Origin of the sequence: Klebsiella sp. Q2 (assembly GCF_009900705.1) — a bacterium.
Lineage (GTDB): Bacteria > Pseudomonadota > Gammaproteobacteria > Enterobacterales > Enterobacteriaceae > Klebsiella > Klebsiella quasipneumoniae.
In genome coordinates, this window is sequence record NZ_JAAABE010000001.1 from 1 (window position 1) to 447,894 (window position 447,894).

Consider the following 447,894-nt stretch of genomic DNA (forward strand, 5'->3'; position numbering starts at 1 on the left):
TTAATCCCGAGGCAACGTCTGACATATCATCTGGTGAATCCGGGTTTGCATTATTAATGAAATTCTGGAGAACATCCACACCGTCAATTTCACAATAAAAATCCGGAAACTTTTCTTTGTAGCGACGGTTTAACTCTGTCATCTGATTAAAACCAGCTGATCCGGTTGGCTCTCCGGATGAGTTAAATTCAGCCAGAATCACGATTTTCTGACCAATGTTTTTAACATATTCAACCATAGACACCATGTTTTGCATAATCAAATCGGTTTCGCTTAGATTATTGCGCCCAATCCAGAAAATGTTTATGCATTCATCGTGCAGATCAAACTGTGTGTCTTTGGATATACTACCCGTTACGTTAACGGTTGTTATTGGGTACACAAATAAAGGCACTTGCACCGATACAGGAACAGCATCTCCTGCTGTTTCACGGGTAAATACAGCGCTTGTTCCATCCCAGGTAAAAGTGCCGTCAACTCCCGCAAGACTGCACTTTAAAGCAACCGGAGAAGCCAGCGAGCGGCATGGCCCAGGGACAGCTGGGGTAAGTGTCACTGCGCCACTTGCCGGTATAGATCCACCGACTGGGGCGTAATATGCAGGTGCTCCACCCTGGCGAGCCGCGATAGCATCACTGGTCTGCCCGGCTAGTCCAAAGTTGTAGGTAGGCAACCCGGTAAGCTGGTAAATCCGTCGCAGGAATGCTCCATTGTTAATAAATGAATGACCCCATCCAACGATTTTTTTACGCGCAATATAAGCATGCGGAGTAAAGTCGGGTAGTTGTGCGTAAAACAACCCACCCGGAGGAGGGTCAGCACGGTCTGATTGCCACACGATACGATCCAGAACGTCAGGGCGAGGGTTGGTTTCATTGCTCGTCCCGCTCGTTACCTGTATCTGCTGGTTAGTGGAAATATCCATGACAGATACCTGATACTTCCCATTAGAATCAGGCTCAGACCATGGACACAATGGGTTAGTCTTTTGCGGCACTATTTCCTGAGACTTGGCATATGCTTCATCCCATAAAGGCTTTTTCTGATTATATTCTTCGTAGTCAATTAAAATGTTGTTTTCTGAGTCCACTAAAACAACTTTCGGATTAAATGCAAACTCATCAGGGTCTTTTATTTCCGTTGACTCTGAATACGCATTAAGAGCAGCTCTTTCACTAGCCGTCGGAATGCCATTAGGGTCAACATTAACACCTTCAATCATTAAAGAATCGCATTTAACAGCCGGGAATCGTGCCGATGTAAACCATCTTATCTCGGTGCCCTTTATGCCATAAATCAGGTTGCCATTCATGTCCTCAAGGATAACGTCAAAACCAAACCCGAACTCAAATTCACCATTATCATCATCGGAGCTAAATTTAGTCATATCACTAAATGTCACAAGGTTATCTTTTTCATCTGGTGATAGGATTCCGCTTATGTCAACTGGCACACCATTTACGGTTATGACACCTGTTTCAACTGAATCGAACTCAGCATCACCATAAAATTTAACCTTATTACCATTTAACGTGTAAATGATATTGTGCTCTGCGTCCTCCAAAAGCACATCAAATGGGATGCCGAATTCATACTCTCCGTCTTCCGGAAAGATAAATCTTGTGTTTTCGTTTAACCCTATAAGATTCTTTATGGAATCGTAAGACGGCATTTTACGCCCGGTAGGCTGTAACGTACCCGCATTATTGATGTACTCATCTGCAAGAGAGCTACCATTAGTACTACGTACATAGGTGGCTGAACCTGACGGTATATTCGCGATATCGTCCTGAGCTTCCGCGAGGGTCATGTACTGCCGGCTGAGAGGTATCAGGTTCTGCCGTGTCTCCTCTACGACAGCTGCGCCTGCTGCAAGCATCTTTTTGGTTGAGCCACGCAGGGTATCTCTTTCATCCCCAAGCCGGTCTATAAACGTGTCTGCCTCGCTATTCATGTAATCATCGTTAGCAAGTGCGTTATCGTTAAGGTCCTTCATGCTGTTTGAAGGGCGTGGGTTTCCGGTGTTATATCTTTGGGTCATATTTTTTCCTGTGAAATATTACCTGTTTTTCTGGAATGACATTTGTATAATTTATGGGTATAATAGGACCTGTTTTGAAACTAAAAACCATGGAGATGTATTTTGAGGATTCTTTTTATTTTATTTTTAACATTCATGTCACCCACCGTAACTTTTGCAAATAAGTTTGACGTTGGTTTTTTATCACCTAGTGGTTTAAATAAGGAGTTTGTTGATAAAGTTAACTTCGCCATGATCAATGTTTACAACGAAAATCAATTGGAAGAAAATTTAAAAATAGCCAAAAGCAACAATTTAATGCTGTTCCTTGATCTTGGGCCTTCTTTAAATACATCCCGAGACAATAATGACATTCGCGTTATTTATAAAGATTCAGAAAACATCGAGCATACTAAAATGCTCACCCCTTTAGATAAAAACAAACTAAGAAAACTACCCTCTCAAGAAGAATTGAAAATTAGAATAAACAAATACGTCCCGCTCATCAAAGAATACAAAAGCAACATCTCCGCTATATTTTTAGCAGACGAGCCATATCTCAACGGACTCAATAAATCAGATTTAGAGTCGGTGGCAAACTCAACCAGAAAAATACTTAATGACAACAATTTAAAAAACATAAAACTTGGCGTTATTTTTGCGAGCGCAATGTTTAATAAATCATTCGCCAAGAACTTAGACTCACTATCTGCCGAGTATGTAAAAACAATAGACAATCACTATAATGAAATTGTAAAAAAGAAGCAAAACAACCTAGCAACCGATGAGGAAATTGAATGGTTGCAAATAATCGAGAGAAACAGACTAACCACATACGACTCTGCCGGGAATATCTATACTGATGGTGGTATACCTAAAGGCTTTGATATCTATAGCTTTGATTTTTACCTATCAACAATATTGCTTGATAACTTATATCATAACGTTCCTGCTTGGTTAGCATCCCAAAAAATTGAAGACAGTTGCGATGTTTTTAATGGAAAGACAATGTGGGATATAAAATCCGAACTCAGTTTTTTCAGAACGGGTTCAATGAATACAACGCAGGATGATATACATAAAGACAAAGAAGTCCTTGATTCTTTGTATTCATGCCGTATGGGTGTTGTATTACAGTTATTAGAAAATGAAATAAAAAACACCTCACCCAATGGCGAGATAGTTTTGATTTCAGAGTCAAGCAGCAATGGTGTTATGGAATTTGACCCTCAAGGCAACATCAAAAATGGACAACCAGAAAAACTAATTGAACTTCGTGTTTTAAACGAAGTTAAGCGAGCAATTAACCTCATGAAAGAAACAAAGCATGACAACATCACTGGTGTTATGTTCTTTTTATTTAACGACGAATATGATAAAACAATAAAAATTAACATTGGTGGAGCCGCATCAATGCCTAGCGTTTTGAATGAAATTTACTCACTTAAGTAAAGTTGGAAGGGGAGTGAGAACTCCCCTTTGTCATTTCCCTATTACATCAAAAGTCACGAATATGTTTGAATTGGCTACTACAGCACCATTGTCCGCATATCTGGCACAACCATTAATATTCTTCTTTAAAGTCGTATTTGGATATGTATTGATAGAAATTACACGACTCACACCAGTAAAACTAGACTCTCCAAGGTCCAATCGTCCAAAAAAAACACCTTGTTTAAACAACTCAGCATCAGGTGTTATCAAAAAATTCCCATCTGAATCAGTCGTTATAGAAGTGCGCCCCCACTGCCTTACTAAACCCGATGCAAATTTTTGATAACCATTAAAAGAAATTGAACAATCAAACTTATCATCAATGATTTTATCCAACGCTTTAAGAACCTGCCCATCATCATTAGGATCAAGCGCTATCCCGGCCCCTTCAACCACATTAACCAATTCACGCTGAAATGTATTGAGCATTTCTGCATTAATAATGGTCGGTGAAATCCCATTAGCAACGTTGCCATTAGTATATTCACCATTAGCATCAGCAGTATCTGTAGTACTTCCAACTTTTCTCATGATTAACCTTTAAATGTTAGTTTCCTGAAATGTATCCAGAGGCGATATCAAAAATAGTTGCAAACTCAGGGGTGACTTCATACACCCCTTCGTCATTAAAGCCAAAATAGATATATCCGAATTTCACAAGCGTATAGGATGGAGACAGCGCCGAAATGCGACACTCTAGCTGCCGGTTTCCCCATGAACGTAATGGGTCTCCGCAATAACTTATCCCGACTCGGGAGTATGTTATATTCGTTTCCTCTCCTTCAACCATCCAGACAAATGGCCAGTCATCACCATTTAACCCATCACCACAAACTGATAATCCCGCTCGCGCCTGTCGGTATTCTTTAATTGAGATGGTATAACCCATTGCGGCAGCAATACTGATGAAATAGCTTTTTGACTGACCGCCGGTGCTTATTAATTTTGAGACGATTGCATTTTGTCGCTTGGCGATTGTGTCGACCTCGCCAATGGAGCAATCATCAGGTAATCCGAGCGTATTTTCCCAGTCAGTAAGCATGATGGTCGCTGTCTTCGGGAAAGCGCCACTAAGAAGAGCCTGAGCGTCATTATCACTACGTTGAAAACTCCTTGCCAGCGCCCGAAGCACTGCCGTCTGCACAGCGTTTTTATCTCTTGTCCAGGCTCTCCCTGACGGGATTAGTGCCTGTAGCGCTTTAAGGTAGTCATCAGTTGAGAAGAGGCTCATGTATAGTTCACCTCGCCACGAACGGCCATCTCCCCTATTCCCGGCTCAATATTTGCAGATGGGGAGACCAGAATAAAACCAGCCGTGCCTGAAACGTCCCCTATCGCACGGTTGAGGTCTGAAAGATAGATTTTTCCTGTTCCGAGAGGATCAGCAGATTCAAACAAAACACTGTCAATAGCGTCAGCTATAGCAGCAGTTGTCGTGCTACTCGCATCAGAGATACCGCTTATCTCAAAATCAATAACCAGCTCAGTAGGCGAACAGATGTAATTCAGGGAAGTCACAGGGGCAAGTGGGTACATATAATCGGCTACCCTTCCCTGATCGCCCGTGGCCTTTACTGCACCCCATTCTTCCAGTTGTGATAGGCCATCCGTGCCAACCGGGAACCCATGGTTTGTCTTGTCGTTTCCATCACACATGATGTAAATCACAACGGTACCGGGACCCATTCCTCTCCGGCGGACCCATGCACGTGTAACACCGGATACTGCCAGAGCCCATGTACGATAATCAGTATCGCTGCCACCCTGCGGAGGATTTTGAAACAACAGAAGACCGCGCTGGCGAAAATCCTCTTCATCTTCAATATCAGCGCCGCCGGTGGCTGGCTGAATGAGCATGACCGTACTTTCAATGCCAGACACATTCGCATCAAGAGTCAGGATGGTACCGGCATCAGCATTTCCCAGGCTGCCACCTCCAGTGACATCCTCGGCGATATCAGGTAATACGGCGGTAACTGCAACGGTTGCTGTACCAGAGCTGCCGATCGTTACACCAGCATCAGTCGTGTACTGATACCCATCCGCGCGATTAATTACTGCACCCGCATCTAATGTCCTCCCTGATGTGCCTTTGATTTGCGCTTCAGGAGATCGAGCCGCGGTGGCTGCTTTACGGTAGGCCTGTTTAAGCGCCATCCATCCAGCAAGCCATTCATCTGTCGATGTAAAAGGGGTGCATTGCCGGGCAATATAATCCAGATACGCATAATGCAAATGCGCCATGCCAGCGTCCATATCCGCCAGCACCTTCAAATTTCCGAACCGCAGCAGGGCCCCGACCTTCTCCAGTTCCGCCTGCATGAACTGTTGATTTTCCGTTCTCAGCTCACTAAGCGTTTTTCTTTTAAATGGCATTGTTCAGTTGCTCCCATAACCAGAAGAATTTGAATTCTTGCCAGTCGCCATCCGGGGGAAGATAACGGATGATAAGATTCAGCCTGTTTGGAAAAACTATTTCTGAGGTCGCCTGTATTTCCCTGGCGATTCCGTCACTTTTTATCCATGCCAGCGCTTCTTCAGCATACTGCTCTGCACGCATAGCTACGTCGCGGGTCAGTTTTTCTCTCCGCAACAACCACAGACGTGAACCGATTGTTTTCTCGTTACCTAGATCGCCCCACCATCCCCGGCGATCAGTCCCTTCATATGGGTCATCTGCGCGCGCAAGCCCATCGGTAAAAAGGCTGATCAGCACGGCGGTATGCATGTCATTGTCAGAGGTGAGAATACCGAAATTCTCCTGCCAGTCGGCCTGCATCTCATCAATATTCCAGAAGGATGAAATATCACTCATCAGATACCTTCTCTGTGGTTTTTTCACTGGTGACAGTGCTTTCACCTGACTGAACCTCTTTCACGTCATGATCGTGAATGTTGTAGGCGTCACGCAGTTGTTTTACGGTTTTGGTGTTTGAATTGCAGTTGTCTACAATGTCGCCGGTGCACTTAAACATCGGCGTGTTGGCAAGGATGGAATCAGAGGCATTAATAGTGACGGTAGTGGCATTATTAACCTCTACGTTTTTACCCTTAGCATCAATGAAAACTCCATCTTCCGTCAGCAGGATATTCAGGCCCCACTGGTTATACATCACCGACTCACCTGACTTTAGTCCTGAATGCCGGTATCCCTGATGATTGGTTGCAATGACCACTGGATTAGAGCGATCGCCACCCAGGAATGCGAGTACAACGTCAGTCCCGGCAGGAAGACCGGATGAAAAGCCAAACTCTGCAAGCCTGTGCGCGCTGGCAACTTCCAGAGGCGTCTGATACTGCACGGACTGTGTTCCGCCATCATCCTTCATCGCAGTAATTCGACCCACACCCAGCATGCTGGCGATACGGTTAGCAAAATGGCGAAACTTGCTCATTGGTTGAATCCTGCAAGTTGTTGGTAGAAAGCGTAAGGCTGAACGGCAAACGCTTCTGGAGGCATTAGCGTTAGCCTGGCATGGGTGCCGTCGCTGTCGCGCATAAATGTTACGTCGGCAATCAGCAACTCGGTATTAGGCAGCTTTAGCGTGGGAATATTTACGGGTATCAGCGTATTTGGCTCCCATAGCTTCCCGGCTTTATCCCGCCAGCTATCTATCGTGACGCTTAATTGCTTTGAGCGTCCATAACGCCTGTTCATCTCCCAGTCAATCGCGCGCTGTGCCTGCTGAGACGCCATCAGGGTGCTTTCAACGATAACGATACGCTTTCGATAGCGCATTTTTGCCGCTTCCGGATCGCGCGCAGTAGCCAGAGTTACTGAGTCATAAGCAGTATCAGGTGAAAATCCAGCTATTGGTGAAACACTCATTGAGATGCCAACATAGTCAGAAAACCTTTCCGACATATCAGCGCGGTAGTATGCCTGCTCTATGTTTTCCCCTTCAGCGACACCACTGGCCGCGCGACGGGTTCCCACTCGAGTGAGAAACAGGTTACCGTCCGGAAGGTCATAATAAAGCAGCGCAGACCAGCGAGTTACTCGCTCAATTATTTCCTGCGGAGACTCCCCCCAGTTAATTGTGAACTGAGGTACATTAACCAGATCACTAACATCACAGGAAACGCTGATGCCATACCATGAGGCCAGACGGGAAGCGATACTCAGCGCATCACTTTGGTTGATGACATTGTTGGGCCACTCTGCAGAGCAGTCCACCAGATCCTGACACTTGCTGCGCCCGTTCGCCTGCACTTCATGCCTGGATCGAGTAATTGACGGCTCCCAGCTGTCAACATAGCCCGTCAGGACCAGATCATTACCGATGCGCACTTCGCAGGACTGTCCCTCCTGCACCAGTTGCTTATCATTAGTCCCCGGGTAATAGTCCATTAGCCCAAGACTAAAATCAGACGGGAATCGCTCTATGCTTCTGGTAACACGAACTGAATCCCATCCCTCTATTATTTTATTGCCTACCGTTAACCTAACCGTATCCAGATCGTCACTCATTGCCGTAATACCTTCATCGAAACAGGCATAAATGCCGGATGGGGAACACTGGACTCCTGAATCAGCTCGTCGGCTCTGGACGCATCCTGGTATAGGCGGCTGGCGAGAGTAAGCGCAGGAAGAGGCTGGGCTGAATTAAATTGCATTAACTCGCTCAAACCACCAGAAATGGCTGACATAGCCTCAAGAAATGAAGATCTGACCAGCAACAACTCACCGTATAAATCATCATCGGCTCTGTCACCAGCAACCAGAAGCGCAGCATCAAGCTGGTTAGCTACACGCTGGGTTATTTGCTCCGCTTCATCGCGGCTGGTAGGGTTGGAATCTGATGCCGCTGTAGCCATAGCAGCACTGCATAAGACGATAATCAGAGTATTAACGGTCTGTGCAATGTCGGCGCTTGAAGTAGAATTCTGATATTCGGTGCTGGTTGCATTTGCCAGCTTTTCCAGTGCCGTAATACGCTCGTTAATACCTCCGGTGCAGTTGAGAATATAATTAATTAAGTCGGCTGTACGCTGGATAAAATTATCAATAGTTGTTGAGTTATTCAGCGTAGTAGCGGCGTCAGTAATTCCCTGTCTGTCCATAATGGCCTGAGCAGATACCTGATCAGATAATAACTGAAAATCTTCCGCATCATCTGCAGATGTTCCACCCGTCAATCCAGAAGATGAGCCGCCTACAGTGCCTTTGCTATATCGACCATATCGCTCATTACCAAATGTTGATTTCAGCACACTACTGATATTTGTCACTTCATTAATGGTGCTGTTAACCATATTTGACCAAAAGCTTATCGTGCTTTTTATTGTTTTTATTGCCTGGCTGACCCCACGCATTTCAGCTTTAACACGTGCGATGGTACTAAGAACCGTAGTGCTTACCAGTTTCAGGTAGTTTGTTTTAACCGTTTTTGATGATGCACTACTGCCGGTTATAGCAAATACTTTAATACCGGACTCAATGAGTGTCAGGGTGAACTCAAATACTCTCCCACTCTTCATATCTCCGGAAAGGCTTAGGCCATTTTCAGGAACAGAAACAGTCATTTCACCAAGCGTGGGATGAATTAGCGTCCCGCTGCCCCTGGTTTCACAAGCGGCGATCAAAGCTATCCGCTGGGATATGGCGTCTCCACCACCGTATATGAGGCTATCCTGAACGAGGAACCCTTTGAGGACAAAACGACGGGTGCCTCTCCCCATATCTTCTATCCAGGCGGTATCCCTGTAAGGGTATTCATGCACTGCCTGACGGCGTCCGTGACTCCCCTCTTCACTGATGATGGCAAAGGGGACTCCACGGAAGGAGCATGGTCGAAGCTGACTTTGCCAGTCATCAACCGTATCTCCCCCCATCAGGGATGTGATCGCATCCTGAATGATTGCCATCAATCCTCCGGAAATAAAAAACCGCCGGCACAGGCGGTTATATATTAATAATTCATGGGAGTAGTGATTTTCCCATTATTTTCTACTTTATAGGTTTTCCTCTCTCCTTTATCGTTAATCATGGTTATTTCCAGTTTTAACGGTTGTTCAGCCAGGGCATCAGCAAGGGATCGAGTTATATTTTCGGCGATCACGTTAACATTTCCGTCTCCTTCGCCAGGAGACAGTATGGAAGGTGAGCGTCCTCCACCTCCTGCACCAGAAATGATATCCCGGCGCTGCTGCGTCAACCTTTCCGGGCTTCTCAGCCCAGACCAACGGTCATCCATAATGGCAGACTGAATAGCGTTGCTCAGTTGATCTTCCGTGTAGGGTTGTGAGCCCTGTTCGTGCTGAATCATTGAAGCCATTAATGCCTTGAGGACTTCCGGGTTATGAAGGTCAAGCCGTTGATCGGCTCCATACCCAGTTCTTGAGGTCACATCGTCAATATATGCACGCGTGTTATTTTCAGAACGCGGGGCATACGTATGAATAAATCCTCTTGGTGTATTATTTCCACGGTCACCATAAAGCATTAGCTGACGAGCCATTGCAGCGAGTCCGTCGTTATCACTGGAAAATGTAGAAAAACCCTGATTTCGCCCTGTTGAGTTTGAAGCCTCTCTCAGATTTCCAGGGTTATGGTTTCTAAATCCCAGAGTGTTTTTCCCATCTGGGTTATAAATGACAGGACCTCTTTCAGGTTGAGGTCTTGTAATAGCACTAACATCGTCAAGAAGTTGCTTAGAACGGTCCTGGCTGTAAAAATATTGACGATATTTCTTCCTTGCCTCATCGGTCATAACGCCAGCAGTCAACTGGTTTTTTTCATTTCCGTTGAGGCTCTTCTGAAATTCAGGATCTGCCAGCGCTCTGCGCATCAGCTCGGAGTCGTCGTCTTTATTTTGTCCAGCAAACCGTCCCATGGAAATGTTGTCGAAATTATTCGCCAGCATATCCGTAAAGCCATTCACCATATCGGTAAGGCCATTGGTATCAAGAGCGGCATAAACCTTACGTTCAAGCTTTGATTTGAATCCGTCCCAGGAAGCGCTCGCTTCCTTGACTGCAACATCGAAGCTTGTCAGTTGCTGGTTAAGGGCGGGATCCACCGTCAATCCCACCTTATCCGATTTTGCCAGAAGAGCAGCATATTTTGCGCCTTCACGCATGAGCGTCAGCATTTCAGGTGTTAAACCCATCGCATCGGCAAAAGACTTTTGTTGATCAGGCCGAAGTTTTGGGAAAATCCTTGCGATGGATTCAAGTGTCCTTAGCGTGTTGACAGAGCCATCATTATTTCTTTCAATTTGGGCGCCAATCTGTGCCATTGCAGCCATGACACCCGCATTTTTACCGCTATTTGCTTCGTTGAGAGACTTGAAAATTCCCTCGATAGAAGATGCAGCACTTTCACTGTCAGCCCCTACAAGCTGCAGGGCCCCGGAAAGTCGGGAAAAGTCCTGAACACTCATAGCAGTATTTTGCGCATGCGTGTTCAGGTCATAAGCGCCTCTGGCTGCTTCCCGGTAGCTTTCTGCAAGCTTACCTGTCGCATATGCAGCACCACCGATAGTACCGATAACTCCACCAGCCAGCCCCAGCCCAGCCAACTTGCCTGCCAGTTCTCCCACTATTTTCATGGGGGGGATCATGTCGCCAATAAACTGAACGTTATCGCGTGCAGTCCGGGCCATAATATCCAGCCTGGAATTATATCCGTTCAGCCCATCAATCGTCTCCTGCCCACCTAACTGCAAGCCCTGTCGGGTTTTCTCCAGTTGGGGTTCAAGGTTGCGAACAGCCTCGTCGATCTGTGCTATTGCTTCGCTGACATGATCACCGGCCACCAGTTCAAAATCAAAAGAGTTACTCATCGCGTGAAGATTTCCTGATTTTGTTAATCCTTGAGGCCTGTGATACCCACCACTTCAGACGGGAGTAGGTCATGCCCCACGCCCTGTCCTCAGTCCAGCGGAAATAAAATGTCACTTCAGCAGCAAGTTCCTGCCATGCTGTCAGGGCTGCCAGGTCAAAAAACTGAGCAGATAAACCTCGCACTTGCGGAAGTCGATAAAGTCCATCGGCTGCAGCACGCTTTCGCGGGTGTCTGATACCAGAGAAATAAGTAAGCGCATTGCCGCAAGAGAGGTTGAAGAAGACTGCTTTTCGTAAAACTGTTCAGCCTGGCTCAGTGTCGGCGCTTTAAGCTCAAGTTGCTCATAGCGCGTTTTCTGTGCCACATCTTCAAGAGGTGTGGTAAGAACAATGATTTTCGTACGTTCTAATTCAGCCATCTTAGTTCTCCGTGACCTCAAACCCTTCCCAGCGAACATCGAACACTGCATCTTCGCTTTCAACTTCCTGGACGTTTACCGTCCAGAGCCCTCGACCAATGATTGTTTTGCCATTCGCCAGTTCCGCGATGACGTTGACATTGGTCTGTTTGTTAAAGCCCTGCACATTTGTGCCGCCACTATCGCGCAGGCGGGCGGAAATGTACGGCGCAACAGGCTTTTCTTTATAACCGTGTACGCCATCCATTCCGGTCAGCGTGGTACGGTTTACCGTTGAGGGCTGGTATTTGAACGAGCCTTCAACCATGACCGACACACCGTTAACGGTGACATAGGCAGTACCGGCAATGCGGTTAGAAGTATCAGCCATTACTTATGCTCCTGTTGATTCAGCCTGCAGGCGGAACTGGTTAAGCAGCGCAAAAATACGCAGCTGATTGATCAGGGTTCCCGGCCACAACACATCGACGCGGTTCGGATTTGATGCGTTTTGTTCAACGATAATATTTTTCGCGAACGCTTCGGCATCCTGTGCATAGCCGTTAAACACCAGCGTCTGGTACTCAGCGATCTGATCGGCCTTGATGATATTAGGCGTGACAATCGGCTGCCCAGGTGCAAAACGGGTTCCGTCGGCGGCCAGCTTCATTCGCCCGAATTTACTGGTCACGGCGGTGCGAAGATAACGCGTGACGAACATCAGGCTGAACAACGTTTCTACCTGAAGATTGCTATCGTCTTCGTCGCCGTAGCTGTTTTTCTGATAGGTGGTGATGACGTTTTCAACGTTGACAGTTCCATCATCAGCGACGGTGTACGTTGAAATACCGCTATACAGAAGGTTATTACGCTCGGTCAGCTCAAACCGGTCTGACAAATCTGGTGCCAGAACACCATAAATTGGCAGGCTCTGCAGAGGACGACCTGGATCATTGCGCAGGCTCGGAGCAATAGCCCCAACCAGCGCCGCTGACCAGATGTAACGTGGAGTTGGAGAACGATAGACGCCCAGCAATGTTTCATGCTGGTTATTACGCGCCTCACCCTTCGTTCCCAGCTCGGCATAAGTTCCAGACGTAGTACCGAAGGCGTGGCCATAAAGTTGTTTATCCCACGCCCAGCGGCCAGAGGCATCGTTAAGAAACGCCTTCATCGCGTCAAGAGATGCGGTGTCGTCGTAGGGGTTAACGATAAAGTCAAAGGTTTTATCCTGAAGATTGCCGAGCGCATCGACAAAATCAGGAGCACCTGCGCCACCAGACATTGCCGTAATCGTGAGAGTCAAGCCAGCCGGTGTAACCTCACTCCCCTGCGTACCGAGATAGTTAAGGCGAATATCAATGCCATTACCCAAAAGCCCAGCATTTTTTGCGGTAAGCTCGACGGTATCAGTGGCGTCAGATTTTACGGCAGCAGTAACCGGCAGATCAGTTTTCTTGGAAATGGCTGCTACCATCGCTGCGGCAATCTGTACTGGCGTATCAGTTGCCAGGACGGTCATTTGCACGCGGATCCCGGCGATATAGAGCGAGATAACACCAGTCTCAGAAGCCTGCGAGGTGACTTTAATAGTCCCTTTAGCAACTGTCATAGATTCAGAGTCATCCGCCAGAGGCAGGATCCAGACTTCTGCAGCGGTATCATTCTTTTGATACGCCGTCATCATTCCATGCAACTGAGAACCTTTGCCACTCAGGTCCCCTACTCCATTCGGGGAGGAAACTTTAACAGGGATATTGGGCACCACTGATCCACTGGACAGCATCTGCCCAATCAGCAGAGTGCGCTGGGTTGCCGTAGCGGTATTGGCCATGGAGTTGTCAAACTCCACGTAAAACAACGGCGTCCGGAGGTTACTGGGGACGCGTGAAAACGGAACGGTCATTTACTGTCGCCCTCTTTTTGAGTGGTGCTCTTCACACCTTTTTCCTGAACCGGGATTACGTCGCCATCCTTCAGTCGGCGGCGCCAGAATGTATTATCCGGCACGTCAGCGCCTTCTTTGGGCAATGCTTCGCCCCGGACAGGGCAGCGCACGCTGAGCCCATCTTTAGGTTTTACAAACATGGATTACTCCTGAAGGTTAATACTGGTTCCCGGACGCGGCGTACCGTCAGGCATGGTTATAGTGATATCGACCCCTTCGAGCGGAGGCGGGGTAACAGGATAAAAATCCTCCGGCCCCTGATAATGCTCAATGTCGATTTCAAACAATAACTGCCCCATATGCGCCTCACCGTCAGCGTCAACATTTATCGTTGATCGCACTTCCGCATACTTCTGGATTTTTCTGGTGAGTTCATAGCTATTGATAACAGCCCTCTCAACCTGCTCTCGCAAATTTTCCAGGGCTGTTTCAGCACGCATAGCGCCATCATCATCAGTTTCACCATCATATTCCTGGACACGACCAGTAATACTAACGGTTGTTACTGTGGTGAAGGCTGGCGTATTACGCCCAAGCGCTTTCTTGTGGTCAAAAGGAGTCTGCACCAACAGCGCAGGATAAATCGCCGATGAGGTTGGCCAGTCTCGCGGAGAATAAACGCGGTCGCCCGCATCGGTATGACCGATAAGGGCTGTAACCACCATAGTGCGAATAGCTGAAGCATTCATCGTGATTTCACCACATTCAGAACCAGGCGAGATCCGCCATGGCTGTCAGGGTTGATATTGGACACCACGAATAACTGATTAATGACGTGACCACCCACAGTTTTAATGAATACCCGATCGGATACTTCTGGCTGAGGCTTCCCAAGACGCCGGAATTCGGCATCACGAACACCCAGCATTGGACTTGAGGTGTTAATCACAGAATCCCCATCAAGATTTTCATCTACCTGGGAATATCCGCGGTCAAAAATTCCGTTAATCGTGAATGGAGCACCGACTTTAGGTCGGTACTCATGCTCATCACCAAAGACACCATGAAGCGGACTTAAAAGATGTAAATCCCAGTCCACGCCCATAGTGATTACTCCGAAGTAACGCTAACCGCCGGGGCCGCAGAGAGTAAACGCTGGCGCAGAACCTGAATATCAGCAATAACGCCAGTAGCCAGCAAGCGAGCAGCGTCATCACCAGATACCCGAATGCGCGTATTTTCCCGGTACACAACGCCGTCATGACGGATACAGTTGCCTTTGAGCACAACATACTCAGGCGGTGCTGCTTCTTCGTTGCCTGACTCATCACCAACGGATGAATCTGCAACATCTCCGTTAAACTGCTGATCACCGGTATCTACGCCATCGGCGCCCGCCCCCTCAGCATTAAGGTCGTCAATCCCGGTCCCGCCGTCGTTCAGGTCATCCATGACCGAAGATTTCGTTTCTTTAGCCATATCAGACCACCATGGCGCAAAGCGACGCATTCACACGGCTTGGGATAACCAGCGGCGCGGACTGCATCAGGATGAGACGTTGTGCTGGGTTTTTGTTAACCCAGCTCTTGGGCGCATAGGCCAGCGGGCCATAGTTGAATTCCGGATCCAGAATGACGCCAAAAGCGCGAGTACCCATCAGGTCAGCTCCGCTCATAATGACTGCGCCATCAGGGATCATCGGCTTCTCGACATTGTCCAGCGGGTCAATGTACCAGTCGTTATACAACCAGAGGTCAAAGTTACCCCAGCGTCCCTTATAGACCGCGCCTTTGTTAACCTGGGCGCCAGCGTTAATCTGGTTACCGTAAGGGTTCAGGTTCGGGAAGGTGATGGCGTTATCTTTGATTGTGGTATCCAGACGGAACGCACGCCATGACTTGTTGGTGAAAACGAGGTCGGTTGGCACAGCACCGGAGTTCTTCAGGATTAGCGTCTGCCACTCTTCAATGTCATCAGACGGCTGGGTATTCGTTGCGCCGGCTGCGACAGACTGAGGCCATTTATCAGCGCCACTCAAGGTGATCGTCAAATCTGAAGAGCGCCCAAAGTTAACTACTTTGGTTTCATAGCCTTCACCGGCGACAGTTACCGTACCGGATACCAGTGCGCTAGAGGCCATCCATTCCAGACGACGATGAAGCATGTCAATCTGGTCTTCCATTTCGAACTGCAGGTTTAACATTTCGCGGTCAGCTGCGCTATATTCACCACCAATACGTTCGCCAATCTGGCGGCGAATAGGTTTGCGAAGGTCCGGCGCACGCAAATCTTTAATGTACGCGGGTTTGAAGGTATTAGTCTGGTATTTACGGCTCTCTACCACTTTACCTTCGACCAGAGGTGAAACAAACGGAGCCATACGGCGCAGACCAACATCAACATCGATGGCCACTTCTTCCGTTTCGTAGGTGATCACGTTTGGGAAGAAGCGGTCTAATAGCCAGTTCTGACTGGTTTTCAGGTTAGTAACAACCTGTACCAGCACACTGGTATCAAAAATATTTTCCATATTCAGTCTCATGATAATGCCAGCATTACGCTGGCAAAGATTGGAATGAGTTAGCCCCTGCCAGTTAAAGCATTAGGTCAGGTGACAAGAGGGGTAAATCAGGAAGCGGCTACTGGCGCCTGAAGGCTGTCTTTCAGGAAAATTGCCAGCGGACGAAGCGCAGATTTCAGGTCAGCAACGGTCCAGGTATTATCGTAAACGATACGGTTCTGATTAAACTCACCCATGAGGTACAGACCGCCGTTTTGATCCGTGGTTGAGGCGTCGACGTTATCAACCAGGATTGCTACCGGGTTTTGGCTGCCGTCAGTGGCAGTTTTTACACTTTTCGTGTATTTGCCACTAGCGGTGATTTTGCCGAGAACAGTACCGCGCAGAAAAGTACCCCCGGTAATGGTTCCGGAATCGGTAACCAGCTGAAGAGTGCTGACAACAAGCTGATCGGGAACGAACAGAGAGCTTTTCATACCCGGAGCGAACTGATTCTGACCAAACTGATCCATTATTTCTCTCCTTTGGTGGAGTTGTAGAGACTGGTCATTTTGCTTACCAGTGCCGATTTACCGCCGGGCTTATTTTCGCCATCTTGTCCGAGTCGAACGTTATGGCTTTCCTGCATACGCTGATCGAGAGTGCGCTTACGGGCGCTCTGGGGCTGAAATGCTGGCGCCGTAGAAGCCAGTACATTGATAGCGGCAGCAGAACTCATCCCTGTATTGAAAGCAAGCGATGCGGCCAGCGCCGGGTTCGCTGCAGCATGCTTACTGCCGAAGATACGAGCACAGCGCTTACGCTCGGCAATGCGTGCATTTTTCACCGCTTTGCTTTCTTTGCGGCCATCATCGCCATCATCGTCCGGATCGTCTTCTTCGGAAGCGTCCGGGTCATCGCTATCATCTTCGGCGTCTTCTTCAGGGTCTTCTTCTTCCGCATCGTTATCCGGGTCGTCTTCGGCGTCATCGTCACGTTCGTCTTCTTCAGCGCGACGGGCTTTAGATTTTTTGGTTTTTTTATCTTCATCTTCTTCAGATGCCGACGTACCACGTCCGAGAAGATGAGCAAAACTAAACGCTTTCTTTGCCATTTCAGGCTCCTGTCTTTTCAAGTAAATGTCTGAACGCAGCATCTGGAGGACATACCTCATCAGCCAGTCCAAGGTCCACACCATCAGCAGCCATAAAACAGGCGGCCTGAGTACTTTTAATCACCTTCGCGCTTATGCTGCGATTTCTGGCGACGGTATTTACGAACAATTCCCCCATAGCATTAATATCCTGCTGGATGGCATTGAACGCCTCTTCAGAAAGTTCGCGCAATGGCGATCCCTCCGCTTTACGGCTGCCGAAAGTAATAATGGTCACTTTCAGCCCGTCATCTTTAATTCGCTGCGTCCAGTCGAGATGCATGGTGATAACACCAATCGATCCCACTCCACCGGTTCGCGGAACAGAAATATGGTCAGCTGCGCTTGCGATAGCGTAGGCGGCGGAATAAGCGCTTTCTGTCAGAATGGCATGAATAGGCTTTTTCCCTCGCGAGCTGTAAATAACATCAACCAGGTCGAAACACCCCGCGACCTCACCACCAGGCGAGTCAATGTCCAGGCAGATACCTGTAACATCTTGGTCTTCCATAGCAGTAAGAAATGCCTGACGGATCCCGTCATAACCGGTCATGCCGCTATAAGGGCGCAGACTGCCTAGCTTCTGCACCAGCGTTCCGCTGATAGGAATAACTGCAATACCCAGTACGTTCTCATAGCCGGGGTCGTTCCGTGATTCACGCCCGCGGTTGTCATCGAAGCTGTACCAGTCATCATCCATCGCCAGAGACGATTCGATTTTGGTGATACCAAACCGATCCATCACGGATGCCATAATGACTTCGGCTTTACTCGGGTGTAGCGCCAGCGGCGTATTAAATAATCGCTGGGCCAGATGAGGTAGATTCACTTTTCCTCCGGATCGGTTATGGTCTGGCTGGCGAACTTATCAGCCTGCGCCCAGCTAGGAAGTGGAAGCCCTCTCTTCAGGCATGACTCAATCTCCAGCTGACGCTGATCAAGCACTTCCTCCCAGTCTTCGCCGACGTTTTCACCCACTTCAATTTCAAGCGTTGATAGACCTGCATCCAGACCAAGAATGGCGCCTTTTTTCTCTGCAACCGGATCCACCCAACCGCGACCAGGCCCCATCCAGCGCGCGCGGGAATATGCTGCGCGAGCGTCGATAAAATCTGGGGCGCCAGATGGCAGAGGCAAATCCTCATTGTCGTGGACTTCTTCAACAAAGGCCGTCAATAAAGGCTGAGCGGTACCCATGGAAAAATCATCACGTCGCCGGGTTAGCGTTTTCCATGCTTCAAGCAGCGAAGAACGTGCGGAGCTATAGTTAACATCTGACCAGTCCTGCGTTACCTGCTGAGGTGAAAGCCCAGTGCCGGAAGAAAAGTTACGCAACACTGCTGATTCGAAGACTTCGAAGTTGCTGTAAGGGCGGGCAGCATTCACTGTCGTGATTTTTTCGCCGGGGTAAAGAATCGGCATTCTGGCGCCGTTTTGCAGAGTCAGTCGACGATCATTGTGAAATTCAATGCGGCCGTCCTGATAAGCCCCAAGACTGGAGTCATCAAAATTTTCTCCCATTGCTGCCTGAACCATTTCCGAGTCATAAGGTGACTCGATATAGGCGGCAAAAATGGCATTCAGAATGGCGGCTTCCAGTTCGCTTTGATCATACTTAACAAGCATTTTCAGACGCTGAACAACCGGCGTCAGGATACCGTTACCACGATGCTGAGCACCTCGCTCATGGTCAAAATCATGAACAACATGCGGGCGACCCCAGGAGGTTTCCCTGGGTATGCGCCGCCATGTCATGGTCTTGGCACCACTCCACCAGTCACCGATATGCGCTTCACGAATGTGATAAGCAACTGGCGCGCCGTCTTCATCAATTTCGACACCGCCGCGAATATTTGGCATGTCGAAATTCTGCTGAGGGTTGCTAAGCCTGTCGGGATCGACGACCTGAACTGTGGTGGCGTAACGCCCTCTGCCCGGACCTAATCTGTCAGGCCGGTACTGGAGAAGAAGCAGCGCATCACCATCAATAAGCTTGTGCCTAAAGGCCAGGCGCAGCATCTGAGGGATAGTTAGCTTGCGCTCAACATCACAGTATCGCCCAGTGTCATAGGCCCACGTGCGCCAGTGAGCCTCCAGCGCTTTTCCGTACTCTTCAGCCCACGTAGAGTCGAAGGCTTTATTCCCGGTGACCATACGTAGCACCCGATAATCGGGTTTCATAATAGGCCGGAAATTAGCACCAACAGCATTATCCAGGAGACGCGTAATGGCGCCGCATGCCCAACCGTCATTTCGAACCAAATCACGTGCACGGGAAACAATGCGATCGCGATAAATGTTTATTTCGTTGTCCGGAGACCATAATGCCGGTTGCCAGTTCGCCAGTTGATCACTGAACGAATCAGCAGCGTCATAGGGTATCCGACTGCCACCTGTGAGCATGCTGGGCCGTGCGGAACGATACGGAGTACCATCCGGGCCAAGAATTTGCACTTTATTCATCAGAATCGAAACCTCACTGGCTTCCGTGGTCTGGCGACGATACCCAACTGAGCCTGTAGTAACTGAATCAGCGCCAGCAGGTCAGCCAGGGAGCTTTGCTGATAAGATACCGACCGTGTCCCGTCTCCCTGCGAATAGGAAAATGAAACACCGCGACTCCCGGTTGTTAAATCAATATATGCCTGCTGAGCTTTCTGCAGGGCGTCCCTGAGCTGCTCATCAGTCATTGAGCCAGCCAGCAGACTGGTATTCCGGTTGAACATGGTTTTCCTTATTGCGGCAGGAGTTTAGAGATTTTCTTACGCTTGACGGTGGCAGGTTCATCAACAACTGCCCCGGGTAGTTCGTAACTGATTTTTTCTTCTGGCACGGATGGCGCCGGTAAGAATTTCTCAGGGTTGGCTTCGAGGTTTGCGGCCCGAACGTTGAGCTTTAACCCCATATGCTTGAGACCACACAGAGCGGCATAGCTATAAACAAGGCAGTCGAGCGCTTCGTTCGCCCTACCGGGAATAGGCTCCCAGATACTGAACCGCTGTCCGGCCACCACTTTGTAAACCAGTCGCTCAGCCAGTAGCTGGTTGAAATATCCGATATCACGATCATCCGGGAAGTGCATATAGCCCGCGCCTGCGACTCCTAAAGCCGGCGGTTCAAGATGCAGACGACCGCGGACAACATCTTTCGCAGAGTTCACACCAATCATAATCGGGCGGAAGCTGGCTTTGCTTTTAGACGAAGGTCGTTTGGTTGGCCAGACTGGATTACGCTTACCGCCCTGAGCGGATTCACCTTTGATTGCCCAGACGCGACGCCCCAGACGCTCTTTAGCAAATTCGTAAACCTTTTGGGTGTGATGGCCGCCTGAGTCCATGCATGTCGCCATGACATTCAAGCCTCGGCCATCAGCCCGGCGCCAGATTTGCCTCAGATACGCATCAAGACGCTTCCATGGCTCATCTGTTTCCAGATCTCCATAGATGACGTCATGCGCTACTGACCAGGACTCCTCGTCTCTACCCCATCCGGTAATAGTGATTTCGAAGCGATCATCCTGCGTATCCACCCCGGCAGTTAACAGCGCAACTCCGTCAGGAACAGGAGCAGGGAAAACTTCGCGACGCGATAGCAAGATATCAACCGGCAGTTGTTTCCCGTGGTTAGGCCTATGCGGTAATCCCATTTGGGTGTTCCACCAGGCCTGCTCCCTGTCGGGGTCTCCTTTGGCATCAAGGTATTTCTTCGCAATATCCGAAGGCTTATCTTTTTGCCATGGGCTAAAAAGCTTTGATGCCTGATAACCGGCATGATGGTTATCCAGCGCTTCGGCTCCACAGTCTGGGCAGATGGCCCGATACACAGCATGCCGCTCTGATTCTGACCAGCGCCATACTGCATCAACGCTACCATCATCGTTTTCGTGCCATCTCTGGTCATACGCCATTAATGGTGAATGACGGGATCCGCAACATTCAAACGGCTTGGTTTGATGCCAGCGTATAGTCTGCAACGCCCGGAGTCTCTCACCCTCAGACCAGCCAGCACCGCAGCATTCGCAGTGAATCATCGCCGATTTTGTCAGGTGCTTATCGCCGTCTTTTGGCCACTGGACATGCTTAAAGAAGTCAAGAAACTGACGATGGCCACAATGGGGGCAGACTACAGAAGCTCGTCGCTGATCTGACTCCTCATAACTGTCAGCAATTCGGCTTTCATCCTCTACTGTCGGAGAACAAGCTCTTACAGAGAGCCATGTCAGGCCAAATGTCGCCGTTCGCTCCTCTGCCAGAGCAATAGGATCCCCCTCGCGAGTAATTGGGTATTTATCCACCTCATCCGCCAGGAGTACACGGATTGGTCGGCGTGCAAGGTTATCGGGACTACCAGCACCAGCGAGAGCCAGAAACCCGCCGGTAAAGGATTTATAAAGGATGGTTTCTTTTGAGCTTTTCTGTTTTGTATCGCCGATGATTTTACGAAGCACCGGAGTAACTCTGACCAGAGGGCTAATTCGTTCTTTTGAGAACTGCTCTGCAGCTTCTTCTTTCGGCTGCAGAAGTAAAATTGGACATGGATCAAGGTGTGCAAAATACCCAAAAAGGTTTTCCAGCAACGCAGTCTTCATTAACTGCGTGCAGCACATCACCGTAATGATATGGACCCCTGATTCAGTCGCGGCAAGCATTGGTCCGCGAGCAACTTCTACAGTTGAGGTTTCCCATTTCCCCGATGTACTCCCAGCCTCTTTTGCCAGCTTGCGGTAATCATCAGCCCATTGTGGAACGCTGATACGCGGAGGTGGGGTCCAGCCTTTCCTGACGCTCAGAAGAAGTCTTTCAGTCTTCTGCTGGGTTAAATTCTGGCTCTCCGAGGACTGAGATATGTTTGTGGACATGTTCAATCAGCACCTCTGTCATCCTGTCTGCCGGTACGCCAAGATCAGCAGCCATTAACGGCGCCACCCTTGACGGCCAGTTGAGCCAGGAATCACGCTGTTGGCGAAAGGCGTTGAAAAGAACCTCCTCGGCTACAGTCGTTTCAATGAGCTGACCATCTTTTTGCTGAAACTCTAATTTTGTCAGTAGTGCCAGGTAGTTTTCTTTTACACGACGCGCCTCATCGAGTGATAACTCTGCGCCGTTTTCCAGAATGAAATCCTTGGCAATGTTTTCCAGTGATGGAAGACCATTATCATCACGATCATTCACGACCGGCGGCGTAGGGGTAATGTTCTTTTTGGCTGGCGGCAGTGCGTCGTTTTTAGAGGGACGGTTGACGGTTTTTCTGTATTTTTCCAACTGTGCGTTTGAAGCAGCAACGTCAATGTCATCGCCAGACATGATCAGCCATCCCCTGCTTTTCCACATCGTGACTGTTTTGCGACTGACATTGTGGAGTTTGGCAAAATCAGACTGGTTCATTGTTACCTCTGAGTTACCTAAGTCTGTTACCCAAATCTGTTACCCTGGAAGATAAGGTAACAACATGGGCAACAAATAATTTTCCGGAAATTCTTTTATAAACAGGAACAAACATGCAAATGAAACAAAATGTAACTGTTACCTGTTACCCAAATTTGAAAACTTGTAGCTAGGAAAACACTGCGGCGCGCAATGCCCGTGCCTTACAAAAGTCTCAGGAAGGACCCAAAACCCAGAGGGGGATCACCGCACCCTGATTTGCCTGTCATTTCGCCACATCAGGCTCAATGGTATGCTGACAGCTCTCACACAGCCCGCAAGGATAAGAAATGGCAAAATTTAGTGTTCGTGTCGAATTGAGAAATTCTCAGGATGCTGACTACGATGAGCTTCACCAAAAAATGGAGGCCCAAGGTTTTTCCCGAACGGTTGCAATGACGACGAGTGATAGTGTTCTCATGCTACCTAATGCCGAATATAGCTATGAAAGCGAGACAAAAGATAAAGCTGCTGTCGGTGAGTTAGCTGAATCAATTGCAGAAAAAATACGCAAGAATCCCAAAATCATGGTGACTAAATCAGCTGGCCGCTGGTTCGCTAATCTTGATGATGCTTAACCCTCATGATCACCTGAATCAAGTGCATTATTTGCTAACCAAATGCGGGCTTCAGTGCCTGCATTTGGCTCTAACTCCTGAAGACGCTTTACATCCTCAAGCAGCAGCACGATAACATTTTTAAATTCTTTTTCATCCATTTCAGTACCCTCTCACTAATTTATTGAATAGGTTATTTTGCTGTCCTGATCGCATCCGCGATAGCGCGGCTTAGGGCAGCAGGCATTAAAGCCTCTGCCATCGCTTTTGAACGGTCCATATACCCTAGCACTGGGGTTACAGGAAGCGCATCACCAAACCTCACCAGCAGCTTAGGTGGCCGCTGTTTTGGTTTAGGCCTGCGCGTGCCATTGGGGGAGCGCTTAGCCCTCTTCTTCTTCGCCGGTTTTGGTTTGCGACGTTGCCAGACCGCATTGACATTGTTCACATCGCCAATAAAAACATTTGACTTTGCTTTCAACTGCGAAAGTTTATTTCGCGGCATGTTGCCGTATTTGTTCAGCTTGATATTTTTGGGGTTAAGCAGAGCAGAGCTATTCAGCTTATGATCGCCGCCAAACTCGAAAGGCTCCAGGTAACCCGCGGCTATATCTCGCACATAAACCTTTGCGCGAAGATCGTTCTTGCGGGCCCCTGAAGAACCCACTGCATTGACCGTGAACGGCGTTGGCGATTCCAGCTTCCGACCCAAAGCTACTTTTTGCGCTGCTGCAATCTGACGAACAACGGCTGTCATAGCCTGAGCTGTGGCATAGGGGATTTGCTTCTGCAACGTCTGAAGTTGCCGGGATAAATCCTTAATCGTAGCCATAAGCTTGTTCCAGAGTAAGCGAAGTTATCAGGCGCTGTTATTGCCCCTCGGTTTCTTCTGAGGAGTACCGTAGCGGGTACGCATTTCGCGGCAGGACATAAAAGTAGGCTGAGCACCGTTTGAAGCGATCATCAAAACAATAGGTAAGCCTATGGTGACGAGGATTAATAAGCCATTCCAGATGTAATAGAACATCATCGCGCCCTTATCTTTCCGTTAATTTTGTCAGGTACCACGCACAGAATTTATTTCGCAACATTGCCACTTCTTCTCAGAGTTGCGCCGCCACTTCTCGTCTTTGCGAGCCGTCAAGATGTGGATCACCTCTTTGGTTGACACCAGATCTATGCTTCTTGTCGGGTAAGCATTATCGAGCCATCTCGTAAGGTGGCTCTGTAATGACCTACTTCACGGTTTCAATGGTCGAACCGTGGCTATTGGTGATGTAAATCTGATCGCCCTTGTAAAGGAACTGGTAGCCAACACCACCAAGCTCAGGGATGTCCGGGAAAGCTGGTGAAGGAATACCTGAACAAATAATGGCAATGCAATCAGCCCGGTTTGCTCCAGTACGCTCGACCGTTAGTTGATGCTCATCGCCAACTGGTTTCGTCATATCTTGGTCCTCATAGGACATCGGGATATGCTCAATGATATCAGGCGCCATAACATCCAGTTCATCAGCAAGAGCAAAAGCCTGACGCCATTGCTCAGAGCCAGGGCGAGCAACGGTGATTTCTTTTGCCTCATACAATGAGGTGGCGTTGTTAATAATCTGCTTAACGGTAAACATTTTCTTCTCCTGCTTCTGGTAATAAAAAGCCCCGCTATTGCGAGGCATCGTATTTACTTGTATTTGATATTTATTGCCAACGAATCAACCTGGTAATCCGTCAATGTAGCTAAATATAAAACTGGCATCCATCATATTACTTTGATTAAAGCGGCTTCTTTTTATTGCCTCAAACCCTTCCTGCTTACTAGGCCAATTATTGCAACAATCATTCATATTGTTGTTTTTTTCAAACCACAGTTTTTTGAAACTGAACTCTTCAGCAACCTTTTCAAAAGCAACAACTGTTTTCTTCTGAGTTCGTGTAGCAGTGATGATCACGTTGCATCCCATCTCAGCTAACTCTTTGGTAGATTTTTCAACCTGAGAGCCCAAATCCCCCAAAGTGGATATCCCAATCTTAAGTCCATCACGCTCAAATACAGCTATAAGATCCTTTTCTCCACCAGGGTGGGGTTTTGCTGCCATAAAGGATGCATAGCGATCACTTTGCTCAAACAGTTTTATCAGAAATATTAGCGTTTCACTTTTTCCCCTGTTGCTGGAACCGAATACACCCATCATTAAGTTCATCTTGCAGCACTCCTTACTGTGTCGTCTTCCCTGATATAATGCTCATGCTGTGTTGATGCAACAGTTTTTATTAGCTATTAGTAGCCTTGTCGGTTTGTTGCGGGCAGTTCACCAGCACTGATTTGTTGTGCGCCAGAATGTCGCGCTTGGTCTGCATATCCAGCACGTCAATATCGTGGTCGGTCAGGTAGATAATGCGAACCCAGTTGCAGGCCGTATCAACGACTACCGGGGCGGGTAAACTTTTTGCGCAGCTCCCGATCAACATCGTCATCAGGCATATGGCTAACAGTCTGCTGTACATCGCTTGCCTCTTTCGTGACTTCTGCCTTACGTTCTGCCGCGGCGACGGTGGCGGCGGCGTTCTCTTCGGTACGCTGCTGATCGGCTTTGGCTTCTGCCTTACTGGTCCCGCGAGCATGACCAATACCGAACGCGCCAGCGATAGCACCCAGGATGACAACCACCAGCCCCGCGATAGCTTCGATTCCCATGATCACACCACCAGTACCGATTTTGCTTTCAGGAAGCGAGCGCGCCGGTTATTAATCCCGTTTTGTCCGCCGTTGATAATCTGCGTAACCCGGGCAAGATCACCCGGATATTTCAAGCAACCTTTTGAGACATAGAACCACGCTGCACTACAGGCCGCGTAGGAGGACTGCTCCAGTAATTCTGGCTGTGCCACAAGATCAACCTTCAGCCCGTTGCCGCAGTCCCGGTAATTAGAAAGTCCGGTTATTTGAATAAGTCCGCGCCCTCGATAAACCCAGCCATCAGTTGCTCTGTTGTTACCCAACCGCTTGCTATAGACAATATTGGCGATAGCCCGCTGGCGCTCCAGAGGTAATACTGTTTCCGACTGGCTGCGCCCGAGGGAATTGGCCTGAGCCTGTGTTAACCTGCCGTAACGAACAAAATCAGCAAGCCCGGCGATGCTGTAGTTGAAATTCTCCACTACCCTGTTAAACCCAAGGCTTTCATGGCCGCACTGAGCAATGAACATCGCCTGGTCGATAGCGGAAGTGATGCCAAACTCTTTCATCGCGGCTGTAATATGCGGATACCAGCGCGCAGCTAACCCGGCGCTGATACCAGCCGCCTTCTGGAATTGTGTTTGATTCATTAGTGCCTCAGTGCATCAACCAGCCGCGCTACATTGCCTCTTACGCTCAGCAGCACGACAAGGATCATGATATTGGCCGCGATGGTGGGCCATGATGAATAGGGATAGATGCCGCACAGATACGCCAACGGCACAGAGCTGTATATCACTGTTATCAGCCATGCCAGCCGCGACACCCACTTACGATGACGTGAGTCTCTGCGGCGATAGAACATCAATGTAACAACGACACCAGCACATAACAGCGCATTGATGGTTGCAGTAGGATCATTTAGTACCACCGGAACCTCCCCGGCGCGTTATTAGCGCCACCAGCGAGCCAATATCCTGATTGTTCAGGAAAGTAAGTATTTTCACGGCCAATGCCGAAATGATTACGGCACCAATAGCATCCAGAGGCTTATCGTTATACCCAGTCAGGTCGGATAACTTAGAACCGACCAGCCCGGAGCACAGAACTCCAGCGATATAGGACACAACGAAATAGGCCATCCGTCGTGGGGCGCTCAAATCGGCCGCTGTCGCTATATAAAAGACAGAACCGGCAAATGCCCCGAATACAACACCGTAGTCAGTACCGGTTAACAGCCCGTAAACACTCGCCCCAGTTAAAGCACCACCAGCTAAGCCTGTGCCGGTTATTGGTTCGGACATCGGTCCCCCTCAATTGCTGTGAATCCTCTCAGAACGAGGGGAAAGAATTCAGGCCGCAGGCTTATGCGTTTCACGGTTAATATGCAATTTTTAGCCTGGGCCATAAATGAAAAAACCCGCCGAAGCGGGGTTTTACTTTTGATATACACAGTTGCTGAAATTCTATTAAACCAACCCTGCCTCGTTAAGAAAGACATAACCTTTTGGTGTGATTGAAGTGGCGAGCCAACTAGAATCAGATTTCGTCTGTATTGCTGTAATGTATCCCATCCGATATAGCTGCTCTATAGCCGAATCAATTTTGTATGGATGCTCAAAAGGGAAGTTGGTGTGTTGGACCGGCACTTTTAAGTTGGGGTCCGTCATGAGAATCATGATTTCTTTTTGATGCAGGGTAATAGCCATGTCTAACTCCTCTTTGTGGGGTTAACACGTATTTTACCATGCTTTAATGGGCCATCTTGGAGTGGCTATTTTTCGCACAAAACCCGCCTTTAAGCGGGTTTTTTTGGTTCTGCTACTCAGTTCGCTTTAACGTCCCGAGCCTATCACAATTCAAGCACTTCCCGCGCAACTATTCAAGTAAAATCTGTCGCTATTTGTGCCAAACGCATCACACATTGGTGCGTAAAGCATCGATTCCGCTAAATTTAGCCAAACATCGATCCTGCTCTCGCAAGTCCTCAAGCACCATTCTGGATGCTTTTCGTTTAGCTCTTTTGCCATGGCCTTCTTGCTCATGCGATAAACATACCGATCCTTGATTAGCTTATAGAGAGCTTTATTCCCGGAGCGCACAAGCTCGGTGCTAAGCACTGAATCAATTTTCAATCCCTCCTCGTCAGTACAAAACGCCAGGCCGCTTTTATTTTTACCGCTGAGGATTTCCTTGAAGAAGGCTTCCAACTCAGGTTTGGTAATGCCCGATTTCTTCATACGGCGCAGTGCGTCATTGATGGCAGTTTTCGTTATCTTCCCGGATGCCAATAGCTGGTTAAACATGTTGCCGCCGCTACCGCCTCCAATGTATGACCAGCGGCCCCACATGCGCAGCTTTCCCTGTATCCAGATGCTTTCCAGCGTACGGAGGCGAATCATTTCACCTGCCTTACCAACTTCAGAAGGGTTGATCATACATTCACCTCATTTTGGGTATTGCTCTGTCCAGCAGCAAACTGCGCCAGCGACATAAATGCGCGGCCCTTCGCTTCGAGTTCCGCTCGATTGATGTAACTAAACCGCTCGCCAGCCCATGACTTATCAAACACGACAATGGCGCCAGCGAAAAACGCACTGGTCGGCCTTTGTTTGTCGTCGGCTGGCTTAAACCACTCGGGCAGATCGAAACCAATTCGCCCACGAATAAAGCAGACGTGATCCGCATCTTCCGGCCACCACGTTTCGCTTGTGGCTGACTTCACCAGGAAGACATAGCGACCGCTCTTCTCTCGTTGCGCAGCTGCATAGTTCATGATGTGCGTCATGCCAGTGATAGCTTGCTTTTCGTGGTACTGAGAGCGGCTGTAAGGCGGGTTTCCGTAAGCTGCGCCGCCGAGTTCACCCAGACGCCCTGACCAGTCCTGTGTCAGCGCGTTATCTTCTGCGGTAAACCAGACGGGGCATTTTGCATTGTTGTCGTCTGCGAACAGGTCCAGCATCAGCGGGCCAAACATCGCGTTAATACCCCAGAACAGCAGATCCGGAGTCCGCCACTGGTCGCCGACTTCTTTTAAATAGTGATGGGGCGCTGAACGCAGCGCTGTAAGAGCTTCACAGTAAGAATTAGTCATGCGACCTCCTGGTTTTTATTGAGGTGAGGAGCGTTTGAGAGAAATACTGCTTTTGCAAAGCCAAGTGGAGTTGCGCTTCGGATGTTGGCGCGATCGTCGCCAGGAGGGCATTCGTGAATGCGGTTGTCCGGATACCAGTCAGTCACCAATCCGGCGAAAGATGTTCCTGAGATGACCTCGATTGCCTTCTTCTTCGGCACCATCCTGCCGCACGCCAGCTTCACGGCGTCGATAGCCGCTTCAACCATCGGGTGCATATTCTCTGCCGGCGCCTTGAAGCCGTTACCCGTCCAGAGGCAGGTCTGCTTCGTGTAGTTGTCATCCGCGCACAGCCCAGTGAACTGGTAGGGATGGAACGTGTAATCGGATGAGCCGAAAATACTGCTGAATACGCTGACCGGGTTTTCAAACGCCCACGGACAACCAGTCACCATTCCAATCATTCGGCATTGCTCAGCGACCAGCGCAGCTTTGGCCTGAAAATGCGGGTCTTTGGCTCGTTTAGCCTCGAACCACCGGGAACCGGAAACAGCCACGTCTGTGCATGGCGGAAAACCAATAACCATGACAATGTTCTCAGTACGAATAATTTGAGAAAGCCGTGGCATCGCTTCCAGAATGGTTGCCGAAATATTTTCATATCCCCCATCAATGCAAGTCTCTGGATGCTGCGGATCCACCAAGACGGCGCGATAGCCAGCCTCAACCCATGGCTCAGCCATTTTCCCGGTTAAATCACAGAGGCAAATAACAGTCCCTTTGCTCATGCTGCCTCCTGCGATTTTTTCAGCGCGCGTAACTCGGCGTATGCTTCGGCGCGGATGGCTTCCAGCTCTTCAATTGTCCAGCGATGGATTCTGTTGTCGTTATCAAGCCCCTGCACTGTAGCCTCATCGTATTTTGCAACCAGACCTATACGGTAGGCCTTAATATTCCCGGACTTGCCGACGTTGCATTCATCGCACTGGAGATTGATATTGATGCGGGTAAACCGCAGATGAGACGCTTTAGCGACAGTCCGATAATGCCCGGCATGCCAGACAGCAGCGTTATGAGTTCCACAGGAAATGCACCCTTCTCCATTGGCAAGGGCCAGCTCACGACATAGTGTGTTAACCACGCGTTCAGTGACTTCAAGCCAGTGGCTCAGGGATTTTTCCGCCGTCGTTCGTTCAGGGCGGATATGGTGAAGGGGTTTATTTTTTAATCGGTCTTGCGCTTTGGCTTTCTGCTTTTCACGCTGAAATGCGAGGTACTGGAGCTTATGCTCTTCGCAGCACCAGTAAACATTCGAATAGGTCAGATTGAACCAGGCACCGCAGCCGGGTGCTTTGCATCTGCGACGGGGATCTCTCATATCGCACCGCCCTGGTGCGACAGACAAGCAAAAACACCGCGCACGGAGGCACGGCGTTGAATGGAATTACTGCGTTTTTGCGTCATCACTTTTCTCCGGTGATGGCGCGATAGGTTCGGTGTTCAGCCGAAGTGATTAGTATAAATCAGCTTTTCTTCTTCCGGAAGAAGCTTTTGCATTGCTTGTGAGATTCCTCGGTATTTATGATTTCCCCATCCTCTAATGGGGTAAGAACAAAAATCCCCCCTGGCAGACTATCAACGACATAACGCCCCAGAATGCGAATTGCTTCAATAATCTCTTTTTCACTCATTAGTTAGCACCTTGTGATTATTCCATAAATATTGGTTTTTGCTTTTCCTGTACAGGGATGGCTAAAAATGAACTCGCGACGTTCTGGAATACAATGACATATTTAAATCGCCCATCAAGACCCTATTTTCACGGGAAGGGGTGAATGAAAACAAAAATATAAAAATAAATAAATTCAATATCTTAAATGAAAGAAAAAAATATAAAAAAGTCATTCACATTTTTTCTCTGGCGCAACCCCCTATTTCACTCAGATAAAAGAATTTAGCCAATTTCAGGATTTAATTAATTACAGGAAAAATTGAGTAGCAGAAAACACTACCGCGACAAAGAATGCACATTTTGTGTTGTGCGCAACACCCTATTTAACCTAACTAAAGGTCTTCATGTAACTTCAGAGCTTAACGATTACAATTCTGTACTATACAGCATAAAAAACTATAAGAATGGGTGATGCATATTTTGTATAGCGTGCAACCCCCTATTTACTCACATAAGGAATAGAAATGTTCAAGATTCTCTTATGATTAAACAAACCCGCCGAAGCGGGGTCTCATTGAGGGGATTTTTCGGCTATCTTGTTGTGAACTTCCCACAGGCTAATGCCACAGCTCGCGCAGAAGTTGGCAAGGTAGTCCAGGCCAGACCACTCGCGAATCCCTCCGCGAGCAGCCTCCACAAACACAGCTATTTCCTTTCCCCGCCACAATCCGAACAATCGCCAGCCGCCACCGTCGGGGCTTTTTACCGCGGCTATGCGCGTTAATACGCCGGTCTGATACAGCTCAGTGAAGGCCGGTTTCTTTCTGGTTATCATTCGCATAAATACAAACCTGTGATTTGTTGATAACAAATATCGTGTTTGCGTTTTATGGTTTCACCTCCTGCCGGGCGGCTGCGAGCATGGCGGCGCGGCAGGTTTTCTCCGCCCACTCCAGATACTTCTCTTTCACCCCTTCATCCAGTCCGCCGCAATCGACGAGATTATCAACCAGTTCGCGAGCCAGTTTTTTGAAATCCGGTACTACCGGCGCTACCGGCGCTGGCTGCTCTTTGATGTGCAACCGCGGCTCTCCGTCTTTCGGCTCCGGCCATGAGCGCTGTTTGTTTACCGCCAGCTTATCGATCATCGCCTGGGTTATTTGCTCGTCTGTAATACCAGCCCGGTGCTGGGCGTCCCACAGCAGGAATTGCATATCAGCCCATTCCGACAGGTCGCCAGGCTCGGCAGCGGCTTCCAGTGCTTCTTTGCTGAGGTGATTCAGCGGGCCAACCGGGCCCACATTGCCGAAGGTAGCCTTTGACCATTCAGCGTGTTCACGGCGAACCTGATTGCGAGCAAATGAGAACTCCCCCATCAGCGCTGCCAATGCGATTTCAGTAATACGCAAATACATAGCTGCGCGGGACGGATTGCTGAATTCACCCTCTTTTAAAAACTTCGACATTTCCGCCACGTCAGCACGGCACACGGCGATTAATTGCTCATTAGTGAATGTGGCGATATCAGTCATTCCAGGCCTCCAGTTCGTTCTCTATTTCTTCGTCGATCTCGTCGTTGGTAGCTTCTTCATTCAGTTGGTCGCGGGCTTCTTTGAGATACACTTCACGACGCTTCCGGTACCATTCTGAGAACTCAGGAGTCCAGCCTTGTAGGGAGCCGTCAAAGTCAACTTTGGCGTTACGTTCAGCCATGCTCTCGACCATACTGTAAGCGGTGGTAAGCGCCGCTTCGCGGATATACCCACGAAGGTCACGCTTGCGCCAGTACGGATTGCGCTTTGAGTCGCAGAATGGTTTAAATTCAACTTCCCAGCGGCGGATGCAACGTGCGTTCAGTGATTTACTCATGCTGCCCACCATTCAATAAACATGCAGATACCAACGGTTACTACGGCAATCAGCACCCAGCAGATCACATCTAACAAGGCGGCGAACCGACGCAGGGTATATTTGCTGTAATTCTCAGGATCAATATTCATACCGCCTCTCCAAGCACCCAGCGCAGAGCCTCGGCATATTCGCCGCTGGCATCTTCGAGGGCTTTTGCAATTTCCTTGCGTGATTTGATACGCGGCTTTGCTTCACCGAGTATCTGACGTTGCCGACGGGCTTTTTCGTGGCCGGTTGTGCCAGCAGTTGCCGCTTCGATTTCAGATACCTTCTCCCGCTGCTCTTCAGGTTTAAGCGATGCCAGCTGACGCGCCTGGGTAACTGTGACCGTTCCGGACTCCACTGCATCGCGAACAGCCTGGGTGGCATCCAGCAGTGACAGAGTTGCGCGTACGGTCTGGACACTCACGCCAAACATCAGCGCTAAATCGTCCTCGTCGTGCCCGCGCTCCAGCGCATCAGCCATTTTCTTTGCTCGGCCCAGTGGCGTATCTGCCTGGCGGATTTCGTTAGCACTTACCATCGCCTGTGCCATGCGAACGGCTGATCCGCGTTTAGTTACCGCAGGAACCAGTAATGGAGATTCACCCTGTTTAACCAAGCGCTTATTAGCCTCCAGGGTATGACGCACGCGCTGACGACCATCCACCACACAGGCCAGCCCGCTTTCGGGATCTTTCCAGACGATAATCGGCTCAAGAACGCCCTGGTCCATGATGTTCAGTACCATTGCTTCGCTGATAGGCAGGTGGATACGCTCATCGTAAAGCGGGTGATCTTTGTCGGTTACCAGATGCAGTTTTTCTGGTTCGAACATCAGAACGTTGGTTTTGCCGCTGGCGCCATACGCGTCGATCGAGTTTTTAGCCATTTTTCACTTCACCTTTTTTCTGTTCGACCTGCTGAGACCATTTTTCAATCAGCCGGATTTTCGATTTGCTCTTGCCACCAGCCCAGTAGCTATCCTGTACGCGGAGATGTCCGTAAGGGCATCTCAGGGCCCCGGAACAGGCGCCAGCCTGGTAATCCCGAAAATAAAACTCCGCAGCTGAACCACAGACCGGGCAATCAGGTATTTCTCGCATCACCGGCTCACCTCGCGGATTTTCTGGAATTTAGTGCCGTGGTGCGGATTAGCAGGGTTAGTAACTTTCGAATTCATAAACCCGGCGGCCACCAGACGCTCGCAGCGGTAGCGAGGGCGATCAACAAAACCTGCCAGGGACTGCCACTCAAACCAGACTCCAACCGGCACCGACTGGAGCAGTTTGATATCCAGTTCTGTGAGTTTGCTGGTTACCGCTACGGGCTCGGTGCTTCCACCCGGCATCCAGTAGCCATTCAGGTTTTGCGCTTTGCCTTCGCGCTCCAGCACCATCAGGCGGGCCAGCATTTCAGGCGCTGTCAGGTCGAAATAGACAGCCAGCTCACGGCAGGTGACCTTCTCCAGCTCTTTCAGCACGTCAGTAATTTTTTCCATCAGAGATATCCTCACGGTTAAATTTGTTAGCCCCGGAAACCTTTCGGGATGTCGGTATCCAGTTTGCTGCTCACACCGAACGAGCTGCCGGTTGCCAGGTTTGCCGGGCATAACTTCAGAGCCAGCTCCTGCCATTTGCTGCGTAGGGTTTTCACGGATTGAACTCGGGAGCACCAGAACTGATCGCGCTGAATGCGCTCAATCATGGTGCGGATTTGGTCATGGCTGCAGCCGTGCTCCTGGCGCAGCATGCAAATTTCTTGCGCCCAGGCTGAGAAGTTCGGCTCTCTTGGTTTTGCCAGAGTGCCGTCGAACTCTGCTGCGCGTTCGTACAGCTCGATGATGGTCGACCAGAACCACGTAGCGAGGTCGAAATCGTCATCGGTAGCCAGGTTACTGGCTTCGGTAGCGTCAGGAATGACTGCTTCCGGGATGACAGTTTTTTGAGTCGATTCAGAAAAGTTATCCACAGGAGAAATCTCTCCCGCGTGGTTTTTATGATCTGTATGTAATGATCTGTTTTTAAGATCTGTATAGAGATAGGATTCGGCTTGAGAGCCGTTTCCAGGATTCGGCTCATGAGCCGTTTCCATTCGGCTCTTGGGACGAATGCATTCGGCTTGAGAGCCGTTTCCATTATTTTCAGTAACTTGCTTCGATTCGGCTTTTGCGCCGATTGCATTCGGCTTATAAGCCGTTTCCATTACTTTCAGTGACTTATTCCCATTCGGCTCTTGAGCCGAATCCAGTATTTGCGGGAATATCCGTGAAATCAGCGCTTCCTGGTCAATTCGGTAATGCTTTTTGGGTGTTCCACCGACCTGGCGAAGCTCTTCTTCGATGACGCCTGACAGGTACTGATCCGTAATTTTGAACATCGCTTTTCGGACAACATCGCCATCTTTAGCGCGTACCTCTTTCGCAAGCGCCGCATGCTCCTTGTAAAACCAGCCATCATCCAGACTCGACTTACCCGACCAGAACACCAGTTGGTTGAGAATCGCTGCCAGCAAATGCTGCTGCCTGTCTCCTGCAAAGAAATCCAGATACGGGCCGGGAATCGTTATGCAGTTCCCCTGCCCTGACATGGCCTGAACAATTTCAAAGACCTGATTGCTCATACCAAAACCTCATTGTGTAGCCGTAAAAACTCACGTAACCCCATCCAGCCAACAGTTCCGCAGTCTCTCCGATAGGAAACGTCTTTCTCAGTTGCCGTGAGTACCGTCACCATGTGCCCCTTGTGTCTGTGCTGAAAGCGTGCTCCCGCCTTGGGTATCCCGTTACTTGCGCAATCCCCTTCGGATGGCACATACGACGGATAAGCCTTTTTAAGGCGTGCAATCAATTCAGCAGCAGACTGGTTACACATAGCCACCTCCGGAATCAGTGGTACTTCGGCACTTCAACAGCTCCAGGCTGATAAGCCTTGCTGTAGACGGCTTCAATAGCGTCATCGTGAGCATCAATTGCCGTTCCAATAGCGTGCTGAGCCGCAAGCAGCGCCCGGCGCTCAATGGTGTCGAAGATGCTCAAGCGATGACGGATTTCACGCGGCAGAACACGCAGGATTGCCGGAAGCAGCAAACGGATTTTCTCGCGCTGTAGTTCGGTCTCACCTTTCAACCAGCGGTGGAAAATGTTCTGCTGGTTACTCCAGGTTTTCCCCGGAACCAGGCGCAGTTGATTACCGCCAATACGTGCATATTCCTCAGCGATAGCATTTGCCGCGAACGCCTGACCAACTTCTGCAGCCCAGGCCAGCAGAACCATTTCAACGTGCTCGTGTTTGATTTCCATCAATCAGACTCCTTCTGTGCTGTAGCCGTATCATTCTCAGGAAGGCCACTGGTTGGGTTTGGGTGAAGATCAGGACGCAACTCATGCGGAGTAATTCCAGTTGCCTCGTAAACCTGAATTACGCGCTTTGGTGGAACTTGCCCCTGGTACTTATGGATCCATCGACTCAGCGACGACGGTTTAATGTTCAAGGCAAGTGCAAGCCGACGTTTGCCACCTGCAGCTGTAATTGCCTTATCAAGACCTGACATGTGAACCTCTCTTTTAGCCATTGTGCAATTATATTGAGCTAATGGCTAAAAAAAATCAACAACAAGAAATTATTAATGTGTTAGCCAGTGGCTTACAATTGTTGCTATGAAGACAGAAACCCAGCATGAATCAGGCTCAAAGCCACAAAGCACGCTTGCCGCAAGACTTGATGAGCTGATGAAAGTGAATCATTGGTCTCGCACAGAAATGGCTCGGATTGCGGGAGTTAGTCCTACCTCTGTAACCAACTGGTTTAAGAGGGAAACCATAAGCAAGGAGTCAGCAGCCAAGCTAGCCAAGGCCGCTAAAACCTCGCTCTCATGGATACTTACAGGAGCAGAGGAACTCGGCGGGACATACACTGAAGACGAAATTGCACTTATTGAAGTTTTCCGCGAATTGCCGCCTATCGAGAGGCGCAACATGCTGGCTGCATTCCAAATGCGGCTACAAAAACTCAAAGATTTTTACTCTGACAACGTAGATCCGACTACCAGAGAAAAATAAATTCACTTCAATTTCAAAAGAATGCCGCCGATTGGCGGTATTTTTTTAGCCTTTGACTTATCTTTTGGTTGATTTTATTTAGCCTGTAGCTCACCATAAGTACATCGACACAACGGTGCGATAGGTTAAACGTTCCGCTACCCGGCGATAAGGGCTAACTAAACGAGGTAAGTATGAGCAAATTAAGACTCTTGAAGGTCACCGTTCGGAAATCCGGCAATCCCGTTTACTTCGGTCGTACCCGCGTTGCACGCAATGCGCAAAAAGAAGTTCGCCTTACCCATGGCCGTACCCTGTCAACTGGCTGCATTGACACAAAACAGCGCTACCTAAAACTCACGGCCATCTGATTTTTCAGGTTGGCCACCTTTGCAACAGACCTTGCAATGCAGTGAATGCGGCTATGCGCACGCGGTTCAGTTAAAGCAGTACCACTTGTTTCCCGAAGTGGGGTGGAAAGAAAGCTGCCGATACCAGTTGTTAACTGGCTGGTATCACCGGGAGGCACCCGGCACTGCATTGCAAGGTCTGTTGGTACTCAAATTCACATGACAGTGAGGGTGGCAAATGATCCGCGAACATGAAGTACCTGCGTGGCACCGGTTCTGCATAAAGGTTGCTCTGCTTGTGGTTGCAGTCGCATGGGTTAGCTTCAAATTTTGCTGGGGTGTCTCATGAGCAAAAACGGCATTCGTTCCCTGTTAATCGCGCTGGCCATCGGATTGGTTTTCTGGAGTGGGCTGGCTGTCGAAATTATGTATATCAAAGGGGTATTCAATGGCTAATTTACTGCATGGCAACCCAGCTTTTAAAGCGGCACAAAGCAAGCTGGCTATTGCGCAATTCATTGGTAATAGTGAAATGTGGTCAGAGGCTTTTTCCTCAATGAAAGATATTTATGAGGGAGCTAAGCACGCAGAAGATTTCATGTTTTGCGGTCGCGAAGAATCTCTCTCAGCCCTGAAATTCAACGATGTTATTTTGAATTATGACATGTATGGTGATTTGGTTTCTGTTAATGCAGATTCTGGCAATGCGCGTTACAAAATAAACACTCAAGTTTCTTACTAATACCAGCACCTTTTATTTAATGCCTTGACTGGCAGGTATTAACACACATTAAATTTAACCGGAGATAGATAAATGGAAGAATTAAAGTTGCACTGTCATGGTTGCGGCGGTTCTTTTGCTCGCGATGAGCTGCAATATCGCCCATCTGGCAGGGGAGCTTATCGGAGAGACTTTTATTTCTGCCCGGTATGCAACGAGAAAGAAAAGCAGAAAATCGCCCTATCCGCTGCCGCATCCTCGTTTCGTAAAACCTTGCCGTCACGCCCAGGACACCTTGCCCACAAGCGCTGGTAGGTGACGGATGATAATCACATCCAACCGTATTCCATCGCATGTAAACGAAAAGGCATCGCAAATCCTCAGCTTGTATAGCAAAGGAAACATAAAGCCATGCCGCATCAAATGCGGGAATTTAAGTTTAAAGATTGGCAGAAAATGGCGCTTATTATCCCGCAATAACGGTACCTGCTGGGAAGTTATGAGCCATGAAAAATACAACCAACTTAAAGACAGGAAAGCTCAATCATGAAAATAGAATTTAACGATAAAGGTGTAATTGCTACCGCCACGATTACCAGCACAGTTTTTGAATTTCGTCTTCACAACCGCGTTGTTGATACGGCGCTATTTCTTGCTCCTTCGGTTCGCGCTAAGCGTAGCGGTTTCTTTGTTTTAAAAACGATTATTACCGGTAAAACCTCTCACGTACTGCGTGCGTATAAAGCGATTAAAGCGGAGGCATCACGATGAGCTGCGGATATCAAGGTTATGAGTTTGGTGCGCATTACCCGGATAGCCTTTGCTGCGATGGCTACCTCTGGGATGCTGATAGCGGTGATGAAATGGGGATGGACAACGGCGGGGATATTCCTTGCCCAGTCTGCAATCGCAAACAATGGATGGCTTTCTACCGCAATGAAATTATTGAGTGCGGCATGGAGCAGGCAGACCGCGAGCGCGGGCCTAAAACTGTGAAATACGGTGGATTCCCGGAGCCGATTCGTGGCGATGCAAAGGCTATGCGCACCATCCGCCGCTGGCTGCGTCGTGGTTGGTATCAGGGCAAGAAGTTTGATGCTGAAGCATACATGGAGGCCAAAAATGACTGAGCGCGGAATCATATTCAACGGGGAAATGGTGCAGGCCATTCTTGACGGTCGGAAGGCGCAGACCAGGCGGGTTATGAAGGTGCAGCCGGAATCCAACCAGCTTGGCTTGCTGCTTATCACTGACTCAACCAAGCGTAGTGACATTGGCAAATACCACTGGGCGGAATCTAACGCTACTGGTAACCATGTGCGTTCAAAGCTTTTCTCATGCCCGTTTGGCGCCGTTGGGGACCGTATCTGGGTGCGTGAGACGTGGGCAATCTTGGGTAACGAAGATGGATGCTGTATCGACTGGGAAGAAAAACTTTGCAAAGCGGATGAACGCTCAGCTGCGAGGATTTACCGTGCCAGCTGCGAGCAGAGACCAGGTAATTACGGCCTGTGGTCTATTCCTGATGATGCCGACTGGAAGCCCCATACCAAAGACTATCAGTACGAAGGTGCATGGCGCCCATCCATCCACATGCCGCGCTGGGCCAGCCGCATTCTGCTGGAAATCACCGACGTGCGCGTGGAACGGCTGAACACTATCAGCGAAGAGGACGCACGAGCAGAAGGCATTATTGACGGTGGCTGTCTTAATTGCGGGGAACCTGAGCCATGCGGATGCGCCAACCCAGAGCCTGATGCTACAGATGCTTTTGCCTACCTGTGGCAATCGATCTACGGGCAGGAAAGCTGGAATGCTAACCCCTGGGTTTGGGTTATTGAGTTTGAACGCGTTGAAGGCGGTGCAGCATGAGCGACTTACTCGAAATCAAGGTAGGCCACACATACCGGGCAAAGCGGCCGCGCCCTGCTGGCACCATTATCAGTCCGCTGGTGAACGACCGTACCGTTACCTGGTTCAGCAGGTCACACGTCCAGTATGACAGCCCGTCCGTTTCGTTTGGGCGGCATTACCCCACAGTCACCATCGAGAAGTTTCGCTCACGGGCTTCTCACGATGTGACCGACGAACTTCCCCAGGGTGAGTACGCCCCATGGCCAATTAAAAAGGCAGGCATAGCATGAGCGTAGGGATTGCCATCATTAACCGCCCGACAGTCGCGGCTAACAATGCAGGGAAGAGCTTAAGCGGATGTATGAGACTTGGTGCCACTATCGTGGCCTGAAAGTGGTGTGAGGTGAAAATGAATACAATGTTTTTGTTAATGGCCGAATATGGGTCTGCTACGGTTCCACTCAGCCAGGTGTGCGAAAAGTATTTTGGGCTGAAACCGGCAACAGCTGAAAAACGCGCGGCTATGGGCGAGATACCCATTCCAACCTTCCGGGCGGCAGAGAGCCAAAAGGCACCACGCATGATCCATATTCAAGACCTTGCTAACCACATTGATGCGCAGTTGAAGAAAGGCCGCGACCTCCTGGAACAGATGAAAAGTGGCAGTTAGTGATACTGTAACTCAGATTCCGGATACCGCCCATTATGCTGTATCCGGTTTTATTTTGGCATCAACAAGCACCCCAATAGAACCCCATAGAGATATAAGCATATGATTATTCTACTTATATCAACCATGTTCAACTGGAGCAATATGGGCAAGTTTATGGCCGTTGGCCTGACGGACCTGCTGGAGAGCGCCGGCATGAACGGCGTCCCGGCGTTTGTCGGTCTGGCGCTGCTGTCGGCTTTTCTGTGCATGTTTATCGCCAGCGGCTCGGCCATCTGGTCGATTCTGGCGCCGATCTTCGTGCCGATGTTTATGCTGCTGGGCTTCCACCCGGCGTTTGCGCAGATCCTGTTTCGCATCGCCGATTCATCGGTGCTGCCGCTGGCGCCGGTTTCACCGTTTGTACCGCTGTTTCTCGGTTTTTTACAGCGCTACCGACCCGACGCCCGCCTCGGGACTTACTACTCGCTGGTGCTCCCTTACCCGCTGATTTTTCTCGCCGTCTGGCTGCTGTTGCTGGTGGGCTGGTATCTGGCAGGACTGCCCATCGGCCCTGGCATTTATCCGCGGCTCCCTTAAGCCGTTGAAGCGCCAGGGACGGCTGCTTACTCTTAACGCGGCACCTTCATTTTGACCTTACGGGGGACATCTGCGGCTCCGGCGAAGATGCCGAAAAGCGCGCGATACCCGCGTTCGAGCAACAGCGTGAGGCCGTGGATAACCAGGCCGCTGAAGATCAATACGATTACACCAGTCAGTATATATTGCATAGCCCCACCTCTGAGTTATTAACCGCGCCGCGACGACGCGGTGGCACCTTCCCGGGCGCGCAAAGCGGCGCGGAGGACCGGCGTCGTCAGCTTAAAAGTAGCAAAAACCATGCCCGATAACCCGCCAGGATCGATCCAAAAATAAATCAACGTACAGGCCGCAGGAAGCCGGCCGGGGATACGGGTTTATCTTTTGGGAGTATAGTTGACCGCCGCCGGTGCGTGGTATCGTGCGGCCCTCGTGTACGATGGTGGATGACTGAAACGATGTTGACCTTGCTGCAGGATAAAATGGATACCCCGCTGGGGGCGCTGTGGGTACTCTGCGACGAACAGTTTAATTTACGCGCCGTCGAGTGGGACGAGCACCGCGATCGGATGGAAACCCTGCTCGACGTACACTATCGCCGGGAAGGCTATCAGCGCGTCGACTGCCGCAATCCGGGCGGTCTCAGCAGTAAGCTGAACGACTATTTTGCCGGCGACCTGGCCGTTATCGAGACCCTGCCTACCGCCACCGCCGGCACCCCTTTCCAGCGCCAGGTCTGGCAGGCGTTGCGCGATATCCCCTGCGGCCAGGTGATGCACTACGGTCAGCTGGCCGAAGCGCTCGGTCGTCCCGGCGCGGCGCGCGCGGTGGGGGCCGCCAATGGCGCCAACCCGGTGAGTATTGTGGTGCCTTGCCATCGGGTCATCGGGCGTAACGGTACGATGACCGGCTATGCCGGCGGCGTGCAGCGTAAAGAGTGGCTTCTGCGCCACGAGGGCTATCTGTTGCTTTGACTGAAAATGCCTTTTCTGGAATTTTCAGGTAATTTTACAATCAAATGTGGCTGAATAATCTATTTTTAATCAAGCAGATATCAGCCTGTTTTGATTTCCCCTGCTGATATTACGTGTTTCAGAGCCTGAAGACTTACCTGCTCATCAAAAAGATGTTAAAATTGACCAATATCAATTAAGGCCTGAGCAGACATATGATCCCTGAGAAGCGAATTATTCGACGCATTCAGTCTGGCGGTTGTGCTATCCATTGTCAGGATTGCAGTATCAGCCAGCTCTGCATCCCCTTTACTCTGAACGAGCACGAGCTTGATCAGCTGGATAATATTATCGAGCGGAAAAAGCCCATCCAGAAAGGTCAAACCTTGTTCAAAGCCGGTGATGAGCTGAAATCGTTGTATGCCATTCGCTCCGGGACCATCAAAAGCTACACCATCACCGAGCAAGGCGATGAGCAGATTACCGGCTTCCACCTGGCGGGCGATCTGGTGGGCTTTGACGCCATCGGCACCGGCCTGCACCCGAGCTTCGCCCAGGCGCTGGAAACGTCGATGGTATGCGAGATCCCCTTTGAAACCCTCGACGATCTTTCCGGAAAAATGCCGAATCTGCGTCAGCAGATGATGCGTCTGATGAGCGGTGAGATCAAAGGCGACCAGGATATGATCCTGCTGCTTTCCAAAAAGAACGCCGAAGAGCGCCTGGCCGCGTTTATCTATAACCTGTCCCGCCGTTTCGCGCAGCGCGGTTTCTCTCCCCGTGAGTTCCGTCTGACCATGACCCGCGGCGACATTGGCAACTATCTCGGCCTCACCGTCGAAACCATCAGCCGTCTGCTGGGGCGTTTCCAGAAGAGCGGCATGCTGGCGGTGAAAGGCAAATACATCACCATTGAAAACGGCGACCTGCTGGCCCAGCTGGCCGGTCAGGCGCGTAACGTCGCTTAATCTCCGCGCAACACCTGGTCAGGATCGGCAATTTTTTCAGATTTGTTGATCTGACCAGGCTCCTCCCCTGTTTCAATTCATCCATATAGGTTATCTTTTTAATAACTGACGGTAGCTGCAGTTGTAAGGAGACCCTGTATGGCGAAGTATCAGAGCATGCTGGTAGTAATCGATCCTAACCAGGACGACCAGCCGGCACTAAGGCGAGCGGTGTACCTGCACCAACGGATTGGTGGACGCATCAAAGCCTTTTTGCCGATCTATGATTTTTCTTATGAAATGACCACCCTGTTGTCGCCGGATGAACGGACGGCGATGCGTCAGGGCGTCATTGCCCAACGAACGGCCTGGATCCGCGAGCAGGCGAAATTCTATCTTGAATCCGGTGTGCCGATTGACGTGAAGGTGGTGTGGCACAACCGCCCCTTCGAAGCCATTATTCAGGAAGTGATCAGTGAGAAACACGACCTGCTGCTGAAGATGGCCCACCAACACGACAAGCTGGAAGCGGTGATCTTCACCCCGACCGACTGGCATCTGCTGCGTAAGTGCCCTTGCCCGGTCTGGATGGTGAAAGACCAGCCATGGCCAGAAGGCGGTAAAGCGCTGGTCGCCGTCAATCTGGCCAGTGAAGAAAATTATCACAACACCCTCAACGAGAAGCTGGTGCGCGAGACCCTGTCGCTGGCGGAAGAAGTCAACCACACTGAAGTGCACCTTATCGGCGCCTATCCGGTCACCCCGATCAATATCGCGATTGAGCTGCCGGATTTCGATCCCAGCGTCTACAACGACGCCATCCGCGGCCAGCATCTGCTGGCGATGAAAGCCCTGCGGCAGAAGTTTGGCATTGACGAGAAATTCACCCACGTGGAAAAAGGGTTGCCTGAGGAGGTGATCCCGGATCTCGCCGAGCATCTGCAGGCGGGGATCGTGGTGCTGGGTACGGTCGGACGAACCGGCCTCTCCGCGGCGTTCCTTGGCAATACCGCGGAGCAGGTTGTCGACCACCTGCGCTGCGATCTGCTGGTGCTTAAACCAGAGGCCTATCAGACGCCGGTGGAACTGGACGACGACGACGATTAATCTTCCCTTCCGGAACGTTCATCATCCCCCGCCTCGCGGGGGATTTTTTTGCCCGCTTTCCCTCAGGCACAAAAAAGGGCCGCTTGCGGCCCCGTCATGGCATGGCGACCCTGAACGACTCAGTGGATACCCAGACGCCAGGCCAGATCGATCTCTTCTTTCAGCTCCAGCGAGGAGAGCGCCATCAGGTCAGCAAACTCCAGTTCCAGCAGTTTAAGTTTTTTCAGATACTGCGCTGGAGTCATGACGGTGGTGTCGCGGCGTAAGAATTCGATGGCCATCTGCGTTGGGGTTAACTCGGTATCCATAATATCCTCTGTCTGATGTAAGAACCGGAACATTATATCACCTTTTACCGCTTATTTTATGAACAATCCCTGACATCCTTGTGCATATAAAAAAGCCGTCTCACAGGAGACGGCTTATAAACAAACGTTGTAAAACAATAATGTTACATTACAGCGCTTTCAGGATCGCATCGACGCTGGCTTTGGCATCACCGAACAGCATATGGGTGTTCTCTTTAAAGAACAGCGGGTTCTGTACGCCGGCGTAACCGGTGTTCATCGAACGCTTAAAGACCACCACGTTCTGCGCTTTCCACACCTCAAGCACCGGCATGCCGGCGATCGGGCTCTTCGGATCGTCCTGCGCCGCCGGGTTGACGGTATCGTTAGCGCCGATGACCAGCACGGTGTCGGTATCGCTGAAATCATCGTTGATCTCATCCATCTCCAGCACGATGTCGTAAGGCACTTTAGCCTCCGCCAGCAGGACGTTCATATGTCCCGGTAGACGGCCGGCGACCGGGTGAATGCCAAAGCGCACCTTAATGCCGCGCGCCCGCAGCTTCTCGGTAATTTCTGCCACCGGATACTGCGCCTGGGCCACCGCCATACCATAGCCCGGGGTGATGATGACCGAGTGCGAATTTTTCAGCATCTCCGCCGTCTCTTCGGCGCTAATTTCACGGTGCTCGCCCACTTCTTCATCGCCGCCGCTGGAGGAACCATCGGTGCCGAAGCCGCCGGCGATCACGCTGATAAAGGAGCGGTTCATCGCCTTACACATAATGTAAGAGAGGATGGCGCCGGAAGAGCCCACCAGCGCGCCGGTGACGATCAGCAGGTCATTGCTCAGCATAAAGCCCGCCGCCGCCGCCGCCCAGCCCGAGTAGGAGTTGAGCATCGAGACCACCACCGGCATGTCCGCGCCGCCGATGGAGGCCACCAGGTGCCAGCCGAAGGCCAGCGCGATCGCGGTCATCACCAGCAGGCACAGGACCTGGGTGCCGGTGCTATCGGAGCGCACAAAAATCACCATCAGGATGAAGGAAACCACCAGCGCCGCCAGGTTAAGCTTATGGCGATTAGGCAGCATCAGCGGTTTGGAGGAGATCTTGCCGCGCAGTTTACCAAACGCCACTACCGAACCGGTGAAGGTCACCGCGCCGATGAAGATGCCGAGGAACACTTCGGTCAAATGGATATTGACCAGAATCTGCTCCATGCCGGTTTCATGCTGCAGGTAGCTGTTAAACCCTACCAGCACCGCCGCCAGGCCCACGAAGCTGTGCAGGATGGCCACCAGCTCCGGCATCTCGGTCATTTCGACCTTCTTCGCCAGACGAATACCGATTGCCCCACCGATCACCATCGCGAGGATAATCCAGCCGACGTTGCCGGCGTCCGGACCCAGAATAGTGGCGATCAGGGCGATGGCCATCCCGGCGATGCCGAAATAGTTGCCCTGCTGCGAGGTTTCGTGTTTCGACAGACCCGCCAGGCTGAAAATAAACAGGATTGCAGCAACAATGTATGCAGCTGTAACTAATCCACCAGACATGTGCTACCCCTTATCCTTTGCGAAACATTTTCAGCATGCGCTGAGTCACGGTAAAACCACCGAAAATATTAATGCTGGCGATCAGTACCGCGATAAAGCTCAGGAAGCTGACCCAGCCGCCGTGGCCTATCTGCAGCAACGCGCCAACCACGATAATGCCCGAAATGGCGTTCGTCACCGACATCAGCGGCGTATGCAGCGCATGGGAGACATTCCATACCACGTAGTAACCCACCACGCAGGCCAGCGCGAAGACAGTGAAATGGCCGAGGAACTCTTTAGGCGCCACGTTGGCCAGCCAGCCGAAGAGAATAATCGCCAGCGCTATCAGCGCATATTTGCGCCACGGCGACGCCGGTTTCACCTCTTCTTTCGGCGCTTCCACTTTTTTCGCCGCGGCCTGCGGCTGAGCGGAGACCTGAATCGGCGGCGCCGGCCAGGTGATTTCGCCTTCACGCACCACGGTCACGCCGCGCACCACCACGTCATCGAAATCGATGACGATATTGCCGTCTTTCTCTTTGCACAGCAGCTTCAGCAGGTTCACCAGGTTGGTGCCGTAGAGCTGGGAGGACTGGGTCGGCAGACGGCCTGGCAGGTCGGTATAACCGATAATTTTCACGCCGTTGGCGGTGGTCACCACTTCGCCCGGCACGGTGTACTCGCAGTTGCCGCCGTTTTGCGAGGCGAGATCGACCACCACGCTGCCCGACTTCATGGCGTCAACCATTTCCCGGGTGATCAGCTTCGGCGCCGGCTTGCCCGGAATTAACGCCGTGGTGACGATAATATCGACCTCTTTCGCCTGGGCGGCGAATAGCGCCATTTCGGCCTGAATAAAGGCCTCGGACATCACCTTGGCATAGCCGTCGCCGCTGCCCGCTTCCTCTTTAAAATCCAGTTCGAGGAATTCGGCGCCCATACTCTGCACCTGCTCCTTCACTTCCGGACGGGTATCGAAGGCGCGAACAATCGCCCCCAGGCTGTTGGCGGCGCCAATCGCCGCCAGACCGGCCACCCCGGCACCGATAACCATCACCTTGGCGGGCGGAACTTTGCCTGCCGCGGTAATCTGCCCGGTAAAGAAACGGCCGAATTCATGGGCCGCTTCAACGATAGCGCGGTACCCGGCGATATTGGCCATTGAGCTGAGCGCATCCAGCGACTGGGCGCGGGAGATACGCGGCACCGAATCCATCGCCATCACGTTGATATTGCGGGCCGCCAGTTTTTCCATCAGCTGCGGATTTTGCGCCGGCCAGATAAAACTAATCAGCGTGGTTCCTGGATTCAACAGGGCAATTTCATCGTCATTCGGAGCATTGACCTTGAGGATGACATCAGACTGCCACACCTCGTCGCCGGTCACGATCTCAGCCCCCGCCTGGGCGAAGGCCTCATCGTCAAAGCTGGCCAGCTTCCCGGCGCCGCTTTCTACCGCGACGCTAAAGCCGAGTTTGAGCAACTGCTCAACGGTCTTCGGCGTGGCGGCGGCCCGGGTCTCCTGGGCTAGCCTTTCTTGTGGTACACCAATACGCATAGTTTTCCCTTCCATCGGTTTTTGATGATGGTTTACTTTTCTGACCAACAACGACAGGACGGCAAAATCGTCCTCGCCGTCTTTCGCTGTCTGCAAAATGAAACAGTAACAAACTTTTTATAACCTACTGAAAATAGCGATTGTGATCTACAGCGATAAAACAGAAATTTTGATTTTATTGCTTATTGTCAGCACAGATGGTTCCGGGCAGCAATATTTACCTGAATTTGCCTTTCAGGCCTGATAATCCGCTTATCCAGTGGTATAAAACGCCATTTATCGCCATTGAGATCATTGTATTAACATTACATTAACTAATAAAAGTGGTATCGATTATCGTTTTTGCTGGTCAAGCGGCTGTTTTTTCAACATATCGAAAAATGTTATCTTTCCGTCGTATACGATTCGGGCGGCAAGCAAAAAATGACGCAGACAGTCACGGCGATTAAATGCAATAATCAAACGTTTTCAGTCAACAACAACACCAGTATATGGTTTGCGCAAGGCAAAGGATTATTTTTATGAAGCTTAAAAACACCCTCCTGGCGTCTGCTCTCCTGACAACCGCCACGTTGTCTGCCCACGCAGCGACCGAGTTGACCCCGGAGCAGGCGGCTGCGCTGAAGCCCTACGATCGCGTTGTCGTCACAGGCCGGTTTAATGCCATTGGCGACGCGGTGCAAGCGGTATCGCGCAAAGCTGACAAAGACGGCGCGGCCTCATTCTATGTTGTCGACACGTCGGATTACGGCAATGGCGGCAACTGGCGCGTCACGGCTGACCTCTATAAAGACGACGCGCCGAAAGCGGATGCGCCGAAAAATCGCATCATCAATGGCGTGATGGAGCTGCCGAAAGATCAGGCCGTTGAGCTGATGCCTTACGACACCGTCACCGTCCAGGGCTTCTATCGCAGTCAGCCGGAAGTGAACGACGCCATCACCAAAGCGGCCAAAGCGAAAGGCGCCTATGCGTTCTTCATCGTCCGCCAGGTGGACGCCAACCAGGGCGGCAACCAGCGCATTACCGCCTATATCTACAAAAAAGATGCGGAGAAACGCGTTCTGCAGAGCCCGGACGCTATCCCGGCTGATTCTGAAGCCGGCCGCGCGGCGTTGGCCAAAGGCGGCGAAGCGGCGAAAAACGTCGAAATCCCGGGCGTCGCCACCACCGCGGCGGTTGGCTCCGGCACCGGTGTAGGTCGTTTCTTCGAGACCCAGTCGTCGAAAGGCGGGCGTTACACTGTCACGCTGCCGGACGGCACCAAAGTTGAAGAAGTGAACAAAGTGACCGCGGCGCAAATGGTGCCGTTCGATAACATCAAGTTCACCGGCAACTATGGCAACATGACGGAAATCTCTTATCAGACGGCGAAACGCGCGGCGAAGAAAGGGGCGAAGTACTACCACATTACCCGCCAGTGGCAGGAACGCGGCGGCAACATCACCATCAGCGCCGATTTGTACAAATAATCGCTGCTGACTGGCTAAAAAGGCGGCGCATCGCCGCCTTTTCATTTTTTTTCATCCCCCGCCATTGCATGGCCCCCGGACACTCCGTAAAATCCCGCGCCTTAGCGCAATCCTCCATTTTTATGCGATTTCGCAAAATAAATATTCTGGAACAGCCATTTTCACCTCGGGAATGCAATGGAAAAGAAACTGGGCCTGAGCGCCCTGACCGCCCTGGTCCTTAGCTCAATGCTCGGCGCTGGCGTATTCAGTTTGCCGCAAAATATGGCGGCCGTGGCCAGCCCTTCCGCTCTGCTCATCGGCTGGGCGATCACCGGCGTCGGGATCCTGTTCCTCGCCTTCGCGATGCTGCTGTTGACCCGTATTCGCCCCGACCTCGACGGCGGGATCTTCACCTACGCCCGTGAAGGGTTCGGCGAGCTGATCGGCTTCTGTTCCGCGTGGGGCTACTGGCTGTGCGCGGTGATTGCCAATGTCTCTTATCTGGTGATCGTCTTTTCGGCGCTCAGTTTCTTCACCGATACCCCTGAGCTGCGCCTGTTTGGCGATGGCAACACCTGGCAGTCGATCGTCGGCGCTTCAGTTCTGCTGTGGGTAGTCCACTTTCTGGTCCTGCGTGGGGTGCAGACGGCGGCGGGGATTAACCTGGTCGCGACCCTCGCCAAGCTGTTGCCGCTGGGGGCGTTTGTCGCCCTCGCCGCCCTGGCCTTTCAGCTGGATACGTTCCGCCTCGATTTCAGCGGCCTGGCGCTGGACGTACCGGTGTGGGAGCAGGTTAAAAACACGATGCTGATCACTCTGTGGGTGTTCATCGGCGTCGAAGGCGCGGTCGTGGTCTCCGCACGCGCGCGTCACAAGCGCGACGTTGGGCGCGCGACGCTGCTAGCGGTGCTTTCGGCCCTCGCGGTGTATCTGCTGGTCACCTTGCTGTCGCTGGGTGTGGTGCCGCGTAGCGAACTGGCCGAAATGCGCAACCCGTCGATGGCGGGACTGATGGTCAGACTGATGGGCTCGTGGGGTGAAATTGTGATTGCCGCCGGGCTTATTGTGTCGGTGTGCGGCGCCTATCTCAGCTGGACCATCATGGCCGCCGAAGTGCCTTACCTCGCAGCCACCCACAAAGCCTTCCCGCGCCTGTTCGCCCGTCAGAACCGCAACAACGCCCCCTCCGCTTCGCTGTGGCTGACCAATATCAGCGTTCAGGCGTCGCTGGTTTTGATCTGGCTGACCGGTTCGGACTACGGCACCCTGCTGACTATTGCGTCAGAGATGATCCTCGTGCCCTATCTGCTGGTCGGCGCCTTTTTGCTGAAAATCGCCACGCGTCCGCTGCATCAAGCGGTGGGTATCGGCGCCTGCATTTATGGCTTATGGTTATTATACGCGTCGGGACCTGTGCATTTGCTGTTGTCGGTGGTACTTTACGCTCCGGGTCTTCTGGTCTTTTTGTACGCCCGGCGTACGCACCAGCACGATCGTTCGCTCAAACGCCGCGAATTGGCGCTAATTGGTTTATTGCTGGTTGCCGCTGTGCCGGCAACGTGGATGCTGGTGGGGTAAGCGGTCGCCCTGCCGCCTAAATCAAAGGAGATACCCATGGCTGAACTACAGCCCCGCCCGGTTCTGATCACAGGAGGAGGCCGCCGCATCGGCCTCGCGCTGGCGCACCATTTTCTGCAGCAACACCAGCCGGTCATCGTCAGCTATCGCACGCCCTATCCGGCGATCGATGACCTGCGCCAGGCAGGCGCTCTCTGTCTGCAGGCCGACTTCAGCAGCGATGACGGCATTCTGACCTTTGCCGAAGCGGTTAAATCGCATACCAGCGGCCTGCGGGCCATCATCCACAACGCCAGTGACTGGATGGCGGAGAAGCCGGGAGTACCGCTCAGCACGGTGATCAACCGCATGATGCAGATCCACGTCCATGCCCCCTATCTGCTCAACCACGCGCTGGAAGAACTCCTGCGCGGTCACGGCCATGCCGCCAGCGACATTATCCATATCACCGATTACGTGGTGGAGCGCGGGAGCGATAAACATATCGCCTACGCCGCCAGCAAGGCCGCGCTGGACAACATGACCCGCTCCTTCGCCCGCAAGCTGGCGCCGGAGATCAAAGTCAACGCTATAGCCCCGTCGCTGATCATGTTCAATGAAGGTGACGACGAGGCCTATCGTCAGCAGGCGCTGGATAAATCGCTGATGAAAATCGCCCCGGGCGAGAAAGAGATCAGCGACCTTATCGACTATCTGTTTACCAGCCGCTACGTGACCGGCCGGTCATACGCCGTCGACGGCGGTCGCCCTCTGCGTTAGTGGAAGCGGCTCCAGCCAACAATCAACAGCCAGGCACACAGCCCCCAGCACCCCACTGCGCCTGCCAGCGCTAACGGCAGGCGCATGATGCCGGTGAAGTACCACAGCGACAGCAGATAGATAAAATAGGGAACGATCGACCACATGCCGAACACGATAGTGGCGCGCAGGGCTTCAATACCACGCTCGCTGGCAACAATATAGTGGGCGATGAGCGCAAAGGTGGGAAACAGCGGAATAAGCCCGGCGATGGCGTAGTTTTTGGTTTTCGCCAGCACGCCAATCAGCACCACCACCAGCGCGCCCAGCAGCCCTTTGATTAACAGCCCCATGTCCTTATGCCTTAACAATGAATCAACAAGTTAGCGCAGCATAGCGGAATTAGCGCTGTTTATAAAACAGGAATGGCGGGTAAAATAGCCGCGGTGTATGTTACTTCTTTTACTGATGTGCAATAGACATGAATAAAATCGTTTTTGTTGAGGATGATCCTGAGGTAGGAGCGCTGATCGCCGCCTATCTCGGCAAGCATGATATGGAGGTGGTGGTCGAGCCTCGCGGCGACCGCGCAGAGGAAGTGATCGCGCGGGAGAAACCGGACCTCGTGCTGCTGGACATTATGCTGCCCGGCAAGGACGGAATGACCCTCTGTCGCGATCTGCGTGGGCAATGGCAAGGGCCGATTGTTCTGCTGACCTCGCTCGACAGCGATATGAACCATATCCTCTCCCTGGAGATGGGCGCCAGCGATTATATCCTGAAGACCACACCGCCGGCGGTGCTGCTGGCGCGACTGCGTCTGCATTTGCGCCAGCATATCGCCCCGGCGGGTACAGGCGCGCCTTCGACGCTGACCCCGCATAAGACCATCTCCTTTGGCTCACTGACCATTGACCCGGTCAACCGCCAGGTGCTGCTCGGCGGAGAAAGCGTCGCCCTGTCCACCGCCGATTTCGACCTGCTGTGGGAGCTGGCCACCCACGCCGGGCAGATTATGGACCGCGACGCCTTGCTGAAAAATTTACGCGGCGTCACCTACGACGGGATGGATCGCAGCGTTGACGTCGCTATCTCGCGCCTGCGCAAAAAACTGCTCGATAACGCCACCGAACCCTACCGGATTAAGACGGTACGCAACAAAGGCTACCTCTTCGCCCCCCACGCCTGGGATAACTGAGCGGTCCGTCTGCGGCCCTGAAAGGGGCCCGTTTCACCGCCTGTTCCCCGGCGGCAAGCGCATCACATTTTTCCGCCGCCTTCGCGCTGGCTGACCGCCGCCCATTTGTCATATTGAGTAAATCAATATGTTTCGCCGTACAGAAGCCCATCACATAACCCCTCAATATGATTGTGCTCAAGGACTTAGCGTTATCAGAGTGGCATAAAGCCTGAAAACACAGGACTTTTGCATGATGAAATACGTTGTACTTTTGGCACTTACTCTCTTCACGTCACTCTCTGGCTGGGCTTTTTCTCTCGACAACGCCGATATCCGGCTCCTCTGTCCACAGCGCGGGCAGATTAAGGTGCTTCTTCACCGCTATCAACATACCCAGCAATCCTGGGGAGATCACCATTTCGAAACCGGCGGCGGATACGTGCGCCAGGGGCCGCTGCTGGTGATCCCGTTTGCTAATCTTGATCAGATGATTTACCACCAGACCACCGGCGAATTTGCTTACTGGTATGCCGAAGCAGAACAGCTGGTGCGCTGTCGGCTGCTGAGCCTGGCCACCCTCTATCCGGTGGATATACCCTACTATCGCGAGTAGCGCCCAGCGGCGCGCAGAATACGCTGGCCACAATCCTGGCCTCATGCAGACGTAAGCCCGCAATGAGTGACACTGTCACATTTTTAACGACGTCGCTCCCCCCGGCTGGCTATTGTCAGGGGGCATAAACCCTGCTTTGATAGCGTATCGGTTATGCCCGCGCGGGCTTCGGCTCGCCCCGGTAAATCCGTGACGTTTTCGCCCTGCCCTGCAGATGGTCCGGGGCGCCGGCAGGTTTCTCTTTTTGAATATGCGGTAATGTAATGAAAAAGCTGTTCGTGCAGTTCTATCTTCTGCTCTTCGTCTGCTTTCTGGTGATGACCATGCTGGTGGGCCTGGTCTATAAATTTACCGCTGAACGCGCCGGAAGGCAGTCGCTTGACGATCTGATGAAAAGCTCACTGTATCTGATGCGCAGCGAGCTGCGGGAAATTCCGCCTCGCGACTGGAGCAAGACGCTTAAAGAGCTGGACCTTAATCTGTCGTTCGACCTGCACATCGAGCCGATGAGCAAATTTAAATTGTCGGAAAGCTCGATGCAGCACCTGCGCGCTGGGGATATTGTTGCGCTCGACGACCAGTACACCTTTATCCAGCGCATCCCCCGCAGCCACTATGTGTTATCCGTGGGCCCGGTACCCTATCTCTATTTTCTGCATGAAATGCGCCTGCTGGACGTGGCGCTGATGGCGTTTATCGCTATCTCGCTGGCCTTCCCGGTGTTTATCTGGATGCGTCCGCACTGGCAGGACATGCTGCGCATTGAGACCGCCGCCCAGCGCTTTGGCGAAGGCCACCTCAGCGAGCGTATTCATTTTGACAGCATGTCCAGCTTTGAGCGGCTCGGGGTGGCCTTTAACCAGATGGCCGACAACATTAACGCCCTCATTGCCAGCAAAAAGCAACTGATTGACGGCATCGCCCATGAGCTCAGGACGCCTCTGGTGCGCCTGCGCTACCGTCTGGAGATGAGCGAAAACCTCACCGAGGCGGAATCGCAGGCGCTGAACCGTGATATCGGCCAACTGGAGGCGCTCATTGAAGAGCTCCTGACCTACGCCCGTCTCGACCGCCCGCAGACGGAGCTCAGCCTGACCACCCCCGATTTTCCCGCCTGGATCAGCGACCACGTCGAGGATATCCAGATGGTCAACCCGCAGCGCGAGGTCTGCCTGGCGACGCTGACCCGCGGCAACTATGGCGCGCTGGATATGCGGTTGATGGAGCGGGTGCTGGATAATCTGGTGAATAACGCCCTGCGCTACAGCAGTCAGCGGGTGGCGGTCAGCCTGACCCTGCAGGGTTCCCGCGCGTCGTTGCAGGTCGATGATGACGGCCCGGGCATTGCCCCCGAGGAGCGCGAGCGGGTGTTCGAGCCTTTTGTTCGTCTTGACCCCAGCCGCGATCGGGCGACCGGAGGCTGCGGCCTCGGCCTGGCCATCGTCCACAGTATCGCCCAGGCGATGGGGGGCGAGGTTCGTTGCGAGGCCAGTCCTCTCGGCGGCGCCCGCTTCTGTTTTAGCTGGCCGGTCTATCATCAGTTGCCCGATTTTACCTCTGCCTGAATAAAAGTTGCGCAGCGGCCGCGGGCTGGGTATGCTGTAAAAATCGAATAGTATGTTGTAACTAAGGTGAATGCGATGGCCAGCTACGACCTCGTTGAACGTCTGAATGATACCTTTCGCCAGATCGAGCTGGAGCTGCAGGCGCTGCGCCAGGCGTTAACGACCTGTCGACTGCTGGCGGGCCGGGTGTTTGAGCTGCCGGCAATCAGTAAAGATGCCGAGCATGACCCGCTGGCGAACATTACTGTCGTCCAGCACACCGGGGAGGCGGCGCTGGATCTCGCCCTGCGACACTATGGCCATCTGTTTATCCAGCAGCAATCGGAAACCCGCAGCAGCAAAGCCGCCGTCCGCCTGCCGGGTGCTATCTGCCTGCAGGTCACCGCCGCGGAACAGCAGGCGCTGCTGGCGCGCATTCAGCAGATCAACACCCTTAAGGCCACCTTCGAGAAAATCGTCACCGTCGACTCTGGCCTGCCCCCCACCGCCCGCTTTGAGTGGGTGCATCGCCATTTGCCTGGATTAATTACCCTCAGCGCCTATCGCACGCTAACGCCCCTTCTCGACCCGAGCACTATCCGCTTCGGTTGGGCCAATAAGCACGTGATCAAAAACCTGACCCGCGACCAGGTGTTGATGATGCTGGAGAAAAGCCTGCAATCGCCGCGGGCGGTGCCGCCCTGGACCCGCGAGCAGTGGCAGAGCAAACTGGAGAGGGAGTATCAGGATATCGCCGCCCTGCCGCAGCGGGCGCGGCTGAAAATTAAACGGCCGGTGAAAGTACAGCCGATTGCCCGCGTCTGGTATGCCAGCGAGCAGAAACAGGTGCAGTACGCCTGCCCCAGCCCGCTGATCGCCCTGATATCCGGCAGCCAGGGGGTCAGCGTGCCGGATATTGGCGAATTGCTCAACTACGATGCCGACAACGTGCAATACCGCTACAAACCGGAGGCGCAGTCGCTGAGATTACTGATCCCTCGCCTGCACCTCTGGCTGGCTAGCGAGTAGCCAGGCTGCCGACCATCAGCTCCGGGCGCACCCAGCTGTCGAATTCGGCTTCCGTCAGGTAGCCCAGCGCCAGCGCCGAGGCCTTCAGAGTCAACCCCTCATGGTGCGCTTTTTTGGCGATCTCCGCCGCTTTATCATAGCCGATATGGGTATTCAGCGCGGTCACCAGCATCAGCGACTCGTTGAGCAGCTGGTTGATCCGCTCGCGATTCGGCTCAATCCCCACCGCACAGTGCTCGTTAAAGCTCGACATGCCGTCCGCCAGCAGACGCACCGACTGCAGGAAGTTGTGAATGACCATCGGCCGATAGACGTTGAGCTCGAAGTTACCCGAGGCGCCGCCGATATTCACTGCCACGTCGTTACCCATCACCTGGCAGCAGACCATGGTCAGGGCTTCGCACTGCGTCGGGTTGACTTTGCCGGGCATAATCGATGACCCGGGCTCGTTTTCCGGGATGGCGATTTCCCCAATCCCGCAGCGCGGCCCGGAGGCCAGCCAGCGGACATCGTTAGCGATTTTCATCAGCGAGGCCGCCAGACCTTTCAGCGCGCCGTGGGCATGGACCAGGGCATCGACGGTGGCCAGCGCTTCGAATTTGTTCGGCGCGGTGACAAACGGCTGTCCGCTGAGCGAGGCCAGTTCGGCCGCCACCCGCACGGCATATTCCGGATGAGTATTCAGCCCGGTACCCACCGCCGTCCCGCCCAGCGCCAGCTCGGCGAGATGCGGCTGGCTGGCGTCAAGATGCTTCAGGTTATGGTCCAGCATCGCCACCCAGCCGGAGATTTCCTGGCCTAAGGTGAGCGGCGTGGCGTCCTGCAGATGGGTGCGACCGATCTTAACGATATCTCTGAAGGCCACCGCTTTTTCGTTGAGCGTGGCCCGCAGCGCCTGCAGCGGCGGGAGCAATTTTTCCCGCAGGGCAATCAGCGCCGCGACGTGCATAGCGGTGGGGAACACATCATTCGAGCTTTGGCTTTTATTGACATCGTCATTGGGGTGGATTTTTCGCGCCATCCCCCGCTCACCGCCGAGCAGTTCACTGGCGCGGTTGGCCAGCACCTCGTTCATATTCATATTGCTCTGGGTGCCGGAACCGGTCTGCCAGATAGCCAGCGGAAACTCCTGGGGGTGTTTTCCGGCCAGCACTTCGTCAGCGGCGGCGACGATCGCCCCGGCTTTCTCCGGCGTCAGCAGGCCAAGATCCTGATTGACCTTCGCCGCCGCCCGCTTGGTCAGCGCGAGGGCATATATCAGCTCTCCGGGCATTTTTTCGGTCGAGATGCGGAAATGCTCCAGAGAACGCTGGGTCTGGGCGCCCCAGAGTTTATCGGCCGGGACGTCGATGGCGCCCATCGAGTCTTTTTCACTGCGATGCGTTGTCATTACTTTCTCCTTGGATGAAAAGTGCGTCATAGCGACAAAGCTCACCTGCTTAAAAGAGTAAGTATTGGCCAGATTGAAAAGTTGTTTTGGTGGTTCGTGCCGCGAAGCGGCATAAAAAAACCGCCCCGAAGGGCGGCCCAGACCGCTGACAAAATGCAATCGTCGGGATTGCCCGGCGGCGCTGCGCTTGCACGGGCCTACAGAGAATTGCTTAACTGTTTAATATTGCTGTTTTTCGTAGGCCGGGTAAGACGGAAGCCGCCACCAGGCAGAAAGGCGATCACAATAACGAAAACCGGTTTGTCATCGGCCATAGCCGCCCCGAAGGGCGGCCAGGTTTACTTCACGCAGCGGGCGCACTGCGACGTCTGGATCTGCTGGAAGAAGTCGTTGCCTTTATCATCGACGAGAATAAACGCCGGGAAGTCTTCCACGTCGATTTTCCAGATAGCCTCCATCCCCAGTTCCGGATACGCCACGCACTCAAGGCTGCGGATGCTCTGCTGAGCCAGTACCGCCGCCGGGCCGCCGATGCTGCCGAGGTAGAAGCCGCCGTGCTTGTGGCAGGCGTCGGTGACCTGCTGGCTGCGGTTGCCTTTCGCCAGCATGATCTTGCTCGCGCCGTGCGACTGCAGCAGATCGACGTATGAGTCCATGCGCCCTGCGGTAGTCGGGCCGAGGGAGCCGGAGGCGTAACCGTCCGGCGTCTTGGCCGGGCCGGCGTAGTAGATCGGGTGATCTTTGACGTACTGCGGCAGGGCTTCGCCATTATCAATAAGCTCTTTCAGCTTGGCGTGGGCGATATCGCGGGCCACGATAATAGTGCCGCTCAGCGACAGACGCGTGGACACCGGGTACTGCGACAGCAGCGCCAGGATCTCGCTCATCGGCTGGTTAAGATTCACTTTCACTGCTTCGCCTTCCCCGGCCTGGCGCAGATGCTCAGGGATATATTTCCCCGGATTGCTCTCCAGCTTCTCAATCCAGATGCCGTCGCGGTTGATTTTGGCTTTGATGTTGCGGTCGGCGGAACAGGAGACGCCCATCCCTACCGGGCAGGAAGCGCCGTGACGCGGCAGACGGATCACGCGGATATCGTGGGCGAAATATTTGCCGCCGAACTGCGCGCCGAGGCCGAGGTTCTGCGCTTCCAGCAGCAGTTCTTGCTCCAGTTGCACGTCGCGGAAAGCCTGCCCATGTTCGTTACCTTCGGTCGGCAGACCATCGTAGTATTTGGTGGAGGCCAGCTTGACGGTTTTCAGCGTCGCTTCCGCCGAAGTCCCGCCGATGACAAAGGCGATATGGTACGGCGGACAAGCGGCGGTCCCCAGGGTGCGCATCTTCTCGACCAGATAGTTTTTCAGCTTCGCCGGGGTGATCAGCGCTTTGGTTTCCTGGTACAGATAGGTTTTGTTAGCCGAGCCGCCGCCCTTGGCGATGCAGAGGAATTTATACTCATCGCCATCGGTAGCATAGAGGTCAATCTGCGCCGGCAGGTTGGTGCCGGTGTTGACCTCTTTATACATATCCAGCGGGGCGTTCTGCGAATAGCGCAGGTTGTCCTGGATATAGGTGTTGTACACGCCCTGCGCCAGGGCGGCCTCATCGCCGCCGCCGGTCCAGACGCGCTGGCCTTTTTTACCCATGATGATCGCGGTGCCGGTGTCCTGACAGGTGGGCAGAATGCCTTTGGCGGCGATATCGGAGTTGCGCAGGAACTGCAGGGCGACGTATTTGTCGTTTTCGCTGGCTTCCGGGTCGTTCAGGATATCCGCCACCTGCTGCTGATGCGCCGGGCGAAGCATAAAGGAGGCGTCGTGGAAGGCATGTTGCGCCAGAAGGGTCAGCGCCTGAGGGTCAACTTTTAGCACTTCCTGGCCGGCAAATTCGGCGACGGAGACGTAATCACTGCTGAGGAGATAATACTCGGTGTCATCCTTTTTGAGGGGAAAAGGATCCTGGTAAACAAACGGTTTATTCGACATTGTACTCTCACTTACTGCTTTGGCTGATTATGTTTCAGGCAGGGACTCCATGTGCCTGTAGAAAAGCGAGTCGATCAATCTTACACAATTTTTTAACAAAAACTGAGACAGGGACGACTTTTTCTTTCAGCAGTTGCTTCTCCAGCGTTTGCTGGTTTAATAGGGCGATAATTTTACTTTGATTGATACAGGGAATGAGAATGCAAAAGCTGATCAACGCCGTACAGAACTATGCCTGGGGAAGCCATACCGCCTTAACTGAACTGTATGGCATCGCCAACCCGGACAACCAGCCGATGGCAGAGCTGTGGATGGGGGCGCATCCGAAGAGCAGCTCGCAGGTCCTGACGGCCGATGGCCAGCCGCGTTCGCTGCGCGAGGTGATTGACGCGGATAAAGCCGCCCTGCTCGGCGACAAAGTGGCGCAACGCTTCGGTGAGCTGCCGTTCCTGTTTAAAGTGCTGTGCGCCGCGCAGCCTCTCTCCATTCAGGTCCATCCTAACAAGCAGGCCTCCGAAGAGGGTTTCGCCCGCGAGAACGCCGCCGGCATCCCCCTCTCCGCCGCCGAACGTAACTACAAAGATCCGAACCACAAGCCGGAGCTGGTTTTCGCCCTGACCCCGTTCCTGGCGATGAACGCTTTTCGCGAGTTCAGCGAAATTGTCAGCCTGCTGCAGCCGGTGGCCAACGCACACCCGGCGATCGGCGCCTTCCTGCAGCAGCCGGACGCGACTCGCCTGAGCCAGCTGTTTGCCAGCCTGCTGAATATGCAGGGCGAGGAAAAAGCCCAGGCGCTGCAGGCGCTGCGCGAGGTGCTGGACCGTGAGCAGGGCGAACCGTGGCAGACCATCCGCCTGATCGCGGAATTCTATCCCGACGACAGCGGCCTCTTCTCCCCACTGCTGCTGAACGTGGTGAAGCTGAATCCTGGCGAAGCGATGTTCCTGTTTGCCGAAACGCCGCACGCTTATCTGCAAGGGGTAGCGCTGGAGGTGATGGCCAACTCGGATAACGTGCTCCGCGCCGGCCTGACGCCGAAGTACATTGATATCCCTGAGCTGGTGGCCAACGTTAAGTTCGAGGCTAAACCGGCGGGTGAGCTGCTGACCCAGCCCCAGCGCCACGGCGCGGAACTGGACTTCCCGATCCCGGTGGAAGATTTTGCCTTCTCGCTGCACGATCTCTCCACCGAGGCCAGCGATCTGGCCCAGGCGAGCGCGGCGATCGTTTTCTGCGTCGACGGCGAAGCCGTGCTGCGCAAAGGCGACCTGAGCCTGACCCTCAAGCCGGGCGAATCGGCCTTTGTGGCCGCCAATGAATCGCCGGTGCAGGTCAGCGGCCATGGCCGCGTGGCGCGCGTGTTCAATAAGCTCCAGTAAACGACTGACCTTTCAGGTCGCGCTTACTGATTATGACAACTCAGCCAGGCGGTCTCTCCGCCTGGCTTCATTTATGGACAAATGCTATGAAAAAATCGCTGGTCGCAGCAGGAATCATCGTGGCGCTGGGCGTGGTATGGACAGGCGGCGCCTGGTACACCGGTAAACAGCTGGAAGGCCGAATTGCCGATATGGTGCAGCAGGCTAACGCGCAGCTACGCAGCAGCGCGCCGGAGTCAGGTCTGGAGCTGAGCTATCAGGACTACCAGCGCGGGCTGTTCAGCAGCCATCTGCAGCTGGTGGTGAAGCCCATCGCCGGTCAGGCTAACGGCTGGCTGGCCGCCGGACAGAGCGTGGTGCTTGACGAGGTGGTCGATCACGGCCCCTTCCCGCTGGCCTCGTTAAAAACCTTTAATCTGGCCCCGGCGATGGCTTCGGTCCACACCACGCTGGTGAAAAACGACGCCAGCCAGGCATTGTTCGAGATAGCCAAAGGCACTACCCCCTTCACCGTTGATACGCGCATCGCCTACAGCGGCGACAGCCAGTCGGCGATCGTTCTCAATGCCCTCGACTACGCCAAAGGGGATGAGAAAGTCACCTTCAGCGGCGGCCAGTTCCAGCTCGACGCCGACCGAGACGGCAAAAACATCAGCCTGAAGGGCCAGGCCGGCAGCGGTCAGATCGATGCCCTCAACGAATATAACCAGAAGGTGCAACTGCGCTTCGTCAACCTGACCACCGACGGCGCCACCGAGCTGGCCAGCTTCAACGAGCGTATCGGCCAGCAAAAAATGACCCTCGATAAGCTGGCCATCAGCGTCGAAGGCAAAGAGCTGGCGCTGGTTGACGGCATGGCGCTGGACGGCGGCTCGACGCTGACCAAGGACGGCAAAGGCGTGAACAGCCAGGTGAACTACACCGTCAACAGCCTTAAGCTGCAGGGTCAGGATATGGGCAGCGGCAAACTGACGCTGAAAGTGGATAACGTCGACGGTCAGGCGTGGCACCAGTTCAGCCAGCAGTACAGCGCGCAGTCTCAGGCGCTGCTGGCGAAGCCAGAGCTGGCGCAGAACCCGGAGCTGTACCAGCAGGCGCTTACCGAAACCCTGTTCAATGCGCTGCCGATCCTGCTTAAGGGCAATCCGTCGGTGACCATCTCCCCGCTGAGCTGGCGCAATGCCAAAGGCGAAAGCACCCTCAACCTCTCGGTTCTGCTGAAAGATCCGGCCCAGGTGACCGCTCCGCCGCAGACGCTGGCGGACAGCCTGGATCGCGTGGTGCAGTCCCTTGACGGCAAAGTGGTGATCCCGGTGGATATGGCGACGGAGTTTATGACTAAGATCGCCGGTCTGGAAGGCTACCAGCCAGCCGACGCCGCCAAACTCGCCGATCAGCAGGTCAAAGGCCTGGCGGCGATGGGCCAGATGTTCCGCATCACCACCATGGAAGATAACGCCATCAGCAGCAGCCTGCAGTACGCGAACGGCCAGGTGACGCTGAACGGCCAGAAAATGCCGCTGGAGGATTTTGCCGCGATGTTTGGTCTGGAAGCGCCTTCGCTACCGGACGGCGCGCCGCAGGACGGCCAGCCTCAGCAGGACGACGCCGCCCCGCAGCCGTAACTTATCGGCTCAGGAGACGGCCACCGCGCGCCGTCTCCGTCATTTTCTCGTCACCAGCCGCGGGGGCATGATCTGGTTTCGCGTCTCGCCCGCGCCCTCCTCCAGCCGCCGCAGCATCGACTCCGCCAGCGTTTTGCCCATCTCGCGCGCCGGGGTAGTGACCCAGGTGAGCGGCAGGTCGTCAAGCGCGGCCTCGGGCACATCGGCGAACGCCGCCAGCGCCACCCGCTGCTCGAAGTAGCTGTCGACGCCATCTTCCCCGCTCTGCCTTCCAGCCCGCAGCAGACCGAACCACGCGCCGGTCGCTACCACGTTGTTGTAGCACACCACCGCGGTGATGGTCGGATTTTGCCCCAGCAGCGCGGTCATCGCCTCCGCCGCCTGCTTCTGGCTCGACTCGCACTCCAGCACCCATTCGCTGTGAAACGGCAGACCGTATTTCAGCAAGGTGGCGCAATAGCCGCCGACCCGCTCGGCGCGCGTTAGCGACGAGCTCTGGCCGCCAAGCCAGGCGATCCGCTGATGGCCGCGGCGGATCAGATGCTCGGTCACCAGCTGCGCCGCCTGCATGTTGTCCGGGCGGATCAGGTCGACATCGTCGAGATAGCTGGCGCGGGAAGCGAACACCAGCGGCACCCCCGCCTCCGCCGCCCGCTCGCGCAGCTCGCTGCCGCGGTCGATGGCCCCGGCGATGATCACCCCGTCCACCCCCTGCGCCGCCAGCGTATCAAACCGCTGAGCCATCTTCTCGCCGCTGCGTCCCCCCTGGGTGAGAAACACCATTTTCCCCTGCCTCTCCAGGGCATCGGTGAGGCCGGCGGTTAACTCGGCATAGAACGGTTTAGAGAGATCGCTGACGATAAGGCCAATCACCCCGCTCTGTCCGCCGCGCAGCGAGGCGGCCTGACGGTTGCGCACAAATCCCAGCTGCTCGATGGCCTGATTAACCCGCTCGCCGGTGGCGCTGGAGATGCGCCCTTTGCCGCTCAGCACCAGCGAAACGGTGCTCACGGAGACGCCGGCGGCCAGTGCCACATCATTGATGGTGATCTTTTTTGCGATTGCCATAACCTGCTGGCTGACTCCCTTGCCTGTCGATAAAACGTTTTATCATTGTGCGATCTTTATAAACCTTATTATCGCTTGAATATGTGATTTTTATCGCACTAAAAAGTGGTAAAACGTTTTATCTTGCCGTGGCGTTAGTTCTTCCCGACCACTTGAGAATCAGGAACCGTGCTATGACGGCGAAAACCGCACCAAAAATCACCTTGTGGGAATTTTTCCAGCAGCTGGGAAAAACCTTTATGCTGCCCGTGGCGTTGCTCTCGTTTTGCGGGATCATGCTGGGGATCGGCAGCTCGTTAAGCAGTCACGATGTTTTGACCCTGCTGCCGTGGCTGGATATGCCGCTGCTGCAGGCCATCTTTATCTGGATGAGCAAAGTCGGCTCCTTTGCCTTCAGCTTCCTGCCGGTGATGTTCTGTATCGCCATCCCGTTGGGGCTGGCGCGGGAGAACAAAGGCGTCGCCGCCTTCGCCGGTTTTGTCGGCTACGCGGTCATGAACCTGGCGGTCAACTTCTGGCTGACGGCGAAAGGCATTCTGCCCACCACCGACGCCGCGATCCTTAAGGCCAACAATATCCAGAACATCATCGGTATTCCCTCGATCGATACCGGGATCCTCGGGGCGGTTATCGCCGGGATTATCGTCTGGCTGCTGCATGAGCGCTTTCACAACATTCGCCTGCCGGACGCCCTGGCCTTCTTCGGCGGCACTCGCTTCGTGCCGATCGTCACCACCGTGGTGCTGGGTCTGGTCGGGCTGGCGATCCCGCTGGTGTGGCCGGTCTTCGCCATGGGGATCAACGCCCTCGGGAAGATGATCAACAGCGCCGGCGATTTTGGGCCGATGATCTTCGGCACCGGCGAGCGACTGCTGCTGCCGTTTGGCCTGCACCACATCCTGGTGGCGCTGATCCGCTTCACGGAAGCCGGCGGCACCCTCGACGTCTGCGGCCACAGCGTCAGCGGCGCGCTGACCATCTTCCAGGCGCAGCTGAGCTGCCCGACCACCCACGGCTTCGCCGAAAGCGCCACCCGCTTCCTGTCGCAGGGTAAGATGCCAGCCTTCCTCGGCGGTCTGCCGGGCGCCGCGCTGGCGATGTACCACTGCGCCCGTCCGGAAAATCGGCATAAAATTAAAGGCCTGCTGATCTCCGGGGTGATCGCCTGCGTGGTGGGCGGCACCACCGAGCCGCTGGAGTTCCTGTTCCTGTTCGTGGCGCCGGTCCTGTATGTCATCCACGCCCTGCTGACCGGTCTCGGCTTTACCATCATGGCGGTGCTCGGCGTCACCATCGGCAACACCGACGGCAATATCATCGACTTCGTGGTGTTTGGCATCCTGCATGGTCTGGCGACCAAGTGGTATCTGGTGCCGGTGGTGGCGGCAATCTGGTTTGCGGCCTACTATGCCATCTTCCGCTTCGCCATCACCCGCTTCAATCTGAAAACGCCGGGCCGCGATATCGACACCGCCGCCAGCGTGGAGAAAGCGGTCGCTGGCACCATTGGTAAATCCGGGTATAACGTGCCGGCGATTCTGGCGGCCCTCGGCGGCGCCGACAACATTGTCTCGCTGGATAACTGCATTACCCGTCTGCGTCTGTCGGTACAAGATATGAGCAAAGTGGACGCTGCCGCGCTGAAAGCCCACCGCGCCATCGGGGTGGTTCAGCTCAACCAGCATAATCTGCAGGTGGTGATTGGCCCGCAGGTGCAGTCGGTAAAAGATGAAATGGCCACGCTGATGAATACCGTTCAGGCCTGATCCCAACGGTCCCCTTCCGGCACGGAAGGGGACCCTTGCTAAGGAAGTTCCGATGTTTGATTTTTCCATACCCATCGACCGCCACGGCACCTGGTGCACGCAGTGGGACTATGTCGCCGACCGCTTTGGCGTCCCCGACCTGCTGCCGTTCACCATCTCCGATATGGATTTCGCCACCGCGCCCTGCATCCTCGACGCCGTCAGCCGGCGGCTGGCCCACGGCGTGTTCGGCTACAGCCGCTGGCAGAACGAGGCGTTTCTCGGGGCGATTGCCCACTGGTACGCCAGCCGCTTTCACAGCGTCATCGATCCGCAAACGGTGGTTTACGGACCGTCGGTTATTTATATGGTGGCGGAAACCATCCGCCAGTGGTCGCAAGAAGGCGACGGCGTCGTCGTCCATACTCCCGCCTACGATGCGTTCTATAACACTATCACCGCTAACCGCCGACAGATCGCCCCGGTGCCACTGACCCTGACGAACAATCAATGGCACTGCGATATGGCGCGCCTGGAAGCGGCGCTGGCGGAGCCGAAGAATACCCTGCTGCTGCTCTGCAGCCCGCACAACCCAACGGGCAAAGTCTGGCGCCGCGAGGAGCTCCAGACCATGGCGGCGCTGTGCCAAAAGCATGGCGTCAGGGTGATTAGCGACGAAATTCATATGGACATGACCTGGGGCGACCACCGTCATATCCCGTGGAGCGAGGTGGCTCAGGGGCCGTGGGCGCTGTTCACCTCCGGATCAAAGAGCTTCAATATTCCGGCCTTTACCGGGGCCTATGGCTTTATCCCCGAGGCAAACTGCCGCGACAGCTATCTGCAGGCGCTGAAAGCGCGGGACGGACTCTCGTCGCCCTCGGTGCCGGCGCTGGTGGCTCATATCGCCGCCTACCGCGATGGGGCGCCCTGGCTCGACGCCCTGCGCGACTACCTGCAGGAGAACCTGCGCTTTGTGGCTGATACGCTCAATCGCGCCTTTCCTGCGCTGCGCTGGCAGCCGCCGGAGGCCACCTACCTGGCGTGGATCGACCTGCGCCCCCTCAACATTGACGACCGTGCACTGCAGCAGGCGCTGATCGCCGGGCAGAAGGTGGCGATTATGCCGGGATATACCTATGGACCCGAAGGCAATGGCTTTCTGCGTCTCAACGTCGGCTGTCCACGCGAGAAGCTGGAGCGCGGTGTCGCAGGGCTGATAGCCGCCCTGCGCAGCCTCAGTTGACGCGCGGCACTGACTACAGATCGTCACGCCGGCGGAACGCCAGGTAGCCGGCGCCGAGGGTAAAGATGCCGAAAATCACCACCAGCAGGATAAACCCGTGGTGATTGCTCGCCAGCGGGATCCCGCCGACGTTCATGCCGAAGAAACCGGCCACAATGTTAATCGGTAGCGCGAGGACCGTGATCACCGTCAGGGTGTAGAGGGTGCGGTTGCTCTGCTCCAGCTGGCGGGCGCCGATCTCCTCCTGCAGCAGGCTGATGCGCTCGATCAGGCCGGACAGGTCATTCAGCACCACGCTAAACTCTTCGGTGAACTGACGAAATGCCTGCACCACCGCGCGATCCATCCACGCTGGCGGCCGGTTAAGCAGCCGGAACATTGCCGCCGGTTCCGGCGCCAGCAGCCGTTGAAAACGCAGCAGCATCCGCCGCAGCCGCGCCAGATCGGCCCGATTACGCTGCACGTGATTGCTCAGGAGCCGCTCTTCAATCAGGTCGACGTGGCGGCTGGCCTGGCGCACCACCTGCTCCAGCACCTCCTCCTGCTCCTCCAGCAAAAAGGCCAGCAGTTCAGCGGAGGTATGCACCTTAAGCGTATGCAGACGCGGCAGCATCCATTCGATAAACCGTAATGGTTTGAAACGCGCTGTCACCACCAGCTTCGGGCTACAGTAGAGCCACAGCGTGGCGGTTTCCGCGCTGGTGTCTTGCGGACGAAACAGCACGTCGTTAAGCACGGCGAACAGATTCTCCCCTTGCCGTTCAATACGGGTGGTATGCGAACCGCTGCGGATCTCCTCAAAGAAAAAGTCCGCCACGGGAAAGTGACTGATTAGCCATTTTTCGGCGGTGGCGTGATTGAGATTAAGATGCAGCCAGATAAAGGCCTTATCGTCAGCCAGCGCCTGATAGCTGGCGCATACCTCACCAGAGGCAATAGGCTGTGGGGGGTGATCTTCATGAAACAGATAGCCATACACCAGGCCGGACACTTCCATATCAAAATCGGGCTTTAACATCTTCGCGGTGACGTCTTGACTCATGGCTCCCTCAGGACAGGCACTGGCACCGTTGATGCCCAGATAGCGCCATATTTCGCTATTTTTCGCGGACTGGCAAGGTTAATAATCCTGCCGCAAAACCGTCATCTGACGGACATATTTCGGGCAGCATGCCTGAGTCATACCCGGCGTGCTGACCAAGCGCATCGCGCGACGATCTGGCCTTCTCGCTGTGCTTTTATCGTCACTATTAAAATAATTTTGATATTCCTCAAAACTTTTTTAGGCGGGAAGCGGTATTAATTTGGCCGCTTAATCATTGCTTACCCTGGTTTATTGAGGAGGAGACCATGAAAACCTATGACCGTAATCGTAACGCTATTGCTACCGGCAGTATGGTCATGATCGCTGGTAACGGTACGACGGGCGTGATTAAAGCGATCCATGGCGAGGGGAAAACCGCCGAGCAGCTGCGTCGGGCGGACTGCGTGGAAATCGACGGCTGCGAGGGACGCTTCTGCCCGTTAGATCTGATCCGTCTCGGTTTCCATTAATCCATGCCGTCAGGGCACCATGAGCAGGCCACCCAGCGTGGCCTCTTCTTTTTCAGGCTGATCCAGGCGCTTAGCGAAAGCTCCACTGAATACTCATCACGAAGATCGCCGGTATAATAATCCCGCCCTCGACGCCGAAATAATCGGTAAAGTTGTATTGCAGACCATGATAAATATAGGGCGAAAAACCGACGCCGGTGATTTTTTTGGCGGTGCGGTAGGTGCCTGAGTCGCCGCAGTGGCTGAAAGCGTCAAAGAAAAATTCCCCGGTATAGGCATACACCCCTTTCAGCAGCCAGCCGGTGTCGTTTTTCAGCCAGTCGCGGCGCACGCCGAGGGTCAGACAGCGATCGTCGAAGCTATTTTTCATGGTGCCGACCAGCGCGCTGTATTTTGAATCCGCTGAAAACTTGCGCTCCACCGAGAAAAAGTTGTTGTTGAAATGCTCGTTATATTGTCCGTGGTTACCGGTCATGTGATAAACATAGGAACCAGTATTCATCGAATAAAGATTGAATTCCCCGGCCTGCGCCGACGGCATGGCAACCAACAATAGCCCGGATAACAAAATCCATAATTTATTTAACATTCAGTAATCTACGCCACACCTGTAAAAAAAGAACCCGGCATACTATCACCGCGAAGCTAAACCAAAGGGCAATCAGATACACCGACGCTTTTCGCGGCAGGCAAACATGATGCTATAAGCACTATAGCAGTCGCCCTCTCGCCTGGTGAGCGCCAGCGGCTATACTGCTGACACATTCATCTTATTGATTAAGGACTGCTGTGTTAGCCACTCTCCTCGTTGCGCTGGTCGCTATCATTCATCTCGCCATCCTGGTGCTGGAGATGTTTTTCTGGGAAGCGCCCGCCGGGCGCCGGGCCTTTAACCTCAGCGCCGATTTCGCCCGGGAAAGCCGGGTGCTGGCGGCCAACCAGGGGTTGTATAACGGTTTCCTGGCCGCCGGCCTGGCGTGGGGGCTGTGGCTGGGGGCATCGGGCGTGCAGGTGGTGATCTTTTTCCTCGCCTGCGTGCTGGCCGCCGGGATATTCGGCGCGCTGACCGCCAGCCGCAAAATTCTCTATATTCAGGCGCTGCCCGCGCTGCTGGCGCTGCTTGTGGTGCTGGCGCAGGCGTAGGGTCTTGATCCAAAACAGAGAAAGCAGGCGCTAAGGCGGATACTATGTGCCCCCTTCGGTCGGTCATCGACCGTTAATACCTTCTGAGTTCAGAGGCATTTTTATGACATGGCAATCCTTCAAACAGGCCTGGCTTATCCGGTTCTGGTCTCCCGTCCCGGCGGTCATCGCCGCGGGCATTCTCTCAACCTACTATTTTGGCATCACCGGCACCTTCTGGGCGGTGACCGGCGAATTTACCCGCTGGGGTGGCCAGCTGCTGCAGCTGCTGGGGGTCCACAGCGAACAGTGGGGCTATTATCAGCTGATCCATCTCGACGGGACGCCGCTGACCCGCATCGACGGCAGGATGATCATCGGCATGTTCGGCGGCTGCCTGGCCGCGGCATTGTGGGCCAATAACGTCAAACTGCGCTTGCCACGCAGCCGGATCCGCATAGTGCAGGCCGTGGCCGGGGGCATCATCGCCGGGTTCGGCGCGCGGCTGGCGATGGGCTGCAACCTGGCGGCGTTTTTCACCGGCATTCCGCAGTTCTCCCTGCACGCCTGGCTGTTTGCCATCGCCACCGCCATCGGCTCCTGGTTTGGCGCTCGCTTCACCCTGCTGCCTCTATTTCGCATCCCGGTAAAAATGCAAAAGGTATCCGCCGCTTCGCCGTTAACCCAAAAACCGCTGCAGGCACGCCGCCGTTTCCGCCTGGGCATGGCGGTCTTTTTCGCCATGATCGGCTGGGGCCTGCTCACCGCCGCAGACCACCCTGCGCTCGGCCTTGCGATGCTGTTCGGCATCGGCTTCGGTCTGCTTATCGAGCGAGCGCAGATCTGCTTTACCTCCGCCTTTCGCGATATGTGGATCACCGGCCGGACGGTGATGGCGAAGGCGATAATCTTCGGCATGGCGGCGAGCGCCATCGGCATCTTCAGCTATGTGCAACTGGGGATGGCGCCGAAAATCATGTGGGCCGGTCCCAATGCGGCGATCGGCGGGCTACTGTTCGGCTTTGGCATCGTGCTGGCCGGCGGCTGTGAGACCGGCTGGATGTACCGGGCGGTGGAAGGCCAGGTTCACTACTGGTGGGTGGGGCTGGGCAACGTCATTGGCTCCACGCTGCTCGCCTGGTGCTGGGACGATATCGCCGCCCCGCTCGCCACCCACTGGCAAAAGGTCAACCTGCTGAACGCTTTTGGTCCCTTCGGCGGACTGCTGGCGACCTATCTGCTGCTGCTGATCGCCCTGCTGCTGGTGATCGCCTGGGAGAGACATTTTTTCCGCCGCCAGTCGGCAGCGGTCCGGACCGTGAAGGAGAGTGCATGAAAAACATCATCCCTGATTATCGCCTGGACATGGTCGGCGAGCCCTGCCCCTATCCGGCGGTCGCCACCCTGGAGGCGATGCCCTCCCTGCAAAAAGGCGAGATCCTCGAAGTGATAAGCGACTGTCCGCAGTCGATCAATAACATTCCGCTCGATGCCAGGAACCATGGCTATACGGTGCTGGATATTCAGCAGGATGGCCCGACCATTCGCTATCTGATCCAGAAGTAATCCCATTTTCCCGCCGGCGACCTTCATCGCCGGCATGGATTTCCCCGTCTCGCCATGTCCTCACCATCAGATGGGCCGTGCAGGCAAACGATTGCAATAGATTGTAACACTTGAAACGGTGTTCCAGTTATCAAATAACCATTAATATAACGCGGCTATATTATTAAAATACGAATAAGTAACTTCGTGAATGGTTTCTGCCGCTACCGGCCAAAGCCGCACACAGCAATACAATAAGGATAGAAATGGAACTGCTGGCCAGGCTGGGTTATTTTTTTGAGCAAGTGCGTGCAGATGCCGATTTTGCCACCTTCGCCAATGAACTACGTCGGCACCAGGTCTCGTGTTACATCTACTTTGTCTCCACCGGCAATATGAATTTCGTGATGGCAAACGACAAGGTGATCACGATAAAAAGCGCCCGCAGCCTGCTGCGCGTGCGCAGCGCCCCCAACCAGCAGCTGACCTCGGCTGCGGTCATCCGCCATTTTGCCGGCGCCATCAACTTTGAACAATACTGTAAGGATCTCGCCAGCGCCGGGGTGTTTAAGTGGAGTGTCGACCTGGACGAGGAGACTCGCCACTACTGGTCGAAGGATAACAGGCTGCTGTATAAAGAGAGCCTGATTCCCCCCTGAGCGGGTCCCGGGGGGAAGTCTGGTTTGCGGGGCCAGCTCTTAATCGCGGGTCTGCACCCAAAAGGCGTGGATCAGGCCTGGAATATAGCCCAGCAGGGTCAAAATAATGTTGAGAATAAACGCCCAGCCGAAACCTTTCCCCAGCAGAACCCCCAGCGGCGGCAGAATGATAGTAAAAACGATTCTCCAGAATCCCATAAGTTCTCCCTTCATCTAATGTCAACATTTTACTAAGCTATTCAATAGTTAAGCATAGACGCTTTTCACCGCTTCGCCAGCAGGCTGCGCCCTCATCTCCGGTAACAAAAATTATTTCCTGCCGTCACGGATAAAAAAGTCCGCCAAAACATCCACTTTTTTGCCTCATGCTGTGGGCCTGACAGAGAACCGCACAGATTGTCAGTTGACCTGGCTGCCAGTCAGGACTAAGCCTGGAGAAGTTTTATCACATCGAGTCGTTTTACCAACCGGAGAATATCCATGAGTAAACTTGGGATTAATGGTTTTGGTCGTATCGGACGTCTGGTGTTACGCCGTTTATTAGAAGTCGACAGCAGCCTCGAGGTGGTGGCCATCAACGACCTCACCTCGCCAAAAGTGCTGGCCTACCTGTTAAAGCATGATTCAAACTACGGCCCCTTCCCGTGGAGCGTCGACTTCACGGAAGATGCGCTGATCGTCAACGGCAAGACCATCACCGTGTATGCCGAAAAAGAGGCGCAGCATATTCCGTGGCAGGCGGCGGGCGCGGAAGTGATTGTGGAGTGTACCGGGTTCTACACCTCGGCAGAGAAATCGCAGGCCCATCTTCAGGCCGGCGCACGCAAGGTACTGATTTCGGCCCCCGCCGGCGAGATGAAAACCATCGTCTATAACGTCAACGATGACACCCTGACGGCGGATGACACCATCATCTCCGTCGCCTCCTGCACCACCAACTGCCTGGCGCCAATGGCCAAAGTGCTGCAGGACGCCTTCGGCATCACCGTAGGCACCATGACCACCATCCACGCCTATACCGGCACCCAGTCGCTGGTGGACGGGCCGCGCGGTAAAGATCTGCGCGCCTCCAGGGCGGCGGCGGAAAACGTCATCCCGCACACCACCGGCGCGGCCAAAGCTATCGGCCTGGTGATCCCCGCCCTGAGCGGCAAGCTGAAAGGCCATGCCCAGCGCGTACCGACCAAAACCGGCTCAGTGACAGAGCTGGTGTCGGTGCTGGAGAAAAAGGTAACTGCGGATGAGGTCAATCAAGCGATGAAGCAGGCTGCCGATGGCAATGAATCCTTTGGCTATACCGAAGAAGAGATTGTCTCTTCCGATATCATCGGCAGCCATTTCGGTTCAATCTACGATGCCACCCAGCTGGAGATTGTGGAGGCCGGCGGCGTACAGCTGGTGAAAACCGTCGCCTGGTACGACAACGAATACGGTTTTGTCACTCAGCTGATCCGCGTGCTGGAGAAATTTGCCCGCTAAGTGAACGGCGGACAGCCTGCGCTGCCCGCCGATTCTGCATTGAGCGTCTCAGGCCTGCAGATAGACCACCTGGGTCTGCAGGTACTCATTCAGGCCATGGCGGCCATCTGCGCCGCCGATCCCTGATTTACGCCAGCCGGCGTGGAATCCCTGCATCGCCTCAAAGTTCTCGCGGTTGATATAGGTTTCGCCGAACTTCAGCCCCTTAATCGCCTTCATCGCCACGTTGAGATCGCGGGTGTAGATTGAGGAGGTGAGGCCATAATCGCTGTCATTGGCCATCGCCAGCGCTTCATCGAGAGTTGAAAACGCCACCACCGGCAGCACCGGACCGAAGGTTTCCTCATGGATAATATCCATCTCCTGACGCACATCCAGCAGCAGGGTCGGCGGATAAAAATAGCCTTTCCCCTCCAGCGGCTGACCGCCCAGCGCTACCCGCGCCCCCTGCGCCACCGCCTTCGCCACTTTGCGCGCCACCTGATCCCGCGCGGCAGCGTTGATCAGCGGCCCCATCGCGATGTCATCCCGCGCCGCCGGGTCGCCAAACTGCACGGCCTTCATCGCCTCGCCGAGGCGGTTGACGAAGCGGTCGTAAATCCCCTGCTGAACATAGACCCGCTCGACGCAATTGCACACCTGCCCGGTGTTGATCACCCGCGAGTCCACCACCGCCTTCACCGCCAGCTCCACATCCGCATCGTCCATGACGATGGCCGGCGCTTTGCCGCCAAGCTCAAGGCACACTTTGGTGATATTTTTCGCCGCGGCGGCCATGATTTTCTCCCCCGCCGCCACGCTGCCGGTCATGCTGACCATCGCCACCTTCGGATTGCCGGCCAGCTCCTGGCCGACGGTTTCCCCACGGCCGAGCACCAGGTTAAAGACCCCTTTCGGCAGCCCAACCTGGTGGACGATCTCGGCGAAAGCAATAGCGTTATTGGGCGTGAATTCGCTGGGCTTAATGACGATGGTATTTCCGGTGATCAGTGCCGGCGCCAGCTTGCGGGCGATAAGAAAAAACGGGAAGTTCCACGGCAGGATCCCGGTGGTCACCCCCAGCGCGCGTTTGAAGACAAGGATATTTTCCCCGGGACGGTCGCTCTGCACGATCTCCCCTTCATAACGCCGCGCCCATTCGGCCATGTAGTCGAGATAGTCGGCGGTGAACGCCACCTCCACCGCCGCCAGCTGCTGGATCTTGCCGCCTTCAGCGACGATCAGCCCGGCGATGTCATCGGCACGCTGACGGATGCCGGCGGCAATTTTGCGCAGCCAGCCCGCGCGCTCAATGGCCGGCAGCGCCTCCCAGGCCGGCTGGGCGCGCTCCGCCGCGTCAATCGCCAGCCGCGCCTCTTCCGCGGTCCCGTCCGGGATCCGCGACAGCAGCGCTTCGGTCGCCGGGTTAAGCACGTCGATCCAGCCGTCGCCGCGACCGGAAACGAACTGGCCATCAATATACATCTGGTGTTGAACGGGTGCTGTCATGGCTGCTCCTGTGGTGCATTTGTATTTAACAAGTGATTTTTTTGTTAAATATCGGGCGGATAAGCCGTGGCTTCGCAGCACGTTGGCGCAGTTTTGTGAGCTGATTCATAAAACCGGGCCAAAAATACCCGGTTGAGGTTACATTTCAATAACACAAATTGCCCGTTTGCGATAAATCTGCCGCAAACGGGCATTTATCAGCCGAGGATGCGGGCCTGCAGCGCCCCGGCGAGCCGGTCATCCTCCCGCAGCTGTCGCCAGGCGTCGAGGATCTCCGGCGGGAAAGTCACGTGGCTGATAAAGTCTTTCCCCCGTGGACCGTACCCTTCAGGGGAATCCTGCAGACGCGGCAGTTCGCCGAGCAGCAGCGCCAGGTAGCGGGTCACCGGCCACAGCCCCGCCCCGCCGCCCACGAACCCCAGCTGGCCGTCGGTCTGTTGCAGCACCGGCGTGCAGCCGGGAAAGCTCAGCCACTGCGGCGGCGTCGTCGCCCCCTGCCAGACGCGGGCGAAGGTGGCCATCGTCCGCCGCTGCATGGTGGGGTCCTGAATGACGATCCCGCGACGATGGGGGATCCCCCGACTCTCCAGCATTGTGCGAGTAAAGCGCGCGTTTTCGCCGCAGTTGGTCGACCGATCCTCCACCACCAGCCGCGGGCGAGGAATGTGCCAGAAGTCATGCGCAATATCAGCCAGAATATGCGCTTCCGGACGCCCCTCCACCGCGAGCGAACGGTAGCGCGGATCTTCGCGCACCGCCTCATACAGAAAACCGGTAGAGTGGCCTACGCCGCCGCTGATCAGCAGCGGAACCTCCTGCTCCACCGCCAGTCGGCAGGCGGCGTCGATGGTAGGGATCACGGCGTTGCCAGCCAGCACCACCACATCCACCGCCGGCGGCGCGGTCAGCGTCGCCAGATCGTTTTGCGCCAGCCAGCCGCCGGTCAGGTTTGCCGCCGCCAGCGTCGTCGCCGACAGCGGGGGAAAGTGTTCTGCCATTCTGATCTCCTTAATCACCTCTCAGCCGCGCAGAGAGAATAGTCTGGCCATCATAAACGCCGCCTGCCGGGGCGCAAAGCGACGCTGATTTGTAACTATTTTGAAATAACAAGAAACATCTAAAAACACGCAGGTTGCACCTGAATAACTGACCATGAAAATAACAAAAAACAGCAAAAACAGGTGGAAAATAAAAATTTACCTCGCGGTTACACCAGATAAAAGCGCGTTTTCTTGCCCGCATTGCCGAGGGATAACTTGCCAATTGTAACCATCAACTCTAAGTTGCTTAACAATTACACAACCTTTTTCACATCAGGTTGCACCCTGCACGCACAGAGTGACACCTGACCTTTTACCGTGGCGGGAGAACGTTTCGTAATGAGCAATCCAGCAAGCAACACTGCATCCATTCTGCAGAAAAACAAGAAGGTACTGATCGCGAGCCTGACCGGCAGCGCCATCGAATGGTTCGATTATTTTCTCTATGGCACCGCCGCCGCGCTGGTGTTTAACAAAATCTTCTTTCCGATGGTCGACCCGGTCATTGGTCTGATCCTCTCCTGGCTCTCCTTTTCGCTCACCTTTTTTATCCGCCCCATCGGCGGAGTCATTTTCGCCCATATCGGCGATCGCATCGGTCGCAAGAAGACGCTGGTGCTCACCCTGTCGCTGATGGGCAGCGCCACGGTGGCCATTGGCCTGCTGCCCACCTACGAGATGGTGGGCCTGTGGGCGCCGGCCCTGCTGATTACCCTGCGCATTATTCAGGGCATGGGTATCGGCGGCGAATGGGGCGGCGCGCTGCTGCTGGCCTACGAATACGCCCCGGAAAAGCGGAAAGGCTTTTTCGGCAGTATTCCCCAGGCCGGCGTAACCATCGGCATGCTGATGGCAACCTTCATCGTCTCGCTGATGACCCTGTTCGATGAGGCGCAGTTTCTCGCCTGGGGCTGGCGCATTCCGTTCCTGCTCAGCTCCGTCCTCGTTTTCCTCGGCCTGTGGATCCGCAAAGACATCGACGAAACGCCCGCCTTTAAGCAGGTGAAACAGTCTGGCCAGGTGGCGAAAGCTCCGCTGCGCGCGACGCTCAAACACCACTGGCGGGAAGTGCTGATCGCCGCGGGTCTGAAAGTGGTGGAGACCGCCCCCTTCTATATCTTCTCCACCTTTGTGGTCAGCTACGCCACCACCACCCTGAGCTATCAGAAGTCGCAGGCGCTGGAATCCGTCACCCTGGGCGCGCTGGTGGCCACCGTGATGATCCCGCTGATGGGGCTGCTGTCCGACAAGGTGGGTCGGCAAAAAATGTACACCCTGAGCGTGGTGCTGCTGGGGCTGTTTATCGTCCCGTGGTTTCTGCTGCTCGACACCGGCACCAGCTGGGGCATTATGCTGGCGACGATCGTTGCCTTCGGCATCCTGTGGGCGCCGGTGACCGCGGTGCTGGGCACCCTGTGCTCAGAGATTTTCAGCGCCAATGTGCGCTATACCGGAATCACCCTCGGCTACCAGCTGGGCGCCGCGCTGGCCGGGGGCACCGCGCCGCTTATCGCCACCGGTCTGCTGGCGAAATACGATGGTGACTGGCGACCGGTGGCCGTCTACCTGGGCGTGACGGTGGCGATTTCGCTGCTGGCGATATTCTGCGCCAGCCGGATGAAATCCGTCCCTGGCGCGGCGCGCTCCCGGGCGGAAAGCGCCTGACCGCAGCCGGTCCGGGCTACCTCGGCGCCGACCATCCTGCCCGGGCGCTGCGCTTGCGCGGGCCTACAGGGGGATCACGCCGCGGGGGAAACCGCTCATCCCAGGCTCAGTAAGACAGTAGGCCCGGTAAGGCGCCAGCCGCCACCGGGCAGACGAACGGGAACAACGGCTAAGACGCCCTGGCCACACCCCTTAGCCGGCCGCCAGGGCCGGCGGGTGTCAGGCGCTCTGATTGTCCAGCTGAAGCTGCCCTTCGCGCCGCTGCTTCAGCTTCCAGAAGGCCCACAGCGCGATAAACCACAGCGGAGAAGCCAGCAGCGCCAGCAGCGTGTCCGGGTCAAAGATCATGATGAAGATGGCGAAGGCGAAGAACAGCAGGCTCACCCAGCTCATCACCACGCCAAAGGGCATCTTAAAGATCGACCCGGCGTGCAGGTCCGGACGCTGACGGCGATAAACCAGATAGGCCGCGAGGATCATCCCCCAGCTGAACACCACCATAATCGCCGCCAGGGTCGAGACGATGGTGAACAGGGTCATCACATTCGGCACCAGGAACAGCAGCAGCGTACCGATCAGCATGCAGAAGCAGGAGAACAGCAGGCTGCGCACCGGAATGCGGGTGCTGCGCGACAGAATGCGGAACTGCCAGTGCGCATGCTTCTCCACCGACAGGCCGTACAGCATGCGGGTGCTGGAGAAGACCCCGCTGTTGGCCGAGGACATCGCCGAGGTCAGCGCCACGAAGTTAATCACCGCCGCCGCCGCGGGCAGCCCGGCTTTGGCAAACAGCGTTACGAAGGGGCTGGTCTCCGCCGACACCCCCGGCCAGGAGGCGACAGCGATGATCACCACCATCGACAGCAGATAGAAGATGATAATCCGCAGCGGCAGCGCATTGATCGCCTTGGGCAAAATGCGCTGCGGATCGCGGGTCTCCGCCGTCATCGTCCCCAGCAGTTCGATACCGGTAAAGGAGAAGATCGCTATCTGGAAGCCGGCGAAAAAGCCGGTGATACCGTGAGGCATAAAGGCCGTCGGGTCGGTGAGATGGCTCAGGGAAGCCGTCACGCCGTCCGGAGAGGTCCAGCCGGTGGCAATCATCCAGCCGCCGGTGACGATCAGGGCGATAATGGTAATCACCTTGATCAGGGCGAACCAGAACTCCGCCTCGCCAAACATCTTCACCGACAGCAGGTTGAGCAGGAACAGGATAGCCAGCATGCTGAGGGCCGGCATCCACGCCGACAGCTCGGGGAACCAGTACTGCATATAGCTCCCGCACACCACCACGTCGGCGATACAGGTCACCACCCAGCTCAGCCAGTAGGTCCAGCCGAGATAAAAGCTGGCCTGCGGTCCGAGATACTCGCCGACAAAGTCGGCAAACGAGCGGTAATCATGGCGAGTGAGCAGCAGCTCCCCCATCGCCCGCATCACCATATAGGTAAAGAACCCGACCAGTACATAGATAACCAGGATCGAGGTGCCGGCGACGGCGATGTTGCGCCCCGCCCCCATAAACAGCCCGGTGCCGATGGCGCCGCCGAGGGCAATCATCTGGATATGGCGGGCGCCAAGCCCGCGCTTAAGCTGTGACGCGCCTTCACCTCCGGCGGCAGATGGCGCCTGATGTTGATGTTCAGTCATGGTGTTTCCTCAGGCTGTTTGCGGGAGGTGAAGCGCCGCGGCGCGGAGCAGCAACCCGGCGCGCTGGCCGGTAGCGACCCCGGCATTGGGAAAGAGGATATAGGGGGCCCGGGCCTGCACCACCCACCGTTTCTCTGCCTGGCGGGCGATCTCATACCCTGCCGGGAGCGCGGTGAAGTTCTCGACGTTGGCCGCCAGATTGAGCGTAAATTCCCCTTCGCGCTTGATGATGCTCTCCTCGACCAGGAAGTAATCCACCGGCGCTTTATCGCGCGCCGGCAGCGGCGCGTCAGAAATCCAGGCTCGAATCGTCGCGTCGGCGGCGGCGAACAGGCTAAGATCGTTGGCGCCGAACGGCATCACTTTTCCCAGCTCAAGGGTGGCGCTTTGCGCGGCGAACTTTTCGCAGGTGAAGTGGGTGAAGGTCCCGCCCGCTTCGGTATGGCGCACGATGGCGTCCATCCCGCTGGCCTGCAGCAGCTGATAGAAGCCGGGCGAAAAATCCTCCTCGTGGGCCGGGAGCAGCGCAAACTGGCGATACAGCGACCCGCGAATGGCGGTATGCATATCGAGATGACTACGGCTGACCGGCCCCGCCGCATCGGCGGCGCGATAGAAGGCCTGCACCGCTTGCTCGAGAGCAAAAGCCCGCCGCGACTCATTGCCCGGGGTGACCGCCAGATGGCGGCCGCCGAACAGGCGATTGAGGTCGTTGTGCAGATAGCGACGCGCGGCGCGGATCGCCGGCAGGTTACCAAAAACGATCAGCAGCGCCTGGGTGAGCGGCTGCCGCCCCTGGCTCAGATCGTGAGTCAGCTGCAGCAGCAGCTCGGTCGGCGCGGTCTCATTGCCATGGACGCCAGCGGAGAGGATCGTCGCCTGACGCCACGGCGTAGCCGGCAGCAGCTGCAGGATGCCCTCGCCCAGCCAGCGGGCCTCGATGTCCGCCGGAAAGGTCCACGCCTGCAGGCGGCAGTGCAGTAAATCGTTAACCAGATGCTCCATCTGCCGCTCCTTAACGCTGAAAATCATAGACAGCGCCCAGACGCAGGATCTGCGTCAGCTCATCCAGCGCCTGATAAACCTCGCGCAGCAGCTGCGGGTCTGCCAGATCGCGGGCGTGCAGCCGGTCACGGTAATGTTTTTCCACCCACGCCGTCAGCTGCTGGTAACGTTCGTCGTTCATCAGGCTGTGGGCGTTGACCGCCTTACGTTCAGACTCGTTGAGCACCACCCGCAGCCGCAGGCAGGCCGGGCCGCCGCCGTTACGCATGCTTTCCCGCAGGTCAAAAACCGCCACTTCATCGATCGGCGACGCGCTGTCGGCCGCGAGATCGCTCAGGTAACGCCAGACGTTTTCCCGCTGGCGGCACTCCTCTGGCACCACAATCAGCATCTTGCCGTCGGGTTTGCTCAGCAGCTGGCTGTTGAACAGATAGGAGGCCACCGCGTCATCGAGCGACACCCGCTCGTCCGGCACTTCCACGCTGGTAAACGGAATATCGAGACTGTCGCTTTTTGCCCGCAGCGTCGCCAATACTGTCGACTGATCGACAAACGCCTGCTGATGGTGGAACAGCACATGGCGATTGCTGACCGCGATAACGTCGTTATGAAACACGCCGCGATCGATAGCCTGCGGCGCCTGCTGGGCAAACACCGTGTAGCGCGGATCCAGCTGATGCAGGCGAGCCACTGCTTCGCTGGCCTCCAGGGTCTGCCGCGCCGGATACTTCATCGGGGCGATCCCGCCGCTGGCGCGTCGACCGTAGACAAACAGCTGCACCCCCTGCCGGTCATACTCCCGACAGAAGCGGTTATGGTTGGCCGCACCTTCGTCGCCGAGGTCGCCATGCTGCGGCAGCGCCGCGTGGTGGGCGAAGTAGCGCGGATCGGCGAAGGTGGCGCGCAGGATCGCCGAGGTGGTGGGCGCCTCCTGCATGCGGTGCAGCTTATTGTTCAGGTTGGCGACGGTGAAATGAACTTTGCCATCGGCGCTATCCGCCGACGGCGAAACGGTCGCCGCGTTAGCAGTCCACATCGACGAGGCGGAGCTGAAGGCGGAGAGCAGCTGCGGCGCCGCCTGGGCCGCCTGGCGGATGACCTGCTCATCGCTGCCCTCGAATCCCAGGTCGCGCAGCAGACGCAGGTTCGGCCGCGGCTGCGGCGGCAGAATCCCCTGCACGAATCCGCGATCGGCAAGGGCTTTCATTTTATACAGCCCCTGCAGCGCCGCCTTTTTAGGGTTAGAGAGACCATCGCGGTTATTTTGCGAGGCTTCATTGCCGACGGAGAGTCCGGCATAGTGGTGCGTCGGGCCGACCAGGCCATCAAAGTTAGCTTCAAAACCAGACATATGTCCTCACAGGATCCGTTATCAGAATGGCAGGCCCGGCGATACGTTCGCCGGAAGCGTCAGCGTGTCGCTGACCAGAGAGGCCATCGGCCAGGCACAGTAATCGGCGGCGTACCACGCTGCCGCGCGGTGGTTACCGGAGGCGCCCACCCCGCCAAACGGCGCTTTACTGGAAGCGCCGGTCAGCGGCTTGTTCCAGTTGACGATCCCGGCGCGCGCCTCGTCCGCCAGCTGGTCAAACTGTGCCGCATCGCTGGAGATCAGCCCCACGGCCAGGCCATAGCGGGTCTGGTTGGCGTGGCGAATCGCCTCCGGGAAGTCGTCGTAACGGATAACCGTCAGCAGCGGGCCAAAGTACTCTTCATCCGGCACCTCGATACCGGTGACGTCGACGATCCCCGGGGTCAGCACCGTGGAGTGCGGGTCGGGCTGGCGCAGGCGCAGCAGCACCTTGCCGCCAAGTCCCTCCAGTTTCTGCTGCGCCGCCAGCATGTTCTGCGCCGCCTCAAGGGAAATCACTCCACCCATAAACGGCGCCGGCTGGTCATCCCATTTCCCGGCGCGGATCTGCGCGCTGGCCTCCACCAGCCGCCGCAGCAGCGCATCCCCCTGCTCGCCGCGCTGAACAATCAGCCGGCGCGCGCAGGTGCAGCGCTGTCCGGCGGAGATAAACGCCGACTGGATAATCACATGCAGCGCCGCATCGACATCGGCCACATCAGCCACGATCAGCGCGTTGTTGCCGCCCATTTCGAGGGCCAGCATCTTCTCCGGCTGGCCGCCGAAGTAGCGATGGAAGTGGAAACCCGCCGCTGCGCTGCCGGTGAACAGCACGCCGTCGATATCGCGGTTTTCCAGCAGCGCCTGGCCGGTGGCTTTCCCGCCCTGCAGCAGGTTAATCACCCCGTCGGGGACGCCCGCCTGCTGCCACAGCTGGACCGTCAGTTCCGCAGTGGCCGGCGTCAGCTCGCTGGGTTTAAATACGATAGTATTCCCGGCGATCAGCGCCGGAATGATATGCCCGTTGGGCAGGTGGCCCGGGAAGTTGTAAGGGCCGAAGACCGCCATCACGCCGTGCGGCTTGTGGCGCAGCAGCGCTTTACCGTCCGGCAGCGTCGACTCGTGAAAGCCCGTCCGCTGGTGATAGGCCTCGATGGAGATGGCGGCTTTGCCGATCATCGCCTGCACTTCGGTGCGGGTCTCCCACAGCGGCTTGCTGGTCTCCCGGGAAATCAGGGTCGCCAGCGCCTCTTTATGCGTCTCCAGCAGCGCGGCGAAACGCTGTACGACGTCAATACGCTCGGCCAGCGGGCGGTGCGACCAGGGATAAAACGCGGCGCGCGCCGCGGCGCAGGCCGCCTGGACGTCGTCGCCCCCCGCGCTGGCCGCCTGCCACAGCAGAGACTGATCCTCCGGGGCCAGTTTACTCATCGTTGCGCCGCTGCCCGGCTGCCACTGCCCGGCTATGAACTGTGCTTTTACCGCCATGATCTGTTTTCCTCTGGGTTCAGGGTTACCGTATAAACGCGGTCGGTTTCAGTGACCTGCAGCGCATCCAGCGCGGCGGCGTCCAGTGAGACCTGCTCTTCGTGGGCCACCAGCAGCGCCCGAAAATTGTCGAACTGACCGTTGGCGACGAGCGTCGGCACCGACAGCGTGCCCGCCAACTGCTGAGCCGGCAGGCACTGGCAGTCGCGCACGGCGCGGATCTGATCGGTCTCCGCCTCCAGCACCGGACCGGCATCGAAAATATCCACCGAGCCGCGCCAGCTGAACCCCTCTTTCTCGAGGATCGCCCGCGCGGGGGCGGTGTTGGGGTGCACCTGGCCGATAACCTGACGGGCATTCTCCGGCAGCAGCGAGATATAGATCGGGTACGCCGGCATCAGCTCGGCAATAAAGGTTTTCATGCCGGTGCCGGTCAGCCGGTCGGCATCGGCGAACGGGATCTCGAAGAAGTGATGGCCTAGCGCATCCCAGAACGGCGACTGCCCTTGCTCATCGCTGCAGCCGCGCAGTTCGGCAAACAGGTGCGGCGAAAACCACTCGCGGAAGGCGGCGATAAACAAAAACCGCGCTTTGGAGAGCAGCAGACCGTTGCGGTTGCGCTGATACTCGGGGTCGAGAAACAGCGTACACAGCTCGCTGTGGCCGGTGTGGTCATAGCTCAGATTGAGCAGCTCCTGGGGCTTGTAGACCCCCAGCGCTTTCGAGGCGCGGACCGTTTTCTGAATGCGAAAATTGTAAAACGGCTCGTCCAGGCCTACCGCCACCTCAATGGCGCTGACCCCCACCACCCGCGACAGCGTGGTGTCTTCCAGCACAAACAGAAAGCCTTGCTGGCCGCGCGGCAGCGCGCCGGCGAAAGTGTCAATGCTGCGGCGGATCCGGGCGGCCAGGCGCCCGGCATCATGGGGTAAGGAGGTCATGCCGACCCCCGCCCGCGCGGCAAGGCGGACGATGTCGTCAAGATCGTTTTCCCGTACGGGACGAAATAGCATCACAGGCCGTCCTCCCGGTTAGCGGGTTAAGCGGGCAACGGCGCGATCGAGGCGCACGAAGGCTTCCGCAATATCTGCCAGCGGGATATTGAGCGCCGGCGCGAAGCGCAGCACGTCCGGACCGGCAATCAGGGCGATCACACCCTCTTCCGCCGCCAGGTTGGTCAGGGTTTTGGCCTTCCCGCGCAGCGGTCCCGCCAGCTCGGCGCCGATCAGCAGACCGGCGCCGCGCACGGCGCTAAACGCATCGTAACGGGCAGAGAGGGCATTCAGCTGGTCGACGATCAGCGCATGGCGCTCGCCGACGCCCGCCAGCAGCGGCGCATCCAGATGGGCCAGCACGGCGTTGGCGACGGTCGCCGCCAGCGGGTTGCCGCCGAAGGTGGTGCCATGGGTGCCTGGCTGGAAGACCTGCGCCCAGGCCTCTTTCGCCAGCATCGCGCCGATCGGGAAGCCGCCCCCCAGCCCTTTGGCGCTGGTGAGGATGTCCGGGACGACGTTGTAATGCTGGTAGGCGTAGAGATGGCCGGTACGCCCGGCGCCGGTCTGTACCTCATCAAATATCAGGGTGGCATGGTGGCGATCGCAAAGGGCGCGCAGCGCCTGGAGGAACGCCGGGTCCGCCGGGATCACCCCGCCTTCGCCGATAATCGGCTCGACAATCACCGCGCAGGTGCGCGAGGAGATCGCCGCAGTCACCGCCTCGATATCGTTATAGGGCAGATGGGTAATGCCCTGCGGCAGCGGCGCATAATCGCTGGAATATTTCGGCTGGCCGCCGACGGAGACGGTGAACAGCGTGCGACCGTGGAAGGCGTGGTTGAAGGCGATGATTTCGCTTTTTTCACCGCCGAACTTATCGTGGGCATATTTCCGCGCCAGCTTAAGGGCCGCCTCGTTCGCTTCGGCGCCGGAGTTGCAGAAGAACACCTTGTCGGCAAAGGTGGACTGCACGAGGGTTTTCGCCAGCTGCAGCACCGGTTCGTTGGTATAGCCATTGCCGATATGCCACAGTTTCGCCAGTTGCCCCTGCAGGGCCTCTGCCAGCGCCGGGTGAGCATGGCCCAGGGCGTTCACTGCGATGCCGCCCGCCATATCAATATACTCTTTCCCCTGCTGGTCCCAGACGCGGGAGCCCGCCGCCCTCACCGGAATAAACGGCGCGGGGGCAAAACAGGGAACCAGGTAAGCGTCAAAATCTTCGCGAGTCATGCTGCCTGACATAATTTATCTCCGGAACGTAAGGCGACGGAAAACGCTCCCGTCGCGTTGGACAATCGACATTAACCCTGACCCTCGGCTTATTTTGGGCACGAGCGCGCCCGCTGCGATGGTAAAAATATTCACCACAGAAAAGTTAAGCCCTATTCTTTATGCGGGTAATTGTTAATTCATGGTTAATGCCATGTTGTTGTGTGGGCTAATGCTGGCCTGTGAACAATAAGATTGTCAATACGGGGAAACGCAATTTATTCACTTTTTGAGGATCATCAAGATAATGAAAAACATAGAAAAAATATTTTTCTATTCACTTAAGTGAATAAAAAGTGAATTAAAATGCACAGCTTGCGGGTGGTTCTTGTGCGTAGTTATTCACTTAAAAAATAAAAAATCTAACAAAAATTTAAAAATCGGAATTGCCGTCAAATACCGCTTTATAAAATTGGTGATACCATTCATTGCACAGAGTTTACTGCTGTAGCTATTCCACGGTTTTACACGACATAAATAACACTGAGAAACAGGACTCTTATGGAAAAGTTATCTTACGCATCTGAAAGTAGTACATCTCCATGGACCACCTACCTGCGCCAGATCGACCGTGTCGCGCCTTATCTCGGCGATCTTGCCTACTGGGTGGAAACCCTGCGCCATCCGAAGCGTGCGCTGATCGTCGACATCCCTGTGCAGATGGACGACGGCACCATTCGCCACTTCGAGGGCTATCGCGTTCAGCACAATCTTTCGCGTGGACCGGGTAAAGGTGGTGTTCGCTACCATCCGGATGTCGATCTTAACGAAGTCATGGCACTTTCTGCCTGGATGACCATTAAGTGCGCCGCGGTCAATATTCCTTACGGCGGAGCCAAAGGCGGCATCCGCGTCGACCCCTTCTCGCTGTCGGAAGGTGAACTGGAACGCCTGACTCGCCGCTACACCAGCGAAATCGGCATTATCATCGGGCCGCAGAAAGATATTCCGGCGCCGGACGTTGGCACCAACGGCAAAGTAATGGCGTGGATGATGGACACCTACTCCATGAACCATGGCACCACCATCACCGGCGTGGTCACCGGCAAACCGATCCACCTCGGCGGCTCCCTCGGTCGTGAAAAAGCCACCGGACGCGGCGTGTTCGTCACCGGCCGGGAAGTGGCCCGTCGCGCCGGAATCGAAATTGAAGGCGCTAAAGTGGCGCTGCAGGGCTTTGGTAACGTCGGTAGCGAAGCAGCGCGCCTGTTCGCCGGCGTCGGCGCCCGTATCGTGGTTATTCAGGATCACACCGCTACCCTGTACAACGAAGGCGGGATTGATATGGCCGCCCTCACCGCCTGGCAGGCGGAGAAAAAGCAGATCGCGGGTTTCCCGGGCGCCCAGGAGATTGATAAAGAGGCTTTCTGGACCACCCCAATGGACATCCTGATCCCGGCGGCGCTGGAAGGGCAAATCACCCGCGAGCGCGCTGAGAAGCTGACCTGCAAACTGGTGCTGGAAGGGGCCAACGGCCCAACCTATCCGGAAGCGGACGATGTGCTGGCCGAGCGCGGCGTGATCGTGGTGCCGGACGTTATCTGTAACGCCGGCGGGGTGACCGTCAGCTACTTTGAGTGGGTGCAGGACATGGCCAGCTTCTTCTGGAGCGAAGAGGAGATCAACGCCAAGATGGACCGCATCATGACCGACGCCATCATTCACGTCTGCGATAAAGCGGCCGAGAAAGAATGTACGCTGCGTACCGCCGCCTATATCGTGGCCTGCGAGCGCATCCTGATGGCGCGTAAAGACCGCGGCATCTACCCGGGCTGATCCCCGTCAGAAAGGGCACCAGGGGTGGCATTGCGCCGCCCCTTTTTTTTGCCGTCGCGCCGTCAGCCGACGGTGGACCACAGCACCGGCCATCCCCGATGCTGCGCCTCCGCCAGCAGACCCGGACAGGGATTCACCGCGCAGGGGTTGCCAACCACGGTGAGCAGCGGCAGATCCGAGATATGATCGCCAAAGGCGTAGCACGCCGCCAGCGGCTGGCCCTGTTCCTGCGCATAGCATTGAGCATGCGCCGCCTTGTGTTCGCCGATGGCGGTCCGCCAGAGCTCGCCGGTATAGCGGTCATCCACCACCACCGGCTCCGAGCACAGGGCATGTTCCACCCCCAGCGCCGCCATCGCCGGCCAGAGAATGTCGGTCATCGACCCGGAGACAAACACCACGTCATCCCCCCGCGCCTGATGCTGCCTGAGGCGCGCCACCACCTCGTGGTGAAAACCATATCCGCCTTCGCGATACAGATGCTCGGCGACCGCCCGCACCCGGGGGCGCGACTCGTGGCGAAACAGCGAGTAATAGTAGCGGTTGATCGCTTCCCGCGGTTGACCCGCTTCGCTAAGCGCCTGAAGCTGGCGGATAATCGCCGCGGCCGTCAAACCGCACTGCAGCGGATATTCCTCGGCATAGCGGTGCAGAAACAGGAACATACTTTTGCCGGTTATCAGCGTTTCATCCACATCAAAAAAGGCGATGCTCATCCCCGTCCCCCTGCTCAATACTGACCAGATAATGTTGATGGCACTGCGCCGCCTGCTCGCACTCTTTGCGAGTGATGTAGTTAAGGTCATAGACGCTGAAGCTAAAGCCAACTTCCGCTTTGCGGGTGCCGGTCTGGTCAAACCCCACCGAGCATTCGCAGGTGAAGCGGCCATGGGCTGAACTTTTGCGTGACACCACATTGAGGACGATGGTCACCGGCAGCGGAAAAACAAAGCAGGAAAAGGCCACCTGCAGCGAGCTCAGGGTAAAGTACTTCTCCGCCATTGCCACGCCGGCCTCCGCCAGCAGGAATTTTTCCGAGGTGGCGATGATGGTCTGCCGCGCCGCCTCGATCAGCACCATCCCCTGAATATGTTGCCCGGTCTGGTGGTCGCAGAGTAACTCCGAGGCATCCTGCAGGATCAGGCGCGCGCAATAGCTATCCTCATCGCGTTGTTCCGGCGAGGTGATGAGGATATTCGCTTTTTTACGTTTATGTACCAACCGCTGATGATCGCGGTTGTTTTGATAATAGAGATCCTGCAGATTGACGATCTGGCGGATTTTGTCCGGATAGTGCTGACGAATAATGCAGATGGTGCGGGAGATGTCGTCGAGCTGTACCCCCTGACCGATAATGATTTTATCGACGCCGGCCAGCTCGCCGCTCCAGACAAACCGCTCAAACTCATTAACCGTCAGCACATTCTCATGCCGCCGGGCAAAATCGGTAAATTTCTCACCCACCACAATTAATTTTTCCATGGCGCTTGTCTCCTCAGATCGTTTTCACCAGTAACGCAATCCCCATCCCGCCGCCGATGCACAGCGACGCCAGGCCGGTCGGTTGATTCTCCCGGCGCAGCGCGTGCACCAGACTGACCACGATCCGCGTCCCGGAACTGCCCAGCGGGTGACCGAGGGCGATCGCGCCGCCGTGGACGTTCAGGCGGGAAGCAATCTCCTCCTCCGTCATCTGATGCTCTCTGGCCAGTCCCCTGACCACCCCCAATACCTGCGCGGCAAAGGCTTCGTTAATCTCCAGCCGGGCCATATCGCTGAGCTGAAAACCACCGCGGCGCAGGGCGCACGCTATCGCCGGCAGTGGGCCGAGCCCCATCAAGGACGGATCGACGCCGCCTTCGCCAAAGGAGACGATCTCCGCCAGCGGCTGCAGGCCATAGCGGGCAACGGCGCGCGCCGAAGCGAGGATCACCGACGCGGCGCCATCGTTCAGCCCGGAGGCGTTGCCCGCCGTGACGCTGCCGTCAGCGCGAAAAGCAGGTTTCAGCGCCGCCAGCTGCCCGGCGCTAAGATCATGGCGGATCGGCTCATCCTCGCGGACCGTGCTGACGCCCCGCTTCGCGCTGACCGTCACCGGCACAATCTCATCGGCAAAATAGCCGGCACGGCTGGCGACGGAGGCTTTTTGATGGCTCTCCAGCGCATACCGGTCCTGCGCCGCGCGCGAGATCTGCTCCTGCGCGGCGATGGCCTCCGCCGTTTCCCCCATCGGGATCTGCAGCAGCGGATCGGTTAACCCGTCGCGCTGGATCACATCCTCACTGCTGAATGCGCCGAATTTCATCCCGCCCCTTATCTCTCCCTGCAGCAAAAACGGCGCCTGACTCATATTTTCCATTCCGCCGGCGACCACCAGGTCGGCATAACCGCTCTGGATATGGATCGCCCCTTCGGTCATGCTTTTCATGCCGCTACCGCAGATCATATTCAGGGTGTAAGCCGGCGTTTGCACCGGGATCCCTGCCCGCAGCGCAACCTGACGCGCCGGTCCCATTCCCTGCCCGGCGGCGAGGACGCAGCCGCAGATCACCTCATCGATCCACGCCGGGTCAATGCCGGCCTGCTGCAGGTTGTGCCTGACGGTGAGCGCTGCCAGCTCCACCGCGGAGACCGTTTTCAGGGCACCAAGAAAGCGCCCCACCGGCGTACGGCAGGCCGCGACGATATAGACTTTGTTCATGATTATTCCATTACGTAGAGCGAGGAAAGATACTGCCGCGTCCCGGCTTCGCTGCCGGTAAAGCCCACATAGCCATCGGGATTAACCACCGCGTAGTCATCGGGACCGATCTGTAGCGCCTCAAGAAACGCCTTGTCCGCCGGTTCGAGGGAGCAGAACATAAACCAGCCGGCCTGCTTCAGGCGGGACAAAGGAGGACAGGCGGCGCGGGCGGAAAAGATCACCACCTTACCGCTGGCGAAGGCGTCATAGCTGTTGCGAAACCTCGCCTGCGGCGAGGCAAAAACGTACCAGGGAACATGGTGCCCTGCCAGGCCGTCCGTCTCCTGCGCCTGCGTCGCGGTGAAACCGGCGTACTGCAGCGGCAGCTGGTGACGATAGTAGTGACGGTTGCAAAACTCCGGAAAGTAGACCCCATCGATATGATTTCTCGGCACCAGACCGGCGATCAGGCCAGTATCATGGTCGGTGGAGCGCAGCACACCGCTCACCGCGGCGAAGCGCTGGGTGCGATAGGACGCCGGCAGTCGGTCAGTGGCCACGCCGTGCAGACAGAAAGCCAGCTTCCAGGCGAGGTTCACCGCATCCTGGACGCCGGTGTTCATCCCCTGCCCGCCAATGGGACTGAACAGGTGGAAGGCATCTCCCGCCAGCATAATATGGTGCTGCAGATTGTCATCGGCGATGCGGTTATAGAAATTGGCGCTGGAGGACCAGGTGAGCCTCTGCGCCGGCGGCACCTGAGGGCAGTAGCGCGCCAGCGCGGCGTTAATCTCCTGCAGGTCCGGCACCGGACGCGGCGACGGCAAGCGCCCGGCTTTTTTAATCACAATCCTGACCTGATTGTCCGGCATGGGCAGGAAAATCAGAAAGCCTTGCTCATCAATATGGTAGGAGGTCCCCGGGAGCGCCGCCGCGGGGTCGAACTGCACATCCGCCATCACAAAATGCAGCGGATAGTCATGACCGCTAAAGCCGATCCCGGCCAGCTCCCGGACGGTGCTGGCCGCGCCGTCGGCGCCGATAATATAGTCATAAGCGGCGGAACAGGCCCGACGGGCATCGTCGAGCAGGGAGACGTGATAGCGCTCCCCCTCCCGGCGCCAGGAGACCAGTTGGTGCCCGCGTCTCACCTGCCGCCCGGCGGCGGCTAATGCCGTTTCGAGGATCTTCTCCGTCCGCGGCTGCGGGATACTGACATGGAAGGGATAGCAGGTGGCGAGTCGGCGGTTATCAATATGCAGAAATTTGCGGTTTTTATAGTAAGCGTAGACTGACTGCACCTGTTTTCCCTGGGCGATCAGTTCCCCGGCAAGGCCTAAGCCGTGGAAGGCTTTAATGGTCGCCGGACTGACGCTCAGCGCTTTGGACCAGGTGGTGCTGTGGGTATTTTTATCAATGATATCAAAATCAATTCCATACTTATTCAGATAGCAGCCAATGATTAACCCTACCGGGCCGGCGCCAACAATGAGTACTTTTTTCACGATCGAGCCTCTCTGTATGCCCCATGTGGGGCATACGCGTGTTGCCTGGGTGCAGGGTGATTAGGGATAGATATCATCGGCCAGACGACGATCGCCGGCGACATTGCAGATATGCCAGTAGGGGTATGGTTTCTCTTTCTCGCTCACGCTGTTGAGGATCGCCGTCTCCTCGTCGCTCAGCGTCCAGTTCAGCGCCGCCAGGTTATCTTCCAGTTGGGCCAGTTTGGTCGCGCCGATCACCAGCGAAGCGATGCCCGGACGGGTACGCAGCCAGTTGAGCGCCACCTGCGCGACGCTGGCGTTGCGCTGGCGGGCAATCTCCTGCATCACCTCCAGGGTCTGCCAGGCCTGCTCGCGGTTGGCGATCGGCGCGGATTCGAACGGCGTGGCGTTCGCCAGGCGACTACCTTCGGGAAACGCCTGATTGCGCGGGTATTTGCCGGTGAGAAAGCCCCCGGCCAGCGGGCTCCAGACGGTGATGCCGACGTTCTGATCGACGCTGAGCGGGATAATCTCATGCTCCAGTTCACGCGCGGCGATATTGTAATAGCCCTGATAGACGCAGAATTTCTCCAGCCCAAGGCGCTCCGAGATCCCCAGCGCCTTCGCCAGCTGCCAGGCCGCGTAGTTGGAGACCCCGATATAGCGAATTTTCCCGGCGCGGATCAGGGTATCCAGCGTGCGCAGGGTATCCTCCAGTGCGGTGCGCGGATCGAACCCGTGAAGGTGATAGATATCGATATAATCGGTCTTCAGCCGCTGCAGGCTGGCCTCGACGGCATTGATGATATGGTAGCGCGACGCCCCCAGCGCATTCGGGTTGGGGTCGGTTTGCCAGCGCCCTTTCGTGCCGATAATCACCTGCTGGCGTTTTCCCTTCAGCGCGTTGCCGAGCAGCTCTTCGCCCTGGCCGTTCTTATAACAGTCCGCGGTATCAAAAAAGTTAATCCCGGCGTCCAGCGCTTTGTACACCAGATCGTAGGCCGTCTGCTCAGGCACCACGCCGAATTCCGACCAGTTGCGCCCCGGCGCGCCGAGAAAGGCCCCTTTCTCACCAAACGTCATGGCGCCGAAACAGAGCTCCGAAACCGACAGCCCGGTGGAACCTAAATACCGATACTTCATGCTTGACTTCCTTTTAAAGGTGACAACGTCACACTAGCGATAACCAATCCGCTGGCGGTCAGGCAAGCACCGGCCAGAGGAATGTGAGATAGAGAGACGCCAGAGGCGAGCAGCAGCCCGCCAAACCAGGCGCCGCCGGCATTGCCGAGGTTAAAGGCGGCGATATTGCACGAGGAGACCATGCTTTTACCGCTCTCACTGCTGTCCAGCGCCTGCATCTGCAGCGGCGGAATGGTGGAGAACATCGCCGCCCCCAGCAAAAACACCGCCGCGCAGGCACCAGGCAGCGTCTGAATAGCCAACGGGAAAAGGCACAGGACGACGCTCAGCAAAGCGAGAGTCAGCAGCAGCGCCCGGCGGACGCCGCCGTCGGTCAGTCGGCCGCCAAGATGATTCCCGGCGACCATCCCAACGCCGAACAGCATCAGCACCGGCGGAATAAGGTCTTCGCTCATCCCGGTGACGGTTTTCAGCATCGGCGCGATGTAGGTGAAGGCGGCGAAGACGCCGGAGAACCCGAGGGCAGTGATCAGCAGGCTGCGCAGCACCGCGGGATGGCGGAGCACCTTTAGCTCATCACGGATCCGGCTCTGGGCCGACGGTTGCGCCTGACGGCCAGGCACCAGGGCAATGACTGCCAGGGCGGAGAGAACGCCGATCAGCGTGACCATATAGAAGGTATAGCGCCAGCCAAGGTACTGCCCCACCCAGGCGCCGAGCGGCACGCCCAGAATATTGGCCAGGGTGGCGCCGAGAAACACGGCGGAGACCGCCGAAGCTCGTTTATCTACCGGCGCCAGCTCCGCGGCATAGACTGAGCTTATTCCGAAAAACGAAGCGTGAGCGAAAGCGGTTATTACCCTGGCAATAATTAGCATGGTCATATTACCGGCGATCGCGCAGCCTAAATTTCCAATGGAAAATAAGATCATCAAAAATAACAGCGCCGGTTTTTTGCGATAACGGCTTAATAGCGGCGTAAGCAGCGGCGCGCCAATCACCACCCCACAGGCATAAGCGGTAATAGACCAGGCGGCAAGGGTAATGGATATATGAAAATCATGGGCCACATCGAGTAATAAACCCATAATCACAAATTCGGTGGTGCCAATACCAAATGAACCCACGGAAAGCGCATACACCGCCGCAGGCAATCCCGCCGGACGGGAAACAGCAATAGTCATAAGTTACCTTATCTCCCGCCAGAACGGCGGGAGGAACGTATTCAGGAGATTATTTATCGATTAAATTAAAGTCGCCCTGGTTATAGCGTAAGCCGGCGACGTTTTCGGCAGCGAAAATATGATCGATGGTGAGAATATCTTCAGGCGAGAGCATAATATCGGCCGCAGCGGCATTATCGCGCAGGTGATTGATTTTTCGTGCCCCGGGGATCGGCACGATATCTTCGCCTTTGCTCATCACCCAGGCGAGAGCCATCTGCGCCAGGGTGGCATCGTAGCGGCCGGCGACCTGCTGCAGATGGTCGAGCAACTGCTGGTTTTTGCGCATGGTTTCGGCCTGGAAGCGCGGCAGATTGCGACGAAAATCATCGGCAGCGAAGAGGCTGGGGTCGGTGATTTTGCCTGTCAGGAAGCCGCGCCCCAGCGGGCTGTAAGGGACAAAGCCCACCCCCAGCTCGCGGCAGGCCTTGAGGATGCCGCCCTCCGGCTCACGGGTCCACAGCGAGTATTCCGTCTGCACCGCGGTAATCGGATGCACCTTGCAGGCCCGGCGCAGCGTCTGGGCTGACACTTCCGACAGCCCGATGTGGCGAATTTTACCCTCTTTAACCAGGTCGGCCATGGTGCCCACCACCTCTTCCACCGGCACCGCGGGATCGACGCGGTGCTGATAGAGCAGATCGATGGTCTCGATATTCAGCCGCTTCAGCGACCCTTCCACCGCCTCGCGAATATGTTCCGGACGGCTGTCGACGCCGGCCATCCGCTCCAGCCCCTGGCCGGTCGGCAGAATACGAAAGCCAAATTTGGTGGCAATCTGCACCTTATCGCGAATGCCTTTAATCGCTTTCCCGACAAGGACTTCATTGTCAAAAGGCCCATACACTTCGGCGGAATCGAGGAAGGTCACGCCCATGTCCACTGCGGCATGGATGGTATTTATCGCCTGCGACTCCTCAGCGCCGCCATAGGCAAAACTCATTCCCATACACCCGAGACCCAATGCGGAAACCTGGAACTTCTCTTTTCCGAGATAACGTGTTTTCACCTTATTTTCCTTACGTGCTGAATGTTATTAAATATATACTTCCCTTTTACATTGATAACAATTAATCTATTCCGAACGCGGTGTTAGCTGGAAATTAACAATGAAAACGTTGCCTGATTTGCAACAAATTGAAATATTAATACTCATAGTGAAACATGGTAGTTTTCGACAAGCTGCCAGAGCATTAAATCTTTCACCGCCGGCCCTCACCAGCGCTATTAATCATCTGGAAGAAAAATTAGGCGTGCGCCTGCTCAATCGCTCGACGCGCAGTTTGTCTTTAACCGCCGTGGGTGAGGAATTTCTTAATAATATGACGCCGGTGGTGAATGATTATCGCCGGGTAGTCGACAGTCTGAATTATCACCGTCTGACCCCGGAAGGGGTGGTGAAAGTCAATTTACCGCGCATTGTTCTCGACCTTTTCTTTCAGCGCTATTTTATTGCTTTTAAAACCGCCTATCCAGACGTGACGCTGGAGCTGTTTACCACCGATCGGAAAGTGAATATTATCGAGTCCGGTTTTGACGCTGGCATTCGTTATTCCCGGGATGTGCCCAAAGATATGATTGCCATCCCCTTTGGCGAGAAACTGTCGCTGATCCCGGTAGCCAGCCCGGACTATCTCCGCCAGGCCGGAGCGCCCGACACCCCGCAGTCGCTGATCAATTTTCGCTGCATCAACCGATGTTTTCCCAGCGGCGAAAAGTACCGGTGGGAGTTTATCAGCCCCGACGGCGAGCCAGGCGAAGTCGCAGTCAAAGGCGATCTGGTCGTCGATTCCGATACGGCGATGATCCAGGCGGCGGAGAGCGGACTGGGGATCGCCTTTGTCTATCAGTCGCTGGTCTCCGCGCAACTGAACGCCGGCAGCCTGATCCGCTTATTGCCCAGCTACCGCTACCCGGCGGATCATTTCTGCGTCTACTATCCGAGTCGCAAACATATTCCCGCGCCCCTGCGCGCTTTTATCACCTGGGTGATGGCGCAGAATAAGAGCATCCTCCATGAGTAAATGGCCTGAGGGGGTATCCTCCTGTTCGCTACAATAAACGCACACACCGTTAACCCTTATTTATCCTTTCCCTTGAATTTCGTCGGTCGTCAGGCATAAACTCGTTAGAGCTCTAACGATTTTGGCAGACGACCTATGGACCATCGACAGCTAAACTTCTCCCATCTTTTATATCTGACTGCCCATCACTGGCGGCTGGCGGTTAATCGTCGGCTGAAAAACCTCGGCCTCAGCCAGGCCAGCTGGGTAGCGGTCGCCGCTATCGCCCGCCATCACCAGCCGCTGTCGCAAAGCGAACTGGCGCAGGAGCTGGGAGTGGAGAGCGCGACCATTGTGCCGCTGATCAACCGCCTGGTGACCCTCGGCCTGGTGGAGCGCGTCACCACCGACCGCGATAAACGCAAGCGGCTGCTGGTGGTCACCGACCAGGGGCAGGCCCTCTTCGAGCAGGTCAAAACGGTGGCGGACGATCTGCGTGAAGAGATCCTGACGGCGATTACTCCGCAGGAGCGGGAACAAACTCAGCGGGTGCTGGAAAAGCTGTTGCGCGAAGTGGAGAAGAAATAATGCCCCGTCGTCAGAGTAACCCTTACGCCCCCCATGACTGGGCGCCGCATGAAAAACCGGCCCTGCTCGGCTCGCCATCGACGCCGCTGCACAGCCCGGCGAAGCGCCTGGCCTACGGGGTGGTCGGGCTGCTGGTGTGCCTCACCGGCGCGCTGGGCAACGCGGTAGTCACCGCCAATCTGCAGCTGCTGCAGGGCACCTTCGCCGCCTGGTCGACGGAGATCGCCTGGCTGCCGGCGGTGTATGTCATGACCAACGTCTCCATCAACCTGCTGCTGGTGAAATTTCGTCAACAGTTCGGGCTGCGCGCCTTTACCGAAGGCTTTCTGGTGCTCTATGTGCTGGTCACCTTCTTCCACCTGTTCGTCAACGATCTCAGCTCGGCGATGATGGTCCGCGCCGCCCACGGCATGGTGGCCGCGGCGCTCAGCTCGCTGGGGATCTACTATCAGGTGCAGGCCTGGCCCGCACGCCACCGCCTTAAAGGGCTGACCATCGGTATCACTGGCTCGTCGCTGGCCATTCCGCTGGCGCGCCTCTTTTCCACCGAGCTGCTGCAGACCGACGAATGGCGCGGGCTCTACTTCTTTGAACTGGGGCTGGCGCTGGTGTCGCTGGCCTGCGTCATCGCGCTGAAGCTGCCGCCGAGCGATCGTAAAAAGGTGTTCGAGAAGAAGGATTTTATCACCTTCTTCCTGCTGGCCCCCGGCATGGCGCTGGTGTGCGCGGTGCTGTCGCTGGGGCGGCTCGAGTGGTGGTTCGAAGCGCCGTGGATCGGCTGGTCGCTGGCGGCGGCGGTGGTGCTGATCGTCGCTGCCATCGCCTTCGAGCATAACCGCAGCAATCCCCTGCTCAATACCAAATGGCTCTCCAGCGGCAGTATCCTGCGCCTCGGTCTGATTATGCTGCTGATCCGCATCGTGCTGGCGGAGCAGAATACCGGGGTGATCGGCTGGCTGCAGTACGTTGGCCTGCAAAACGAACAGATGACCAACCTTGCGTGGTCAATTTTCGCCGGCATTCTGTGCGGGATCATTGCCAGCTGCCTGACGCTTAACCCGCAGAAGCTCTACTGGCCGACCGCCACCGCCCTGGCCCTGATCATGGTGGCCTCGCTGCTCGACAGTCAGTCCAACGCCCTCACCCGCCCGGAACAACTGATGTTCAGCCAGTTTTTGCTTGGCTTCGGCAGCGCCTTTTTTCTGGCGCCGGCGATGCTCGCCGGTATTGGCGGGGTATTCGCCGATCCGCGCAACCTGGTCAGCTTCTCGGTGCTGTTCGGCATGAGCCAGAACATCGGCGGCCTGCTGGGATCGGCGATCCTCGGTACTTTCCAGACCTGGCGGGAGAAATTTCACTCCAGTCAGCTGGCGGATCAGATCACCACCCTCAACCCGCTGATCGTCGAGCGCCTGCAGCAGTACAGCCAGATGTACCAGAGCCAGATCGGCGACAGCACGCTGCTTAACGTCCAGGCCACGACGCTCCTGCAAAACGCCGCGACGCTGCAGGCCAATATTCTCGCCTGGAATGATACCTATCTGCTGACGGCGGCGATCTCCGCCGGGACGTTAGTGTGGGTTTTCTGGCGCTTAATTCGCTTACGACTGACCGCCCGTATCGCTTTAAAACGCGCCACTGGCAGCAAATAATTATCATCATTTCATCTCTGGAGTCGTTATGAGTCAGCAGGATGCGGCCAAACAACAGGCCAATACCCGAAACAACATTCGCGTGGTCTCCATTTTTACCGCCGCGGCGATAGGCCTCGTCGGCGTACTGGTGATCCTCTATGCCTGGCAGCTACCGCCGTTCACCCGGCATAGCCAGTTTACCGACAACGCCTACGTGCGCGGGCAGACCACCTTTATCAGCCCACAGGTCAACGGCTACATCACTGCCGTCAACGTCAAGGATTTCGCCATCGTTCAGCCGGGCGAGGTACTGTTCCAGATAGACGATCGCATCTATAAGCAGCGGGTGCACCAGGCCCAGGCCACCCTGGCGATGAAGGAGGCGGCGCTGCGCAACAACCTGCAGCAGCGCAAAAGCGCCGAGGCGACGATCGCCAAAAACGAAGCCGCGCTGCAAAACGCCCGCGCGCAGAATCTGAAAATCCAGGCCGATTTAAAAAGGGTGCAGGAACTGACCGCCGATGGCTCGCTGTCGATCCGCGAGCGTGATTCCGCCCGCGCCAGCGCCGCCCAGGGGGCAGCGGATATTGAACAGGCGAAAGCGGCGCTGGAGATGTCGCGCCAGGATCTCGAATCGACCATCGTCAATCGCGATTCGCTGGAGGCCGACGTGGCCAGCGCCAAAGCCGCCCTCGAACTGGCGCAGATTGACCTGCAGAATACGCAGATCATCGCCCCCACCGGCGGCCAGCTGGGGCAGATTTCGGTGCGTCTTGGCGCTTACGTCAGCGCCGGAACCCATCTGACTTCGCTGGTCCCGCCACAGCACTGGGTGATCGCCAACCTGAAAGAGACCCAGCTGGCCGATGTGCGTATCGGCCAGCCGGTTACCTTCACCGTTGACGCGCTCAACGGCGAGACCTTCCACGGCAAGGTGCAGAGTATCTCCCCGGCGACCGGGGTGGAGTTCAGCGCTATTTCGCCGGACAACGCTACCGGCAACTTCGTCAAGATCGCCCAGCGCATCCCGGTGCGCATCACGGTTAACGAGGGGCAGCGCAACAGCGAGCGCCTGCGCCCCGGCATGTCGGTGCAGGTGACCATTGATACCCGCGCGGAGAAGCAGCCATGATCCGCCCGGTCACCCTTGTCATCGTCCTGGCGCTGGTCGGCTGTCAGTCCGCCGATGTCCAGCGCGCGCAGCCGACCCTGACCATCCCTGCCGCCTGGCGGGCCGACGTTGGCCCTGCCAGCCCGGTGGAAGGCGTATGGTGGCGCAATTTTCATGACAGTGCGCTGAATCAGTATGTCGACCGGGCGCTGCGCTATAACAGCGATGTGCTGATCGCCCGCGAGCGGGTCAATGAGTATCAGGCGCGGGCGTATGCCGCCGACAGCAGCCTTTTTCCCTCGCTGGATGCCAGCCTGACCGGCACCCGCGCCCGCGCGCAGTCCGCCGCCACCGGCCTGCCGATCCACAGCACGCTGTACAAAGGCGGCCTGACCGCCAGCTATGATGTCGATATCTGGGGCGCGAACCGCAGCGCGGCCAGCGCCGCCGGGGCCAGCCTCGAGGCGCAGAAAGCCGCTGCCGCCGCGGCCAATTTGAGCGTCGCCGCCTCGGTGGCCGTGGGCTACGTGACGCTGCTGTCGCTGGATGAGCAGCTGCGGGTCACGCAGCAGACGCTCCAATCACGGGAAGACGCCTGGCGGCTGGCCAAACGTCAGTTTGAAACCGGGTATACCTCGCGCCTTGAGCTGATGCAGGCGGATTCGGAGCTGCGCTCAACGCGGGCGCAGATCCCGCCGCTGCAGCACCAGATTGCGCAGCAGGAAAACGCCCTCAGCGTGCTGCTGGGGGATAACCCCGGCGCGGTCAAACGTGGCGAATTCGCCGGGCTCACCCCGCTGCGTCTGCCCTCGCAGTTGCCGTCCACCCTACTCAACCGCCGCCCGGATATCGTACAGGCCCAGCGTCAGCTGGTAGCCGCCGATGCCACCCTGGCCTCGTCGCAGGCGCAGCTGCTGCCGTCTATCAACCTGACCGCCACCGGCAGCCTGCAGGACCGGACGCTGCCGGATCTGCTCGACGATCCGCTGCGACTGTGGAGCATTGGCGGTAGCATCCTGGCGCCGCTGCTTAACCGCCAGGCGTTAAACGCCCAGGTGGATGTCTCCATGGCCCAGCGCAACCAGGCGCTGTACAGCTATGAGAAAACGGTGCGCGGCGCGTTCAAAGAGGTCAATGACAGCCTTGACGCCATTAGCCGCTACGGCGAACAGTTGACCGAGCTGCAGGGACAGGTGGCGGTAGCGGAGGAAACATTGCGCATTGCGCAGAATCGCTACCGTAACGGCTACTCTTCGTATCTGGATGTGCTTGATGCCCAGCGAACGCTGTTCTCCACCCAGCTTAGCGTGGTCCAGGTGAAGAATAACCTGCTGCTGGCGCAGATCGATCTGTACCGGGCGCTGGGAGGCGGCTGGATGAACGCGTGAAAAGCCTGCTCGCGTCGGTCCGCCACCGTCCGGAGCGCGGAAGCCAGTATTCAGGCCGGGATAGCGTTGCGCCACCCGGCCACTACTACCACCAGGGAGTTAATCTATGCAACAACAGTGGTCTGCTGTCGATAATTACATGATTTCTTCGCTTATTCCTGATGATGACGTGCTGAGACAGGTTCTGGAAAACAACAAACGCGCCGGGCTACCTGAACATGATGTTGCGGCCAATCAGGGGCAATTTCTGGCGCTGTTGGTGCGCATGACCCAGGCGCGGCGGATCCTTGAAATTGGCACGCTCGGCGCCTATAGCGCCATCTGGATGGCGCGTGCGCTGCCCGCCGACGGAAAGCTGATTACCCTCGAGGCCGACCCGACGCATGCGGGGGTGGCGCGCCAGAATATCCGCCTCGCCGGGCTAAACGAGCGCATTGAGCTTATTGAAGGACCCGCGCTGAACACGCTGGAAAATTTCGAGGATGTGCAGCCATTCGACCTGATCTTTATTGATGCCGATAAACCTAATAATCCTCACTATCTGGAGTGGGCGCTGCACTATTCCCGCCCCGGGACGCTGATCGTGGGCGATAACGTGGTGCGCGATGGCGAGGTGATTAATGGGCAAAGCGATGACGCGCGTGTGCAGGGCGTGCGTCGGTTTATCGAGATGATCGGCGATAACCCGCGGCTCACCGCCACCGCGCTGCAGACGGTGGGCATTAAGGGATGGGATGGCTTTACGCTGGCGCTGGTGAATGGCTGAGATCCGGGCGGCCTGATGCCCTCACCCCGGCCCTCTCCCCCAGAGAGAGGGAGAAACCCCGCTCTCCTGCCCGGCAGCACCAGCCTGCATGAACCTATGCTGCCGGGCCCGCGGGGCTTTCTGCCGCGGAGGATCATCGAGGATAATAGGTATACTGGTAGTGCAGAGACTGATCTTTCATTGCCCCTGCAGCAGGCTGCTCGCCATACTCCGCAGTACAGTTCCCCTCGGGATCCCACCCTAAACAACGGGCCTGGCGTGGTCCATTATACGTTGAGGTCGTTTCCCGGGATATCCAGCGCCCTTTTTCATCCCAACGCAGCGTCGAGGTGGAGTCCGAGTCAGCCATGCGGCTAAGGCGCCCATCCGTATAGCGGTAATCGACAGCAAGCATGACCATCATACCGCCGTTGACCGTTTTACGGACCAGGCGGTGCCGGTCGTCATACTGATAGGTGGTCGTATGCAGGACTTTGGGCGGTTGCTGCGTCGCGGACACATTTTCGGCGCGCACAATCCGCCCGAGAGAATCGGTATAAAACTGTTCGCGCATCACCATCTTGCTGATATTTCCCGTCGCGCTCCGGGTCTGCCGGATATATTCCCGCATCCATCCTTTATCATTTCGCCAGCGAACATTATCTCTGACGATCGTTGAGCCATGTGCGGTGTTAAGGGTTTTTGCCCGCTCATAGCTTGCCAGCCGGCGGCATCGCGCGAAACGAAGGGCGCCATATTCGTTATTCTGGCTGCCGACGATTTGCACGCTCTGCACTTCGCCGTTCAGCGGCGGAAGGGAGGTCAAAATAAAAAAGTTCGCATCGTTGATCGCCCGCTGTGTTTCATCGCAGGAGGAAGCGTCAACGAAGGGTTTACACGCGGGCATCACAAGGATAGCCAGCGCCAGCATGAGGAATTTGTCCATATCAAGAAGGGTAAAAATAGACTCCGTGTTCTGGTTTTCCTGCGAAACAAGGCTAAAAATACGCGAAGACGGCCGATGACCCAAGCCGGCAGGTCGATTTTCAGATTCCGTTCATTTTTCATTCGGCGGGGAAGCATCAGGGCGGGGAGATAACCGGGTACGGCGTACGGCTTCGCGACCGCTCCCGGGTTTCCCCTGCCCGGCAAGCACTGCGCCGCCGGGCAGGGAAAAGGGTGGGATTACGGCGTCACCTGCTCCATCGCCTGCAGGACACGTTTGTCCGAGATGGGGTACGGGGTCCCCAGCTGCTGGGCGAAGAAGCTCACCCGCAGCTCCTCGATCATCCAGCGGATCTCCCGGACATCGTCGTCCTCACGGCGGTTCGGCGGTAGCTTATTCAGCCACTGCTGCCACGCCTGCTGCACGCTCTCAATTTTCAGCATCTGCGCGCGGTCGCGGTGCGGATCGATAGCCATCTTCTCCAGGCGCTTTTCAATCGCCTGTAGGTAGCGCAGCGTATCGCCAAGACGACGGAAGCCGTTGCCGGTGACAAAGCCGCGGTAAACCAGCCCCGCCATCTGCGCTTTGATGTCCGACAGCCCCAGCGCCATGGTCATATCCACCCGGCCTTTCAGCCGTTTGTTGATATTGAACACCGCAGTGAGGATCTGCTCGACCTGTTTGGCGATCTCCACCACCGTCTCGTTGAGCTCGGCGCGAACTTTATCGTGCAGCTGGTTGAAGCCCTCTTCCGTCCATACCGGACCGCCCGCCTCGTCGATAAGCTTATCAACGCCGCAGGAGATGCAGTCGTCAATCAGATCCAGCACTTTGCCGTACGGGTTGAAATAGAGCCCGAGCTTGGCTTTGTTCGGCAGTTTCTCGTGCAGATACTTAATCGGCGACGGAATGTTAAGCAGCAGCAGGCGACGCAGACCGCGCCACATGGCCTGCTGCTGTTCCTGTGGATTATCAAACAGCTTGATGGCCACGCTGTCGCGCTCGTCCACCAGCGCCGGCCAGGCTTTCACCTTATAGTTGCCGCGCTTCTGTTCATAGCTTTCCGCCAGGGTGCCAAAGCTCCAGATATGCAGCCCGCTCTGCTCGATGCCATCATCAGCAACCGCCGACAGCGTCTCCTGAACTTTGCCCTTCAGCGCCTCTTTCAGCGCCTGCAGCGAGCGCCCTTCCTGCAGCTTCTTGTTTTTATCATCCACCACCCGGAAAGTGATTTTCAGGTGATCGGGCACCTGATCCCACTGCCAGGCTTCGCGGTCGATGGTCACGCCGGTCATCTTACGCAGCTCGCGCTCCAGGGAATCGAGCAACGGCAGCTCAAGCGGCGTCGCCCGGCCAAGAAACGCTTCCGCATAGTTGGGAGCCGGGACAAAATTGCGCCGCACCGGCTTCGGCAGCGATTTTATCAGCGCGATAATCAGCTCGCGACGCAGGCCGGGGATCTGCCATTCAAACCCGGCCTCCTCCACCTGGTTCAGCAGCGGCAGCGGAATATGCACCGTCACGCCGTCGGCGTCGGCGCCCGGCTCAAACTGATAGCTAAGCCGCAGCTTAAGGTTGCCCTGATGCCAGAAGTTCGGATAGTCCAGCTTGCTAACCTGCTCCGCCCCTTCCTTAATCAGCATGCTCTTCTCAAAGTTGAGCAGATCCGGCGTCTCTTTGCTGGCCTGCTTCCACCAGCTGTCGAAGTGGCGGGCGGAGATGACGTCGTGGCTGATGCGCTGGTCGTAGAATTCGAACAGGGTCTCGTCGTCCACCAGAATGTCGCGGCGGCGCGACTTATGCTCCAGCTCTTCGATTTCCGCCCGCAGCTTCAGGTTCTCCCGGAAGAAGGCGTGGCGCGTTTGCCAGTCGCCCTCCACCAGCGCGTGGCGGATAAACAGCTCGCGGCACAGCGCCGGATCGATCTGGCTGTAGTTGACCTTACGCGCGCCCACGATCGGCAGGCCGTAGACGGTGACCTTTTCCGTCGCCATCACCGCGCCCTGCGCCCGCTCCCAGTGCGGCTCGCTGTATGAGCGTTTGATCAGGTGCTGCGCTACCGGCTCCACCCACTCCGGCTCAATGCGGGCGGCAATGCGGCCCCACAGCCGGCTGGTCTCCACCAGTTCCGCCACCATCGTCCACTTCGGCGGCTTTTTAAACAGACCGGACCCCGGGAAAATGGAAAAGCGGGCGTTGCGCGCCCCGGTAAACTCCTGTTTATCGGCATCCTTCATGCCGATGTGCGACAGCAGACCGGTCAGCAGCGCGGTATGGATCTCGCGATATTCCGCTGGCTCGCTGTTGATCGGCAGGCCAAGCTCCTTCACCACCTGGCGCAGCTGGGTATAGATATCCTGCCACTCGCGCACGCGCAGATAGTTCAGAAAATCGACCCGGCACTGACGGCGGAACTGATTCGACGACAGGGCTTTCTGCTGTTCGCCGAGATAGTTCCACAGGTTCACAAAGGCAAGGAAGTCAGACTCTTTATCGTGAAAGCGGCGGTGTTTTTCGTCAGAGGCCTGCTGTTTGTCCATCGGCCGCTCGCGCGGATCCTGAATCGACAGCGCGGAGGTGATGATCATCGCTTCTCGCACGCAGCCGTGCTTCTGCGCCTCCAGCACCATCCGCGCCAGACGCGGGTCTACCGGCAACTGGCTAAGCTGACGGCCCATCGGGGTCAGCTTGTAGGCGGTGGCCTGCTCATCGGTGGTGATGGCGCCCAGCTCTTCCAGCAGGCGCACGCCGTCCTGAATGTTGCGCTTATCCGGCGCTTCAACGAACGGGAAGGCGGCGATATCGCCTAAGCCCAGGGCGGTCATCTGCAGGATGACCGACGCCAGGTTGGTGCGCAGAATTTCCGGATCGGTAAATTCCGGGCGCGACAGGAAATCGTCTTCTGAATAAAGACGAATACAGATCCCTTCCGAGACGCGACCGCAGCGGCCTTTACGCTGGTTGGCGGAGGCCTGGGAAACTGGCTCGATCGGCAGGCGCTGCACCTTGGTGCGGTAGCTGTAGCGGCTGATACGCGCGGTACCGGGATCGATAACGTACTTAATGCCCGGTACGGTCAGCGAGGTTTCCGCCACGTTGGTCGCCAGCACGATGCGTCGTCCACTGTGCGGCTGGAAGACGCGGTTCTGCTCGCTGTTGGACAAGCGAGCGTACAGCGGCAGCACTTCGGTATGGCGCAGATCCAGCTTATTCAGCGCATCGGCGGTATCGCGAATCTCCCGCTCGCCGCTCATAAAGATCAGAATATCGCCGGGCCCTTCGCGCCCGAGCTCATCGACGGCATCAAAGATCGCCTGCAGCTGATCGCGCTCGGTATCGTCCGCCTCTTCCACTATCGGCCGATAGCGCACTTCCACCGGGTAAGTCCGCCCGGAGACTTCGATAATCGGCGCATTATTGAAATGCTTTGAGAAACGTTCCGGGTCGATGGTCGCCGAGGTGATGATAATTTTCAGGTCAGGACGGCGCGGCAGCAGCTCTTTCAGATAGCCGAGCAGGAAGTCAATGTTCAGGCTGCGCTCGTGCGCTTCATCGATAATGATGGTGTCGTACTGCATCAGCAGGCGATCCTGCTGGATCTCAGCCAGCAGAATACCGTCGGTCATCAGCTTGACCATGGTGTTGTCGCTGACGTGATCGCTAAAGCGGACCTTATAGCCGATACAGCCGCCCGGCTCCGTTTGCAGCTCCTCGGCGATACGGTTGGCGACGGTTCGCGCGGCCAGACGACGCGGCTGGGTATGGCCGATTAGCCCTTTCAGCCCGCGGCCCAGCTCCATGCAGATTTTTGGCAGCTGGGTGGTTTTACCCGAACCGGTCTCCCCGGCGACAATCACCACCTGGTGATCGCGTACCGCCTCGAGAATTTCTTGTTTTTTCTGGCTAACCGGCAGATTTTCCGGATAGGTGATGGCCGGACGCGCCGCTTCGCGCAGCAGGACTTTACCGGCTGCCTGGCTTATCTCCTGCGCCATCTCCTGAATGATGGCCTGTTGCGATTCAGGATTTTTAACCTTCTTCACGCCGTGCAGACGGCGGGCAAAGCGCGTTTTGTCGCGCAGCATCAGGCCGTCGAGCTGTTGATAAAGCTGGGGGAAGGTGATTTTTTGTTGTTCTGTCATAGCGTTATCGGGCAGAGCTCTGCCGGGAAAATCTCTTTTGAAGTATTGCCTTAGAGTACCACATCTGCGCCACTCATGCCTTGTTCAAAAAATCTGAACATAGGATTCGATATATTGCGCTATCTCTGTGGCGCGATTGTGAATACAGTGTCATCAAGCACCAGGGCACTGACCCGTCAATCACATTAAAAAAGGAAACACCCATGAGCAAAGTATTAGTTCTGAAATCCAGTATTCTGGCAGGGTACTCACAATCTGGTCAGCTTTCCGACTATTTTGTTGAACAATGGCAGGAAAAACACCCGGGCGACGAGATCACCGTGCGTGACCTGGCCGCTAATCCGATCCCGGTTCTGGATGGTGAACTGGTTGGCGCCCTGCGTCCGAGCGACGCGCCGCTGACTCCGCGTCAGCAGGAAGCGCTGGCCCTTTCCGACGAGCTGATCGCTGAACTGAAAGGCAACGATGTGATTGTTATCGCTGCGCCGATGTACAACTTCAACATCCCGACGCAGTTGAAAAACTATTTCGACCTGGTGGCTCGCGCCGGCGTGACCTTCCGCTACACCGAAAAAGGGCCGGAAGGTCTGGTGACCGGTAAACGCGCAGTCGTCGTGACCAGCCGCGGCGGTATCCATAAAGATACCCCGACCGACCTGGTCACCCCGTACCTGTCTACCTTCCTCGGCTTCATCGGCATCACCGACGTGAACTTCGTGTTCGCCGAAGGTATCGCTTACGGCCCGGAAGTCGCGGCCAAAGCGCAGTCTGACGCGAAAGCGGCCATCGACAGCGTGGTTGCAGCCTAATAGTTAACTCCTCTCGCTGCCGGCGGGAGGAGATTTTTGCTTTTTCTCGTAGCGCAAATACCCCACCACGCCTCCGCCGCCATCTTTTGGATGATTCACGCCGTCGTTGACTTCCACGCAAGGAAAATCGAAAGGTGAAACGCCGTCAATGCAGGCCACATTCACCCCATACTGCTGTGGGTTTGATCGCCGTTGATGAAAGGTGTAGATCCCGCATACCGAGCAGAAAAAGTGCACGGCTTCCCCTGTATTAAAGCGATACTCTGTGAGCTTATCCCTGCCGCGTACCACATCGATTCCTGAACGCGGCGAAGAGACCGCGACCGCCCCACGCATTCGACAATATGAACAGTTACAGCGCCGAACGGTGTTGAAGCCGTCGCTGAGCTCAACGGTAAAGGCCACCGTACCGCAGTGACAGTGAGCGGATAATTTCTCTGCCATTATATTTACTCCTCAAGTGGAGGATTTTGGCCGCAGGTTTTCATCAAACTCCAGCCGCTTACGCCCGTCTTCCACTTCCCGTAATGGCTCAACCTGGTGCAGCGTCTGCTTACAGCGTTCCACCAGCACCTGGTATTCACGGGTACCGTGCTTTTTCCACGCCAGCTCCTGTTCGCTCAGGACGCGAATCGCTTTTGCCGGGCTGCCGATAATCAGATGGTTGGCGGGCATCTCGGCGTTGGCTTTGACGAAGGCCGAGGCGCCGACAATGCTGTTTTCGCCGATAGTCGCCCCGTCGATAATCACCGCGCTCATGCCCACCAGCGCGTTGCGGCCAATTACGCAGCCGTGCAGAATAGCGCCGTGGCCGATATGGCCCTCCTCTTCCACCACCGTATCCTGGCCTGGGAAGCCGTGCATCACGCAGTTGTCCTGTATATTGGCCCCGTCTTTGACCACGATGCGGCCAAAATCGCCGCGCAGGCTGGCGTTGGGCCCAACATAGACCCCTTTGCCGAGGATCACGTCGCCAATCAACACCGCGGTCGGGTGGACGTAACTCTCCTCCGGCACCACCGGGGTCAGTCCATCAATCTGATAAATCGGCATGCAACCTCCTTATGCGCCCGGCAAACCGCCAAAGCGCTGATAATAGAGCGGGCCCGGCGCGGGAAGCTCGCCGACCGAGCTTTCACCTTTCTCGCTGACGAACGCCAGCGCGCCGGGACTCACCCGTTGGTAAATATTGATACACAGCTGGCGGGCGGTTTGCCCCGCCCAGTGCGCCGGCAGCAGCTCTTCCGGCAGCAGCGGATCTTTGAGCACCACCCGGCGATAGAAATGAATCAGCAGGAGCTGGATCTGAAAGCTGCGCTCCGGCGTTAACTCCGCGGGGTCGCAGTCACGGAGCAGCGGCAGTATCGGCCGGAATAGCGAGATGAACGATTCATACATCTCGTTTTGTTCGGTGAGATGCCAGCACTCCTCTACCCGGCTGCGCAGCGCCGCCCGGGAGAGCGCCAGCGGCGAGTGGGCTTCAAAACAGATGACGTTTTCGGCGACGCCTGCTTCGTGGAGCAGCGACTGGACATCCGCCAGCTTTTGCGACGGCGAGGCTAACAGGCTCGGGGCCAGCGCGCCAAATCCCTGCCACAGCAGCTGCTTTTTGACGTCGGCCAGCACATTTTTTTCCAGGCCTTCTGAGAGCAACAGCAGCCAGGTACCATCCCATTCCGGGGCTTTCGCCCGATAAATTTTATGTTCCGCACGACGGGTCAGGCGCAGCCCTTTGTCACTCAGACGATAGAAGCTGCGGCGGCCGATACGGACGACATCAAGCCACTCTTCTTTATTGAGGCGAAACAGCGCGGTGCGGACGAAGCGCTCGCCGAAGCCTAATCCTTCCAGCAGCGCCGCGACGCTGCCCAGCCACACTTCCCCACCGCGTTGTAATAAGGCGTCGCCATACAGCGAGGCGATCAATGACGTGCCGCTGATCGGCGTCGCCGTCACGGCTTGTTGAATAAAGGCGTCGAGTTTACTCATCTGATTCATGCTGTTGTTATATTTTTCCTTTATGAATCATAGCACAGGAATTTCCCCGGCTGAGGGCGTAAAGACCTCAGCCGGGCTAACCGCGTAGCCCCGGTCAGCGCAGCGCCACCGGGGAGAGGTTTAACCGCTGACCACCGCTTTACGCAGATCAAATACCCGACAGGCTTTGCCTTCAGAGCGCGGAATGCTGCCGCAGTTGACGATAGTGATATCGGTGGAGATCCCGACCATCGACTTGATGCGGTGGCGCAACTGGTGACAAATCTGGCAGCGCTGCTCGTGACTCAGCGCCAGCCCGCTCTCTTTCAGCTCCACGCGCACCGCCAGCGAATCAAGATGGCCGCGGCGATTGACCTCCAGCTGGTAGTGCGGCGCCAGATGTTCAAACTTAAGGATCTCCTCTTCCAGCTGCGACGGGAAGACGTTAACCCCGCGGATGATCAGCATATCGTCGCTGCGTCCGCTGATGCGGTCCATACGGCGCATGGTGCGGGCGGTGCCCGGCAGCAGGCGCGTCAGATCGCGGGTACGATAGCGGATCACCGGCAGCGCCTCTTTGGTCAACGTGGTGAACAGCAGTTCGCCGTGTTCGCCATCGGCCAGCGGCGTGCCGTCGTCCGGGTTAACGATTTCCGGGAAGAAGTGGTCTTCCCAGATGGTCGGGCCGTCAACAGTCTCCAGACACTCCATCGCCACCCCCGGACCCATCACCTCCGACAGACCGTATATGTCCAGAGCGGTGATTCCCAGCCGGCGCTCGATCTCCGCGCGCATCGCCAGGGTCCACGGCTCGGCGCCAAAGACGCCGACGCGTAATGAACAGCCGCGGGCATCGCCGCCCATCTGGCGCTCCAGCTCTTCAATCAGATTCAGACAGTAGGACGGCGTCACCATGATCATATCCGGCTTGAAATCACGGATCAGCTGCGCCTGTTTTTCGGTCTGTCCGCCGGACATCGGGATCACCGTCGCGCCTAAGCGTTCTGCGCCGTAGTGCGCGCCAAGGCCGCCGGTGAACAGGCCATAGCCGTAGGCGACGTGAATTTTATCTTTCGCCGTGCCGCCGGCGGCGCGCAGCGAACGGGCGACGATATTGGCCCAGTTATCAATATCGTTCTGCGTGTAGCCCACCACCGTCGGTTTGCCGGTGGTCCCGGAAGAGGCGTGAATGCGCACCACCTGCTCCATCGGCACCGCGAAGGTATCGAAGGGATAGTTGTCGCGCAGATCCTGTTTGGTGGTGCACGGGAATTTGGTCAGGTCGCTCAGTTCGCGAAAGTCGTCAGGGTGCACGCCGGCGGCGTCGAATTTGCGACGATACATCGGCACATTGTTATACGCATGATTCAGGGTCCACTTCAGCCGTTGGGTTTGCAGGGCCTGCAACTCATCACGCGAGGCGGTTTCAATCGGATCTAATTTTGTAGTAGTTATCATTGTAGGGTACTCGCAGGTAAATTAGCTCACACTCGCTCGAGGATCATGGCGATGCCCTGACCCACGCCAATACACATCGTACACAACGCATAGCGCCCGCCGCGGCGCTGCAGCTCAAGGCTGGCGCTCAGCGCCAGACGCGCGCCGCTCATGCCCAGCGGATGGCCTAACGCGATGGCGCCGCCGTTGGGATTCACATGCGCCGCATCGTCCGGCACGCCCAGCTGTCTGAGCACGCCCAGGGCCTGGGCGGCGAAAGCCTCATTCAGCTCAATCAGATCCATATCGTGGATATTGAGTCCCGACCGCTCCAGCACTTTACGCACCGCCGGTACCGGCCCCAGCCCCATCAGCCGCGGTTCGACCCCTGCCGTCGCCATCGCCACGATACGCGCGCGCGGCGTGAGCCCCTGGATAGCGGCCTGCTGTTCGCTGGCGACGATCAGCGCCGCGGCGCCATCGTTGACGCCGGAAGCATTGCCCGCGGTAATGACGCCGCCCTGGCGGAACGGCGCTTTCAGTTGCGCCAGCTGCTCAAGCGTGGTTTCCGGGCGCGGATGCTCGTCCTCGCGCACGTCGCTGACCGCCCCTTTCCGGCCGACAATCTGCACCGGCACGATCTCCTGCGCCAGAATGCCATCGCGCTGGGCCTGCGCCGTGCGCTGCTGGCTGCGCCAGGCGAAAGCATCCTGATCGGCGCGGCTAATATTTAACAATTCAGCTACATTCTCGGCCGTTTCCGGCATGCTGTCAGTTCCGAAGTGTTGCGCCATGAGCGGGTTCACAAAACGCCAGCCAATGGTGGTGTCAAACAGCTCCGCCTGACGCTGATACGGCGCGCTGGCCTTCCCCATCACAAACGGCGCGCGCGACATCGACTCCACGCCGCCGGCAATCAGCAGATCGGCATCGCCGGCTTTGATCGCTCTGGCGGCAAAGCCGATCGCATCCAGACCAGACCCACATAGACGGTTAATCGTGGTGCCCGGTACGGTATGCGGGAAACCGGCCAACAGCGTCGCCATATGCGCCACATTGCGGTTATCTTCGCCCGCCTGATTCGCGCAGCCGTAAATCACGTCATCGATCGCGGTCGGGTCAAGCCTCGGGTTGCGGCTCAGCAGCGCCCGCAGCGGGATCGCCGCCAGGTCGTCGGCGCGCACGCTGGCCAGCGCGCCGCCGTAGCGGCCAATCGGCGTGCGGATCCCGTCACAAATAAAGGCCTCGCGCATTAGACTTCTCCTGTGATTGTGCCGCCGATGCGGTGCGATTTGCCGCGAAACAGGGCCACAATTTTTTGCTGTTGATTAACAATTTCAATGTCGTAGACCCCGGTCAGCTTGCCCTGCTGTTTGACTCGGGCGGTGGCGACCAGCCGGTCCCCGGCAAACGCCGGGCGAAGGAAATCAATGCTGGCCGCCGAAGCCACCGCCGCCAGCCCCTGGCTGTTACAGGCGTAGGCGAAAGCGGTATCGGCAAGGGTAAATAGCTGACCGCCGTGACAGGTTTGATGGCCGTTAAGCATGTCCGGCGAGACGGTCATGGTCATCTGCGCAAAACCATCGTCCATTTCGATAAGTTCGATCCCCATCTTTCTGGCGCAGGTATCTTTTTCGTACATCACGCGCGCGTTGCGCCACGGATCATTGCTCATGGTGCTTCTCCATTAGCGCCTTCTGGCGCAACAGGGAACCGGGGCGATAGCGCTCCTCGCCATAATGGTGATGCAGGTTCTCCAGCAGGCGCAGCACGCGGCGCCAGCCGAGGCTTTCCCCCCACGCCAGCGGGCCCTGCGGGTAGTTGACGCCAAGACGCATGGCGGTATCGATATCCTGCGCGCTGGCCACCCCTTTCTGCAGTGCGTCCAGCGCTTCGTTAACCAGCATCGCCACCGTGCGCCACACCAGCAGGCCGGGATAATCGGCGATGCGCAGCACTTTCTTGCCCTGCTGCTGGAAATAGTGCACCGCTTTGTCCGTCGCCGCCGGCGCGTTGGTCGCCGCGGCGGCCAGCACCACCGTATCGCTGGCGCACAGGTCATACACCACCACCGGACGGCGATGCTTAACGCTCAGCGCCAGGGCGGTTTCGCCTTCGGTCTCCAGCAACAAAAGCTCGTCCAGTTCGGTGACACTGTCACTTACCGTCATCACGGATTGCGCGCCAGTGGCGACCGGCGGCAGCGTCACCTCCGGCTGCGTCTCCGCAGGCCAGCGATAGACGCCGTGACCGCTCTTTTTCCCCAATCGCCCGGCCAGCGCCAGCTCCTGCTGCAGGAGCGATGGCAGGTAACGCCGGTCCTGCCAGAAGGCGTTAAATACCGAGCAGGTCACGGCGAAGTTGACGTCCTGGCCAATCAGGTCCGTCAGCGCCAGGGGCCCCATCGGGAAGCCGCCGCCGTCACGCAAAGCGGCATCGATAACTTCCGGGGCGGCCACCTGCTCCTCCAGCGCCCGCCAGGCTTCAGCATAGAACGGACGCGCCACGCGGTTAACGATAAAGCCGGGCGTCGAGCGGCAGCGAACCGGCCGTTTCCCCCAGCCGCTCACGCACTGGCACAGCTGCTCCACCACTTCCGCAGACGTCGCCAGGCCGCTCACCACCTCGACCAGCTTCATCACCGGCGCAGGATTAAAAAAGTGCAGCCCGGCCACCCGCTCCGGGTTTTTGACCCCGGCGGCGATGGCGGTAATCGAAATCGACGAAGTGTTGCTGGTCAGCAATGTTGACGGCGAGCAGATCGCCGCCAGCTGCGCGAACAGCGCCGCTTTCACCTCCAGGCTTTCAGAGGCCGCTTCGATCACTAAATCTGCGTCGGCCAGCGCGGCTAAATCGTGGGCCGGATACAGCCGCGCCAGCAGCGCGTCGGCCTGCTCTGACGCCAGTTTGCCGCGCTCGACCCGAGAGGCAAGACGCCTGGCAATGCCATCGATCGCCCGGACGATGGCCTGATGATCGATGTCGTAAATCAGTACCGGGTGCCCGGCGGCAGCAGCCACTTCGGCGATGCCGGCCCCCATGGTGCCGCTGCCGATCACCGCCACGTTGGCTAAGGATGTCGTCATCATCTATTTCCCGCTGAACTGTGGTGGCCGTTTGGCCAGAAACGCGCTGACCCCTTCGCGGTAATCATCGCTGCGCCCGGCGAGGCGCTGATAATCGCGCTCCAGATCCAGCTGCGCGTCGAGACTGTTGGTTTCCGCCGCCAGCAGCGCCTTTTTAATCAGCCCAAGACCAAACGTCGGCTGGGCCGCCAGATGGCGCGCCAGCTGCAGACTGGTATCCGCCAGTTCGGCATCGTCCACCAGTTGCCAGATCATTCCCCACTGCGCGGCCTGTTCCGCGCTGAGGCTGTCGCCCAGCAGCGCCAGCCCCATCGCGCGCGCGCGGCCAGCCACCCGCGGCAGGAACCAGCTGCCGCCGCAGTCCGGCACCAGCCCGAGCTTGCTGAACGCCATCACAAACTTGGCCGAACGCGCGGCCAGCACGATATCGCAGCCCAGCGCCAGGGTGGCGCCTGCGCCAGCGGCTACGCCGTTGACCGCGCAGATAACCGGTTTCGGCAGCGCCGCCAGACGGCGCACTAACGGGTTGTAAAAGCGTTCCACCGACAGGCCGAGATCCGGCGGCGGACCACTGGGGTCGACGTTGCGGTCATTCAGATCCTGGCCGGCGCAAAAGCCGCGGCCGGCGCCGGTGATCAGCAGGCAACGTACGCCGTCGTCGCGCTCGGCCTGCTTCAGACATTCCGCCAGCTGCTGATGCATCCGATCGTTAAAACTGTTGAGGCGGTCCGGGCGATTGAGAGTGATGGTCATGACGCCCTGTTCCACTGCGCTGAGAATGAAAGCTTCCACGATTAGCGTCCTTTAAAGTCCGGGTTACGTTTTTGTAAGAAGGCGTCGATGCCTTCGCGGCGGTCTTCGGTGGCGCTCAGCAGGCTGAACAGCTGGCGCTCCTGCTGGAGACCGGCCTGCAGGCTCACTTCCTGCGACAGGCGCAGCGACTGTTTCGCCGCCCGCAGCGCCAGCGGCGCATGGCGGGCGATGGTGGTCGCCAGTTGCAGGGCATACTCATCGGTTAACGCCGCCGGATGGACATCGCTCACCAGCCCGGCCTGCTGCGCCTGACGGGCGTCAATACTCTCGCCGCTCAGCACCATCCGGCTGGCCAGCGCCTTGCCAACGCTGCGGATCAGCCGCTGGGTGCCGCCAGCGCCCGGCATTATGCCGAGGGTAATTTCCGGCAGGCCAAAGCGGGCGTTGTCCCCGGCGACAATCAGATCGCACAGCAGGGCCAGCTCGCAGCCGGCGCCGAGGGCGTAGCCGTTGACCGAGGCGATCAGCGGTTTGGGGAAGGCATTCATACGCGCCCACAGCCGCGGGCGGATATCGTCCAGGGTCGCCGGGAGATCTTTCTCCGCCATCTCATTCAGGTCGGCCCCGGCGGCAAAGAAGCGCGGGTTACCGCTGATGACGCAGACGCTGACGCGGTTATCAGCGGCCGCGACCTCCAGCGCCTCGGCAATCTGGGTTAATAAGGCATTGTTCAGTGCATTGCGGGCCTGCGGACGGTTGAGCGTCAGCTGCAGCACCCGGCCATGGCGGTGGATCAGCAGCTCGCTCATGCCATCCCCCGCGCGTCAAAGTCGACAACTACGTCGCCGCTGGTGGGCAGCGCCTGGCAGCTCAGTACATAACCCGCCGCCAGCTCATCCGCTTCGAGGCTATAGTTGGCGGCCATCGCCACTTCGCCGCGCAGCACTTTGCATTTACAGGTGGCGCACACCCCGCCCTTGCAGGCAAACGGCAGGTCTGCCCCCTGACGCAATGCGGCATCCAGGATGCTGTCGTCTTCGGCGCTGAGGGCGATCAGCCGATCGCGCCCGTCCTGGCGGATGGTGACCGTGCGTCCCTCCGCCTGCACCCCGGCGGCGCGCTTAACGCTGCCGCCCGGCGTATTGAAGCGTTCGAGATGAATCGATTTCTCCGCTACGCCAAGTTCACGTAACGTTGCTTCCGCCTCGTCCATCATCGTCGCCGGACCGCAGATAAAGGCCTCGTCGAAACGGCTGAAATCCAGCAGATGGTCAGCGAGCTGGCGCAGTTTGTCGCCGTCAATGCGCCCCTGTAAAAGATCGCTGTCCATCGACTCCTGGCTGAACAGATGTATCACCTGCAGGCGCTGCGGATAGCGGTCTTTTAAATCGGCTAGCGCCTGGCGGAACATCATGCTGTGGCTGTTGCGGTTACCGTAGATCAGCGTGAAGCGACTGTACGGCTCGGTGGCCAGGGTGGCGCTAACGATCGCCATCATCGGCGTGATCCCGGAGCCGGCGGCAATCGCCAGATAGTCGCCCTGCCGTTCGGCCTGAGGCTGATAGCCGAAATGCCCCTGCGGCACCATCACCTCCAGCTCCATCCCCTGCTGGATATCGTGCTGGGCGTAGCGCGAGAAGCGCCCGCCGTCGATGGCTTTGATCGCGACGCTGATCTCTCCCGGCGTGCGGCTGCGGCAGATGGAGTAACAGCGGCGCAGCTCTTCACCGCCCAGACGGGCTTTTAGCGTCAGATGCTGGCCCGGGCGAAAACAGTATTCCGCCTGCAGGGCTTGCGGGATCGCAAAAGTGATGGTCACCGCATCGCGGGTTTCCGGCTCGACTCTCGCCACCTTAAGCGAATGGAACGTCGTCATGGCAACCTCAAATACATTTAAAGTAATCAAAAGGTTCCCGGCAGCTGTCGCAGCGATAGAGCGCTTTGCAGGCCGTGGAACCGAATTCGCTAAGCAGCGAGGTATGGGTGCTGCCGCAGCGTGGACAACTCACCTCGGCGGGCATATCCGCATGGCAGGCGTGCCCCTGGGGCGGGCTGATGCCGTACTGGCGCAGGCGCTCGCGGGCATCCTGACTCATCCAGTCGGTGGTCCACGGCGGATCCAGCTGCAGGACGATGTGGACCGGCAGATAACCATGCTCGCTCATCACTGCGCGGATCTCCCCCAGCAGATGCTCCGTCGCCGGACAGCCCGAATAAGTCGGGGTAAAGCCAATCACCCAGCCGTCGCCGTGGCGCGCGACGCTGCGCACCATGCCGAGATCGGTGATGGTAAGCACCGGCACTTCCGGGTCCGGGATCGCGCTTAACAATCCCCAGATGGCGCGCACCTCGGCGGGAGCGATGTCATCTAAACGTTGCATCTTCTCCTCCCTTACCACTGCAGGCCGGGATGCGAACGCTGCAGATATTGCATCTCCGCCAGTAGCGGGCCGAGATGTTCACTGTGCAGCCCCTGTTTGCCGCCGCTGCGGAAGGCCGCTTCCTGCGGGATCGATAAGCCTGAGTCAAGCAGCGCGGTATGCACGGTGCTTTGCCATTCGGCCTGAAGCTCGCGCGGATCAACCGCAATGCCCTGCCCGACCAGGCTGAGCTCCAGGTCATCGGCAAGGAACAGTTCGCCGGTGAAGCGCCACAGATTGTCGACCGCCTGCTGCATTTTGCGCTGGGATACCTCGGTGCCGTTGCCAAGACGCTCCAGCCAGCCACGGCTGAAGCGCTGGTGGTAGCGCACCTCTTTCAGTCCTTTAGCGGCAATGGCCGCCAGCTGCGCATCGCGGCTGTTCACCAGCCGGCTGTACAGGGCGACGTGCCAGACGTCGATAAAGAACTGGCGGGCGATGGTGTCAGCAAAATTGCCGTTGGGCTGCTCCACCAGCAGCAGGTTGCTGAACTGGCGCTCATCGCGGCCGAAGGCCAGGGTATCTTCGTCGCCGCAGCCGTTAAGCTCGGCGGCATAGCTTAAAAAGTTGCGCGCCTGGCCAAGCAGGTCGAGGCCGATGTTGGCCAATGCCAGATCGATCTCCAGCTCCGGGGCATGGCCGCACCAGGCGCCTAAACGCTGGGCCAGCACCAGGCCGTTGTCGCCAAGACGCAGGGCGTAGGTGGCGACGGGATTCGGGTTATTCATCGCCGCCTCACATATGTTCCATGCCGTCCGGCACGGTATAGAAAGTCGGATGGCGGTAGACTTTGCTTTCCGCCGGGTCGAAGAATTCGCCGCGATCTTCCGGCTGCGAAGCAACGATTTCGCTGGCCTTCACCACCCAAATTGAGCAGCCTTCGCTGCGGCGGGTGTAGGCGTCGCGGGCGTTTTCCAGCGCCATTTGATCGTCGGCGGCATGCAGGCTGCCGACGTGACGATGGGAAAGCCCCTGTTTGCTGCGAACGAACACTTCATATAACGGCCAGTAAACTTTGCTCATGTTGTCTCTCCTTATGCCGCGCTGCGGGCCTGCTGTTTCTGCGCATGGGCCAGCGCGGCTTCGCGCACCCACTCACCCTCTTCCCAGGCCTTACGCTTGGCGGCCAGGCGTTCGTGATTGCAAATGCCACGGCCGCTAATCACCTCGTTAAATTCCTGCCAGTCGATTTCGCCGAAGCGGTAGTGCCCGCTGGCTGCATCAAACTGCAAATCCGGGTCCGGGACGGTCATGCCGAGGATCTCCACCTGCGGCACGGTGTGGTCGACGAAGCGTTGACGCAGCTCGTCGTTGGAGTGCAGTTTGATTTTCCACGCCATGCTGCGGGCGCTGTTTGGCGAGTTGTCGTCGTTGGGGCCAAACATCATCAGCGCTGGCCACCAGAAGCGGTTAATGGCGTCCTGCAGCATTTGCCGCTGCGCGTCATTGCCCTGCGCCAGCGCCATGCAGGCTTCGAATCCCTGGCGCTGGTGAAAGCTCTCTTCTTTGCAGATTTTGACCATCGCCCGGGCATAGGGCCCGTAGGAGGTCCGGCACAGCGCCACCTGGTTGACGATAGCCGCGCCATCCACCAGCCAGCCGATCACGCCGATATCCGCCCAGCTCAGCGTCGGGTAGTTAAAAATGGAGGAGTATTTCATCTGCCCGTCGAGCATCTTCTGATACAGGTCTTCCCGGGCGCAGCCAAGGGTTTCCGCGGCGCTATAGAGATACAGCCCGTGTCCAGCCTCATCCTGTACCTTAGCCAACAGGATCGCTTTGCGGCGCAGCGTCGGCGCGCGGGTGATCCAGTTGCCTTCCGGCAGCATGCCGACGATCTCCGAGTGCGCGTGCTGGCCTATCTGCCGAATCAAGGTCTTACGGTAGGCATCCGGCATCCAGTCCTGCGGTTCGATGGCCGTTTCCTGCGCGATGCGCTGGTCAAAGCGTTGTTCTTCTGTCACGTCATCACCTTTATGATTCCGATACTCACAACAAAAACATTAATATGAATCACTTTGTTTATTGAAGGTTACATATTGGTTAAATAAAACCACAAATTTTGTTTGCTCTTTTTGTGATAATCTCCGCAAAACCTTTTGTAAACCACAATAAATACAGTAAGTTAAGCATAAGGCGTAACGCCATCGTGATCACAATGTTAATAATTTATTAAATACTGGCTTGCATTTTATGATTCATAAAAGAACTATTTATAGATATCACACGTAACACATTTGGAGATTTGCGATGCAGCAGTTAGCCAGCTACTTATCCGGCGCCTGGCAGACCGGCCGGGGCCGCGCCCGTACTATTCATCACGCCATCACCGGCACGGCGCTGTGGGAGGTGACCAGTGAAGGTCTGGATATGGCGCAGGCGCGCCGCTTCGCGATTGAGCGCGGCGGTAAGGCGCTGCAAGCCATGACCTTTATTGAACGCAGCGCGATGTTAAAAGCGGTGGCGAAACACTTGCTGGCGCAGAAAGACCAGTTCTACGCCATCTCGGCGCAAACCGGCGCCACCCGCGCCGACAGTTGGGTGGATATTGAAGGCGGTATCGGTACCCTTTTCACCTATGCCGGGCTGGGCAGTCGCGAACTGCCGGACGATATCCTGTGGCCGGAAGACGAGCTGATCCCGCTCTCAAAACAGGGCGGTTTTGCCGCCCGTCACGTGCTGACCTCAAAATCAGGCGTCGCCGTCCATATCAACGCCTTCAACTTTCCCTGCTGGGGAATGCTGGAAAAACTGGCCCCCACGTGGCTGGCCGGTATGCCAGCTATCATTAAACCGGCAACCGCTACCGCCCAGCTCACCCAGGCAATGGTGAAAGCGATTGTCGACAGCGGCCTGGTGCCGGAGGGCGCCATCAGCCTGATTTGCGGCGGCGCGGGCGATCTGCTCGACCACCTCGATAGCCAGGACGTGGTGACCTTTACCGGCTCTGCCGCCACCGGCCAGCAGCTGCGGTCGCACCCCAACCTGGTGGCCAAATCGATTCCCTTTACCATGGAAGCGGATTCGCTCAACTGCTGTGTGTTAGGCGAAGACGTCACGCCGGAGCAACCGGAGTTCGCGCTGTTTATCCGGGAAGTGGTCCGCGAGATGACGGCGAAAGCCGGACAAAAATGTACCGCTATCCGCCGCATCATCGTCCCGCTGGCGCAGATCAATGCGGTTAGCGATGCGCTGATCGCCCGCCTGCATAAAGTGACCGTCGGCGACCCGGCGCAGGAAGGGATTAAGATGGGGGCGCTGGTTAATCACGAGCAGCGTCGGGACGTACAGGAGAGCGTCAATAAACTGATTGCCGCCGGCTGCGAAGCGCTGCTTGGCGGACAGGCGGACCTCAGCGCGGCCGGAGCCTTTTTCCCGCCGACGCTGCTCTACTGCCCGCAGCCGGATGAAACCCCGGCGGTTCACGCCATTGAAGCCTTTGGCCCGGTGGCGACCCTGATGCCCTACCAGGACCGCCAGCATGCGCTGACGCTGGCACGCGCCGGCGGCGGCAGCCTGGCGGGGACGCTGGTTACCGCCAGCGGCGAACTGGCGCGGGAGTTTATCCTCGGCGCCGCCCGCGCGCATGGCCGTATTCAGATCCTGAACGAAGCATCCTCCGCAGAATCAACCGGCCACGGTTCGCCGCTGCCGCAGCTGGTGCACGGCGGCCCCGGCCGCGCCGGCGGCGGAGAGGAGCTAGGCGGACTGCGTTCGGTGAAACACTATATGCAGCGCACCGCCGTCCAGGGCAGCCCAACGATGCTGGCGACCATCGGCCAGCAGTGGGTACGCGGCGCCCAGGTGAGCGAAGATCGCATTCACCCGTTTCGCAAATATTTCGAAGAGATCCAGCCCGGCGACAGTTTGCTGACCCCGCGCCGTACGCTGACCGAAGCGGATATCGTTAACTTCGCCTGTCTGAGCGGCGACCATTTCTACGCCCACATGGACAAAATCGCCGCCGCCGAGTCGATTTTCGGCGAGCGGGTGGTCCACGGCTATTTCCTGATCTCCGCGGCGGCCGGTCTGTTCGTCGATGCCGGCGTCGGGCCGGTTATCGCCAACTACGGCATGGAAAACCTGCGCTTTATTGAGCCGGTCAAACCGGGCGACACTATTCAGGTTCGCCTCACCTGTAAGCGGAAAACGGTCAAGCGGCAGCGCAGCGCTGAGGAGAAAGCCACCGGCGTGGTGGAATGGGCGGTGGAGATTTTCAACCAGCACCAGCAGGCGGTGGCGCTGTATTCCATTCTCACCCTGGTGGCGCGCCAGCAGGGGGATTTCCCGGCGTAATGGCGGAAAATAGACCGCTGGCGCTCTGTTGGCCGGTCCTTGAGCTATTGCTTCTGCAATCGGTTTGCAACGGTTTCGCCCCGGGAAAACGTTTGTTCTGTGTGATTTATCTCAAGGCGCAGGGGGCGAAAACAGCTACCGGACAGTTCCTTCTCCCTCCGGTAGAGGGTCAGGGTGAGGGGAAGTACTGAAGTGTGGTTCTTTATGTTATCTGTGGCTTCAGCGCACATTGCGCTCCCGGTTAATTTTTCTTCATTCTGTTTTCCGTGGCGCAGGGAGCGCACAGGGGGCGGCCAGTCGCCGCCGCCCCCTGTACCCCCGGTTCCGGCCAGCAAAATCGCCGCTGCGCGGTCCCTTCGACTTATCCCTGCAGGCTTCGGGTCGGGCCGAGGTAGCGTCCATGCAAAACACGGCCCTCAGCCCGCATCCATGCGGGCTGCCCCGGCCTGCCGGGAACGTCTCAGCGATTTTGAGGCCGCCAGCACCGGCAGTTTCAGCGGCCCCAGCGCTAGCGCCAGCAGTGATTTGGGACTGTAGGCCGGGTAAGGCGTTAGCCGCCACCCGGCAAAAAATCGGCGCACGTGTTCAATGCCTCTGCGGAGGCATTTTTTACGTCCCTCTGGCAAAACTGACAAATAACCTGGCAAGAGCAAACAAACGCTACGGCGCCGCGGGCTGGTAGCTTAAGGGTGACAAAGCCGACATTCGCAGCGGCATAAGACAACACAACAATAAGATGAGGTCACAATGGCAAACGGCTTGAAATTTTCCCCGCGTAAAACCGCGCTGGCTCTCGCTGTCGCGGTGGTTTGCGCCTGGCAATCACCGGTCTTCGCTCACGGTAGCGAAGCCCACATGGTACCGCTGGATAAAACGCTGGAGGCGTTCGGTGCTGACGTGCACTGGGATGACTATGCGCAAATGTTTACCCTGGTAAAAGATGGCGCTTACGTCAAAGTGAAGCCGGGCGCCAAAACCGCGATCGTCAACGGTAAACCCCTTGATCTGCCGGTGCCGGTGGTGATGAAGGAAGGTAAAGCCTGGGTCTCCGATACCTTTATCAACGACGTGTTCCAGTCGGGTCTCGATCAGACCTTCCAGGTGGAAAAACGCCCTCACCCGTTAAACTCGCTCTCGGCGGCGGAAATCAGCGAAGCGGTGACCATTGTTAAAGCCGCGCCGGAGTTCCAGCCCAATACCCGCTTTACTGAGATTTCCCTGCACGAGCCGGATAAAGCGGCGGTATGGGCCTTTGCCCTGCAGGGAACGCCCGTTGATGCCCCCCGCACCGCCGATGTGGTGATGCTGGATGGCAAACATGTCATTGAAGCCGTCGTCGATCTGCAAAACAAAAAAATCCTCTCATGGACGCCGATCAAAGGCACGCACGGCATGGTGCTGCTCGATGATTTCGCCAGCGTGCAGAACATCATCAACGCCAGCAGCGAATTCGCGGCGGTGCTGAAAAAACACGGTATTACCGATCCTGGCAAGGTGGTCACCACCCCGCTCACCGTCGGCTACTTCGATGGCAAAGATGGCCTGCAGCAGGATGCGCGTCTGCTGAAGGTGGTCAGCTATCTCGATACCGGCGACGGCAACTACTGGGCGCACCCGATTGAAAACCTGGTGGCGGTGGTCGACCTGGAAGCAAAGAAAATCATCAAAATCGAGGAAGGCCCGGTGATTCCGGTGCCGATGGAACCGCGTCCGTATGATGGCCGCGACCGCAACGCCCCGGCGGTGAAACCGCTGGATATTACTGAACCGGAAGGCAAAAACTATACCATTACCGGGGATACCATTCACTGGCGGAACTGGGATTTCCATCTGCGTCTTAACTCGCGCGTCGGGCCAATCCTCTCGACGGTGACCTACAACGATAACGGCAAAAAACGCCAGGTGATGTATGAAGGTTCGCTCGGCGGGATGATCGTCCCCTACGGCGACCCGGACGTCGGCTGGTATTTCAAAGCCTATCTGGACTCCGGCGATTACGGCATGGGCACCCTGACCTCGCCGATTGTACGCGGCAAAGACGCGCCGTCGAATGCGGTGCTGCTGGATGAAACCATCGCCGACTACACCGGCGCGCCGACCACCATCCCGCACGCCGTCGCCATATTCGAGCGCTACGCCGGGCCGGAATATAAGCACCTGGAGATGGGCAAGCCCAACGTCAGTACCGAGCGCCGGGAGCTGGTGGTGCGCTGGATCAGCACCGTCGGCAACTACGACTATATCTTTGACTGGGTATTCCACGACAACGGCACCATCGGCATCGATGCCGGCGCCACCGGGATTGAGGCGGTGAAAGGCGTGCTGGCGAAAACCATGCACGACCCGAGCGCCAAAGAAGATACCCGCTACGGAACGCTGATCGACCATAATATTGTCGGCACCACCCACCAGCATATCTATAACTTCCGCCTCGACCTCGACGTGGACGGCGAAAACAACACTCTGGTGGCGATGGACCCGGAGGTGAAGCCCAACACCGCCGGCGGCCCGCGCACCAGCACCATGCAGGTGAATCAGTACACGATTGACAGCGAACAGAAAGCGGCGCAGAAATTCGACCCGGGTACGATTCGCCTGCTGAGCAACACCAGCAAAGAGAACCGCATGGGTAACCCAGTCTCTTACCAGATCATCCCTTACGCTGGCGGCACCCATCCGGCGGCGACCGGCGCCAAGTTCGCCCCCGACGAGTGGATCTACCATCGTCTGAGCTTTATGGATAAACAGCTGTGGGTGACGCGCTACCACCCGAGCGAACGCTATCCGGAAGGCAAATACCCCAACCGCTCCGCTCACGATACCGGGTTAGGCCAGTATGCCAAGGACGATGAGTCGCTGACGCACCAGGATGACGTGGTGTGGATCACCACCGGCACCACCCACGTGGCGCGCGCTGAAGAGTGGCCGATCATGCCGACCGAATGGGCGCACGCCCTGCTGAAGCCATGGAACTTCTTTGACGAAACGCCGACCCTCGGCGAGAAGAAACAGTAATCTCAACCCACGGTGAAATCGAGCAGGATTTTACCGCCTCTTCCCGGCTGGCCGGCGGCGGCAATCGCCTCGCGCCAGTCGTTCAACGCCACCCGCTGGGCCGGCGGTTGCGTAGTCGTCGGTAGCCGCTGCCAGATCTCATCGAACGCCGCCCGCCATGCCGCCACGCTGAGGCCAGGCAGCGCCTCCCGCAGATGAAACTTGCGCACCGCCGCGCTGGCGCGCGTCTGGATCAACGGCCGCCCGGATAATAAGCCGTAGGAGACCAGGGTCGACGACGCGGGCAGCACCGACAACAGCGTGTTCCCCAGCTCCCCGCCCACCGCGTCAAACACCAGATCGCTGTGCTGGCTGACCTTCTCCACCAGCGCCCGGTCGGCGTCGAGGATCGGATAGATCCCGGCCTGCTCCAGACGCGCCCGATGCTGCGGCGAGCGAATAATCCCGCTTACCGAACGGGCGCCCATGGCCAGCGCCCACTGCCCCAGCAGGCTGGCGCAGGAGGAGGCGGCGGCGGTCAGCACGATCTGTTTCCCGGCAACCGGCCAGCGACTGAGCATCAGCATCGCAGTCAGCGGATTGATATACCCGCGGGCGGCCAGCAGATCGTCCACCGCCGGGGGAACCGGCACCAGCCAGGTCTCATCGAGATCGATAAACCGTTGCCAGGTGCCGCCCCCGCGCAGGGGCAGCACCCGCTGGCCCGCGGTCAGCCGGCTGCCGAATGGCGCGGCGACCACCTCGCCAAGGCCTTCGTAGCCGGGGACGGCCGGCAGTCGGGTACGGTGGCGATAGGCGCCGGTGATGGGGATCAGATCTGAAGGATTCACCGGGGCATAGCGCATCCTGACCCGCACCCGTCCACCGGCCAGCGGCGCCAGCGGGGCGCGTTTCAGCGTTAGCACCGCGGCCGGCGGCCCGTAGCGGTCATAAACAATGGCGTCGTTGAACATCGACTGGCTCCAGACAACGAAAGACGGGATCATAGCAGATCCCGTCCGAAGCCGCTTACGCTGGTGGCCAGACCTGGGGGAACAGTGGAGAATCCAGCGGGTCGCCGTCCCGCAGGGTCAGCTCGGGGAACGGCGGCGACGTCACGCCGCCGCGGTCGGCAAAGGCGGCGTCATCCCCCACCCAGCGGGCGGAGAAGACCCGTCGCGCCCGCGCTCCAGGGTTGCCGCGGGCGCCATGGACGGTGCGAAAATGAAAGGCCACCGCATCCCCCGGCTCCAGCGCCCAGCTGACGATATCGTACTCGTCCTCATGGGCGTCGATATCCGGCAGCGCGCTGAACCGGGTGTGCTCGTAGAGCCTGGTGCCATTGAAGCGGGTGGGACTGTACTCCGCCTCCCAGCGATGCGACCCGCGAATGCAGCGCAGCGAGGTGGCCTCTGCTACCGGGTCCAGCGGGATCCAGAAGCTGACGTTCTGTCGGCCGGAGACGCAATAGTAAGGCTGGTCATGATGCCAGGGGGTGACCGTGCTGCCCCCGGCGGGTTTGACCAGCGTATGCTCATGGAAAAATTTCGCCGTCTGCGACTGCATCAGCGCCGCGGCGATTTCGGCGGCGGCCGACTGGAAGACAAACTCGCTAAACGCCGGGATCCGCGACCAGTTGCAGTAATCCTGAAAAAAAGGCGGCGAACCATCTTTGGGGATCACCGTGCGCGCATGACCATATTCGCTGGGGCTGGCCATCAGCGCCGTGACCCCCTCGGCGAGGCGCTCAACCCAGGGGGTAAAAACGCCCTTCAGTAATACCACGCCATCCGCCTGCCAGCGGTCGACTGTCGCTTGATCGATATGGTGAGAGTGTTGGTTGTGCATCGCTTGGGTTCCTGTGTGGGTGGATCAGGTAAGCGGTTCTGCGGGCTCGGCGCGCATCCACGCGCAAAGCTGGCCCAGCATCGCCATGCAGCGTTCGGTCTGGTCGATGCTGATGTACTCATCGGCCTTATGGCCCTGGGCCATGCTGCCCGGCCCGCAGACCAGGGTCGCGACGCCCATCTCGTCGAACAGCCCCCCTTCGGTGCCGAACGCCACGGTGGAAAACCGATCGCTGCCGCACCACTGCGCCAGCCAGCGGGCGAAGTCGGACTGTGGATCGCTGAGCAGCGGCGGGTAGTGGCTCAACAGCTGAAACTGGATGTCGCTTCCGCCGCCGACCCGGCGCATCTCCGGCAGCAGCCGGCGGCGGGCGTAGGCCGCCAGCGCTTCGGTAACCGCTTCGGGACGCATCCCCGGCAGGTAGCGGATTTCAAAATCAAAGCGACAGGACTGCGGAACGATGTTCAGCGCGGCGCCGCCCTGAATGGTGCCCACCTGCAGGGTGCTGAAAGGCGGCGAAAAGCGGCTGTCCAGCTGCCGGGCCAGACGCTCGCCCAGCCGATCCAGGCGGTTGATCAGCCTGGCCGCGTAGCGGATGGCGTTCACCCCCTGCGGGGCATAGGCCGAATGGCAGGCCTGGCCCTCAATGCAGCAGCGCATGGCCAGTTTGCCTTTATGACCGAACACCGGCTGCATCTCTGTCGGCTCGCCGATGAGGCACAGCGCCGGTTTCTCCGGCGAGGCCTGCAGAAAATCCACCAGGCTGCGCACGCCGAGGCAGCCGACCTCTTCGTCATAGGAGAAGGCCAGATGCAGCGGCATCCGCAGCGGCGCCGCCAGAAAGTCATCCACCGCCGCCAGCACGCAGGCGAGAAAGCCCTTCATATCGGCGCTGCCGCGGCCGTAGTAGCGGCCATCGCGCTCGGTCAGGCTGAACGGCGGCACGCTCCAGTCCTGCCCGTCCACCGGGACCACGTCGGTATGGCCCGAGAGCATCACCCCGCCGCCGCCGGACGGCCCCAGCCGGGCGTAGAGATTGGCCTTTCCCCCCGACGGGTCATAAAAGCGGCGGGACGCCACGCCGCGGGCGGCGAGAAAATCGGCGATCCAGTCGATCATCGCCAGGTTTGAATGGCGGCTGGTGGTATCAAAGGCCAGCAGCGCGGCAAGGATCGCTCCCGGCGTGTTATTCATCGCCAGGCACGCCATAGGCCGGCGCCTCGCGCGGGTCGAGCGCCCGGGTAATATAGGCCTCCATTTGCGGCTCCCACGCCAGCCACAGCTGCTCAAGGGCCGCCAGCGGATCCGCTTCCGCCCAGTCAATGCGCAGGTCGACCACCGGCCACGGGTAATCGTCCACCACCTTCACCGCCGCCGAGTGGACCGGCCCGGCCTCGCCCCCGGCGACGATCCCGGCGCGCAGTCCGGCCAGCAGCCGGCTGGTCAGCTCACCGGTGGCGGCCTCAAAGGCGCCCACCATCGCAGCGATCACCCCCTCACTGGCCAGCATGTTGCCCGCCGCCACGCAGTTATCCCCCGCCAGGGCGCCGCCGATCCCAAGAGTGAATTCCCCGCTGAACACCGCCGTGTCGCCGTTGGCGTCAATCGCCGCGACCTGGCGATATTCGCGGAAGCGATCCTCCGCCAGCGCCTGCTTCAGGGCCTGCTCAACGCTGGCCCCCGCTTCGAGCGCGCTGAGGATCTGCGGCCCCAGCGACGGCAGGGTAATGTTCTGGCTGGAAACCGCCCCCACGCCGGGCAGCAGCCACGGACAGCGCGACCCGACGGCCATGCTCGATGAACTAATGGCGATGCCCAACTGACCCGTTTCCGGGCAACGGGCGGTAAGGGAAAGGGTCATTCTGCCGCCTCCCCCTGCCAGTCGTCAGGGATCACCGCCGTGACGTCAATCTCCATCAGCCACTGCGGCTGCGCCAGGGCCGACACCACCACCCCGGTGGAGATGGGAAAGACCCCTTTCAACCATTTTCCCACCTCCTGATAGACCGGCTCGCGATAGCGGGGGTCGATCAGATAAGTGGTGGTCTTGACGATATGCGAGAGGTCGCTGCCGGCCTCTTTCAGCAGCAGCTCGACATTCTTCATCGCCTGTTCCGCCTGGGCTCGCGGGTCGCCGAGGCCGATCAGGTTGCCGGCGAAATCGGTGCCGACCTGGCCGCGAACGTAGACGGTATTCCCGGCCCGCACCGCCTGGCACAGATCGTTGTTCAGCGCCTGGTTCGGGTAGGTCTCTTTGGTGTTAAACATGCGAATACGGGTATGGGTTGGCATCAAAGCACTCCTTCAGGAAACGGTTATCAGGACGGCTGGTAACGCTGATACTGGCGCTGAATGGCGATCTGGTCGGCAATATATTTGGCATCGTGCCAGACGCCCCAGATAAAGGTGGACCCGCGCCGCGACAGCCACGGCAGGCCGAGAAAATAGACCCCCGGCTCCGTCGACACGCCGCGGTGATGCTGCGGCCGCTGCGCGTCATCGAAGACGTTGACCTTCAGCCAGCGATAGTCGGTGGTATATCCGGTCGCCCAGATGATGGCGCCGATCCCGGCCTCGGCCAGGTCGAGGCTAAGCAGCGGGTCGCTGACGCAGGCCGGATCGGGCAGAAACTCACGGGCGGAGGGCTCTTCAGGCAGATCAGAACCGTTGCGCGCTACCCAGTCGTCGGCGGCGTCGAGCAACGCAAGATAAGAGGCATCGCCGCGGCGGATATTCTCCGCCAGGTCGGGGTGGAACAGCGCCCTGGCGCCGTCAAAGCCGCGGGTCTGCCCCACCAGGGTGACCCCCTGATGCGCCAGTTGGCGAAAATCGACGGTATGGCCGCCGCGCGCGCCGCTCACCGCGATAGTGACATGCTCTTTCCCCGGCGCATTGGCCGCGGCGTCCCACATTCCCAGCACCCCGAGCCACCAGCAAAAATCGCGCTGGCGATAGCGACGCGGCGGCCGGTCGTGCGCCCCCACCGACAGCCACACCGCGCGTCCGGCACGCTGCAGCTCATCGGCAATCTGGACGCCGGAGGAGCCGGCCCCCACCACCAGCACGCCGCCCTCCGGCAGCTGCTGCGGATTAAAATAGTGCGCCGAGTGGAGCTGCTGAATAGCCGGACTCTGCGGGGCGATGGCCGGGATCGTCGGGCGCTGAAAGGGTCCGGTGGCCGCTACGATCCGCTGCGCCTCAATCACCCCCTGGGAGGTGTCGACACGAAAGCCCGGTCGCCCGGCGAGACGTTCGGCGCTGTACACCTCCACCCCGGTACGGATCGGCGCATTGAAGCTGCGGGCATAGGCGGCAAAATAGTCCGCAACCTGCTCTTTGCCGACAAAGCTATCCGGCGGGCAGTCCGGGAACACCATCCCCGGAAACCGATCGTGCCAGGCCGGGCCGTTGGCCACCAGCGAATCCCAGCGCCCGCTGCGCCAGGCCTGGGCAATACCCTGTTTCTCCAGCACCAGGTGGGGAATATCCAGCCGGGTCAGATGCTCGCTCATGGCGACGCCCGCCTGCCCCGCGCCGACCACCAGGGTATCGATCTCGGTTATCTGTTCAGTCATTTCTCTATCCTTCAAGCACAGTTGCCGACGAGGTCGCCGGAATTGACGGCTTTCAGGTTATTTAACTGTGACGAATTGGTAAAATATTATAAAACGATCGACTGAATAGAATTTTACGAGGCTGATTGACGACAAAAAAAATAACGCCTGCCGGATCGACAGGCGTTATTTCAGCCGTGAGAGGGGGTTAATTCGATACTGCGGCAATAATCCATAAACAGTTGCGTTGGCCGCGTCGGCTCATTATTAGCGAGATGCGCCATAATTAAGGTTGAGGCGGGCATATCGTCGGCAATATCCCGCTGCACCACCCTTTCACCATCGTAGGTCATATCGCAGCAGGGCCGGGTGACCAGCACCGAAAAACCGAGTCCCTGACCGACCATACAGCGCACCATTTCGATAGAGGGTGAGCTGTAAGCTACTTCCGGGTGATAGCCTTTTTCCTTAAAGATGGAGATGAAATAATTTTTGCTCGGGACCGCATCAAGGAGGATCATTGGCTCGCGGCTCAGCTCCTGCAGCGTCACCTGCGCCTTTTGCGCCAGCGGATGCGCGGCGGGCAGTAGCGCGTAGGGTTTATGCGGGGCGTTAAGCCGTTCTTTATTGATCGAGTGGCCAAGCTCCAGATCGTAGACCAGCGCCAGGTCAAAGCGGCCGCGGTGCAGGCCATGCATCAGCTCGTGCTGTTCGCCGTCATACAGATGCAGCGTAATTTCCGGATAGCATTTCTTAAATCCAGCCACCAGCTTCGGCATATACAGCGGAGCTACCGATTCAAAGCAACCGATGGAGATCATGCCAGAAACCAGCTCTTTATCCGCCCGCGAATTCTGCTCAAATTCCCACGACAGGCGCAGCAGCTCCTTCGCTTTATCGTAGATCCGCCGACCGCTGGAGGTGAGCGAGACGCCCTGCGCGTGGTGGCGAATAAACAGCTGCTGGTCGAAGGTGCTCTCCAGATTCTTAATAGCAATGGAAATCGACGGCTGCGCAATATGCAGCTGGCGGGAGGCCTCGGCGATACTCTCCGTCTCCACCACGGTGACGAAATATTTGAGCTGCTTCAGGGTAAATCGGTTCATAGCATCACCATTGATAAAATATGGTCCGGCGCACGCAGGAAATAGTTTTCCCCTAAGTCCCAAGCAATCCGCGTGCCACCCGTGAAAAATGGCGGCGCATTGCCCGCCAGGGGGCGATATTATTTATTCTCCTCCCGCGCCGGCACGGTTTATTTCCGCTTTTGCACCATCATGCAACACGCTGCACATTGAGCAGGCAGCGGTCGCCCCAGTTTCGCGCAAAATAACCTGTCTGCATAAAATATCGTTATTCAATTGCAGCTATTGTTTTTAAATTGTTTACGAAAAGTATCCCGATAATCACTTTAAATTCCATATCGTTAATAACGCTGTATAGTTTTTTTAAACTTAAAGGCCAAAAATTTACTAATTGCCTCTGAAAGCATCCTGCCAGCATAGTGTATTCGCACGATGAACACCGGCGGCTCCCCATTAATGCACAGCCGAGCCGCTTTCATTTAGGTTAATTATGACGAGTGAAATAGCCCATGACGTTTAACTGGAACTACATGTTAAGCCTGCTCAGCGATGCCGATTTTTGGTGGGCCACCTGGACCGTCATTAAATTAAGTCTGCTGACCTGGGGCTGCAGTATTGTGCTCGGATTTATTCTGGCGCTGGCTAAACAGTCGCCGCGCGGCTGGTTATCCACCCCTGCCCGGCTGTATATCTGGTTATTTCGCAGTATGCCGCTGCTGGTCCTGCTGATTTTTGTCTACAACATGCCGCAGGCGCTGCCCTCCTTCGCGCCGGTGCTGAACGATCCCTTCTGGGCCGGCCTGCTGGCGATGGTCCTCAGCGAAGCGGCCTATATTGCCGAGATCCATCGCGGCGGGCTGCTCTCCATCCCCCGCGGGCAGAGTGAAGCCGCGCGGGCCCTGGGTTTACGCTACGCCGGGATCCAGTGGCGGGTGATCATTCCCCAGGCGCTGCGCGTCGCCCTGCCGGCGCTGGCCAATGAGTATATCGCCATCGTGAAGCTCAGTTCGCTGGTGTCGGTGATCTCCCTGACCGAAATATTGATGGTCGGCCAGCAGCTCTACTCGCAGAACTTTCTGGTCATGGAGACCATGACCGCCGTGGCGTTTTATTACATCTTTATCGTCACGGTGTTCGATTTTCTGCTGAAACGGCTGGAGAACTACCTCGATGTCACCCGACGCGACACCGCCCGGCCGGTGGATGCCGAGATGCAGCAGTTGGCGACCGCCCGGCGCCCGGCGATGGCGCGCAGCGTCTCCCAGGGCCAGGAGCCGGCGCTGCAGGCCTCTAAGCTGCATAAGGCCTACAACAATGTCGAAGTGCTGGGGGCGGTGAGCCTGCAGATCCAGCCCGGCGAAGTGGTCTCGGTTATCGGCCCGTCGGGCTCGGGGAAAACCACCCTCATTCGCCTGCTAAACGGTCTTGAGCAGATCGATAACGGCGAAATTCAGATTAACGGCCAGCCCTTTATTCATCTCGACCGTCAGGGGCAGCATAAGCCGCGCTTTATGGAGAATGCCGAACACCGTCTGAATATCGGCATGGTGTTCCAGAGCTTTAACCTGTTCCCGCATCTGACCGTGTTCGGCAATCTGCTGCTGGCCCCGCGCTATCACCATCTGGCGAGCGACACGGAGCTGCGCCAGCACGCCTGCGAGCTGCTGCACAAGGTGGGCATGCTGGAACACGCCTGGAAGTATCCGCACCAGCTCTCCGGCGGTCAACAGCAGCGGGTGGCGATCGCCCGCGCCCTGATGATGCGTCCGCAGATCATGCTGTTCGATGAGCCCACCTCGGCGCTGGATCCGGAAAAAGTGAATGAGGTGCTGCAGGTTATCGAATCCCTGGCCCACGAAGGCATCACGATGGTCATCGTCACCCACGAGATGAACTTCGCCTTCAAAGTGTCTGACCGGATCGTGTTTATGGAGAAAGGCCGGGTGGTGTGCGATGACACGCCGCAGGCGATGCGCAGCGGGCAACACCCGCGGGTCGAGGCCTTTCTGAAAGATGTTTCTCTGGCTTAATTATCGGGACGTGAAGAGGAAAAACTATGATTGCGCAGTGGCAAATTGAGCAGTTTCATCAGCAGGGTTATCTGGTGGTCGAAGGGGTGCTTTCCGCCGCCGACATCGCCACGCTGCAGAGCGATTTCGACGGCTGGGTCGAGGAGAGCCGCCGTCACGCGACGGCGTGGGGAGAAACCCTTGACGGGCGGCCGCGTTTCGATATCGAACGCGACCATGCTCCCGACCATCCGTCGCTGCGCCGGGTCGCCTCCCCGACGGAGATCTCCGAGGCCTATCGCCATACTGCGCTGAATTCGCGGATGGCGACCATTGCCGCGCAACTGATCGGCGGCAACGGCACCCGTTTTCACCACAGCAAAATTAACTCCAAGCTGCCGCACACCGCCACCGAGGTGAAATGGCATCAGGATTTCCTCTTCACCCCGCACAGCAATGACGACATCATCACCGCCCTGCTGATGGTCAGCGAGGTGACGCCGGAAAATGGCCCGCTCAATGTGGTGCCGGGCAGCCATCAGGGGCCGCTGTGGTCCCACTGGCAGGAGGGTCGCTTCACCGGGGCGGTGGATGACGAGGTGGTGACGGCTCAGTGCCAGCAGCCGCAGGCCTGTTTTGGCCCGGCGGGCTCAGTCTGCTTTATGCATACCCGCCTGCTGCACGCCTCCAGCCCCAACGAAACCGCCCTGCCGCGCACCCTGTTCATCAGCGTCTACGCCGCTGAGGATGCGCTGCCCTTCGGCGAAAACCCGCTGCCGAGCCGCCATGCCGGCCAGCTGGTGGCCGGGGAAGAGAGCGGTCTGGTGCGCAGCACCAATAACCAGCTTCGCCTGCCGCAGAAGCCGCGCGGCGCTTCGTTTTTTGTTCAGCAGGCCGGTGCCGATCGCGCCAGCATGTAATTCGCCCACACTCCGGAGGTTTTATGACACGCTTTTTCGCACCACGCCCGCTGGCTCTGCTGCTCTGCGCAGCGGGGGCTCTGACATCCCTGAACGCGCTGGCCTTCCAGCAAAGCGGCAAGATCACCGCCGGCTCGGACATGACCTTTTTCCCTTACGAGTACATGGAGAACAACAAGCCGGCGGGGTTTGATATTGAACTGCTCGACGGTCTGGCGAAGAGCATGGGCCGCGAGGCGGTGAATATCGACACCCGCTTCCCCAACCTGATCCCCGGACTGCAGGGCGGGCGCTTCGATATCACCAACTCGTCGATGTACATTACCGCCGAGCGCCTGAAGGTGATCGACATGGTGCCGTACCTGAAAAGCGGGGAAGCGATCCTCGCCCGCAAAGGGGGCGACTACCAGCCTAAGACGCCGGAAGACTTCTGCGGGCATAAAATCGGCTCGATGGGCGCCACCTCGTGGCTGGCGCAGTTGCAGAAGCTTTCCGCCGACTACTGCGTGAAGAAAGGGCTGAAGCCAATTGCGCTGAGCGTCTATACCACCGACCCGCAGACCACCCAGGCGCTGCTGTCCCGCGCAGTGGATGCGCAGATCACCGACGCCGCCGTGGCGCGCGGGGTGGTGGAAAAGCTGGGCGACCGGGTGGCGATCTCCTCTGACACCCTGATCTATCCAGTGCTGAACGGCTTTGGCGTTAAAAAAGGCAACACGGAGGTGAAAACCGCCCTCGAACAGGCGCTGAAAAAATACAGCGCGACGCCGGAATATGCCGCCTTGCTGAAGAAATATCACTTCCAGGCGCCGACGGCAGAGGATCTGCAGACCCTGATGCCGAAAGCGGAGTAATGCCCATGCGCGATTCCGATGAAGAGCAGATCCGCATCGACCTGGCGGCCACCTTTCGCATCATTGCCCATCTCGGCATGCATGAGGCGGTGGCCAACCATTTCAGCGCCGCGCTCTCCGCTGACGGGAAAACGTTTTTACTCAACCCGAAGTGGAAACACTTTTCGCGCATCCGCGCCAGCGATCTGCTGGTGCTGCACGCCGATGATGAACGTTGCGCCTCGCGACCTGACGTCGATGCCACCGCGTGGGCCATTCACGGGCAGATCCATCAGCGACTGCCCGACGTGCGGGTGGTGCTGCATCTGCACCCGGTGTACACCACCAGCCTCGCCTGTCTGGCGACGCCGCAGATCCTGCCCATTGACCAGAACACGGCCCGCTATTTTAACCGGGTCGCCGTCGATACCCTGTACGGCGGGATGGCGGACACCGCGGCAGAAGGCGCACGGCTGGCAGGGCTGCTGACGGATAAACGCCGTCTGCTGATGGGCAACCATGGGGTGCTGGTGACCGCTCCGACTATCGGCGAAGCGTTCGACGATATCTGGACCCTGGAGCGCGCCTGTCAGATCCTGATCACCGCCTGGTCAACCGGCCAGCCGCTGAAGGTGCTGTCGGACGCGGTGGCGGAAAAAACCGCCCAGGACTGGGAGAAAATTGCCGATTTCTCCCGGCAGCACTTCGCCGAGATGAAGCAGTTGATGATCGACCTCGATCCCTCCCTGGTGGATTAACCCCGCGCCAGCCCGGGTCAGCCCGGGCCGTCGCTGGCCGCCGCCAGCAGCGGCACGATGATATCGCTGAGCGGCGTCGGTATGCCGTGTTGACGCCCGCGACGCTGTACCACCCCGTTACGAATATCCCACTCCAGCGGTCGGCCATGCAGGCGATCGATCAGAATAGAGGTGCTTAAGTCGGCAGGCGCCCGATGAAAGCCGGCGATGATCTCCTCCGGCACGCTGTCGCTCAGGACGGCCCCTTCCGCCCGCGCCACCTGCAGGCATTCGCGCAGATAGGCCAGTCCGAGGGCGGTGATCTCCTCCCGGGCGAACATCCCGGCGCGTCGTCCGGTCAGCACCATCAGTCCGGCGACGGCGTTCTGCAGCAGTTTACGCCAGGCGACGCTGGTAAAATCCGCCGCCAGCTCCACCGCGCAGTGGGTTCCCGCCAGCGCCTGCTGCACCCGCTCCGCCCCCGGCAGATCCGGCAGCGTTAGTCGCGGCGCGGCGCGCAGCCAGACCGAAGCATCGGCGTCGCGCTGCGCCGGAAACCAGACCACCGACGGCAGCACCGTCGCGCCGCCGGTCAAAGGGGCAAACTGCTGGCGCTGCTCGACGCCGTTTTGCAGCACGCACACCACGGTGTCTGGCGAACACAGGGCCGCCAGCCACGGGGCGATGGCCTCCGTTTGGGTGGCCTTCACCGCGACAAACACCAGGTCGAAGGGGGCGGCTATCGCCGTCGGGTCGGTGAGCACCGGGCCGGGCACCACGATCTCACCCTCATCAGTGCGCAGCACCAGCGAAGAATGGGCAGTGCGCCCGCAGACCACCGGCGCCCTCCCCACCGCAAACAGGGCGGCGGCGATCGTCGTACCGATGGCGCCGGGACCAATTAGTGCAACTTCAGGAAATGCAGTCATGCCGAAGACCTCCTCATCATTCTCCGCCCTGCGCGGGCAAAGATTGCCCTCCACAGTAGCGAGAAAGAGCGGAGGTCGGCAAGCGGGACGTCGGGAAAAGCGATGCACCTTCCCCGACGGAGGGCTAGTAACGCACGCAGACGGATTTGGTTTCGCACCAGCCGTCGAGCCAGTCCGGGCCGAAATCGCGACCGGTGCCGGACTGCTTCATGCCGCCGAACGGCAGGTTGGCGTCAATCAGGGTATGACTGTTGACCCATACCGTCCCGGCCTGCAGGCGATCGGTATAGTTGAGAGCCTGGGTCAGGTCGCGGGTCCAGACGCTGGCGGTCAGGCCAAAATCGCTGTCATTGGCCAGGCGCAGCGCCTCCTCGCCGTCGGCCACCCGCACCAGGTTCACCACCGGGCCAAACACCTCCTCGCGGGTGAGGCGCAGTCCGGCGTCCGGGTTAACCACCAGCGTCGGCGGAATATAGTACCCCCCCGCATCCGGTCCGGCGCTGCCGCTGATAAGCTCCGCCTTCTGCTGTCGGGCCTCTTCAAGGTAGGCCGCCACCTTGTCGCAGTGGGCCCGGGAGACCACCGGGTTGATCTGCGCCGTCTCCAGCATTCCCGGCCCTACCTGCAGTGATTTCACCGCCTGCTCGAAGCCGCTGACCAGGGTGTCAAACAGCGGCGCTTCAATGTAGATCCGCGAGCTGGCGGCGCAGACCTGCCCCTGGTTAAGGAAGCTGCCGGTCATCAGCCCCTCAATGACCCACTGGGGATCGGCGTCTTTAAGCACAATCGCCGGGTTCTTGCCGCCCAGCTCCAGCGTCACGCGGGTCAGGCGGTCGGCGGCCACCCGCGCAATCTGTTTCCCGGTGGCCGTCGAGCCGGTAAAGCTCACCTTCGCCACCTGCGGATGGGCGGTCAGCGCCGCGCCGCAGCCGGCGCCGCTGCCGGTGACCACGTTGAACACCCCGTCAGGAATGCCCGCCTGGGTCGCCAGCTCCGCCACCCGCAGCAGGGTCAGCGGGGTGGTTTCTGAGGGTTTAATGACGATCGAACAACCCGCCGCCAGCGCCGGCATCACCTTCCACATACCGATCATCAGCGGGAAATTCCACGGAACGATGCCCGCCACTACCCCCACCGGCTCTTTTTTGGTCCACGCCTGATAACGCGCCCCTTGCGGGAACGGGATCGAGACGTCCAGCGTCCGGCCGCTGATTTTGGTGGTCAGCCCGGCGGTGTAGCGCATCCAGTTCAGGGTGCAGCCGACCTCGAAGGCGCGGGAGATGGCGATGGATTTACCCTGCTCGAGGGTTTCCAGCTGCGCCAGCTCCTCGCCGTGCTGCTCCACCAGATCGGCAAAGCGCAGCAGGATGCGCTCGCGGTCGGCCGGGGTGCGCCCGGCCCAGCGGCGGTCGACGAAGGCACGCCAGGCAGACATCACCGCCCGGTCAACATCCGCCGGGCTGGCGTCGGCGGTGGTGGCGATCGCCTGCCCGGTGGCCGGATCCCAGACGGTTAACCGGTTTTCGCTCTGCGCGGCGCAGGGGGCGCCGTCGATATACAGGCCATGCTGACGGTCTAAAAACTGCTGGACGCTGGCAAGCAGCGCTATCTGAGAGGTGGACATACCCTTTCCTTATTCTTCGCGGATAGTGCTTTCAGTCTATGTCCGGTTGGCGGCTGGCGCTTTTTTCTCTGTGACATTCGTTTGCGCCGCTGTGACAGTCGCCGCAATTCCGTCGCCTGCCCTGACAGAAATGTGCCGCAGGTAATAGTTCTTTCATATACCCGACATAGCGCCCTTGCCTGAGGCGGCATAAATGCAACAATGCAGAAACATTATTATTACAGGAGAAGGGCGAATGATGACCACGGCTGAGGGGGGGCTGGCGTACCAGCGCTGGCTGGCGACGATCAATCAGGTCTGCGGCCATTTCGCCGCCCGGCCGCTGGAGGGCCGCTTTCACGGCGAGATTGACGCCCGCTACGCCGGCAGCCTCAAGGTCAGCACGGTCACCGCCGCCGGCGTCAATCTCTACCGCACGCGCAATGAGATAAAACGCGATAACGACGCCTGGTTCTATACCGTGTTTCAGCTCGCCGGCGAAGCGGTGATCGAACAGGACGATCGCCAGGTGACCCTGGCGGCGGGGGATATCACGTTGATCGATGCCGCCCGCCCGTGCTCTATCGTCTGGCAGCAGACCTCGCGTCAGGCTTCGCTGCTGCTGCCGCGCCAGCGGGTGGCGCCGACGGGCGAGATAGTTACCGCCTGCCGGCTGGATAAGTCTCTGCCGATGGTGCAGCTCAGCCAGCGACTGCTGCTGGAGAGTATGGGCGGCACGGCGCTCTCCGCCAGCGAAAGTGAAGCGGCGCTGGAGGCGATCGCCTGCCTGTTGCGCCCGGTGCTGCGCCAGCGTGAGCCGACCCCGTCCCGGCGGGACAAGCAGTTTCAGAAGATAATAGCGTTAATCGACGCATCCATTCAGTCGGAGCATCTGCGGCCGGAGTGGCTGGCCAGCGAGATGGGAATGTCGGTGCGCAGCCTCTATCGGCTGTTTGCCGACAAAGGGCTGGTGGTGGCGCAGTATATTAAGAACCGGCGGCTGGATCTGTGCGCCCGGGCGTTACAGGACGTCCACGATGACGAAAAGCTGGCGGGGATCGGCTACCGCTGGGGCTTCAGCGACCATAGCCATTTCTCCACCGCCTTTAAGCAGCGCTTTGGCGTCTCGCCGGGCGAATACCGCAAGCGCTGCCGCTAATTATTTGCGCAGCCACTGGCCGTTTAGCCCCTGAACGTACTCGCCGGGTTGAGCGCGGGCAACCAGCTTCTGTCCGGCCATTTTCGCTACCTCATCCACCGGCAGATTGTTGTCATCCGCCAGCTGCTGGTAGCTTTCACTGCGCGCGGCGTTGATCTGTTTCACCAGCGCCAGCGTCTCTTTATCCTGACGCAGCGGCGCCAGATAGCCGTTCAGCGTCTCCCCCACCCGCCCCTGCTGGCGCGCTTCGCTCAGGGTTAACGCCAGCGCGGGCGCGCTGAGCAGAGTTAGCGCCAGCGCCGCGGTTAACAGTCGTTTTCTCATCGTCGCCTCAGAACAAATCGCTGCGGGATTTCAGCAGGTTTTCCACATCCTTATCGACCTTGATATGGATCTCATGCTCAATTTTGACATTCATATTGATGGTGATGGGCTCTTTCGACGCCGCAATTTCGATACGCGGCGTACAGCCGGCGAGCAGCATCGACGCCACTATGGCCAGTAACAGCTTCTTCATTTAGGTTCCTTACATGTCTTACCGTCCGTACAGCGCCGCACGGGCAGCGTGGCATTTTGCTCAAGCCACGCCTGTAAATTGTCGCCGAAGCGTAAACTGCGCCACAGATCGAAAATATTCTCCTCATGAGCGTAGTTTAAATGCACGGTACTGCTTTTCCCGTCCACCCGGCTGGTGCCGTTGATGGCGGCTTTAAGCGTCAGCACGCCCAGATTGTTCAGGTTAATCTGCGTCGATGAACGGGAGATCTCCATATAGCGCAGCCAGTTGATCGCCGCCCCGGCGGAGACGTTGTCCGCCACCAGCGCATCGGCGGTGTCTTTATCCAGCCGCAGGGTCATCGGTCCGTCATTGCGCAGCCAGCCGTCGTGGATAATCCATTGATTGTTCTCCAGCCACAGCGGCAGCGCGCCGCTCACCGCCCCGGACATGGCGAACTGCTTCACCTTGACCGCGCTGGTCAGTTCGCTGCTGGAGATGTGCTGCAGACGGATCAGCGCCGGGTCGCGCTGCGGCATGCGCAGCTGCAGCAGGGTCAGCTTGCCGCCTAACAGGTCGACGCTGACGTCGCTAAGCTGCAGTGGATTGGCCTCGCTCCACGGCCAGGTGCCCTGCAGGTCCGCCGTCAGGTTGCGCGCGGTGACCTGGTTGACGATTTCGCCAATGCGTAGGGAGACCGGACGGCGGGTGCCCAGCTGCCAGTGGCCGTCGCTGAAGCGGAACGGCAGAACGAAGTCGACGCCGTTGATCTGGTTATCCGGCATCCAGGCGCTGCCGCCCTTCAGGACGCCATGGCCGCCTGCCTCAAATCCCTGCCCGGCTGCCGCCGAGAAGGCCACCTGCGCATAGAGTGTGCCTTCGCGCAGGTTCATCTTCCAGTCCGGCGGCACCAGCGGCTGGAATACCGTCAGCGACTGTTTTGGCCACCACGCCTGGCCGCGCAGCCGTTCGCCATCCCAGCGCCCGGTCAACCGCACCGGGCCAATGGTATCGGCGTGCAGCGCGCCGGTGAACTGGAACCACGTCGGGTCCCGGCCGTCGAGGGCGAATTTCAGCGTCGACGCCGGAAGATAGCTGCCGCCGGTGAAGGTAGTTTTTGCCGCATCCAGCGACAGCGCGCCGGTCAGCCGAGGATGCTCAGCATCGCGCAGCCAGCGGATCGGCTGCTCGAGGGTCAGACGCGGCGTGCTGACCCGCATCGTGCCGTACTCGAGCTTGTCGAAACCCGTGGAGAGGCTGCTCAGCGTAATGGCATTGTCCCGCCACTCACCGCTGCCCTTCACATCCCAGCGCGCCTGCATAGGCGTGAAATGCCCCTCGCCCCAGTAGCGCCACTGCCAGCGGCCGCTGTCGGGCAGAAAATCGTTCGCCAGACCGTCCAGGTGCAACGTAAAGTCGCCCATCTGCTGCTCATGGGCGCGGAGGATCGCCTGCAGGCGGCCATCGACGCCCTGCTGCGTGACCTTTACCCCGGCCAGCGGCCAGCGAATTTCGTCAATGTTCAGCGCGTCGATCACCCGCCCGCGCGACCGCAGTAGCGCCCCGGGGTGAAACGCCAGCTGCGGGCTGACCAGCGACCCGCTGAGCTGGGCCGGCAGCGCGGCGTAAAAGATCATCTCCCCCAGCTTGGCCTCGCCGGTGAGTCGCAGCGGCAGGTCGCTGTTATCCATGCTCAGCTTGCCCGGGCCGATATTCAGCACCGCGTTGCCTTTTCCGGCATGCCCCTCGGTGAGAACATTCAAGCGACCGCTGACGATCATCTGTTCCGTGCCCTGCTGCCAGTTACCCACCGACAGCGCCACGCGGCCGCTCAGCGGATACGCCTCGTAGCGGGTGCGCCAGCGGCCGTCGCTGATGGTGATCCGCTCCGGAGTGATCTCCCACGGCAGGTCGAGAATGGGCTCCACCTCGCCGCGTGGGGTGACCAGCAGCTGGCCGCGATTATGCTGCCACGTCAGCTCGGCATCGATCCATTCCGCAGTCTGCGGGAATTCGAAGGTGCCCTGCATCTGGCCATCGACCGGCAGGCCATCCGGCACCAGCGGCAGATGGAAGGTCCCCACCAGCTTCACCGGCGGCTGATCGTCAGCCAGCCGGGCGCTGAACTGGCTGACGGTAAGCGCCTGGCCGCGCAAGCGCGCCTGCAGGCTCAAATCGTTACCGGCAAAGCCGATCTCCTGCTGCGCAGGGGTCAGTGACATCACCAGCCGCCCCTGCCATTTTTCCCATGGCGACAGCCGCAGGTTATCAATAGTTAACCAGCTGTAGGGCAGCATCGATTGCCATTCGGCAAGGGTGCGCGGCGATCCGGGCGTGGGATCGCTGGCCGGCAGTTTGCTCAGGCAGGCGCTGTTGATCTCCAGTTGGTCAATATGCAGCCGCCAGCGGCTGGGGCGCGAGAGACGGGCATCGGTCACCCTGGCGAGTTCACACTCGCCCACCAGATAGCGCAGATCGGGGATCAGCAGGGCGGAACGCGTAAGACGCGGGCTCTCCTGCATAGCGATATGAGTGCCCACGGGCAGCCAGATGCCCGCCAGCGTCGGCACCCAGTGGGTCAGCGTCAACAGCAGGGTTAGCGGCAGTAACACCAGCGCTAACACCAGCGCGATGGCGGCTTTATATTTACCCTTCATGGGCAGTTAATATCCTGATTCAACATAAGTAAAAGCCGAAAGGCGCCCATTGTGACACGTTCGACCAGTGAGTGAAAGTTTGCGACCTGTTAAAGCATAGTTGCCAGCCGGTATCGCGGCGCGGCGATCGGCCGTCACCATTTAACTTTTGTTTAAGCACCCCCTGCCACACTCCAGAAAGATAGGTATTGCTTGCGGGAGAGACGGTGTCGTTAATTATCTCGCTCATTGAGAGCGCACAGGGCCACTATCCATTGGTATTACTGATGGTTTTCTTGCTCACTTTCACTAAATCCTGCGCGCTGGTGTCGCTGGCCATCCCGGGCACCTCCGGCCTGCTGCTGCTGGGGACATTCGCTTCCGCCAGCCTCGGTCATTTCCTGCTAATGTGGTCCAGCGCCAGCCTCGGCGCCATCGGCGGATTCTGGCTCTCGTGGTGGTTGGGCGTTCGCTATCGTCACCGCCTTACGCAGTTACGCTGGCTGACCGCCGAGCGGCTGGCCCGCAGCCGACTCTTTTTTCAGCGCCGCGGGCTGTGGGCGGTCTTTTTCAGCCGCTTTCTCTCTCCCCTGCGCGCCACCCTGCCCCTGGTCAGCGGCGCCAGCGGCCTGCCGCTGTGGTCGTTTCAGCTGGCTAACGTCAGCTCCGGTCTGCTGTGGCCGTTTCTGCTGCTCTCCCCCGGCGCTTTAAGCCTGAGTTTGTGGTAAAAAAAACTTTGTCTTTCAAAGAGATTCCTCAAATCCGCGATATGCTCTAGAATTAGGATAAGCACCTGCCATTTAAACTATTTTTTAATAATTGTACGATTATTTTAAATATGCTACCGTGACGTTATAATCACTGGAGAAAAGTCTTATGAAAATCGCGGTTTACAGTACGAAGCAGTACGATAAAAAGTACCTGCAGCACGTGAATGATACCTACGGCTTTGAACTGGAATTCTTCGACTTCCTGCTGACAGAGAAAACCGCCAAAACCGCCAACGGTTGCGAAGCGGTATGCATCTTCGTCAATGACGACGGCAGCCGTCCGGTGCTGGAGGAGCTGAAGGCCCACGGCGTGAAGTATATCGCCCTGCGCTGCGCCGGGTTTAACAACGTCGACCTCGAGGCGGCGAAAGAGCTTGGCCTGCGCGTCGTGCGCGTCCCGGCCTACTCGCCGGAAGCGGTGGCTGAGCATGCGATCGGCATGATGATGTCGCTTAACCGCCGCATCCACCGCGCCTACCAGCGTACCCGTGATGCTAATTTCTCCCTGGAAGGCCTCACCGGTTTCACCATGTATGGCAAAACCGCCGGGGTGATCGGCACCGGGAAAATTGGCGTGGCGATGCTGCGGATCCTCAAAGGTTTTGGCATGCGTCTGCTGGCGTTCGACCCGTACCCAAGCGCCGCCGCGCTGGAGTTGGGGGTGGAATATGTCGACCTCGCCACGCTGTACAAGGAGTCGGACGTGATCTCCCTGCACTGCCCGCTGACCGACGAAAACTACCATCTGCTCAATCGCGGGGCCTTCGATCAGATGAAGGACGGAGTGATGGTGATTAACACCAGCCGCGGCGCGCTGATCGACTCCCAGGCGGCCATCGATGCCCTGAAGCACCAAAAAATCGGCGCACTGGGGCTGGACGTTTATGAGAACGAACGCGATCTGTTCTTCGAAGACAAATCCAACGACGTGATCCAGGATGACGTCTTCCGTCGCCTCTCCGCCTGCCACAACGTGCTGTTCACCGGCCATCAGGCGTTCCTCACCGCCGAGGCGCTTATCAGCATTTCGGAGACCACCCTGGGCAATCTGCAGCAGGTCGCCAACGGTGAAACCTGCCCAAACGCTATCGTCTGATTCCTTTCCCTTTTGTGCTCCTCTCCCCGGGGGGAGCACATTCAGATAATCCCCACAGATCCCCGCTGCGATACCGTTACACTGGCTTTGTTTTATTAGTAATGTGAATGTTTTGGAGTGAAAATGAACAAATTTGCGGCATTACTGGCGGCAGGGTTGCTGCTGTCCGGCTGTGTCTATAACAGTAAGGTGTCCACCGGCGCGGAACAGCTACAGCATCATCGTTTCGTGCTGACCAGCGTCAACGGCCAGGCGGTAAACGCTGGCGACCGGCCGCTGGAGCTGAGCTTCGGCGAGAAGATGGCTATCACCGGCAATATGTATGTTTCGGGCAATATGTGCAACGGCTTCAGCGGGGAAGGTAAGGTGTCGGACGGCGAGCTGAAGGTCAAATCGCTGGCGATGACCCGGATGCTGTGCCACGATGCCCAGCTTAATACCCTTGATGCGACCATTGGTAAGATGCTGCGCGAGGGCGCGCAGGTCGATCTGACGGAAAACCAGTTGACGCTGGCGACCGCCGACCAGACGCTGGTCTATAAGCTCGCCGACCTGATGCACTAGCCGGCGTTTTGAGCCCGCTGCGGAGCTGCCATTAATAGCCGCAGCTTCCGCCCGCCAGCGCCTGCTCGCTGCAGCGTTTACCGTTCGGCAGCGCGCACATGCCAATCGCTGAACCATCGAGCTGACGAGCCACCGATAACGAGCCGCCTATCATGGCGCAGTTGGCCTGACCGGCGTCGCTCATCGCCGCCCGCATTCCTGGCGTGACGTGCGCCGCCGTGGCCTGCTGAACGGGTTCACTACTGCACGCCGACAGCAACAGCGCCGCACATCCCACTAACATCGCAGCTCGCATTTTCTCTCCCCTCGGAAACGTCTTAAATAGCAAACCCAAGAATAATAGGCAGCGTGGTGCGCGGCGTCGAGAGGGGAAGTACGTATTTATGCGTCTCATTAACATTTTCTAGCAAATTTCTGCGTAAAGGTTGATCTGCACCGGGATAGTCACCGGGCGATGGCTCGCCTTCACGTCCAGAAAAGCTACTTTCTCCGCGAACCGCGCAAAATATTGATCTGGTCACGGGTAGCCGTCGTATTGAGGACACAAATGCAAAAATGGCGGCGCCAACGGTTTGCTAAACTACCTCTTATATAATTACAGGGCGCGTCGCGGTTTCACGCGTCCATTCTTTTGCGCAATGTAAGGGTGTCTTCATATGATTACGATTGATGGTAATGGCGCGGTCGCTTCCGTCGCGTTTCGCACCAGTGAAGTTATCGCCATCTACCCGATCACGCCCAGTTCAACGATGGCGGAACAGGCTGACGCCTGGGCCGGCAATGGGCTGAAAAACGTCTGGGGCGATGTGCCACGCGTGGTCGAAATGCAGTCGGAGGCAGGCGCCATTGGCGCCGTACATGGCGCGCTGCAGACTGGCGCCCTCTCCACGTCCTTTACCTCATCGCAGGGCCTGCTGCTGATGATCCCCACGCTGTACAAACTGGCCGGCCAGCTGATGCCGTTTGTCCTGCACGTCGCCGCCCGCACTGTCGCCACCCACGCGCTGTCGATCTTCGGCGACCATTCCGATGTGATGGCGGTCCGTCAGACCGGGTGCGCCATGCTGTGCGCCAGCAGCGTTCAGGAAGCGCAGGATTTCGCGCTGATCTCGCATATCGCCACGCTGCAAAGCCGGGTGCCGTTTATTCATTTCTTTGATGGTTTCCGCACTTCGCACGAAATCAACAAAATCGCCCCGCTGGCGGATGACACGATTCGCGCCCTGCTGCCGCAGGAGAAAATCGCTGAGCATCGCCAGCGCGCGCTCAATCCGGAACACCCGGTGATCCGCGGGACCTCCGCTAACCCTGACACCTACTTCCAGTCGCGGGAGGCCACCAACCCGTGGTACGACGCGGTTTATGATCATGTCGAGAAAGCGATGGATGACTTCGCCGCCGCCACCGGCCGCCAGTACAAACCGTTTGAGTTTTACGGCCATCCGCAGGCGGAACGCGTGATCGTCATTATGGGCTCGGCCATCGGCACCTGCGAAGAGGTGGTCGATGAACTGCTGAGCCGCGGCGAGAAAGTCGGCGTCCTGAAAGTGCGCCTCTATCGCCCATTCTCCGCCGCCCACCTGCTGGCAGCGCTGCCGGAAAGCGCCCGGGCGGTGGCGGTGCTGGATCGCACCAAAGAACCTGGCGCGCACGCGGAGCCACTGTATCTCGACGTGATGACCGCCCTGGCGGAAGCCTTTAACCGCGGCGAGCGCGAGACGCTGCCGCGGACCATCGGCGGCCGCTACGGTCTCTCTTCCAAGGAGTTCGGTCCGGAATGCGTGCTGGCGATATTCCATGAGCTGCAGGCCGCCCAGCCGAAGCCGCGCTTTACCGTCGGCATCTATGACGACGTGACCAACCTGTCGCTGCCGCTGGGCGAAAATACTCTGCCATCAGAGGCCAAGCTCGAAGCGCTGTTCTACGGCCTCGGTAGCGACGGCAGCGTGTCGGCCACCAAAAATAATATCAAAATCATCGGCAATTCCACCCCGTGGTTCTCCCAGGGGTACTTTGTCTATGACTCGAAGAAGGCCGGCGGCCTGACCGTCTCCCATCTGCGGGTCAGCGAAAAGCCGATTCGTTCTTCGTATCTGATTTCGCAGGCCGATTTCGTTGGCTGCCACCAGCTGCAGTTTATCGATAAATACCAGATGGCCGAGCGGCTGAAGCCCGGCGGCATTTTCCTGCTCAACACGCCGTACAGCGCCGATGAAGTCTGGTCCCGCCTGCCGCAGGAAGTGCAGGCCACCCTGAATCAGAAAAAAGCGCGTTTTTACGTGGTCAACGCGGCGAAGATCGCCCGCGAATGTAGCCTCGGGGCGCGCATTAATACCGTGATGCAGATGGCGTTCTTCCATCTGACTCACATCCTGCCTGGCGACAGCGCGCTGGCGGAACTGCAGGCGGCCATCGCCAAAAGCTACAGCAGCAAAGGCCAGGAGCTGGTGGAACGCAACTGGCAGGCGCTGGCCCTGGCCCGCGAATCGCTGGCGGAAGTGCCGCTGCAGCCGGTGAATGCCAACAGTCCGAACCGCCCGCCGGTGGTCTCCGACGCCGCGCCGGATTTCGTCAAAACGGTCACCGCCGCGATGCTGGCCGGTCTCGGCGATGCGCTGCCGGTCTCCGCCCTGCCGCCGGACGGCACCTGGCCCATGGGCACCACGCGCTGGGAGAAACGCAACATCGCCGAAGAGATCCCCATCTGGAAGGAAGCGCTATGTACCCAGTGCAACCACTGCGTCGCCGCCTGCCCGCACTCGGCGATCCGCGCCAAAGTGGTCGCGCCGGAAGAGATGGAGAACGCCCCTGCCAGTCTGCACTCGCTGGACGTCAAGTCCCGCGATATGCGCGGGCAGAAATACGTACTGCAGGTCGCCCCGGAAGACTGCACCGGCTGCAACCTGTGCGTGGAAGTGTGCCCGGCAAAAGATCGCCAGAATCTGGAGATCAAGGCCATCAATATGATGTCGCGCCTGGAGCATGTGGAAGAGGAGAAAGTGAATTACGATTACTTCCTCAACCTGCCGGAAATCGACCGCAGCAAACTGGAGCGTATTGATATCCGCACTTCGCAGCTGATCAGCCCGCTGTTTGAATACTCCGGCGCCTGCTCCGGCTGTGGCGAAACGCCGTATATCAAACTGCTGACCCAGCTGTATGGCGACCGGATGCTGATTGCCAATGCCACCGGCTGCTCATCCATTTACGGCGGCAACCTGCCCTCGACCCCGTACACGACCGACGCCAACGGCCGCGGCCCGGCGTGGGCCAACTCGCTGTTTGAGGATAACGCTGAATTCGGGCTCGGCTTCCGCTTAACCGTCGATCAACATCGCCAGCGCGTGATGCGCCTGCTGAGCGAATTCGCCGATCAGCTGCCGGCAGAGCTGAACGCGGCGCTGCATGCCGAGGCGACGCCGGAAGCGCGCCGTGAACAGGTGGCGGCCCTGCGCCAGGCGCTGACCGGGGTGCAAGGCGCTGAAGAGCTGCTGACCGATGCCGACGCGCTGGTGGAGAAATCCGTCTGGCTGATCGGCGGCGACGGCTGGGCCTACGATATCGGCTTCGGCGGCCTGGATCATGTGCTGAGCCTGACGGAAAACGTCAACATTCTGGTGCTGGATACCCAGTGTTACTCCAACACCGGCGGCCAGGCGTCAAAAGCCACCCCGCTGGGGGCGGTCACTAAGTTTGGCGAGCACGGTAAACGCAAGGCGCGCAAAGATCTTGGCGTCAGCATGATGATGTACGGTCATGTCTATGTGGCGCAGATTTCGCTGGGCGCGCAGCTGAACCAGACGGTGAAAGCGATTCAGGAAGCGGAAGCCTATCCGGGGCCGTCGCTGATCATCGCCTACAGTCCTTGCGAAGAGCATGGCTACGATCTGGCGCTCAGCCACGATCAAATGCGTCAGCTGACCGCCACCGGCTTCTGGCCGCTCTACCGCTTCGACCCACGTCGGGCGGAAGAAGGCAAGATCCCGCTGGCGCTCGACTCTCGCCCACCGTCAGACGCCCTGGCTGAGACGCTGCTCAATGAGCAACGCTTCCGTCGCCTGAACGCCCAGCAGCCGGAAGTGGCGGAGCAGCTGTGGAAAGATGCTGCCGCCGACCTGCAGAAGCGCTACGACTTCCTCGCCCAGCTGGCTGGCAAAGCGGAGAAATCACCGAGCGAGAGCTAAGGTTATTTTCCATCCCGCAGCCATAAAAAAAGCCCGAACATGAAGTTCGGGCTTGTCGTTTTACCGATAACAAAATCATTCCGCAGAATGCGACGGCAAATAAAAATGCTTGGCATGACAATAAAGGCATATAACGCTCGAATAATACGTGATCAAACTGAATATGTATAATTTTTATTTTGTATATTAGTTGAAGATGTATTCATCATAATTATCACCATTACTTCAGTATTATTTTATTTAGATTTTACTTATATCGTAACAATTGAGTCTTACCATATCTCAGACCGCTCCTTTAGCATGAGTTCACTTCCTTCCCGGAAGCTAAAACATAAAAACAGTTAAAGGAATTTCTTCATGAAAAGAAAAGTACTGGCCCTCGTTATTCCGGCTTTATTAGCCGCTGGCGCCGCGCATGCGGCGGAAATTTATAATAAAGACGGAAATAAATTAGATGTCTATGGCAAGGTAGACGGTCTGCACTATTTCTCCAGCGACTCGAAAAAAGACGGCGACCAAACTTACGTTCGCTTTGGCTTTAAAGGCGAAACCCAGATCAACGATATGCTCACCGGTTACGGCCAGTGGGAATACAACGTTCAGGCCAACAATACCGAAAGCGCCGGCGATCAGGCGTGGACCCGTCTGGCCTTCGCCGGTATCAAAGTGGGCGATTACGGTTCCTTCGACTACGGTCGTAACTACGGCGTGCTGTACGACGTCGAAGGCTGGACCGATATGCTGCCGGAGTTCGGCGGCGACTCTTACACCTATGCGGATAACTTTATGGCAGGCCGCGCCAACGGCGTCGCGACCTACCGTAACAGCGACTTCTTCGGTCTGGTAGACGGTCTGAACTTCGCCCTGCAGTATCAGGGTAAAAACGAAGGCCAGAACGCCCAGGACATCAACGTCGGCACCAACAACCGCAGCAGCGACAGCGATGTTCGCTTTGACAACGGCGACGGTTTCGGTCTTTCCACCTCCTATAACTTCGGCATGGGCATCAGCGCGGCAGCGGCCTACACCTCATCTGACCGTACCAACGACCAGATGACCCAGACCAACGCCCGTGGCGATAAAGCTGAAGCCTGGACCGCTGGCCTGAAGTACGACGCCAACAATATCTACCTGGCGACCATGTACTCTGAAACCCGCAACATGACCCCTTACGGCAACGACGGCGTGGCCAACAAAACGCAAAACTTCGAAGTCACCGCTCAGTATCAGTTCGACTTTGGTCTGCGTCCGGCTATCTCCTATCTGCAGTCCAAAGGCAAAGATCTCTATAATACCGGCAGCTACGCCGATAAAGATCTGGTCAAATATATGGACGTCGGCGCCACCTATTACTTCAACCGTAATATGTCAACCTACGTTGATTACAAAATCAATCTGCTGGATGACAACGACAGCTTCTACAAAGACAACGGTATCTCTACCGACAACATCGTCGCGTTGGGCCTGGTTTACCAGTTCTGATGCGCCAGCCCGCCGGTTCCGGCGGGCTTTCTCTCTCTTTGCATCGCATCAGCTAAAACAAAACAATATATCCCACCGCTTAAAATAGCCGTCCATTTAGTGATATAGTCGTGCTCAGTCAGTGCCTGCCCGAGGACGTCCATCATGCATCATCACCCGGTAAAATCTTCCCGAATTATCTCTGTCGCCTATGATGACGCTTCCGCCACGCTGGAAATTTGTTTTTATCACCAGCCGCCGTTGCAATATACCGGCGTTCCACCGCGTATTTTTCGTGACTTTTTACAGGTGGTGTCAAAAGGTCGCTTTTATGACGGCGTGATAAAGGGAAAATTTCCCGAACACAAGTCACGTTAATGTCAAAGTGTGACTGCGGTCATGATACAAAACGTGCCATAATGCCGTACAATATGAGGGGATACTTAAACAGGAGGTTTTATGAGCAGAATGATTCTTGTCCCCATCGATATCTCTGATAAAGAATTTACTGAACGCATTATCAGTCACGTTGAATCGGAAGCGCGGATTGACGACGCTGAGGTCCATTTCCTCTCCGTTATCCCTTCCCTGCCTTATTATGCCTCACTGGGAATGGCCTATACCGCCGAACTGCCTGGTATGGATGAGCTGCGTGAAGGAACGGAAACGCAGCTTAAAGAACTCGCGAAACAGTTCTCTATCCCGGAAGATCGGAAACATTTTCACGTTGCCGAAGGATCGCCAAAAGATAAGATCCTGGCCCTCGCCAAGTCGCTACCCGCCGACCTGGTGATCATTGCTTCGCACCGGCCGGATATCACCACCTATCTGCTGGGCTCCAACGCCGCCGCGGTGGTCCGCCACGCCGAGTGCTCGGTGCTGGTCGTCCGCTAGCGCCATAGCCCGCCGCCCGGCGGGCTGTTTATTTTTACTTCTGCTCCATCAGCTTGCCTGCCCACAGCGGAAAGTGCCGGAAAGATGCTGACATTCCGCCCCTGAATCCGTACCATACACGCCACGGTTGTCTGTCAGACCTCATTAATTGCTACGCGCCAGCGCCACGTTGTCCAGCGGCTGGCACAACGCGTGCTCTTCTGATGCCACACTATGAATTGAGCCACTATTACATGCTGCAAAATCAAGAAATTAGTAAAAAAGAAAAATACAACATCGATAAGCTGCAGAAACGTCTGCGCCGCAACGTCGGTGAGGCGATCGCCGACTTCAATATGATTGAAGAGGGCGACCGCATTATGGTTTGTCTGTCAGGCGGCAAGGACAGCTATACCATGCTGGAGATCCTGCGTAACCTGCAGAAAAGCGCGCCCATCTCCTTCTCGCTGGTGGCGGTGAATCTCGACCAGAAACAGCCCGGGTTCCCGGAGCATATTCTGCCGGCGTATCTTGAGCAGCTGGGCGTTGAATATAAGATTGTTGAAGAGAACACCTACGGCATCGTCAAAGAGAAGATCCCGGAAGGGAAAACCACCTGCTCGCTGTGCTCTCGCCTGCGTCGCGGCATTCTCTACCGTACCGCCACCGAACTTGGCGCCACCAAGATTGCCCTCGGCCATCATCGAGACGACATCCTGCAGACGCTGTTCCTGAATATGTTCTACGGCGGCAAAATGAAAGGAATGCCGCCGAAGCTGATGAGCGACGACGGCAAACACATCGTCATCCGCCCGCTGGCCTACTGCCGCGAAAAGGACATCGAGCGCTTCTCCCAGGCCAAGGGCTTCCCGATCATTCCTTGCAACCTGTGCGGTTCGCAGCCTAACCTGCAGCGCCAGGTGATCGCCGATATGCTTCGCGACTGGGATAAGCGTTATCCGGGACGCATTGAAACCATGTTTAGCGCAATGCAGAACGTGGTGCCTTCGCACTTGAGCGACGTTAATCTGTTTGATTTTAAAGGCATCACCCACGGCTCCGAGGTGGTGGACGGCGGCGATTTAGCGTTTGACAGGGAAGAGATTCCCCTGCAGCCTGCCGGCTGGCAGCCGGAGGAAGAGGACGCCCGGTTGGATGAGCTGCGTCTGAACGTAGTGGAAGTGAAGTAACCCGCAAGCGTCTCAGGCCGCCGCCTGAGACGCGCTATTCTGCCCTTACTTCAGCAGTCGTACGCGGCAGGCTTTGCCTTTGATCTTGCCGTTTTGTAACTGCTTATACGCCTTCTGCGCCATATTCTGGCGGATCGCCACATAGACGTGGGCCGGGTGGACGTTAATTTTGCCGATATCGGCGCCATCAAATCCCATATCACCGGTCAACGCCCCCAGCACATCCCCCGGGCGCATTTTCGCCTTTTTTCCGCCGTCGATGCACAGCGTCGCCATCTCCGCCGTCAGCGGCGTGATAGCGTTGCCCGCCGGCGCCGGCAGCCAGTTGAGGGATAACTGCAGCATGTCGGCCAGAATGGTGGCGCGCTGCGCCTCTTCCGGCGCGCAGAAGCTGATAGCCAGACCTTGTTCGCCGGCGCGGGCGGTACGGCCGATGCGGTGCACATGCACTTCCGGATCCCAGGCCAGCTCGAAGTTCACCACCAGCGCGAGAGATTTGATGTCCAGGCCGCGGGCAGCGACATCGGTCGCCACCAGAACCCGGACGCTGCCGTTCGCGAAGCGCACCAGCGTTTGATCGCGGTCGCGCTGCTCGAGGTCACCGTGCAGCGATAATGCGCTCTGCCCGGCGGCGTTGAGCGCATCGCAGACCGCCTGGCAATCGCGCTTGGTATTGCAGAACACCACGCAGGACGCCGGCTGATGCTGGCTGAGCAGACGCTGGAGCAGCGCAATCTTACCGTGGCGGGAAACTTCAAAGAACTGCTGTTCGATAGCCGGTAACGCATCGACGCTGTCAATCTCAATCGTTTCCGGATGACGCTGCACCCGGCCGCTGATCGCCGCGATTGCCGCAGGCCAGGTGGCGGAAAACAGCAGCGTCTGCCGGTCAGCCGGCGCGAAGCGGATCACCTCGTCGATGGCGTCGCTGAAGCCCATATCGAGCATGCGGTCCGCTTCATCCATCACCAGGGTCTGCAGCGCGTCGAGAGAGACCGTCCCCTTCTGCAGATGATCGAGCAGACGGCCCGGAGTGGCGACGATAATATGCGGGGCGTGTTGCAGTGAATCGCGCTGGGCGCCAAACGGCTGCCCGCCGCAGAGCATCAAAATCTTGATGTTCGGCAGGCAGCGCGCCAGACGGCGCAGCTCGCCGGCAACCTGATCGGCCAGTTCGCGGGTCGGACACAGCACCAGCGACTGGGTCTCAAAGCGCGACGGATCGATATGCTGCAGCAGACCCAGCCCGAAGGCGGCCGTTTTTCCGCTGCCGGTTTTTGCCTGCACGCGCACATCTTTCCCCGCGAGGATCGCCGGCAGGGCGGCGGCCTGAACCGGCGTCATCGACAGATAACCCAGCTCGTTAAGGTTGGCTAATTGGGCGGCAGGTAAAACAGTCAGGGTAGAAAAAGCGGTCACAATGTATTCTCGTATTAAAGGACAGACGATCTGCAGGCGCGTATCCTCGCAGATCTCCGCGCCTGATGCGACAATTTAATCGGCTCTTCATCAGGCGGCGGATCGGGCTGCGGCTGCGGACGCGGTCGTGGATCGGGTAAAGGAACCGGATCGTTCGGCTCGGGCGAGATGGGGATAGACTGGGCTGTCAGCCCTGAAGCGTAATGCATAGTGGCCTCCCGGAAAGTGATACGGGCGTACCCGCAGGCGTAAACGGCCTGAAGACCGTCGGGTGTCTTAGTAAGCGTAGAAGCTGGTCAGGAGAGCGCAAAAAAAAAGCCGACTCAACAAAGTCGGCGTCGTACGAATCAATTGTGCTATGCAGTAATTCAAAAAAGGAAGTAAGACAATATGGAGCGCAACGCCCATCGCTTGACGTTGCATTCACCTGCGAGAGAGATATTGCCCTGAATGGGTAGAGGGTTTATTGATTTCGCTCAAACATTGCCGGGTTTTCCCGGCATCGTCGCTGCTAAAAGGCGATTCTTTACAACCATTTACTGCGATGTAACCACCATGCAACACCACCGATGACAACGACTAACATCAGGCAGAAGAGGCTAAACCCCAGATGCCAGCTGTTGCCAGGGATCCCGCCGAGGTTGACGCCGAACAGGCCAGTTAAAAAGGTGCTGGGCAGAAACACCATCGCCATCAAGGACATCGTATAGGTCCGCCGCGCCAGCGACTCCTGCATAATCTGGGCGATCTCATCGCTCATGATCGCCGTGCGGGCGATGCAGCTGTCGATCTCATCCAGCCCGCGCCCCAGCCGCTCGGCGATATCCTGCATCCGCCGCCGCTGATCGTCGCTCATCCACGGCAGGCGCTCGCTGGCCAGCCGGGCGTAAACATCGCGCTGCGGCGCCATATACCGGCGCATCACGATCAGCTGTTTACGCAGCAGGGCAAGGAAACCGCGCGGCGGCACCTGCTGATCGAGCAGGTCGTCTTCGAGGTCGATTATTCGGTCGTGCAGTTGTTCAATAAACTCACTGGCATGATCGGTCAGCGCGTCGCAGACTTCCACCAGCCAGCTGCCGCAGTCCGTCGGCCCATTGCCCTCCTTCAGGTCGCCCAGCACATCGTCAAGCGCCAGCACTTTGCGCTGACGAGTGGAGACGATGAGCCGCTCATCCATATAGAGACGCATCGCCACCAGCTGGTCTGGGCGTTCATCGGTGCTGCCGTTGATGCAGCGCAGGGTGATCAGCGCCCCGTCGCCGATCCGCGTTACCCGCGGTCGGGTGCTCTCGCCCGCCAGGGCATCGCGCACGTTATTGGGCAGTAGCGGGGTGGCCGCCAGCCAGTCGGCGCTGTCGCTATGGGTATAGTTGAGATGCAGCCAGCAGAGCTTCTCTTTGTCGATAATATCGTTATCGGCGAGCGGCTTCACGCCCCCCTGCCCGTCGAGCACCCACGCGAAGATCGCGTCCGGTATCTGCAACTCCGAGCCTTTAATCGCGTCCACTCAACCTCCGTTAATCCATGCCTGTCACATTTCACGCACTCTGTATAAGGTACGCGAAAGCGCGCTTTTTCGCTGTTTATTGCCCGGTGAAAGGGGCTAATCGCTTCATTAAAAAGCGCTTTCCCCCGGGCCGCGCCCACCTTCCTCATTTAACGTTAAAGTGTAGTGAAATCAAGTTCTTCAGGTTTTGCGCGCCTCAGTGCGACTTTTTGCGGTTTATTTTGCGACTTTATGCTGTATTATGCCGCTTATTGCGTCAACTTGCGGAGTCTCTCGTCATGCATAAGCTCGCCCGACAAAAACACATCCTCGACCGGCTGAGTGAAACCGGTCAGCTGAGCATCAGCGAACTGGTTGATGCGCTGCAGGTGTCGGCCGATACCATACGCCGGGATCTCAGCGAGCTGGAAAACCAGGGCGTACTGCAGAAAAGCCACGGCGGCGCCATCGCGCTTAACGTCCCGGCGATGACGCGCCAGGGAAGAAACGCCCTGCTCCCCGGAACCAAGCAGCGTCTCGGCCAGCAGGTCGCCGCGCGCATCCCCTCCGGCTCGACGCTGTTTCTCGACGCCGGCAGCACACTGCTGGCCGTCGCTAGCCAGCTGAAAGGCCCCATGACCGTGATCACCGCTTCGCTGGATATCGCCCAGCTGTTTAGCGACCGCGCCGATATCCAGCTCATTCTGCTTGGCGGCCAGTGGGACAGTGAGCAGCGGCTGTTCGCCGGCAGCGCCACGCTGTCGCTGGTGGCGCGCTACCGCGCCGATATCGCGATTCTCGGCGCCTGCGCGTTGCATGCCGAGCTTGGACTGAGCGCCAGCCAGGAGGCCGATGCCGACGTAAAACGCGCCATGCTCGCCGCCAGCGCGGAACACTGGCTGGTGGCGGACCATACCAAAGTCAACCATTGCGAACCCTGGCTGGTGGCCGGTCTCAGCGACATACACCATCTTTTCCTCGATCGTCCCTGGCCTGAGCTGGGGGATGACCCTGCCCTCTCTGTACATATTGCTGACGCTTAACAACGCGGAGAACCTGATGAGTAACAACACGATAAATATCGCCCTGATTGGCTATGGCTTCGTCGGTAAGACCTTCCACGCGCCGCTTATCCGTTCGGTGCCGGGCCTGAACCTGGCCTTCGTCGCCTCGCGTGATGAAGAAAAAGTCAAACGCGACCTGCCGGACGTCACGGTGATCGCCTCCCCGGAAGCGGCGGTCCAGCATCCGGATGTCGATCTGGTGGTCATCGCCTCCCCCAACGCCACGCACGCGCCGCTGGCCCGCCTGGCGCTGAACGCCGGCAAGCATGTGGTGGTGGACAAACCCTTTACCCTTGATATGCAGGAGGCCCGGGAGCTGATCGCCCTGGCGCAGGAGAAACAGCGCCTGCTCTCCGTCTTCCATAACCGCCGCTGGGACAGCGACTATCTCGGGATCCGTCAGGTTATTGAGCAGGGCGCCATCGGCACGGTGAAACATTTTGAGTCCCATTTCGACCGTTTCCGCCCGGAAGTCCGCGTCCGCTGGCGCGAGCAGAACGTTCCCGGCAGCGGCTTATGGTTCGATCTGGGCCCGCACCTGATCGATCAGGCGCTGCAGCTGTTTGGTCTGCCGCAGTCGGTACAGGGCAACATTGCCACCCTGCGCGACGGCGCAGAGATCAACGACTGGGCGCACGTGGTGTTAAACTACCCGGCGCATAAAGCGATCCTCCACTGCAGCATGCTGGTCGCGGGGGGCTCCTCGCGCTTCACGGTGCATGGCGATAAAGGCAGCGTTGTCAAAGCGCGGGCCGACCAGCAGGAGAGCCAGCTGCTGGCGGGTGTGGTACCAGGGAGCGCCGGCTGGGGTCAGGATGATGACAAGCTGGTGATCTATGACGCCTCGCTGCAGACCCAAACTCAGCCTACCCCGTCGGGCGATCAGCGCCAATACTATATGCAGATCCGCGACGCGCTGAAGGGCCAGATCGCCAATCCGGTGCCGCCGGTTGAAGCGCTGGCGGTAATGGCCGTTCTGGAAGCGGCGGTGCGTTCCGCGGAAAGCGGCGTGGCGCAGACCCTCGACCTGACCGCCGACGAGCGCAACGCGCTGCGCTAAGCCTGTCGCTACTCCGGTTATCTGCGCGGCCCGCAGGTAACCGGGTCACCGCCCTGACTCCAGAAATAATCACTGCCTGTCAGCAGATTATCCTTTCTTTATCCTGCCTTTTTGCGTAAAGCACCGCTGGAAATTTCAGCCAATTGGGAGGAGGATAGAGAACAGATCGATCGTGATGAGAAAAAGGTTGCTGACGCTGTGGACGCGGTGACCGCAATACCGGACAGGAGAAGCTCATGTACTACACGTTAGGAGATACCACTCTCCATTTTTATCGCTATCAGTGCAAATTTTACGTCGCCCACTGGGAAGGAGGGAACGTGATGGACGAAAAATTTAAACCGTTTATCGAGCAGATCACTGAGAAGACCGGGCTGGACGCGAAGCGCGTCGAGACCGCCGCGCGCGATTATTTTACTAACGTGGATTAACAGGCAGCCTGTTGCGGTATACCGAAGGCCAGGCCGACGCGCCTGCCATTGATCTCCCCCCTTCCGCCGCCACGGCCCTCGTTGTCGCTGGCGGCTTTTCTTCCTGCCGGCGCTAAACGGTGGTCAGTTTTGCAAGGATCGCAGCGAAGGTGTCGCTGACGTTATCGCCGGCGAGCATTTTTTTGCGCAAGGTGATACTTCTGCCTGTCGACGGGATGAGCAGCCGGACTTTCGCATCATGACTGCCGCGCTCAGCGAGAACTACATCGCGCAAAGGAATAATGTAGGTGTCGGCATAGAGACCCGGCGTAAATATCATCGACTCGCCGCTGACGCCAATCACCACCCGATTCTGCAGACGATAGCCGTTGCACAACGCCAGAATACCGGCGGCAATAAATACGCCGCCAATACCCATGCCAATCATTAAGATAATTATCCCGGCGATGAGCGCCAGCGCTCCCTGCGGATAAAAAGCGGATGCATTAAAGGTTAATAGCTGGTGATTATCGTCGCGGCTCATCGCCCCGGTTGTTGACCGCCACGGGGTAAAACCGGCGTTAATCCGCGTTTGAAAGCTGAACAGGCTGCCGACCAGAAAGATCATGCTGATGGGTATCATCACGATACCGCCAATAAAGGCCAGCACAATTGCCAGATAAGGATAGCGGCCAGACAGCATAATGCTGAGCGCCTGAACCACCACGGCGATAAACAGGGCAAGAACCAGCCAGGACCACATGCTGTCCACCCGACTATGGAAATTCAGTTGTCCTTCATCGAGTAATAAATTACGCGCGACAAAACAGATAATAATATTGACGAACAGGCCAATCCAGGCCAGCTTGTGCACATGCTTCATACCCTACTCCATTATGTATTTTACCATTCCATTTCCAGGCATTATAAAATAAAGACTTAATGCCGGCTGGATAGTAGCAAAGCGGTACACAAGATCAATAAAAAGCGCGCGGTCACCTCACATTCTCATTTATATTCAGCGTGATATTGTTAGTTATCATTTATCGTAATTATATAAACCATCCTATATATTGGCGCTATATGTTTTCAGCGCAATAATATCGCCCTGCCGCCTGGCAGGGCGTCGCAGATTAACGCTCCTCCAGCGCCGCCACCGGCTCCGGCGCGCTTTTCCTGCGCAGCAGATAGCCTGCGGCAAGGATCAGCAGCCATACCGGGATCAGGCAGACGGAGATGCGGATGTCCGGGGTCAGATACATCACCCCGAGGATCCCGGCGAGAAACAGCAGACACAGCCAGTTTGTCAGGGGATAGCCGAAACTCTGGAAAGCCGTTACCTTCCCGGCCCGCTGCATGGCGCGGCGGAACTTAAGATGAGTGATGCAGATCATCGCCCAGTTGATGACCAGGGCGGCCACCACCAGGGCCATCAGCAGGGCAAAGGCTTTCCCGGGCATCACATAGTTAATCACCACGCAAAGCGCCGTGGCGACGGCGGATACCGCCAGGGCGGTCAATGGGATCCCGCGGTGGTTCACTCGCAGCAGCGCACGCGGGGCGTTGCCCTGCTGAGCCAGGCCGAACAGCATCCGGCTGTTGCAGTAGACGCAGCTGTTGTAGACCGACAGCGCGGCGGTGAGCACCACCAGATTGAGGGCGTTGGCCACAATATTGCTGTCAATGGCGTGAAAGATCAGCACAAAAGGGCTTCCCCCTTCCACGACGTTCCGCCACGGGTAGAGTGACAGCAGGACCGCCAGCGACCCCACGTAAAACAGCAGAATCCGGTAGATCACCTGGTTGGTGGCTTTGGGAATGGTTTTATGCGGCTCATCGGCTTCCGCCGCGGTGATCCCCACCAGCTCAAGCCCGCCGAAGGAGAACATGATCACCGCCATGGCCATCACCAAGCCCATGATACCGTTAGGGAAAAATCCCCCGTCCTGCCACAGGTTGGCCACCGTCGCCGCCGGGCCGCCGTGACCGCTAAATAACAGATAGCAGCCAAAGGCGATCATGCTGATGATAGCGGCCACTTTGACAATCGAGAACCAGAACTCCAGCTCGCCATACACTTTGACGTGCGTCAGGTTGATGGCGTTGATCGCCACGAAGAAGATCGCCGCCGACAGCCAGGTGGGTACCTCCGGCCACCAGTACTGAATATAGATCCCCACCGCCGTCAGCTCCGCCATGCTTACCAGCACGTACAACACCCAGTAATTCCAGCCTGACATAAACCCGGCGAAGGGCCCCCAGTAGCGGTTGGCGAAATGGCTGAACGAACCCGCCACCGGCTCCTCTACCACCATTTCGCCAAGCTGACGCATGATAAAGAAGGCGATAACCCCGGCGATGGCGTACCCCAGCAGGACCGAAGGGCCTGCCATACGGATCGTTTGCGCAATACCTAAAAACAGTCCGGTGCCGACCGCCCCCCCGAGGGCAATCAACTGGATATGGCGGTTTTTTAACCCGCGTTTTAACTGATGCTCTTGCTGCGTTGTCATCTCTGACCTGCCCCTGTCTGTAAAAAGTCACTTTCGCCGGTAGCAACTTTCAGGCCAGCGGATCGCCGCGCAGCGGCAGACAAAAAGTAATACATTGAATTATATTAAAATATTGTTTTCACATCAGTTCCGGTAGCTGCTCATCGCGGCGCTGACCTGGCGCATCACACGCGAAAACTGGCCAGATTACGCACAGATCATGAGAAAAAGAGCGACTTAATGCATGAACCTGACCCATTTTGGTGCATCCGCTTTGCCGCCGTCCGCCCAGGCTTCACGCCAGGCAAAAAACTGTTAGGCTGTTAGTCACTTTTACGTTCCGCTAGTGGCCACTATGTACAACATCGACGACTATGATCTGAAAATTCTTACCCTGCTGCAGGCCAATGGCCGTTTAACCAATCAGGAACTGAGCGAGCTTATCGGCCTGTCCGCTTCCCAGTGTTCACGCCGGCGTATCGCCCTTGAACAGGCGCAGCTTATCCTCGGCTACCATGCGCGTCTGGCGCCGGATGCCGCCGGGCAGGAGATGCTTGGCCTGATTGAGGTGCGTCTGCTGAATCACACCCCGCAATGCGTGGAGAGCTTTCATCAGATGCTCAGTGAAGTGGACGCCATTCTGGACGCCTGGAAAACCACCGGCGACGCCGATTATCTGCTGCGGGTAACGGTCCCGGACCTGCCCGGTCTGAGCCATTTGATCAGCCATATTCTGGCGCAAAACAAAGGGGTGGCCCATCTGAAAACTGCCGTTGTGCTCAACCGCCTGAAAGAGAACGGCCAGCTGATGCCGGGCACGCCCCCGCTGCGCTGAACCGGAGCACAGCGCCCTGCGTTGGTGCAGACGCGGGGCCAGACAATGCGCGACAAGCGGCAAATTCGCACAATTCACGCATTAGGAAACCATAAAACGCACGAGCCGTGCAATTTTCTCTTCCTGTCAGAACAACAGGTTAGGCTTAACCACGGCTGTTTTTTCCGCAAACGATCGCCCGGGCACTCTCCGCTGGTGCGATTTTTGCAAACAAGCGCTTATCCTTGTTAACGAAAAGATAGTGCTTATTTATGGATAACGTCCTTTCCCCTGAAAAACTGACCCACACCTGGCTGGAGGATGCCCTGGCGCTGCTGTTCGGCACGCTAATGATCTCCTTTGGTATTATCCTGTTTCGTCAGGCCGGTGCCCTGACCGGCGGGACGGCAGGCATGGCCTTTCTGATCCACTACGCCACCCACCTGCCGTTCGGCGTGGTTTTCTTCGCCATCAATCTGCCCTTCTACTGGCTCTCCGTCCGGCGGATGGGCGCCGCCTTCACGCTGAAAACCTTCTGCGCGGTCGGACTGGTGTCGCTGTTCTCCGACCTGCACGGCTACTTTATCCATGTCGATCGCCTGAACCCCTATTACGCCACCCTCTTCGGCAACATCATGGTCGGTATCGGCTTTGTGGTGCTGTTCCGCCATAAAGCGAGCCTCGGCGGCGTCAATATTCTGGCCCTCTATCTACAGGATAAAAGCGGCATCCGCGCAGGTAAATTCCAGATGGTAGTGGACGCCTGCATCGTCACCGCCTCCCTGTGGGTGGTTAGCCTGCCGATGCTGCTGGTCTCTGTCCTCGGCGCCGTGATTTTGAATTCGATTATCGCCATGAACCACCGCCCCGGACGCTATGCGGTGTAATGGCTTCACCTTTAACGGTCATTTCAGGAGTAACCACTGTGTTCCAGAACGTCGACGCCTACGCGGGCGATCCTATCCTGTCGCTGATGGAAGCCTTTCAACAGGATCCCCGGGCAGACAAAGTTAACCTCAGCATCGGGCTGTACTATAACGAGCAGGCCATCATCCCTCAGCTGGAGGCGGTCCGCCAGGCCGCTGACCGGCTACAGAGCCAGTTGCAAAAGGCCAGCCTCTATCTGCCGATGGAGGGACTGGCGCCCTATCGCCGCGCGGTCCAGACGCTGCTGTTTGGCGAACATCATCCGGCGTTGCGTGCCGGACGCATCGCCACCATCCAGACGCTGGGCGGCTCCGGCGCGCTGAAGGTGGGCGCGGATTTTCTCAAGCGCTACTTCCCCGACTCCGCGGTCTGGGTCAGCGATCCGACCTGGGAGAACCATGTGGCCATCTTTGCCGGGGCGGGCTTCGAGGTGCATACCTATCCCTGGTTCGACAGCGCCACTCGCGGGGTCAATTTCCCCGCCATGCTTGCCGCCCTCCAGCAGCTCCCGTCGCGCAGCATCGTGCTGCTCCATCCTTGCTGCCATAATCCGACGGGGGCCGATCTCACCCCCGAGCAGTGGGATCGGGTGATTGAAGTGTTGATCGCCCGGGAGCTGATCCCGTTCCTCGATATTGCCTACCAGGGCTTTGGCCGTGGGCTGGATGAAGATGCCTATGCCATCCGCGCCATCGCCAGCGCCGGGCTGACGGCGCTGGTTAGTAACTCGTTCTCGAAGATTTTTTCGCTGTACGGCGAGCGTGTCGGCGGCCTGTCGGTGGTCTGTGACAATGCCGATGCCGCCGGGCGCGTGCTGGGCCAGTTGAAAGCCACCGTGCGCCGCAACTACTCCAGCCCGCCGGGGTTTGGCGCCCAGGTGGTGTCGCAGGTGCTCAACGATCCCGAGCTGAATGCCCTGTGGCAGGAAGAAGTGGAGGCCATGCGCACCCGCATCAGCGCCATGCGCGTCGCGCTGGTGAAATCCCTGCAGACAGCCCTGCCGGCGGAGGATTTTTCCTATCTGCTGACCCAGCGCGGCATGTTCAGTTACACCGGCTTTAGCGCCGATCAGGTAGACGTTCTGCGCGAAGTGCACGGCATCTATCTGATCGCCAGCGGTCGGGTCTGTGTGGCCGGGCTCAACCACGGCAATATTGCGCGGGTAGCCAGCGCCTTCGCCGCGGTCTGCGCACGCTAGCCGGGGCAACCCCGGCGCGGATTAGCGGTTATTCGCGACGCAGCCGGCGAGCCAGGCGGGTACCCAGCGTCTGAATAAGCTGGACAATAACAATCAGCACCAGGGCGGTGGTGAGGGTGGCAAAGGCGTCGAAGCGCTGATAGCCGTAGGTGATCGCCAGATCGCCGATCCCGCCGCCGCCCACCGTTCCCGCCATGGCGGTCGCGCCAAGCAGACCGATGGTCGCGGTGGTAAGGGCCAGAATCAGCGACGCGGCCGCCTCCGGCAGCATAAAGTGCCAGACGGTCTGCAGAGGGGTAGCGCCCATGGCGTCTGCGGCCTCAAGGATCCCCTCATCCACCTCCAGCAGCGAGCTCTCCACCAGCCGGGCAATATAGGGGGCGACAAAAACGATCAGCGGCACGATGGCTCCCGCGGTGCCGATAGTCGTGCCCACCAGCAGCCTGGTGAAGGGCAGGATCACAATCAGCAAAATGATAAACGGCAGCGAGCGCAGCACGTTAATCAGCGGATTCAGCGCCTGATGCACCACCGGGTTGGCCACGATGCCGCCGGGACGACAAACCACCAGCACAATTCCCAGCGGGACGCCGATCAGCGCGCCAAAGCCCAGTGAGATGGCGACCATAATCAGGGTATCATGCAGCGCCAGCAGAAACTGCTCGCCGGTAATGGCGGTATCAATCAGATCAAACATGGGTGATTTTCACTCCTGCGTCGGCCAGATGGGTGATAGCGCGTTCGGTTTCGTCAGGCTCGCCAAGGAGTTGCACAATCATAAATCCCAGTATCCGGCCCTGAACTTCGGACATGCTGGCAAACAGGATATTCACCTCGACAGCATACTCGCGGATCAGGTGGTTAATGATCGGCTGCCGGGCCGTCGCGCCGATAAATTCGAGGCGTAAAGCCCGGGCGCCGTTATCGCGCTGCAGGAGCGACGCCACCCGCTGCGGCAGGCGATCGTGCACCACCGACTGCACGAAACTGGCGGTGACCGGATGCTGCGGCTGGGCAAAGAGATCGAACACCGTCCCCTGCTCAACAATGCGCCCGGCCTGCATCACCGCCACTTTGTGACAGATTTTCTGGATCACTGACATTTCATGAGTAATCAGCACAATGGTGATGCCGTAGCGGCGATTAATCTCCTGCAGCAGCAGTAAGATCTGTACCGTGGTGTGGGGGTCGAGCGCCGAGGTGGCTTCATCGCACAGCAGCACCGACGGGTTGGTGGCCAGCGCCCTGGCGATACCGACCCGCTGCTTTTGCCCTCCCGACAGCTCATTAGGGTAGCTGTGCATTTTGTCGCTCAGGTCGACAAACGCCAGCAGCTCCGCAACCCGCGCCTGGATAAAGGCCTTGTCGCGGCCCTGCAAAATAAGCGGGATAGCGATGTTATGAAATACCGTTTTCGAATTCAGCAGATTAAAATTCTGAAAGATCATGCCGATATCTTTTTTGATCGCCTGCAGGCGCTGGCCGCTGCAGTCCTGTAGCGGCTCACCGTTCAACACCACCTCGCCCTCGCCCGGCGTTTCCAGCCGATTAATCAGCCGCAATAAGGTGCTTTTTCCTGCGCCGCTGTAGCCAATAATGCCGAAAATATCGCCCCGGTCGATACTGAGATTAATATCCTGCAGGGCCAGAACTGGATGCCCTTTTCTGGAAAAGGTTTTACTGACATGGCGAAATTCTATCATCGCGTTATTCATTTTAAATAATCAGGCAGCAGGTAACCATCATACTGCGGATGGCTGAGAATATATTTTTTGAAATCGGCAGAGTGATAGCCGTCGATAATATCTTTGGCAAACTGCGCCTTCTGATTTTTACCGGCAACGGTTACGACGTTAATAAAATGGCTGGTGGCGGCCTCCAGCTTTAATGCTGAGGTGAGCGCCATGCCGCTGGAAACGGCGAAATTGCCCTGAATCAGGCCATAGTCGACGTCCGGCAGCGCGCGAACCTGCTGGGCATTGTCCATCTCCTTAAGCACGATTTTATAGGGGTTAGCAACGATATTGCGCTGGGAAAAGGTGGCGGGATCGCTGTCCGGTTTAATCTTCACCCAGCCCAGACTTTCCAGCACCAGCACCGCGCGATATTCGTTCGACGGCTGGTTTGGCACCGACACCACCGTGCCGGCTGCCGGGGTGCCCAGGGTGGTCAGTTTGCCGCCATACAGGCCCATCGGCGGTGTGGGTACCTGCACAATGCCCACGTTATCGGTCCCCAGCCGCTCATTGATCGCTTTCAGGTATACCGGATGCTGCATAATATTCGCTTCGATATCGCCGCGGGCTACCGCGTCATTGACCTGAATACCGTCGCTAAAATCTTTATATTCGATTTTATACCCTTTACTCAATAAATAGGGGGCGACCCCTTTTTCAAATTGCTCTTTATACGGCCCGGGATTGAAGCCGATACGAATAATTTGATCTGCGGTGGCGTAAAAAGAGGTAGCGGATAACAGGGCAAGCGTCATCCCGAGCGCAACTGACTTGTTCATAAGGTATTTTCCTGGAAGGTTGGCGATATTGAGCGATTAAATCACAGCCGCAAGAGGGTTGTAAGCCAGAACGCCGGATTTCCTTTTGCTTATTCCTCATAACCTTTTGCCATCCCGACATATCCTAAAAATAATCATCCTTTGCAGATATTGTTATTTAGCCAGGCGCCATAAATCCCTTAAAGATGGCAGATTATTGATGACGTAAACCGGGAAAATTATGCCTGATTTTGCTGCTTCACCGCTGGTGGACGCCCTGGAAGAGAATCTGTTCAGCCTGCTGGAAAACCTGGCCGCGGAGGTCAACACCGACATGCTGCCGTTGATCGACCTCTCCAGCGGCAGTCCGGATCAACCCACCCCGCCGGAAGTGATTGACGCGCTGCAGAGCGCCATTCATCGTCGTGAAAACCATGGCTACCCCTCATTCTGGGGCAAGCCGCAGGTCCGCGAAGCGATCGCCCATTTTTATCGTCGCCAGTATGATGTGGAATTCGATCCGCACAGCGAAGTCGCGGTATTTCAGGGCTCGCATATCGGTATTGGCGGCATCCCGCGGGCGCTGCTCCGTCCCGGGCAATACCTCATCTCCACCGATCCCTGCTATCCCATTTATCGCTCAGCGGCGCTGCAGTCCCAGGCGACGTTTTATGGCCTGCCGCTCAGGGCTGAGAACCATTTCCTGCCGGATTTTAACGACCTCCCCCGGGAGGTGGCTGCCAAGGCCGGGCTGGTGGTGCTTAACTATCCGCATAACCCCACCGGCGCCCTCGCCACGCCGGCGCTGTTCGCCAGCGCCCTGCAGTTTGCCCACCGTCACCAGGTGCCGATCCTGCACGATTTTGCCTATGCGGCCATCGGCAGCGCGGCCAGTGACGCGCCGCTGAGCCTTTTCTCTCAGCCCGGCGCGAAGGCGTGGGGAGTGGAAACCTACACCTTCTCCAAGACCTTTAATATGGCCGGCTGGCGCTTCGGCTTCGCGGTCGGCAACGCTTCGATCATTCGGGCATTTAAAAAGCTGCACACCCACAGCTACAGCACGGTGTTTGGCGCGATTCAGGATGCGGCGATCGCCGCGCTCAGCCTGCCGGCAGAACGGATTGCGCAGCTGACGGAGGCGTATCATCAGCGCCGGGAGTGGGTTCTGCGTCGACTGGCCGCGCTGCGCTGGCCGGTTCGTACCGCACAAGGCACGTTCTTCCTCTGGCTGAGCGTGCCGCCCGGGTACCGTTCACAAGAGTTTGCCCGCCTGCTGCTGCAGGAGGCGCATATTCTGGTGGCGCCAGGCACTGGTTTTGGCGAAGGGGGCGAAGGGTTTATCCGCATCAGTCTGACGGCTGGGGACGACGCGCTGAGCAACGCGCTGGACCGTCTCGCCCGGCTGGCGCTGTTTTAGCGCCCGCCTCGCGGGGCCGTTACACCTTCAGGTAGCCCGCCATGCGTTGAATACGCGCGGCGGAATAGTCATAGCAGGCGCTGGCGGGTTTACCCAGTACGCGATATTTGGCGCCATTGTAAAAGGCGGTCTTATTCTCCTCTTCCAGAAAGCGCCGGGAGACGGTGTCGCTGAAAATACGGTCGCCATCCGACTGCGGCTGATAGCGGCTATATTTGACGCTCTCCCACGCCACGCCGATCGGCTTATGATCATAGCCGGTCATACAGAACAGCCGGTTGGAGGCCAGCAGATCGGCCTCGATGGTTTTAAATTCCGCCGCCGTAGCGGCGCAGGTCATGCTTAACAGGCAGGCCGAAGCCCATCGGTAAATTGTCATTATTCAGGCGATCCCAGAGTGTTTCCTCCATTGTAAGCGGCTGAAAATTCTGGATGTTCGCTTTTACCTATCGTTGTGCGTGAAAACCGCTTAAAATTTTACAATCGTACTCCTCGTGAGTTGTCTTAACGACCTGTAGGCCCTCCCTGCGCAGGTCGTCACGCCGGGCCAAACACCGAGACGCCGGCGCAGAGGAGGTATCGCCTTTAACGATTAAACGCCCAGCTGGCCCCGCTGGTCAGCGCCCGCTCGAAGGCGGGACGGCCGGGGCCCGCCAGCCAGCCGGCGAAGGTGTGCAGCTGCGGATGCAGCTGGCGCATGGCGTCGAGGTCGGCGTGCCCGGCCAGCCGCCCGTCGTCCACCAGCCCGGTCAGCTTGTGCAGAAAAGGGCTGGCGGCCAGCACCTCATCGGAAAATCGCGAATAGGGGATCGGCCGTCCCGCCGCCGCGGAGAATAACGCCTCCAGTTGACGGCCGGTCACGCTGTCGCTGGCGATCTCGAACGTCTTGCCGGCAAACCGCGCCGGCGCGGCAAAAACTGCCGCGACTAGATGGCCGATATCCTCCACCGCCAGCACCTGCATCCTCCCCTCTGGCAGCATAAAAAAGTGAAAATGACCTTCATCAAGGCCAAAACCGGGCATCACCAACAGCTCCATAAAGGTGGCGGGACGCACGATGGTCGCCGCCAGCGGCAGGCGGCGGATATGCCGTTCAATTTCCGCTTTGGTGTCATAATGCGCTACGCCGGTGGGCGTCTCCCCCGCCGCGCTGCCGGAGCTGTACACCAGATGCTTCACCCCGCACTCGACGGCGAGGTCGGCGATGGTTATCCCGTAGCGTACCTCCTGCTCATCGGTCACCGTCCCTCCCGGCGAACTGGGCTGGACGCTGAAGACGCCGTCGACCCCGGCCATCGCCGCCCGCATTGTCGCCCGGTCTTCAAAGGTGCCCACGACCAGCTCGGCTCCCCGCGCCGCCAGCGCGACGGCCCCGGCGGAGAAAGGATCCCTGACCAGCGCTCGTACCCGCCAGCCGCGGTGCAGCAGCGCCCCCGCCACCGAGCCGCCCTGCTGGCCGGTGGCGCCAAAAACCAATAGGCTCTGGCCATTATTCATCACCGTTCCCCCTCGTCTGCAGATCGTTGTCCGGCGTCTCGCCAGCGATTCTCCCCTGGCCTGTCTTCCTCCAGCCAGCCGCAGGAGGATCCGGGGAAATGGCCGGTGAACCATTGGGCATGATGGCTTGCGCACCATGCCATCATCTCCCGTCGCGAGCGTTCCGCCTGCCGGGGATCGCCGCAGAACGCCGAGTTCCAGTGCGGATGGGTAAACTGGCGCGGGGAATGAAGAAGATCGCCGGAGAAACAGGCGTAGTCATCGCCAGAGGAGAGGATCAGCGCGGCATGGTCAGGACTGTGGCCGGGGGTAGGGATAAAGGCGATCCGTCCGCCGAACTGCGGCCTGGCCGCCACATCCACGATCTCCAGCTGGCCGGCCTCGATCACCGGCAGCAGGCTGTCGAGCCACAGTGCCCGGTAGCGTTCGCTGTTCTTCACCCGCGTCAGCTCTTTTGCCGAACACAGATAGCGCGCGTTGGGAAACAGCGGCGCCCAGCGATCGTCCTGCCAGACGGTATTCCATCCGACATGGTCGGTATGCAGGTGGGTCAGTAGCACCAGGGTCACGTCCTCCGGGTTCACTCCCGCGGCGCGGAGATTCTCCAGATACGGCGTGTTAAGTTGATGATAGAGCGGATTGCCGCCGCGCTCCCGACCGTTGCCGGTGGCGGTATCGATAACAATCAGATCGTGGGGAGTCTGTACCACCCAGCTGTGGATCGACAGCGCGATTGGCTGATTATCGGCGTCCGCCTCCGTCGCAGGGAACGCTGCGGGATAGAGCGCCGCCGGCTGCAGGCTAATCTCGCGCTCCGGAACTTTGAATATCAGGCTGTCGCCTGTCTGGTAAGCTTGCATCACTCCCTCCGCGCGCATTGCGCTGGTTGATTTATCGGGGTGATATTCACTATGCTGCCGGGATAACCCACATTCAAATTGATTATTATAATGAAGAAAATCATTGAAAATGATTTTAGTCGTATCGATCTGAATCTGTTGACGGTCTTGATGGTGCTGTACCGCGAAGCCAGCGTCACCCGCACCGCAGAGGCGCTGCATCTTGGCCAGCCGGCCATCAGCGGGGCACTGAAACGGCTGCGCGAGATGTTTGACGATCCACTGTTCGTGCGCAGCGCCAGAGGCATGCTGCCGACGCCGCGGGCGCAAGCGCTGATGACCGAGCTGCAGCCGCTGATGGAACACCTGCATTCGGCAATGTTTGGCGCCGGGGAGTTTTCCCCCGCCAGCGCCCAGCAGCTTTTCCGCGTCGGCCTCAGCGACTGGAGCGAACACTGGCTGATGCCCCAGCTGTTACCCGGACTGATGCAGGAGGCGCCCGGGGTGTCGCTCCAGACACTAGCCGCCGACCCCTTCCAGGTACGCCAGCTGTTGGAGGAGGATCGCATTGATGTCGCGCTATCCCTCAACAAACAGAGCCGCGGGGAGATCGTCAGTGAACCGGTGATGAGCATGGGGGTGACCACTCTCTGGTCGCCACAGCAGATCCCCTGCCGCGGGCCGTTGTCGGTGAGCGACTTTGTCGCCTGGGAACATGTGATGGTGGCCTATCGCGAAACCGGCCACGGGGAAATAGACCGCCAGCTCGCCAGTCAGGGACTCGCGCGGCGCGTGCGCTTTGCTACGCAGAATTTCTCCACCTTTCCCCTGCTGCTGACCACCCTGCCGCTCTTCGCCACCGTCCCCCAGGGGCTGGCGCAGCGCTGGCAGGCGCAGTATGCCCTGCGCGCGGACGCCCCGCCGGTGGCCTACCCGGAATTTACCCTGTGTATACTGCGTCACAAACGCCGGGCGCAGGATCCGGCGCTGAACTGGCTGATAGCGAGGATAAAACAGGCCATGCGCGGACCATAGCGGGAGCGAATGCCACCGACATCAGGCCTCGCTAAGCGGGGGTTGCAGAACGCGTCTGCTCCAGTCATAAAACGCGCGTACCGCCGGCGGCAGATAGCGGTTTTGCGGATAGACCAGCGACAGGGGAAGATCAGAAGCGGCCTGCTCCAGACAGGCGACCAGCGCGCCGCTCTGCAGATAAGGTTGCGCCAGATAGCTGGCGACGCGGATCAGGCCCAGCCCCTGAACGCCGGCCTGGATATAGGCATCGGTATCGTCGACCACCAGCGTCTCCTGCATGCGGATCGCGCAATCGCCGTCATCGAGGGAGAAAAGCCAGTCGATGGTCCGCCCGGTACGGTGGTTCAGGTAGCCCACCGCCCGGTGCTGGTGCAGATCGTCGATGCTCTGCGGCCGGCCGTGGGCCGCGAGCCAGGCCGGCGAGGCGAGGACCATCCAGCGGTAGCGGGCCAGAGGACGCGCCACCAGGGTGGTGGAATCTTCGATTTGTCCGCTACGGATCACGCAGTCGAATCCCTCCTGGATAATATCATCCACGTTGTCGCTTGAGCAGAGGATCAACTCCAGGTCGGGATACTGCTGCAGAAACTCGCCGATCCTTGGCAATACGCAGTGCCGGGCAAGAGATTGCGGCATCCCCACCTTGAACCGCCCGGCGGGCTGGGCCGAGCGGCCGGGAAAGGAGGCTTCCATCGCCGCCATCTCGGCCAGCAGCCGTTTACACTCCGCGTAATACCGGCGTCCCTCGGCCGTCACGCTGAGCTTGCGGGTGGTGCGCTGAAGAAGCTGCGCCCCCAGCCAGGCTTCCAGCTCCTTCACTACCCGCGACACCGTTGAGCGCGGCTGCCCCAGCACCTCCGCCGCCCGGGCGAAGCTGTGGGCATCCACAACCGCAACATACAACTGCATGGCATCCAGTCTGTCCATTTCGTTCTCCACTGGCGGTTATTATCCCATTAAGACGAACAGTCTAACCCGAAATCCTGTTCTTATCGAATGATGCCCACCCCCCTACACTGAGCCTGTAGCCAGTCAATAAAAGGCTTAACTGAGTAAGGAGTTAAAATGAAATCTGATAATCTTAACCACGAGGAAAAGGTATTGGTGCTGGGAGCGGGACAACTGGGCGCCGCCGTACTGGATGCGCTGGTACCTGCGGTGATCCAGCGCCAGGGCGCGGTCTCGGTTATCGTCTCGCCGGCGGCCTGGGATGAAGCCGGCCAGCTGCGGTCGGCAAACCACCGGGCGCTGGCCGACGCCGGGGCCACCTTTCTCGCCGTCGACATTGCCGGTAGCGACATGGAGACGCTGGCTGGTCAGTTTAGCGGATTCACCACCGTGATTAACTGCATGGGGTTTGTCGCCGGTCCGGGGACGCAGCTAAAAATTACCCGCGCGGTGCTGGCCGCCGGAGTGCCCCGCTATTTTCCCTGGCAGTTTGGCGTCAATTACGATGTGGTCGGCAAAGGCAGCGGCCAGCCGGTGTGGGACGAGCAGTATGATGTCCGGACCCTGCTGCGCGCGCAGCAGGCCACGGAGTGGGTCATTGTCTCCACCGGCATGTTTACCAGCTTTCTCTTCGAGCCAGACTTCGATGTGGTGAATTTATCCACCCGAACCCTTCACGCCCTTGGCAGCTGGGACACCCAGGTGACCGTCACCTCGCCGGCGGATATCGGCCGCCTGACCACCGCGATTTATCTGCATCAGCCGCGGATCGTCAACGAGGTGGTGTTTGTTGCCGGCGAAACGACCTCTTACCGCCAGCTGGCGGAAACTGTGGAACGCGTGACGCAGCAGACGTTCAGCAAAGCCGTTCACACCCTGCCCACCCTGCTGGACCAGCTGCGGACGGACCCGGATAACGCCATGCTGCGCTATCGCGCTGCCTTCGCCCGGGGGGATGGCGTGTGGTGGCCGATGGGCGACACCTGGAATGCCCGCCACCATCTGCCGACCCAGGACATTGCCGGCTGGCTCCAGGCCGCGCGCTGATTTTCTCTCACAGGACAGAATGAAAATGAAGATGAAAAAGTTAATTCCACTGATCGTATTGAGTTGTCTGCTGCCGCTGGCGGTCAACGCCAGAACCATCACCGTCACCGGCGATACCCTGGACAACGCGGAGAGCAAAATTCGCCAGCAGGCCGCCCGCGAGGGCGCAACCGCCTATCGGATCATTGAGGCGCGAATGGGCAACAAAGTGCATATCACGGCGAAAATCTCGGACTAAACCACCGGCGCCAGGCTCAGGGAGGAGCCGCCGCCGGCCCGCGCGGCAGGTCAGGCGCTCATTTTCTCCCGTCGGCGATCGCGGCCCGGCGTCGCACCGTACAGGCGAGCGTATTCCCGGGTGAACTGGGACACGCTGATATAGCCCACCTCGCCGGCCGCCTGGGCAATGCTCATCCCTTCCGCCAGCATCAGGCGGCGGGCGTGGATCAGGCGCAACTGCTTCTGAAACTGCAGGGGCGACAAGGTGGTCATGGCGCGGAAATGACGGTGAAAGACAGAGACGCTCATCCCGGCGGCGTCGGCCAGCGCGTCGACGCTGACTGGCTGCATAAAATCCCGGCGCAGCATCGCCACCGCCCGGCGGATCCGCGCCGAATGGCTGTCTACAGCGCCCAGCGCCCGGATGGCTGGCCCGTGAACGCTCTGCAACAGCCAGTAATGTAGCTCCCGCCGCAGCCCTTCGCCTAACACCGCCAGCGCCCCCGGTTGATCAAACAGCCTTGCCAGCCGATAAGCGGCGTCCGTCACGTCAGCATTCATCGGTTCGATACCGACGCGGGGCGCCTCATCCGGACCAGATGGGCCGGCCTCCTGCAGCTCGCGCAGGATAGCCAGGTCCAGCTCCAGCACCAGCGCGTAATAGGGAAAGCGCTGACTGGCCTCGGTGATCTGGCTGGTGGTGGGAACATCGGCGGCTATCACCATCGCCTCCCCCGGACCGTAGTCAAAGCTTGCCAGGCCGGTGGTCACGCTTTTGCGCCCCTGCAGCAGCATGGCCACCAACGGCCTGGCGATGGCCGCCTGCAGATCGCCGGGGTGCAGGGCCCGCACCAGGGTGATGCCGGGAACCGGGGTGACCGCCACCCCGCTGCTATCGACATGAGCATCGGCATACCGGCGGCAGAGAGCGAAGAGTTCGTCGCGCATAAGATCCTTTCAGGCAAGTTTTAAAGCCTGAGTATGCGCTATTTCCCGCCAGAGGGGAGTGTATGGAGAGGAATGGGCAAAAAATAACAAGGATTGGGCAACCCGGTCTGGTAGGCCCCCCCTATTGTAAGGACTCCACATACCAGAGAGGATCGAACATGACTAAGATTGCACTTATCACCGGCGCCAACCGCGGCCTTGGCCGTCAGACCGCACTGGATATCGCCCGCCAGGGCGGGGACGTCATCGTCACCTACCGCGGCAATATTGAACAGGCGGAAGCGGTGGTGGCCGACATTCACGCTCTCGGCCGCAAGGCCATCGCCCTGCCGCTGGATATGGCGCAGACCACCCGCTTTCCGGCCTTCGCCGACAGCCTGAGCGCTGCGCTGGCCAGCGTCTGGGGACGGAACACCTTCGATCATCTGATCAATAACGCGGGACACGGCGAATTTGCCCCGCTGGCCGAAACGCGCGAGGCCCAGTTCGACGGGCTGTTTAACGTCCACGTCAAGGGGGTGTTTTTCCTCGTTCAAACCCTGCTACCGCTGCTGGCTGACGGTGGACGGATCGTTAACTTCTCTTCCGGACTGACTCGCGTCTCATATCCTGGCTTCTCCGCCTACGCTGCGGCCAAAGCGGCCGTGGAGATGCTGAGCGTGTACATGGCCCGCGAGCTGGGCGGGCGCGGCATCACCGTCAATACCATCGCCCCCGGGGCTATCGCCACCGATTTTGGCGGCGGGCTGGTGCGGGACGACGCGGGGGTTAACGCGCAGTTTGCCGCGATGACGGCGCTGGGACGGGTGGGCGTTCCCGAGGATATTGGGCCGATGATCGCCAGCCTGCTGCGCGACGATAACCGCTGGGTGACCGCCCAGCGGATCGAAGTCTCGGGCGGACAGACTATCTGACCACTCAGGCCGGCAGGATACGCTCCAGCGCCACGCCTGCCAGCCGCACGGTCTCCAGAAGACGCGGGAGGCTATCCCCCTCCCGCGCTTTCGCCGACAGACCAAGCATCAGCGTATCCATATAGTCAGTCACCCGCAGCGCATCCTGCGGGTGATGGCGGGCGATATACTGCTGGATTTTGGCCCTCGCCGCAGCATGCCATTCGCCTGCCGCCACCCGAGCGTCGGCATCCTGACAATGTCCCCCCTCCAGCACCAGGCAGCCGGCGGCGGCCGGATCGGCTACATAGCGTCGAGCCGCCTCCTGCAGCACGGCGATGAGCGACGCCGCCACCGGTTGGTCGTCCTGCAACAGCGTCTCTATGGGGATGGCCCCGGTCTGGCTGTAGCGCTGCAGGACGCGGGTATACAGGCCGAGCTTGCTGCCGAAAGCGGCATAAAAGCTTGGGGGGTTGATGCCGAAAGCCTGGGTCAGATCGGCCACGCTCACCGCGTCGTAGCCTCGCGCGTGAAAGAGGCGCTGAGCCGTTTCAATAGCCTGTTCCGCATTGAACTGACGGGGGCGCCCCGGGGTACGCCCTTGTTTTGTAGTGGTCACTATATTAATCCTTGACAGCCTGTTTTGCCGCAGCATATTGTAATCATCACTACAATATCATGAGGTGCGGGATATGACAGCGTTTCACAACAAATCAGTGCTGGTTTTAGGTGGAAGTCGGGGAATTGGCGCGGCGATCGTCAGGCGCTTTGTCGCCGACGGCGCGTCGGTCAGGTTCAGCTATTCCGGTTCGCCGGAGGCGGCCGAGCGGCTGGCGGCGGAGACCGGCAGCACGGCGGTGCAGGCGGACAGCGCCGATCGCGATGCGGTGATAAGCCTGGTCCGAGACAGCGGCCCGCTGGACGTGTTAGTGGTCAATGCCGGGATCGCCATTTTTGGCGATGCCCTGGAGCAGGACAGCGATGCCATCGATCGCCTGTTCCGCATCAATATTCATGCCCCCTACCATGCCTCCGTGGAAGCAGCGCGCCGGATGCCGGAAGGCGGGCGCATTATTGTCATCGGTTCGGTCAATGGCGATCGCATGCCGGTGCCGGGAATGGCGGCCTATGCGCTCAGCAAGTCAGCCCTGCAGGGGCTGGCGCGCGGTCTGGCACGGGATTTTGGCCCGCGCGGCATCACGGTCAACGTCGTCCAGCCCGGCCCAATTGATACCGACGCCAACCCGGAGAACGGCCCGATGAAAGAGCTGATGCACAGCTTTATGGCCATTAAGCGCCATGGCCGACCGGAAGAGGTGGCGGGCATGGTAGCCTGGCTGGCCGGTCCGGAGGCGTCGTTTGTCACAGGCGCCATGCACACCATCGACGGAGCGTTTGGCGCCTGATGATCCTCGGCGGCGGCGCGCGCTTTGCCACGCCGCTGTCCTGACGTCATGGCCCACTGGATTCATCAGGCCAGGCTGTCGATCGCCATAAAATACGATCTTCGATGAGGATCAGTCTCGCCTCGGGGGACTGGTGCGCTTTGCGGATCCGTCCCCGGCGCCAGACTTAGATAACAAACCTCTCGCGCCACCGCGCCGCCGGGTGCCTCAAGGCTCAGAATTAAAACCCCTTTTCCACGCCATCCCACAGCTGCTGCGGCACGATATTGCCGCGGCGCTCGCCGTTTTTACTGCAGCGTGGTGTGCCCCTGAACAGGACGCTTTTCTGTGGTAACAGACATTAGCATTGGCGAAAAAGTTGCCGTTACCAAAAAAACATGAACCCGGTTACAAGATGCGCACGCCACCGTCTTCAGCATCCTGAGGAGGTCGCATTCTGCGGATCGCCAGGCTATATCTATGACACCTTTCTCCCACAACGAGTAAAAATAATGAGCAAGAAGATCCTGATGCTGGTCGGCGATTACGCCGAAGATTACGAAACGATGGTCCCTTTTCAGGCTCTGCAGATGATTGGCCACCAGGTCGATGCGGTCTGCCCGGATAAAGCCACCGGCGACTATGTGATGACGGCGATCCATGATTTTGACGGAGCCCAAACCTACAGCGAAAAGCCGGGGCACCGCTTCACCCTGAACGCCGATTTTGCCGCGGTGAAGGCCGAGGATTACGACGCGCTAGTGATCCCCGGCGGCCGGGCGCCGGAGTATCTGCGTCTGAACGAGCAGGTGATTAAACTGGTACAGGCGTTCGACGCCGCGCGTAAACCTATCGCCGCCGTCTGCCACGGGCCACAGCTGCTGGCCGCCGCCGGTATTCTGCAGGGGCGGACCTGCAGCGCCTATCCGGCCTGCGCCCCGGAGGTGCGTCTGAGCGGCGGGCATTATGCCGATATCGGTATCGATCAGGCGCATGTTGACGGCAATCTGGTCACTGCTCCCGCCTGGCCGGCCCACCCGCAGTGGCTGGCGAAATTCGCCGCCCTGCTGGCGGAGTAACGCATTTTCTCTGACCAGACAAATGGACTATCGCCGCGCTGGTGCTCTCTTGCTTACCGGCCGGCGGTTTTCGAGCGGCCGTTTCCGCTACAGTCAAACCTGACCAGCTCAGCGATACGCTGGCCGGGTTATCTCCTCGACTCAGATGCGCATTCCCCCGGAAACTTCAATGCGCTGAGCATTAACCCAGCGATGATCATCGGATAACAGCGAGGCGATCATCGGCCCGATATCTTCTGGCACCCCCGGTCGGCCAAGCGCCGTCATGTTCGCCACCGCCTGAGCGACCTGCGGGTTATCCCGCACCACCCCGCCGCTGAAATCCGTGGCGATGGCGCCCGGCGCTACGCAGTTTACCGTGATCCCGCGGCCGCCCAGCTCAAACGCCATATAACGGGTCAGGGTTTCCACCGCAGATTTCATGATCGCATAGGGCGCCCGGTTCGCCATCACGATACGGGTCAGTCCGGACGAGATATTCACAATTCGCCCGCCATCCGCCAGCAGCGGCAATAATTTTTGGCTGAGGAAAAAAACCCCCTTCACATGGATGCGATAAAGCGCATCGAACTCCGCTTCGGTAGCATTCAGAAACCCCATGCCGCTGGCATTGCCGGCATTATTAACCAGGTAATGAAACCGATCGGCCCCCAGCGCCGTCAGCGCCTCCTGAAAGGCGCTGACAAACCCGTCAAAGGTGTCGGTTTCGCCGGCGCTGAAGGGCAGAGCGATCGCCCGCGAGCCCTGAGCTTTAACCCGCGCGATCTGGCATCCGGTGTGTTAACGGAGGTGCTGGCTGATTTTCGCCCTGCCCCCTGCAGCTCTCCCTGCTCTACCCCAGCAGCCGGCAGCTCTCTGCCCGGGTACAGGTATTTATCGACTGGGTGACGGCGCTGATGAAGGACCCCTGGCGCAGCAGGCATCCGGAAGGCTAAAATAATGTTTGCTATTATTTGCGGCTCGTGCGTTAATCGTTAAGTCGATTTACCAGACGAAAAGTTATTATCTAAGTACGTGTTCTCATCTCCAGGCGTTATCCCTGATACCACCTTCCTTTGAGCAGTCCCGTTAGTATTTTGCTTTTTCTGTAAACAGGCCCTGTCAGCCCCCTGTTGGCTCGTTAAACAAGCCCTCCGACTGACCCAATACCCGGCTTACTCCTAAGAAAAATCAGCCGCGTTAATTTCCCTGAAAACGACCATTGTCTTTTCAACAGAACATTACCCATACAAGGTTTACATTATGATTGAACATATCCATTTTAGATGCCCATGCTGCCATGGCTCCCAGTACAGAACGTCCCAGTTTGACGTGACGGAAAAAAATCCCTTTGGTGCGAAATGCATTTTCTGCAAATCGGCCATGATGACGTTAGATACTCTTCGCCCTTATCACCTGGGCGCGCTGTCCACCGCTCAGGCCCAGCCATAAGACGGATGAAGCCGGTGAACGCGGGCGGGAAAATTCCCCCGGGGATTCACCTGGGGGCAAGCTCTGTTCCTTCACCTGACGCGATCGTCGGTGGAATGGCGAAGAACGGCATCCGGCAACGCTTTTATCAGGGTCGTCACATTCTCCCCGGCGCGGGTTTCCACATTAAAATAGTCCACCGCGCGCAGAATAAGCCGCAAACCTCTGCCGCTTTCCGCTAACGGATCGACATCGAAGCGCTCATCGCCACGCGCCAGCGCCAGGCGCTCGGCCGGAAAGACCTCTCCCGCATCAATAAAGCGCAGCGTCACCCGGTCTTCCGTTGCGATAAATTCGACACGAAAAACACGTTGCCGATCCTCATGCAACGCATAGCGAATGATATTGGTGGCCGTCTCACAGACGGCAAGATCGAGCGCGAAGCGCCACTCCTCCCCGACGGGCAGCGGCGCCATTTGTTGAGCCAGCCACGCCGCCAACGTTGATAGCGAGCTGAGTTGGGCAGGAAAATTCATGACGTTATTCACGGGCGCGTCACGGATTGAACTGCGCAAGGGCTGAAGTGCGATCCTCGCAAATACGAAAAATACGATCCATCCTGGTCAGGGTAAACATATTGCGAATGCCGGGGTTCAGCGCGCACAGTGTCATTTCTCCTTTACCGTTCATCATTTTCATCAGGGAAACCAGCGTTCCCAAACCGCTGCTGTCGATAAAATCGATTTTACTGAAATCAACAATCAGATCGGTGCTATCTTCGCCTATCTCCTGGGCGATTGCCGCCTTAAAGGCTACCGCAACGGAAGCATCCAGCCGACGCACCGCCGGCGTCAGGATCGTCACCGAGGCCTGCCGTTCAGTTTCAATTTTCATCACTGTCCCCTGTACGTTCAATAATCAAGAGTGAAACATCATCGGCCATCGCCTGGGTCTCCTGCGCGTCGCCACTGCGCCAGCGGATCAGGTGCCGGGCAAACCGCGGCAGCAGCGCGGGCAGCGGCTGCGTCACGCTGTCCTGCAGCCACGCTTGCAAGCGCGCCTCGCCAAACTGTTCACCGCTCCGGTTTTCACATTCGGTGATACCGTCGCTGAACAGGCACAGCCGCTCTCCCGGCGCCAGCGAAAAACTGACATCTGCCCACGAGAGATGGTCTATCAACCCCACCGGCGCCCCGCCGCTGCCGACCGGGCGGACGGTAGCGTCCGGGCTAACGATAAAAGGCGTGGGATGCCCGGCCTGACAGAGTTTGCCCGCGCCGGTCTTCAGGTCGATGACGCCATAGATCAACGTGAAATAGCTGACGATCTCTGTTTCGTCACTGCAAAAACGACCATTGAGGATCGTCACCACCTCGGCAGGCGACGCCGGCTGGTTGTCTGCCGTAAAAAGAAAGCGCTCAACGGCCCTGCCATGCAAAAACTGGCGGGCGACGGCGAGCGACATCATCGCCGCCCCCACGCCGTGTCCGGAGACATCCACGCAGTAAAATCCGAGACGATCGCCCAGCGGGAAGACGTTAAAAATATCCCCCGACACCCAGGCCGAGGGCAGGAAAATCCAGTCGGAGAAAAATCCCTGATGGCGCAGCTGATGAGCCGGGAGAACCGACTGTTGAATGCGCGCCGCCAGCTCCAGATCCTGTTCAATCTGTCGCAGCGCTTCGCTCAGCCGCGCATTGCGCGCGGCGAGGTCGGCCTCGAGAGAGAGGATCCGCGCCCCGGCGTGCAGCCGCGCCCGCAGCTCGCTCTGCTCTACCGGTTTGCTGAGAAAATCGTCGGCCCCGGCCTCAAACCCCTGCGTTAGATCGCCAGGATCTTCGCGGGCGGTGAGCAATATCAGATAAACGTAGTGACCAAACTGGCGGCGGCGCACTTCCCGGCACAGCGTCAGGCCATTCATCTCCGGCATTTCCCAGTCGCTTATCACCAGGCTGACAGGCTGGTTTTCGAGGATCGCCAGCGCGTCGACGCCGTTTTCCGCCTCACTAACGATATAACCCCACTGCGTCAACATTCGGCTTAGCAGCCGACGATAAACCAGCGAATCTTCAACAATCAGGACGTGCTGTGCCGACATCGCGCCTCCTAAATCGGCAAGAACCAGATAAGGCTGATCGTGCCTTCACGAAACTTGCCGCTGCCGCTGTCATGCCCCGGGTAGCGGGTACCGGCATAGTTGGCATACTGCACAGAGAACGATCCCGGCGTATAGCCCGCGTAGCCAAAGCTGTAACTATAATCGCCATTCCACGGCTGCTGCTGACTACTGTCCGGATACCAGAAGGCAGTGGCGCGCACAAAAAAATGTTGTTTAAAGGTATATCCACACCCCCCAAGCAGCACATTTTTGTTTTTGCGGATATCGTTACTCTCCAGATCGTAATAACGCGGCACCCAGCTGTAGCCTGCCTGGCAGATAATGGCGTCGCCTTTGTTAATCAATAGTGCATTTTCCATCGGCTTCGGCAGCGAAAATTTATACGCCAGGGTAAATGCCCCCTGCTCAAAATAGGTGTGACGCTTGCTGCCCGAGGTCCAGAAGTGGTTATCGCCATAGTTACTGTAAACCAGGCTGAAGGTGTTGGCATGCCAGTCGTCGTAGCCAAAACTATAGCGAAAATCGGCGGTATAGCGGCTGGTGTCAGTCACCGGTAAACGGGATGTCACGTTGGCGAACCAGAAGCTGTAGGGCGAGTATTGCAGGCTAAGATTCAGCGTCTGATTATATTTTTTCTTCTGTTCTGCGCTGTCTGAGCTGTTGGGGACGGTCATCCACTGCTCTTTTAAACCCGAACTAAAGCTCAGCGCTCCCGAAAACACCTTGTCATTCCCGGAAAAAAGCCGTCCCCAGCGGCTGGTAAACACGCCGGCCTGCACCGGTTCACCATTTTTATCACGCAGCGGTTGTGCGTCGTTCTTCTCTGCGCCTTCCGCACCTGCGATGGCGCACCATAGCGCGCAGGCCAGCATATATTTCTCCCGCATTTGCCCTTCCTTAGTTAGGTATCCAGCGTGCGGCGACGCGGTATTTGGCCATCAGCCACAGAACGCCCAGCGCAGCGGCATGGATCAAGGTGTTCACTATCCACGCCTGGCGCCACAGATCGAAGGTGACCAGCTGGCTTACGGCGAGCACGATGTAAACATGCAAAATAAAGGTGTAGAGCGAACGCTGCCCGAGCGGGATCAGGAACCAGCCTGCCAGCCGGTTAAGGGGGCGCCAGCACCAGGTCAATAGCAGATAAATGGTGACCATCAGACTGATATCATTGAGGATCCGTACCGGACCGAGGCCGTTTTTCGCCGCCCAGGTATGGTAAAAGGCGTTAAAATCCGCCGGCGGGATTACGTGCATCAGCAGCGCGGGCGGCATAAAAGGATTGGTATGGTTCTGGGCGACAAACGCAAGGATAAGCGCGATGAACACCAGCGCCGCCACGGCAACTTTGCCGGGCGGCGTGCGGGCGAAAGAGATCAGTTCCGCTTTGTACCAGCCGCAGCACATGCCCAGCACAAAGATAAATTGCCAGGCCAGCAGGGGAAAGGCGAATTCAAATTCGCAGGGCGTGACCCGTACCGGCCAGCGTTGCCAGCAGCCGTAGATCAGCAGCGAGGCGCCCAGTAATGGGTAGACGTGACCCTTTTGCAACATTCCCAGAAACAGCGGGCTGAGCAATAACAAAAAAATATAGAGTCCGAGGATCTGCGTCTGATGCGGGCCAATCTGCAGATAAAGGATAATGTTAAACCACGTCTCTTTTATTTGCGGGGTGAGCGGATAGAGCGACCAACTGGTCCCGGAAAAGCGGTCGGTAAAATGAGTGACTTCATAGACATTAATATAAGGCAAATATCTCAGCAAAAGAAAAGAGACAATAATAATAATATTAACCTGATATATTTTCCATGCGCGAAGATAAAGCCCCCAGCTCACCGTCAGTAATACTGCCTTTTGTAATCTGACACGATTTAGCATCCCTAACATGAAGCCGGACAGGATCACAAAGCCCTCGGCACCGGTGGTCAAACCAAATCGTTCCCAGCTGAAAATATTAAATATCGACATCACTTCGGTATGCGCCACCACCATCATCACAAGAGCAATACCGCGCATAAAGTCGATACGCAGGTCGCGATCCCCGGTCAGAGAGTAACGCCAGGGCATTGATTTATGAGTTTCTTTTTGCGAAATCGCTGAAGCAACCTGGCTCATTAGGGATCCTGCCGTCTACCCTGCAACATTTATTACAAATTATTTAGATAGTGTAGAATGGGCTATCTTGCAATGTTCGTTTTATAAATTCCGCCGGCGTGCATCACACTATGTTAAGTCATCCCGGTGACTATCAGTTCGCGCTGTTGAAATTTTTGCGCCACCATCTACACTCACTTTACTGTTATTTATAAGCCCCTGTGCGTTTTGCAGAACGCCCCCAATCGATAACAGACCTGTCATTCAAACCCAGCGCGGAATCAGGATATCCTTGCTATGGATTTTTATTTTTCCCGTTTTGAACATCGCCGACCGCCTGAACCGCTCAGCACCCCGCGCTGGGTGAGAATGATTTGGCAGGTATTAGCTGTGGCCGCCCTGGTGCTTGGCGCTAATTATATTTACTGGCGCTGGACCGCGTCCTTAAACACTGACGCACTGTGGTATGCGATCCCTCTGGTGCTGGCGGAAACCCTGGCGTGGATTGGCACAGTTCTGTTCACCATTAATTTATGGCAGGAAAAAGATCCTCCGCCAGGGGTCCCCCCGACGGAGATCAACGACTGTCTGCGCGCGGATGAAGCGGTGGAGTCGAGGCCGATTAAAGTCGATCTGTTTATCGCCACCTATTCCGAAGACGTGGAGCTGGTCAGGCTGTCGATCCGTGACGCCATGCAGATGACCTATCCTGGTCCGCTCGATTATAAAGTGCATGTCCTTGACGACGGGCGTCGCCCGGAGATGAAGGCGGTCTGCGAGCAGGAGGGGGCGAACTATATCACCCGTCAGAGCAATATCGGCTACAAGGCCGGTAACCTGCGCAACGGGCTGGAACATACCGATGGCGACTTTCTGATCATCTGTGATGCCGATACCCGCGTTTTCCCGACCCTGCTGAGCCACACGCTCGGCTATTTTCGCGATCCGGACGTCGCCTGGGTGCAGACCCCACAATGGTTTTTCGATCTCCCGGAAGGAGAGGATCTGGCGAGCTGGCTGCGGCGTAAAGCAGGCGGTGCAGGCTATGGCGTGGGCTGGCTGGCGCAGAAAATCGTCGGTCCGGTGACTATTGGTCGCGATCCTTTTTTCAACGATCCGCGCATGTTTTACGACGTGATTTTACGGCGCCGCAACTGGGCTAACGCCGCGTTCTGCTGTGGCGCCGCCTCCGTTCACCGACGGGAAGCGGTGATGCAGGCGGCGCTGCGCAGCTACGTCTGGAGCGTTGACGCCGAAATCGCGCGTCATACGCGGGATATTCGCGACCCGGCAACGCGGGAAGCGCTGCAGGACGCCATGCGCCCCCACGTTGCCTTCGATACTGAACTGACGCCCTATAAGTTCCACGTCTCGGAAGATATTTACACCTCCATCCTGCTGCACGGCGACGCTGCCCGCCGCTGGCGCTCGGTAATGCACCCGCGGATCGAGTCGAAAATGCTCTCTCCGCAGGATATGCTGACGTGGATGATCCAGCGCTTTAAGTACGCCGCCGGATCGCTGGATATCCTGTTCCATGACAACATCTTCAACCGACGCCGCTTTAAACTCTCGCTGCCGCAAACGCTGATGTACGCGACCACCTTCTGGTCGTATCTGGCCTGCGTGTGGAACACCGTGTTCCTGATCTCGCCTGTTATCTATCTCTTCACCGGCATTCCGCCGGTGTCGGCGTGGTCTACCCCTTTCTATCTGCACTTTTTACCCTTTTTTATTGTCTCCGAACTGGCCTTTATGTTCGGCACCTGGGGCATTTCTGCCTGGGACGGCCGGGCCTCTTACCTCTCCTTTTTCTCGATGAATCTGCGGGCGCTGGACACCGTTTTGCGCGGGGAGCAGATAAAATTTCACGTTACGCCGAAAGAGCGACAGACGGGCCGTTTTCTCTATCTCGTCAAGCCGCAAATTGCCATCGTTTTGCTCACCCTGACGGGGCTGATATGGGGCGGTATTCAGGTGGCGCGCGGTCAGGTTGACGACCCCTCCGGGTACGTCATCAACATTTTCTGGGGCGCGGTGAATATTGCCGCCATGCTGCCACTGATCTTCGCCGCCATGTGGACGCCCCCCGAAGAGCAGGAGGCGAGCCGATGAGGATCCGCGACGCCCTGCTATCCGCGCGCAGCTATCTCACTATCCTCATTGGCTTCCTGCTGGGTTTTGCGATTGTCGTGTGGGTGGAAAAACAAATGCCCGCGCGCGTCGAGAGCAGCGGCGGGATGACGTTGAGCCAGGATTTTCCGCCGCTCCCTCCCCCGCGCGAGCTGACCTTTGACGAGGCGATCTGGGCGCGGGTGGCCTGGCAGTATTATGTCAACAATACCCAGCCAAACGGCCTGGCCAACGCGCACGATGGCGAACCCTGGCTCAGCCTGTGGAGCGTCGGCAGCTATCTTTTCGCCGTGGTCGCCGCAGAGCAGCTGCATATTGTGACCGCCGCCGAAGGTGATGAGCGCATTGCCGCCGCCCTGTTTACCCTCGGTCAACTGCCCCTCAACGCCCAGGGATTGCCCGCCGCTCAGTACCATGCCGACACGCTGCAGATCCTCGGCAACCCGGACTCCTCCGCCATCGGTATGGGACGCCTGCTCACCGCCCTGCAAACCCTGCTCTGGCGCTATCCTCAGCACGCCGCCGCGGTGCGGGATCTGTTTAATCAGTGGCGGGTCGGCGCGCTCATCAGCAACAGCCCCGCCAGCCAGGCCGCGGCGCCGCTGCACCACTGGGCGCTGGCGGCGGATGAACCGCGGGACAGCTTTGGCTACCGGCTGTACGCCAGCCATACGCTGCGGTTGATCGACAGCGCGGCGGGGCTGGCGGTGACCAACCCGCCGCAGGGGCAGCAGATGATCGATATCGACGGCATCATGGTGCCCGACGAGGGGCTGCGCACGCCCTGGGGTCGGCAGCCTTCACTGATCAGCCTGCCGTACCTGCTCACCGGACTTGAGCTGGGCTTTGACGCGCAGAGTGCGGAGATCGCCTGGCGCATCATGCAAATCCAGCAGCGCCGTCATAGCCTGAGGGTCAGCAAGCCGCCGATCAGCACTGACTACGCCGAGCCCGCGCCGGATTATGCCAGCGCGCTGGCGAACCGGCAGCCGCAGAGCGCCTTCGCCCCACGCAGCGCCGCCCCGGAGCAAACGGCGATCACCTCCACCCGCACCGCCTTTGCCTGGTACGCCCTGTTCCGTAATAGCTGGAGCGAGGCGCTGCGCCAGCAGGTGCAGACGCTGCAGGTCCCGGGCAAGGGCTGGCAGCGAGGGTTAAATCTCAACCGCAGCGTCAACGACGTTATTGACGGCGATACCAACGCGATCGTGCTGGAAAGCCTGGCCTACATTTCCCGGGGGCAGATGCTGTGTCTGGCCTGCCTGAGCCCTGCCCCTCTACCCTCTTCCTCAGCAGGAGCAACGCCATGAAGCTGACCTATTTTTCCCGTTTTCCCCTGCTGGCCGGACTCATGGCGCTGTGGCTCTCGCTCTCCGGCGCGCAGGCCGCGACCGGTCTGCCGGCTGCGGAATACGCCCCGCGCACCGGGGAGCTGACGCCGAGGGAGATGACTATCGCCAGAAACGCCTGGCAATACTTCGTCGCCAACTTTCAGCCCACCACCGGGCTGGTGAATGCGGTAAACAAATACCCCTCCACCACCATGTGGGACAGCGCCTCCTATCTGGCCGCGATGACCGCAGCCCGTGAGTTGGGGATTATTGATAAGGCGGAGTTTGACCGTCGGATGCTGAAGTTTCTCGCCACGTTGAATAAGCTCGATTTATTCCGTAACGAACTACCCAACAAAGCCTATAACACGATAAGCGGACAAAAGGTTAACTACCAGAACAAGCCGGGTGAAATCGGCTTTTCGGCGCTGGATATCGGCAGAATGCTGATCTGGCTGAAGGTGATCAAGGAGCGCTATCCGGAATACAGCAACAGCATCGATAATGTGGTGCTGGGGTGGGATTTTAGCCATGTGGTCGATCCCTGCGGCACGCTGTACGGGGCGTATCTGGAAAACGGCCAGCCCAAATACGTTCAGGAAGGCCGTCTGGGATACGAGGAGTACGGCGCGGCGGGCTTTCAGCTGTGGGGATTTAACACCTGTCAGGCCAGCCGGCCGCAGCCCTACGAGCTGGCGGAGATTTACTGCGTGCTGGTCCCCTATGATTCGCGCGACCCACGGCAAACCAGCCAGCATAACTATGTGGTCAGTGAATCCTACGTGCTGTATGGCATGGAGTTTGGCTTTGATAACCCTGGTGACCGGAACAACAGCCCGCGCGAGTACTCCCATCCCTGGATGAAAAACTTCGCTGACCGGGTCTACCAGGCCCAGGAGAATCGCTACGCCATCACCGGGATCCTCACCGCCCGCTCCGAGCATCAGCTCGATAAATCCCCGTACTTTGTCTATGACACCGTGTTCAGCGACGGCTTTAACTGGAACACCATAACCGACAAAGGCCAGTTCGTACCGAATAGCGCCGCCGTGTCGCTCAAAGCGGCGATGGGGATGTGGGTGCTGTGGAACTCGCCCTATACCGATCGTCTGCTGGACGCCATTGAAAACGCGAACGAAGCGGGAAAAGGCTATTACGAGGGGTTGTATGAGAACGGCGACGGGCCAATCAATGAGTTTACCGCCAACAACAACGGCATCATGCTGGAAGCACTGCTATTTAAAAAGGAGGGAAAACTGCTGCAGTTTTCCAGCGACAATCCGAAAAACCGCGATTTCGCCCCGTCGCTGTGGGACAAGAAGCTGGTGGATCTCTTTGAACCCAATAACGGCCCGCGCAATCGCCCGTTCCTGAGCAACACCCCCGCCGTCAAAACATGGTGCGAGCAGACCGGGACCACCCAGCGCACCAAACCCGCCTGCCAGGCCTGCCAGTGTGCCGCCTGCAAGGCTGACGAGCCCGTTAAACTTCCGCCGGTGACCGCGCAATGCTTAAAACCATAGCCCGCAGGCTGGCCATCGCCGTCGTCCTTTTTCTTATCGCCCTGGCGCTGTTTGGTCACGAAGGCGCGGGGTGGCGCTGGCTGACCAAAGGCGGCTGGCACACCACTGCCCGTATCAGCAGCCTGACGCCGCAGGAGCGCACGTGGGCGCAGATCGCCTGGCGGTACGTCGAGAACAATACCCAGCCGCAAACCGGCCTGGTCAACGGCAGCGACAAACAGCCCCGCGCAACGCTATGGCAGATGGGCGACACCCTTATCGCCCTGCTCGCCGCCAGAGAGCTGGGGTTGGTAAAGGAAGCGGAATTCGACGCCCGCCTGACGCCCCTGCTCGGCACCCTCAATCGCCTGACGCTGACCGACGGCGGTTCGCCGGGCAGGCTATACTCCACTCAGACGGCGACCCCTGTCGACTTCAGCGGCAAACCGGCGGCCAGCGGCTGGTCAGCAAAAGATATGGCCCGACTGATGCTCGCCCTGCGGCTCACCGCCGAACGCGCGCCGCAGTATGGTGAATACATTGATAAAATTGTCCTGCGCTGGAACTTCTGTCCGGTTATCGATAAAGACGGGGAGCTGTGGTCCGCCTCACTGCAGAACGGTCAGCGGACGATCCGCGAGGAGCTCCGGCTGGGAGACAGTGAATACGCCGCCAGCGCGTTTCGCCTGTGGGGATTTCCGGCCGGCAAGGCCCTCTCCCCCCCGGCGCGCCATGTGATTATTTATCAGCGCCGCCTCGCCGTTGACGACCGCGACCCGCGAACCACCTGGCAACCCGTGGTGCTCTCTACACTGCCCGCCATGCTGCCTGGACTGGAGTTCGGCTGGCGGCCGCCCGGCGTGCCGGAGATGGCGCAAAAAGCCATGCGCGAGCGGGCGGAAGGGATATGGCTCAGCCAGAAAACGCGCTGGACGCAGGATAAGATGCTTACCGCCCGGGCCGATTTTTCGCTTACCCAGGCGCCCTGGCACGTGGAAGACACCGTCTGGGGGAATGGCTACGCCTGGAATACGCTCGGGGACGACGGGAAGTACTACCCCCGGCTGGCGCAGGTGACCACCAAAGCGGTCTTTGTCCTGTGGACGCTGTGGGAAACCGAGTATACCGATGCGCTGATGGCGGTCACTACCCATCTTAACGACCCGCAGCGCGGCTGGTTTGAAGGACGGGTCGAGGCCACCGGCGACGTCAACGCCGCCCTCACCCTCTCCACCAACGCCATGGTGCTGGAGGCGCTGTTTTACAAACACAACGCCGGGCCGTTGTTCAAAAACGGCCTCGCGGATGACAACAGCTACTTTGCCCACCGCGCGACGGACGAATTTAACCCGCCCCGCCGCTGCCTGCCGGGCGAACGGGTCATGAGGAGCGCACCATGAAATTTTATCGCGATCTCTTTGAAGCCAGCCTGAATCGCGTCGTACCAGAGCACGACAAACAGCGCTTCTTCCAGGCCTTCTACAGCACCTTTATCCATATGTCACCGGAAACCGAGCAACACTTCTCCCAACGCTCCGGTGAGGAAGGCCAGCAGATGATCTTTAAGAGCTTTTTCGCCATGCTGGCGGTCAACGGCGACCTCTTTGTACCCGATTTTCTGGAACGGCTGGCGCGAGCGCAGAGCGAGGAAGGCCTGCGTCTACCGCCGCGGTTTTTTGCCCTCTGGCGGGAAGCGATGCTCAAAACCGTCCGCGCCTGCGATCCGCTGTGCGATGAGGAGATCCTCACCGCATGGGCAATGGCCATCGCCCCTGGGCTCGAGTATCTGCGCCGCCAGGCGGAGCTCCACTATCAAACTGTTGGCCAGTAATCATGCATGCCGCTAACCGTAACGACCTTAACCTCCTGCCCTCGGCGGTGATGATCTACGATGAGCGCGAACGACTGCAGGCCTGGAATGATAAGGTGGCGCTGTTTTATCCAACGATCGCGCCCTGGCTCGCCGTCGGCGCCTCTCTTGAGAGCCTGGCGGAGAAGTTTATCGATGCCGGATATAACATCGACCCAGGCCGGCAACAGACGCTGCGCGAGGCGATTATCCGCAACTGCCGCCAGACGAACCACTGCGAGGTCCGCCAGTCGGGCAACCGCCGGATTTACGTTCAGCATCAGCGGCTGGCGGATGGCGGGATTGTCAGCCTGCATACCGACATCACCGAGCTTGACGAGGCCCGGCGTTCGCGTCATCAACTGCATGATGACTTTTTATTCACCGCGGAGTCGATCCAGATCGGCATCTGGGACTGGCAGGTCTCCGGCGACAGCCTGCAGGTGAATGACACCCTGCTGGCGATGGTCGGCCAGTCGCGGGCGCAGTGGCGCTTTCCGCTGCGCTTTATGCTCAACCTGGTCCACGAGGACGATCGCGCCACTCTGCAGCAGGCGATGATCGCCTCGCAAAACGAGCACATGCCGGTTTTTGAATGTGAGCTTCGCGTCCAGCACCCGACGCAGGGCTGGCGCTGGATGCTGCTCTCGGGGCAGATCGTCACCCTCAACATGCAGCAGCAGGCAGAGCGGGTGATCGGCACCTTGCAGGATATTACCCGGCGCAAAGCCGCAGAGCTGCTGGCCATTGAGGCGGCGAAGGAGGCCCGTGAGGCGAACGAAGCGAAAAGCGCTTTCCTCGCCAATATGAGCCACGAAATCCGCACCCCGATGAACGGCATTCTCGGCATGACGCAGCTCTGCCTCGACACGCCGCTGACCGCGGAGCAGCGGGAGTACCTTTCGCTGGTGATGAGCTCAGCCCAGTCGCTGCTGCACATTATCAATGACATTCTTGATTTTTCACGCATTGAGTCGGGCAAGATGCAGGTGGACGTAGAGCCGCTGGAGATCCGCCCTTTTGTTCAGTCGCTGATCCGCCCGCATATGCCTGCCGCCAGCGAAAAGGGCATTGAGCTGCTGGTGGATATCTCCCCTGCGGTGCCTGAGGTGCTGATCGTCGATGGCCCCCGGCTGCGGCAAATCCTGACCAACCTGCTGGGTAATGCCCTGAAGTTCACTCATCAGGGGGAGGTCCTGCTGGCGATAGCGCCGGCCGAGGACGAAAACCACTGGTGCTTTCGCATTCGCGATACCGGCATCGGCATTGCCCCGGAGAAGCAAAAGGCGATCTTCGAGGCCTTCAGCCAGGCCGATAGCTCTACCACCCGTCGCTACGGCGGCACCGGACTGGGGTTAACCATTTCGGCCCGCCTGGTCAGCCTGATGGGCGGTGAGCTGACGGTGGAGAGCCAGCCTGGGGCAGGCAGCGAATTTGCCTTCACCCTGCCGCTGGAAGGCCTGAACGCCGCGGCCTCCGGTAGCGCCCCGCTGAGCCGCTTCAATCACCAGCGGGTGCTGGTGGTTGACGACAACAGCACCAACCTGCGCCTGCTTGACGCCATGCTTCGCCAGATGGGACTGATGCCAACCTGCGTGAACAACGCTGGCGAGGCGCTACGCCGGGCCGCCGAAGGCCCGCCATGGCCGCTGATCCTGCTGGACGCGCAGATGCCGGATATGGACGGCGTATCCCTGGCGCTGGAGCTCTCCGCTTTGCCTGAAGCCAGGCAAAGCCAGATTATTATGCTCAGCTCCATGAGCCGTCATTTTGACGCCAATATGCTTAAGCGCATCGGCATTGCCCACTATCTGCATAAACCGGTGGCACAGCGCGAACTGCATCAGGTTATCGCCGGCATTCTGGTGCCCACGCCGGTGGTGACGACAACGCCTGCCCACGTTGCGCAACCGGTCAGGGACCTGACCGGGCTAAATATCCTGCTCGCCGAGGACAACCTGGTAAACCAGAAGGTCGCCAGACGGCTGCTGGAGCAGTTGGGTCACCGCTGCGAAGTAGTGAACAACGGTCGGGAAGCGCTGGAGCGCTGGCGCGCAGCCTGCTGGGATCTTCTGCTGATCGATCTGCAAATGCCGGAGATGGACGGTGAAACCGCCATCCGCCTGCTGCGGGAAGAGACCCAGGCGCTGGGCAGGCAACATCAGCCCGCGATTGCCATGACCGCCCACGCTATGCAGGGCGATAGAGAACGCTGTCTGGCGATGGGTTTTGACGGCTATATCGCTAAGCCGGTGAGCCAGGAGGCGCTACGGGAAGCCATCGCCCGCGTCGGCGCGGCGGAAGATAGCGCGCCGGAGGAAGAGGAAGGCCTGCCGGACGAAGCCCGCCTGCTGAAGCAGTGCGCCGACGATCCTGAGCTTGTCGAGGAGTTGCTGGGACTCTTCGCTGCAGGACTTAATGCTGCGGCCGCCGCCCTCAACCACGCCATTGACGCCAATGACCGGGAGACATGGCGCCGCGCCGCCCACAAACTGCGCGGCGAGGCGGCCACCCTTGGTTTTCAACGCCTTGCCAGTGTGCTCCAGCGGCTGGAGAGCCAGGCGGCCTCGCCAGACCAAAGCGTGCCGGGCGACCTGCGCGACGCGCTGACCGAGGCGATCGCGGGCTGCCACCTGTGGCTGCGCCGCAGAACGCAGGAGGTTCCCCGTGATCGCTAGACGTCTTCTGCTGCTGGTCATTTGCCTGCCGCTGGCGCACGCCGATTCTGCGCCGGTGACCTGGTCACTGGCCGGACAATGGCGGGTGCATGACGCCAACGACAGCGCCTTCGCCGGCGCGCAGGCTTCGGACGGCGACTGGCGCACGCTGCGGGTACCGGCAAACTGGTACAGCGCCGGATACGATCATCAGGGCGCCCTGTGGTATCGCCATCAATTTACCCTGCATGGCCTGACGCCGGACGCCATGGCTACGCTGGTGTTTGACGGCGTCGATTACTTTGCCGAGGTAGCGCTCAACGGCAAGACGCTGACCCGGCACGAAGGCTATTTTCAGCGCTTCCCGGTGGACATCACCGGGGCCGTTCGCCGCCATAATCAGCTCGCCGTGCGGGTCGACAGCCCCTATGAAGACCCGCAAAAAATCTGGCCGCTGCACAAGACGCTGATGAAAGGGATCCTGAATCAGCACGATACCCGTCCGGGCGGCGCCTGGTCGGTTCAGGGGCAGGATGCCAACTCCGGGGGGATCTGGGCGCCGGTGAAGCTCCATCTGAGCCGCGGCGTCACTATCGACGAGGTGATCCTGCGCCCGGACTGGCGACAGGGGCTGGAGAAGCCCATGCTGCGTGCCGAAATCCGCTATCGGGCCGTGACGCCCGGCCCCGTCACGCTGCGCCTGACGGCCACCCCGGACAATTTTTCCGGCCCGCCTTTTCAGCAGGCCTTTGCGGTCACCCTGGAGAATACCGCAGGCACTCTGCGCGTCTCGCTGCCCATGCCCTCGGCAAAGCTCTGGTGGCCGGTGGGCACAGGTAAACCGAACCTGTACCGCGTGCGCGCCACCCTCGTGGATAAGCGGGGGATCATGGATACCGCCGTCACCCGCACCGGATTACGTAAGGTAGAAGCGCTGGCGGATAATCAGGGCTGGCGCATCAATGACAGACGGCTGTTCATCAAGGGCAGCAACTATATTGGCTCGCCGTGGCTGAGCACCATGACGCGGAAAAAGTATCGTCGGGATTTCAGACTGGTCACGGCGATGAACGCCAACGCCATCCGCGTTCATGGCCACGTGGCGGGCCGCGCGCTGTATGAGGTGGCCGATGAGATGGGACTCATGATTTGGCAGGATGTCCCGCTGCAGTGGGGTTATGATGATAGCGCCGCCTTCGCCGATAACGCCGTGCGCCAGACCCGGGCGATGATGGACCAGTTCGGCAATTCGCCGGCGATTATTGTCTGGGGCGGTCACAACGAGCCGCCGTGGAACTCGCCGTGGATGGAGAAACGCTTCCCCGACTGGCGTAAAACCTTAAACCAGACCCTGACGCAGCGGGTGGGCGATGCGCTGGCGGAAGACACCTCCCGCATCGTGCATCGCTTTTCCGCTGTCGAAGAGCACTACTGGGCAGGGTGGTATTTCGGCACCCTGCGCGACCTGCTCGCCCCGGCGAAAACCGGGATTATTACCGAGTTTGGCGCCCAGGCGCTGCCCCGCCTCTCCACCCTGAAGACCATTATCCCGGCCCGTCTGCTGTGGCCGAAAACCACCGCCGCCGACGATCCCGGCTGGGTGCGATGGAAGTACCATAATTTTCAGCCTTTCCAGACCTTTAAATTCGCCGGGATTCCGCGAGGCAACAATATTCAGGAGATGATTGAAAACACCCAGGCGTATCAGGCCAGGCTGGTGGCCCTGGCGGCGGAGAGCTATCGTCGCCAGCGTTATCAGCCGGTGACCGCCTTGTTCCAGTTTATGTTTGTCGAGACATGGCCCTCCATCAACTGGGGGGTGGTGGATTATCTGCGCCAGCCAAAGGCGGGTTACTATGCCCTGCAGCGCGCCTATCAGCCGATCCTGCCGTCCATCGAGCCGGTGACCGCCAGCTGGCGTCAGGGTAGCCCGGCGACGGTGCGCCTGTGGGCGATTAACGATACCTGGACGGCCTGCGAGAATTGTCGCCTGACCTGGCAGGTCAGGCAAAATGGTCGGATACTGACTCAGGGGGAAACCACGCGGACCCTGCCGCCCGACGCCGGCCAGATGGTCAGAGAGCTGACCGTCACCCCCGCCGGCCAGCAGCCCGTGACGATCGTCTACCGCATCGACAACCGTCGCGGCAAACGCGTGGGGGCTAACCAGCATAGCGAACCCGTCGCCGCGGCTCAGGCAGCGAAATGAAGGAGGCTTCCCGCTGAGCCGCGATCAGTCGTGGATTTTCACCCCCAGACAACCGCGAACGAATTCAGGGTTAAAGTGCTTTACCGCTTCGCCGACATAGCCTAAATCCAGAGCGCTGATTTGCGCCATTTCGCGCGCGGTGAGCGAGAAATCCCAGATAGCAAAGTTCTCTTTAATACGCTCCTGGCGGGTGGATTTTGGAATGACCGTGACGCCACGCTGCACGTTCCAGCGCAGGATAACCTGCGCAATGGTTTTATGATGGGCATCGGCAATCTCCTGCAGCGTTGCCTCTTCATACGGGTTATGTCTGCCGCCGCCTAACGGCGCCCAGGCCTCCGGCTGAACGTGATAGTGCTTCATGGTTTCCAGCGCCGCGGGCTGGGCGAAATAAGGATGCAGTTCGACCTGGTTCACCATCGGCTTAATTCTGACGGTTTCGCAGAAGTTCGCTAACACATGGGCGTAGAAATTGGACACGCCAATCGCTTTCAGGATACCGGCCTCATAAGCCTCCTCCAGCGCGCGCCAGGCGCTGAAATAATCGCCCATCGCCTGATGCAACAGATAAAGATCGAAGTATTCCAGCCCGGATTTTTTTAAGGACGCCGCGATACCGGCTTTCGCCATCCCGGCGTTGGCCATGTCCTGAACCCACAGTTTGGAGGTGATAAATAGCGCCTCGCGGGTACACAGACCTTCGGCGATGGCTTCGCGCACGGCCTCCCCCACCGCATCTTCATTATCGTAGACGGCAGCGGTATCGATAAGGCGATAGCCGGCACGAATAGCGTTCAGCACCGCCCGCTTACACTCTGCTTTATCGGTCACCTTAAAAACGCCAAAACCCAGCATCGGCATTTTACGGTTGTTACTTAATACACAATATTCCACGGTGCAGTCTCAGTTTGTTAAAAATTTCATGATAGACCAGAAACATCGCCGCGATTACCCCGTCATTTGTGATTTGACTTATGCATCCAGCTCATTAATCGCAGTGCGCTGATATCTCCTGTGTTTGACAGAAAGCAGGAAGCTCCCCCCTGCCGCGCCCAAAAGTAACAGACCGCTCAGAGCAAAAGTGCTGCGCCATCCCAGACTATCAAACACCAGGCCTCCTGCCGTTGACCCGAGGGCAATCGATAGTTGGATCACGGCGACCATCAGACCACCGCCCGCCTCCGCATCCTCGGGCAGCGTCCGCGCAATCCATGTCCACCAGCCGGTGGGCGCTGCCGTCGCCAGCAGGCCCCACAGGCTTAACAGTACGGCGACTGAACCTGTGTGGTGCCCGGCCAGCAGAAGCGTTCCAGCAATCGCGGCCATTAACAAAGGGATAGCCACCAGTGTCGGATAAAACCGGGCGTTCAGAACGGTCGTAATAAGCAGCGTGCCGACAAAACCGGCGGCGCCAATCGCCAGTAATATCAGGGAGAGGCCAGAAGGCGTGACTCGAGTCACTATCTCCAGAAACGGTCGCACATAGGTAAATAAGGTAAACTGCCCCATAAAGAACAGCCCGCAGGCCAGCAATCCAAGGGATACCGTCGAGCGACGGAACAGACGCAGCACGGTTCCCTGCCGCTGTGGTGCGCGCTGACATTTCATCGATGGCAGGCTAACGCATTGCCAGATGAAGGCTACCATCGCCAGCGGGACGAGACATAAAAAGGCGCCGCGCCAGCCGACGGTGGCCCCCAGGTAGCTGCCCAGCGGGGCCGCGACGACCGTGGCCAAGGCGTTACCACCGTTAAAAATGGCCAGCGCGCGGGGAACCTGGCGTTGCGGCACCAGCCGAATGGCCGTTGCTGCCGACAATGACCAGAATCCGCCAATGACGATCCCGATGAGCGCCCTGCCCAGCATATAAACCGGAAAACTGGACGCCTGGGCAATCATCAATCCTGAGGCCGCCATCAGCGCCGTGAGCCCCAGCAGCAGCCATTTACGGTCCAGCGACCCGGTAAGAGGGGAAATCGTCAGGCTGGTCAGTACCGCCAGCGCGCCAGAAAGCGCGATCCCCTGGCCTGCTAATCCCTCGGTAATGTGTAAATCACCCGCGATGGGTGTCAACAGACTGACCGGCATAAACTCTGAGGCAATGAGCACAAATACGCAGAGCGTCATCGCCAGGACGCCGCTCCAGTATGCGCGGGTGTTATGTAATCCAGACATTATTTATCTCCGACAAAACAAAGCCGCCTGCAGGCGGCTTTGGGGATGTCTCCGGCACAGGAGAGCGATTACAGGTTGGTTTCGAAAAACTGCGCGAACGTAGCAAAGGGAATTTTGCCCGCGGCGTTGTCATAGAGGTCGACATGGTTTGCCCCAGGGACAATCACCAGCGCTTTCTCTTTGCTGCCGATCGCCTTGAAAGCATCTTCGGCAAAATAGCGTGAATGGGCTTGTTCGCCGGTCACAATAAGCGTCGGAATAGTCACTTCGCTGGCGTAACTCAGCAGCGGCATATTCATAAACGACAGCGGCATCGTCGCATTCCATGCCCCGGTTGAATTAACCGAACGCGCATGGAAACCTCGCGGCATACGGTAATAATCGAAGAACTCTTTCAGCACCGGGTTGGGGTTGGCGGGCAAGGTTTCCGGCAAAATACGAGCGGCAGCGCTGACGTTGCCTTTATCATCAACATATATGTCATGCCCACCTGGGGCGAAAGTGCCGTTTGCCGCATCCTTCCAGCGCTGCGCGTTCAAGTACTGCAGTACCGCTCGGCGGTCGGCTGTCGTGTAGCGGTCTTTGCCATCGCCTACCCCATGACCCATCGCGCGGCTCATGTCATACATGACGCTGGTCGCCACCGCTTTGACGCGTGTATCCATCGCCGCGTCGTTTAGGGCCATACCACCCCAGCCGCAAATGCCGAGCAAACCGATACGGTTGCGATCCACCTCTTTTTGCAGGCCCAGAAAGTCCACCGCGGCACTGAAATCCTCGGTATTGATATCCGGTGAGGCCACGTTGCGTGGGTAGCCACCGCTTTCGCCCGTATAGGATGGGTCAAACGCCAGGGTGACAAACCCCTGTTCGGCCAGCGTCTGGGCATACAGGCCGCTGGACTGCTCTTTTACCGCGCCGAAGGGACCGCTCACGGCAATAGCTGCCAGTTTGCGTTCACCGCGATCCTTCGGCAGGTAGAGATCTCCAACTAAGGTAATCCCGTAGCGGTTCTGAAAGGTCACCTTACGGTGATCCACTTTTGCGCTCTCCGGGAATGTTTTATCCCATTGTTCAATCAATGAAACAGGTGCGTTCGGGTTAGTTGTATCAGCATAACTCATCGTTGTGGCTCCACTTAATAAGGCGCATAGCAGCATGGCGGGTATCGTGGCTGTCATTTTTTTGCTGAAAACCGTCATTAAATCCCCCTAAATAAACGTGTAAAAACCAGTCTCCAGAGGACAACGCTGCTGGGCTTTGTTGTCATGCGCTTATTGTAGCTAGCAATAAAAGTGCTTATTAGAGGCTAAAAAATGCTAAGATTAATACCATTTAGTTCTAAATAGCGCGATTGTTACGAGGCGGAAGATGGCGAAACGGGAAAACTATAATGACCTCTACCTGTTTATGCAGGTGGTGCGGGAAGGCAGTTTTACCGCCGCAGCGCAACGACTGGGTCTGGCGCAGTCCGGGATCAGCCGTGCGGTTCGCGAACTCGAAGAGCGGCTGGGCGTTCAGCTTCTGGTGCGCACCACCCGCCGGTTGTCGCTCACTCAGGCGGGTGAGCAGCTCTATCACAATGTCGAATCCGGTTTCGACGCCTTAGATATGGGACTCGCCACGCTGGCCCATTATCGGCAAACACCGTCCGGTACGGTTCGCATCAATGCCAGCCAGCACGCTATTGATAAAGTTCTGCTGCCTAAGCTGGCGATATTTAAACAACGCTATCCCGATATCCGCCTGGAACTGATCACCGAAAGCCGGTTCGTCGATATTATTGCGGAGCGTTTCGATGCGGGCGTGCGTCTGGGCCCGGAAGTGGGGAGTGGCATGATTGCGGTACGTATTTCGCCCGATATGGAGATGGCGGTTGTCGGAACCCCGGAGCATTTTCGTCGCTACGGCTTTCCGCAAACCCCTGCCGATTTAACCGGTCATCCCTGCATCGCCTATCAGTTCGGCGACGGCAGCCTGTACGCCTGGGAACTTAACGTGGAAGGCAAAAAAATTACCCACCCGCCTCAGGGACAGTGGGCTTTCGCCGACAGCTATATGGAGGCCAAAGCGGCGCGGCTGGGGCTGGGACTAGCTTATGTCCCGGAGGAGCTGGTCACAGATGATCTGCAACGCGGTACGCTTATCCGGGTGCTCCAGCGCTATAGCCAGCGTCTGGAAGGTTCATTTCTCTATTACCCGCACCGAAATGTGTCGCCCGCGCTGAGAGCGGTCATTGATACATTGCGAATGTAGTAGAGGTCGCCTTCAGGCTTAGAGAAAACTGGTATTTTCACTTAAGTCGATCTTCGGTGCGACCAGTTACTGAATATATAATATGAAAAGGACAGCCTTTTTATATATTTCGAACATGAAAAATTATTTAGTTCTGGTTTTTCATTATATGAAGACGATATTAATTTTTAAGATCTGGCAAAGCTTAAAGCACCAAATTCTCAATTGGCTGATTTACTTATTAATAAATAACTGGCGCCGCAATCCGCGCCAGTTCTGGGTTCAGCAATGGCTACCTGCCCTGAGCAGGAGGCCAGTACGCATCAGTGTTTAACGATATACATGGTACGGCTGTAGGCCACATCTTCCGGGTTGGTGATCGGGTAGCCTTTCAGCCACGGCTTAATCAGCCGACCGTTGGTGTACTGGTAGATCGGCGCAATTGGCGCTTTGGCCATAATGATCTTCTCCGCCGCGTTGTAATCGTCGTTACGCGCTTTGGCCGAATTCTCCACCGCCGCCTGGGCGAGGATTTTGTCGTACGCCGGATCGTTAAAGCGGGAAATATTTCCGCTGTGGGTGGAAGTCAGTAGCGACAGGAAAGTGGACGGCTCGTTGTAATCCCCTACCCAGGAGGCGCGGATCACATCGAAATTGCCGGTGTTACGGCTGTCGATATAGGTTTTCCACTCCTGGTTCTGCAGCTTCACTTCCACGCCGAGGTTTTTCTTCCACATCGACGCCACCGCGATGGCAATTTTCTGGTGGTTCTCAGAGGTGTTATACAGCAGCGTCAGCTTCAGCGGACGATTCGGGCCATAGCCCGCGGCAGCCAGCAGGGCTTTCGCCTGGGCGTTAAGCTCGGCCTGACTCATACTCTCAAACTGCGACGGCTGCGGCGTGAAGCCCGCCGTTACGTCCGGTGTGAAGCGCCAGGCCGGTTTTTCCCCGGTCCCCAGTACTTTCTCCGCCATCACCCGGCGATCGATGGTCATACTCAGCGCCAGTCGCACCCGCTCGTCCGCTGTCGGCCCTTTTTGGGTATTAAAGGCGTAATAGTAGGTGCCCAGCTGCGGCGGGGTATACACCTGTCCAGGAATATCCTTCAGCAGCTTCTGGTACATATTTTTCGGGAAAGATTCGGTGATATCGATATCGCCTGCGAGATAGCGCTTGGTGGCGGCGGACTCCTGGTTGATCGGCACAAAGGTGACCTGCTGGATCACCGTTTTGGCGTTATCCCAGTAGTGGTTGTTCGGCACCAGCACCAGCTTTTCATTCACGACGCGATCTTTCAGAACATAGGCGCCGTTGCCCACCAGGCTGCCGGGCCGCGTCCAGTTCGCGCCGCTGTCGACATTGGCTTTTTGCACCGGATAGAAGGCAAAGCTGGCGGTCAGGTTGCTGAACCACGGCAGCGGCTTATCCAGCTGCACCCGCAGGGTGTGGGCGTCGACGGCGGTGACCCCCAGGGTCTCCGGCGCGGCTTTGCCGTCAATGATGTTCTGCGCGTTGGCGATCCCCGCCAGCGCGGCAAACCAGGCGAACGGCGAGGTGGTTTTCGGGTCCACCAGACGCCGCCAGCTATAGACGAAGTCCTCAGCGGTGACCGGCGTGCCGTCGGACCAGCGGGCATTATCGCGCAGGGTAAAGGTCCAGACGCGGTTATCGTTGCTCTGCCAGCGGGTCGCCACGCCCGGGATCAGGTTGCCTTTCGCATCCTGATTGACTAAACCTTCAAACAGATCGCGGATCACCTGGATTTCCGGCAGGCCCACCGCTTTAGCGGGATCTAACGAGGCGGGTTCATCTTTGATATGGCGCACTAACTGCTGGTTTTCCGCCAGTACCGTGCCCGGCGGTACGTCCGCCGCCCAGGCCAGAGAAGATACGCTGGCTAACCACAGCGCGCCGCATGTCAAAGCGACAGGATACTTCATAAGATCCCCTTTAAAATGAGAAAAAACACCGCCAACAGAGCGATAATTATTTGTTTCATCACCTGAAATTGCAAACAACATATGATAGAAAATTGATGTGCCGTCGGATTTCACGCCTCAGGGAATGGGTTTGATTCCAACACGCTTTTCGCCAACACTGAATAATAACGACACACAGGAAGCCCTATGTCTATTTCACGTCCTCGCCCGCAGCGCGGCGACTTTCCGCCGGGAACCCGGCAGTACGGCAGCTCGGAACTGGGCGCGCCGCTGCTGTGGTTTCCTGCGCCGATGGCCGACAGCCGCAGCGGCCTGATTATTGCCGGAACCCACGGCGATGAGAATTCGTCGATTGTGACCCTCTCCTGCGCCCTGCGCACCCTGAAGCCGGAGCTGCGCCGCCACCACGTGGTCCTGACGGTCAATCCTGACGGCTGTCAGCTCGGGCTACGCGCCAACGCCCGCGGCGTGGACCTCAACCGTAACTTTCCGGCCGCTAACTGGAGACAAGGGGAAACGGTGTACCGCTGGAACAGCGCGGCGGCGGAACGAGACGTGGTGCTGTTGACCGGCGAGCAACCTGGCTCGGAGCGGGAGACCCAGGCCCTGTGTCAGTTGATCCATCAGATCCATCCGGCGTGGGTGGTCTCCTTTCACGATCCGCTGGCCTGCATCGAAGACCCGGGACACAGCCCGCTGGGACACTGGCTGGCCGACGCCTTCTCACTGCCGCTGGTGGGCAGCGTGGGCTACGACACCCCCGGTTCCTTTGGCAGCTGGTGCGCCGATATCGGGCTCCCCTGCATCACCGCCGAGTTTCCGCCGGTCTCCGCCGACGAGGCAACGGAGCGTTACCTGCCGGCGATGACCGACCTGCTGCGCTGGCAGGCTTAAACTTAAAGATGAAGCACGCCGGTGCTGAACCGCAGCGCCGGCTCAACGTCCACCGCCAGCCATGTCGGGCCGTCGAGGTCGGCGAAGCGCGCCAGCGGCGCCAGGGGGAGCGCGGCGGCGATCCCGCGCGAGGTGCAGAGCATACAGCCCAGCATCCGTTCAAAGCCCTGCCGTTCAGCCTCCCCGGCCAGGGCCAGCGCTTCGGTCAGGCCGCCGGTTTTGTCCAGTTTGATATTGACCATCTCATAGCGCCCGCGCAGCCTCGGCAGGCTCTCCCGGGTATGGCAGCTCTCGTCGGCGCAAATCGGTAACGGATGAACGAAGTTTTCCAGCGCCGCATCGGCGTCGGCGGGGAGCGGCTGCTCAAGCATCGCCACGCCGAGGTCCGCCAGCAGCTGGCAGCGCGCCGCCAGCCCCTCGCTGTGCCAGGATTCATTGGCATCGACAATCAACGTGGCCTGCGGCGCCGCCTGGCGAATAGCGATTAACCGCTCGCTGATAAGCCGGTCGTCGAGCTTCACCTTCAACAGTTGAGCACCCTTCTGCCACAGCGCCGCGGCGCTGGCCGCCATCTGATCCGCCGTGCCAATGACCACCGTCTGGGCGGTGATCACCCGCTCGGGCAACGTCACTCCCAGCAGCTGGGGCAAGGTTTTGCCTTCGCGCCGCGCCTGCAGATCCCACAGGGCGCAGTCAATGGCATTGCGCGCGGCGCCTGCGGGCAGCAGCCGCTGCAGCTGTTCGCGGGTAAGTCCCGCCTCCAGCTGCTCGCCGATAGCCATCACCTGGGCCATGACCGACGCGATGCTTTCGCCATAGCGTGGATAAGGCGTGCATTCGCCCACGCCTTTCACACCGTCCTCTTCCAGTTCCACCACCACCACTTTTGCTTCGCTGCGGCTGCCGCGGGCGATCACAAAGGGGGTGTGGAGCGGCCAGGCTTCCTCATACACTCGCACGTTACGCATTCCCTTGTCCTCTCTGGTCAATGTTAAATAGGGTTTGCCGTGTAGCTGGCGGATGTCATACACTACTCGCGACGTTAACTATATGTAAACAGGAAGATAACCATGTCACAAACCGTGCATTTCCAGGGCAACCCCGTTTCTGTTCAGGGCACCATTCCGCAGGCAGGCGCTAAAGCGCAGCCGTTTACGCTGGTCGCCAAAGATCTCTCTGACGTCGCGCTGAGCCAGTACGCCGGCAAACGTAAAGTACTGAATATTTTCCCGAGCATTGATACCGGCGTGTGCGCCGCATCAGTGCGTAAATTCAACCAGCTGGCCGCTGAACTGGACAACACCGTGGTGCTGTGCATTTCCGCTGACCTGCCGTTCGCCCAGTCTCGCTTCTGCGGCGCCGAAGGCCTGAGCAACGTGGTGACCCTTTCCACGCTGCGCGGCGCATCGTTCCTCGCTGACTACGGCGTCGCTATCTCTGCCGGTCCGCTGGCTGGCCTGGCCGCTCGCGCCGTGGTCGTTATCGATGAAAACGATCAGGTCGTCTACAGCCAGCTGGTGAACGAAATCACCGAAGAGCCGGACTACGACGCCGCGCTGGCCGCCCTGAAAGCCTGATAACAGACTGCCCTGGCGCAGCGCGCCTGCGGACATTCGCTTTGCTCAGCCCCCGCTCTGCGGGGGCTTTTTATTGCCGCGGCGCATAGCGGGAAATCGTCCGCGCCATCGCCGGACCGGTCAGCAAAATGGTAAACAGCCGCAGCGTCTGCAGCGCCATGATGAACGACATATCCGCCCGGGTACCGGCGGCGATAATCGCCACCGTGTCGAGTCCGCCAGGGCTGGTGGCCAGATAGGCGGTCATGAAATCCATCTGCAGAATGTGGGTCAGGCCGAGGGCCATCAGGGCGCACATCAGGATCAGCCCAAGAATGGAGGCGATAATATGCGGCAGCGTCTTCAGGGCCAACAGAAACACCGCCTTGTTAAACTGCAGTCCCACCGTCCAGCCCAGCACCGCGTAGGCCATCGCCAGCAGCCACTCCGGCAGCTCCAGCATCACCCAGCCGCCCCCCTGGGCCAGCGCGCCGAGCAGCATCGGCAGCAGCATGGCGCCGGAAGGAATGCGCAGCCGCACGCCCAGCCAACAGGCCGCCGCCGTCAGCAACAGCGTGATAGGAAAATTGAGGGTCAACGGCGCAAACCAGACGATGGCCTGGCTCATTGCCTGCGCCTCGTTGCCCAGGGCATAGCGCACCACCAGCGCCGCCGCGCCGACGACAAACAGCACCCGTAGATACTGCATCAGCGCCACCAGCCGCACATCTGCCCCGTACTCCTGGGCCATCACTACCATTGCCGACGCCCCGCCGGGAGAGCTTCCCCAGGCGCCGGTGGCGCCCGGCAGCGCGCTGTAGCGGACCAGCAGCCAGCCGGTGAGGCCGCTGATCGCCAGGGTGGTCAACAGGATCGCCAGCACCAGCGCCCAGTTAGCGAACAGCACGCCAAAAACAGAGGGATTAATCGCCCTGGCGATCATGCAGCCAACAATGGCCTGCGCCGCCAGATAACAGGGGCGAGGGATGCTCAGCTTTACCCCGCGCAGGCTCAAAATGAGACCGGCGATCAGCGGCCCCAGCAGCAGCGCTGCCGGCAAATGAAGGCGTAACAGCAGCGAGGAAAAGAGAACGGAGAGCAGCAGCAATATCAGCCACTGCCCGATCGCGCGACGCGACGCCAAGATGCACCACCCCGGAAAAAGAATTAAAAAACCAGTATATACAGGTTTGGCCCGCTTTGCAGGCCGAATGCCGGCGACATAGGTCGCCGGCCTGGCGGGATTATTCGTCGCCCTTTTTCTGACTCAGGCCATATTCACGCAGCTTATTAGCGATGGCGGTATGCGACACCCCCAGCCGCTTCGCCAGCTTACGGGTGCTGGGGTAGCTGCGATAGAGCTGGGTTAGCACCGAGCGCTCAAAACGGCGGGTAATGTCGTCCAGCGACCCTTCCATGGCCTCCTCGCCCACCGGCAGCGAGGCGACGTCGTGATCCGGCAGCAGAATGTCCTGCGGACGCAGTTCGAATCCTTCCAGCTGGGTTAGCGCGCGATAGACAGCATTTTTCAGCTGACGAACATTGCCGGGCCAGCTGTAGCGGGTAAGCACCGTACTCAGGTCGGCGGAGAGCTTCGGCCGCGGGATCCCCTGCTCATCAGCAAAGCGGGCAACAAACAGCTCCGTCAGCGGCATAATGTCCTGCGGGCAGTCGCGCAGCGGCGGCAGATACAGGGTCAGGACGTTGAGGCGATAGTAGAGATCTTCGCGGAACAGTCCTTTCTGCACCAGCTCGACCAGGTTTTTCTGCGTCGCGCAGATCACCCGCACATCGACGTGTACTTCATGATCCTCGCCGACGCGGCGGAAGGTGCCGTCGTTGAGAAAGCGCAGCAGCTTGGTCTGCATTCGCGGCGACATCTCGCCAATTTCATCCAGCAGCACCGAACCGCCGTTGGCCTGCTCGAAGAAGCCTTTTTTGCCCTGCAGGGCGTCGCCGAACAGTTCGCTCTCGACCGCGTCCTCGGGAATGGAGCCACAGTTAAGCGCCAGATAGGGTTTGCCCGCCCGCGGGCTGGCCAGATGGCAGGCATGCGCCAGCAGATCTTTGCCGGTGCCCGTATCGCCGACAATCAACAGCGGCGCGCTGAGCATCGCCAGCTTGCGCGCTTGCTCCACCACGTGGCGCATTTTCGGCCCCACCGCGAGGATCTGACTGAAGGCGCTGGTGTCCTGGCTGGTCATGGTCTGCAGCTGCCGTCCCATGCGCACGGTTGAGCGCAGCATCGCCACGGCGCCGGTCAGCACTCGCTCGTTATGCTCCCCTTCCAGATAGACCGGGGTCACTTCCAGCAGGTAGTTCTGCCCGTTCACCACCACATGCTCCGCATGCGTCTCCTGCGGGCTACTTTCCAGCCAGCGCTGGACGTTGAAATCGGCGATCAACTGGGCCACCGGATGGTTACGCAGCTTCGCCTGGCTTTGGCCAAACAGCAGGCAGCTGGCGGGGTTGGCCAGTTCGACCCTGCCTTTGGTATCCAGCGACAGCACCGGCTCCGGCATCGCCACCAACAGCGCGCTGAGCGCAAGATGTTCACGCTCAGATGGCATCCACGGCACGGTGCGCACGTCTGTCACGCCGGCGATACGGCGGATCTCCGCCATCAGGCTGCTGAAGGTGGCGAACTCCAGTTCGGCAAAATTGAGGTAGATACGGCCAATAGGGTCAATATCGATACCACGCAGATCAATGCCGCGCAGCACCAGCAAATCGAGCAATTCACGAGTCAGACCGAGGCGGTCTTCACAAAAGACTTCAAGACGCATGGGAGTGTTCACCCTAAAAGTGCCAATGACCGGAGAATAATAGGCCAGGAATGGACTTTCGGGAAGCTAACTGTCAACAATTATTGACAGTGTGGCGGAAAAATGGGCGCTGCGCCGTAAAGTCAGGCGGTCAGTGGTGAAATTAACGCAGGGCGAGCCGGGATTCAACATAACCTCAAGGCCGGGCAAGGCGAAGCCGCCGCCCGGCAATGTCTCTGAGCGGAGGTTACTTCTCCGGACTGGTTTTGCTTTTCTGCAGGGTTTCTTTCAGCTGGCCAATCAGCTCACGACGAAAATCGCCGAGCCGCGGTTTATCATCGGCGAGCCACGGCAGCGGGCGGCACAGCTCCATTGCCTTAATCCCGAGGCGGGCGGTGAGCAGGCCGGCGCCGATGCCCTGCGCGGCGCGCGCCGACAACCGGGCCGCCAGATCCTGCGACATCCAGTCCATGCCCACCTCGCGCACCAGTTCGCTGGCGCCGGCGAAAGCGATATTCAGCAGCACCAGGCGAAACAGGCGCAGGCGGCTGTAATACCCGAGCTCAATGCCGTACAGGGTGGCAATCCGGTTGATCAACCGCAGATTGCGCCAGGCGATAAACGCCATATCCACCAGCGCCAGCGGGCTGACGGCGATCATCAGCGTCGACTCCGCCGCCGAACGGCTGATTTCCCGCCGCGCCTGAGCATCAAGCACCGGCTGCACCAGTTGGGCATAGAGGCTGACCACTTCCCGGTCGCTTTGCGTTTCGTGGATGGCGGCATACCAGCGCTGCAGCGCCGGATGCGACTGATCCAGCCCGGCCTGCTGCGCCAGCTTCTCACAAAAGGCTTTCCCTTTACCGACCGCGTGACTGTGCAGCATATCGCGGGCTTCATCGCGTTCGTGGGCGCGCTGGCGCAGTCGCCACAGGCGGCGCCACTCGGTGGCCACCGATCCGACGCCGGCGCCGACGATCAGTGCCCCGGCGACGCAGCCGCCCAGCGCAATCCAGTCCTGGGTCTGCCAGGCGTTGGCGGTCCACTGCACCCCTTGCGCCACGACGCTGACGCCGAAGATCGCCAGGCCAGCGCTGACCATCCGCCGCCACAGACTGCGTTTCGGCCGCAGCACTGACTCCACCACCGCCTCTGCCGCCCCCTCTTCCTCTTCGCCGGTCACCAGACGCGCCGGCGCGAAGTTATCGGCTTCCAGTCGGTCGAAGGCGCGAGCGCTTTTCAGCGGCGGCGTTTTTTCCGCCTGCAGCGGGCCATCAAAATCAATCCGCGGTTTTAACGGTTCGCTCATCGCAGTTTATCTCCAATCAAAAATTCCAGCGCCGCGTCGAGGCGTATGTGCGGCAAGGGCCGATCGACATCCATGACCTGCGGACGAAAGTTTTCAAACTGAAAGCCCTGCTGCTGCCAGAAGGCCTGGCCCGGCAGGCGCGCCGGCACCTCGCCGGGATAGATGGTCAACGGCTGGCCGTCGCTCAGCCGATTGCCGCGCAGGGCGGGAATTTTCTCGCCGTTCAGCTCAATCAGCCCGCTCTGGGTCGCCTGAATGGACGCCAGCCCCAGGCAATCCATACTGATCCCCTCGAAGGCGGCATTCTGCCACGCGTCCTGGATCAGCTGCTGCAGGAGCGACACCATATTGCTGTGCTGATCCACCGTGACGTGGTCGGCTTTGGTGGCGGCGAACAGCAGCTTGTCGATGACCGGCGAAAACAGCCGGCGAAATAAGGTGCGCTGCCCGTAATGGAAACTTTGCATCAGCTGGGTCAGCGCCAGGCGCATATCGTTAAACGCCTGCGGCCCGCTGTTGAGCGGCTGCAGGCAGTCCACCAGCACAATCTGCCGGTCGAAGCGCAGGAAGTGCTCTTTGTAGAACCCCTTCACTACCTTTTCGCAGTAGTACTTATAGCGTTCGCGCAGCATGCCGGCGTTGCTGTGTTTATCAGCTTGCGCCAGCTTGGCTTCGCCGACGGCGTCGACGTCTGGCCATGGGAAGAACTGTAGCGCCGGCGCGCCGGCCATTTCGCCGGGCAGGACAAAGCGCCCGGGCTGGATAAAGTGCAACCCTTCACGCTTACAGGCGTGCAGATAGTCCGTCCAGGCGGCGGCGATGTCGGCCAGACGGGCCTCGTCGGCAGGAGCCAGCGGATCCAGCCCCGCGCATAGCTGCCGCCAGCGGGCCGACCACTCTGCACGCTGTCCCTGCAGGAGTCCGGTCATCTGCCGCGACCAGCTCAGATAATCCTGCGCCAGCATCGGCAAATCGAGCAGCCACTCCCCCGGATAGTCGACAATCTCCAGATACAGCGTGGAGGTGTCTTTAAAGTGGCGCAGCAGGGAGTCATTGGAACGGTAGCGCAGCGCGAGACGGATCTCGCTCACGCCGCGCGTCGGGGTTGGCCACATGGGCGGCTGGCCGTACAGCTGGGCCAGCCCTTCATCGTAGGTGAATCGCGGAATGCCGAAGTCCCGCTGCGGCACGCGCTTGACCCCAAGCAGTCGCTCTTCGCGCGCGGCGCTCAGCAGCGGCAGGCGGGCGCCGGTGTGAATATTTAGCAGTTGGTTGACCAGCGCGGTGATAAACGCCGTTTTGCCGCTGCGGCTCAGGCCGGTCACCGCCAGGCGTAAATGCCGGTCAACCCCGCGGTTGACCAGCGCATTCAGTTCAGTTTTCAGTCGCTTCATCGCCAGTCCGTTATGCCCTGAAGGTGTGTCTCGTCATCATAAGCTATCCGCCGGGAATAAGCAGGACAACGTTAATCCTTTTGCGCCTTCCCCACGGCGGCGTTATTTCATCCCGCGCGTGACGCGGTTGGCCAGCCGGCTGAGCAGCGGCTCCAGCGCCACCGCCAGCAGCATTTTCAGCGGCCGCCGCGCGACCGATTTGACCGCCCAGCCGGCAACGCCCGCCGGGCCATAACGCAGCGCGGTCAGCAGCGCCAGCTTACCGACGATTTTCAGACCGGGCTTCACCTGCTGCCCGGCGCGTTGCCATTTGCTATTCATGCGTTGCCTCACTCGTTAACAACAGGGTTTACAGCTGACGAAAGCGGCTGCGCAGCGTGAAGGTGTCGGAGGTGACGTACCGTTCCATCTCACGCAGACGCTGTTCGCCGGAGGCCAGTTCGGCATCCACGGCGGCCAACAGATCGCCATTGCTCGGCGCTTTATGGCCGTACAGCTCACTGTCCGGCATCGGGTCCAGGGCGAAGGTCAGAATGATGTAGGCCACCAGGACGAAGAAAAAGAGGCCAAAAATCATCGCCAGCACGGTAATCAGGCGCACCAGCTTCACCGGGACGTCAAGATGCTGAGCAATGCCCGCGCAGACGCCCTTCACCATTCCGCGCTGCGGAATACGCCACAGTTTTTTATTCAGATCCAGTCCAGCCATTATTTGTCTCTCCAGTTCGGATGTTCGGCATCCAGGATCGCTTCCAGCGCCTGAATGCGCTCGCGCATCCGCTTCGCGTCATCGGTCAACTGCAGCAGCCGTTGCTGCTCATTTTGCGTCAGACTGCCGTTGGCGCCGCGATTGTTGTAGTGCAGCCATAGCCAGACCGGCAGAACAAACAGCACAAACAGCGTCAGCGGAATGGCGAGAAAAAGCATGCTCATGTGTACTCCTTACAGGGGGTGAGCCGCGGCGCAACGCCGCGCCGCGCAATCGTACTTACTGGTTGGACTGATTCATTTTGGCTTTCAACGCCGCCAGCTGCTCGCTGATTTCATCGTCCGCTTTCAGTTCGGCAAACTGCTGATCCAGCGTCTGCTGCTTGCCAAAGCGGTGGCTCTCCGCTTCCGCTTCCATCTGATCGATGCGACGCTCAAAGGATTCAAAGCGCGCCATCGCCTCATCCAGTTTACCGCTGTCCAGCTGGCGACGCACATCGCGCGACGAACTCGCCGCCTGATGACGCAGCGCCAGCGCCTGCTGACGAGCGCGGGTTTCGCTGAGTTTGTTCTCCAGCTCGCCAATCTCTTTCTTCATCCGCGCCAGCGTTTCATCCACCAGCTGCACTTCGTGGTCCAGCTGAGCAATAAGGTCGGTCAGCTTCTGTTTTTCGATCAGCGCCGCCCGGGCCAGATCCTCTTTCTCTTTGCGCAGGGCCAGCTCGGCCTTTTCCTGCCATTCCGCCTGCTGGGCGACCGCCTGCTCAATACGACGGGTCAGCTGTTTCTTTTCGGCCAGCGCGCGGGCCGACGTGGAACGTACCTCAACCAGCGTGTCTTCCATCTCCTGGATCATCAGACGCACCAGCTTTTGCGGGTCCTCAGCTTTCTCCAGCAGGGAGTTGATGTTGGCGTTCACGATGTCGGCAAAACGAGAAAAAATACCCATAATTTCAGTCCTCATAGTTCTGGTTGCAGGCATTCACCTGTGGGTTAGCTAATACAAATGGCGTGCCAACTTTTTATCTTATTGATTTTAAACAGAGTGGTTGCGAATTGCGCAGGGCATTGCTACATTCACCTGGTTAATCCCACTATTTAATGGCGAAATTCATCATGGCGCAGTACAAGGATAATCTGCTGGGCGAGGCCAACAGCTTTCTCGAGGTGCTGGAACAGGTTTCCCGACTGGCTCCGCTGGATAAGCCGGTGCTGGTCATCGGCGAGCGCGGTACCGGGAAAGAGCTTATCGCCAACCGTCTGCACTACCTCTCCGCCCGCTGGCAGGGGCCGTTTATCTCGCTGAACTGCGCGGCGCTGAACGACAATCTGCTCGATTCGGAACTATTCGGCCACGAAGCCGGGGCCTTCACCGGCGCCAGCAAGCGCCATCCCGGGCGCTTCGAGCGCGCCGACGGCGGGACGCTGTTTCTCGATGAGCTGGCGACAGCCCCAATGCTGGTGCAGGAGAAGCTGTTAAGAGTGATTGAATATGGCGAGCTGGAGCGCGTGGGCGGCAGCCAGCCGCTGCAGGTTAACGTCCGGCTGGTGTGCGCCACCAACGCTGACCTGCCGCGGATGGTGGAGGAAGGCCACTTTCGCGCCGACCTGCTCGACCGTCTCGCCTTCGACGTGGTGCAGCTCCCGCCGCTGCGCGAACGGCAGAGCGATATCATGCTGCTCGCCAACCAGTTTGCCATTCAGATGTGCCGTGAGCTCGGCCTGCCGCTGTTTCCCGGATTCAGCGAACGTGCCACAGCCACGCTGCTCGGCTACCGCTGGCCGGGGAATATTCGTGAACTGAAGAACGTCGTCGAGCGCTCGGTCTATCGCCACGGCGACAGCGAGCACGAGCTGGACGCCATTATCCTCAACCCTTTCCGTCAGACCGCCGCCTCCGAGCCGGAGACCGTGTCCGGGGACGAGCTGCCCGCCCTGCCGCTGGATCTACGCGATTTTCAGCTACAGCAGGAAAAACGCCTGCTGCAGCGGAGTCTGCAGCAGGCGAAGTATCATCAGAAGCAGGCGGCGGAGCTGCTGGGGTTAACCTATCACCAGCTCCGCGCGCTGCTGAAAAAGCATCAGCTGTGAGAAGTGCGCGGCAGCAGCAGCGCGCTCACCGCCATCGCCCCCAGGCATAAGGCGGCGTTGAACCACAGGGCATACTGGGCGGCATGGGCCATGCCCAGCGGCAAAAACAGCGCGAAAAGTGACGCCGTCACGGCAATGCCCATCGCCCCGCCCAGCGAGCTGCCCATCTTGTAGATCCCCGAGGCGACGCCAATTTTGTTCTCCGGCGCGTTGGCCACCGCCGTATCCGTTGACGGCGTGGCGTAGCAGCCCAGCCCGAGGCCGAACAGCACGTTGCTGGCGAACACCACCCCGATATACAGCGCCTTATCGAGGAAGGTGCAGGATATCAGGCCGATGGCGATGGCGGTCAGCACCGGGCCGGCCATCATCGGCAGCCGGGCGCCATAGCGCTGCAGCAGCTTCTCGCCGACCCGGATCATCGCCAGGACGGTGACCAGATATCCGAGGGTCATCATTCCGCTCTCCAGCGGCGTCAGGTGGTGCCCTTGCTGTAGCCAGATGCTGGCGATCATCATGGTGCCAATCGCCCCGTTGAGCAGAAAGTTCGACAGCACCGCCGCACCGTAGGCCCGGTTGCGAAACAGCGCAAAATCGATCAGCGCTGCCTCGCCTTTGCGCAGCCCGCTGCGAATAAACACCGCGCCAGCGATCAGCGCCCCCGCCAGCATGGTCAACGACAGCGGACTGGCCCAACCCCAGCCGTGGCCTTTGCTGATAAACAGGTTCACCAGCACCAGCCCGACGATCAGGCTCAGCAGGCCGCCAACGTCCAGCTTATGCTGGCTGGCGCTGGAGCTGCGGCTCTCCGGCGTGCCGCGCAGCAAAAACAACGCCAACAGAGCGACGGCAATGGAGAAGACGAAGATCCAGCGCCAGCCCAGACCGGTGGCGATAGCTCCGCCAACGAAAGAGCACAGGCCGCTGCCGCCCCACGAGCCGATGACCCAGAAGCTGACCGCCCGCTGCCGCGCACGCCCCTCATACCAGGTCTTAATCAGCGCCAGCGTCGCCGGCATAATGCACGCCGCCGACAGTCCCTGCAGCACCCGGCCGGCGAGGAACAGCCCCGGCCCCTGGGCCAGTACCAGCATGGCGCTGCCGATGATGCTCAGCCCCAGTCCGAGGGCGGTCATCCGCATGCGGCCAAACTTGTCCGCCAGACCGCCGCTGGCCACCACGAAACAGCCGCTGAACAGCGCGCTGAGGCTGACGGCCAGGGTTAGGGTCTCAAGGGAAATATCAAGACTGCTTTTCATCGCCGGCACGACGTTAATCACCGACTGGGCAAACAGCCAGAAGGTTAAAACGCTCAGCACAATCCCTACCAGCAGACGATCGCTGCCGACAAAGGAGGTGTCGCTTACGGTGACAGTGCTCATTGCATGGCCCTCCCGTTTCCGGTGATTAACGCAGATAGTGTTCCGTCAGGCCGCACCACAGCGCCGCCCCGCTTAGCAACAGCGCGTCGTTGAAGTCATAGCCCGGGTTATGCACCATGCAGCGATCCGGCTCGTCCCCAGCGCCGATAGTGAAATAACTGCCGTGGGGGTGCTGCTCCAGCATGAAAGCGAAATCTTCACTGCCCATAAACGGCTTCACCTCGCCCACCTGCTCTGCGCCAAACAGCGCTGTCGCCACCTCCCGCACCATAGCGTTTGCCGCCGGATCGTTACGCAATACCGGGCTGCCGTTGACGTGGGTCAGCGTGGCCGTGGCGTTGAAGCTCTCCGCCTGGGCCACGGCGATATCATGGATCCGCTGCAGCACGGTCTCACGTACCTGCTCATTGAGGGTGCGCACCGTGAGCTTCATCAGCACGTGATCGTTAATGATATTGGGCGCATGTCCGGCCTGGATGCTGCCGACGGTCACCACCGCCGGCTCAAACGGGGTGATATTGCGCGAGACGATGGACTGCAGCGCGAGGGTAATATGGCAGGCCACCAGCGTGGCATCCACCGTATGCTCCGGCACCGCGCCGTGGCCGCCAACGCCCTTCACTTCAATATGCAGCGTATCGGAGGAGGCCATCATCGCCCCGTCGCGCAGGCCGATTTTACCCAGCGGCTGACCCGGCATATTGTGCAGGCCGAAGATGGCGTCGCAGGGAAACTGGTCAAACAGACCGTCCTCGACCATTACCCGCCCACCGTACAGTAACTCTTCCGCAGGCTGGAAAATCAGCTGCAGCGTCCCGTTAAACTGGCGTGTGCGCGCCAGATATTCAGCCGCGTAGAGCAGCGTAGTGGTGTGCCCGTCATGGCCGCAGCCGTGAAAGCGCCCTTCGACCTGGCTTGCCCACGGCTTCCCGCTCCGCTCCTGCATCGGCAGCGCATCCATATCGGCCCGCAGGCCGAGGCGTTTTTTTCCGTGGCCGACGCGCAGCGTGCCCACCACTCCGGTGCCCGCCAGGCCGCGGTGAACCTCGTATCCCCACTCGCCAAGCAGTCGGGCGATCTCGCTGCTGGTCTGATGCTCTTCAAAGCCGATCTCCGGCTGCTGGTGGAACCGGCGACGTAAGGCAATAAATTGCGCCTCGTTGACCTGCAAGGCTTCAAGCAACGGATGTGTCATTTTTTTTCTTCCTGTGTTGTGTTTGCACGACACTTTCGAGTTTATGCGGGTGAAACAGCTTTCAGGCGCGGTTTTTTGTTTTATATTGACGAGAAATCAATGAGTGTTTTTCATACATATCGGTTATGACAAAAAACAACCGGTTGCTTTTTGTCGACAGAGGAGAGCCATGTGGAGCAGCATTCAGGCGACTTTAGCGTCACCGTGCGCGATGTGCGTCAGCTGAGCCAGCCGGAAAGCGATCTGCTGACGCTGCTGTGGGTGCTGGAAGGGAGCGTAAATCTAACGGAGGCGGAAGGTGCGCCGCAGCAGCTTGCCGTCGACGAGCTGGCGATCGTTAACCGCAACCGTCGCTGGAGCCTGCGCAGCGCCGGGGGCAACGCGGTGATGATCCTGACCCTCGCCGCCAGCTGGCTGGCCCGCCTCGACACCACTTTTTTTGCCGTCGACTACCAGATATCGCCGCGCACCCGGGATGCCGATGACGGCCTGCGCCGCCTGATGCGCCAGCTGCTGGTGAGCGGTCTGGTCAATCATCCCGGCCATTACCGGCTGGAGGCCAACCGCTGGTTGAGCGAGATAGCGCTGCTGCTGGCCACGCGCTTCAGCCAGCCCATCGTCTCCACGCCGCGGCGCGATTCAGAAAAATGGAGCCGGAGGATAGCCAGCGTGGTGGCGCGGATCGACGCCAACTATCAGCGCCGTCTCTCTTTACAGGAGGTGGCGGCCGCAGAGTTTGTCTCCGAGGCCTGGCTGTCACGCCTGTTTCACAAGGAGGTTGGGGTCAGTTTTGTTCAGTACCTCACCGCGCTGCGCCTGCGCCACGCCGCCGACCAGCTGTTAACCACCCGCAAACCCGTTCAGCAAATTGCCCGCGAACAGGGGTTCGCCAGCACGCGAATGATGAGCGATCTGTTTAAGCGCCACCATGGCGTGACGCCGCGCCAGTATCGCGAGCAGTCCCCCCGGGAGCCTGGCCGACCGCGCCCGCCGCAGGGAGATCGCTGGCAGCCGGTGGCCGTGGACCGGCTCTACGCCCGCCTTAATGAGCCGGAACCACCCGACAGGGAGAGCCAGCCGCTGCTGATCAATCCGCCGCAAACCCGGGAGATCAACCTGCACCAGCGACCGGCGCGCGCCGCAGTGCTGCGCCATACCCGGATGGTGGTGACCGTGCGCGAGCTGGACGATCTACTGCGGGAGGACGTGCGCCGCGAGCTGGAGCAGTTGCACCGCGTCCTGCCTGTGTATGCCATCGATATCAACGACGCCTTTCTCAGCAGCCGCCTGTTCGGCACCGGCTGGGACGATCCGCAGATGGCTGGCTACGCCTGCTGGTACAACCTGCAGCAGATCTTCAGCTGGCTGGCGGTGATGGGCTGGCAGGTGATCCTGCATACCGGGGTCACCACTCGCAGCGACCTGCTGCAGCGCTTCCTGCAACTCGCTGCCAACCATTTTCCGCCGGCGACGCTCAGCAGTTGGCGCTTTGTCTGGCACTGGTCGCCGCAGGCGAGCGAAGCGGCCCGCCAGGCCGCCTGGCGGCAGCAGCGCGAGGTTCTTCACCGTCTTCTGCCGCAGCCGCAGCTGGGGATCTGGCACCGCTTTGCCGCCAGCGCGCCCGGGGACGATTCCCTGTTCCACTCGCCGCTGCTGGCGGAAGCCGATTTTCTCGCCTGCCAGGCGGATGCCAATGAACAGCTCGATCTGGCCCAGGCGGACAGCAGCAGTCTGGCCTCCTGCGAGCACTATCCGGCGCATAAGCTGCGGCAAATCCACAGCGCCCTGCGTCAACGGCAGCTCAACCTGCCGCTATGGCTGCTCTCGTGGAATACGCTGACCGGCGATACGCGGGACACTAACGGGCGCTTTTTTCGCGGCGCGCTGTTGATGGATAATCTGCTGGGGGTCGCTGACCAGGTCTGGCTGGCGGGCTTCTGGTTAAATTCCGGCCTTCAGGGCGAAGCCCGCGCCAACGGCAAGCTGGATACCTCCAGCCTGGCGCTGCACTATCTGCACGGGCTGCCGCGCCCGGTTTACTGGGTGCTGTGGCTCTGGCGACGGCTGCGCGGCGAGATCCTGTTCCACGACAAAAACCTGCTGCTGCTTCATCATCAGGGGCACTACCAGCTGCTGCTGCGCAATACGGTGGTCTACAACCCCTGGCTCTCCAGCGAAGCGGCTTTTATTCAACGCTTCAGCCAGCCGTACAGTGTGCGGCTGCAGGGGCTCAAGGGCCGCTGGCGCGTCAAACAGCACCTGTTCGATCAGCACCACGGCGCGCTGTTCCCGCTGGTGGACGCCTTTCGCAGCCGCAGCGGCCCCGACGCCGAAGATTATCAGTGGCTGATGCATCAGGCTCGTCCGGCGCTCAGCGTGGAGGAGGCCCGGCTCGATGGCCACTGGCTGCGGGTCGACTCGCTGGAGAGCAACGCCCTGGCGCTGTACGAATTTACCCCTCAACTCTCCCCCGGCGAGGATCCTGACGCCTGAAGCAAACCGTGAATTTTGCGCTGGCTCTCCGTCGTCGCCGGGTTGAAAACCAGCAGCGACAGATCGGGGCGGCCTTCCACGGCAAAAGAGGTGAACTCCAGATCGAGCGGGCCCATCTGCGGGTGGTTAATGCGCTTATAGCCTTCGCCGTGGCCGGCGACGTCATGGCTTTGCCAGAAACGGGCGAACTCGACGCTTTGCTGGCTGAGCTCCGCGATCAGCTGGTCAGTTTCTTTTGTGGCGCCCATCCGCGTGACGTCGGCGCGGAAGGCGTTAACGATAAGCTGCCCCACCGTCTGCCAGTCCTCCAGGGTGCAGCGGGCCTCAGGCCGGGTAAACAGGCGGCGCAGCACGTTGCGCTCCGCCAGCGGCAGCTGGCCGTAGTCGGTCAGCACCCTCGCCGCCGCCGTGTTCCAGGCGATCACGTCCCAGCTGGCGGAACGGATAATCGCCGGAATGGTGAAGGCGTCCAGCACCCGCTGCAGCCGCGGCGTCATATCATCCGTGACCGTCAAACGGGTCTGCGGCGGATGGCCAAAGGCGAGAATAAACAGATGTTCGCGCTCCGGGGTGGTCAGCCGCAGACCGCGGGCGATCCGCTCCAGCACCTCGCGGGAAGGCGCCCCGCCGCGGCCCTGTTCAAGCCAGGTATACCAGGTCGGGCTGATGCTGGCCAGCTGGGCGACCTCTTCACGACGCAGGCCCGGCGTGCGCCGGCGTCCCGCCGGGAAGCCAAACGTCGCCGGGTCGAGACGCTGACGCCTGGCGCGGAGAAAATCACCTAAAGCATGATTGTCAAAAGTGTTCATCATCTGCCTGTGAGTCTGCCTGTTAGAATTTATACCCCGATAATGTCTCTACTTTTATAGTATGACATCGTGGGTAGGATACGCCTGAAAACCCGTTCAGGAGGTTCATGATGCGTATATTTCTTACCGGTGCGAGCGGATTTATCGGCTCGCGTATTCTTCCGTCGCTGCAGGCGTCGGGTCATCAGGTTATCGGCCTCGCTCGCAGCGACGCTACGGCGCAGGCCCTGGAAGCGGCAGGCGTCGAGGTGCATCGCGGCACGCTGGATGCCCCCGATTCGCTGCTGGCGGGCGTCGAGCGCGCCGACGCGGTGATCCATACCGCTTTCGACCACGACTTCAGCCGCTTTGCCGCCAACTGCGAGAAAGACCGCCAGGCGATCCTGACCATGGGCCAGGCGCTGCGCGGCAGCGCGCGGCCGCTGGTCATCACCTCCGGCACGCTGATGGGCGACGACGGGAGCGGCGCCCCGGCCCGCGAGTCGTGCTTTAACGCAGCGCACCCCAGCCCGCGCACCGCTTCAGAGCTCGCCGGCCAGCAGCTGCTGGAGGCGGGAGTGGACGTCCGGGTGGTTCGCCTGCCGCAGGTGCATGACACCGTGCGCCAGGGGCTGCTGACCTGCTATATCGAGCGCGCGGTCGCCAGCGGCGCGGTGGCCTTGCGCGGCGAGGGGAACAACCGCTGGTCCGCCGCCCATGTCGATGACGTCGCGCGCCTGTACGTCAGCGCCCTGCTGCAGGGCGCTGCGGGCGAACGCTACCATGCGGTGGCTGAAGAGGGGATCGCGTTACGAGAGATCGCCGCAGTCATCGCCCGGGGTTTAAATCTGCCGCTGACCCAGTTGGATGAGACGCAGGCCGACGCCTGGTTCGGCTGGTTTGCCCCCTTTACCGCCCTTGAGCTGCGCGCCAGCTCGGCATGGACCCGCGAGCGATTGCAGTGGCAGCCGGTCGGCCCCGGGCTGCTGGAGGATTTACGGAATATGGATTACCAAAAAGTGACGTTGTCACAATAAGCGAAGACGTTCCGCCCCTTTATTACATCCGACGGGTAGGGTTAGCCGCCCGTCGGACCATCTGCTTTCTCCCCGCTATACTAAAGCTATTTCCCGGCGCTGGCGCCGTTTCCACCGTCTTGTCAGCCGCGGCCAAACAGAGCTGACTGGCGATATCGGCGATAAAAAGTTACCATGTTTCATTATACAGACTCGGTTCCGCGACTATTTTAATCAAGTGACTGAATACTATACGCCCCCGGTAACCGCATTATCCCTCAGGCTTGTTGAAGGCGGTGGTGAATGTCTATGAATCTTAATAAGATAGAGTTCAACTCTATAATCAAACAGAAAATATGCGCCTGAAATTGTCATCTCTCCTGGCAGCGGTTTCCCTGCTGTGTGGGCAGGCTTTTGCCGCCCCTGCGCTTCCCGACCGCGCCGATATTCGCGACAGCGGTTTCGTCTATTGCGTCAGCGGCCAGGTGAATACCTTTAATCCGCAGAAAGTGAGCAGCGGACTGATCGTCGATACGCTGGCTGCGCAGATCTACGATCGCCTGCTTGACGTCGACCCTTATACCTATCGGCTGGTCCCCGAGCTGGCGGAGAGCTGGGAAGTCCTTGATAACGGCGCCACCTACCGTTTTCACCTGCGTCGCCACGTCCCGTTTCAACGCACGGCATGGTTCTCCCCGACGCGGGATTTCAACGCCGATGATGTGATCTTTACCTTTGGCCGCATCTTTAACCGCGATCACCCTTGGCACAGCGTCAACGGCAGCAGCTTCCCCTACTTCGACAGCCTGCAGTTTGCCGACAGCGTGGAAAGCGTCCGCAAGCTCGATAATCAGACCGTGGAATTTCGCCTCAAGCGGCCGGATGCCTCATTCCTCTGGCATCTTGCCACCCACTATGCGTCGATTACCTCTGCCGAATATGCCGCCCGCTTAACGCAGGACGATCGTCAGGAACAGCTCGATCGCCAGCCGGTGGGCACCGGCCCGTTCCAGTTGTCCGAGTACCGCTCCGGACAGTATGTACGCCTTCAGCGCCACCCCGGCTACTGGCGCGGCAAACCGTTGATGCCGCAGGTGGTGGTCGACCTCGGCTCCGGCGGTACCGGCCGCCTGTCAAAACTGCTGACCGGCGAATGCGACGTGCTGGCCTGGCCGGCCGCCAGCCAGTTGACGATCCTGCGTGACGACCCGCGCCTGCGCCTGACGCTGCGTCCGGGGATGAACATTGCCTGGCTGGCCTTCAACACCGCCAAGCCGCCGCTGGACAACCCGGAGGTGCGCCACGCGCTGGCGCTGGCTATCAACAACCAGCGCCTGATGCAGTCCATCTACTACGGCACCGCGGAGACGGCGGCGTCGATGCTGCCGCGCGCCTCCTGGGCCTATGATAACGACGCTAAGATTACCGAATATAATCCCCAGGAGGCCCGTGCTCGTCTGAAGGCGCTGGGGCTGGAAAATCTCACCCTCAAGCTGTGGGTTCCCACCAGCTCGCAGGCGTGGAACCCCAGCCCGTTGAAAACAGCCGAGCTGATCCAGGCAGATATGGCGCAGATTGGCGTCAAAGTAATCATCATGCCGGTGGAGGGGCGCTTCCAGGAGGCGCGGCTGATGGACATGAACCATGACCTGACGCTCTCCGGCTGGGCGACGGACAGTAACGATCCGGACAGTTTTTTCCGGCCGCTGCTGAGCTGCGCGGCGATCGCCTCGCAAACCAACTTTGCCCACTGGTGTAACCGGGAATTTGATGACGTGCTGCAAAAAGCGCTGCTCTCGCAACAGCTCTCCTCGCGGATGGACGCTTACAAAGAGGCCCAGCGCATCCTCGCCCGTGAACTGCCGGTCCTGCCGCTGGCCTCGTCGCTGCGGTTGCAGGCCTATCGCTATGATATGAAAGGTCTGGTGCTTAGCCCCTTCGGTAACGCTTCCTTCGCTGGCGTATCGCGGGAGAAAACCGAAGAGGTGAAAAAACCATGATTATTTTTACCCTGCGCCGTCTGCTGCTGCTGTTGGTCACCCTCTTTTTTCTGACCTTTGTCGGCTTCAGCCTGAGCTACTTCACCCCACATGCCCCGCTGCAGGGCGCGACCCTGTGGAATGCGTGGCTGTTCTGGTTTGAAGGGGTACTACACTGGGATTTTGGCGTCTCCAGCATCAACGGCCAGCTGATTTCCGAGCAGTTGCGCGAAGTGTTCCCGGCGACCATGGAGCTGTGCATCCTCGCCTTCGGCTTTGCCCTGCTGATTGGCATTCCGGTGGGGATGATCGCCGGTGTGATGCGCAACAAATGGCCCGATACCCTGATCAGCGCCGTTGCGCTGGTCGGTTTTTCGATCCCGGTCTTCTGGCTCGCGCTGCTCCTGACCCTCTTCTTCTCCCTGACCCTCGGCTGGCTTCCGGTCTCCGGCCGCTTCGACCTGCTGTATGAGGTGAAAAACGTCACCGGTTTCGCGCTGATCGACGCCTGGCTTTCGGACTCGCCGTGGCGCCATGAGATGATCGTCAGCGCCGCCCGGCATATGGTACTGCCGGTGCTGACCCTGGCGGTAGCCCCTACTACCGAAGTGATCCGCCTGATGCGCATTAGCACCAGCGAGGTCTATGACACCAACTACGTCAAGGCGGCCGCCACCCGCGGCGTGTCGCGACGCAAAATTCTACTGCGCCACGTGCTGCACAACGCCCTGCCGCCGGTGATCCCGCGCCTCGGCCTGCAGTTTTCCACCATGCTCACCCTGGCGATGATCACCGAGATGGTGTTCAGCTGGCCCGGACTGGGCCGCTGGCTGATCAACGCCATTCGTCAGCAGGACTACGCGGCGATCTCCGCCGGAGTAATGGTGATTGGCGCGCTGGTGATTATTGTCAACGTGATTTCCGATATTCTCGGTGCCATGGCTAACCCACTGAAACATAAGGAATGGTATGCCCTACGATAGCACCTACAAAATAAATAATTTTGTCAATTAAAAACAATGATTTATATTTTTAATATTATGCAATCATTCTGATTTTAATACACAATTTTGTACACATTGTTTTTGACGTCATCTCCGACAGTCATCAGTTAGATGGCTGTCGGAGTTCCCTTCCTGCGTTTCCTCCACACCTTCTATACTTTCAGTCTGAAAACTGTGGCCGATTCGTTCTTCAGTTCACTGAAAAAAGAACGCATCAGGAAGAGAATATACAAAACCCGGGAGCTGGCCCGGGCGGATATCTTCGATTACATTGAAGTGTTCTACAACCGGGCCCGGCGCCACAGTCACCTCGGCGGCGTCAGTCCGGAGGCCTTTGAACAGGCCTCGTTGTGAGGACAGTATTTGTCTACAGGCATGGGGTCACTCCAACTATAGGGCAGATTTGTCTACGGGCTAGGGGGGACTCCAGATATGTTTTTCGCGCTACTACTGCTAACGTTGACATCTGGAAGCGACTTAGCAGCCTGTCGTAAGGCGGAATTAAATGCAATTAAAGTGACTGGCCGACATTCGTACTTCACCCGGTTAGAATGGCTCTGAAACAAAAAAATGTCCTCTGGGTACCGTTTCTTTCTACGATCTATCATCGCCATCGCTGGAAGCGACAATTCAACCTTCAGCACCTTCAGATGTCCCGGTTCCCTTATCATTATCGAACAACCATCAATGTCATCGTAACGGAGTGACAGCAGCCTTCCCGCACTTAAACGTGTGTAAAAAATCAACGCCCACAAATCAGCCCATGTATCGGACATGTGCATAAGGTTATAGTTAATAGTTAGAAAATCTCTAAAACTTATTGTTTTCTTACTCATTACAAACAAACCAAACTGTTTTCAAAGCTGAATGAATTGATTAAGCCAAACGTAACATATCAGGCAAAGTAGTGAAATCTTTGTCTTCAAGTCGCCGGGAGGTACTTGTAGATAGTTTTCACGTTTACCCCTATCACATCGGCTACCTGCTGCCGGGTGGCTCCGTTCTCCAGCATCCGGTGGCAGCGTTCGACAACGTCAGGGGTCATCACTCTCCGGCGACTACCAATACGCCCCTGCTCTCTCGCCGCCGCCAGCCCTGCGCGAGTCCTCTCCACTATCAATTCGCGCTCCATTTCCGCCAGGGTACAACGAGCATGAATTTATATACTTCGGAACCGCCAGTCCTCTGGAGGAGGGGGAAAACTCACTGCTGTCGGTTGTCCAGTTAATACAACCCGCCAGTAATGGCGGGATATGCCTTATAGTGAGAACTCCCGGATGCTGGTTATAGGGCTTAACGGGCAGAAGGTAGTCTGTGTTATAGGAGTCAGAGTAAAGGCATCTTACAAGTATTCCCTGTGGGATAATAAAAAAATCCCACCGTATTGGCGGGAAAGGGTTTGTTGATGATAGTAGACTTTTCGCATCCATGTGACTAGTTAGGTAAACCTTAACAGCGCAACGGGTGTATAACTTTGCAAAAAATACCTGCAAGCTGGCGGTATAATTTAACAGAGAGAAAGTAACCTTTCTTCCCATTGAGATATAATTTCTCGCTTCGCCTTGATCTAGTCGTATCGGTCATAGTGCTTGGCCGATACTCCGGCTCTTTTATGTTTCTTCAATCTGTCGCGCATTTCTTTGCCTACACCCACCGCGCTAGCGAGTGTTTTAAATGCGAGGTTAAACTTCACGAACCAATTAATACCCTCGTGTTAATTTTTAATTTATTAAGGAATACATACACCATTGATATGGTTAGTATTATTATTGCAGTCGCAAGTATTGATATTAACACAGCACTAAGTGAACTATCTTGTAGTATGACATCGGCTTTTCTAGACAACACAGCTCTTATTGCTCCGACAAAATATCCATGTAAAAAATATAACGTAAAACTGATATCTGCAAGAAAGGATAGAATCCTAAATCTAACCCCTTTGTTGTCAAGGTGCATAAAATAAGAGCACATAAACAAGAACAATATTATTTTAGATAGAATAGAGAAGCTTGGATTTAATTCAAAATAAACCTCAAAAATGAAGAAAAATAAAAACAAGATTAAATACAAGTATTTTTTTTGTGGCAAAATCAATACATCTCTGTAAAAGCAAATCACCATCCCTATAATATATACAGGAAGAAAGTGAAAATACGAAATGATTGCGTTCGAATCCTGTGGTGGCCTTGAAGTAAAAACTATGGCGATAACTGACAATACAGACACAAAGATAAACAACATTTCGTTTTTATGAAGCATCGATAATGGTTTTGATGTTAGGAATATGAGCACCAATACAGGGATAAACCACAAAGGACCAAGATGAGACCCAGTTGCATAAAAGAATGAAATGACATAAATTGTTGTATGCTCAATTAATGACTCTATATCGACCCAGTTATGGTCTTTCTTAAATCCAAGTATATATATAAGAATTGCAGGTATTGATATTATTAAATATGGGGTGATGACATTTTTCACTTTAACCTTCATGAAAGGCATGAATTTATATTTATCAACCAATAGCTGAAATAGAAATCCTGATATAAGAACAAAAACAGCCGTCCATTCCTTTAGAAAATGGCTCCAGGTGGTGAAAATAACGTCTGAATTTTTATTGAATATATTACAATGAATTAACACAATGAAAAAAGCAGCTATTCCTCTAATATCGTGTATATATGTTATTTTTTTCATCACTCCCTCTTTTGTTATTGGTTACACCAGTTCAATCTCTAACTTAAGAACATAATTAATGTGAGTTGAAAGTGCTTAAATTACATGGGTGCTTCTTAGACACACTTCCTACACTACCTTATACTAAATTACAAAAAAAAACACAATTTTTCAATTTATTTTTCTTGTATATTTTTTATGTTTTTCAGTATCATATGAGTGATTGTGGCATTTTGGTTTACTGAGGATGACTTCTCGCACTTGTGTTTTACATTTCCTTAAGTAGGATTTTTTCAATAGTGCAGTTGGTAACTGGGTAACACATTGACATGACGTCAAATTCCTGCTTTATGATTGTCTGATCCTACCCGCGTAATGTGGACACGCTCATAAGCGAGGTTCTGGTTTTCAAATTGCTCCGGGCTGATTCCGCCACAGGCACTGTGACGACGCCATCTATTGTAATCGCACTCGATATAATTAAACACCGTTGCCCGCATCATTTCACGACTGGCAAAGCGTTTTCCGTGAATGCATTCCACCTTCAGGGTGTGGAAGAAGCTCTCCGTGCACGCATTGTCGTACCAGCAGCCCTTTGTACTCATGCTCCCACGCAGATTATGCCGCTTCAGTAACGCCTGATAGTCCGCTGAGCAATACTGACCGCCACGGTTTTCACATTGAAGCGGTAACCCTGCGCACGGAGTTCATCTGCCAGACGCGGCGCACCGTAGCGCTGCTTTGCCTGATTAAACGCTGTCAGCACGGCGTTGTCGCATGTCTGCCGGAAACGCTGGCGTCCATTAATGACACTGCGGCGGTTACGCCAGGCATACCAGCCACTGCGGGAAACACACTGCAGCAGGGTAAATGTGAAAAAATCATTTTAATACAAGTTGGGATTCTGCGCCGACGACTGTCAAAGGCGACGGACCACGGCAGATCAAGCGAAGAAAACTTGCACCACAATCATCTTGTAAAAATAACGGGAATGAAATAGTGTGGTGAGAAAAGCATCACCTACCACCGTTCTAACTATAGTAACTGAAGTTAACGGGATATAAATCAAGGATATTGATGCGGAAAGATGAACCACAACAGGTCAAACCATAACCATATGAATAGAGAAATGTAGGAGAAGAGTTCGTTGTTAATTTTACGAGTGATAGCGGGGTATGTGTTTCTTTTATCTGTATTTGATGCTTCGGGAAAAGAACTGATACCGGATTCGGCTAAACATAGCGAAAATAATCAGTTCTATAATTGGGCTATGCATCTGCGGTGGTTAAAAATGGGTACTACTCAAGAGAATACTTCCGCCACCTCAGCTCGACAGCTCATGATTGCTGGGACATTGAAACATTCATCGGGAGATGAAGCACCTAACAATAGTTATTTGAAAACTATTATAGGCGTAGGCTCATCTTCAACAAATAGAAGTAATTCGAGTTATACTGAGATGGCTGCTGAATTTGGCGCATCTTACATAAACATGGGGGATGAGGCAGCAACTATCGGGCAGAATATGGCGCAAATAGGCGCAATTCCTGCATTGTTAACTGTTTCTGGTGGGAGCATACCTGCGTCAGGCTCAGTGAATGTAACAGCGTCAAACATGTCACTAAACCGTAATATGAATGCTTTTCGTGGAACGTTACTCGACGTACCAGGTGTCTTAGCATGGTCAGAAGGGACAACCGGTACTTTTACCCGCGTTAGTACTGGGGAGGCAGTACCTGTGCCAGAAAATACACCATTTATTCCTGATGCAATAAAATATCGCGCGAACTGCATTATCTTGGAAAGCGGAAAAAATGACATTAATTCCGGGCGAGCGTACGCAGATATACTGGCTGACACCGTAACTATATCGACATGGTTCGCTTCATTCGGTACTACCACAATAGTTATGGGGCATTTTGCTAATGGTTCGTATAGAAGCGCCCAGCGTAATACTCTGTCTAAACTAGATGCAGGGATTACTGCCGTGTTTGGCAATCGGGCCATTGACCAACAAGCATGGTTTACGTCTCCTCAACTCTGGGTAGATCTTGCGAATGAAGGAATTACTCCAACCTCTCAGGATCTTGCCGATCAGTCTGAGGGAAATGTACCGCAAACATTGATGACATCCTCTAGGGATCACCTTACGACAGCGGCTTATGGCTATCGTATGAAATATCTGGTTAAACCAAAACTAATTGAACTCGGATTATATAAGTAAGGAACATTTTATGACTCTCTTAATTAATAATATTGCAATGTCAGATCCGGGCGACGCACCATTTGTGCCTGATTTATTGAAAGAGTTATTGCTTAATTTCAGTGCTGCCATTGATGCGCCGGGCGACGGTAATCGTGTGTCATCAATCATAATGTAACATGGTAATGATGCAGTCTCTGGCGATTATACTTTTGACCGTCGGCGTGGGACAGGCACGCAGAAACCCCTTAGCCTTGTCGTTGGTGTAGAGTCGTTTATCAATTTTGATGGTAACAGCACGCTTTCAAATAACAGCATAGGATCAACCTTGATAGAAGGTGCACTTACCGAAGCTTTTCGCGTGAGAATTAATGATTGGGCTTCCCTTACAGGTAATTCCGGGATACGTCGGGGAAATACCTAATTATACGGCAGGATATCGTAGCGAGGGAAGCGGGGTCGTGAGTGATATTGATATCACAGCCGTTGCTCGAATTAAAGGTCTTGGATTCAGGGCAGATAGTGAGACAACCGGCTTGGCGGGAAAGTTTGATATGCCTCACTATTTATTATGGGACAGGGCGCTAACCGCAGAGGAAATGCAGATTGCCAGGTAAATCCTCAATGCTCGAGGGGTATTCAGGAAGTTAGATAGGGATGGCGGCTATCACCTTCGATAGCCGCTAAAACTCTGCGAACTAGAACCTTTGATAATTTCACGTATCAGATCATGAGAAACGTGTTCCCGCAACATCTTTATCAGTCGCCAGAATTTCTGCGGTTGTTTTGTCCGTCGCGGTCAGGTCGTCTTTTCTGTACCGATAGAAGCTACCCGCCCATGCCACAGGGAATGAGGTCGATGTACCAACATAACGATACGTTGGTGCTGTAGGCACCGCTGTCGCTACAGATTGCCAACCCGAGGCGTAGACCTGAACCTGATCGAGGTAAACGTAGATCCGCTGCTGAGTATTGTCTTCACTGACCTGACACTCCACAGCAAGCTGGTGCGGACTCCCGTTGAACAGCGTTGCCAGCTGAGACGCGAGTGCATATTGTCGACCTCGCACATACAGGGAGATAGCCGATGGTGATGCCCCGGAAACGGCTGTAATGGCCATGCCAAGCATAGACGCTGTCGCTAAATTCAGATTAGAAGTAGAAAAACTGAACGTCTGATTATTGACGCCCACAGTCCCCACGCCAAAATTGTCTATTTTCAGCCATTGAGTAATAAGCCAGTGCTTATCCCCTGGCTGAGGTGCGGCTACTTCTGGCAAATCAAAAGTATCGCCATTTACACCAACAAAACGCATCCCACCATTCTGGTATAAATGCGACTTTGAAAACGTCGCGTATGAGTCAGAGAACGTCAGGCTGTAGATTTCAGCGCCGGCAGAGACGTCTTTTGCGCCGCCATATATCCCCCCAGCTCCGGCATCATAGACAGCCTTTGTACCGGTATTGATAGAACGATCCGGGTAATGTTTTACACCAGTGTTAGCTTCTACGTCAGTATAAATTTGAATTAACCCCATTATAACCACCCTTTATTATTTAAAACATCACGTGTAAAAATTGCGTTTACATTTGCGCCGTAATCCAGTGCCAGTTCTGGTGTCAATGAACCACCATTACCATTAATCTGTTGCGACGGATGAAGTGGATCGTACCGCAAAGAACGCGGAGTAAGTCCCGCAGCAACATCTTCCATGTCTCCCGAAGAAGCGGGATTGGCGTTGTTAATAAAATTCTGTCTAATATCTACATTACCAATAGCGCAATAAAAATCCGGATACTTATCCTGATAACGGTGATTCAATTCAGTCATTTTATTGAAACCGGTTGAACCGGTAGGCTCGCTGGATGAATTAAAATCTGCCATGATAAGGATTTTTTCACCGACAGGTTTAACATACTCAACCATAGAATGTAGGTTTTGCATAATTAAATCTGTTTCACTTAAATTATTGCGGCCAATCCAGAAAATATTTATACACTCGTCGTGTAAATCAAACTGTGTTCCTGAGGTGATGCTTCCGCTTACATTAACGGTTGTTATTGGATACACAAATAAAGGCACCTGCACCGATACAGGTACTGCATCTCCTGCTGTTTCACGGGTAAATACAGCGCTCGTTCCATCCCAGGTAAAAGTCCCGTCAACTCCCGCAAGATTGCACTTTAAAGCAACCGGAGCAGCCAGCGAGCGGCATGGGCCGGGGAATGCAGGGGTTAGTGTCACCGCGCCACTTGCCGGTATTGATCCACCCACGGGGGCGTAATAGGCCGGCTCCCCACCCTGGCGGGCTGCAATCGCATCGCTTGTCTGGCCGCTCAGACCAAAATTGTACGTTGGTAGCCCGGTCAGCGCGTGCAGTCTGTTAAGGTACGCCCCGTTGTTGATGAACGAGTGCCCCCAGCCGACGATTCTTTTTCGTGCAATGTACGCATGCGGGGTCATGTCCGGCAGTTGTGCGTAAAACAGTGCGCCGGGGGGCGGGTCAGCGCGGTCAGACTGCCAGACGATACGGTCGACACCGTCGGGCCGGGGAGCTGTCTCGTTGCTCTCACCATTCGTGATCTGTATCTGTTTTCCAGTCTCGGAGTTATACACAAAAATCTGAGAATAACCTGACGCTACATCTGTGAATGGCAATAACGGGTTAGACTTCGGTGATAGCTGTGCCAGTTCACTCTGTAACGATTTAATATCATCAAGTGCTTTCCAGTAATCTTCGACCCGAAAAATGACATCCCGGTTCTTATCAAATACTGTCCATGCTGTAGGGTTAAATGGGAAGTCAGAGCTATTCGAAAATGCAGATGCATGGCTAAGTCTGGTAAGGTTTTGGGCGTCTTCTGCAGGCAATATTGAATTAACATCAAGCGAAACACCATTAACGGAAAGTTTCGCAACGTCAATTTCCCTATAGACGCACTTCATATAGTTGTAATAGACATTACCACGAAGAGCCCACATCATATTTTCCACGGAATCCTTCGCGATGTAATCATAAGACTCAGCAAAGGGGTAATTTTCAAAGTCCATCACTCTGAATAAACGAGCCTGGCTCAGAACCTCAACATTTTCCTTATCTTCCTCATCAAGGATGTTGCGCTCTGATACCGCCATTCCGTTAAGATTAAATTCCCTTGTAGCTATAAACGGAAAAGACCAGTTGAGAAGCGTTGTAAAGTTTCGGCCCTTCCAGTAAAAAATAACATCTCTATTAGCGTCAAGACCTAGCCGATCATAGTTTTCAGCAAACGGGAAATCTCCGCCATCCGGATCAGATGTCAGAAATATTGTGTTGTCATTTAAAGGCAGCAGATTTTTTAGAGAATCATACGACAGCATCTTACGGCCGGTAGCCTGTAATGTGCCGCCTGTATTCATATACTCATCGGCCAGTGAGCTTCCATCAGTACTGCGCACCCAGGTAACAGCCCCGACCGGGATCTTCCCATCATCTGCTGCAGCCTGAGCTTCGGCCAGGGTGGTGAACGGCAGGCCAATTGCAGTGATGCTATTTTGCGCGTCGCTAATAGCTGCGGCGACCATCGCCAGAACCTGGCGCCAGGAGTCCAGCGGTTGCCCGGAACGGTCGTTAACCGTGCCGGCCGGACCGTTAACGAGTTCGTCCAGGCGAGTGGCGTTGTCGAGCAGCACCGCGGGCGAAGTGCTCCCAAGTGGCGGATCAAAGGCCATGTTTTTTGCTCCAAAAAAAGGCGTTCGCCCAAACGAGGGTTTGAGCGAAAGAAAAGTTGAAAGGGATTTTTTTGGTATTAAGCAGCGTCGCCGGGGTATGTGGCGTCGTCGTACTGGTAGAACGATTCGAGGTATTCTTTAGCGGTGACCTGACAGGTGCCGTCAGACTGGGGGGCGATCTCCTCTACAATGGCATCGTAGACGTGGCGCGTTGAGCCGCAGAACACCAGGCGGATCGGCTCGATGGTTGCCGACGACAGGTCAACCTTCATCGGGTCATCAAACTCGCTCAGGTGCGGGACTGACAGCTGAAAATCACCCACCCTGCTCGCCACCATCAGCCCGGATGCAGAGCCATCCTGATAGCGGATCAGCGCTCGGGGGTTTTCGAAAGACCAGTCCAGCGGCTCCGTAACGGTGAACGTTGTCACGCCACCAGCCGTTGTCATCGCCTCCACCAGACAGGAAATCGTGTTGTTACCCGGAATATCATCCGTGAGCACAATGCGATCGCCCGTGTTGTAGCACAGCGCGTCCAGCTCGGTAGTGGTCTGGAACGTCACCCGCTGCAGCAGGTATTTCATCAGGCGACGCATGCCGATCTGATAGGCGTGGTCCTGAGTCAGTACCCCATCAAGTTTGTAGTTCTCGATTTTCACCGGCGTGGGATTGTCCGGCGTCCGGCATTTAACGGTCTCCTCTGCCCAGGTAGTCCCGTTGATGTACGTCACGTCGACACCATCAAAATCATCGTCGGACGGTACGGTAAATCCGCTCTGCAGCTCCTCCACCATCTCATGCGGAGTGATCACGCCAGTCCAGGGCTTAATCCCTTCCCTGTTTACCGTCGCCAGGCCATCGCTCAACAGGAAGCGGGACTTCCCGGCATTGGCTATCTTCTGCAGCATTTCCAGCGCTGAGATACTGTCGCCCGTGGCGAAATCGAAATTTTCGCCCCGTGGCGTCCAGTACGCGGACTCCAGCGCGTTGATGGTGTCGACATCCATTTCCAGCCCCAGCGAGTTCGCGACATGCAGCAGCGCTCCCGAAATGGTTCTGGCCGTTCCGGTTTCATAGGCCCGAGTGGCCACAACGTTTACGCGTTTATCTGACTGCGCCGCCAGCTTCCCGCCCATCTCAACGGTCGCTGCCATCAGCGACACGCCGGGATAGGATGAAGGGCGCGTCAGCAGTCGCCCGCGCAGTGTCTGCCAGTACATCGAATCCCTGGCGTTGTTTGAGCCCTGCTCATTGCGCCGACGGCAGCGAACCTCTACCAGTCCCGGAGAACTGAGGGTGATCCGCTCAGTGAAACCTAACCCGTTGATGTTTTTAAGCGCGTACTCTCCCTGGTGACTCACCCACCCCGATCCGGAACCATAGACGCGATACTGAATCTCCCACTCAACGTGGCGAATCCGTTTTTTGCCCTTACTGTCAAAGCCACAGATGCCGTTCGGGAAGGAGAAATTCACCTCGAACATATCGACGGTCTCATTTTCAGGGCAAACCAGGAACGGCCCAAGCCAGCTCAGCGTGTCGTTAAGACCAGTGGCCTCATAGTCAATCATCGTCCGGGCGGTGAATCCCGGCCATGACTCATCAACGGCACCATTAACCAGGCGCGCCACCGTCGCCGTCGTGCCGTCGATAGAGACAATGCGGTACTCATTCCCGCGGTGAGCAAGTGAAAGCCGTTGCACCCCCTCCGGCATGCCGGAAAAGCCCGTTCCCGTGGCGCTGTTATAGGCAAGCGTCACATTCGCCGTTACCGCCGGGCTGCCGCCGGTTGATGCCGTGCCGGAGGTGTAAACCGGAGCATCACCGAAAACAGCCACAGGCAGCGAAGAAGACGTGATCGCCCCACCCGCGAACGGACTGGCCGCCTCGGTTATTAGTACGGTGCCGCCGTTGTCCTGCGCAACCAGGCCGGAACCAGTGAGTCCCTCGGTGATTGCCGCCAGCAGGCCCGACATCGAGACGTAGTTAGCCACCAACGACACCGGGTAGGTAACCCCCTGCCAGGTGATCGTGAACGTGCTGGAGCTGGTCGAAAAATCGTAGGTGGTCGGGGCCGCACTGGCCTGGACTTTTGCCGCACTCCCCCCGGTGCCGGGCACTGCAGCCTGACCGGGGATATATGACGCGATAAACAGATCGTAATCGACAGAGTTAAACCCCAGCGTCACCGGCATACCTACTACCGGCGCGATCTCCGTCAGCAGCGGGCTTGCGATAACGCTGTATCCGGCCGCCATGGTGATCTGGTAGTTCGCCGGGGCTTTAAGTTCGACCACGGCGCCAGCGACCCAACTGGGCGGCAGTGCGTTATCGTTCTCGTCATTATCGTCATCATCATCCGTATCCAGCCCCGTAAACGTCACGCTCGATCCGGAGACGGTCATGCTGTCTGCGATAATGTCGTCTGCGTCCGGCGACGTCTGGGCCATATCCAGCCCGGTGCCGGATGACGTCCCGCCCACTTCGGTGGAGTTGACCCAGTTTTCGCTGCGCTCATCACCGGAAACGTCCGCGCCTGGCGGGTAATGGGTGCTGTTGAATCCCGGTAGCGTTGAAGCTGGCGTACTGCCAACCCTGATATCGCCATTGGTATAAATCAGATCACCGACACCGAGACACAGCAGCATCTGGACGCGCATTTTCGTAGGATCGGCGGCATCAAACCGGGTAACCGGCTGCACCACATAATCAGGGTAGATACGCACCCGGCCAAATACCTCACGAATGGCATCACCGAGTTTTGCGGTATTCGCCTTTGCCGGGTTCAGGTCGAGACTCCGCCCTGTGGATGAGGTATAGCCGCCCGTATCGATGTTGCTCATCATAAAGTACGAATAGGCTGCAGCGGCAACGGAGATACCGACGCCGATCCACGCGATTGTGGCGGCCTCCAGCCCGAAGGGAACCAGATAAAGCCTGACATCACTATCAGGGCGAATCACACAACTAGCCCACTCGCCTGGCGGAATTAACAGCCCCTCAACCTCAACGGTCAGCGGTGGGACATCCCGATCCTCGTAGCCTTCAACATTTGCCACCAGCCAGCTGCGAATACTGGTTACACCATGCTCATGCGTTTCGAGTGGTTCACCGGGAAGCCGGGACGGGTAAAAACGAATGGTCATTGCCAGAACTCCACTTTGACAAATCGCCGCTTATACCGCGGCAACGGCAGAAAGGTGACGTTCGTTCCCGGATTGCATTCCGCCACATGCAGCAGACCATCGATACTGACCACGATCCCTACGTGGGTGACAGTCGACCCGGAATAACAGGCCACCCCGGCCCCTTCGCAGGGTTCGCAGCGCTCAAGGGTAAGCATCATCCGGCGCGCTTCCCGGTCGAGGCCGCCGTCGTCTTTGGTGACCCCTGCAAAATCGGGCCAGACGGGTAAATTCAGGTCGCGGCGTATCTCGTTCACAATGCCGAAGCAGTCGAGCTGCGGGTATACGCGCCCGCCCTTCAGCCAGGTGACTGAACGGTATTTATCAGGGTTGAACATTGGGATTCCTTAGCTGATATAACGCAGTCCGGGGAATACAGGTAGCGTGTAGCGGTAACGTGGCCAGGCTGTATCAAGGATATTCATACAACCCGCGGTAATCTGCGCCTCTGTCGCCGTCCAGTAACCAGACTTGATTTTCAGCGTATACGGCACTTCCGCAGGGGCCGCTAAATCCGTGGAGATATAACGCCGGTACGTCAGCAATGCAGACAGACGGTTAGCCAGCGCATAGCGGATCGCCGTGGACACAACACCATCGATATTGCACAGGGCAAATTTCAAATCTTGCGTACCGTCCGCATTGCGCGCCGGCAGCGCAATGTCTATCGCACAGGCGGTAAACGTTACGGTATCGCCGTTCTCCGTCGTTGCCGTGATGTTCTCGTAACCCTGGCACAGATAATGGACGTCAGAACCAATGGTGATCTGCAGCGTCTCAATGATCACCTCCGGCCCGCTGCTGGCGTAGAGGCGGTTGAGTATTGTCATGATTTTTACCCAATAAAAAAGGCCACCCGAAGGTGACCTTAAAAATTGGTGTCGAATGTGGGTGTACCCTCACCGGCAGGATCGCTATTCCGCGCTTTATTTCACGCTCCGGCTACGGAGCGGCATGAAGGACTTTCCCACAAATCGACACAAGTGATTATGAAGGTGAAACGGTTTTAATCAAGCCTTGGGCCACTCCTTATTCAGCGCAATATCCAGCAATGAGCTGCCGACGATCCATTCCGGGTAATTACCCCATGGGGCAGGAGCAAGGGGGCGTTCCCATAATTCAAGCGTCGCTGTGTACTTCCAGTAAATCGGGGCCACCAGTACCGGTCCCTGATAAATATCTGTAAAGCGGCATTTGTAAAACTTAATGCCTGCCGGCGTCTGCAGCTTCATCATGAACCATGCAGCCCCGTCAGATAACGCATCACGGAACCAGGACTCAAACGCCAGTCCCTGCGCATCGGTTTCCATAAACCAGGTGATGCTGGCCTGCGTCGGTGTGGACGTATAAGCTCGCCTTTGCCGCGCGCGGCCGGTGGTTAACTGGGTTCGTTTTAACGGGCTTACAGGCTGGAATCCGTATCCTTCCTGTAATGGCATCGGAAGACTGTCATGCGGGTAGTAGATATCAGTCATCACTCTAACCCTCTGCCTGAATATTTACTGCGCATTGCCTTACCAACTTTCCCGTCCCCTCTCAACAATTGCGCAGCAACCTGATCCAGGGCTTCCGTTGTCGCCTGCTTCTGCGTTTGAGCCATGGAGAGAGCCATCTGATCAGGTGTCACACCGGGCGGCGTATGGAAATGTTGCTCAATGGGAGCATGGATGGTGGTCTTGCTGCTGTTATCGCTGTTAACGTTCTGAACACCAGTACCAAACCCTGTACGCCCCAGAGTTGCATCAAGCGGTTGGCCATTTCGAAGTGCCTCAAGCTGAGACACGCCGATCCGGTTCGTTGATGCCTGGTCGAAGACGTACTCTCCTTTGTGAACAATACCCGCTGGCTGATACTTACCACCGGGGCCGGTGTAACCGCCGGAGGCGAAGCCAACGCCTGAAACAGCCTGAATATTTGAGACGATACTGGCGGTCTGCGCAGCGATTGAGGCCATAGCGATGATGTTGGCCGGATAAGGCGCGCTTACTGCACCGCTTGCTATAGCCTGCTGGATTTTCACCATCGAGTCCGCGATAGCGAATGCCTTGCTCGCAGCAAAAGCGACCTTGTAGATTGCCGATTGCTCACCAAACCCCGTTCGCATGATGTCGGCGGTACTGTCAAACAAGGACTGCGTGGCCGCAGATATGATGGTGTTTTTCTGAGCCTCTATGACCTGATTTGCATCCGCCGCACGTTGACGAATAGAGGTCATTCTGGCCTCACCCTCGGCAGTTATTTCACCGGCCTTCGCATAAGCTTCCTCCTGAGCTGCCAGCCAGCGCTGGAGCTCTTGCTGAGCCTGGTCATATTCGTTGATTTGCCCCTGCATCCCCTCAAAAGTTCCAGAGAGTCGCCCTCCTGTGGGTGTCAGGTTTCCTACAACATTACGAACCGTCGCGGGCAGTTGCATATCGGTGTTTTGATAAATATCTGCCCGTGTTTTTTCATATTCACCGGGTTTTAGTTGCCCGGTTGCTTTGGCTTTCTCCAGCAGTTCAAGACGGGTTTTAAGCAGATCGTTGGTCCGCTCATCCTTCGTCTTTACCTGTTCCTGCATTTTCCGGTAATCATCCAGGGTTTTTACGGAGTTTTGCAGTGCCTCCTGCTGCTTATACGCCTGGAGGATTTCATCTGAACGGGAAAGGATCGATTTCTGGTCAGCGGTGAGCTGCGTTTTAGACTTGAGGTCAGTAATTTGCTGTTCGAACTTAACACGTGCCTGGGTTGCGCTGTTAAGCTTGTCACTGGCATCCAGTTGTGACTGCAAGGCAGCTGTCTGCTGGTTTATTTGATCAAGCAACCTGGTTGCTGCGTCCTCGGTATATGCTTTACCCTTTGGCGTCTTGGGTGGTTTCGGATCTTTGTACATCTCGTTAATGCGAGAAACATTTTTTGCATATTGCTCTGCAGTAATTGCACCAGCCTTCAGGAATTCGCTTTGCTGCTTAATAGCTTTATTGCGCTTATCCGCATTGCTCAGATATTGCTGGTTAACGCGATCTGCTTCCTGCTGCGTTTTAATTCTTTGCTGTTCGGCTTCCTTAGCCTTCGCCTGTCCTTTGGTTACATCCCCCTGAAGATTGGCAACTGATTCGAGCAAATCTCTCTGTTTTATCATCTCCGGGAGGTTGGTAAACCTCGCGCTAAAACTGTTCCAGAACCCACCATCTTTTTGCCCTTTTTGGGCTTCAGCAATATTTTCGTTTAAGGTGGCAAGTTTATCCGTTAGTGTTTGTTCACGCCCAATATTGAGCATCGCATCCCAGGCGCCTTTGGCCGTTTTACCCAGCGAGTCCCATGCACTTTCAAGAAGACCAAGATTCTGATGAATATCATTCGCACGCTGCTGCATGGCATTGGCGTAAGCATCAGTAGCCACCCGTGCAGCATCCTGCTGATTACCTTCATCCTGTAGCGCTTTAATCTGGTTGTAGGTTGCCAGTGTCAGAAAGTGGTACTGGTCGTTAAGTTTGGTAATGGCCGCAACCGGGTCAGCAGTAATGTCGTTGAAATCACCAACCAGCTTATCGGTAGCAATGCCCGTCGCCTCGCTGGTCTTAACAATGGCGGTTGTCACGCGCTCCAATGAGTCGCCAGCTACTTTACCGGATAACACCAACTGATTCAGCGTTGAAGCTGCTGCACCGGTTGTGGAGTTAGCTGCGACCGATACACGGGCCGCCATATCTGCCAGTTGACCGGAAGTTTTGCCTACCAGATTACCAGTGAGAACGAGAGACTTATAAAATTCGTCCTGCTCCTGAGTGCCTTTGTAATAGGCCAGACCAAGAAATCCGACCGCCGCAGCTGCAAGAGTTAAAGGGTTAACCAACCCCATAACATAGGTGCCCACACCCTTAATTGCCGGACCAATACCACCAAACATATCTTTTAACTGCCCGCCCTGCTGCATAAGCACCATAAACGGTGACTGACCTGTAGATAAGCCGACAATAATGTCGGTCATCTGCGCCGGGATCATGCGCATGGCATAGGCATTCTGGGCGGCGGATTGGCCGGTTTTACCAAGGTCGTCGCGAAATCCTGTTAGCCTGTTTCGTGTTTCCTCGATTTTCTTTGAATAAAGATCGAATGTATCGGTATCTACCATCCCCTTGGATTTGAATTTCGCAAGATCCTGCTGCTGTTTATCCAGTTTGTTCAGCGCGGCGTTTACCGGGTCGATACGATCTAAAAGTTCAGAAAGGGACTGTTTTTCTTCATCAGTGGCCTTTGTCACTTTCCCTGCACTGGTGGCAGCACGTTCACCTGCCTGCGACATTTTTACAAGTGCAGTTGCGAGATTGTCAGCCTGCTTTTCTGCCCCAGAGCTGTCAATAATAATGGCCAGGCGGGAGGTTTGTTCTGTCACGTGCTTTTCTCCGGGCAATAAAAAACCCCGCCAAAGCGAGGTTGGAACTTTTTGAAACTGTCGGGTCTTTACTTCATTGGCGGTAAAACATTATTGCTACGATAATCACCGCAAAGACAGTAATTGCAATTCCAGCGATTAACTTTACATTGACATCAGCCAGCCTATCACTAGCTCCAGTATTGTCAGTGTTAGCTATTATCTTCGAAGGAGTTACATCACTCCCACAATGCTTGCACTTCACCGCTTCGGAATTTATTAATTCTGCGCAGTAAGGGCATTTGACTGAAGTTCCGGACGCTTTTAGCTTATCTCCCACCAGAGCAATAATGATACCTGCGATGGCTACGAAACCTCCAAATATCATGTAATTTTGGCGCGATGACATTAATCCAAGATTGTTAACCCTATAGCCACCGCTTGTCGCTACTGTCACATCCATAAACAGCGCCGATACAGCAAAGATCACCCCTATTACAATCGCCAAGTATCCAATAATCTTCACTTGTCTACCCCATAAATTAAAAAGCCACCCGATGGTGGCTTTATCATTCAGCTTGCGTTCTCACAACCCGGCAGGCTGCGGTCAATCACAAGATTACCCTCAACACGCAGACCAATCTTACCGAACAGGAAGGAGTGGTTAAGTTGAGTGACAACTACGTCAGACAGACCAACTGCACAGCGATCTTTTTCAATCGCTCGATCAGCGGCTGTTTTAACGTTCGGGATGCCAAGAGGGAAGATGATAACCGGATAGCTATCTTCTGCTGTTACACGTTTCCCTTTATAGAACTTACCCCCATTGAGGTTGTAATTTTTAGTACTCGCCACAGTCAAATCTGCAACACGTACTGTACAACCAGAAAGTAACAGCGCTCCAAGCGCCAAAGCGATGACTTTTTTCATTATATGTTTCCTTTGATTGCAATCGGAAACATCCTATCATCGACTTTCAGGAGCATGGACCACCATTAATGGTAGGTCAGTTGCTTCCTTTCTTATCTGCTGCACGTTTCTGTGCCTCTGCCCACTCATCTCTCCAGGCATCATCAAGGGCCAGTATCGCTGCATCAAATTCAATGCGGTCGATCAGGATGGTGCGCGATGCCAGGTAAAGCTCGATATCGTTCAGGGATAGAGGGAGCGGCACTCCGGCCATGCCGGCATACTTCCTGCCGCGCGATATCATGGCGTAAGCGTTGAGGATCTCCCCAGTGACTGCATCGATTTCAGGCTCCGGAATGGGCGGGAGATTTAGTTTCTCCCTGCGCCACTTTGCTTTCTCGCCCTGCTCGCCGGCGAATTCCTTTAGCCATTTTTGGGCCTCTATGGCTTTTTTACGGTTTCCTGAGTCTGCTGCTCCTTACCCTGAGCAATATTCGCCGCCTCAGCCAGAATAAGCCAGTACAGAGAGGGGTTTTGCTTCAGTAACGCAACACCACGCTCCGGTGTATACGCTACCGCCGTCTCCGTACCATCCACCAACTCCCCCACGCCTTCCCAGTCTTTCAGAAGAAAGCGCGCGCAATTGTCGATGAGAAGATCATCAACCGAGTCAATCTCGCCCACACTGGCGAGATCGAAAGCATCCGTACCGACCTGGTAGCTCGCGTCCATTTTGTCGATATGGCGCCGCACCAGCGCATTGCGTGAGCGGTATTGTGGATTCTCGCTACTGGCCACCAGCAGACGGAGTTTAAATAGCGCCTCGTCTTCCGGCGTGAATTTCTTTTTACTTCCTGCTGGCTTTTTGTAAGGGAAAAACCAGCGTTCTCCGTTCAAATCAATTTGAGAAGAAATAATCAGCATAAAGACTCCCAAAAAAGCCCGATCCGCGATGACTGCAGAACGGGCCAGGTAAATTAAGGCGCGGTAACGGTGATTTCAGACGTTGCGGTATAGGTGCGGGCCTTACCAGTGATGATTGCAGTACCAGCAGCATTTCTGGTGACTGTTGCTGTTTTCTGCCCGGTAGAAACCACGCTGGCGATAGTCGGATCCGATGACGTCCACTGGACGGTATCAGTTGAATCAGCTGGCGTAAGCATGACGGTTAACGTCACCGTGGATCCCACGGCCCCAGTTGAAGTGGCTGGCGCAACACTGATTGCCGTCGCCGGCACTTTAGGCACGCGCGTAATCGTCGGCGGCGTATTGGCCGCGGTGATATCCAGCTGAACCTGAACAATGTCAGTGCTCCCCGCATCCGGCCAGTCGCCGGAGATCTGCACTTCCGGGAAATCGAAGGTATAGGCGCCTTCAGCATTCTCCAGCGTGAAGCTAAACGGCACCGTTTCGCCGGTGAACGTTTTTTTGTAAACCTCCCAGGCAGCCTTTGACCATGACAGCGTGATTTGACCTGACGGGGTAAAGGTTGTCGGAATGTTTGCGCCGGCGAACGCCGAGCCGGTACCGATGCAGCGCTGAGTCTGCATATTGTTGTTGAACTGAATGTTAAAGGTGTCGACGCAGAAGCCTGTCCCGCCATCAACACCATTCAGCTGGATGTTCGTGACCTCTTTGAAGGAGTAACGCAGGGCCCCCGCCAAATCAACCGGCGTGGTGAAATAGCTGGTATCGTCCCCCTTCGTCTCCCAGTCCAGCCCTGCAAACGTAATGGTTGCAGTGATATCACCATCGGCCGGGATTTCCATCTGGAAGGTGCCAACCTGGCAACCGCGGGCAATCTGGGCGATCCCCACATCACTGGCAAAAGTCGCCACGGAGAACGTAATGCGACCATTACCCATCGTTAGCACGTTATTTAGCCATTCGGAACCGAAGCAGCTGGCAAGAAAATCATCATGCTGGTTCCAGCGAAACCGCGTGCCGACATCGCCGCCGACATCCACTGTGCCGCGTGAAACACCTTGCGCCATGCGGTCACCAGCGATTTCGTCATTGTCGTTGGTGTTCTGCGTTGGTTTCAGACCAAATGAAGAACGACGCAGCAGGTTCCACGCCCCTGCTGTAGGCGTGATTCCTGGCGTTGTCTCGCGAATAAACGCGGCTACTACTTTTGCACCTGAGCTCACAGGAGCCTCCTGTTTTTTGTGCGCTACAGAGCGCGATAAGGAATTTGAAGATTGAGCTGTAACCAGCCATCGGTCTCACCCGCCGGCACAGCAGAAACAGCGAAATAACTCAGCTTTCCGTCATCCTTAAACTCGAATAGCTCCGTTAGCTGATCGGCCGTTCGGGAGATAAGCAACGTCCCGGAACCGACCGGAACAAAAAGCTGAATGATGAGTAAGCCCGTCCTGTGGACTACCGGCCCGTCCCCGATCTCGGTTGCGCCAGCCTGCCCAGCAATGTTGGTTAGTCGGGCCCAGATATCGCGGTTACTGGGGTCAAATACCGGGCCATTGGGATAATCCACCGCATCAGAGGCAATAGCGGTCTGTGCCGCCATTCGGGAAATGACAGCGTTTCTGATTTCTGTAAGGGTCATTTGTAGGCCTGAATAACACCATTAAACGAGACGGCATAGACGCCTGTCGGCGCCTGTGTTGAGTGGCCATTCTCCAGAGGCACGGAGTAAGGCAGGTTCGACTGGATGTAAATCACCGAGTAGGCTGGCGCCTGGTCAATGATATTTTTGCCATTAAGAAACGTCATTGTCCCGCGCGGATCCGGTTCGGTCGGGACGGAATGATTAGGTTCGCCGATGCTGACGAAATGCGATGCCCTGAAGGTTCCTGCGCGATACTCAGCCGGCCGCCTGATATCCATGCTGTCATTAACACGGACTTTCTTTCTGAGACGGCCTGTCTTTGTCAGGTTGGCAGGATCGGCATAAAGAGATTCGTTCCATTCCCCAACAGCTTTGTTGTACTGAACCGCGGTCGCGTTAATGGCCCACAGCTCCGGGTTTCCTACCGGCGACCGCTGAACGATTTCATTCAGCAGCTGAATGGCGATTGTCCGCTGGCGTAGTTTGACATCTTCTGCCACCAGCCCGGCGAATGCCGCTGGGTCAATGTTCCAGCCCTTAGCCATATCACGCCCTCCGCAGTTGAATGGAGTACGCAGCGCCAGCAGAGTCGGCAGAAGCGGTGATGACCTCGTAGCGCTGAAGTTCACCCGTAACCGGATCCGGTGCGGTGATGATATGCCCGACGGCCGGCTTATCAGTTACCTCGTTAACCAGTGCGGTTAGCTTCACATCACCATGCAGAATGTTAACGCCATCGATACGGCGCAGCTTATAGCGCGCCAGCACTCCACGCCCCGAGTAAGTCACCTGCGTTTCAGTGCCGGTTTCCGTCACCGGGTCCCAGGCACCCCGAACGGTGTATGACCCAGTGAAATCCTTAACGGCATCCTGCAGATCGGTATCGAATGCCGCGGCGACTTCGGTTTGCAGTTCGTCACGAATGCCCATTGCACCCACCAATACGCTGCTGAGGTTTAACGATCACTGTACCGTGGAGTTTGCGGGTATAAATTTCGCCATTGCGCTTAACCCGCAGCGGGAGCGGAGCAAACTCTACAACACCCTTTGCCTGGTTTGCGTAAACGACATGTCTGATCGGGTTTCCATTCACAAACACATCGCGGGGACCGAGCCCGTCGCCGGCGTAATGCACATATGGATTTTGCATGTTACCCCCTTACCGCCGCTCAATATGAGCATGGATAAAGTCGGTTTTAAGCGACTCCATAGCGCCAACCATCACATAGGGGCGTCCACCGTTATGCCAGCAATCAATCGCGTTACTCTCATCATCAAGCAGTATCACTGCGACACTGTGGCAGCCGCCGTTTTCGGCTCTCTCCAGAGCCTGTTTCAGCAGGCGAATAACCTGGTCGTTATCGAGGTTGTGATGGCTGGGCTTTTGAAATGGGACCACCTTCAAATCGGACATATCACGCCCTCACAAAGAACGTCTGGAAAGGGTTAATCATCCACGGTTTGAGCATATCCAGCGCCAGCTGCAAATCAGGATCGAGTAATTCAGTGCTGGTGGTTGAAAGCTCGGCAAAAGTGCGGGAAACCTTCACATCGTCGGCCTCAACGCTTTTGCTCGTCACCACGCCGGAATCTGTTTTTTGCTGATACAGATTGCCTGCAGCGGCTACGGAAGCGATAAACGCTCCGGCTTGCTTAACTTCTTCAGGAATATGCTCCGGGTCGATATCCTGAAGGTTAAGCGCCGTCATCCAGGTGTTTGCCTGGAGCACGGCTTTACCCTTTTTGTCGGCGGCAGCCCAGGTATCCCCCAGCAACTCGTCAACGTCCTGGATTGTTATATAAACGGTCATCGGATCCTCACCAAAAGAAACGGGGCTTTCGCCCCGTCGGTTAACCACCCGCAGGAGCAGTGAACGCAATCGCTTCAGTTGTTTTCACCACACCGTCAACGGTAGCCGTCACCGTGAAGGAGCCGGCCGTAGCAGAGGTGAGTTTCACCGTCGAGCCACCAGCAGACCCTGTCTGTGACGTCGAAGCACTTAGCGTGCCGCCTGTAGACGTCCACGCCACAGATGCCCCGGAGACTCCTGCACCATTTCTGGTGTACTTGAGCGAAACGGTCACCGCGTCGGTACTGTCAGCAGTTGCGGAAGTTTTATCCACTGACAGGGTTACTCCCCCGCAGGGGCTTCCAGCTTAATCAGTACGCCTGCAGTGGATTTGTTACTGGTGAAATGTTTCTTCCAGTTCGCGCCGGTGCCGATTTTGGTCAGGTCAGGGTTAGCGCCCTTCGTCTCATCCCAGCTGTAACCCAGCAGTTCAACGTTAACCGTACCCTCTGCGCGATAGCCAATGGCAAGGTTTTCCTGGTCGTTGATATCGTAGGAACGGAAGCCCGGAGCCTGTGATTCCGTTACGGATACCGCGCCGGCCACCAGCCCCAGAATCGCATCAACTGGCATGGTGTCAGTTACCAGCACCGGTTTACCCAACGTGCCTGGCTGTCCGCCATAAACCACCACGCCAGCTTCTTCGTAAATTTTGTTGTCGATAGCCTGATCAACAATGTCGAAATAGGTCGTGGAATGCATAACGAACAGCGCAACACGGTTAAATTTATCGCCGTATTTACGCAGGCCACGGGTCAGCGTTTTCTTACCATCAGTGGCAATATCCGCGGATACCGTCATGTCAGCATTTGCGCCAATGGCTGCAACAAGACCCTGTAGGGCATACTTGATATACCCTTCAAGCGTCGCATCAGCGACGTCGACGCCGATCACCTCGGAGAATTCGCTAACGTCGCGACCCCGACGTTTAAACGCCTCCTCAGTAGTTTCATACGGGCCGTATTTCCACGGCGCCTTAACGCTGACAGATTCACCGGCACCGATTTTTTTACCCGTTACCGGGTCGGTGGAGTTAACGTTGCGCGATTCGATAGAACCACCGACTTTATAGAAGGTGCGCTTGCGAAAATCACCCTCGATCAGTTCGTTGTCGAGAATGATTGCGCCGTTTGAAGCGGCGTTGAAGACTTCCAGATTATCCTGGCGACGCTCAAGAAACGCAGTCTGCGCGAGGTCGTCATAGATAATCAGGTCACTGTTTACGGTCGTAGGCATTGATTAGTCCTTACTTAGGCAATTTGAGATAGGCCTGCTGGCCATGTTTGCGGATGTAGTCCGCTTTGTCGCTTGAGCTCATTTCTGAACGTTTCAGACTACCGCCACCGCCACCGGGTTTATGACCACCAGCCCCGGAGCCTTCGGCGCGAGGGAACAGGTGCGGGGCCGTCTCTTTCAGAGATTCAGCCCACTCAACCGGGGTGAGCGGAGTTTTGCCGTCTTTACCGAACAGAACATCGCCATTTGCATCAACTGCTACGGCCTCGCCTTCGTCGTTGAGCTGGAATGTGCCTTTAGCACGAAGAATCAGATCGTCGGATGCTTCTGGCAGCGCGCCTGCCTTAAGCGCTGCACTGCGGATAGCATCACCCAGGACACGATCACGGAATTTGTTGGAGAACGCTTCCGCCTTTTCAGCGCGTTCATTAGCGGCTTTGATTTGCTTATCAACATCAGCACGTAGCCGCTCAGTGCGTTTATCCAGTACCTCGTCAATTTTCCCGGCGGCGATCAGTTGCGCCTCTTCATCATCAGAAAAGCGCTGGAGAATGGTTTTCACCGCGTCAGGATCGATACCTTCAAAACGCTTAAGCGACTCAGTGGACTCTTTGAGCTTACCGAGCAGCTCGCTATTTTTATTTTTCAGGCCAGAAACCTGAGCGCTGACTTGCTCATCGATCAACTTCTGGATTTCCGGCGTAATCTCAGGCGCTCCGCCGCCGGAACCGCCACCTTCACCACCTTCGCTGCCAGCTGCCGAATAATATTTAATGAGCATGTTACGAATAAGCATGTTGTCCCCTTGGGATAGTAACTGTGGGCCTGGCCCAATAAAAAAGGCCGCCCTTAGGCAGCCTGTTGTAAATTTCAGATAATAAAAAAGCCGCGCTAAGGCGACCTCTTCATTTAGCTATTTTCTAGCATGTATTCTTTTGCATCTTTAATGGCTTTATCCATTCTCTGCAAAGAAGACTTTGGCTCTGCAATGCTTCGCACTGTGCAAATCTCTTTAATGAGCCCTCTTGCGATTACCAGCTCTTCATACAGGCTTGCAATAAGGTCTCTTTGTTTTTGTGAATCCATAACAACCTCGTCTCGTTGCTTGTCGGGTTATTGGTTGTAGGTGGTGACGATTCCGCTTTTCGGGAGCGACCCTAGCCACTGACAATACAATTAGGTGTGGTGGCCGGTGCTGCCACGGCATTCTGATACTTCAGAACGGCGGGGACTCACCGAAGTGAGTCTGGTTTCCGGCGTGCCCGTTTCTCACGGGACGCTTTGGCGCGCAGGTCAGCATCCTGCATTCACCACGAATTTACTCTATCACACTCTGGCATCCTTAAACGCCTGCGCGTCAAGGTTGCGCAATTGGTCAAGCGTCAGCCACTCGCCCCTGTCGTTGTAGAGCTCATCGGGAGACATGCCGCCATCACGAATCAGCCTGGCGCGCGTTTCTCCGACAATCTCAGCTTGTCGCGTGAACGACTGCCGGGAGAACCAGTCCTGGTAAGTCGTATCAGCCGGAACCTGTCCATCCATACTGGCGCGCGAGCTGTCCTTGATTTCGCCGACTTTGATACCCAATTCCTCGGACGATTTCAGTATGTATGTTTCGGTGCTACGACAGCAAAAGTGGATTTTCCCCGGTCCCTGCAAATAAGGCACCTTGTGCCCTATCGGTTTGTTATCCAGCGTGTACTTGAGTCGGTCGCGGATCCGACAATCCTTTGATGTCCGGTTATCCAAAGTAGATAACCACTGCTTACCCTTCAGAATGTCGTCGTTCGCCGACGCAAAGCTTTGTCTTGCTGTTGATGCAAGATGCCCTACTGCCGTTTTCGCTATGCTGGCCGCATTGGCCCGGCTCATCTGAAGCGCACCATCCTGGTAGCCGCGGTTAGCATGTCCGCGAACCTTTTTTGCGATCTGCTCATGCGTATCGCCCAGGAGAAAACCCTGCCGCACCGTATTGGATATGCGCGCCATACGATCAGCTTCGAGGTTGCTGGCCCATTCGCTTAGCAACCGCCCCTGAAATGGACGCGCCATCGCCGCGGCATAAACTGCATCCGGGGAGATGCCAACCAGTGGATGAAGAGCCAGAACATCGTCGGGAATGGCAAACTGGAAGAGGCTCATCTGAAAACTGGCCTCATGCTTCGCCAGCTCCTGCAGCTCGGTAGAGAGGGCTGCATACATGGACTGTATGGCATCCTTGTTTATGGCCCTGACACTGACCAGTAACGCTTCCAGACGCGAAACGGTAAAGCTCTCGGGATCCAGCGTATCGATAGCCACCAGCAGCCTGGCGGTAAGTTCGGCGTCGCTGTCATTCAGAACTTTTATCATCCTGTTGGCAACGCCGGTGCTGTAGCGACTAACCCATATAGCGTGGGCTATGGATTCATCCTGCAGTTTGTCATTCGCCGTTGCCATTATTGCCACCAATCAGGTTAGGCGCGCCGTTACGAATAGCGTCAATGACAGTTTCAGGGTCATCAGCGGGATCTATCAGGTCAAGCCTCTGCAGAGCTCTGACCATATCCGTGTCGCGAATCGCACCGTACTGCCAGGCATTGACGATTGCCGTTACCATGCCGGATTCTGCGACTTTGGCGATAAACTCCTGATTGATGCTGTAACGGTATTCCTCGCCTTTTATGCCGAGATATCTGGCGCACCAGCCTAGCGCCAGCGTATAGGCCTCCGAGACATTGGAAACGCAAATGCCGAGCACCGATGTGGATGCGGTTTGCTCGCCGCTGGATTGCGTGGCGGTTTTAACCGCGCCGTTCTGCTCGATAAGCCGGGCGCCAAGCTGAACAGAATAATCACGCTTACTGTCCATCGCCTCTTTAGCCAGGGTGTTTGGTTGCGCCTGAGCATAGGTAAAACTCCCCTCCTTCGGCAGCAGGAATGGAGAACGAGAACCGACACGAATTCCCTTATCCTGCAGCCAGTCACGCCAGGCGGTATCAAGACCGGAAATCACCGGCTGAACCTGACCGCAGAAAAATACGCTGTCTTCGTAATCTGCCGAATTACGATAATGGCCAAGGTTAATTTCAACGAGGGCGGCTAAAGGCGACTCGTCGATGGTGGGATCATTATTCTGCGCACCAACGAAGGTAAAGGGGATCTCATCCCAGAAATCCTCACCTTTTGGCTTAGGATGATACTCGGAAGTGACGGAAAAAGAGCCTGCGTCAGCTGACTTTCGCCATACCCGGCAGACAAACTTTCCGTTCTCCAGAGCCAGTTCGCGATACTGGATTTCATCCTCGTACGCAAAACCATCTTCCTTTTCCATGCATTCGCGTAAAACCACCAGCACCAGTTGATCACGTCCATTGATGCGTTTGGTGCGCCAGTTAATGATGCTTTCCGCCTGATAACGAAGGATGATCGCCTCGTCGGTCTCAGCTGCATAATCCGTATAAAGCCCCTCGCGCGCGGCCTCCAGAATATTTTCTGTAACCTGCTGGGACTGCTGATAAATGCTGGCACCAGCACCATCGGCGTTGTCACGAAGATAATTCAGTTTATCCGGCGCGGTCATGGTCGGGTCTTTTCTGAATGCCAGCCCCAGTAGACCCACTTTTGTATTGCCCGTTATCGCGTAGAAAACGGCGCGCTGAATGTAATCAGCATTGCGCTTTTTATTGCGTGCAGACTTATCGGACGGATCCAGAAAAGGGAGGTATTCATTCCCGGCGGCCTTTACAGCATCAGCCCCTTTGCACACGTCACGAATTTTTTTCCACACGGGCATCGCCGCCCTGACCTCAGGGCGAACATAAGTAATATCGTTATTGGCCATCAGAATGTCGTGTCCAGTGAAATAGAGAATGCAGGTCGAACGATTGGGAATTGCTTCACAATGAAGTAACCGGCGCCATCGTTGGGGTGATCGTTATCGCTCTTTTTATCCGGCTCGCCGTTTTTATCCCACACCTGTTGTTCCAGGCAGTCGGCATAGACCGGGCAACGGGCCACATTCACCTTGTACCGACGATCACCATTACCATTACAGAACATGGCGTTCATGGAGTTGATGCGGTCCTTTACCGGCGGGTTAGCATCATCAACGATGACGTTAAATCCGGCCTGCCGGAGCTGCTCAATATCTGTTTTGCTGGCGTTGTTTGACTTCCTGGAATCACCAGAGGCATCCGGATAAATATAAATCTCGCGGACCTTGCGGTAGTCTCCGTCGGCATACAGCCAGAAACGCTCCTTGATGATGCGTATCATGTCGGGCGTATCGTAAGCGTTGATAATCTCGGTTACCGCGTGCGGTAAGCCGAGCCGCAATACATGGACGATCCCTGCCATCTTCCCGACGTTGAAATCCATCCCGATATACAGCGCTTCACCTGGCTGCTCTTCCTCACTGGAATTATTCAGCACCCTGTCGAACTGATGATAAATGGTGCCGCTGGTCAGGTTAGTAAACTGGCCATTCAGATATGCCTTGATCAATTCCGGCGGGTAACTCGCCAGGAGCGAAGGAATATAGTCATCCGGCAGGTTCTTTTCGTTGTCGAATGTCGAAGCCTGTACCAGACCATACATCGACCTCAGTTCAGGCTTTTCCCTCACAGCCTTAACAAACTGGTTATAGACGAACTTAAATCCTTCAGGTGTGGTGGTCACGTCAATGCCATTACGCAGACCATCAACCTTATAACGCATACGCGCGATTATTTTTCGCCACGCCTGACGCGCCTTATCCGCTTTCAGAACGTCGAGTTCATCCACCAGCGCATTGCCGATTTTAAAGCCTACTATCGTGTCGGGCTTTTCCATCGACCGACAAATTGTCGTGCCGCGGTACTGGCGCCCACTGTAGAAATGGACCTCTTTGTTGCTTTCAACGATTTTGACTTTCAGTCCCCAGTCGTGAGCAACTTCTTCCACCGTGGGGTAGAAGATATCGCGGATCTGAGGATAGGTCGGGGCAAAGTAGCCCTGGTTTATTTTGGGGAACTCCCAAAACCCTTTGCATATTCCACCGCAGCCAACCCATGTCTTTCCGGATCCAAAACCAGCTACATAGGCTTTGAACTTCTGCTGCATAGCCAGAAAACGAGCCTGGGGAACGTTAAGCGTCGGAGCTATCGCCATCCTCTTCCCTCACTCGCGCATCGACTACGTTGATATTGATCGCAACTGGCGTTGGTTCGTCATCTTCCGGGTCAGCGGCCAGCTCTTTACGGAGCTTGTCGATCTCCAGCTGCCGGCGCTCGATTTCAATCTGCTGTAGACGCTGGGTGAACTCACTGTCAGCCAGGCCGAGACGTTTCATCACCGCCTCGTACATTCGCTCGCGGCTGATAGCGGTTATCTCCACGCCATTCTTCCCGAGCTTAACGCCGGAATAGGCAAGCGCAGCATCAGGCGCCAGCTTGCGCGTATCGGCGAAGAATGGCTGGCCGACGCCATCACCATTGCAGCGAGGACATTCCGGGTTAGGTGCGCTGGTGTGGTTGTAACCGTAGCCGCCATCATCCAAAGGCTCTCGACGTTTACGCTCAAGCGCTTCAAGCCGCTTCTCTTCGTACTCCACCGCATCGCGCCATTGATACTGGTGACCGAAGCCCCAGCAGTAGCGGCAGCTCCCGCGGCGATACTGAGAAAGTTGGTTGGCGTCGAATGTTGCCAGCCGCCACATCTGCTCAAGCACTTCATCAGCGCTGCCAAGCGTGCGCACAATGGATGCTTTCTGCTGCTGCGCAATGGCCTGCGCAACTGAAGTTTTCTGAAGCAGCTGATAGCCAATTTGTTCAGCAGTCTTCTTGCTGTACCCGGCACGGATAGCGGCCTGCGTGGCGTTGTGGTCCTTCAGGTATTCTGCGACAAATAAACGTTGCTGATCGGTGAGGCCATCATCATCCACCAGCTCTTCTGCGCACTTTTCCTTTTGCGCAGTGCGCAGTTTCTTCTGCGCAGGTTTTTGCGCAGTTTGCGCAGTGGGTTTCTTGATGTATCGGCGGGCAGTAGCGTAATTCAGTCCCTGCGCTTCACACCAATCCTTCGGTGATACGCCGGTTGCGGCATGATCGGACAGGAACCGTTGCTGAAGCTCGCCCCAGTCCGGTTTTGCCATGGATTATTCCTATTTAACGTGAAGGAGAAAAAGGAATTACTGATTCTCCATAAAATATTCACTTTTATGTTTTGGAATTAAGGCTCTTTAGTTCAGGAGTTATTATGAAAAGAATTATGCTTGTTGTTTTTGTTATCTGTGGTGCGCTGTCTCTTTCAGGATGCATTTTGCCTCCGGGAGGCCCGGGCGGCGGACATGGTGGTGGTCCTGGCGGCGGGTTCTCACATGGTCCGGGTTTGCGTTAATAACAGAAGGCCCTTTTCAGGGCCTATTCGTATCAGTTGGTATCAGTCGATACCTCCTTTCCTGAACGAAAACAATACTTCCATAGGCACCAACTGTAATGCCTTAGCTGGCCTGCTCAGCTGCGGTATCAAACAGCGCCAGCGCTTCGGTCGCTTCCTGAATCGCTTTACGGGTCTTCGAGACAATCTCACTTTCAGTGAAGACGCGATCGAAAGAGTCAGCGAATAGCTCAGCTTTCAGATTGCTATCACCAACCCAGTCAATGGCCAGCTTGGCCGCTGCGGTGTCGTAGTTAACTTTCTTGATGATATCCAGGCGGATTTGCTCGGATGTGGTGATCTCTGACATGTCTTACCTCTGTGCGATGTGGGAAATATTATAGAAACCACTCGGCAGAATAGCTTCTGTAATGCTTTCCCACTATCCGAGGGAGTCACTCTTATGCCCTTGAATTGCTGTCAACCGTCATTGCGGTGCTTGTCGCAGCAGCCTGAGCGGTCCGTAATTATGCTTGCACATCCGCGCTTACGACATGCGGGGGAATTAACGGTGGCATTGGTTACTACTTAGCATTCGAGGCGCAATAAAAAGCCCCGCACAAACGGGGCTGTAGATTCAGATAAATGGTTTGGCTACTGGTAGCTATCTGCAAAATGCCCTTCGATCTGAGATCTGACATCAACAGCTTCGTCTAACTTTAAGGAATCATGGCCCTTAATATGGAAATGAGGCTCATATGCATAAATCGTAATAAACGCATATGATCCTTCATCTCCTGAAAAAATCTCATATTTGACGCGAGAAAGACCGGTACCAACTAACATGTATGTATCCAGAAGCTTATGGGTATTCATCATCCATTCCTTTTCCTTTAAAAATCCTTATCAGCATACATGAATTCGATGGATGACGGCAGCTATGGATCCTTACAGACGTCGAAATAACCTCAATATCAGAGAGTCAATACCCATGCAGCCCCCCAAGAATGCCAAAAAATAAAGCGGCAATCAGCCACGCAAGCGCAGCCTTCTTCATTAACACTCCGTAAAATGCTATGGACATTGCCAGACACAGTGTTATAAAAACTGGCCACATAGTTAATAACAAAAACAAATAACCAAATAATCCACTATTAATAGTTATATTCACTACTGACTTAACCCTGACGTTCAAAATATGAACTGCATCTCATGACAGCATGCAATCTGCTTTTCCTGGTGAACTATAGCATTATCTATGGCACTCAGTGAATGCTCGATTCCTCAGTTGCTGAACTCCGCTAATTGATACACGCCCGCTACGCTTGTTATATCCGAAATGTTACCTAAACTAACTTATGACTTTGCTCTGCCATGACAAAGTCTGCCGTTCTACCCGTGAGCTCAGGGATGAGCCACTCTCAAGCCTTCTAGGCTCTCAGTTTTATTCTCAACCAGTAGATAATAAACCAACTATGTGGCTACAATCCGCCATTGGCTGGCTGTTCAGCACCCCGTAGTTTTGGGATTTCCTCCACGGGGTTTTTTATCAGGCTTTAACCCGATCTTTCGGTTTAGCATTATCGAAGCCCCTAGCTCAGGAGCTTCTGTAATGCCTACTGCTGGACCCTGTGTTCGTAACGGGAAATGGTCTTGCCGTTTGCGTTCATCACATAGGCAACATCTCCCTGCTTCAGGAATACGTTCTGGTCCATTCCCGATACGGCAATACTCTGCTGGTTGGGGTTGAAACCAACACTCAGGCCACAATGGATTTCTTCGCCACCATCTGGTGACATCACTTTTACTGTTAACATGCTTCTTCTCCTGCTTCTGGTAATAAAAAGCCCCGCTATTGCGAGGCCTTGGTTAGTCATAATTTCGGACAGTTGGCCTGTACCGATTTGTTGTGCGCCAGAATGTCACGCTTGGTCTGCTTATCCAACACATCGATATCGTGGTCAGTCAGGTAGATGATCCGCACCCAGCTGCAGGCCGTATCAACGACTACCGGGGCGGGTAAAGTGCTCGCGCAGCTCCCGATCAACATCGTCATCAGGCATATGGCTAACAGTCTGCCGTACATCACTGGCCCCTTTCGTGACTTCAGCACGGCGTTCTGCCGCGGCGACAGTAGCAGCGGCGTTTTCTTCGGTACGCTGCTGATCGGCTTTGGCTTCCGCCTTACTGGTACCGCGAGCGTGACCAATGCCAAACGCGCCAGCAATAGCGCCCAGGATGACGACCACCAGTCCCGCGATAATTTCAAAGCTCATTGCTGCTCCTTCAGTTCGTCGGCCTTTTCTTTCAATGCTGGCTGGCGTACGTATTGCGATAGTACGGCCAGCACCACCAGCGCAGGGCTAATCAACGCAACGATGTTTGGCGGCAGGATGTTTTTGATATCCGGCGGCAGCACCGCCCAGGCGTGCAGCGCAGCATCCGGGAACGACTGCGCCCATACACCAACCAGCGCGCCGATAGCTCCCAGCTTTACAGACCACGTTTTCAGCAGCAAGCTGGCATGCCCTACGAACTCCAGCCGGGTATATTTGCGCAGAAGTAACAGAACGAGCACAGCCACCAGCACAAGCAAAGCGAAAATGATCATCTTCACAGGACACGCTCCTTAACCCAGCCGTAGAGAAAATCCTCGTTGGCTTCGCGGCCCTCCGCCAGTTCGAGGTATCTGGCACCCTGGCTGCAGTTCAGCGCACGCAACAGAACCTGTTCACCCTCTTTCCCGCGGGCGGAAAGGTATCCCTTAAGCGCGGTGATGGTTCGGGGACCAATGGCGCCATCCGGAATCAGATCGGGATACAGCTTTCCGCGCATATTCAGGGCAGTGAGCCAGCGCTGAAAGAACTTACTGGCTACAGATGGCCCCATGTTCACGCCAGTGTCGCAAAGCTCATCTGCCAGTAACGTAGATAGAGCTGCCACCTGGTCAAACCGGGGGCCGGTCCAGTAATCGCTCAGCAGGATTTGCTTTGCTGTTTCCCTGGGCAGGTTCCGCATATCACCGGTGTAGCCATGTGCACGGGCGGTGGTCTGCGTGATGCCCCAGCGGGTCGGCCCGCCTTTATCCGACGGATGATCGACATAACCATCCTCCTTGCCGAGGATCCCCTCGATAATCTGGTCTGCTGTCATTGTGCTTTCACTCCGGTGATTCGTTCCCAGAAATACGTGAGCGCTACGGAGCCCATCGCGCCGCTTATCCCCGCAGTTGCCAGAATCATGTAAATGCTCAGTCCGCTTTCAATGCTCACCAGGCCAGCAATAACGCCGGTAAACCCTGAAACCACCATTTGGGCAAGAGCATTGAACAAGCTCCATGTTGCCTTGCTCTGCTTCACATCTATCAGGTAGCGGACAAGTCCACCCCAGCAAGCAATGATCAGCAGAACCAGCCAGGACATCCCGGCAATGCTCTCTTTGTCTTGCATACGTTTAGCCATAGTTACCGCCTCCGATGGAAGATCGGGAAGCTGTGTGTTTGAAAAGGGTCAGGCCCGTCAGGCTGGATTTAACAACGAAGCGTGTCGATGATGATTCCTGCGGGACCTGATAATAAAAAAGCCATGCAAATGCATGGCCTTGTGATTTGAATCCGTTATTTACAAAATGTATTCGAGACAGTATCTTTCGACTTCCGGACAAAAAAACATATACCGGGACAAAATCTAAATGTAACTGCCTTGCCTGCATGAAACCATGCGGGCTTTTTTTTGCCCAAAGAAAAAGCCCACCGAGTGGGCCTTCCGGCTATCATCATTTTTATATTGGCTGTGGTGCCGGGTGCCTCCCGGTGAGTCTTTGGTTAAACACCTTAACTCGCATTAACCATGCTAATCAGAAAAGGGTGGAAGCTTATCTCCGGTAGCTGAGGTTACGCCCCTCCGCATAGGGGGGATTCACCACGCGCATACATTAGCTATGCAACATTCACTTAGTCAACATGCTGCGATACCAGTGCGCTAACTTCTTCCTTAAGATTCAATAATCAGTCGGATTATGCATAATCAATGCATGAAATATAATTTCAATAACAACAATAAAAAATCATCTAAAATTATAAATTTACCAAAACTATTGATTAGGATTTTTCTTACCCTCACCATAGAATACTCCCCCCAAAAAAACAAAAATGTCCACATACATTTCAAGGGATTACACCTGCATGGCAAATTTACTCATTTTAGCACTGGCGGTAGTTCTTTTTTTAGTCGCTGTTCTTTCTTTCGTTTCTTACACCAAGGACAGGAAAAAGCTTAAAAATACTTTTAAGAAGCGGTATTGATCATGCGCTGATCTTTATCTTAAAGAGGCTGAGCCCGTCAGCCTCTTTTTATTCTGATTGGCCAGCACACCGCCAGCGCCCCGACGATAACCACCAGCAGAACCAGATCCATCAGCATGCCAGCCACCCGCCAGGCTACGAACAGTAGAACGACAAACAGCGCCCAGAAACACAGCCTGCGCAGCATGATTACTTACCGTTGGTGCCGAGTACCCGGCTCAGGTTTTTCAGCAGGACAGTCGAGGCCGTTTCCAGCATGTCATCACCGGCATCGGTATTGGCGACCACCAGCGTCTTAGTGCAGGGAACCTTCACCTTCGAATCACTCAGCCAGCTGGATTCGGTAACCGCCTTTTTCATCTCGTACACCGGCTTCCCGTTCGGCAATTTATCGTCAACGTGCCAGCCGTTCATATCGATCATCGTCAGGCCGCTGCCTTCCTGATTAACCGCCTCCAGAAACTTATTCGACCGGTCCGGCGCAGATACCCAAAGGAAGGCGTCATACTCGCCAGTGGTGACTTTCGCCAGCGAGCGCACACCGCCTTTGGCATAGGTCTCTACTTTGGCGTAATCCTTTTCCAGCCCCTGCAGATATTGCCAGGATGCATACGATCCGCTGGAGGGCTCACCGACCGCGATTTTCACACCTGCCTTTAAATCACCTTCATCGCTGACCTTGCCGCCCTTCTTCACCGCGACAAAAACGCATTCATCAGCCAGCTCGCCGATGATGTCCACCTTCTGCGCTTCGTTGCTGTGGCGGCTGCGCCAGAACTGGAAAGCATCAGCCTGAGTGAAACCGATCTGGGCGGTACCGCTGGCGACCTTGTCGAGATTGTCCAGAGAGCCTTTACTGGGGATCACCGTCGAGCTGTAACCATACTCGCTGAGTGCGCTGGCGAGATTAACGCCGTACACCGCGTTATAGGTCAGGCCCTGTTGACCCGTAGTGATAACGACATCCGCAGCCGAAGCGGCGTTACTCAGGCACAGCGAAGCGACCGCAATAGCGGCCATGATGACTTTTTTCATGTGACTATCCTTTTGAGGTGAGCCTTCGCCCGGAGTGGTCGCCCTGCAGAACAGTCACACGACCATTCCAAAGGCTCACCCCGAAAAGCTCTGCAGGTTTTATGCGCCGGGCGTGGCGCGGATAAAAAAAGGCCACGCAAGTTCGCAGCCTGTGAATGGTTGCAGCCCTATAGCAGCATATCTCTACATTTGGTATGGTCAGATCGCCAGAAGTAACCACATCAAACATGGAGAATTACATGAGTGAGTCTAATAAACCAATCAGTGAAAATAAGCCTCAGCCAACAACCCAAAATAAGTCGGATACCAAAGCGCCTCCACCTCCACCAAGGGATTTTTCGATGGGACGGACAATAACTGGTGATTCTGCCCCGACAATTGGTGATTCTCTCCAGAATCTCACAAGAAAAAATACACCAGTGCCGAAACGGTAATGGATAAAGCCGGAGTAAGGATTGATGCCAGCCTTACTCTGGTTAGTCTGGTTCTGAGTTGTATATTTGCTTCCTGAAGTTCGCTTGCCGTCTGACAAAGATTTTTCAATCTATAGCGTCTCATCACCGATAAAGCACTATCTCCACCGATATAACCATTGGCTCGCAGAGTCTCATAGTCACTCCCGGTTATGGTCTTGTACACCCTGGTATAGAGTACGTCAGGAGAGGTTGAAATTAATGCCCGCGTCTGAACGGATAACACCCTTAAAACCAAATAAACGGCGCATAACGTCCAGTACAGAGTAAAAATAGCCACGCCAGCATTTAAAAAATCAGGATGATCTTTTTGCGTCAGAAGGAGAAACGAGGAGCCAATGCCAACAATGAGGATGCTAAGCAGTTTATAGCCATTTTCTTTGTTCAGGGAATTCGACTGCGTGATCTCACGAATACAATCCTCTCCCTGCTTTTCCAGAAAATCCACGAGCTCATCATCAGCATCCAGAAAATAGTCATCGGGCAAATCTGACATTTCGACCTCACTCGCATCCTGAGATTTTTTTTTGATTTTACCTGAAGGCCCGCTAATGAGATACATCAGGCCCCTAGATGGAGGGATATGGCGGAAGATGGAGGAGTCGAACCCCTACCGTTACCAGCACCACCGGGTTCAAACCGGTTCGCCCACCACTGAGCGGCATCTTCCAGAAACGAAAAAACCCCGCCGAAGCAGGGTTTTGATGATTGGTTTCGTTCAGGCGCTATATGCCACGATTGAAAGCATACAGGACAACTTTATGCAAAGTCAACACTAACGTTCAAAAAATTGCAGCCATCTGTTTCGATCACATTAATAACTGGTAGCCTTCTCAAATTCTGCTGCGGCTTGTCTCTCTCCTTTGTGAAGCATATCCACCAGCCCCTCATAGAACGGTTTCCAGTTGCGTGACCACGAAGACTGATGGAGATCCGGGAGACGCTTCAGAATGGCGCGGTGTACCGTCGCAGAGGGTACAACAGAGAAGCCATTACCAGAGCAGCGTTCACATGTTTTGAAAACCGGTGCGCCAAGTTCTTTGGTCGCTTTGCGATCTAACACCTCCCCTTTACCACCACACCTGCATCGCGCATGGATCACTTTCTTTCCTCCGCACACTCCACAGACCCTTTTCACCAGTTCATTTCTAATCTTTGGGGCCTTCACTTCGACACCGTCAGCATCGAAAATACCGGGGTGCTTAATTACATCTTCATGGCGGGAAATAAAGCCGGTACCGCTGCAGCTTTGACACGTTGCTCTGGTGGCCGCCGAACGTGAGTATTCCGCAAAGGCAAATTGCGCCAGCGTCAACATGCAGGCGCCGAGCTTGTCACCAGCGGCTTTGCGGACATTTTTAGGAGCGTTTTTGATGGCAAACTGCGCCAGCGCCTGAATTGCAAGCTGTTCGTCCGTTTTGCTGATACCAGCCTTTCCGAGGAAAGCGGCAAGGCCGAAGCGCGCACGACTGCTGGTGGTACCGATGGCCGCCATAACATCTGTTCCGGTCAGTCGATTCGGCGATGTGCTTTTCACGTCGTCGCTGATATGCATCCCCTGCGGGCTGAAATGCTTTAACGATGCTTCCAGTTTCATGCGGCCACTTCTCCGATATCAGAAATTAAAATTTGTCCGGATTCACCCCAGACTTTTGTTACACGAAAGTCCCAGATATGTGCGTCATCAGTAAACAGAGCATCCATCAGCGCTTTGATCATGTTATCGGCGTCTGGTTTCTGCTGGTGTGACTGTCCGTTCATCGTTACTCGCTTCTTCTGGCTCCAGCTCTTTGGCATGGGAACCACGAAGGTTATGTGTCCGCCCTGCTCCGGCATAGCAACGTTCTTCAGACGGACCTCATCGCAGAATGCCCGGTAGCGCATTACCGCCGGACGCTGCTTCCACTTATCAGCTCTGGTCATCCTGGGTTTGCCGATGGGCGTGATACCGTAGATTTTCATGATTTAATGAGTCCCTCTTTCCGCCAGATTTCCAGGGTGCGCATTACCCCCTCCGCGTGCATCAGGCGCAATTCGTCGTAGGTGAAATCGGTGGTTTTAGTTCTGCCGTCGATTACGTCATGGCACCCGTTGCAGGCGATCGCCGCCTGAGTATCGTCAGGCTTGCATCCTGTGCCGCACGTACCCGCTAGGCGGTAATGCGCCAGCACGCTGGTTTCCGGGTTGCCGTTGCAGTGCCCGGGGATCCGCACGGTACATTCGCGGCCACGCGCCTCTTTGCGTAGGTTCGCCATACTCACCCCCACATCCTGTTGCGCCAGCGAGAGTCTGGCCGCGGCGGATTTTTGTCCTCCACCAGCTGCGCGCTGACGGTCCATGTCATAAAGTCAGGGTTTAAGCTTCGTTCGACCTTTACGCCCCGCTGACGATATCTCGCTACCAATTCTTCGGCCTGCTGCGTTGTGCATTCGGGATGGTGAAACCATGAGCGTTTCATCGGCATCACCCCGCGAAGCTTAAAAGCTGGTTTGCGGCGTTCTCGGCTTCCTGCAGGCTGTTGAATGAACGAGAGAGGATCCACCGCCAGAGAACATCCAGCGATGCTTTGTACAGTTCCTGGAACTCGCATTCGTCCATGCTTGCGAAAGAAATGCTGCGAGGGTGTTTTTTCAGCGTGCCGTCCGGCAGCTGTATGGCGTCATAGTGGCCGGCTTCAACGATGACCCACGCCCGGTAAGCATCGAAGGATTTGCAAATACTGATATAGCCGGATCGCTTCTCAGCTATCCGGTCGAGATATTGCCCGGCGGCATCAAGCAACGCCGATTCACTCCCACCATATGCAGCAAGGTATTTGGCGTAACCTGTGATAAGCCTGCGCTCGTTAGACGAAATCGCCCCGCCGGTAGGTTCCCAATATTCAAAGCCGAGATTGAGTAAAGCAAAGTAACGGCGGTGAAACGCCGGATTGCGGACAAGCTTATAATCGGCTTCCAGAACGGATCCGAGCTTGCATTTTGATTGCAGAAAATCACTGGTCTCCGTCGTCGCGGGGATCAGGATACCTTGAGATTGTTTTATTAAGTGCAATTGCGCCATGGCTTCTCTCCGTGGCGCAGTAGGTAACGGTTGTTCAGGCCGTTGATTTCATATTATCAGAAGGTGGGAGAACTCGGTAGCCAAGTCGTTCCGCAAATTTCATAAATCCGTTTAGAGTAAAAATTTCTTCTTCAGGCAATAAAGGTCGCATTGAAATTATGCCATTAACCCTGTAAATCAGATGCCTTCCTTCGGCCGGGAAGCTACAAATAATGGCGCCATCTGATCTCCTGACAACATCGTACCAGGAATGATTAGTAGGAACCTCAATACCATCACTCACACTACCCCCTGAGCGACATACAGACGCAAAAAAAAAGTCCGGTGACAGCATCAAAGGGACCCGCTTATTGCGATGCTTTGGGAAATGCCAGCCACCAAAAGGTGAATCAGTAAAACCAGTCGTCCGCGCTTTCCCACGTCTCTTGCAGAATTTGCTCAACGCGTTTTTTATCGCCATCAGCGCCGCCCAAAACGCTAAGACCATCGTTGCTTGTGCGTCGAATGGTTAATTTGCAGTCATCATAAGACTGGGACAAGCGGCGCAGCAATTCTTGCTCAAGCGCAGGTATGGCGCCATCAGGGAGTTTTTTATGTTTATCAATTGTGACTTCAACTTTCATGGTTAGCACCTCACATGAATACTGTACAAATAAACAGTATACCGGTTGCAGGAAATGTTCAACCCCTCTGCAGCACTTTTTGCCAACACCATGCTTATGTTTAGATTGATGTTTTTCCATATTAAAAAACCCGCCGAAGCGGGTTTTATCATGCTGCAATGTCTTTTTTCAGGCACATCTCCGGTAAATTAGCCCTCACCAGCGCCTCAGCAAAAGGCGGAGGAACCGCATTACCACAACGCGCAACCTGCTTATCCTTCGCATACTTCACACCGCGGTAATCCTGATCGATGATGTACCACTCCGGGAACCCCTGCGCCCGGTAGAGCTCATGTGGCTGCAGCATGCGCATGCCGATGTCGACAATGCGGTAAGTCACCCCGCCGATATCCACCAGCCCGGTGCTATCCTCCCCGCAGTATTTCTGCAGGAATGCCAGCACCTGCTGCGCGCGCTCTTCGTCATAGTCCTCGACCGCCAGAGTCGTTTTAACCTCCCCTACGTGCTGCCCGCCGGCAGTGATAGTAGGCATCGGCTCGTCAGTTGTCTGGCCATCACGGCAGGTGCCGCGGAGTTTTATCAGGTGGGACGTGACCATTGCAGCATCAGCCTTTGTCGTCATGGTCTGTAGTGGCTCGCTAACGTCTCGCGGCCTGCTCTGCCCAGCACGACCGCCAACACCAACAATCTGAGCAGTAACCAGCGCATGATGATCGACAGTGGTAACTGAATGAGCGGGTTCGCCCAGGTCAATACCGGCGCCCTGGTAGTTCCCCCCGTAGTGTTTCGCCAGAAATGCTGACACCAACTGAGATTTACCTCCCCCTCCAGCGGTAATCGTAGCGCTTGGCTCGTCTGCGCGGTGGCCGACGCTGGCGCCGAATTGCCGGGCGATAACTGGAGTGACGACGCAGGCTCGTGACTCTTTCAGGATGGTGTGAGCAGGTTTATCAAGCGGGCGCGGTTTTGCCTGGTATTCGCTGCCACCGTTGCCAGCGAGGAACGGGACAAGGCCCGCCTCAACAATCCCCAGCGCATGACCATTCCCGCCCGGGCGCCTGGACGTTCCGGCGGTCACTGTCGGTACCGGATCGGTAACTGGCTGCCCGGTGGCGCCGGTGCGGAATTTTGTCAAATGAGGTACCGCGATTGCGTAGCCGTGGGTTTTCGTAATCGTCTGCAGCGGATCGTCCAGTGCCTGCCCCCGGAAACAGTCATATTTCCCGCGTGTCGTTGTGTGATTGCACTTCACGATGAACGGCGAAGCACTTTCGATAACAAAGCGCTGGATTCCCCGGGCAATGCGACGGAGCGTGTTTTCCGCCAGCGGCTTTTTGCGGCCAAAAATCGACGGAGCTGGGATTGACCAATCAATGCATTCTGCAGCTGTGCGCCATGGCGCCAGTTTTCCGGCCAGCACCGCCGGTGATTTAGGATCCCCGTGGGTTGCTTCCGGCCAGACTATTGGTTGCCCGTCCCGGCGCATAACCATGAAGAACCGCTTACGGATGGTCGGCGCGCCATAGTCGCAGGCGCGCAGCTCACGGAAATCGACAACATAGCCCAGGCCGGCAACTAAGCGTTTCGCCTGTTCACTATCCGGCGACAACTCCAGAAACTCGCAACATTCCAACAACGCAGGGTGATCCGCAGGAACTCCGGATGTCAGCATACCGACGAATGCCAGGAACGTTTCGCCAATGCGGTCCGGATCCGGACGCATTTCAACCGCCAGCAGTGGACCCCACGTTTTAAACTCTTCGACGTTCTCCAGCATCATTACACGCGGACCAACATCCAGCGCCCAGCGGATAACGATCCACGCCAGCCCACGAATCGCTTTTTCAACTGGTTTAGCCCCTTTCGCTTTGGAAAAGTGGCGGCAGTCCGGCGAGAACCAGGCCAAACCAACACTGCGGCCGGCAGTCGCTACTTTTGGACGCACTGAATAAACAGACTCGCAATAGTGCAGAGTTCCCGGGTGATTGGTGGTATGCATAGCTACAGCGTTTGGGTCGTGGTTTATCGCGATGTCCACGCTACGCCCAATCGCCAGCTCGATGCCCGTCGAGGCGCCGCCGCCACCAGCAAAGTTATCAACGATGATTTCGCTATCTTTCACGCGTATTTCTCCATGGCACATGCCAGCGAACCAGCCGCGGCGATAATTGACGGTACCGGCATTTTTTCCAGCCACATACGGTTGATATGGTGCTGCAGTCGGCGCTGGTGGTGTGCCGGGAGTGTCCCGGCGTTTTTGATCTGAGAGAAGACCATGCTGACTTCCGCTGGCCATACTGTTTCAGGCACATCCACCAGCAGCAGGCTTTCCAGTTCCTGCAGGCGTTTGCAGGCGTATTCCAGGGAAGAGTCCATCACTCAGCCTCCACCTTGATGCCAGCGGCGGCAACTGTAAGCGCATAAACGATCACGCCATCCTCGGGGCGCTTGCGCGGCAAAAAGATACCAGGGCGCGGCCACAACGCAATAAAGCGACATTCGCTGTTTTCAAGACGGTGAAATGCTTTCTCGCTCATCACACCTACCGGGCGAAGATGCTCCTGTTCGCGCCCCAGTTCGGCGATACTCAGCTGCGCCTTCTCCAGCGCCTCTATGAGCTGATCCGTGTAATGCTCAACTTCAACAGCCATTTGCCGCAATTCATCGTTAGGTGCGTAGGCAATGAGCCTGGATAAACGGTGAATATTTGCGTTTTTTTGTACGCTAGTCAGTTCGGTGATATCAGTCATGGCTGGCCTCCTCGAATAACACATCACCCTCAATACCGCCGACCTGATAAACGATCGAGCCATCTTCCCGATATTCCATTGGTGCAGCGCTCCAGGCTTCGCCATTGAGATCGCCATCGTCGCCAACTTGAACAAACCCGCCAGCAACTACACGGGCCGGATACATTTCACCTTCAGTCCAGTATCCTTCGGTATCCTTAATGCAGAGAATTTGCTGTGAGTTGCTCATTTGTCTGCCCCTTCTAACGCCGCTGCTATCTCTTCGAAAAAGCCATCTCGGGTATGGCTGGTCATTGCTGGTAAAATACGGACATCAGCCTGTTTGTGTTGCAGTTCTCATCGTCTGCGAACAGAGCGATTTTTTTATCCAAGCGCACCTTCGCTTCCTGCAACTGCTCGTTTTTCTTGTTAGTGCGCTGGATATAGTCGGCAATGATTTCTATAGCCTTGTTTGTGTATTTTTCGACGTGTTCAGTCATGTGAACCACCTATCGCCTCAATCGTTTCCAACAACAACCGGCGGCGCGTATTTTCTGCAAAGTGACGGCGCCCGGTTTCTTTGTGGTAAAACTCGTTTTTGCCAACGACCCACATCCGCTCTGTCTGGTGCAGTTTTTTTACCTGCGGACCGTCTTTGGTGATCACGATGCCGGTATGGGTTTTCACAATTCTCATAAGATTTCCCGTGATGACGATGCCGGCGTACAGGTAAAAATCATTTCCTGAATATCGAGGAAACGCTGGAATACAGGACAACCAAGCAGGCTGTAATTCATCCCGGTAGCGGCCTTTGGCACCATCCCAAGCCGTTTCATGTCAAAGTCGATGAGAGCCCGCTGATCGCGGAACAGCCCCAGACGACCATGCCGGACAACCTCCCCAGTCGCTTCTGCTTCGGAAAAATACCGTTGGACAGTAGCGCGGCTCAGGCCCAGTTTCTTCATTGCCTCGGCGGTCGTGAGGCGCCCCTGATGTCTGGTGATCCTAATCACTGCGCGGACGTACTCTCTGCGCTCAACTGCTGATAATGCTCTAGCCATACATACCTCACTTAACGACACGCAAATGGCGCACGTTTTTGCGATAGCTGTCCCATTCAAAATTCACCCACATACCGCCGTCCATCTGGAGACGGTCAAGAATCCGCATACCCAGTGTTTCCTTCAGCGATTCATAGTTCAGGTTGGTTAGGATGCCGACAGGTCGCATGGAGGACAGCCGGCGATCGATAACCTGATTCAGGATGACTTTTTCACCGCTGCTTCCGCGCTGAATACCCACCTCATCCAGAATGAGAAGGTCCACATGGCACAAATCGTCCAGCAATGACGCCTCTGACTGCCCGCCGTCGTAACATTCCCGAACACGCAGCATGAGATCCGGAATGGTTACCACCAGCACAGAGCGACCAGCAGCCAGCAGGTGATTTCCGATTGCCGCCGCCAGATGATTTTTCCCGGTGCCTGGCACTCCGCTGAATACGAAACTCGCAAACCCAGAGCCGAAATGCTGCGCATAACTTTTCGCCATCGAGAGCGCCCGACGCTGGCCATCCAACTCAACCTGATAGTTCGCGAATGTGCAGCCGCGGTGCAGATCCTGAATTCCTGCACGTCCAAAGATTTTCTCTGCCCGTGCGCGCTGGTTTTGTTTTTCCAGTTCCTCACAGCGCTTACGGCCTTCTTCGGCTTGCCAGGCACGCCATTCATCAACGCTGCCGAATTTTGGCTGAACGCCAGGGGGAATGAGTTTTTTCAGTCGCTCCAGTGCATTCCCGGTACCAATCATGTTTTTCATCGCTACCCCCTGAATCCCGATGGGATGGTTTTGTCAGGTTCCGAAATCTGATTGGGATCTCGTGCGCCTGGCGCCTGCTGAATCGCCCACGGTTCGCTGAAATGCATACCAGGGCCAAAAAACGTTTTCGCCTGTTTCACGTACTGCGTGTTGAGGATTCCCTCGGCTTTAACGAAAGCCGCGTAACGCACCACTCCTGCGAAGATTTCCGCCGTAGTGGTTCCATCCCTGATTCGGGCATTCCAGGCTTTGAAAGCATCTGACTTGCTGTTTCCCCCTGCCCGCTTGGGATAAACCGACCAGACCTGTTCGAAATCATTCGGGTATATTTTTTTGGGATCAGGTTTATCGCCTTCGTCCTGGTTCTGATCGTCTGGGGGTGTGGCGAAGCCATGCCCCGAACTATCTTCTTCCTGATCCTGTTCCTGTTCCTGATCCTGTTCCTGGTTAAGGAACGGTTCGAGAACCCTTTCGGAACCCTTTAGTTTTGCGATGCCGATGTGGGATATTGCCGAGGCTAAAACCCGCGCCAGCTCTGGCTTAACCGTAGATGTGTCCGGGACCTGATCAAACAAACGCAGTGCTGCAATTCCCTGGTTTGGGTTTTCAACTGAATTCCAGGTCAGAAAGTTACGAATTAGCACCCATTTCGATGACGAATCACGCGTTGCGAAACCGTTAGCCGATAGCTCATCAAACCCTTTCGAAACCCTTTCAGGAGTCCAGGCTAAGTCTTCCGAAACGTATCCATCAGGCAGCCGGAAACACCCAATCATGTTCGTGTGTTGCCCGGTGAGCAGGTACAGCGCCAGCAACCTGGCATCATCCGATACCCGGCGCATTCCATCGCTTATCCAAAATGATGTATGCACCTTGCCGTAATCACGCATAGAGACCCCGTTGTTGCTTAAACTGGTGTGTTTTCATCACCAAGCACCCACCGCAAAGCCGCTGCGTATTCGCCGCTGGCGGTTTGAAGTTGCTGGGTGATTTCCTTACGGGATTTGAGACGAGGCTTTGTGTCGCCGAGGACAGCGCGCTGGCGGCGAGCTTTCTCGTGGCCAGTTACACCCTCTGCCGCTGCCTCTAACTGTTTGACCGTTTCCCGTTGCTTTTCCGGTGGCATATCGACCAGCTGACGCGCTTGAGTGACAGTGACTTTTCCAGCCTCAACCGCCGCCTGGACGGCCTGCGTAGCATCTAGTAGAGCCACGGTTGCCTGGACCGTTTTTACGCTGCAGCCAAAAAGCAGGGCAATGTCATTTTCGTCATGACCGTATTCCATCTGCTGAACCATTTTTTTGGCCCGGCCCAGTGGGGTATCTGGTTGAGTTATCTCGTTTTCGCTGACCATGTATTTGGCCATTTGAATTGCTGAGCCGCGCTTAGCTATACCGGGTACCGGCCAGGGTTCCAGCCCTGCCTGCTTTCTCCTGGCGTTTGCTTCCATTGCGTTCTTTACGCGCTGCCGACCTGCAACCACGCATGTTTTCCCTGTCTCTGGGTCCTTCCACACGATAATCGGTTCGAGTACCCCAAGCTCCATGATGTTGAGGATCACAGCTTCATTAAGCGGTAGGTGTACTCGTTCATCGTAAAGCGGGTGTGTTGTATCGGTAACCAGATGCAAACTTTCAGGTTCGAAAAAAAGAACATTGCTTTTGCCGCTGGCGCCATAAGCGTCGATAGAATTTTTAGCCATGGGCGCCCTCGTTATTGATATTCAGTTGGTTCGTGTTCATAATTTTCCCTGTGAATTGATCCAGTTAATTCGCAACGAAAGCCGTAGGTGTTGCAGCACCGCGGCTTTCACCTTTCTGAGTTCCAGCATCACGTCACTCCTAGCATTGAAGTGACAATGGCCATCAGCGGCGCCGTTAACTCAGGGTCTATCCGGAACATCTCGACAATTCCCTCGCTCAGTTCTTTCAGCTTCTGATGGCGTGGTGCCCCCATAGCAACGGCAACCTTTGCTTCGCTGGTTTCTTTTTCCAGACGAGCCAGACGGGACATAAAATTGTCACCGGGCAAAAGACGGTGGCGGTATTCCAGGGGAAGAACGGCCATGATCGCCGGTGTAAGAAGGCGAACGTACTCGCGATAGCGCTCAGACTCGGCCGGGTTGTCCAGGTAGCGAAAAAGCTTTTGTCGGGCTCGGCTGATGTCATCAGGAAACGCGATCTCCTCGCCGCCCTGCTGTCGCCACTCATCGATGATGTATGCCGAAACAACATCCTGACCTTCAGCAGCGGCCCAGGCGCGAACGGCAGAACGAATGCCGTCGTGATCTGCCACTTTCGCCTGATTTCGGTTTATCAGAGCGCCGGGGTTGAATCCGGTATTTTGTTGAAAGGAAAGTGTTTGCATGGTCATCCCGCCAGATTTTGTGAAGACAAACCGTCGTTTGGATTTGGGTAAAGGTCTGGGCGAAGTTCATGCGGTGTAACGCCGGTTACCCGGAAGATTTGGAAAACCCGAGACTGAGGAACGGCTCCCCCATGGCGATGCTTCCAATGGCTAATAGTCATAGATGAGACGTCCAGTTTTTCTGCTAGCTTCGTTGCGTCACCAGCGATCTGTATGGCTTTTTCTAATGCGTTCATAAACCACTCCGTTAAAGTTACAGAGAGAATTAAACATTATGTTTATTTTAATGTCAACTTTATGAATGTTGAGATGGTAAACATTTAGTTTAAAATCGTGATATATGAGAAAAAATACGCACCAGTCCGACAACCCACAGGTCCAAAGGCTCAATGAAATAATTGAGATGAAGCGCATATCCAAAGCGGATATAGCGAGAATTTGTGGTGTAAGTTCGCAATCGGTTAACAACTGGTTTGTGCGGGGAGCGATCGGAAAGAGCTCTGCCATAAAGCTCGCTGATGCTCTTGGCGTAAGCCTTGAGTGGGTTTTAGGTCAGGACGTCGATGCAAATGATGGTTTACGCCCGGACGAGAAGCGGTTGCTGGAACTCTATAACCAACTCCCCAACGAAGAAGAGCAACAGAACATGCTGCGGATCGTATCTCTGCGGCTCAAAGAGCTCGATGAGTTGTATGCCAAGTACATGGGGCGGCGGATTAAGGGTGATGGCGAGTGACAGTTAAGGGCGGTCTTATGAGAATTGGTATAGCATTTCCGGCGAGCGTGTTCATCATTGCAGTCGCCTTTCTGGCGTGGTTCATTCTGGGTGGCTATGCGACTCCAGGTACATAAGGCAGATCCAACATGAGTGCAGATTTTAAAGAAACTTGCAGAATGGCTAGACAGCCAGTCCTCTGATGCTCCGCCTAAATAAGATTTAAACAATGCAGAGGAAGCATGTCTGACTTAGTTATCCCCATACTTATTACTTTGCTGATTATCGGGTTGGTTGGGATAGTCCTCAGGCTGGACAAAATTTTCTTCAAGCGAAGGAGTGGGCGGGATGACTTTGAGTAAGCCAGACCGGTAGTTCGATGTTTTTTGGTAATGCCGCAGACGTACAGGAAGCATGGATAGGCTGTTTAGGTTGGCGAAATTCATAATAATTATATGAGGGATTGTTATGGATGGTGGCACTTTACAGGATATAAAGATATCTCTTAGATATGACGGAAAGGATGCTTTAAATCATGAGATAGATCTGAATTGCCTTGGAGAGTCTCTTAAGGGGTTCTCTAAAGTCCTATCTACAGCGGCGTCATTCTCTGCCACACAAAAGTATAGCAAATATATTAATTATCAAGAAGTTAAGGTGTATGCTCGTGAGGCAAAAGCTAACTGTTTTACCCTTGATGCTGCCCTAAACTTCGTCACTCAGAATCAGTTGTTCTCTGGGATCGCCGCAACTATACTGGGTGCAATTCTACAATATATTTTTGCGAGAAATTCCAACAAGAAAGATGAAATGAAAGCTTTACAGCAGTCTCTTGAAAAAGCCATAGAGGCGCTAGGGAACAAGGACGCAGGAACCATCGACAAGTTGATCGCTGTGATTGACCGAATGGCTGTAGAGTTACGCCCATCTGTAAGGCAGGCTGTATCACCAATAGGCAATACTTGTGACGAGATCTCCATTGCAACCAACGTTGATGGCTGCCTCCTCAAAGTAAATGAGCATGATAAGGCTGAAATTGACAAGCTTGATGACGATGAGGTAATCGGGCTTCGTGAGTACCGCGCATTTCTAACAGAATTTGACGCACACAACATGACAGCAAAAATAATTTTAGAAGGCGATGACTCCAACAGGAGAATAGCTTCTGAAATAAGCGATCCTTCGGCAAGCAAGAAAAATAACCCATACATCAACGCCCTTGGTTCATACATATCCACTAAAGGCGATCCATCTTCGGTATTCACTATCACCGCAAAGGCTACTGTCAAAAAAGGCCAGATAAACAGGCTATTTATTGTGGATGCAAAATAATTACCCGGCCACCGCGCCGGGTTTTTATTGCCCTACTCTTTCGGCAGCATCAGCACATCAAGCGCCAACTCCACAGCCAGATCCACCTGGTCTTCCTGCCACAACACCTGAATCATCTCTATCAGCGCCTCTCTTGACGGCTCTTGCTTTTCAACCAGTAACTGCATAACCGCTACCCCGATAACCTGCGCTATTTGCGGGTGCATCTCTGCGAAAAACTCATCCTCATACCGCATACCATTAGCCCTCATAGATGTTTTTAAAACCAAAGAATAGACCCATAAACATACTCCCTGCACTAACCCACCTCTCGTTATAAACTTTTTGTTTACGTTTAATTACTCATAATATTGACACAGCATTAAACATTGTGTTTAATTAACTCCAGCAACACCCCACCAAGGCAGGACGCCCACGAAGTAGCTGCCCGGAGCATACGAATTCCGGGATGAGGTGGAAATATCAATGCGCAGTAGGTAGTAACGTTCCGCTGGCCGGCGACAAGGCAGAGGTTGAAATGAGCAAGCACGGCATCAGGGCCCTAGTCATTTCGGCAGTTATCGGGCTCTTCATCTGGATCGCGCTTTTCAGCGTACTGAGGGAGATATTTCTATGAATGATTTCGCACGCAAACCCGCTCGTCAGCAGGCTGTTCGTTTAAGTCCGCTGTCAGCTTTCATCCGCCGGGTGTGCTACATGCTCGCGCAAAAAGGAGACCCTTCATGAGCACGATGTTTGCCCTGGTTCTCACCGTAAGCATGCTGACGGGCGGTAATCAGGATGTCCTGCTCGGCGTTTACGACACTGAGAATGACTGCAAGGCAGCTGCAGAAGAGCAACACGTGAAAGCTGAATGTTATCCGCTGAAAGGTGTACTGGACGAGCATCCAGCCGGGTTCACGGTGCAAATGTAGGGGGAAGAATGCAGAAGAAATGCGGTTACTGCCGTAAAGCGATCGAGGGAAAACCAGTGGTGAGCACCCTGTTGTACCTCCAGGGGAACCAGCTCGCACGGAAAGAAAAAGAGTACTGCTCTGAACGCTGCGCCTCTTACGACCAGATGGCGCACGAGAGCTAACGTAAACCCGCCGAAGCGGGCTGTACGTCCGGTGCCACCGACCAAAGTTACACCGGAAATTACCAAAACCAATGACCACCCTAAATGGGCGCTACCAATGGCCCGGGGGATTCTACATCCAAAATAGAGGCTATCACATGGAATATTTTTATCTGATAAAAGCGACTCAAAAATCGGGTAAAGCTGATGCCGTAATCTGGCGCACTAATAAATCAGAAGCTCGCGCCCTTCTGCAGTTGGACGTCGATCTGGAAGACGCTGGGATCGAAACAGGCCGCGGCAAAGACTATCAAAAACCAATTCGCACCGATTTCCCGGTATTCAATGACCTGCCGGCGGAAGGTGTTCTCGATTACTCATGGTGCGAACGCTACCAGCTCGGCGACGATGGTCGCACCTGGGCTCTGAAGCCAGGTCAGGTGCCTGCGGATCATCACATCGATGATGCAGGAGTAACCTCTGAGACCGTGGAAACTTTCGGTAGTGATGAATACCAGGACGATTCCAGCGCGCTTTTTAACGTGGCCGAACTCCCCTTTCGCGCGCAGCTGCTGGCGCAGTACATGGCCGAAGAACGTCACGTTTATCATATCAGCATGCCTCACCGGCAGGAGCTGTCAGCTCTTGAAATGGACACTGATAACGCAGCCGTCCAGGATCTGATTCTGGCCGCCGAGAATGTCCCTGAAATCAAAAAATACGATATGCCGGCGCTCTGGAAATTCACCAGCGCCAATAAAAAAGTCTTCCCGGAAGGGAAACGGCATGAACTTGGTAAGCGTATCCAGTTTGCTAAGCTGTGGTTCGCCACGAACGCGATCGACCGCGGCATTCTCACCAGGGAATGGGCTGCCGGTAACTGCATTTCTTCGGTTTTGAAAACTGATGCAGGAACTAATGCTTGCGGCGGTAATAAAACCGATCGCAACCCTGACTACACCCATACCCTTGATACGCTCGATGTAGAAATAGCCCTGGCCACAATGCCAATGGATTTCGATATCTACAATTTCCCGGCATCAATTCACCGCCGGGCCAAAGAGATCGTTCAGAAGAAAGAAAGTCCGTTCAAGGAATGGTCGGCAGCGCTGCGCAAGGTTTCAGGCATCCTGGATTATTCCCGCGCCGCGATTTTTGCCCTTATTCGTGGCGCCACCAGCGACATTCATCATTTCCCGGTAAGTCTGCAGACCTATATCAATGCGAACCTGACCGAGCATAAGCATGACGCCCCTTCTACTGAGACGCTTGAAAAAGCTGGTCATGTTTCATCTGCCGCCGTCACTCTGGACGCTGTGAAAAAGGCTATCGATGGAGATGAAGGTGTGCCTGACCTGGAAACTCTCCCAACTGACTTTCAGGTAATTGGCACCGAACTGGTGAAAGAAGCTCAAAAGAAACGCCCTGACGCTAATCAGGTTCTGGCCGCCGAACGCGGCGCATATGTCGAAGGTATCAGTGACCCCACGGATCCGAAGTGGATAACCGAAGACCTGACCAAACCCAAACAGCCTGAAGTTTCAAACATGGGCAATGGTGTTTTTTCGATTGATGGTCTGATGGATAGCCAGCCAGCACCAGCACTTTCTATCGTGGACCAAGCGCGTCAGCGCGCTGCAGAAGAAAAATTTCATCCAGTTAATTCCGGGGGAACCACCAGCGATGTGCAGATGGAAACGGCTCAGCCGGTCGAAGACGAAAATGATAATGCGGTATCAGCAGGCGAAGGCGCTGATGAGCCTCCTGCGCAAACAATTGCCGTGAACATGAGCAAAATACTGGCTGAACGCTGCCCGGATCTTACCGCCGAAGTGCTGAAAAGCCAGGTTTCCGAGAGTGCTCATAGCGATGAAGAGGAAGATGCTGAACAAGCAGCGCCAGCATGGCCGGAGTATTTCGAGCCTGGTCGATATGAAGGCGTGCCAAATGAGGTCTACCACGCCGCTAACGGCATCAGCTCCACGATGGTTAAAGATGCCCGGGTATCGCTGATGTATTTCGAGGCGCGCCACGTATCCAAAACAATACAGAAGGTACGATCCCCTGTTCTGGATATGGGAAATCTGGTGCATGCACTGGCGCTGCAGCCTGATCAGCTGGAAAAAGAATTCAGTATCGAGCCGGAAATCCCGGAAGGCGCCTTCACCACTACGGCGACGATCCGCGCATTTATCGACGAATACAACAACGGGCTTCCGGTTTTACTCAGCGCAGATGACATCAAAAGATTTCTGGAGGAATACAACGCGAACCTGCCCGCCCAGGTTCCCTTGGGTACATCAGTTGAAGAAACCGGCCAGGGTTATATGTCTTTACCTGCTGAGTTCCAGCGCATTGAAGACGGTCAGAAGCAAACCGCCACCGCAATGAAGGCCTGCATCAAAGAATACAACGCCACCCTGCCCGCCCAGGTGAAAACCAGCGGTGGCCGCGATGCCTTACTTGAACAGCTGGCGCTTATTAATCCTGACATGGTTGCTCAGGAAGCACAGAAGGCGCAGCCCCTGAAAGTCTCTGGCACAAAGGCCGATCTGATTCAGGCCGTGAAATCGGTAAAACCGGATGCCGTGTTTGCCGACGAGCTGCTGGATGCATGGCGCGAGAACCCGGAAGGAAAAGTGCTGGTTACCCGCCAGCAGCTGGCTACGGCGCTGGCCATTCAGAAAGCACTGTTGAATCACCCGACCGCTGGCAAGTTGTTGACGCACCCGAGCCGGGCCGTCGAGGTGAGCTATTTCGGCATTGATGAGGAAACCGGGCTGGAAGTTCGTGTGCGTCCTGACCTTGAGATAGACATGGGAGGCCTGCGCATCGGTGCAGACCTTAAAACCATCAGCATGTGGAACATTAAGCAGGAAGGCCTGCGCGCGAAGCTGCACCGGGAAATCATCGAGCGCGATTACCACCTGAGCGCGGCTATGTACTGCGAAACCGCAGCCCTTGACCAGTTCTTCTGGATATTCGTCAACAAAGACGAGAACTACCACTGGATCGCCATCATCGAGGCATCCGAAGAACTGCTGGAACTCGGCATGCTGGAATATCGCAAAGCAATGCGTGCCATCGCGAACGGTTTCGACACTGGCGAATGGCCGGCGCCGATTACCGAAGACTACACCGAAGAACTTAACGATTTTGATATGCGCCGTCTCGAAGCGCTGCGCGTACAGGCATAAGGGGGAACAGTCATGGAAAACACTAACATTGTTACAGCCGAACAGCAGGCACCAAACACCATTTCAGCTAGCAACGCGATCTTTAACGTTCAGGCTCTCGGTCAGTTAACTGCTTTCGCAAACCTTATGGCTGATTCACAAGTGACAGTGCCAGCTCACCTTGCAGGTAAGCCAGCCGATTGCATGGCCATCGTTATGCAGGCTATGCAGTGGGGCATGAATCCCTATGCAGTCGCGCAAAAAACGCATCTGGTAAACGGCGTGCTCGGATATGAAGCCCAGCTCGTCAACGCGGTAATCGCCAGTTCCAGCGCTATTAACGGTCGATTTCATTATCGCTACGGCGGCGACTGGGAACGTTGCACAAGGACGCAGGAAATTACCAGGGAAAAACACGGTAAAAATGGGAAATACAGCGTTACAGAACGGGTGCGCGGCTGGACTGATGAAGACGAAATCGGGTTATTCGTCCAGGTCGGCGCGATTCTGCGCGGTGAATCAGAAATCACCTGGGGGGAGCCACTTTATCTCTCTGGAGTCGTCACACGTAATTCTCCTTTATGGGTTTCTAACCCGAAACAGCAGATCGCTTATCTGGGCGTCAAATACTGGGCACGGCTGTATTGCCCGGAAGTCATCCTGGGTGTTTACAGCCCGGATGAAGTTGAACAAAGGACCGAGCGAGAAATAAACCCGGCGCCGGCGCAAAGAATGTCTGTGGCTGAGATTACAAGCAGCTCTGACACCACCACCAGCGAACAGGTTACAGGTATCAGCATTGATTCACTTGCTGACGATTTCCGTGATCGTATTGAACGCGCCGAATCGGTCGATGCGGCAAAAGCCATCAGAGCTGATCTGGATAAAGAGAAAGCTGTGCTGGGTACTGTTCTCTTCACCGAACTGAAAGGTAAAGCAGTGCAGCGCTACTTCATGGTTGATGCCAGAAACAAAGTTGAGGCTGCCATAAATTCACTCCCTAACCCGGGGGATCCGGAAGCCGTCGAACTGTTCGCTAAAGCTGAAGGCATTCTCAACGGCGCGAAACGCCACCTTGGTGATGAACTGTATGACCAGTTCCGCATCACCATGGACGACATGAAACCGGAATACGTGGGCTAAGGGAGGCGGGAGGGTTCGCCCTCCCGGTAACGATATGACGAAAATTTCTGAGCGCGGAATGATTTTTAACGCTGAGATGGTGCGGGCGCTTCTCGACGGTAGGAAGACGCAGACCCGGCGGCCTATCAAATGGAAACAGACTCGGTTCACTGAAATTGGTGAGCGCGAAGACGGTAGCAAATGGCCGTGGAGCGAAGACGCAGAGCATGCTTGCGACTTCTGGCACCCATGCCCGTTCGGCGCCGTCGGCGACCGCATCTGGGTGCGTGAAACTTGGGGCGTTGTCAGTCACGCCTTTAGTGACGATGGCTTGATGATTGACTGGGTTCCTGATCGTCCAGCGACTGCCATCCACGAAATGCCGTTTGGCAATGGCAATTACTCTGGCTACGCCATTTATGCAGCTGATGGTGATTTTACCTGGGGTGATGACGATGGTTATGAAGATGGCCGTTCGTGCTGGAAACCTTCCATTCATATGCCGAGAGCAGCCAGCCGCATTCTGTTGGAAATCACCAACGTGCGCGTTGAACGCCTACGCAGCATGAGCCAGGACGATGCACGCGCCGAGGGTGTTATTGCCGCATCTGGCCCTATGGAAGCCGGTTTAGCATTCCGCGAGCTGTGGGACTCAATCTACGGCGAGGAGAGCTGGAAAGCCAACCCCTGGGTTTGGGTTATTAAGTTCAAACGAATTGAGGAGCTGACAGCATGAGTCTTAAACATCGATTACCTGAGCTGGAAGCCAGCATCGACCCGGCAGCATTGCGTGCAGCCGCCGACGAATATTCGGATCTGCTTCTGACTTTGTGCTTATGCATGAAGATGGCCGGCCCCACCCGGGCGAACGTGCGCGCCTGCGCCAGCGAGCTTAAAAAACGCCTGACAACCCGGCACAGCCATAAAGAGCTCAATGCGATTCTGTCCAGTTGGGATCCCGTTGGCTATGTTCTCGGCCTCCGCCGTGAAGCGAACGACAACGCGCGCGCAGCTGGCGATCCGGTTGATGTCTTTGTGTGAGGTGAATATGCGACTGATTAACCGAAGCAAACAATCACCACTGGGCCGCCAGGCGTGCGATGCGGCACTGGCAAAACACGTTGAGCTTTATGGAGCCTACGGGCGACAGAAAACGAAAAGAACTTATACGGTGGTGGTTCAAGGCTCAAAGATCACTGTAGAAGTTGTTAACAGAAAAAGTAGCTATGTGGCCACAGCCATGAGCTGCGCGCGCCGGCTACACCATCTGCCTGGACAATGTAACTAAGGGGTTTTTATGACTAATACATCTCATAAATCAGATGAAATTTTGATAACCGATGACGTTCTGTCCAGATACAAAATATCGCGCAGCACACTCTATTTCTGGAGCACCCCATCCCGGATGCCCTCTTACTTTGCTCAGCCATTCCCGCAGCCTAAAATAAATGGCAGTCCTAAAAGGTGGAGACTTTCAGACCTGCTGGCCTGGGAGGATAACGTGGGGATCAAACCAGAGGCTGACCAACCAGCTTCTCAAGGTGATCCTGCCAAACAGCAAGCCAGTGACGCTGATCATCCAGATAATCATGCAGGTTATAACATGCCATGACACCTGCCATATGATGGCCAAGCAGTTTTTCCACAACATGTGGCGGCGCACCTAATTCAGAAAGGCGTGTCGCCACTGTTCGTCTGAGGTCATGGAGAGACCAGGGCTTCATGCCTGTTTTAGCTATAATCTGAGCAGAAAACAGAGCGACGTTTGGTTGTAGTGGCGGTCTGTCATCTTCTGGCCCCCTGTAGCGTGACAGTGTCACAACGTGTTTTGAAACTGACGTTTCCTTCTCTGCTAACATCATTCTTACTACTGCCTCGGGAAGTGCCCTTCTGACCGATTTCCCGGTTTTATAATCGCTTGCCGGAATGGTCCACGTTTGCTCATGGAAATCGAACCACTCCCATCTTGCTGTCCTGATCTCCGTACTCCGGCAGCCAGTCATGATGAGAAACTTCATTATCAGCTGTTGTCTGTATTTCAATTCAGGAAGGATGTTCCAAACTGTTTTGATTTCCTCATCACTCAATCTGCGATCTTTTACGGATGCTGTGAGACCTACGTCAGAGCGTCTAAGGCTCTCAATTGGGTTCACATTAATTACCCCTCGATTGGAGCAAAAACGGAACGTACGCTGCATCAGCCCAAGCATCTGACCAGTGACAACTCTTCGCCCCATGCCATCAAAAAGGTTAAGCCAGTGCGCTTTAGTGGTCTGATCAACAATCATGTTCCCCAGCACAGGCGCTATATGGTTATTGAAGTCCCGCCGGTTAACCTTGATTTTCACAAGACCTTCAGGGATGCAGTAATACTTTTCCCAGTAATCGAAAGCCTCTTTAACGGTGAGCGCTTCGACTTTTTTCTGTTTCTCCAGAACTGTTTGCCGTCTCGGATCGAGTCCTTCTGTCAACCAGGCCCTGAACTGCTGTCTACGTTCGCGAGCTTGAGATAAGGAGGTGGTGGGATAATCGCCAATCGTTAGCTGAGCGGCTTTCCCGTTCCATCTGTAGCGGTAAAAGAATGTTATACTGCCGGAAGTAGACAACCGGACATTCAGACCATGAGCGTCCGATATGACCTCGATCTGGTCTCTCTTTTTGCCAAGAGCTTTTCTTAATTTTGTGTCTGTAAGCAATGTGTACACTCCGGAAGAAGATATACACATCAGTGTACACATTTTGGTTAAATTGATAACCTTCAAATCAATGCAGAACACACAAAATTAAAGCACTCAATGCTGGCAAGGCGTTGGTATTAGCGGGATTTTTGAAAAGACTTAAAGCATGACTAACAAACTTAAAACGGATTCATATGCCCTACGATAGCGTTTATCTGGAAAAGCGTCCGCCCGGCGCGCTGCGCACCGTATGGCGTAAATTCTATGGCGACACCACGGCGATGATCGGCCTGTACGGCTGCGCAGGGCTGCTGCTGCTCTGCGTCTTCGGCGGCTGGTTCGCCCCCTACGGCATCGACCAGCAGTTCCTCGGCTACCAGCTGCTGCCGCCATCGTGGTCGCGCTATGGCGAAGTCTCTTTCTTCCTCGGGACCGATGACCTGGGGCGCGATGTGCTCAGCCGGCTGCTGAGCGGCGCGGCGCCGACCGTCGGCGGCGCTTTTGTCGTCACCCTTGGCGCCACGCTGTTTGGCCTGGTGCTGGGCGTCATTGCCGGGTCGACCCACGGCCTGCGCTCGGCGGTGATGAACCATATCCTCGATACCCTGCTCTCCATCCCCTCGCTACTGCTGGCCATCATCGTCGTCGCCTTTGCCGGGCCGCACCTCAGCCATGCGATGTTTGCCGTCTGGCTGGCGCTGCTGCCGCGGATGGTGCGTTCCGTCTACAGCATGGTCCACGATGAGCTGGAGAAAGAGTACATCATCGCCGCCCGCCTCGACGGGGCGTCGACGCTGAATATTCTGTTGTTCGCCATTCTGCCCAATATCGCCTCCGGCCTGGTGACCGAGATCACCCGCGCCCTGTCGATGGCTATTCTGGATATCGCCGCGCTGGGCTTTCTTGACCTCGGCGCTCAGCTGCCTTCGCCGGAATGGGGAGCGATGCTGGGCGATGCGCTGGAGCTTATCTATGTTGCGCCGTGGACCGTGATGCTGCCCGGGGCCGCGATTATGCTCAGCGTACTGCTGGTCAACCTGCTGGGCGACGGTATTCGCCGGGCGATCATTGCCGGGGTAGAATAATGCCGTTACTCGATATTCGTCACTTAACCATCGAATTTAAAACCAACGAAGGCTGGGTGAAAGCCGTCGATCGCGTCAGCCTGACCCTGACCGAAGGCGAAATCCGTGGCCTGGTCGGGGAATCCGGCTCCGGAAAGAGCCTGATCGCCAAAGCTATCTGCGGCGTGACAAAGGACAACTGGCGGGTCACGGCCGACCGCATGCGCTTCGACGACATCGACCTGCTGCGGCTGTCGAACCGCGAGCGCCGAAAGCTGATCGGCCACAACGTGTCAATGATATTCCAGGAGCCGCAGTCGTGCCTCGATCCTTCTGAGCGCATCGGCCAGCAGCTGATCCAGAGTATCCCCGGCTGGACCTACAAAGGGCGCTGGTGGCAGCGGCTGGGCTGGCGCAAGCGTCGGGCCATCGAGCTGTTGCACCGCGTCGGAATTAAAGATCACAAAGACGCCATGCGCAGCTTCCCCTATCAGCTGACCGAAGGCGAGTGCCAGAAGGTGATGATTGCCATCGCCCTGGCCAACCAGCCGCGCCTGCTGATCGCCGATGAACCGACCAACGCCATGGAACCAACGACTCAGGCGCAGATTATCCGCCTGCTGACGCGGCTCAACCAGAACAACAACACCACCATTTTGCTGATCAGCCACGACCTGCAGATGCTCAGCAAATGGGCGGATAAAATCAACGTCATGTACTGCGGGCAGACGGTGGAGAGCGGGCCCAGCGAAGAGCTGATCACCCTGCCGCATCACCCCTACACCCAGGCGTTAATCCGCGCGATCCCGGATTTTGGCAGCGCCATGCCGCATAAAAGCCGCCTCAACACCCTGCCGGGGGCGATCCCGCTGCTGGAGCAGCTGCCCATCGGCTGCCGGCTGGGGCCCCGCTGCCCGTACGCCCAGCGCGAGTGTATTGAAACGCCGCGTCTTACCGGGGTGCGCAATCACCTGTACGCCTGTCATTTCCCGCTGAACATGGAGAAAGAGTGAAATGGTCGAAACATTGCTGGAAGTGCGCCAACTCAGTAAGACCTTTCGCTACCGCACCGGCTGGTTTCACCGCCAGACGGTGGAGGCGGTTAAGCCGCTGAGTTTTACCCTGCGCGAACGGCAGACGCTGGCGATTATCGGCGAGAATGGCTCCGGAAAATCCACCCTCGCGAAGATGCTGGCGGGCATGGTGGAGCCCACCAGCGGCGAGGTGCTGATCGACGACCATCCGTTGACCTTCGGGGATTACTCCTACCGCAGCCAGAAAATTCGCATGATCTTTCAGGATCCGTCGACGTCGCTAAACCCGCGCCAGCGCATCTCGCAGATCCTCGATTTTCCGCTGCGGCTGAATACCGATCTCGACGCCGAAGCGCGACAGAAGCAGATCATCGACACCCTGCGCATGGTCGGCCTGCTGCCGGACCACGTCAGCTACTATCCCCATATGCTGGCCCCGGGTCAGAAGCAGCGTCTTGGCCTCGCCCGGGCGCTGATCCTGCGCCCGAAGGTCATCGTCTGCGATGAGGCGCTGGCCTCGCTGGATATGTCGATGCGCTCCCAGCTCATCAACCTGATGCTGGAGCTGCAGGAGAAACAGGGCATCTCCTACATCTATGTCACCCAGCACCTGGGCATGATGAAGCACATCAGCGATCAGGTGCTGGTGATGCATAACGGGGAAGTGGTTGAGCGCGGCAGCACCGCCGATGTGCTGGCCTCACCGCTGCACGACCTGACCCGACGTCTGATTGCCGGCCATTTCGGTGAGGCTCTCACCGCCGACGCCTGGCGCAAAGACGGCAAATAGCGTCGTCTCATTCACCTCGCCCGCTGACCTCACGCCGGCGCGTGGCCAGCGGTTCGCTTAAGGATGGCCACCGCGCTGGCAATGTCCGGCGCCAGCCAACGATCGTCCTCCCAGCCAGGCACGCTTTCGCGCAGCAGGTCTCGCGCCCGGCGCGTGCCCGCGGCCAGCTTCTGCGGCTCGTGAAAATCGAGCCCCTGGGCAGCGAGTAAATATTCGATGCCGAGGATCTGATAGAGGTTGCCCAGCAGGCGCTGCAGTTTCAGCGCAGCGCTGGTGCCCAGACTTAAATGATCCTCCTGCAACGCCGAGGTAACAAAATTATCCAGCACCGCTGGCTGCGCCAGCTGCTTGTTTTCCGCGCACAACGACGCGGCGACGTACTGGGCAATCATCATCCCTGAATTCACGCCCGGTCGGGCGACCAGGAACGCCGGCAGCCCGCTCACCAGAGGATTCACCAGCCGGTCAAGGCGTCGTTCAGCGATAGCGCCCAGCTCTGCCATGGCAATGGCCAGCAAATCGCAGGCCATTGCCACTGATTCGCCGTGCGGATGCGCCTGGGAGACCACCCGCCACTGCTCAACGGTCCCCAGGATCAGCGGATTATCGGTACAGGCGTTGAGTTCGATATTTATCTGCGTCTGCGCGTGGCTAAACTGATCGCGGCAGGCGCCATGCACCTGAGGCATCGAGCGAAGGCTTAGCGCATCCTGGGTGCGAAGTCCTTGACTTTCGGCCAGCAGAGGGCTGTCCGCCAGCAGCTCACGCAGCCGCTGGCCGCTGGTCTGGATACCGGGGCTGGCTTTCAGCGCCAGGATCTCGGCATCGAATGCCACAAGCTGGCCGCGCAGCGCTTCAAAGCTCATCGCGCCGGTTACATCGGCCCAGTCCATTAAGCGCTCGGCGTCGTCTAACGCCAGACAGGCCAGACCGGTCATGCACGGCGTACCGTTGACCAGACTCAGCCCCTCTTTAGCTCCCGGCGCGATGGGCTGCAGATTCAGCTGCGACAGGACCTCTGCCGCAGGCCACGTTCGCCCCTGCCACAGCACATCGCCAACCCCCATCAGGGCCAGGCCAATATGCGCCATATGCGTTAAATAGCCAACTGACCCCTGGGAGGGCACCTGAGGGGTGACGCCATGCTGCAAAAACGCCAACAGTTGCTGCACTATCCCGGCGGAGATCCCGGATTTACCGTGGCTGAAATTGGCCACCGCGGCGCACATAATTGCCCGGGTTGGGGCGACCTCCAGCAACGGTCCCACCCCGCAGGCATGGCTGAGCAACGTATTGCGCGACAGCTGGTGCAGCTGTGCTTCCGGCAACGTAATATTGCACAGCGCCCCCAGCCCGGTATTGATCCCATAGGCTACCTGGCCGGCTTTAACGATATGCTGGACGATCGCCCGTCCTTGCGCGATACGCGCCCAGGCGCTGTCGCTGAGGCTCAAGGTCGCCTCACCCCGGGCGACGCAAGCCACCTCCTGCCAGCGTATCGGCGCATCGCCCCACTGGATCATTTTCATACGACCTGTCCTGGCTGTTGATGGCTGGAGATAAATTGCTTAAAGCGCGCGGATCCCTGGCTGCCAAACAGCGCCTCAGGCGCGCCGTCGCAGTCAATCGTCCCCTGGTGCATAAAGACCACCCGGTTGGAGACATGGCGGGCGAATCCCAGCTCGTGGGTGACCACCAGCATCGTCCGTCCCTCCTCCGCCAGGCTGCGCATCACCTTTAGCACCTCGCCGACCAGTTCAGGATCCAGCGCTGAGGTGGGTTCATCAAAGAGCATGACGTCCGGCTCCATCGCCAGCGCGCGGGCTATCGCCACGCGCTGCTGCTGGCCGCCGGAGAGCTGCGCCGGATAAAAATCCTTTCGGTTCAACATCCCCACCCGCTCCAGCAGCTGCTCGGCCTGTTCAATGCAGGTCCGTTTATCGCGTTTGAGCACATAATGCGGCCCCTCAATGACATTCTGCAGGACCGTCATATGCGACCACAGGTTAAAACTTTGGAAGACCATCCCCAGCCGCGAGCGCAGGCGCTCTATCTGCCGGGGATTCGCCGCCAGCCGATGCCCGCGAGCGTGGTGTTTCATTTCAATCGTCTCCCCGCCGACGCTGACCACTCCGGCATCGGGCGTTTCCAGCAGGTTAATGCAGCGCAGCAGCGTACTTTTACCGGAGCCGCTGGCGCCAAGGATCGAAATAACATCGCCCTGCTGCGCCTGGATGGTGATCCCCTTCAGGACATCCAGGGAGCCAAAGGACTTATGAATATCGCTGACCGATAAGGTCACCGGACGTGAATCGAGCATCTTACTCTCCTTTGGTTATCGGCTTGAGCGACACGGTCGCCGGATTTGGCCTGGTATGCGGGGTTAAACGCCGTTCAAGCAGGGCGTACAACTGCACAATGATGAAATTGAGCAGCAGGTAGATGGCCGCCGCGCAGAGAAATACCTCCATCGTCCGGTAGGTACGCTGAATAATCTGTTGGGCCACCCCCGTGACGTCCCAGACGGTCACCAGGCTTGCCAGCGCCGTCGACTTGACCAACAAAATGGCCTCCGTGGAGTAGGCTGGCAGCGCATAGCGCAGCATCACCGGGGCAATGATCCGCCGCAGCAGCAGCCAGCGCGACATACCGCAAGCCTGGCCGGCTTCAATCTGGCCCGGCGGTATCGCCAGCAACCCGCCGCGCAGAATTTCCGCGGTATAGGCCGCCGTACAGAGCGCCAGCGCCAGAACGGCGCAGATGAAGGGTTCGCGCAGCAGCGGCCACAGGAAACTGTGGCGGATCACCCCAAACTGACCCAGCCCGTAATAAATGAGAAACAACTGGATCAGTAATGGCGAGCCGCGAAAGATCAGGATATAGCCTTTGGCGAAGCCGCTTGCCAGCGGCCAGCGGCTCATTCGCAGCGCCAGAACGCCAAGGGCCAGCACGCCGCCAAGCATAAAAGAGCAGATAAAGAGCCCCAGCGTCACCGGCAGCGCCGCGCCGAGCTTCAACAACGTCTCACCGAGGAAGGCAAAATCGATAATCATACGGGCTCCTTACGCCTGCGCGGCGCTGCGACGCAGCCAGGCGCGGTTCAGATGGCTCTCCGCCCGGGTAAACGCGCGGTTAGAGAGCAGCGTCAGGATCAAATAGCAACCGCCGCCGATGAGATAGAACAGGAAATAATCGCGGGTAGAGCCAGCGGCAATCTGGCTGGCGCGCATCAATTCAACCATCCCGGTCACTGATACCAGCGCCGAATCTTTGAGGCTCATCTGCCAGACGTTGGACAACCCCGGCAGCGAATAACGGACAATCTGCGGCAGCAGGATGCGCTGCAGGATCCGCCAGCGCGGCATGCCAATGGCGGTAGCTGCCTCCACTTCACCGGGCATCAACGCCAGGCGAGCAGCACGGTAGACTTCCGCCTGATACGAGGAGGAGATCAAACCAATCGCCAGGGCGCCAATCAGAAATGGCGGCACCTCAATAAAGCCGTCTGCGCCAAACAGGCGACCCAGCCATGAAATCATCCCTGAGCCGCCAAAATAGAACAGATAGATCACCAGTAATTCAGGGATACCGCGGAATACCACCGACCAGGCGGCGCCGAACCAGCGCGCTGGCGCGTGCCGGGACAATTTCGCGGCGGCGATGACGCCGCCCACGCCCGCACCGACGGCCAGCGCTGCAAGCGACAGCAGCAACGTGGTCAGCGTTGCGCTGAGGATCAGCGTCCCCCACCCGTTTTCACCCAAACTCAGAAGATTTAACATGGTTGCCTCGCTCAGGGAGTCACGTCGCTTTTAAACCATTTCTCACTCAGTTTTTTTACCGTCCCATCGGCCAGCGCCGCCTGAATGGCGCTATCCAGTTTCGCTTTGAGATCGGTATCGGTAAGGCGCACACCCAACGCCTCACCGCCTCCCCAGATTGGGCCGCTCATCAGCGGACCGCTCAATGCCAGATTGCTATTCTCCGGACGTGACAGGGTGGTGTTGGCAAAGGTAATATCATCAAACACCGCATCGATGCGCTCAGCCTGCAGGTCGAGGATCGCATCCGCTGAGTTGTTATATTCCCGGACGTCAGCGATATCCTTGAAATACTTATCAATAAACGGGGTGTAGACGGTACCGGAAGCGATGCCGATGGTTTTCCCTTTCAACGCCGCGCGCAGAGGCGCAATCGCCGCCTGAATCTCTTTCTCATCATCATGAAGTTTGACCGCCGGGGACGGCGGTAGCAGCGACCCTTTTACCGCAATGAAAGAGGCCGGCGTGGCAGCGTATGCCTGGGTAAAGGCCACTACCTTCGAACGCTCTGGGGTGACGACGATAGCATCCATGATCACGTCATATTTTCCGGCGTTAAGTCCGGCAATCATGCCATCCCAGTTCTGCACCACCAGTTTGCATTCGATCTGCATTCGCTGGCATAAATTCGCCATTAGCTCGGGCTCGAAGCCGCTGAGTTTCCCTCCGGGAAGCGTCAGATTCCAGGGCTCATAGCCGCCTTCCGTAGCGATGGTGATCGATTTCCACTCTTTAGCGTATGTTGAGCCACCAGACAGCAGTAGCCCCGAAAACAGGGTGACCAGGCAGGCCTGGCGGAAAGTAATACGCTGTTGCATTTTCATTCTCCCGATCGCGTTTTGTCATGATGGCTCTGGTCACGGCGATAAGATAATTCGCAGATGACTGCTCATGTATATACAAGCATTGACAAACCCGCACACGCGCTCAATGATGGATTTGTGAGCCCTGTTGTAAATAATTTGTAAGCACATTGAGACAAGCGTGTAACAAATACTATCCACTCCAGATTTCCGCCGAGCAAACTATGATCACGTATTTTGATTACGCTACTTTACCCGTCACGCCGTGGAAGAACGGTGCCGGCGCCACGCGCGAAATTATCGCCGTTCCTTCCGTAGATGCCCCTTTTCTCTGGCGCGCGAGCATTGCCACCCTGCAGGCCGATGGCCCTTTCTCCCCCTTCCCCGGGGTCGACCGGACGATCGTCTTGCTGGCGGGGCGACCGCTACGGCTGCGCGGGGAGGAGATCGACCATCCGCTGGCGCTCTGGCAGCCGTGGGCATTCCCCGGCGAGTGCGTGCTGTCCAGCGTCGGGATCGTTGAGCCTGGACTGGACTTCAATGTCATGACCCAGCGGGGTCGAGCCTCAGCGAAGGTTGAAGTGGTGAGCGACCGGCAGCGAGCGGCCACCGAAGGCGTCGCTTATGTGCTGCAGGGGGAGTGGGATCTGGCCGGGCGGCGCTGCGCCGCCGGCAGCGGTCTCTGCTGGCGCGGCAACGCCCCGGGCGAGCTGCGGCCTCTCGGTGCCGATGGGCGCCTCCTGCTGGCAACGATTGCGCTCAAATAATCAGCTGAGAAAAGGGTATACTTGAGCCATCACGATCGGCTTTTGCCCCGCGCGGCGCGGGCCGGCTGAAAAATATCGTGACACAAGGGGTCGTCAGTGGGATATAATTCCTGGCTAAATTTGAGTTATTTTGAAATAACAATGTTAACGTTATGATTGTTAAAGTAAAAATAAGCAATAACGATAAGGATTAAAGCTATGGGTTTTCTTTCCGGTAAGCGCATTTTGATCACTGGCGTCGCCAGCAAACTGTCCATCGCCTACGGTATTGCGCAGGCAATGCACCGCGAAGGCGCGGAACTGGCATTCACCTATCAGAATGAAAAACTGAAAGGTCGCGTTGAAGAGTTTGCTGCCGCGCTGGGTTCTGACATTGTGCTGCCGTGCGACGTTGCTGAAGACGAGAGCATCACCGCGCTGTTCACCGAGCTGGAAAAAGTCTGGCCAAAATTCGATGGTTTCGTCCACTCTATCGGTTATGCCCCGGCTGACCAGTTAGACGGCGACTACGTCAACGCGGTCACCCGCGAAGGTTTCAAAATCGCGCACGACATCAGCGCCTACAGCTTCGTGGCGATGGCCAAAGCCTGCCGCACAATGCTGAACCCGGGCTCTGCTCTGCTGACGCTCTCCTACCTGGGCGCCGAGCGCGCGATCCCGAACTACAACGTCATGGGTCTGGCGAAAGCCTCTCTGGAAGCTAACGTGCGCTATATGGCGAACGCGATGGGTCCGGAAGGCGTTCGCGTCAACGCTATCTCCGCCGGTCCGATCCGTACCCTGGCCGCGTCCGGTATCAAAGATTTCCGTAAAATGCTGGCGCACTGCGAAGCGGTCACCCCGATCCGTCGCACCGTCACCATTGAAGACGTGGGTAACAGCGCAGCCTTCCTGTGCTCCAACCTGTCTGCGGGTATCTCCGGTGAAGTCGTTCACGTTGATGGCGGGTTCAGCATCGCCGCCATGAACGAGCTGGAACTGAAATAAGTTCCTTACCCTCCTCGCCCCGGTGAGGAGGGCTCTCCCTTCCGAGGCCTTGTGCACCCCCTGTTATTCCAATCGGCTATTTGTTAGCACGTATCAATATTTTCTCCTGCTTCCGGGTTACGCCAGGATAGTTCTGCATAAACGATCCGCGGAACGGCGGTTCGCCACATACCGAACAAGGAAAGCCCATGGAGCCACGCCGCGTGAATGGCAAAAACCACTGGTATCACGAAACCCAGTCAACAATCTGCCCGGTGGATGTCCTGCCGCTCGTCCCTGAAGCCGCCCATGTTGAAGACCGCTTTTTGCTGGACCTGACGCTGCCGGACGCCTGGCTACACGCCCACGCAGGCTGGCTACGCCCCGCGCGCCAGCTGGCCGAGCGGCTGTTTCCCGACCAGGTGGCGGTGAGCCGCCTGCAAACCTTTACCGCCTACGATCGCCTGAGCACTGCGCTCACCGTCGCCCAGGTCTACGGCGTCCAGCGGCTGTGTAACCACTATGCCGCCCGCCTGGCGCCCCTGCCGGGGCCCGACTCTTCGCGCGAGAGCAACCGTCGTCTGGCGCAGATCACCCAATACGCTCGTCAGCTCGCCGGTTCACCCTCCGTCATTAACGCCCTTTCCCGCAGCCAGCTGGACGAAGTGGGCCTGACCAGTCGGGATATTATCCTGATCAACCAGATTATCGGTTTCGTCGGCTTCCAGGCGCGGGCGATTGCCGTGCTGCAGGCGGCCCAGGGCTTCCCGGTGCGCTGGATCCCCGGAATGCCGCAGCAAGAGGAGGCGCCCGCCGACCTGTTCGTCAACCCACCTGGAGAGTGGGTAACCGACATTGAGGATCCCGATCTGCAGTATGCCGATGACGAGCGCCAGCGGCGTATCGCCAGCTGGCAGTCACTGCCCGGCCTGGGCCCGCTGGCTCCGTTGCTGGCCTGCGACCCGCAGCTGATGGCGCCTCTGGAGACGCTGTTACGCCAGCTCAGCGGCAACGGTACCTTTGGCCCGCAGGTCGCCTTACTCACCGCGCGCACCAATGGCAGCGCCACCTGTTTTGACGCCTGGCTCTCCCACTGGCACGGTGATGAAGCGTTCGGCAGCCATTTGCGCGAGGGCGATCAGGCTCTCCATCGCTGGCTTGGGCAGCATCCGCGGTCGCGCGCGCTCGTTACCGCGGTACAGTTGTTAACCCGCTCCCCGGACCGGTTTAGCGCCGCCCAGTTAACACCCCTCGGCGAATATGGACTCTCAGCGGAACAGGCGATCGATCTGTTAACCTGGAGCGGACTATGCGGCTGGATGAATCGTCTGAAAATCGCCCTCGGCTATGTGCGTCAGCAGACGTAAATTGCTGAAACAGCGCTTGCTGCGACAGGCATAATCGCGTAAAAATGTCAGCCGCTCTTTTAGCCACGAAAATACCTAATTATGTTTCAGGATAACCCGCTGCTAGCGCAGCTTAAACAGCAACTGCATTCCCAGACGCCGCGCGCGGAAGGGGTCGTTAAGGGCACGGAAAAGGGCTTTGGCTTCCTCGAAGTGGACGCTCAGAAGAGCTACTTCATTCCGCCGCCGCAGATGAAAAAAGTGATGCATGGCGACCGTATCGTTGCGGTGATCCATTCTGAAAAAGAACGCGAAAGCGCCGAACCGGAATCGCTGGTTGAGCCCTTCCTGACCCGTTTCGTCGGTAAAGTCCAGAAGAAAGACGATCGCCTCGCTATCGTTCCTGACCATCCGCTGCTGAAAGACGCCATTCCCTGCCGCGCCGCCCGTGGCGTTGAGCATGATTTCAAACAGGGTGACTGGGCCGTCGCAGAAATGCGCCGTCATCCATTAAAAGGCGACCGCGGATTTTACGCGGAGCTGACCCAGTTCATCACCTTCAGCGACGATCACTTCGTCCCGTGGTGGGTGACGCTGGCGCGCCATAATCTTGAGAAAGAGGCACCGGACGGCGTCGCCACCGAGATGCTCGACGAAGGGCTGACTCGCCGCGATTTGACCGCCCTCGACTTCGTCACCATTGACAGCGCCAGTACCGAAGATATGGACGATGCGCTGTATGTCGAATCTGGCGCCGACGGCAAACTGTTGCTGACGGTGGCGATCGCTGACCCGACCGCGTGGATTGCCGAAGGCAGCAAGCTGGATAACGCCGCAAAAGTACGCGCCTTTACCAACTATCTGCCGGGCTTCAACATCCCGATGCTGCCGCGCGAACTGTCAGACGACCTGTGTTCCCTGCGTGCCAATGAAGTGCGCCCGGTGTTGGCCTGCCGGATGACCCTGGCGGCCGATGGCACCATCGAAGACAATATCGAGTTCTTTGCCGCTACCATCGAATCAAAAGCCAAGCTGGCCTATGACGATGTCTCTGACTGGCTGGAAGGCCGCGACAGCTGGCAGCCGGGCAGCGAAGCGATCGCGCAGCAAATTACGCTGCTGAAGGACGTGTGTCAGCGCCGCAGCGAATGGCGTCAGACCCACGCGCTGGTGTTTAAAGACCGCCCGGATTACCGTTTCGTCCTCGGCGAAAAAGGCGAAGTGCTGGACATCGTCGCGGAGCCGCGTCGTATTGCCAACCGTATTGTCGAAGAGTCGATGATCGCCGCCAACATCTGTGCCGCCCGCGTGCTGCGCGACAAGCTTGGCTTCGGCGTTTATAACGTCCACACCGGCTTCGACCCGGCGAATACCGAACAGCTGGCGGCCCTGCTGAAGACCCACGACGTACACGTTGATCCGACGGAAGTGCTCACCCTGGAAGGTTTCTGCAAGCTGCGCCGCGAACTGGACGCTCAGCCGACCGGTTTCCTCGACAGCCGCATACGTCGTTTCCAGTCGTTTGCTGAAATCAGCACCGAGCCGGGCCCCCACTTTGGTCTTGGTCTTGAGGCCTACGCCACATGGACCTCGCCGATCCGTAAGTATGGCGACATGATCAACCACCGTCTGCTGAAGGCCATCATCAAAGGCGAAACCATTGCGCGCCCACAGGATGAAGCCACCGTGCAGATGGCGGAGCGCCGTCGTCTCAACCGCATGGCCGAACGCGATGTCGCCGACTGGCTGTATGCCCGTTTCCTCAACGATAAAGCCGGTACCGACACCCGCTTTGCGGCGGAGATCATCGACATCAGCCGCGGTGGTATGCGCGTACGTCTGGTGGACAATGGCGCGGTCGCCTTTATTCCGGCCCCGTTCCTCCACGCCGTGCGCGACGAACTGGTCTGCAGCCAGGAAAACGGCACCGTGCAGATCAAGGGAGAAGTGGTCTACAAAGTGACCGATGTTATCGATGTCACTATCGCTGAAGTCCGCATGGAAACGCGTAGCATCATTGCTCGTCCGGCAGCCTGACGTCTCTTCACAGCGGTTCCTTCGGGAACCGCTCCTTCTTTCCTCCCTGTGCCGTCATTTCCGTCGCAACGATTAAGGTTGTGCGTTTTTTTCGCTTCTCTTTTTCACCCATTTTTAGCATCATTGATTTCATTCGTTTTTGTTACCAGGATAATGCCATGTCAGATGTGAATGCCCACCTGCTCGCCCAACGTATCGATACCGTGCTGGATATTCTGGTTGCCGGTGATTACCACTCTGCGATCCATAATCTGGAAATCCTCAAAGCGGAACTGCTGGCGCTGGCGGCAGACGACGCCGAGCAAAACAAACCACCCAAAGCGCCCTGGGAAATCTGATTATCGCCCACATGCCGCAACCGGCGATGCTGACCGGTTGCTCGCCGTATAGCCCCCTAACAGTGATGTTGCTATGAACGCCCGACAACAAAGTATTTTGCAAGTGGTCATCGATAAAGGCCGCATGAGCGTCGCCGATCTGGCGAAGATGACCGGTGTCTCAGAGGTCACCATCCGTCAGGATCTAAACCTGCTGGAGAAGCAGAGCTATCTGCGCCGCACCCATGGCTACGCCGTCCCATTGGACAGTGAAGATGTCGAAACCCGCATGATGACCCATTTCGCCATTAAGCGTGAACTGGCCAGCCGCGCCGCGGCGCTGGTGAATGCCGGCGAAACGGTATTTATCGAAAACGGCAGCAGCAACGCCCTGCTGGCGCGCACCCTGGCTGAACGCGGCGATATCACCATCATCACCGTCAGCAGCTATATCGCCCATCTGCTGAAAGAGACGCCGGGAGAGGTGATCCTGCTGGGCGGGATTTACCAGAAACGCAGTGAAAGTATGGTTGGCCCACTGACCCGCCAGTTCATTCAACAGGTGCATTTCAGTAAGGCCTTCATCGGGATCGATGGCTGGCAGGCGGAAACCGGCTTTACCGGCCGCGATATGATGCGTGCGGACGTGGTTAACGCCGTTCTGGAGAAGCACTGCGAAGCGATTATCCTCAGCGACAGCTCAAAATTCAGCGCGGTGCACCCCTATCCGCTTGGCCCAGCCGGCCGCTTTAATCGCGTTATCACCGACGATCGTCTGCCGAACGACTGCCGTGAGCAGTTGTTGCGCAGCGGCCTGACCGTCGATATTGTGCCGTACATCTGATATTCCACCCGCCCCGTGCCCTGCCACCGCGCCGAACGGGGCGAAATTACGCTCTGAGAGTATTCCGAGCCGGTAATTAAGATTTTTTACCTGACGATAAATTTAAAAAAAAGTAGAATTATTATTAGCGATATAACAGGAAGTGACTATCACCTGCGTGATTTTCGTGATACCTGCGCACCCTAACTTCATGGAATTGCCCTAAAGCTGCTTTATCAGGCTATGCTTAAAGGAGCGCTGTAATCCATGAATAGATTATTCAGGAGAAAAAAATGATGACTTCAACGAGCAAAAAAATGGCTGCTGTTGTTCTGGCTGTCACTGTAGCAATGTCTCTGAGCGCTTGCTCTAACATGTCTAAACGCGATCGTAACACTGCAATCGGTGCAGGCGCCGGCGCCATCGGCGGTGCGGTGTTAACTGACGGTAGCGCACTCGGTACCCTGGGTGGCGCAGCAGTCGGTGGTATTATTGGTCACCAGGTCGGCAAATAATATAATTACCTGACGAAATAAAAGAATAATTCATACGAATTGACTTACGCACGTTAAATCATTCAAGGCCGCGGCATTCACCGCGGCCTTGTTATTTCACCTGGCCATTAATTAGGGTTGAAAAAACGATTAGCCGCCAGCTAACTTCACTTTCATCCCTTTCGCCTCTAGCAGCGCCTTAAGTAAATCCCGTTTGTCGCCCTGGATCTCAATCACACCCTCTTTCACCGCGCCGCCGCAGCCGCATTTCTTCTTCAGCTCTGCCGCCAGGGCAGTGAGTGCCGCATCGTCGGCATCAATCCCGCTAATCAGACAGACGCCCTTGCCCTTGCGGCCGCTGGTCTGGCGCTGGATCCGCACTATGCCGTCGCCTTTCGGGCGCACCGGCGCCGGTTTCGCCTCGTCGATACGCCCGGTTTCGGTGGAGTAGACCAGGCGGCTGTTGGAATCGCTCATTATGCCCCCTTGCGCAGAGAATCGTTGATCGCCCGCAGCGTCGCGGCAGGATCGATCGACTGGGTAACCGGGCGGCCAATGACCATATAGTCCACCCCTGACGCCTGAGCCTGCTCAGGCGTCATGATCCGCCGCTGATCGCCAGCGTCGCTGCCCTGCGGACGGATACCCGGGGTGACCAGCTTAAACGCCTGTCCCAGCTCATGCTTAAAGCGTACCGCCTCCTGAGCTGAACACACCACCCCGTCAAGGCCGCAGCGTTGGGTCAGCGCCGCCAGCTTCGCCGCGTAATCAGCCGGAGATAAGGTAATGCCCAGATCCTGCAGATCGCTGGACTCCATGCTGGTAAGGACGGTGACGGCGATGAGCAGCGGCGCGTCTTGACCAAAAGGCAGCAGCGCTTCGCGTGCCGCGGTCATCATCCGCGCGCCGCCGGAGGCATGGACATTCACCATCCATACGCCAAGCTCGGCCGCCGCCGCCACCGCGCGGGCGGTGGTGTTGGGAATATCGTGAAACTTAAGGTCCAGGAACACCTCAAACCCACGCTGATGCAGATCGCGGACAAACTGCGGTCCCAGCAGGGTGAACATCTCTTTGCCCACCTTCAGGCGGCAGTCGCGCGGGTCGATGCGGTCGACAAATGCCAGCGCTTTATCGCGATTATCATAGTCAAGCGCAACCACAACGGGAGAGGAAGTGACAGCGCGGGAAGATGGGATAGCTGTTGACGTCATGACCAGACCTTAGTGTTGATGGGCGCCAGAGGGCGCAAAAAAGGTAAACGGGCAGCATTCTACCTGTGAAGCTAACAAAATAACAGGCTGCTGTTTTGCCCTGCGCGGACGACGGCGATGCCGGGGCTGCAGGCGGCGACGGGAAAGAAATGATAAGTATGTTGTAACTAAAGCGTCTGTTTTTTTGACCTTACTGGCCGTCGAGGCCGCGAATAGGTTTGATGGTCGCCCAGGAGCGGCAGGACGGACAATGCCAGTAGAGAGTATGAGCGGTAAAGCCGCATTTCTGGCAACGGTAGCGCGGTTTGCTACGCACCTGTTCGCCGACCATGTTTCGCAGCACCCCAAGACTTTCTTTCGCCCGTCCTTCTTCCGCTTCATTGAGATGGTAGTCCATCAGCTTATGGAAGACGCGCATGGTGGGATGGCGTTCCAGCTGCCGGGTGACGTAGTTTTGCGCCGCTTCGACCCCTTCCCGCTGCTCAAGGATCTGCGCCAGCATCAGTTCGGCGGTCGCCCCGGCGTTCTCCTCCACGCAGCGGCGCAGGAAAACTTCCCATTCATCGGCTTTGCCGAGCTGCTGATAGCAGGTCTGCAGCATCTCCAGCGTCTCACCCACCAGCTCTTTATCCTGATCGATAACCCGCTCGAGGCTTTCCACCGCTTTGGCGTAGTCGCCCTTCTCCATCCACACCCGACCCATCATGATCGACACCCGGGCGCTGTTGCGGTCCGCGGCGGCGCCTTTCTTCAACAGCGCCATCGCCTTATCCAGATCGTTGGCCGCCATCTGCTGCAGGGCCAGTTCGCACCAGAAGTTGGCGATTTCGCCACGATGCTTCTCTTTGCCCAGCTTCACCAGCCGCTCAGCCACCTCGATAGCCGACTGCCAGTCGCTGGTCGCCTGGTAGATCTGCAACAGTTGCTGCAGCGCGCCGAGGCGAAAATCAGTCTCATCCACCAGCTGTTTGAACATGTCTTCCGCACGGTCATACAGCCCGGCGGCCATATAGTCGCGCCCCAGCTGCTGGACGGCCAACAGGCGCTGATCGTAGGTTAACGATGCGCTTTCCATCAGACTCTGGTGGATACGGATCGCGCGGTCGACCTCACCGCGCGAGCGGAACAGGTTGCCGAGCGTCAGGTGGGCCTCAACGGTACCGGTATCCTCTTTCAGCATATCAAGGAACAGATCGACGGCTTTATCCTGCTGGTTGCTAAGCAGGAAGTTCACCCCCGCCACGTAATCCCGTGACAGGCGGCTCGCGTCGTCCTGTTTGGACTGTTGTGCACTTCTGCGCCCCATGTACCAGCCGTAGGCGGCGGCAACGGGTAAAAGCAGAAACAACAACTCCAGCATAAGAGGTTATTCCTTCACCGCAGGCACGCCTGCGTCGACAGCCGCCGGGCTGACAGGGGCAATCTGGAGCTCAAGGCGCTTAATTTTCCGCTCCGCGCGCGCCAGCGAGACGCGCACCCGCAGCCAGAACAGGCCGCAGATCAGCCAGCCGATGGCAAAGCCTGCGGCAAACAGCACCGCCAGCAGCGTCGAAATGCGGAATTCACCCTGAGCGAGCAAATAGTTGAAAGTGACCTGTTGGTCATTCTGCGCCCCCAGCGTCACTGAAATGACGAAGATTGCTAACACCAGTAAGAAAATGAGTAAATATTTCACATGACTTCCCGTTCTGTGGGTTGCGCGAAAAAAGCCCGCTTTCAGCCCTATAAAGTATCATTTTCGCCGCAGCGGTGGAACGAAAAAGCACGGCAACTCTACAGGATATGCGGTCGGATGCCGCTAAAATCAACATTATTCCGCTTCAGGCATCCGTTTTTTAATATCCTGCGCCTCTTCCCCCGGCGGCGAGAGCGGCCCGCAAAGACGCTGCGTCAGCCAGCAGGCCACCGTGACCAGCACCCAGGAAATCAACGTAGCGACAATAAGATCCAGCGGCCAGTGCATGCCGAGCGCCAGGCGACTGCCCATCACTGCCGTCGCCCACGCCAGCAGCACCGCGATCGTGCCCCAGCGCCGACGCGGCCACAACAGCCCGGCAGCGAGCAGCGCCCAGCTGGCGGCGAACATCGTATGGCCTGACGGGAAGGCAAACCCGGTCTCTTTCTGCCAGTGTTTGCGTAAAAACGGCGGGATGTCCTGCGCCTGCGCCAGCTGCTCATGCACCAGTTTAGCGCGTTCTTTGCGCTTTAACGCGTAGAATTGCGTCACCGGCACCTGCCTTGTGTTTTCCAGCCAGATGACAAACGGTCTCGGCTCCTGAACCCGCGCCTTGACCCAGGATTTGGCCCCCTGTCCCACCAGGATGGCGGCGGCAAGAATGAGGAACAGAATCAGCGCCGCGCGCAGGCGAAAGCGCAAGCACCAGAGAAACCAGGCGCACAGCACAACATGGGTGATGATTCCCCACGGCTGGGTCACCGTTTCCGTCACCCACCAGAGGCTTTTCAGCCATGCCACCGGTAGTCCTGGCTGCCACAGCCAACCAGACAGCCAGACCGTGAGGGGCATGACCAGCAGCAGCGCCGCCGCAAGAGCGGTTCGTCGGGCAATCAACAGCATTTTCTCTCCTTCTCCTTTTAGATGAACATCATAGCGGAAAGTAGATCGTTTGTGCGCTTTCCGCGCGGCTAACCGTTCGCGATTAGGAGAACGTCCCGGCGTTGTGGCAAAATAGCGGTAAACAGAAAGCACATTCAGGTGCTGACAGAATCTGGAGAATCACATGCAGCTTAAACGTGTGGCAGAAGCCAAACTGCCAACCCCCTGGGGCGATTTCCTGATGGTGGGTTTTGAAGAACTGGCAACCGGACAGGATCATGTCGCGCTGGTGTACGGCGATATCTCAGGGCAGGCGCCGGTGCTCGCCCGCGTTCATTCAGAGTGTCTGACGGGCGATGCCCTGTTTAGCCTGCGCTGTGATTGCGGCTTTCAGCTGGAGGCGGCCCTGTCGCATATCGCCGAAGAAGGCCGGGGGATCCTGCTCTATCATCGTCAGGAAGGTCGCAACATTGGTTTATTGAATAAGATCCGCGCCTACGCGCTGCAGGATCAGGGGTATGACACTGTCGAAGCGAACCATCAGCTTGGCTTCGCCGCCGATGAGCGCGACTTCACCCTGTGCGCCGATATGTTCAAACTGCTCAACGTAGAGCAGGTGCGACTGTTAACCAATAACCCGAAAAAAGTGGAAATCCTCAGCGAAGCCGGGATTAACATTGTGGAGCGCGTGCCGCTGATCGTCGGACGCAACCCGAAAAACGCCCATTATCTCGACACTAAAGCCGCCAAGATGGGCCACCTGCTCAACAGCAAGCCGGCGGAATAATACCGGCGACAGAGTAAAGAGAGGGCCAGCGATGCTGGCCCTTCGTTTTACAGCATATTGCGGATGACGTAGTGCAAGATGCCGTCGTTGCGGTAGTAGGTGAGCTCGGTCGCCGTGTCGATACGGCACCGGCAGGCGATCACCTCCTGCGAGCCGTCAGCGCGGGTGAGGGTCACCGGCACCGTGGCGCCAGGCTGTAGCGCCTGCAGATTACTGACATCAATCCGCTCTTCACCGGTCAACTGTAGCGTTTTACGGGTGACGCCCTGCGGGAACTCCAGCGGCAGAATACCCATCCCGATCAGGTTGGAGCGGTGAATACGTTCGAAGGACTCGGCGATCACCACCCGGATCCCCAGCAGGCGCGGCCCCTTCGCCGCCCAGTCGCGGCTGGAACCCGAGCCATACTCCTTACCGGCAATCACCGCCAGCGGTATCCCCTCGGCTTTATACAGCATCGCCGCATCGTATATCGCCACCGGTTCGCGGTCCGGCAGATGGCGGGTCATCCCCCCTTCCACCCCCGGCACCATTTCGTTGCGGATGCGGATATTGGCGAAGGTGCCGCGCATCATCACCTCATGGTTACCGCGACGGGAGCCGTAGGAGTTAAAGTCGCGCCGGGCAACCCCATGCTCCTGCAGATAGCGGCCTGCCGGACTATCGGCTTTGATGCTTCCTGCCGGCGAAATGTGGTCAGTAGTCACTGAATCGCCCAGCATGGCGAGGATCCGCGCGCCGTGAATATCCTCCACCGGCAGCGGCTCGACGCCCATCTCGTCAAAGAACGGCGACAGGCGAATGTAGGTCGAATCTTCCTGCCAGTCGTAGGTATCTGACGCCTCCACCTTGATCGCCCTCCACTCCTCAGTACCGGAAAACACTTCCGCGTACTCTTTGCGGAACATCTCCGTGGAGACCTGTTCCACCGCCCGGGCAATCTCCTCCCCGCTCGGCCAGATATCTTTCAGATAGACCGGCTCACCGTCGCTGCCCTGTCCCAGCGGCTCGCGGGTGAGATCGATGTTCATGTTCCCCGCCAGCGCGTAAGCGACCACCAGCGGCGGCGAGGCCAGCCAGTTGGTTTTCACCAGCGGGTGGATACGCCCTTCGAAGTTACGGTTGCCGGAGAGCACCGCCCCGACGGTGAGGTCGCCTTTTTTGATTGCTTCTTCAATCGGTTCCGGCAGCGGACCGGAGTTACCGATACAGGTGGTACAGCCATACCCCACCAGATTGAAGCCGAGCTGGTCGAGGTAAGGCGTCAGGCCAGCATGGGCCAGATAATCTGACACCACTTTCGAGCCAGGGGCCAGGGAAGCTTTCACCCACGGCTGCGGCTGCAGGCCGCGTTCGACGGCTTTTTTCGCCAGCAGGCCAGCGGCCATCAGCACGCTGGGGTTGGAGGTGTTGGTACAGGAGGTGATTGCCGCAATGGCCACCGCGCCATCCGGCAGCGAATAGTGATGCCCGTTCAGCGTATACGCCACCGGCTGGCGCTGACGCTGAAGGTGGTTAACCTCCAGTTCGCCGCTGGCGGCAAAGGCTTTCGGCACATCGCCGAGCGCCACGCGATCCTGCGGCCGCTTCGGCCCGGCGAGGCTCGCTTCAACGCTGCCCATATCCAGCGCGAGGGTACTGGTAAAGACCGGCTCATCGCCCGGCTGGCGCCACATGCCCTGCGCTTTGGCATAGGCTTCCACCAGCGCTACCTGTTCTTCGCTGCGTCCGCTGAGACGCATATAGCTGAGCGTCACGTCATCGATCGGGAAGAAACCGCAGGTGGCACCATACTCTGGCGCCATATTGGCGATGGTGGCGCGATCGGCCAGGGGCAAGGTATCCAGACCGTCACCGTAGAACTCGACAAATTTTCCGACCACGCCGTGCTGGCGCAGCATCTGGGTGACCGTCAGCACCAGGTCAGTAGCGGTAATGCCTTCGCGCAATTTACCGCTGAGCTTAAAGCCGACCACGTCCGGGATCAGCATCGACACCGGCTGGCCGAGCATGGCGGCTTCCGCTTCAATCCCGCCCACGCCCCAGCCCAGCACGCCGAGCCCGTTAATCATGGTGGTATGGGAGTCGGTGCCCACCAGGGTATCCGGCCACGCCATCCACTTCCCGTTCACCTCTTCGCTCCACACCGCCCGTCCGAGATATTCCAGGTTGACCTGGTGGCAAATCCCTGTGCCCGGCGGCACCACGCTGAAGCGGCTGAAGGCCTGCTGCCCCCAACGCAAAAATGCGTAGCGTTCGTGGTTCCGCTCCATTTCCAGGCGGACGTTGTCTTCGAAGGCCTCGTCATCGCCGAAGCGGTCGACGGTCACCGAGTGGTCGATCACCAGGTCGACCGGCGAAAGCGGGTTCACCTTCGAGGTATCCCCGCCCAGGCGTTTCACCGCCTCGCGCATGGCGGCCAGATCCACTACCGCCGGCACGCCGGTAAAGTCCTGCATCAGCACGCGGGCCGGACGATAAGCAATCTCCCGGTCGGCATGGGCCTGCTGCAGCCAACCGGCAAGGGCGCGAATATCTTCTTCAGTTACCGAGTCACCGTCCTGCCAGCGCAGCAGGTTCTCCATCAGCACCTTCAGCGACTTGGGCAGTCGACTGATATCGCCCAGCTGCTTCTGCGCCAACGGCAGACTGTAGTAATGCCAGGTTTTCTCATTGACCTGCAGCGTGTCCTTACTGGCTTCTCGTAGGGTTGACGACATAGCTCCTCCTTTATCTCAGGGATGGCATACCCCGATTCTCCTCAGGGTCTCCATTAAAGATAACACATGCTGGGCATAACACTTTGATAACAACCCAAATTGCTAAATGCGATAGGACGGAGAGGGATAAAAAGGCAATTATCAGAGCGCAGAGGAAATAGCACCAAAATAGTGCAGAGGAGTTGTTTAAGCGATATTGTATTAGTACACGAGGACAAAAAAAGAGCTAATCATTGCCTGTTGGCTGATTAGCTCTTGTGATTGATTTCAGGTTGGATGAATCCCACGGCAAAATATATTCTCCCTGTATTGCCGGTCACTGATTTTATATTACAGTTTCCTTTCACTGTCATAAAAATGACATGTATCTACAACGATGACCTACAGCTTTAGCTGACAATCCAGATGTTGCAGATGGTGAGAGCGATGATACTCCAGAACATCGCCAGCCCTACCAACACTACGCCCCATACGCGACTACGCAGAACGGGATCGATTTCGGTTTTGTCATTTTCGTATGACATCGCCAGTTTCATGTAATCGAGATTACTTATCATATTGTCACCACCAATTGCTCAAATCATCAGGTACAGATAAATCTTAATTATGGATAAAAGATTAATCCAGCTAAATTAGGTCTGATGGAATATATTTAACCGGTTATTTGATCGCGGTGGGCATAATGACAAACGTGTTGCGAGAAATTATTAATTTTGTGATTGGTTCGAGGTTTAAGTTGTTAAATAAGGACCATGCTAGTTAATGGCACTCCCCACAGGGAATGCCATTATTTTTTACAGGGTTATTTTTCCGGTAGTTTTATATCTTTGAACATCGCTTCAATATCTTCATTCGACCGCAAGGCCACCGCGGTATCCACCACATCCCGGGTCAAATGGGGTGCAAAACGTTGAATAAAATCATACATGTAGCTTCGTAAGAAAGTGCTACGGCGGAAGCCTATTTTAGTGGTGCTGTGGCTGAAGATACCGTTCGCATCCAGCTTCACCAGGTCCGGATCGGAGACCGGATCCACCGCCATACTGGCAATCACCCCTACCCCGAGTCCCAGGCGAACATAGGTTTTGATGACATCGGCATCGGTGGCGGTAAAGACAATGCGCGGCGTCAGGCCCGCACGGTTAAACGCGGTATCCAGTTCCGAACGGCCGGTGAAGCCAAAGGTATAGGTTACCAGCGGATACTGCGCCAGCTCTTCAATTGACACCGAGCCCCTGGAGGCCAGAGGATGCTCCGGCGTCACCACGATCGACCGGTTCCAGTGATAGCATGGCAGCATCACCAAATCGTCATACAGATGCAGCGCTTCAGTAGCAATAGCGAAGTCGGCGTTGCCTTTCGACACGGCTTCGGCGATCTGGGTTGGCGAACCCTGATGCATATGCAGCGACACCCGCGGATAGCGTTCAATAAAGCCCTTGATCACCCCCGGCAAGGCATAGCGCGCCTGGGTATGGGTGGTCGCCACATACAGCGACCCCTTGTCCGGCCAGGTATGCTCCCCGGCGACAGATTTGATGGCATCGACTTTCGACAATACCTCGCGGGCAATACGGATGATCTCCTGCCCGGCAGGGGTCACCTGAGTCAAATGCTTGCCGCTGCGGGCAAAGATCTGGATGCCGAGCTCATCTTCCAGCATACGCACCTGCTTACTGATGCCTGGCTGGGAGGTATAAAGCCCTTCGGCGGTGGATGAAACATTCAGGTTATGGTTAACCACCTCAACGATGTAGCGAAGCTGTTGTAGTTTCATGCTGATATCCGTTTGCGCGTAAAATGAAGCCGCTTAATACACTTTACGTTCAGGCAACTTGTCGCCTGTGAAGGCCAGGCCTCCCGGCAGTTGGCCATAGTGGCGCCGCAACGCATCCTGAAAGCGATGATGTATAAGACGTTTTAATAATAAAAAAGGCATTAACTATAACCACTATATCATTTATACCAACAGTGTATAGCCGGTAACGAAAAATAATATAGGTGGTTATAAGGGGGCGGAAAGCGCGGAGAGAAAGGAAAACGACACGGCAGAGGCATCCATGGCCCCTGCCGGCCGCCAGAGCAGGAAAAGCGCCCTTTTCCTGCCTGATAATGGTCAGTTACTTTTTAGCTTCCGTCCATTTGCCGTCGATAAAGAAGGCTGACCAGCCGGTCGCTTTGCCCTCTTTTTCGGACGCCACATACTGCTGCTTCGTTTTACGGCTAAAGCGCACCAGCGTTTTATTGCCTTCCGGATCCTGATGCGGCGCATCGGCGAGATAACGCAGTTTTTCCGGCAGACGGTCGCGGAAGCGGTACAGCTCTTCCACCAGCGGCGCACGCGTTTCCCGTGATTTCGGGAAGGTGTTTGCCGCCAGGAAGACGCCCGCGGCCCCGTCACGCAGCACGAAATAGGCGTCAGACTTCTCGCACGGCAGCTCCGGGAGCGGCACCGGATCTTCCTTCGGCGGCGCCACTTCGCCATTGCGCAGGATCTTACGCGTATTCTTACACTCGTCGTTGGTACAAGCCATGTACTTCCCAAAACGCCCCATCTTCAGGTGCATCTCGGAGCCGCACTTCTCGCACTCCACTACCGGACCGTCATAGCCCTTGATGCGGAACTCGCCCTCTTCAATCTCATAGCCATCGCAGGTCGGGTTGTTACCGCAGACGTGCAGTTTACGCTTGGGATCGATAAGGTAGCTGTCCATCGCCGTACCGCACTTCTGGCAGCGGCGTTTGGCGCGCAGCGCGTTAGTTTCGGCGTCATCGCCTTCCAGCACGTTGAGGACTTCGTTTTCCGGCACCAGGTTAATGGTGGTTTTGCAGCGCTCTTTCGGCGACAGGGGATAGCCCGAACAGCCGAGGAAAACGCCGGTGCTGGCGGTACGGATGCCCATTTTACGGCCGCAGGTTGGACAGTCGATACTGGTGAGCACCATCGGGTTCGGCTGCATGCCGCCCTCTTCCGGATCTTTCTCCGCCGTCTCCAGCTGGGCGGTAAAATCGCCAAAGAAGTGGTTCAGCACTTCTTTCCACTCGGCCTGGTGGTTAGCCACCTGATCGAGACGATCTTCCATCTGCGCGGTGAAGTCGTAGTTCATTAAATCGCGGAAGTTCTCTTCCAGTCGGTCGGTGACGATCTCGCCCATTTTCTCCGCGTAGAAACGACGGTTTTCCACTCGCACGTAACCACGATCCTGAATGGTGGAGATAATCGAGGCATAGGTGGACGGACGACCGATACCGCGTTTTTCCAGCTCTTTAACCAGCGAGGCTTCGCTGAAGCGAGCCGGCGGTTTGGTAAAGTGCTGGGCAGGCGTCAGCTCGACCAGGCTCAGCTGGTCGCCCTGTTTGACCAGCGGCAGAGTCCGGTCCTCATCGCCCTTGCGCAGGGCCGGCATCACTTTGGTCCAGCCGTCAAAGCGTAAGGTACGACCGCGCGCTTTCAGTTTGTAATCGCCCGCCGCCACGGTCAGCGTCGTGGAGTCGTACTGCGCCGGCGTCATCTGACAGGCGACAAACTGGCGCCAGATCAGCTGATACAGCTTCTGCGCATCCGCTTCCATATCTTTCAGCGTTTCCGCCAGCACGTTCACATCAGACGGACGAATCGCTTCGTGTGCTTCTTGTGAGTTTTCTTTGCTGGCGTACTGATTCGCGCTTTCCGGCAGATATTTTTTACCAAACTTGTCGCTGATGTAGCCGCGAACCATGTTCAGCGCATCCTGACTCAGGTTGGTGGAGTCGGTACGCATATAGGTGATGTGCCCCGCCTCATAGAGGCGCTGAGCCATCATCATGGTCTTTTTCACGCCGAAGCCGAGACGGGTGCTGGCCGCCTGCTGCAGGGTGGAGGTGATGAACGGCGCGCCCGGCTTGCTGCTGGTCGGCTTGTCTTCCCGCTCCAGTACGCTGTAGCTGGCTTTTTCCAGTAGCGATACCGCCGCCATGGTCTCATCGCGGCTGACCGGACGGAACGGCTTATCGTCCTTATGGGTCACCTGCAGCGGCAGCGCGTCGCCGCCCGGCGTGGTGGTGCTGGCATCAACTTCCCAGTACTCTTCCGGGACGAATGCTTTGATTTCACGCTCACGCTCCACCACCAGGCGGACCGCGACGGACTGTACGCGCCCGGCAGAAAGACCACGGGCGATTTTTTTCCACAGCAGCGGCGAAACCATATAACCCACCACGCGGTCCATAAAGCGACGCGCCTGCTGGGCGTTAACCCGATCGATATTCAGTTCGCCCGGCTTTTCGAAAGCCTGACGAATGGCGTTTTTGGTGATCTCATTGAACACCACGCGGCTGTAACGCTGTTCATCGCCGCCGATAACTTCCCGCAGGTGCCAGGCAATGGCTTCCCCTTCGCGGTCAAGGTCGGTTGCGAGATAGATGTGGTCAGCTTTTTCCGCCAACTGTTTGAGTTCTGAAACTACCTTTTCTTTACCCGGAAGTACTTCATAGTGCGCATTCCAGTCATGCCATGGGTCCACGCCCATGCGGTTAACCAGAGCACCACGTTCGTCCTTTTTAGGCTTTTTAGCCCCTTTGGTGGCGGTAGAGTCGGTGCTCTTTTTGGAAGCTGATCCACTGGTCGGCAAATCGCGGATATGACCGACGCTGGATTTCACCACGTAGTCATTACCCAGATACTTATTGATCGTTTTGGCTTTTGCCGGGGACTCAACGATAACGAGAGCTTTACCCATATTCACCTTTACCTAATTTGATTCATCCAGGAATACATCGCACATTCATACACCCTCCACTGGCGACTGCCTCATATGTTGCGGCACCGTCGGTGAATATCAACCCAGAACACCTGTTTCATCTCCGTAAAACCAGGCGCTTGAGTTTACTGACCTTTTTTCGTCAGGTGACATAGCACGAAGAATTTTTGGCCGAATGTCAAGCAAATCTGTTGCCAGATCGCCGAAAGCGTCACACTGTACCTGATAAAATTCGTTACGCAACTTTATTAGCATGCAAAAGCGAATCACGCCAGTAAACGGCTGTTTCTCCACTGGTTACGATTACCCTTGTTTTGTCCATGGAAAATTTGCCCCGTGCCGCCGCGCGGCGTAAACTACGCGTGGAGAAAAAGAGGAGTCCGTTATGCAAGGTACAACCCAACCAATCGATCGCCAGACGCTGCTCGAAAAAGCCAACAAACTTATTCGCGAACATGAGGATACGTTAGCCGGTATCGAAGCTACCGACGTCGTTCAGCGCAACAATGTCCTGGTGTTTAGCGGTGAGTTTTATCTTGATGAGCAGGGTCTGCCGACGCCGAAGAGTACAGCGGTATTTAATATGTTTAAGTACCTCGCCCATGAGCTGTCGGACAAATATCACCTGGTCGATTAAGACCGGCGGAGATTAAGACCGCCCTAAATGAGAACGCGAGGCAGAGCCTCGCGTTTTATCATCTATATCAGCGGCTTCTGTCCGCGCTGCCACCAGCGCAGCAGCAGTCGATCGGCGCTCTCCGCCGCGCTACCGGTGAAGCGGTCGAGCATTTTCTTACGCTGTTGATAACGCACTCCGATCACCTCGTGGCTCTCCATGAGTCCCAGCAGCAGCTCATCACTGGTTTCAACCGCATCCACCAGCCCTTTTTCCAGCGCCTGTACCCCGTACCAGTGCTCGCCAGTGGCCACCTGCTCAATATCAAGGCCCGGGCGCATCCGCTGGACGAAATCCTTGAACAAATGGTGCGTCTCATTAAGGTCTTCACGAAACTTGCGCCGTCCTTCTTCAGTGTTTTCACCCAGCATCGTGAGCGTTCGTTTGTACTGTCCGGCGGTATGCAGTTCGATATCAATATCTTTGTTCTTCAGGAAACGGTGCAGGTTTGGGATCTGCGCCACCACGCCAATAGAGCCGAGGATCGCAAACGGCGCCGAGACAATTTTGTTCGCCACGCAGGCCATCATATAGCCGCCGCTGGCCGCCACTTTGTCGACCGCCACCGTCAGCGGGATCTGTTTGTCGCGCAAGCGCTGTAGCTGCGAGGCTGCAAGCCCGTAGCCGTGCACCACCCCGCCGGGGCTTTCCAGACGAATCACCACCTGATCGCGCGCTTTCGCCGCCGCCAGCACCGCGGTGATCTCTTCCCGCAGGCTGGTGACTTCATGAGCATCCATACTGCCTTTGAAATCCAGCACCCAGGCGCGCGGCTTGCCTTCCGGCTCGATATTACCCAGCTTCGCCCGCGCTTTCGCCGCCTTCGCCTCTTTTTTTTGCTTTTTCTTCTGCGACTTATGCCACTGCTTCTGCTGCGGGCCATCCAGCAGGGCCACCGCCAGCGATTCCTTCATCTCTTTATAATGCTCGCTAAGATTCGTTACCCGCAGCTCGCCGCGCTGTTTCTTGCGCTGGGCCAGGTTGACGATAATAGCGGCAATCACCGCGATAGCGACGACAACGGTCGCGATCTTGGCTAAAAATAAGCCATATTGAGCAAGTAATTCCACGTTTTCACCTTGTGTAAAGCACTGACGTTGCTTCACAGTGTACATCAGCCCCTGGCGAGAAGTCTTTGTGCTTTGTGTCCTCTGCGCAGCGGATTCCGTTTTTTTAGGCGAGGCTGAAATCGTTGCAAGATATTAATTTTGTGAATACTTTCCGCTTCGCCGATTGCAATGGCGGGCGCTTTCAGGCATAACAGCGCAAAAGTGAGATACCAAAGATGAAGCGCGATCGAGAGCCGATCGCCAAAGGAGTCGCCGTGCATTATCAACCGCAACGCCACTTGCTGAAAGATCGCATCATTCTGGTCACCGGGGCCAGCGATGGAATTGGTCGTGAAGCGGCCCTGACCTACGCCCGCTACAGCGCCAGCGTTATCCTGCTGGGTCGCAACGACGACAAACTGCGCGCCGTCGCCGAGGAGATTGAGCGTGAGGGCGGTATTCCTCCCCGCTGGTTTACTCTCGACCTGCTCACCTGCACGCCGCAGGCTTGCCAGCAGCTGGCGCAGCAGATCAGCATCCACTATCCCCGCCTTGACGGCGTGCTGCACAATGCTGGCTTGCTCGGCGACATCTGCCCGATGGATGAACAGAAACCGGAGGTCTGGCAGCAGGTGATGCAGGTGAACGTCAATGGCACCTTTATGCTGACCCAGGCGCTTCTTCCTTTATTACTCCGTTCCGAATCTGGTTCGCTGGTCTTTACCTCATCCAGCGTCGGTCGTCAGGGTCGCGCCAACTGGGGCGCCTATGCCGTCTCCAAATTCGCCACCGAAGGGATGATGCAGGTGCTGGCCGACGAGTACCAAAGCCGCCACCTGCGGGTGAACTGTATCAACCCCGGCGGCACCCGCACCGGCATGCGCGCCAGCGCGTTCCCGACGGAAGATCCGCTGAAACTGAAAACCCCCGCTGACATTATGCCCGTCTATCTGTGGCTGATGGGCGACGACAGTCGTCGCAAGACGGGAATGACCTTCGACGCCCAACCGGGGCGTAAACCAGGAATTGCCCAATGAGTGATGAACGCTACCGCGAACGCCAGCAGCGGCTGAAAGATAAAGTGGATGCCCGGGTGGCGGCGGCCCAGGACGAGCGCGGCATTGTGATGGTCTTTACCGGCAACGGCAAAGGAAAAACTACCGCCGCCTTTGGCACCGCGACCCGCGCCGTCGGCCACGGCAAAAAAGTCGGCGTGATCCAGTTTATCAAGGGGACCTGGCCTAACGGCGAGCGTAATCTGCTGGAGCCCCACGGCGTCGAATTTCAGGTGATGGCGACAGGCTTTACCTGGAACACTCAGGACCGCGACAGCGACACCGCCGCCTGTCTGGCGGTTTGGGAACATGCCCGCCGTATGCTTGCCGACGACCAGCTCGATCTGGTGCTGCTGGACGAGCTGACCTATATGGTGGCCTACGATTACCTGCCGCTGGAGGCGGTGCTGAGCGCTCTGCGTGAGCGTCCTGCCCACCAGTCGGTGATCATCACCGGCCGCGGCTGTCATCGCGATATTATTGAAATGGCGGATACCGTCAGCGAGCTGCGCCCGGTGAAACATGCCTTTGATGCCGGCATTAAAGCGCAGATGGGGATTGACTACTGAGGACCGGATACGGCGAAAGGAAGTCCGCGTTCCGGCGCAAAACCACCGGAACGCGCAACATTAACCGTTGGTCTTATTGCGGGTACTGGAACGGCGGTTGCTGTTATTACCCTGGCGCGGGTTAGCGCTGGTCTGGCTGTGACGCTTCACCGCCCGGCGGATCTGATTGGCTTTCAACCGGCGACGATCTTTTTCAACGGCGACCTTGGAGCTGGTTTCCGGAGTAAGTTCCACCAGTTCGCGCAGATAGTTGGTCTGCGCCAGGTCCAGCTCGGTATAGCCGCCGCGCGGCAGGCCTTTCGGCAGCAGAATATCGCCATAGCGTACGCGGATCAGGCGGCTGACCTGCACGCCGACCGCTTCCCACAGACGACGCACTTCGCGGTTACGCCCTTCGGTCAGGGTGACGTTGTACCACTGGTTAATCCCTTCGCCGCCGGTGAATTTGATGGTTTTAAACGCCGCCGGGCCATCTTCTAACTGTACGCCGCGCGACAGCTGGCGCAGCTTATCTTCATCTACCTGGCCGAAAACGCGAACGGCGTACTCACGCTCGACTTCACGGCTCGGGTGCATCAGGCGGTTTGCCAGTTCGCCGTCGGTGGTGAACAGCAACAGGCCACAGGTGTTGACGTCCAGACGACCAACGGCAATCCAGCGCGCGCCGCGCAGTTTAGGCAGACGATCGAACACCGTCGGGCGCCCTTCCGGATCGTTACGGGTGCACAGTTCGCCTTCCGGCTTGTAGTACGCCAGCACGCGGCAGATCTGCTCGGCGGACTCTTTCACCGAGATCAGATGGCCATCGATACGAATTTTTAAACCGGGGACGATTTCCACACGGTCGCCGAGGGTGGCGATTTTGCCGTCGACGCTGACGCGGCCAGCTTCGATTTTCGCTTCAATTTCACGGCGGGAGCCGTGGCCGGCGCGGGCCAGCACTTTTTGCAGTTTCTCGCTCATTGAGCTTCCTTAAGGTGTCGCCTTCCCAGGCGTCTGGTATGCTTTATGAAACAATGAGGCCTGTATCAGCAACTCATTGTTACGTATATACTTTTTACGTAAAGTCTCGCCGGCATGCGCAAAACATTCGCCGCGAGCCCGTATTCGTGGCCGAACATACTACACTAACTTCGCCGGGAAAGCTTCTGTTCGCCACACCGCGCCTTTAGTATGGAACAGATTTTCCTTATTCTCCTGTCTACCCTCACCTGTGTTGGTCTTAGTCGGACAGAGAGCGCCTCCCTGCGCTACGCCTGCTCTTGCGCGACGGCAGAGCGCTGGGCGAGCAGCCAGTCACGAAAACAGCGGTTGGCAGGGGCCAGCAGCGCGGTCTCGTGGTAAACCAGATGATAGGCCAGCGGACAGGCGATGGGCTGCGCCAGAGGATTCACCAGCCGCCCCTGCGTCAGCGCAGGCGCTATGAATGAACGTCGCAGTAAAGCCATCCCCATACCGGCTAATGCCGCCTCCGTTACGCCGTTGCAATCAGTGAACACCGGGCCACGGCGCGCGCGGTGCGCTTCCAGCCCCACGGCCTCGCACCACAGCGCCCAGTCCTCACGATGTTCATCGTGCAGCAGCGGATACTCTAGCAGATCGCTGGCATCGGCGAGGGTCTGGTGCGGAGCAATCAGCTGCGGACTACAGACCGGCATCAGATCGTCATCCAGCAGACGATAAGCCTGCAGTTCCGGCCAGCCCCCGACGCCATGCCGCACGGCAAAATCGATCTCTTCGCTCAGCAAATCCACTCGCCGGTTGGTGGTGCCGATCAGGATCTCTATCTGTGGATAGCGCCGTTCAAAATCAGCCAGCCGCGGCAGCAGCCATTGAATAGCAAAGCCGCTGGTACAACTGACAGTCACTTTTTCCGGCCCCGGGGGCACCTGCAGACGCCGGGTGGCGGCAGCTATCTGATGAAACGCGGGCTGCACGGCCCGGAGGTAGATCTCCCCCACCTCCGTTAACTGTAACCGTCGGGGGGTACGGATAAATAGCGGGACATTCAGCGCCTCCTCCAGGCGGGCAATCTGCTGGCTGACAGCGCTGGGTGTGACGCAAAGTTCACTGGCGGCCAGCTTCAGGCTGAGCAGCCGCGCCGCCGCCTCAAAACAGCGCAACGCATTCAGCGGCGGGAGTTTCATGGCTATGGAACCTCAGTTAAGAAAAACTTAATCATGTAAGCATAACGCGTTTGTCGGCCATTGCACGAGAGCTCTACAGTTAGCTTCCTTACCGTTCACAAGGAGTCAATCATGCGTGTTATCGACTGTGGTCGCCTGCTGCTGCTTGCCGCCCTCTGGGGTGCCAGCTTTCTGTTTATGCGCATCACCACCCCGGCTTTCGGCGCGGTAAACAGCGCCTTTCTGCGCGTGCTGTTCGCCGCCGTCGCTTTAGGGTTGCTGGCCGGCGCGCGCGGAAAATGGGGCGGGTATGAGGGTAAATTCATCGCCACTCTGAAGCTGGGGGTCATCAATTCCGGCCTCCCTTTTCTGATGTACTGCCTTGCCGCGCAATGGCTACCGGCAGGGTACTCCGCCACGCTCAACGCCACGGCGCCGATGATGGGGGTGCTGATTGGCGCACTCTGCTTTGCGGAACCGCTGACCCTGCGCAAAGGCGCTGGCGCGGCGCTGGGCGCTATTGGCGTGGCGGTGATCGCGCGCCCGACTACCGGCCTCGGCGCCGCCCAGCTGCTGCCGGGCGTCGGCGCCTGTCTGACCGCCACCGCCTGCTATGGCCTGGCCGGCTTTCTGACCCGCCGCTGGATCCAACAGCGCGGCGGCCTCGAAGCGGAGCGCGTCGCGTTGGGCAGCCAAATCGGCGCCACGCTGTTTTTATGCCCCTTCTTTCTCTGGTCCTGCGGGCATGGGCTGGCTGTGGACTGGGGTCAGGGCCTGCCGTGGATGGCAATGCTTATGCTGGGTGTCGTCTGCACGGCGGCAGGGTATATCCTCTATTTCCGCCTGATCGCTGATATTGGACCGCTGCGTTCACTGTCCGTGACCTTTTTGATCCCGCCTTTTGCGGTGCTGTGGGGCTATCTTTTTCTTGGAGAGATTGTGGAGAGTGGGTTAATTCTCGGCGCGCTGCTGGTCTGCGTGGCGCTGTGGATGATGGTCGTGCCGTCGGGGAGAAAAGAGAGGGTACCAGGCGGCGCATGAGGCACCGCCCGGCAGGTAGTGTCAGAGAAACGGCCTCACGTCGCCCACGCCTTCGCGCAGCACCACCGGGGTATCTTCCGTCAGGTCGATAACCGTGGTCGGCTGCTGCCCCAGGAAACCACCGTGGATAATGAGGTCCACGACTTTCTCCAGACGATCTTTGATCTCTTCCGGGTCGGATTCGGTAAAGTCGCTGCCGGGCAGCATCAGCGAGGTAGAGAGCATCGGTTCGCCTAAGGTCTCAAGCAACGCCTGAGCGATGGGGTTGGACGGGACGCGCATACCAATGGTTTTACGCTTCTCCTGCAGCAGCCGACGCGGCACCTCTTTGGTCCCCTTAAGGATAAAGGTATAGTTGCCCGGCGTGTTGTTTTTCATCAGGCGAAACGCCACATTATCCACAAAAGCGTAGGTTGACAGCTCGGACAGATCGCGGCACATCAGGGTAAAGTTGTGGCCGTCCGGCAGCTGACGAATGCGGCAGATCCGCTCCATCGCCCCCTTGTCTTCAATTTTGCAGCCCAGCGCGTAGCCGGAGTCGGTAGGATAAACGATCACCCCGCCCTTACGCACAATCTCCACCGCCTGGTTAATCAACCGCGCCTGCGGGTTATCCGGATGGATATAAAAAAACTGGCTCATACTTCCCTCTCAATTTTTATTCGGCGGCCGCTTCCCAGCTGTGCCAGACGCCTTCCACGCCGGCAGGGAGCCAGAGCTTACGGCCAAGTTCGATCCACGCGCAGGGCTGATGGAAATCGGAACCCTGCGACGCCAGAAGACCAAACTGCACGGCCAGGGCGGCCAGCTGGGCGCGTTCATGGGGCGCCTGCTGGCACTGGGCCACTTCCATGGCATCACCGCCCTGCTCGCTGAAGTGGGCCAACAGCCGCTTAAGCCACTTGGCGGAAAGATCGTAACGCCCGGGATGGGCTATCACCGCCTTACCGCCAGAATGATGAATGACATCAATTGCTTGTTTTATTGTACACCACTGCGGCGGCACGTAACCGGTTTTCCCGCGGGCAAGGTATTTTTTGAAGACCTCCGCCATGTTCTTCGCGTGGCCGGCCTCCACCAGAAAACGGGCAAAATGGCCGCGGGTGACGGCGCCACCGTCCGCCAGCCGCAGCGCCCCTTCCCAGGCGCCGGGGATGCGCGCCTTCTCCAGACGCTCGGCAATCATCTGGCCGCGCTGCTGGCGCCGCGCTTTCTGCTCCTCCAGCAGGGCGGTCATCGCAGGGTGCGCAATATCAATATTGAGACCCACAATATGAATCTCGTGATTTTCCCAGAGGGTGGAAATCTCGACGCCGTTCACCAGGGTCAAGGGTAATCCGGCGCGGGCGATCTCCTCCCGGGCCGCGGGGATCGCCGCCACGCTGTCATGGTCGGTGATCGCCAGCGTGCCTACGCGCATTTCATGGGCGCGATGGACCAGTTCCTGCGGAGTCAGCCGCCCGTCAGAGGCGGTGGTATGGCTGTGCAGATCGTAAATCACTGCGTATTGGCTGTCGCTCAAAAGGACTCCTGCTGGACATCAACGTAAATAAGCGCATTATCATACCGACAGGCAGAGAAAATCTGCAAACAAGGGTTGACTTTATTCCATTGAACTAGTTAACTAGTACGCAAGTTCACATGAAGGGGTATCACGATGAAAATGCACTTTATCACTCTGCACAGCTGGTGGCGCACCTCCTGATAACGGGCGGCGTGATCGCGTTTTGCATTCAGCATACAGATACCCGGCCCGCCAATGAGCGGGCTTTTTATTGGACAAAAATAATACGAACAGGCGAGAACAATAATGCAAACATCCAAACCGGCACTCGAGCTTCTCACCAGCGACGCCATCTACCGGGAGAACCCGACGGCGTTATTCCACCAACTGTGCGGCGCCCGTCCGGCCACGCTGCTGCTGGAATCGGCTGACATCGACAGCAAAGATGACTTAAAAAGCCTGCTGCTGGTGGACAGCGCGCTGCGCATCACCGCTCTTGGTGACACTGTCACCATTCAGGCCCTCTCCGCCAACGGCGCCGCGCTGCTGGAGCTGCTGGACGGCGCGCTGCCCTCCGGGATCGCCAATCAGCGCCAGCCCAACGGCCGGATCCTGACCTTCCCGGCAGTCAGTTCCCTGCTCGATGAAGACGCCCGCCTCTGCTCGCTGTCAGTGTTTGACGCCTTCCGTCTCCTGCAGGAGCTGGTGACCGTCCCGGCCAACGAGCGTGAAGCGATGTTCTTCGGCGGCCTGTTCGCCTATGACCTGGTGGCCGGCTTTGAAGATCTGCCGCCCCTGCAGAGCGACACCGCCTGCCCGGACTACTGCTTCTATCTGGCGGAGACCCTGCTGGTCATCGACCATCAGACCAAGCATACCCGCATCCAGGCGAGCCTGTTCACGCCGCTGGAGAGTGAAAAACAGCGCCTGGAGCAGCGCCTGAGCCAGCTGCGCCAGCAGCTGAACGAGCCGCCGGCGCCGCTGCCGGTCACTACCGTGGCCGAAATGCGCTGCGACGTTGACCAGAGCGATGAAGAGTACGGCGCGGTGGTGCGCAAAATGCAGCGCGCGATCCGCGCCGGGGAAATCTTCCAGGTGGTCCCTTCCCGCCGCTTCTCGCTGCCCTGCCCGTCGCCGCTGGCCGCGTATGATGTGCTGAAGAAGAGCAACCCCAGCCCGTATATGTTCTTTATGCAGGACAACGATTTCACCCTGTTCGGCGCCTCGCCGGAAAGCTCGCTGAAGTACGATGCCGTCAGCCGTCAGATTGAGATCTACCCCATCGCCGGCACCCGGCCGCGCGGCCGCCGCGCCGACGGTTCGCTGGATCGCGATCTCGACAGCCGTATCGAACTGGAAATGCGTACCGATCACAAAGAGCTTTCCGAGCACCTGATGCTGGTGGACCTGGCGCGCAACGATCTGGCCCGCATCTGTACCCCGGGCAGCCGCTATGTCGCCGATTTAACCAAGGTTGACCGTTACTCCTTCGTGATGCATCTGGTCTCCCGGGTGGTGGGTGAACTGCGTCAGGATCTCGATGTGCTGCACGCTTACCGCGCCTGCATGAACATGGGCACTCTCAGCGGCGCGCCGAAGGTTCGCGCCATGCAGCTGATTGCCGCCGCCGAAGGTAAACGACGCGGCAGCTACGGCGGCGCGGTGGGCTATTTCACTGCCCACGGCGACCTCGACACCTGCATCGTCATCCGTTCCGCCTACGTGCAGGAGGGTATCGCTACCGTCCAGGCCGGAGCCGGCATTGTGCTCGACTCGGTTCCCCAGTCGGAAGCGGATGAGACCCGAAATAAAGCCCGCGCGGTGCTGCGCGCCATTGCCCAGGCCCATCACGCGAAGGAGATTTTCTGATGGCTGACATTCTGCTGCTCGATAATATCGATTCTTTCACCTATAACCTGGCAGACCAGCTGCGCGCCAACGGCCATAACGTGGTGATTTACCGTAACTCCGTTCCGGCGCAGGCGCTGATTGAGCGTCTGGGCACCATGGACAATCCGGTGCTGATGCTCTCCCCTGGCCCGGGTACGCCAAGCGAAGCCGGCTGCATGCCGGAATTGCTGACCCGCATGCGGGGCAAGCTGCCGATCATCGGCATCTGCCTCGGCCACCAGGCCATTGTCGAAGCCTACGGCGGCTATGTCGGCCAGGCGGGCGAGATCCTTCACGGCAAAGCCTCCAGCATTGAGCACGACGGCCAGGCGATGTTTGCCGGTCTGGCTAACCCGCTGCCGGTGGCGCGCTACCACTCGCTGGTCGGCAGCAATATTCCCGCCGGCCTGACGATTAACGCCAATTTCAACGGCATGGTGATGGCGGTGCGTCACGATGCGGATCGGGTGTGCGGCTTCCAGTTCCACCCGGAATCGATCCTCACCACCCAGGGCGCGCGACTGCTGGAGCAGACCCTGGCCTGGGCGCTGCAGAAGCTGGAGCATACCAACACCCTCCAGCCGATCCTTGAGAAGCTGTACCAGGCGGAAACCCTGAGCCAGCAGGAGAGCCACCAGCTGTTCTCCGCCGTCGTGCGCGGCGAAGTGAAGCCTGAACAGCTGGCCGCCGCGCTGGTCAGTATGAAAGTGCGCGGCGAGCAGCCGCAGGAAATTGCCGGCGCCGCCACCGCGCTGCTGGAAAACGCCGCGCCGTTCCCGCGCCCGGACTACCTGTTTGCCGACATCGTCGGCACCGGTGGCGACGGCAGCAACAGCATTAATATCTCCACCGCCAGCGCGTTTGTCGCCGCTGCCTGTGGATTGAAAGTGGCGAAGCACGGCAACCGCAGCGTTTCCAGTAAATCAGGCTCTTCTGACCTGCTGGCGGCCTTCGGCATTAATCTCGATATGAACGCCGATAAATCCCGCGCGGCGCTCGATGAGCTGGGCGTCTGCTTCCTGTTCGCGCCGAAGTACCACACCGGTTTCCGCCACGCGATGCCGGTCCGTCAGCAGCTGAAGACCCGTACCCTGTTTAACGTGCTGGGGCCGCTGATCAACCCGGCGCATCCGCCGCTGGCGCTGATTGGCGTCTACAGCCCGGAACTGGTGTTGCCGATTGCGGAAACCTTGCGCGTACTCGGTTATCAGCGCGCTGCCGTGGTGCACAGCGGCGGGATGGATGAAGTCTCGCTGCATGCGCCCACGGTGGTCGCCGAGCTGCATAACGGGGAAATTAAAAGCTATCAGCTGACCGCCGACGATTTCGGCCTGACGCCTTACCATCAGGCGCAGCTGGCGGGCGGCACGCCGGAAGAAAACCGTGACATTCTGACGCGCTTGCTACAAGGTAAAGGTGAAGCCGCTCACGAAGCCGCCGTCGCCGCCAACGTCGCCATGTTGATGCGTTTACACGGGCATGAAGATCTGAAAGCTAACGCTCAGCAGGTACTGGATGTGCTGCACAGCGGCGCGGCCTATGACAGAGTGACCGCCTTAGCGGCAAGAGGGTAAAGAATGCAGACCGTTTTAGGAAAAATCGTTGCCGACAAAGCGATTTGGGTGGAAGCCCGCAAACAACAACAACCGTTAGCCAGTTTTCAGAATGAGGTCGTCCCGACGCAGCGCAATTTCTATGACGCGCTGGCCGGCACCCGCACCGCGTTTATTCTCGAGTGCAAAAAGGCTTCGCCGTCGAAGGGGTTGATTCGCGAAGATTTCGATCCGGCGGCGATCGCCAGCATCTACAAACACTACGCCTCGGCGATCTCGGTGCTGTGTGATGAGAAATATTTCCAGGGCAGCTTCGATTTTCTGCCGATCGTCAGCAAGGTCGCGCCGCAGCCGATCCTGTGTAAGGACTTCACCATCGACCCTTACCAGATCTACCTGGCGCGCTACTATCAGGCCGACGCCTGCCTGCTGATGCTGTCGGTGCTCGACGATGAACAGTATCGTCAGCTCTCGGCGGTGGCTCACAGCCTGAATATGGGCGTGCTCACAGAAGTCAGCAATGATGAGGAGCTGGAGCGCGCCATCGCCCTGAAGGCGAAGGTGGTGGGCATCAACAACCGCGACCTGCGCGATATGTCGATTGACCTCAACCGCACCCGTCAGCTGGCGGCGCGTCTCGGCCCGGATGTCACGGTGATCAGCGAATCCGGCATCCATACCTATGCCGAAGTGCGTGAGCTGAGCCACTTCGCCAATGGCTTCCTGATCGGCTCCGCCCTGATGGAGCAGGCGGATCTGGAAGCGGCGGTCAAGCGCGTGCTGCTCGGCGAGAACAAAGTGTGCGGCCTGACGCGCCCGCAGGATGCGCAGGTGGCCTGGGAGTCTGGCGCCATCTACGGTGGGCTGATCTTCGTCCCGACCTCGCCGCGGGCGGTAAATGACGCCCAGGCTAAAGCGGTGATCGCCGCCGCGCCGCTGCAGTACGTCGGCGTCTTCCGCAATGCGCCGCTGGATGAGGTGGTCGCCCGCGCCCAGGCCCTGGAGCTGGCCGCCGTACAGCTGCACGGTGATGAAGACCAGGCCTATATCGACGCGCTGCGCGACGCCCTCGCGGATAGCGTCCGCATCTGGAAAGCGCTGAGCGTTGGCGAAACCTTGCCGTCCCGTACACTCCGCCATGTCGATAAGTATCTGCTCGACAACGGCCAGGGCGGCAGCGGCCAGCGTTTTGACTGGAGCCTGCTGCAGGGCCAGGACCTGCGTAACGTTATGCTGGCTGGCGGCCTCGGCGCCGATAACTGTGTGGAAGCGGCCAAAAGCGGCTGTGCCGGACTCGATTTCAATTCAGGCGTAGAGTCGCAACCCGGGATTAAAGACGCCAGCAAGCTGGCCTCCGTATTCCAGACGCTGCGCGCATATTAAGGAGCAATAATGAGCACTTTACTGAACCCCTACTTCGGCGAATTCGGCGGCATGTATGTGCCGCAGATCCTGATGCCCGCCCTGCGCCAGCTGGAAGAGGCCTTTGTCAGCGCGCAGAAGGACCCGGCCTTTCAGGCGGAATTCACCGACCTGCTGAAAAACTACGCCGGTCGTCCGACGGCCCTGACCAAATGCCGGAACCTGACCGAAGGGACCCGCACTACCCTGTACCTGAAACGCGAAGATCTGCTGCACGGCGGCGCGCACAAAACCAACCAGGTGCTGGGCCAGGCTCTGCTGGCCAAACGGATGGGCAAAACCGAAATTATCGCCGAGACCGGCGCCGGTCAGCACGGCGTCGCCTCAGCGCTGGCCAGCGCCCTGCTCGGTCTGAAATGCCGTATCTACATGGGCGCCAAGGACGTCGAGCGCCAGTCGCCGAACGTCTTCCGTATGCGCCTGATGGGCGCCGAGGTGATCCCGGTGCACAGCGGCTCCGCCACGCTGAAAGATGCCTGTAACGAGGCGCTGCGCGACTGGTCCGGTAGCTACGAGAAGGCGCACTATATGCTGGGCACCGCCGCCGGTCCGCACCCGTTCCCGACCATCGTACGTGAATTCCAGCGCATGATCGGCGAAGAGACCAAAGCGCAGATCCTCGAAAAAGAGGGCCGTCTGCCGGACGCGGTGATCGCCTGCGTCGGCGGCGGGTCAAACGCCATCGGCATGTTCGCTGATTTTATCGAGGAAACCCGCGTCGGCCTGATCGGCGTCGAGCCTGCCGGGCACGGTATCGAAAGCGGGGAGCACGGCGCGCCGCTGAAGCATGGTCGTGTGGGGATCTACTTCGGGATGAAGTCGCCGATGATGCAAACCGCCGACGGCCAGATCGAGGAATCTTACTCCATTTCCGCCGGGCTGGACTTCCCGTCCGTTGGGCCGCAGCACGCGTTTCTGAACAGCACCGGGCGCGCCGACTATGTGTCGATCACCGATGACGAAGCGCTGGATGCGTTTAAAGCGCTCTCCCGCCACGAAGGGATCATCCCGGCGCTGGAGTCCTCTCACGCTCTGGCCCATGCGCTGAAAATGATGCGCGAGAACCCGGAAAAAGAGCAGCTGCTGGTGGTTAACCTCTCCGGCCGCGGCGATAAAGACATTTTCACCGTACACGACATCCTGAAAGCGCGAGGGGAAATCTGATGGAACGCTATGAGACGCTGTTTGCCCAACTGAAAAACCGCCAGGAAGGCGCTTTCGTCCCCTTTGTCACCCTTGGCGATCCGGGACCGGAGCAGTCGCTGAAAATTATCGATGCGCTGATCGAAGGCGGCGCCGATGCCCTTGAGCTGGGGATCCCCTTCTCCGACCCGCTGGCGGACGGCCCAACCATCCAGGGCGCGGCCCTGCGCGCCTTCGCCGCGGGGGTAACCCCGGCGCAGTGCTTTGAGATGCTGGCGGCGATCCGCCAGAAGCATCCAACGATCCCAATCGGCCTGCTGATGTACGCCAACCTCGTCTTCAGCCCGGGTATCGATGAGTTCTATGCCCAGTGCGCCCGCGTCGGCGTCGACTCGGTGCTGGTAGCCGACGTGCCGGTGGAAGAGTCCGCCCCGTTCCGCCAGGCGGCGATGCGCCATAACATCGCGCCAATTTTCATTTGCCCGCCCAACGCGGATGACGATTTACTGCGCCAGATCGCCTCTTATGGCCGCGGCTACACCTATCTGCTGTCGCGCGCCGGGGTGACGGGTGCGGAAAATCGCGCTGCGCTGCCGCTGCACCATCTGGTGGAGAAGCTGGCGGAATATCACGCTGCGCCGCCGCTGCAGGGCTTTGGCATCTCCGCGCCGGAGCAGGTGAGCGCCGCCATTGACGCCGGGGCCGCCGGGGCGATCTCCGGTTCCGCCATCGTCAAAATCATCGAACGTCATCTTGATGAGCCGCAAACCATGCTCGACGAGCTGAAAGCCTTCGTCCAGAGCCTGAAGGCGGCGACCAAAACCGCCTGACCGTCAGCCGCCTGGCATCGCGCCAGGCGGCGATGATTTCTGCAAACTGTCGGCGTATTTGCGCGTTAAGCGAAACAGCGCCTGCACTTCATCTTCCGGCCACTGCGCCAGCACCTGATTCATTAACCGCCGCCGCGCGACGGCGATCCTGTCGATCATCTGTTGTCCCCTGGCGCTAAGCGTCACTTCGCTGATCCGTCGGTCATGACGGTTCGGTTGCTTACCGGCAAGCCCCTGGGCTTCCAGTTTCTTCACCTGACGACTGACGGTGGTGTAATCGCGCCCTAAATGATCCGCCAGCTCAACCACCCCCACCGGGCCATAGCGCCCTACCGCCACCAGAAGCGGAAACAGCATCTGTTCCAGCTTGACGCCAGCTGCCTGGAGGATCTGCTCGTCGCGCACCGGCTGGTTCATCACGCTGATGATATCCAGCAGCGCGCCGTGAAAGTCGGTAATGTCGTAGCTATTATGTGCATCTTGCATGTATTAATTTTCCGCGTATAGTGCTGCAAAACAATATGTGTATTTTACACATAATTCCCGACAGGAGATAATTTATGAAAGCAGGTGTGGTTTTTGATCTCGCAGGAGGCCCGGTTTGGGCCGATTTCATCGAGCCGCAGCCCGCGCCCGGCCAGACGCTTATTGACGTCCGCGCCGCCGCGATGAGCCATGTGGTCAAGGCCCGGGCATCAGGACGCCATTACAGCTTCGACGGCAATCTGCCTTTTGTACCCGGTATCGATGGTGTCGGCACTACATCCCAGGGCCAGCGCGTCTACTTCGCCTTCCCCACTGCCCCCTTCGGCAGTATGGCGCAGCGGGCGCCGGTCGCCCTGCAGAATTGCCTGCCGCTGCCGGATGAGCTCGATGATATCCCGGCGGCGGCGATGGCCAACCCCGGCATGTCCGCGTGGGCGTCTCTGGTGACTCGCGCCCAGCTTCAGGCCGGCGAAACGGTGCTGATTAACGGCGCCACCGGCAGCGCCGGTCAGCTGGCGGTGCAGATTGCCCGCTACCTGGGCGCAAAAAAAATCATTGCGGCCGGACGCAATGCGCAGTCGCTGGCGGCGATCGGCGCCGATGAATGTATTCAGTTAACTGCGGATGATAAGACGTTAACTGCACAGTTTTCAGCGGTCAGCGCCGCGCAGATCGATGTGGTCATCGATTATCTGTGGGGACACAGCGCGGAATTATTATTGCCGGCCCTGGCCAAATATACCCCGGCCGGCAGGCCGGTGCGCTATGTGCAAGTGGGGTCCCTGGCTGGCGCCGATATCGCGTTAAATGGCGCGGTTCTGCGTTCCGCCCCGCTCCTGCTGATGGGTAGCGGGATCGGTAGCCTGACGATGCCGCAGCTGCTGGCGGCGACCGGCGAAATGCTGCAGGCGGCGGTGCCGGGGAAATTGACCATCGCCACCACCCCGCGGCCGCTGCAGGAGATCGCGGCGGCCTGGCCGCAGGACGACAGCCAGAAGCGTACGGTTTTCACCCTCGGATAAAAAATCGCTTCCGCACAAAAGATGGGGTTGATATCTTAAATGAGAAATATTATCTTTCTCATCACTGAATAGTTGAGTAGATAACTCAGGTATTCAGTACGACATTGCTCACATTGCTTCCAGTATTTTTGCCCGCACTTGTGCGGGCTTTTTTTTACTCGCGACACACCTCTCGCACCCGCTGCCACAGCCAGCGGTGGCCGGGGCCTGCTCCAGGCGCGGACGCCACGCCTGCCACACCGTAATCACCCCGGTGCTGACCGGCAGCGGAAAACTTACTATCCCCTGCGGCGAAGGATGACGCACGCAGGAGGCCGGCACCAGCCCCAGCGCGGCGCTGAAGCCCGGCACGACGGCGGCGATGCGCCGGTACAGCCCCCGCCCCGCTCTGCCAGCTGGTCATCCACCAGCCCATATACGATCCCATGCCGGGAAACGATAACATGTCCCCAGGCGACATAGCGCTCTGCATCTATCGCCGCCGCGGCGGTAAACGGGATTGAGCACCGCGCGCATATCGCTCAGCACACTGTGCGTTTTGCTGCGGATCCGCTGCGCATGCGGGGTGAACACCATTTTGCGTCCGGCCCGCACCAGCAAGGGATCGCCGGTCACGTGCCGCAAGCGAGTTAACGTTCGGATCATCGCCGAAGTGCTAAGGCCGAAACGGCGGGCGGCGCCCGGGACTGGAGTATCTGGATGGCCACGGCCGCACGGTGCCCTGGTAAGCCCGCCGGGACGCCAGCCTCAGGGCGCCCTTCGGCGCCCGCCCGGCGTCTGTTATCCAAGGTCACCGCGCTATATTCCGCGTTGCCCTGCCGCCTTTACCGAGGTCACCCGCCTTTTTTGTTCAAAATTTATGAAATTTGTAAACGGTGGTGAAGAAATCAGTTTAAACGTCAACTTTTCTGTGTAAATATTAAGGCGAATGATAACTATTCTTTTTATCATTTATAGAATCACGCCGGGTCAGCGCAAGCCAGACGACGAATAACGTCGCTTTTGCGCGGCGTGATATGTGCTAATAACAAAAAATAAGCCTGCATTTATCATGGAAAAAAACGCTTCTCTGCCGTTTGGCAGTTTCAACTCATTGGCATTGTTTACAGGTCTGTGTCTGGGGGCCGCGCCGGCAACCGGCATGGCAGCGGAAAAATCAGTCAAAAATAATGAAGAGACGCTGGTGGTGGAAGCCGCTCCGCCTTCGCTTTATTCTCCCGGAACTTCCGCCGATCCCAAGTTCAATAAACCACTGGTGGATACCACTCGCACCATCACCGTGATCCCCGAACAGGTCATTAAAGATCAGGGCGTCACCAACCTGACTGACGCCCTCAAAAACGTCCCCGGCGTCGGGGCGTTTTACGCCGGGGAGAATGGCAGCTCAACCACCGGGGACGCCATCTTTATGCGCGGCGTGGACACCTCCAACAGTATTTATGTCGACGGCATTCGCGATATCGGCAGCGTGACGCGGGATACCTTCAATACCCAGCAGGTGGAAGTCATCAAGGGGCCCGCCGGCACGGACTATGGCCGCAGCGCCCCTTCCGGCTCGATCAATATGATCAGCAAGCAGCCGCGCCTTGACTCCGGGATCGACGGATCCGCCAGCATCGGCAGCGCCTGGTCGCGTCGGGGTACCCTTGACCTTAACCAGGCCTTCGGCGACAACGCCGCGTTTCGCCTCAACCTGATGGGCGAAAAAACCCACGACGCCGGCCGGGATAAGATTGAGAACGAGCGCTACGGCATTGCCCCGTCCCTGGCCTTCGGCCTCGATACGCCCACCCGTCTGTATCTGAACTATCTCCACGTCCGGCAGAATAACACCCCGGATGGCGGGATCCCCACCGTCGGCCTGCCGGGCTATTCGGCGCCTTCGCCGAAGTATGCCGCCCTCAATTCCGCCGGTAAGGTCGATACCAGCAATTTCTATGGCACCGACTCCGATTACGATAAATCCACCACCGACAGCGGCACCCTGCGCTTTGAACACGATCTGACGGACAATACCACCGTGCGCAATACCACCCGCTGGTCGCGTGTGAAGCAGGAGTATCTCCTGACCGCGGTGATGGGCGGCGCGAGCAATATCACCGCCCCCGACATCAATGACGTCAATACCTGGAGCTGGTCACGTCTGGTTAATACCAAAGATGTCAGCAACCGCATTCTGACCAACCAGACCAATATCACTTCGACCTTCAATACCGGATCGATAGGCCATGACGTCAGTGCCGGCGTGGAGTTTACCCGGGAAAACCAGACTAACTATGGCGTCAACGCCCTGACCGCTCCGGCGGTGAATCTCTATCATCCGGTGAGCAGCCTGTCGATTGGCGGGCTGGACAGAAACGGGGCGAACGCCAACGGCCAGACCGATACCTTCGGTATCTATGCCTTTGATACGCTGGCGCTGACCGATCGGGTTGAGGTCAACGGTGGGCTGCGTCTCGACAGTTACCATACCAAATATGACAGCGCCACCGCCTGCGGCGGCAGCGGACGCGGGGCTGTCGCCTGCCCGCCAGGACAGTCGACCGGCAGCCCGGTCACCACTGTCGATACCGCTAAATCCGGTAACCTGGTTAACTGGAAGGCCGGGGCGCTGTATCGCTTAACCGAGCAGGGCAATATCTACGTCAACTATGCCATCTCGCAGCAACCGCCGGGAGGCAGCAGCTTCGCGCTGGCAGCCAGCGGTAGCGGCAACAGCGCCAACCGGACCGACTTTAAACCGCAGAAGGCGAAATCCAGCGAACTGGGCACCAAGTGGCAGATCCTCGACAAGCGCCTGCTGCTTAGCGCGGCGTTATTCCGCACCGATATTGAAAACGAAGTGGCCGCCAACGATGACGGAACCTGGTCGCAGTACGGCAAAAAGCGCGTGGAAGGCTATGAGCTCTCCGCAACCGGGAACCTGACCCCGGACTGGACAATCATCGCCGGCTACACCCAGCAGCATGCCACGGTGACAGAGGGTCAGAATGTGGCGCAGGATGGCTCTTCCGCGCTGGCCTACACCCCGAAACATGCCTTTACGCTGTGGACGCAGTATCAGGCCACCAGCGATCTGTCCGTCGGCGGCGGTGTGCGCTATGTCGGAAGCCTGCGCCGGGGCAGCGATGGCGCGGTGGGTACCCCGGATCACACCGAGGGCTATTGGGTCGCCGACGCCAAACTGGGCTATCGGGTCAACAGCAATCTCGATCTGCAGCTCAATATGTACAACCTGTTTGATACGGATTACGTGGCTTCCATCAACAAGAGCGGCTATCGCTATCATCCGGGCGAACCCCGTACCTTTATGTTGACGGCGAATGTCCATTTCTGAGTCTGTACGTGGGGCCATCGCGCCCCATCTTTTTGAGAGAACACCGCAATGATGTATCACATTCCTGACGTGCTGACGGCGGACCAGGTGGCTGAATATGGCCGCCTGCTGGCGCAGGCCGAATGGGTTGACGGGCGGGTTACCGTCGGCAGCCAGGGGGCGACCGTCAAACAAAACCAGCAGATCGATACCCGCACGCCGCTGTACGCCCGTCTTCAGGCCGCCGTACTCGACGCGCTGCGCGGCCATCCGCAGTTTTTTTCCGCCGCGCTGCCGCGGACGATTTCCGCACCGTTGTTTAATCGCTACGGGCCGGGGGAGACCTACGGCTTTCATGTCGATGGCGCGGTGCGCCAGAACGGGGATGCGGGCTGGATGCGGACCGACCTCTCGGCGACGCTATTCCTCTGCGAGCCGGAAAGCTATGAAGGGGGCGAACTGGTGATTGAAGATACCTATGGCCAGCACCGGGTGAAGCTCCCGGCCGGACATCTGGTGCTCTATCCCGCCAGTAGCCTGCACTGCGTCACCCCGGTCACCGGCGGGGTTCGCCAGGCCTCTTTCCTGTGGATCCAGTCGATGGTCCGCGACGATAAGCAGCGCGCGATGCTCTACGACCTGGACCGCACGATCCAGTCTCTCAAAACCCGCTTAGGCGACGGGGAAGAGGTCCTCTCCCTGCTCAATATGTATCACAACCTGCTGCGCCAGTGGACTGAAGTGTGATCCGCAGGCGAAGGTTTATCGCAGGGAGGGGTGAGGAGGCAACAGACTGGCCGTCCGCTGGCCAGTTTGCAGCAGGCGTTAGAACCGATAGCCTGCGGAGAACATAAACACCCACGGATCCAGGCGGGTGCTGACTTTCTGGTCCACACCGCCGGCTTTGAATTTCACATCGGTGTCGATATCCATGTACCACACCGACATATTCAGCAGCCAGTCACGGTTAATCAGGTAATCGAGGCCGACCTGTCCTGCCGCGCCCCAGGAGTCCTTCAGGCTCAGATCGGAAAGCCCGGCCGCCTTGCCGGTATCGTTAAAGTCTTCATTAAAGAAGGTGGTGTAGTTAATCCCCGCCCCCACGTACGGACGCACCTTGCTTTGCGCATCGCCAAAGTACCACTGCGCCATCAGGGTGGGTGGCAACTGATGGACGGTAGCGATGGTGCCGGTTGGCCCGGTACCAACCTTATGGCGGAACGGCGTAGCCGCCAGCAGTTCCACACCGATGTTATCGGTCGCCATATAGGTAAAGGTTAAACCCAGCTGAGTATTGTTACTGACGTTGAAACTGCCCAGACTGCCCAGCACATTGTCAGAGCCTTCCGTCGGTCGGACGGTGGCGGTCCCGGCACGAATGAAAAATTCACCCGCTTCATGCGCCCAGACGCTGCCGGTAGTAAGAGTGCTTAGAATCAATGCCGCCGCTGCTAACTTCTTCATATCCACTTCCTCATTATGGTTTTTCAGCGCGGCCAAATATACCTATAACGAGTTACGTTTGATCTGTTTTAGATCACACTAAAACCTTAGATTTAACATTTATTGATCCAGATTAATTTTTGATACCGATCGCAATACGCTAAATCCTTCGCACATCAATTTTCACTTTTCGCAAAAAAAATTATTTCTGCCCCTCTTGCCGCCGCTGAGGCGGCTGGATAAGTTAACTGCCGACAATCTGTGTTGATGCGTTTTTTTCAGGTGTAATTATGAGTGAAATCAACCCGTGCATGACGTGCGGTGCCTGTTGTGCGTATTTTCGAGTCTCTTTCTACTGGGCGGAAGCCGACGACGCGGGCGGCCTGGTGCCCGCCGCGCTGACCGAGCCGCTGACCCCCTTCCTGCGCTGTATGAGCGGCACTAATCAACGTCAGAGCCGCTGTGCGGCGCTATCGGGCGAGATCGGCGACGCCGTCCACTGCACTATCTATGAAAACCGTCCTTCGCCATGTCGCGAATTCGCCATGTCCGGGGAAAACGGCGAGGAAAACGACGCCTGCAACCGGGCGCGAGCGCGCTATGGCCTGCCGCCATTGCGGCCTCTTTACAAAGATATACCTGCCCTGACCGGCGCAGAGAGTGCTACGACGGAAGGATTTGCGGTACAATCGCCGGCTAGTTAACACCTGCGACACTCAAGGAGAATGCATGTCTATCACGGCGAAGTCCGTCTACCGTGACACCGGGAATTTTTTTCGTAATCAGTTCATTACCATTCTGCTGATTGCGCTGTTGTGCGCGTTCATTACGGTAGTACTTGGCCATGCCTTTTCACCCAGCGACGAGCAGCTGTCGATACTCAGCGAAGGCGACAACCTCGCCGGTAGCGCAGGCCTGTTCGAACTGGTGCAGAATATGACGCCGGAGCAGCAGCAGGTTCTGCTGCGCGCCTCGGCGGCATCAACCTTCTCGGGTCTGGTGGGCAATGCGATCCTCGCCGGCGGCGTCCTGCTGCTCATCCAGCTGGTCTCTGCCGGTCATCGTGTCAGCGCCCTGCGCGCCATCGGCGCCTCGGCGCCGGTGCTGCCGAAGCTGCTGCTGCTGATCCTCTTCACCACTTTCCTGGTGCAGATGGGGATGATGTTAGTGCTGGTGCCCGGCGTGCTGCTGGCCATCGTGCTGGCCTTTGCGCCGATCATGCTGGTACAGGACAAAATGGGCATCCTCGGCGCCATGCGCAGCAGCATGCGCCTGGCGTGGGCCAATCTGCGGCTGGTGGCGCCGGCTATTATCGGTTGGCTGGTGGCGAAAACCCTGCTGTTACTGTTTGCTTCCAGCTTTGCCGCCCTGACGCCAAACGTCGGCGCAGTGGTGATTAATACCATCAGCAATCTGATTTCCGCCCTGTTGCTGATCTATTTATTCCGCGTGTATATGCTTATCCGCAGCTAATTTTAACCAGGACCGGGGCCTTCCCCGGTCCGTCCTGAAAGACGGGATCGATGTATGAAGCAGTTTCTGGATTTTTTACCGCTGGTGGTCTTCTTTGCCTTTTATAAGCTTTACGATATCTACGCCGCCACCACGGCGCTGATTGTGGCGACCGCCGTCGTGCTGATCTACAGCTGGGTGCGCTACCGGAAAGTGGAAAAAATGGCGCTGATCACCTTCGTGCTGGTGGCCGTCTTCGGCGGGTTAACCATCTTCTTCCATAATGATGAGTTTATTAAATGGAAGGTGACGGTGATCTATGCCCTGTTCGCCGGCGCGCTGCTGTTCAGCCAGTGGGTGATGAAAAAGCCGCTGATCCAGCGCATGCTGGGTAAAGAGCTGAGCCTGCCGCAGCAGGTCTGGTCGCGACTTAACCTGGCCTGGGCGGTGTTCTTTATTCTCTGCGGGCTGGCCAATATCTATATCGCCTTCTGGCTGCCGCAGAATATCTGGGTTAACTTTAAGGTCTTTGGTTTAACCGCCCTCACGCTGGTCTTTACCTTGCTGAGCGGGATCTACATCTACCGTCATATGCCGCAGGACGACCACCACTAACCCCTCCGCCGGCGCGCCATCGCGCGCCGCGCTCGCCCTCTATATTCTTACTGCACTGGCAAACATTCCATGCAACCACACAACCTCAGCGCATACGCTGACAGCTTCCCAGCCACACTGTGTAGGCTCTCTTCACGATTTCTCTCAACTGCATAAAAAGTTGCGGTAATTGTGAGGATTTTATGGAGATTCATCTCGTTACATTGTAATGATAATTGTTATCATTAATATTCTCGATCTCATTTTGCATTGTTTTGAAAAGGATATTTACATGAGATCGCCGCAATATTCTGTGCCCACGACCCTGGCGCTGGTCATATCCAGTCTCCTCACCCCTAACGCCTTTGCTGAAGAATCAGAACAAGATACCGAAACGATGATTGTGCGCAGTACGGCGGAAGAGGCGCTTAAGCAACAGCCCGGGGTGTCGATTATCACGGCTGAGGATATTGCTAAGCAGCCGCCGGTCAACGATCTCTCAGACATCATCCGTAAAATGCCCGGGGTGAACTTGACCGGCAACAGCGCCAGCGGCAGTCGGGGCAACAACCGCCAGATTGATATCCGCGGCATGGGGCCGGAGAACACCCTGATCCTGATAGATGGGGTACCGGTCACGTCACGTAACGCGGTTCGCTATAGCTGGCGCGGCGAACGCGATACCCGGGGCGACAGCAACTGGGTACCTGCCGAAATGGTCGAACGGATTGAAGTTCTCCGCGGTCCGGCAGCCGCGCGCTATGGTTCCGGCGCGGCGGGCGGAGTGGTCAATATCATTACCAAACGTCCGACCAGCACCTGGCACGGTTCGCTGTCTTTCTTCACCAACCAGCCGGAAAACAACAAAGAAGGCACGACCAATCGCGCTAACTTCAATCTCAGCGGCCCACTGGCCGGCGAGGCGCTGACGATGCGCCTGTATGGCAATATCAATAAAACGGAACCCGACGCCTGGGATATTAACCATGCGCAAAACGGCTCTTACGCTGCGGGGCGCGAAGGGGTCCGCAATAAAGACATTAACGCGCTACTGTCATGGAAAATGACCCCGCAACAGATCCTCGATTTCAGCTACGCCTATAGCCGTCAGGGGAATATCTATGCTGGCGATACCCAGTACAGCAACGGCAATCTTAGCCCGAACGGGCTGGTGGACTCCCTGTACGGCCACGAAACTAATCGCCTCTATCGCCAGTCCTGGGGACTCACCTACAACGGTCTATGGGATTGGGGCCAGTCCAAAGCCGGTGTTTACTACGAGAAAACCAACAATACCCGCCTGCAGGAAGGCTCTACCGGCCGCGTCGAAGGCATGATCAACAGTGAAGATTATGCCACCAGCCGTCTGGAATCCTGGCGTACTACCTCGGAATTCAATGTGCCTTTCTTCTGGCTGGCGGACCAGACGCTGACGCTGGGAATGGAATGGAACCATGATCAGCTTGACGACCCGGCATCAATGCAGGCCACTAACAGCAACGGCGAGACTATCCCTGGGACCTCGGGCGACCCTACGCAACGCAGTACCAAAAACAGCGCCACCCTCACCGGTATCTATCTGGAAGATAATATCGAAGCCGTGCCCGGCACCAATCTGATCCCCGGCATTCGTTTCGATTATCATAATCAGTTTGGCAGCAACTGGAGCCCAAGCCTCAATTTGTCTCAGGCGCTGGGCGATATGTTCACGCTGAAGGCCGGTATCGCGCGGGTGTTTAAAGCGCCTAACCTTTATCAATCCAGTGAAGGCTATCTGCTCTCCACCCGCGGCAACGGTTGTCCAAACACTATCGCCGAAGGCAGCTGCTATCTGCTGGGCAACCCTGACCTCGACCCGGAAATCAGTATTAACAAAGAGATCGGTATCGAATTTAACCTTAATGGCTACGCTGCCGGGGTCACCTGGTTCCGCAACGATTACAAAAACAAAATCGTCTCCGGAACCGAGGTGCTGGGCTATACCTCCAGCGGCAATAATATCCTGCAATGGCAGAACGGCGGCAAAGCAGTAGTCGAGGGGCTGGAAGGCAATCTGCTGATCCCGGTGCTGGCTGATATCCTAAGCTGGCGGACCAATGCCACCTGGATGTTCAAATCTGAAAGTAAAGAGACAGGCAACCCGCTGTCGGTTATCCCGAAATATACCGTTAACACGATGCTCGACTGGCAGGTAAACAACGCCCTGTCGGCGAATGTCAACTGGACGCTTTATGGCCGTCAGAAGCCGCGTCAGTATGCAGAGATCCGCAACGAAACCGGAACCCTTGCCACCACCGAGGTTGGCGCCTATTCCATCGTGGGGATCGGCACCCAGTATCAGCTCAACCGGGATATTCGCCTGAATGCCGGCATAAGTAACCTCTTTGATAAGCAACTGTATCGCGAAAATGCCGGCGCCTCGACCTACAATGAGCCTGGACGCGCGTATTACGCCGGAGTGACCCTCTCTTTCTGAACCACTGCGCCCGCCTCCGCGGGCGCCAGCCCTATTCTCTCTACGCCGTTTTCATAGTAGCATCCCGCTGATCGTCTTTGACCACAACAGAGTAGAGCATGACAACAACAGATCTCGCCCCGAAGGGCGAAATGGTTTTACGCACCCTGGCAATGCCGGCAGATACCAATGCCAACGGGGACATTTTTGGCGGCTGGCTGATGTCGCAGATGGATATCGGCGGCGCCATTATGGCCAAAGAGATCGCCCAGGGTCGCGTGGTGACCGTGCGCGTGGATGGGATGACCTTTTTACGCCCGGTGGCCGTAGGCGACGTGGTGTGCTGCTATGCCCGCTGCGTGAAGCGCGGCAATACCTCAGTGACCATTAACATCGAAGTGTGGGTGAAAAAAGTCTCTTCAGAACCGATTGGCCAGCGCTACAAGGCGACGGAAGCGCTGTTTATCTACGTTGCCGTCGATAATCAGGGTAAACCCCGCCCTCTGCCGGCCGAATAAGATGGCGCCCGGCTAACCGGGCACCTGGCTTAGAGAAAGCCCAGCAGCGAGAAGAAGAAGTAGCCGATAACAATCACCATCACCGGCAGCACGTACAGCGGGAAATACTGCACCAGGATCGTATGTCGCGGCACCACAATGCGTTCGGCGAGCTGCTCGCGAGTTAACCCTTCCGCGCCTTTCGCCTGCTCGAGGATCAGCTGATCCTCAATCCCCTCGCGGAGAAATTTCGCCTGCCGCGCCATCCGCGCGCCGGAGGCCTGCAGCGCCATGCCGACGAACACCAGAATGAAGATAATCCAGAAGCCGATGTTCAGGCTATGGTGAAAATCCGGCAGCGGTGAGTTGTACCAGAAAAAGTTCAGGAACGGCGTGTTAAAGCGCATCATCTCAATCATGACGTGCGCAAAATCCATCATTACCGCGTCAATGCCGGGTTTCTTTTCACTGTGCTCATACATAAATTTGAGGACAGAAATCAGCGTCGACAGCACGGCGGGAATAAAGATGACCCATCCCAAAATACGTTTGATGACCGCAATGCGTCCAGCTTGTTGGTACGTCATGAGTTCCCCTTGTTAAAGACGCGTTAGTGGTTCGCCTGCCGCCCGTTGCGTGGCGCAGGCGCCCCTCGCTTACCCGAATGTGTCGGGTATAAGTCTATCTTCCACGGCGAATTTCGCCCAATAACGCGCGGTATGATATACCATGAATGCCGATTCGTTTATCTGATTACGCAACAGGAGAAGGACATATGTCAGCGAAGCGCCGCATTGAGGCTGCGATTTTTGATATGGACGGGTTGCTGATTGACTCTGAGCCGCTTTGGGATCAGGCGGAGGTCGAGGTCATGGAGAGCCTGGGGGTGGATACCCGCCGCCGCGATGAACTGCCCGACCTGCTGGGTCTGCGAATCGACCTGGTGGTGGATCTGTGGTACGCGCAGCAGCCGTGGCGCGGCGTAGACCGCGCAGAAGCCACCGCGCGCATTATCCGTCGCGCCATCGAACTGGTTGAAGCCTCACGTCCGCTGCTGCCGGGGGTGCGCGAGGCGGTGGCCCTGTGCAAAGCCCAGGGGTTGAAGGTAGGGCTGGCCTCAGCCTCGCCGCTGGTGATGCTGGAGAAAGTGCTCAATATGTTCGAGCTGCGCGACCAGTTTGATGCCCTCGCCTCGGCGGAGCATCTGCCCTGGAGCAAACCGCACCCGCAGGTGTATCTCAACTGCGCCGCCGCCCTCGGGGTCGACCCACAGCGCTGTGTCGCGCTGGAGGACTCGGTCAACGGCATGATCGCCAGCAAAGCTGCGCGCATGCGCGCTATCGTCGTGCCGGAAGCAGAGAACAGCCGCGACCCGCGCTTCGTGCTGGCGGACGTCAAGCTGCCGTCACTGCAGGCCCTGACCGTCGAGGCGCTGCTCGGGTAAGACCGCTGGCGGGTGACGCGATCGCCGCCACCCGCCAGCAAAGAAAATCAAAACATCGTTTCATTTTAATTGTAATTTTATTTTCCTGCCTCTATGCTGGGTACAGGTGGCGTCATCGTACGCCTGAAGATCAGCACACAGAGGTGAATATGGTACTGAACGCCTTCGACCTGACGGGTAAGGTCGCCATCGTGACCGGTTGCGATACCGGCCTGGGACAGGGAATGACGCTGGGCCTGGCGCAGGCCGGATGCGATATCGTCGGCATCAACCGCAAAATTCCCCACGACACGGCCGCGCAGGTTCAGGCGCTGGGCCGCCGCTTTCATGCCATTCAGGCGGATCTCAGCCAACAGGATGATATGACCGTTTTGGTCGACCAGGCGGTGGCGGCGATGGGCCGGGTCGATATTCTGGTCAACAACGCCGGGATTATCCGCCGCCATGATGCCCTGACCTTCACGGAAAGTGACTGGGATGCGGTGATCGATCTGAATCTGAAAGCAGTTTTTTTCCTCTGCCAGGCGGTCGCCAGGCAGTTCATTCGCCAGGGTGAAGGCGGGAAAATCGTTAACATCGCCTCGATGCTCTCGTTTCAGGGCGGGATCCGCGTCCCCTCCTATACCGCCTCGAAAAGCGGCGTGCTGGGGCTGACCCGCCTGCTGGCTAACGAATGGGCTGGTCAGGGTATCAACGTCAACGCCATTGCGCCCGGGTATATGGCCACCAATAACACCCAGGCGCTGCGCGAAGATGAGGAGCGCAACCAGGCAATCCTTGAGCGTATCCCCGCCGGTCGCTGGGGTGTGCCGGATGACCTGCAGGGGCCGGTGGTGTTTCTTGCCTCGTCCGCCGCCGACTATATTCACGGCTATACCCTGGCCGTCGACGGCGGATGGCTGGCGCGCTGAGAATTTGTGACAAAGAGTTACACCGTCACCTCTTCCGTGCACTGTATAAAAACCCTATACTGTATGAATCGACAGTTTAGGGTGTGTTATCATGACGGCGGAAGGCCATCTCTTCTTTTCAATCGCCTGCGCAGTATTTGCCAAAAACGCAGAGTTAACGCCGGTGCTGGCGCAGGGCGACTGGTGGCATATTGTGCCCTCCGCGGTCTTGACCTGCCTGCTGCCGGACATCGATCACCCAAAGTCGTTTCTTGGCCAGCGGCTGAGCTGGATCTCAAAGCCCGTGGCGCGGGCCTTTGGCCACCGCGGCTTCACCCACAGCCTGCTGGCGGTGTTTGGCGCGCTGACGCTATTCTACCTCAAGGTGCCTGACAGCTGGATTGTCCCGGCGGACGCCCTCCAGGGCCTGGTGCTGGGCTATCTCAGCCACATCCTTGCCGATATGCTCACCCCAGCCGGGGTGCCGCTGCTGTGGCCCTGCCGCTGGCGCTTTCGGCTACCGATCCTTGCGCCGCGCAAAGGCAACCAGCTGGAGCGCGCCTTATGCATGGCGCTGTTCATCTATGCCGTCTGGATGCCGCAGACGCTGGCGGACAACACCGCGATACGCTGGTCTTCCGGGGTGATTAATTCCCTGCAGATCACTTTCAATCGCTTCATAAGTCACCAGAGTGGGCGATAAACCGACAGAAAACACCTTTTGGTTATAACCCATTCCATTTGAATATAAGTCCTTGATAACGCCTTCTGCTAACCTTGCGGTCATAAGAGCTGGTTATCCACCAGCCCAGGTTATAAAAATATCAGGAGAACGGGGATGAACTTTCCATTAATAGCGAACGTAGTCGTGTTCGCCGTATTGTTGTTTGCGCTGGGGCAAACGCGCCATAAACAGTGGAGCCTGGCCAGGAAGGTCCTGGTCGGCCTGGCGATTGGCGTGATCTTTGGTCTGGCACTACAGCTGATCTATGGGTCTGACAGCCAGGTGCTGAAGGATTCCATCCAGTGGTTTAATATCGTCGGCAACGGTTATGTCCAGCTGCTGCAAATGATCGTTATGCCGCTGGTCTTCGCGTCAATCCTTAGCGCGGTGGCTCGCCTGCACAATGCCTCGCAGCTGGGGAAAATCAGCTTCCTGAGCATCGGGACTCTGTTGTTCACCACCCTGATCGCCGCTCTGGTTGGCGTGCTGGTGACTAACATGTTCGGCCTCACCGCCGAGGGACTGGTCCAGGGCAGCGCGGAGACCGCCCGTCTGAACGCCATTCAGAGCAACTATGTGGGTAAAGTGGCCGATCTCAGCGTCCCGCAGCTGATCCTCTCCTTCGTGCCGAAGAACCCGTTTGCTGACCTGACCGGGGCTAACCCGACCTCGATCATCAGCATCGTCATTTTCTCGGCGTTCCTCGGCGTCGCAGCCCTGAAGCTGCTGAAAGAGGATGTGGAAAAAGGCCAGCGCGTCCTGACCGCCATTGATACCCTGCAGGGCTGGGTGATGAAGCTGGTTCGTCTGGTGATGCAGCTGACCCCTTACGGCGTTCTGGCGCTGATGACCAAAGTGGTTGCCGGGTCGAATCTGCAGGATATCATCAAGCTTGGCGGCTTCGTGGTGGCCTCGTACATCGCGCTGGGCATCATGTTTATCGTCCACGGCCTGCTGCTGGCGATTAACGGCGTCAGCCCGCTGAAGTATTTCCGTAAAGTCTGGCCGGTGATCACCTTCGCCTTCACCAGCCGCTCCAGCGCTGCCTCCATTCCGCTGAACGTGGAAGCACAGACCCGTCGTCTCGGCGTACCGGAGTCGATTGCCAGCTTCTCCGCTTCCTTTGGCGCCACCATTGGTCAGAACGGCTGCGCCGGTATCTACCCGGCCATGCTGGCGGTGATGGTCGCACCGACCGTAGGCATCAACCCGCTGGATCCGATGTGGATTGCCACCCTCGTGGGCATCGTCACCGTCAGCTCGGCGGGCGTCGCCGGAGTGGGCGGCGGGGCCACCTTCGCCGCGCTGATCGTCCTGCCGGCGATGGGCCTGCCGGTGACCCTCGTGGCGCTGCTGATCTCCGTCGAGCCGCTGATCGATATGGGACGTACCGCGCTGAACGTTAACGGCTCCATGACCGCCGGGACGCTGACCAGCCAGTGGCTGCGCCAGACCGACAAGTCGATTTTCGATAGCGAAGAAGAAGCCGAACTGGCGCATCGCTAAACGGTAAGCACAAAAAAACCGCTGATAATCAGCGGTTTTTTTATTTCTGCAGCAGACTCAGGCTTCAATCTCTCCTTCCTGACGCACCTGGTTAGCCCAGCGCTGCGCCGACTCCGGCACGCTGAACGCCGGTGAACGGCGAAAATGCTCTCCCATCAGCAGAAAGGCGACATACTTCCCGCGCAAAATCCAGACATCGCGAAAATGGTCCATTTTCACGGCATGTTCCGGGGGCGCAGGCTCCACGCGCGGCACGTAGCTAATGACAGGGCGATTTTGTTGGCGCAATGGTTTCATAACAAATGGATTCACTAAGCAAAGCGGGAAACAGAAACCTCTATCATAGCCGATCGTGGCCCCGTTCGTCGCCCCCCTGCCGCCGATGCGCATTTTAGGATAACTCCCTGCCCCCTGGCCGGGCGCAGGCAGCGTAATGTTCTATAGTTAGAAGGGTTTTGGTTTATCAACGACCACTTTTAGCAATGAAAGCAGGAGACGAGCAATGTCTGATAAGCACCCAAACCCTCACCACCAGCAGGCACCGGTCCACGGCAGCGAGGAAGCGCAGCCGGGTCTCGACTCGCTGGCGCCGGATGACCGGGAGTGGCGCCCCACGCCGAAACCCACCGCCCCTGGCGCTGAACCGACCGCCCCTGGCAGCCTGAAAACGCCTGATACCCACAGCAAAAAACTCGATGCCCTGGAGCCACAGCGCAAAGGCGGAGAAGACTATCCGCTGACCACTAACCAGGGCGTGCGCATTGCCGACGATCAGAACTCGCTGCGCGCCGGTACCCGCGGCCCAACGCTGCTGGAAGATTTCATTCTGCGGGAGAAGATCACCCACTTCGACCACGAGCGAATTCCGGAGCGTATCGTTCATGCCCGCGGCTCAGCAGCCCACGGCTACTTCCAGCCCTACAAAAGCCTGACAGCCTTGACCAAAGCCGATTTTCTCTCGGCAGCCGATAAAATCACCCCGGTCTTTGTGCGCTTCTCCACCGTGCAGGGCGGCGCGGGGTCGGCGGACACCGTTCGTGATATTCGCGGCTTCGCCACCAAGTTTTACACCGACGAGGGGATTTTTGACCTCGTCGGCAACAACACCCCGGTTTTCTTTATCCAGGACGCGCTGAAGTTTCCCGACTTTGTCCACGCCGTGAAGCCTGAGCCCCACTGGGCCATCCCCCAGGGACAAAGCGCTCACGATACGTTCTGGGACTATGTTTCCCTGCAGCCGGAAACGCTGCACAACGTGATGTGGGCGATGTCCGATCGCGGCATCCCGCGCAGCTATCGCACCATGGAAGGCTTTGGCATCCACACCTTCCGCCTGATCAATGCCGAGGGCAAAGCCACCTTTGTTCGCTTCCACTGGAAACCGGTCGCCGGCAAGGCGTCGCTGGTATGGGATGAAGCGCAGAAGCTGACCGGCCGTGACCCCGATTTTCATCGCCGCGATCTATGGGAGGCCATTGAAGCCGGGGACTACCCGGAATTTGAGCTCGGCCTGCAGCTGATCCCCGAAGAGAATGAATTTGATTTTGACTTCGACCTGTTAGATCCCACCAAACTGATCCCCGAGGCGCTGGTGCCGGTGCAACGGGTCGGCAAAATGGTCCTCAACCGCAACCCGGACAACTTCTTTGCCGAAAACGAACAGGCGGCCTTCCATCCAGGGCATATCGTCCCGGGCATCGATTTCAGCAACGATCCGCTGCTGCAGGGGCGCCTCTTCTCCTACACCGATACCCAGATAAGCCGCCTCGGCGGACCGAATTTCCATGAAATCCCGATCAACCGGCCGACCTGCCCGTACCACAACTTCCAGCGCGACGGTATGCACCGGATGGAGATTGACACCAACCCGGCCAACTACGAACCCAACTCGATCAACGATAACTGGCCGCGCGAGACGCCGCCAGCCGCCAAACGCGGCGGTTTTGAGTCCCTCGCCGAGCGCGTCGACGGCGAGAAGATCCGTCAGCGCAGCCCGTCATTCGGCGAATATTACGCACAGCCGCGTCTGTTCTGGCTGAGCCAGACGCCGATTGAGCAGCAGCATATTATCGATGGCTTCAGCTTCGAGCTTAGCAAAGTGGTCCGCACCTGGATCCGCGAGCGGGTGGTCGATCACCTGGCCCATATTGATACCCGGCTGGCGGAAACGGTCGGGGCGAATTTAGGTATCGAACTGAGCGATGAGCAGCGCAGCCTCACTCTGCCCTCCCCGGTCAACGGCGTGGAGAAAGATCCCACCCTCAGCCTCTACGCGGATGCCGAAGGGGATGTGAAAGGTCGTGTGGTGGCGGTGCTGCTCAATGAGCGTACCTCGGCGCAGGATCTGGTCCATCTCCTGCAGGCGCTACAGGCCCGGGGCGTGCACAGTAAACTGCTCTATTCGCGGATGGGGGAAGTCGTCGCCGACGATGGCTCTCCCCTGCCGATCGCCGGCACCTTCGCCGGCTCCCCGTCGCTGACGGTGGATGCTGTGGTGGTGCCCGGCGGCGATCTCAGCGCCCTGAGCCAGAGCGGCGACGCGCGCTACTACCTGCTGGAGGCCTATAAGCATCTGAAGCCGATCCTGCTGGCAGGCGATGCGCGGCAGTTAACATCGGTTCTGCAGGTCCCGGCCCAGGGCGAAGAGGGCGTCAACGTCACCGATGCGCTTGACACGCCGGCGGCAGATAAACTGCTCGCCCTGATGACGGCCCACCGGGTATGGTCGAGAAGCCCGAAAATCGCCGCTATTCCGGCGTAGCAAAAAGCCCGGCACGGTGTGCCGGGCTTGACTCACTTTCCTTGCCCCCGTCGGGTTTACACGTCGCGGTAGGTTCCCAGGCGATAACCCCGGTCGGCCACGGCCGCTTTCAGCGAGGCAGACGTCAGCACATCAAGCTCGCCCAGCCGCGGGTAGCAGTAGGCGCTGCCCATGATGGTCTGGTCGACAAAGGCCGGATGACACATCACCTCCAGAGAGCGCTCCTCGCGGGCGATTGAGGCGTCCAGCGTCTGCAGGAACAGCGCCTCAGAGACGGCTTCCCCGTAAAACTCGCTGCTGAAGCCTGCGCTGCTGCGCGCCGCCTGCTGATCGAGACCGCTCTGCGCCGCTACCTGGCGATCGATACGCAACGCGATGCCCTTGTCGCGGGCAAAAGCCGCAACGATGGGATAGATCGGGGCGATCATATGTACATGGTGATGGCTGTCGAGATGCGTCGGCTCATGACCGAAGAGATCGATAAAACGACGGTACTGACACGCCAGCTCGTGGGCAATCTCCTCCAGCGGCAGGTTACCTTCTTCCGCCTGCTGCCAGATCCATTTGCCCAGCCGGCCGTCGCGGGTTAACCCCGGCATGGCCGACAGCGGTTCGCCCAGCGTCAGCACAAAGTGCATCCCGACCGCCAGCTCCGGCGTACTGCGGCTCAACTGGGCGGCGTGGTCAATAGCCGCGCCGTTGACCAGCGCCGTAGTCGATGTCACCACGCCGTTGCGGCAGGCCTCGATAATGCCGTAGTTCTGCCCTTTACTGAGGCCGAAGTCGTCGGCATTGACGATCAATACGCGTTCCATTAGCCGCTCCCGTTACGCTTTCAGTTTTTCGATCGTCGCCGCAAAGTTCGGCAGCCATTTTTCATGGGCCAGAATCATCTCCCGCGCCAGCTGCTCGGCGTCACGATCGGAATGGATCAGCGGGCTTAAGTTCAGCGCCAGCAGCACGTCGTTCAGCTCGCCGCTGATCGCCGCCTGGCTGGCCGCCACTTCAAACCCTTTGATGGTATAGATAAGCCCCAGCACCTTCTCGTCGAAATGGGTGATGCGCGGCGTCGGCTTCGCGCCATCGCGACCTAAGGTGCAGCTCATCTCGACCGCCCAGTCCGCCGGGATATTATCGATATGGCCATGATGTGGGATATTCACATAGTGCTCAGTCTGCTTATCGTTATAGATAGCGTTGATCACTTCGCATGCGGCATCGGAGTAATAGGCACCCCCGCGCTGCTCCAGCTCCTTCGGCTTGACCTTGAGATCCGGATTTTTATACAGCTCAAACAGCTGCTTCTCTACTTTCTGCACCACCTGGGCGCGCGCGCCGCCCTTATAGTACTCGCCCATCTCAATCGCCAGCATCTCTTTTGGCTTAAAGTAATAGAGCAGATAGGAGCATGGGATCAGGCGCAGAGAGCGGATTAGCCCTTCGCTGAACGGCAGGTCGAAGATATTTTTTACCGAGTTCGCGGTCAGGCGGCCGGAGGCGACGCCGTCCAGCAGTTCATCGAAGCGCGAGACGCCGTTAACCAGCACGTCGCGGACGAACACCAGGTGGTTCAGACCGAACAGGTCGATGTGCAGCTCATCGCTCGGGCTGAGCTGCAGCACGTCGGTGATGAACATCTTCATGCCGATGGGAATGTTGCACACCCCGATAAAGCGTTTGAAACTGGTGTGACGATAGACCGCCTCGGTGACCATGCCCGCCGGGTTGGTGAAGTTGATGATCCACGCGTCCGGGCAGATCTCCTGCACATCTTTCACGATGTCGAAAATCACCGGGATGGTGCGCAGCCCCTTAAACAGCCCACCCGCCCCGTTGGTCTCCTGGCCAAGATAACCGTGGCTCAGCGGGATACGCTCATCTTTTTCCCGCGCCTTCAGCTGGCCCACGCGCAGCTGGGTAGTGACGAAATCTGCGCCCTGCAGCGCCTCGCGGCGGTCCAGCGTTTTATAAACCTTCATCGGCACGCCGGCTTTTTCCACCATCCGCTCGCACAGCGCATGGATAATATCGAGCTTCTCCTGGCCCTCTTCCACATCCACCAGCCACAGCTCTGTCACCGGCAGTTCATGATAACGTTTCAGGAAACCTTCCAGTAATTCCGGGGTATAGCTGCTACCGCCGCCAATAGTGACGACTTTTAATTTCTGGCTCATCTTTTTCTCCCTTAGACGCTGCGTGTAGACGCAGGCCGCTCTCCGCATAAATGCGGACAGTTAACTTAAATTAGTTATGGTGTAAGCCTGGCGGCTAATACCGCCTGGGCTTAATTAATACTGGTCAAATGTTTTCGATAACTACTCGGTGTAAACGAGGTCAGCTTTTTAAAGGTTTTAATAAACAGGCTCGGGCTGCTGTACCCTGATTCATAGGCAATATCCGTCACCGAATAGTTGGTAATTTCCAGCTGCTTTTTGGCAAAATTGATACGGATATCGTTAATTATCTGCATCGGCGTTTTACCATAATAGCGCTGGGTCGCCCGGGTTAAATATTCCTGCGTTTTGCCCGATAGCCGAACCATATTCTCGAGGGCGCTCTCGCCAAACTCCAGTTTATCGTGCATAGCCTCAACGGTATTTTTTAACCATTGCGGGACGACGTCTGCAACCGGCTCTTCGCGATAGTGACGTAAACGGTTAATGACATAAAAGGAGACCAGCTCGATAAATTCGTCAAATTCCGTTTCGCGAAAATTGAGTGAGGCGATGACCGACTCAATGTAGCCGAGAAAAGCGCTCTGCACGGCGTAGACCTGCGACGCCACCAGGCCAAACGGCAGCAGCGGCAGATAATGTTTCTCAAAGAAGCGCCTGCTGATGCCGACGTTAAGGATGCGCGTCGCACCAAATTCATAGAAGCTCTGGTGGTGCGAACCCATCGGGATAAAGACAAAATCCCCGCGCTCCAGCAGCACCCGTTTACCATTGATCTCCTGGTAATAGCGCCCGGTTAATACGACGGTAAATTCGTAGTAATCATGCTGGTGGAGCCCGCTCACGCTTTCCGTTTTGTTATAGATGACCACATGAAAGTTCTTCCCGTTGAACAACTGCTGTTCTCTGGCGGTACTGATCTCGGTGGTCATCATCCTGGGCTGCCTCATCGTCGCGATGGCCTATTGTACCTTCTCGTGCAGCTCAATCAATTCCGCTACCAGCTCGCGGGCCAGCATGGAGGTCATCAGGTGATCCTGAGCATGCACCAGCACCAGGCTGACCTTCATTTTCCCCTCGCCCTCGTCGCTTTCGATAAGCTGGGTCTGCACCCGATGCGCCTCGCTCAGCGCCTGACGCGACTGCTCCATCATCGTTTTCGCCGCGGCAAAATCCCCCTGCTTGGCCTGCTTCAGCGCGGCATAGGCCAGACTACGCGCTTGGCCGGAGTTGATAATCAGCCCCATCACCACCTCTTCGAGGTCGTTTTCCGGGGTCTCTACCGCGTCGATGTTGTCCAGATCAAACATAATATTTCCCTCATTTCTCAGGCGGTACGGGACGTTGCCCGTACCGCGCGGTATCAGAATTTTAGTGCGTTGGCGATGTCTTCTTCGCTCTCTTCCTGCTCGATAACGGTCTGCGCTTTATTCGACAGCACCACAAACGGCAGGTAGACCAGGGTGGAGACGCCAAGGTTGAACAGGGCGACCAGCAGAGCGGCGACACTGCCGTTACTGTTAAAGAACGCCCCCAGGCCAGTTGGCATGGTCCACGGCGCCAGGTTGGTCACCGGTGGGATAATCCCCAGGCTGTAGGCGGCGAGAGTAATGGCCGCCAGAATCGGCTGGACCAGCACGAACGGGATGAACATCACCGGGTTCATGATGATCGGCAGGCCAAACAGAATCGGTTCGTTAATCTGGAAGATGCCTGACGGCAGCGCCAGCTTCGCGACCTGACGATGGTCAGCGCGGCGGGAAGCGATAAAGATGGCGATAATCAGACCCAGCGTCGCCCCGGAGCCACCCAGCAGGATGTAGGAGTCGAGCATCGGCTTGGCCCAGAAGTGGAACTGTTTACCCGCTTCGATCGCCGCATCAACCGATCCGTACTGGTTGTACAGGGCGATGTTTTCCAGCGCCCACGGCGTCATGATGCCGTTATCCAGCGCAGTCAGCGCCAGCGAACCGTGCACCCCGAAGAACCACAGCAGGGAGTTAAAGATGACGTATGCCCAGCCGACCACGCTGCCCATCGCCGCCAGCGGCGTAGAGATGGAGTCCATGATGATCTGGTGGAAGTTGCTGCCGTAGCTCGACAGGGCCCACGAGATAATGCCGAAGATGGAGAGGATCAAGAAGCCAGGGATCAGCGCGGAGAAAGAGCGCGATACCGATCCCGGCACGCTGTCCGGCAGTCTGATCACCCAGTTGCGACGGATCACGAAGGTGAACAGCTCCGCGACAACCAGACCGATAATCATCCCCGAGATGATGTTCTGCCCGCCCAGCCAGTTGGCGCCGACGGCATAGGCTTCGCCCACGCTGTACGGGGTCACGGTCATGAAGGCCGCTACCGCCAGCAGGCCAGCGGCCATCGGGTCGACTTTGCGCTCTTCCGCCAGCGCGGAGCCGATAAAGAATGGCGCCATCAGCGACATAATGCCGAGGGTGCCGTTATAGACGTTGCCGCCGATAGCCTTAAAACCGTTTAAGGTTTCAATGGTAGAGGCATCCAGGCGAATGCCCATGGAGTAAAAGAAAGAGCCTTCGCCGAAGCTCAGAAAAACGTTGTTAATTAATACAAACATGGCCCCGGCGAGGGTCAACGGCATGAGTTTAATAAATCCATTTTTAATCGCATTAATATGCGGCTGCTTTCCTATTTTCACTGCAAAAGGAAGGAGTACCTTTTCAAGCGAGTCGATCACTTTACTCATAGTCAATACCCTTAAAAGCCGCAATAAACTATTACGGCGATGATGTATGAAATTACTCTTTGACGGGAAAATAAACTCTTTATTTTTTTTGACGGCCGGCAACAGAATGCCGCCAGGCGTCAAAATACATCGAGTTTTAAAATTTAAAATTATTGTGCTGCAGCTTTCTTAATGGCCGCGACGGCGGCTTTCAATACCCCTAAACCATCCACCTTGCCATACAGAAGAGAATCGATGACTTCTACCGGTTTATTTGGCAGCAGGCGCTGAATTTCCGGTAACATATACGCAATTTGTGGCCCTAATAATACAACGTCGGCTTCCGGTCCCTTTTCACCCGCGAGAGTTTCAGGATAGGCTTCAATAATGACCGGGACTTCGTATTTTTCCGCCTGCGCCCGCATTTTGGAGACCAGCAGTGACGTGGACATGCCTGCCGAGCAGAACAGATAAATGTGTTTCTTTTCCATGAACGCTTCCTCAATGTGTGAGACCAGGGCCTTCAGTAACCGCTGAGAGCCGGTAAGACTGGTAACATCCGGTTAATTCTGTTTATGGGTTGAGTATACGGCAAGCTGAGCCGTCGTGATAATTCCCTGTTGAACAGAATTGTCTCTCATTGACCTCCGGTTTTGACTACCCTCACATTTTCACCCAAATAATTCGCGCAATTAAATAAGCATCAGGACTCACAAAAAAGCCCGACCAGTGGTCGGGCTTACGTACAACTCAGTCAACAGTAGGGCGCTTACTTAGCGTTGCGCGGATCCGTATCATACTCGGCGCAGGTCTGGTAGCCGGAGTTCATCACGTGCCCCGTTTCGTCGAGGGCCACAAAGTAGGTCTCCACTTTACCATCTCGTTGACCGAGGATATAGGTCTGGCAGGTGCCGCGGGCATGGACCATCGTCACTTCCGTTGAAGGTTTGCCAGCGATCTGCATCACCTGCTGACGCGACATCCCTTTCTTCACATCTTTCACCACCGGCTGGGTAAACTGGTCTTTGGTACGATCGTAAGCGGTACAGCCCGCGAGTAAGGTTAACGCGACGGTGACGCCCAGTATTCCTGCTAAGCTTTTCTTCATTTTGGTTCCTCTCTTCCACTGTGTAACGATAAGCCTGGAATAAATAGTGTTATTTTTCAAGCCGAACAGCGAAATCATGTCTGAGTGTGTTATTACGTAAACAGGATTGACGCTCCGCCGCCGACCGGCGCTTTCTCCTGCGCGGTGGCATCTATAATGAAATCCTATGTCATTGATTGCCTTCTTTTCCGGCAGTCAAAACCCCGGTCCTTGTCGTTTCAGCGGCAAAGAGGTAGCTTTAAGCCAACAGGTTGCCAAACAGATTCACTTTCGGAGGGCGCGATGACGCTACAACAAGAGATTATTCAGGCGCTGGGCGCGAAGCCGCAGATTGATGCCGCAGACGAGATCCGTCGCAGCGTCGATTTCCTGAAATCCTATCTGCAGACTTACCCTTTTATTAAATCGCTGGTGCTAGGTATCAGCGGCGGCCAGGACTCGACCCTGACGGGGAAACTGTGCCAGATGGCGATCAATGAACTGCGCGCCGAGACGGGCGACAGCAGCCTGCAGTTTATCGCCGTCCGTTTACCCTACGGCGTGCAGGCGGATGAGCAGGACTGCCAGGATGCCATCGCCTTTATTCAGCCTGACCGGGTGGTGACGGTGAATATCAAAGCCTCGGTACTGGCAAGCGAACAGGCGCTGCGCGAAGCGGGGATCGAACTGAGCGACTTCGTTCGCGGCAACGAAAAAGCCCGTGAGCGCATGAAAGCCCAGTACAGCATCGCCGGAATGACCCAAGGGGTGGTAGTCGGCACCGACCATGCGGCGGAGGCGATTACCGGCTTCTTCACCAAATATGGCGACGGCGGCACCGACATCAACCCGATCTTCCGCCTGAACAAACGTCAGGGCAAACAGCTGCTGGCCCATCTCGGCTGCCCGGAACATCTGTATAAGAAGTTACCGACCGCCGATCTGGAAGACGATCGCCCCTCCCTGCCGGATGAAGTGGCGCTGGGGGTGACCTATGAGAATATCGACGACTATCTGGAAGGCAAAACGCTGGACCCCAGCATCGCCAAAACGATCGAAGGCTGGTATCTGAAAACCGAACACAAGCGTCGGCCACCGATCACCGTCTTTGACGATTTCTGGAAAAAATAGTCCCTTCCCCGCCCCGGCCCGCGCCGGGGTTGTTTTTTGCGCTTTTCGCCGCAAAAACCGCCTGCTATACTGGATAGATAGACAGTATCAGGAGTTATTGTGGCCAGAAAGCAATCTGCCCCGCGTCTGGAGTTTGAGGCGGCGGCGATCTATGAATATCCCGAACACCTTCGCCCGTGGCTGGAGGCGCTGCCGAAGCTGCCGGGCGTCTATCAGTTTCACGGCGATAGCGACACGATGCCGCTCTATATCGGCAAGAGCGTCAACCTCCGCAGTCGGGTGCTCTCCCACCTGCGCACCCCTGAAGAGGCGGCGATGCTGCGTCAGTCCCGGCGTATCACCTGGCAGCGCACCGCTGGCGAGCTGGGCGCGCTGCTGCTGGAGGCGCGGTTGATTAAAGAGCAGCAGCCGCTGTTTAACAAGCGGCTACGGCGTAACAAGCAACTCTGCGCCTGGCTGCTTGCGGACGACCGGCCGCAGATTGTCTATGCCCGCGAGGTTGATTTCTCGCACCAGCAGCATCTCTATGGTCTGTTCGCCAACCGGCGGGCGGCGCTGCAGATGCTGCAGAGCCTTGCTGACGAACAGCGCCTCTGTTACGGCCTGCTCGGTCTGGAGCCGCTCAGCCGCGGCCGCGCCTGCTTTCGATCCGCACTGGGCCGCTGCGCCGGCGCCTGCTGTGGAAAGGAGAGCGTGGAGGCGCACCGTCAGCGTCTGCTGGCGCAGATGAGCAAGCTGCAGCTGGTGTGCTGGCCGTGGGCAGGACCGGTGGCGCTGGAGGAGCGCGGCCCGGATATGACGCAGTATCATGTCATTCATAACTGGCTGTGGCTGGGAGCCGTCGACTCGCTCAATGAGGCCGCTGCGCTGACCCGCCTGCCCGCCGGATTCGACCAGGATGGTTACAAAATCCTCTGTAAGCCTTTGCTCAGCGGCAACTACCCGTTGCATCCGCTTGGCTGAAAGACCAGAAAGAAAAAACCGCCGGCCCTGCCCAACGCCTGATGGCATTATTGGGCAAGACCGGCGGTCTTGATTCAGTGCGCTACATTATTCAGCGGGTGCAGGCATTTTACCTGCCGGCGCGTTGCGTTCTGTCAGATGCTTCTCAAAATTGGCATTGAACTGTTTTTTCTGCTCTGGGGTCAGAATGTTGTAGATCTTGTTCTGCGTTTCCAGGCGGGACAGCGCCATCGCTTTGTGCTGCGCTTCCATCTTATCGATCTGCGCTTCCGCTTTCGCCTTGTCGAAGGTATCGCTGGCGATCAGCTCGTGCATCGCGCGACGTTCGTCAAGGGACGGACGCTTCATGTTTTCGCGCTGGCTCTTCATGATGTCGCGGATCTGCTGCTTCTGCGCATCGGTCAGGTTCAGCCCTTTAAACATCATGTCATGCTGACCCGGGCCGCCTTTATGATGCATCATCATCGGCTTGCTGTCGCTCGGCGCGGTGGTGGTATCGGCGGCGTGTGCCAGGTTAGCCGCGCCCAGAGCCAGAGTAGAGGCAACAAACAGTGCAGTGAGTTTCTTCATCATTCAATCCTTACTTTACGTTATTCTTACGGCGCGTTGCCGTGTTGACGAGATTAACTTTACGACGTTTATCGTCAATTAGTCAGAGCAAGAGTAAAACAATGAAAGTGTAAAAAACAGTTTCTCACCAATTATGGAGGAAATAAGGAATTTGAACGAAGAATTGCAATAAAAAATAAATAACTTGCTGTTTTGCAGAACAATTATGGAGAGTATAAAGAAGAGGAGATTAAAAACAAAGCATTTTACCAGGAATAATCTGCAAATTTACACTGGCGCACGAAAAAATAAGAAGATGAACAACGACGCGCGAAATAAAGCAGGCCGCCCGGCGGACGGCTTGCCCTCAGGGTAATTTTTCCAGCATCAGGCCAGCGCGCAGCCCCCTGGCCACCGCCGGATTGGGAAACAGAACATACTCCGGCTCTGCCCCCACCACATACCGCGTCTCCCCCTCCTCCGCCAGCAGCGTGCCAGGGGCGAAGGGGGTGAAGTTCAGCGTCCGATCCGCCATATGCAAGCGGAAATCATCGCTATGACGGGTGATCTGCTGCACCACCCGGTAGCGCAGCGGCGCCGGGGCGTCGGCAATGGCCAGATCCCCCACCAGCAACCGGGAGATAGCCCCCTCGGCGGCGGCAAACTGCGTTAGATCGTTTTCCCCCAACGGCAGCGCTTTACCCAGTTCAAGAGTGCAGGCCAGCGCCGCGAACCGTTCGCAGCTGAAATGGGTGAAGGTCCCGCCCGGCTGGCGATGAAACACCAGCGCCTCCAGCCCGGCGCCGCCCAACCAGTGAAGAAAATCCTCCTCCCAGGGCGTATCGCGGGCCGGGAGCACGCCGAAGCGCGGATGCAGCGACCCGCGGATCGCGGTATGCAGATCGAGGTGCCAGCGCGGACCATCATGGTCGCGATAGAAACGGGCCACCGCCTGCTCCAGCCGCTGCGCCCGCTGCGTCTCCTCGCTGGCCGGGAACTGCCGCCAGCGCTCGCCAAACATCCGGTTCATATCGCTGTGCAGATAGCGTTTATTCGCCCGCAGCGCCGGCGGGTTACCGACGATCACCAGCAGCCGCCAGCGCAGGGGGAGAGCCTCCCGGACCAGCCGCTGCACCAGCCGGTCGACAATCTCCACCGGCGCCGTTTCGTTGCCATGGATGGCGCAGGAAAGCACCAGCCCGCGCTCGCAGCGCGCATGCGGCGTCAGCTCGAGGATCCCCTCGCCGAGCCAGTGCCAGCGGAAATGGGCCGTCTCGCCGTGAAAGTGATGGGGCAATCGCCCCGCCAGGGTTAATGCCAGAAAGTGTTCCACCGCGCCCCCTTATTGCTGAAATGGATAAACCGAACCGAGCTGCAGGATCTGGGTCAACCGATCCAGCGCATCGCGCCCTTCCCGCAGCAGCTGTGGGTCGGCGAGGTCGGCCTGGGTGAGGCGGTCGCGATAGTAGCGATCCACCCAGTCATTGAGGGTGGCAAACAGCGTATCGTTCATCAGGACGTGCGGATTGACCGCCTGATACTCCTCGGCCGTCAACACCACCCGCAGGCGCAGGCACGCCGGACCGCCGCCGTTGGCCATACTCTCGCGCAGATCAAACACCTGCAGCGCGGCGATGGGGTTATCTGCGGCCAGCAGCTCATTAAGATAGTTCCACACGCCCGGATGCGCCTGGGCTTCCTGGGGCAGGATCAGCGCCATGCTGCCGTCCGCCCGGCTCAACAGCTGACTGTTGAACAGATAGGTAGCAACTGCCTCTTCCACCGTGACCCGGCTGGCGGGAACCACCAACGGGATAAAGCCCGGCACCTGCTGCGCAAGCTGCTGCAAAACCGCGTCCTGGTCGGCAAAGGCCTGCTCATGGCAGAACAGGACCTGACGGTTGCTCACCGCGATGACGTCGTTATGAAAAACCCCCTTGTCGATCGCCGCCGGATGCTGGCGGGCGAAGATCAGCTGGCGGGGATTGACCTGATTGAGGCGCGCCACCGCCTGGCTTGCCTCAAGGGTTTGCCGCGCCGGATAGCGACGTGGCGCCTCCTCGCTTCCCCGACGGCGGCCATAGACAAATAGCTGGACGCCGGGGGCGCCATATTCGCCGCCGAGACGGTTATGGTTCGCCGCCCCTTCGTCGCCAAACCAGGCAGAGGCAGGCAGCGCCGGGTGGATGGCAAATCGCGTGCGGTCCGGGAATATCGCCTGCAGCAGCGCCCCGGTGGTGGGGGCTTCACTGGCGCGGTGGAATTTATCCTGCAGATTCGCCACCGTCAGGTGCACCAGGCCATCCAGCGAATCGGCGGAGGGACAGACGGTCGCGGCGTTCGCCACCCACATCGCCGAGGCCGAACTCACCGCCGACAACAGATCCGGATCCTGCTGGGCCGCACGGGCCACCACCTGCTCATCGCTGCCGCTAAAGCCCAGCTGACGCAGGAGCGGCACGTTGGGTCGTTCCTGAGGGGGGATCACCGCCTGCGGATAGCCGGCGTCGGCAAGGGCTTTCATTTTTTTCAGCCCCTGCTTCGCCGCCAGCTGCGGGTTCGACACCCGATAGCGGTGCCGGGTGGAGGCCTCATTGCCAAAGGAGAGCCCTGCGTAGTGATGGGTCAGTCCGGGCAGACCATCAAAGTTGACTTCGCGGGCGGTCATAACGCCTCCCCGGCCCGGAAGTCGAGCCCCGGATTGAGACTGGCGGGCAGCGTCAGGGTCGGCGATTCGAGACTGGCCATCGGCCAGGCGCAATAATCTGCGGCATACCAGGCCCCGGGGCGATGATTGCCTGAGGCTCCGGTGCCGCCGAACGGCGCGGTACTCGCCGCCCCGGTCAGGGGTTTGTTCCAGTTGACTATCCCGGCCCGTGCCTCAAGCAGCAGCCGATCGAACTTCTCTCGTTCCGGGGAGATTAACCCGCAGGAGAGGCCGAAGCGGGTGGCGTTGGCCAGGGCAATCGCCTCTTCGAAAGTATCGTAGCGCCAGACGCCAAGCAGCGGGCCGAACACCTCTTCATCCTCGACCTGGGTCATGTCGCTCATGTTGACAATCCCCGGCGTCAGCAGCGACGTCCCGGCCTGCAATAACCGCGGCTCCAGCAGGGTGACCGCGCCAGCAGCGACCCGCTGCAGCCAGGCCTGATGCACTTTCTGCGCGGCCTGTTCAGAGATAAGCCCGCCGAGAAACGGCTGCGGCTCAGCGTCCCACGCCGCGGGGATCAGCCGTTGGCTGACCGTCACCAGCCTGGAGAGGAAGGCATCCCCCGCCTCTCCGCGCCGGACCAGCAGACGTCGGGCGCAGGTGCAGCGCTGGCCGGCGGTAATAAAGGCGGACTGGATGGTCAGATGCACCGCGGCATCGACGTCCCGTGGGTCGTCAACGATCAGCGGATTATTGCCGCCCATCTCCAGCGCAAGGATCTTTTGCGGCTGCCCGGCCAGCTGGCGATGCAGATGAAAACCGGTGGTCGAGCTGCCGGTAAACAGCAGCCCATCGATGTCCGCCTGGCCGCTGAGCGCCTCGCCGGTTTCCCGACCGCCCTGCAGCAGGTTGAGCACGCCGGCGGGCAGGCCAGCTTGCTCCCACAGCTTCACCACCGCTTCGCCGCTGTGCGGGGTTAATTCGCTGGGTTTAAATACCACAGTATTGCCCGCCAGCAACGCCGGCACGATATGCCCGTTCGGCAGATGGCCGGGAAAGTTATAGGGACCAAAGACCGCCAGCACGCCATGCGGCCGGTGACGCAGCGTCGCGGCGCCATCGGGCAGATCGCTGTGCTGTTCACCAGTGCGGGTGTGATACGCCTTCACCGAGATCGCCACCTTGTTGATCATCGCCGTCACTTCCCCGGCCGCCTCCCAGCGCGGCTTTCCGGTCTCGGCGCCGATAATCGCCGTCAGCTCCGCCTTGCTGGCCTCCAGCAGGCTGGCAAACTTTTCGACGATGGCCTGGCGGTCGGCAAACGGCAGCCGCGCCCAGGCCGGGAACGCCTGGCGGGCAGCCGCGACCGCCTCGGCAACCTGCCCGGCATCCGCCGCCTCGCCCTGCCAGACAATCTTCAGGTTGACCGGATCCTGTTTGCTGAAGCGCGGCCCATCGCCGGGCCGCCATTCACCGTTAATCCACAGACTCATGCGGTTTTCTCCTCAGGGATCAAGCGCACCATGCGCACCTGGTCGCCAGCATGACACTTCAGCATATCCAGCTCGCGGGCGCTGAGGGTCAGGGTGTCGCCATCCGGGTCGGCATGCACCAGCAGGGCGCGGAACTGGTGATACTGTTCGTTCGCCACCAGGCACAACGGCCAGTCGCCGGGTGGCGTTTCGCCGGCCTCGGTGGTCACCAGACGGCTTTTGCGGATCGCCCGCACCCGGTCGATATCGCACTCCAGGGTCGGGCCTCCGTCGAAAATATCGATGTAGTTCAGGTAGCGGAATCCCTCTTTCTCCAGCACCGTCCGGGCCGGGGCGGTCTGCGGATGGACCTTGCCGATCACCGCCTGCGCCTCGGGGGTGAGGAAATCGATATACAGCGGATGCTTGGGCATCAGGGCGGCAATGAAAGCCTTTTGTCCGGTGCCGCACAGGTAGTCGGCGCGGGAAAACTCCATGGCGAAAAAGCGTTTGCCCAGGCTCTCCCAGAACGGGGAATAGCCGTGCTCGTCAATCACCCCGCGCATCTCGGCGACCACCTTCTCATTGAAGCGCTCGCGAAAAGCGGCCATAAATAAGAAGCGCGATTTCGACAGCAGATAGCCATTGCCCTCTTTGCGCCACTGCGGGTCGAGGAACAGGGTGCACAGCTCACTGCTGCCGGTGTGGTCGTTGCTGAGAAACAGCGTCGGCAGCGCCTGATAGACGTTAAGCTCCTTCGAGGCATGGACCTGAGTGCCGACCCGGTAGTTGTACCAGGGATCGTTGAGGCCCACCGCCACCTCTATCGCGCAGATGCCCACCACCGTGCCGCTCTCGCTCTCCTCCAGCACAAAGACATAGCCCTGCTCGCTTTTCGGCAGCTCGCCGCGCCAGGTTTGCTGCGAGCGGGCGATCCGCGCCGCGAGGGTCGCTTCATCCACCGGCAGCGAGGTCAGCCCGCCGCCGGTCTCCGCTGCCAGCTTCAGCAGCCCGGGCAGATCGCCCGGCTCCACCGGTCGAATAACCATCATGATGAGACTCCCGCCATGAAACGCGCGCAGGCCCGCTCGACGCGATCCAGACCGCTGTTCACCTCTTCTTCACTGACGTTCAGCGCCGGAGCGAAACGCACCACGTTGGCGCCGGCGATCAAGATCATCACCCCCTCTTCCGCCGCCAGGTTGCTGAGGGCTTTCGCCTTCCCGGCCCAGGCGTCGTTCAGCACGCAGCCGAGCAACAGCCCCAGGCCGCGGATCTCCTTGAACAGGCCATAGCGGGCGTTGATCGCCTGCAGACGTTCGCAAAACCACTGATGGCGCTGTCTGACGCCGGAGAGCACTTCCGGGGTGTTGACGATCGACAGCAGCTCGCCGGCCACCGCCCCCGCCAGCGGGTTACCGCCGTAGGTGGTGCCGTGGGTGCCGACGGTCATCACGCTGGCGCAGGCCTCTGTGGCCAGCAGCGCGCCGATGGGGAAGCCGCCGCCCAGCGCTTTGGCGGTAGTCAGCACATCGGGCGTCACGCCGTAGTGCATATAGGCGTACAGCTCGCCGGTGCGCCCGACCCCAGTCTGCACTTCATCGAAAATCAGCAGGGCGTTGTGCTGGTCGCAAAGCTGACGCAGGCCGCGTAAAAACTCGACGCTGGCCGGCACCACGCCCCCTTCACCCTGCACCGGCTCGACGATCACCGCGCAGGTTTGGTCATTGATTAAGGCCTTTGCCGACTCGAGATCGTTAAACACCGCATGCTGGATCTGCGGCGGCAGCGGAGCAAAATCCCGGGAGTAGGCCGGCTGACCGCCCGCCGAAACGGTGAACAGCGTCCGCCCGTGGAAAGCGTTCTGGAAGGCGACGATGCCGCTTTTCTCGCTGCCAAAGCGATCGTGGGCATATTTACGCGCCAGCTTGAGCGCCGCCTCATTGGCCTCGGCCCCGGAGTTACAGAAGAAGACCCGGTCGGCGAAAGTGGCATCAATAAGCATTTTGGCCAGCCGCAGGATCGGCTCATTCGTATACCCGTTGCCGGTATGCCAGAACTTGCCCGCCTGCTCGGTGAGGGCCTGCACCAGACGCGGATGCGCATGCCCCAGCGCGTTCACGGCGATACCGCCGGCAAAATCGATATACTCTTTGCCCTGCTGATCCCACAGCCGCGACCCGGCGCCCCGCACCGGAATAAACGCCGCTGGCGCGTAGACCGGCATCATCCATTCATCAAAGTGGTTACGCGTAATTGACTGAGACATATCGACCTCTTCCGGTAAATTAAAAGTAGCAATAATGTTAATAAATATGAGTTATTACGCTGTAAATGTAGATTGCACGGTTCGTGCCAGCCAGCGATAAAAATGCATAAACCGGATGAGATAACACAATATCAACGAGTTACAACCTAACGCTATTCATATAAAATGCATATTTAGTGAATAACTATCCGATAAAGGGGGATGAACAGTGATTAAAGAAGATAAGTTATGCAACGGTAAGATATAATTCTGTAATTGTGATCTTCTGCGAAATTTATCGTAGATATTTGCCCTTTTTTGGCGCGGCGTGCCCGCAAAAGGGGCACCCACGGCACGATCATGCGCAGCGATTGGCAGAATGACGCATCGGATGGCAGCCAGCCTGGCGAATTTCTGCTACCATCCCTGCACTATTCACCTTGCACAGTGGCAGCGACTATGAAATTCGTCTCTTTTAATATCAACGGCCTGCGCGCCCGCCCACACCAACTGGCCGCCATCGTCGAAAAACACCAGCCGGACGTGATTGGCCTGCAGGAAACCAAAGTTCACGACGACATGTTCCCTCTCGAAGAGGTCGCCAGACTCGGCTATAACGTCTTTTATCACGGCCAGAAAGGCCATTATGGCGTCGCGCTGCTGACCAAAGAGACGCCGATTGCCGTCCGCCGCGGTTTCCCTAACGATGGCGAAGAGGCTCAGCGCCGCATCATCATGGCGGAGATCCCGTCGCCCTTCGGTAACGTCACGGTGATTAACGGTTATTTCCCGCAGGGTGAAAGCCGCGATCATGAGACCAAATTCCCGGCCAAAGCGGCGTTCTATCAGAATCTGCAGAACTACCTGGAGAGCGAGCTCAACAAAGAGAATCCGGTACTGATCATGGGCGATATGAACATCAGCCCTACCGATCTCGACATCGGTATCGGTGAAGAGAACCGCAAACGCTGGCTGCGCACCGGCAAATGTTCCTTCCTGCCGGAAGAACGGGAATGGATGGATCGCCTGCTGGGCTGGGGCCTGGTAGATACCTGGCGTCAGGCTAACCCTGACAATCATGAGCACTTCTCGTGGTTTGATTACCGCTCCAAAGGCTTTGACGATAACCGTGGGCTGCGCATCGACCTGCTGCTGGCCAGTCAGCCTCTGGCCCAGCGCTGCGTGGAGACCGGGATCGATTATGAGATCCGCGGGATGGAAAAACCATCCGACCACGCGCCGGTGTGGGCCACCTTCCGGCCGTAAGTCACGTCCTTCTCTCGCCTCCCGCCGCGCGGGGGGCAGAATTTCCTGAGCAAAATCAACAAAGCGACGGTAAACCATTGTGACCGTCGTCGGAACAGGATACTGTCGCGCGCACTTTTTGACGTCCACCGCGTCCAGGCTGTACAGGAGACCCCTTCATGAAAAAGAAGCCATCATCCGGCCATTGGTAAAGGGCTGGTACTTCTCGCGCTGGCGGCCACGCTGGCCGTAATCAGCCACCGCGTTGGTCTTCACGATCTGCTGACTCACCTGCATCTGCTGCAGGAGACCCTCCGCCATCATGGCGCCTGGGGCTATCTGGTCTATGTTGCGCTATTTATCATTGCCACCCTGTGCCTGATCCCCGGCAGCCTGCTGGTGATCGCCGGCGGGGTGCTTTTCGGCCCGCTGACCGGCTCTCTGCTCTCGTTTGCCGCCGCCACCGTCGCCTCTTCGTTGTCGTTTTTGATCGCCCGCTGGCTGGGGCGCGATCTGCTGCAGCGCTATGTGGGCCATACCGCCGTCTTCCAGGCCATTGAGCGCGGTATCGCCCGCAGCGGCAGCGATTTCCTGATCCTCACCCGCCTGGTGCCACTCTTCCCCTACAACATTCAGAATTACGCCTACGGCCTGACGGCGATCCCCTTCTGGCCTTTTACTCTGATCTCCGCCGTGACCACCCTGCCGGGCCTGGTCATCTATTCGGTGATGGCCAGCGAACTGGCCCGCGAAGGAGCGACCCTCGCTTTCGCGCTCAAGTTGAGCCTCGCCGGCGGGCTGCTGTTTGCCCTGGTGCAGATGGGCAAACGGTTTGCCCGCGCCCGCCGTGTGGCAACGCCCGGCGAGGAGGTGCGCCATGACCCGACCTGATCGCCGTCACCTGCGCCGCGCCAGGCTGGCCCTTGCCGTGGTGGCTGTCGCCGGGCTGACCTCCTGGCTGTGGTTCCCAGACGGGCGAGCCTTTCTGCAACACAGCCTGACGGCGTTAGCGTCGCTGGATCCCCAGTATGTCAAAGACTTTATCGCCGCCTGGGGGACGCAGGCGGCGCTGGTCTCTTTTGCGCTAATGATCCTCCAGGCGATCGTCGCCCCGCTGCCGGCCTTCCTGATCACCCTGGCGAACGCCGCGCTGTTCGGCGCCTTCTGGGGAGGCACGCTGTCGTGGTTCAGCGCCATGGTCGGGGCCGGGCTCTGCTTTTGCATCGCCAGAGCGCTGGGGCGCGAGATGGTGGAGAAGCTCACCGGCCGCACGGTGCTGCGCAGCGTCGACGGCTATTTCGCCCGCTATGGCGCGCAGACGATCCTGGTCTGCCGCCTGCTGCCGTTTGTCCCTTTTGATCCGGTCAGCTATGCCGCCGGACTGACCTCGCTGCGCTTCTGGCCCTTTATGCTGGCCACCGGCGTGGGCCAGCTGCCGGCGACCATCGTCTATTCCTGGGCCGGGAGCCTGCTGACCGGAGGCGCCTTCTGGCTGGCCACCGGCCTTTCGCTGCTTTTGGCCCTGGCGGTGGTCATCTCCATCGCCAAAAATATTTACCGTGAACGTCATAAGAGATCGTCGCCATGAGCTTACCCCCGCTGGATACTGTCCCCCTGATCCTTCGTCCGCAGGCCTGGCTGCACCGCCGGCATTACGGCCAGGTGCTGAGCCCCATTCGCTGGTGGGGACGTATCCCGTGGCTGTTTTACCTGGTTTCGCTGTTCGTGGGCTATATTGAACGCCGCCGCTCGCCGTTGGATCCGGTGCTGCGCTCGCTGGTCAGCGCCCGCATCGCCCAGCTGTGCCACTGCGAATTCTGCATCGATATCACCAGCATGACCCTCGCGGCGCGGAGCGGGAGCCAGGACAAGCTGCTGGCGGTCGCCGACTGGCGCAGCAGTAAGCTGTTCAGCGAAAAAGAGCGTCTGGCGCTGGCCTATGCCGAAGCCGCCACCCAGACGCCGCCGGAGGTGGATGATGCCCTGCGTAGCGCGATGGCCGCGCATTTTGACGCCCGGGCGCTCACCGAGCTGACCGCCCTGATTGGCCTGCAAAATTTATCGGCGCGGTTCAATGCCGCGATGGCGATCCCTGCCCAGGGGCTGTGCAAGATACCTGGTTCTTCCCCGCACCATAAGGAGTAACGATGCGCCGTTTGCATGATTTCAGCCTCTGTCTGTGCCTGCTGCTTCTCTGGCCGCTGGTGGTTCAAGCCGATGACAGCTGGCGGCAGACCCAGACGGAAGCCCGCGGCCAGACCGTCTGGTTTAACGCCTGGGGTGGAGACCCGGCCGTCAACCGCTATCTGGCGTGGGTCAGCGAGGAGGTCAAACGCCACTACGCGATCGACCTGCGTATTGTCCCTATCGCCGATGCCGCCGACGCGGTGAAACGCATCCAGACTGAGGCGCAGGCCGGCCGTCGCCGCGGCGGGTCGGTGGATCTCCTGTGGATCAACGGCGAGAACTTTCACACCCTAAAACAGGCCAACCTGCTGCTCACCGGCTGGGCAGAATCGCTGCCCAACTGGCGCTATGTCGATCTGCAAAAACCGGTTCAGGAAGATTTTTCTGTCGCCACCGAGGGCGCCGAGTCGCCGTGGGGCAGCGCCCAGTTGACGTTTATCGCCCGCCGCGGGCAAACGCCGCAGCCACCCACCAGCCCGCAGGCGCTGCTGGCCTTCGCCAGAGCCCATCCCGGCAGCGTGACCTACCCGCGGCCGCCGGACTTTACGGGTACCGCCCTGCTGGAGCAGCTGCTGATCGCCCTCACCGACCAGCCTGCCGCCCTGCGCCAGCCGCCGGAGACGGCGACCTTCTCGGCGGTCACCGCCCCGCTGTGGCGCTATCTCGATGCGCTGCACCCGACGCTGTGGCGGGCGGGTAAGGATTTCCCGGCGTCGCCGGCGCGGATGGACGCCATGTTCAACCAGGGCATCCTCCGCCTGTCGCTGACGTTTAACCCGCTCCATGCCCGCCAGAAGGCCGTCAGCGGGGAGTTACCGGCGGACAGCTACAGCTTCGGCTTTACCGGAGGGACCCTCGGCAACGTCCATTTCGTTACCATCCCGGCCAACGCACGCGCCGTCGCCGCGGCCAAAGTGGTCGCCAATTTCCTGCTTTCCCCAGAGGCGCAATTGCGCAAGGCGGATGCCGCCGTCTGGGGCGATCCAAGCGTACTGGACCCGCAGCGTCTGCCTGACAAACAGCGTCAGGCGCTGGCGGCCACCCTGCCGCAGGATCTGCCGCCGGTGCTTGCCGAGCCTCACGCGGCATGGGTTGACGCGCTGGAGCAGGAATGGCTGCGCCGCTACGGTACCCACTGATCCTGCTGGCCTGGGGAACGATGGCGGCCATCTATCTGCCCTTATTCCCCGCCGCCGTAGGGCTGATGTGGCCGGCGCTCTCCCCGGTCCACTGGCGGGCGCTGTTCGCCGACCCGCAGCTGGGCCAGGCGCTGGCCGCCACCCTCGTCTCCACGCTGTTATCCGTCGGCGGCGCGCTGCTGATCGCCCTGACCATCGTCGCCGCCCTCTGGCCTTCGGCCCGCTGGCGGCGGCTGGCTTCCCGTCTGCCGCTGCTGCTGGCGGTGCCCCATCTCGCCCTGGCGACGGCGGCGCTGCTGCTGTTCGCCGAAGGGGGCTGGCTCTGGCAGCAGTTGCCGTTTCTGACGCCGCCGGTCGACCGGTACGGCATCGGGCTTGGCCTGACGATGGCCCTGAAAGAGAGCGCCTTTGTGCTGTGGGTGATCTATGGCCTGCTGGGAGAGAAACGCCTCGCCGACCAGGCGACCGCCCTGAAGAGCCTCGGCTACGGCCGCTGGCAGTGCCTGCGCTGGCTGGTGCTGCCCGCCCTGCTGCCCGCCCTCGGCATGGTGCTGCTGGCCACCACCGCCTGGAGCCTGTCGGCGGTAGACGTCGCCCTGGTGCTGGGGCCCGGCAATCCGCCCACCCTCGCCGTGCTGGCGTGGCAATGGTTAAGCCAGGGCGATGAGCTGCAGCAGGCCAAAGGGGCGCTGGCCAGCCTGCTGCTGATGGCGATCCTCGGCGGGCTGGCGCTGGTCGCCTGGGGCGGATGGCGGCTACAGCGCCAGTACCAGCCCGATCTGCGCGGTGTTCGTCACCCGCATCCTCATGCCCTGCCCGGCCGCCTGCTGGCGGCGCTGCTGCCGCTGAGCGGTCTGCTGGGCGCGCTATTGCTGGCGGGGCTGGCGCGCTCGGCGCCGCCGCAGATGGATGCCCTGGGCAACAGCCTTGGGCTGGCGCTGGCGGCCTGCGCCCTCGGCGCGGCTGTCTGCCTGCTGTGGCTGGCCTGCGGCCCGGCGCGAGGCGATGGCTGGGTCTGGCTACCGCTGGTCCTGCCGGCCCTGCCGCTGGCCGACGGCCAGTACCGGTTGGCGCTGTATGCCTGGCTTGACGGTGACTTGTGGACCGTCCTGTGGGGCCATCTGCTGTGGGTGGTGCCCTGGATGCTGTTTATTTTGCGCCCGGCCTGGCGCCAGCGCGATCCGCGGATGACGGTGATCGCCCGCACGCTCGGCTGGGGACCCACGCGTATTTTCTGGCTGTTGACTCTGCCCTCGCTGACCCGCCCGCTGCTGACCGCCCTGGCGGTGGGCTTCTCAGTGAGCATCGCGCAGTATCTGCCAACGCTATGGCTGGGGGCTGGCCGAATTCCGACGCTCACCAGCCAGGCGGTGGCGCTCAGCAGCGGCGGCGAGGCGCAGACGCTCGCCGCTCAGGCGCTGTGGCAATTACTGCTGCCGGCGGTATGCTTTACCCTGACGGCTCTGCTGGCCTGGCTGGCAGGCCACTATCGACGAGGACTTCGCTAGTGCTAACCGTAAACCATCTGACTCTGAGCGTGAGACGCCAGCCGCTGCTGCGGGAGGTCGCCTTTTCGGTAGCCCCGGGGGAGGTGCTGACGCTGATGGGCCCCTCCGGTAGCGGGAAATCAACGCTGTTTGCCTGGATGATTGGCGCCCTGTCCGGCGATTTTCGCGCCCGAGGCGAACTGTGGCTCAACGAACGGCGTTGCGATACGCTGCCGACAGAGCAGCGGCGCATCGGCATTCTGTTTCAGGACCCGTTACTGTTCGACCATTTCAGCGTCGGGCAAAATTTACAGCTGGCGCTGCCGGAGAACGTGCGCGGCGAGGCGCGAAAAACCGCGGTGGAGGAAGCGCTTAGCCGCGCCGGGCTGGCGGGCTTCGCCCCGCGCGATCCGGCCACGCTCTCCGGCGGGCAGCGGGCGCGGGTGAGCCTGCTGCGCGCCCTGCTGGCGCGCCCCGAGGCATTGCTGCTTGATGAGCCCTTCAGCCGCCTGGATGCCAGCCTGCGCGCCGGGTTCCGCCGCTGGGTCTTTGAAGAACTGGCCCGCCAGGCCATTCCGGCGATCCTGGTGACCCACGATCGCGAGGACTGCCCGCCGACGGGGCGCTGCCTGGCGATGGAGCGCTGGCAATGAAGGACAATAGCGTGCAAACCTGCGTTACCGCAAAGAAATCGGCGCCTGGCGAGTGGAGAATACGCCCTCCACTTTTTACCGTCGGGCATTTCGATGAAACGTGTTTCTCAATTGACCGCACTCGCCCTGCTCATGGGGCTTGCTGCTTCCACTACCTGCGCCGCTGAAACCATGCCAGCGCTCACTCTCTCCCACCTGCAACAGCAGCACGGCGTGGCCATCGACACCCGGCTGAGCGCTTATTACAACGGCTGGCCGCAGCGCGCCAACGGCCCGGAAGGCCATGAGCCGCAGGCCCTCAATCTTTCCGCCCGCTGGCTCGGCGCCTTGAGCGACGATCAGCTCCGCGCCTGGGCTAAGCAGCACCAGCTCCAGTCCGATACCCCCATCGCGCTGTACGGCAGCCCGGAGGATAACGTCAGCGTCGCGGCGCGGCTGAAACAAACGGGTTTCACCCGGCTCAGCACCCTGAGCGATGCGCTGAGCCAGACCGACCGTCTGCAAAAGCTGCCGCACTTCGAACAGCTGGTCTACCCCCAGTGGCTGCACGACCTACAGCAAGGGAAAGCGGTCGCCGCCGCCCCGGAAGGCGACTGGAAAGTGTTTGAAGCCGCCTGGGGAGCGCCGAAGCTCTATCTGCTGAGCCATATCCCTGGCGCGGGCTATATCGATACCAATGAGGTGGAGAGCGAACCGCTGTGGAATAAAGTGTCCGACGCGCAGCTGAAGGCGATGCTGGCGAAGCACGGCATCCGGCATGACACCACGGTGATCCTCTATGGTCGCGACGTCTACGCCGCAGCGCGGGTGGCGCAGATCATGCTGTACGCCGGGGTCAAAGACGTGCGCCTGCTTGACGGCGGCTGGCAGACCTGGTCCGACGCCGGGCTGCCGGTAGAGCGCGGTATGCCGCCGGCGCAGCAGCCGGCGCCTGATTTCGGCGCGCCGATCCCCGGCCAGCCGCAGCTGATGCTGGATACCGAACAAGCCCGCGGGCTGCTGCATCGTCAGGACGCCTCGCTGGTCAGCGTCCGCTCGTGGCCGGAGTTTATCGGCACCACCAGCGGCTACAGCTATATCAAGCCGAAGGGCGACATCGCTGGCGCCCGCTGGGGCCACGCCGGGAGCGACTCCACGCACATGGAGGATTTCCATAACCCGGACGGCACCATGCGCAGCGCCGACGATATCGCTGCCCTGTGGCGCCAGTGGAACATTCTGCCGAGCCAGCAAGTGGCGTTTTATTGCGGGACCGGCTGGCGGGCCTCGGAAACCTTTATGTATGCCCGCGCCATGGGCTGGCCGCACGTCGCGGTGTACGACGGCGGCTGGTACGAATGGAGCAGCAACCCGCACAATCCGGTGGCCCGCGGAGAGCGCGGCCCGGAAAGCAGTCAGTAACTCGCCCCGCCTCAGCGCGTCGCCCTTTGTCGGCGACGCGCGATACCCCGTTTACGCTGTGGTCGTTACCCGCTTTAAGGTCTGGTAGCCACTGCAGATGCGCGTCGCCGTCGTCAGCCAGCACAGCGCGCCAAACAGCCACGCCAGCCAGGCGAAATGCGCCGGAAACAGGCAGCCAAGGACAAACAACAGGATGGTCTCCGTCCCCTCCGTCAGTCCCCCGAGATAGTACAGCGATTTATGGGCGTAGCCGGGATTGGCGATCTGGTGCTTTGCCGCCAGCGCGGCAAAGGCGAGAAAGCTGCTGCCGGTGCCGATAAAGGCAAACAGCAGCCAGCCGCCCGCCAGGGCGTTATTCTGCGGATCCGCCAGGATAAAACCGAACGGCACCAGGGCATAGAAGAGAAAATCCAGTGAGATATCGAGAAAACCGCCGGCGTCGCTCAGCCCGCGCCGCCGCGCCAGGGCGCCGTCCAGGCCGTCCAGCAGGCGGTTGAGAAGAATGGCCGCCAGCGCCGCGCCATACCACCCTAATGCCAGAAATGGCAGAGCCAGCACGCCGATGGCAAAACCGAGCAGCGTCAGCCTGTCTGGTGAAATACCCGGGCGGTCAAGCGCGCCGGCGACAGCATTAAGGAGGGGTTTGAGGCGAGGATGCAGGTGGCTATCAAGCACGAGGGTCTCCAGCAGAGTTGGCGGTTGTCAGTGAAGGTCTATGGCGGTGATAATAGGCCAGTTTGGCCTTATTAACGTTGATGCTTATGCTAAAAATGATTGAAGTTGTCGCCGCCATTATTGAACAGGATGGCAAAATTCTGCTGGCGCAGCGCCCGCCCCACGCCGACCAGCCGGGAATGTGGGAGTTCGCCGGCGGCAAAGTGGAGCCAGGTGAAAGCCAACCGCAGGCGCTGACCCGGGAACTGCAGGAGGAAATGGGCATCATCGCCCACCCGGCATGCTATATCGCCAGCCATCAGCGGGAAGTCTCCGGTCGTCAGATCCATCTGCACGCCTGGTGGGTGCCGGATTTTCAGGGCGTGCCGCTGGCCCACTATCACAGCCAGCTGCGCTGGTGCCTTCCTGCCGACGCCTTAACCCTCGATCTCGCCCCGGCCGATATCCCCCTCCTGCACGCCTTTATCGCCCGGCGCCCGTCCCTTTCCCTCCGCTGATCCGCTCGCCGCCTCGTCATCGTTTTTAGTTATGACGGGCGGGCAATTATAAATTTTGCTGACGGCTTAATTTTTCCTTGCTTGCCTAAGGATTAGCGGTGTTATAGTCGGAAAATCGGTTTTTTCAAGGACCGAATCATAATAAATACATGCAACCACAACCATAAGGGGAACTTATATCTATGGATCAGACGTGCACTCTGGAAGGCTTTCTCACCCGCGTTCAACAGCGCGATCCTCATCAAACCGAATTTGCTCAAGCCGTCCGGGAGGTCATGACCACCCTGTGGCCTTTCCTTGAGGAAAATCCGCGCTATCGTCAGCTTGCTTTGCTGGAACGTCTGGTGGAACCGGAGCGCGTGATCCAGTTCCGCGTGGTGTGGGTGGACGACCGCAATCAGGTCCAGGTCAACCGCGCGTGGCGCGTGCAGTTCAACTCGGCCATCGGCCCGTATAAGGGCGGAATGCGCTTCCACCCGTCGGTAAACCTGTCGATTCTCAAATTCCTTGGCTTCGAGCAGACCTTCAAAAACGCCCTGACCACGCTGCCGATGGGCGGCGGGAAAGGCGGCAGCGATTTCGATCCTAAAGGCAAGAGCGATGGCGAAGTGATGCGCTTCTGCCAGGCGCTGATGACCGAGCTTTATCGCCATCTGGGCCCGGATACCGACGTACCGGCGGGCGATATCGGCGTCGGCGGCCGCGAGGTCGGCTTTATGGCCGGAATGATGCGTAAGCTCTCCAACAACAGCGCCTGCGTCTTCACCGGTAAAGGCCTCTCCTTCGGCGGCAGCCTGATCCGTCCGGAAGCCACCGGTTACGGCCTGATCTACTTCACCGAAGCGATGCTCAAACGTCACGGCCTCGGCTTCGAAGGCGCTCGCGTGGCGGTTTCCGGCTCCGGCAACGTCGCGCAATACGCCATTGAGAAAGCGATGGAGCTTGGCGCGCGGGTGGTCACCGCCTCCGACTCCAACGGCACCGTCGTTGACGAAGCGGGCTTCACCAAAGAAAAACTGGCCCGCCTGATCGACATCAAAGAGCGTGCCCACGGCCGGGTGGCCGACTACGCCCGCGAATTTGGCCTCACCTATCTCGAAGGCCAGCAGCCGTGGTCAGTGCCGGTGGATATCGCTCTGCCTTGCGCCACCCAGAACGAACTGGATGCCGACGCCGCTCGCCAGCTGATTGCCAACGGCGTGAAGGCCGTGGCGGAAGGCGCCAACATGCCAACCACCATCGCCGCGACCGATCTGTTCCTTGAAGCTGGCGTGCTGTTTGCCCCGGGCAAAGCGGCCAACGCCGGCGGCGTGGCGACGTCCGGTCTGGAGATGGCGCAGAACGCCGCGCGCATGGGCTGGAAAGCGGAAAAAGTGGATGCCCGTCTGCATCACATCATGCTGGATATCCACCATGCCTGCGTGCAGTACGGCGGTGAAGCGAAGCAGACCAACTACGTGCGCGGCGCCAATATCGCTGGTTTCGTCAAGGTGGCGGACGCCATGCTGGCCCAGGGCGTGATTTAACCTCCCCTCACGCCATCCCGGCGGCTGCCCGCCGGGATGTCTCTCACGATGTCATCGTGATCACCACTTTCCCCAGATGCTGACCACTGTCCAGACAGGCATGCGCCTCGGCAATTTCCGCCATCGGGTAGCTGGCGTAGATCATCGGCTTGCATTTCCCAGCCTCAAGCAGCGGCCAGACGTGGCGCCGCAGCGCCTCGGCAATCTCCTGTTTCTCCGCCGCCGTCCGGCCGCGCATGGTGGAGCCGGTGACGGTGGCCCGCTTGAGCATCAGGGTCTGAATGTCGACCTCATGGGCCATTCGCCCGCCCATAAAGCCGATGATGACCAGCCGCCCGTCCTTTTTCAGCAGCCCCAGGTTGCGGTTAAAGTAAGGGCCGCCCACGATATCCAGAATGACATCCACCCCTTCATCGTTGGTCAGCTGATGAATTTTCTCAGCGAAATCTTCGGTTTTGTAGTTGATCGCCGTGGCGTAGGGCCGCAGAGCGGCAATTTTTTCGTCCTGGCCGACGGTGGCATAGACGGTCATCCCCAGCGCGTGACACAACAGGATCGCGGTGGTGCCAATCCCGCTGGCGCCGCCGTGGATCAGAATGCTCTCGCCGGGCTGCAGCTTACCGAGCTGGAAAACGTTAGCCCACACCGTGAAGAAGGTTTCCGGAATGGCGGCCGCTTCGCTAAAGCTGAGGCCCGCCGGGATCGGCAGCGTCTGGCCTGCCGGGACGGCGCAGTATTCGGCATACCCGCCGCCGTTGGTCAGCGCGCAGACGCGATCCCCGGGGGCAAAGGCCGCGACCTGCGCACCAACCTTCACGACCACGCCCGCCACCTCGAGGCCGGGCACGGGGGTAACCCCCTCAGGCATGGGATACAGACCCTGGCGCTGCAAAATATCCGGCCGGTTGACGCCCGCCGCTTTCACCTCGATGAGCACCTCATGCTCCCCGATAGTGGGGATCTCACCTTCGCGGATCTGCAATACCTCCGGGCCACCCGGTTGGCTGATAGCGATATATTTCACGGGTCCTCCTTATCGCCTGTGAGAGAATTAAGCAAGGCATCGGGAAGGGCAATGGGCGCCCCCCGTTCTGCGGGGCGATCGTCCCCCCCCTTCCCGGCTGTTTAGTGTAGACCATTGACCAGTCTGGCGGAGAAACGGCGGCCGTGGGGAATGGCCTCCTCACGGCCGCCGGGCAGGTTATTGCGGCGGCGGCGCGGCATCCTCTGCCGCTTTTTTGCCTTTCGCTTTGCCTTTACTGAACGATTTTTTCGCCCCGCCCGGCGCCACCAGACCGCGGAACTGGCGCACCGGCGTGCTGCGCGCCTGCTCGATTAGCTGATACAGCGTGCCCACCAGCGGCTGCATAAAGTCCTGATAGCGGCACTGTTTCTCGCTGATTTGCGTCAATACCGACTCCCAGTGGGCGGTCATGTCCGGTCGACCGGCCATCTCCGGCAGGGAATGAATCAGCGCCCTTCCGGCCTCCGAGGAGTGGATATAGCGCCCTTTTTTAGTCAGGAAACCGCGCTTGAACAGCAGCTCGATAATCCCGGCGCGGGTTGCTTCGGTGCCGAGGCCGTCGGTGGCGCGGAGGATCTTCTTCAGATCTTTATCCTGCACGAAGCGGGCAATCCCGGTCATCGCCGACAGCAGCGTGGCGTCGGTAAAGTGGCGCGGCGGCTGCGTCTGGCGTTCCACCACTTCGCCCCTCTCGCACAGCAGTTCATCGCCTTTGGCCACCACCGGCAGCGGCGTGCCGTCGTTCTCTTCATCGCGCTCTTTGCTGCCAAGCAGCGTCCGCCAGCCCGCCTCGGCCAGAAAACGCGCTTTGGCGACAAACTTACCGTTGGCGATCTCGAGGTCAATCTGGCATTTACGGAACACCGCGTCCGGGCAGAACTGCATCAGATACTGGCGGGCGATCAGGGTGTAGACCTTCGCTTCGTTATCGGTGAGTTTGACCTGGCTGCTGCGGGCGGTCGGGATAATCGCATGGTGCGCGTCGACCTTTTTATCATCCCAGCAGCGGTTGCGGATCTCCGGATCCACCACCGGCTGCGGCAGCAGATCCGCCGCATGGACGGCAATCGCATTCAGCACCGCATGGCGGCCGGCGAAATGTTCTTCCGGCAGGTAGCGGCTGTCCGAGCGCGGATAGGTGATGAGCTTGTGGGTTTCATACAGCTTCTGGCAGATATCCAGCACGTTTTGCGCGCTGAAGCCGAAACGTTTGGCCGCCTCAATCTGCAGCGCCGACAGCGAAAACGGCAGCGGCGCGGGTTCGGAATCGCGCTTATCGTTATAGCCGGTCACCAGCGCCGGCTGGCCTTCAATACGCTTAACCACGTGCTCGGCCAGCGGACGATGCAGCAGGCGCCCTTCTTCATCCTGGTAAGGTTCGCAGGCTTCGCTCGGCACCCAGGTCGCGACAAAGCGCTCCTCCTGCGGCGTGACGATATGCGCTTTGACATCGAAGAAGTCTTTGGCGACGAAGTTTTCAATCTCTTCATCGCGGCGCACCACCAGGCCGAGCACCGGGGTCTGCACCCGCCCCACGGAGAGCACCCCCTGATAGCCGGCGTTGCGCCCCAGCAGGGTATAGGCCCGGGTCATATTGATGCCGTACAGCCAGTCGGCGCGCGCCCGCGCCAGCGCCGACACGCAAAGCGGCACAAACTCGCTGTTAGCGCGCAGGCGGTTGATCGCCCGCTCAACCGCCTGCGGGTTAAGATCGTTTATCAGACAGCGCTGCACCTGCTGACGCTTCTCCGGCGCCAGCTGCAGGTAGTCGAGCACTTCATCCACCAGCAGCTGCCCCTCACGGTCGGGGTCGCCGGCGTGGATAACCTCCTCGGCCTCGCCGAGCAGGCGCTTGATGACATTCAGCTGTTTGGTGACCGAAGGTTTTGGCTGCAGCTGCCATTTCTCCGGTACAATCGGCAGATCGGTGAGATTCCAGCGGGCATAGCGGCTGTCATAGACGTCCGGCTGCGCCTGCTCCAGCAGGTGACCGATACACCAGGTGACCACCTGCCCGTTGCCGCACTCAATAAAGCCATCGCCTTTGCGATGCGGTTTAGGCAACACATCGGCAATAGCCCGACCGAGACTCGGTTTTTCTGCAATAAACAACCGCATCGAATCAACGGATCTCGATCATGGGTCGTCCGCCGCGGGCGGTCACCAGCTCGCCGATGGCGGCCAGCTTAATACCGAACTCCGCCGCGGCAGCCTGCACTTCCGCCTCCGCCTCCGGGGTCACCGCCAGCAGCAGACCGCCGGAGGTCTGCGGGTCGCAGAGCAGATCGCGCCACTCCGTCGGCATCTCGCCCATCAGATGGCCGTAGCTGGCAAAGTTGCGCCCGGTGCCGCCCGGCACCGCGCCGGCGGCGATATACTCCTCCACCCCCGGCAGTTTCGGGATATCGGCATAGCGCAGTTGCGCCTGCACGCCGGCTCCGCGACAAACCTCGCTGAGGTGGCCGAGCAGGCCAAAGCCGGTGACGTCGGTCATCGCCTTCACCCCGTCGATAGCGGCAAACGCGGCGCCGGCGAGGTTCATCTGGCACATGGTCTCCGTCGCCAGCCCGTGATGCTCCGGCTTGAGCAGCGATTTTTTCTCTGCGGTGGTCAGCACGCCGATCCCCAGCGGTTTGGTGAGATACAGTTTGCAGCCCGCCTGCGCGGTGCTGTTTTTCTTGATGCGCTCGGTGGGCACCACGCCGGTGACCGCCAGACCGAAGATCGGCTCCGGGGCGTCAATGGAGTGGCCGCCCGCCAGCGCGATCCCGGCCTGCTGGCAGGCAAAGCGCCCGCCCTCCACCACCTCGCGGGCGATTTCCGGCGCCAGGGTGTTGATCGGCCAGCCGAGAATGGCAATCGCCATAATCGGTTTCCCGCCCATGGCGAAAATATCGCTGATGGCGTTGGTGGCGGCAATGCGGCCAAAGTCGAACGGATTATCGACAATCGGCATAAAAAAGTCGGTGGTGCTGACGATTGACGTGCCATTACCGAGATCGTAAACGGCGGCATCATCGCTGGTTTCGTTGCCGACAAGCAGGTTCGGGTCGACGAACTTCGCCTGCTCGCTATGCAGGATGGTTTCCAGCACTTTCGGGGAAATTTTACAACCACAACCGGCTCCGTGGCTGTATTGCGTTAAACGAATGGCTTGCTCGCTCATGGACATCTCCTGTCATTGCAATCCCGCTATGTTAGCGCCCAAACGCCAGGGTGGTAAGTACGACAGTCTGAAATCGCGTATGGTTGCTCATTAAGCAGACAAAAAGCCGTTTTTGCGAGACGCGGCAATTTTTTCCCGACCATTTTCACTTTTACTTAAAGATGACAGAAATGTGACAACACAGGACTGTCTTCTCTGGAATGATTATGACGTAAGGAAATTCTAATGAAAAAGCGTGTTCTTGCCCTTTGCCTGGCCAGTTTTTTCTCCGTTAACGCCTTCGCACTGGTTCCCCCCGGTAACGATGTCACCACCAAGCCCGATCTCTACTATCTGACCAATGCCCAGGCCATCGACAGCCTGGCGCTGTTGCCGCCGCCGCCGGCGGTGGGCAGTATTGCGTTCTTAAACGATCAGGCGATGTATGAGCAGGGGCGCCTGCTGCGCAATACCGAGCGCGGGAAGCTGGCGGCAGAGGATGCCAACCTCAGCGCGGGCGGCGTGGCTAACGCCTTCTCCAGCGCCTTTGGTTCGCCGATCACCGAAAAAGACGCGCCGCAGCTCCATAAGCTGCTGACCAATATGATTGAAGACGCCGGCGATCTGGCGACCCGCGGCGCGAAAGAGAAGTATATGCGCATTCGCCCGTTTGCCTTCTACGGCGTCTCCACCTGCAACACCACCGAGCAGGACAAGCTGGCGAAAAACGGCTCTTACCCGTCCGGGCATACCTCCATCGGCTGGGCCACCGCCCTGGTGCTGGCGGAGATCAACCCGCAGCGGCAGAACGAAATTTTGAAGCGCGGCTATGAGCTTGGCGAGAGCCGGGTGATCTGCGGCTATCACTGGCAGAGCGATGTCGATGCGGCGCGCATCGTCGGCTCCGCGGTGGTCGCCACGCTGCACACCAACCCGGCCTTCCAGCAGCAGTTGCAGAAAGCCAAAGACGAATTCGCCAAAACGCAGAAGTAACGTCATCGCCGCTGAACTCCCGGATACGGCGCCTGGCGCGCCTTGTCCGGGCGACAAATCGCGATTGATTCGAAGGGTAGGGTTTGAAGGCCGGGTCAGGCGCCAGCCGCCGCCCGGCATAGATGCGGCTCCGAGCTTGCTGCCGTCGCCCGGCGGCGCTGCGCTTGCGCGGCCAGCCGGACGGTTCCCTCTCCCTCCGGGAGAGGGCCAGGGTGAGGGGAAGCACTGCAGTGTGGTTGTTTATGTTATCTGTGGCTTCAGCGTAGTTTGCGCTCCCGGTTAATCGTCTGCGTTATGTCACTCATGGCGCCGGGAGCGCACAGGGGGCGGCCAGTCGCCGCCGCCCCCTGTCCCCCCGGGCTCCGGCCAGCAAAATCGCCGCTGCGCGGTCCCTTCGACTTATCCCTGCAGGCTTCGGGTCGGGCCGAGGCAGCGTCCATGCAAAACACGGCCCTCAGCCCGCATCCATGCGGGCTGCCCCGGCCTGCCGGGAACGTCTCAGCGATTTTGAGGCCGCCAGCACCGGCAGTTTCAGCAAGAAAAGTGAATAAATTAACGACAGGTCGTACGAACGTAGGCCGGGTAAGGCGACAGCCGCCACCCGGCACAAAATCGGCTCCGTGCCCGCTGTCCTTGCCCGGCGGCGCTGCGCTTGCGCGGGCCTACAGACAGTCAGAGCCGGATGCGTTGGCCGGGTAAGGCGCAAGCCGCAGCCCGGCATAACACCCGCTGACTCAGAATCGCGTCACAAACGGCGCGGTATCCGGCAGGGCAATGGTGGTTGAGGCTTTCAGCTGCGGCGTGCCCAGATAGAGGAAACCGACGATTTTATCCTGCTCGCGGCACTCGAAGCCGGCGCGCACCACCGGGCTCTCGGTCAATGCTCCGCTGCGCCAGATGCCGTTGAATCCCTGAGCCAGGGCCGCCATCTGCATCGCCATCACCGCGCAGCCAGCGGACATCTCCTGCTCCCAGCGCGGCACCTTCGGGTGGTCTTCACAACGCGCCACGACGGTAATGATTAGCGGCGCGCGGAACGGCGCATTTCGGGCTTTCTCTATGCCCTTCTCATCCTGACCGGCCTCCCTGGCCCCCTTTTCCAGCAACTGACTGAAGCGTTCGCGGCCGTCATCGGCGATAATGAAAAAGCGCCACGGCTGCAGGGTGCCATGATCCGGGGCGCGCAGCCCGGCGCGCAGAATGTTTTCCAGCTGTTCGCCGGCCGGGGCCGGTTCCGCCAGGCGGGAAGCGCTGCGGCGATTAAGCAGTAGGTCGAGAGCATCCATCTGTATAACTCCTGTGATGTCATTTTTCATAAAATTAACATGCACAAGGATTTTGTTACAGCGCGGTCGGTGATTCCTGCTGACAACCGACGGCTCACTCTTTAGGATAGCCAGACGCGGCGGCCCCTGCGGCCTGCCCATTTTTAGATAACGTTAGGGAGAAGACATGCGAACCCTTTGGCGACTGATTGCCAGCTTTTTTAAATGGACGTGGCGGATACTCAACTTTATTCGCAAACTGGCCCTCAATGCGATCTTCCTGGTGCTGGTGCTGGTGTGTATCGGCATCTGGAGCCAGTTCAGCAGCACCACCAGCGAACATGCCGCGCGCGGCGCGCTGCTCCTGGATATTACCGGCGTGGTGGTGGATAAACCTTCCGCCAGCAGCAAACTCGGCGTGATAGGCCGCCAGCTGTTTGGTGCCAGCTCGGACCGTTTGCAGGAGAATTCTCTGTTCGATATCGTGCAGACCATCCGTCAGGCGAAGGATGATCGTAATATCACCGGTATTGTGCTGGATCTGAAAAACTTCGTCGGCGGCGATCAGCCGTCCATGCAGTACATCGGTAAAGCGCTGCGCGAATTCCGCGACAGCGGCAAACCGGTCTATGCCGTCGGCAGCAGCTACAGCCAGGGCCAGTACTACCTGGCGAGCTTTGCCAACAAAATCTGGCTCTCGCCGCAGGGCGAGGTAGACCTCCACGGCTTCGCCACCAACGGGCTGTATTACAAGTCGCTGCTGGATAAGCTGAAAGTCTCCACCCATGTCTTCCGCGTCGGCACCTATAAATCCGCCGTCGAGCCTTTCATTCGCGATGACATGTCCCCTGCCGCCCGCGAAGCGGACAGCCGCTGGATTGGCGAACTGTGGCAGAACTACCTCAACACCATTGCCGCCAACCGGCAGATCACCGCCCAGCAGCTCTTCCCGGGCGCCCAGGGCATTATCGATGGCCTGCGTAAAGTGGGCGGCGATACGGCGAAATATGCGCTGGACAATAAGCTGGTGGATGAGCTAGCGACCTCCACGGAAGTGGAAAAAGCGCTGACCAAACAGTTTGGCTGGAGCAAAGCGGATAACAATTATCGGGCGATTAGCTATTACGACTACAACGTGAAGACGCCGTCTGACCAGGGTTCCGCTATCGCGGTGATCTTCGCCAACGGCGCCATCATGGACGGCGAGGAGACCCCGGGCAACGTCGGCGGCGACACCACCGCAGCGCAAATTCGCGATGCGCGCCTCGATCCGAAAATTAAGGCCATCGTTCTTCGCGTGAACAGCCCTGGCGGCAGCGTGACCGCCTCGGAAATCATTCGTGAAGAGCTGGCGGCAGCCAAAGCCGCGGGTAAACCGGTGGTCGTTTCAATGGGCGGCATGGCGGCGTCCGGCGGCTACTGGATCTCCACCCCCGCGGATTACATCGTGGCGAACCCAAGCACCCTCACCGGCTCCATTGGCATCTTTGGGGTGATCAACACCGTGGAAAATACCCTCGGGTCGATTGGCGTCCACACCGACGGCGTCGCCACGTCGCCGCTGGCGGATATCTCCAGCACCAAAGCGCTGCCGCCGGAAGTGCAGCAGCTGATGCAATTGAGCATTGAGAACGGCTATCAGCGCTTTATCACCCTGGTGGCTAACGCCCGTAAGAGCACGCCGGAGAAAATCGACCAGATAGCCCAGGGCCACGTCTGGACCGGGGAAGATGCCAAAGCCAACGGTCTTGTCGACAGCCTCGGCGATTTCGACGACGCGGTGGCCAAGGCCGCCGAGCTGGCGAAGCTGAAAACCTGGCACCTTAACTACTATCAGGAAGAGCCAACCTTCTTCTCGATGGTGCTGGACAGCCTGACCGGCTCGGTACGCGCCTCGCTGCCGGCCGCCATTCAGGCCTGGCTGCCTGCGCCGGTGGCCGCGGCGGCCGAGACGGTGAAAGCGGAAAGCGACAAGCTGGCGGCGTTCAACGACCCACAGAACCGCTATGCCTTCTGCCTGACCTGCGCCAACATTCGTTAATACGCAGCGGCTGCCCCGTCTCGCGGGGCAGCCTTTTTTCCGCACCTGCCAGCGCCGCCACAAAGCGAGCGGCCAACACTGTATTTTTTCCTCCGTCTCTTTATACTGCGCCTGTCTACGACCAACCTAAGCGATGCTATGCAAAAAAAATCGATTTACGTTGCCTACACCGGTGGGACCATCGGTATGCAGCGCTCCGAACACGGCTATGTACCCGTTTCCGGCCATCTGCAGCGTCAGCTGGCGCTGATGCCAGAGTTCCATCGTCCGGAGATGCCGGACTTCACGATCCATGAATACCATCCGCTGATGGATTCATCCGATATGACCCCTGAGGACTGGCAGCACATCGCCGACGATATCCGCAGCCATTACGCGGAGTATGATGGCTTTGTGATCCTCCACGGTACCGACACCATGGCGTTTACCGCCTCAGCGCTGTCGTTCATGCTGGAAAATCTCGGCAAACCGGTGATTGTGACAGGGTCACAAATTCCGCTGGCCGAGCTGCGTTCCGACGGACAGATCAACCTGCTCAATGCCCTGTACGTCGCCGCCAACTATCCGATTAACGAAGTGGCGCTGTTCTTCAACAATCGACTGTTCCGCGGCAACCGCACCACCAAAGCCCATGCCGACGGCTTTGACGCCTTCGCCTCGCCCAACCTCGCGCCGCTGCTGGAGGCCGGGATCCATATTCGCCGTCTCGGTACCCCGCCGGCGCCGCAGGGCCGTGGGGAGCTGATTGTCCACCCCATTACCCCGCAGCCGATTGGCGTGGTGACGATTTACCCCGGCATCTCCGCCGACGTGGTGCGTAATTTCCTGCGCCAGCCGGTGAAAGCGCTGATCCTCCGCTCCTACGGCGTCGGCAATGCCCCGCAGAATGGCGAGTTTATTCAGGTGCTGGCGGAAGCCAGCCAGCGCGGCATTGTGGTGGTCAATCTGACGCAGTGTATGTCCGGCAAAGTGAACATGGGCGGCTATGCCACCGGCAATGCCCTCGCCCAGGCGGGAGTCATCAGTGGTTTCGATATGACGGTGGAAGCGACGCTGACCAAGCTACACTATCTGCTGAGCCAGCAGCTGGACGTTGACGCCATTCGCGCGGCGATGCAGCAAAATCTGCGTGGCGAACTGACCCCTGACGAAGCTTAAGGAGGACGTATGGCACATCGAGCGCTGTTACTGGTTGATTTGCAGAACGACTTCTGCGCCGGCGGCGCGCTGGCGGTTCCCGAAGGCGACAGCACCGTCGAGGTGGCCAACGCGCTTATCGACTGGAGCCTGGCGCGCGGCGAGCCCATCGTCGCCAGTCAGGACTGGCATCCGGCGGATCACGGCAGCTTCGCCAGCCAGCACCAGGTGGAGCCCTACACTGTGGGCGACCTGGAGGGCCTGGCGCAAACTTTCTGGCCGGATCACTGCGTTCAGCACAGCGAAGGCGCGGCGCTGCATCCCCTGCTCAAGCAGCAGGCGATCGCCGCCGTGTTCCACAAAGGGCAAAACCGGGTCATCGACAGCTACAGCGCTTTTTTTGACAACGGTCACCGGCAGAAAACCGAACTGGACGGCTGGCTGCGTGGTCAGGGGATCGTGGAGCTGACCGTTCTCGGCCTCGCCACCGATTACTGCGTCAAGTTCACCGTGCTGGATGCTCTGGCGCTCGGCTACGCGGTCAACGTCATCACCGACGGCTGCCGCGGGGTGAACCTTCAGCCGCAGGACAGCAGCCAGGCGTTTATGGAGATGGCCGCCGCAGGCGCCACGCTCTATACCCTTGATGACTGGCGGGAAACCCACGCCTGATCCTTCACCCGGCGCTTCCGCGCCGGGTCTTCTTCTGCCGCTTCGTTATCGTCCATAAATTGAACTCTCTCGCAGTTTCAACAAGTTATTGCTGGTAGTCTGGCAAGGCTGTTTTTTCGCCACGCCATTTCCGTGGCGCGGTTATTTTTTATGTCAAAGAGGAACCACTATGAAACGTTTGCCCTTGCTGGCAGCCTTGCCCCTGCTTTGCGCTTCCGCGCTCTCTGCCCAACCGCTGATGTCCGTCGGCTATTTCAACGGCGGCGGCGACGTCACTGCCGGGCCGGGCGGGGATATCGACAAGCTGGACGTCCGGCAGATCACCCATCTCAACTACTCGTTTGGCCTTATCTATAACGATGAAAAAGACGAGACCAATGCGGCCCTGAAGGATCCTGACCATCTGCACGAGATCTGGCTGTCGCCAAAGGTGCAGGCGGATCTGCAAAAGCTCCCTGCCCTGCGTAAACAGAACCCGGACCTCAAGGTCCTGCTGTCGGTCGGCGGCTGGGGGGCGCGCGGTTTCTCCGGCGCGGCGGCAAGCAAAGAAACCCGTAAGGTGTTTATTCAGTCTGCGCAGGAAATTGTTGAAAAATATGGTCTGGATGGGATTGACCTCGACTGGGAGTTTCCGGTCAACGGCGCGTGGGGGCTGGTTGCCAGTCAACCGACCGATCGCGATAACTTCACCGCGCTGTTAAAAGAGCTGCGCGCAGCGTTTGGTACGAAGAAACTGGTTACTATTGCCGTGGGCGCCAACGCCGAGAGCCCGAAAAGCTGGGTGGATGTCAAAGCGGTGGCCCCGGTGCTGAACTACATCAACCTGATGACCTACGACATGGCCTACGGCACGCAGTACTTCAACTCGAACCTGTATGACTCCAGCCACTGGCCGACGGTCGCCGCGGCGGATAAATACAGCGCCGATTTTGTGGTCAACAATTACCTGGCCGCCGGGCTTAAACCCAGCCAGATGAACCTCGGGATTGGTTTTTATGGCCGGGTACCGAAACGGGCGGTCGAGCCGGGGATTGACTGGAGTAAAGCGGATGCGCAAAAGAACCCGGTCACCCAGCCCTATTTTGGTCCACAGCAGATCGCGCTGTTTGCCTCGCTGGGCTATGACCTGAGTAAAGACACCTACGTGAAATACAATGATATCGTGGGCAAATTGCTCAACGATCCGCAGAAACGCTTTACCGAGCACTGGGACGATGAGGCGAAAGTCCCGTGGCTGTCGGTGCAGTCCGCGGAGGGCAAGCCGCTGTTCGCCCTCTCCTATGAGAACCCGCGCTCGGTAGCCATCAAGGCGGACTACATCAAGGCGAAGGGCCTCGCCGGGGCGATGTTCTGGGAGTATGGCGCCGATGACCAGAACCAGCTGGCCCGCCAGCTGGCGGAATCCCTGGGGATCAAACACTAATCGCGGCAGTTCCTCCGCCGCATCGTCTCCGCCGGGCGGCGTGACGCAGACAGCATCGCTTGCAATGCAGGTATATCGCGCCGCCCGGGATAGGTTATGATGCCTGTTATCCGCTGCGCCAGGGGCTGGCGCAGCTTAACCGTTTGACAGGAGGCAGGGGGCCATGGCCTATATCCCCAAAAATTACGCACGTCTGGAAGTGGGTTATCGCGAAAAGGCGCTCAAGCTCTTTCCCTGGGTATGCGGACGCTGCTCGCGGGAGTTTGTCTACTCCAATCTGCGCGAGCTGACGGTGCACCATATCGATCACGACCACTCCAATAACCCGGAAGATGGCAGCAACTGGGAGATGTTGTGCCTCTACTGTCACGATCACGAACACTCCAAGTACACCGAAGCCGATCAGTATGGCTCCACGGTGGTGGCCGGCGAAGATGCGCAAAAGAGCGTCGGCGAGGCCACCTACAATCCGTTTGCCGACCTGAAAGCGATGATGAACAAAAAGTAAGCGAAGCGGCTGACCGCCGGGCTCGGTCGTAGACGCTAACCCTTCCGGCGCCGGATCACCCGACGCCGGAACCTCTCCCCGCCGGCCGGCAGTTTATTGCAGCTTCACGGTTGCGATCGGCTTCGGCACGATACCGAAATCTTCCTTCAGCTGCTGTTTGCTCTTCATCACCATCTGCCCGCGAGTATCGATGGTCATATGCTGGGCGTCGGTGTTATACCGGGCCTGCCACAGCATCACCAGCTGCAGGCTATTTTCCTTCTGCTCCGGCGTCAGTGCCACGCCATCCGGCCATTTTCCCAGCTCCACCGCCGTCGCCAGACGCTGATACACTTCCGGGGTCATGCTGTCGATAATTTGCTCAATATCCATCTTCCGCTCATCTCCACCTGGAATAATTTGCTGAATCGTTTCTTCAACCCTTGATCTGCTCGCCGTTCTGCTCATCGGTGAAGCTGAGCGACGCCGAATTCACACAATAGCGCTCGCCGGTCGGCTGCGGGCCATCCGGAAACACGTGACCGAGGTGGGCATCACAATTTCCGCAGCGGATCTCTATGCGCTGCATGCCGTGGGAGCTGTCGTCCAGATAGCGAATGGCCTCTTCGCTTACCGGCTCGTAGAAGCTCGGCCAGCCGCAGCCAGAGTCGTACTTGGTCTGGGAGTTGAACAGCGGCGCATCGCACACCAGGCAGTGATACACGCCATTTTTCTTGTTGTGCAGCAGCCGTCCGGTGAAAGGCGGTTCGGTACCATGATGTTGGGTCACGTAAAACTGCATTTCGCTCAAGCCGTTTTTCAGCTCTTCCGGGGAGGGTTTATTTGCCATGGGCTTACATCTCGCTTTGCAATGGACAACTTTCGCCCCAATTCTAACAAAACATTAACAATGAAGCGTACACTTTTGTTCTAAACTTATCCGGTGCCCACAGGCAGCCAGATAATTGTGACTTAAATCACGTTTTTATCTTAAATGCCCTTTAAAATTCCGCGCGCAGCCCCCATATGGAATTGGGCTCAAAGGGAGAGTGGGGCAAATCAATCGCGCAAAGGTCTGCTCAGGATTGATTTGTCGCAATGATTGACACGATTCCGCTTGACGCTGCGTAAGGTTTTTGTAATTTTACAGGCAACCTTTTATTCACTAACAAATAGCTGGTGGAATATATGACTATCAAAGTAGGTATCAACGGTTTTGGCCGTATCGGTCGCATTGTTTTCCGTGCTGCTCAGAAACGTTCTGACATCGAGATCGTTGCAATCAACGACCTGTTAGACGCAGAGTACATGGCTTACATGCTGAAGTATGACTCCACTCACGGTCGTTTCGACGGCACCGTTGAAGTGAAAGACGGTCATCTGGTCGTTAACGGTAAAAAAATCCGTGTTACCGCTGAACGTGACCCGGCTAACCTGAAGTGGGACGAAGTTGGTGTTGACGTTGTTGCTGAAGCAACCGGTATCTTCCTGACCGACGAAACCGCTCGTAAACACATCACCGCTGGCGCGAAAAAAGTCGTTCTGACTGGCCCGTCCAAAGACAACACCCCGATGTTCGTTCGCGGCGCTAACTTCGACACTTACGCTGGCCAGGACATCGTTTCCAACGCATCCTGCACCACCAACTGCCTGGCGCCGCTGGCTAAAGTCATCAACGACAACTTCGGTATCGTTGAAGGCCTGATGACCACCGTCCACGCTACCACCGCTACCCAGAAAACCGTTGATGGCCCGTCTCACAAAGACTGGCGCGGCGGCCGCGGCGCAGCTCAGAACATCATCCCGTCCTCTACCGGCGCTGCTAAAGCAGTAGGTAAAGTACTGCCAGAACTGAACGGCAAACTGACCGGTATGGCGTTCCGCGTTCCGACTCCGAACGTATCCGTTGTTGACCTGACCGTTCGTCTGGAAAAAGCAGCGTCCTACGAAGAAATCAAGAAAGCTATCAAAGCCGCTTCTGAAGGCGCAATGAAAGGCGTTCTGGGTTACACCGAAGACGACGTTGTTTCTACCGACTTCAACGGCGAAGTTTGCACTTCCGTGTTCGATGCTAAAGCGGGTATCGCACTGAACGACAACTTCGTTAAACTGGTTTCCTGGTACGACAACGAAACTGGCTACTCCAACAAAGTTCTGGATCTGATTGCCCACATCTCCAAATAAGTTGAGATGAAAAAGTAATCTGTAAGAGCGACTTCGGTCGCTCTTTTTTTTGTCTGCAGAGATAGGATTGCACAATGATAAATAAAATTTTTGCTCTCCCGGTGAATGAAACCATTTCGCCCGTTATCTCCCGTCGCCAGCTGGACGACCTGGAGCTGATTGTCATCGACCATCCGCAGGTGAAAGCCTCTGTGGCGCTGCAGGGGGCGCATCTGCTCTCCTGGAAACCCGCCGGTGAAGAAGAAGTCCTGTGGCTGAGCAACAACACCCCGTTTAAACAGGGCGTCGCCCTGCGCGGCGGCGTGCCGATTTGCTGGCCCTGGTTTGGCCCATCGGCGCAGCAGGGCCTGCCGTCGCACGGCTTTGCCCGCAACCTGCCGTGGACCCTGGAAGGCCATGATGAAGACGACGGCGGCGTGATGTTGACCTTTGCGCTGCAGAACAGCGCCGAAACCATGAAGCTGTGGCCGCATGAGTTCACCCTCTATGCCCGCTTCAAGCTGGGCAAGACCTGCGAAATCGAGCTGGAAGCCCACGGCGAATTTGAGACCACCTCTGCCCTGCACAGCTACTTCAACGTCGGCGATATCGCGGCGGTGAAAGTGAGCGGTCTTGGCGAGCGCTATATCGATAAAGTGAAAAATGCCGAAGAAGGCGTTCTGAGCAACGGCGTGCAGACCTTCCCGGATCGTACCGACCGCGTCTATCTCGACGCCGAAGGCTGCAGCGTGATCCACGACGACGCGCTCAGCCGCACTATCGACGTGGTGCATCATCATCAGCACAACGTGGTGGCCTGGAACCCGGGCCCGGCGCTGTCCGTCAGCATGGGCGACATGCCGGACGATGGCTACAAAACCTTCGTGTGCGTCGAAACCTGCTGCGTGACCCAGCCGCAGAAAGCCAGTGAAGAGACCCCGTCTCGCCTGGCGCAAACCATCAGCGTGAAAAAACGCTAAGCGCAAAAAGCCCCGTTTATCACGGGGCTTTTTCTCTTCTCCACCAGGATGCGCTGTGGGTTAAACCATATCCAACCGGGTTTTCCGCGGCGGCGGTGGATAGAGGCGGTCCAGCTGCGCAAGCTCTTGCGGGCTGAGAACGAGATCAAGCGCGGCGGCATTCTGCACCACATGTTCAATACTGGCCGCTTTCGGGATCGCCAGCATTCCCGGATGACGAATCACCCAGGCCAGCAGCAGCTGCGCCACCGTCACGCCCCGCTCGTTAGCCATTTTGATGATATCGGTATGCTGAAAAAGTCCATCGCGTAAGCGCCCCGCCTGCGCCAGCGGACAATAGGCCATCACCGGCAGGGTGTGCTGCTGGCACCAGGGCAGGAGATCGTATTCAATGCCCCGCGACGCGAGATGATAGAGCACCTGATTGGTGGCGCAGCGTTCGCCACCCGCCGTGCGCCACAGCGCCTGCATATCGTCGGTGTCCAGATTGGAGACGCCCCAGCGGCGGATTTTACCCTCGGCCACCAGCCTTTCCATCGCCTCGACCGTCTCCTCTAGCGGGATATCGCCCCGCCAGTGCAGGAGATACATATCCAGATAGTCGGTCTGCAGCCGGCGCAGACTGTTTTCACAGGCGCGGCGCATCGCCGCGCCGCCGGCGTGCCAGGGATAGACTTTGGAGACCAGCACCACCCGGTCGCGCAGGCCGCGGACCGCCTGGCCCACCACCTCCTCCGCCCCGCCGTCGGCATACATCTCAGCGGTATCGATTACCGTCAGGCCATGGTCGATGCCCGCGCGCAGTGCAGCCACCTCCTGCTGACGCTGCGCCGCGTTCTCGCCCATATACCAGGTCCCCAGCCCGATGGCCGGAACTGCCGCCTGCTCGCCAAAGCATACTGTTTTTTTCACCATCGTCTCCTACTTAGCGCCCTGCACCACCATAAAGCAAAACAGGGCACGAAGCCCTGTTTTGATGCATAAAGCGCACTGTAATAATGCACAATCAGAAGGTGTAAGTGATCCCGGTTGAGATCAGACCGCTCCAGGATTTGTCCACCATCGGGCTATCGGTAATTTCATCCGACAGACGGGTGTAGCGCGCAATACCGTATACGCTCCAGTCGCCGAGGAAGCGATAGTTGGCCGACAGCTCCAGATACGGGTTCCAGCTGCTGTCCGGATCGTAGCTGCGCATGCCGCTACGACGGGACTCGTGCTGCGAGACGCCATAATAGTATTCGTTCTGATTGTCGCTGTTCCACTCCACGCCGATGCCCGGTGTCAGCGTCAGGTTCCCGTTGGTGTAGCGGTACAGCCAGGCGAGATCCCAGTTGATGCCGTTGCTGTTATCCAGCGTATCGCCGGCAATCGTCGTGCGCAGGAAACCATAGGGCGTGTTGTGGACATAAGAAAGACCGGCCATCACGGTTGATTTACGTTTATCCAGGCGACGCATTTGTTCGCTATCGCTGTCGCCCGGCTTGAAGTACATCGGCGACCAGTAAGCCGTTATCGACAGCTTATCATTGGTGTCATTCCACAGGTAGTAACCCCCACCCAGACCGTGGAACCAGAAGTTATCGCTCTCATAACTAATGACCGGCACCGGATAAACATCCGCATCATACTGCTTGTACGGATGCTCAACGATGCCGACGCCAGCGCCAAGCGTGAACTTCCCATCGGCATGCGCCGCGCTGGCGGAGGTCGCAATCAGCACGCCGAGTGCCAGAAGTTTGATTTTAGTCACAATCCATATTCCCGTTGTCAAATAATCAGCCCGTGCAGTTTACCGTCGTAGGTCTCATGCCTCAAATTCTTTACCCGATATGACACAAATCGTTCACTTTCCCACCCTTCTCTTACCATCTGGTGACAGCCCGATGACAGCTTCACGTCCCGGCGAAGCAAAAAGCGTCTTTTTCAGGATGAGTTATTGATATGTCATTGAAATTGATTTTCTGCGTCATGCAAGATTTCTAAATGCATCTACGCTTAAATTTAGAAGGTGTAATTGCAGGGCACATTCACGCTACCCCACCCGCAACCTGGCATAAGGGTTGCTGGATACCAGGAGAGCGATGTTCAGCTTATGTCTTCCGGGGGCCCCCACTATTCATATGAACGGCTCTCAACCTGTGCTAAAAAACGAAAGGACGGCATGCCATGAATATATTCGATCACTATCGCCAGCGCTATGAAGCTGCCAAGGACGAAGAGTTCACACTGCAGGAGTTTCTTACCATCTGCCGGCAAGATCGCAGTGCCTATGCCAATGCGGCAGAACGTCTGTTGATGGCCATTGGTGAACCCGTCATGGTTGATACGGCTCTCGAGCCGCGGCTATCCCGTCTCTTTTCAAACCGGGTTATCGCACGCTATCCGGCGTTTGAAGAGTTTTACGGTATGGAAGACGCCATTGAGCAGATCGTTTCCTACCTCAAGCATGCCGCCCAGGGGCTGGAAGAGAAGAAACAGATCCTCTATCTGCTGGGACCGGTGGGCGGGGGTAAATCATCGCTGGCTGAACGGCTGAAAGCCCTGATGCAGCGCGTGCCTATCTATGTGCTGAGCGCCAACGGCGAGCGCAGCCCGGTTAACGATCACCCGCTGTGCCTGTTCAATCCGCAGGAGGATGCGCAGATCCTTCAGAAAGAGTATGGCGTCCCTACCCGCTATCTCGGCACTATTATGTCGCCATGGGCGGCCAAACGCCTGCATGAGTTTGGCGGCGATATCACGAAATTCCGCGTGGTCAAAGTCTGGCCATCGATTCTCGAACAGGTCGCCATCGCCAAAACCGAACCGGGCGATGAAAACAACCAGGATATTTCGGCGCTGGTGGGTAAAGTGGATATCCGCAAGCTGGAACACTATGCGCAGAACGACCCGGACGCCTACGGCTACTCCGGTGCGCTGTGCCGCGCCAACCAGGGGATCATGGAGTTCGTCGAGATGTTTAAAGCGCCGATCAAGGTGCTGCATCCGCTGCTGACCGCGACTCAGGAAGGTAACTACAACGGGACCGAAGGGATCTCCGCCCTGCCGTTTAACGGGATCATCCTTGCCCACTCAAACGAATCGGAATGGGTGACCTTCCGTAATAACAAAAACAATGAGGCCTTCCTCGACCGCGTCTATATCGTCAAAGTGCCTTATTGCCTGCGGATCTCCGAAGAGATCCGTATCTATGAAAAACTGCTCAACAGCAGCGAGTTGACTCATGCGCCATGCGCCCCGGGCACTCTGGAAACGCTGGCGCGCTTCTCGATTCTGTCGCGCCTGAAAGAGCCGGAAAACTCGAGTATCTACTCGAAAATGCGGGTCTATGACGGCGAGAGCCTGAAAGATACCGACCCGAAAGCGAAATCCTATCAGGAGTATCGCGACTACGCCGGGGTGGATGAAGGGATGAACGGGCTCTCCACCCGCTTTGCCTTTAAGATCCTCTCAAGGGTGTTTAACTTCGACCATGTTGAAGTGGCGGCCAACCCGGTGCATCTGTTCTATGTCCTGGAGCAGCAGATTGAGCGCGAACAGTTCCCGCAGGAGCAGGCCGAGCGCTATCTGGAGTTCCTCAAAGGCTATCTGATCCCGAAATACGCCGAGTTTATCGGCAAAGAGATCCAGACCGCCTATCTGGAATCCTACTCCGAGTATGGGCAGAACATTTTCGATCGCTATGTCACCTACGCTGACTTCTGGATCCAGGATCAGGAATACCGCGATCCGGACACCGGCCAGCTGTTTGACCGTGAATCATTGAATGCCGAGCTGGAGAAAATTGAGAAGCCGGCCGGGATCAGCAACCCGAAAGACTTCCGTAATGAAATCGTCAACTTTGTGCTGCGCGCCAGAGCCAACAACAGCGGACGTAATCCGAACTGGACCAGCTATGAGAAACTGCGCACGGTTATTGAGAAGAAAATGTTCTCCAATACCGAAGAGCTGTTGCCGGTCATTTCGTTTAACGCCAAAACCTCAACCGATGAGCAGAAAAAACACGACGACTTTGTCGACCGCATGATGGAGAAAGGCTACACCCGCAAACAGGTTCGCCTGCTGTGCGAGTGGTACCTGCGGGTTCGTAAATCGTCCTGATGCGTCCAGCCCGGCGGTGCGCCGCCGGGTCAACTGCAGCTGAATGATGATAAGTAAAGTTGGCTAATGCAGTACAGGAGGGCATATGACCTGGTTCATAGACCGACGCCTGAACGGGAAAAACAAAAGCGCCGTCAATCGTCAGCGCTTTTTGCGCCGTTATAAGGCGCAGATTAAACAATCAATCTCCGAGGCCATCAACAAGCGCTCGGTGACCGATATTGAGAGCGGAGAATCCGTCTCGATCCCGACGGACGATATCAACGAGCCGATGTTTCATCAGGGTCGCGGCGGACTACGCAACCGCGTCCACCCGGGTAATGACCATTTCGTGCAAAACGATCGGATCGAACGCCCGCAAGGGGGCGGCGGCGGCGGTGGCAGCGGTCAGGGGCAAGCCAGCGCCGATGGCGAAGGGAAGGATGAGTTTGTCTTCCAGATTTCAAAAGATGAGTACCTGGATCTGCTGTTTGAAGATCTCGCCCTGCCGAACCTGAAGAAAAATCAGCACCGGCAGCTAAACGAGTTTAAAACCCATCGCGCGGGTTTTACCTCTAACGGGGTGCCGGCCAACATCAGCGTGGTGCGTTCGCTGCAGAACTCGCTGGCCCGTCGGACTGCGATGACCGCCGGCAAGCGCCGTGAACTGCGCGCTCTGGAGGAGGATCTGGAGACCATTAGCCGCAGCGAGCCGGTGCAGCTGCTGGAGGAGGAGCGCCTGCGCAAAGAGATTGCCGAGCTGCGGGCTAAAATTGAACGGGTGCCGTTTATCGACACCTTTGACTTACGCTACAAAAATTACGAAAAACGGCCGGAGCCCTCCAGCCAGGCGGTAATGTTCTGCCTGATGGACGTCTCAGGCTCGATGGACCAGGCCACCAAAGACATGGCCAAGCGCTTTTATATCCTGCTGTATCTGTTCCTCAGCCGGACCTATAAAAACGTCGATGTGGTCTATATCCGCCACCATACCCAGGCGAAAGAGGTGGATGAACACGAATTCTTCTATTCTCAGGAAACCGGCGGCACCATCGTTTCCAGCGCCCTCAAGCTGATGGATGAGGTGGTGCAGGCGCGTTATGACCCGGCGCAGTGGAACATCTACGCCGCCCAGGCGTCGGATGGCGACAACTGGGCCGATGACTCCCCACTGTGCCACGAACTGCTGGCGAAGAAAATTCTGCCGGTGGTGCGTTATTACAGCTATATCGAAATTACCCGCCGGGCGCACCAGACCCTGTGGCGCGAGTATGAACACCTGCAGGCGACCTTTGATAATTTCGCCATGCAGCATATTCGCGACCAGGAGGATATCTACCCGGTATTCCGCGAACTGTTTCACAAGCAGTCCTCTAAAAGTGAAGCGTAGTTAAATAAAATCAGCCAGTTAGTGTCACCTGCTGGCTGATTTATTTTTTAAATGCTTTTATTTCTCTATTAATCAATACGCCCATTTTTTGTGCAGAATAGATGCAGCTGCCTCATCGCAAAATGCTTCTTTCCCCCATGTTGTACATTCCAGGTACAAATCCCTAACCCTGTGTATTATAACTGCCTAATCTGCTTCAAACATTCACGCGATCGTCAGCGTTGCACTGTTTCCACTCTCAGGAGCCTGCTATGACCCCTTTTTATCAATTGACCGCCACCCGCCTGCGCGGCCAACCTCTCTCCATGGCTGACTATGCTGGCAAGGTGGTTCTGGTGGTGAATACGGCCAGCCATTGTGGCTTCACGTCACAGTATGCTGGCCTGGAAGCGCTCTACAAAAAGTACGCGGCTCAGGGGCTGGTGGTGCTTGGTTTTCCGTGCAACCAGTTTGGCAAGCAGGAACCCGGCGGTGCGGATGAAATCGAGCAGACCTGTCACGTTAACTACGGCGTGAGCTTCCCGATGTTTGCGAAAGTGGACGTCAACGGCCCCGCTGCACACCCGCTGTTTCGTTATTTGAAACAAGCGTTGCCCGGCGTGCTCGGCGGACGGATCAAGTGGAATTTCACCAAGTTCCTCATCGGTCGCGACGGCACACCCCTCACGCGTTTTGCGCCGTTCACGACACCGGAGAAAATGGAGGCTTCCATTGTTGCCGCCCTCAAGCGCTGAGTGTGCAGTCATTCCACGTTCACCCAACGGTGGCTGTCTGCCCATACAAGATAGATGTTGGTTCCTGGCCTGTAGCCGACCGCGCCAGCTGTCGCCGGAACGCCCTATTTCACGTCAGGGGCTGTAAACGCGCAAAACCGTAAGATGCTATATGCGAAGCGCCTGTTTCTGGTTGACGAACTTATCAGTTGCGGGAGAATAATGCTGACAAACGCATGCCAGCTTATTCCCGTCAGGATCGCGCAGGTAGGCCACATAAAAGTCGGGGCCATAGGCGGGGCGTGTGCCCGGTGCGCCTTCATTTTGCCCTCCTGCAAGAAGGCCTGCGGCATGGAACTGTCTGACAATCTCTGCGTTATCAGCCTGGAATGCAAACATTGTCCCGTTTCCCGCCGTTGCGGAATGTCCGTCAAAAGGAGGGCAAATACAAAAGCTGAACGCCTTATCCGGATTATTTTTATCTCCCCACATTGCCCAGCTGTCTGTCCAGGCAGGCAGACGTGAGTAGCCAAGAACATTAAAAATAGCGTCATAAAAATCTACTGAGCGCTGAAAATCATTGGTACCTATCGTGATATAAGCCAGCATCTTATGACATCCTCTTTGCCGTTTCCCAGAACAGGCAGGATACCTCTTAACGTAACAATAAACGATTTCCTCTGATGCGCCTGACGCCGTTTTGCCGTCTGAGCATTGGCGGTTTCGACATAGCCCGACCTGTTAAACGCTGGCGCAGTTGACCGGTCCAGGGTTAATTAACCGGTGACGTCAGTCGATCTCACGCGGCCAGCAACCGTCTGTTGCTGGCCGATCTTCCACCTGCCCGGTCATCAGTCTACAGCGGCGACACGGCCTCAACTTCATGCTGAAACACGTAGGGGTCGGAGAGGAGTTCGAATACTTCATCGTCCGGATAGGTGACCGCGACGTGATAGTCTTCGCCTGCGAAGGCTTTGACCGCCGCGAGATCCTGCCAGTAGGTGGCGAGAAAGAAATGCGCCCATTCGCCCTGGTTTTCCCGGCGCACCAGGGCGCCTCTGTTGCCGGCGATGCTCTGAGCGTGTTCTACGCCGGTCCGCTCGAGGTGGCGGGCAAACCCCTCAGCATGCTGCAATGGCACACAGCCGTGCCAGGTCCTGACAATCATTTGCGTTCTCCTGTGGTGATAAACGTCTCACCCTAACATCGACAGGCATTTCTGGGGGAGCGCGACAATGCGGCGCTGGCCACAACACTAAATTATTTTGCCGGACGGGGATATCCTCTCACTCTGCACGATTTTCGACTGCGGAGCAGCATTGGGCCGAATATTGCGCGGCGAGTATCGCTGTTAGCTGGCGCGGAAAAAATCGTGGCTCGTCAGCCTCGGGCAGTCGTATCGCTACACGCCCCTTCAGGGCATCGCCAGCCGATCTTGATGGGCCGCAAAGAGGGTGATGAGATGGTCGGCGATAACCCGCACGCGTCTGGACCCGGCCAGGTCGGAATGCATCACCAGCCAGAGAGTCTGATCCGCGCCGATCTCCGGCTGCAGGCACTGCAGGCCGCTGGCCCGTGCCATAAAGTGCGGCAGAACGCCCAGTCCGAGGCCCGCGGATACCGCGGAAACCTGGGCCACGAGCGTATTGGCTTCGACTTTACACGGCCGCCCTCTCAGGGTGCGCGCGATCCATTGGGCGGCCGGCAGGTGCTGGTGAGTTTCCGGCCACCCCACAAAGTCCGCCTCGCTCAGCGACAGGCCGTCCGCACCGGCCAGATAGCCGGCGGCGCCATAGACGCCAAACCCCACCGTCCCCAGTCGCTTTAACGTCAAATGCCCGGCCTCAGGCTTGACCATGCGGATCGCCAGATCGGCATCCCGACGGTGCAGGTTCACCGGCTGCACGCCGCTCAGCACCTCCACCCGCAGCTCGGGATAATGGTCCAGGAGCCCTTTCAGGGAGGGCAGAATAAAATGCGTGGCCAGGTTATCCGAGGTGGCCAGGCGGACAACCCCGGCGACATGCCCCTGCAGTTGCGCCGCTTCGCCAAACGCCAGGCCTGCGTATTCCAGCGCCTCGGCCCGCGCGAGCAGGGCTTCGCCATCATCGGTCAGGCGATAGCCGCTCTGATGGCGGCTGAAGAGCGGAACGTTCAACGCCTGCTCCAGCCGATCCAGCCGGCGGGAGACCGTGGCTATCCCCATGTTCATCTTGTCGGCGGCGCCGCTCAGCGTTCCCGCCCGGGCGATGGCGAGGAATATGCGCGCATCATCCCAGTTAAATTCTGCGGTCATCTGTTTTCCATTTATGGAAAACGACTCTCCGTTTTCCGCTATTTTTTATCAGTTTCGCAGGGATGATACTGCACGCCACTCGCGGAGACAACCAGGCCATCCGGTCGCCTGCTCTCTCCTCACCTGAACGTCCGTGTACCGCGCGGAACGCTCCTTTCCTAAGGATACGCCTGATATGAAAGAGATTGCTTTACCCCTCCACCCGGCGCCGGCGCGCGTCTGGATAGCCGTCGTTGCACTCGGGATCTGCGCCTTTTCAATCGTCACCAGCGAACTGGCGCCGGTGGGCATGCTCAGCGCCCTGGCGGCGGATTTTCACCAGACTGAATCTGGCATGGGTCTCGCCGTCACCGCCTATGGCTGGGTGGGCGCCCTGGCGGCTCTGCTTTCCGGCGCAATGCCGGCGCGTATTTCCCGCAAGGCGCTGCTGGTCGGGCTGATGCTGATCCTCGCGCTTTCCTGCCTCGCCGCAACCCGGTCTTATTCGATGTTCGCCCTGATGAGCGCCCGCATGATTGGTGCCCTGGCGCATGGCGCCTTCTGGGCCTTAATTGGCATCGTCGCCGCGCAGATGGTGCCGCCGCACCGGCTGGGGCTGGCCACGGCGATCATTTTTGGCGGCGTGTCGGCGGCAAGCGTAGTGGGGGTGCCGCTGGCGAGCTTTATCGCCACCCTGGCGGGCTGGCGATACGCGTTTATGGCGATGGCCTTGCTGTCACTGGCCGCCGCTGCGGTGCTGTGCTCGACGCTGCCCGCGCTGGCCGCCCCAGCCCCCGTCAGGCTGCGCGTTTATCGTGATATTTTCCGCAATCCGCTGCTCGGTGGCCTGTATGGCGCCACGGCATGCATCATTACCGCTCACTTTGCCGCCTTCACCTACATTGAACCGCTGCTGATAAATCTGCAGGGAGTCCCGACGACCGCCCTTTCCGGCCTGCTGCTGCTGTCAGGGGTTTCCGGGCTGCTGGGTAACGTTATCGCGGGGAAGCTCATCGATCGTCATCTGAAGGGGCTGATTTTCGCTGCGCTGCTGCTGAGCGGGGGCGCGCTGGCGATCCTTGGCTCCGCCCGTTTTGCGCCACTGCCATTCTGTTTTAGCGGGCTACTGTTAGCCCTGTGGGGCGCCGGCATCGCGATTGTGTTCGTCGGCTTACAGACCTGGCTACTGCGCAGCGCGGGCGCGGTCGCCCAGCCAGCGTCAGCCATTTACGTGGCCATTTTTAATGCCGCCATCGGCACCGGGGCACTTGTCGGCGGCCAGCTGATCGCCTCAGCTGGCCTGTCGGGAATGGTGTGGCTGGCGGCGGGGACCATGGTGGGCAGTACGCTGCTGATCGCTCTGCTGAAAGCGCCCTCGGGCCGCTAAACGCTGCCCTGTAAAACCGCGTTTTCACGGTCCAGCGTGAAGACCTGCCACACGACGCGGGTCGCGCTCAAGGTAAAAATGGCCGTCGCCAGCGTATTTTCCTCATCAGGATCGTCGGGAGAAAGCCGGTAAATCGGTAACAACGGATCCTGCTGGTCGGAGAGCATCGCTTTCGCTGTCACGCCATCCAGCGGCGGGTTCGTCGCCAGCCACGCGTCCAGGCGCCGCTGGCGCGAGCCGGAGCTGCCGGTCACGATCTGTTCAATAGCCGCAAGCTGGGGATGGATCAGATGGTTGGCATGCCCGCTGGTGGCGGACAACGCGAGCACCGAGCTGCCGGAGCCGGTGGCTTCCACGCTAAACAGACGGCTATCGCCCATCTGGCCCAGGGTGTGGTGAAACGCGCCCGCGCGAGGCGTGGCGCTCAGCAGAGTGACGGCTTCCTCTAAGGTGGTGGCGTTCAGCGAGGCGCGGGCCAGAATCTGGCGCGGCATCCCGTCCGGACGATGCACGGCGCGAATATTGTTGACCGTATTGACTATCCCCTTCTCATTCACTGCGAAGGTATGTCCGCACAGGGAGCCGGGATAGGCGAAGCTGGTAAAGGCGAGGCCCACGTCCGGGGTTATGCTGACGATGGCGCAGTCTTCACGCAGCTGCGGGAAGCCGTCTTCATTGTGCGCAATGATCAACTCGCCCTCTGCGCTTCTCCCCGCCAGGGTGGTGCAGCCATCCGACGTCGAACGCACCAGATCGCCGCGACAGTTCCAGGCGAACACCTCATCCACCGGCGCCTGCAGCCCCTCCGCCATGCCCTCCAGCTCCTGCCAGATCAGCGGGAACTGAGCCTGCACGGCTGCGCGCATGCGCTGGGTCTGTTCCGTCGTTTTCAGGGCGGCCACCGTTTGCCACAGCGCCGTTTGCCTGATTTTTGTCTGCCAGGCCTCACGACCAAACGCGCCAAGCTGCTGACCGACCGCAAAAGCGGAACCTCGGATTGCGATTGTTTTCATATTGTCATTATTCACTTATGTTCAGGATACGTGTTGCAAAAACTCTTGCAGACGCGGATTGCTGCTGGCCGTGAGCAGCGCCTCAGGTGAACCATCTTCGGCAATAGTGCCGCCATCAATAAAAATCAACCGGGAAGCCACCTCTCTGGCAAAGCCAATCTCATGGGTCACAATCACCATCGTCATGCCCTCGTCGGCCAGCGAGCGCATGACCTTTAAGACCTCATGCCGCAGTTCAGGATCGAGGGCGGATGTTGGCTCATCAAATAACATCATTTTGGGTTTCACCGCCAGGGCGCGAGCTATCGCCACACGCTGCTGCTGACCGCCCGAGAGCTCGGCAGGATAGTGGTTAGCGCGTTCACGCAGCCCCACGCGATCCAGCAACGCCAGCGCCTGCTCCCGCGCTGTGGCCTTGCTCTGCTTGCGCACGCGAAGCGGACCGAACATGACATTCTCCAGGGCGGTCAGATGCGGGAACAAATGAAACTGTTGAAACACCATACCGGCTTCGCGGCGAATATCACACTCATTCGCGTGCGGATCCGTAATATGCATGCCCGCCACCAGCAGCGTGCCGGAGGAGATCTCTTCCAGCTTGTTAATACAACGCAGCAGGGTCGATTTTCCCGAGCCGGAAGGACCGATGATCACCACCACCTCGCCCGCTTCAATCTTTAAATTGATATCGTGCAGCACCTGAGTGGCGCCGAAGTTTTTCGCCACCGCGCTAAATTCAACCATGCTCATAAAATATGGATCCTTTTCTCAACTTGTTTTAGCAGGAAGCTCCGGCACAATGTCAAAAACAGATAAATCATCGCCACCGCCGTCCACACCTCCAGCGCCCGAAAGTTGCCGGCAATAATCTCTTGTCCCTGACGGGTTAATTCTGCCACGCCAATCACAATAAACAGCGACGTATCTTTAATACTGATAATCCATTGATTGCCTAATGCCGGGATCATCCGCCGAAAAGCCAGCGGCATAATGACATGCCACAGGGTGCTGCGCGGCGATAATCCCATCGCGAGGCTGGCTTCTTTAAATCCTTTATTGATCGACAGAATCGCGCCCCGGGTGATCTCCGCTATATAAGCCCCGGAGTTAATCACAATGGTGATAATGGCGGCAGGAACCGGGTCAATACGCACCGGCAACACCATCGGCAGGGCGAAGTAAATAAACATCACCTGCACCATAATTGGCGTCCCGCGGATTAATTCCACAAACACCAGCGATACCGTTTTGGATATTGTCCCACCTAATGCGCGGCAGGTCCCAGCCAGCAAACCAATGATTAATCCACCTAACAAACCTGATAACGAAATAATTAGCGTCAGCTGCAAGCCTTGCATCAGCAGCGGCAATGCATCCCAAATATAGCGACTGTCAAAATTCATGCTTCTACCCGTAAAGAAAATATGAGGTCGGATCGCTCCGACCTGGCAGAGTTATTTCGGCTGTTTAGCAAACCACTTTACGTAAATCTTGTCGTAGGTACCATCGGCGCGCAGGGCCTGCAGGGCCTGGTTGACTTTTGGCGTCAGGCTGCTGTTTTTCTGCATCGCAAAGCCATACTGCTGTGGCAGAATGCTGTCCGTCTCACCAGTGGATTTGACCTTGCCATTACCCGCCGTCTTCACGTAGTAAAGGACATTCGGCGAATCATGAACGACGGCATCGAGATTACCGGCCTGCAGGTCAAGGTAAGCGTTATCGATATTCGGGAACTCGATGTAATTCGCTTTATATTTGCTTTTCATAAAGCTGGCTGCCGCCGTCCCCTGCTTAAGGCCGACTTTTTTCCCGGTCAAATCACTGAATTTAACAATGGAATTGTCGGTACTTTTCACGGCTATTAACAGGTCAGCATTATAATATCCTTCACTGAAGTCCACGACCTGCTTGCGCGCATCGGTAATCGTTATTCCCGCCATCGCCACGTCCAGATTACGCGACTGCAGACCGGGGATCAGGCCACCGAAATCCATCGGCCTTAATTCGTAGCTGATATGCATTTTCTTCGCAATCGCGTCCCACAGATCGATATCAAAGCCGACATATTTATCGCCTTGTTTAAATTCAAATGGAACAAAGGCAGTATCGACACCCACCGTTATTTTATCTTCTGCTGCTGTAACAAAACTGGCTGAACAAATAACTAATGCCAGCGTCAGCTTTAATTTCTTAAATAATCCACTCATAATTACCCTCAGCGTCAGTGAAATAGCCTACAACGAACGTCACCCTGCGAAATATCTCGCCGGAAGAACCAATAACAAGAGCTGATATACCGGGCGCAGTTTTATGCGCCCGAATAAAAACGATAACTTATGCAGAAAACAGAGAGTCAGAGGTAGCCGGTGCTGGCGTCTGGGCGCTGTTCATCACCATGGAGAGAAAACTGTAATAACCGTTTATTCCAATCAGATCCACCACGCCCTTCTCGCCCCATAACTCAATGGCTTGCTGCCAGGTCTCATCGCTGACCTTTTGCTGTTGATGCAGCTGCTGACAGAAGTCATAGACCGTCTGCTCATCGGGCCGGAGATCCACGGGCCGGCGCCTTTCCTTAATCGCCTGCACCGCCGCGGCAGCGATCCCTTTCTCGCGTGCTATCGGCGCATGGATCGCCCACTCAACCGGCTGCGACCAGTGCCGCGCGGTCAGCAAAATCGCCAGTTCAGAAAGACGCTGGCCCAGCGCGCTGCGATAGCGCAGGTACTCCCCCATACGCTGGGCATGGGCCATCAGCTCGGGGCTACGCAGCAGCGGTTCAAAGGGCGGCAGCAAGGCGCCGCGCGGTCCGTTGATAATCTCTTCCGCTAACTGACGCTGCTGAACGTCCCATTCCTGTTCCGCCAGGGGCGGTAAACGATTGCTCATAATTTCCCCGTCTCTTCGCGGATCACGCAGTTCAGGGTATCGACCACAAAATCGAGCTGCGTCGGGGTGATGATAAACGGCGGTGCAATCAGAATGTGGTCGCCAGACTGGCCATCGATGGTGCCGCCCATGGGATAGACCATCAGTCCACGCGCCATGCAGTTTGCTTTGATCGCAGCGTGCAGCTTCAGGGAGGGATCGAACGGCGTTTTGTCGTCTTTATCACGCACCAGCTCGACTCCCGCAAACAGGCCGCGTCCGCGCGTATCACCGACATGCGGTAACTCCCCCAGCACCTCGCGCAGCGCCATGTGCAGATAGGCGCCCTGCTGTTTGACGGCGTCCAGCAAATTATCGCGCGCGATCACTTGCTGCACCGCCAGGGCTGCCGACGCGGCAGTGGCATGACAAATGTAAGTGTGACCATGCTGGAACAACCCACTGCCCGCCTTCAGCGCGGAGACGATAGTCTCACTCGCCAGCACCGCCCCAATCGGCTGATAGCCTCCGCCGAGTCCTTTGGCGATGGTCACTAAATCGGGCACCACGTCATCCTGTTCAAACGCATGCAGCGTCCCGGTCCGCCCCATACCGCACATCACCTCATCCGCGATGTACAGGATGCCGTATTTGTCGCACAGGCGGCGGACCCCTTGCAGATAGCCCGGCGTCGGCGGCGTGGCTCCCATCGTCGCCCCCACCACGGTTTCGGCACAGAAACCGATGATCGTTTCCGGGCCGGCCTCAAGGATGGCTTGCTCCAGCTCATTAAGCAGGCGCTCGGTATATTGCTGTTGTGTCTCGTCAGCCCGGCGATCGCGGTACTCATTGCAGGCGGAGACGCGGATAACATCCATTAATAAGGGAGCAAACTGACGACGGCGCCATTCATTCCCCCCCACCGCCAGCGCGCCCAGCGTATTGCCGTGATAGCTCTGTTTACGGGCGATAAAGCGGGTGCGCGATGGCTGGCCGATCTCCACAAAGTACTGCCGCGCCATCTTCAGCGCCGTCTCTACCGCCTCAGAACCGCCCGAGACAAAGTAGGCGTAGTTAAGCTCGCCGGGCGCCGTGCGGGTGAGATGTTCGGCAAGCTGCTCGACGGCATCGCTGGTGAAAAAGCTGGTATGCGCATAGGCCAGCCGATCGATCTGGCGGTGCATCGCCGCCAGCACATCAGGATGCGCGTGTCCGAGGCAGGAAACCGCCGCCCCGCCGCAGGCATCAAGATACGGTTTTCCTTGGGCATCAAAGATATAGGCCCCTTGCGCACGTGAAGCCACCATCGGCGTGCTACGCAGGCTGCGGTGAATGACATGACTCATACTGGGTTCTGCTCCTGAATCCGCTACATGAATTGAGCGTATCTTGCAGGATCCATTTGGATCACGTCAACGAATTAAAGATATAAATGCATCCGTTATTCTTATAACTGATACATTTGAATCATTTATCAGGACTTACCGGGGATCACGTAGGCGCCAGACTCAATAAGATAGCGTTCGGCATTTTCAATTTTACTCACCGCCTCCCGACCGTGGCGCACCACCAGCATCGCCAGCAGGCACTCCGCCAGGCCCATGCCGGAGACCACGGAAGGGAAAAATGACGGACTGTCGATGGAGAACAGCAGCGTGCAGTCTGCCGCCTGCGCTAAGGGGGAAACCGGCGAGTCGGTAATGGCGAGGATCTTCGCCCCGGCCTGCCGGGCTGCCTGTAAAACATCCAGTGATTCGCGTGAATAGGGAGCAAAGCTGGTGAGTAAGACGCAGTCCCGGGCGGTTAGTTCGCGGGTAAAAACTTCGATATTGCTGGCCAGGCCATCGATCAATGATACCTGGCGGTTAAACAGTCGATAGACATAGAACAGCGACCACGCGATCGGAAAGCTGGCGCGGAATCCGCAGATATAGACATTCTCCGCGCTATCGAGCAAGGTCACCGCCTGCTCCATCTCCTGGGCATTTTCATTTTGCGTAAAGGTCAGATTCGCCTGATGCGCCTGAAAAACCTCTTTATACAGCTGCGTTTGCGTTCCGCGGGCCATCATTTTTTCCGCTTTTGATACGTATGTATCATTGCGCAGCCCCAGATCGTCAATGAAATCACTTTTCAGCTCGCTCCAGCCGCGGTAGCCCAGCCGCTGCGCCAGACGCAGCAGCGTCGCCGGTTTTACCCCGGCTTCCGCCGCGAAGGCACGCATTGATAACACCACCAGCTGACTGGCATTTTGCAGTGAGAACTCGGCGGCGCGTTGCAGCTCGGGCGACAACCCGCCGAATTCATTAATGATTTTTTCCCTGAGATTCATGGCAGCCACTGACTGGTTTTAAGTGAAAGCTATCTAATCATATTTGAGATCAAGACTCTATAGGCTGGTATAACACCCGGGGGCCATCCTTTGCGCTCCTGAGCATGGCGAACCGCGGTGCCCGTCACTTCTCCAGCCAGTCGATAAAAAACGCCATAAACGCCGACACCTGCGGCGGTTGCAGCTTTCGCTGGGGAAAGACAAACTGCAGCCCAACCTCCTTGCGGTCTAAGGGGCTGAATCCGGTGAAGCGCTCGGCAAACAGCACCTGAAGCCGTCCCTCCTCGACATCCCTCTTCACATCCCACCATGATTTACCGGCGATCCCCGCCCCGCTGAGCGCCCACTGCCGCAGCAGCGCCCCATCGTCGCAGACCATCGCCGGTGTCACCCGGATGATCTGCTCTTTTCCCGCCTCCTCAAAGCGCCACTCGTTCATCACCACACCGTGCCGCTCCAGCGCCAGGCAGCGGTGATGATGCAGCGCCTCGGGCGAAGCCGGCGTTCCACGGGCGGCAAGGTAAGCCGTCGAGGCCACCAGCACCCGGTGGTTAGGACGGATATGGCGGATCGCCAGGCTGCTGTCCGGCAGGTTACCGACGCGAATGCTCATATCCAGCCGGTTGGCGACCAAATCCTCCACGCGCTCGCCTAAGTAGACGGAAAAGGTCACTTCCGGGTGACGGCGGGTAAAGTCGACGATGGCCGGGCTAAGGTATTGTCGGCCAAAGTCGGAGGGGGCGGAAAGGCGAATATCGCCGCTCAGGACGCCCTCTTTTTGCGTCAGCAACGACTCGGCGTGGCGCGCCTCCTCCAGTACGCGCCGCGCGGCATGATAAAAATCTTCCCCCGCGTTGGTCAGGGTGATAGCGCGCGTGGAGCGATGGAACAGGCGGGTCTGGTAACGCTCTTCCATCGCCTTCAGGCGGGCCGTCATGGTGGCCGGCGAAAGTGACAACCGTCTGCCGGCGGCGGAGAGTCCCCCCGCTTCGGCGACTGCCACCAGCAGCGCCATATCTTCCAGCTTGCCCATTTTTCGTATATCCCGAAAAGTGAATCTGTTTTTCGTCTAATTATCAAAATCAGCTCCCGACTGTAAAGTGATTTCCATTCCACTTCGCAAGGGACACCACTATGAACACGCTCTCACTTTTTGATCGTCATCGCATCGGTACGCTGCCGCTGAAAAACCGTATCGTCATGGCTCCCATGACCCGGGCGCGCGCGCTGCAGCCGGGAAATATCCCCTCCGCGCTGATGGCGGAGTATTACCGCCAGCGCGCCAGCGCGGGATTGATCGTTACGGAAGCGACGCAAATATCTCCCGAGGGACAGGGATATTCCTGGACGCCCGGCCTGCATTCCGCAGACCAGATTGCCGGCTGGCAGTTGACGACCCGAGCCGTACATCAGGCCGGCGGCGTTATTTTTTCTCAGCTCTGGCACGTGGGACGCATGTCGCACGCCCGTTTTCATGCGGATGGTCAACCCGTGGCCCCCTCGGCGCTGGCGCCGGACGCCCAGGTCTGGGTGGTGGATGAGCAGGGCCGGGGCCAGATGGTGGACTGTTCACCGCCGCGGGCGCTCTCCCGGTCGGATATCCAGCGTATTGTCGCCGATTACCGTCAGGCGGCGCGCAATGCGATCGCGGCGGGGTTTGACGGCGTGGAAGTACACGGCGGCAATGGCTATCTGATCGACCAGTTCCTGCGGCGGACCGCCAACCAGCGTACCGATGAGTACGGCGGCAGCCTGAACAACCGGATCCGTTTTGCCCAGGAGGTGCTGACCGCCATCGGCGACGCAATCGGCCGCGAGCGGACGGGCATCCGCCTTTCCCCCTTCATTACCCAGCGCGGGATGAATGACCCGCAGGTGATCGACGCCATCCTTGCCCTGGCGGCCTGGTGCGAACAGCAGGGCATCGCCTTTATCCATCTGGCGGAGGCGGACTGGGACGATGCCCCAGCCGTTCCCCGACACTTCCGCGACACGCTGCGCGCGACCTTCAGCGGCACGCTGATCGTGGCCGGGAATTACGATCAGCAGAAGGCGGAGCGCATTCTTGACGCCGGTCTCGCCGACCTCGTGGCTTTCGGCCGGCCGTTTATTGCCAATCCCGACCTGCCGCAGCGGCTTCTGCACCGCTGGCCGCTGGCGACCGTCAGCGATCCCGGCACGCTGTTTGGCGGCACGGCGGCGGGCTATACCGACTATCCCTTCTATACGGAGCATAAAGAGTGAAAATGACCCGCAAAATGTTACCTGCCGGCCGTGGTGTCGCGGTTGCCCGCACGCAGGCCAGACGCGGCCTCACGCGCCATCGCTGCGCCACCGCGCTGCTGCTTGTCGCAATGTCCGGCTCCGCGTATGCAGCCCAACAGGATCTGCTGAAGCCGGCGCAACTCATCGCTGACGGCAGCCTTCCCGCAGCCACACGCGCCGCCAATGAATATGTCGCCAGGCAGTATGCCACGTTCTGGAATACCGGTGATGCCGCGCTGGCCCGGGCGGCGCTGGCGGAGAATTTTATCGATAAAACGCCCCCGGAAGGTCGCCGACAGGGGCCGGAAGGGGCGATCCTCGCCTCCAGAGCGTTTCGCCAGGCGGTGCCGGATTTACGCTGTGATGTCGAACAAATGATCGTGGCCGGTGACCGGGTGGTCTCACACTTACATTTTCATGGCCGCTTTACCGGGACCTTCGGCACCCGGCAGGGTAAGGGACAAAATATCGATTTTATCGCCACCGATATCTATCAGATCCGCGGCGGTAAAATTACCGCCAACTGGCATATTGAAGATAACCTGACGCTGATGAAACAGCTGGGCGCGCAATAAGCCGCCCCCGGAGGGTGCGTCAGCGATCGCCAACACGGCGAGCCGCCCCGGTCTCCGCTGGGACGACTCGCCTGGCGTCAGCCGGCGCTTAGATTTGCGCCAGCCCGCCGTCGACATAAATCTCTGCGGCGTTAATAAAGCTCGACTCATCCGACGCTAAAAACACCACCGTCCGGCCAATCTCCTCCGGCTCGCCCAGCCGCCCGAGCGGTACGCCGGCGGCCAGAGCATCGAACAAGCCCTGGCGATCCGCCTCCGCCACCAGCCCTCCCAGACCCGGGGTACGTACCGGCCCCGGGCTGACCACATTGATGCGGATCCCGCGGTCGCTAACCTCCAGCGCCCAGGAGCGCGCCAGGCTGCGTACTGCGGCCTTACTGGCGCTATAGATGCTGAAGTTAGCCGTCCCTTTTACCGCCGCCGTAGAGCCGGTCAAAATCACCGAGGCGCCGTCGGTGAGCAGCGGCAGCGCTTTCTGCACGGTGAACACCACCCCGCGCACGTTAGTGGCAAAAATCCGGTCAACGTGCGCTTCGGTAACGGCGCTGAGCGGCAGCATGTCTCCGCCGCCGGCATTGGCGAACAGTACATCCAGCCGGCCGGACTCGTCGGCAATGGTCGCAAATACCGCGTCAAGGTCGCTTAACACGCCGGCATCAGCGCGGATCCCGCGGGCGGCGGGTCCGATGAATCTTACCGCCGCATCCAGCTCCTCCTGACGGCGGCCGGTGATGTACACCTTCGCGCCCTGCTCCGCCAGCGCTTTCGCCGACGCCAGGCCAATCCCGGCGCTGCCGCCGGTGACTAACGCCACTTTATCCGCAAGTTTTTTGCTCATGGTGCATTTCCTTGGTTAGAGTATAAACAGGCCAGGCTCGCGAAAGCGCCCCGCCGGGTATGGAAAGCACTGTAATCGTCCCGGCGAGGCGGAAAAATGGCCTAATCTGAAAAACACTCTTCCCCTCGGTGGATAATCACCTCCAGTAACCAGGATAAAGCGAATAATGGACCGGTTTTCAGCTCTTAAAGCCTTCACCCGCGTTGTCGAAGCCGGCAGCTTTACCCGCGCCGCGGACTCGCTGAATATGCCCAACGCCACCCTCAGCAAAACCATTCAGCAACTGGAGGCGCATCTTGGGGTTTCTCTCCTGCAGCGCACTACGCGGCGTATCACCGTGACGCCGGAAGGACGGGAATACTATGAAAAGGCCCGGCGCCTGCTGGAAGACCTGGAAGAGATCGACGCCGCCTTCAATACCGCCCGCAATAAGCCAAAGGGCCATCTGCGGATCGCCATCGGCGGGTCGACCGCGCGCGATGTGCTGATCCCGCTGCTGGCGGACTTTATGACCACCTGGCCGGATATCCGTATCGATTTGCAAGTGGCCGATAAGCCCTCGGACCTGATCGGCGGCAATATTGACTGCGCTATCCGCGGCGGACCGATGGAAGACTCGACGCTGATTGCCCGTAAAATCGGCGAGGCGGCGCTGGTTACCTGCGCCACCCCGGGCTATCTTCAGCGCTATGGTACGCCCGCCTCACCGAATGAACTGAACCATAGCCACCGGCTCATCAGCTACCTGTCGCCGGCCAGCGGCAGAGCGTTTCCGTTTCGTTTTGCCCGTCACGGCGTCAGCACCGAGCTGAAGACGGAGCACCATCTCGGCATCAATGAGAGCAACGCGCATATTGCCGCCGGCGAGGCGGGCTTAGGCATTGTGCAGACCTTTACCTATTCGCTGAAACCGGCGCTGGCGAGCGGCAAGCTGGTGGAGATCCTCAGCGCCTGGCGCCCGGCCCCCTATCCTTTTCACGTTGTCTATGCCCGGCACCGGCACGTCCCGCCCCGGCTCCGCGTCTTTATTGACTGGCTGGCGGCGGTTTTTCCGTCTGCGGTGCAGGGATAGCGCGCGTTATCTGACGCGGAGCAGGTCGCCGTATCGCGTGGTGTAGCGCGGCGATAGCATCTCTCGCTTCATCTGCCACTGCTGCTGGACCCCCTGGCCGGCAAAATAGAGCGCCCCCCTGCCGTTTTTCGCATTCAGCTGGTCGAGCACCTGCATCAGCCTGGCGCTGTTCTGCCGCGGGGCAAGCTCGTCGAACAGGTTCAGCTGGGCGACGCCCTGGCTGTAGAAATCGCCGAGCATCACCCCGGCCTTCTGATAGCGATGCCCCGCTTTCCAGATGGCGTCCAGGCAGTTTGTCGCCGCGGCGATAATATCCCGGGAATCCTGCGTCGGCGTCAGCAGCTTCAGTGAGGCGCTGTTGCCGTAATAGGGTTCATTCAGCGCGAAGGGGCTGGTTTTGACAAAGGCGGAGACGAACCGGCAGTACTGATGCTCACCGCGCAGCTTTTCTGCTGCCCGCGCGGCATAGCTGCAGATCGCCTGGCGCATATCCTCATAGGCCGTAATGCGATCCCCGAACGAGCGGCTGCAGATAATTTCCTGCTTAGCGGGAGCAAACTCCTCCAGCGCCAGGCAAGGCTCGCCGCGCAGCTCCCGTACCGTTCGCTCAAGCACCACCGTGAAGTGCTTGCGGATAAAGCGGATATCGCTCTCCGCCAGCTGGAGTACCGTGCCGATCCCCATTGCCTCGAGCTTTTTACCGATCCGCCGCCCGATGCCCCAGACCTCACTCACCGGCAACAGCGCCATCAGCTTCCGCTGCCGCTGCGGGCAGGATAAATCCACCACCCCGCCCGTCTGCCGCTGCCACTGCTTCGCCGCGTGGTTGGCCAGCTTCGCCAGGGTTTTGGTCGGGGCGATCCCGACGCCCAGCGTCAGATGGGTGCGCTGCTGCACCGTGGCGCGGATTTCCCGGCCAAAGTCGGTCAGATCTTTGCAGTGGCGCACGCCGCTGACATCGCAAAAGGCTTCATCGATACTGTAAATTTCGCAGCGCGGGGCGAGCTCTTCCAGGGTGGTCATTACCCGGTTGGACATGTCGGCGTACAGCTCATAGTTGCTGCTGAACGCCACGACGCCGTGGCGAAGAAACGCCGCCTTCTGCTTAAAGTAGGGTTCGCCCATTTTCACAAACGGCTTCGCCTCCGCCGAGCGGGCGATCACACAGCCATCGTTGTTCGACAGCACCACCACCGGCCGCCCCTTCAGGTCTGGCCGGAATGCAGTCTGGCAGCTCGCATAAAAGGCGTTCACATCACAGTGCGCGAACATGATCAACCCGCCGCCTTGATGATGTAGGTCACCACGCCGAAAATATCGAGCGTCTCCTCGCGGCCGACCACGATGGGCGAATAGGCCGGGTTCATCGGGTTAAGCTGCACCCGGGGCAGAAGTTGCAGCTTTTTTACCGTAAATTCGCCGCCGACGGCGGCAATGACGATATCGCCATGCTCCGCTTTACGCGCGCTGTCCACCACCAGCAGATCGCCTTCGTCAATGCCGGCATTGATCATGCTGTCGCCTGCGGCTTTGACAAAATAGGTCGCGCTGGGATGCTGCACCAGCAGCTCGTTGAGGTCGATTCGCTTCTCGACATAGTCCTGGGCCGGGCTGGGAAAGCCGCACTGCACCAGGTCGGCAAAAAAGGGAAAGGAGACAATCTGACGTAGCTCAACCGGCGTGTAAAAGTTCATTTTTTAACCCACCACATAATACTGAATATATATACAGTAGTTTTGCCTGTTTTGCCGGTCAATATCGGCTCCAGCTATCAATCGCCAGCACTGAAATAACTCCTTGATGTCAATGGGGGTCCTCTTCAGCGCCCGCGAACCGTTTGCTGCTTTTGCGCGCAGCCCGCCCGCCGCGCGAGGGGGTAGATGCGCCGCGCCGCGGCATTCGCTTGACACTGTACATTAATACAGTAAAACTAACGCCCGCGATCAGCATACAGAGGACAGAAGATGTTTGTGGAACTGATTTATGACAAGCGCAATTTTGCCGGGCTGCCGGGCGCCAGAGAGACCATTCTTAACGAGCTGACCAAACGCATGCAGCGCATTTTCCCGGAGGCGGAAGTGCGCGTGAAGCCGATGATGACGCTGCCGGCGATCAACACCGACGCCAGCAAGCATGAAAAAGAGCTGATCAGCCGCACGGTGCAGGAGATGTTTGAAGAGGCGGACATGTGGCTCACTGAAGAGTAATGCCGCCCGTTAGTCGCGGCGCCCCCCCTCTTTAAGAGCTTTCCCGGATGTGGCAGAGCCACGGGCAACAGTACAATAGCGGCGGTTGCAGACTGGCAATGCAACCTTCGCTCACCTGCTGGCTCTTGCATACGGCCAGCAGGTGAGCCCTACCTGTCTCCCCTCATCGCCTCACAGCGTCTCCGGTAGCGCCGCTATAATTCTATCCACCAGCTCGCGATGCTGATGCACCTTCCCACATTTAACGATGATCTGCCTGGCGTTGTCATAGCCCGGGGCCCACAGCCGATTATTAAGCAGAACGTCCTTGTAGACCGCGATCAGCGGTTTGTTCCACGCCGCTGCCATGTGCACCACCGAGGTGTCCGGGGAGATAATCAGCTCCGCCAGGGCGATCAGCGCCATCGCATGGTGTAACGTGTTAAATGGGTTAATCACCACCTCCGGCGGCAGCGGGATGCGGATCTCACGCCGGTGATCGAGCAGAATAACCGCGATCCCCGGATGGCGAGCCAGCAGCTTGTCGAGCAGTTCGGCCAACTGCGTCTGCGAGAGACTGCGGTCGCCATGGCCGGCAAAAATATTAATCACTACCGCTTTTCTGCTCAGCGATGCCAGATACTGCGCCACCTCCTGCATAATCGGCCCGGGCACCGCCAGGTCGTAAGCGTCCAGCCCGCGGGTGTCCAGTTTGAGATAATCGGCGATCAACTCGAACGTTTTCGTCACGTGCCAGCGCTGGCAGTCAAAATCAAAAGAGTGGGAGTAATGCTTAATCGACGGCCATTTATTAAACCCGAGCACCGATTTCGCTTTTATTTGTCGGAAAAGCCGCAGGCGATGCACGGGAATATCGAACAGCGAAGGGTCAATAATAATATCGTACTTATTATTAGCCAGTTCATTAATAACATCGCGGGGAACGTTATGATTAAATTTTCGCAAAAAATCGGCTGACGTAACCGGGTCAGCTTCATAAATATAGCGGATCCGCGGGTTATAACGCATCACCTGGCTATTAGAGGTCGTCAGCAGGAAATCAACGATATAGCCTGACTGATGCAGGCATTTCACCAGCGCGGAATCCACCACCACATCGCCGACCGCCCCCTCATTGCGCATCAGTAAGACGGTTTTCGCGGACGACAAATCCACCGGCTGACGGCGTCGGCGATCCCAGAGCGCTTTCGCCACGCCCACCCGCAGGGCATTACGTACTTTCTTAGTAAAGTAATTTCGCCGTCTGTTGAGCTCCCTTATTTTATTAAACTTCTTGCGTGGGGAGCCCTGCATGGTTGCATCGTGCATCATCCTAACCTCATTACGGCAATCATTAATATTCTGTGTCGTCCGATAGAGACTGAGCGAAATAAAAAAAGTTCGATTGAAAATGAAAATCATTCTTTTTTTTATTTACAAAACTCATCCAGCCCTGCGGGATTGCACCACAGCACTGTGAAGCAATAATGAGTGAATAGTGAATTTGCCGGCCCACCGTTGGCAGGCCGGCGCAACAGCGCTAAGCTGGCTGCTTTATGAAGTCAGGAGGACGCTATGCTTGAAGCAGTAGAAGGTAATATCCATCAGCGGCTGTGCGCGCTGCTCGACGAACATCAGGCGCGCTATCGGGTGATGGCGCACGAGGCGGTCGGCCAGTGCGAAGCCGTCTCGGCGATCCGCGGCACCGCGCTTGGCCAGGGCGCGAAAGCGTTAGTCTGTAAAGTCAAAGGAAACGGCGTCAACCAGCATGTGCTGGCGATCCTCGCCGCCGATCGGCAGGCCGACCTCGCCAGCCTGGCCCGGCATATCGGCGGCAGCAAAGCCTCGCTGGCCAGCCCGGCGGAAGTGGAAGCGCTCACCGCCTGCGCGTTCGGCGCCATTCCCCCCTTCAGTTTCCATCCGGCGCTGCGGCTGGTGGCCGACCCGCTGCTGTTTGAGCGCTTCCCACAAATCGCCTTTAACGCCGGGCGCCTGGACCGATCGATCATTCTCGATACCGAAGACTATTTACATATCGCCCGACCGGAGATCGCGACCTTTCGCCGTCTTAGCTAACCGGGCATCGGCCCTGATTTCCGCCGCATGGCGTAAAAATCCTGTTTATTCACGCCACGATGCGTAGAGTCAGCGGGATATTTTTTGGCATTCTTTTTTTGGCAAGGACCTCTGTACATGTTTGATACCACCCTGTTGATCCTGCTGGGTCTGGCGGCGCTCGGCTTTATCAGTCATAACACCACCGTAGCAATCTCCATCCTCGTGCTGATTATCGTGCGCGTCACGCCGCTGAACGCCTTCTTTCCCTGGATTGAGAAGCAGGGCCTGACCGTCGGGATCATCATTCTGACTATCGGCGTGATGGCGCCCATCGCCAGCGGCACGCTGCCGCCATCGACGCTGATCCACTCCTTTATGAACTGGAAATCGCTGCTGGCGATTGCGGTCGGGGTGTTTGTCTCGTGGCTTGGCGGACGCGGCGTCTCGCTGATGGGCTCCCAGCCGCATCTGGTGGCCGGGCTGTTGGTCGGTACGGTGCTCGGCGTCGCCCTGTTTCGCGGCGTCCCGGTCGGGCCGCTGATTGCCGCCGGGATCATCTCGCTGTTTATTGGGAAGTCGTAGCCAGGCTGCCGTGATAGCGGCCCGGCGTCTGCCCAAGCCCTTTCTTAAACATGGTGATGAAGGCGGTGGTGGAATCGTAGCCCAGCGCCTGGGCCGTCTGCTGTACCGTCTGCCCGCGGATCAGCTGCTGCAGTGCAAGGATCAGCTGCAGCTGATGGCGCCAGCGGCGAAAGCTCAGCCCCGTTTCACGCACCACCAGCCGCGCCAGATTGCGCTCGCTCATCGCGAACTCCGCCGCCCACTGGTTCAGGGTCTGCCAGCGCGCCGGATCCTCAGCCATCATCGTCACCATCTGGCGAATTTTCGGGTGGTTCGATACCGGCAGCTGCAGGTGCTCCTGCGGCTGACGGGGCAGCTCATCAAACAGAACCTGCACCAGCCGGGCCGTGGCGGGGGCGGCCAGCGACTCCCCGCCGCGTTCCGCCAGGGCGAGGATCAGCTCCCGCACCAGCGGGGAAATCTTTAACGTACAGCAGCGGTCCGGCATCGGCGCGGCGCCCGGCTCGATGAACAGGAAGCACACCTGGGCGCCGGGGGTGGCGCGGTTACTGTGGGAAAGCTGCCCCGGGACCCACACCGCATACTGCGGCGGCACCATCCACATCGCGTTCTCCACCTCGCAGGTTAAGGCGCCGTGCAGGGCGAGGATCAGCTGCCCCTTACGGTGGGAATGCGCCGGAATATACTGCTCCGCCTCCACCACCCGAATACGAAAGGCAATGGCCGATTCGTGGCCACTGTCCGGTTCATAACCATCCAGACCCAGTCCGATCATCATGTTGTCCGATATTAGCGATAATCTGTCATTTTAGCTTGATTTAAACAGAGGACAAAGTCGCTATCGTAACCCCCCTCTTTAGTTACTTTGAGAATGATATGTCTTCTGTGACCTCCTCCACCGGCCGCCGCTCCGCGCTGCTGATTGCCGGTATCCTGCTCATCGCCACCACCCTGCGCGTGGTCTTTACCGGCGCGGCGCCGCTGCTGGACGCGATTCGTAGCGACTATGGCCTGACCACCGCGCAGACCGGGCTGCTCACCACCCTGCCGCTGCTGGCCTTTGGCCTTGTCTCGCCGCTGGCGGCAGGGGTTGCCCGCCGGTTCGGCATGGAGCGCAGCCTGTTGCTGGCGATGCTGCTGATCTGCGCCGGCATTGCCCTGCGCTCCCTGCCCTCCGCTGCATGGCTGTTTATCGGCACGGCGGTGATCGGTTGCGGCATTGCGCTGGGAAACGTGCTGCTGCCCGGGCTGATTAAACGGGATTTCTCGCAGCATGTCGCGCGGATGACCGGCGCCTATTCCCTGACGATGGGCGGCGCAGCGGCGCTAGGCTCGGCGCTGGTGGTCCCCGTGGCGATGGCCGGATTCGGCTGGCGCGGGGCGCTGCTGCTGCTGATGATCTTTCCGCTGCTGGCGCTCCTCAGCTGGCTGCCGCAGTCCCGGCGTCAAGCGGAGGCCCCGCTGACCGGCTCAGGCGCCATGCATAACCGGGGGATCTGGCGGTCGGCGCTGGCCTGGCAGGTGACGCTGTTCCTCGGCATCAACTCGCTGGTCTATTACGTGATTATCGGCTGGCTGCCGTCGATTCTGCAGAGTATGGGCTATAGCGAAGCGCAGGCCGGCTCGCTGCATGGCCTGCTGCAGCTGGCGACCGCTGCGCCCGGCCTGGCGATACCGCTGATCCTGCATCGGCTGCGCGACCAGCGCGGGATCGCGGTGCTGGTCGCCCTGATGTGCGCCATCAGCGCCGCCGGGCTGTGGCTACTGCCAGGGCTGGCGATCGGCTGGACGCTGCTGTTCGGCTTTGGCTCCGGAGCCACGATGATCCTCGGCCTGACGTTTATCGGCCTGCGCGCCAGCTCGGCGCACCAGGCCGCGGCGCTGTCGGGGATGGCGCAGAGCGTCGGCTATCTGCTGGCCGCCTGCGGGCCGCCGCTGATGGGCAGGATCCACGATGCCAATGGCGACTGGCATATTCCGCTGCTGGCGGTGGCGCTGATTTCGCTGGTGATGGCGATCTGCGGCGCCCTCGCCGGGCGCGACCGGGAGATTCATCCCTGAAGATGACCGGCAGCGGGCGCTGCCGGTAGGGTTATTGTGCCGCGGCGCGCAGCAACGCCTGCACCAGCGGCGCAGGACGCCCGTCCAGCGCGTGGCGCTCATGCTGGAACAAGGTGGCGACAAAAAACGGGTGCGTCACCAGCTCGACGGCGCGGATCTCACCCTCTTCATCCCAGCCGGTGACGCGCAGATCGCCCTGCTCCAGCTCCGCGGCAAACGCGCTGTCCACACCGTAGCGGCAGTGGTAGCCCTCTTCAATGCTCTCCCGACCATAGGCGCGGGCAATCAGCGTATTCGCCCGCAGCTCGACGACGGCAGAAGCCTCCACCAGCGAGCAGCTGAGGGGCGCGATCACCATCCGCCCTTCGCTGTCGGTTTCTGCATGACCGGCATCCTGCCAGCCGAGCACGTTACGGGCGTATTCAATCACCGCGTGCTGAAAGCCGCCGCAGGTGCCGAGGAAAGGAATGCTGTTTTCACGGGCATAGCGGATAGCGGTAAACGCGCCTTCCGGGTGACGATACGGGCTGCCGGGAACGACCCAGACGGCATCGTACTCCGCCAGCGCGTCGCCGGAGGCGATCGACGGGGTGGCGAGCCAGTCATATTTCACCGGCTGCTCCAGCACGGCGGCAGCATCGTCTATTGCCAGGGGAATGGCCTGATGGGCAACAATATCGGGGTGATAATCGCCGACAAGGGCGAGGCGTAAAGGGGTTTTCATAGCAGGTTCCTTATGTCTGGACGAGACGAGCAGCACAAGGCACGTCAGGATAGCGATCCCCTCTGTGGAACACAATCCTTATTTTCACCCCACCGCCGTGGCCGGCGGGTGAGGTATACTGGAGCAAGCGCAAAAGGGAGAGAGGATGAAAAGTAAGCTTTTGGTCAGCGCCTGCCTGATGGGATTCCAGGTGCGATATAACGGTAGCGAGAAAGCGCAGCTGGCGGCGACCCTGTCCCGCTGGCAGCAGGCGGATCGTCTGGTGATCCACTGCCCGGAGCTGGCGGCCGGTCTGCCGACGCCCCGCCTGCCGGCGGAGATCGTCGGCGGCGCCGGCGGCGATGTGCTTGCCGGGCGGGCGCGGATCGTGGAAAGCGACGGCCGCGACGTCACGGGACATTATCAGCTGGCCGCCTGGCTGGCGCTCAGCGCCGCCCGGGAAGCGGGCTGTCAGGCGGCGTTACTCACCGACGGCAGCCCCACCTGCGGCAGCCAGTTTATCTATGACGGTTCCTTTCGCGGGCGGCGCAAAGCGGGCGCCGGCGTGGCCGCCGAGCTGCTGCGCGCCCACGGCATCACGGTGTTTTCCGACGGGCAGATCCCGCAGTTGCTCGCCTGGATGGCACAGAGGGAGCAGGATGATGATTCAATGTAAACGGGTGTACGATCCGCAGGAAAGCAGCGACGGCTACCGGGTGCTGGTCGACCGTCTCTGGCCGCGGGGGATTAAAAAAGAGGCGCTGGCCTGTGATGAGTGGTGTAAAGAGTTAACGCCGTCCGCTGAGCTGCGGAAAGCCTTTCACGGCGAGGCGATCGATTTCGACCACTTCAGCCAGCACTATCGTCAGGAGCTCGACGCCCATCGCGACTCGGGCCTGCGGCTGGCGGCGCTGGCGCAGCGCCAGACGCTGACGCTGCTGTACGCCGCGAAGAACACCGAGCAGAATCATGCCCGGGTGCTGGCCGCCTGGCTGGCGGCCCTGCCGGTTACGATTTAGCCGGATGGTCCCGGCGCCATAGCGCCCACTCATCGAGGGTTTCGCCGCTGGGCAGCTTGCACTGGGTGCTGACGCCCTGCGGCGTTTGCACCGGCACCCGGGTGCCGCCGGATTGCTGGCAGTAGACCGCCGCGGGATTGGGCATGCCGATGGTTTTCGTCGGCGCGGTGGGCTGCGGCTGGGCACAGCCGGCCAGCGCCAGGGGCAAAATAGCCAGTAACTTTTTCATCTTTTCTCCCTTTCTCCAATTCCCGGGGATTTTAGCCTGAATCTCCATGGTTTCTCCATCTTGCCTGCACTTTTCCCCCGTAGAGTAGCCCCTGTTCTCGAACTGACCAGAGAACAGATCATTCCATAATCAATGAGTTTTTCCCCGTCGCCCCCGACGGGGCTTTTTTTTGGGATTTAATAAATTGAAATAAAAGGATTTATTTCAAAAGTGTCCACATATCGACCACATTGACAAGAATAGCCCCCTTTACAGGGGGCTATTTTTATACCGCAAGACTAAGTTGACTGTTCCCGTAATGAGAAGCCGGGAAAGCGTCGCCGGGGATAAATCCAGGAGGCAAAGGATCTGCGCTGGTTGAGCGCTTCGTTACTCTGCGCTCTAAGGTGTTAAGTGTCGTGAATGACTCGCTGCATTCAAGATTCTGGCATTGATGATATTGCCGGATGGTGAACTCGCTTAACCGGCGGCTGGTGCGGGTGCGGGCGTTTGCGCCGCAGTAGGGACAAACAAACATGATGATCTCCCATAGGGAGTTGAACTCACGGCTATTATGGCCGCTACTGTTCAGTTTCTGCAATCCAGTCGCTTATTTTCGCCTCAAGCTCCATTTTCGTGGTAAATCCGTTATCACCGATCACATGTTCCGCTCTGGCAATGATCCAATCCTGAGTATCAATTTCAGGCTTAAAGCCCGACACGGTCAGATGCATACCCGGATATAAATCGGCGCGGCCGCGCGCCAGGGTTATCGAAAACTGTGCCGCGCCTTTCTGGAGTTGTATCCATTTTGCCGCAGCTGCGCGCCTGGCCGCCGTTTCGTTCTGATAGGTTTTACGCAAAACATACACGTTACCTTCAGCGCCCTCCATGTAATCCCCCTCCGGCCGGCTGCTTTTCTCCTCAGCCTTTTTTCTGGCAGTATTTGTTTTGCGCTTAGTGACCTTGACCGGTTTTTTCTTGCCGAAATTAAGATCCAGCCAGTACGCCCGCACGCCGGTGTAAGCATCGCGATCGGCAATGCGGAACCTGTGACGATCTCCGCTGGCACGGGTTATCTCAGCCGATGGCAGCGCCCTACCAGATGCACTAACGCCGCCCCCAGGCAGGATAAACAGCAGACAGCCATTTTTCACGGTGGCAATGGCCCCCAACATCTCCGCCATGCGCGTTAAAAACGACATGTCGCTCTCTTCGGTCTGATCCGCATGGTCGATCTCAATGTCGATCAGGGCCTCGCTAATCATCGGCTTCAGGTCATAGCGCCGGGCAATGGCCGATACCACCCGCTCTACCGTCAAATCATGCCAGGACACCTCCCGCCTGACGTTCATCTCTTCGCGAAAATCAGCGCTGTGCGCGGTGATGTCGATAACATCCGGCGGCCCGCTATGCCCCACCTCGTCAACGGTGTAGAGACCTTTGTAAATCAACGCCTCACCCAGCCAGCCGATGGACACCGCCAGCTCCGCACCACGTGGGGGTAAATCTGTTACCCCGTCAGAGTCATCTACTGACAGGGTTAGCTGGTCAGCATCAAAACCGTTGTTATCTGTAACAGATAACGAGGTGATGCGGTCGGCCAGTTCGGTCAGGGCAACCCCACCCAGCGTGATACTAAAATCCGGTGTCTTTACGACCTCACTTAATTTTTCTACATACGCTTCGGCTGCTGTTGTCAGCGTGTCTGCTATCGACATAACTCCCCCGTTTTATGCTGATGATTCCATGCCCGCGCGCGGGGCTGAATCCCTTTTTGTTGTCAGCGAACGGGCAGACCGGCAACCAGGCGACGCCAGCAGACTTAACGTTGAATATGGCCCTGAACTCAAAGAGCAACATGATGGTGAACTTATGTCTGAAACTCGTTTTCACGGCGTCCGCTCTCGCGAAAATACCGACCTACAGCAGGCAATCAATGACATTGATTCCAGTGTAATCGGTATTGTTGCTGTTGCTGATGACGCCGATCCGGAAACCTTCCCGCTCAATACGCCGGTTCTGCTGACACGGGTGCGTAACGTCCTCGGCAAGGCAGGTAAAACCGGGTCACTTTACAAAACCCTCAAAGCCATTTCCGATCAGTGCAGTCCGCGTGTTGTGATTGTCCGGGTGGAAGAGGCTTCCGGTAACGGCCCCAGCCAGTCTCAGGCCGTTATTGGCGGAACAGATGGCGACAGCTACACGGGAATATATGCCCTGCTGACAGCGGAAGCCAAAACCGGCTATCGGCCGCGCATCCTGGCGGTGCCGGACTACGACACCGAGGAAGTGACGTCACAACTTTGCGTGATTGCCCAGAATCTGCGGGCTTTTGTTTATGCCGGTTGCAACGGCTGCGCGACCATGGCGGAGGCTATCGCTTATCGCAAAACCTTCGCATACCGCGAGCTGATGCTGATCTGGCCGGACTTTATCGCTTACAACCCCCTGACGGATGATAACGAAACGTTTCCCGCCCCGGCTTACGCCTGCGGCCTGCGCGCCGCTATTGATAACAGCCAGGGCTGGCACAAATCGCTGTCGAATGTTGTGGTGAATAACGTTCTGGGTATTTCGAAAGATGTGTTCTGGGCATTGCAGGCAGAAGACAGCGACGCTAACGAGCTGAACAACAACGAAATCACGACGCTTATCAAGCGTGACGGTTTCCGCTTCTGGGGTAACCGCACCACGGACACCGAAACCTACACTTTTGAGGTGTTTACCCGTACCGCGCAGATCCTGGCGGACAGTATTGCGGAGGCGCAATTTACCTCTGTTGACAGCCCGCTCACTCCGGCCAACGTGAAAGATGTGGTAAGCGGCATCCGCTCTACTCTCAGCAAAAAAGTCACTGCCGGCCAGCTTATCGGCGCTGACTGCTGGTATGACACGCTGGACAACGGCACCACGGATTTGCGCCAGGGAAAACTGATTGTGCGCTATAGCTACAGCCCGGTCCCACCGCTTGAAGATCTGACGCTATACCAGACCTTTACTGATGATTTTTACGAACCGGCGTTCGCGTCGCTCGGGGGTGAATAATGGCTATTCCTCACAAACTGCGGCTTTTTAGCTGCTTTGTTAACGGCGACAACTATCTGGGAAAAGTGACCTCTTTCACTCGCCCCAAACTGTCACGAAAGATAGAGGACTATCAGGGTGGTGGCATGCTGGGTGCGGTCGGTGTTGATCTCGGCCTTGAGGCTGGAGCGCTGGATTCCACCATTGTATTTGGTGGTGTCATCAAAGCACTGTTTCTCGAATACGGGGCAGAAATTGACGGCACGCGGCTGCGCTTTGCGGGTGAATATTTCACTGATGGCGAAAGCCAGCTTGTCGAGGTGGAGCTGCGCGGGCGATTTACTGAACTCGACGGTGGAGACTCAAAACAGGGGGAAGACACGGAGGAAAGCTACACCTTTAAATCCACCTACTACAAATTCTCCATTGATGATCAGCCCATTATCGAAATCGATCTGCTGAATTTCATCTACAAAAAGAACGGTCAGAACATGTTCCCGGACCGCATCACCTCCGCCCTTGGCATGGGCAATTGATAACCTTTCAGAGGGTGGCGAAGATGCCGCCCGGAGATTTTAAACATGGCTAAAAAAACTAAAAACCTGTTCACGCTGATGCAGCCGGTAGTTCGTAAAGACAGTGAGATCGGTCAGGTGGAAATTACCGGCGCCATCAGTCAGGCAGGATCGCTGCGCGGCCTGAATCTTATCCGCGTTGCCAATATGGATGCAGACTCAATTGCCACGCTGTTGACGCGAGTCACCGCGCCTGCGCTGACACAAAAAGAAATCAACGAAATGCACACTCTGGACTTTATCGGGCTGGCAGAGCTTCTGGTCCCTTTCTTGAATCCGCCGGAGCCTGGAGCGTCGAACGTGGCGGAGACGGAGAGCGAGTAATCACCGTTGCGTTTGACCAGATCGACGATCTGGTTGCTGATATTGCCGTTATTTTTAACTGGCCGCCCTCTGAAGTTTTCGGCATGGATCTTGGCGAGGTGATAGCCTGGCGCAAGCGGGCGGCGCTTCGAAGTGGTGCCAGTGATGAAGAGTCTTGATATACGCGTTGCTTTCAGCGCGATCGACAGATTTACCCGCCCCGTTAATGCTGCCCGCCAGAGTGCGGGCGGCCTATCCGACTCCCTCAGAAAAACACAATCCACCCTGAAAGGGCTCGATAAGAGCAGTGCTACTTTTCAGCGAATGACCGCGGCCGTCGGCAAAACCGACCGTTCCATCTCACGTGCCCGTGCCCGCTTTGATGGCTTGTCAGAAGCACAACGTAAAAACGGAACGCTGACGGAAAAACAGCAAATACTGATGTCGCGACTGGGTGAGCGGCTTGATCGGTTGACCGCAAAACGTGTGACGGAAGTGGCCCGCCTTCGTGAAAGTGCATCAGCCCTGCGCCAGCATGGCGTCATGCTTTCCGGTAGTAGTGCCACCATCGGTAACGCGATACGCCGCACAGAACAATACAACCAATCCCTTGAACGGGAAAAACGGCAACTTGCTGCGGTCACTCAGGCTAGTAAACGTTACGAGGGTGCACAGCAGATGGCCGGAAAGTTGCGCTCTGGCGGTGCCATAGCATTAGGTACAGCAACCGCTGCCGGGTACGGCGCCGGACGCTTCCTGTCGCCTGCGGTTGGTTTTGATGAGGAAATGTCAAACGTTCAGGCGCTGACGCGGCTCGATAAAAGCGATTCACAGCTAGCCGCCCTGCGTGCTCAGGCAAAAAAACTCGGTGCTGAAACCGCCTTCACTACACGTGACGCCGCCAGCGGCCAGGCCTTTCTGGCAATGGCGGGCTTCACGCCAGATGCTATCCGTGTCGCACTGCCCGGCGTGCTCAATATGGCGCTGGCAGGCAGCATGGAACTGGGCGAAACGGCAGACATCGGCTCAAACATTCTTTCTCAGTTTTCCCTCGATGCCGGAGAAATGGACCGCGTCAGCGATGTGCTGACAGGTACATTTACCCGTACCAATACCACGCTTAGCAGCCTCGGCGAGACAATGAAAGTTGTCGGGCCGGTAGCGGCGGGACTTGGGATTAGCCTGGAAGAAGCCGCAGCCATGACTGGCACGCTGGCGCGCGTGGGTATTCGCGGTAGCGAGGCCGGTACGGCAATGCGTCGCTCCCTCTCCCGCCTGGCCTCCCCCACTACGGCAGCCAAAAAGGCGCTCAAAGAGCTGGGAGTGGAAACTGCCGACGCGAGCGGAAAGATGAGACGTCCGTTCGATATTCTTCTCGATCTACAAAAACGCGTTTCCCGCTTTGGCGAGGTGGATCAGGTTTCATTTTTCAAAGATATCGCCGGAGAAGAGGGTTTTACGAGCCTCCAGTCTTTGGTCAACGGCGCAGGTGATGGCTACCTCCAGTCACTCTATGAACAAATTGCAGAAGCACATAAAAATCAGGAGGCCTTCGCCGTCGCTAACAAGAAGAAAGACAACCTGGGCGGCGATTTGAAGGAGCTGGACAGCGCGTGGGAGGCGTTCCGCATTTCTGTGGCTGAGACAGTAGACGGCCCATTACGCAGGCTGACACAGGGGCTTAGCCGGGTTATTGGCACTATTCAAAGCTGGATAGAAGAAAACCCCAGACTTTCACGAACGTTGTTACTCGCCGGTGGTACTGCACTGGCATTAACCGCAGTAATTGGCGGTATGTCATTAGCTGCTGGTCTACTTTTAGGGCCGCTAGCGAAGCTCAGACTGGGGTTTGCGCTTCTGTCCGGCGGGAGAGGAATCGGAGGTACGGTATCAGCGTTCCGCATGTTGAGTGCTGCGGGCGGTAGCTCACTGGTAAAAATTAACGGATGGGGTGCTTTACTCAGCGGCCTGGTCGGACGCCTCGGCGTATTAACCAGATTGATGGTACCCCTGCGCGGTGCGTTACTTGGCGCCTTTACCTCTCCGGTGACTGCTATTGGCGCCCTGTCAAAAAGCATTGGCGGGCTGGCACTGCGGCTAACCGGGATCCCTGCTCTCTTCGGCATTGTGAAAGGCGGAATTGCGGCGCTGAGTGGCGGCTTATCAATGCTATTGAGCCCAATCGGCTTAGTGGGTGCTGCGTTTGTAGCGGCTGGGGTACTGATCTGGAAATACTGGGGACCAATTAAGGCCTTCTTTAGCGGTTTTTTTACAGGCGTCATCCAGGGGTTAGCGCCTGTTTATAACGCATTTTCCAGGCTGGCGCCCGTTTTCGGTGCCATTGGGGATGGCGTTAAAAACGTCTGGAACTGGTTTAAAAAAGTATTAACGCCCGTTGAGGAGAGTCGCGAGGCGCTAAACAAATGCGCCAGCGCCGGGCAGACTTTTGGCGAAGTCCTGGGGACCGCACTTAGCGTTCTGCTTTGGCCGCTTCAGAAGTTAATGGAAGGCGTCGGCTGGTTACTGGAGAAGCTCGATCTCATCCCCGATGGCATTGAAAGAGCCAGGTTGGAAGCGGCCAGACTCAGGGCTATTCCGGTTATGTGGGAATGGGATGAAAAATCCGGGCGCATGGTTAAAAGGGAGTGGCAATGGTCATCTGAAAAGCCTGCAAGCAAAGGCAGCGCCCCGCCGCCCAATGTGCTCGGGGGCAACTCTGGAACAGAGCGGCGGCTGGGCCAAATCGCGGATAACACCAAAGGCCTTTTAGATGAGGAAAAGCGCAAACGTATCGGGCCGGGTGACATTGTATTTAAAAATCTCCCTCCAGCCTTTGCTGTGCGTGGTGAATGGCAGGAATCTCGGCTTATTCGGCAACCTGTTAGTGCTCGTCCGGTTATTGCTGCCGGAGAGCCATTGATTAAGCAGGCACCCGCCTGGCAGGCAGTCCGCCGAAATGAAATCAAGCGCCCGGCAGCTTCGGTGCCGGCAGATGGTTTTTCTGGTGAGATTCACGTCCATTTGCATGGCATCAAGAGCGACAATCCGCGCGAGCTGGCTCGACTTGTCGGGGAGGCTGTCCGTACAGAGATGGATAAACAACAACGTGCTGCCCGGGGTTCGTTCCGGGATAGCGATTGACTGGAGGTAAAACTATGATGATGGTATTTGGGCTTTTTGTATTTGAACTCAGGACACTGCCCTATCAGCAATTACAGTTATCTCGTAACTGGCGGCACGTAAAGAATGACCGTGTGGGCCGGAGCGCAAAATGGCAATACATTGGTGCAGGCGAGAACCAGCTGACGCTTGGGGGGTTGCTGTACCCTGAAATCACCGGCGGTAACCTGTCGTTGGGTGCAGTCTCAACAATGGCCTACACAGGGCTGGCCTGGCCGCTGATTGATGGTGTCGGGTCTATCTACGGGATGTTTGTCATTACAGGATTGCAGGAGACGCATCAGGAGTTTGACCGCTATGGTAAGGCGAAAAAAATTGAGTTCACGCTTTCGTTGCAGAGGGTTGATGAGGATATCCGGGAGCGGCTGCAAAGTTCCTCTGTCAGCGAGCTGATGGCAACCATAAAGGATGGGGTTGAAACTGCGTTGAATTAAGCCCAGGTGAAGCTTGATGGCCAAACTTCTTAAGCAGCAGCAAGAACATTTATGCATGCCTTAGATAAGATTCGGCCTAATACATCCATAGCAAAGAGGTATAACACTAAGCCAAACATAATCTTACAACAGTTCCATACCAAAGCGGGGTGAAAAACTAAAAAAGTTGGAGAAATGCAACTAATGTTAAAAATAGTTAGTCTGGAAAGTCCTTTCGAGAGGAATCAAACTCAAGGACTCAGTAGGTAGCATTGAATCTAATGTTTTTTTTTCACTATACGTAAGGTATAATTTTACAACACAGCATACCTATAATCCTATCAATGATGCGTATATAAATCACTCAAAAGGAAATTTTATGTCCAGCTACTGCTTTTACTCTCAAGATGCATTAGCACTCGCTCAAAGTTCTGGGATCGATGTGCTTATCAATGATTATGCAGAGCAGCACAAAAAACAAACATACATTCTTTGCAGACCATTATCTAATGAGGATGTAATATATGATTACGATAAGGCAATAGCTGTATTTTCATCTGGAATAAAACCTTTTTTCATAGATATTGGCAACAATTTAGAATTATTTGAAGAATATCAGGAAGATTTTCTAGAGGATGTTTCATTCTTAGCTGAGAAATTCAAATATAGAGAAAAAATTGGTAGGAAAAAATCATGGCAAAGCCTATTCGTTTCACTTCCCATAGATGATCTTGACTTCAGTAAATTAGAAGTTGAAACTAAAGAAAGTCGAGTGATTGACCTAATAATTTCACTTATCGTTGGAAGTATTAATGATACCTCTAGAATAAATCTGGAAGCGAGTAACCTGTTAGATACAATTAAGTCTAAAATTATCTTATTTGACACCGATCAAACAAGATTTGTTTTCCAAAGTGGATTTGGGAAAAAAAGTGTAATTCAGGGATTAGCTGGTTCTGGTAAAACAGAGTTATTATTACATAAGTTGAAAGAAATCTATTCTAAAAATCCGGATTCTAAAATTGCCTTTACATGTTTCAATAAAATCCTCGCATCTACAATGAGAACAAGGATTCCTGAATTTTTCGATTTTATGCGAGTTGAAAAACAGATTGAATGGGGCACAAAACTTTTTTGCTTCAACTCTTGGGGTTTGACTAAAGATCCTCTCTCAGGAATGTATAGATACATTTGCCATTTTTATGAAATCCCATTTGGTGGTTTTGGAAACGGAGACTTTGACTTCCTTTGCAAGAAAGCCATTGCAGATATAAATAATAGCGGACGATCAGATAAAAAGGCTCTTGATTATATCTTTATCGATGAAAGTCAAGATTTCCCGCAAAGTTTCATTGATCTCTGTGAAATGGTAACATCTAAAAAGCTGTACGTTGCCGGAGATGTTTTTCAAAATATTTTCATGCCTATAAATGATAATGTAAATCGGGCCGATATCGTTCTTAAAAAATGTTATCGCACAGATCCAAAAAATTTAATGTTTTCACATGCTTTGGGAATGGGTCTTTATGAAGAGCCTGTTCTACGATGGTTAAAAGAGGCTGAGTGGGATTCTTGTGGCTATAAATACAACAAAATAGGCAATAGAGTTGAATTGTCAAGAGATCCGCTAAGGCGCTTTGAAGATATTCCAAAAGATTATAAAAGCACAACTCTACATTTAATGGAGAGGACCGATAATGGACCAGATAAAATAATTGAAATAATAAAAGATATTAAACACCGCAATCCTACCTTAGCAGAAGGCGATATAGCTGTTATATTCCTTGATTCCAGTGGATATATATATGATTACATTCAATCTCTAAAATTGAAAATTAAGCAACAACTTGGCTGGGATTCTAATATCTCACATGAAACAAAAGCCAAACAAGATGGTAAATTGTTCATTTCGAACATTAATAACGCTAAAGGTCTAGAGTTCCCTTTTGTAGTTTGTTTTGCCATGAAACTGGTTAAAAGATCAAACTTCCGAAATGCACTCTATACTATGATGGCACGGTCATTTCTCGAAAGCCATCTAGTTTTAAATGATGATAAAGAAAATCCATCGATGCCAACTATTCTTGAAGGCTTACATTTCCTAAATAACAATAATTACATGAATGTAAGACTACCCTCTGAAGAAGAAATAAGAAATCAAAAAGATTTCATTGTGTTGGATGAGTCTATTTCTATACCTAAACTAGTAAAAGCCTATTGCTCAGACAAGAGAGCATCACCTTTATTAATTGCCAAAATAATTGACAAGGTTGAAAGAATGATTTCAGAAGATGATGATGACGTTGATGGAGAATACATTAAGAGCCTGATTGGACTAGAATATGAAAGGAATAGAAAAAAATGAGCCAATATCTATTCAATAACATACCCGGCGAATATTTTGATAAATTTCGCCCTGTTAGAGATGTGTTTTCTAATTTAGAAAACCTCCTTGTGATTGCGGAAATCGTGAACACTTGCCATAGTTCATGGAATAAAAAAACAAATGATTTTGATTTACTAATAACAACTGGCACTCACAAAAGAATACTTATAAGAAAACCAGATGGTTTTTTTACAATGAACCTTCCCTTTCAGGTAATAGAGTTTGAAGAAAACATCAGCTTTAATTATGACGCCTATGGATTAGCAGTTAATGCCGAGTTCATTTCTAGATGCAGGAATGTTATTACAACTTGCGATAATGGATTCTTTTCTCACGAGGCAATAGCTGTTGATTTATGTGATAACTTTGATGGAGACATGCAACAAGCTATACATTACTCTGATGCAATTTCAGCCTTACTATTATTAGACCATGGATATTTTAGGTTTGATGATGATCCAATAAGGGTTAATGGTAAAATACATCCAAGATATCATTTCGATTTCTTCTGTAATAATTCAACAAATGTGAAGATTGGTTCTAATACTCGTATAGAAGATTCGTTTTTTTTGAACTTATTTGATGTTAATAAAGATCGACCTTATCTTGCTTAAATCATAGGCGCTCAATTGAGCGCCTATCTTATTTTATAATATTGATTATTATAAAATCACTCGATAACCGCAAGCATAGTATTAGCTGAATTCTATTATTATACTAATTAAAAAACATAGAATGTCACTTTCTATTGTGTGCTATATGTGAAAACTTTCAGGTTAAGTTTGTAAGGATACATGTCTGATACTAGCAGATATCGGCAAACACGGTCATTACTGACCGTGTTTTGTTATGCTGAGCGTATCCACATGCAGAGGCTAACATATTCGTTAGTCACATCAATCGACTCATTTGTGGATTCCGTTAAGCCCTTCATATCAGTGTAAGTCCCATCAGTGAGGGCTAGCGGACCGCTTTTCTGGTTATCTGTGCCGTGTGTCGTGTTTGGATCCCATGTAGCCCCCGGAGATCGGTCGCCAGACCGGTGCCAGTGCGGCGGGAGATTATTGGCTTCAATTTTGACCTTATTACTGCCGCCGGTCACACCATAATGAGAGCCAATCCTAACAACCCTATTCGCAAAGGTTTCGCTTAAGTCAGTCCATGTCTGCCAGGGGAACCGCTCCGCTGGACTTTGCTCGCCAGAGACAACAATTCCGACATAAAAAATGGCGTCAACAATTGCCTTATAGGCCGCTCCGTCGCTGTTGAGTCCCAGCGCCTTAAGGGCTTCGGATGTATCGCTCAGATCGGAAAGATTATTTTCTTTCTGAAGTGCACCGGTGATCCGCGAGTCATCCCCCGCAGCTACCGTTCCCGTCTCGGTGCCCACGTCCCGCGTGGCTGAGTTTCCCAGCTCCAGATTTTCCCGGGCCTCTTCTGTATCGTTTAAATCAGCAAGATTTTGTGCTCGCCGCAGATAACGTTTATCGCCCGTTTCCAGCGTGATAGTGGCAAGTGTCGGATCGATAACGAGCTGCACATTTGAGCTGTGCGTCAGCGTCAACACCAGCGTCAGAATGATCTCTTTGATAATGGAATCCGATTGCGCCGGGAGGTATGTCGCCGGGTATGTGCCGTAAGCGATGAGCGTACCCTTAGCGCTGACCAGCCCCGCTTCTCTGAGCGTTTTACCCGGATAATCCTGACAGTTGATAACGATCTGCCCGCTGATAAACCCCTCATAGCTTGAATCAGAGTCAAAGGTTTCACGGCCAAACTGTCCAAAAAGCGCCGTCACCGCCGCCAGCTCATCGGGATCGGTCGGCAATGTCACGCCGCCACCATCGCCGATCAGCACGGAGGTAATATCCACCACCTCCCCCGCCTGATACGCGGCCTCGATTTCGGCGGCGCCCGCCGTAGTTAGTGTCAGTCCCGTGGCCATTATACCTCCTCACTTTTTGTTTCTGGCTCAATGCCGTACACGCTGGCAAGTTGATCATAAAAATCATCACTCACGGTCTTGCGGTCAGCATCGATATCGCCTTCATCAAGATAAATCACACCAGCGATCTGAAGCCGGTTCAGGTGTTCCAGGAAAAACGCATCGGTCTGACAAAAGTCGATCAGGCTTTTTAATTGATTGAATGTTTTCATAGTTTGTTCGTTATCCAGTTGCCGGGTAAATCGTCGTAATCGTCCAGGCCCGCACAGGCATAAAACGCGTAATAGTGCGCGGTGACGTTCGGCACTTTGCCCATAAATACCAGGCCTTTGCCGGCGAGTAATGCGCAGCTCCTGAATATTGCCGTTGTGGTGACAATCTCCGGGTAACTCGCAAGATTAAATATCGTGTTAACGTCGCTGTGTAATGACGCGCAGCCGTCAAACAGATAACCCACCGTCGTTACCGCCGTGGTGTTGAGTAATCCCGCCCCGACGACTTCCAGCGCACTGCATTCCGAAAAGACATTCGTGAATACCGTGGCACTTATGCTGGCGGCAAAAAGACCGGCTGGCACTGAGCGCAGGTTTTTACAGCCCCTGAAAGTCTGGCCGTAAGAGGTCACCAGCGGGTTGCCGCTGAACAGGTTTTCCGGTATTTCCTCCACGCCGGTATTCTGGAACGTGGCGCCAAACGAGGTAATAAGCGAGCAGGACGCGAACAGCGTCGGCGGAATATTTACCAGTGAGGTGCAACCGTAAAACGTCGATCCGGCGCCGGACAGAAGAATGTTGTTTTTCAGCAAATCGCCGGGCAATAACGCCAGTGAGGTGCAGCCCGAGAATGTCAGCGTTAACGAAGTGAGATTGATGCAACCATCAAGCAGGCCGGATGGTAGCGAGATGAGTGCAGTACAATCCCGGAAAGTCGATCCCATGCCTTTCAAGGACACCATGTCGCTGAATAGCTCTTTTGGCAGTTCAACCAGCGCGGAGCACTTGTCGAATAAGAAATCGACGGCTGTCACTTTGGCGCAACCGGCAAACATATCTCCCGCGAGAGAAACCAGAGAGCGGCAACCTGAAAACGTATAGCCCAGGCTGGTTAACGCGCTACATCCCCGAAAAGCGCCGTCCCCCACAGAAACCAGCGAAGTACAGTTTACAAAAGCGTATGTGAATGTCGTGACCAGCGCTTTAACAGCAAAAGCATCTGCATCAATTTTCGTGAGCGATCCACAGTTAGCAAAAGCGTATGAGAAAGTGGTGACTTTCGCGCAGTCAGTAAAAGACGGGAGCGCCGTCAGGCTGCTGCACCCATAAAACGTACTGGCAAAGGTCGTCACCTCTACGCAGCCGCTGAAAATATCTTTCGCTACAGTTTCAAGAGAGCGGCAGCTGTAAAATGCAGAAGCGAATGTCTGCGCCTGGCTGCACCCGGCAAATAAACCCGCGCCGACCGTTTTCAGCGAACTGCAACCAGAAAAGACCGTGCCGAAATAGGTCACTTTCGACAGACCAGCAAACAGACCGGCAGGAACAGAAAGAAGCTGCGAACAGCCAGTGAATGCACCGCCAAAATGATTCGCTTCAGAACATGTTTTAAACAGGTTGGCGGGAATTGCCGTCAGTGCCGTGCAATTCTGGAATACGCCGGTGAATGCGCCGCCCGGAACATCCGCAAACATATCAGCAGGCAAGACAAGAAGATTTTTACACGCCCTGAAGCTATAAGAGAATGTCCCTGCTGAACCGCATCCTGTAAATATTCCCGTGCCGATATTTGCAAGCATTGAGCAACCATCAAACGCGTAACTGAAATTCACCGCAGATACACAGCTGTGGAACAGATTATTGCCGATACTGATCAGGCTGGTGCAGCCTGCAAATACCGATGAGAAGTCGATCGCATCGGGCTGGTTTGCAAATAGCCCCGATGGAACCTCTGTAAGCGATGTACACCCTCTGAATGCGTCTGAAAAATCCTCTATCTTCATGCGAGAAAACAACGATGCCGGAATACCTGTAAGCGACGAGCAGTGGGTAAAAATATTTTTGCAGTTATTCACGTTTGGCAAATCGTCAAATGCTCCGGGACGAATAGCCATTAATCCGGTGGTATCCAAAGCGAACCCTGAAAGATGACCTCTTTCCCCTGTAACACTAATCAATTCCACAACAGGGTTCAGTTTCGAAGAATAATTAGATAAACGGCTGCGCAGACAGGCAGTTTCCGTGTTCTTAACCGTGATGGTGTATTCCTTTCCCTGTACTAATTCACGTGTAGGAATAACCCAACCTGAAGCTTCACTGGCGGGATCGAAACGGTAATCCCGGCTGTCAATGCCGTCGCCATAGTCAACCGTGAAACCCTCGTCCATATGAGCAAAGAATATTGGCCTGGTTGCACTGTCGATGCGGGTAATGAACTTCATTACCGCGACCACTTTTATGCTTATCACCGCACTGACGCCATTAGTCGTCGTAACGGTGACCGAACAGGTACCTCGCTTCATGCCCGTAACCAGAATATCGCCGTTTACTATCCGGACGGTCGCGATTGTTTGATCCGATGTAGTTACCGTAAAGGTTTTATCTTCCGCGTATTCGGGGAGAATTGTCACCGTGACCGTTTCCGCGTCACCGGGGGCCAGATTCAGCTCGTAGCGGGATAAAACCACCTGCAACGGGACAAAGCGCGGCGTGATTTTCTCCGTGGCGTACATGTAACCGGCCGCATACGAGGTTCCCTGAAGTCGGCCAAATACATGAACGGAAAACCAGCTGCGCAGATTCCTGGCGCGCAGCACCGCCAGTTTTAGATCCTGCTGGTCGTATTCCGTCACCGGCAAATCGTTCTGATACACGTTCAGGCGAAAGGTATACGGATCCCCTTTCGGGTTCTGATTGAACCATTCAACAATATCCGTCCCGAAAGGACTGTCCACCAGGGCATGACGGACGGCGGCGACCGTACCACGATGGCGGTGGATGTAGTGGGCGCGCTTGATCGCATCGCGTTTCTTTTGTTCTGACCAGTTAATATTCCAGGTATCAACCTGATATTCCCACGCCAGCCACGGCAGCAGCGCCAGCGGGCAACTGTCCGGATCTTTAACCCAACGGATCAGATATACAGGCAACCTTTCCAGCGCTGCGGCGCTGGCTCTGTCGATGGCCCGCTCCACGGCGGTGGCGTTGGGGGGCAGAATGCTGGCGGGATAATTAGCGGTCATGGTCCATCACCACAAGATTGATTTTAACGGAGGTGCAATGCGGGGCTTCGCCCATCGTCGCAACGACGTCGGCGACGGGTGAATGCAAATCGACGGTGACAACGCCGTCCTGATGCAGCGCCCCGTCTATGCCTGACCGTGCAGCGGTGGCGTTGATAAGATGCACAGAGGCAGTGTATTCGTTCAGTGCTGCGGTGGCTTTTTCCAGCACCGTGGCGGTGTCCACGCCATAAGGGACGTAAATATCAGCAACCACCTGATAACTCACAATCACAGCGGAGCGGACATAATCAGCCACATAATCCGTAATCGGACGCACGTCTTCCGGGTTTACCGCTGACAGGACTTTATCAAGCAGCGCCTGCGGGGCAGTCCCATCTCCGGTACGTGACAGCACGTAGAGAAAAACTCGTCCTTCCTGGTTATGGGTTTCAGGGCCATAGGCGCGCACATCGAGCACATCCGCATCCGCACCTCGCGCAAAATAGTGATAGGCATTTCTGGCGCCCGCCGTGCTCAGGCGAGCCCATGAGAGCAGCGTGCGGCCGCGCAGCTCTTCGTCGCTTTCATATACTGCGTCCGTCTCGTCGGTGGCTTCGGTAATCAGCAGGCGTTCAGTGTCAAAATTCCCGGCGACCTGATCGAGATCCGCCCCCAGGGCGCTCGAAAGCAGCACCGCGCGCACGGCTTCATTGATACGTTGCAGCAGATGGATCTCGCGATAGGTGAAGGCTTGGGCCAGTGCCGCCATCGGTTCAGATTCCAGCAGCATCGCAGCAGACACAGAAGCCTGAAGTTCCACAGGCATGGCCGCCACGATAAGCGCCCGGATATCAGCCAGCACCGTTTCAAAATCGGGCACCTCGACGATATCAGGCTGTGGGATCTGAGATAAATCGACGGACGTTTGCACACTAGCTCCTTAGCCTGATGGTGTTACTGGTTTCTGTCATGGTTTCCGTGATAGTGCCGGTCAGTTCAGCAGTCACCGCGCCTGTTTCTGAAAACACCACATTGACGGTGGTCAGACTGATCCGCGGCTCCCACTGCGCCAGCGCAATAGCGGTGGCGCCCATCAGTTGCATGCGGGTGACGGTGTTCTGTGGCGCATCGAGTAAATCAGGTACCACACTGCCAAAGTCCCGGCGCATCACACGGGAGCCTGTTGGCGTGGTGAGGATTTTTGTCACGGACTGCCAGAGCTGATCGTGATCGGTCAGCGCGCCGGTGCCCTCCGGGTTCATCCCGGTATAACTGGCTGTCATTGCGGACCTCCCGTGGTACTCCCGCCAGACTGCACGCCACCGTGTTTATGTTCATGTACGGTGATCCCGTTTGACTGCAACACGCCGCCGGAATGGAACACATCACCGGCCATCGTGCCGCCGTGGGTCAGTTCGAAAGTGCGCGTTTTGAGGTGTTCCGTGCATTCCACCTCCGGTGTGTCCAGCGTGACGCGGGTCTCTGCCTGGATATGCGCGGTTTTAATACCGGTCACGGACAGTGCTCCGGCATCGGCGGCGGCGTCGTAATGCAGGCGCGCGCCATCCGGTGCGGTGATGCTGATTTCCAGCAGGTTGCTGCCCGTTGGCGGATTATCTGCGCTGTATGCAGAGCCAATCACAAACGCGTTTTCAGGGTTGCCGCCCGGACAACCGATCCAGACCTGCTCCCCTATCGAGGGCGGCAGCCAGATGCTGAATGCCCCTGCGCGGGTGACGTTCCAGCGGATCCAGGTGGTCAGCAACCTGCCGGAGCGAACGCGCACCGCTTTCTTGTCGGCGCTGATTTGTTCCACGACGCCCAGGCGCAGAATGTTTTCCAGCAGGCGCATCAGCTCAGCATTCATGACGCACCGCCCAGACTGCTGATAACGGCGTTTTCCGTAGCGCTCAGGTCTGCCGGAGTTATGCCCAGTAGTTCACGCGCCGGGTACTGCGCGTAAGCGCCCGGACCAACCTCGTCTTTGAGGCCGTACTGGTGAATACGGGCAATGCGCGCAGCGATGCCGTCAAATCCTACGGTGACGCCGCCCGCGTCCGGCCTGAGCTTCATAAAACGCAGGGTGCGCAGGCGGGTAAACATCGGTGCTTTTTTTGTCTCTGAATGCGTAGCTGATTGCGTTTTGATTTCCAGATACCGCTCGATATCGGCCCGGTAGAAGGTGCGGATATCCCGGCGCTTCTCGTCAAAACCCGTGATTGTCCGGCCATATTTACCGCGCCCGCCGCGCCAGTTTTTCAGCGCCCGCACCTCGTTATTCCAGAAGAACTTGATCCCCTGCTGGGTGCGGTAAACCTTACGGCGGCGCACGGCATAGCCGCTGCCGTCCGGGTTTTTCTGTGACGCGATACGGCGCTGCTGACTGCGACGCAGTGCCAGACCAATTTTGCGCGCGGTACGGGTGCGCCCCGCCGGGCTGACGCCGTCGAGGATGTCCTGAAAGACTTGATCCAGCTCGCTGAACATGCGATCGCTCACGCTCCGGCCTCCTGAAGCATGCCTTCAAATACCAGCCCCCAGCCTGCGGCGTGGGGTGCCAGCACGCGCGGGCGCGGCTCTGGCAAATGCTCGGCATACGGCACACCGTTTTCATCCAGTTGTACCAGTACCCGCTGACGCACCGGCAACTCAAACATCAGATCGGCGGTGTCATCGTTGTTAATCAGTGTGGTGAATTTAATCTGCTGGTTTTTATCGGGGTTCAGCAGCAGATCGGGCTGATTAAACCAGAGCCAGGCCATCAGCGGCAGCGTGAAGTCGTCAATGCTCCCTGCGTAGTTCATGACGAACAGCACCAGAGAATAGCGATACATGAACGACGGCGTTTCACCGGTAGTTTCAATGCCACCCTCTTCAACAAACACCGTCCAGGCTTCCGGGTTCGCCCGGCACCAGGTATTTGCTTTCTCTATGGCGGCGCGGAGTGTGTTTATCTTCAGCATTTATGGCTCCTTTCGGGTGTTCTGGCGCAGGCTGTCCCACTGGCGGATCGCCGCTTTGTCAGCATTGCAGGCATCAAGCGCATCCATCAGCCTGTCGCTGAATATCGCCACCGCGCCCCAGGTCACTGGCTTATCCAGCGCCGGGCGTGGTGTCTCTTCGGTCAGACTCTCCGGGACGGGTTCACGGACCAGCTGAATGACCGGCGCGGGCGGCGCGTTTTTGCAGGCTGCGACTGACAGCGTCAGGCACAGGAGTAACAGCGCACGCGTCACCATTGAACGCGGCCTGCATTGCTTCACGTCGGTGCTCCCCTTCTGCATTACGCTGTTGCTCACGGACTTTCACCTCTGCCAGTAATTTGTGGGTCTGTATGGCGGTCGCCTTCACTTCCTGAATAACCTGGTCGTAACCGGTCGCCGTTTCGGTCAGCAGCTTGTTGCGGGTCCGGGCCTCGCTCAGCTGGTCGGTCTGCCACCAGACAGCAGCCAGAAGGACAAGCATCACAATCACACTGCCCGCCCTCATGACGGCGTACTCAGGCCCAGCAGGCACCAGGCTTTAAAATCATTGCGCCGGTTAACCAGGCCGGCGGAGCGCTTACCGCCCACATTGACGAAATCAGTCAGCCTGTTGCACATCTGCGGCCATTGTCTGGCCTGGGCATGCTTCCAGATCGTGGTCCTCTGCTTGCGTCCGTTTTTATCGGTGAACCACATCAGCCCGGTGCAGCCCAGATTCAGGGCCGCATCCGTCATAGCCTCAAAGGTGAGTTGCGGCATGTCGGCACCATGGAAATTGTTATTGATGCAGTTCTCCGCCCGTTGCAGATCGTTGATCCAGCGCCGCGCTATTTCCTAGTTGCTGTATTCGCGGTTTTCCACGCCGCCCGTGGAGCCAATGCCAACCGTCAACACCCCCGCCGTGCAGTAATAAGGCGTGCTGCGGCAGTCTTCCCAACCTGCAATTTTCTGCTGCCCTTCTTTCGATGTTCTGACGCTCCCGGGCGCCAGCGAAATGCCCAGAGCCACTATCACCGCAATCGAACATTTTTTGATGATGTTCTTCATGCAGGTTTGTCTCCGTGCAGTTGCTCCAGCAACTGCCGCTCGCGGTCCGACAGGTTGCGGGTTTGCGCCTGGCGGAGAATCTGCTCTATCAAATCGTTACGGCGCTGGCTGGCCTGCTCAATGCGGCGGCGGTGAATCGCCAGCCGGACGGCGGAAACAATCCCCAGAAGAAGGCCAGCCAGCGCCAGTTTTTCGCTGACGGTCATGACGCCTACGCCGGTCACCAGGGCGGATGTTGCAAACGCAAAATATTCGTTAATACGATCCAGAGTCATTCCCATAACTGGACGGTTACCCGTTCCACCTCGCTGGTTATCACGGGCATTTCGATCTCCTGCCCGGCATTCAAAAATATCTGGTTGCTCAGTCCCGGATTGGCTTCGAGCACCTTCTCCGTGACACCTGCGGTTTTGCCGTAATGACGCCAGCAGAGCTGATCAACCGTGTCGTTTTGCAACGCCCTGACTTTCATCAGAACAGCTCCGCATAGATACGGGCTTCTTCCCGAATGTCAGCGATACTCCAGCGTCCGTCCCGCCAGAGATCATCTATTTGCCTGTCCAGGGCTTCGGCGTCTTTGTCACCTTTTGGCGTGGTGCCAACATCCCTGTAACCCTCCAGAACACTGGCGCGCGTGAAGGAGTAGACCGCACGCCGGAAGCGGTAAACTTTTGCGCTTTCGCCGTTAATCTGCTCGACAGGTTCACCGACAGAAGTCAGCAGCACAGAGGCCAGAGATTCCGCACCTTCCGCTTCCCTTTGCTTGCGCCAGTCCTTCAATTGATCCGCGACATGCAGCGCGGCCTCCGTTGCCATATGCATTAATCGGGATGTAGTAATGTCACCGGCGATGCGGGCAGCCAGGCGCAGATCGTGGAGTTTTACCGTCGGCCAGAAAGTGCCGATGGCAATCTGTGCGCCGCCGTCGTCCACGTCTGTCACATCACTTTCAGCAGGTCTGACGGGGCGCTGCGCGATAAAACTCATCGTCGTTTCTCCGGTAGGTCAGGCGGTGGGCGTCCGGTAAAAAGACCGCTTCACGGGCAGATCGCCGGGCGCGCCGCCTGTGGCGCGGGGCCAGTTCATTACGCTCAGGCGTTTACTTTGTGGCGGTTTTCGTTGTCTTTTTTGCCGCCGTTTTGCGGGTGGCTTTTTGAGTGCCGGCCGCCGTTTTCGTCTGCTTGCGCGTTCGTGTTGCTTTTTGTGTTGCGGGTGTTTCGGTTGCTGCTGTATCGCTGGATGAAGTCTCATCTTCCGCATCACCACTTGCCGCGCTGGTCTGCGGCGCCTTTTTCAAAGCGCTGACCAGAGAAGCGATCTCCCGTTTCACACCGGCACCCGGGTTCAGGCTCATGGCTTCCCGGAAGAGTTTCAGCGCTTCGCCTTTGGTTTCCGCGTCTTCCGTGTCGCGACGGCAAAACGCCCTCACCTTGCACAGCTTCGCGCGGACCTCATCCGGCATATCACTGTCAGCCACAATTTCGGCCAGCTCGTCCAGCATGGGGATATAGCCTGACAAATCGGCTCCGGCGTCCGTGGTGGCGAGGTTCAGAATGGGATTGCAGATTTCCTCGGCCAGTACCGTGGGTGCCGGGCGGCGATAGTTGTCATCCGGCATGCTCAGGCCATGCTTAACGACATAGCGCCCGATACGCAGCGCCAGCGCATAGTCGGAGCAGTCCACCGCCCACACCATCAGCGTGGTGATGACCGGATCCGCGCGCCCGCTGTCGCCCTCGATCGTGCCGTCAATCCATCCCTGAAACTCAGGAAGGATGCTGGCCTTTACAGCGGCCTTCGCCTGGCGGGACTGGATTTGGCTTAGCGAAGATTTATGCATATGCAGGCGAAAGAGGATCTGCTCATGCGCGGTGCGCGTCTCCGCGTCACGCTCATCACTGATGCCCCGCCTCTCTGCCATGACCTTCTGAAAGTGTCTTTGTGCCGGTGTCAGCATGGGTTCATTCTCCTGGGCGGGCTTGCTGCCCGCCATGTGATGGGGATTATCAGGCGAATGTCACGCCGTCGATCATGGCAATCATGCCGTACTCTTCAATGACATAGTCATCATTGCTGGACTGGTAAGTCGCCACGCGGTTGTAGTGCGGCTCTTCGCGGATAGAGCGACGCAGGGAGCCTTTCTGGTAATACACAGAGAGGTTTTTCAGGTTGGTGATGAGCACGACGTCTTCAGGAATGCCCGGGACAAAGACCGTCGGCAGGCCGCCGATCTTTTCCTGGCTGACAATGAGCTGCGCGGCCAGAAGTTCGGTATTCGGATTGGTCTGGCTGAGCGCGTTCACTTTCGGCAGGTTCACTTTCAACAGCAGATCGGACGAGAGCACAGTCACCAGGCCGGGAGCGCGGCGGAACCAGGGATCCATAAGGCTGTGGCGCGCATCAAGCACGGCGGCGTCAATATTGCCGTATGTGCCAGACGCAATCACCGCGTTATTCTCATCACGGGAAGTCAGCGTGATACCCGGCATAATGCGCTGCGGCGCTTCATTGCGGATTTTTTGCAGCCAGCCAACGCCGCAATCCTGCAATAACGGGTAGGTCGTGCGGTCGGAGTTTTCAGAGTAATGCGTGCCATTAAAGCCAATCATCTGGCGATCCAGCCCCAACTGACGAGCCATCGCATTACTGATTAATGACTGAAATTCAGGGTGACCGGCCCACGCGTCCAGCTCCGCATATGAAAGCGCATAGTCATAGTTGGTTTTGCGGCAGTGGTAGTTCTGCGGCTCTTTGTTATGGTTCGGTGCAGGGTTACGGCGGTTGGTGCCGTCCGAGCTGTTATTGGTGCTCGCCATCGGTCCCTTACTGCCAATTTTTACTTTCTGCCCTTCCTGCTCTTTAACCCCAAAGTGGTTAACCAGCTTCATGAAGTCATCCGACTCCATGGCGGCCTGTTCCAGTTTTTGCTGGATAGTCGGATCGACGCTGAAACGATTGGCAACGGCTGAGGGTGAGACACCGTTCAGATGTGCCTGGCGCACAATGTACTTATCAAATAGTTCGCGGGTCTGGTTTTCCATGGTTACCTCTTAGAAGTCTGCAAGCTGCGCGCTGCTGTTGCCGGTTGCCGCCGGTCGTGCGCTGTAATTTTCTGCGGGCTGGAGCTGAAGCTGACCGCGCAGCTCGTTAAGTTCACTGGTCAGTTGCTGAATGGTGGCTTTATCCTGTTGGCGTTCCTGTTCCAGGGCTCTGAACCGGTCAATCTGGTCTGCCTGAGATTGAGCAACGGCTTCAACAACCTGATGCAACTGACTGAAACGCTGATCGTCGGTTTTCTGGCCTTTGCCAAGGATGCCCATCACTCGGTTGAACCAGTTGACGCCCTCCTCGCTGCGATGAGCTGCCAATTCGATCACTTCAGCTTCAAGCGCATCAGAGAACAGCGGCGCCTCGATCTGCTGGTTATTGAAGGCCATCACCTGCGCGCGCTGCTGCGCGGCAAATTTAAGGCGCTCAGTCCCCAGACTTGCCGGGGTGTCCGTCATCGCCAGGCCGACCACATACGCCTTACCGTTAAGGGCAAACTGCGGATGCAGCTCAATACTGGAATAGATTTTTTTTCCTTCATCGGTGAGCTGCTTCATTCGTGCCGAAGCGTCGATCTCGGCATAGAGCGCCGTACGACCGGCCAGCGGCCCTTCGGTGATATCCTCCGCGCTTAAAGCAACAACATCCCCCATGGCGCCAAAATTGCTGTCAGGAAGCATGGAGAGATAGTGCTCCACGTTCACGCGGGCGCCGTAAACGGCCGGGTTGTAGCTCGCCGCCGCATCGCGGAGGTGCTGCGGCTGGATCTCGCGCCCGTCAACGGTAGCGCCGGAAACCGCAACGCGAAACTTTTTGCGGGCGGGTTTAGTCGTGCTGGCCATGTCGTTTTATCCTGTTGATTAATGTCAGTCGCTGCATCATCGCAGAGCCTGAAAGCCCGGCGCCACGCGGTTTTGTTGTCGGAGAACGGCCAGACCTGAAAGCCCGAGCCGCGAGGATCGCGCGCAGGTAATCTCCCTGCTCAAAAGGGGGAAGTGATGATTCAGGATGCGTTTATTCGATTGAGGGCAAAGCAGCTCTACTGGCAGGGTTACCCGCCCGCCGAAATTTCGCGACTCATGGGTATCAACTCAAACACGGTTTATTCGTGGAAAAAGCGCGACGCATGGGATGACACAACGCCCATCAAACGGGTGACGCAATCCATTGATACCCGTCTCTGCCAGTTGAGCGCGAAAGACAATAAAACCAGTGGCGATTTCAAAGAGATTGACCTGTTAACCCGGCAGTTGAAAAAGCTGGATACCGGGCAGGCCTCCACTATCAGCGGCGTAAAAAAAACCAGTCGTCGCAAGAAGAAAAACCACTTCTCCGAGGAGCAGATCGAGGCGTTGCGCTTAAAAATTCTCGACTCTCTCGCATGGCATCAGCGCGGCTGGTACGAACAACGAGATCAGCGTAACCGGATGATCCTCAAATCACGGCAGATTGGCGCTACCTGGTACTTTGCCCGCGAGGCATTGCTGGGCGCACTGAGAACAGACGTTAAGCACGACTACCAGCGCAACCAAATCTTTCTGTCAGCATCACGAAAGCAGGCGCTACAGTTCCGCAACTTCATCCGCAAAGCGGCTGAAGAGGTGGACGTCGAACTTAAAGGCGGCGAGCAAATCACGCTGTCAAACGGCGCAGAGCTGCATTTTCTCGGTACGTCGGCGGCGACGGCGCAGTCGTACACCGGCCACCTGCGATTTGATGAGTTTTTCTGGACAGGAAACTTTATCAACCTGCGTAAGGTCGCCGGCGCCATGGCAACACTTAAAGGCTTAACGCGTACTTACTTCTCTACTCCATCCAGCGAAAGCCATGAAGCCTATCAGTTCTGGACCGGCGATCGATGGAATGCGAAACGGCCTAAAGCGCAGCGCGTTGACTTTGACGTGTCCTGGAAGAAAACCCATAGCGGCGTGCTTTACCCGGACAAAACGTGGCGGCAAATCGTCACTATTCAGGATGCTATCAATAACGGCTGGGACTACACCGACATTGATGAAATCCGGGACGAAAACAGCCCTGATGAATTTGAAAACCTGTACATGTGCGAGTTCGTCAAAGACGGCGAAAGCGCGTTCAATCTTAGCCAGTTACTGGGGTGCGGCGCTGACGGGTATGACGACTGGCCCGACTGGAAACCGTTCGCCAGTCGCCCTATGGGCCAACGTGAAGTGTGGCTGGGCTACGACGCCAACGGCGGCAGCGGCAATGGTGATGCCGGTGCTCTGTCCGTGACGGTCCCTCCCCTTGTGGCTGGCGGTCGGTTTCGCACGGTTGAATTGAAGCAACTGCGAGGGCTGGAGTTTGAGCAGCAGGCGGCGGTCATCAAAGAGGCTGCCGAGCGCTACAACGTCACTCACATCGCCATCGACGGACAAGGCGTCGGGGAGGCGGTCTGGCAGATTGTTAAAAACTGGTTCCCGGCGGCTATTTGCTACCAGATGAGCCTCTCTTCCAAGCGCGCCCTTGTCCTCAAAATGTTGCAGGTCATCCGCGCCGGCCGCTGGGAATATGACCGCAGCGAGCAGGGCCTGGTCAGAGCCTTTAACGCTGTTCGCAAAGTTGTTACGCCCGGCGGTTTCATCACTTACGAAACTGACCGATCGCGCGGCGTAAGCCATGGTGATATGGCGTGGGCAACCATGCTTTCGATTATTAATGAACCGTTGGGCCAGGAAAGTGGCGGCGGTGGTTTCGCAATGGGATGGTAACTGTGAAAAAGAAATACGGTAAAAAGCCGATAGCCAGCACCGCCGGTTCTGACATTGCGGAGTCACTGAAGGCCGATCCCGCGTTGACAGCGTTCAGCTTTGATGGCCCTTATCCCGTGCGTGATATGGCCGATTTGCTGGACAATCTCTATTGCCTAGATAACGGGCGATACTATGAAACACCGGTAGATTTTTATGGGCTGGCTAAAGCTCCGCGCCAGAGCGCCTGGCATGAGTCTGCCCTGTACTTCAAACGTAATGTGCTCACCGGCTGTTTTATCCCGCACAAGCTGCTCAACCGTCAAACCTTCTCAGCCTTCGCGCTGGACTGGTTCACGTTTGGCAATGCCTACCTTGAACTACCGCGCAATCGCCTGGGCGGGCTACTTCCCTTCCGGCATTCACTGGCGAAATACACCCGGCGTGGGAGTACGGATCTCGATCAATACTGGTTCATCCGGCGCTGGAAAGAGGAACACTCGTTTAAACCGGGTTCAGTGTGTCACGTTCTAAATCCTGACATTAATCAGGAGGTCTACGGCATGCCCGAATATATGGCAGCGCTGCTGGCGGCCAGTTTGTCACACTCCGCTGATATGTTCCGCAAGCTGTATTACGACAACGGCTCCCACGCGGGATGCATTGTCTATATCGGCGCGGGACAAATTGACGATAAAAGCATGAAAACAGTCAAAGAAACGTTGACCGGCGCTCGCGGGAAAGGGGCATTTAAAAACGTACTGCTGCATGCGCCAGGAGGCGGCAAGGATGGCGTTCAGATCCTGCCGTTTCAACAGATCACGGCGAAAGATGAGTTTATCAACATTAAGAACGCCACCAGGGACGACATACTCGCGGCGCACCGTATCCCACCGCAGCTGATGGGCGCCATGCCAGCAGGAAATGGATCGTTTGGGGATATCGAGAAGGCCGCACGGGTCTACGCTATCAACGAGCTGACGCCAGTAATGGAGGCTCTGAAGGTGGTCAACGAGTGGCTAGGAGAAGAGGTGATCCGTTTCAACCCATATGCGTTGCTTACCCCTGAGAAATAACCGCCAAAAAAATTCAGTTTCTTTAAACAACATCAGCCATCTATACCAGGCCAGCGTTTTCGCTGGCCTCATCTTTACTGCTTAAAGAATCCCGCATCAGCGCCCCTCTGCGCGTCGCTGCTTTTTGCCTGCGCGAGAGGCATGCCTCTACCTAAAATCACCGCTCACCGTGACTCAGAACCCGTGAAATTGCGTATTCTTCCGCCTTCCCTACCCTGACCCGTTTGCGGGGGCTTGCCCCCCGTCACCTGCGCGCAGCTACCCTTCCATTTTTCGTGCATATACCAAACCGGCCTCAGACCGCACCTTGCATGGGCCTAAAAAGGAAAAAGTATATCAAAAAAATTGTGCAAATCTGCGCACTATTGTGCAAGAAAGAAAAAGACGAGGAACGGCCAACATGACCACAACTGGCTACACTGCACGTGAGCCCCTCAGCAGCCCGCTGGCAGGGGCTTTTCTAGTGTCTCAACCCAATACCCGATACGACGCAGATAATACCGACCCAATCCCTCTCTGTGCAGTGTTAATAAAAAAGCCTCAAACATGAGGCTTTTTGATGGATAATCAAGTTCTGACAGGTATAGTTGCTTGAGGCTGAATGGGTGCCAAGATCTGGTTATAACTTCGTAATATATCGTTATACAGATCCGGATGTTTATTTGCAGTTATCGTAAGTATCAATGCATATTTAATTTTCTCAGCTTTATTACCTTGTATCGCCCCTCCGCCTTGCCTCGCATTATAATGAATATCGAATACAGGTTTATTTAGAGAAGTGCCACGCATACTTTTTGATGCATGTAGCACTGTCTCCCACTTGCCCATATCAGAGCGACGCTCCTGCTCATTGGCATATTTTTTTAGTTCAAAAAAACCTTTGGTGTCAGCATTCTGAGCACCTTGTTTTTTCTTACTCTCATCAGGTCGGAACGATATTTCGAGTCCTGCTTTTGTGTAAGATGCTGAATCCTGAGGATCAACAGAAGTTGAAAAACAAAAGGTTGCAGTTAGGTTCACCATACCATTAAGACCGCCATCTGGTATTGGTAATGCTGCCCTCAGGTATTTGCCAGGTTTCAATTCTCCTTGATACACGATTCTGGCTACTCCATTGGGACTTACAATTATATCATTAATATTTTCAGGTAGTTTTCCCCAACCAACTTCTGCATGAGAATAATCTTTTTGAGAACATGAATGAATCATAAGCGCTTTGATCGCCAATGTTGTTAGATCTCCACCTAAAAGAGCTTTGATTCCAACCGCTGTACGTAATGCATATGGAGCGGCAAAACTTGTACCCATTTGAGGTGCGATTACTGGATTTGTATCGTCAGTTAGAACGTGAAAATATTCACGCTCTTCACCACCGAAAGTAACTAAGTCAGGTTTAATAACTCCAGGGCTTCTTCCAGGCCCCATAGCACTATATGAGGATCGCGCCCATTTGTTAGAGTCTGTAGAATTGGCTGCACCAATAGAAAGACCATTCACTGAGTCAGCAGGTACTTGAATTCTAGCATTGCCAGACTCTTTATCCATCTCACCATTATTTCCTACAGCGATTGTCATCAGCGTTTCACCATCGCTGAGCAGATCATCGATCACAGAAGTCCATGCATGAACTTCTGAATCCTCAATAGGCAAATTAGGCCCTAAACTTAAGTTAATGAATTGATACTGTCTAGAAAGAAGAACCTCTTCAATCAACCCTAGAGTTCTATAAAGTTCAAGAGGATGTTCATTACAGATGTCGGCATCTAAAACCCTCAAGTGATCAACATAAGAATATGGTCGAGGGGCCATGGTTCTGGCTTTTAAGGGGCCAAAAAGAAACGCTGATGTTACTGCGAGGCCATGCTGTAACGCATCGCTATCATCCGAAGCACCATCATCCATAACTCGATATGAATTAAGCCATTTCTGTATTGAGTGTTGTTTAGGCAGACCACCATCTAAAATAGCTACTCTTAAATCACTTACAGGTGGATCGCTGGGTAATAATGTTTGAATTTTAACACCCGAGGCTCTTTGTATTGGACGAATACCGCGCAGGGGAGGTACGGGGCGAATTACCCTAACAAATGTAAATAAGGATAAAGTCTCGATTTTTTCTTGACCGCACTGAACGGGGACAAACCAAAGATTACCCGCCGTAAAAGAAAGCTCTGAGTAAAGAGTAATGCCATTATCTTCGGCATAACCCATAAACGCTGATTGAACTAGGTCACTATTGTTACTCGGTAAAAGATGTATGCCAACCTCGAAGAACTCGCCGGCTTCCCTATTGCTAAAGGGGACTATTCTTTCTTCTGGCTTATAAGCAGAAAACATTTCAATTCGTGCGAAGTCTATCGCTTCGTCACTACCATCGTCTAAAGACTGTACCCATGGAATTATATTTTTGAAAGAAGAGCGTTTACCCGCCACAAAAATTTGGGTAGTTGGAAACTCTGTCACTTCGGCTTTGCGTTTCCAACCGTCAGGCTTAATTTTAACAGTCTTACTTCCTATTGATTGCAGGTTATTTTCCCGGAGTAAAGTATCCGGAAAAAAAGAACGAGCAATATAACTAGGGTTAAGTGTTAAAGTAGCTACAGCAAAATCATTTGGGCAAGCAACAGCTGGCAAATCATCCAAATCAGATGTTGCTTGTTCAACTTGAGGTATTAATCTCTGCTTTGCTTCAGCAAAAGTGTAAACCTCTGATTTATCCATTCCGCGTCGAGGGCCAACAACAGCACTTGCCAGCAATTCACCGCGACCTATTAAAAAATTAGTAGCCATTACCGTTCCTTTTATGCAACTGTGCCCTCAGAGGCACGATGTTTACGGATAGTATCTCGACTAACCCCGGTAATATCTGAGATAGAATGCTGTGAGAGCTTTGTCTCTTTACTGAGGCTTAAAGCCACCTCCAGCTTCTCAGTACGTTCCAATAGAGAAATCCTACTTTTTATAAACTCTTCAATTAATTCCTGATCAGATGCAATCCCTAATGCCACTGCTCTACGGAATTTATTTACTTCTTTTTCAATGTTGCTAAATGATTCATTTTTAAACGTTAAGGTCAAAATATCAACCCAGCGTGAAAACATTGCAAAATCAGGCCCTGAAAACCTTCTTAACGCATCAGAAATACTTGCAGCATCTGGTTTCTCGAAGTTAACTATCATATCGAAGCGGCGCCATAATGCAGGATCGATCAACTCCTCGTGATTTGTGGCCGCCAACAATAAAGAATTTGTCGGCCATTCATCAACTTCCTGTAAGATGACTGTTACTAGTCTCTTGAGTTCACCAATGTCAGAGTCGTCGCTACGTTTTTTAGCTATCGAATCAATTTCATCAAGTAATAATACGCATGGTTTTTTCTTTGCGTAATCTAATGCTGCTCGCAAATTATTACCGCTTTTGCCAAGATAACTACTCATAACAGCAGTTAAATCAAGGATATAAAATGGCACATTGAGTTGTTTTGCCAACCAAGCTGCCGTTAAAGTTTTGCCCACCCCTGGAGGACCTACGAAAATTGCAGATCGCGTCGGTGACAATCCCAAGTCGTTTAACCGTTGGATACTTTTGCGCTCGAGTATGAGCCTGTCTAATACCGATTCATTTTTTTCCGAAAGTACAGGTTTTTCAAGTTCATCTTTCAGAACTGGCGTCTTCAGTAGACTTAATCGCGATTCATCATCCACAGGCAAAGGCTGTGGGGAAACTGTGTGCGTGGGGCTAGATGCCTTACGCAAGCTGTTGTGGCTGTTCGCAGGTTTCGAACGCAAGTATTGATCAAGCTGAGCCGCCAATTCAGGTGATGAGTCACGATACTTACGAACTAAACGAGCGACATACAACCTAACATCATCATATTGTTCGGCTATCACCAGCCTAACCAGCTGGGCTAAATCAGACTGAATGCCGCTTAAATCGCCCATGGGAATCACAACCTCCTGATATACAACAAAAAAATAAAAACACATTCCGGACTATTTTAATAGTATTGCACTTATCATCCGAACATGAAAGCGTAATCCTATATAAAATCACAGTATGATTTGTGAATCACACTTCCCTAGCCGCCTGACGCCAACGGTTAATCAGAGTGTCCGCCTTGTGCTTCGCTAGAGTTTTTCGCCAGTGTATGTCCACCCCCGTAACTAACAGCTCACCAGTAACCGGATGTGCGCGATATACCGTATCCAGCACCGTCACTTCATTGCCGCGTGCCAGCTGTAAGGTCTGCGGTTTACTGATCAGCACCTTCTTCATTTTCGCCCATGACTGAACTAAGCCCGCCAGTCCGGCGATTTCCGGTGATAAAACCTGCTCTCTCCGCCTAATTTCCTGGGCGGCCTTGAGATAGCTTTCTGCCCTGCGGGTGTCATATTCGGTACAGTCGCCGACGGTAATGCTGTACGCCAGCGCCTCAAACTCATCGGCGGGGGATTTATGCCGCTGCTGTTTGTGGGTATGGATACCTCCCAACACTTGTTTTCGCTGTTCGCGTGTTAACTGACCAATCTCGAACTGTTCAGGCTCTTCCCGCTCATCTGGCACTGTCATTAATGGCGGTGAACCGGGATGCTGATTTGTTCGTTTTTTAACCTCGGGACAGTTATTGACACGAGTCCAAGGGGCGACGGGGTCGCCCTGGGCGGCGCTTTCAGCGCCTGGGTTAGCGGGAGCCTTTTTCACCATCTTCCAGGTATGGACATGCGTGCATATTTTGTTTTCCTTACCGGTGATTGGCGACCAAATGCCATAAATACGAATCCCGTGATCGCCATAGGTTCCTGGTTCGACTGTCGGCTCGTAGGCGGTATGAATGAGGTAATTTTTGCGGGGAACAAGTACACCGCCCTGCTTCATGATGTAAGTGGCAAAACAGCCAACATCAGCAGCAGCGAGCACAGCGTCCAGTTTTGGATCCATAAGTACCGGAGCGCCCGGTTTGCTGGTTTTCATTGCACGAGTTGCCTGCGATGCGAACAATCGTAACTCGCGGTACGCCTGGCGGCCTGGAATCCCAAAAAAACGAAATTGTTGAACACGGTGCAACGATGCCCACGCAGTGACGTGCTCGGCACTATCACGTAGTGATTTACCCGTCTCCTTGCTGACGGTGTCACCCAGCCCACGCCCATCGATGTTTTTACTGACGTACTTTGCAATATAGCTGGCCGGAGTCCCCTTTCGCGGGTCTATCAGCTTTGACTTGAAACGAGCGCCAGTGTTATTGCCAAGTTCGGCGCGATCTTCTCGGATAGCGAAACGACGCAGCAGCTCTGTGATTGCACGTCGATGTTTTTTGCGCATAAAACACAATAAATGCCAGTGCACAGTGCCATCGTGATGTGGTTCGGCTACGCGGACGCCGTACCAGCGCAGCTCTTTTTTGTGCATTGCCTTACGGAATGCCGCAAACGTATCAACCAGATAGTCGCTGCTTTTCCTAACTGTCGAGTGATCCCATGTAGGGTTAGGCTTCCCGTTCATCAGTGTGGCGTGGTACTTAGACGGACAGGTGATGGTATAGAACATGGCGCAGTCGCCACGCATTTCAGCTATCAATTCCAGGCCCTTGACACAAGCCATCATCTCATTACGACGGTGCGCCGGATTGCTGGCACTTGCAAGCACCACATCCTCCATGCTGAGCGTGTCGCCATCTTCGTTAATCAGATCATGGTTGCGGAAAAAATCCATCGCCTTACGGCGTTGTTCCCGCTTCTGCAACAGGATGTCATGGCTGACATAAGGTGATGCGTGCCGATGAACAAGGCACGCAGCCCGAAGTAACTCTTCCCGCCATTCGTTGCGGAGTTGCCACAGCTTACGTTGCCACCAGTCAGCACAACGCATACGGGCAAGCGCGCCCGGTATCAGCTCGTAATTAATCGGGTTGCGGCGATTATGTTTGCTGCGGAGCGCTTCATAACCCGGCGGGATAACATCAAGGCGTGACACTTCGGCCGCCACACGACGATAGAGCTCCAGTATTACGATGGGAGAAGCTAATTCCTCGGTCAGCATCTCACCGCAAAGCTGGATAAAAATCATATCAATGTGCGTTGCGACCAGCGTTGAAAGCCGCTTAACCTCCCGCTGATTCAGTTCAGCAAGTCGAAGGAGTTGATCAAGGCTATCCCTGCCAGCCATGGCCTGGAATGACAGCGACGCCTGGTTAGCACGGACCTTGTCAATTCTCACTAATGAGGGAGTAATGACCTCATTCAGATAGGTAGGCAAATGGCGCGGATCTTCTGATTTTTCCAAATACTTAATCCTTGTTTCCAGCGGCTTGCGCAGGAAACCAGGCAAGCTGGCGACGTCATCACGAATCAGGGTAAGAGGATCAACACGATGGAGTTCTGCATGTCGCTTAGCCTTCTCAATCAGCGCATCATTCAATTCGTCATAGTGCCAGGGATCGCAATGTGCAACAGAAAAGAGGTACTCTTCTGCTGCACGACTCATTGCTTCAGCCTGCTCGCGTTGATCGCTTTTATCCTGCTCATAAAGCGCAATCCAGACGGCCAGCGCAGAGGGTTTCCGTGCAGGCACATCAACAGCATAAGGGTTTACTGGCTGCTTTCTGGCATTCCAGCTCCATGCCAGGGATGTGGAGTCAGGCATAGCTCACCGTCGTTATCTTATTTTGCCAGGTCAACGCCACAACAAGCCGGCGCGCCAAACATTTCGGCATGTGTCGCATCGCCCATTACCGCCCCACAGTCCGGGCAACCTCCACCACCAGAACGACCGCAACCACCACACACGCGAAGAACGCCAATCACTTCACCGGCCATATCGCGGGTTTTGGCGCTAACGGAACGTCGAACTCTGAAGGCGTGGAGATTGAAAGCGGAGTAGATCTGGCGTGTTTCTGGTGTGTCGCTATTTGAGATGACCGAGCGCGTTCCATGCTGGCGATTAACGTCCAGTAGCGCCGTAACCAAAGCGCGGTGATCGTCCAGGGTAAATGGCTTGCCGTAAGCGGTAAAATTGGCTGTTTTGCTAGTCGGGATGTACGGTGGATCGCAGTAAATCACGGAGTCCAGGCGATTCCTGGCGACGTACGGAATGGAAGTACGAAAATCATTACAAAGAAAGAGCGCGTGAGTATCCCGCGCCTTTTCGGCAAATAGGCGCATTTCTGCTTCTGGAAAATAAGGCGCCTTATAGCTGCCAAATGGAACATTGAAACCGCCATCCCTGTTGGTGCGATAAAGCCCGTTAAAGCAGTGGCGGTTCAGGTATAAAAATGATGCAGCCCACCGTACAACGTAATCATCTGCACACTCGTCATCCCACGACAGGTGGTTGAACAACTTGCGCTCTTCGTAATAGCTATCTTCGTTATTGCCATTTCTGAATACGTTCCTGGCGATCAGTATCAATCTTTCAGGGTCTTCCCTGAGCGCGAGGAAGAAATTGATCAATGCGCGATTGCTGTCACAAAGCACATAGCGGCGGTATTCCGTATTCATAAAGACTGTGCCACTGCCTACAAAGGGCTCAATCAAGCAATCGGCTTTAGGTAAGTGCTTCAGCAGCTCCGGCAACACGCGGGTTTTACCGCCAGCCCACTTAAGAGGTGACTTAATCATTTGCGGCATTCCTGGTTATAGGTTTCATGGGTCATCAGTCGCCACTGCTTACCACCGTTTTTGCTGAGCAAACGCCAACGGAGGCCAATGCGGATCACGAGATAGGCGTGTGGCTTGACTCGGGTGTAATTACGCTGTCCACGAGCAAAGCAATTCAGGGCGGCAAGCGCCCTCTTACAAACCGGCAACGGCGCGTTACAAACAACAGACAGATGCGAATGCATGGCAGCCCTCATAGCGATCCAATGTGTGGAGAGGTCAAGCGCTGCCAGATTTCGCAGACTTGCTCCGCTTGATATCGCGCGTCAGTGAGCGTGTAACGAGCCAGGGCGCTTCTCGCATGAGGCGCATAGTCTGTGGCAGCAGCAAGGTCGAGAAGTGAACGAATGCAGCGGTATTTTGTGCCTTCAGGGAAAATGCCTGACACCTCTAAGCGATCCACGGCATAACGAAGTGAAACCAGTTTTTCCGGGGCATCTTTGAACCATACTAATAACGCCGCGTTCCGGGGACAGGTATTGTCGGCGATGAAAGCAGCAAGGCTGCAAAGTGCATCTTCTTCAGCTTCGGTTGCGCTCATTACTTCGGCGCGCCAGTGAGAGTCTTTTTTCATCCAATCGAATGCCGTACTAATGCTGATACGGCCCTTCAAGCTTTCAGATTTACGAATGTCTATCGAAGAATAAAAAACCTTTCCGATCTGCCCTGTTGAGGGTTCAAAAAACACAGCTTCAATGGCACACAGAGGTGATGACGGTTTCTTACTAACGTTAATCAAATCGATCATTACGTGATTCATGGTTTACTGCCCTCGCTGGTGATTGTTTCGTGGTTGGCTATCCACTGCTCAAGTGCTGAATAAATCTCTTCGGGGGTAAGGCCTTGCTCTTTCAGCAGGCCCATACGGATGCGCAGCAATCCGAGTAAGTGGGCGCGCTCGCCTTTGCGCGCATTGGTGCTGATTCCCATAAACTCTGGATCGCTTATTCCGCCTCCCGGCTTTATTGACGTAACCGACATGCAACCTCCTGAAAAAGGCAAAACGTATCCCCGGCAAAGTAAATGCCGTTATTTTTGAAGCGGGTTAATCAATTGTTTTAGCGCGATTCTCTTTTAATCTGCTTGAATATCCTTTCATGCCAGTAATACATGAAATCAATAAAGGTCATTCGCGCGCGATCGTGATTACCGCGAATTGCTTTTTCGAGCCCGTAAATTATTAAATCTTTAGACGGGCTTTTTGAACTAATGGTGATACGAGCACCATTTTTTAGATGTACAGTGAACCCCTGCTCGGCACTTTCCACTGCTTCTCGAATCAGCATTTCCTGTTCCCAAGATGTTTTTTCTTCGGTGAACATGGCGTACTCCGATGATCAGTTAAAGCGAGGGGGCTCCAGCCGCCAGGAGGCTCTAGCTCCCAGTTTCAGGTGTTCCAGGATCTCCGGTGTAACCTCTACGGTTACCTCCTGCGGTTGAACAAACTTCATAGCCTTCTTCAGTTGCTCAGCGTCCAGAGATAGCAGGTCGTATGGTTTAGGGATATCACCATCGGTGACGGAAATAATGATGTTGCGGAGTTCTTCAAGAGTGCATTCATCATTCTCGCCTTGAAGCATCGCGAAATGATAGAGGTGGGATACGCCGTGGCGTAAAAGCTGGAGAGAGTAATCATGATTCCATTCCAGAAACTCTTTATTGAAATGGAAGCATTGTAAAAGCGAGTTAATTTTTTCTGCATATTCGAGTTTCATTTTCGCCCCCAGAGATTAAAAAGCAATGAAGTGCTTTTTACTCATGATTCTGTCAATCGTTCGACATGCTTCTGATAAAGCAAAGTCGATGCCGTAATAATGGCCTGTGTGCGTAATTTGATAGCGCTGGCGGCTGTACGGTTTTTTGCGTGGGAGTTTCAGAATAGTAAAACCACAGTAGAGGCTGGTTTTGCTATTGAGCTGTGATACTGATCCGCGGCTACCGTTCTTCATATTTCCTCTCCTGAAACCGGCTATCGACCTGGCTCACCGAGACCAAGCCACATCAACCACCCTTCCCTGATCTCCTTTGGGCGACTTTCGTAGGCCAGTTTCATGCCGTTGTTCCAGGCTGGAAGGTAAACCCAGTACTCGCCCGCACGCCCAGAAGTTGACTGGGGATCGGTCATCTCGATTACAGGTAACTTCCCTTTCTCGATCATTCCTCTTACGGCTGCCGGAGTTTTACCAATGATTTTCGCAAACTCCTGATACGGGATGGCATCGCTGCTACTGACAATTTTTTTGTTCATCTGATAACCTCTTATCTAGATCTAACCAATGGGCTTCAATGTTCTCTAATGTGCCTTAGTGTTTTTAGAGAATATCGAACAACAGTAGAGAATACCGAAGATATTAGAGGATCTTGATAACATGTCAACAGCTATTAGTGAGAAGCTTGCGTTGATTCGCGAGTCCGAGAGACTTAACAGAAAGCAATTTGCTGAAATTACAGGAGTTCCTTACAGCTCACTCACATATTATGAAAGCGGAAGGACCATACCGCCTACCGACATAGCGATGAAAATTCTCCAACACCCCCGATTCTGTAAATACGCTCTTTGGTTTATGACCGATCAGGTGTCCCCTGAATCCGGTCAAATCGCACCGGCCCTCGCACACTTTGGGCAAGACTTAACAACCTCGCAGCACTCAGACCAAAAGACTGGTTAACAATTAACCAGGCTTACATACATTTCAAATGTCTATTATTGGTCGAAAAGTATTCATCACATAATTGCAACGCGTTAAGGCCTAAAGGCAAACGCACCCATCGGAGGGTTTTCTTATGACTATTAAGAAACTCGATGATGGTCGATATGAAGTGGACATCAGGCCTGCTGGTCGCAATGGAAAGCGTATCCGCAGGAAGTTTGATAAGAAAAGTGAAGCGGTAGCTTTCGAGAAGCATACCCAGTTCAACCATCACACCAAAGAATGGTTATCAAAACCGACGGATAAGCGGCATCTGTCTGAACTGATACAGCTTTGGTGGAATTTGAAAGGCAAGCATGAGGAGCACGGTCGGATAAACCGCAACAAGTTAGACGTGTTTTGCAGGATTACAGACGATCCTTGTGCTTTTCAGATTACGAAAGCGCTGATTAGTCAGTATTACGCGGCAAGAAGAAGCCAGGGTATTAAAGCTTCCACCATTAACCGCGATCTCAACAGTATCAGTGGTATGTTCACAGCGCTTATCGAGGCCGAGTTGTTTTCGGGTGAACATCCGATCAGAGGGCGGAAGAAGTTGAAAGAAGAAGTCCCAGAAACTGGCTATCTGACAGAGGACGAAATCAAGCACTTGCTCTTTAAACTGGATGGCGACAACAAGAAGATAGCTATTCTGTGTTTAAGTACTGGTGCTCGCTGGGGCGAAGCGGCTCGACTCAAGGCGGAACACATCATACAGAATCGTGTGACGTTCGTTAAAACCAAGAGTAACAAGCAGCGGACTGTTCCAGTTTCAGCGGAAGTGGCAAAACTCATAGCGGATGGTAAGCGAGGGTTGTTATTTGGTAAGGCGTCTTATTCTGACTTCAGGCAGATACTCAGGGAGGTAAAACCTGATCTTCCGACCGGCCAGGCGACGCATGCACTACGCCACAGTTTCGCGACGCATTTTATGATTAATGGGGGGAGCATAATTACATTACAGAGGATCTTAGGACATGCGCGAATTGAGCAAACTATGGCCTACGCTCACTTTGCACCGGAATATCTTCAGGACGCGATCTCGCTTAACCCGCTGAGAGGTAGCGCTGATGTGTGAAACGTCCACATAATGTCCACAGATGGGTAATTAGTTATGGCTTTCAATGGTCTTGCGTGCCGCGCAACTCCGCATTGTACCGTTGAAAGCCCCTTGTTCCGGGTGTTTCCAACGCACCCGACGGGGCTTTTTTCCCGGCGAGTCGACAAGTATTCCCCAGAAAGATGTGATAAATTTAAAAATATCACTGTTTATTCGACGCTGATGTCCGTTTGCAGCCCAATATGCTGGGGTGACGTTTGGCGTGCTGGAGCTGTATTATTCATGTCAGATTTTATTCTTGCCCGGGTGTCGCAAACCCTCGCTACGGAACAGTCCCTGGAAACCCTGGTGCGCCAGCTGCTGGAGATGCTGGAGGCGGTGACGCGAATGGAGTCCACCTACCTTACCCGCATCGATATCAACGCCCAGCGGCAGCAGATCATGTTCGCCCACAACAGCAGCGAAATGCAGATCCCGGAAGGGTTTTCCGTCCCCTGGGATGAATCCCTGTGCAAACGCGCCCTTGAGGATCAGTGTACGTTTAGCAATGACGTCGCCCGTCGCTGGCACTCCTGTATCGCCGCCCAGGAGCTGGGGATCGCCACCTTTTTAAGCATTCCTGTGCGCCTGGCCGACGGATCTCTGTTCGGTACCCTCTGCGCCACCAGCCGGCAACAACAGCCTTATAACCTTGAAGGTGAACAGGTCATGGGCCTGTTCGCGAAGCTCATTTCCCACTACGTGGAAAAAGACACCCTGGTGCAACAGCTGCAGGCGGCAAACGTCGCGCTGGAGCTGCACTCGTCTACCGATGAGCTCACCCAGCTCCCTAACCGCCGCGCGCTGTTTAAGCAACTGGCGCTACGCTTTGCCTCCGCCCGCGCTCAGCAGCAACAGGTCGCGCTCATTTTTATCGATCTCGACGGTTTCAAAGCCATTAACGATCGGTTCGGCCATCCGTGCGGTGACAGCTTTCTGGTGCAGGTCGGTGAACGACTCACCGCCGTCGCGCGCCGTGAAGATATCGTTGGCCGCCTTGGCGGCGATGAGTTTTTGATCGTCGGTAGCGCCCAGCCGCCTGCAGCGCAGCAGGCGTATGTCACCACCCTGCGCCAGGCCCTGTGCGGGGTCTACTTCCTCGGCGAACAGCGTATCAACTATGAGGGCGCCAGCTTCGGGGTGGTCATCTGCGATCCGCAGAGTATCGATGTTGAAGCGGCCTTACGCGCTGCCGATGAGGCGATGTATCAGGATAAGAAGTCTCGCCGGCAGGAGAATTTTATTCATATTGACTAAAGTCACGCGATATCCAGTATCATGCAGGGCATCATTCGTGGGTACAGGGACACTATCATGAAATTGGGTATTCTTTTCCCGGTGGCGATCTTTATCATCGCCGTCGTCTTTCTCGGCTGGTTTTTTGTCGGCGGCTATGCGGCGCCGGGCGGGGCATAATGAAAAAAAGCACCATTATTATGCTGGTTGTCGCCATCGTGGCGGTGGCCGGCGCCCAGTTCGGCTGGTGGTGATCGCCGCGACGATATTGCGGAGTTGTCCTATCCCATCAATAAGTTAACGCTTTACACTCACGTTATCCGCCGCGGCATTCTCGGCCACGGGGAAAGAAAAATAGCGGGAGAAGTAAGGATGAAAAAGCCGATCGTGTTACCGTTGATTATTGCGCTGTGCACGCTGTTATCGGGATGCATTGTTGACGATGGGTATCACCACCATCGCCACCACCACCATCACCACTATCATGACGATGATTAATGCTTCACGCTGTTGATGAGCCGATAAGACAGGGCGAACCGCGGTTCGCCCGTTGACGCTTAATCCTGACGCTCGTCGCCGAGGAAAATAAAGCCGAGCGGAATAGCGAAGAGCGCGGTAAAGACGATGCTGTAAACTGTCACCATCGCCCCCTGCAGGAAGAACATAGACGTCGTCCACTCCGAGTACGGCATATTGTACTCGCTCACCACGCCGCCAAAGGTCGCCCGTCCCACCACCGCCAGCGCGATAGCAAACACCGCCGCGAGCGACAGACAGTATTTTTTGCAGTTTTTATTGCTGAGGAGTTTTTGCAGAATCATCCGGGCTTCCTTTTTGCTGAGCGATAAACGGCTGTATATGTAACACCAATGCAATAAAAAATGAAGGGTTTTTGTTACAAGACAGAATAAGAGGCGGCGGGCCGGTCTGTGGGTAACCGGCCCGTGGGGATCAGGACTGCAGGGTAGCCAGGCGCGCGGCGAACCCAACGAAAACCAAGCCAATCAGGCTGTTGCCAAGTTTAGCCAGCTTCTTGCGGGTTTTGACGTAGCGGGTGACAAACGAGCCGGAGAGGATCAAAAAGCTCATATAGCAGAAGCTAATCACCTCAAGGGTCAGCGCCAGAATAAAGAACGCCACCCCGGGCGCTTTGGCGTTGACATCGATAAACTGCACGAAAAACGACACATAAAACAGAATCGCTTTCGGGTTGGTCAGGCTCAGGGTCAGGGAACGCTTGAGGATCGCGCTCGCCGGCTCTGCGCTGGCGTCGGCCTGGCCGTCACGCTGGGTCAGCACCGCATAGAGCATTTTGCCCCCCAGCCACAGCAGGTAAATCGCCCCGAGGTAACGGACGACGTTAAACAGCACCGGCGTGGTCTTAATCAGCGTCGCCACGCCGGCAAAGGCCAGAAACATCAGCACCGCGTCGCCAATAAAGACGCCCGCCGCCGCCAGATAGCCTTTCTTCACGCCGTGGGCAATGCCCGTCTTCAGCACAAAAAACGTATTAGGGCCAGGGACGAGGATGATAAACACCGCCCCGACCAGGTAAGTCAAATAATTCAGAACACCAAACTCAGCGAACACTCTGCACTCCTTCGCGCACGACTAAAACATGATCCGGCTCACGTTACCCCAACTGTCGGGATTTTGAAAGCGCAGCCTGTGCGGGAAGGTTAATAGACGGAAGGTTCACCCAGCGGGCGGGTTTTAAAACGGCGATGCACCCACAGATACTGCTCAGGGGCGCGGAGGATCTCGCGCTCAATCACCTTGTTAATATAGCCGGCGGCGATCTGCTTATCCTCACCGGGATAGTCATTCATCACTTCGCTAATGTGCAAGCTGTAGCCCTGGCGATCCAGCTTGCGCACCATGCTGATGCTCAGCATTTTCGCCCCCGATAAGCGGGAAAGCACATAGGTGCCGTTGGTGGTTGCCGCCTGCGGGACGGAGAAAAACGGCGCAAACACGCTGCCCTTGGGGCCGTAATCCTGGTCCGGAGCAAACCATACCGCCTCGCCTGATTTTAAGGCATGTACCAGGCCGGTCAGGTTGTTGCGATCGATCATCGCTTTGTTCGAGCGCAGGCGACCGCGGGTTTGCACCCACTCCATCAGCGGACTGTTATGCGGACGATAGGTGGCCATCATTGGACGACACAGCCCCATGGCGCGCCCGCCCAGCTCCAGCGACATAAAGTGCACGCCGACGACCATCACCCCTTTCCCGCCGCTAAGCGCATGATTAAGGTTGGCAAAGCCCTCGACATCAAACCATTTTTTGACCCGTTCGTCGCTCCAGAACCAGGCCATGCCGGTTTCAATCAGCCCCATTCCCAGCGACATAAAGTTTTGATCGATCAGGGTCTCGCGCGCCGCCGGCGACATCTCCGGGAAGCAGAGTTCAATATTGCGCCGGGCGATATGTTCGCGGCGTTTGAGAAAACGTCGGGAAAGACGACCCGCACTGGTGCCGATAAAATGCAGCAGCGGATAAGGCAGTTGTACAATCAACCAGAGGATGCCGAGCCCAAACCAGGTCAGCCAGTTGCGCGGGTGTAAAAGTTGTTTATTAAATACGCAGGCCATGATTTTTCCTGTAAACATTAATTATGTGGTAACGCTTAAGGAAAACAGAATCCATTTATCATCATTAGGCGGTACGTACAGCAAGTAGGACAATACTAATCCGCTGAAATTCCCTCCGGCAAGTAAAAAACAACGTGCTGACAAAAAAACATAATTGCGGCACAAATGTTACTAAATGTAAACTTAAATCTTATCCTCTTCTTAATATATTCATCGTGCATATCATTTTCACGCTAATCATCAGCGTTACTACCGGACATAATCGAAACCCGACGCGAGAACGCCTTGTCTGCCGGGGTCTGATGCCCGCTCAGCCACACGGCCCGCAGCCTGCCCGCGTCTCCAAGCTCTTCGTCTGTGCCGCGAAAAAATAAAAGGGTTCCTCCTTCAGCGTGACTCATTTTTTATCCGTCAGCATAAGGAATATTAAAATCGCCTTAAGGGAATAATTAAGAATAGACTTATTTAAAGATGCTTTAAAAATAAGCGCCCTGGCAATTGTTTGCGCGTTAATACCGCCCTTACCCGCCGCTTAAAAAATATTTCTTTACGCCTTACCGGCATAAAGCACCGTGTTTAGCGCGGACAGTGACCCGACATCGGGTCACTGTAGGGCAAACCGCAGCGAAGACGTGATGGACGCCCCGGCGGCAGAGGATCAGTAGGTGTGGAAATATTGCTGGATCAGCAGCGGATCTTTGGTCTGCGTCAGCGCCGTCATCAGCAGAATACGCGCTTTCGCTGGATTGAGGGAATCGGCCACCAGCCCGGGCTGGCTGTCGTCCGGCGGCACCACGCCGCTGCCGGTGCGGGAGGCGCGCACCACCACGATGCCCGCCTGCTGCGCTTTTTTAATACCGGCGGCGCTACGTACCGACACCGAACCTGCCCCCGTGCCGGCGTAAATAATACCGTCGGCATGATGGGCGATCGCCGCATCGTACATATACTCCGGGTCGTCCTGGTAACCATAGATGATTACCACTTTCGGCAGGGCCTTCAGCTGACGCACATCGAAGACCGAGCGCAGGGTGTGGATCTTATCCACCCGCGTTTCAAACTGGGGTTTTCCCCCCACCACGACGCCAAGATAACCCTCCTCCGACGCCCGGAAAGTATCCAGCGAGGTGGCATTGGTTTTGGTGACGAAGCGCGCCGCGCCGATGCGGTCGTTAAGCACCACCATTACCCCGCGCCCGCGGGCATCCGGGTCGGCG

472 protein-coding genes, 1 tRNA gene, 16 pseudogenes and 1 other annotated feature (1 of these 490 only partly in view) are annotated in these 447,894 nt (G+C 57.0%); of the genes and pseudogenes, 187 read left to right on the plus strand and 302 right to left on the minus strand.

Going from position 1 to position 447,894, the window contains the following annotated elements:
• Window positions 1–2,041 (minus strand): annotated as a pseudogene (locus GT756_RS26055) (hypothetical protein); the annotation flags it as partial.
• Window positions 2,042–2,143: 102 nt separating this feature from the next.
• On the opposite strand from GT756_RS26055, the gene GT756_RS00010 reads away from it, so the two are divergent.
• A complete protein-coding gene (locus tag GT756_RS00010) occupies window positions 2,144–3,472 on the plus strand; it encodes a hypothetical protein (protein WP_160124481.1) in 1,329 nt (442 codons plus the stop codon).
• A gap of 30 nt (window positions 3,473–3,502) precedes the next feature.
• Here GT756_RS00010 and GT756_RS26060 read toward each other — a convergent pair whose 3' ends face one another.
• The 23 genes from GT756_RS26060 to GT756_RS00125 form a co-directional block, all read right to left on the minus strand.
• Window positions 3,503–4,045: a hypothetical protein gene (locus GT756_RS26060; RefSeq protein ID WP_071033504.1), complete on the minus strand. Its 543-nt coding sequence runs from the start codon at window positions 4,043–4,045 to the stop codon at window positions 3,503–3,505.
• Window positions 4,046–4,061: 16 nt separating this feature from the next.
• Complete coding sequence (locus GT756_RS00020) at window positions 4,062–4,745, minus strand: YmfQ family protein (protein WP_048294795.1); 684 nt, start codon at window positions 4,743–4,745, stop codon at window positions 4,062–4,064.
• On the minus strand, window positions 4,742–5,890 hold the full coding sequence (locus GT756_RS00025) for a baseplate J/gp47 family protein (RefSeq protein ID WP_160124482.1): 1,149 nt from the start codon (window positions 5,888–5,890) through the stop codon (window positions 4,742–4,744). Before GT756_RS00025 ends, GT756_RS00020 begins: the two co-directional genes overlap by 4 nt.
• Window positions 5,880–6,329, minus strand: coding sequence for a phage GP46 family protein (locus GT756_RS00030; RefSeq protein WP_048294792.1), 450 nt, complete (start codon window positions 6,327–6,329; stop codon window positions 5,880–5,882). Before GT756_RS00030 ends, GT756_RS00025 begins: the two co-directional genes overlap by 11 nt.
• The gene (locus GT756_RS00035) at window positions 6,322–6,909 is read right to left on the minus strand and encodes a phage baseplate assembly protein (protein ID WP_048294789.1); all 588 of its coding nucleotides are present in this window, start codon (window positions 6,907–6,909) and stop codon (window positions 6,322–6,324) included. Before GT756_RS00035 ends, GT756_RS00030 begins: the two co-directional genes overlap by 8 nt.
• Window positions 6,906–7,985 (minus strand): phage baseplate assembly protein, encoded by a 1,080-nt coding sequence (locus GT756_RS00040; protein WP_048294787.1) that lies wholly within the window; start codon window positions 7,983–7,985, stop codon window positions 6,906–6,908. Before GT756_RS00040 ends, GT756_RS00035 begins: the two co-directional genes overlap by 4 nt.
• Complete coding sequence (locus GT756_RS00045; RefSeq protein ID WP_160124483.1) at window positions 7,982–9,382, minus strand: DNA circularization protein; 1,401 nt, start codon at window positions 9,380–9,382, stop codon at window positions 7,982–7,984. The genes GT756_RS00040 and GT756_RS00045 overlap by 4 nt, the downstream gene beginning before the upstream one ends.
• A 44-nt stretch (window positions 9,383–9,426) precedes the next feature.
• Complete coding sequence (locus tag GT756_RS00050; RefSeq protein WP_160124484.1) at window positions 9,427–11,301, minus strand: hypothetical protein; 1,875 nt, start codon at window positions 11,299–11,301, stop codon at window positions 9,427–9,429.
• Between the two features lie 141 nt (window positions 11,302–11,442).
• On the minus strand, window positions 11,443–11,721 hold the full coding sequence (locus GT756_RS00055) for a phage tail assembly protein (protein ID WP_049006256.1): 279 nt from the start codon (window positions 11,719–11,721) through the stop codon (window positions 11,443–11,445).
• Between the two features lies 1 nt (window position 11,722).
• The gene (locus GT756_RS00060) at window positions 11,723–12,091 is read right to left on the minus strand and encodes a phage tail tube protein (protein ID WP_048294781.1); all 369 of its coding nucleotides are present in this window, start codon (window positions 12,089–12,091) and stop codon (window positions 11,723–11,725) included.
• 3 nt (window positions 12,092–12,094) lie between these two features.
• Window positions 12,095–13,606: a phage tail sheath subtilisin-like domain-containing protein gene (locus GT756_RS00065; protein ID WP_160124485.1), complete on the minus strand. Its 1,512-nt coding sequence runs from the start codon at window positions 13,604–13,606 to the stop codon at window positions 12,095–12,097.
• The gene (locus GT756_RS00070; protein WP_048294779.1) at window positions 13,603–13,788 is read right to left on the minus strand and encodes a DUF2635 domain-containing protein; all 186 of its coding nucleotides are present in this window, start codon (window positions 13,786–13,788) and stop codon (window positions 13,603–13,605) included. The genes GT756_RS00065 and GT756_RS00070 overlap by 4 nt, the downstream gene beginning before the upstream one ends.
• 3 nt (window positions 13,789–13,791) lie before the next feature.
• Window positions 13,792–14,337, minus strand: a complete 546-nt coding sequence (locus GT756_RS00075) for an ATP-binding protein (RefSeq protein ID WP_160124486.1) — start codon at window positions 14,335–14,337, stop codon at window positions 13,792–13,794.
• Window positions 14,334–14,693, minus strand: a complete 360-nt coding sequence (locus GT756_RS00080; RefSeq protein ID WP_072061027.1) for a hypothetical protein — start codon at window positions 14,691–14,693, stop codon at window positions 14,334–14,336. Before GT756_RS00080 ends, GT756_RS00075 begins: the two co-directional genes overlap by 4 nt.
• 5 nt (window positions 14,694–14,698) lie before the next feature.
• Window positions 14,699–15,067, minus strand: a complete 369-nt coding sequence (locus tag GT756_RS00085; protein WP_160124487.1) for a hypothetical protein — start codon at window positions 15,065–15,067, stop codon at window positions 14,699–14,701.
• 1 nt (window position 15,068) lies between these two features.
• Window positions 15,069–16,118, minus strand: a complete 1,050-nt coding sequence (locus GT756_RS00090; RefSeq protein ID WP_160124488.1) for a major capsid protein — start codon at window positions 16,116–16,118, stop codon at window positions 15,069–15,071.
• 98 nt (window positions 16,119–16,216) lie between these two features.
• Window positions 16,217–16,621 carry a head decoration protein gene (locus GT756_RS00095; protein ID WP_064169643.1) on the minus strand — a complete coding sequence of 135 codons (405 nt, stop codon included), beginning with the start codon at window positions 16,619–16,621 and terminating at the stop codon, window positions 16,217–16,219.
• Complete coding sequence (locus GT756_RS00100) at window positions 16,621–17,202, minus strand: hypothetical protein (RefSeq protein ID WP_160124489.1); 582 nt, start codon at window positions 17,200–17,202, stop codon at window positions 16,621–16,623. Before GT756_RS00100 ends, GT756_RS00095 begins: the two co-directional genes overlap by 1 nt.
• A 1-nt stretch (window position 17,203) precedes the next feature.
• Window positions 17,204–18,070, minus strand: a complete 867-nt coding sequence (locus tag GT756_RS00105; protein ID WP_160124490.1) for a S49 family peptidase — start codon at window positions 18,068–18,070, stop codon at window positions 17,204–17,206.
• Complete coding sequence (locus GT756_RS00110) at window positions 18,067–19,704, minus strand: phage portal protein (RefSeq protein ID WP_094334138.1); 1,638 nt, start codon at window positions 19,702–19,704, stop codon at window positions 18,067–18,069. The genes GT756_RS00105 and GT756_RS00110 overlap by 4 nt, the downstream gene beginning before the upstream one ends.
• Complete coding sequence (gene gpW, locus GT756_RS00115; protein ID WP_032735077.1) at window positions 19,704–19,967, minus strand: gpW family head-tail joining protein; 264 nt, start codon at window positions 19,965–19,967, stop codon at window positions 19,704–19,706. The genes GT756_RS00110 and gpW overlap by 1 nt, the downstream gene beginning before the upstream one ends.
• 8 nt (window positions 19,968–19,975) lie before the next feature.
• Window positions 19,976–22,099, minus strand: a complete 2,124-nt coding sequence (locus tag GT756_RS00120; protein ID WP_160124491.1) for a phage terminase large subunit family protein — start codon at window positions 22,097–22,099, stop codon at window positions 19,976–19,978.
• The gene (locus tag GT756_RS00125) at window positions 22,041–22,625 is read right to left on the minus strand and encodes a hypothetical protein (RefSeq protein WP_160124492.1); all 585 of its coding nucleotides are present in this window, start codon (window positions 22,623–22,625) and stop codon (window positions 22,041–22,043) included. The genes GT756_RS00120 and GT756_RS00125 overlap by 59 nt, the downstream gene beginning before the upstream one ends.
• A 329-nt stretch (window positions 22,626–22,954) precedes the next feature.
• Between GT756_RS00125 and GT756_RS00130 the strand changes: the two genes are divergently transcribed.
• A complete protein-coding gene (locus tag GT756_RS00130; RefSeq protein ID WP_131135803.1) occupies window positions 22,955–23,242 on the plus strand; it encodes a DUF2622 domain-containing protein in 288 nt (95 codons plus the stop codon).
• On the opposite strand, the gene GT756_RS25675 is transcribed toward GT756_RS00130, so the two are convergent.
• The 25 genes and pseudogenes from GT756_RS25675 to GT756_RS00235 form a co-directional block, all read right to left on the minus strand.
• Complete coding sequence (locus tag GT756_RS25675) at window positions 23,239–23,382, minus strand: hypothetical protein (RefSeq protein WP_165476474.1); 144 nt, start codon at window positions 23,380–23,382, stop codon at window positions 23,239–23,241. The two genes, GT756_RS00130 and GT756_RS25675, sit on opposite strands and share 4 nt — an antisense overlap.
• Window positions 23,383–23,414: 32 nt before the next feature.
• Entirely contained in the window at window positions 23,415–24,053 is a 639-nt protein-coding gene (locus GT756_RS00135; RefSeq protein ID WP_065800055.1) for a hypothetical protein, read from the minus strand.
• Window positions 24,054–24,456: 403 nt separating this feature from the next.
• Window positions 24,457–24,846, minus strand: coding sequence for a hypothetical protein (locus tag GT756_RS00140; protein WP_047666507.1), 390 nt, complete (start codon window positions 24,844–24,846; stop codon window positions 24,457–24,459).
• Between the two features lie 84 nt (window positions 24,847–24,930).
• On the minus strand, window positions 24,931–25,419 hold the full coding sequence (locus GT756_RS00145; RefSeq protein WP_031592522.1) for a hypothetical protein: 489 nt from the start codon (window positions 25,417–25,419) through the stop codon (window positions 24,931–24,933).
• Window positions 25,420–25,489: 70 nt separating this feature from the next.
• The gene (locus GT756_RS26065; RefSeq protein ID WP_049026356.1) at window positions 25,490–25,687 is read right to left on the minus strand and encodes a hypothetical protein; all 198 of its coding nucleotides are present in this window, start codon (window positions 25,685–25,687) and stop codon (window positions 25,490–25,492) included.
• Window positions 25,638–25,913, minus strand: a complete 276-nt coding sequence (locus tag GT756_RS00150) for a hypothetical protein (RefSeq protein ID WP_070991637.1) — start codon at window positions 25,911–25,913, stop codon at window positions 25,638–25,640. The genes GT756_RS26065 and GT756_RS00150 overlap by 50 nt, the downstream gene beginning before the upstream one ends.
• Window positions 25,914–25,915: 2 nt before the next feature.
• Entirely contained in the window at window positions 25,916–26,545 is a 630-nt protein-coding gene (locus GT756_RS00155; RefSeq protein ID WP_070991639.1) for a glycoside hydrolase family 19 protein, read from the minus strand.
• Window positions 26,545–26,826, minus strand: coding sequence for a phage holin family protein (locus GT756_RS00160; protein ID WP_000243811.1), 282 nt, complete (start codon window positions 26,824–26,826; stop codon window positions 26,545–26,547). The genes GT756_RS00155 and GT756_RS00160 overlap by 1 nt, the downstream gene beginning before the upstream one ends.
• Window positions 26,813–27,199, minus strand: a complete 387-nt coding sequence (locus GT756_RS00165; protein ID WP_001294159.1) for a phage holin family protein — start codon at window positions 27,197–27,199, stop codon at window positions 26,813–26,815. Before GT756_RS00165 ends, GT756_RS00160 begins: the two co-directional genes overlap by 14 nt.
• A 165-nt stretch (window positions 27,200–27,364) precedes the next feature.
• Window positions 27,365–27,604 carry a hypothetical protein gene (locus tag GT756_RS00170; protein ID WP_001018764.1) on the minus strand — a complete coding sequence of 80 codons (240 nt, stop codon included), beginning with the start codon at window positions 27,602–27,604 and terminating at the stop codon, window positions 27,365–27,367.
• A 150-nt stretch (window positions 27,605–27,754) separates the two neighbouring features.
• The gene (locus GT756_RS00175) at window positions 27,755–28,333 is read right to left on the minus strand and encodes a DUF1133 family protein (RefSeq protein WP_086540474.1); all 579 of its coding nucleotides are present in this window, start codon (window positions 28,331–28,333) and stop codon (window positions 27,755–27,757) included.
• 26 nt (window positions 28,334–28,359) lie between these two features.
• Window positions 28,360–28,989 (minus strand): annotated as a pseudogene (locus GT756_RS00180) (phage N-6-adenine-methyltransferase); the annotation flags it as partial.
• Window positions 28,986–29,756, minus strand: coding sequence for a hypothetical protein (locus GT756_RS00185; protein WP_047718844.1), 771 nt, complete (start codon window positions 29,754–29,756; stop codon window positions 28,986–28,988). The gene GT756_RS00185 and the pseudogene GT756_RS00180, both read right to left, overlap by 4 nt.
• On the minus strand, window positions 29,753–30,346 hold the full coding sequence (locus GT756_RS00190) for a recombination protein NinG (protein WP_064169000.1): 594 nt from the start codon (window positions 30,344–30,346) through the stop codon (window positions 29,753–29,755). The genes GT756_RS00185 and GT756_RS00190 overlap by 4 nt, the downstream gene beginning before the upstream one ends.
• A gap of 145 nt (window positions 30,347–30,491) precedes the next feature.
• A complete protein-coding gene (locus GT756_RS25680; protein WP_162921945.1) occupies window positions 30,492–30,659 on the minus strand; it encodes a hypothetical protein in 168 nt (55 codons plus the stop codon).
• Window positions 30,660–31,211: 552 nt separating this feature from the next.
• Window positions 31,212–31,481, minus strand: a complete 270-nt coding sequence (locus GT756_RS00195; RefSeq protein WP_108452164.1) for a hypothetical protein — start codon at window positions 31,479–31,481, stop codon at window positions 31,212–31,214.
• Between the two features lie 46 nt (window positions 31,482–31,527).
• The gene (locus GT756_RS00200; protein ID WP_135725424.1) at window positions 31,528–32,172 is read right to left on the minus strand and encodes a DUF550 domain-containing protein; all 645 of its coding nucleotides are present in this window, start codon (window positions 32,170–32,172) and stop codon (window positions 31,528–31,530) included.
• Window positions 32,165–32,509: a hypothetical protein gene (locus tag GT756_RS00205; RefSeq protein WP_048269262.1), complete on the minus strand. Its 345-nt coding sequence runs from the start codon at window positions 32,507–32,509 to the stop codon at window positions 32,165–32,167. The genes GT756_RS00200 and GT756_RS00205 overlap by 8 nt, the downstream gene beginning before the upstream one ends.
• The gene (locus tag GT756_RS26295) at window positions 32,506–32,640 is read right to left on the minus strand and encodes a hypothetical protein (protein ID WP_004184751.1); all 135 of its coding nucleotides are present in this window, start codon (window positions 32,638–32,640) and stop codon (window positions 32,506–32,508) included. Before GT756_RS26295 ends, GT756_RS00205 begins: the two co-directional genes overlap by 4 nt.
• Window positions 32,637–33,422, minus strand: coding sequence for a hypothetical protein (locus GT756_RS00210; RefSeq protein ID WP_135725425.1), 786 nt, complete (start codon window positions 33,420–33,422; stop codon window positions 32,637–32,639). Before GT756_RS00210 ends, GT756_RS26295 begins: the two co-directional genes overlap by 4 nt.
• On the minus strand, window positions 33,415–33,636 hold the full coding sequence (locus tag GT756_RS00215; RefSeq protein ID WP_023158880.1) for a hypothetical protein: 222 nt from the start codon (window positions 33,634–33,636) through the stop codon (window positions 33,415–33,417). The genes GT756_RS00210 and GT756_RS00215 overlap by 8 nt, the downstream gene beginning before the upstream one ends.
• A complete protein-coding gene (locus GT756_RS00220; protein ID WP_131135796.1) occupies window positions 33,636–34,031 on the minus strand; it encodes a hypothetical protein in 396 nt (131 codons plus the stop codon). The genes GT756_RS00215 and GT756_RS00220 overlap by 1 nt, the downstream gene beginning before the upstream one ends.
• 26 nt (window positions 34,032–34,057) lie before the next feature.
• On the minus strand, window positions 34,058–35,152 hold the full coding sequence (locus GT756_RS00225) for a hypothetical protein (RefSeq protein ID WP_038435187.1): 1,095 nt from the start codon (window positions 35,150–35,152) through the stop codon (window positions 34,058–34,060).
• A gap of 265 nt (window positions 35,153–35,417) precedes the next feature.
• A complete protein-coding gene (locus GT756_RS00230) occupies window positions 35,418–35,831 on the minus strand; it encodes a toxin YdaT family protein (protein ID WP_070544645.1) in 414 nt (137 codons plus the stop codon).
• A complete protein-coding gene (locus tag GT756_RS00235) occupies window positions 35,831–36,103 on the minus strand; it encodes a YdaS family helix-turn-helix protein (protein WP_309598408.1) in 273 nt (90 codons plus the stop codon). The genes GT756_RS00230 and GT756_RS00235 overlap by 1 nt, the downstream gene beginning before the upstream one ends.
• Before the next feature lie 85 nt (window positions 36,104–36,188).
• Here GT756_RS00235 and GT756_RS00240 point away from each other — a divergent pair, with 85 nt between their 5' ends.
• The 10 genes and pseudogenes from GT756_RS00240 to GT756_RS00280 all read left to right on the plus strand — a co-directional run.
• Complete coding sequence (locus GT756_RS00240; RefSeq protein WP_064175995.1) at window positions 36,189–36,590, plus strand: helix-turn-helix domain-containing protein; 402 nt, start codon at window positions 36,189–36,191, stop codon at window positions 36,588–36,590.
• Between the two features lie 173 nt (window positions 36,591–36,763).
• A complete protein-coding gene (locus tag GT756_RS00245) occupies window positions 36,764–36,940 on the plus strand; it encodes a hypothetical protein (protein ID WP_160124493.1) in 177 nt (58 codons plus the stop codon).
• A gap of 324 nt (window positions 36,941–37,264) precedes the next feature.
• Window positions 37,265–37,375 carry a hypothetical protein gene (locus GT756_RS26070; RefSeq protein ID WP_025714699.1) on the plus strand — a complete coding sequence of 37 codons (111 nt, stop codon included), beginning with the start codon at window positions 37,265–37,267 and terminating at the stop codon, window positions 37,373–37,375.
• A complete protein-coding gene (locus GT756_RS00250) occupies window positions 37,368–37,661 on the plus strand; it encodes a host cell division inhibitory peptide Kil (RefSeq protein ID WP_160124494.1) in 294 nt (97 codons plus the stop codon). The genes GT756_RS26070 and GT756_RS00250 overlap by 8 nt, the downstream gene beginning before the upstream one ends.
• A 72-nt stretch (window positions 37,662–37,733) precedes the next feature.
• Window positions 37,734–37,955, plus strand: coding sequence for a hypothetical protein (locus GT756_RS00255; protein ID WP_123640128.1), 222 nt, complete (start codon window positions 37,734–37,736; stop codon window positions 37,953–37,955).
• A gap of 231 nt (window positions 37,956–38,186) precedes the next feature.
• Window positions 38,187–38,411, plus strand: a complete 225-nt coding sequence (locus tag GT756_RS00260; protein WP_160124495.1) for a hypothetical protein — start codon at window positions 38,187–38,189, stop codon at window positions 38,409–38,411.
• Window positions 38,408–38,770, plus strand: coding sequence for a hypothetical protein (locus tag GT756_RS00265; RefSeq protein ID WP_160124496.1), 363 nt, complete (start codon window positions 38,408–38,410; stop codon window positions 38,768–38,770). The genes GT756_RS00260 and GT756_RS00265 overlap by 4 nt, the downstream gene beginning before the upstream one ends.
• A complete protein-coding gene (locus GT756_RS00270; RefSeq protein ID WP_160124497.1) occupies window positions 38,763–39,512 on the plus strand; it encodes a hypothetical protein in 750 nt (249 codons plus the stop codon). The genes GT756_RS00265 and GT756_RS00270 overlap by 8 nt, the downstream gene beginning before the upstream one ends.
• Before the next feature lie 391 nt (window positions 39,513–39,903).
• The gene (locus GT756_RS00275; RefSeq protein WP_016530209.1) at window positions 39,904–40,164 is read left to right on the plus strand and encodes a pyocin activator PrtN family protein; all 261 of its coding nucleotides are present in this window, start codon (window positions 39,904–39,906) and stop codon (window positions 40,162–40,164) included.
• Window positions 40,165–40,240: 76 nt separating this feature from the next.
• Window positions 40,241–40,743: pseudogene (locus GT756_RS00280) on the plus strand (AbgT family transporter); the annotation flags it as partial.
• Between the two features lie 32 nt (window positions 40,744–40,775).
• Here GT756_RS00280 and GT756_RS00285 read toward each other — a convergent pair.
• Window positions 40,776–40,934: a hypothetical protein gene (locus GT756_RS00285; RefSeq protein ID WP_032455956.1), complete on the minus strand. Its 159-nt coding sequence runs from the start codon at window positions 40,932–40,934 to the stop codon at window positions 40,776–40,778.
• A gap of 267 nt (window positions 40,935–41,201) precedes the next feature.
• Here GT756_RS00285 and ogt point away from each other — a divergent pair, with 267 nt between their 5' ends.
• From ogt to uspE, 3 genes are all read left to right on the plus strand, one after another.
• On the plus strand, window positions 41,202–41,717 hold the full coding sequence (gene ogt / locus GT756_RS00290) for a methylated-DNA--[protein]-cysteine S-methyltransferase (protein WP_004887029.1): 516 nt from the start codon (window positions 41,202–41,204) through the stop codon (window positions 41,715–41,717).
• A gap of 194 nt (window positions 41,718–41,911) precedes the next feature.
• Complete coding sequence (fnr, locus tag GT756_RS00295) at window positions 41,912–42,664, plus strand: fumarate/nitrate reduction transcriptional regulator Fnr (protein ID WP_004887031.1); 753 nt, start codon at window positions 41,912–41,914, stop codon at window positions 42,662–42,664.
• 138 nt (window positions 42,665–42,802) lie between these two features.
• Window positions 42,803–43,750, plus strand: a complete 948-nt coding sequence (uspE, locus tag GT756_RS00300) for a universal stress protein UspE (protein ID WP_064187281.1) — start codon at window positions 42,803–42,805, stop codon at window positions 43,748–43,750.
• A 119-nt stretch (window positions 43,751–43,869) separates the two neighbouring features.
• Here uspE and GT756_RS00305 read toward each other — a convergent pair whose 3' ends face one another.
• The 3 genes from GT756_RS00305 to pntA form a co-directional block, all read right to left on the minus strand.
• Entirely contained in the window at window positions 43,870–44,058 is a 189-nt protein-coding gene (locus GT756_RS00305; RefSeq protein ID WP_004887037.1) for a YdiH family protein, read from the minus strand.
• Window positions 44,059–44,206: 148 nt separating this feature from the next.
• A complete protein-coding gene (gene pntB / locus GT756_RS00310) occupies window positions 44,207–45,595 on the minus strand; it encodes a Re/Si-specific NAD(P)(+) transhydrogenase subunit beta (RefSeq protein WP_004887040.1) in 1,389 nt (462 codons plus the stop codon).
• Between the two features lie 10 nt (window positions 45,596–45,605).
• Complete coding sequence (pntA, locus tag GT756_RS00315) at window positions 45,606–47,135, minus strand: Re/Si-specific NAD(P)(+) transhydrogenase subunit alpha (RefSeq protein ID WP_023318147.1); 1,530 nt, start codon at window positions 47,133–47,135, stop codon at window positions 45,606–45,608.
• Window positions 47,136–47,656: 521 nt separating this feature from the next.
• On the opposite strand from pntA, the gene ydgH reads away from it, so the two are divergent.
• The 3 genes from ydgH (at window position 47,657) to folM (ending at window position 50,926) form a co-directional block, all read left to right on the plus strand.
• A complete protein-coding gene (gene ydgH / locus GT756_RS00320) occupies window positions 47,657–48,607 on the plus strand; it encodes a DUF1471 family protein YdgH (protein WP_004887044.1) in 951 nt (316 codons plus the stop codon).
• A 177-nt stretch (window positions 48,608–48,784) separates the two neighbouring features.
• Window positions 48,785–50,167 carry an amino acid permease gene (locus GT756_RS00325; RefSeq protein ID WP_108450472.1) on the plus strand — a complete coding sequence of 461 codons (1,383 nt, stop codon included), beginning with the start codon at window positions 48,785–48,787 and terminating at the stop codon, window positions 50,165–50,167.
• 36 nt (window positions 50,168–50,203) lie between these two features.
• Entirely contained in the window at window positions 50,204–50,926 is a 723-nt protein-coding gene (gene folM, locus GT756_RS00330; RefSeq protein ID WP_004887050.1) for a dihydromonapterin reductase, read from the plus strand.
• Here folM and GT756_RS00335 read toward each other — a convergent pair.
• Window positions 50,923–51,258: a GlpM family protein gene (locus GT756_RS00335; protein WP_004887053.1), complete on the minus strand. Its 336-nt coding sequence runs from the start codon at window positions 51,256–51,258 to the stop codon at window positions 50,923–50,925. The genes folM and GT756_RS00335 overlap by 4 nt on opposite strands.
• Window positions 51,259–51,386: 128 nt before the next feature.
• Here GT756_RS00335 and rstA point away from each other — a divergent pair, with 128 nt between their 5' ends.
• The 4 genes from rstA (at window position 51,387) to tus (ending at window position 55,271) form a co-directional block, all read left to right on the plus strand.
• On the plus strand, window positions 51,387–52,103 hold the full coding sequence (gene rstA / locus GT756_RS00340; RefSeq protein WP_017898700.1) for a two-component system response regulator RstA: 717 nt from the start codon (window positions 51,387–51,389) through the stop codon (window positions 52,101–52,103).
• A 232-nt stretch (window positions 52,104–52,335) separates the two neighbouring features.
• Window positions 52,336–52,698, plus strand: a complete 363-nt coding sequence (locus GT756_RS00345) for a hypothetical protein (protein WP_004887058.1) — start codon at window positions 52,336–52,338, stop codon at window positions 52,696–52,698.
• Between the two features lie 263 nt (window positions 52,699–52,961).
• Window positions 52,962–54,263, plus strand: a complete 1,302-nt coding sequence (rstB, locus tag GT756_RS00350; RefSeq protein ID WP_049004202.1) for a two-component system sensor histidine kinase RstB — start codon at window positions 52,962–52,964, stop codon at window positions 54,261–54,263.
• A gap of 75 nt (window positions 54,264–54,338) precedes the next feature.
• Window positions 54,339–55,271: a DNA replication terminus site-binding protein gene (gene tus, locus GT756_RS00355; RefSeq protein WP_017898702.1), complete on the plus strand. Its 933-nt coding sequence runs from the start codon at window positions 54,339–54,341 to the stop codon at window positions 55,269–55,271.
• Here the strand turns inward: tus and fumC are convergent.
• A complete protein-coding gene (gene fumC / locus GT756_RS00360; protein WP_049004203.1) occupies window positions 55,261–56,661 on the minus strand; it encodes a class II fumarate hydratase in 1,401 nt (466 codons plus the stop codon). The two genes, tus and fumC, sit on opposite strands and share 11 nt — an antisense overlap.
• Before the next feature lie 338 nt (window positions 56,662–56,999).
• Window positions 57,000–58,646: a class I fumarate hydratase FumA gene (gene fumA / locus GT756_RS00365; protein WP_023318141.1), complete on the minus strand. Its 1,647-nt coding sequence runs from the start codon at window positions 58,644–58,646 to the stop codon at window positions 57,000–57,002.
• A 200-nt stretch (window positions 58,647–58,846) separates the two neighbouring features.
• Between fumA and manA the strand changes: the two genes are divergently transcribed.
• Window positions 58,847–60,025: a mannose-6-phosphate isomerase gene (gene manA, locus GT756_RS00370; protein WP_048294709.1), complete on the plus strand. Its 1,179-nt coding sequence runs from the start codon at window positions 58,847–58,849 to the stop codon at window positions 60,023–60,025.
• An 86-nt stretch (window positions 60,026–60,111) separates the two neighbouring features.
• Entirely contained in the window at window positions 60,112–61,650 is a 1,539-nt protein-coding gene (locus GT756_RS00375) for a YdgA family protein (protein WP_064183635.1), read from the plus strand.
• Window positions 61,651–61,689: 39 nt separating this feature from the next.
• Here the strand turns inward: GT756_RS00375 and GT756_RS00380 are convergent, their stop codons facing one another.
• Window positions 61,690–62,718 carry a Mal regulon transcriptional regulator MalI gene (locus GT756_RS00380; protein ID WP_023318138.1) on the minus strand — a complete coding sequence of 343 codons (1,029 nt, stop codon included), beginning with the start codon at window positions 62,716–62,718 and terminating at the stop codon, window positions 61,690–61,692.
• Window positions 62,719–62,891: 173 nt separating this feature from the next.
• On the opposite strand from GT756_RS00380, the gene malX reads away from it, so the two are divergent.
• Window positions 62,892–64,484 carry a maltose/glucose-specific PTS transporter subunit IIBC gene (gene malX, locus GT756_RS00385; RefSeq protein ID WP_004204102.1) on the plus strand — a complete coding sequence of 531 codons (1,593 nt, stop codon included), beginning with the start codon at window positions 62,892–62,894 and terminating at the stop codon, window positions 64,482–64,484.
• Window positions 64,485–64,536: 52 nt separating this feature from the next.
• Complete coding sequence (locus GT756_RS00390; RefSeq protein ID WP_032455949.1) at window positions 64,537–65,709, plus strand: MalY/PatB family protein; 1,173 nt, start codon at window positions 64,537–64,539, stop codon at window positions 65,707–65,709.
• Window positions 65,710–65,722: 13 nt separating this feature from the next.
• Here GT756_RS00390 and GT756_RS00395 read toward each other — a convergent pair whose 3' ends face one another.
• A complete protein-coding gene (locus GT756_RS00395) occupies window positions 65,723–66,751 on the minus strand; it encodes a CorA family divalent cation transporter (RefSeq protein WP_160124498.1) in 1,029 nt (342 codons plus the stop codon).
• 308 nt (window positions 66,752–67,059) lie between these two features.
• Between GT756_RS00395 and ydfZ the strand changes: the two genes are divergently transcribed.
• Window positions 67,060–67,263, plus strand: a complete 204-nt coding sequence (gene ydfZ / locus GT756_RS00400; RefSeq protein ID WP_004151566.1) for a putative selenium delivery protein YdfZ — start codon at window positions 67,060–67,062, stop codon at window positions 67,261–67,263.
• A gap of 70 nt (window positions 67,264–67,333) precedes the next feature.
• On the opposite strand, the gene GT756_RS00405 is transcribed toward ydfZ, so the two are convergent.
• On the minus strand, window positions 67,334–67,813 hold the full coding sequence (locus GT756_RS00405) for a hypothetical protein (RefSeq protein ID WP_075201775.1): 480 nt from the start codon (window positions 67,811–67,813) through the stop codon (window positions 67,334–67,336).
• 239 nt (window positions 67,814–68,052) lie between these two features.
• Here GT756_RS00405 and GT756_RS00410 point away from each other — a divergent pair, with 239 nt between their 5' ends.
• From GT756_RS00410 to GT756_RS00425, 4 genes are all read left to right on the plus strand, one after another.
• A complete protein-coding gene (locus tag GT756_RS00410) occupies window positions 68,053–68,406 on the plus strand; it encodes a DUF1304 domain-containing protein (protein ID WP_064150132.1) in 354 nt (117 codons plus the stop codon).
• A 103-nt stretch (window positions 68,407–68,509) separates the two neighbouring features.
• Window positions 68,510–69,721 carry a selenium metabolism membrane protein YedE/FdhT gene (yedE, locus tag GT756_RS00415; RefSeq protein WP_064150134.1) on the plus strand — a complete coding sequence of 404 codons (1,212 nt, stop codon included), beginning with the start codon at window positions 68,510–68,512 and terminating at the stop codon, window positions 69,719–69,721.
• Window positions 69,718–69,951: a sulfurtransferase-like selenium metabolism protein YedF gene (gene yedF / locus GT756_RS00420; protein WP_004204092.1), complete on the plus strand. Its 234-nt coding sequence runs from the start codon at window positions 69,718–69,720 to the stop codon at window positions 69,949–69,951. The genes yedE and yedF overlap by 4 nt, the downstream gene beginning before the upstream one ends.
• 245 nt (window positions 69,952–70,196) lie before the next feature.
• Window positions 70,197–70,589 (plus strand): DUF1398 domain-containing protein, encoded by a 393-nt coding sequence (locus tag GT756_RS00425; RefSeq protein ID WP_004204091.1) that lies wholly within the window; start codon window positions 70,197–70,199, stop codon window positions 70,587–70,589.
• A gap of 39 nt (window positions 70,590–70,628) precedes the next feature.
• On the opposite strand, the gene GT756_RS00430 is transcribed toward GT756_RS00425, so the two are convergent.
• Window positions 70,629–70,787 carry a YqaE/Pmp3 family membrane protein gene (locus tag GT756_RS00430; RefSeq protein WP_002903230.1) on the minus strand — a complete coding sequence of 53 codons (159 nt, stop codon included), beginning with the start codon at window positions 70,785–70,787 and terminating at the stop codon, window positions 70,629–70,631.
• Window positions 70,788–71,069: 282 nt separating this feature from the next.
• On the opposite strand from GT756_RS00430, the gene gap reads away from it, so the two are divergent.
• A complete protein-coding gene (gene gap, locus GT756_RS00435) occupies window positions 71,070–72,068 on the plus strand; it encodes a type I glyceraldehyde-3-phosphate dehydrogenase (RefSeq protein WP_004204090.1) in 999 nt (332 codons plus the stop codon).
• 48 nt (window positions 72,069–72,116) lie between these two features.
• Here gap and aldA read toward each other — a convergent pair whose 3' ends face one another.
• Window positions 72,117–73,556, minus strand: a complete 1,440-nt coding sequence (aldA, locus tag GT756_RS00440; protein ID WP_048294704.1) for an aldehyde dehydrogenase — start codon at window positions 73,554–73,556, stop codon at window positions 72,117–72,119.
• On the opposite strand from aldA, the gene GT756_RS25690 reads away from it, so the two are divergent.
• Complete coding sequence (locus tag GT756_RS25690) at window positions 73,555–73,692, plus strand: hypothetical protein (RefSeq protein WP_032425978.1); 138 nt, start codon at window positions 73,555–73,557, stop codon at window positions 73,690–73,692. The genes aldA and GT756_RS25690 overlap by 2 nt on opposite strands.
• A 61-nt stretch (window positions 73,693–73,753) precedes the next feature.
• On the opposite strand, the gene GT756_RS00445 is transcribed toward GT756_RS25690, so the two are convergent.
• Window positions 73,754–74,554 (minus strand): YdcF family protein, encoded by an 801-nt coding sequence (locus GT756_RS00445; RefSeq protein ID WP_004204086.1) that lies wholly within the window; start codon window positions 74,552–74,554, stop codon window positions 73,754–73,756.
• 381 nt (window positions 74,555–74,935) lie between these two features.
• Here GT756_RS00445 and GT756_RS00450 point away from each other — a divergent pair, with 381 nt between their 5' ends.
• Window positions 74,936–76,261: an MFS transporter gene (locus GT756_RS00450; RefSeq protein ID WP_080841006.1), complete on the plus strand. Its 1,326-nt coding sequence runs from the start codon at window positions 74,936–74,938 to the stop codon at window positions 76,259–76,261.
• 219 nt (window positions 76,262–76,480) lie between these two features.
• Here GT756_RS00450 and GT756_RS00455 read toward each other — a convergent pair whose 3' ends face one another.
• Genes GT756_RS00455 through GT756_RS00480 form a run of 6 tightly spaced genes read right to left on the minus strand, consistent with a single transcriptional unit; the run spans window position 76,481 to window position 83,992 of the window.
• A complete protein-coding gene (locus tag GT756_RS00455; protein ID WP_004204083.1) occupies window positions 76,481–77,911 on the minus strand; it encodes an amino acid permease in 1,431 nt (476 codons plus the stop codon).
• A gap of 9 nt (window positions 77,912–77,920) precedes the next feature.
• Window positions 77,921–78,916 carry a succinylglutamate desuccinylase gene (gene astE / locus GT756_RS00460; protein WP_064189704.1) on the minus strand — a complete coding sequence of 332 codons (996 nt, stop codon included), beginning with the start codon at window positions 78,914–78,916 and terminating at the stop codon, window positions 77,921–77,923.
• A 10-nt stretch (window positions 78,917–78,926) separates the two neighbouring features.
• Window positions 78,927–80,267: an N-succinylarginine dihydrolase gene (astB, locus tag GT756_RS00465; RefSeq protein WP_017898714.1), complete on the minus strand. Its 1,341-nt coding sequence runs from the start codon at window positions 80,265–80,267 to the stop codon at window positions 78,927–78,929.
• 21 nt (window positions 80,268–80,288) lie between these two features.
• Window positions 80,289–81,755, minus strand: coding sequence for a succinylglutamate-semialdehyde dehydrogenase (gene astD / locus GT756_RS00470; RefSeq protein WP_004204079.1), 1,467 nt, complete (start codon window positions 81,753–81,755; stop codon window positions 80,289–80,291).
• Entirely contained in the window at window positions 81,746–82,768 is a 1,023-nt protein-coding gene (gene astA / locus GT756_RS00475) for an arginine N-succinyltransferase (RefSeq protein ID WP_074437472.1), read from the minus strand. Before astA (GT756_RS00475) ends, astD (GT756_RS00470) begins: the two co-directional genes overlap by 10 nt.
• Before the next feature lie 18 nt (window positions 82,769–82,786).
• Complete coding sequence (locus GT756_RS00480; RefSeq protein WP_004204075.1) at window positions 82,787–83,992, minus strand: bifunctional succinylornithine transaminase/acetylornithine transaminase; 1,206 nt, start codon at window positions 83,990–83,992, stop codon at window positions 82,787–82,789.
• Between the two features lie 169 nt (window positions 83,993–84,161).
• Here GT756_RS00480 and GT756_RS25695 point away from each other — a divergent pair.
• Together GT756_RS25695 and GT756_RS00485 are read left to right on the plus strand one after the other, a co-directional pair.
• Window positions 84,162–84,308, plus strand: a pseudogene (locus GT756_RS25695) (hypothetical protein).
• Window positions 84,309–84,520: 212 nt separating this feature from the next.
• Complete coding sequence (locus GT756_RS00485; protein ID WP_004204074.1) at window positions 84,521–85,795, plus strand: Glu/Leu/Phe/Val dehydrogenase; 1,275 nt, start codon at window positions 84,521–84,523, stop codon at window positions 85,793–85,795.
• A 62-nt stretch (window positions 85,796–85,857) separates the two neighbouring features.
• On the opposite strand, the gene GT756_RS00490 is transcribed toward GT756_RS00485, so the two are convergent.
• The 7 genes from GT756_RS00490 to GT756_RS00520 are packed head-to-tail and all read right to left on the minus strand — an operon-like array spanning window position 85,858 to window position 93,340.
• Entirely contained in the window at window positions 85,858–86,511 is a 654-nt protein-coding gene (locus tag GT756_RS00490) for an HAD family phosphatase (RefSeq protein WP_080841011.1), read from the minus strand.
• Complete coding sequence (locus GT756_RS00495) at window positions 86,492–87,277, minus strand: AfsA-related hotdog domain-containing protein (protein ID WP_023318124.1); 786 nt, start codon at window positions 87,275–87,277, stop codon at window positions 86,492–86,494. The genes GT756_RS00490 and GT756_RS00495 overlap by 20 nt, the downstream gene beginning before the upstream one ends.
• A gap of 13 nt (window positions 87,278–87,290) precedes the next feature.
• On the minus strand, window positions 87,291–88,496 hold the full coding sequence (locus tag GT756_RS00500; RefSeq protein ID WP_043522959.1) for an acetyl-CoA C-acyltransferase: 1,206 nt from the start codon (window positions 88,494–88,496) through the stop codon (window positions 87,291–87,293).
• Between the two features lie 2 nt (window positions 88,497–88,498).
• Window positions 88,499–89,983, minus strand: coding sequence for an NAD(P)/FAD-dependent oxidoreductase (locus GT756_RS00505; protein ID WP_080841013.1), 1,485 nt, complete (start codon window positions 89,981–89,983; stop codon window positions 88,499–88,501).
• A 60-nt stretch (window positions 89,984–90,043) separates the two neighbouring features.
• Window positions 90,044–91,108, minus strand: a complete 1,065-nt coding sequence (locus GT756_RS00510; protein ID WP_023289473.1) for an aldo/keto reductase — start codon at window positions 91,106–91,108, stop codon at window positions 90,044–90,046.
• Complete coding sequence (locus tag GT756_RS00515; protein ID WP_160124499.1) at window positions 91,105–92,292, minus strand: MFS transporter; 1,188 nt, start codon at window positions 92,290–92,292, stop codon at window positions 91,105–91,107. The genes GT756_RS00510 and GT756_RS00515 overlap by 4 nt, the downstream gene beginning before the upstream one ends.
• A 49-nt stretch (window positions 92,293–92,341) precedes the next feature.
• Window positions 92,342–93,340 carry an aldo/keto reductase gene (locus tag GT756_RS00520; protein WP_017898722.1) on the minus strand — a complete coding sequence of 333 codons (999 nt, stop codon included), beginning with the start codon at window positions 93,338–93,340 and terminating at the stop codon, window positions 92,342–92,344.
• A 100-nt stretch (window positions 93,341–93,440) separates the two neighbouring features.
• Between GT756_RS00520 and GT756_RS00525 the strand changes: the two genes are divergently transcribed.
• The 6 genes from GT756_RS00525 to GT756_RS00550 all read left to right on the plus strand — a co-directional run bounded on the left by GT756_RS00525 (window position 93,441) and on the right by GT756_RS00550 (window position 99,821).
• A complete protein-coding gene (locus GT756_RS00525; RefSeq protein ID WP_017898723.1) occupies window positions 93,441–94,355 on the plus strand; it encodes a LysR family transcriptional regulator in 915 nt (304 codons plus the stop codon).
• A 135-nt stretch (window positions 94,356–94,490) separates the two neighbouring features.
• Window positions 94,491–94,922, plus strand: a complete 432-nt coding sequence (locus tag GT756_RS00530; protein WP_004204063.1) for a MarR family winged helix-turn-helix transcriptional regulator — start codon at window positions 94,491–94,493, stop codon at window positions 94,920–94,922.
• Complete coding sequence (locus tag GT756_RS00535; RefSeq protein WP_017898724.1) at window positions 94,922–96,574, plus strand: MFS transporter; 1,653 nt, start codon at window positions 94,922–94,924, stop codon at window positions 96,572–96,574. Before GT756_RS00530 ends, GT756_RS00535 begins: the two co-directional genes overlap by 1 nt.
• A gap of 28 nt (window positions 96,575–96,602) precedes the next feature.
• The gene (locus GT756_RS00540; protein WP_004204059.1) at window positions 96,603–97,688 is read left to right on the plus strand and encodes an HlyD family secretion protein; all 1,086 of its coding nucleotides are present in this window, start codon (window positions 96,603–96,605) and stop codon (window positions 97,686–97,688) included.
• Window positions 97,685–99,055: an efflux transporter outer membrane subunit gene (locus GT756_RS00545; RefSeq protein WP_004204058.1), complete on the plus strand. Its 1,371-nt coding sequence runs from the start codon at window positions 97,685–97,687 to the stop codon at window positions 99,053–99,055. The genes GT756_RS00540 and GT756_RS00545 overlap by 4 nt, the downstream gene beginning before the upstream one ends.
• Before the next feature lie 106 nt (window positions 99,056–99,161).
• A complete protein-coding gene (locus GT756_RS00550) occupies window positions 99,162–99,821 on the plus strand; it encodes an O-methyltransferase (protein ID WP_004204056.1) in 660 nt (219 codons plus the stop codon).
• A gap of 133 nt (window positions 99,822–99,954) precedes the next feature.
• On the opposite strand, the gene GT756_RS00555 is transcribed toward GT756_RS00550, so the two are convergent.
• Window positions 99,955–100,731 (minus strand): hypothetical protein, encoded by a 777-nt coding sequence (locus tag GT756_RS00555; RefSeq protein ID WP_224052058.1) that lies wholly within the window; start codon window positions 100,729–100,731, stop codon window positions 99,955–99,957.
• 254 nt (window positions 100,732–100,985) lie between these two features.
• Complete coding sequence (hrpA, locus tag GT756_RS00560) at window positions 100,986–104,888, minus strand: ATP-dependent RNA helicase HrpA (protein WP_160124500.1); 3,903 nt, start codon at window positions 104,886–104,888, stop codon at window positions 100,986–100,988.
• Window positions 104,889–105,091: 203 nt separating this feature from the next.
• Between hrpA and azoR the strand changes: the two genes are divergently transcribed.
• On the plus strand, window positions 105,092–105,697 hold the full coding sequence (azoR, locus tag GT756_RS00565; RefSeq protein ID WP_002902889.1) for an FMN-dependent NADH-azoreductase: 606 nt from the start codon (window positions 105,092–105,094) through the stop codon (window positions 105,695–105,697).
• 3 nt (window positions 105,698–105,700) lie between these two features.
• On the opposite strand, the gene GT756_RS00570 is transcribed toward azoR, so the two are convergent.
• The 14 genes from GT756_RS00570 to paaA form a co-directional block, all read right to left on the minus strand.
• Window positions 105,701–106,144 (minus strand): GFA family protein, encoded by a 444-nt coding sequence (locus tag GT756_RS00570; protein ID WP_100098442.1) that lies wholly within the window; start codon window positions 106,142–106,144, stop codon window positions 105,701–105,703.
• 9 nt (window positions 106,145–106,153) lie between these two features.
• The gene (gene paaY / locus GT756_RS00575; RefSeq protein ID WP_004204049.1) at window positions 106,154–106,750 is read right to left on the minus strand and encodes a phenylacetic acid degradation protein PaaY; all 597 of its coding nucleotides are present in this window, start codon (window positions 106,748–106,750) and stop codon (window positions 106,154–106,156) included.
• Window positions 106,751–106,759: 9 nt separating this feature from the next.
• The gene (paaX, locus tag GT756_RS00580) at window positions 106,760–107,686 is read right to left on the minus strand and encodes a phenylacetic acid degradation operon negative regulatory protein PaaX (protein ID WP_174562414.1); all 927 of its coding nucleotides are present in this window, start codon (window positions 107,684–107,686) and stop codon (window positions 106,760–106,762) included.
• Between the two features lie 129 nt (window positions 107,687–107,815).
• A complete protein-coding gene (gene paaK / locus GT756_RS00585) occupies window positions 107,816–109,132 on the minus strand; it encodes a phenylacetate--CoA ligase PaaK (protein ID WP_023318113.1) in 1,317 nt (438 codons plus the stop codon).
• A 26-nt stretch (window positions 109,133–109,158) separates the two neighbouring features.
• Entirely contained in the window at window positions 109,159–110,364 is a 1,206-nt protein-coding gene (gene pcaF / locus GT756_RS00590) for a 3-oxoadipyl-CoA thiolase (RefSeq protein ID WP_160124502.1), read from the minus strand.
• Complete coding sequence (paaI, locus tag GT756_RS00595; RefSeq protein ID WP_004204043.1) at window positions 110,364–110,786, minus strand: hydroxyphenylacetyl-CoA thioesterase PaaI; 423 nt, start codon at window positions 110,784–110,786, stop codon at window positions 110,364–110,366. The genes pcaF and paaI overlap by 1 nt, the downstream gene beginning before the upstream one ends.
• On the minus strand, window positions 110,776–112,200 hold the full coding sequence (locus GT756_RS00600; protein ID WP_174562415.1) for a 3-hydroxyacyl-CoA dehydrogenase: 1,425 nt from the start codon (window positions 112,198–112,200) through the stop codon (window positions 110,776–110,778). The genes paaI and GT756_RS00600 overlap by 11 nt, the downstream gene beginning before the upstream one ends.
• The gene (paaG, locus tag GT756_RS00605) at window positions 112,201–112,989 is read right to left on the minus strand and encodes a 2-(1,2-epoxy-1,2-dihydrophenyl)acetyl-CoA isomerase PaaG (RefSeq protein WP_049092120.1); all 789 of its coding nucleotides are present in this window, start codon (window positions 112,987–112,989) and stop codon (window positions 112,201–112,203) included. It abuts the gene before it with no gap.
• 2 nt (window positions 112,990–112,991) lie between these two features.
• On the minus strand, window positions 112,992–113,759 hold the full coding sequence (paaF, locus tag GT756_RS00610; protein WP_160124503.1) for a 2,3-dehydroadipyl-CoA hydratase PaaF: 768 nt from the start codon (window positions 113,757–113,759) through the stop codon (window positions 112,992–112,994).
• On the minus strand, window positions 113,756–114,826 hold the full coding sequence (paaE, locus tag GT756_RS00615; protein WP_004204038.1) for a 1,2-phenylacetyl-CoA epoxidase subunit PaaE: 1,071 nt from the start codon (window positions 114,824–114,826) through the stop codon (window positions 113,756–113,758). The genes paaF and paaE overlap by 4 nt, the downstream gene beginning before the upstream one ends.
• A gap of 7 nt (window positions 114,827–114,833) precedes the next feature.
• On the minus strand, window positions 114,834–115,331 hold the full coding sequence (gene paaD / locus GT756_RS00620; protein WP_004204037.1) for a 1,2-phenylacetyl-CoA epoxidase subunit PaaD: 498 nt from the start codon (window positions 115,329–115,331) through the stop codon (window positions 114,834–114,836).
• Between the two features lie 11 nt (window positions 115,332–115,342).
• Complete coding sequence (gene paaC, locus GT756_RS00625) at window positions 115,343–116,098, minus strand: 1,2-phenylacetyl-CoA epoxidase subunit PaaC (protein WP_004204036.1); 756 nt, start codon at window positions 116,096–116,098, stop codon at window positions 115,343–115,345.
• Between the two features lie 7 nt (window positions 116,099–116,105).
• Window positions 116,106–116,393, minus strand: a complete 288-nt coding sequence (paaB, locus tag GT756_RS00630; protein ID WP_002902768.1) for a 1,2-phenylacetyl-CoA epoxidase subunit PaaB — start codon at window positions 116,391–116,393, stop codon at window positions 116,106–116,108.
• An 11-nt stretch (window positions 116,394–116,404) separates the two neighbouring features.
• A complete protein-coding gene (gene paaA, locus GT756_RS00635) occupies window positions 116,405–117,334 on the minus strand; it encodes a 1,2-phenylacetyl-CoA epoxidase subunit PaaA (RefSeq protein WP_160124504.1) in 930 nt (309 codons plus the stop codon).
• A 286-nt stretch (window positions 117,335–117,620) separates the two neighbouring features.
• On the opposite strand from paaA, the gene paaZ reads away from it, so the two are divergent.
• Entirely contained in the window at window positions 117,621–119,666 is a 2,046-nt protein-coding gene (gene paaZ, locus GT756_RS00640; RefSeq protein WP_130971890.1) for a phenylacetic acid degradation bifunctional protein PaaZ, read from the plus strand.
• A gap of 416 nt (window positions 119,667–120,082) precedes the next feature.
• On the opposite strand, the gene GT756_RS00645 is transcribed toward paaZ, so the two are convergent.
• Entirely contained in the window at window positions 120,083–120,247 is a 165-nt protein-coding gene (locus GT756_RS00645) for a hypothetical protein (RefSeq protein ID WP_032425973.1), read from the minus strand.
• A gap of 166 nt (window positions 120,248–120,413) precedes the next feature.
• On the opposite strand from GT756_RS00645, the gene tynA reads away from it, so the two are divergent.
• Complete coding sequence (gene tynA, locus GT756_RS00650) at window positions 120,414–122,681, plus strand: primary-amine oxidase (protein WP_160124505.1); 2,268 nt, start codon at window positions 120,414–120,416, stop codon at window positions 122,679–122,681.
• 2 nt (window positions 122,682–122,683) lie between these two features.
• Here tynA and GT756_RS00655 read toward each other — a convergent pair whose 3' ends face one another.
• The 7 genes from GT756_RS00655 to GT756_RS00685 all read right to left on the minus strand — a co-directional run bounded on the left by GT756_RS00655 (window position 122,684) and on the right by GT756_RS00685 (window position 129,168).
• Window positions 122,684–123,667: a zinc-dependent alcohol dehydrogenase family protein gene (locus GT756_RS00655; RefSeq protein ID WP_072500739.1), complete on the minus strand. Its 984-nt coding sequence runs from the start codon at window positions 123,665–123,667 to the stop codon at window positions 122,684–122,686.
• A gap of 22 nt (window positions 123,668–123,689) precedes the next feature.
• A complete protein-coding gene (locus tag GT756_RS00660) occupies window positions 123,690–124,508 on the minus strand; it encodes a phytanoyl-CoA dioxygenase family protein (protein WP_004204030.1) in 819 nt (272 codons plus the stop codon).
• A 24-nt stretch (window positions 124,509–124,532) separates the two neighbouring features.
• Window positions 124,533–125,702 carry an acetylornithine deacetylase gene (argE, locus tag GT756_RS00665; protein ID WP_004204029.1) on the minus strand — a complete coding sequence of 390 codons (1,170 nt, stop codon included), beginning with the start codon at window positions 125,700–125,702 and terminating at the stop codon, window positions 124,533–124,535.
• On the minus strand, window positions 125,695–126,369 hold the full coding sequence (locus GT756_RS00670) for a DUF1028 domain-containing protein (protein ID WP_032455929.1): 675 nt from the start codon (window positions 126,367–126,369) through the stop codon (window positions 125,695–125,697). Before GT756_RS00670 ends, argE begins: the two co-directional genes overlap by 8 nt.
• Window positions 126,366–126,800: a RidA family protein gene (locus GT756_RS00675; protein WP_048294663.1), complete on the minus strand. Its 435-nt coding sequence runs from the start codon at window positions 126,798–126,800 to the stop codon at window positions 126,366–126,368. The genes GT756_RS00670 and GT756_RS00675 overlap by 4 nt, the downstream gene beginning before the upstream one ends.
• Window positions 126,801–126,826: 26 nt before the next feature.
• A complete protein-coding gene (locus tag GT756_RS00680; RefSeq protein WP_114508111.1) occupies window positions 126,827–128,083 on the minus strand; it encodes an NAD(P)/FAD-dependent oxidoreductase in 1,257 nt (418 codons plus the stop codon).
• A gap of 170 nt (window positions 128,084–128,253) precedes the next feature.
• A complete protein-coding gene (locus GT756_RS00685; protein ID WP_004204026.1) occupies window positions 128,254–129,168 on the minus strand; it encodes a LysR substrate-binding domain-containing protein in 915 nt (304 codons plus the stop codon).
• Between the two features lie 488 nt (window positions 129,169–129,656).
• Here GT756_RS00685 and GT756_RS00690 point away from each other — a divergent pair, with 488 nt between their 5' ends.
• From GT756_RS00690 to GT756_RS00705, 4 genes are read left to right on the plus strand one after another with little or no spacing between them, the layout of a single operon-like run.
• Window positions 129,657–131,177, plus strand: coding sequence for an amino acid ABC transporter permease/ATP-binding protein (locus GT756_RS00690; RefSeq protein WP_048294659.1), 1,521 nt, complete (start codon window positions 129,657–129,659; stop codon window positions 131,175–131,177).
• A gap of 26 nt (window positions 131,178–131,203) precedes the next feature.
• On the plus strand, window positions 131,204–132,076 hold the full coding sequence (locus GT756_RS00695) for a phytanoyl-CoA dioxygenase family protein (RefSeq protein WP_032455926.1): 873 nt from the start codon (window positions 131,204–131,206) through the stop codon (window positions 132,074–132,076).
• 23 nt (window positions 132,077–132,099) lie between these two features.
• The gene (locus tag GT756_RS00700; protein WP_032455925.1) at window positions 132,100–132,930 is read left to right on the plus strand and encodes an ABC transporter substrate-binding protein; all 831 of its coding nucleotides are present in this window, start codon (window positions 132,100–132,102) and stop codon (window positions 132,928–132,930) included.
• 5 nt (window positions 132,931–132,935) lie between these two features.
• The gene (locus GT756_RS00705; RefSeq protein WP_032455924.1) at window positions 132,936–133,667 is read left to right on the plus strand and encodes a class II aldolase and adducin N-terminal domain-containing protein; all 732 of its coding nucleotides are present in this window, start codon (window positions 132,936–132,938) and stop codon (window positions 133,665–133,667) included.
• Window positions 133,668–133,684: 17 nt separating this feature from the next.
• Here the strand turns inward: GT756_RS00705 and GT756_RS00710 are convergent, their stop codons facing one another.
• Both GT756_RS00710 and GT756_RS00715 read right to left on the minus strand, forming a co-directional pair.
• Entirely contained in the window at window positions 133,685–134,575 is an 891-nt protein-coding gene (locus GT756_RS00710; RefSeq protein WP_032455923.1) for an oxidoreductase, read from the minus strand.
• Window positions 134,576–134,699: 124 nt separating this feature from the next.
• The gene (locus tag GT756_RS00715; protein WP_048294657.1) at window positions 134,700–136,199 is read right to left on the minus strand and encodes an aldehyde dehydrogenase family protein; all 1,500 of its coding nucleotides are present in this window, start codon (window positions 136,197–136,199) and stop codon (window positions 134,700–134,702) included.
• Between the two features lie 235 nt (window positions 136,200–136,434).
• Here GT756_RS00715 and feaR point away from each other — a divergent pair, with 235 nt between their 5' ends.
• Complete coding sequence (gene feaR, locus GT756_RS00720; protein WP_032455921.1) at window positions 136,435–137,337, plus strand: transcriptional regulator FeaR; 903 nt, start codon at window positions 136,435–136,437, stop codon at window positions 137,335–137,337.
• Here the strand turns inward: feaR and GT756_RS00725 are convergent, their stop codons facing one another.
• From GT756_RS00725 to GT756_RS00735, 3 genes are read right to left on the minus strand one after another with little or no spacing between them, the layout of a single operon-like run.
• Window positions 137,338–137,661 carry a YdbL family protein gene (locus GT756_RS00725; protein ID WP_004204018.1) on the minus strand — a complete coding sequence of 108 codons (324 nt, stop codon included), beginning with the start codon at window positions 137,659–137,661 and terminating at the stop codon, window positions 137,338–137,340. It lies immediately after the preceding gene.
• Window positions 137,662–137,668: 7 nt separating this feature from the next.
• Window positions 137,669–137,854 (minus strand): YnbE family lipoprotein, encoded by a 186-nt coding sequence (locus GT756_RS00730; protein WP_004204017.1) that lies wholly within the window; start codon window positions 137,852–137,854, stop codon window positions 137,669–137,671.
• Window positions 137,851–140,490 carry a YdbH family protein gene (locus GT756_RS00735; RefSeq protein WP_135698523.1) on the minus strand — a complete coding sequence of 880 codons (2,640 nt, stop codon included), beginning with the start codon at window positions 140,488–140,490 and terminating at the stop codon, window positions 137,851–137,853. Before GT756_RS00735 ends, GT756_RS00730 begins: the two co-directional genes overlap by 4 nt.
• A gap of 206 nt (window positions 140,491–140,696) precedes the next feature.
• Here GT756_RS00735 and GT756_RS00740 point away from each other — a divergent pair, with 206 nt between their 5' ends.
• The 3 genes from GT756_RS00740 to hslJ all read left to right on the plus strand — a co-directional run bounded on the left by GT756_RS00740 (window position 140,697) and on the right by hslJ (window position 142,899).
• Window positions 140,697–141,197 carry a DedA family protein gene (locus tag GT756_RS00740; protein WP_004204015.1) on the plus strand — a complete coding sequence of 167 codons (501 nt, stop codon included), beginning with the start codon at window positions 140,697–140,699 and terminating at the stop codon, window positions 141,195–141,197.
• 148 nt (window positions 141,198–141,345) lie between these two features.
• On the plus strand, window positions 141,346–142,335 hold the full coding sequence (locus GT756_RS00745; RefSeq protein ID WP_004204014.1) for a 2-hydroxyacid dehydrogenase: 990 nt from the start codon (window positions 141,346–141,348) through the stop codon (window positions 142,333–142,335).
• Window positions 142,336–142,458: 123 nt separating this feature from the next.
• On the plus strand, window positions 142,459–142,899 hold the full coding sequence (gene hslJ, locus GT756_RS00750) for a heat shock protein HslJ (protein ID WP_004204013.1): 441 nt from the start codon (window positions 142,459–142,461) through the stop codon (window positions 142,897–142,899).
• 31 nt (window positions 142,900–142,930) lie between these two features.
• On the opposite strand, the gene GT756_RS00755 is transcribed toward hslJ, so the two are convergent.
• Window positions 142,931–143,194, minus strand: a complete 264-nt coding sequence (locus GT756_RS00755) for a DUF333 domain-containing protein (protein ID WP_004140155.1) — start codon at window positions 143,192–143,194, stop codon at window positions 142,931–142,933.
• A 361-nt stretch (window positions 143,195–143,555) separates the two neighbouring features.
• Between GT756_RS00755 and nifJ the strand changes: the two genes are divergently transcribed.
• Window positions 143,556–147,083, plus strand: a complete 3,528-nt coding sequence (gene nifJ, locus GT756_RS00760) for a pyruvate:ferredoxin (flavodoxin) oxidoreductase (RefSeq protein WP_160124506.1) — start codon at window positions 143,556–143,558, stop codon at window positions 147,081–147,083.
• A 357-nt stretch (window positions 147,084–147,440) separates the two neighbouring features.
• The gene (gene ompK37, locus GT756_RS00765; protein WP_023318087.1) at window positions 147,441–148,565 is read left to right on the plus strand and encodes a porin OmpK37; all 1,125 of its coding nucleotides are present in this window, start codon (window positions 147,441–147,443) and stop codon (window positions 148,563–148,565) included.
• On the opposite strand, the gene GT756_RS00770 is transcribed toward ompK37, so the two are convergent.
• Window positions 148,553–148,711 carry a hypothetical protein gene (locus GT756_RS00770; protein WP_160124507.1) on the minus strand — a complete coding sequence of 53 codons (159 nt, stop codon included), beginning with the start codon at window positions 148,709–148,711 and terminating at the stop codon, window positions 148,553–148,555. The genes ompK37 and GT756_RS00770 overlap by 13 nt on opposite strands.
• Here GT756_RS00770 and GT756_RS00775 point away from each other — a divergent pair.
• The 3 genes from GT756_RS00775 to ttcA all read left to right on the plus strand — a co-directional run bounded on the left by GT756_RS00775 (window position 148,710) and on the right by ttcA (window position 150,607).
• Window positions 148,710–148,922, plus strand: a complete 213-nt coding sequence (locus GT756_RS00775; RefSeq protein ID WP_004203998.1) for a KTSC domain-containing protein — start codon at window positions 148,710–148,712, stop codon at window positions 148,920–148,922. The genes GT756_RS00770 and GT756_RS00775 overlap by 2 nt on opposite strands.
• A gap of 81 nt (window positions 148,923–149,003) precedes the next feature.
• A complete protein-coding gene (gene uspF, locus GT756_RS00780; RefSeq protein WP_017898748.1) occupies window positions 149,004–149,438 on the plus strand; it encodes a universal stress protein UspF in 435 nt (144 codons plus the stop codon).
• Between the two features lie 233 nt (window positions 149,439–149,671).
• On the plus strand, window positions 149,672–150,607 hold the full coding sequence (gene ttcA, locus GT756_RS00785; protein ID WP_008805150.1) for a tRNA 2-thiocytidine(32) synthetase TtcA: 936 nt from the start codon (window positions 149,672–149,674) through the stop codon (window positions 150,605–150,607).
• Between the two features lie 45 nt (window positions 150,608–150,652).
• Here the strand turns inward: ttcA and dbpA are convergent, their stop codons facing one another.
• The 3 genes from dbpA to zntB all read right to left on the minus strand — a co-directional run bounded on the left by dbpA (window position 150,653) and on the right by zntB (window position 153,536).
• Window positions 150,653–152,026, minus strand: a complete 1,374-nt coding sequence (dbpA, locus tag GT756_RS00790; protein ID WP_004203986.1) for an ATP-dependent RNA helicase DbpA — start codon at window positions 152,024–152,026, stop codon at window positions 150,653–150,655.
• 14 nt (window positions 152,027–152,040) lie between these two features.
• Complete coding sequence (locus tag GT756_RS26300) at window positions 152,041–152,235, minus strand: hypothetical protein (RefSeq protein ID WP_071592553.1); 195 nt, start codon at window positions 152,233–152,235, stop codon at window positions 152,041–152,043.
• Between the two features lie 317 nt (window positions 152,236–152,552).
• The gene (gene zntB / locus GT756_RS00795; RefSeq protein WP_160124508.1) at window positions 152,553–153,536 is read right to left on the minus strand and encodes a zinc transporter ZntB; all 984 of its coding nucleotides are present in this window, start codon (window positions 153,534–153,536) and stop codon (window positions 152,553–152,555) included.
• A 278-nt stretch (window positions 153,537–153,814) separates the two neighbouring features.
• Between zntB and GT756_RS00800 the strand changes: the two genes are divergently transcribed.
• The 3 genes from GT756_RS00800 to GT756_RS00810 all read left to right on the plus strand — a co-directional run bounded on the left by GT756_RS00800 (window position 153,815) and on the right by GT756_RS00810 (window position 156,070).
• Window positions 153,815–154,558, plus strand: coding sequence for a DeoR/GlpR family DNA-binding transcription regulator (locus tag GT756_RS00800; protein WP_053810500.1), 744 nt, complete (start codon window positions 153,815–153,817; stop codon window positions 154,556–154,558).
• Window positions 154,521–155,639 carry an oxidoreductase gene (locus GT756_RS00805; RefSeq protein WP_050558923.1) on the plus strand — a complete coding sequence of 373 codons (1,119 nt, stop codon included), beginning with the start codon at window positions 154,521–154,523 and terminating at the stop codon, window positions 155,637–155,639. The genes GT756_RS00800 and GT756_RS00805 overlap by 38 nt, the downstream gene beginning before the upstream one ends.
• A 236-nt stretch (window positions 155,640–155,875) precedes the next feature.
• The gene (locus GT756_RS00810) at window positions 155,876–156,070 is read left to right on the plus strand and encodes a hypothetical protein (protein WP_004203980.1); all 195 of its coding nucleotides are present in this window, start codon (window positions 155,876–155,878) and stop codon (window positions 156,068–156,070) included.
• Window positions 156,071–156,182: 112 nt separating this feature from the next.
• Here the strand turns inward: GT756_RS00810 and GT756_RS00815 are convergent, their stop codons facing one another.
• Window positions 156,183–156,932 carry a hypothetical protein gene (locus tag GT756_RS00815; RefSeq protein WP_049093717.1) on the minus strand — a complete coding sequence of 250 codons (750 nt, stop codon included), beginning with the start codon at window positions 156,930–156,932 and terminating at the stop codon, window positions 156,183–156,185.
• Between the two features lie 250 nt (window positions 156,933–157,182).
• On the minus strand, window positions 157,183–158,562 hold the full coding sequence (locus GT756_RS00820) for an amino acid permease (RefSeq protein ID WP_135698522.1): 1,380 nt from the start codon (window positions 158,560–158,562) through the stop codon (window positions 157,183–157,185).
• Between the two features lie 334 nt (window positions 158,563–158,896).
• Here GT756_RS00820 and GT756_RS00825 point away from each other — a divergent pair, with 334 nt between their 5' ends.
• The 3 genes from GT756_RS00825 to GT756_RS00835 all read left to right on the plus strand — a co-directional run bounded on the left by GT756_RS00825 (window position 158,897) and on the right by GT756_RS00835 (window position 161,480).
• On the plus strand, window positions 158,897–159,376 hold the full coding sequence (locus GT756_RS00825; protein ID WP_023318081.1) for an Lrp/AsnC family transcriptional regulator: 480 nt from the start codon (window positions 158,897–158,899) through the stop codon (window positions 159,374–159,376).
• 251 nt (window positions 159,377–159,627) lie between these two features.
• Window positions 159,628–160,242 (plus strand): YitT family protein, encoded by a 615-nt coding sequence (locus GT756_RS00830; RefSeq protein WP_004176405.1) that lies wholly within the window; start codon window positions 159,628–159,630, stop codon window positions 160,240–160,242.
• Between the two features lie 38 nt (window positions 160,243–160,280).
• Window positions 160,281–161,480, plus strand: a complete 1,200-nt coding sequence (locus GT756_RS00835) for an amino acid aminotransferase (protein WP_064183121.1) — start codon at window positions 160,281–160,283, stop codon at window positions 161,478–161,480.
• Between the two features lie 28 nt (window positions 161,481–161,508).
• On the opposite strand, the gene GT756_RS00840 is transcribed toward GT756_RS00835, so the two are convergent.
• The 3 genes from GT756_RS00840 to GT756_RS00850 are packed head-to-tail and all read right to left on the minus strand — an operon-like array spanning window position 161,509 to window position 163,995.
• The gene (locus tag GT756_RS00840; protein ID WP_004203975.1) at window positions 161,509–162,177 is read right to left on the minus strand and encodes a methionine ABC transporter permease; all 669 of its coding nucleotides are present in this window, start codon (window positions 162,175–162,177) and stop codon (window positions 161,509–161,511) included.
• Window positions 162,170–163,183 carry a methionine ABC transporter ATP-binding protein gene (locus GT756_RS00845; protein ID WP_004203973.1) on the minus strand — a complete coding sequence of 338 codons (1,014 nt, stop codon included), beginning with the start codon at window positions 163,181–163,183 and terminating at the stop codon, window positions 162,170–162,172. The genes GT756_RS00840 and GT756_RS00845 overlap by 8 nt, the downstream gene beginning before the upstream one ends.
• 8 nt (window positions 163,184–163,191) lie before the next feature.
• Window positions 163,192–163,995, minus strand: coding sequence for a MetQ/NlpA family ABC transporter substrate-binding protein (locus GT756_RS00850; protein WP_004203972.1), 804 nt, complete (start codon window positions 163,993–163,995; stop codon window positions 163,192–163,194).
• A 220-nt stretch (window positions 163,996–164,215) separates the two neighbouring features.
• On the opposite strand from GT756_RS00850, the gene GT756_RS00855 reads away from it, so the two are divergent.
• Complete coding sequence (locus GT756_RS00855; RefSeq protein WP_017898758.1) at window positions 164,216–165,391, plus strand: aminotransferase class I/II-fold pyridoxal phosphate-dependent enzyme; 1,176 nt, start codon at window positions 164,216–164,218, stop codon at window positions 165,389–165,391.
• A 19-nt stretch (window positions 165,392–165,410) separates the two neighbouring features.
• Here GT756_RS00855 and GT756_RS00860 read toward each other — a convergent pair whose 3' ends face one another.
• The 3 genes from GT756_RS00860 to GT756_RS00870 form a co-directional block, all read right to left on the minus strand.
• Window positions 165,411–165,770, minus strand: a complete 360-nt coding sequence (locus GT756_RS00860) for a hypothetical protein (protein ID WP_048294633.1) — start codon at window positions 165,768–165,770, stop codon at window positions 165,411–165,413.
• A 206-nt stretch (window positions 165,771–165,976) separates the two neighbouring features.
• The gene (locus GT756_RS00865) at window positions 165,977–166,888 is read right to left on the minus strand and encodes an NmrA/HSCARG family protein (RefSeq protein WP_135698518.1); all 912 of its coding nucleotides are present in this window, start codon (window positions 166,886–166,888) and stop codon (window positions 165,977–165,979) included.
• The gene (locus GT756_RS00870) at window positions 166,888–167,751 is read right to left on the minus strand and encodes an MBL fold metallo-hydrolase (RefSeq protein WP_167878458.1); all 864 of its coding nucleotides are present in this window, start codon (window positions 167,749–167,751) and stop codon (window positions 166,888–166,890) included. Before GT756_RS00870 ends, GT756_RS00865 begins: the two co-directional genes overlap by 1 nt.
• An 87-nt stretch (window positions 167,752–167,838) precedes the next feature.
• On the opposite strand from GT756_RS00870, the gene GT756_RS00875 reads away from it, so the two are divergent.
• Window positions 167,839–168,762 carry a LysR family transcriptional regulator gene (locus GT756_RS00875; RefSeq protein ID WP_135698514.1) on the plus strand — a complete coding sequence of 308 codons (924 nt, stop codon included), beginning with the start codon at window positions 167,839–167,841 and terminating at the stop codon, window positions 168,760–168,762.
• 21 nt (window positions 168,763–168,783) lie between these two features.
• On the opposite strand, the gene GT756_RS00880 is transcribed toward GT756_RS00875, so the two are convergent.
• Entirely contained in the window at window positions 168,784–169,689 is a 906-nt protein-coding gene (locus tag GT756_RS00880; RefSeq protein ID WP_032455909.1) for a LysR family transcriptional regulator, read from the minus strand.
• A 138-nt stretch (window positions 169,690–169,827) separates the two neighbouring features.
• On the opposite strand from GT756_RS00880, the gene GT756_RS00885 reads away from it, so the two are divergent.
• Together GT756_RS00885 and GT756_RS00890 are read left to right on the plus strand one after the other, a co-directional pair.
• On the plus strand, window positions 169,828–170,757 hold the full coding sequence (locus tag GT756_RS00885; RefSeq protein ID WP_109938421.1) for an aromatic alcohol reductase: 930 nt from the start codon (window positions 169,828–169,830) through the stop codon (window positions 170,755–170,757).
• Between the two features lie 31 nt (window positions 170,758–170,788).
• On the plus strand, window positions 170,789–170,995 hold the full coding sequence (locus GT756_RS00890; protein ID WP_032425994.1) for a DUF1471 domain-containing protein: 207 nt from the start codon (window positions 170,789–170,791) through the stop codon (window positions 170,993–170,995).
• A 50-nt stretch (window positions 170,996–171,045) separates the two neighbouring features.
• Here the strand turns inward: GT756_RS00890 and GT756_RS00895 are convergent, their stop codons facing one another.
• The gene (locus tag GT756_RS00895) at window positions 171,046–171,924 is read right to left on the minus strand and encodes an AraC family transcriptional regulator (RefSeq protein ID WP_114506443.1); all 879 of its coding nucleotides are present in this window, start codon (window positions 171,922–171,924) and stop codon (window positions 171,046–171,048) included.
• A gap of 158 nt (window positions 171,925–172,082) precedes the next feature.
• Between GT756_RS00895 and GT756_RS00900 the strand changes: the two genes are divergently transcribed.
• The gene (locus GT756_RS00900) at window positions 172,083–172,838 is read left to right on the plus strand and encodes an SDR family NAD(P)-dependent oxidoreductase (protein WP_064183116.1); all 756 of its coding nucleotides are present in this window, start codon (window positions 172,083–172,085) and stop codon (window positions 172,836–172,838) included.
• Between the two features lie 4 nt (window positions 172,839–172,842).
• Here the strand turns inward: GT756_RS00900 and GT756_RS00905 are convergent, their stop codons facing one another.
• Window positions 172,843–173,436, minus strand: coding sequence for a TetR/AcrR family transcriptional regulator (locus tag GT756_RS00905; RefSeq protein WP_004203957.1), 594 nt, complete (start codon window positions 173,434–173,436; stop codon window positions 172,843–172,845).
• Between the two features lie 73 nt (window positions 173,437–173,509).
• On the opposite strand from GT756_RS00905, the gene bdcA reads away from it, so the two are divergent.
• Window positions 173,510–174,223, plus strand: coding sequence for an SDR family oxidoreductase (gene bdcA / locus GT756_RS00910; RefSeq protein WP_004203956.1), 714 nt, complete (start codon window positions 173,510–173,512; stop codon window positions 174,221–174,223).
• A gap of 491 nt (window positions 174,224–174,714) precedes the next feature.
• The gene (locus GT756_RS00915) at window positions 174,715–175,281 is read left to right on the plus strand and encodes a DJ-1/PfpI family protein (RefSeq protein ID WP_032446983.1); all 567 of its coding nucleotides are present in this window, start codon (window positions 174,715–174,717) and stop codon (window positions 175,279–175,281) included.
• Between the two features lie 141 nt (window positions 175,282–175,422).
• On the opposite strand, the pseudogene GT756_RS00920 reads toward GT756_RS00915, so the two are convergent.
• Window positions 175,423–176,046: pseudogene (locus tag GT756_RS00920) on the minus strand (SDR family NAD(P)-dependent oxidoreductase); the annotation flags it as partial.
• Here GT756_RS00920 and GT756_RS25700 point away from each other — a divergent pair.
• Both GT756_RS25700 and GT756_RS00925 read left to right on the plus strand, forming a co-directional pair.
• Window positions 176,044–176,221, plus strand: a pseudogene (locus GT756_RS25700) (LysR family transcriptional regulator); the annotation flags it as partial. The pseudogenes GT756_RS00920 and GT756_RS25700 sit on opposite strands and share 3 nt — an antisense overlap.
• A 302-nt stretch (window positions 176,222–176,523) precedes the next feature.
• Window positions 176,524–176,712, plus strand: a complete 189-nt coding sequence (locus GT756_RS00925) for a hypothetical protein (RefSeq protein WP_004183775.1) — start codon at window positions 176,524–176,526, stop codon at window positions 176,710–176,712.
• A 71-nt stretch (window positions 176,713–176,783) separates the two neighbouring features.
• Here GT756_RS00925 and GT756_RS00930 read toward each other — a convergent pair whose 3' ends face one another.
• Genes GT756_RS00930 through opgC form a run of 5 tightly spaced genes read right to left on the minus strand, consistent with a single transcriptional unit; the run spans window position 176,784 to window position 180,925 of the window.
• The gene (locus GT756_RS00930; protein WP_004183772.1) at window positions 176,784–177,227 is read right to left on the minus strand and encodes an ATP-binding protein; all 444 of its coding nucleotides are present in this window, start codon (window positions 177,225–177,227) and stop codon (window positions 176,784–176,786) included.
• A 19-nt stretch (window positions 177,228–177,246) separates the two neighbouring features.
• On the minus strand, window positions 177,247–177,585 hold the full coding sequence (locus GT756_RS00935) for an STAS domain-containing protein (protein ID WP_004183770.1): 339 nt from the start codon (window positions 177,583–177,585) through the stop codon (window positions 177,247–177,249).
• Window positions 177,575–178,789 (minus strand): PP2C family protein-serine/threonine phosphatase, encoded by a 1,215-nt coding sequence (locus tag GT756_RS00940; RefSeq protein WP_032455903.1) that lies wholly within the window; start codon window positions 178,787–178,789, stop codon window positions 177,575–177,577. Before GT756_RS00940 ends, GT756_RS00935 begins: the two co-directional genes overlap by 11 nt.
• Window positions 178,790–178,797: 8 nt before the next feature.
• A complete protein-coding gene (locus tag GT756_RS00945; protein WP_048294582.1) occupies window positions 178,798–179,697 on the minus strand; it encodes a hypothetical protein in 900 nt (299 codons plus the stop codon).
• Between the two features lie 10 nt (window positions 179,698–179,707).
• Entirely contained in the window at window positions 179,708–180,925 is a 1,218-nt protein-coding gene (opgC, locus tag GT756_RS00950) for an OpgC domain-containing protein (protein WP_115385066.1), read from the minus strand.
• Between the two features lie 276 nt (window positions 180,926–181,201).
• On the opposite strand from opgC, the gene GT756_RS00955 reads away from it, so the two are divergent.
• The 7 genes from GT756_RS00955 to GT756_RS00985 are packed head-to-tail and all read left to right on the plus strand — an operon-like array spanning window position 181,202 to window position 192,585.
• Window positions 181,202–183,019 carry a glycosyltransferase gene (locus tag GT756_RS00955; RefSeq protein WP_019704221.1) on the plus strand — a complete coding sequence of 606 codons (1,818 nt, stop codon included), beginning with the start codon at window positions 181,202–181,204 and terminating at the stop codon, window positions 183,017–183,019.
• Entirely contained in the window at window positions 183,016–184,347 is a 1,332-nt protein-coding gene (locus tag GT756_RS00960; protein ID WP_048294580.1) for a DUF3131 domain-containing protein, read from the plus strand. The genes GT756_RS00955 and GT756_RS00960 overlap by 4 nt, the downstream gene beginning before the upstream one ends.
• Complete coding sequence (locus tag GT756_RS00965; protein ID WP_135698510.1) at window positions 184,344–185,891, plus strand: DUF3131 domain-containing protein; 1,548 nt, start codon at window positions 184,344–184,346, stop codon at window positions 185,889–185,891. Before GT756_RS00960 ends, GT756_RS00965 begins: the two co-directional genes overlap by 4 nt.
• On the plus strand, window positions 185,876–187,270 hold the full coding sequence (locus GT756_RS00970) for a DUF3131 domain-containing protein (RefSeq protein ID WP_135698508.1): 1,395 nt from the start codon (window positions 185,876–185,878) through the stop codon (window positions 187,268–187,270). Before GT756_RS00965 ends, GT756_RS00970 begins: the two co-directional genes overlap by 16 nt.
• On the plus strand, window positions 187,267–187,701 hold the full coding sequence (locus GT756_RS00975; protein ID WP_004179506.1) for a globin: 435 nt from the start codon (window positions 187,267–187,269) through the stop codon (window positions 187,699–187,701). The genes GT756_RS00970 and GT756_RS00975 overlap by 4 nt, the downstream gene beginning before the upstream one ends.
• A 2-nt stretch (window positions 187,702–187,703) precedes the next feature.
• Window positions 187,704–190,397 carry a response regulator gene (locus GT756_RS00980; protein WP_135698506.1) on the plus strand — a complete coding sequence of 898 codons (2,694 nt, stop codon included), beginning with the start codon at window positions 187,704–187,706 and terminating at the stop codon, window positions 190,395–190,397.
• Complete coding sequence (locus GT756_RS00985) at window positions 190,387–192,585, plus strand: glycoside hydrolase family 2 TIM barrel-domain containing protein (RefSeq protein ID WP_135698504.1); 2,199 nt, start codon at window positions 190,387–190,389, stop codon at window positions 192,583–192,585. The genes GT756_RS00980 and GT756_RS00985 overlap by 11 nt, the downstream gene beginning before the upstream one ends.
• A gap of 24 nt (window positions 192,586–192,609) precedes the next feature.
• Here GT756_RS00985 and GT756_RS00990 read toward each other — a convergent pair whose 3' ends face one another.
• The 3 genes from GT756_RS00990 to GT756_RS01000 form a co-directional block, all read right to left on the minus strand.
• Window positions 192,610–193,479 (minus strand): aldo/keto reductase, encoded by an 870-nt coding sequence (locus GT756_RS00990; protein ID WP_135698502.1) that lies wholly within the window; start codon window positions 193,477–193,479, stop codon window positions 192,610–192,612.
• A gap of 78 nt (window positions 193,480–193,557) precedes the next feature.
• Complete coding sequence (locus tag GT756_RS00995) at window positions 193,558–194,760, minus strand: MFS transporter (protein WP_135698500.1); 1,203 nt, start codon at window positions 194,758–194,760, stop codon at window positions 193,558–193,560.
• Between the two features lie 68 nt (window positions 194,761–194,828).
• Entirely contained in the window at window positions 194,829–195,962 is a 1,134-nt protein-coding gene (locus tag GT756_RS01000) for an alpha/beta hydrolase (RefSeq protein ID WP_043521183.1), read from the minus strand.
• Window positions 195,963–196,131: 169 nt separating this feature from the next.
• Here GT756_RS01000 and GT756_RS01005 point away from each other — a divergent pair, with 169 nt between their 5' ends.
• Entirely contained in the window at window positions 196,132–197,016 is an 885-nt protein-coding gene (locus GT756_RS01005) for a LysR family transcriptional regulator (RefSeq protein ID WP_004203922.1), read from the plus strand.
• 302 nt (window positions 197,017–197,318) lie between these two features.
• Here GT756_RS01005 and GT756_RS01010 read toward each other — a convergent pair whose 3' ends face one another.
• Complete coding sequence (locus tag GT756_RS01010) at window positions 197,319–198,935, minus strand: ABC transporter substrate-binding protein (protein ID WP_135698498.1); 1,617 nt, start codon at window positions 198,933–198,935, stop codon at window positions 197,319–197,321.
• Between the two features lie 21 nt (window positions 198,936–198,956).
• Window positions 198,957–199,049: pseudogene (locus tag GT756_RS25705) on the minus strand (hypothetical protein); the annotation flags it as partial.
• A gap of 72 nt (window positions 199,050–199,121) precedes the next feature.
• On the opposite strand from GT756_RS25705, the gene mpaA reads away from it, so the two are divergent.
• Window positions 199,122–199,829, plus strand: coding sequence for a murein tripeptide amidase MpaA (mpaA, locus tag GT756_RS01015; RefSeq protein ID WP_023318054.1), 708 nt, complete (start codon window positions 199,122–199,124; stop codon window positions 199,827–199,829).
• 2 nt (window positions 199,830–199,831) lie between these two features.
• Here the strand turns inward: mpaA and ycjG are convergent, their stop codons facing one another.
• Window positions 199,832–200,797, minus strand: a complete 966-nt coding sequence (gene ycjG / locus GT756_RS01020; protein ID WP_023318053.1) for an L-Ala-D/L-Glu epimerase — start codon at window positions 200,795–200,797, stop codon at window positions 199,832–199,834.
• Window positions 200,798–200,899: 102 nt separating this feature from the next.
• On the opposite strand from ycjG, the gene tpx reads away from it, so the two are divergent.
• On the plus strand, window positions 200,900–201,406 hold the full coding sequence (gene tpx / locus GT756_RS01025; protein WP_004203917.1) for a thiol peroxidase: 507 nt from the start codon (window positions 200,900–200,902) through the stop codon (window positions 201,404–201,406).
• A gap of 70 nt (window positions 201,407–201,476) precedes the next feature.
• Here the strand turns inward: tpx and GT756_RS01030 are convergent, their stop codons facing one another.
• The 8 genes from GT756_RS01030 to pspA form a co-directional block, all read right to left on the minus strand.
• Window positions 201,477–202,529: an AbrB family transcriptional regulator gene (locus GT756_RS01030; RefSeq protein ID WP_165707797.1), complete on the minus strand. Its 1,053-nt coding sequence runs from the start codon at window positions 202,527–202,529 to the stop codon at window positions 201,477–201,479.
• A 100-nt stretch (window positions 202,530–202,629) separates the two neighbouring features.
• The gene (tyrR, locus tag GT756_RS01035) at window positions 202,630–204,171 is read right to left on the minus strand and encodes a transcriptional regulator TyrR (protein WP_004203915.1); all 1,542 of its coding nucleotides are present in this window, start codon (window positions 204,169–204,171) and stop codon (window positions 202,630–202,632) included.
• A 226-nt stretch (window positions 204,172–204,397) separates the two neighbouring features.
• Entirely contained in the window at window positions 204,398–205,459 is a 1,062-nt protein-coding gene (locus GT756_RS01040) for a YcjF family protein (RefSeq protein ID WP_017900790.1), read from the minus strand.
• Entirely contained in the window at window positions 205,456–206,853 is a 1,398-nt protein-coding gene (locus GT756_RS01045) for a YcjX family protein (protein WP_017900791.1), read from the minus strand. Before GT756_RS01045 ends, GT756_RS01040 begins: the two co-directional genes overlap by 4 nt.
• A 102-nt stretch (window positions 206,854–206,955) precedes the next feature.
• Window positions 206,956–207,174, minus strand: coding sequence for a phage shock protein PspD (gene pspD, locus GT756_RS01050; RefSeq protein ID WP_002901915.1), 219 nt, complete (start codon window positions 207,172–207,174; stop codon window positions 206,956–206,958).
• Window positions 207,175–207,202: 28 nt separating this feature from the next.
• The gene (gene pspC / locus GT756_RS01055; protein ID WP_004203911.1) at window positions 207,203–207,562 is read right to left on the minus strand and encodes an envelope stress response membrane protein PspC; all 360 of its coding nucleotides are present in this window, start codon (window positions 207,560–207,562) and stop codon (window positions 207,203–207,205) included.
• Complete coding sequence (gene pspB, locus GT756_RS01060; protein WP_002901911.1) at window positions 207,562–207,786, minus strand: envelope stress response membrane protein PspB; 225 nt, start codon at window positions 207,784–207,786, stop codon at window positions 207,562–207,564. The genes pspC and pspB overlap by 1 nt, the downstream gene beginning before the upstream one ends.
• A gap of 55 nt (window positions 207,787–207,841) precedes the next feature.
• Entirely contained in the window at window positions 207,842–208,510 is a 669-nt protein-coding gene (pspA, locus tag GT756_RS01065; protein ID WP_004203910.1) for a phage shock protein PspA, read from the minus strand.
• Between the two features lie 152 nt (window positions 208,511–208,662).
• On the opposite strand from pspA, the gene pspF reads away from it, so the two are divergent.
• Window positions 208,663–209,652, plus strand: a complete 990-nt coding sequence (gene pspF, locus GT756_RS01070) for a phage shock protein operon transcriptional activator (protein WP_074195238.1) — start codon at window positions 208,663–208,665, stop codon at window positions 209,650–209,652.
• Here the strand turns inward: pspF and GT756_RS01075 are convergent.
• Window positions 209,643–211,034 (minus strand): MFS transporter, encoded by a 1,392-nt coding sequence (locus tag GT756_RS01075; protein WP_065697054.1) that lies wholly within the window; start codon window positions 211,032–211,034, stop codon window positions 209,643–209,645. The genes pspF and GT756_RS01075 overlap by 10 nt on opposite strands.
• 25 nt (window positions 211,035–211,059) lie before the next feature.
• The gene (locus tag GT756_RS01080; RefSeq protein ID WP_032455885.1) at window positions 211,060–212,229 is read right to left on the minus strand and encodes a M20 aminoacylase family protein; all 1,170 of its coding nucleotides are present in this window, start codon (window positions 212,227–212,229) and stop codon (window positions 211,060–211,062) included.
• 171 nt (window positions 212,230–212,400) lie between these two features.
• Here GT756_RS01080 and GT756_RS01085 point away from each other — a divergent pair, with 171 nt between their 5' ends.
• Window positions 212,401–214,722: a helix-turn-helix domain-containing protein gene (locus GT756_RS01085; protein WP_065697053.1), complete on the plus strand. Its 2,322-nt coding sequence runs from the start codon at window positions 212,401–212,403 to the stop codon at window positions 214,720–214,722.
• Here the strand turns inward: GT756_RS01085 and GT756_RS01090 are convergent.
• A complete protein-coding gene (locus GT756_RS01090) occupies window positions 214,689–215,531 on the minus strand; it encodes a helix-turn-helix transcriptional regulator (RefSeq protein ID WP_025999299.1) in 843 nt (280 codons plus the stop codon). The two genes, GT756_RS01085 and GT756_RS01090, sit on opposite strands and share 34 nt — an antisense overlap.
• 107 nt (window positions 215,532–215,638) lie before the next feature.
• On the opposite strand from GT756_RS01090, the gene GT756_RS01095 reads away from it, so the two are divergent.
• From GT756_RS01095 to GT756_RS01110, 4 genes and pseudogenes are all read left to right on the plus strand, one after another.
• Window positions 215,639–216,547: an SDR family oxidoreductase gene (locus tag GT756_RS01095; RefSeq protein WP_074440907.1), complete on the plus strand. Its 909-nt coding sequence runs from the start codon at window positions 215,639–215,641 to the stop codon at window positions 216,545–216,547.
• A gap of 335 nt (window positions 216,548–216,882) precedes the next feature.
• On the plus strand, window positions 216,883–218,526 hold the full coding sequence (gene sapA, locus GT756_RS01100) for an ABC transporter substrate-binding protein SapA (protein WP_004203901.1): 1,644 nt from the start codon (window positions 216,883–216,885) through the stop codon (window positions 218,524–218,526).
• Window positions 218,523–219,488: a putrescine export ABC transporter permease SapB gene (gene sapB, locus GT756_RS01105; RefSeq protein ID WP_017900865.1), complete on the plus strand. Its 966-nt coding sequence runs from the start codon at window positions 218,523–218,525 to the stop codon at window positions 219,486–219,488. Before sapA ends, sapB begins: the two co-directional genes overlap by 4 nt.
• A gap of 195 nt (window positions 219,489–219,683) precedes the next feature.
• Window positions 219,684–219,863 (plus strand): annotated as a pseudogene (locus GT756_RS01110) (IS3 family transposase); the annotation flags it as partial.
• A 568-nt stretch (window positions 219,864–220,431) separates the two neighbouring features.
• Here GT756_RS01110 and GT756_RS01115 read toward each other — a convergent pair.
• The 3 genes and pseudogenes from GT756_RS01115 to GT756_RS01125 form a co-directional block, all read right to left on the minus strand.
• A pseudogene (locus GT756_RS01115) lies at window positions 220,432–220,650 on the minus strand (helix-turn-helix domain-containing protein); the annotation flags it as partial.
• A gap of 548 nt (window positions 220,651–221,198) precedes the next feature.
• Window positions 221,199–222,206, minus strand: a complete 1,008-nt coding sequence (locus GT756_RS01120) for an acyltransferase (RefSeq protein ID WP_160124509.1) — start codon at window positions 222,204–222,206, stop codon at window positions 221,199–221,201.
• A 314-nt stretch (window positions 222,207–222,520) separates the two neighbouring features.
• Window positions 222,521–223,038, minus strand: a pseudogene (locus GT756_RS01125) (IS3 family transposase); the annotation flags it as partial.
• Window positions 223,039–223,332: 294 nt separating this feature from the next.
• On the opposite strand from GT756_RS01125, the gene GT756_RS01130 reads away from it, so the two are divergent.
• The 3 genes from GT756_RS01130 (at window position 223,333) to GT756_RS01140 (ending at window position 225,005) form a co-directional block, all read left to right on the plus strand.
• Window positions 223,333–224,409 carry a hypothetical protein gene (locus GT756_RS01130; RefSeq protein WP_142371962.1) on the plus strand — a complete coding sequence of 359 codons (1,077 nt, stop codon included), beginning with the start codon at window positions 223,333–223,335 and terminating at the stop codon, window positions 224,407–224,409.
• Between the two features lie 10 nt (window positions 224,410–224,419).
• Window positions 224,420–224,566: a hypothetical protein gene (locus GT756_RS01135; protein ID WP_160124510.1), complete on the plus strand. Its 147-nt coding sequence runs from the start codon at window positions 224,420–224,422 to the stop codon at window positions 224,564–224,566.
• 283 nt (window positions 224,567–224,849) lie between these two features.
• Window positions 224,850–225,005, plus strand: coding sequence for a hypothetical protein (locus GT756_RS01140; RefSeq protein ID WP_160124511.1), 156 nt, complete (start codon window positions 224,850–224,852; stop codon window positions 225,003–225,005).
• Between the two features lie 111 nt (window positions 225,006–225,116).
• On the opposite strand, the gene GT756_RS01145 is transcribed toward GT756_RS01140, so the two are convergent.
• The 33 genes from GT756_RS01145 to GT756_RS01300 form a co-directional block, all read right to left on the minus strand.
• Window positions 225,117–225,926 (minus strand): hypothetical protein, encoded by an 810-nt coding sequence (locus tag GT756_RS01145; RefSeq protein WP_102012961.1) that lies wholly within the window; start codon window positions 225,924–225,926, stop codon window positions 225,117–225,119.
• On the minus strand, window positions 225,926–228,100 hold the full coding sequence (locus tag GT756_RS01150) for a hypothetical protein (RefSeq protein WP_110230383.1): 2,175 nt from the start codon (window positions 228,098–228,100) through the stop codon (window positions 225,926–225,928). The genes GT756_RS01145 and GT756_RS01150 overlap by 1 nt, the downstream gene beginning before the upstream one ends.
• 77 nt (window positions 228,101–228,177) lie before the next feature.
• Window positions 228,178–231,246, minus strand: a complete 3,069-nt coding sequence (locus GT756_RS01155) for a host specificity factor TipJ family phage tail protein (RefSeq protein ID WP_160124512.1) — start codon at window positions 231,244–231,246, stop codon at window positions 228,178–228,180.
• Entirely contained in the window at window positions 231,243–231,623 is a 381-nt protein-coding gene (locus GT756_RS01160) for a nitrite transporter (protein ID WP_102012821.1), read from the minus strand. The genes GT756_RS01155 and GT756_RS01160 overlap by 4 nt, the downstream gene beginning before the upstream one ends.
• A gap of 9 nt (window positions 231,624–231,632) precedes the next feature.
• On the minus strand, window positions 231,633–232,115 hold the full coding sequence (locus tag GT756_RS01165; protein ID WP_102012822.1) for a DUF1833 family protein: 483 nt from the start codon (window positions 232,113–232,115) through the stop codon (window positions 231,633–231,635).
• 180 nt (window positions 232,116–232,295) lie between these two features.
• Window positions 232,296–232,760 (minus strand): hypothetical protein, encoded by a 465-nt coding sequence (locus GT756_RS01170; protein ID WP_004190622.1) that lies wholly within the window; start codon window positions 232,758–232,760, stop codon window positions 232,296–232,298.
• Entirely contained in the window at window positions 232,760–235,660 is a 2,901-nt protein-coding gene (locus tag GT756_RS01175; protein WP_160124513.1) for a phage tail length tape measure family protein, read from the minus strand. Before GT756_RS01175 ends, GT756_RS01170 begins: the two co-directional genes overlap by 1 nt.
• Window positions 235,661–235,733: 73 nt before the next feature.
• Window positions 235,734–236,165, minus strand: a complete 432-nt coding sequence (locus GT756_RS01180) for a zinc ribbon domain-containing protein (RefSeq protein WP_016946673.1) — start codon at window positions 236,163–236,165, stop codon at window positions 235,734–235,736.
• Window positions 236,166–236,212: 47 nt separating this feature from the next.
• A complete protein-coding gene (locus GT756_RS01185; protein WP_004217333.1) occupies window positions 236,213–236,569 on the minus strand; it encodes a hypothetical protein in 357 nt (118 codons plus the stop codon).
• A gap of 76 nt (window positions 236,570–236,645) precedes the next feature.
• Complete coding sequence (locus tag GT756_RS01190) at window positions 236,646–236,822, minus strand: hypothetical protein (protein ID WP_023287528.1); 177 nt, start codon at window positions 236,820–236,822, stop codon at window positions 236,646–236,648.
• 167 nt (window positions 236,823–236,989) lie between these two features.
• Window positions 236,990–237,472 carry a hypothetical protein gene (locus tag GT756_RS01195; protein WP_008807841.1) on the minus strand — a complete coding sequence of 161 codons (483 nt, stop codon included), beginning with the start codon at window positions 237,470–237,472 and terminating at the stop codon, window positions 236,990–236,992.
• Between the two features lie 53 nt (window positions 237,473–237,525).
• Window positions 237,526–238,698: a phage tail tube protein gene (locus tag GT756_RS01200; protein ID WP_160124514.1), complete on the minus strand. Its 1,173-nt coding sequence runs from the start codon at window positions 238,696–238,698 to the stop codon at window positions 237,526–237,528.
• Window positions 238,699–238,721: 23 nt separating this feature from the next.
• Window positions 238,722–239,114, minus strand: a complete 393-nt coding sequence (locus GT756_RS01205; protein ID WP_004190640.1) for a phage tail terminator-like protein — start codon at window positions 239,112–239,114, stop codon at window positions 238,722–238,724.
• Window positions 239,111–239,662, minus strand: a complete 552-nt coding sequence (locus GT756_RS01210; protein WP_008807839.1) for a hypothetical protein — start codon at window positions 239,660–239,662, stop codon at window positions 239,111–239,113. The genes GT756_RS01205 and GT756_RS01210 overlap by 4 nt, the downstream gene beginning before the upstream one ends.
• A 1-nt stretch (window position 239,663) precedes the next feature.
• Window positions 239,664–240,047: a hypothetical protein gene (locus GT756_RS01215; RefSeq protein ID WP_004217344.1), complete on the minus strand. Its 384-nt coding sequence runs from the start codon at window positions 240,045–240,047 to the stop codon at window positions 239,664–239,666.
• On the minus strand, window positions 240,034–240,267 hold the full coding sequence (locus GT756_RS01220; RefSeq protein ID WP_004190646.1) for a hypothetical protein: 234 nt from the start codon (window positions 240,265–240,267) through the stop codon (window positions 240,034–240,036). The genes GT756_RS01215 and GT756_RS01220 overlap by 14 nt, the downstream gene beginning before the upstream one ends.
• A gap of 9 nt (window positions 240,268–240,276) precedes the next feature.
• Entirely contained in the window at window positions 240,277–240,531 is a 255-nt protein-coding gene (locus GT756_RS01225; RefSeq protein ID WP_087803955.1) for a hypothetical protein, read from the minus strand.
• 1 nt (window position 240,532) lies between these two features.
• Complete coding sequence (locus tag GT756_RS01230; protein WP_008807837.1) at window positions 240,533–240,928, minus strand: hypothetical protein; 396 nt, start codon at window positions 240,926–240,928, stop codon at window positions 240,533–240,535.
• A gap of 40 nt (window positions 240,929–240,968) precedes the next feature.
• Window positions 240,969–241,241, minus strand: a complete 273-nt coding sequence (locus GT756_RS26340) for an Ig-like domain-containing protein (protein WP_151391665.1) — start codon at window positions 241,239–241,241, stop codon at window positions 240,969–240,971.
• Between the two features lie 8 nt (window positions 241,242–241,249).
• On the minus strand, window positions 241,250–242,203 hold the full coding sequence (locus tag GT756_RS01240) for a major capsid protein (RefSeq protein ID WP_004190653.1): 954 nt from the start codon (window positions 242,201–242,203) through the stop codon (window positions 241,250–241,252).
• A gap of 10 nt (window positions 242,204–242,213) precedes the next feature.
• Entirely contained in the window at window positions 242,214–242,999 is a 786-nt protein-coding gene (locus tag GT756_RS01245) for a hypothetical protein (protein ID WP_004217351.1), read from the minus strand.
• A gap of 113 nt (window positions 243,000–243,112) precedes the next feature.
• A complete protein-coding gene (locus GT756_RS25710) occupies window positions 243,113–243,289 on the minus strand; it encodes a hypothetical protein (protein WP_004227000.1) in 177 nt (58 codons plus the stop codon).
• A gap of 240 nt (window positions 243,290–243,529) precedes the next feature.
• Window positions 243,530–244,642: a phage minor head protein gene (locus GT756_RS01250; protein WP_039110586.1), complete on the minus strand. Its 1,113-nt coding sequence runs from the start codon at window positions 244,640–244,642 to the stop codon at window positions 243,530–243,532.
• Window positions 244,626–246,026: a DUF4055 domain-containing protein gene (locus GT756_RS01255; RefSeq protein WP_008807834.1), complete on the minus strand. Its 1,401-nt coding sequence runs from the start codon at window positions 246,024–246,026 to the stop codon at window positions 244,626–244,628. The genes GT756_RS01250 and GT756_RS01255 overlap by 17 nt, the downstream gene beginning before the upstream one ends.
• Complete coding sequence (locus tag GT756_RS01260; RefSeq protein WP_004190663.1) at window positions 246,026–247,333, minus strand: terminase family protein; 1,308 nt, start codon at window positions 247,331–247,333, stop codon at window positions 246,026–246,028. The genes GT756_RS01255 and GT756_RS01260 overlap by 1 nt, the downstream gene beginning before the upstream one ends.
• The gene (locus GT756_RS01265; RefSeq protein WP_016831936.1) at window positions 247,311–248,315 is read right to left on the minus strand and encodes a terminase small subunit; all 1,005 of its coding nucleotides are present in this window, start codon (window positions 248,313–248,315) and stop codon (window positions 247,311–247,313) included. The genes GT756_RS01260 and GT756_RS01265 overlap by 23 nt, the downstream gene beginning before the upstream one ends.
• 348 nt (window positions 248,316–248,663) lie before the next feature.
• Complete coding sequence (locus GT756_RS01270) at window positions 248,664–248,909, minus strand: DUF2560 family protein (RefSeq protein ID WP_016831935.1); 246 nt, start codon at window positions 248,907–248,909, stop codon at window positions 248,664–248,666.
• Window positions 248,910–249,193: 284 nt separating this feature from the next.
• The gene (locus GT756_RS01275; protein ID WP_223275389.1) at window positions 249,194–249,385 is read right to left on the minus strand and encodes a DNA gyrase subunit B; all 192 of its coding nucleotides are present in this window, start codon (window positions 249,383–249,385) and stop codon (window positions 249,194–249,196) included.
• A gap of 770 nt (window positions 249,386–250,155) precedes the next feature.
• Window positions 250,156–250,356: a hypothetical protein gene (locus GT756_RS01280; RefSeq protein ID WP_160124515.1), complete on the minus strand. Its 201-nt coding sequence runs from the start codon at window positions 250,354–250,356 to the stop codon at window positions 250,156–250,158.
• 183 nt (window positions 250,357–250,539) lie between these two features.
• The gene (locus GT756_RS01285) at window positions 250,540–250,815 is read right to left on the minus strand and encodes a hypothetical protein (RefSeq protein ID WP_080837542.1); all 276 of its coding nucleotides are present in this window, start codon (window positions 250,813–250,815) and stop codon (window positions 250,540–250,542) included.
• The gene (locus tag GT756_RS01290; protein WP_004190674.1) at window positions 250,812–251,156 is read right to left on the minus strand and encodes a hypothetical protein; all 345 of its coding nucleotides are present in this window, start codon (window positions 251,154–251,156) and stop codon (window positions 250,812–250,814) included. Before GT756_RS01290 ends, GT756_RS01285 begins: the two co-directional genes overlap by 4 nt.
• Window positions 251,153–251,692 carry a glycoside hydrolase family 108 protein gene (locus GT756_RS01295; protein WP_025713969.1) on the minus strand — a complete coding sequence of 180 codons (540 nt, stop codon included), beginning with the start codon at window positions 251,690–251,692 and terminating at the stop codon, window positions 251,153–251,155. Before GT756_RS01295 ends, GT756_RS01290 begins: the two co-directional genes overlap by 4 nt.
• Complete coding sequence (locus GT756_RS01300; protein WP_123229826.1) at window positions 251,689–251,988, minus strand: phage holin family protein; 300 nt, start codon at window positions 251,986–251,988, stop codon at window positions 251,689–251,691. Before GT756_RS01300 ends, GT756_RS01295 begins: the two co-directional genes overlap by 4 nt.
• Window positions 251,989–252,722: 734 nt before the next feature.
• On the opposite strand from GT756_RS01300, the gene GT756_RS26345 reads away from it, so the two are divergent.
• Window positions 252,723–252,842, plus strand: coding sequence for a small membrane protein (locus tag GT756_RS26345; protein WP_142372029.1), 120 nt, complete (start codon window positions 252,723–252,725; stop codon window positions 252,840–252,842).
• A 37-nt stretch (window positions 252,843–252,879) separates the two neighbouring features.
• Here GT756_RS26345 and GT756_RS25715 read toward each other — a convergent pair whose 3' ends face one another.
• The 23 genes and pseudogenes from GT756_RS25715 to GT756_RS01410 form a co-directional block, all read right to left on the minus strand.
• On the minus strand, window positions 252,880–253,029 hold the full coding sequence (locus GT756_RS25715) for a hypothetical protein (RefSeq protein WP_032692691.1): 150 nt from the start codon (window positions 253,027–253,029) through the stop codon (window positions 252,880–252,882).
• Between the two features lie 2 nt (window positions 253,030–253,031).
• The gene (locus tag GT756_RS01310) at window positions 253,032–253,877 is read right to left on the minus strand and encodes a TAXI family TRAP transporter solute-binding subunit (RefSeq protein WP_174562416.1); all 846 of its coding nucleotides are present in this window, start codon (window positions 253,875–253,877) and stop codon (window positions 253,032–253,034) included.
• A gap of 399 nt (window positions 253,878–254,276) precedes the next feature.
• Entirely contained in the window at window positions 254,277–254,912 is a 636-nt protein-coding gene (locus GT756_RS01315; RefSeq protein WP_306053406.1) for a hypothetical protein, read from the minus strand.
• A 22-nt stretch (window positions 254,913–254,934) separates the two neighbouring features.
• A tRNA-Ser gene (locus GT756_RS01320) sits at window positions 254,935–255,020 on the minus strand.
• Window positions 255,021–255,164: 144 nt separating this feature from the next.
• On the minus strand, window positions 255,165–255,947 hold the full coding sequence (locus tag GT756_RS01325) for an antitermination protein (protein ID WP_064160176.1): 783 nt from the start codon (window positions 255,945–255,947) through the stop codon (window positions 255,165–255,167).
• Complete coding sequence (locus tag GT756_RS01330) at window positions 255,944–256,312, minus strand: RusA family crossover junction endodeoxyribonuclease (RefSeq protein WP_102012557.1); 369 nt, start codon at window positions 256,310–256,312, stop codon at window positions 255,944–255,946. The genes GT756_RS01325 and GT756_RS01330 overlap by 4 nt, the downstream gene beginning before the upstream one ends.
• Window positions 256,309–256,605, minus strand: a complete 297-nt coding sequence (locus GT756_RS01335) for a DUF1364 domain-containing protein (protein ID WP_020804598.1) — start codon at window positions 256,603–256,605, stop codon at window positions 256,309–256,311. The genes GT756_RS01330 and GT756_RS01335 overlap by 4 nt, the downstream gene beginning before the upstream one ends.
• 2 nt (window positions 256,606–256,607) lie before the next feature.
• The gene (locus tag GT756_RS26080; protein WP_102012558.1) at window positions 256,608–256,814 is read right to left on the minus strand and encodes a hypothetical protein; all 207 of its coding nucleotides are present in this window, start codon (window positions 256,812–256,814) and stop codon (window positions 256,608–256,610) included.
• A complete protein-coding gene (locus GT756_RS01340; RefSeq protein ID WP_102012559.1) occupies window positions 256,814–257,410 on the minus strand; it encodes a DUF1367 family protein in 597 nt (198 codons plus the stop codon). Before GT756_RS01340 ends, GT756_RS26080 begins: the two co-directional genes overlap by 1 nt.
• A gap of 34 nt (window positions 257,411–257,444) precedes the next feature.
• Window positions 257,445–257,693, minus strand: coding sequence for a hypothetical protein (locus GT756_RS01345; RefSeq protein ID WP_071557491.1), 249 nt, complete (start codon window positions 257,691–257,693; stop codon window positions 257,445–257,447).
• 106 nt (window positions 257,694–257,799) lie between these two features.
• On the minus strand, window positions 257,800–258,033 hold the full coding sequence (locus GT756_RS01350) for a DinI family protein (protein WP_004184503.1): 234 nt from the start codon (window positions 258,031–258,033) through the stop codon (window positions 257,800–257,802).
• Window positions 258,034–258,181: 148 nt separating this feature from the next.
• Complete coding sequence (locus GT756_RS01355) at window positions 258,182–260,155, minus strand: DNA cytosine methyltransferase (protein WP_227667565.1); 1,974 nt, start codon at window positions 260,153–260,155, stop codon at window positions 258,182–258,184.
• On the minus strand, window positions 260,152–260,409 hold the full coding sequence (locus tag GT756_RS01360) for a hypothetical protein (RefSeq protein ID WP_057774672.1): 258 nt from the start codon (window positions 260,407–260,409) through the stop codon (window positions 260,152–260,154). The genes GT756_RS01355 and GT756_RS01360 overlap by 4 nt, the downstream gene beginning before the upstream one ends.
• Window positions 260,409–260,783 (minus strand): hypothetical protein, encoded by a 375-nt coding sequence (locus GT756_RS01365; protein ID WP_136047413.1) that lies wholly within the window; start codon window positions 260,781–260,783, stop codon window positions 260,409–260,411. Before GT756_RS01365 ends, GT756_RS01360 begins: the two co-directional genes overlap by 1 nt.
• On the minus strand, window positions 260,776–261,012 hold the full coding sequence (locus GT756_RS01370) for a hypothetical protein (protein ID WP_160124516.1): 237 nt from the start codon (window positions 261,010–261,012) through the stop codon (window positions 260,776–260,778). Before GT756_RS01370 ends, GT756_RS01365 begins: the two co-directional genes overlap by 8 nt.
• Window positions 261,009–261,262, minus strand: a pseudogene (locus GT756_RS01375) (hypothetical protein). Before GT756_RS01375 ends, GT756_RS01370 begins: the two are co-directional and overlap by 4 nt.
• Window positions 261,255–261,458, minus strand: coding sequence for a hypothetical protein (locus GT756_RS01380; RefSeq protein ID WP_136047414.1), 204 nt, complete (start codon window positions 261,456–261,458; stop codon window positions 261,255–261,257). The pseudogene GT756_RS01375 and the gene GT756_RS01380 overlap by 8 nt, the downstream one beginning before the upstream one ends.
• A complete protein-coding gene (locus GT756_RS01385; protein WP_160124517.1) occupies window positions 261,455–261,823 on the minus strand; it encodes a DUF977 family protein in 369 nt (122 codons plus the stop codon). The genes GT756_RS01380 and GT756_RS01385 overlap by 4 nt, the downstream gene beginning before the upstream one ends.
• A gap of 7 nt (window positions 261,824–261,830) precedes the next feature.
• Complete coding sequence (locus tag GT756_RS01390; protein WP_160124518.1) at window positions 261,831–262,580, minus strand: ATP-binding protein; 750 nt, start codon at window positions 262,578–262,580, stop codon at window positions 261,831–261,833.
• 2 nt (window positions 262,581–262,582) lie between these two features.
• Complete coding sequence (locus tag GT756_RS01395; RefSeq protein WP_174562417.1) at window positions 262,583–263,470, minus strand: hypothetical protein; 888 nt, start codon at window positions 263,468–263,470, stop codon at window positions 262,583–262,585.
• Between the two features lie 17 nt (window positions 263,471–263,487).
• Window positions 263,488–264,282 carry a ParB/RepB/Spo0J family partition protein gene (locus tag GT756_RS01400; protein WP_160124519.1) on the minus strand — a complete coding sequence of 265 codons (795 nt, stop codon included), beginning with the start codon at window positions 264,280–264,282 and terminating at the stop codon, window positions 263,488–263,490.
• Between the two features lie 128 nt (window positions 264,283–264,410).
• Entirely contained in the window at window positions 264,411–264,947 is a 537-nt protein-coding gene (locus tag GT756_RS01405; protein WP_160124520.1) for a toxin YdaT domain-containing protein, read from the minus strand.
• A 2-nt stretch (window positions 264,948–264,949) separates the two neighbouring features.
• Window positions 264,950–265,183, minus strand: a complete 234-nt coding sequence (locus GT756_RS01410) for a Cro/CI family transcriptional regulator (protein ID WP_029503646.1) — start codon at window positions 265,181–265,183, stop codon at window positions 264,950–264,952.
• 104 nt (window positions 265,184–265,287) lie between these two features.
• Here GT756_RS01410 and GT756_RS01415 point away from each other — a divergent pair, with 104 nt between their 5' ends.
• From GT756_RS01415 to GT756_RS01430, 3 genes are all read left to right on the plus strand, one after another.
• Window positions 265,288–265,683 (plus strand): helix-turn-helix transcriptional regulator, encoded by a 396-nt coding sequence (locus tag GT756_RS01415; protein ID WP_004190707.1) that lies wholly within the window; start codon window positions 265,288–265,290, stop codon window positions 265,681–265,683.
• A 17-nt stretch (window positions 265,684–265,700) separates the two neighbouring features.
• Window positions 265,701–265,799: a YoaK family small membrane protein gene (locus tag GT756_RS01420; RefSeq protein WP_136085610.1), complete on the plus strand. Its 99-nt coding sequence runs from the start codon at window positions 265,701–265,703 to the stop codon at window positions 265,797–265,799.
• A gap of 331 nt (window positions 265,800–266,130) precedes the next feature.
• A complete protein-coding gene (locus GT756_RS01430; RefSeq protein ID WP_032438694.1) occupies window positions 266,131–266,994 on the plus strand; it encodes a hypothetical protein in 864 nt (287 codons plus the stop codon).
• A gap of 32 nt (window positions 266,995–267,026) precedes the next feature.
• Here GT756_RS01430 and GT756_RS01435 read toward each other — a convergent pair whose 3' ends face one another.
• Window positions 267,027–267,230, minus strand: coding sequence for a hypothetical protein (locus GT756_RS01435; RefSeq protein ID WP_020805737.1), 204 nt, complete (start codon window positions 267,228–267,230; stop codon window positions 267,027–267,029).
• Window positions 267,231–267,716: 486 nt separating this feature from the next.
• On the opposite strand from GT756_RS01435, the gene GT756_RS01440 reads away from it, so the two are divergent.
• The 7 genes and pseudogenes from GT756_RS01440 to GT756_RS01470 all read left to right on the plus strand — a co-directional run bounded on the left by GT756_RS01440 (window position 267,717) and on the right by GT756_RS01470 (window position 273,637).
• Window positions 267,717–267,908, plus strand: a complete 192-nt coding sequence (locus GT756_RS01440; RefSeq protein ID WP_004179600.1) for a YebW family protein — start codon at window positions 267,717–267,719, stop codon at window positions 267,906–267,908.
• 8 nt (window positions 267,909–267,916) lie between these two features.
• Entirely contained in the window at window positions 267,917–268,072 is a 156-nt protein-coding gene (locus GT756_RS01445) for a YdaE family protein (RefSeq protein WP_012967861.1), read from the plus strand.
• A 137-nt stretch (window positions 268,073–268,209) separates the two neighbouring features.
• Window positions 268,210–271,248, plus strand: coding sequence for a RecE family exodeoxyribonuclease (locus GT756_RS01450; RefSeq protein WP_160124521.1), 3,039 nt, complete (start codon window positions 268,210–268,212; stop codon window positions 271,246–271,248).
• Window positions 271,211–272,370 (plus strand): annotated as a pseudogene (locus GT756_RS01455) (RecT family recombinase). Before GT756_RS01450 ends, GT756_RS01455 begins: the two are co-directional and overlap by 38 nt.
• 43 nt (window positions 272,371–272,413) lie before the next feature.
• A complete protein-coding gene (locus GT756_RS01460) occupies window positions 272,414–273,085 on the plus strand; it encodes a hypothetical protein (protein ID WP_102012731.1) in 672 nt (223 codons plus the stop codon).
• Entirely contained in the window at window positions 273,082–273,390 is a 309-nt protein-coding gene (locus GT756_RS01465) for a hypothetical protein (RefSeq protein ID WP_102012728.1), read from the plus strand. The genes GT756_RS01460 and GT756_RS01465 overlap by 4 nt, the downstream gene beginning before the upstream one ends.
• Before the next feature lie 7 nt (window positions 273,391–273,397).
• Complete coding sequence (locus GT756_RS01470; protein WP_004892750.1) at window positions 273,398–273,637, plus strand: DUF4060 family protein; 240 nt, start codon at window positions 273,398–273,400, stop codon at window positions 273,635–273,637.
• A gap of 220 nt (window positions 273,638–273,857) precedes the next feature.
• Here the strand turns inward: GT756_RS01470 and GT756_RS01475 are convergent, their stop codons facing one another.
• On the minus strand, window positions 273,858–275,075 hold the full coding sequence (locus GT756_RS01475) for a site-specific integrase (RefSeq protein WP_174562418.1): 1,218 nt from the start codon (window positions 275,073–275,075) through the stop codon (window positions 273,858–273,860).
• A gap of 146 nt (window positions 275,076–275,221) precedes the next feature.
• Here GT756_RS01475 and sapC point away from each other — a divergent pair, with 146 nt between their 5' ends.
• Genes sapC through sapF form a run of 3 tightly spaced genes read left to right on the plus strand, consistent with a single transcriptional unit; the run spans window position 275,222 to window position 277,915 of the window.
• The gene (sapC, locus tag GT756_RS01480; protein ID WP_004151901.1) at window positions 275,222–276,112 is read left to right on the plus strand and encodes a putrescine export ABC transporter permease SapC; all 891 of its coding nucleotides are present in this window, start codon (window positions 275,222–275,224) and stop codon (window positions 276,110–276,112) included.
• The gene (gene sapD, locus GT756_RS01485; RefSeq protein WP_004203899.1) at window positions 276,112–277,104 is read left to right on the plus strand and encodes a putrescine export ABC transporter ATP-binding protein SapD; all 993 of its coding nucleotides are present in this window, start codon (window positions 276,112–276,114) and stop codon (window positions 277,102–277,104) included. The genes sapC and sapD overlap by 1 nt, the downstream gene beginning before the upstream one ends.
• A 1-nt stretch (window position 277,105) precedes the next feature.
• The gene (gene sapF / locus GT756_RS01490; protein ID WP_004203898.1) at window positions 277,106–277,915 is read left to right on the plus strand and encodes a putrescine export ABC transporter ATP-binding protein SapF; all 810 of its coding nucleotides are present in this window, start codon (window positions 277,106–277,108) and stop codon (window positions 277,913–277,915) included.
• A 29-nt stretch (window positions 277,916–277,944) separates the two neighbouring features.
• Here the strand turns inward: sapF and hutH are convergent, their stop codons facing one another.
• The 5 genes from hutH to GT756_RS01515 are packed head-to-tail and all read right to left on the minus strand — an operon-like array spanning window position 277,945 to window position 282,554.
• Window positions 277,945–279,444, minus strand: coding sequence for a histidine ammonia-lyase (gene hutH, locus GT756_RS01495; RefSeq protein ID WP_023318042.1), 1,500 nt, complete (start codon window positions 279,442–279,444; stop codon window positions 277,945–277,947).
• Entirely contained in the window at window positions 279,441–280,235 is a 795-nt protein-coding gene (locus GT756_RS01500) for an ABC transporter ATP-binding protein (RefSeq protein WP_017900863.1), read from the minus strand. The genes hutH and GT756_RS01500 overlap by 4 nt, the downstream gene beginning before the upstream one ends.
• A 1-nt stretch (window position 280,236) precedes the next feature.
• Window positions 280,237–280,968: an ABC transporter permease gene (locus GT756_RS01505; RefSeq protein WP_004203893.1), complete on the minus strand. Its 732-nt coding sequence runs from the start codon at window positions 280,966–280,968 to the stop codon at window positions 280,237–280,239.
• Between the two features lie 9 nt (window positions 280,969–280,977).
• Window positions 280,978–281,697: an ABC transporter permease gene (locus tag GT756_RS01510; RefSeq protein ID WP_004203892.1), complete on the minus strand. Its 720-nt coding sequence runs from the start codon at window positions 281,695–281,697 to the stop codon at window positions 280,978–280,980.
• An 11-nt stretch (window positions 281,698–281,708) separates the two neighbouring features.
• Window positions 281,709–282,554 (minus strand): transporter substrate-binding domain-containing protein, encoded by an 846-nt coding sequence (locus tag GT756_RS01515; protein WP_053810521.1) that lies wholly within the window; start codon window positions 282,552–282,554, stop codon window positions 281,709–281,711.
• 209 nt (window positions 282,555–282,763) lie between these two features.
• On the opposite strand from GT756_RS01515, the gene GT756_RS01520 reads away from it, so the two are divergent.
• The 7 genes from GT756_RS01520 to osmB all read left to right on the plus strand — a co-directional run bounded on the left by GT756_RS01520 (window position 282,764) and on the right by osmB (window position 289,310).
• Complete coding sequence (locus tag GT756_RS01520) at window positions 282,764–283,306, plus strand: HutD family protein (protein WP_004203889.1); 543 nt, start codon at window positions 282,764–282,766, stop codon at window positions 283,304–283,306.
• Between the two features lie 198 nt (window positions 283,307–283,504).
• Complete coding sequence (gene fabI, locus GT756_RS01525) at window positions 283,505–284,293, plus strand: enoyl-ACP reductase FabI (RefSeq protein WP_004203888.1); 789 nt, start codon at window positions 283,505–283,507, stop codon at window positions 284,291–284,293.
• Between the two features lie 188 nt (window positions 284,294–284,481).
• Window positions 284,482–285,639, plus strand: a complete 1,158-nt coding sequence (locus tag GT756_RS01530; protein ID WP_065904009.1) for a carboxymuconolactone decarboxylase family protein — start codon at window positions 284,482–284,484, stop codon at window positions 285,637–285,639.
• A gap of 81 nt (window positions 285,640–285,720) precedes the next feature.
• Window positions 285,721–287,655 (plus strand): exoribonuclease II, encoded by a 1,935-nt coding sequence (locus GT756_RS01535; RefSeq protein ID WP_032455876.1) that lies wholly within the window; start codon window positions 285,721–285,723, stop codon window positions 287,653–287,655.
• Between the two features lie 158 nt (window positions 287,656–287,813).
• On the plus strand, window positions 287,814–287,993 hold the full coding sequence (locus tag GT756_RS01540; RefSeq protein ID WP_004203883.1) for a hypothetical protein: 180 nt from the start codon (window positions 287,814–287,816) through the stop codon (window positions 287,991–287,993).
• 73 nt (window positions 287,994–288,066) lie between these two features.
• On the plus strand, window positions 288,067–288,816 hold the full coding sequence (locus GT756_RS01545) for a DNA-binding transcriptional regulator YciT (protein WP_004203882.1): 750 nt from the start codon (window positions 288,067–288,069) through the stop codon (window positions 288,814–288,816).
• Between the two features lie 275 nt (window positions 288,817–289,091).
• A complete protein-coding gene (osmB, locus tag GT756_RS01550; protein WP_002901783.1) occupies window positions 289,092–289,310 on the plus strand; it encodes an osmotically-inducible lipoprotein OsmB in 219 nt (72 codons plus the stop codon).
• A gap of 129 nt (window positions 289,311–289,439) precedes the next feature.
• Here osmB and yciH read toward each other — a convergent pair whose 3' ends face one another.
• The 5 genes from yciH to pgpB form a co-directional block, all read right to left on the minus strand.
• A complete protein-coding gene (gene yciH, locus GT756_RS01555; RefSeq protein WP_004203881.1) occupies window positions 289,440–289,766 on the minus strand; it encodes a stress response translation initiation inhibitor YciH in 327 nt (108 codons plus the stop codon).
• Window positions 289,766–290,503 (minus strand): orotidine-5'-phosphate decarboxylase, encoded by a 738-nt coding sequence (gene pyrF, locus GT756_RS01560; RefSeq protein WP_004203880.1) that lies wholly within the window; start codon window positions 290,501–290,503, stop codon window positions 289,766–289,768. The genes yciH and pyrF overlap by 1 nt, the downstream gene beginning before the upstream one ends.
• Before the next feature lie 190 nt (window positions 290,504–290,693).
• A complete protein-coding gene (gene lapB / locus GT756_RS01565) occupies window positions 290,694–291,863 on the minus strand; it encodes a lipopolysaccharide assembly protein LapB (protein WP_004203879.1) in 1,170 nt (389 codons plus the stop codon).
• 6 nt (window positions 291,864–291,869) lie between these two features.
• On the minus strand, window positions 291,870–292,178 hold the full coding sequence (locus GT756_RS01570) for a LapA family protein (RefSeq protein ID WP_160124522.1): 309 nt from the start codon (window positions 292,176–292,178) through the stop codon (window positions 291,870–291,872).
• A gap of 135 nt (window positions 292,179–292,313) precedes the next feature.
• Complete coding sequence (gene pgpB / locus GT756_RS01575; protein ID WP_004203878.1) at window positions 292,314–293,081, minus strand: phosphatidylglycerophosphatase B; 768 nt, start codon at window positions 293,079–293,081, stop codon at window positions 292,314–292,316.
• Between the two features lie 163 nt (window positions 293,082–293,244).
• On the opposite strand from pgpB, the gene ribA reads away from it, so the two are divergent.
• Window positions 293,245–293,847 carry a GTP cyclohydrolase II gene (gene ribA, locus GT756_RS01580; RefSeq protein WP_004203877.1) on the plus strand — a complete coding sequence of 201 codons (603 nt, stop codon included), beginning with the start codon at window positions 293,245–293,247 and terminating at the stop codon, window positions 293,845–293,847.
• 47 nt (window positions 293,848–293,894) lie between these two features.
• On the opposite strand, the gene acnA is transcribed toward ribA, so the two are convergent.
• From acnA to topA, 4 genes are all read right to left on the minus strand, one after another.
• Window positions 293,895–296,567, minus strand: a complete 2,673-nt coding sequence (gene acnA, locus GT756_RS01585; RefSeq protein WP_160124523.1) for an aconitate hydratase AcnA — start codon at window positions 296,565–296,567, stop codon at window positions 293,895–293,897.
• A gap of 389 nt (window positions 296,568–296,956) precedes the next feature.
• Entirely contained in the window at window positions 296,957–297,124 is a 168-nt protein-coding gene (locus tag GT756_RS01590) for a YmiA family putative membrane protein (protein ID WP_017898677.1), read from the minus strand.
• Window positions 297,125–297,369: 245 nt separating this feature from the next.
• Window positions 297,370–298,344: an HTH-type transcriptional regulator CysB gene (gene cysB, locus GT756_RS01595; protein WP_004203875.1), complete on the minus strand. Its 975-nt coding sequence runs from the start codon at window positions 298,342–298,344 to the stop codon at window positions 297,370–297,372.
• 343 nt (window positions 298,345–298,687) lie between these two features.
• Complete coding sequence (gene topA, locus GT756_RS01600; protein WP_160124524.1) at window positions 298,688–301,285, minus strand: type I DNA topoisomerase; 2,598 nt, start codon at window positions 301,283–301,285, stop codon at window positions 298,688–298,690.
• Window positions 301,286–301,691: 406 nt separating this feature from the next.
• On the opposite strand from topA, the gene GT756_RS01605 reads away from it, so the two are divergent.
• Window positions 301,692–301,943 carry a YciN family protein gene (locus GT756_RS01605; protein WP_002901761.1) on the plus strand — a complete coding sequence of 84 codons (252 nt, stop codon included), beginning with the start codon at window positions 301,692–301,694 and terminating at the stop codon, window positions 301,941–301,943.
• Between the two features lie 62 nt (window positions 301,944–302,005).
• On the opposite strand, the gene sohB is transcribed toward GT756_RS01605, so the two are convergent.
• Window positions 302,006–303,052: a protease SohB gene (sohB, locus tag GT756_RS01610; protein WP_160124525.1), complete on the minus strand. Its 1,047-nt coding sequence runs from the start codon at window positions 303,050–303,052 to the stop codon at window positions 302,006–302,008.
• A 254-nt stretch (window positions 303,053–303,306) separates the two neighbouring features.
• Between sohB and GT756_RS01620 the strand changes: the two genes are divergently transcribed.
• Window positions 303,307–304,068 carry a YciK family oxidoreductase gene (locus GT756_RS01620; protein ID WP_004203872.1) on the plus strand — a complete coding sequence of 254 codons (762 nt, stop codon included), beginning with the start codon at window positions 303,307–303,309 and terminating at the stop codon, window positions 304,066–304,068.
• Entirely contained in the window at window positions 304,065–304,655 is a 591-nt protein-coding gene (gene cobO / locus GT756_RS01625; protein ID WP_004203871.1) for a cob(I)yrinic acid a,c-diamide adenosyltransferase, read from the plus strand. Before GT756_RS01620 ends, cobO begins: the two co-directional genes overlap by 4 nt.
• Before the next feature lie 60 nt (window positions 304,656–304,715).
• Here cobO and rluB read toward each other — a convergent pair whose 3' ends face one another.
• Window positions 304,716–305,618 (minus strand): 23S rRNA pseudouridine(2605) synthase RluB, encoded by a 903-nt coding sequence (gene rluB / locus GT756_RS01630; protein WP_004203870.1) that lies wholly within the window; start codon window positions 305,616–305,618, stop codon window positions 304,716–304,718.
• Window positions 305,619–305,905: 287 nt separating this feature from the next.
• Entirely contained in the window at window positions 305,906–306,802 is an 897-nt protein-coding gene (gene gcvA / locus GT756_RS01635; RefSeq protein ID WP_064177929.1) for a transcriptional regulator GcvA, read from the minus strand.
• 111 nt (window positions 306,803–306,913) lie between these two features.
• Here gcvA and GT756_RS01640 point away from each other — a divergent pair, with 111 nt between their 5' ends.
• Window positions 306,914–307,822 (plus strand): DMT family transporter, encoded by a 909-nt coding sequence (locus GT756_RS01640; RefSeq protein WP_004203867.1) that lies wholly within the window; start codon window positions 306,914–306,916, stop codon window positions 307,820–307,822.
• 21 nt (window positions 307,823–307,843) lie between these two features.
• Here the strand turns inward: GT756_RS01640 and GT756_RS01645 are convergent, their stop codons facing one another.
• Both GT756_RS01645 and rnm read right to left on the minus strand, forming a co-directional pair.
• Complete coding sequence (locus GT756_RS01645; protein ID WP_002901738.1) at window positions 307,844–308,464, minus strand: L-threonylcarbamoyladenylate synthase; 621 nt, start codon at window positions 308,462–308,464, stop codon at window positions 307,844–307,846.
• Between the two features lie 16 nt (window positions 308,465–308,480).
• Window positions 308,481–309,344, minus strand: coding sequence for an RNase AM (gene rnm / locus GT756_RS01650; protein WP_023289327.1), 864 nt, complete (start codon window positions 309,342–309,344; stop codon window positions 308,481–308,483).
• Window positions 309,345–309,503: 159 nt separating this feature from the next.
• Window positions 309,504–309,599 (plus strand) — a sequence feature (Trp leader region).
• 33 nt (window positions 309,600–309,632) lie between these two features.
• On the opposite strand from rnm, the gene GT756_RS01655 reads away from it, so the two are divergent.
• The 5 genes from GT756_RS01655 to trpA are packed head-to-tail and all read left to right on the plus strand — an operon-like array spanning window position 309,633 to window position 316,164.
• Window positions 309,633–311,195 (plus strand): anthranilate synthase component 1, encoded by a 1,563-nt coding sequence (locus tag GT756_RS01655; protein WP_004203864.1) that lies wholly within the window; start codon window positions 309,633–309,635, stop codon window positions 311,193–311,195.
• The gene (gene trpD, locus GT756_RS01660) at window positions 311,195–312,790 is read left to right on the plus strand and encodes a bifunctional anthranilate synthase glutamate amidotransferase component TrpG/anthranilate phosphoribosyltransferase TrpD (protein ID WP_004148109.1); all 1,596 of its coding nucleotides are present in this window, start codon (window positions 311,195–311,197) and stop codon (window positions 312,788–312,790) included. The genes GT756_RS01655 and trpD overlap by 1 nt, the downstream gene beginning before the upstream one ends.
• Window positions 312,791–312,793: 3 nt before the next feature.
• Window positions 312,794–314,152, plus strand: coding sequence for a bifunctional indole-3-glycerol-phosphate synthase TrpC/phosphoribosylanthranilate isomerase TrpF (trpCF, locus tag GT756_RS01665; protein WP_160124526.1), 1,359 nt, complete (start codon window positions 312,794–312,796; stop codon window positions 314,150–314,152).
• 9 nt (window positions 314,153–314,161) lie between these two features.
• On the plus strand, window positions 314,162–315,355 hold the full coding sequence (trpB, locus tag GT756_RS01670; RefSeq protein ID WP_160124527.1) for a tryptophan synthase subunit beta: 1,194 nt from the start codon (window positions 314,162–314,164) through the stop codon (window positions 315,353–315,355).
• Window positions 315,355–316,164: a tryptophan synthase subunit alpha gene (gene trpA, locus GT756_RS01675; RefSeq protein ID WP_004203859.1), complete on the plus strand. Its 810-nt coding sequence runs from the start codon at window positions 315,355–315,357 to the stop codon at window positions 316,162–316,164. The genes trpB and trpA overlap by 1 nt, the downstream gene beginning before the upstream one ends.
• Before the next feature lie 3 nt (window positions 316,165–316,167).
• On the opposite strand, the gene GT756_RS01680 is transcribed toward trpA, so the two are convergent.
• Window positions 316,168–316,650: a MarR family winged helix-turn-helix transcriptional regulator gene (locus GT756_RS01680; RefSeq protein WP_048294549.1), complete on the minus strand. Its 483-nt coding sequence runs from the start codon at window positions 316,648–316,650 to the stop codon at window positions 316,168–316,170.
• Between the two features lie 74 nt (window positions 316,651–316,724).
• On the opposite strand from GT756_RS01680, the gene GT756_RS01685 reads away from it, so the two are divergent.
• Window positions 316,725–317,672, plus strand: coding sequence for a zinc-binding alcohol dehydrogenase family protein (locus GT756_RS01685; protein WP_160124528.1), 948 nt, complete (start codon window positions 316,725–316,727; stop codon window positions 317,670–317,672).
• Between the two features lie 154 nt (window positions 317,673–317,826).
• Here GT756_RS01685 and GT756_RS26025 read toward each other — a convergent pair.
• Window positions 317,827–318,359: pseudogene (locus GT756_RS26025) on the minus strand (LysR family transcriptional regulator); the annotation flags it as partial.
• A gap of 364 nt (window positions 318,360–318,723) precedes the next feature.
• On the opposite strand from GT756_RS26025, the gene GT756_RS01695 reads away from it, so the two are divergent.
• Together GT756_RS01695 and ybiX are read left to right on the plus strand one after the other, a co-directional pair.
• Window positions 318,724–321,009 (plus strand): catecholate siderophore receptor Fiu, encoded by a 2,286-nt coding sequence (locus tag GT756_RS01695; protein WP_160124529.1) that lies wholly within the window; start codon window positions 318,724–318,726, stop codon window positions 321,007–321,009.
• 48 nt (window positions 321,010–321,057) lie between these two features.
• Window positions 321,058–321,735 carry a PKHD-type hydroxylase YbiX gene (gene ybiX / locus GT756_RS01700; RefSeq protein ID WP_004203850.1) on the plus strand — a complete coding sequence of 226 codons (678 nt, stop codon included), beginning with the start codon at window positions 321,058–321,060 and terminating at the stop codon, window positions 321,733–321,735.
• 78 nt (window positions 321,736–321,813) lie between these two features.
• Here ybiX and ompW read toward each other — a convergent pair whose 3' ends face one another.
• On the minus strand, window positions 321,814–322,452 hold the full coding sequence (ompW, locus tag GT756_RS01705; protein ID WP_004203849.1) for an outer membrane protein OmpW: 639 nt from the start codon (window positions 322,450–322,452) through the stop codon (window positions 321,814–321,816).
• 269 nt (window positions 322,453–322,721) lie between these two features.
• On the opposite strand from ompW, the gene GT756_RS01710 reads away from it, so the two are divergent.
• From GT756_RS01710 to yciA, 5 genes are all read left to right on the plus strand, one after another.
• Window positions 322,722–323,135, plus strand: coding sequence for a YkgJ family cysteine cluster protein (locus GT756_RS01710; RefSeq protein ID WP_004203847.1), 414 nt, complete (start codon window positions 322,722–322,724; stop codon window positions 323,133–323,135).
• Between the two features lie 25 nt (window positions 323,136–323,160).
• The gene (locus tag GT756_RS01715; RefSeq protein ID WP_109938877.1) at window positions 323,161–323,904 is read left to right on the plus strand and encodes a YciC family protein; all 744 of its coding nucleotides are present in this window, start codon (window positions 323,161–323,163) and stop codon (window positions 323,902–323,904) included.
• Between the two features lie 54 nt (window positions 323,905–323,958).
• The gene (locus tag GT756_RS01720; protein ID WP_002901631.1) at window positions 323,959–324,498 is read left to right on the plus strand and encodes a septation protein A; all 540 of its coding nucleotides are present in this window, start codon (window positions 323,959–323,961) and stop codon (window positions 324,496–324,498) included.
• A gap of 271 nt (window positions 324,499–324,769) precedes the next feature.
• Window positions 324,770–326,953, plus strand: coding sequence for a TonB-dependent siderophore receptor (locus GT756_RS01725; RefSeq protein WP_160124530.1), 2,184 nt, complete (start codon window positions 324,770–324,772; stop codon window positions 326,951–326,953).
• 98 nt (window positions 326,954–327,051) lie between these two features.
• Window positions 327,052–327,450 carry an acyl-CoA thioester hydrolase YciA gene (yciA, locus tag GT756_RS01730; protein ID WP_002901629.1) on the plus strand — a complete coding sequence of 133 codons (399 nt, stop codon included), beginning with the start codon at window positions 327,052–327,054 and terminating at the stop codon, window positions 327,448–327,450.
• A 29-nt stretch (window positions 327,451–327,479) separates the two neighbouring features.
• Here yciA and GT756_RS01735 read toward each other — a convergent pair whose 3' ends face one another.
• Window positions 327,480–328,016, minus strand: coding sequence for a YniB family protein (locus GT756_RS01735; protein WP_004203839.1), 537 nt, complete (start codon window positions 328,014–328,016; stop codon window positions 327,480–327,482).
• 188 nt (window positions 328,017–328,204) lie between these two features.
• Here GT756_RS01735 and hxpB point away from each other — a divergent pair, with 188 nt between their 5' ends.
• From hxpB to GT756_RS01755, 4 genes are all read left to right on the plus strand, one after another.
• Entirely contained in the window at window positions 328,205–328,873 is a 669-nt protein-coding gene (gene hxpB, locus GT756_RS01740) for a hexitol phosphatase HxpB (RefSeq protein ID WP_017898668.1), read from the plus strand.
• Between the two features lie 149 nt (window positions 328,874–329,022).
• A complete protein-coding gene (kduD, locus tag GT756_RS01745; RefSeq protein WP_032455866.1) occupies window positions 329,023–329,784 on the plus strand; it encodes a 2-dehydro-3-deoxy-D-gluconate 5-dehydrogenase KduD in 762 nt (253 codons plus the stop codon).
• A 91-nt stretch (window positions 329,785–329,875) separates the two neighbouring features.
• The gene (locus GT756_RS01750) at window positions 329,876–330,466 is read left to right on the plus strand and encodes a metal-dependent hydrolase (RefSeq protein WP_004203834.1); all 591 of its coding nucleotides are present in this window, start codon (window positions 329,876–329,878) and stop codon (window positions 330,464–330,466) included.
• Window positions 330,467–330,601: 135 nt separating this feature from the next.
• Window positions 330,602–331,993, plus strand: coding sequence for an L-cystine transporter (locus GT756_RS01755; RefSeq protein WP_017898666.1), 1,392 nt, complete (start codon window positions 330,602–330,604; stop codon window positions 331,991–331,993).
• 57 nt (window positions 331,994–332,050) lie between these two features.
• Here the strand turns inward: GT756_RS01755 and cedA are convergent, their stop codons facing one another.
• Complete coding sequence (gene cedA, locus GT756_RS01760; protein WP_008807754.1) at window positions 332,051–332,305, minus strand: cell division activator CedA; 255 nt, start codon at window positions 332,303–332,305, stop codon at window positions 332,051–332,053.
• Window positions 332,306–332,495: 190 nt separating this feature from the next.
• Between cedA and katE the strand changes: the two genes are divergently transcribed.
• Window positions 332,496–334,754, plus strand: a complete 2,259-nt coding sequence (katE, locus tag GT756_RS01765) for a catalase HPII (RefSeq protein WP_160124531.1) — start codon at window positions 332,496–332,498, stop codon at window positions 334,752–334,754.
• Between the two features lie 56 nt (window positions 334,755–334,810).
• Here katE and chbG read toward each other — a convergent pair whose 3' ends face one another.
• From chbG to osmE, 8 genes and pseudogenes are all read right to left on the minus strand, one after another.
• Window positions 334,811–335,569, minus strand: a complete 759-nt coding sequence (gene chbG, locus GT756_RS01770; protein WP_080841124.1) for a chitin disaccharide deacetylase — start codon at window positions 335,567–335,569, stop codon at window positions 334,811–334,813.
• 12 nt (window positions 335,570–335,581) lie between these two features.
• Window positions 335,582–336,928 carry a 6-phospho-beta-glucosidase gene (locus GT756_RS01775; RefSeq protein WP_004203826.1) on the minus strand — a complete coding sequence of 449 codons (1,347 nt, stop codon included), beginning with the start codon at window positions 336,926–336,928 and terminating at the stop codon, window positions 335,582–335,584.
• Between the two features lie 110 nt (window positions 336,929–337,038).
• Window positions 337,039–337,863: a transcriptional regulator ChbR gene (gene chbR, locus GT756_RS01780; RefSeq protein ID WP_004203825.1), complete on the minus strand. Its 825-nt coding sequence runs from the start codon at window positions 337,861–337,863 to the stop codon at window positions 337,039–337,041.
• A 27-nt stretch (window positions 337,864–337,890) separates the two neighbouring features.
• Window positions 337,891–338,238: a PTS N,N'-diacetylchitobiose transporter subunit IIA gene (chbA, locus tag GT756_RS01785; RefSeq protein WP_004203824.1), complete on the minus strand. Its 348-nt coding sequence runs from the start codon at window positions 338,236–338,238 to the stop codon at window positions 337,891–337,893.
• 53 nt (window positions 338,239–338,291) lie between these two features.
• Window positions 338,292–339,650: a PTS N,N'-diacetylchitobiose transporter subunit IIC gene (gene chbC, locus GT756_RS01790; RefSeq protein ID WP_004203823.1), complete on the minus strand. Its 1,359-nt coding sequence runs from the start codon at window positions 339,648–339,650 to the stop codon at window positions 338,292–338,294.
• A gap of 11 nt (window positions 339,651–339,661) precedes the next feature.
• Window positions 339,662–339,780, minus strand: a pseudogene (locus GT756_RS25720) (hypothetical protein).
• Between the two features lie 19 nt (window positions 339,781–339,799).
• Window positions 339,800–340,120 carry a PTS N,N'-diacetylchitobiose transporter subunit IIB gene (chbB, locus tag GT756_RS01795; protein WP_002901547.1) on the minus strand — a complete coding sequence of 107 codons (321 nt, stop codon included), beginning with the start codon at window positions 340,118–340,120 and terminating at the stop codon, window positions 339,800–339,802.
• A gap of 278 nt (window positions 340,121–340,398) precedes the next feature.
• The gene (gene osmE, locus GT756_RS01800) at window positions 340,399–340,737 is read right to left on the minus strand and encodes an osmotically-inducible lipoprotein OsmE (protein ID WP_049116281.1); all 339 of its coding nucleotides are present in this window, start codon (window positions 340,735–340,737) and stop codon (window positions 340,399–340,401) included.
• Between the two features lie 282 nt (window positions 340,738–341,019).
• Between osmE and nadE the strand changes: the two genes are divergently transcribed.
• Together nadE and cho are read left to right on the plus strand one after the other, a co-directional pair.
• The gene (gene nadE / locus GT756_RS01805; RefSeq protein WP_160124532.1) at window positions 341,020–341,847 is read left to right on the plus strand and encodes an ammonia-dependent NAD(+) synthetase; all 828 of its coding nucleotides are present in this window, start codon (window positions 341,020–341,022) and stop codon (window positions 341,845–341,847) included.
• 99 nt (window positions 341,848–341,946) lie between these two features.
• Entirely contained in the window at window positions 341,947–342,810 is an 864-nt protein-coding gene (cho, locus tag GT756_RS01810; protein WP_043521266.1) for an excinuclease Cho, read from the plus strand.
• An 87-nt stretch (window positions 342,811–342,897) separates the two neighbouring features.
• Here the strand turns inward: cho and spy are convergent, their stop codons facing one another.
• The 6 genes from spy to GT756_RS01840 form a co-directional block, all read right to left on the minus strand.
• Complete coding sequence (gene spy, locus GT756_RS01815; protein ID WP_072096650.1) at window positions 342,898–343,383, minus strand: ATP-independent periplasmic protein-refolding chaperone Spy; 486 nt, start codon at window positions 343,381–343,383, stop codon at window positions 342,898–342,900.
• 343 nt (window positions 343,384–343,726) lie between these two features.
• A complete protein-coding gene (astE, locus tag GT756_RS01820) occupies window positions 343,727–344,692 on the minus strand; it encodes a succinylglutamate desuccinylase (RefSeq protein ID WP_114508066.1) in 966 nt (321 codons plus the stop codon).
• Window positions 344,693–344,701: 9 nt separating this feature from the next.
• A complete protein-coding gene (astB, locus tag GT756_RS01825) occupies window positions 344,702–346,027 on the minus strand; it encodes an N-succinylarginine dihydrolase (RefSeq protein WP_065904694.1) in 1,326 nt (441 codons plus the stop codon).
• Window positions 346,024–347,502 carry a succinylglutamate-semialdehyde dehydrogenase gene (gene astD, locus GT756_RS01830; RefSeq protein WP_060657053.1) on the minus strand — a complete coding sequence of 493 codons (1,479 nt, stop codon included), beginning with the start codon at window positions 347,500–347,502 and terminating at the stop codon, window positions 346,024–346,026. The genes astB (GT756_RS01825) and astD (GT756_RS01830) overlap by 4 nt, the downstream gene beginning before the upstream one ends.
• The gene (gene astA / locus GT756_RS01835; RefSeq protein ID WP_023318013.1) at window positions 347,499–348,533 is read right to left on the minus strand and encodes an arginine N-succinyltransferase; all 1,035 of its coding nucleotides are present in this window, start codon (window positions 348,531–348,533) and stop codon (window positions 347,499–347,501) included. The genes astD (GT756_RS01830) and astA (GT756_RS01835) overlap by 4 nt, the downstream gene beginning before the upstream one ends.
• On the minus strand, window positions 348,530–349,750 hold the full coding sequence (locus GT756_RS01840; protein WP_080837511.1) for an aspartate aminotransferase family protein: 1,221 nt from the start codon (window positions 349,748–349,750) through the stop codon (window positions 348,530–348,532). The genes astA (GT756_RS01835) and GT756_RS01840 overlap by 4 nt, the downstream gene beginning before the upstream one ends.
• Window positions 349,751–350,188: 438 nt before the next feature.
• Between GT756_RS01840 and xthA the strand changes: the two genes are divergently transcribed.
• Window positions 350,189–350,995, plus strand: a complete 807-nt coding sequence (gene xthA / locus GT756_RS01845; RefSeq protein WP_004203811.1) for an exodeoxyribonuclease III — start codon at window positions 350,189–350,191, stop codon at window positions 350,993–350,995.
• Window positions 350,996–351,151: 156 nt separating this feature from the next.
• Here xthA and GT756_RS26085 read toward each other — a convergent pair whose 3' ends face one another.
• Complete coding sequence (locus GT756_RS26085; protein WP_227514886.1) at window positions 351,152–351,295, minus strand: hypothetical protein; 144 nt, start codon at window positions 351,293–351,295, stop codon at window positions 351,152–351,154.
• On the opposite strand from GT756_RS26085, the gene GT756_RS01850 reads away from it, so the two are divergent.
• From GT756_RS01850 to GT756_RS01880, 7 genes are all read left to right on the plus strand, one after another.
• Entirely contained in the window at window positions 351,227–351,865 is a 639-nt protein-coding gene (locus tag GT756_RS01850; protein ID WP_224052166.1) for a TVP38/TMEM64 family protein, read from the plus strand. The genes GT756_RS26085 and GT756_RS01850 overlap by 69 nt on opposite strands.
• Entirely contained in the window at window positions 351,852–352,562 is a 711-nt protein-coding gene (locus GT756_RS01855; RefSeq protein ID WP_064150260.1) for a TVP38/TMEM64 family protein, read from the plus strand. Before GT756_RS01850 ends, GT756_RS01855 begins: the two co-directional genes overlap by 14 nt.
• The gene (locus tag GT756_RS01860) at window positions 352,559–353,119 is read left to right on the plus strand and encodes a carboxymuconolactone decarboxylase family protein (RefSeq protein ID WP_043521274.1); all 561 of its coding nucleotides are present in this window, start codon (window positions 352,559–352,561) and stop codon (window positions 353,117–353,119) included. The genes GT756_RS01855 and GT756_RS01860 overlap by 4 nt, the downstream gene beginning before the upstream one ends.
• Window positions 353,120–353,121: 2 nt before the next feature.
• Window positions 353,122–354,300, plus strand: coding sequence for an ABC transporter substrate-binding protein (locus tag GT756_RS01865; RefSeq protein WP_080837509.1), 1,179 nt, complete (start codon window positions 353,122–353,124; stop codon window positions 354,298–354,300).
• A complete protein-coding gene (locus GT756_RS01870; RefSeq protein WP_160124533.1) occupies window positions 354,273–355,808 on the plus strand; it encodes an ABC transporter permease subunit in 1,536 nt (511 codons plus the stop codon). Before GT756_RS01865 ends, GT756_RS01870 begins: the two co-directional genes overlap by 28 nt.
• Window positions 355,808–356,440 (plus strand): ATP-binding cassette domain-containing protein, encoded by a 633-nt coding sequence (locus GT756_RS01875; RefSeq protein WP_004148072.1) that lies wholly within the window; start codon window positions 355,808–355,810, stop codon window positions 356,438–356,440. Before GT756_RS01870 ends, GT756_RS01875 begins: the two co-directional genes overlap by 1 nt.
• A 93-nt stretch (window positions 356,441–356,533) precedes the next feature.
• On the plus strand, window positions 356,534–357,841 hold the full coding sequence (locus GT756_RS01880; RefSeq protein WP_160124534.1) for a sulfurtransferase: 1,308 nt from the start codon (window positions 356,534–356,536) through the stop codon (window positions 357,839–357,841).
• A 51-nt stretch (window positions 357,842–357,892) separates the two neighbouring features.
• Here the strand turns inward: GT756_RS01880 and GT756_RS01885 are convergent, their stop codons facing one another.
• Window positions 357,893–358,516, minus strand: coding sequence for a CDP-alcohol phosphatidyltransferase family protein (locus GT756_RS01885; RefSeq protein WP_160124535.1), 624 nt, complete (start codon window positions 358,514–358,516; stop codon window positions 357,893–357,895).
• Window positions 358,517–358,602: 86 nt separating this feature from the next.
• Between GT756_RS01885 and GT756_RS01890 the strand changes: the two genes are divergently transcribed.
• Both GT756_RS01890 and gdhA read left to right on the plus strand, forming a co-directional pair.
• The gene (locus tag GT756_RS01890) at window positions 358,603–359,013 is read left to right on the plus strand and encodes a pyrimidine (deoxy)nucleoside triphosphate diphosphatase (RefSeq protein ID WP_025999077.1); all 411 of its coding nucleotides are present in this window, start codon (window positions 358,603–358,605) and stop codon (window positions 359,011–359,013) included.
• A 182-nt stretch (window positions 359,014–359,195) separates the two neighbouring features.
• Window positions 359,196–360,539 (plus strand): NADP-specific glutamate dehydrogenase, encoded by a 1,344-nt coding sequence (gene gdhA, locus GT756_RS01895; RefSeq protein WP_004203797.1) that lies wholly within the window; start codon window positions 359,196–359,198, stop codon window positions 360,537–360,539.
• A 43-nt stretch (window positions 360,540–360,582) separates the two neighbouring features.
• Here the strand turns inward: gdhA and GT756_RS01900 are convergent, their stop codons facing one another.
• The 3 genes from GT756_RS01900 to selD all read right to left on the minus strand — a co-directional run bounded on the left by GT756_RS01900 (window position 360,583) and on the right by selD (window position 364,729).
• Complete coding sequence (locus tag GT756_RS01900; protein WP_023318004.1) at window positions 360,583–361,563, minus strand: NAD(P)H-quinone oxidoreductase; 981 nt, start codon at window positions 361,561–361,563, stop codon at window positions 360,583–360,585.
• 177 nt (window positions 361,564–361,740) lie between these two features.
• Window positions 361,741–363,681 (minus strand): DNA topoisomerase III, encoded by a 1,941-nt coding sequence (locus GT756_RS01905; RefSeq protein WP_004203795.1) that lies wholly within the window; start codon window positions 363,679–363,681, stop codon window positions 361,741–361,743.
• A 4-nt stretch (window positions 363,682–363,685) separates the two neighbouring features.
• Window positions 363,686–364,729 (minus strand): selenide, water dikinase SelD, encoded by a 1,044-nt coding sequence (gene selD, locus GT756_RS01910; protein ID WP_004203794.1) that lies wholly within the window; start codon window positions 364,727–364,729, stop codon window positions 363,686–363,688.
• Window positions 364,730–364,954: 225 nt separating this feature from the next.
• Here selD and phoC point away from each other — a divergent pair, with 225 nt between their 5' ends.
• Window positions 364,955–365,701: an acid phosphatase PhoC gene (gene phoC / locus GT756_RS01915; RefSeq protein WP_004203793.1), complete on the plus strand. Its 747-nt coding sequence runs from the start codon at window positions 364,955–364,957 to the stop codon at window positions 365,699–365,701.
• Between the two features lie 734 nt (window positions 365,702–366,435).
• Here phoC and GT756_RS01920 read toward each other — a convergent pair.
• On the minus strand, window positions 366,436–366,987 hold the full coding sequence (locus tag GT756_RS01920; protein WP_004176531.1) for an NAD(P)H nitroreductase: 552 nt from the start codon (window positions 366,985–366,987) through the stop codon (window positions 366,436–366,438).
• Between the two features lie 166 nt (window positions 366,988–367,153).
• Between GT756_RS01920 and sppA the strand changes: the two genes are divergently transcribed.
• From sppA to yajD, 5 genes are all read left to right on the plus strand, one after another.
• Window positions 367,154–369,007, plus strand: coding sequence for a signal peptide peptidase SppA (gene sppA / locus GT756_RS01925; protein ID WP_004203792.1), 1,854 nt, complete (start codon window positions 367,154–367,156; stop codon window positions 369,005–369,007).
• Between the two features lie 138 nt (window positions 369,008–369,145).
• Window positions 369,146–370,165 (plus strand): asparaginase, encoded by a 1,020-nt coding sequence (ansA, locus tag GT756_RS01930; RefSeq protein ID WP_004203791.1) that lies wholly within the window; start codon window positions 369,146–369,148, stop codon window positions 370,163–370,165.
• A 9-nt stretch (window positions 370,166–370,174) separates the two neighbouring features.
• The gene (pncA, locus tag GT756_RS01935; protein WP_080837494.1) at window positions 370,175–370,816 is read left to right on the plus strand and encodes a bifunctional nicotinamidase/pyrazinamidase; all 642 of its coding nucleotides are present in this window, start codon (window positions 370,175–370,177) and stop codon (window positions 370,814–370,816) included.
• Window positions 370,817–370,985: 169 nt separating this feature from the next.
• Window positions 370,986–372,239 (plus strand): glycoside hydrolase family 18 protein, encoded by a 1,254-nt coding sequence (locus GT756_RS01940; RefSeq protein WP_032455846.1) that lies wholly within the window; start codon window positions 370,986–370,988, stop codon window positions 372,237–372,239.
• A gap of 163 nt (window positions 372,240–372,402) precedes the next feature.
• A complete protein-coding gene (yajD, locus tag GT756_RS01945) occupies window positions 372,403–372,747 on the plus strand; it encodes an HNH nuclease YajD (RefSeq protein ID WP_002901254.1) in 345 nt (114 codons plus the stop codon).
• Between the two features lie 93 nt (window positions 372,748–372,840).
• Here the strand turns inward: yajD and GT756_RS01950 are convergent, their stop codons facing one another.
• Window positions 372,841–373,119, minus strand: coding sequence for a YeaC family protein (locus GT756_RS01950; protein ID WP_004203787.1), 279 nt, complete (start codon window positions 373,117–373,119; stop codon window positions 372,841–372,843).
• Between the two features lie 43 nt (window positions 373,120–373,162).
• Window positions 373,163–373,576, minus strand: coding sequence for a peptide-methionine (R)-S-oxide reductase MsrB (gene msrB, locus GT756_RS01955; RefSeq protein ID WP_004203786.1), 414 nt, complete (start codon window positions 373,574–373,576; stop codon window positions 373,163–373,165).
• Window positions 373,577–373,914: 338 nt separating this feature from the next.
• Between msrB and gapA the strand changes: the two genes are divergently transcribed.
• Both gapA and GT756_RS01965 read left to right on the plus strand, forming a co-directional pair.
• Window positions 373,915–374,910 carry a glyceraldehyde-3-phosphate dehydrogenase gene (gapA, locus tag GT756_RS01960; RefSeq protein WP_004203784.1) on the plus strand — a complete coding sequence of 332 codons (996 nt, stop codon included), beginning with the start codon at window positions 373,915–373,917 and terminating at the stop codon, window positions 374,908–374,910.
• Window positions 374,911–374,984: 74 nt separating this feature from the next.
• Window positions 374,985–375,869, plus strand: a complete 885-nt coding sequence (locus GT756_RS01965; RefSeq protein ID WP_004203783.1) for a D-hexose-6-phosphate mutarotase — start codon at window positions 374,985–374,987, stop codon at window positions 375,867–375,869.
• Between the two features lie 60 nt (window positions 375,870–375,929).
• Here the strand turns inward: GT756_RS01965 and GT756_RS01970 are convergent, their stop codons facing one another.
• Window positions 375,930–376,784, minus strand: coding sequence for an aldo/keto reductase (locus GT756_RS01970; RefSeq protein ID WP_023317989.1), 855 nt, complete (start codon window positions 376,782–376,784; stop codon window positions 375,930–375,932).
• 91 nt (window positions 376,785–376,875) lie between these two features.
• On the minus strand, window positions 376,876–377,622 hold the full coding sequence (locus GT756_RS01975) for a MipA/OmpV family protein (protein WP_004203780.1): 747 nt from the start codon (window positions 377,620–377,622) through the stop codon (window positions 376,876–376,878).
• A 416-nt stretch (window positions 377,623–378,038) separates the two neighbouring features.
• Between GT756_RS01975 and yeaG the strand changes: the two genes are divergently transcribed.
• From yeaG to GT756_RS01990, 3 genes are all read left to right on the plus strand, one after another.
• The gene (gene yeaG / locus GT756_RS01980; protein ID WP_004203779.1) at window positions 378,039–379,973 is read left to right on the plus strand and encodes a protein kinase YeaG; all 1,935 of its coding nucleotides are present in this window, start codon (window positions 378,039–378,041) and stop codon (window positions 379,971–379,973) included.
• Between the two features lie 85 nt (window positions 379,974–380,058).
• A complete protein-coding gene (locus tag GT756_RS01985; protein WP_049115129.1) occupies window positions 380,059–381,342 on the plus strand; it encodes a YeaH/YhbH family protein in 1,284 nt (427 codons plus the stop codon).
• A gap of 251 nt (window positions 381,343–381,593) precedes the next feature.
• Complete coding sequence (locus GT756_RS01990) at window positions 381,594–382,076, plus strand: glutathione peroxidase (protein WP_004203776.1); 483 nt, start codon at window positions 381,594–381,596, stop codon at window positions 382,074–382,076.
• A gap of 147 nt (window positions 382,077–382,223) precedes the next feature.
• Here GT756_RS01990 and GT756_RS01995 read toward each other — a convergent pair whose 3' ends face one another.
• Both GT756_RS01995 and GT756_RS02000 read right to left on the minus strand, forming a co-directional pair.
• Window positions 382,224–382,664 (minus strand): VOC family protein, encoded by a 441-nt coding sequence (locus GT756_RS01995; RefSeq protein WP_004203774.1) that lies wholly within the window; start codon window positions 382,662–382,664, stop codon window positions 382,224–382,226.
• Between the two features lie 247 nt (window positions 382,665–382,911).
• Entirely contained in the window at window positions 382,912–383,223 is a 312-nt protein-coding gene (locus tag GT756_RS02000; RefSeq protein WP_004203773.1) for a hypothetical protein, read from the minus strand.
• A 91-nt stretch (window positions 383,224–383,314) separates the two neighbouring features.
• Here GT756_RS02000 and GT756_RS25725 point away from each other — a divergent pair, with 91 nt between their 5' ends.
• Window positions 383,315–383,410 carry a hypothetical protein gene (locus tag GT756_RS25725; protein WP_226549950.1) on the plus strand — a complete coding sequence of 32 codons (96 nt, stop codon included), beginning with the start codon at window positions 383,315–383,317 and terminating at the stop codon, window positions 383,408–383,410.
• A 59-nt stretch (window positions 383,411–383,469) separates the two neighbouring features.
• Here the strand turns inward: GT756_RS25725 and GT756_RS02005 are convergent, their stop codons facing one another.
• On the minus strand, window positions 383,470–384,351 hold the full coding sequence (locus tag GT756_RS02005) for a LysR family transcriptional regulator (protein WP_017898598.1): 882 nt from the start codon (window positions 384,349–384,351) through the stop codon (window positions 383,470–383,472).
• 175 nt (window positions 384,352–384,526) lie between these two features.
• Between GT756_RS02005 and GT756_RS02010 the strand changes: the two genes are divergently transcribed.
• Window positions 384,527–385,717, plus strand: a complete 1,191-nt coding sequence (locus tag GT756_RS02010) for an MFS transporter (RefSeq protein ID WP_017898599.1) — start codon at window positions 384,527–384,529, stop codon at window positions 385,715–385,717.
• On the opposite strand, the gene GT756_RS02015 is transcribed toward GT756_RS02010, so the two are convergent.
• The 8 genes from GT756_RS02015 to GT756_RS02050 form a co-directional block, all read right to left on the minus strand.
• Window positions 385,714–386,730 carry an acyl-CoA--6-aminopenicillanic acid acyl-transferase gene (locus GT756_RS02015; RefSeq protein ID WP_043522477.1) on the minus strand — a complete coding sequence of 339 codons (1,017 nt, stop codon included), beginning with the start codon at window positions 386,728–386,730 and terminating at the stop codon, window positions 385,714–385,716. The genes GT756_RS02010 and GT756_RS02015 overlap by 4 nt on opposite strands.
• Before the next feature lie 21 nt (window positions 386,731–386,751).
• Complete coding sequence (gene glnQ, locus GT756_RS02020) at window positions 386,752–387,474, minus strand: glutamine ABC transporter ATP-binding protein GlnQ (protein ID WP_048326304.1); 723 nt, start codon at window positions 387,472–387,474, stop codon at window positions 386,752–386,754.
• A 2-nt stretch (window positions 387,475–387,476) separates the two neighbouring features.
• Window positions 387,477–388,133: a glutamine ABC transporter permease GlnP gene (gene glnP, locus GT756_RS02025; protein ID WP_160124536.1), complete on the minus strand. Its 657-nt coding sequence runs from the start codon at window positions 388,131–388,133 to the stop codon at window positions 387,477–387,479.
• Window positions 388,134–388,184: 51 nt separating this feature from the next.
• Window positions 388,185–388,937: a glutamine ABC transporter substrate-binding protein GlnH gene (gene glnH / locus GT756_RS02030; protein ID WP_017898602.1), complete on the minus strand. Its 753-nt coding sequence runs from the start codon at window positions 388,935–388,937 to the stop codon at window positions 388,185–388,187.
• Between the two features lie 127 nt (window positions 388,938–389,064).
• Window positions 389,065–389,619 carry a carboxymuconolactone decarboxylase family protein gene (locus GT756_RS02035; protein ID WP_023317981.1) on the minus strand — a complete coding sequence of 185 codons (555 nt, stop codon included), beginning with the start codon at window positions 389,617–389,619 and terminating at the stop codon, window positions 389,065–389,067.
• Entirely contained in the window at window positions 389,616–390,944 is a 1,329-nt protein-coding gene (locus GT756_RS02040; RefSeq protein WP_135699141.1) for an aspartate aminotransferase family protein, read from the minus strand. Before GT756_RS02040 ends, GT756_RS02035 begins: the two co-directional genes overlap by 4 nt.
• A 128-nt stretch (window positions 390,945–391,072) precedes the next feature.
• Complete coding sequence (locus tag GT756_RS02045) at window positions 391,073–391,930, minus strand: MurR/RpiR family transcriptional regulator (RefSeq protein ID WP_004203760.1); 858 nt, start codon at window positions 391,928–391,930, stop codon at window positions 391,073–391,075.
• Between the two features lie 124 nt (window positions 391,931–392,054).
• On the minus strand, window positions 392,055–392,963 hold the full coding sequence (locus GT756_RS02050; RefSeq protein ID WP_160124537.1) for a LysR family transcriptional regulator: 909 nt from the start codon (window positions 392,961–392,963) through the stop codon (window positions 392,055–392,057).
• A 101-nt stretch (window positions 392,964–393,064) separates the two neighbouring features.
• On the opposite strand from GT756_RS02050, the gene GT756_RS02055 reads away from it, so the two are divergent.
• Window positions 393,065–394,174, plus strand: a complete 1,110-nt coding sequence (locus tag GT756_RS02055) for an alkene reductase (protein WP_049092540.1) — start codon at window positions 393,065–393,067, stop codon at window positions 394,172–394,174.
• Window positions 394,175–394,176: 2 nt separating this feature from the next.
• Window positions 394,177–394,770: an ester cyclase gene (locus GT756_RS02060; RefSeq protein ID WP_062913969.1), complete on the plus strand. Its 594-nt coding sequence runs from the start codon at window positions 394,177–394,179 to the stop codon at window positions 394,768–394,770.
• 88 nt (window positions 394,771–394,858) lie between these two features.
• Here GT756_RS02060 and GT756_RS02065 read toward each other — a convergent pair whose 3' ends face one another.
• On the minus strand, window positions 394,859–395,608 hold the full coding sequence (locus GT756_RS02065) for an SDR family oxidoreductase (protein WP_023317977.1): 750 nt from the start codon (window positions 395,606–395,608) through the stop codon (window positions 394,859–394,861).
• Between the two features lie 166 nt (window positions 395,609–395,774).
• Between GT756_RS02065 and GT756_RS02070 the strand changes: the two genes are divergently transcribed.
• Window positions 395,775–396,680 carry a LysR family transcriptional regulator gene (locus GT756_RS02070; RefSeq protein ID WP_135699137.1) on the plus strand — a complete coding sequence of 302 codons (906 nt, stop codon included), beginning with the start codon at window positions 395,775–395,777 and terminating at the stop codon, window positions 396,678–396,680.
• Between the two features lie 6 nt (window positions 396,681–396,686).
• Here GT756_RS02070 and GT756_RS02075 read toward each other — a convergent pair whose 3' ends face one another.
• Complete coding sequence (locus GT756_RS02075; RefSeq protein ID WP_004203752.1) at window positions 396,687–397,952, minus strand: Y-family DNA polymerase; 1,266 nt, start codon at window positions 397,950–397,952, stop codon at window positions 396,687–396,689.
• A 2-nt stretch (window positions 397,953–397,954) separates the two neighbouring features.
• On the minus strand, window positions 397,955–398,374 hold the full coding sequence (locus tag GT756_RS02080; RefSeq protein WP_004203751.1) for a translesion error-prone DNA polymerase V autoproteolytic subunit: 420 nt from the start codon (window positions 398,372–398,374) through the stop codon (window positions 397,955–397,957).
• A gap of 270 nt (window positions 398,375–398,644) precedes the next feature.
• Here GT756_RS02080 and GT756_RS02085 point away from each other — a divergent pair, with 270 nt between their 5' ends.
• Window positions 398,645–398,887 (plus strand): DinI family protein, encoded by a 243-nt coding sequence (locus GT756_RS02085; protein ID WP_004203750.1) that lies wholly within the window; start codon window positions 398,645–398,647, stop codon window positions 398,885–398,887.
• A 171-nt stretch (window positions 398,888–399,058) separates the two neighbouring features.
• Here GT756_RS02085 and GT756_RS02090 read toward each other — a convergent pair whose 3' ends face one another.
• Window positions 399,059–400,195: a glycosyltransferase family 9 protein gene (locus GT756_RS02090; RefSeq protein WP_162921974.1), complete on the minus strand. Its 1,137-nt coding sequence runs from the start codon at window positions 400,193–400,195 to the stop codon at window positions 399,059–399,061.
• On the opposite strand from GT756_RS02090, the pseudogene GT756_RS26090 reads away from it, so the two are divergent.
• The 3 genes and pseudogenes from GT756_RS26090 (at window position 400,190) to GT756_RS02100 (ending at window position 401,506) form a co-directional block, all read left to right on the plus strand.
• Window positions 400,190–400,346 (plus strand): annotated as a pseudogene (locus GT756_RS26090) (hypothetical protein). The gene GT756_RS02090 and the pseudogene GT756_RS26090 sit on opposite strands and share 6 nt — an antisense overlap.
• 95 nt (window positions 400,347–400,441) lie before the next feature.
• Complete coding sequence (locus GT756_RS02095; protein WP_004203748.1) at window positions 400,442–400,942, plus strand: YbaK/prolyl-tRNA synthetase associated domain-containing protein; 501 nt, start codon at window positions 400,442–400,444, stop codon at window positions 400,940–400,942.
• 117 nt (window positions 400,943–401,059) lie between these two features.
• On the plus strand, window positions 401,060–401,506 hold the full coding sequence (locus GT756_RS02100; protein ID WP_004203746.1) for a DUF441 domain-containing protein: 447 nt from the start codon (window positions 401,060–401,062) through the stop codon (window positions 401,504–401,506).
• Here the strand turns inward: GT756_RS02100 and GT756_RS02105 are convergent.
• Entirely contained in the window at window positions 401,490–402,284 is a 795-nt protein-coding gene (locus tag GT756_RS02105; RefSeq protein ID WP_072500731.1) for a helix-turn-helix domain-containing protein, read from the minus strand. The two genes, GT756_RS02100 and GT756_RS02105, sit on opposite strands and share 17 nt — an antisense overlap.
• A 107-nt stretch (window positions 402,285–402,391) precedes the next feature.
• Here GT756_RS02105 and GT756_RS02110 point away from each other — a divergent pair, with 107 nt between their 5' ends.
• Complete coding sequence (locus tag GT756_RS02110) at window positions 402,392–403,567, plus strand: CynX/NimT family MFS transporter (protein ID WP_072140547.1); 1,176 nt, start codon at window positions 402,392–402,394, stop codon at window positions 403,565–403,567.
• Between the two features lie 31 nt (window positions 403,568–403,598).
• Here the strand turns inward: GT756_RS02110 and GT756_RS02115 are convergent, their stop codons facing one another.
• Window positions 403,599–404,291, minus strand: coding sequence for a CTP synthase (locus GT756_RS02115; RefSeq protein ID WP_004203741.1), 693 nt, complete (start codon window positions 404,289–404,291; stop codon window positions 403,599–403,601).
• A 145-nt stretch (window positions 404,292–404,436) separates the two neighbouring features.
• Between GT756_RS02115 and GT756_RS02120 the strand changes: the two genes are divergently transcribed.
• Both GT756_RS02120 and GT756_RS02125 read left to right on the plus strand, forming a co-directional pair.
• On the plus strand, window positions 404,437–404,946 hold the full coding sequence (locus GT756_RS02120; protein ID WP_130938872.1) for a DUF523 domain-containing protein: 510 nt from the start codon (window positions 404,437–404,439) through the stop codon (window positions 404,944–404,946).
• Window positions 404,947–404,950: 4 nt separating this feature from the next.
• Window positions 404,951–405,289: a DUF488 domain-containing protein gene (locus GT756_RS02125; RefSeq protein ID WP_074194091.1), complete on the plus strand. Its 339-nt coding sequence runs from the start codon at window positions 404,951–404,953 to the stop codon at window positions 405,287–405,289.
• Here GT756_RS02125 and GT756_RS02130 read toward each other — a convergent pair.
• From GT756_RS02130 to GT756_RS02140, 3 genes are all read right to left on the minus strand, one after another.
• Entirely contained in the window at window positions 405,279–405,518 is a 240-nt protein-coding gene (locus GT756_RS02130) for a DUF333 domain-containing protein (protein ID WP_004203736.1), read from the minus strand. The genes GT756_RS02125 and GT756_RS02130 overlap by 11 nt on opposite strands.
• Window positions 405,519–405,783: 265 nt before the next feature.
• Window positions 405,784–406,035: an ogr/Delta-like zinc finger family protein gene (locus tag GT756_RS02135; RefSeq protein ID WP_050849575.1), complete on the minus strand. Its 252-nt coding sequence runs from the start codon at window positions 406,033–406,035 to the stop codon at window positions 405,784–405,786.
• 43 nt (window positions 406,036–406,078) lie between these two features.
• Entirely contained in the window at window positions 406,079–407,218 is a 1,140-nt protein-coding gene (locus GT756_RS02140) for a phage late control D family protein (protein ID WP_048290474.1), read from the minus strand.
• Between the two features lie 154 nt (window positions 407,219–407,372).
• Here GT756_RS02140 and GT756_RS02145 point away from each other — a divergent pair, with 154 nt between their 5' ends.
• The 8 genes from GT756_RS02145 to GT756_RS02180 all read left to right on the plus strand — a co-directional run bounded on the left by GT756_RS02145 (window position 407,373) and on the right by GT756_RS02180 (window position 415,995).
• Window positions 407,373–408,545, plus strand: coding sequence for a phage tail sheath family protein (locus GT756_RS02145; protein ID WP_020316960.1), 1,173 nt, complete (start codon window positions 407,373–407,375; stop codon window positions 408,543–408,545).
• The gene (locus tag GT756_RS02150) at window positions 408,545–409,060 is read left to right on the plus strand and encodes a phage major tail tube protein (protein ID WP_009486472.1); all 516 of its coding nucleotides are present in this window, start codon (window positions 408,545–408,547) and stop codon (window positions 409,058–409,060) included. The genes GT756_RS02145 and GT756_RS02150 overlap by 1 nt, the downstream gene beginning before the upstream one ends.
• Window positions 409,061–409,105: 45 nt before the next feature.
• Entirely contained in the window at window positions 409,106–409,423 is a 318-nt protein-coding gene (locus GT756_RS02155) for a hypothetical protein (RefSeq protein ID WP_004131585.1), read from the plus strand.
• Window positions 409,423–409,581, plus strand: a complete 159-nt coding sequence (locus tag GT756_RS02160) for a GpE family phage tail protein (RefSeq protein ID WP_032440702.1) — start codon at window positions 409,423–409,425, stop codon at window positions 409,579–409,581. Before GT756_RS02155 ends, GT756_RS02160 begins: the two co-directional genes overlap by 1 nt.
• Window positions 409,568–412,543: a phage tail tape measure protein gene (locus GT756_RS02165; RefSeq protein ID WP_160124538.1), complete on the plus strand. Its 2,976-nt coding sequence runs from the start codon at window positions 409,568–409,570 to the stop codon at window positions 412,541–412,543. The genes GT756_RS02160 and GT756_RS02165 overlap by 14 nt, the downstream gene beginning before the upstream one ends.
• Before the next feature lie 14 nt (window positions 412,544–412,557).
• Entirely contained in the window at window positions 412,558–413,016 is a 459-nt protein-coding gene (locus tag GT756_RS02170; protein ID WP_009486474.1) for a phage tail protein, read from the plus strand.
• Between the two features lie 358 nt (window positions 413,017–413,374).
• Entirely contained in the window at window positions 413,375–415,360 is a 1,986-nt protein-coding gene (locus GT756_RS02175) for a DEAD/DEAH box helicase (protein ID WP_009486475.1), read from the plus strand.
• Window positions 415,357–415,995, plus strand: a complete 639-nt coding sequence (locus GT756_RS02180; RefSeq protein ID WP_009486476.1) for a hypothetical protein — start codon at window positions 415,357–415,359, stop codon at window positions 415,993–415,995. Before GT756_RS02175 ends, GT756_RS02180 begins: the two co-directional genes overlap by 4 nt.
• A gap of 233 nt (window positions 415,996–416,228) precedes the next feature.
• Here GT756_RS02180 and GT756_RS02185 read toward each other — a convergent pair whose 3' ends face one another.
• The 16 genes and pseudogenes from GT756_RS02185 to GT756_RS02260 form a co-directional block, all read right to left on the minus strand.
• Window positions 416,229–417,326 carry a phage tail protein gene (locus tag GT756_RS02185; RefSeq protein ID WP_009486477.1) on the minus strand — a complete coding sequence of 366 codons (1,098 nt, stop codon included), beginning with the start codon at window positions 417,324–417,326 and terminating at the stop codon, window positions 416,229–416,231.
• Window positions 417,326–417,538 (minus strand): hypothetical protein, encoded by a 213-nt coding sequence (locus GT756_RS02190; protein ID WP_009486478.1) that lies wholly within the window; start codon window positions 417,536–417,538, stop codon window positions 417,326–417,328. The genes GT756_RS02185 and GT756_RS02190 overlap by 1 nt, the downstream gene beginning before the upstream one ends.
• Entirely contained in the window at window positions 417,535–420,561 is a 3,027-nt protein-coding gene (locus GT756_RS02195) for a phage tail protein I (RefSeq protein ID WP_009486479.1), read from the minus strand. The genes GT756_RS02190 and GT756_RS02195 overlap by 4 nt, the downstream gene beginning before the upstream one ends.
• A complete protein-coding gene (locus GT756_RS02200; RefSeq protein ID WP_009486480.1) occupies window positions 420,551–421,474 on the minus strand; it encodes a baseplate J/gp47 family protein in 924 nt (307 codons plus the stop codon). Before GT756_RS02200 ends, GT756_RS02195 begins: the two co-directional genes overlap by 11 nt.
• A gap of 1 nt (window position 421,475) precedes the next feature.
• The gene (locus GT756_RS02205; protein WP_004131573.1) at window positions 421,476–421,826 is read right to left on the minus strand and encodes a GPW/gp25 family protein; all 351 of its coding nucleotides are present in this window, start codon (window positions 421,824–421,826) and stop codon (window positions 421,476–421,478) included.
• A complete protein-coding gene (locus GT756_RS02210) occupies window positions 421,823–422,410 on the minus strand; it encodes a phage baseplate assembly protein V (RefSeq protein ID WP_009486481.1) in 588 nt (195 codons plus the stop codon). The genes GT756_RS02205 and GT756_RS02210 overlap by 4 nt, the downstream gene beginning before the upstream one ends.
• On the minus strand, window positions 422,407–423,042 hold the full coding sequence (locus GT756_RS02215) for a phage virion morphogenesis protein (protein ID WP_020316957.1): 636 nt from the start codon (window positions 423,040–423,042) through the stop codon (window positions 422,407–422,409). Before GT756_RS02215 ends, GT756_RS02210 begins: the two co-directional genes overlap by 4 nt.
• The gene (locus tag GT756_RS02220) at window positions 423,039–423,506 is read right to left on the minus strand and encodes a phage tail protein (protein ID WP_009486483.1); all 468 of its coding nucleotides are present in this window, start codon (window positions 423,504–423,506) and stop codon (window positions 423,039–423,041) included. The genes GT756_RS02215 and GT756_RS02220 overlap by 4 nt, the downstream gene beginning before the upstream one ends.
• Window positions 423,507–423,842, minus strand: coding sequence for a peptidase (locus GT756_RS02225; protein WP_157846642.1), 336 nt, complete (start codon window positions 423,840–423,842; stop codon window positions 423,507–423,509).
• A 186-nt stretch (window positions 423,843–424,028) separates the two neighbouring features.
• Window positions 424,029–424,574: pseudogene (locus GT756_RS02230) on the minus strand (lysozyme).
• Window positions 424,571–424,855, minus strand: coding sequence for a hypothetical protein (locus tag GT756_RS02235; RefSeq protein WP_004215823.1), 285 nt, complete (start codon window positions 424,853–424,855; stop codon window positions 424,571–424,573). The pseudogene GT756_RS02230 and the gene GT756_RS02235 overlap by 4 nt, the downstream one beginning before the upstream one ends.
• Window positions 424,846–425,046, minus strand: a complete 201-nt coding sequence (locus GT756_RS02240; protein ID WP_004131559.1) for a tail protein X — start codon at window positions 425,044–425,046, stop codon at window positions 424,846–424,848. Before GT756_RS02240 ends, GT756_RS02235 begins: the two co-directional genes overlap by 10 nt.
• Complete coding sequence (locus GT756_RS02245) at window positions 425,046–425,561, minus strand: head completion/stabilization protein (RefSeq protein ID WP_004213109.1); 516 nt, start codon at window positions 425,559–425,561, stop codon at window positions 425,046–425,048. The genes GT756_RS02240 and GT756_RS02245 overlap by 1 nt, the downstream gene beginning before the upstream one ends.
• 112 nt (window positions 425,562–425,673) lie before the next feature.
• A complete protein-coding gene (gene gpM, locus GT756_RS02250; RefSeq protein WP_004215822.1) occupies window positions 425,674–426,531 on the minus strand; it encodes a phage terminase small subunit in 858 nt (285 codons plus the stop codon).
• 49 nt (window positions 426,532–426,580) lie between these two features.
• Window positions 426,581–427,615, minus strand: a complete 1,035-nt coding sequence (locus GT756_RS02255; RefSeq protein ID WP_004213107.1) for a phage major capsid protein, P2 family — start codon at window positions 427,613–427,615, stop codon at window positions 426,581–426,583.
• Between the two features lie 9 nt (window positions 427,616–427,624).
• Entirely contained in the window at window positions 427,625–428,464 is an 840-nt protein-coding gene (locus GT756_RS02260; RefSeq protein WP_009486488.1) for a GPO family capsid scaffolding protein, read from the minus strand.
• A gap of 156 nt (window positions 428,465–428,620) precedes the next feature.
• Here GT756_RS02260 and GT756_RS02265 point away from each other — a divergent pair, with 156 nt between their 5' ends.
• Complete coding sequence (locus GT756_RS02265; protein WP_009486489.1) at window positions 428,621–430,348, plus strand: terminase family protein; 1,728 nt, start codon at window positions 428,621–428,623, stop codon at window positions 430,346–430,348.
• On the plus strand, window positions 430,342–431,403 hold the full coding sequence (locus tag GT756_RS02270; protein ID WP_009486490.1) for a phage portal protein: 1,062 nt from the start codon (window positions 430,342–430,344) through the stop codon (window positions 431,401–431,403). Before GT756_RS02265 ends, GT756_RS02270 begins: the two co-directional genes overlap by 7 nt.
• A 567-nt stretch (window positions 431,404–431,970) precedes the next feature.
• Here GT756_RS02270 and GT756_RS02275 read toward each other — a convergent pair.
• The 10 genes from GT756_RS02275 to GT756_RS02320 form a co-directional block, all read right to left on the minus strand.
• Window positions 431,971–434,193, minus strand: coding sequence for a S8 family peptidase (locus GT756_RS02275; RefSeq protein ID WP_004213103.1), 2,223 nt, complete (start codon window positions 434,191–434,193; stop codon window positions 431,971–431,973).
• Between the two features lie 11 nt (window positions 434,194–434,204).
• Window positions 434,205–435,344, minus strand: coding sequence for an AAA family ATPase (locus GT756_RS02280; RefSeq protein WP_004213102.1), 1,140 nt, complete (start codon window positions 435,342–435,344; stop codon window positions 434,205–434,207).
• Window positions 435,345–435,471: 127 nt separating this feature from the next.
• Window positions 435,472–438,045 carry a replication endonuclease gene (locus GT756_RS02285; protein WP_160124539.1) on the minus strand — a complete coding sequence of 858 codons (2,574 nt, stop codon included), beginning with the start codon at window positions 438,043–438,045 and terminating at the stop codon, window positions 435,472–435,474.
• Window positions 438,046–438,062: 17 nt separating this feature from the next.
• Window positions 438,063–439,019, minus strand: a complete 957-nt coding sequence (locus tag GT756_RS02290) for a Dam family site-specific DNA-(adenine-N6)-methyltransferase (protein WP_020316882.1) — start codon at window positions 439,017–439,019, stop codon at window positions 438,063–438,065.
• A gap of 232 nt (window positions 439,020–439,251) precedes the next feature.
• Entirely contained in the window at window positions 439,252–439,806 is a 555-nt protein-coding gene (locus GT756_RS02295) for a 3'-5' exonuclease (protein ID WP_223385443.1), read from the minus strand.
• 8 nt (window positions 439,807–439,814) lie between these two features.
• On the minus strand, window positions 439,815–440,039 hold the full coding sequence (locus tag GT756_RS02300) for a hypothetical protein (RefSeq protein WP_009486496.1): 225 nt from the start codon (window positions 440,037–440,039) through the stop codon (window positions 439,815–439,817).
• Between the two features lie 77 nt (window positions 440,040–440,116).
• Window positions 440,117–440,380 (minus strand): hypothetical protein, encoded by a 264-nt coding sequence (locus GT756_RS02305; protein WP_009486497.1) that lies wholly within the window; start codon window positions 440,378–440,380, stop codon window positions 440,117–440,119.
• A gap of 15 nt (window positions 440,381–440,395) precedes the next feature.
• Window positions 440,396–440,773, minus strand: coding sequence for a hypothetical protein (locus GT756_RS02310; protein ID WP_009486498.1), 378 nt, complete (start codon window positions 440,771–440,773; stop codon window positions 440,396–440,398).
• Window positions 440,774–440,788: 15 nt separating this feature from the next.
• Entirely contained in the window at window positions 440,789–441,007 is a 219-nt protein-coding gene (locus GT756_RS02315; protein WP_023328080.1) for a hypothetical protein, read from the minus strand.
• Between the two features lie 20 nt (window positions 441,008–441,027).
• Complete coding sequence (locus GT756_RS02320) at window positions 441,028–441,306, minus strand: regulatory phage cox family protein (protein WP_020316881.1); 279 nt, start codon at window positions 441,304–441,306, stop codon at window positions 441,028–441,030.
• Between the two features lie 121 nt (window positions 441,307–441,427).
• On the opposite strand from GT756_RS02320, the gene GT756_RS02325 reads away from it, so the two are divergent.
• The 6 genes from GT756_RS02325 to GT756_RS02350 all read left to right on the plus strand — a co-directional run bounded on the left by GT756_RS02325 (window position 441,428) and on the right by GT756_RS02350 (window position 444,581).
• Window positions 441,428–441,727, plus strand: a complete 300-nt coding sequence (locus GT756_RS02325; protein ID WP_009486500.1) for a helix-turn-helix transcriptional regulator — start codon at window positions 441,428–441,430, stop codon at window positions 441,725–441,727.
• 115 nt (window positions 441,728–441,842) lie between these two features.
• Window positions 441,843–442,826, plus strand: coding sequence for a tyrosine-type recombinase/integrase (locus GT756_RS02330; protein ID WP_009486501.1), 984 nt, complete (start codon window positions 441,843–441,845; stop codon window positions 442,824–442,826).
• A gap of 264 nt (window positions 442,827–443,090) precedes the next feature.
• Window positions 443,091–444,104 carry a sensor domain-containing diguanylate cyclase gene (locus GT756_RS02335; protein ID WP_017898645.1) on the plus strand — a complete coding sequence of 338 codons (1,014 nt, stop codon included), beginning with the start codon at window positions 443,091–443,093 and terminating at the stop codon, window positions 444,102–444,104.
• Window positions 444,105–444,161: 57 nt separating this feature from the next.
• Window positions 444,162–444,263, plus strand: coding sequence for a YoaK family small membrane protein (locus tag GT756_RS02340; RefSeq protein ID WP_004150782.1), 102 nt, complete (start codon window positions 444,162–444,164; stop codon window positions 444,261–444,263).
• A complete protein-coding gene (gene yoaJ, locus GT756_RS26350; protein WP_137910537.1) occupies window positions 444,263–444,337 on the plus strand; it encodes a protein YoaJ in 75 nt (24 codons plus the stop codon). Before GT756_RS02340 ends, yoaJ begins: the two co-directional genes overlap by 1 nt.
• A 118-nt stretch (window positions 444,338–444,455) precedes the next feature.
• Window positions 444,456–444,581, plus strand: a complete 126-nt coding sequence (locus GT756_RS02350; RefSeq protein WP_004203733.1) for a hypothetical protein — start codon at window positions 444,456–444,458, stop codon at window positions 444,579–444,581.
• A 59-nt stretch (window positions 444,582–444,640) separates the two neighbouring features.
• Here the strand turns inward: GT756_RS02350 and GT756_RS02355 are convergent, their stop codons facing one another.
• The 4 genes from GT756_RS02355 to fraE form a co-directional block, all read right to left on the minus strand.
• On the minus strand, window positions 444,641–444,904 hold the full coding sequence (locus GT756_RS02355; protein WP_004203731.1) for a DUF2534 family protein: 264 nt from the start codon (window positions 444,902–444,904) through the stop codon (window positions 444,641–444,643).
• A gap of 130 nt (window positions 444,905–445,034) precedes the next feature.
• Window positions 445,035–445,673: a leucine efflux protein LeuE gene (gene leuE / locus GT756_RS02360; RefSeq protein ID WP_004203730.1), complete on the minus strand. Its 639-nt coding sequence runs from the start codon at window positions 445,671–445,673 to the stop codon at window positions 445,035–445,037.
• Window positions 445,674–445,762: 89 nt separating this feature from the next.
• Entirely contained in the window at window positions 445,763–446,677 is a 915-nt protein-coding gene (gene lpxP / locus GT756_RS02365; protein WP_017898648.1) for a kdo(2)-lipid IV(A) palmitoleoyltransferase, read from the minus strand.
• A 658-nt stretch (window positions 446,678–447,335) separates the two neighbouring features.
• Window positions 447,336–447,894 carry the 3' portion of a fructose-asparagine asparaginase gene (fraE, locus tag GT756_RS02370; RefSeq protein ID WP_087832762.1) on the minus strand. The gene runs 485 nt beyond the window's last position, so only the last 559 of its 1,044 coding nucleotides appear in the window; the start codon falls outside the window, past its right edge; the stop codon is at window positions 447,336–447,338.

What these genes read in the sequence shown, in the direction of transcription:
- GT756_RS26060 (WP_071033504.1), bottom strand. Translation starts at nt 4,045, where the DNA reads ATGAGAAAAGTTGGAAGTACTACAGATACTGCTGATGCTAATGGTGAA.
- GT756_RS00020 (WP_048294795.1), bottom strand. Translation starts at nt 4,745, where the DNA reads ATGAGCCTCTTCTCAACTGATGACTACCTTAAAGCGCTACAGGCACTA.
- GT756_RS00025 (WP_160124482.1), bottom strand. Translation starts at nt 5,890, where the DNA reads ATGCCATTTAAAAGAAAAACGCTTAGTGAGCTGAGAACGGAAAATCAA.
- GT756_RS00030 (WP_048294792.1), bottom strand. Translation starts at nt 6,329, where the DNA reads ATGAGTGATATTTCATCCTTCTGGAATATTGATGAGATGCAGGCCGAC.
- GT756_RS00035 (WP_048294789.1), bottom strand. Translation starts at nt 6,909, where the DNA reads ATGAGCAAGTTTCGCCATTTTGCTAACCGTATCGCCAGCATGCTGGGT.
- GT756_RS00040 (WP_048294787.1), bottom strand. Translation starts at nt 7,985, where the DNA reads ATGAGTGACGATCTGGATACGGTTAGGTTAACGGTAGGCAATAAAATA.
- GT756_RS00045 (WP_160124483.1), bottom strand. Translation starts at nt 9,382, where the DNA reads ATGGCAATCATTCAGGATGCGATCACATCCCTGATGGGGGGAGATACG.
- GT756_RS00050 (WP_160124484.1), bottom strand. Translation starts at nt 11,301, where the DNA reads ATGAGTAACTCTTTTGATTTTGAACTGGTGGCCGGTGATCATGTCAGC.
- GT756_RS00055 (WP_049006256.1), bottom strand. Translation starts at nt 11,721, where the DNA reads ATGGCTGAATTAGAACGTACGAAAATCATTGTTCTTACCACACCTCTT.
- GT756_RS00060 (WP_048294781.1), bottom strand. Translation starts at nt 12,091, where the DNA reads ATGGCTGATACTTCTAACCGCATTGCCGGTACTGCCTATGTCACCGTT.
- GT756_RS00065 (WP_160124485.1), bottom strand. Translation starts at nt 13,606, where the DNA reads ATGACCGTTCCGTTTTCACGCGTCCCCAGTAACCTCCGGACGCCGTTG.
- GT756_RS00070 (WP_048294779.1), bottom strand. Translation starts at nt 13,788, where the DNA reads ATGTTTGTAAAACCTAAAGATGGGCTCAGCGTGCGCTGCCCTGTCCGG.
- GT756_RS00075 (WP_160124486.1), bottom strand. Translation starts at nt 14,337, where the DNA reads ATGAATGCTTCAGCTATTCGCACTATGGTGGTTACAGCCCTTATCGGT.
- GT756_RS00080 (WP_072061027.1), bottom strand. Translation starts at nt 14,693, where the DNA reads ATGGGCGTGGACTGGGATTTACATCTTTTAAGTCCGCTTCATGGTGTC.
- GT756_RS00085 (WP_160124487.1), bottom strand. Translation starts at nt 15,067, where the DNA reads ATGGCTAAAGAAACGAAATCTTCGGTCATGGATGACCTGAACGACGGC.
- GT756_RS00090 (WP_160124488.1), bottom strand. Translation starts at nt 16,118, where the DNA reads ATGGAAAATATTTTTGATACCAGTGTGCTGGTACAGGTTGTTACTAAC.
- GT756_RS00095 (WP_064169643.1), bottom strand. Translation starts at nt 16,621, where the DNA reads ATGGATCAGTTTGGTCAGAATCAGTTCGCTCCGGGTATGAAAAGCTCT.
- GT756_RS00100 (WP_160124489.1), bottom strand. Translation starts at nt 17,202, where the DNA reads ATGGCAAAGAAAGCGTTTAGTTTTGCTCATCTTCTCGGACGTGGTACG.
- GT756_RS00110 (WP_094334138.1), bottom strand. Translation starts at nt 19,704, where the DNA reads ATGAATAAAGTGCAAATTCTTGGCCCGGATGGTACTCCGTATCGTTCC.
- gpW (WP_032735077.1), bottom strand. Translation starts at nt 19,967, where the DNA reads ATGTTCAACCGGAATACCAGTCTGCTGGCTGGCTCAATGACTGATGAG.
- GT756_RS00120 (WP_160124491.1), bottom strand. Translation starts at nt 22,099, where the DNA reads ATGTCCACAAACATATCTCAGTCCTCGGAGAGCCAGAATTTAACCCAG.
- GT756_RS00125 (WP_160124492.1), bottom strand. Translation starts at nt 22,625, where the DNA reads ATGAACCAGTCTGATTTTGCCAAACTCCACAATGTCAGTCGCAAAACA.
- GT756_RS00130 (WP_131135803.1), top strand. Translation starts at nt 22,955, where the DNA reads ATGGCAAAATTTAGTGTTCGTGTCGAATTGAGAAATTCTCAGGATGCT.
- GT756_RS25675 (WP_165476474.1), bottom strand. Translation starts at nt 23,382, where the DNA reads ATGGATGAAAAAGAATTTAAAAATGTTATCGTGCTGCTGCTTGAGGAT.
- GT756_RS00135 (WP_065800055.1), bottom strand. Translation starts at nt 24,053, where the DNA reads ATGGCTACGATTAAGGATTTATCCCGGCAACTTCAGACGTTGCAGAAG.
- GT756_RS00140 (WP_047666507.1), bottom strand. Translation starts at nt 24,846, where the DNA reads ATGTTTACCGTTAAGCAGATTATTAACAACGCCACCTCATTGTATGAG.
- GT756_RS00145 (WP_031592522.1), bottom strand. Translation starts at nt 25,419, where the DNA reads ATGAACTTAATGATGGGTGTATTCGGTTCCAGCAACAGGGGAAAAAGT.
- GT756_RS26065 (WP_049026356.1), bottom strand. Translation starts at nt 25,687, where the DNA reads ATGTTGATCGGGAGCTGCGCAAAAAGTTTACCCGCCCCGGTAGTCGTT.
- GT756_RS00150 (WP_070991637.1), bottom strand. Translation starts at nt 25,913, where the DNA reads ATGGGAATCGAAGCTATCGCGGGGCTGGTGGTTGTCATCCTGGGTGCT.
- GT756_RS00155 (WP_070991639.1), bottom strand. Translation starts at nt 26,545, where the DNA reads ATGAATCAAACACAATTCCAGAAGGCGGCTGGTATCAGCGCCGGGTTA.
- GT756_RS00165 (WP_001294159.1), bottom strand. Translation starts at nt 27,199, where the DNA reads ATGTCCGAACCAATAACCGGCACAGGCTTAGCTGGTGGTGCTTTAACT.
- GT756_RS00170 (WP_001018764.1), bottom strand. Translation starts at nt 27,604, where the DNA reads ATGGCTATTACCCTGCATCAAAAAGAAATCATGATTCTCATGACGGAC.
- GT756_RS00175 (WP_086540474.1), bottom strand. Translation starts at nt 28,333, where the DNA reads ATGATCAACCCTTCTGAAGTTGGTAAGGCAGGTGAAATGATTCGCCTC.
- GT756_RS00185 (WP_047718844.1), bottom strand. Translation starts at nt 29,756, where the DNA reads ATGAGCAAAGGGACTGTTATTTGCCTCTGTGATTTAACCGGGAAAATG.
- GT756_RS00190 (WP_064169000.1), bottom strand. Translation starts at nt 30,346, where the DNA reads ATGAGAGATCCCCGTCGCAGATGCAAAGCACCCGGCTGCGGTGCCTGG.
- GT756_RS25680 (WP_162921945.1), bottom strand. Translation starts at nt 30,659, where the DNA reads ATGAGTGAAAAAGAGATTATTGAAGCAATTCGCATTCTGGGGCGTTAT.
- GT756_RS00195 (WP_108452164.1), bottom strand. Translation starts at nt 31,481, where the DNA reads ATGCGAATGATAACCAGAAAGAAACCGGCCTTCACTGAGCTGTATCAG.
- GT756_RS00200 (WP_135725424.1), bottom strand. Translation starts at nt 32,172, where the DNA reads ATGACTGATATCGCCACATTCACTAATGAGCAATTAATCGCCGTGTGC.
- GT756_RS00205 (WP_048269262.1), bottom strand. Translation starts at nt 32,509, where the DNA reads ATGAGTAAATCACTGAACGCACGTTGCATCCGCCGCTGGGAAGTTGAA.
- GT756_RS26295 (WP_004184751.1), bottom strand. Translation starts at nt 32,640, where the DNA reads ATGAATATTGATCCTGAGAATTACAGCAAATATACCCTGCGTCGGTTC.
- GT756_RS00210 (WP_135725425.1), bottom strand. Translation starts at nt 33,422, where the DNA reads ATGGCTAAAAACTCGATCGACGCGTATGGCGCCAGCGGCAAAACCAAC.
- GT756_RS00215 (WP_023158880.1), bottom strand. Translation starts at nt 33,636, where the DNA reads ATGCGAGAAATACCTGATTGCCCGGTCTGTGGTTCAGCTGCGGAGTTT.
- GT756_RS00220 (WP_131135796.1), bottom strand. Translation starts at nt 34,031, where the DNA reads ATGGAAAAAATTACTGACGTGCTGAAAGAGCTGGAGAAGGTCACCTGC.
- GT756_RS00225 (WP_038435187.1), bottom strand. Translation starts at nt 35,152, where the DNA reads ATGAGCAATCAGGTCTTTGAAATTGTTCAGGCCATGTCAGGGCAGGGG.
- GT756_RS00230 (WP_070544645.1), bottom strand. Translation starts at nt 35,831, where the DNA reads ATGGAAATCAAACACGAGCACGTTGAAATGGTTCTGCTGGCCTGGGCT.
- GT756_RS00235 (WP_309598408.1), bottom strand. Translation starts at nt 36,103, where the DNA reads ATGGCTAAAAGAGAGGTTCACATGTCAGGTCTTGATAAGGCAATTACA.
- GT756_RS00240 (WP_064175995.1), top strand. Translation starts at nt 36,189, where the DNA reads ATGAAGACAGAAACCCAGCATGAATCAGGCTCAAAGCCACAAAGCACG.
- GT756_RS00245 (WP_160124493.1), top strand. Translation starts at nt 36,764, where the DNA reads ATGAGCAAATTAAGACTCTTGAAGGTCACCGTTCGGAAATCCGGCAAT.
- GT756_RS26070 (WP_025714699.1), top strand. Translation starts at nt 37,265, where the DNA reads ATGAGCAAAAACGGCATTCGTTCCCTGTTAATCGCGCTGGCCATCGGA.
- GT756_RS00250 (WP_160124494.1), top strand. Translation starts at nt 37,368, where the DNA reads ATGGCTAATTTACTGCATGGCAACCCAGCTTTTAAAGCGGCACAAAGC.
- GT756_RS00255 (WP_123640128.1), top strand. Translation starts at nt 37,734, where the DNA reads ATGGAAGAATTAAAGTTGCACTGTCATGGTTGCGGCGGTTCTTTTGCT.
- GT756_RS00260 (WP_160124495.1), top strand. Translation starts at nt 38,187, where the DNA reads ATGAAAATAGAATTTAACGATAAAGGTGTAATTGCTACCGCCACGATT.
- GT756_RS00265 (WP_160124496.1), top strand. Translation starts at nt 38,408, where the DNA reads ATGAGCTGCGGATATCAAGGTTATGAGTTTGGTGCGCATTACCCGGAT.
- GT756_RS00270 (WP_160124497.1), top strand. Translation starts at nt 38,763, where the DNA reads ATGACTGAGCGCGGAATCATATTCAACGGGGAAATGGTGCAGGCCATT.
- GT756_RS00275 (WP_016530209.1), top strand. Translation starts at nt 39,904, where the DNA reads ATGAATACAATGTTTTTGTTAATGGCCGAATATGGGTCTGCTACGGTT.
- GT756_RS00285 (WP_032455956.1), bottom strand. Translation starts at nt 40,934, where the DNA reads ATGCAATATATACTGACTGGTGTAATCGTATTGATCTTCAGCGGCCTG.
- ogt (WP_004887029.1), top strand. Translation starts at nt 41,202, where the DNA reads ATGTTGACCTTGCTGCAGGATAAAATGGATACCCCGCTGGGGGCGCTG.
- fnr (WP_004887031.1), top strand. Translation starts at nt 41,912, where the DNA reads ATGATCCCTGAGAAGCGAATTATTCGACGCATTCAGTCTGGCGGTTGT.
- uspE (WP_064187281.1), top strand. Translation starts at nt 42,803, where the DNA reads ATGGCGAAGTATCAGAGCATGCTGGTAGTAATCGATCCTAACCAGGAC.
- GT756_RS00305 (WP_004887037.1), bottom strand. Translation starts at nt 44,058, where the DNA reads ATGGATACCGAGTTAACCCCAACGCAGATGGCCATCGAATTCTTACGC.
- pntB (WP_004887040.1), bottom strand. Translation starts at nt 45,595, where the DNA reads ATGTCTGGTGGATTAGTTACAGCTGCATACATTGTTGCTGCAATCCTG.
- pntA (WP_023318147.1), bottom strand. Translation starts at nt 47,135, where the DNA reads ATGCGTATTGGTGTACCACAAGAAAGGCTAGCCCAGGAGACCCGGGCC.
- ydgH (WP_004887044.1), top strand. Translation starts at nt 47,657, where the DNA reads ATGAAGCTTAAAAACACCCTCCTGGCGTCTGCTCTCCTGACAACCGCC.
- GT756_RS00325 (WP_108450472.1), top strand. Translation starts at nt 48,785, where the DNA reads ATGGAAAAGAAACTGGGCCTGAGCGCCCTGACCGCCCTGGTCCTTAGC.
- folM (WP_004887050.1), top strand. Translation starts at nt 50,204, where the DNA reads ATGGCTGAACTACAGCCCCGCCCGGTTCTGATCACAGGAGGAGGCCGC.
- GT756_RS00335 (WP_004887053.1), bottom strand. Translation starts at nt 51,258, where the DNA reads ATGGGGCTGTTAATCAAAGGGCTGCTGGGCGCGCTGGTGGTGGTGCTG.
- rstA (WP_017898700.1), top strand. Translation starts at nt 51,387, where the DNA reads ATGAATAAAATCGTTTTTGTTGAGGATGATCCTGAGGTAGGAGCGCTG.
- GT756_RS00345 (WP_004887058.1), top strand. Translation starts at nt 52,336, where the DNA reads ATGATGAAATACGTTGTACTTTTGGCACTTACTCTCTTCACGTCACTC.
- rstB (WP_049004202.1), top strand. Translation starts at nt 52,962, where the DNA reads ATGAAAAAGCTGTTCGTGCAGTTCTATCTTCTGCTCTTCGTCTGCTTT.
- tus (WP_017898702.1), top strand. Translation starts at nt 54,339, where the DNA reads ATGGCCAGCTACGACCTCGTTGAACGTCTGAATGATACCTTTCGCCAG.
- fumC (WP_049004203.1), bottom strand. Translation starts at nt 56,661, where the DNA reads ATGACAACGCATCGCAGTGAAAAAGACTCGATGGGCGCCATCGACGTC.
- fumA (WP_023318141.1), bottom strand. Translation starts at nt 58,646, where the DNA reads ATGTCGAATAAACCGTTTGTTTACCAGGATCCTTTTCCCCTCAAAAAG.
- manA (WP_048294709.1), top strand. Translation starts at nt 58,847, where the DNA reads ATGCAAAAGCTGATCAACGCCGTACAGAACTATGCCTGGGGAAGCCAT.
- GT756_RS00375 (WP_064183635.1), top strand. Translation starts at nt 60,112, where the DNA reads ATGAAAAAATCGCTGGTCGCAGCAGGAATCATCGTGGCGCTGGGCGTG.
- GT756_RS00380 (WP_023318138.1), bottom strand. Translation starts at nt 62,718, where the DNA reads ATGGCAATCGCAAAAAAGATCACCATCAATGATGTGGCACTGGCCGCC.
- malX (WP_004204102.1), top strand. Translation starts at nt 62,892, where the DNA reads ATGACGGCGAAAACCGCACCAAAAATCACCTTGTGGGAATTTTTCCAG.
- GT756_RS00390 (WP_032455949.1), top strand. Translation starts at nt 64,537, where the DNA reads ATGTTTGATTTTTCCATACCCATCGACCGCCACGGCACCTGGTGCACG.
- GT756_RS00395 (WP_160124498.1), bottom strand. Translation starts at nt 66,751, where the DNA reads ATGAGTCAAGACGTCACCGCGAAGATGTTAAAGCCCGATTTTGATATG.
- ydfZ (WP_004151566.1), top strand. Translation starts at nt 67,060, where the DNA reads ATGAAAACCTATGACCGTAATCGTAACGCTATTGCTACCGGCAGTATG.
- yedE (WP_064150134.1), top strand. Translation starts at nt 68,510, where the DNA reads ATGACATGGCAATCCTTCAAACAGGCCTGGCTTATCCGGTTCTGGTCT.
- yedF (WP_004204092.1), top strand. Translation starts at nt 69,718, where the DNA reads ATGAAAAACATCATCCCTGATTATCGCCTGGACATGGTCGGCGAGCCC.
- GT756_RS00425 (WP_004204091.1), top strand. Translation starts at nt 70,197, where the DNA reads ATGGAACTGCTGGCCAGGCTGGGTTATTTTTTTGAGCAAGTGCGTGCA.
- GT756_RS00430 (WP_002903230.1), bottom strand. Translation starts at nt 70,787, where the DNA reads ATGGGATTCTGGAGAATCGTTTTTACTATCATTCTGCCGCCGCTGGGG.
- gap (WP_004204090.1), top strand. Translation starts at nt 71,070, where the DNA reads ATGAGTAAACTTGGGATTAATGGTTTTGGTCGTATCGGACGTCTGGTG.
- GT756_RS25690 (WP_032425978.1), top strand. Translation starts at nt 73,555, where the DNA reads ATGGCTGCTCCTGTGGTGCATTTGTATTTAACAAGTGATTTTTTTGTT.
- aldA (WP_048294704.1), bottom strand. Translation starts at nt 73,556, where the DNA reads ATGACAGCACCCGTTCAACACCAGATGTATATTGATGGCCAGTTCGTT.
- GT756_RS00445 (WP_004204086.1), bottom strand. Translation starts at nt 74,554, where the DNA reads ATGGCAGAACACTTTCCCCCGCTGTCGGCGACGACGCTGGCGGCGGCA.
- GT756_RS00450 (WP_080841006.1), top strand. Translation starts at nt 74,936, where the DNA reads ATGAGCAATCCAGCAAGCAACACTGCATCCATTCTGCAGAAAAACAAG.
- GT756_RS00455 (WP_004204083.1), bottom strand. Translation starts at nt 77,911, where the DNA reads ATGACTGAACATCAACATCAGGCGCCATCTGCCGCCGGAGGTGAAGGC.
- astE (WP_064189704.1), bottom strand. Translation starts at nt 78,916, where the DNA reads ATGGAGCATCTGGTTAACGATTTACTGCACTGCCGCCTGCAGGCGTGG.
- astB (WP_017898714.1), bottom strand. Translation starts at nt 80,267, where the DNA reads ATGTCTGGTTTTGAAGCTAACTTTGATGGCCTGGTCGGCCCGACGCAC.
- astD (WP_004204079.1), bottom strand. Translation starts at nt 81,755, where the DNA reads ATGGCGGTAAAAGCACAGTTCATAGCCGGGCAGTGGCAGCCGGGCAGC.
- astA (WP_074437472.1), bottom strand. Translation starts at nt 82,768, where the DNA reads ATGCTATTTCGTCCCGTACGGGAAAACGATCTTGACGACATCGTCCGC.
- GT756_RS00480 (WP_004204075.1), bottom strand. Translation starts at nt 83,992, where the DNA reads ATGTCAGGCAGCATGACTCGCGAAGATTTTGACGCTTACCTGGTTCCC.
- GT756_RS00485 (WP_004204074.1), top strand. Translation starts at nt 84,521, where the DNA reads ATGGAAAAGTTATCTTACGCATCTGAAAGTAGTACATCTCCATGGACC.
- GT756_RS00490 (WP_080841011.1), bottom strand. Translation starts at nt 86,511, where the DNA reads ATGAGCATCGCCTTTTTTGATGTGGATGAAACGCTGATAACCGGCAAA.
- GT756_RS00495 (WP_023318124.1), bottom strand. Translation starts at nt 87,277, where the DNA reads ATGGAAAAATTAATTGTGGTGGGTGAGAAATTTACCGATTTTGCCCGG.
- GT756_RS00500 (WP_043522959.1), bottom strand. Translation starts at nt 88,496, where the DNA reads ATGAACAAAGTCTATATCGTCGCGGCCTGCCGTACGCCGGTGGGGCGC.
- GT756_RS00510 (WP_023289473.1), bottom strand. Translation starts at nt 91,108, where the DNA reads ATGAAGTATCGGTATTTAGGTTCCACCGGGCTGTCGGTTTCGGAGCTC.
- GT756_RS00515 (WP_160124499.1), bottom strand. Translation starts at nt 92,292, where the DNA reads ATGACTATTGCTGTTTCCCGTCCGGCGGGATTGCCTGCGGCGGTGTAT.
- GT756_RS00525 (WP_017898723.1), top strand. Translation starts at nt 93,441, where the DNA reads ATGAAAACGTTGCCTGATTTGCAACAAATTGAAATATTAATACTCATA.
- GT756_RS00530 (WP_004204063.1), top strand. Translation starts at nt 94,491, where the DNA reads ATGGACCATCGACAGCTAAACTTCTCCCATCTTTTATATCTGACTGCC.
- GT756_RS00535 (WP_017898724.1), top strand. Translation starts at nt 94,922, where the DNA reads ATGCCCCGTCGTCAGAGTAACCCTTACGCCCCCCATGACTGGGCGCCG.
- GT756_RS00540 (WP_004204059.1), top strand. Translation starts at nt 96,603, where the DNA reads ATGAGTCAGCAGGATGCGGCCAAACAACAGGCCAATACCCGAAACAAC.
- GT756_RS00545 (WP_004204058.1), top strand. Translation starts at nt 97,685, where the DNA reads ATGATCCGCCCGGTCACCCTTGTCATCGTCCTGGCGCTGGTCGGCTGT.
- GT756_RS00550 (WP_004204056.1), top strand. Translation starts at nt 99,162, where the DNA reads ATGCAACAACAGTGGTCTGCTGTCGATAATTACATGATTTCTTCGCTT.
- GT756_RS00555 (WP_224052058.1), bottom strand. Translation starts at nt 100,731, where the DNA reads ATGCTGGCGCTGGCTATCCTTGTGATGCCCGCGTGTAAACCCTTCGTT.
- hrpA (WP_160124500.1), bottom strand. Translation starts at nt 104,888, where the DNA reads ATGACAGAACAACAAAAAATCACCTTCCCCCAGCTTTATCAACAGCTC.
- azoR (WP_002902889.1), top strand. Translation starts at nt 105,092, where the DNA reads ATGAGCAAAGTATTAGTTCTGAAATCCAGTATTCTGGCAGGGTACTCA.
- paaY (WP_004204049.1), bottom strand. Translation starts at nt 106,750, where the DNA reads ATGCCGATTTATCAGATTGATGGACTGACCCCGGTGGTGCCGGAGGAG.
- paaX (WP_174562414.1), bottom strand. Translation starts at nt 107,686, where the DNA reads ATGAGTAAACTCGACGCCTTTATTCAACAAGCCGTGACGGCGACGCCG.
- paaK (WP_023318113.1), bottom strand. Translation starts at nt 109,132, where the DNA reads ATGATAACTACTACAAAATTAGATCCGATTGAAACCGCCTCGCGTGAT.
- pcaF (WP_160124502.1), bottom strand. Translation starts at nt 110,364, where the DNA reads ATGCGCGAGGCCTTTATTTGTGACGGGATCCGCACGCCGATTGGCCGC.
- paaI (WP_004204043.1), bottom strand. Translation starts at nt 110,786, where the DNA reads ATGAGCAATGATCCGTGGCGCAACGCGCGCGTGATGTACGAAAAAGAT.
- GT756_RS00600 (WP_174562415.1), bottom strand. Translation starts at nt 112,200, where the DNA reads ATGATGACGACATCCTTAGCCAACGTGGCGGTGATCGGCAGCGGCACC.
- paaF (WP_160124503.1), bottom strand. Translation starts at nt 113,759, where the DNA reads ATGAGCGAGCTGCTGATCCACCGCCATGGCCGGGTGCTGCAGCTGACG.
- paaE (WP_004204038.1), bottom strand. Translation starts at nt 114,826, where the DNA reads ATGACGACGTTCCATTCGCTTAAGGTGGCGAGAGTCGAGCCGGAAACC.
- paaD (WP_004204037.1), bottom strand. Translation starts at nt 115,331, where the DNA reads ATGCAACGTTTAGATGACATCGCTCCCGCCGAGGTGCGCGCCATCTGG.
- paaC (WP_004204036.1), bottom strand. Translation starts at nt 116,098, where the DNA reads ATGAATAACCCGAATCCCGTCGCCACCTACGCCCTGCGTCTTGGCGAC.
- paaB (WP_002902768.1), bottom strand. Translation starts at nt 116,393, where the DNA reads ATGAGCAAAGTTTACTGGCCGTTATATGAAGTGTTCGTTCGCAGCAAA.
- paaZ (WP_130971890.1), top strand. Translation starts at nt 117,621, where the DNA reads ATGCAGCAGTTAGCCAGCTACTTATCCGGCGCCTGGCAGACCGGCCGG.
- tynA (WP_160124505.1), top strand. Translation starts at nt 120,414, where the DNA reads ATGGCAAACGGCTTGAAATTTTCCCCGCGTAAAACCGCGCTGGCTCTC.
- GT756_RS00655 (WP_072500739.1), bottom strand. Translation starts at nt 123,667, where the DNA reads ATGATCCCGTCTTTCGTTGTCTGGAGCCAGTCGATGTTCAACGACGCC.
- GT756_RS00660 (WP_004204030.1), bottom strand. Translation starts at nt 124,508, where the DNA reads ATGCACAACCAACACTCTCACCATATCGATCAAGCGACAGTCGACCGC.
- argE (WP_004204029.1), bottom strand. Translation starts at nt 125,702, where the DNA reads ATGAATAACACGCCGGGAGCGATCCTTGCCGCGCTGCTGGCCTTTGAT.
- GT756_RS00670 (WP_032455929.1), bottom strand. Translation starts at nt 126,369, where the DNA reads ATGACCCTTTCCCTTACCGCCCGTTGCCCGGAAACGGGTCAGTTGGGC.
- GT756_RS00675 (WP_048294663.1), bottom strand. Translation starts at nt 126,800, where the DNA reads ATGCCAACCCATACCCGTATTCGCATGTTTAACACCAAAGAGACCTAC.
- GT756_RS00680 (WP_114508111.1), bottom strand. Translation starts at nt 128,083, where the DNA reads ATGACTGAACAGATAACCGAGATCGATACCCTGGTGGTCGGCGCGGGG.
- GT756_RS00685 (WP_004204026.1), bottom strand. Translation starts at nt 129,168, where the DNA reads ATGAACCGATTTACCCTGAAGCAGCTCAAATATTTCGTCACCGTGGTG.
- GT756_RS00690 (WP_048294659.1), top strand. Translation starts at nt 129,657, where the DNA reads ATGACGTTTAACTGGAACTACATGTTAAGCCTGCTCAGCGATGCCGAT.
- GT756_RS00695 (WP_032455926.1), top strand. Translation starts at nt 131,204, where the DNA reads ATGATTGCGCAGTGGCAAATTGAGCAGTTTCATCAGCAGGGTTATCTG.
- GT756_RS00700 (WP_032455925.1), top strand. Translation starts at nt 132,100, where the DNA reads ATGACACGCTTTTTCGCACCACGCCCGCTGGCTCTGCTGCTCTGCGCA.
- GT756_RS00705 (WP_032455924.1), top strand. Translation starts at nt 132,936, where the DNA reads ATGCGCGATTCCGATGAAGAGCAGATCCGCATCGACCTGGCGGCCACC.
- GT756_RS00710 (WP_032455923.1), bottom strand. Translation starts at nt 134,575, where the DNA reads ATGACTGCATTTCCTGAAGTTGCACTAATTGGTCCCGGCGCCATCGGT.
- GT756_RS00715 (WP_048294657.1), bottom strand. Translation starts at nt 136,199, where the DNA reads ATGTCCACCTCTCAGATAGCGCTGCTTGCCAGCGTCCAGCAGTTTTTA.
- feaR (WP_032455921.1), top strand. Translation starts at nt 136,435, where the DNA reads ATGATGACCACGGCTGAGGGGGGGCTGGCGTACCAGCGCTGGCTGGCG.
- GT756_RS00725 (WP_004204018.1), bottom strand. Translation starts at nt 137,661, where the DNA reads ATGAGAAAACGACTGTTAACCGCGGCGCTGGCGCTAACTCTGCTCAGC.
- GT756_RS00730 (WP_004204017.1), bottom strand. Translation starts at nt 137,854, where the DNA reads ATGAAGAAGCTGTTACTGGCCATAGTGGCGTCGATGCTGCTCGCCGGC.
- GT756_RS00735 (WP_135698523.1), bottom strand. Translation starts at nt 140,490, where the DNA reads ATGAAGGGTAAATATAAAGCCGCCATCGCGCTGGTGTTAGCGCTGGTG.
- GT756_RS00745 (WP_004204014.1), top strand. Translation starts at nt 141,346, where the DNA reads ATGAAAATCGCGGTTTACAGTACGAAGCAGTACGATAAAAAGTACCTG.
- hslJ (WP_004204013.1), top strand. Translation starts at nt 142,459, where the DNA reads ATGAACAAATTTGCGGCATTACTGGCGGCAGGGTTGCTGCTGTCCGGC.
- GT756_RS00755 (WP_004140155.1), bottom strand. Translation starts at nt 143,194, where the DNA reads ATGCGAGCTGCGATGTTAGTGGGATGTGCGGCGCTGTTGCTGTCGGCG.
- nifJ (WP_160124506.1), top strand. Translation starts at nt 143,556, where the DNA reads ATGATTACGATTGATGGTAATGGCGCGGTCGCTTCCGTCGCGTTTCGC.
- ompK37 (WP_023318087.1), top strand. Translation starts at nt 147,441, where the DNA reads ATGAAAAGAAAAGTACTGGCCCTCGTTATTCCGGCTTTATTAGCCGCT.
- GT756_RS00775 (WP_004203998.1), top strand. Translation starts at nt 148,710, where the DNA reads ATGCATCATCACCCGGTAAAATCTTCCCGAATTATCTCTGTCGCCTAT.
- GT756_RS00770 (WP_160124507.1), bottom strand. Translation starts at nt 148,711, where the DNA reads ATGATGGACGTCCTCGGGCAGGCACTGACTGAGCACGACTATATCACT.
- uspF (WP_017898748.1), top strand. Translation starts at nt 149,004, where the DNA reads ATGAGCAGAATGATTCTTGTCCCCATCGATATCTCTGATAAAGAATTT.
- ttcA (WP_008805150.1), top strand. Translation starts at nt 149,672, where the DNA reads ATGCTGCAAAATCAAGAAATTAGTAAAAAAGAAAAATACAACATCGAT.
- GT756_RS26300 (WP_071592553.1), bottom strand. Translation starts at nt 152,235, where the DNA reads ATGCATTACGCTTCAGGGCTGACAGCCCAGTCTATCCCCATCTCGCCC.
- GT756_RS00800 (WP_053810500.1), top strand. Translation starts at nt 153,815, where the DNA reads ATGCATAAGCTCGCCCGACAAAAACACATCCTCGACCGGCTGAGTGAA.
- GT756_RS00805 (WP_050558923.1), top strand. Translation starts at nt 154,521, where the DNA reads ATGACCCTGCCCTCTCTGTACATATTGCTGACGCTTAACAACGCGGAG.
- GT756_RS00810 (WP_004203980.1), top strand. Translation starts at nt 155,876, where the DNA reads ATGTACTACACGTTAGGAGATACCACTCTCCATTTTTATCGCTATCAG.
- GT756_RS00815 (WP_049093717.1), bottom strand. Translation starts at nt 156,932, where the DNA reads ATGAAGCATGTGCACAAGCTGGCCTGGATTGGCCTGTTCGTCAATATT.
- GT756_RS00820 (WP_135698522.1), bottom strand. Translation starts at nt 158,562, where the DNA reads ATGACAACGCAGCAAGAGCATCAGTTAAAACGCGGGTTAAAAAACCGC.
- GT756_RS00825 (WP_023318081.1), top strand. Translation starts at nt 158,897, where the DNA reads ATGTACAACATCGACGACTATGATCTGAAAATTCTTACCCTGCTGCAG.
- GT756_RS00830 (WP_004176405.1), top strand. Translation starts at nt 159,628, where the DNA reads ATGGATAACGTCCTTTCCCCTGAAAAACTGACCCACACCTGGCTGGAG.
- GT756_RS00840 (WP_004203975.1), bottom strand. Translation starts at nt 162,177, where the DNA reads ATGTTTGATCTGATTGATACCGCCATTACCGGCGAGCAGTTTCTGCTG.
- GT756_RS00845 (WP_004203973.1), bottom strand. Translation starts at nt 163,183, where the DNA reads ATGATAGAATTTCGCCATGTCAGTAAAACCTTTTCCAGAAAAGGGCAT.
- GT756_RS00850 (WP_004203972.1), bottom strand. Translation starts at nt 163,995, where the DNA reads ATGAACAAGTCAGTTGCGCTCGGGATGACGCTTGCCCTGTTATCCGCT.
- GT756_RS00855 (WP_017898758.1), top strand. Translation starts at nt 164,216, where the DNA reads ATGCCTGATTTTGCTGCTTCACCGCTGGTGGACGCCCTGGAAGAGAAT.
- GT756_RS00860 (WP_048294633.1), bottom strand. Translation starts at nt 165,770, where the DNA reads ATGACAATTTACCGATGGGCTTCGGCCTGCCTGTTAAGCATGACCTGC.
- GT756_RS00865 (WP_135698518.1), bottom strand. Translation starts at nt 166,888, where the DNA reads ATGAATAATGGCCAGAGCCTATTGGTTTTTGGCGCCACCGGCCAGCAG.
- GT756_RS00875 (WP_135698514.1), top strand. Translation starts at nt 167,839, where the DNA reads ATGAAGAAAATCATTGAAAATGATTTTAGTCGTATCGATCTGAATCTG.
- GT756_RS00880 (WP_032455909.1), bottom strand. Translation starts at nt 169,689, where the DNA reads ATGGACAGACTGGATGCCATGCAGTTGTATGTTGCGGTTGTGGATGCC.
- GT756_RS00885 (WP_109938421.1), top strand. Translation starts at nt 169,828, where the DNA reads ATGAAATCTGATAATCTTAACCACGAGGAAAAGGTATTGGTGCTGGGA.
- GT756_RS00890 (WP_032425994.1), top strand. Translation starts at nt 170,789, where the DNA reads ATGAAAAAGTTAATTCCACTGATCGTATTGAGTTGTCTGCTGCCGCTG.
- GT756_RS00895 (WP_114506443.1), bottom strand. Translation starts at nt 171,924, where the DNA reads ATGCGCGACGAACTCTTCGCTCTCTGCCGCCGGTATGCCGATGCTCAT.
- GT756_RS00900 (WP_064183116.1), top strand. Translation starts at nt 172,083, where the DNA reads ATGACTAAGATTGCACTTATCACCGGCGCCAACCGCGGCCTTGGCCGT.
- bdcA (WP_004203956.1), top strand. Translation starts at nt 173,510, where the DNA reads ATGACAGCGTTTCACAACAAATCAGTGCTGGTTTTAGGTGGAAGTCGG.
- GT756_RS00915 (WP_032446983.1), top strand. Translation starts at nt 174,715, where the DNA reads ATGAGCAAGAAGATCCTGATGCTGGTCGGCGATTACGCCGAAGATTAC.
- GT756_RS00925 (WP_004183775.1), top strand. Translation starts at nt 176,524, where the DNA reads ATGATTGAACATATCCATTTTAGATGCCCATGCTGCCATGGCTCCCAG.
- GT756_RS00930 (WP_004183772.1), bottom strand. Translation starts at nt 177,227, where the DNA reads ATGAATTTTCCTGCCCAACTCAGCTCGCTATCAACGTTGGCGGCGTGG.
- GT756_RS00935 (WP_004183770.1), bottom strand. Translation starts at nt 177,585, where the DNA reads ATGAAAATTGAAACTGAACGGCAGGCCTCGGTGACGATCCTGACGCCG.
- GT756_RS00940 (WP_032455903.1), bottom strand. Translation starts at nt 178,789, where the DNA reads ATGTCGGCACAGCACGTCCTGATTGTTGAAGATTCGCTGGTTTATCGT.
- GT756_RS00945 (WP_048294582.1), bottom strand. Translation starts at nt 179,697, where the DNA reads ATGCGGGAGAAATATATGCTGGCCTGCGCGCTATGGTGCGCCATCGCA.
- opgC (WP_115385066.1), bottom strand. Translation starts at nt 180,925, where the DNA reads ATGAGCCAGGTTGCTTCAGCGATTTCGCAAAAAGAAACTCATAAATCA.
- GT756_RS00955 (WP_019704221.1), top strand. Translation starts at nt 181,202, where the DNA reads ATGGATTTTTATTTTTCCCGTTTTGAACATCGCCGACCGCCTGAACCG.
- GT756_RS00960 (WP_048294580.1), top strand. Translation starts at nt 183,016, where the DNA reads ATGAGGATCCGCGACGCCCTGCTATCCGCGCGCAGCTATCTCACTATC.
- GT756_RS00965 (WP_135698510.1), top strand. Translation starts at nt 184,344, where the DNA reads ATGAAGCTGACCTATTTTTCCCGTTTTCCCCTGCTGGCCGGACTCATG.
- GT756_RS00970 (WP_135698508.1), top strand. Translation starts at nt 185,876, where the DNA reads ATGCTTAAAACCATAGCCCGCAGGCTGGCCATCGCCGTCGTCCTTTTT.
- GT756_RS00975 (WP_004179506.1), top strand. Translation starts at nt 187,267, where the DNA reads ATGAAATTTTATCGCGATCTCTTTGAAGCCAGCCTGAATCGCGTCGTA.
- GT756_RS00980 (WP_135698506.1), top strand. Translation starts at nt 187,704, where the DNA reads ATGCATGCCGCTAACCGTAACGACCTTAACCTCCTGCCCTCGGCGGTG.
- GT756_RS00995 (WP_135698500.1), bottom strand. Translation starts at nt 194,760, where the DNA reads ATGTCTGGATTACATAACACCCGCGCATACTGGAGCGGCGTCCTGGCG.
- GT756_RS01000 (WP_043521183.1), bottom strand. Translation starts at nt 195,962, where the DNA reads ATGACGGTTTTCAGCAAAAAAATGACAGCCACGATACCCGCCATGCTG.
- GT756_RS01005 (WP_004203922.1), top strand. Translation starts at nt 196,132, where the DNA reads ATGGCGAAACGGGAAAACTATAATGACCTCTACCTGTTTATGCAGGTG.
- GT756_RS01010 (WP_135698498.1), bottom strand. Translation starts at nt 198,935, where the DNA reads ATGAAGTATCCTGTCGCTTTGACATGCGGCGCGCTGTGGTTAGCCAGC.
- mpaA (WP_023318054.1), top strand. Translation starts at nt 199,122, where the DNA reads ATGTCTATTTCACGTCCTCGCCCGCAGCGCGGCGACTTTCCGCCGGGA.
- ycjG (WP_023318053.1), bottom strand. Translation starts at nt 200,797, where the DNA reads ATGCGTAACGTGCGAGTGTATGAGGAAGCCTGGCCGCTCCACACCCCC.
- tpx (WP_004203917.1), top strand. Translation starts at nt 200,900, where the DNA reads ATGTCACAAACCGTGCATTTCCAGGGCAACCCCGTTTCTGTTCAGGGC.
- tyrR (WP_004203915.1), bottom strand. Translation starts at nt 204,171, where the DNA reads ATGCGTCTTGAAGTCTTTTGTGAAGACCGCCTCGGTCTGACTCGTGAA.
- GT756_RS01040 (WP_017900790.1), bottom strand. Translation starts at nt 205,459, where the DNA reads ATGAGCGAACCGTTAAAACCGCGGATTGATTTTGATGGCCCGCTGCAG.
- GT756_RS01045 (WP_017900791.1), bottom strand. Translation starts at nt 206,853, where the DNA reads ATGAAGCGACTGAAAACTGAACTGAATGCGCTGGTCAACCGCGGGGTT.
- pspD (WP_002901915.1), bottom strand. Translation starts at nt 207,174, where the DNA reads ATGAATAGCAAATGGCAACGCGCCGGGCAGCAGGTGAAGCCCGGTCTG.
- pspC (WP_004203911.1), bottom strand. Translation starts at nt 207,562, where the DNA reads ATGGCTGGACTGGATCTGAATAAAAAACTGTGGCGTATTCCGCAGCGC.
- pspB (WP_002901911.1), bottom strand. Translation starts at nt 207,786, where the DNA reads ATGAGCATGCTTTTTCTCGCCATTCCGCTGACGCTGTTTGTGCTGTTT.
- pspA (WP_004203910.1), bottom strand. Translation starts at nt 208,510, where the DNA reads ATGGGTATTTTTTCTCGTTTTGCCGACATCGTGAACGCCAACATCAAC.
- pspF (WP_074195238.1), top strand. Translation starts at nt 208,663, where the DNA reads ATGGCGAAATTCATCATGGCGCAGTACAAGGATAATCTGCTGGGCGAG.
- GT756_RS01075 (WP_065697054.1), bottom strand. Translation starts at nt 211,034, where the DNA reads ATGAGCACTGTCACCGTAAGCGACACCTCCTTTGTCGGCAGCGATCGT.
- GT756_RS01080 (WP_032455885.1), bottom strand. Translation starts at nt 212,229, where the DNA reads ATGACACATCCGTTGCTTGAAGCCTTGCAGGTCAACGAGGCGCAATTT.
- GT756_RS01090 (WP_025999299.1), bottom strand. Translation starts at nt 215,531, where the DNA reads ATGAACACTTTTGACAATCATGCTTTAGGTGATTTTCTCCGCGCCAGG.
- GT756_RS01095 (WP_074440907.1), top strand. Translation starts at nt 215,639, where the DNA reads ATGATGCGTATATTTCTTACCGGTGCGAGCGGATTTATCGGCTCGCGT.
- sapA (WP_004203901.1), top strand. Translation starts at nt 216,883, where the DNA reads ATGCGCCTGAAATTGTCATCTCTCCTGGCAGCGGTTTCCCTGCTGTGT.
- sapB (WP_017900865.1), top strand. Translation starts at nt 218,523, where the DNA reads ATGATTATTTTTACCCTGCGCCGTCTGCTGCTGCTGTTGGTCACCCTC.
- GT756_RS01120 (WP_160124509.1), bottom strand. Translation starts at nt 222,206, where the DNA reads ATGAAAAAAATAACATATATACACGATATTAGAGGAATAGCTGCTTTT.
- GT756_RS01135 (WP_160124510.1), top strand. Translation starts at nt 224,420, where the DNA reads ATGACTCTCTTAATTAATAATATTGCAATGTCAGATCCGGGCGACGCA.
- GT756_RS01145 (WP_102012961.1), bottom strand. Translation starts at nt 225,926, where the DNA reads ATGGGGTTAATTCAAATTTATACTGACGTAGAAGCTAACACTGGTGTA.
- GT756_RS01150 (WP_110230383.1), bottom strand. Translation starts at nt 228,100, where the DNA reads ATGGCCTTTGATCCGCCACTTGGGAGCACTTCGCCCGCGGTGCTGCTC.
- GT756_RS01155 (WP_160124512.1), bottom strand. Translation starts at nt 231,246, where the DNA reads ATGACCATTCGTTTTTACCCGTCCCGGCTTCCCGGTGAACCACTCGAA.
- GT756_RS01160 (WP_102012821.1), bottom strand. Translation starts at nt 231,623, where the DNA reads ATGTTCAACCCTGATAAATACCGTTCAGTCACCTGGCTGAAGGGCGGG.
- GT756_RS01165 (WP_102012822.1), bottom strand. Translation starts at nt 232,115, where the DNA reads ATGACAATACTCAACCGCCTCTACGCCAGCAGCGGGCCGGAGGTGATC.
- GT756_RS01170 (WP_004190622.1), bottom strand. Translation starts at nt 232,760, where the DNA reads ATGACTGATATCTACTACCCGCATGACAGTCTTCCGATGCCATTACAG.
- GT756_RS01185 (WP_004217333.1), bottom strand. Translation starts at nt 236,569, where the DNA reads ATGAAAAAAGTCATCGCTTTGGCGCTTGGAGCGCTGTTACTTTCTGGT.
- GT756_RS01190 (WP_023287528.1), bottom strand. Translation starts at nt 236,822, where the DNA reads ATGGCCGGAGTGCCGCTCCCTCTATCCCTGAACGATATCGAGCTTTAC.
- GT756_RS01195 (WP_008807841.1), bottom strand. Translation starts at nt 237,472, where the DNA reads ATGCTGATTATTTCTTCTCAAATTGATTTGAACGGAGAACGCTGGTTT.
- GT756_RS01205 (WP_004190640.1), bottom strand. Translation starts at nt 239,114, where the DNA reads ATGACCCTTACAGAAATCAGAAACGCTGTCATTTCCCGAATGGCGGCA.
- GT756_RS01210 (WP_008807839.1), bottom strand. Translation starts at nt 239,662, where the DNA reads ATGGCTAAGGGCTGGAACATTGACCCAGCGGCATTCGCCGGGCTGGTG.
- GT756_RS01215 (WP_004217344.1), bottom strand. Translation starts at nt 240,047, where the DNA reads ATGGGCATTCGTGACGAACTGCAAACCGAAGTCGCCGCGGCATTCGAT.
- GT756_RS01220 (WP_004190646.1), bottom strand. Translation starts at nt 240,267, where the DNA reads ATGCAAAATCCATATGTGCATTACGCCGGCGACGGGCTCGGTCCCCGC.
- GT756_RS01225 (WP_087803955.1), bottom strand. Translation starts at nt 240,531, where the DNA reads ATGTCCGATTTGAAGGTGGTCCCATTTCAAAAGCCCAGCCATCACAAC.
- GT756_RS01230 (WP_008807837.1), bottom strand. Translation starts at nt 240,928, where the DNA reads ATGACCGTTTATATAACAATCCAGGACGTTGACGAGTTGCTGGGGGAT.
- GT756_RS01240 (WP_004190653.1), bottom strand. Translation starts at nt 242,203, where the DNA reads ATGCCTACGACCGTAAACAGTGACCTGATTATCTATGACGACCTCGCG.
- GT756_RS01245 (WP_004217351.1), bottom strand. Translation starts at nt 242,999, where the DNA reads ATGCTTATTCGTAACATGCTCATTAAATATTATTCGGCAGCTGGCAGC.
- GT756_RS25710 (WP_004227000.1), bottom strand. Translation starts at nt 243,289, where the DNA reads ATGGATTCACAAAAACAAAGAGACCTTATTGCAAGCCTGTATGAAGAG.
- GT756_RS01250 (WP_039110586.1), bottom strand. Translation starts at nt 244,642, where the DNA reads ATGGCAACGGCGAATGACAAACTGCAGGATGAATCCATAGCCCACGCT.
- GT756_RS01255 (WP_008807834.1), bottom strand. Translation starts at nt 246,026, where the DNA reads ATGGCCAATAACGATATTACTTATGTTCGCCCTGAGGTCAGGGCGGCG.
- GT756_RS01260 (WP_004190663.1), bottom strand. Translation starts at nt 247,333, where the DNA reads ATGGCGATAGCTCCGACGCTTAACGTTCCCCAGGCTCGTTTTCTGGCT.
- GT756_RS01265 (WP_016831936.1), bottom strand. Translation starts at nt 248,315, where the DNA reads ATGGCAAAACCGGACTGGGGCGAGCTTCAGCAACGGTTCCTGTCCGAT.
- GT756_RS01270 (WP_016831935.1), bottom strand. Translation starts at nt 248,909, where the DNA reads ATGTCAGAGATCACCACATCCGAGCAAATCCGCCTGGATATCATCAAG.
- GT756_RS01275 (WP_223275389.1), bottom strand. Translation starts at nt 249,385, where the DNA reads ATGTTAGTTGGTACCGGTCTTTCTCGCGTCAAATATGAGATTTTTTCA.
- GT756_RS01280 (WP_160124515.1), bottom strand. Translation starts at nt 250,356, where the DNA reads ATGTTAACAGTAAAAGTGATGTCACCAGATGGTGGCGAAGAAATCCAT.
- GT756_RS01285 (WP_080837542.1), bottom strand. Translation starts at nt 250,815, where the DNA reads ATGAGCTTTGAAATTATCGCGGGACTGGTGGTCGTCATCCTGGGCGCT.
- GT756_RS01295 (WP_025713969.1), bottom strand. Translation starts at nt 251,692, where the DNA reads ATGACAGCAGACCAGATTATCGAGGGGATCCTCGGCAAGGAGGATGGT.
- GT756_RS01300 (WP_123229826.1), bottom strand. Translation starts at nt 251,988, where the DNA reads ATGCAAGACAAAGAGAGCATTGCCGGGATGTCCTGGCTGGTTCTGCTG.
- GT756_RS26345 (WP_142372029.1), top strand. Translation starts at nt 252,723, where the DNA reads ATGGCAAATTTACTCATTTTAGCACTGGCGGTAGTTCTTTTTTTAGTC.
- GT756_RS25715 (WP_032692691.1), bottom strand. Translation starts at nt 253,029, where the DNA reads ATGCTGCGCAGGCTGTGTTTCTGGGCGCTGTTTGTCGTTCTACTGTTC.
- GT756_RS01310 (WP_174562416.1), bottom strand. Translation starts at nt 253,877, where the DNA reads ATGAAAAAAGTCATCATGGCCGCTATTGCGGTCGCTTCGCTGTGCCTG.
- GT756_RS01315 (WP_306053406.1), bottom strand. Translation starts at nt 254,912, where the DNA reads ATGTATCTCATTAGCGGGCCTTCAGGTAAAATCAAAAAAAAATCTCAG.
- GT756_RS01325 (WP_064160176.1), bottom strand. Translation starts at nt 255,947, where the DNA reads ATGAAACTGGAAGCATCGTTAAAGCATTTCAGCCCGCAGGGGATGCAT.
- GT756_RS01330 (WP_102012557.1), bottom strand. Translation starts at nt 256,312, where the DNA reads ATGAAAATCTACGGTATCACGCCCATCGGCAAACCCAGGATGACCAGA.
- GT756_RS01335 (WP_020804598.1), bottom strand. Translation starts at nt 256,605, where the DNA reads ATGGCGAACCTACGCAAAGAGGCGCGTGGCCGCGAATGTACCGTGCGG.
- GT756_RS26080 (WP_102012558.1), bottom strand. Translation starts at nt 256,814, where the DNA reads ATGCCGATGAAACGCTCATGGTTTCACCATCCCGAATGCACAACGCAG.
- GT756_RS01340 (WP_102012559.1), bottom strand. Translation starts at nt 257,410, where the DNA reads ATGGCGCAATTGCACTTAATAAAACAATCTCAAGGTATCCTGATCCCC.
- GT756_RS01350 (WP_004184503.1), bottom strand. Translation starts at nt 258,033, where the DNA reads ATGAAAGTTGAAGTCACAATTGATAAACATAAAAAACTCCCTGATGGC.
- GT756_RS01360 (WP_057774672.1), bottom strand. Translation starts at nt 260,409, where the DNA reads ATGGACTCTTCCCTGGAATACGCCTGCAAACGCCTGCAGGAACTGGAA.
- GT756_RS01365 (WP_136047413.1), bottom strand. Translation starts at nt 260,783, where the DNA reads ATGACTGATATCACCGAACTGACTAGCGTACAAAAAAACGCAAATATT.
- GT756_RS01370 (WP_160124516.1), bottom strand. Translation starts at nt 261,012, where the DNA reads ATGAGCAACTCACAGCAAATTCTCTGCATTAAGGATACCGAAGGATAC.
- GT756_RS01380 (WP_136047414.1), bottom strand. Translation starts at nt 261,458, where the DNA reads ATGAGAATTGTGAAAACCCATACCGGCATCGTGATCACCAAAGACGGT.
- GT756_RS01385 (WP_160124517.1), bottom strand. Translation starts at nt 261,823, where the DNA reads ATGGCTAGAGCATTATCAGCAGTTGAGCGCAGAGAGTACGTCCGCGCA.
- GT756_RS01390 (WP_160124518.1), bottom strand. Translation starts at nt 262,580, where the DNA reads ATGAAAAACATGATTGGTACCGGGAATGCACTGGAGCGACTGAAAAAA.
- GT756_RS01395 (WP_174562417.1), bottom strand. Translation starts at nt 263,470, where the DNA reads ATGCGTGATTACGGCAAGGTGCATACATCATTTTGGATAAGCGATGGA.
- GT756_RS01400 (WP_160124519.1), bottom strand. Translation starts at nt 264,282, where the DNA reads ATGGCTAAAAATTCTATCGACGCTTATGGCGCCAGCGGCAAAAGCAAT.
- GT756_RS01405 (WP_160124520.1), bottom strand. Translation starts at nt 264,947, where the DNA reads ATGCAAACACTTTCCTTTCAACAAAATACCGGATTCAACCCCGGCGCT.
- GT756_RS01410 (WP_029503646.1), bottom strand. Translation starts at nt 265,183, where the DNA reads ATGAACGCATTAGAAAAAGCCATACAGATCGCTGGTGACGCAACGAAG.
- GT756_RS01415 (WP_004190707.1), top strand. Translation starts at nt 265,288, where the DNA reads ATGAGAAAAAATACGCACCAGTCCGACAACCCACAGGTCCAAAGGCTC.
- GT756_RS01420 (WP_136085610.1), top strand. Translation starts at nt 265,701, where the DNA reads ATGAGAATTGGTATAGCATTTCCGGCGAGCGTGTTCATCATTGCAGTC.
- GT756_RS01430 (WP_032438694.1), top strand. Translation starts at nt 266,131, where the DNA reads ATGGATGGTGGCACTTTACAGGATATAAAGATATCTCTTAGATATGAC.
- GT756_RS01435 (WP_020805737.1), bottom strand. Translation starts at nt 267,230, where the DNA reads ATGCGGTATGAGGATGAGTTTTTCGCAGAGATGCACCCGCAAATAGCG.
- GT756_RS01440 (WP_004179600.1), top strand. Translation starts at nt 267,717, where the DNA reads ATGAGCACGATGTTTGCCCTGGTTCTCACCGTAAGCATGCTGACGGGC.
- GT756_RS01445 (WP_012967861.1), top strand. Translation starts at nt 267,917, where the DNA reads ATGCAGAAGAAATGCGGTTACTGCCGTAAAGCGATCGAGGGAAAACCA.
- GT756_RS01450 (WP_160124521.1), top strand. Translation starts at nt 268,210, where the DNA reads ATGGAATATTTTTATCTGATAAAAGCGACTCAAAAATCGGGTAAAGCT.
- GT756_RS01465 (WP_102012728.1), top strand. Translation starts at nt 273,082, where the DNA reads ATGAGTCTTAAACATCGATTACCTGAGCTGGAAGCCAGCATCGACCCG.
- GT756_RS01470 (WP_004892750.1), top strand. Translation starts at nt 273,398, where the DNA reads ATGCGACTGATTAACCGAAGCAAACAATCACCACTGGGCCGCCAGGCG.
- GT756_RS01475 (WP_174562418.1), bottom strand. Translation starts at nt 275,075, where the DNA reads ATGTGTATATCTTCTTCCGGAGTGTACACATTGCTTACAGACACAAAA.
- sapC (WP_004151901.1), top strand. Translation starts at nt 275,222, where the DNA reads ATGCCCTACGATAGCGTTTATCTGGAAAAGCGTCCGCCCGGCGCGCTG.
- sapD (WP_004203899.1), top strand. Translation starts at nt 276,112, where the DNA reads ATGCCGTTACTCGATATTCGTCACTTAACCATCGAATTTAAAACCAAC.
- sapF (WP_004203898.1), top strand. Translation starts at nt 277,106, where the DNA reads ATGGTCGAAACATTGCTGGAAGTGCGCCAACTCAGTAAGACCTTTCGC.
- hutH (WP_023318042.1), bottom strand. Translation starts at nt 279,444, where the DNA reads ATGAAAATGATCCAGTGGGGCGATGCGCCGATACGCTGGCAGGAGGTG.
- GT756_RS01500 (WP_017900863.1), bottom strand. Translation starts at nt 280,235, where the DNA reads ATGCTCGATTCACGTCCGGTGACCTTATCGGTCAGCGATATTCATAAG.
- GT756_RS01505 (WP_004203893.1), bottom strand. Translation starts at nt 280,968, where the DNA reads ATGATTATCGATTTTGCCTTCCTCGGTGAGACGTTGTTGAAGCTCGGC.
- GT756_RS01510 (WP_004203892.1), bottom strand. Translation starts at nt 281,697, where the DNA reads ATGTTAAATCTTCTGAGTTTGGGTGAAAACGGGTGGGGGACGCTGATC.
- GT756_RS01515 (WP_053810521.1), bottom strand. Translation starts at nt 282,554, where the DNA reads ATGCAACAGCGTATTACTTTCCGCCAGGCCTGCCTGGTCACCCTGTTT.
- GT756_RS01520 (WP_004203889.1), top strand. Translation starts at nt 282,764, where the DNA reads ATGATCACGTATTTTGATTACGCTACTTTACCCGTCACGCCGTGGAAG.
- fabI (WP_004203888.1), top strand. Translation starts at nt 283,505, where the DNA reads ATGGGTTTTCTTTCCGGTAAGCGCATTTTGATCACTGGCGTCGCCAGC.
- GT756_RS01530 (WP_065904009.1), top strand. Translation starts at nt 284,482, where the DNA reads ATGGAGCCACGCCGCGTGAATGGCAAAAACCACTGGTATCACGAAACC.
- GT756_RS01535 (WP_032455876.1), top strand. Translation starts at nt 285,721, where the DNA reads ATGTTTCAGGATAACCCGCTGCTAGCGCAGCTTAAACAGCAACTGCAT.
- GT756_RS01540 (WP_004203883.1), top strand. Translation starts at nt 287,814, where the DNA reads ATGTCAGATGTGAATGCCCACCTGCTCGCCCAACGTATCGATACCGTG.
- GT756_RS01545 (WP_004203882.1), top strand. Translation starts at nt 288,067, where the DNA reads ATGAACGCCCGACAACAAAGTATTTTGCAAGTGGTCATCGATAAAGGC.
- osmB (WP_002901783.1), top strand. Translation starts at nt 289,092, where the DNA reads ATGACTTCAACGAGCAAAAAAATGGCTGCTGTTGTTCTGGCTGTCACT.
- yciH (WP_004203881.1), bottom strand. Translation starts at nt 289,766, where the DNA reads ATGAGCGATTCCAACAGCCGCCTGGTCTACTCCACCGAAACCGGGCGT.
- pyrF (WP_004203880.1), bottom strand. Translation starts at nt 290,503, where the DNA reads ATGACGTCAACAGCTATCCCATCTTCCCGCGCTGTCACTTCCTCTCCC.
- lapB (WP_004203879.1), bottom strand. Translation starts at nt 291,863, where the DNA reads ATGCTGGAGTTGTTGTTTCTGCTTTTACCCGTTGCCGCCGCCTACGGC.
- pgpB (WP_004203878.1), bottom strand. Translation starts at nt 293,081, where the DNA reads ATGCTGTTGATTGCCCGACGAACCGCTCTTGCGGCGGCGCTGCTGCTG.
- ribA (WP_004203877.1), top strand. Translation starts at nt 293,245, where the DNA reads ATGCAGCTTAAACGTGTGGCAGAAGCCAAACTGCCAACCCCCTGGGGC.
- acnA (WP_160124523.1), bottom strand. Translation starts at nt 296,567, where the DNA reads ATGTCGTCAACCCTACGAGAAGCCAGTAAGGACACGCTGCAGGTCAAT.
- GT756_RS01590 (WP_017898677.1), bottom strand. Translation starts at nt 297,124, where the DNA reads ATGATAAGTAATCTCGATTACATGAAACTGGCGATGTCATACGAAAAT.
- cysB (WP_004203875.1), bottom strand. Translation starts at nt 298,344, where the DNA reads ATGAAACTACAACAGCTTCGCTACATCGTTGAGGTGGTTAACCATAAC.
- topA (WP_160124524.1), bottom strand. Translation starts at nt 301,285, where the DNA reads ATGGGTAAAGCTCTCGTTATCGTTGAGTCCCCGGCAAAAGCCAAAACG.
- GT756_RS01605 (WP_002901761.1), top strand. Translation starts at nt 301,692, where the DNA reads ATGCAAGGTACAACCCAACCAATCGATCGCCAGACGCTGCTCGAAAAA.
- cobO (WP_004203871.1), top strand. Translation starts at nt 304,065, where the DNA reads ATGAGTGATGAACGCTACCGCGAACGCCAGCAGCGGCTGAAAGATAAA.
- rluB (WP_004203870.1), bottom strand. Translation starts at nt 305,618, where the DNA reads ATGAGCGAGAAACTGCAAAAAGTGCTGGCCCGCGCCGGCCACGGCTCC.
- gcvA (WP_064177929.1), bottom strand. Translation starts at nt 306,802, where the DNA reads ATGAAACTCCCGCCGCTGAATGCGTTGCGCTGTTTTGAGGCGGCGGCG.
- GT756_RS01640 (WP_004203867.1), top strand. Translation starts at nt 306,914, where the DNA reads ATGCGTGTTATCGACTGTGGTCGCCTGCTGCTGCTTGCCGCCCTCTGG.
- GT756_RS01645 (WP_002901738.1), bottom strand. Translation starts at nt 308,464, where the DNA reads ATGAGCCAGTTTTTTTATATCCATCCGGATAACCCGCAGGCGCGGTTG.
- GT756_RS01655 (WP_004203864.1), top strand. Translation starts at nt 309,633, where the DNA reads ATGCAAACATCCAAACCGGCACTCGAGCTTCTCACCAGCGACGCCATC.
- trpD (WP_004148109.1), top strand. Translation starts at nt 311,195, where the DNA reads ATGGCTGACATTCTGCTGCTCGATAATATCGATTCTTTCACCTATAAC.
- trpCF (WP_160124526.1), top strand. Translation starts at nt 312,794, where the DNA reads ATGCAGACCGTTTTAGGAAAAATCGTTGCCGACAAAGCGATTTGGGTG.
- trpB (WP_160124527.1), top strand. Translation starts at nt 314,162, where the DNA reads ATGAGCACTTTACTGAACCCCTACTTCGGCGAATTCGGCGGCATGTAT.
- trpA (WP_004203859.1), top strand. Translation starts at nt 315,355, where the DNA reads ATGGAACGCTATGAGACGCTGTTTGCCCAACTGAAAAACCGCCAGGAA.
- GT756_RS01680 (WP_048294549.1), bottom strand. Translation starts at nt 316,650, where the DNA reads ATGCAAGATGCACATAATAGCTACGACATTACCGACTTTCACGGCGCG.
- GT756_RS01685 (WP_160124528.1), top strand. Translation starts at nt 316,725, where the DNA reads ATGAAAGCAGGTGTGGTTTTTGATCTCGCAGGAGGCCCGGTTTGGGCC.
- GT756_RS01695 (WP_160124529.1), top strand. Translation starts at nt 318,724, where the DNA reads ATGGAAAAAAACGCTTCTCTGCCGTTTGGCAGTTTCAACTCATTGGCA.
- ybiX (WP_004203850.1), top strand. Translation starts at nt 321,058, where the DNA reads ATGATGTATCACATTCCTGACGTGCTGACGGCGGACCAGGTGGCTGAA.
- ompW (WP_004203849.1), bottom strand. Translation starts at nt 322,452, where the DNA reads ATGAAGAAGTTAGCAGCGGCGGCATTGATTCTAAGCACTCTTACTACC.
- GT756_RS01710 (WP_004203847.1), top strand. Translation starts at nt 322,722, where the DNA reads ATGAGTGAAATCAACCCGTGCATGACGTGCGGTGCCTGTTGTGCGTAT.
- GT756_RS01715 (WP_109938877.1), top strand. Translation starts at nt 323,161, where the DNA reads ATGTCTATCACGGCGAAGTCCGTCTACCGTGACACCGGGAATTTTTTT.
- GT756_RS01720 (WP_002901631.1), top strand. Translation starts at nt 323,959, where the DNA reads ATGAAGCAGTTTCTGGATTTTTTACCGCTGGTGGTCTTCTTTGCCTTT.
- GT756_RS01725 (WP_160124530.1), top strand. Translation starts at nt 324,770, where the DNA reads ATGAGATCGCCGCAATATTCTGTGCCCACGACCCTGGCGCTGGTCATA.
- yciA (WP_002901629.1), top strand. Translation starts at nt 327,052, where the DNA reads ATGACAACAACAGATCTCGCCCCGAAGGGCGAAATGGTTTTACGCACC.
- GT756_RS01735 (WP_004203839.1), bottom strand. Translation starts at nt 328,016, where the DNA reads ATGACGTACCAACAAGCTGGACGCATTGCGGTCATCAAACGTATTTTG.
- hxpB (WP_017898668.1), top strand. Translation starts at nt 328,205, where the DNA reads ATGTCAGCGAAGCGCCGCATTGAGGCTGCGATTTTTGATATGGACGGG.
- kduD (WP_032455866.1), top strand. Translation starts at nt 329,023, where the DNA reads ATGGTACTGAACGCCTTCGACCTGACGGGTAAGGTCGCCATCGTGACC.
- GT756_RS01750 (WP_004203834.1), top strand. Translation starts at nt 329,876, where the DNA reads ATGACGGCGGAAGGCCATCTCTTCTTTTCAATCGCCTGCGCAGTATTT.
- GT756_RS01755 (WP_017898666.1), top strand. Translation starts at nt 330,602, where the DNA reads ATGAACTTTCCATTAATAGCGAACGTAGTCGTGTTCGCCGTATTGTTG.
- katE (WP_160124531.1), top strand. Translation starts at nt 332,496, where the DNA reads ATGTCTGATAAGCACCCAAACCCTCACCACCAGCAGGCACCGGTCCAC.
- chbG (WP_080841124.1), bottom strand. Translation starts at nt 335,569, where the DNA reads ATGGAACGCGTATTGATCGTCAATGCCGACGACTTCGGCCTCAGTAAA.
- GT756_RS01775 (WP_004203826.1), bottom strand. Translation starts at nt 336,928, where the DNA reads ATGAGCCAGAAATTAAAAGTCGTCACTATTGGCGGCGGTAGCAGCTAT.
- chbR (WP_004203825.1), bottom strand. Translation starts at nt 337,863, where the DNA reads ATGATGACCACCGAGATCAGTACCGCCAGAGAACAGCAGTTGTTCAAC.
- chbA (WP_004203824.1), bottom strand. Translation starts at nt 338,238, where the DNA reads ATGTTTGATCTGGACAACATCGACGCGGTAGAGACCCCGGAAAACGAC.
- chbC (WP_004203823.1), bottom strand. Translation starts at nt 339,650, where the DNA reads ATGAGTAAAGTGATCGACTCGCTTGAAAAGGTACTCCTTCCTTTTGCA.
- chbB (WP_002901547.1), bottom strand. Translation starts at nt 340,120, where the DNA reads ATGGAAAAGAAACACATTTATCTGTTCTGCTCGGCAGGCATGTCCACG.
- osmE (WP_049116281.1), bottom strand. Translation starts at nt 340,737, where the DNA reads ATGAAGAAAAGCTTAGCAGGAATACTGGGCGTCACCGTCGCGTTAACC.
- nadE (WP_160124532.1), top strand. Translation starts at nt 341,020, where the DNA reads ATGACGCTACAACAAGAGATTATTCAGGCGCTGGGCGCGAAGCCGCAG.
- spy (WP_072096650.1), bottom strand. Translation starts at nt 343,383, where the DNA reads ATGATGAAGAAACTCACTGCACTGTTTGTTGCCTCTACTCTGGCTCTG.
- astB (WP_065904694.1), bottom strand. Translation starts at nt 346,027, where the DNA reads ATGACCGCCCGCGAAGTCAACTTTGATGGTCTGCCCGGACTGACCCAT.
- astD (WP_060657053.1), bottom strand. Translation starts at nt 347,502, where the DNA reads ATGAGTCTGTGGATTAACGGTGAATGGCGGCCCGGCGATGGGCCGCGC.
- astA (WP_023318013.1), bottom strand. Translation starts at nt 348,533, where the DNA reads ATGATGGTTATTCGACCGGTGGAGCCGGGCGATCTGCCCGGGCTGCTG.
- GT756_RS01840 (WP_080837511.1), bottom strand. Translation starts at nt 349,750, where the DNA reads ATGTCTCAGTCAATTACGCGTAACCACTTTGATGAATGGATGATGCCG.
- xthA (WP_004203811.1), top strand. Translation starts at nt 350,189, where the DNA reads ATGAAATTCGTCTCTTTTAATATCAACGGCCTGCGCGCCCGCCCACAC.
- GT756_RS26085 (WP_227514886.1), bottom strand. Translation starts at nt 351,295, where the DNA reads ATGGCGGAGGGTCTCCTGCAGCAGATGCAGGTGAGTCAGCAGATCGTG.
- GT756_RS01855 (WP_064150260.1), top strand. Translation starts at nt 351,852, where the DNA reads ATGACCCGACCTGATCGCCGTCACCTGCGCCGCGCCAGGCTGGCCCTT.
- GT756_RS01860 (WP_043521274.1), top strand. Translation starts at nt 352,559, where the DNA reads ATGAGCTTACCCCCGCTGGATACTGTCCCCCTGATCCTTCGTCCGCAG.
- GT756_RS01865 (WP_080837509.1), top strand. Translation starts at nt 353,122, where the DNA reads ATGCGCCGTTTGCATGATTTCAGCCTCTGTCTGTGCCTGCTGCTTCTC.
- GT756_RS01870 (WP_160124533.1), top strand. Translation starts at nt 354,273, where the DNA reads ATGGCTGCGCCGCTACGGTACCCACTGATCCTGCTGGCCTGGGGAACG.
- GT756_RS01880 (WP_160124534.1), top strand. Translation starts at nt 356,534, where the DNA reads ATGAAACGTGTTTCTCAATTGACCGCACTCGCCCTGCTCATGGGGCTT.
- GT756_RS01890 (WP_025999077.1), top strand. Translation starts at nt 358,603, where the DNA reads ATGCTAAAAATGATTGAAGTTGTCGCCGCCATTATTGAACAGGATGGC.
- gdhA (WP_004203797.1), top strand. Translation starts at nt 359,196, where the DNA reads ATGGATCAGACGTGCACTCTGGAAGGCTTTCTCACCCGCGTTCAACAG.
- GT756_RS01905 (WP_004203795.1), bottom strand. Translation starts at nt 363,681, where the DNA reads ATGCGGTTGTTTATTGCAGAAAAACCGAGTCTCGGTCGGGCTATTGCC.
- selD (WP_004203794.1), bottom strand. Translation starts at nt 364,729, where the DNA reads ATGAGCGAGCAAGCCATTCGTTTAACGCAATACAGCCACGGAGCCGGT.
- phoC (WP_004203793.1), top strand. Translation starts at nt 364,955, where the DNA reads ATGAAAAAGCGTGTTCTTGCCCTTTGCCTGGCCAGTTTTTTCTCCGTT.
- GT756_RS01920 (WP_004176531.1), bottom strand. Translation starts at nt 366,987, where the DNA reads ATGGATGCTCTCGACCTACTGCTTAATCGCCGCAGCGCTTCCCGCCTG.
- sppA (WP_004203792.1), top strand. Translation starts at nt 367,154, where the DNA reads ATGCGAACCCTTTGGCGACTGATTGCCAGCTTTTTTAAATGGACGTGG.
- ansA (WP_004203791.1), top strand. Translation starts at nt 369,146, where the DNA reads ATGCAAAAAAAATCGATTTACGTTGCCTACACCGGTGGGACCATCGGT.
- pncA (WP_080837494.1), top strand. Translation starts at nt 370,175, where the DNA reads ATGGCACATCGAGCGCTGTTACTGGTTGATTTGCAGAACGACTTCTGC.
- GT756_RS01940 (WP_032455846.1), top strand. Translation starts at nt 370,986, where the DNA reads ATGAAACGTTTGCCCTTGCTGGCAGCCTTGCCCCTGCTTTGCGCTTCC.
- yajD (WP_002901254.1), top strand. Translation starts at nt 372,403, where the DNA reads ATGGCCTATATCCCCAAAAATTACGCACGTCTGGAAGTGGGTTATCGC.
- GT756_RS01950 (WP_004203787.1), bottom strand. Translation starts at nt 373,119, where the DNA reads ATGGATATTGAGCAAATTATCGACAGCATGACCCCGGAAGTGTATCAG.
- msrB (WP_004203786.1), bottom strand. Translation starts at nt 373,576, where the DNA reads ATGGCAAATAAACCCTCCCCGGAAGAGCTGAAAAACGGCTTGAGCGAA.
- gapA (WP_004203784.1), top strand. Translation starts at nt 373,915, where the DNA reads ATGACTATCAAAGTAGGTATCAACGGTTTTGGCCGTATCGGTCGCATT.
- GT756_RS01965 (WP_004203783.1), top strand. Translation starts at nt 374,985, where the DNA reads ATGATAAATAAAATTTTTGCTCTCCCGGTGAATGAAACCATTTCGCCC.
- GT756_RS01970 (WP_023317989.1), bottom strand. Translation starts at nt 376,784, where the DNA reads ATGGTGAAAAAAACAGTATGCTTTGGCGAGCAGGCGGCAGTTCCGGCC.
- yeaG (WP_004203779.1), top strand. Translation starts at nt 378,039, where the DNA reads ATGAATATATTCGATCACTATCGCCAGCGCTATGAAGCTGCCAAGGAC.
- GT756_RS01985 (WP_049115129.1), top strand. Translation starts at nt 380,059, where the DNA reads ATGACCTGGTTCATAGACCGACGCCTGAACGGGAAAAACAAAAGCGCC.
- GT756_RS01990 (WP_004203776.1), top strand. Translation starts at nt 381,594, where the DNA reads ATGACCCCTTTTTATCAATTGACCGCCACCCGCCTGCGCGGCCAACCT.
- GT756_RS01995 (WP_004203774.1), bottom strand. Translation starts at nt 382,664, where the DNA reads ATGCTGGCTTATATCACGATAGGTACCAATGATTTTCAGCGCTCAGTA.
- GT756_RS02000 (WP_004203773.1), bottom strand. Translation starts at nt 383,223, where the DNA reads ATGATTGTCAGGACCTGGCACGGCTGTGTGCCATTGCAGCATGCTGAG.
- GT756_RS02005 (WP_017898598.1), bottom strand. Translation starts at nt 384,351, where the DNA reads ATGACCGCAGAATTTAACTGGGATGATGCGCGCATATTCCTCGCCATC.
- GT756_RS02010 (WP_017898599.1), top strand. Translation starts at nt 384,527, where the DNA reads ATGAAAGAGATTGCTTTACCCCTCCACCCGGCGCCGGCGCGCGTCTGG.
- GT756_RS02015 (WP_043522477.1), bottom strand. Translation starts at nt 386,730, where the DNA reads ATGAAAACAATCGCAATCCGAGGTTCCGCTTTTGCGGTCGGTCAGCAG.
- glnQ (WP_048326304.1), bottom strand. Translation starts at nt 387,474, where the DNA reads ATGGTTGAATTTAGCGCGGTGGCGAAAAACTTCGGCGCCACTCAGGTG.
- glnP (WP_160124536.1), bottom strand. Translation starts at nt 388,133, where the DNA reads ATGAATTTTGACAGTCGCTATATTTGGGATGCATTGCCGCTGCTGATG.
- glnH (WP_017898602.1), bottom strand. Translation starts at nt 388,937, where the DNA reads ATGAGTGGATTATTTAAGAAATTAAAGCTGACGCTGGCATTAGTTATT.
- GT756_RS02035 (WP_023317981.1), bottom strand. Translation starts at nt 389,619, where the DNA reads ATGAGCAATCGTTTACCGCCCCTGGCGGAACAGGAATGGGACGTTCAG.
- GT756_RS02040 (WP_135699141.1), bottom strand. Translation starts at nt 390,944, where the DNA reads ATGAGTCATGTCATTCACCGCAGCCTGCGTAGCACGCCGATGGTGGCT.
- GT756_RS02045 (WP_004203760.1), bottom strand. Translation starts at nt 391,930, where the DNA reads ATGAATCTCAGGGAAAAAATCATTAATGAATTCGGCGGGTTGTCGCCC.
- GT756_RS02050 (WP_160124537.1), bottom strand. Translation starts at nt 392,963, where the DNA reads ATGGGCAAGCTGGAAGATATGGCGCTGCTGGTGGCAGTCGCCGAAGCG.
- GT756_RS02055 (WP_049092540.1), top strand. Translation starts at nt 393,065, where the DNA reads ATGAACACGCTCTCACTTTTTGATCGTCATCGCATCGGTACGCTGCCG.
- GT756_RS02060 (WP_062913969.1), top strand. Translation starts at nt 394,177, where the DNA reads ATGACCCGCAAAATGTTACCTGCCGGCCGTGGTGTCGCGGTTGCCCGC.
- GT756_RS02065 (WP_023317977.1), bottom strand. Translation starts at nt 395,608, where the DNA reads ATGAGCAAAAAACTTGCGGATAAAGTGGCGTTAGTCACCGGCGGCAGC.
- GT756_RS02070 (WP_135699137.1), top strand. Translation starts at nt 395,775, where the DNA reads ATGGACCGGTTTTCAGCTCTTAAAGCCTTCACCCGCGTTGTCGAAGCC.
- GT756_RS02075 (WP_004203752.1), bottom strand. Translation starts at nt 397,952, where the DNA reads ATGTTCGCGCACTGTGATGTGAACGCCTTTTATGCGAGCTGCCAGACT.
- GT756_RS02080 (WP_004203751.1), bottom strand. Translation starts at nt 398,374, where the DNA reads ATGAACTTTTACACGCCGGTTGAGCTACGTCAGATTGTCTCCTTTCCC.
- GT756_RS02085 (WP_004203750.1), top strand. Translation starts at nt 398,645, where the DNA reads ATGTTTGTGGAACTGATTTATGACAAGCGCAATTTTGCCGGGCTGCCG.
- GT756_RS02090 (WP_162921974.1), bottom strand. Translation starts at nt 400,195, where the DNA reads ATGCACGATGCAACCATGCAGGGCTCCCCACGCAAGAAGTTTAATAAA.
- GT756_RS02095 (WP_004203748.1), top strand. Translation starts at nt 400,442, where the DNA reads ATGCTTGAAGCAGTAGAAGGTAATATCCATCAGCGGCTGTGCGCGCTG.
- GT756_RS02100 (WP_004203746.1), top strand. Translation starts at nt 401,060, where the DNA reads ATGTTTGATACCACCCTGTTGATCCTGCTGGGTCTGGCGGCGCTCGGC.
- GT756_RS02105 (WP_072500731.1), bottom strand. Translation starts at nt 402,284, where the DNA reads ATGATGATCGGACTGGGTCTGGATGGTTATGAACCGGACAGTGGCCAC.
- GT756_RS02115 (WP_004203741.1), bottom strand. Translation starts at nt 404,291, where the DNA reads ATGAAAACCCCTTTACGCCTCGCCCTTGTCGGCGATTATCACCCCGAT.
- GT756_RS02120 (WP_130938872.1), top strand. Translation starts at nt 404,437, where the DNA reads ATGAAAAGTAAGCTTTTGGTCAGCGCCTGCCTGATGGGATTCCAGGTG.
- GT756_RS02130 (WP_004203736.1), bottom strand. Translation starts at nt 405,518, where the DNA reads ATGAAAAAGTTACTGGCTATTTTGCCCCTGGCGCTGGCCGGCTGTGCC.
- GT756_RS02135 (WP_050849575.1), bottom strand. Translation starts at nt 406,035, where the DNA reads ATGTTTGTTTGTCCCTACTGCGGCGCAAACGCCCGCACCCGCACCAGC.
- GT756_RS02140 (WP_048290474.1), bottom strand. Translation starts at nt 407,218, where the DNA reads ATGTCGATAGCAGACACGCTGACAACAGCAGCCGAAGCGTATGTAGAA.
- GT756_RS02145 (WP_020316960.1), top strand. Translation starts at nt 407,373, where the DNA reads ATGTCTGAAACTCGTTTTCACGGCGTCCGCTCTCGCGAAAATACCGAC.
- GT756_RS02150 (WP_009486472.1), top strand. Translation starts at nt 408,545, where the DNA reads ATGGCTATTCCTCACAAACTGCGGCTTTTTAGCTGCTTTGTTAACGGC.
- GT756_RS02155 (WP_004131585.1), top strand. Translation starts at nt 409,106, where the DNA reads ATGGCTAAAAAAACTAAAAACCTGTTCACGCTGATGCAGCCGGTAGTT.
- GT756_RS02165 (WP_160124538.1), top strand. Translation starts at nt 409,568, where the DNA reads ATGAAGAGTCTTGATATACGCGTTGCTTTCAGCGCGATCGACAGATTT.
- GT756_RS02170 (WP_009486474.1), top strand. Translation starts at nt 412,558, where the DNA reads ATGATGATGGTATTTGGGCTTTTTGTATTTGAACTCAGGACACTGCCC.
- GT756_RS02175 (WP_009486475.1), top strand. Translation starts at nt 413,375, where the DNA reads ATGTCCAGCTACTGCTTTTACTCTCAAGATGCATTAGCACTCGCTCAA.
- GT756_RS02180 (WP_009486476.1), top strand. Translation starts at nt 415,357, where the DNA reads ATGAGCCAATATCTATTCAATAACATACCCGGCGAATATTTTGATAAA.
- GT756_RS02185 (WP_009486477.1), bottom strand. Translation starts at nt 417,326, where the DNA reads ATGGCCACGGGACTGACACTAACTACGGCGGGCGCCGCCGAAATCGAG.
- GT756_RS02190 (WP_009486478.1), bottom strand. Translation starts at nt 417,538, where the DNA reads ATGAAAACATTCAATCAATTAAAAAGCCTGATCGACTTTTGTCAGACC.
- GT756_RS02195 (WP_009486479.1), bottom strand. Translation starts at nt 420,561, where the DNA reads ATGACCGCTAATTATCCCGCCAGCATTCTGCCCCCCAACGCCACCGCC.
- GT756_RS02205 (WP_004131573.1), bottom strand. Translation starts at nt 421,826, where the DNA reads ATGACAGCCAGTTATACCGGGATGAACCCGGAGGGCACCGGCGCGCTG.
- GT756_RS02210 (WP_009486481.1), bottom strand. Translation starts at nt 422,410, where the DNA reads ATGAATGCTGAGCTGATGCGCCTGCTGGAAAACATTCTGCGCCTGGGC.
- GT756_RS02220 (WP_009486483.1), bottom strand. Translation starts at nt 423,506, where the DNA reads ATGCTGAAGATAAACACACTCCGCGCCGCCATAGAGAAAGCAAATACC.
- GT756_RS02235 (WP_004215823.1), bottom strand. Translation starts at nt 424,855, where the DNA reads ATGGGAATGACTCTGGATCGTATTAACGAATATTTTGCGTTTGCAACA.
- GT756_RS02240 (WP_004131559.1), bottom strand. Translation starts at nt 425,046, where the DNA reads ATGAAAGTCAGGGCGTTGCAAAACGACACGGTTGATCAGCTCTGCTGG.
- GT756_RS02245 (WP_004213109.1), bottom strand. Translation starts at nt 425,561, where the DNA reads ATGAGTTTTATCGCGCAGCGCCCCGTCAGACCTGCTGAAAGTGATGTG.
- gpM (WP_004215822.1), bottom strand. Translation starts at nt 426,531, where the DNA reads ATGCTGACACCGGCACAAAGACACTTTCAGAAGGTCATGGCAGAGAGG.
- GT756_RS02255 (WP_004213107.1), bottom strand. Translation starts at nt 427,615, where the DNA reads ATGGAAAACCAGACCCGCGAACTATTTGATAAGTACATTGTGCGCCAG.
- GT756_RS02260 (WP_009486488.1), bottom strand. Translation starts at nt 428,464, where the DNA reads ATGGCCAGCACGACTAAACCCGCCCGCAAAAAGTTTCGCGTTGCGGTT.
- GT756_RS02265 (WP_009486489.1), top strand. Translation starts at nt 428,621, where the DNA reads ATGATTCAGGATGCGTTTATTCGATTGAGGGCAAAGCAGCTCTACTGG.
- GT756_RS02270 (WP_009486490.1), top strand. Translation starts at nt 430,342, where the DNA reads ATGGTAACTGTGAAAAAGAAATACGGTAAAAAGCCGATAGCCAGCACC.
- GT756_RS02275 (WP_004213103.1), bottom strand. Translation starts at nt 434,193, where the DNA reads ATGGCTACTAATTTTTTAATAGGTCGCGGTGAATTGCTGGCAAGTGCT.
- GT756_RS02280 (WP_004213102.1), bottom strand. Translation starts at nt 435,344, where the DNA reads ATGGGCGATTTAAGCGGCATTCAGTCTGATTTAGCCCAGCTGGTTAGG.
- GT756_RS02285 (WP_160124539.1), bottom strand. Translation starts at nt 438,045, where the DNA reads ATGCCTGACTCCACATCCCTGGCATGGAGCTGGAATGCCAGAAAGCAG.
- GT756_RS02290 (WP_020316882.1), bottom strand. Translation starts at nt 439,019, where the DNA reads ATGATTAAGTCACCTCTTAAGTGGGCTGGCGGTAAAACCCGCGTGTTG.
- GT756_RS02295 (WP_223385443.1), bottom strand. Translation starts at nt 439,806, where the DNA reads ATGATCGATTTGATTAACGTTAGTAAGAAACCGTCATCACCTCTGTGT.
- GT756_RS02300 (WP_009486496.1), bottom strand. Translation starts at nt 440,039, where the DNA reads ATGTCGGTTACGTCAATAAAGCCGGGAGGCGGAATAAGCGATCCAGAG.
- GT756_RS02305 (WP_009486497.1), bottom strand. Translation starts at nt 440,380, where the DNA reads ATGTTCACCGAAGAAAAAACATCTTGGGAACAGGAAATGCTGATTCGA.
- GT756_RS02310 (WP_009486498.1), bottom strand. Translation starts at nt 440,773, where the DNA reads ATGAAACTCGAATATGCAGAAAAAATTAACTCGCTTTTACAATGCTTC.
- GT756_RS02315 (WP_023328080.1), bottom strand. Translation starts at nt 441,007, where the DNA reads ATGAAGAACGGTAGCCGCGGATCAGTATCACAGCTCAATAGCAAAACC.
- GT756_RS02320 (WP_020316881.1), bottom strand. Translation starts at nt 441,306, where the DNA reads ATGAACAAAAAAATTGTCAGTAGCAGCGATGCCATCCCGTATCAGGAG.
- GT756_RS02325 (WP_009486500.1), top strand. Translation starts at nt 441,428, where the DNA reads ATGTCAACAGCTATTAGTGAGAAGCTTGCGTTGATTCGCGAGTCCGAG.
- GT756_RS02330 (WP_009486501.1), top strand. Translation starts at nt 441,843, where the DNA reads ATGACTATTAAGAAACTCGATGATGGTCGATATGAAGTGGACATCAGG.
- GT756_RS02335 (WP_017898645.1), top strand. Translation starts at nt 443,091, where the DNA reads ATGTCAGATTTTATTCTTGCCCGGGTGTCGCAAACCCTCGCTACGGAA.
- GT756_RS02340 (WP_004150782.1), top strand. Translation starts at nt 444,162, where the DNA reads ATGAAATTGGGTATTCTTTTCCCGGTGGCGATCTTTATCATCGCCGTC.
- GT756_RS02350 (WP_004203733.1), top strand. Translation starts at nt 444,456, where the DNA reads ATGAAAAAGCCGATCGTGTTACCGTTGATTATTGCGCTGTGCACGCTG.
- GT756_RS02355 (WP_004203731.1), bottom strand. Translation starts at nt 444,904, where the DNA reads ATGATTCTGCAAAAACTCCTCAGCAATAAAAACTGCAAAAAATACTGT.
- lpxP (WP_017898648.1), bottom strand. Translation starts at nt 446,677, where the DNA reads ATGGCCTGCGTATTTAATAAACAACTTTTACACCCGCGCAACTGGCTG.